This is a genomic window from Streptomyces alanosinicus (assembly GCF_014650595.1).
GTDB lineage: Bacteria > Actinomycetota > Actinomycetes > Streptomycetales > Streptomycetaceae > Streptomyces > Streptomyces alanosinicus.
Window position 1 is genome coordinate 1 of the sequence record NZ_BMVG01000004.1, and the last position, 457,636, is coordinate 457,636.

General features: G+C 71.6%; 404 protein-coding genes, 8 tRNA genes, 7 pseudogenes and 1 riboswitch (1 of these 420 cut by a window edge). Of the genes and pseudogenes, 287 read left to right on the forward strand and 132 right to left on the reverse strand.

Annotated elements, in window-relative coordinates:
* Window positions 1-136 precede the first annotated feature (136 nt).
* Window positions 137-916: a tetratricopeptide repeat protein gene (locus IE277_RS10805; protein WP_189951764.1), complete on the forward strand. Its 780-nt coding sequence runs from the start codon at window positions 137-139 to the stop codon at window positions 914-916.
* A gap of 96 nt (window positions 917-1,012) precedes the next feature.
* Here the strand turns inward: IE277_RS10805 and IE277_RS10810 are convergent, their stop codons facing one another.
* Window positions 1,013-2,296, reverse strand: a complete 1,284-nt coding sequence (locus tag IE277_RS10810) for a DUF1015 domain-containing protein (protein WP_189950993.1) — start codon at window positions 2,294-2,296, stop codon at window positions 1,013-1,015.
* Between the two features lie 73 nt (window positions 2,297-2,369).
* Here IE277_RS10810 and IE277_RS10815 point away from each other — a divergent pair, with 73 nt between their 5' ends.
* Genes IE277_RS10815 through IE277_RS10830 form a run of 4 tightly spaced genes read left to right on the forward strand, consistent with a single transcriptional unit; the run spans window position 2,370 to window position 6,403 of the window.
* Entirely contained in the window at window positions 2,370-3,398 is a 1,029-nt protein-coding gene (locus IE277_RS10815; protein WP_189950995.1) for an HAD-IIA family hydrolase, read from the forward strand.
* Window positions 3,399-3,456: 58 nt separating this feature from the next.
* Window positions 3,457-4,500, forward strand: coding sequence for a FecCD family ABC transporter permease (locus IE277_RS10820; RefSeq protein ID WP_189950997.1), 1,044 nt, complete (start codon window positions 3,457-3,459; stop codon window positions 4,498-4,500).
* 11 nt (window positions 4,501-4,511) lie between these two features.
* A complete protein-coding gene (locus IE277_RS10825; protein ID WP_189951767.1) occupies window positions 4,512-5,543 on the forward strand; it encodes a FecCD family ABC transporter permease in 1,032 nt (343 codons plus the stop codon).
* Window positions 5,540-6,403, forward strand: a complete 864-nt coding sequence (locus IE277_RS10830) for an ABC transporter ATP-binding protein (protein ID WP_189950999.1) — start codon at window positions 5,540-5,542, stop codon at window positions 6,401-6,403. Before IE277_RS10825 ends, IE277_RS10830 begins: the two co-directional genes overlap by 4 nt.
* On the opposite strand, the gene IE277_RS10835 is transcribed toward IE277_RS10830, so the two are convergent.
* Window positions 6,387-6,734 (reverse strand): sterol-binding protein, encoded by a 348-nt coding sequence (locus IE277_RS10835; protein WP_189951001.1) that lies wholly within the window; start codon window positions 6,732-6,734, stop codon window positions 6,387-6,389. The genes IE277_RS10830 and IE277_RS10835 overlap by 17 nt on opposite strands.
* 42 nt (window positions 6,735-6,776) lie before the next feature.
* Here IE277_RS10835 and IE277_RS10840 point away from each other — a divergent pair, with 42 nt between their 5' ends.
* From IE277_RS10840 to IE277_RS10860, 5 genes are all read left to right on the forward strand, one after another.
* Window positions 6,777-7,055, forward strand: coding sequence for a hypothetical protein (locus IE277_RS10840; RefSeq protein WP_189951003.1), 279 nt, complete (start codon window positions 6,777-6,779; stop codon window positions 7,053-7,055).
* A gap of 7 nt (window positions 7,056-7,062) precedes the next feature.
* A complete protein-coding gene (locus tag IE277_RS10845; protein WP_189951005.1) occupies window positions 7,063-7,878 on the forward strand; it encodes a TlyA family RNA methyltransferase in 816 nt (271 codons plus the stop codon).
* Entirely contained in the window at window positions 7,875-8,792 is a 918-nt protein-coding gene (locus IE277_RS10850) for an NAD kinase (RefSeq protein ID WP_189951007.1), read from the forward strand. Before IE277_RS10845 ends, IE277_RS10850 begins: the two co-directional genes overlap by 4 nt.
* Window positions 8,793-8,831: 39 nt before the next feature.
* Window positions 8,832-10,574, forward strand: coding sequence for a DNA repair protein RecN (recN, locus tag IE277_RS10855; RefSeq protein WP_189951009.1), 1,743 nt, complete (start codon window positions 8,832-8,834; stop codon window positions 10,572-10,574).
* Window positions 10,575-10,965: 391 nt separating this feature from the next.
* Window positions 10,966-12,102: a glycosyltransferase family 4 protein gene (locus IE277_RS10860; RefSeq protein WP_189951012.1), complete on the forward strand. Its 1,137-nt coding sequence runs from the start codon at window positions 10,966-10,968 to the stop codon at window positions 12,100-12,102.
* A gap of 6 nt (window positions 12,103-12,108) precedes the next feature.
* Here the strand turns inward: IE277_RS10860 and IE277_RS10865 are convergent, their stop codons facing one another.
* From IE277_RS10865 to IE277_RS10875, 3 genes are all read right to left on the reverse strand, one after another.
* The gene (locus tag IE277_RS10865) at window positions 12,109-13,755 is read right to left on the reverse strand and encodes a PucR family transcriptional regulator (protein WP_189951014.1); all 1,647 of its coding nucleotides are present in this window, start codon (window positions 13,753-13,755) and stop codon (window positions 12,109-12,111) included.
* Window positions 13,756-13,833: 78 nt separating this feature from the next.
* Entirely contained in the window at window positions 13,834-15,195 is a 1,362-nt protein-coding gene (locus IE277_RS10870) for an FAD-binding oxidoreductase (RefSeq protein WP_189951015.1), read from the reverse strand.
* Between the two features lie 69 nt (window positions 15,196-15,264).
* Window positions 15,265-17,067, reverse strand: coding sequence for a glycoside hydrolase family 15 protein (locus IE277_RS10875; RefSeq protein WP_189951769.1), 1,803 nt, complete (start codon window positions 17,065-17,067; stop codon window positions 15,265-15,267).
* 546 nt (window positions 17,068-17,613) lie between these two features.
* On the opposite strand from IE277_RS10875, the gene pyrG reads away from it, so the two are divergent.
* From pyrG to IE277_RS10925, 10 genes are all read left to right on the forward strand, one after another.
* A complete protein-coding gene (gene pyrG, locus IE277_RS10880) occupies window positions 17,614-19,263 on the forward strand; it encodes a CTP synthase (protein WP_189951017.1) in 1,650 nt (549 codons plus the stop codon).
* Between the two features lie 76 nt (window positions 19,264-19,339).
* Complete coding sequence (locus IE277_RS10885) at window positions 19,340-19,966, forward strand: NUDIX domain-containing protein (protein WP_189951019.1); 627 nt, start codon at window positions 19,340-19,342, stop codon at window positions 19,964-19,966.
* 163 nt (window positions 19,967-20,129) lie between these two features.
* Window positions 20,130-22,205 (forward strand): tetratricopeptide repeat protein, encoded by a 2,076-nt coding sequence (locus IE277_RS10890; RefSeq protein WP_189951021.1) that lies wholly within the window; start codon window positions 20,130-20,132, stop codon window positions 22,203-22,205.
* Between the two features lie 148 nt (window positions 22,206-22,353).
* Window positions 22,354-23,469, forward strand: coding sequence for an alanine dehydrogenase (ald, locus tag IE277_RS10895; protein ID WP_189951771.1), 1,116 nt, complete (start codon window positions 22,354-22,356; stop codon window positions 23,467-23,469).
* Window positions 23,470-23,893: 424 nt separating this feature from the next.
* On the forward strand, window positions 23,894-25,027 hold the full coding sequence (locus IE277_RS10900) for a ParA family protein (RefSeq protein WP_189951024.1): 1,134 nt from the start codon (window positions 23,894-23,896) through the stop codon (window positions 25,025-25,027).
* The gene (locus IE277_RS10905; RefSeq protein WP_189951026.1) at window positions 25,012-25,557 is read left to right on the forward strand and encodes a hypothetical protein; all 546 of its coding nucleotides are present in this window, start codon (window positions 25,012-25,014) and stop codon (window positions 25,555-25,557) included. Before IE277_RS10900 ends, IE277_RS10905 begins: the two co-directional genes overlap by 16 nt.
* A gap of 18 nt (window positions 25,558-25,575) precedes the next feature.
* Window positions 25,576-26,685, forward strand: coding sequence for a segregation and condensation protein A (locus tag IE277_RS10910; RefSeq protein ID WP_189951028.1), 1,110 nt, complete (start codon window positions 25,576-25,578; stop codon window positions 26,683-26,685).
* Window positions 26,682-27,332 carry an SMC-Scp complex subunit ScpB gene (scpB, locus tag IE277_RS10915; protein WP_189951029.1) on the forward strand — a complete coding sequence of 217 codons (651 nt, stop codon included), beginning with the start codon at window positions 26,682-26,684 and terminating at the stop codon, window positions 27,330-27,332. Before IE277_RS10910 ends, scpB begins: the two co-directional genes overlap by 4 nt.
* Before the next feature lie 12 nt (window positions 27,333-27,344).
* On the forward strand, window positions 27,345-28,409 hold the full coding sequence (locus tag IE277_RS10920; RefSeq protein ID WP_189951030.1) for a pseudouridine synthase: 1,065 nt from the start codon (window positions 27,345-27,347) through the stop codon (window positions 28,407-28,409).
* Window positions 28,410-28,590: 181 nt separating this feature from the next.
* Window positions 28,591-29,334: a nucleotidyltransferase domain-containing protein gene (locus IE277_RS10925; protein ID WP_189951031.1), complete on the forward strand. Its 744-nt coding sequence runs from the start codon at window positions 28,591-28,593 to the stop codon at window positions 29,332-29,334.
* Here IE277_RS10925 and IE277_RS10930 read toward each other — a convergent pair.
* A complete protein-coding gene (locus tag IE277_RS10930; protein WP_189951032.1) occupies window positions 29,260-30,003 on the reverse strand; it encodes a nucleotidyltransferase domain-containing protein in 744 nt (247 codons plus the stop codon). The two genes, IE277_RS10925 and IE277_RS10930, sit on opposite strands and share 75 nt — an antisense overlap.
* A 22-nt stretch (window positions 30,004-30,025) precedes the next feature.
* Window positions 30,026-30,415 (reverse strand): Rieske (2Fe-2S) protein, encoded by a 390-nt coding sequence (locus tag IE277_RS10935; protein WP_189951033.1) that lies wholly within the window; start codon window positions 30,413-30,415, stop codon window positions 30,026-30,028.
* Between the two features lie 146 nt (window positions 30,416-30,561).
* Here IE277_RS10935 and aroH point away from each other — a divergent pair, with 146 nt between their 5' ends.
* From aroH to der, 5 genes are all read left to right on the forward strand, one after another.
* A complete protein-coding gene (aroH, locus tag IE277_RS10940) occupies window positions 30,562-30,924 on the forward strand; it encodes a chorismate mutase (RefSeq protein WP_189951034.1) in 363 nt (120 codons plus the stop codon).
* Window positions 30,921-32,015 carry a prephenate dehydrogenase gene (locus IE277_RS10945; RefSeq protein ID WP_189951035.1) on the forward strand — a complete coding sequence of 365 codons (1,095 nt, stop codon included), beginning with the start codon at window positions 30,921-30,923 and terminating at the stop codon, window positions 32,013-32,015. Before aroH ends, IE277_RS10945 begins: the two co-directional genes overlap by 4 nt.
* A 110-nt stretch (window positions 32,016-32,125) precedes the next feature.
* Window positions 32,126-32,821, forward strand: a complete 696-nt coding sequence (cmk, locus tag IE277_RS10950) for a (d)CMP kinase (protein ID WP_189951036.1) — start codon at window positions 32,126-32,128, stop codon at window positions 32,819-32,821.
* Window positions 32,822-32,883: 62 nt separating this feature from the next.
* The gene (locus IE277_RS10955) at window positions 32,884-33,471 is read left to right on the forward strand and encodes a lysophospholipid acyltransferase family protein (protein ID WP_229881300.1); all 588 of its coding nucleotides are present in this window, start codon (window positions 32,884-32,886) and stop codon (window positions 33,469-33,471) included.
* Window positions 33,472-33,562: 91 nt separating this feature from the next.
* Window positions 33,563-35,047 carry a ribosome biogenesis GTPase Der gene (gene der / locus IE277_RS10960; RefSeq protein WP_189951040.1) on the forward strand — a complete coding sequence of 495 codons (1,485 nt, stop codon included), beginning with the start codon at window positions 33,563-33,565 and terminating at the stop codon, window positions 35,045-35,047.
* A gap of 69 nt (window positions 35,048-35,116) precedes the next feature.
* Here der and IE277_RS10965 read toward each other — a convergent pair whose 3' ends face one another.
* On the reverse strand, window positions 35,117-35,527 hold the full coding sequence (locus IE277_RS10965) for a hypothetical protein (protein WP_189951042.1): 411 nt from the start codon (window positions 35,525-35,527) through the stop codon (window positions 35,117-35,119).
* 136 nt (window positions 35,528-35,663) lie between these two features.
* Entirely contained in the window at window positions 35,664-36,455 is a 792-nt protein-coding gene (locus tag IE277_RS10970; RefSeq protein WP_189951044.1) for a DUF8842 C-terminal domain-containing protein, read from the reverse strand.
* Between the two features lie 539 nt (window positions 36,456-36,994).
* Between IE277_RS10970 and IE277_RS10975 the strand changes: the two genes are divergently transcribed.
* Together IE277_RS10975 and IE277_RS10980 are read left to right on the forward strand one after the other, a co-directional pair.
* Entirely contained in the window at window positions 36,995-37,726 is a 732-nt protein-coding gene (locus IE277_RS10975) for a transglycosylase family protein (protein ID WP_189951046.1), read from the forward strand.
* A 414-nt stretch (window positions 37,727-38,140) separates the two neighbouring features.
* A complete protein-coding gene (locus IE277_RS10980; RefSeq protein ID WP_189951048.1) occupies window positions 38,141-38,356 on the forward strand; it encodes a proteinase inhibitor I78 in 216 nt (71 codons plus the stop codon).
* Window positions 38,357-38,464: 108 nt separating this feature from the next.
* On the opposite strand, the gene IE277_RS10985 is transcribed toward IE277_RS10980, so the two are convergent.
* Window positions 38,465-39,487, reverse strand: coding sequence for a phosphatase PAP2 family protein (locus IE277_RS10985; protein ID WP_189951050.1), 1,023 nt, complete (start codon window positions 39,485-39,487; stop codon window positions 38,465-38,467).
* A 238-nt stretch (window positions 39,488-39,725) separates the two neighbouring features.
* On the reverse strand, window positions 39,726-41,045 hold the full coding sequence (locus tag IE277_RS10990) for a glycosyltransferase family 39 protein (RefSeq protein ID WP_189951052.1): 1,320 nt from the start codon (window positions 41,043-41,045) through the stop codon (window positions 39,726-39,728).
* Between the two features lie 259 nt (window positions 41,046-41,304).
* Between IE277_RS10990 and IE277_RS10995 the strand changes: the two genes are divergently transcribed.
* Both IE277_RS10995 and IE277_RS11000 read left to right on the forward strand, forming a co-directional pair.
* Window positions 41,305-42,912, forward strand: a complete 1,608-nt coding sequence (locus IE277_RS10995; protein ID WP_189951054.1) for an MFS transporter — start codon at window positions 41,305-41,307, stop codon at window positions 42,910-42,912.
* A gap of 96 nt (window positions 42,913-43,008) precedes the next feature.
* Window positions 43,009-44,202 carry an acyl-CoA dehydrogenase family protein gene (locus IE277_RS11000; protein WP_189951056.1) on the forward strand — a complete coding sequence of 398 codons (1,194 nt, stop codon included), beginning with the start codon at window positions 43,009-43,011 and terminating at the stop codon, window positions 44,200-44,202.
* Between the two features lie 36 nt (window positions 44,203-44,238).
* Here IE277_RS11000 and IE277_RS11005 read toward each other — a convergent pair whose 3' ends face one another.
* Window positions 44,239-44,676, reverse strand: a complete 438-nt coding sequence (locus IE277_RS11005; RefSeq protein ID WP_189951057.1) for a cell division protein SepF — start codon at window positions 44,674-44,676, stop codon at window positions 44,239-44,241.
* A 267-nt stretch (window positions 44,677-44,943) separates the two neighbouring features.
* On the opposite strand from IE277_RS11005, the gene IE277_RS11010 reads away from it, so the two are divergent.
* A complete protein-coding gene (locus tag IE277_RS11010; RefSeq protein ID WP_189951060.1) occupies window positions 44,944-46,134 on the forward strand; it encodes a DUF5685 family protein in 1,191 nt (396 codons plus the stop codon).
* 34 nt (window positions 46,135-46,168) lie between these two features.
* Here the strand turns inward: IE277_RS11010 and IE277_RS11015 are convergent, their stop codons facing one another.
* Window positions 46,169-47,098 (reverse strand): ABC transporter substrate-binding protein, encoded by a 930-nt coding sequence (locus tag IE277_RS11015; RefSeq protein WP_189951062.1) that lies wholly within the window; start codon window positions 47,096-47,098, stop codon window positions 46,169-46,171.
* 424 nt (window positions 47,099-47,522) lie between these two features.
* On the opposite strand from IE277_RS11015, the gene IE277_RS11020 reads away from it, so the two are divergent.
* The 8 genes from IE277_RS11020 to IE277_RS11055 all read left to right on the forward strand — a co-directional run bounded on the left by IE277_RS11020 (window position 47,523) and on the right by IE277_RS11055 (window position 59,170).
* On the forward strand, window positions 47,523-48,380 hold the full coding sequence (locus tag IE277_RS11020) for an amino acid ABC transporter permease (protein WP_189951064.1): 858 nt from the start codon (window positions 47,523-47,525) through the stop codon (window positions 48,378-48,380).
* Window positions 48,377-50,137, forward strand: a complete 1,761-nt coding sequence (locus IE277_RS11025; RefSeq protein ID WP_189951065.1) for an FAD/NAD(P)-binding protein — start codon at window positions 48,377-48,379, stop codon at window positions 50,135-50,137. The genes IE277_RS11020 and IE277_RS11025 overlap by 4 nt, the downstream gene beginning before the upstream one ends.
* Window positions 50,134-50,895 (forward strand): amino acid ABC transporter ATP-binding protein, encoded by a 762-nt coding sequence (locus tag IE277_RS11030; protein ID WP_308433369.1) that lies wholly within the window; start codon window positions 50,134-50,136, stop codon window positions 50,893-50,895. The genes IE277_RS11025 and IE277_RS11030 overlap by 4 nt, the downstream gene beginning before the upstream one ends.
* 16 nt (window positions 50,896-50,911) lie before the next feature.
* The gene (locus tag IE277_RS11035) at window positions 50,912-51,847 is read left to right on the forward strand and encodes an LLM class flavin-dependent oxidoreductase (protein WP_189951067.1); all 936 of its coding nucleotides are present in this window, start codon (window positions 50,912-50,914) and stop codon (window positions 51,845-51,847) included.
* Window positions 51,848-52,179: 332 nt separating this feature from the next.
* Window positions 52,180-53,079, forward strand: a complete 900-nt coding sequence (locus tag IE277_RS11040) for a S1 family peptidase (RefSeq protein ID WP_189951069.1) — start codon at window positions 52,180-52,182, stop codon at window positions 53,077-53,079.
* A gap of 315 nt (window positions 53,080-53,394) precedes the next feature.
* Window positions 53,395-54,477 (forward strand): S1 family peptidase, encoded by a 1,083-nt coding sequence (locus tag IE277_RS11045; RefSeq protein WP_189951071.1) that lies wholly within the window; start codon window positions 53,395-53,397, stop codon window positions 54,475-54,477.
* Window positions 54,478-54,737: 260 nt separating this feature from the next.
* A complete protein-coding gene (locus IE277_RS11050) occupies window positions 54,738-58,196 on the forward strand; it encodes a DNA polymerase III subunit alpha (protein ID WP_189951073.1) in 3,459 nt (1,152 codons plus the stop codon).
* Between the two features lie 5 nt (window positions 58,197-58,201).
* Window positions 58,202-59,170, forward strand: a complete 969-nt coding sequence (locus tag IE277_RS11055) for a DNA polymerase Y family protein (RefSeq protein ID WP_189951775.1) — start codon at window positions 58,202-58,204, stop codon at window positions 59,168-59,170.
* A 65-nt stretch (window positions 59,171-59,235) separates the two neighbouring features.
* Here IE277_RS11055 and IE277_RS11060 read toward each other — a convergent pair whose 3' ends face one another.
* On the reverse strand, window positions 59,236-60,123 hold the full coding sequence (locus IE277_RS11060) for an AraC family transcriptional regulator (RefSeq protein WP_189951075.1): 888 nt from the start codon (window positions 60,121-60,123) through the stop codon (window positions 59,236-59,238).
* An 82-nt stretch (window positions 60,124-60,205) separates the two neighbouring features.
* On the opposite strand from IE277_RS11060, the gene IE277_RS11065 reads away from it, so the two are divergent.
* On the forward strand, window positions 60,206-61,063 hold the full coding sequence (locus tag IE277_RS11065; protein WP_189951077.1) for an alpha/beta fold hydrolase: 858 nt from the start codon (window positions 60,206-60,208) through the stop codon (window positions 61,061-61,063).
* Window positions 61,064-61,081: 18 nt separating this feature from the next.
* A complete protein-coding gene (locus IE277_RS11070; protein WP_189951080.1) occupies window positions 61,082-62,347 on the forward strand; it encodes an FAD-dependent monooxygenase in 1,266 nt (421 codons plus the stop codon).
* A 78-nt stretch (window positions 62,348-62,425) separates the two neighbouring features.
* On the opposite strand, the gene IE277_RS11075 is transcribed toward IE277_RS11070, so the two are convergent.
* Together IE277_RS11075 and IE277_RS11080 are read right to left on the reverse strand one after the other, a co-directional pair.
* Window positions 62,426-64,864: a tyrosine-type recombinase/integrase gene (locus tag IE277_RS11075; protein ID WP_229881217.1), complete on the reverse strand. Its 2,439-nt coding sequence runs from the start codon at window positions 64,862-64,864 to the stop codon at window positions 62,426-62,428.
* On the reverse strand, window positions 64,857-65,705 hold the full coding sequence (locus tag IE277_RS11080) for a tyrosine-type recombinase/integrase (protein WP_308433370.1): 849 nt from the start codon (window positions 65,703-65,705) through the stop codon (window positions 64,857-64,859). The genes IE277_RS11075 and IE277_RS11080 overlap by 8 nt, the downstream gene beginning before the upstream one ends.
* Window positions 65,706-66,114: 409 nt before the next feature.
* Between IE277_RS11080 and IE277_RS11085 the strand changes: the two are divergent.
* From IE277_RS11085 to IE277_RS11095, 3 genes and pseudogenes are all read left to right on the forward strand, one after another.
* Window positions 66,115-66,540, forward strand: a pseudogene (locus tag IE277_RS11085) (OB-fold nucleic acid binding domain-containing protein); the annotation flags it as partial.
* Window positions 66,537-67,511, forward strand: a complete 975-nt coding sequence (locus IE277_RS11090; RefSeq protein WP_189951083.1) for a DNA polymerase Y family protein — start codon at window positions 66,537-66,539, stop codon at window positions 67,509-67,511. The pseudogene IE277_RS11085 and the gene IE277_RS11090, both read left to right, overlap by 4 nt.
* Before the next feature lie 189 nt (window positions 67,512-67,700).
* Window positions 67,701-68,600, forward strand: coding sequence for an esterase/lipase family protein (locus tag IE277_RS11095; protein ID WP_189951085.1), 900 nt, complete (start codon window positions 67,701-67,703; stop codon window positions 68,598-68,600).
* Between the two features lie 63 nt (window positions 68,601-68,663).
* Here the strand turns inward: IE277_RS11095 and IE277_RS11100 are convergent, their stop codons facing one another.
* Both IE277_RS11100 and IE277_RS48765 read right to left on the reverse strand, forming a co-directional pair.
* On the reverse strand, window positions 68,664-69,683 hold the full coding sequence (locus tag IE277_RS11100; RefSeq protein WP_189951087.1) for a lytic polysaccharide monooxygenase auxiliary activity family 9 protein: 1,020 nt from the start codon (window positions 69,681-69,683) through the stop codon (window positions 68,664-68,666).
* Between the two features lie 192 nt (window positions 69,684-69,875).
* Window positions 69,876-70,010: a hypothetical protein gene (locus IE277_RS48765; protein ID WP_268252341.1), complete on the reverse strand. Its 135-nt coding sequence runs from the start codon at window positions 70,008-70,010 to the stop codon at window positions 69,876-69,878.
* Window positions 70,011-70,121: 111 nt separating this feature from the next.
* Between IE277_RS48765 and IE277_RS11105 the strand changes: the two genes are divergently transcribed.
* The gene (locus tag IE277_RS11105) at window positions 70,122-70,763 is read left to right on the forward strand and encodes a class I SAM-dependent methyltransferase (protein WP_189951089.1); all 642 of its coding nucleotides are present in this window, start codon (window positions 70,122-70,124) and stop codon (window positions 70,761-70,763) included.
* A gap of 13 nt (window positions 70,764-70,776) precedes the next feature.
* On the opposite strand, the gene IE277_RS11110 is transcribed toward IE277_RS11105, so the two are convergent.
* Both IE277_RS11110 and IE277_RS11115 read right to left on the reverse strand, forming a co-directional pair.
* A complete protein-coding gene (locus IE277_RS11110; RefSeq protein WP_189951092.1) occupies window positions 70,777-71,277 on the reverse strand; it encodes a ribonuclease FAU-1 family protein in 501 nt (166 codons plus the stop codon).
* Complete coding sequence (locus tag IE277_RS11115; RefSeq protein WP_189951094.1) at window positions 71,258-72,187, reverse strand: GNAT family N-acetyltransferase; 930 nt, start codon at window positions 72,185-72,187, stop codon at window positions 71,258-71,260. The genes IE277_RS11110 and IE277_RS11115 overlap by 20 nt, the downstream gene beginning before the upstream one ends.
* Before the next feature lie 70 nt (window positions 72,188-72,257).
* On the opposite strand from IE277_RS11115, the gene IE277_RS11120 reads away from it, so the two are divergent.
* Complete coding sequence (locus IE277_RS11120) at window positions 72,258-72,626, forward strand: GntR family transcriptional regulator (protein WP_189951096.1); 369 nt, start codon at window positions 72,258-72,260, stop codon at window positions 72,624-72,626.
* A 59-nt stretch (window positions 72,627-72,685) separates the two neighbouring features.
* Here the strand turns inward: IE277_RS11120 and IE277_RS11125 are convergent, their stop codons facing one another.
* Both IE277_RS11125 and IE277_RS11130 read right to left on the reverse strand, forming a co-directional pair.
* Window positions 72,686-73,456, reverse strand: coding sequence for a DUF72 domain-containing protein (locus IE277_RS11125; RefSeq protein ID WP_189951098.1), 771 nt, complete (start codon window positions 73,454-73,456; stop codon window positions 72,686-72,688).
* 15 nt (window positions 73,457-73,471) lie between these two features.
* On the reverse strand, window positions 73,472-74,566 hold the full coding sequence (locus IE277_RS11130; protein WP_189951100.1) for a DUF5925 domain-containing protein: 1,095 nt from the start codon (window positions 74,564-74,566) through the stop codon (window positions 73,472-73,474).
* A 130-nt stretch (window positions 74,567-74,696) separates the two neighbouring features.
* On the opposite strand from IE277_RS11130, the gene IE277_RS11135 reads away from it, so the two are divergent.
* Window positions 74,697-76,115: a GH39 family glycosyl hydrolase gene (locus IE277_RS11135; RefSeq protein WP_189951102.1), complete on the forward strand. Its 1,419-nt coding sequence runs from the start codon at window positions 74,697-74,699 to the stop codon at window positions 76,113-76,115.
* Between the two features lie 18 nt (window positions 76,116-76,133).
* Here IE277_RS11135 and IE277_RS11140 read toward each other — a convergent pair whose 3' ends face one another.
* The 5 genes from IE277_RS11140 to IE277_RS11160 all read right to left on the reverse strand — a co-directional run bounded on the left by IE277_RS11140 (window position 76,134) and on the right by IE277_RS11160 (window position 83,528).
* Window positions 76,134-80,018 carry a lipopolysaccharide biosynthesis protein gene (locus IE277_RS11140; RefSeq protein WP_189951104.1) on the reverse strand — a complete coding sequence of 1,295 codons (3,885 nt, stop codon included), beginning with the start codon at window positions 80,016-80,018 and terminating at the stop codon, window positions 76,134-76,136.
* Window positions 80,011-80,811 carry a polysaccharide deacetylase family protein gene (locus IE277_RS11145; RefSeq protein ID WP_189951106.1) on the reverse strand — a complete coding sequence of 267 codons (801 nt, stop codon included), beginning with the start codon at window positions 80,809-80,811 and terminating at the stop codon, window positions 80,011-80,013. The genes IE277_RS11140 and IE277_RS11145 overlap by 8 nt, the downstream gene beginning before the upstream one ends.
* A complete protein-coding gene (locus IE277_RS11150) occupies window positions 80,804-81,841 on the reverse strand; it encodes a glycosyltransferase family 2 protein (RefSeq protein ID WP_189951108.1) in 1,038 nt (345 codons plus the stop codon). Before IE277_RS11150 ends, IE277_RS11145 begins: the two co-directional genes overlap by 8 nt.
* On the reverse strand, window positions 81,838-82,662 hold the full coding sequence (locus IE277_RS11155) for a glycosyltransferase family 2 protein (protein ID WP_189951110.1): 825 nt from the start codon (window positions 82,660-82,662) through the stop codon (window positions 81,838-81,840). Before IE277_RS11155 ends, IE277_RS11150 begins: the two co-directional genes overlap by 4 nt.
* A 422-nt stretch (window positions 82,663-83,084) precedes the next feature.
* Window positions 83,085-83,528, reverse strand: coding sequence for a hypothetical protein (locus IE277_RS11160; RefSeq protein ID WP_229881219.1), 444 nt, complete (start codon window positions 83,526-83,528; stop codon window positions 83,085-83,087).
* Window positions 83,529-83,699: 171 nt separating this feature from the next.
* On the opposite strand from IE277_RS11160, the gene IE277_RS11165 reads away from it, so the two are divergent.
* The gene (locus IE277_RS11165; RefSeq protein WP_189951113.1) at window positions 83,700-84,506 is read left to right on the forward strand and encodes an SGNH/GDSL hydrolase family protein; all 807 of its coding nucleotides are present in this window, start codon (window positions 83,700-83,702) and stop codon (window positions 84,504-84,506) included.
* An 18-nt stretch (window positions 84,507-84,524) separates the two neighbouring features.
* Here IE277_RS11165 and IE277_RS11170 read toward each other — a convergent pair whose 3' ends face one another.
* The 4 genes from IE277_RS11170 to IE277_RS11185 form a co-directional block, all read right to left on the reverse strand.
* Window positions 84,525-86,108 carry a serine/threonine-protein kinase gene (locus IE277_RS11170; protein WP_189951115.1) on the reverse strand — a complete coding sequence of 528 codons (1,584 nt, stop codon included), beginning with the start codon at window positions 86,106-86,108 and terminating at the stop codon, window positions 84,525-84,527.
* A 40-nt stretch (window positions 86,109-86,148) separates the two neighbouring features.
* Entirely contained in the window at window positions 86,149-87,699 is a 1,551-nt protein-coding gene (locus IE277_RS11175) for a HoxN/HupN/NixA family nickel/cobalt transporter (RefSeq protein ID WP_189951117.1), read from the reverse strand.
* Window positions 87,696-89,228 carry a tetratricopeptide repeat protein gene (locus IE277_RS11180; RefSeq protein WP_229881221.1) on the reverse strand — a complete coding sequence of 511 codons (1,533 nt, stop codon included), beginning with the start codon at window positions 89,226-89,228 and terminating at the stop codon, window positions 87,696-87,698. The genes IE277_RS11175 and IE277_RS11180 overlap by 4 nt, the downstream gene beginning before the upstream one ends.
* A gap of 101 nt (window positions 89,229-89,329) precedes the next feature.
* A complete protein-coding gene (locus IE277_RS11185) occupies window positions 89,330-90,886 on the reverse strand; it encodes a DUF4331 domain-containing protein (RefSeq protein WP_189951119.1) in 1,557 nt (518 codons plus the stop codon).
* A 232-nt stretch (window positions 90,887-91,118) separates the two neighbouring features.
* On the opposite strand from IE277_RS11185, the gene IE277_RS11190 reads away from it, so the two are divergent.
* The 3 genes from IE277_RS11190 (at window position 91,119) to IE277_RS11200 (ending at window position 92,878) form a co-directional block, all read left to right on the forward strand.
* Window positions 91,119-91,661: a sigma-70 family RNA polymerase sigma factor gene (locus tag IE277_RS11190; RefSeq protein WP_189951121.1), complete on the forward strand. Its 543-nt coding sequence runs from the start codon at window positions 91,119-91,121 to the stop codon at window positions 91,659-91,661.
* A complete protein-coding gene (locus IE277_RS11195) occupies window positions 91,658-92,482 on the forward strand; it encodes an anti-sigma factor (RefSeq protein ID WP_189951123.1) in 825 nt (274 codons plus the stop codon). The genes IE277_RS11190 and IE277_RS11195 overlap by 4 nt, the downstream gene beginning before the upstream one ends.
* Before the next feature lie 126 nt (window positions 92,483-92,608).
* Entirely contained in the window at window positions 92,609-92,878 is a 270-nt protein-coding gene (locus IE277_RS11200) for a hypothetical protein (protein ID WP_189951125.1), read from the forward strand.
* A 74-nt stretch (window positions 92,879-92,952) separates the two neighbouring features.
* On the opposite strand, the gene IE277_RS11205 is transcribed toward IE277_RS11200, so the two are convergent.
* Genes IE277_RS11205 through IE277_RS11215 form a run of 3 tightly spaced genes read right to left on the reverse strand, consistent with a single transcriptional unit; the run spans window position 92,953 to window position 95,982 of the window.
* Window positions 92,953-94,149 (reverse strand): CaiB/BaiF CoA transferase family protein, encoded by a 1,197-nt coding sequence (locus IE277_RS11205; protein WP_229881223.1) that lies wholly within the window; start codon window positions 94,147-94,149, stop codon window positions 92,953-92,955.
* Between the two features lie 46 nt (window positions 94,150-94,195).
* Window positions 94,196-94,975 carry an ABC transporter permease gene (locus tag IE277_RS11210; protein ID WP_189951129.1) on the reverse strand — a complete coding sequence of 260 codons (780 nt, stop codon included), beginning with the start codon at window positions 94,973-94,975 and terminating at the stop codon, window positions 94,196-94,198.
* On the reverse strand, window positions 94,972-95,982 hold the full coding sequence (locus IE277_RS11215) for an ATP-binding cassette domain-containing protein (RefSeq protein ID WP_189951131.1): 1,011 nt from the start codon (window positions 95,980-95,982) through the stop codon (window positions 94,972-94,974). The genes IE277_RS11210 and IE277_RS11215 overlap by 4 nt, the downstream gene beginning before the upstream one ends.
* A 63-nt stretch (window positions 95,983-96,045) precedes the next feature.
* Here IE277_RS11215 and IE277_RS11220 point away from each other — a divergent pair, with 63 nt between their 5' ends.
* A complete protein-coding gene (locus IE277_RS11220) occupies window positions 96,046-96,756 on the forward strand; it encodes a TetR/AcrR family transcriptional regulator C-terminal domain-containing protein (RefSeq protein ID WP_189951133.1) in 711 nt (236 codons plus the stop codon).
* A gap of 66 nt (window positions 96,757-96,822) precedes the next feature.
* Here the strand turns inward: IE277_RS11220 and IE277_RS11225 are convergent, their stop codons facing one another.
* Genes IE277_RS11225 through hmgA form a run of 3 tightly spaced genes read right to left on the reverse strand, consistent with a single transcriptional unit; the run spans window position 96,823 to window position 100,144 of the window.
* The gene (locus tag IE277_RS11225) at window positions 96,823-97,977 is read right to left on the reverse strand and encodes a type ISP restriction/modification enzyme (RefSeq protein WP_189951135.1); all 1,155 of its coding nucleotides are present in this window, start codon (window positions 97,975-97,977) and stop codon (window positions 96,823-96,825) included.
* A gap of 25 nt (window positions 97,978-98,002) precedes the next feature.
* The gene (locus IE277_RS11230) at window positions 98,003-98,752 is read right to left on the reverse strand and encodes a GntR family transcriptional regulator (RefSeq protein WP_189951137.1); all 750 of its coding nucleotides are present in this window, start codon (window positions 98,750-98,752) and stop codon (window positions 98,003-98,005) included.
* A 45-nt stretch (window positions 98,753-98,797) separates the two neighbouring features.
* Entirely contained in the window at window positions 98,798-100,144 is a 1,347-nt protein-coding gene (hmgA, locus tag IE277_RS11235; RefSeq protein WP_189951139.1) for a homogentisate 1,2-dioxygenase, read from the reverse strand.
* Window positions 100,145-100,316: 172 nt separating this feature from the next.
* Between hmgA and IE277_RS11240 the strand changes: the two genes are divergently transcribed.
* From IE277_RS11240 to IE277_RS11270, 7 genes are all read left to right on the forward strand, one after another.
* Window positions 100,317-100,895: a hypothetical protein gene (locus tag IE277_RS11240; protein ID WP_189951141.1), complete on the forward strand. Its 579-nt coding sequence runs from the start codon at window positions 100,317-100,319 to the stop codon at window positions 100,893-100,895.
* A gap of 65 nt (window positions 100,896-100,960) precedes the next feature.
* A complete protein-coding gene (locus tag IE277_RS11245) occupies window positions 100,961-101,578 on the forward strand; it encodes a TetR/AcrR family transcriptional regulator (protein WP_189951143.1) in 618 nt (205 codons plus the stop codon).
* A gap of 167 nt (window positions 101,579-101,745) precedes the next feature.
* The gene (locus IE277_RS11250; protein ID WP_189951145.1) at window positions 101,746-103,995 is read left to right on the forward strand and encodes a molybdopterin oxidoreductase family protein; all 2,250 of its coding nucleotides are present in this window, start codon (window positions 101,746-101,748) and stop codon (window positions 103,993-103,995) included.
* Window positions 103,996-104,128: 133 nt separating this feature from the next.
* Window positions 104,129-104,902 (forward strand): hypothetical protein, encoded by a 774-nt coding sequence (locus IE277_RS11255; protein WP_189951147.1) that lies wholly within the window; start codon window positions 104,129-104,131, stop codon window positions 104,900-104,902.
* Window positions 104,889-105,575, forward strand: coding sequence for a class F sortase (locus IE277_RS11260; protein WP_189951149.1), 687 nt, complete (start codon window positions 104,889-104,891; stop codon window positions 105,573-105,575). Before IE277_RS11255 ends, IE277_RS11260 begins: the two co-directional genes overlap by 14 nt.
* A 92-nt stretch (window positions 105,576-105,667) precedes the next feature.
* Entirely contained in the window at window positions 105,668-107,056 is a 1,389-nt protein-coding gene (locus IE277_RS11265) for an aldehyde dehydrogenase family protein (protein WP_189951151.1), read from the forward strand.
* Between the two features lie 15 nt (window positions 107,057-107,071).
* Window positions 107,072-108,154: a Zn-dependent alcohol dehydrogenase gene (locus tag IE277_RS11270; protein WP_189951153.1), complete on the forward strand. Its 1,083-nt coding sequence runs from the start codon at window positions 107,072-107,074 to the stop codon at window positions 108,152-108,154.
* 26 nt (window positions 108,155-108,180) lie between these two features.
* On the opposite strand, the gene IE277_RS11275 is transcribed toward IE277_RS11270, so the two are convergent.
* Window positions 108,181-108,894, reverse strand: a complete 714-nt coding sequence (locus tag IE277_RS11275; protein ID WP_189951155.1) for an ArsR/SmtB family transcription factor — start codon at window positions 108,892-108,894, stop codon at window positions 108,181-108,183.
* A gap of 41 nt (window positions 108,895-108,935) precedes the next feature.
* Window positions 108,936-109,583 carry a TetR/AcrR family transcriptional regulator gene (locus IE277_RS11280; RefSeq protein WP_189951158.1) on the reverse strand — a complete coding sequence of 216 codons (648 nt, stop codon included), beginning with the start codon at window positions 109,581-109,583 and terminating at the stop codon, window positions 108,936-108,938.
* Window positions 109,584-109,673: 90 nt separating this feature from the next.
* Between IE277_RS11280 and IE277_RS11285 the strand changes: the two genes are divergently transcribed.
* Entirely contained in the window at window positions 109,674-110,825 is a 1,152-nt protein-coding gene (locus IE277_RS11285) for an acyl-CoA dehydrogenase family protein (RefSeq protein WP_189951782.1), read from the forward strand.
* Between the two features lie 117 nt (window positions 110,826-110,942).
* Entirely contained in the window at window positions 110,943-111,566 is a 624-nt protein-coding gene (locus IE277_RS11290; protein ID WP_189951160.1) for a TetR/AcrR family transcriptional regulator, read from the forward strand.
* Between the two features lie 13 nt (window positions 111,567-111,579).
* On the opposite strand, the gene IE277_RS11295 is transcribed toward IE277_RS11290, so the two are convergent.
* Complete coding sequence (locus IE277_RS11295; RefSeq protein ID WP_189951161.1) at window positions 111,580-112,041, reverse strand: MaoC family dehydratase; 462 nt, start codon at window positions 112,039-112,041, stop codon at window positions 111,580-111,582.
* A 125-nt stretch (window positions 112,042-112,166) separates the two neighbouring features.
* On the opposite strand from IE277_RS11295, the gene soxR reads away from it, so the two are divergent.
* Window positions 112,167-112,625, forward strand: coding sequence for a redox-sensitive transcriptional activator SoxR (gene soxR, locus IE277_RS11300; protein ID WP_189951163.1), 459 nt, complete (start codon window positions 112,167-112,169; stop codon window positions 112,623-112,625).
* Window positions 112,626-112,674: 49 nt separating this feature from the next.
* On the opposite strand, the gene IE277_RS11305 is transcribed toward soxR, so the two are convergent.
* The 3 genes from IE277_RS11305 to IE277_RS11315 form a co-directional block, all read right to left on the reverse strand.
* A complete protein-coding gene (locus IE277_RS11305; protein WP_189951165.1) occupies window positions 112,675-113,742 on the reverse strand; it encodes an RNA ligase (ATP) in 1,068 nt (355 codons plus the stop codon).
* 139 nt (window positions 113,743-113,881) lie between these two features.
* A complete protein-coding gene (locus IE277_RS11310) occupies window positions 113,882-114,607 on the reverse strand; it encodes a 3-keto-5-aminohexanoate cleavage protein (RefSeq protein WP_189951167.1) in 726 nt (241 codons plus the stop codon).
* A gap of 128 nt (window positions 114,608-114,735) precedes the next feature.
* Window positions 114,736-115,338, reverse strand: coding sequence for a hypothetical protein (locus IE277_RS11315; RefSeq protein ID WP_189951169.1), 603 nt, complete (start codon window positions 115,336-115,338; stop codon window positions 114,736-114,738).
* 208 nt (window positions 115,339-115,546) lie between these two features.
* On the opposite strand from IE277_RS11315, the gene IE277_RS11320 reads away from it, so the two are divergent.
* The gene (locus IE277_RS11320; protein ID WP_189951171.1) at window positions 115,547-118,333 is read left to right on the forward strand and encodes a penicillin acylase family protein; all 2,787 of its coding nucleotides are present in this window, start codon (window positions 115,547-115,549) and stop codon (window positions 118,331-118,333) included.
* 41 nt (window positions 118,334-118,374) lie between these two features.
* Here IE277_RS11320 and IE277_RS11325 read toward each other — a convergent pair whose 3' ends face one another.
* Both IE277_RS11325 and IE277_RS11330 read right to left on the reverse strand, forming a co-directional pair.
* Window positions 118,375-119,670 carry a serine-threonine protein kinase gene (locus IE277_RS11325; protein ID WP_189951173.1) on the reverse strand — a complete coding sequence of 432 codons (1,296 nt, stop codon included), beginning with the start codon at window positions 119,668-119,670 and terminating at the stop codon, window positions 118,375-118,377.
* Between the two features lie 81 nt (window positions 119,671-119,751).
* Window positions 119,752-120,972 (reverse strand): exo-beta-N-acetylmuramidase NamZ family protein, encoded by a 1,221-nt coding sequence (locus IE277_RS11330; RefSeq protein WP_189951175.1) that lies wholly within the window; start codon window positions 120,970-120,972, stop codon window positions 119,752-119,754.
* 168 nt (window positions 120,973-121,140) lie between these two features.
* On the opposite strand from IE277_RS11330, the gene IE277_RS11335 reads away from it, so the two are divergent.
* Genes IE277_RS11335 through IE277_RS11345 form a run of 3 tightly spaced genes read left to right on the forward strand, consistent with a single transcriptional unit; the run spans window position 121,141 to window position 124,198 of the window.
* Complete coding sequence (locus tag IE277_RS11335; RefSeq protein WP_189951177.1) at window positions 121,141-121,914, forward strand: SDR family oxidoreductase; 774 nt, start codon at window positions 121,141-121,143, stop codon at window positions 121,912-121,914.
* Window positions 121,911-123,578, forward strand: a complete 1,668-nt coding sequence (locus tag IE277_RS11340; protein ID WP_189951180.1) for a class I adenylate-forming enzyme family protein — start codon at window positions 121,911-121,913, stop codon at window positions 123,576-123,578. Before IE277_RS11335 ends, IE277_RS11340 begins: the two co-directional genes overlap by 4 nt.
* Before the next feature lie 26 nt (window positions 123,579-123,604).
* A complete protein-coding gene (locus IE277_RS11345) occupies window positions 123,605-124,198 on the forward strand; it encodes a TetR/AcrR family transcriptional regulator (RefSeq protein ID WP_189951182.1) in 594 nt (197 codons plus the stop codon).
* A gap of 54 nt (window positions 124,199-124,252) precedes the next feature.
* Here the strand turns inward: IE277_RS11345 and IE277_RS11350 are convergent, their stop codons facing one another.
* The 5 genes from IE277_RS11350 to IE277_RS11370 form a co-directional block, all read right to left on the reverse strand.
* Complete coding sequence (locus IE277_RS11350; protein ID WP_189951184.1) at window positions 124,253-125,467, reverse strand: acyl-CoA dehydrogenase; 1,215 nt, start codon at window positions 125,465-125,467, stop codon at window positions 124,253-124,255.
* A 6-nt stretch (window positions 125,468-125,473) separates the two neighbouring features.
* Window positions 125,474-126,505, reverse strand: a complete 1,032-nt coding sequence (locus IE277_RS11355; RefSeq protein ID WP_189951186.1) for a phosphotransferase family protein — start codon at window positions 126,503-126,505, stop codon at window positions 125,474-125,476.
* 167 nt (window positions 126,506-126,672) lie between these two features.
* Window positions 126,673-126,972, reverse strand: a complete 300-nt coding sequence (locus tag IE277_RS11360) for a hypothetical protein (protein ID WP_189951188.1) — start codon at window positions 126,970-126,972, stop codon at window positions 126,673-126,675.
* A 115-nt stretch (window positions 126,973-127,087) separates the two neighbouring features.
* Window positions 127,088-127,603, reverse strand: a complete 516-nt coding sequence (locus tag IE277_RS11365; RefSeq protein WP_189951190.1) for an NUDIX domain-containing protein — start codon at window positions 127,601-127,603, stop codon at window positions 127,088-127,090.
* A gap of 62 nt (window positions 127,604-127,665) precedes the next feature.
* Window positions 127,666-128,562 (reverse strand): DMT family transporter, encoded by an 897-nt coding sequence (locus tag IE277_RS11370; RefSeq protein ID WP_189951192.1) that lies wholly within the window; start codon window positions 128,560-128,562, stop codon window positions 127,666-127,668.
* A gap of 330 nt (window positions 128,563-128,892) precedes the next feature.
* Between IE277_RS11370 and IE277_RS11375 the strand changes: the two genes are divergently transcribed.
* The 3 genes from IE277_RS11375 to IE277_RS11385 all read left to right on the forward strand — a co-directional run bounded on the left by IE277_RS11375 (window position 128,893) and on the right by IE277_RS11385 (window position 131,338).
* Complete coding sequence (locus IE277_RS11375; protein WP_189951194.1) at window positions 128,893-129,870, forward strand: hypothetical protein; 978 nt, start codon at window positions 128,893-128,895, stop codon at window positions 129,868-129,870.
* 129 nt (window positions 129,871-129,999) lie between these two features.
* A complete protein-coding gene (locus IE277_RS11380; RefSeq protein ID WP_189951196.1) occupies window positions 130,000-130,728 on the forward strand; it encodes a molybdopterin-dependent oxidoreductase in 729 nt (242 codons plus the stop codon).
* The gene (locus IE277_RS11385) at window positions 130,712-131,338 is read left to right on the forward strand and encodes a cytochrome b/b6 domain-containing protein (RefSeq protein ID WP_189951198.1); all 627 of its coding nucleotides are present in this window, start codon (window positions 130,712-130,714) and stop codon (window positions 131,336-131,338) included. Before IE277_RS11380 ends, IE277_RS11385 begins: the two co-directional genes overlap by 17 nt.
* 52 nt (window positions 131,339-131,390) lie before the next feature.
* Here the strand turns inward: IE277_RS11385 and IE277_RS11390 are convergent, their stop codons facing one another.
* Together IE277_RS11390 and IE277_RS11395 are read right to left on the reverse strand one after the other, a co-directional pair.
* Entirely contained in the window at window positions 131,391-132,788 is a 1,398-nt protein-coding gene (locus IE277_RS11390) for a GntT/GntP/DsdX family permease (protein WP_189951201.1), read from the reverse strand.
* A 48-nt stretch (window positions 132,789-132,836) separates the two neighbouring features.
* Window positions 132,837-133,355, reverse strand: coding sequence for a gluconokinase (locus IE277_RS11395; RefSeq protein ID WP_189951203.1), 519 nt, complete (start codon window positions 133,353-133,355; stop codon window positions 132,837-132,839).
* A 140-nt stretch (window positions 133,356-133,495) separates the two neighbouring features.
* Between IE277_RS11395 and IE277_RS11400 the strand changes: the two genes are divergently transcribed.
* Window positions 133,496-134,197, forward strand: a complete 702-nt coding sequence (locus IE277_RS11400; protein ID WP_189951205.1) for a FadR/GntR family transcriptional regulator — start codon at window positions 133,496-133,498, stop codon at window positions 134,195-134,197.
* Window positions 134,198-134,243: 46 nt separating this feature from the next.
* Here IE277_RS11400 and IE277_RS11405 read toward each other — a convergent pair whose 3' ends face one another.
* Complete coding sequence (locus tag IE277_RS11405; protein WP_189951208.1) at window positions 134,244-134,618, reverse strand: YchJ family protein; 375 nt, start codon at window positions 134,616-134,618, stop codon at window positions 134,244-134,246.
* A 91-nt stretch (window positions 134,619-134,709) separates the two neighbouring features.
* On the opposite strand from IE277_RS11405, the gene IE277_RS11410 reads away from it, so the two are divergent.
* The gene (locus IE277_RS11410) at window positions 134,710-135,021 is read left to right on the forward strand and encodes a dsRBD fold-containing protein (RefSeq protein WP_189951209.1); all 312 of its coding nucleotides are present in this window, start codon (window positions 134,710-134,712) and stop codon (window positions 135,019-135,021) included.
* 22 nt (window positions 135,022-135,043) lie between these two features.
* Here the strand turns inward: IE277_RS11410 and polX are convergent, their stop codons facing one another.
* The 4 genes from polX to IE277_RS11430 form a co-directional block, all read right to left on the reverse strand.
* Complete coding sequence (polX, locus tag IE277_RS11415) at window positions 135,044-136,765, reverse strand: DNA polymerase/3'-5' exonuclease PolX (RefSeq protein WP_189951212.1); 1,722 nt, start codon at window positions 136,763-136,765, stop codon at window positions 135,044-135,046.
* Between the two features lie 25 nt (window positions 136,766-136,790).
* Entirely contained in the window at window positions 136,791-138,179 is a 1,389-nt protein-coding gene (locus IE277_RS11420; protein WP_189951213.1) for a M1 family metallopeptidase, read from the reverse strand.
* A gap of 77 nt (window positions 138,180-138,256) precedes the next feature.
* Window positions 138,257-142,144, reverse strand: a complete 3,888-nt coding sequence (locus tag IE277_RS11425) for a Pls/PosA family non-ribosomal peptide synthetase (RefSeq protein ID WP_189951216.1) — start codon at window positions 142,142-142,144, stop codon at window positions 138,257-138,259.
* A 205-nt stretch (window positions 142,145-142,349) separates the two neighbouring features.
* Window positions 142,350-142,437 (reverse strand) — tRNA-Leu (locus IE277_RS11430).
* Window positions 142,438-142,653: 216 nt separating this feature from the next.
* Between IE277_RS11430 and IE277_RS11435 the strand changes: the two genes are divergently transcribed.
* From IE277_RS11435 to IE277_RS11445, 3 genes are all read left to right on the forward strand, one after another.
* On the forward strand, window positions 142,654-143,979 hold the full coding sequence (locus IE277_RS11435) for a M20/M25/M40 family metallo-hydrolase (RefSeq protein WP_189951218.1): 1,326 nt from the start codon (window positions 142,654-142,656) through the stop codon (window positions 143,977-143,979).
* Between the two features lie 146 nt (window positions 143,980-144,125).
* On the forward strand, window positions 144,126-144,359 hold the full coding sequence (gene chpH / locus IE277_RS11440) for a chaplin ChpH (protein ID WP_189951220.1): 234 nt from the start codon (window positions 144,126-144,128) through the stop codon (window positions 144,357-144,359).
* 163 nt (window positions 144,360-144,522) lie between these two features.
* Window positions 144,523-145,374, forward strand: a complete 852-nt coding sequence (locus tag IE277_RS11445; protein WP_189951222.1) for a chaplin — start codon at window positions 144,523-144,525, stop codon at window positions 145,372-145,374.
* 128 nt (window positions 145,375-145,502) lie between these two features.
* Here IE277_RS11445 and IE277_RS11450 read toward each other — a convergent pair whose 3' ends face one another.
* On the reverse strand, window positions 145,503-145,691 hold the full coding sequence (locus IE277_RS11450; protein ID WP_043407302.1) for a DUF5703 family protein: 189 nt from the start codon (window positions 145,689-145,691) through the stop codon (window positions 145,503-145,505).
* A gap of 47 nt (window positions 145,692-145,738) precedes the next feature.
* Between IE277_RS11450 and IE277_RS11455 the strand changes: the two genes are divergently transcribed.
* Window positions 145,739-146,440: a hypothetical protein gene (locus IE277_RS11455; RefSeq protein WP_189951223.1), complete on the forward strand. Its 702-nt coding sequence runs from the start codon at window positions 145,739-145,741 to the stop codon at window positions 146,438-146,440.
* A 70-nt stretch (window positions 146,441-146,510) separates the two neighbouring features.
* Here the strand turns inward: IE277_RS11455 and IE277_RS11460 are convergent, their stop codons facing one another.
* Both IE277_RS11460 and IE277_RS11465 read right to left on the reverse strand, forming a co-directional pair.
* Window positions 146,511-148,679, reverse strand: coding sequence for a helix-hairpin-helix domain-containing protein (locus IE277_RS11460; protein WP_189951226.1), 2,169 nt, complete (start codon window positions 148,677-148,679; stop codon window positions 146,511-146,513).
* Window positions 148,676-149,659: an aldo/keto reductase gene (locus tag IE277_RS11465; protein WP_189951228.1), complete on the reverse strand. Its 984-nt coding sequence runs from the start codon at window positions 149,657-149,659 to the stop codon at window positions 148,676-148,678. Before IE277_RS11465 ends, IE277_RS11460 begins: the two co-directional genes overlap by 4 nt.
* 148 nt (window positions 149,660-149,807) lie before the next feature.
* Here IE277_RS11465 and IE277_RS11470 point away from each other — a divergent pair, with 148 nt between their 5' ends.
* Both IE277_RS11470 and IE277_RS11475 read left to right on the forward strand, forming a co-directional pair.
* Complete coding sequence (locus tag IE277_RS11470; RefSeq protein WP_189951230.1) at window positions 149,808-150,863, forward strand: LLM class F420-dependent oxidoreductase; 1,056 nt, start codon at window positions 149,808-149,810, stop codon at window positions 150,861-150,863.
* A 278-nt stretch (window positions 150,864-151,141) separates the two neighbouring features.
* Entirely contained in the window at window positions 151,142-151,930 is a 789-nt protein-coding gene (locus tag IE277_RS11475) for a ferritin-like domain-containing protein (RefSeq protein WP_189951233.1), read from the forward strand.
* A gap of 45 nt (window positions 151,931-151,975) precedes the next feature.
* Here IE277_RS11475 and corA read toward each other — a convergent pair whose 3' ends face one another.
* Entirely contained in the window at window positions 151,976-152,971 is a 996-nt protein-coding gene (gene corA, locus IE277_RS11480; RefSeq protein WP_189951235.1) for a magnesium/cobalt transporter CorA, read from the reverse strand.
* A gap of 62 nt (window positions 152,972-153,033) precedes the next feature.
* Between corA and IE277_RS11485 the strand changes: the two genes are divergently transcribed.
* From IE277_RS11485 to mshC, 4 genes are all read left to right on the forward strand, one after another.
* The gene (locus tag IE277_RS11485) at window positions 153,034-153,720 is read left to right on the forward strand and encodes a histidine phosphatase family protein (RefSeq protein WP_189951237.1); all 687 of its coding nucleotides are present in this window, start codon (window positions 153,034-153,036) and stop codon (window positions 153,718-153,720) included.
* A gap of 99 nt (window positions 153,721-153,819) precedes the next feature.
* On the forward strand, window positions 153,820-154,410 hold the full coding sequence (locus IE277_RS11490; protein ID WP_189951239.1) for a DUF3090 domain-containing protein: 591 nt from the start codon (window positions 153,820-153,822) through the stop codon (window positions 154,408-154,410).
* A complete protein-coding gene (locus IE277_RS11495) occupies window positions 154,374-155,231 on the forward strand; it encodes an SCO1664 family protein (protein WP_189951242.1) in 858 nt (285 codons plus the stop codon). The genes IE277_RS11490 and IE277_RS11495 overlap by 37 nt, the downstream gene beginning before the upstream one ends.
* 132 nt (window positions 155,232-155,363) lie before the next feature.
* The gene (mshC, locus tag IE277_RS11500; RefSeq protein WP_189951244.1) at window positions 155,364-156,593 is read left to right on the forward strand and encodes a cysteine--1-D-myo-inosityl 2-amino-2-deoxy-alpha-D-glucopyranoside ligase; all 1,230 of its coding nucleotides are present in this window, start codon (window positions 155,364-155,366) and stop codon (window positions 156,591-156,593) included.
* Between the two features lie 100 nt (window positions 156,594-156,693).
* Here mshC and IE277_RS11505 read toward each other — a convergent pair whose 3' ends face one another.
* The 6 genes from IE277_RS11505 to IE277_RS11530 all read right to left on the reverse strand — a co-directional run bounded on the left by IE277_RS11505 (window position 156,694) and on the right by IE277_RS11530 (window position 163,940).
* Window positions 156,694-157,695, reverse strand: a complete 1,002-nt coding sequence (locus IE277_RS11505) for a PAC2 family protein (protein WP_189951245.1) — start codon at window positions 157,693-157,695, stop codon at window positions 156,694-156,696.
* A 166-nt stretch (window positions 157,696-157,861) separates the two neighbouring features.
* Window positions 157,862-158,533: a FadR/GntR family transcriptional regulator gene (locus IE277_RS11510; RefSeq protein ID WP_189951247.1), complete on the reverse strand. Its 672-nt coding sequence runs from the start codon at window positions 158,531-158,533 to the stop codon at window positions 157,862-157,864.
* Between the two features lie 187 nt (window positions 158,534-158,720).
* On the reverse strand, window positions 158,721-160,337 hold the full coding sequence (locus IE277_RS11515) for a glycerol-3-phosphate dehydrogenase/oxidase (RefSeq protein WP_189951250.1): 1,617 nt from the start codon (window positions 160,335-160,337) through the stop codon (window positions 158,721-158,723).
* A gap of 47 nt (window positions 160,338-160,384) precedes the next feature.
* Window positions 160,385-161,923 carry a glycerol kinase GlpK gene (gene glpK, locus IE277_RS11520; RefSeq protein WP_189951251.1) on the reverse strand — a complete coding sequence of 513 codons (1,539 nt, stop codon included), beginning with the start codon at window positions 161,921-161,923 and terminating at the stop codon, window positions 160,385-160,387.
* Between the two features lie 78 nt (window positions 161,924-162,001).
* Window positions 162,002-162,796 (reverse strand): MIP/aquaporin family protein, encoded by a 795-nt coding sequence (locus tag IE277_RS11525; RefSeq protein WP_189951253.1) that lies wholly within the window; start codon window positions 162,794-162,796, stop codon window positions 162,002-162,004.
* A gap of 379 nt (window positions 162,797-163,175) precedes the next feature.
* Window positions 163,176-163,940: an IclR family transcriptional regulator gene (locus IE277_RS11530; protein WP_189951255.1), complete on the reverse strand. Its 765-nt coding sequence runs from the start codon at window positions 163,938-163,940 to the stop codon at window positions 163,176-163,178.
* A 335-nt stretch (window positions 163,941-164,275) separates the two neighbouring features.
* Here IE277_RS11530 and metH point away from each other — a divergent pair, with 335 nt between their 5' ends.
* From metH to IE277_RS11550, 4 genes are all read left to right on the forward strand, one after another.
* On the forward strand, window positions 164,276-167,791 hold the full coding sequence (gene metH / locus IE277_RS11535; RefSeq protein ID WP_189951257.1) for a methionine synthase: 3,516 nt from the start codon (window positions 164,276-164,278) through the stop codon (window positions 167,789-167,791).
* Between the two features lie 182 nt (window positions 167,792-167,973).
* Window positions 167,974-168,675 (forward strand): HAD family hydrolase, encoded by a 702-nt coding sequence (locus tag IE277_RS11540; protein ID WP_189951259.1) that lies wholly within the window; start codon window positions 167,974-167,976, stop codon window positions 168,673-168,675.
* Between the two features lie 456 nt (window positions 168,676-169,131).
* Window positions 169,132-170,736, forward strand: coding sequence for an ABC transporter substrate-binding protein (locus tag IE277_RS11545; RefSeq protein WP_189951261.1), 1,605 nt, complete (start codon window positions 169,132-169,134; stop codon window positions 170,734-170,736).
* Window positions 170,737-170,833: 97 nt separating this feature from the next.
* Window positions 170,834-172,414 carry an ABC transporter substrate-binding protein gene (locus IE277_RS11550; RefSeq protein WP_189951263.1) on the forward strand — a complete coding sequence of 527 codons (1,581 nt, stop codon included), beginning with the start codon at window positions 170,834-170,836 and terminating at the stop codon, window positions 172,412-172,414.
* An 85-nt stretch (window positions 172,415-172,499) separates the two neighbouring features.
* Here the strand turns inward: IE277_RS11550 and IE277_RS11555 are convergent, their stop codons facing one another.
* Both IE277_RS11555 and IE277_RS11560 read right to left on the reverse strand, forming a co-directional pair.
* Window positions 172,500-173,171, reverse strand: a complete 672-nt coding sequence (locus tag IE277_RS11555; protein ID WP_067134429.1) for a response regulator — start codon at window positions 173,169-173,171, stop codon at window positions 172,500-172,502.
* 14 nt (window positions 173,172-173,185) lie between these two features.
* Complete coding sequence (locus IE277_RS11560) at window positions 173,186-173,992, reverse strand: RecB family exonuclease (protein ID WP_373310772.1); 807 nt, start codon at window positions 173,990-173,992, stop codon at window positions 173,186-173,188.
* Window positions 173,993-174,387: 395 nt separating this feature from the next.
* On the opposite strand from IE277_RS11560, the gene IE277_RS11565 reads away from it, so the two are divergent.
* The 3 genes from IE277_RS11565 to IE277_RS11575 all read left to right on the forward strand — a co-directional run bounded on the left by IE277_RS11565 (window position 174,388) and on the right by IE277_RS11575 (window position 177,885).
* Window positions 174,388-176,100 (forward strand): site-2 protease family protein, encoded by a 1,713-nt coding sequence (locus IE277_RS11565; RefSeq protein WP_189951266.1) that lies wholly within the window; start codon window positions 174,388-174,390, stop codon window positions 176,098-176,100.
* 74 nt (window positions 176,101-176,174) lie between these two features.
* Complete coding sequence (locus tag IE277_RS11570) at window positions 176,175-177,077, forward strand: tRNA (adenine-N1)-methyltransferase (RefSeq protein WP_189951268.1); 903 nt, start codon at window positions 176,175-176,177, stop codon at window positions 177,075-177,077.
* Window positions 177,078-177,303: 226 nt separating this feature from the next.
* A complete protein-coding gene (locus tag IE277_RS11575) occupies window positions 177,304-177,885 on the forward strand; it encodes a hypothetical protein (RefSeq protein WP_189951270.1) in 582 nt (193 codons plus the stop codon).
* Window positions 177,886-177,995: 110 nt separating this feature from the next.
* Here the strand turns inward: IE277_RS11575 and IE277_RS11580 are convergent, their stop codons facing one another.
* The gene (locus tag IE277_RS11580; protein WP_189951272.1) at window positions 177,996-178,298 is read right to left on the reverse strand and encodes a ferredoxin; all 303 of its coding nucleotides are present in this window, start codon (window positions 178,296-178,298) and stop codon (window positions 177,996-177,998) included.
* A gap of 520 nt (window positions 178,299-178,818) precedes the next feature.
* On the opposite strand from IE277_RS11580, the gene arc reads away from it, so the two are divergent.
* The 6 genes and pseudogenes from arc to prcA all read left to right on the forward strand — a co-directional run bounded on the left by arc (window position 178,819) and on the right by prcA (window position 184,669).
* Window positions 178,819-180,585: a proteasome ATPase gene (gene arc, locus IE277_RS11585; protein WP_189951274.1), complete on the forward strand. Its 1,767-nt coding sequence runs from the start codon at window positions 178,819-178,821 to the stop codon at window positions 180,583-180,585.
* Between the two features lie 232 nt (window positions 180,586-180,817).
* Window positions 180,818-182,329 (forward strand): depupylase/deamidase Dop, encoded by a 1,512-nt coding sequence (dop, locus tag IE277_RS11590; protein ID WP_373310767.1) that lies wholly within the window; start codon window positions 180,818-180,820, stop codon window positions 182,327-182,329.
* 172 nt (window positions 182,330-182,501) lie between these two features.
* Window positions 182,502-182,720, forward strand: a complete 219-nt coding sequence (locus tag IE277_RS11595; protein ID WP_030608326.1) for a ubiquitin-like protein Pup — start codon at window positions 182,502-182,504, stop codon at window positions 182,718-182,720.
* Between the two features lie 121 nt (window positions 182,721-182,841).
* Window positions 182,842-183,056 (forward strand): annotated as a pseudogene (locus IE277_RS11600) (endonuclease VII domain-containing protein); the annotation flags it as partial.
* Entirely contained in the window at window positions 183,008-183,853 is an 846-nt protein-coding gene (gene prcB / locus IE277_RS11605) for a proteasome subunit beta (RefSeq protein WP_189951276.1), read from the forward strand. The pseudogene IE277_RS11600 and the gene prcB, both read left to right, overlap by 49 nt.
* Before the next feature lie 63 nt (window positions 183,854-183,916).
* Window positions 183,917-184,669 (forward strand): proteasome subunit alpha, encoded by a 753-nt coding sequence (gene prcA / locus IE277_RS11610; RefSeq protein ID WP_189951278.1) that lies wholly within the window; start codon window positions 183,917-183,919, stop codon window positions 184,667-184,669.
* 94 nt (window positions 184,670-184,763) lie between these two features.
* On the opposite strand, the gene IE277_RS11615 is transcribed toward prcA, so the two are convergent.
* Window positions 184,764-185,783, reverse strand: a complete 1,020-nt coding sequence (locus IE277_RS11615; protein ID WP_189951280.1) for a LacI family DNA-binding transcriptional regulator — start codon at window positions 185,781-185,783, stop codon at window positions 184,764-184,766.
* Between the two features lie 132 nt (window positions 185,784-185,915).
* On the opposite strand from IE277_RS11615, the gene IE277_RS11620 reads away from it, so the two are divergent.
* The 16 genes from IE277_RS11620 (at window position 185,916) to IE277_RS11695 (ending at window position 202,475) form a co-directional block, all read left to right on the forward strand.
* Window positions 185,916-187,175, forward strand: coding sequence for an MFS transporter (locus IE277_RS11620; RefSeq protein WP_189951282.1), 1,260 nt, complete (start codon window positions 185,916-185,918; stop codon window positions 187,173-187,175).
* A 9-nt stretch (window positions 187,176-187,184) separates the two neighbouring features.
* Window positions 187,185-188,546 (forward strand): Pup--protein ligase, encoded by a 1,362-nt coding sequence (gene pafA / locus IE277_RS11625; RefSeq protein ID WP_189951284.1) that lies wholly within the window; start codon window positions 187,185-187,187, stop codon window positions 188,544-188,546.
* A gap of 140 nt (window positions 188,547-188,686) precedes the next feature.
* Window positions 188,687-189,697 (forward strand): FKBP-type peptidyl-prolyl cis-trans isomerase, encoded by a 1,011-nt coding sequence (locus tag IE277_RS11630; RefSeq protein ID WP_189951286.1) that lies wholly within the window; start codon window positions 188,687-188,689, stop codon window positions 189,695-189,697.
* An 84-nt stretch (window positions 189,698-189,781) separates the two neighbouring features.
* Window positions 189,782-190,153, forward strand: coding sequence for an FKBP-type peptidyl-prolyl cis-trans isomerase (locus IE277_RS11635; RefSeq protein ID WP_189951288.1), 372 nt, complete (start codon window positions 189,782-189,784; stop codon window positions 190,151-190,153).
* 191 nt (window positions 190,154-190,344) lie between these two features.
* Window positions 190,345-191,298, forward strand: coding sequence for a helix-turn-helix transcriptional regulator (locus IE277_RS11640; RefSeq protein WP_189951289.1), 954 nt, complete (start codon window positions 190,345-190,347; stop codon window positions 191,296-191,298).
* Window positions 191,299-191,313: 15 nt separating this feature from the next.
* The gene (locus IE277_RS11645; RefSeq protein ID WP_189951291.1) at window positions 191,314-192,306 is read left to right on the forward strand and encodes a helix-turn-helix transcriptional regulator; all 993 of its coding nucleotides are present in this window, start codon (window positions 191,314-191,316) and stop codon (window positions 192,304-192,306) included.
* A 150-nt stretch (window positions 192,307-192,456) separates the two neighbouring features.
* The gene (locus tag IE277_RS11650; protein WP_189951786.1) at window positions 192,457-192,717 is read left to right on the forward strand and encodes a hypothetical protein; all 261 of its coding nucleotides are present in this window, start codon (window positions 192,457-192,459) and stop codon (window positions 192,715-192,717) included.
* Window positions 192,718-192,809: 92 nt separating this feature from the next.
* Window positions 192,810-193,004: a hypothetical protein gene (locus IE277_RS11655; RefSeq protein WP_189951293.1), complete on the forward strand. Its 195-nt coding sequence runs from the start codon at window positions 192,810-192,812 to the stop codon at window positions 193,002-193,004.
* Between the two features lie 262 nt (window positions 193,005-193,266).
* A complete protein-coding gene (tatA, locus tag IE277_RS11660) occupies window positions 193,267-193,545 on the forward strand; it encodes a Sec-independent protein translocase subunit TatA (protein WP_189951295.1) in 279 nt (92 codons plus the stop codon).
* A gap of 47 nt (window positions 193,546-193,592) precedes the next feature.
* Window positions 193,593-194,543, forward strand: coding sequence for a twin-arginine translocase subunit TatC (gene tatC / locus IE277_RS11665; protein ID WP_189951298.1), 951 nt, complete (start codon window positions 193,593-193,595; stop codon window positions 194,541-194,543).
* A gap of 73 nt (window positions 194,544-194,616) precedes the next feature.
* Complete coding sequence (locus IE277_RS11670; protein ID WP_189951300.1) at window positions 194,617-197,469, forward strand: DEAD/DEAH box helicase; 2,853 nt, start codon at window positions 194,617-194,619, stop codon at window positions 197,467-197,469.
* A 383-nt stretch (window positions 197,470-197,852) separates the two neighbouring features.
* The gene (locus IE277_RS11675; RefSeq protein WP_189951302.1) at window positions 197,853-199,520 is read left to right on the forward strand and encodes a sensor histidine kinase; all 1,668 of its coding nucleotides are present in this window, start codon (window positions 197,853-197,855) and stop codon (window positions 199,518-199,520) included.
* Window positions 199,517-199,921, forward strand: coding sequence for a roadblock/LC7 domain-containing protein (locus IE277_RS11680; protein ID WP_189951303.1), 405 nt, complete (start codon window positions 199,517-199,519; stop codon window positions 199,919-199,921). Before IE277_RS11675 ends, IE277_RS11680 begins: the two co-directional genes overlap by 4 nt.
* Window positions 199,918-200,334: a DUF742 domain-containing protein gene (locus IE277_RS11685; RefSeq protein WP_189951305.1), complete on the forward strand. Its 417-nt coding sequence runs from the start codon at window positions 199,918-199,920 to the stop codon at window positions 200,332-200,334. The genes IE277_RS11680 and IE277_RS11685 overlap by 4 nt, the downstream gene beginning before the upstream one ends.
* Window positions 200,315-200,935 (forward strand): GTP-binding protein, encoded by a 621-nt coding sequence (locus IE277_RS11690; protein ID WP_189951307.1) that lies wholly within the window; start codon window positions 200,315-200,317, stop codon window positions 200,933-200,935. The genes IE277_RS11685 and IE277_RS11690 overlap by 20 nt, the downstream gene beginning before the upstream one ends.
* Window positions 200,936-200,987: 52 nt before the next feature.
* Complete coding sequence (locus IE277_RS11695) at window positions 200,988-202,475, forward strand: cytochrome P450 (protein WP_189951309.1); 1,488 nt, start codon at window positions 200,988-200,990, stop codon at window positions 202,473-202,475.
* A gap of 24 nt (window positions 202,476-202,499) precedes the next feature.
* Here IE277_RS11695 and IE277_RS11700 read toward each other — a convergent pair whose 3' ends face one another.
* The gene (locus IE277_RS11700; protein WP_189951311.1) at window positions 202,500-203,447 is read right to left on the reverse strand and encodes an RluA family pseudouridine synthase; all 948 of its coding nucleotides are present in this window, start codon (window positions 203,445-203,447) and stop codon (window positions 202,500-202,502) included.
* 66 nt (window positions 203,448-203,513) lie between these two features.
* On the opposite strand from IE277_RS11700, the gene IE277_RS11705 reads away from it, so the two are divergent.
* Both IE277_RS11705 and IE277_RS11710 read left to right on the forward strand, forming a co-directional pair.
* On the forward strand, window positions 203,514-204,095 hold the full coding sequence (locus tag IE277_RS11705; protein ID WP_189951313.1) for a GNAT family N-acetyltransferase: 582 nt from the start codon (window positions 203,514-203,516) through the stop codon (window positions 204,093-204,095).
* 87 nt (window positions 204,096-204,182) lie between these two features.
* On the forward strand, window positions 204,183-205,121 hold the full coding sequence (locus IE277_RS11710) for a 5'-nucleotidase (protein ID WP_189951314.1): 939 nt from the start codon (window positions 204,183-204,185) through the stop codon (window positions 205,119-205,121).
* Window positions 205,122-205,128: 7 nt separating this feature from the next.
* Here the strand turns inward: IE277_RS11710 and IE277_RS11715 are convergent, their stop codons facing one another.
* Window positions 205,129-205,974, reverse strand: coding sequence for a siderophore-interacting protein (locus tag IE277_RS11715; protein WP_189951316.1), 846 nt, complete (start codon window positions 205,972-205,974; stop codon window positions 205,129-205,131).
* A gap of 132 nt (window positions 205,975-206,106) precedes the next feature.
* Window positions 206,107-207,027, reverse strand: coding sequence for a 5'-3' exonuclease (locus IE277_RS11720; protein ID WP_229881226.1), 921 nt, complete (start codon window positions 207,025-207,027; stop codon window positions 206,107-206,109).
* 220 nt (window positions 207,028-207,247) lie between these two features.
* On the opposite strand from IE277_RS11720, the gene IE277_RS11725 reads away from it, so the two are divergent.
* The 4 genes from IE277_RS11725 to IE277_RS11740 all read left to right on the forward strand — a co-directional run bounded on the left by IE277_RS11725 (window position 207,248) and on the right by IE277_RS11740 (window position 211,842).
* The gene (locus IE277_RS11725; RefSeq protein WP_189951318.1) at window positions 207,248-208,324 is read left to right on the forward strand and encodes a quaternary amine ABC transporter ATP-binding protein; all 1,077 of its coding nucleotides are present in this window, start codon (window positions 207,248-207,250) and stop codon (window positions 208,322-208,324) included.
* Window positions 208,317-210,122 carry an ABC transporter permease/substrate binding protein gene (locus IE277_RS11730; RefSeq protein ID WP_189951320.1) on the forward strand — a complete coding sequence of 602 codons (1,806 nt, stop codon included), beginning with the start codon at window positions 208,317-208,319 and terminating at the stop codon, window positions 210,120-210,122. The genes IE277_RS11725 and IE277_RS11730 overlap by 8 nt, the downstream gene beginning before the upstream one ends.
* 392 nt (window positions 210,123-210,514) lie before the next feature.
* A complete protein-coding gene (locus IE277_RS11735; protein WP_189951322.1) occupies window positions 210,515-211,084 on the forward strand; it encodes a helix-turn-helix domain-containing protein in 570 nt (189 codons plus the stop codon).
* Window positions 211,085-211,107: 23 nt separating this feature from the next.
* Entirely contained in the window at window positions 211,108-211,842 is a 735-nt protein-coding gene (locus tag IE277_RS11740) for a helical backbone metal receptor (RefSeq protein WP_189951324.1), read from the forward strand.
* Here the strand turns inward: IE277_RS11740 and IE277_RS11745 are convergent.
* Window positions 211,754-212,920: a TDT family transporter gene (locus tag IE277_RS11745; RefSeq protein WP_189951326.1), complete on the reverse strand. Its 1,167-nt coding sequence runs from the start codon at window positions 212,918-212,920 to the stop codon at window positions 211,754-211,756. The genes IE277_RS11740 and IE277_RS11745 overlap by 89 nt on opposite strands.
* 70 nt (window positions 212,921-212,990) lie before the next feature.
* On the opposite strand from IE277_RS11745, the gene IE277_RS11750 reads away from it, so the two are divergent.
* Both IE277_RS11750 and IE277_RS11755 read left to right on the forward strand, forming a co-directional pair.
* Complete coding sequence (locus tag IE277_RS11750; RefSeq protein WP_189951328.1) at window positions 212,991-213,914, forward strand: LysR family transcriptional regulator; 924 nt, start codon at window positions 212,991-212,993, stop codon at window positions 213,912-213,914.
* Window positions 213,915-214,145: 231 nt separating this feature from the next.
* Window positions 214,146-215,099 (forward strand): phosphotransferase, encoded by a 954-nt coding sequence (locus IE277_RS11755; protein WP_189951330.1) that lies wholly within the window; start codon window positions 214,146-214,148, stop codon window positions 215,097-215,099.
* Between the two features lie 24 nt (window positions 215,100-215,123).
* Here the strand turns inward: IE277_RS11755 and IE277_RS11760 are convergent, their stop codons facing one another.
* Complete coding sequence (locus tag IE277_RS11760) at window positions 215,124-215,822, reverse strand: gamma-glutamyl-gamma-aminobutyrate hydrolase family protein (protein WP_189951332.1); 699 nt, start codon at window positions 215,820-215,822, stop codon at window positions 215,124-215,126.
* A gap of 71 nt (window positions 215,823-215,893) precedes the next feature.
* Window positions 215,894-216,631: a FadR/GntR family transcriptional regulator gene (locus tag IE277_RS11765; RefSeq protein ID WP_189951334.1), complete on the reverse strand. Its 738-nt coding sequence runs from the start codon at window positions 216,629-216,631 to the stop codon at window positions 215,894-215,896.
* Window positions 216,632-216,727: 96 nt separating this feature from the next.
* Between IE277_RS11765 and IE277_RS11770 the strand changes: the two genes are divergently transcribed.
* From IE277_RS11770 to IE277_RS11780, 3 genes are read left to right on the forward strand one after another with little or no spacing between them, the layout of a single operon-like run.
* A complete protein-coding gene (locus tag IE277_RS11770) occupies window positions 216,728-218,092 on the forward strand; it encodes a glutamine synthetase family protein (protein ID WP_189951336.1) in 1,365 nt (454 codons plus the stop codon).
* Between the two features lie 35 nt (window positions 218,093-218,127).
* Complete coding sequence (locus IE277_RS11775) at window positions 218,128-219,516, forward strand: aldehyde dehydrogenase family protein (protein ID WP_189951338.1); 1,389 nt, start codon at window positions 218,128-218,130, stop codon at window positions 219,514-219,516.
* Complete coding sequence (locus IE277_RS11780; RefSeq protein WP_189951340.1) at window positions 219,513-220,295, forward strand: 3-oxoacyl-ACP reductase; 783 nt, start codon at window positions 219,513-219,515, stop codon at window positions 220,293-220,295. The genes IE277_RS11775 and IE277_RS11780 overlap by 4 nt, the downstream gene beginning before the upstream one ends.
* 12 nt (window positions 220,296-220,307) lie before the next feature.
* Here the strand turns inward: IE277_RS11780 and IE277_RS11785 are convergent, their stop codons facing one another.
* Entirely contained in the window at window positions 220,308-221,510 is a 1,203-nt protein-coding gene (locus tag IE277_RS11785; protein WP_189951342.1) for an amino acid deaminase/aldolase, read from the reverse strand.
* Window positions 221,511-221,784: 274 nt separating this feature from the next.
* Between IE277_RS11785 and IE277_RS47060 the strand changes: the two genes are divergently transcribed.
* From IE277_RS47060 to IE277_RS11800, 3 genes are all read left to right on the forward strand, one after another.
* Window positions 221,785-223,317: a hypothetical protein gene (locus tag IE277_RS47060; protein WP_229881229.1), complete on the forward strand. Its 1,533-nt coding sequence runs from the start codon at window positions 221,785-221,787 to the stop codon at window positions 223,315-223,317.
* Entirely contained in the window at window positions 223,314-224,501 is a 1,188-nt protein-coding gene (gene mycP, locus IE277_RS11795) for a type VII secretion-associated serine protease mycosin (protein ID WP_189951344.1), read from the forward strand. The genes IE277_RS47060 and mycP overlap by 4 nt, the downstream gene beginning before the upstream one ends.
* A 125-nt stretch (window positions 224,502-224,626) precedes the next feature.
* Window positions 224,627-225,358 carry an SseB family protein gene (locus tag IE277_RS11800; protein ID WP_189951346.1) on the forward strand — a complete coding sequence of 244 codons (732 nt, stop codon included), beginning with the start codon at window positions 224,627-224,629 and terminating at the stop codon, window positions 225,356-225,358.
* A gap of 36 nt (window positions 225,359-225,394) precedes the next feature.
* On the opposite strand, the gene IE277_RS11805 is transcribed toward IE277_RS11800, so the two are convergent.
* Entirely contained in the window at window positions 225,395-225,751 is a 357-nt protein-coding gene (locus IE277_RS11805; protein WP_189951348.1) for a DUF1844 domain-containing protein, read from the reverse strand.
* A 354-nt stretch (window positions 225,752-226,105) separates the two neighbouring features.
* On the opposite strand from IE277_RS11805, the gene infC reads away from it, so the two are divergent.
* From infC to IE277_RS11855, 10 genes are all read left to right on the forward strand, one after another.
* Window positions 226,106-226,786 carry a translation initiation factor IF-3 gene (infC, locus tag IE277_RS11810; RefSeq protein WP_189951350.1) on the forward strand — a complete coding sequence of 227 codons (681 nt, stop codon included), beginning with the start codon at window positions 226,106-226,108 and terminating at the stop codon, window positions 226,784-226,786.
* A 112-nt stretch (window positions 226,787-226,898) separates the two neighbouring features.
* Complete coding sequence (gene rpmI, locus IE277_RS11815) at window positions 226,899-227,093, forward strand: 50S ribosomal protein L35 (RefSeq protein WP_003977225.1); 195 nt, start codon at window positions 226,899-226,901, stop codon at window positions 227,091-227,093.
* 106 nt (window positions 227,094-227,199) lie between these two features.
* The gene (gene rplT, locus IE277_RS11820) at window positions 227,200-227,583 is read left to right on the forward strand and encodes a 50S ribosomal protein L20 (RefSeq protein ID WP_055492778.1); all 384 of its coding nucleotides are present in this window, start codon (window positions 227,200-227,202) and stop codon (window positions 227,581-227,583) included.
* A gap of 221 nt (window positions 227,584-227,804) precedes the next feature.
* Window positions 227,805-228,659, forward strand: a complete 855-nt coding sequence (locus IE277_RS11825) for a TrmH family RNA methyltransferase (RefSeq protein ID WP_189951352.1) — start codon at window positions 227,805-227,807, stop codon at window positions 228,657-228,659.
* A gap of 50 nt (window positions 228,660-228,709) precedes the next feature.
* Complete coding sequence (locus IE277_RS11830) at window positions 228,710-229,843, forward strand: sensor histidine kinase (protein ID WP_189951354.1); 1,134 nt, start codon at window positions 228,710-228,712, stop codon at window positions 229,841-229,843.
* Between the two features lie 130 nt (window positions 229,844-229,973).
* Window positions 229,974-231,095, forward strand: a complete 1,122-nt coding sequence (gene pheS, locus IE277_RS11835) for a phenylalanine--tRNA ligase subunit alpha (protein ID WP_189951356.1) — start codon at window positions 229,974-229,976, stop codon at window positions 231,093-231,095.
* Entirely contained in the window at window positions 231,095-233,617 is a 2,523-nt protein-coding gene (pheT, locus tag IE277_RS11840; protein WP_189951358.1) for a phenylalanine--tRNA ligase subunit beta, read from the forward strand. The genes pheS and pheT overlap by 1 nt, the downstream gene beginning before the upstream one ends.
* A gap of 247 nt (window positions 233,618-233,864) precedes the next feature.
* Window positions 233,865-234,938 (forward strand): PP2C family protein-serine/threonine phosphatase, encoded by a 1,074-nt coding sequence (locus IE277_RS11845; protein WP_189951360.1) that lies wholly within the window; start codon window positions 233,865-233,867, stop codon window positions 234,936-234,938.
* Window positions 234,939-235,151: 213 nt separating this feature from the next.
* A complete protein-coding gene (locus IE277_RS11850; RefSeq protein WP_189951361.1) occupies window positions 235,152-236,492 on the forward strand; it encodes an NsdA family TPR-like regulatory protein in 1,341 nt (446 codons plus the stop codon).
* 65 nt (window positions 236,493-236,557) lie between these two features.
* Window positions 236,558-237,085, forward strand: a complete 528-nt coding sequence (locus IE277_RS11855; RefSeq protein WP_189951363.1) for an NUDIX hydrolase — start codon at window positions 236,558-236,560, stop codon at window positions 237,083-237,085.
* On the opposite strand, the gene IE277_RS11860 is transcribed toward IE277_RS11855, so the two are convergent.
* Complete coding sequence (locus IE277_RS11860) at window positions 237,082-237,339, reverse strand: hypothetical protein (protein ID WP_189951365.1); 258 nt, start codon at window positions 237,337-237,339, stop codon at window positions 237,082-237,084. The genes IE277_RS11855 and IE277_RS11860 overlap by 4 nt on opposite strands.
* 193 nt (window positions 237,340-237,532) lie before the next feature.
* Window positions 237,533-238,408, reverse strand: a complete 876-nt coding sequence (locus IE277_RS11865; RefSeq protein ID WP_189951367.1) for a 3-hydroxybutyryl-CoA dehydrogenase — start codon at window positions 238,406-238,408, stop codon at window positions 237,533-237,535.
* Between the two features lie 170 nt (window positions 238,409-238,578).
* Here IE277_RS11865 and IE277_RS11870 point away from each other — a divergent pair, with 170 nt between their 5' ends.
* Complete coding sequence (locus IE277_RS11870) at window positions 238,579-239,805, forward strand: glycoside hydrolase family 10-like protein (protein WP_189951369.1); 1,227 nt, start codon at window positions 238,579-238,581, stop codon at window positions 239,803-239,805.
* On the opposite strand, the gene IE277_RS11875 is transcribed toward IE277_RS11870, so the two are convergent.
* Window positions 239,775-240,002 carry a DUF1918 domain-containing protein gene (locus IE277_RS11875; protein WP_189951371.1) on the reverse strand — a complete coding sequence of 76 codons (228 nt, stop codon included), beginning with the start codon at window positions 240,000-240,002 and terminating at the stop codon, window positions 239,775-239,777. The genes IE277_RS11870 and IE277_RS11875 overlap by 31 nt on opposite strands.
* A 19-nt stretch (window positions 240,003-240,021) precedes the next feature.
* Window positions 240,022-240,933: a DMT family transporter gene (locus IE277_RS11880; RefSeq protein ID WP_189951373.1), complete on the reverse strand. Its 912-nt coding sequence runs from the start codon at window positions 240,931-240,933 to the stop codon at window positions 240,022-240,024.
* Here IE277_RS11880 and IE277_RS11885 point away from each other — a divergent pair.
* On the forward strand, window positions 240,932-242,395 hold the full coding sequence (locus tag IE277_RS11885; protein ID WP_189951376.1) for an aminotransferase-like domain-containing protein: 1,464 nt from the start codon (window positions 240,932-240,934) through the stop codon (window positions 242,393-242,395). The genes IE277_RS11880 and IE277_RS11885 overlap by 2 nt on opposite strands.
* Window positions 242,396-242,563: 168 nt before the next feature.
* A complete protein-coding gene (locus tag IE277_RS11890) occupies window positions 242,564-243,157 on the forward strand; it encodes a histidine phosphatase family protein (RefSeq protein WP_189951378.1) in 594 nt (197 codons plus the stop codon).
* Here the strand turns inward: IE277_RS11890 and IE277_RS11895 are convergent.
* Window positions 243,139-243,615, reverse strand: coding sequence for a DUF6314 family protein (locus IE277_RS11895; protein WP_189951380.1), 477 nt, complete (start codon window positions 243,613-243,615; stop codon window positions 243,139-243,141). The two genes, IE277_RS11890 and IE277_RS11895, sit on opposite strands and share 19 nt — an antisense overlap.
* 163 nt (window positions 243,616-243,778) lie before the next feature.
* Between IE277_RS11895 and IE277_RS11900 the strand changes: the two genes are divergently transcribed.
* The 9 genes from IE277_RS11900 to IE277_RS11940 all read left to right on the forward strand — a co-directional run bounded on the left by IE277_RS11900 (window position 243,779) and on the right by IE277_RS11940 (window position 253,133).
* On the forward strand, window positions 243,779-246,259 hold the full coding sequence (locus IE277_RS11900) for an alpha-L-arabinofuranosidase family protein (protein WP_189951382.1): 2,481 nt from the start codon (window positions 243,779-243,781) through the stop codon (window positions 246,257-246,259).
* A gap of 76 nt (window positions 246,260-246,335) precedes the next feature.
* Window positions 246,336-246,707, forward strand: a complete 372-nt coding sequence (locus IE277_RS11905; RefSeq protein WP_189951384.1) for a GtrA family protein — start codon at window positions 246,336-246,338, stop codon at window positions 246,705-246,707.
* A gap of 56 nt (window positions 246,708-246,763) precedes the next feature.
* On the forward strand, window positions 246,764-247,792 hold the full coding sequence (argC, locus tag IE277_RS11910) for an N-acetyl-gamma-glutamyl-phosphate reductase (protein ID WP_189951386.1): 1,029 nt from the start codon (window positions 246,764-246,766) through the stop codon (window positions 247,790-247,792).
* A complete protein-coding gene (gene argJ, locus IE277_RS11915; RefSeq protein WP_189951388.1) occupies window positions 247,789-248,967 on the forward strand; it encodes a bifunctional glutamate N-acetyltransferase/amino-acid acetyltransferase ArgJ in 1,179 nt (392 codons plus the stop codon). The genes argC and argJ overlap by 4 nt, the downstream gene beginning before the upstream one ends.
* Window positions 248,964-249,866, forward strand: a complete 903-nt coding sequence (gene argB / locus IE277_RS11920) for an acetylglutamate kinase (protein ID WP_189951390.1) — start codon at window positions 248,964-248,966, stop codon at window positions 249,864-249,866. The genes argJ and argB overlap by 4 nt, the downstream gene beginning before the upstream one ends.
* The gene (locus IE277_RS11925; protein WP_189951392.1) at window positions 249,863-251,068 is read left to right on the forward strand and encodes an acetylornithine transaminase; all 1,206 of its coding nucleotides are present in this window, start codon (window positions 249,863-249,865) and stop codon (window positions 251,066-251,068) included. Before argB ends, IE277_RS11925 begins: the two co-directional genes overlap by 4 nt.
* Window positions 251,069-251,075: 7 nt before the next feature.
* Window positions 251,076-251,621, forward strand: a complete 546-nt coding sequence (locus IE277_RS11930; RefSeq protein WP_189951394.1) for an arginine repressor — start codon at window positions 251,076-251,078, stop codon at window positions 251,619-251,621.
* Between the two features lie 170 nt (window positions 251,622-251,791).
* Complete coding sequence (locus tag IE277_RS11935) at window positions 251,792-252,379, forward strand: RNA polymerase sigma factor (protein ID WP_189951396.1); 588 nt, start codon at window positions 251,792-251,794, stop codon at window positions 252,377-252,379.
* Window positions 252,369-253,133: a hypothetical protein gene (locus tag IE277_RS11940; RefSeq protein WP_189951398.1), complete on the forward strand. Its 765-nt coding sequence runs from the start codon at window positions 252,369-252,371 to the stop codon at window positions 253,131-253,133. Before IE277_RS11935 ends, IE277_RS11940 begins: the two co-directional genes overlap by 11 nt.
* Window positions 253,134-253,216: 83 nt before the next feature.
* Here the strand turns inward: IE277_RS11940 and IE277_RS11945 are convergent, their stop codons facing one another.
* The 8 genes from IE277_RS11945 to IE277_RS11980 all read right to left on the reverse strand — a co-directional run bounded on the left by IE277_RS11945 (window position 253,217) and on the right by IE277_RS11980 (window position 261,140).
* Window positions 253,217-254,092: a serine/threonine-protein kinase gene (locus tag IE277_RS11945; protein ID WP_189951400.1), complete on the reverse strand. Its 876-nt coding sequence runs from the start codon at window positions 254,090-254,092 to the stop codon at window positions 253,217-253,219.
* Window positions 254,089-255,903 (reverse strand): ABC transporter ATP-binding protein, encoded by a 1,815-nt coding sequence (locus tag IE277_RS11950; RefSeq protein WP_189951402.1) that lies wholly within the window; start codon window positions 255,901-255,903, stop codon window positions 254,089-254,091. The genes IE277_RS11945 and IE277_RS11950 overlap by 4 nt, the downstream gene beginning before the upstream one ends.
* A gap of 73 nt (window positions 255,904-255,976) precedes the next feature.
* Entirely contained in the window at window positions 255,977-256,144 is a 168-nt protein-coding gene (locus tag IE277_RS11955; RefSeq protein WP_189951404.1) for a hypothetical protein, read from the reverse strand.
* A gap of 129 nt (window positions 256,145-256,273) precedes the next feature.
* A complete protein-coding gene (locus IE277_RS11960) occupies window positions 256,274-257,077 on the reverse strand; it encodes an FAD:protein FMN transferase (RefSeq protein WP_373310768.1) in 804 nt (267 codons plus the stop codon).
* The gene (locus IE277_RS11965) at window positions 257,070-257,840 is read right to left on the reverse strand and encodes an FMN-binding protein (RefSeq protein WP_189951406.1); all 771 of its coding nucleotides are present in this window, start codon (window positions 257,838-257,840) and stop codon (window positions 257,070-257,072) included. The genes IE277_RS11960 and IE277_RS11965 overlap by 8 nt, the downstream gene beginning before the upstream one ends.
* 45 nt (window positions 257,841-257,885) lie before the next feature.
* Window positions 257,886-259,268, reverse strand: a complete 1,383-nt coding sequence (locus IE277_RS11970) for a ferredoxin reductase family protein (protein ID WP_189951408.1) — start codon at window positions 259,266-259,268, stop codon at window positions 257,886-257,888.
* Between the two features lie 59 nt (window positions 259,269-259,327).
* Complete coding sequence (locus IE277_RS11975; protein ID WP_189951410.1) at window positions 259,328-259,777, reverse strand: FMN-binding protein; 450 nt, start codon at window positions 259,775-259,777, stop codon at window positions 259,328-259,330.
* Between the two features lie 10 nt (window positions 259,778-259,787).
* Complete coding sequence (locus tag IE277_RS11980; RefSeq protein WP_189951412.1) at window positions 259,788-261,140, reverse strand: ferredoxin reductase family protein; 1,353 nt, start codon at window positions 261,138-261,140, stop codon at window positions 259,788-259,790.
* A 210-nt stretch (window positions 261,141-261,350) separates the two neighbouring features.
* Here IE277_RS11980 and IE277_RS11985 point away from each other — a divergent pair, with 210 nt between their 5' ends.
* Both IE277_RS11985 and IE277_RS11990 read left to right on the forward strand, forming a co-directional pair.
* The gene (locus tag IE277_RS11985) at window positions 261,351-262,091 is read left to right on the forward strand and encodes a response regulator transcription factor (RefSeq protein ID WP_189951413.1); all 741 of its coding nucleotides are present in this window, start codon (window positions 261,351-261,353) and stop codon (window positions 262,089-262,091) included.
* Entirely contained in the window at window positions 262,088-263,596 is a 1,509-nt protein-coding gene (locus IE277_RS11990) for a sensor histidine kinase (RefSeq protein ID WP_189951415.1), read from the forward strand. The genes IE277_RS11985 and IE277_RS11990 overlap by 4 nt, the downstream gene beginning before the upstream one ends.
* Here the strand turns inward: IE277_RS11990 and IE277_RS11995 are convergent.
* Complete coding sequence (locus tag IE277_RS11995) at window positions 263,583-264,287, reverse strand: L,D-transpeptidase family protein (RefSeq protein WP_189951417.1); 705 nt, start codon at window positions 264,285-264,287, stop codon at window positions 263,583-263,585. The genes IE277_RS11990 and IE277_RS11995 overlap by 14 nt on opposite strands.
* Window positions 264,288-264,290: 3 nt before the next feature.
* On the reverse strand, window positions 264,291-264,878 hold the full coding sequence (locus IE277_RS12000) for a pyridoxamine 5'-phosphate oxidase family protein (protein ID WP_189951419.1): 588 nt from the start codon (window positions 264,876-264,878) through the stop codon (window positions 264,291-264,293).
* Window positions 264,879-264,993: 115 nt separating this feature from the next.
* Here IE277_RS12000 and IE277_RS12005 point away from each other — a divergent pair, with 115 nt between their 5' ends.
* From IE277_RS12005 to IE277_RS12025, 5 genes are all read left to right on the forward strand, one after another.
* Entirely contained in the window at window positions 264,994-266,190 is a 1,197-nt protein-coding gene (locus IE277_RS12005) for an argininosuccinate synthase (RefSeq protein ID WP_189951421.1), read from the forward strand.
* A gap of 52 nt (window positions 266,191-266,242) precedes the next feature.
* Complete coding sequence (gene argH / locus IE277_RS12010) at window positions 266,243-267,670, forward strand: argininosuccinate lyase (RefSeq protein WP_189951423.1); 1,428 nt, start codon at window positions 266,243-266,245, stop codon at window positions 267,668-267,670.
* 109 nt (window positions 267,671-267,779) lie between these two features.
* Window positions 267,780-268,751, forward strand: a complete 972-nt coding sequence (locus IE277_RS12015; RefSeq protein ID WP_189951426.1) for an aldo/keto reductase — start codon at window positions 267,780-267,782, stop codon at window positions 268,749-268,751.
* Between the two features lie 83 nt (window positions 268,752-268,834).
* Complete coding sequence (locus tag IE277_RS12020) at window positions 268,835-269,383, forward strand: TetR/AcrR family transcriptional regulator (RefSeq protein WP_189951428.1); 549 nt, start codon at window positions 268,835-268,837, stop codon at window positions 269,381-269,383.
* Between the two features lie 36 nt (window positions 269,384-269,419).
* On the forward strand, window positions 269,420-270,943 hold the full coding sequence (locus IE277_RS12025; RefSeq protein WP_189951430.1) for an MFS transporter: 1,524 nt from the start codon (window positions 269,420-269,422) through the stop codon (window positions 270,941-270,943).
* An 83-nt stretch (window positions 270,944-271,026) separates the two neighbouring features.
* Here the strand turns inward: IE277_RS12025 and IE277_RS12030 are convergent, their stop codons facing one another.
* Window positions 271,027-271,647: a lysophospholipid acyltransferase family protein gene (locus tag IE277_RS12030; protein WP_229881233.1), complete on the reverse strand. Its 621-nt coding sequence runs from the start codon at window positions 271,645-271,647 to the stop codon at window positions 271,027-271,029.
* A gap of 360 nt (window positions 271,648-272,007) precedes the next feature.
* Here IE277_RS12030 and IE277_RS12035 point away from each other — a divergent pair, with 360 nt between their 5' ends.
* From IE277_RS12035 to IE277_RS12045, 3 genes are all read left to right on the forward strand, one after another.
* Window positions 272,008-273,204 (forward strand): glycerophosphodiester phosphodiesterase, encoded by a 1,197-nt coding sequence (locus IE277_RS12035; protein ID WP_189951435.1) that lies wholly within the window; start codon window positions 272,008-272,010, stop codon window positions 273,202-273,204.
* A 111-nt stretch (window positions 273,205-273,315) separates the two neighbouring features.
* Complete coding sequence (locus IE277_RS12040) at window positions 273,316-273,822, forward strand: RNA polymerase sigma factor (protein ID WP_189951437.1); 507 nt, start codon at window positions 273,316-273,318, stop codon at window positions 273,820-273,822.
* A 44-nt stretch (window positions 273,823-273,866) separates the two neighbouring features.
* On the forward strand, window positions 273,867-274,364 hold the full coding sequence (locus IE277_RS12045; protein WP_189951794.1) for a GNAT family N-acetyltransferase: 498 nt from the start codon (window positions 273,867-273,869) through the stop codon (window positions 274,362-274,364).
* Here IE277_RS12045 and IE277_RS12050 read toward each other — a convergent pair.
* On the reverse strand, window positions 274,354-274,797 hold the full coding sequence (locus IE277_RS12050; protein ID WP_229881237.1) for a hypothetical protein: 444 nt from the start codon (window positions 274,795-274,797) through the stop codon (window positions 274,354-274,356). The two genes, IE277_RS12045 and IE277_RS12050, sit on opposite strands and share 11 nt — an antisense overlap.
* A complete protein-coding gene (locus IE277_RS12055) occupies window positions 274,778-275,137 on the reverse strand; it encodes a hypothetical protein (RefSeq protein WP_189951439.1) in 360 nt (119 codons plus the stop codon). The genes IE277_RS12050 and IE277_RS12055 overlap by 20 nt, the downstream gene beginning before the upstream one ends.
* 94 nt (window positions 275,138-275,231) lie before the next feature.
* Between IE277_RS12055 and IE277_RS12060 the strand changes: the two are divergent.
* The 9 genes and pseudogenes from IE277_RS12060 to IE277_RS12100 all read left to right on the forward strand — a co-directional run bounded on the left by IE277_RS12060 (window position 275,232) and on the right by IE277_RS12100 (window position 288,091).
* Window positions 275,232-275,922, forward strand: a pseudogene (locus IE277_RS12060) (HAD family hydrolase).
* 341 nt (window positions 275,923-276,263) lie between these two features.
* Complete coding sequence (locus tag IE277_RS12065) at window positions 276,264-277,307, forward strand: methionine ABC transporter ATP-binding protein (protein WP_189951441.1); 1,044 nt, start codon at window positions 276,264-276,266, stop codon at window positions 277,305-277,307.
* Window positions 277,304-278,047 (forward strand): methionine ABC transporter permease, encoded by a 744-nt coding sequence (locus IE277_RS12070; protein WP_189951443.1) that lies wholly within the window; start codon window positions 277,304-277,306, stop codon window positions 278,045-278,047. Before IE277_RS12065 ends, IE277_RS12070 begins: the two co-directional genes overlap by 4 nt.
* 71 nt (window positions 278,048-278,118) lie before the next feature.
* Window positions 278,119-278,949 (forward strand): MetQ/NlpA family ABC transporter substrate-binding protein, encoded by an 831-nt coding sequence (locus IE277_RS12075; RefSeq protein WP_189951445.1) that lies wholly within the window; start codon window positions 278,119-278,121, stop codon window positions 278,947-278,949.
* Window positions 278,950-279,116: 167 nt separating this feature from the next.
* Window positions 279,117-279,755, forward strand: a complete 639-nt coding sequence (locus tag IE277_RS12080) for a GNAT family N-acetyltransferase (RefSeq protein WP_189951448.1) — start codon at window positions 279,117-279,119, stop codon at window positions 279,753-279,755.
* A gap of 87 nt (window positions 279,756-279,842) precedes the next feature.
* Window positions 279,843-281,084, forward strand: a complete 1,242-nt coding sequence (gene cbiE / locus IE277_RS12085; protein WP_189951450.1) for a precorrin-6y C5,15-methyltransferase (decarboxylating) subunit CbiE — start codon at window positions 279,843-279,845, stop codon at window positions 281,082-281,084.
* 345 nt (window positions 281,085-281,429) lie between these two features.
* A complete protein-coding gene (gene cobT / locus IE277_RS12090) occupies window positions 281,430-285,788 on the forward strand; it encodes a nicotinate-nucleotide--dimethylbenzimidazole phosphoribosyltransferase (RefSeq protein ID WP_189951451.1) in 4,359 nt (1,452 codons plus the stop codon).
* A gap of 145 nt (window positions 285,789-285,933) precedes the next feature.
* Window positions 285,934-287,166 (forward strand): uroporphyrinogen-III C-methyltransferase, encoded by a 1,233-nt coding sequence (gene cobA / locus IE277_RS12095; protein ID WP_189951453.1) that lies wholly within the window; start codon window positions 285,934-285,936, stop codon window positions 287,164-287,166.
* A gap of 106 nt (window positions 287,167-287,272) precedes the next feature.
* Window positions 287,273-288,091 (forward strand): TrmH family RNA methyltransferase, encoded by an 819-nt coding sequence (locus IE277_RS12100; RefSeq protein ID WP_189951455.1) that lies wholly within the window; start codon window positions 287,273-287,275, stop codon window positions 288,089-288,091.
* Window positions 288,092-288,170: 79 nt separating this feature from the next.
* Here the strand turns inward: IE277_RS12100 and IE277_RS12105 are convergent, their stop codons facing one another.
* The gene (locus IE277_RS12105) at window positions 288,171-289,727 is read right to left on the reverse strand and encodes a serine/threonine-protein kinase (protein WP_229881256.1); all 1,557 of its coding nucleotides are present in this window, start codon (window positions 289,725-289,727) and stop codon (window positions 288,171-288,173) included.
* Window positions 289,728-290,470: 743 nt separating this feature from the next.
* On the opposite strand from IE277_RS12105, the gene IE277_RS12110 reads away from it, so the two are divergent.
* The 3 genes from IE277_RS12110 (at window position 290,471) to IE277_RS12120 (ending at window position 292,331) form a co-directional block, all read left to right on the forward strand.
* Window positions 290,471-290,647: a hypothetical protein gene (locus IE277_RS12110; protein WP_023552040.1), complete on the forward strand. Its 177-nt coding sequence runs from the start codon at window positions 290,471-290,473 to the stop codon at window positions 290,645-290,647.
* Window positions 290,648-290,991: 344 nt separating this feature from the next.
* Window positions 290,992-291,939, forward strand: a complete 948-nt coding sequence (locus IE277_RS12115) for a phosphotransferase family protein (protein WP_189951459.1) — start codon at window positions 290,992-290,994, stop codon at window positions 291,937-291,939.
* Window positions 291,940-292,019: 80 nt separating this feature from the next.
* Window positions 292,020-292,331: a TFIIB-type zinc ribbon-containing protein gene (locus IE277_RS12120; protein ID WP_189951461.1), complete on the forward strand. Its 312-nt coding sequence runs from the start codon at window positions 292,020-292,022 to the stop codon at window positions 292,329-292,331.
* A gap of 63 nt (window positions 292,332-292,394) precedes the next feature.
* Here IE277_RS12120 and IE277_RS12125 read toward each other — a convergent pair.
* From IE277_RS12125 to IE277_RS12145, 5 genes are all read right to left on the reverse strand, one after another.
* Window positions 292,395-292,466: transfer RNA gene (locus IE277_RS12125), tRNA-Val, on the reverse strand.
* Window positions 292,467-292,495: 29 nt separating this feature from the next.
* Window positions 292,496-292,567, reverse strand: a tRNA-Val gene (locus IE277_RS12130).
* 47 nt (window positions 292,568-292,614) lie between these two features.
* Window positions 292,615-292,686, reverse strand: a tRNA-Val gene (locus IE277_RS12135).
* Window position 292,687: 1 nt separating this feature from the next.
* Window positions 292,688-292,761: transfer RNA gene (locus IE277_RS12140), tRNA-Cys, on the reverse strand.
* 38 nt (window positions 292,762-292,799) lie between these two features.
* Window positions 292,800-292,872 (reverse strand) — tRNA-Gly (locus IE277_RS12145).
* A 177-nt stretch (window positions 292,873-293,049) separates the two neighbouring features.
* Between IE277_RS12145 and IE277_RS12150 the strand changes: the two genes are divergently transcribed.
* The 3 genes from IE277_RS12150 (at window position 293,050) to IE277_RS12160 (ending at window position 295,862) form a co-directional block, all read left to right on the forward strand.
* Entirely contained in the window at window positions 293,050-294,105 is a 1,056-nt protein-coding gene (locus IE277_RS12150) for a chorismate-binding protein (protein WP_189951463.1), read from the forward strand.
* On the forward strand, window positions 294,102-294,923 hold the full coding sequence (locus IE277_RS12155; protein ID WP_189951465.1) for an aminotransferase class IV: 822 nt from the start codon (window positions 294,102-294,104) through the stop codon (window positions 294,921-294,923). Before IE277_RS12150 ends, IE277_RS12155 begins: the two co-directional genes overlap by 4 nt.
* A gap of 111 nt (window positions 294,924-295,034) precedes the next feature.
* Complete coding sequence (locus IE277_RS12160; RefSeq protein ID WP_189951467.1) at window positions 295,035-295,862, forward strand: GNAT family N-acetyltransferase; 828 nt, start codon at window positions 295,035-295,037, stop codon at window positions 295,860-295,862.
* A gap of 18 nt (window positions 295,863-295,880) precedes the next feature.
* Here the strand turns inward: IE277_RS12160 and IE277_RS12165 are convergent, their stop codons facing one another.
* The gene (locus IE277_RS12165; RefSeq protein ID WP_189951469.1) at window positions 295,881-296,405 is read right to left on the reverse strand and encodes a DsbA family protein; all 525 of its coding nucleotides are present in this window, start codon (window positions 296,403-296,405) and stop codon (window positions 295,881-295,883) included.
* 293 nt (window positions 296,406-296,698) lie between these two features.
* Here IE277_RS12165 and IE277_RS12170 point away from each other — a divergent pair, with 293 nt between their 5' ends.
* Both IE277_RS12170 and IE277_RS12175 read left to right on the forward strand, forming a co-directional pair.
* Window positions 296,699-297,154, forward strand: a complete 456-nt coding sequence (locus IE277_RS12170; protein WP_189951471.1) for a hypothetical protein — start codon at window positions 296,699-296,701, stop codon at window positions 297,152-297,154.
* Window positions 297,155-297,352: 198 nt separating this feature from the next.
* A complete protein-coding gene (locus IE277_RS12175; protein ID WP_167361970.1) occupies window positions 297,353-297,505 on the forward strand; it encodes a hypothetical protein in 153 nt (50 codons plus the stop codon).
* Between the two features lie 160 nt (window positions 297,506-297,665).
* On the opposite strand, the gene IE277_RS12180 is transcribed toward IE277_RS12175, so the two are convergent.
* Together IE277_RS12180 and IE277_RS12185 are read right to left on the reverse strand one after the other, a co-directional pair.
* Window positions 297,666-298,226, reverse strand: a complete 561-nt coding sequence (locus IE277_RS12180) for a CGNR zinc finger domain-containing protein (protein ID WP_189951473.1) — start codon at window positions 298,224-298,226, stop codon at window positions 297,666-297,668.
* Between the two features lie 319 nt (window positions 298,227-298,545).
* Complete coding sequence (locus tag IE277_RS12185; protein WP_004002642.1) at window positions 298,546-298,959, reverse strand: SsgA family sporulation/cell division regulator; 414 nt, start codon at window positions 298,957-298,959, stop codon at window positions 298,546-298,548.
* A gap of 191 nt (window positions 298,960-299,150) precedes the next feature.
* Between IE277_RS12185 and IE277_RS12190 the strand changes: the two genes are divergently transcribed.
* The 7 genes and pseudogenes from IE277_RS12190 (at window position 299,151) to IE277_RS12215 (ending at window position 305,262) form a co-directional block, all read left to right on the forward strand.
* Window positions 299,151-299,639, forward strand: coding sequence for a TIGR02611 family protein (locus IE277_RS12190; protein WP_189951475.1), 489 nt, complete (start codon window positions 299,151-299,153; stop codon window positions 299,637-299,639).
* Window positions 299,640-299,724: 85 nt separating this feature from the next.
* Window positions 299,725-299,796 (forward strand) — tRNA-Val (locus tag IE277_RS12195).
* Window positions 299,797-300,378: 582 nt separating this feature from the next.
* A complete protein-coding gene (locus tag IE277_RS12200) occupies window positions 300,379-301,389 on the forward strand; it encodes an alpha/beta fold hydrolase (protein ID WP_189951477.1) in 1,011 nt (336 codons plus the stop codon).
* Window positions 301,390-301,534: 145 nt separating this feature from the next.
* Window positions 301,535-302,285, forward strand: a pseudogene (locus tag IE277_RS47065) (ABC transporter substrate-binding protein); the annotation flags it as partial.
* Window positions 302,265-304,574, forward strand: a pseudogene (locus IE277_RS47070) (exo-rhamnogalacturonan lyase family protein); the annotation flags it as partial. The pseudogenes IE277_RS47065 and IE277_RS47070, both read left to right, overlap by 21 nt.
* A gap of 130 nt (window positions 304,575-304,704) precedes the next feature.
* Window positions 304,705-305,151, forward strand: a complete 447-nt coding sequence (locus tag IE277_RS12210; protein ID WP_189951479.1) for an SRPBCC family protein — start codon at window positions 304,705-304,707, stop codon at window positions 305,149-305,151.
* A gap of 39 nt (window positions 305,152-305,190) precedes the next feature.
* Window positions 305,191-305,262 (forward strand) — tRNA-Val (locus IE277_RS12215).
* A gap of 45 nt (window positions 305,263-305,307) precedes the next feature.
* Here the strand turns inward: IE277_RS12215 and IE277_RS12220 are convergent.
* Window positions 305,308-306,033, reverse strand: a complete 726-nt coding sequence (locus tag IE277_RS12220; protein WP_189951480.1) for a 3'-5' exonuclease — start codon at window positions 306,031-306,033, stop codon at window positions 305,308-305,310.
* Window positions 306,034-306,201: 168 nt separating this feature from the next.
* Here IE277_RS12220 and IE277_RS12225 point away from each other — a divergent pair, with 168 nt between their 5' ends.
* The 3 genes from IE277_RS12225 to thrS all read left to right on the forward strand — a co-directional run bounded on the left by IE277_RS12225 (window position 306,202) and on the right by thrS (window position 310,105).
* Window positions 306,202-306,768 carry a DUF4365 domain-containing protein gene (locus IE277_RS12225; RefSeq protein WP_189951482.1) on the forward strand — a complete coding sequence of 189 codons (567 nt, stop codon included), beginning with the start codon at window positions 306,202-306,204 and terminating at the stop codon, window positions 306,766-306,768.
* Window positions 306,765-308,006: a hypothetical protein gene (locus IE277_RS12230; RefSeq protein WP_189951484.1), complete on the forward strand. Its 1,242-nt coding sequence runs from the start codon at window positions 306,765-306,767 to the stop codon at window positions 308,004-308,006. The genes IE277_RS12225 and IE277_RS12230 overlap by 4 nt, the downstream gene beginning before the upstream one ends.
* Before the next feature lie 122 nt (window positions 308,007-308,128).
* Window positions 308,129-310,105, forward strand: a complete 1,977-nt coding sequence (gene thrS, locus IE277_RS12235; RefSeq protein WP_189951486.1) for a threonine--tRNA ligase — start codon at window positions 308,129-308,131, stop codon at window positions 310,103-310,105.
* A 37-nt stretch (window positions 310,106-310,142) separates the two neighbouring features.
* On the opposite strand, the gene IE277_RS12240 is transcribed toward thrS, so the two are convergent.
* Entirely contained in the window at window positions 310,143-310,799 is a 657-nt protein-coding gene (locus tag IE277_RS12240; protein WP_189951488.1) for a potassium channel family protein, read from the reverse strand.
* Between the two features lie 67 nt (window positions 310,800-310,866).
* Between IE277_RS12240 and IE277_RS12245 the strand changes: the two genes are divergently transcribed.
* A complete protein-coding gene (locus IE277_RS12245) occupies window positions 310,867-311,424 on the forward strand; it encodes an HIT family protein (protein ID WP_189951490.1) in 558 nt (185 codons plus the stop codon).
* Between the two features lie 8 nt (window positions 311,425-311,432).
* Here the strand turns inward: IE277_RS12245 and IE277_RS12250 are convergent, their stop codons facing one another.
* Window positions 311,433-313,079, reverse strand: coding sequence for an AbeC-like domain-containing protein (locus IE277_RS12250; RefSeq protein ID WP_189951492.1), 1,647 nt, complete (start codon window positions 313,077-313,079; stop codon window positions 311,433-311,435).
* A 210-nt stretch (window positions 313,080-313,289) separates the two neighbouring features.
* Window positions 313,290-315,488 (reverse strand): elongation factor G-like protein EF-G2, encoded by a 2,199-nt coding sequence (locus IE277_RS12255; protein ID WP_189951494.1) that lies wholly within the window; start codon window positions 315,486-315,488, stop codon window positions 313,290-313,292.
* Window positions 315,489-315,782: 294 nt separating this feature from the next.
* Here IE277_RS12255 and pgsA point away from each other — a divergent pair, with 294 nt between their 5' ends.
* The 18 genes from pgsA to IE277_RS12350 all read left to right on the forward strand — a co-directional run bounded on the left by pgsA (window position 315,783) and on the right by IE277_RS12350 (window position 334,189).
* The gene (gene pgsA, locus IE277_RS12260; RefSeq protein ID WP_189951496.1) at window positions 315,783-316,448 is read left to right on the forward strand and encodes a phosphatidylinositol phosphate synthase; all 666 of its coding nucleotides are present in this window, start codon (window positions 315,783-315,785) and stop codon (window positions 316,446-316,448) included.
* On the forward strand, window positions 316,445-317,353 hold the full coding sequence (locus IE277_RS12265) for a phosphatidylinositol mannoside acyltransferase (RefSeq protein WP_189951498.1): 909 nt from the start codon (window positions 316,445-316,447) through the stop codon (window positions 317,351-317,353). Before pgsA ends, IE277_RS12265 begins: the two co-directional genes overlap by 4 nt.
* A complete protein-coding gene (locus tag IE277_RS12270) occupies window positions 317,350-318,513 on the forward strand; it encodes a glycosyltransferase family 4 protein (RefSeq protein WP_189951500.1) in 1,164 nt (387 codons plus the stop codon). Before IE277_RS12265 ends, IE277_RS12270 begins: the two co-directional genes overlap by 4 nt.
* Before the next feature lie 212 nt (window positions 318,514-318,725).
* Window positions 318,726-319,268, forward strand: a complete 543-nt coding sequence (locus tag IE277_RS12280; protein ID WP_189951501.1) for a LemA family protein — start codon at window positions 318,726-318,728, stop codon at window positions 319,266-319,268.
* 125 nt (window positions 319,269-319,393) lie between these two features.
* On the forward strand, window positions 319,394-320,299 hold the full coding sequence (gene pdxS, locus IE277_RS12285; protein WP_189951503.1) for a pyridoxal 5'-phosphate synthase lyase subunit PdxS: 906 nt from the start codon (window positions 319,394-319,396) through the stop codon (window positions 320,297-320,299).
* Window positions 320,300-320,312: 13 nt separating this feature from the next.
* Window positions 320,313-320,918: a pyridoxal 5'-phosphate synthase glutaminase subunit PdxT gene (gene pdxT, locus IE277_RS12290; RefSeq protein ID WP_189951505.1), complete on the forward strand. Its 606-nt coding sequence runs from the start codon at window positions 320,313-320,315 to the stop codon at window positions 320,916-320,918.
* A 49-nt stretch (window positions 320,919-320,967) separates the two neighbouring features.
* A complete protein-coding gene (locus IE277_RS12295) occupies window positions 320,968-321,720 on the forward strand; it encodes a YebC/PmpR family DNA-binding transcriptional regulator (RefSeq protein ID WP_189951507.1) in 753 nt (250 codons plus the stop codon).
* A 138-nt stretch (window positions 321,721-321,858) separates the two neighbouring features.
* Window positions 321,859-322,398, forward strand: a complete 540-nt coding sequence (gene ruvC, locus IE277_RS12300) for a crossover junction endodeoxyribonuclease RuvC (protein WP_189951509.1) — start codon at window positions 321,859-321,861, stop codon at window positions 322,396-322,398.
* On the forward strand, window positions 322,395-323,003 hold the full coding sequence (ruvA, locus tag IE277_RS12305; RefSeq protein WP_189951512.1) for a Holliday junction branch migration protein RuvA: 609 nt from the start codon (window positions 322,395-322,397) through the stop codon (window positions 323,001-323,003). Before ruvC ends, ruvA begins: the two co-directional genes overlap by 4 nt.
* Window positions 323,004-323,043: 40 nt before the next feature.
* Window positions 323,044-324,114: a Holliday junction branch migration DNA helicase RuvB gene (gene ruvB, locus IE277_RS12310; protein WP_189951515.1), complete on the forward strand. Its 1,071-nt coding sequence runs from the start codon at window positions 323,044-323,046 to the stop codon at window positions 324,112-324,114.
* Window positions 324,115-324,336: 222 nt separating this feature from the next.
* Entirely contained in the window at window positions 324,337-324,840 is a 504-nt protein-coding gene (gene yajC, locus IE277_RS12315; RefSeq protein ID WP_189951517.1) for a preprotein translocase subunit YajC, read from the forward strand.
* Window positions 324,841-324,982: 142 nt separating this feature from the next.
* Entirely contained in the window at window positions 324,983-326,770 is a 1,788-nt protein-coding gene (secD, locus tag IE277_RS12320) for a protein translocase subunit SecD (RefSeq protein ID WP_189951520.1), read from the forward strand.
* Window positions 326,771-326,773: 3 nt separating this feature from the next.
* Window positions 326,774-327,886: a protein translocase subunit SecF gene (gene secF, locus IE277_RS12325; RefSeq protein WP_189951521.1), complete on the forward strand. Its 1,113-nt coding sequence runs from the start codon at window positions 326,774-326,776 to the stop codon at window positions 327,884-327,886.
* Entirely contained in the window at window positions 327,883-328,431 is a 549-nt protein-coding gene (locus IE277_RS12330) for an adenine phosphoribosyltransferase (RefSeq protein WP_189951523.1), read from the forward strand. Before secF ends, IE277_RS12330 begins: the two co-directional genes overlap by 4 nt.
* 273 nt (window positions 328,432-328,704) lie before the next feature.
* Window positions 328,705-331,245 carry a GTP pyrophosphokinase gene (relA, locus tag IE277_RS12335; RefSeq protein WP_189951525.1) on the forward strand — a complete coding sequence of 847 codons (2,541 nt, stop codon included), beginning with the start codon at window positions 328,705-328,707 and terminating at the stop codon, window positions 331,243-331,245.
* A 26-nt stretch (window positions 331,246-331,271) separates the two neighbouring features.
* Window positions 331,272-332,630, forward strand: a complete 1,359-nt coding sequence (locus IE277_RS12340; protein ID WP_189951527.1) for a serine/threonine-protein kinase — start codon at window positions 331,272-331,274, stop codon at window positions 332,628-332,630.
* Window positions 332,623-333,069, forward strand: a complete 447-nt coding sequence (locus IE277_RS12345; protein ID WP_189951529.1) for an effector-associated constant component EACC1 — start codon at window positions 332,623-332,625, stop codon at window positions 333,067-333,069. Before IE277_RS12340 ends, IE277_RS12345 begins: the two co-directional genes overlap by 8 nt.
* Window positions 333,053-334,189, forward strand: a complete 1,137-nt coding sequence (locus IE277_RS12350; RefSeq protein WP_189951530.1) for a caspase family protein — start codon at window positions 333,053-333,055, stop codon at window positions 334,187-334,189. Before IE277_RS12345 ends, IE277_RS12350 begins: the two co-directional genes overlap by 17 nt.
* Window positions 334,190-334,303: 114 nt before the next feature.
* Here the strand turns inward: IE277_RS12350 and IE277_RS12355 are convergent, their stop codons facing one another.
* A complete protein-coding gene (locus IE277_RS12355) occupies window positions 334,304-335,533 on the reverse strand; it encodes a DUF349 domain-containing protein (protein ID WP_189951532.1) in 1,230 nt (409 codons plus the stop codon).
* 156 nt (window positions 335,534-335,689) lie between these two features.
* A complete protein-coding gene (locus tag IE277_RS12360) occupies window positions 335,690-336,520 on the reverse strand; it encodes a peptidylprolyl isomerase (RefSeq protein ID WP_189951534.1) in 831 nt (276 codons plus the stop codon).
* 178 nt (window positions 336,521-336,698) lie between these two features.
* On the opposite strand from IE277_RS12360, the gene IE277_RS12365 reads away from it, so the two are divergent.
* From IE277_RS12365 to rpsD, 5 genes are all read left to right on the forward strand, one after another.
* On the forward strand, window positions 336,699-337,406 hold the full coding sequence (locus IE277_RS12365; protein WP_189951535.1) for an MBL fold metallo-hydrolase: 708 nt from the start codon (window positions 336,699-336,701) through the stop codon (window positions 337,404-337,406).
* 14 nt (window positions 337,407-337,420) lie between these two features.
* Entirely contained in the window at window positions 337,421-338,683 is a 1,263-nt protein-coding gene (gene hisS, locus IE277_RS12370; RefSeq protein ID WP_189951537.1) for a histidine--tRNA ligase, read from the forward strand.
* A gap of 471 nt (window positions 338,684-339,154) precedes the next feature.
* Entirely contained in the window at window positions 339,155-339,811 is a 657-nt protein-coding gene (locus IE277_RS12375; RefSeq protein WP_189951539.1) for a vitamin K epoxide reductase family protein, read from the forward strand.
* Window positions 339,812-339,895: 84 nt separating this feature from the next.
* Entirely contained in the window at window positions 339,896-341,251 is a 1,356-nt protein-coding gene (locus tag IE277_RS12380) for a replication-associated recombination protein A (protein WP_189951541.1), read from the forward strand.
* 307 nt (window positions 341,252-341,558) lie between these two features.
* Entirely contained in the window at window positions 341,559-342,173 is a 615-nt protein-coding gene (gene rpsD, locus IE277_RS12385; RefSeq protein WP_018570215.1) for a 30S ribosomal protein S4, read from the forward strand.
* Between the two features lie 107 nt (window positions 342,174-342,280).
* On the opposite strand, the gene IE277_RS12390 is transcribed toward rpsD, so the two are convergent.
* Window positions 342,281-344,455 (reverse strand): ATP-binding protein, encoded by a 2,175-nt coding sequence (locus IE277_RS12390; RefSeq protein WP_189951542.1) that lies wholly within the window; start codon window positions 344,453-344,455, stop codon window positions 342,281-342,283.
* Between the two features lie 162 nt (window positions 344,456-344,617).
* Here IE277_RS12390 and IE277_RS12395 point away from each other — a divergent pair, with 162 nt between their 5' ends.
* The 13 genes from IE277_RS12395 to nusB all read left to right on the forward strand — a co-directional run bounded on the left by IE277_RS12395 (window position 344,618) and on the right by nusB (window position 357,551).
* Window positions 344,618-345,061 (forward strand): DUF948 domain-containing protein, encoded by a 444-nt coding sequence (locus tag IE277_RS12395; RefSeq protein ID WP_189951799.1) that lies wholly within the window; start codon window positions 344,618-344,620, stop codon window positions 345,059-345,061.
* Between the two features lie 9 nt (window positions 345,062-345,070).
* Window positions 345,071-345,433 (forward strand): hypothetical protein, encoded by a 363-nt coding sequence (locus IE277_RS12400; protein ID WP_189951544.1) that lies wholly within the window; start codon window positions 345,071-345,073, stop codon window positions 345,431-345,433.
* Entirely contained in the window at window positions 345,433-348,105 is a 2,673-nt protein-coding gene (gene alaS, locus IE277_RS12405) for an alanine--tRNA ligase (protein ID WP_189951546.1), read from the forward strand. Before IE277_RS12400 ends, alaS begins: the two co-directional genes overlap by 1 nt.
* A 26-nt stretch (window positions 348,106-348,131) precedes the next feature.
* Window positions 348,132-348,596: a Holliday junction resolvase RuvX gene (gene ruvX / locus IE277_RS12410; protein ID WP_189951548.1), complete on the forward strand. Its 465-nt coding sequence runs from the start codon at window positions 348,132-348,134 to the stop codon at window positions 348,594-348,596.
* Between the two features lie 122 nt (window positions 348,597-348,718).
* Window positions 348,719-350,392 carry an endolytic transglycosylase MltG gene (gene mltG / locus IE277_RS12415; RefSeq protein ID WP_189951550.1) on the forward strand — a complete coding sequence of 558 codons (1,674 nt, stop codon included), beginning with the start codon at window positions 348,719-348,721 and terminating at the stop codon, window positions 350,390-350,392.
* A complete protein-coding gene (locus tag IE277_RS12420; protein WP_189951552.1) occupies window positions 350,373-351,212 on the forward strand; it encodes a shikimate dehydrogenase in 840 nt (279 codons plus the stop codon). The genes mltG and IE277_RS12420 overlap by 20 nt, the downstream gene beginning before the upstream one ends.
* Window positions 351,213-351,377: 165 nt before the next feature.
* On the forward strand, window positions 351,378-352,562 hold the full coding sequence (aroC, locus tag IE277_RS12425) for a chorismate synthase (protein ID WP_189951554.1): 1,185 nt from the start codon (window positions 351,378-351,380) through the stop codon (window positions 352,560-352,562).
* Complete coding sequence (locus IE277_RS12430) at window positions 352,559-353,077, forward strand: shikimate kinase (RefSeq protein ID WP_189951556.1); 519 nt, start codon at window positions 352,559-352,561, stop codon at window positions 353,075-353,077. Before aroC ends, IE277_RS12430 begins: the two co-directional genes overlap by 4 nt.
* Window positions 353,074-354,165 carry a 3-dehydroquinate synthase gene (aroB, locus tag IE277_RS12435; RefSeq protein WP_189951558.1) on the forward strand — a complete coding sequence of 364 codons (1,092 nt, stop codon included), beginning with the start codon at window positions 353,074-353,076 and terminating at the stop codon, window positions 354,163-354,165. The genes IE277_RS12430 and aroB overlap by 4 nt, the downstream gene beginning before the upstream one ends.
* Window positions 354,166-354,343: 178 nt before the next feature.
* Entirely contained in the window at window positions 354,344-355,243 is a 900-nt protein-coding gene (locus tag IE277_RS12440; RefSeq protein ID WP_189951560.1) for a Pro-rich N-terminal domain-containing protein, read from the forward strand.
* Window positions 355,244-355,367: 124 nt separating this feature from the next.
* A complete protein-coding gene (locus tag IE277_RS12445) occupies window positions 355,368-356,483 on the forward strand; it encodes an aminopeptidase P family protein (RefSeq protein ID WP_189951562.1) in 1,116 nt (371 codons plus the stop codon).
* A gap of 64 nt (window positions 356,484-356,547) precedes the next feature.
* Complete coding sequence (gene efp / locus IE277_RS12450; RefSeq protein ID WP_189951563.1) at window positions 356,548-357,114, forward strand: elongation factor P; 567 nt, start codon at window positions 356,548-356,550, stop codon at window positions 357,112-357,114.
* 2 nt (window positions 357,115-357,116) lie between these two features.
* Window positions 357,117-357,551, forward strand: a complete 435-nt coding sequence (gene nusB / locus IE277_RS12455) for a transcription antitermination factor NusB (RefSeq protein ID WP_189951566.1) — start codon at window positions 357,117-357,119, stop codon at window positions 357,549-357,551.
* A 154-nt stretch (window positions 357,552-357,705) separates the two neighbouring features.
* Here nusB and bldD read toward each other — a convergent pair whose 3' ends face one another.
* The gene (gene bldD, locus IE277_RS12460; RefSeq protein ID WP_014671524.1) at window positions 357,706-358,209 is read right to left on the reverse strand and encodes a transcriptional regulator BldD; all 504 of its coding nucleotides are present in this window, start codon (window positions 358,207-358,209) and stop codon (window positions 357,706-357,708) included.
* A gap of 262 nt (window positions 358,210-358,471) precedes the next feature.
* Between bldD and pyrR the strand changes: the two genes are divergently transcribed.
* The 14 genes and pseudogenes from pyrR to IE277_RS12530 all read left to right on the forward strand — a co-directional run bounded on the left by pyrR (window position 358,472) and on the right by IE277_RS12530 (window position 375,124).
* A complete protein-coding gene (gene pyrR, locus IE277_RS12465) occupies window positions 358,472-359,053 on the forward strand; it encodes a bifunctional pyr operon transcriptional regulator/uracil phosphoribosyltransferase PyrR (protein ID WP_189951568.1) in 582 nt (193 codons plus the stop codon).
* A 92-nt stretch (window positions 359,054-359,145) separates the two neighbouring features.
* The gene (locus IE277_RS12470; protein WP_189951570.1) at window positions 359,146-360,126 is read left to right on the forward strand and encodes an aspartate carbamoyltransferase catalytic subunit; all 981 of its coding nucleotides are present in this window, start codon (window positions 359,146-359,148) and stop codon (window positions 360,124-360,126) included.
* 4 nt (window positions 360,127-360,130) lie between these two features.
* Window positions 360,131-361,417 carry a dihydroorotase gene (locus tag IE277_RS12475; protein ID WP_189951572.1) on the forward strand — a complete coding sequence of 429 codons (1,287 nt, stop codon included), beginning with the start codon at window positions 360,131-360,133 and terminating at the stop codon, window positions 361,415-361,417.
* Window positions 361,414-361,974, forward strand: a complete 561-nt coding sequence (locus IE277_RS12480) for a PH-like domain-containing protein (protein WP_189951574.1) — start codon at window positions 361,414-361,416, stop codon at window positions 361,972-361,974. The genes IE277_RS12475 and IE277_RS12480 overlap by 4 nt, the downstream gene beginning before the upstream one ends.
* Window positions 361,971-363,113, forward strand: coding sequence for a glutamine-hydrolyzing carbamoyl-phosphate synthase small subunit (carA, locus tag IE277_RS12485; RefSeq protein ID WP_189951576.1), 1,143 nt, complete (start codon window positions 361,971-361,973; stop codon window positions 363,111-363,113). The genes IE277_RS12480 and carA overlap by 4 nt, the downstream gene beginning before the upstream one ends.
* Entirely contained in the window at window positions 363,106-366,414 is a 3,309-nt protein-coding gene (gene carB / locus IE277_RS12490; protein WP_189951578.1) for a carbamoyl-phosphate synthase large subunit, read from the forward strand. The genes carA and carB overlap by 8 nt, the downstream gene beginning before the upstream one ends.
* 51 nt (window positions 366,415-366,465) lie before the next feature.
* Complete coding sequence (locus IE277_RS12495) at window positions 366,466-367,572, forward strand: quinone-dependent dihydroorotate dehydrogenase (RefSeq protein ID WP_189951581.1); 1,107 nt, start codon at window positions 366,466-366,468, stop codon at window positions 367,570-367,572.
* Between the two features lie 14 nt (window positions 367,573-367,586).
* Window positions 367,587-368,432: an orotidine-5'-phosphate decarboxylase gene (pyrF, locus tag IE277_RS12500; protein WP_189951802.1), complete on the forward strand. Its 846-nt coding sequence runs from the start codon at window positions 367,587-367,589 to the stop codon at window positions 368,430-368,432.
* Window positions 368,433-368,733: 301 nt separating this feature from the next.
* Window positions 368,734-369,057 (forward strand): integration host factor, encoded by a 324-nt coding sequence (locus tag IE277_RS12505; protein WP_003977346.1) that lies wholly within the window; start codon window positions 368,734-368,736, stop codon window positions 369,055-369,057.
* A 40-nt stretch (window positions 369,058-369,097) separates the two neighbouring features.
* A pseudogene (gene gmk, locus IE277_RS12510) lies at window positions 369,098-369,688 on the forward strand (guanylate kinase); the annotation flags it as partial.
* A gap of 38 nt (window positions 369,689-369,726) precedes the next feature.
* Window positions 369,727-369,999: a DNA-directed RNA polymerase subunit omega gene (rpoZ, locus tag IE277_RS12515; protein ID WP_005319902.1), complete on the forward strand. Its 273-nt coding sequence runs from the start codon at window positions 369,727-369,729 to the stop codon at window positions 369,997-369,999.
* Window positions 370,000-370,125: 126 nt separating this feature from the next.
* Window positions 370,126-371,328 (forward strand): bifunctional phosphopantothenoylcysteine decarboxylase/phosphopantothenate--cysteine ligase CoaBC, encoded by a 1,203-nt coding sequence (gene coaBC, locus IE277_RS12520; RefSeq protein ID WP_189951805.1) that lies wholly within the window; start codon window positions 370,126-370,128, stop codon window positions 371,326-371,328.
* 271 nt (window positions 371,329-371,599) lie between these two features.
* Complete coding sequence (gene metK / locus IE277_RS12525) at window positions 371,600-372,808, forward strand: methionine adenosyltransferase (RefSeq protein ID WP_189951585.1); 1,209 nt, start codon at window positions 371,600-371,602, stop codon at window positions 372,806-372,808.
* A 168-nt stretch (window positions 372,809-372,976) separates the two neighbouring features.
* Complete coding sequence (locus IE277_RS12530) at window positions 372,977-375,124, forward strand: primosomal protein N' (protein ID WP_189951587.1); 2,148 nt, start codon at window positions 372,977-372,979, stop codon at window positions 375,122-375,124.
* Between the two features lie 343 nt (window positions 375,125-375,467).
* Here IE277_RS12530 and IE277_RS12535 read toward each other — a convergent pair whose 3' ends face one another.
* Window positions 375,468-376,010: a hypothetical protein gene (locus tag IE277_RS12535; RefSeq protein WP_189951589.1), complete on the reverse strand. Its 543-nt coding sequence runs from the start codon at window positions 376,008-376,010 to the stop codon at window positions 375,468-375,470.
* A 264-nt stretch (window positions 376,011-376,274) separates the two neighbouring features.
* Here IE277_RS12535 and fmt point away from each other — a divergent pair, with 264 nt between their 5' ends.
* The 9 genes from fmt to IE277_RS12580 all read left to right on the forward strand — a co-directional run bounded on the left by fmt (window position 376,275) and on the right by IE277_RS12580 (window position 385,564).
* The gene (gene fmt, locus IE277_RS12540; protein WP_189951591.1) at window positions 376,275-377,207 is read left to right on the forward strand and encodes a methionyl-tRNA formyltransferase; all 933 of its coding nucleotides are present in this window, start codon (window positions 376,275-376,277) and stop codon (window positions 377,205-377,207) included.
* An 80-nt stretch (window positions 377,208-377,287) separates the two neighbouring features.
* Window positions 377,288-378,715, forward strand: a complete 1,428-nt coding sequence (locus tag IE277_RS12545) for an RsmB/NOP family class I SAM-dependent RNA methyltransferase (protein ID WP_189951593.1) — start codon at window positions 377,288-377,290, stop codon at window positions 378,713-378,715.
* 136 nt (window positions 378,716-378,851) lie between these two features.
* Window positions 378,852-379,538 (forward strand): ribulose-phosphate 3-epimerase, encoded by a 687-nt coding sequence (gene rpe / locus IE277_RS12550; RefSeq protein WP_189951595.1) that lies wholly within the window; start codon window positions 378,852-378,854, stop codon window positions 379,536-379,538.
* A 90-nt stretch (window positions 379,539-379,628) separates the two neighbouring features.
* The gene (locus IE277_RS12555; RefSeq protein ID WP_189951597.1) at window positions 379,629-380,672 is read left to right on the forward strand and encodes a sugar-binding transcriptional regulator; all 1,044 of its coding nucleotides are present in this window, start codon (window positions 379,629-379,631) and stop codon (window positions 380,670-380,672) included.
* Window positions 380,673-380,792: 120 nt separating this feature from the next.
* On the forward strand, window positions 380,793-381,281 hold the full coding sequence (locus tag IE277_RS12560; RefSeq protein ID WP_189951807.1) for a guanyl-specific ribonuclease: 489 nt from the start codon (window positions 380,793-380,795) through the stop codon (window positions 381,279-381,281).
* Complete coding sequence (locus IE277_RS12565; protein ID WP_189951598.1) at window positions 381,278-381,643, forward strand: barstar family protein; 366 nt, start codon at window positions 381,278-381,280, stop codon at window positions 381,641-381,643. The genes IE277_RS12560 and IE277_RS12565 overlap by 4 nt, the downstream gene beginning before the upstream one ends.
* A 132-nt stretch (window positions 381,644-381,775) precedes the next feature.
* Window positions 381,776-383,218 carry a GuaB1 family IMP dehydrogenase-related protein gene (locus IE277_RS12570; RefSeq protein WP_189951600.1) on the forward strand — a complete coding sequence of 481 codons (1,443 nt, stop codon included), beginning with the start codon at window positions 381,776-381,778 and terminating at the stop codon, window positions 383,216-383,218.
* A gap of 378 nt (window positions 383,219-383,596) precedes the next feature.
* The gene (locus IE277_RS12575) at window positions 383,597-385,084 is read left to right on the forward strand and encodes an amino acid permease (RefSeq protein WP_189951602.1); all 1,488 of its coding nucleotides are present in this window, start codon (window positions 383,597-383,599) and stop codon (window positions 385,082-385,084) included.
* Between the two features lie 27 nt (window positions 385,085-385,111).
* Window positions 385,112-385,564, forward strand: a complete 453-nt coding sequence (locus tag IE277_RS12580; RefSeq protein WP_189951605.1) for an Lrp/AsnC family transcriptional regulator — start codon at window positions 385,112-385,114, stop codon at window positions 385,562-385,564.
* A gap of 180 nt (window positions 385,565-385,744) precedes the next feature.
* On the opposite strand, the gene IE277_RS12585 is transcribed toward IE277_RS12580, so the two are convergent.
* Window positions 385,745-386,485, reverse strand: a complete 741-nt coding sequence (locus tag IE277_RS12585) for a GntR family transcriptional regulator (RefSeq protein WP_189951607.1) — start codon at window positions 386,483-386,485, stop codon at window positions 385,745-385,747.
* A gap of 206 nt (window positions 386,486-386,691) precedes the next feature.
* On the opposite strand from IE277_RS12585, the gene IE277_RS12590 reads away from it, so the two are divergent.
* From IE277_RS12590 to IE277_RS12625, 8 genes are all read left to right on the forward strand, one after another.
* Window positions 386,692-387,852: an ABC transporter substrate-binding protein gene (locus IE277_RS12590; RefSeq protein WP_189951609.1), complete on the forward strand. Its 1,161-nt coding sequence runs from the start codon at window positions 386,692-386,694 to the stop codon at window positions 387,850-387,852.
* Complete coding sequence (locus IE277_RS12595; protein WP_189951611.1) at window positions 387,849-388,748, forward strand: ABC transporter permease; 900 nt, start codon at window positions 387,849-387,851, stop codon at window positions 388,746-388,748. Before IE277_RS12590 ends, IE277_RS12595 begins: the two co-directional genes overlap by 4 nt.
* Window positions 388,733-389,551 carry an ABC transporter permease gene (locus IE277_RS12600; RefSeq protein WP_189951613.1) on the forward strand — a complete coding sequence of 273 codons (819 nt, stop codon included), beginning with the start codon at window positions 388,733-388,735 and terminating at the stop codon, window positions 389,549-389,551. Before IE277_RS12595 ends, IE277_RS12600 begins: the two co-directional genes overlap by 16 nt.
* Before the next feature lie 5 nt (window positions 389,552-389,556).
* Complete coding sequence (locus IE277_RS12605; RefSeq protein ID WP_189951615.1) at window positions 389,557-390,627, forward strand: ABC transporter ATP-binding protein; 1,071 nt, start codon at window positions 389,557-389,559, stop codon at window positions 390,625-390,627.
* Window positions 390,628-390,641: 14 nt separating this feature from the next.
* Entirely contained in the window at window positions 390,642-392,108 is a 1,467-nt protein-coding gene (locus IE277_RS12610) for an HAD-IA family hydrolase (RefSeq protein ID WP_189951617.1), read from the forward strand.
* 145 nt (window positions 392,109-392,253) lie between these two features.
* Window positions 392,254-395,037, forward strand: a complete 2,784-nt coding sequence (locus IE277_RS12615; protein ID WP_229881272.1) for a sensor histidine kinase — start codon at window positions 392,254-392,256, stop codon at window positions 395,035-395,037.
* Window positions 395,027-395,452, forward strand: a complete 426-nt coding sequence (locus IE277_RS12620) for a roadblock/LC7 domain-containing protein (protein WP_189951618.1) — start codon at window positions 395,027-395,029, stop codon at window positions 395,450-395,452. Before IE277_RS12615 ends, IE277_RS12620 begins: the two co-directional genes overlap by 11 nt.
* A gap of 7 nt (window positions 395,453-395,459) precedes the next feature.
* Window positions 395,460-395,840: a DUF742 domain-containing protein gene (locus tag IE277_RS12625; protein WP_229881292.1), complete on the forward strand. Its 381-nt coding sequence runs from the start codon at window positions 395,460-395,462 to the stop codon at window positions 395,838-395,840.
* Between the two features lie 275 nt (window positions 395,841-396,115).
* Here IE277_RS12625 and IE277_RS12630 read toward each other — a convergent pair whose 3' ends face one another.
* Window positions 396,116-396,667: a Repetin gene (locus tag IE277_RS12630; RefSeq protein ID WP_189951620.1), complete on the reverse strand. Its 552-nt coding sequence runs from the start codon at window positions 396,665-396,667 to the stop codon at window positions 396,116-396,118.
* Window positions 396,668-396,973: 306 nt separating this feature from the next.
* Here IE277_RS12630 and IE277_RS12635 point away from each other — a divergent pair, with 306 nt between their 5' ends.
* Complete coding sequence (locus IE277_RS12635; protein WP_189951622.1) at window positions 396,974-397,762, forward strand: carbon-nitrogen hydrolase family protein; 789 nt, start codon at window positions 396,974-396,976, stop codon at window positions 397,760-397,762.
* Between the two features lie 51 nt (window positions 397,763-397,813).
* Window positions 397,814-399,511, forward strand: coding sequence for a flavin monoamine oxidase family protein (locus IE277_RS12640; RefSeq protein ID WP_189951623.1), 1,698 nt, complete (start codon window positions 397,814-397,816; stop codon window positions 399,509-399,511).
* A 47-nt stretch (window positions 399,512-399,558) separates the two neighbouring features.
* Here IE277_RS12640 and IE277_RS12645 read toward each other — a convergent pair whose 3' ends face one another.
* Both IE277_RS12645 and IE277_RS12650 read right to left on the reverse strand, forming a co-directional pair.
* Window positions 399,559-400,488 (reverse strand): TIGR03619 family F420-dependent LLM class oxidoreductase, encoded by a 930-nt coding sequence (locus tag IE277_RS12645; RefSeq protein ID WP_189951626.1) that lies wholly within the window; start codon window positions 400,486-400,488, stop codon window positions 399,559-399,561.
* Between the two features lie 96 nt (window positions 400,489-400,584).
* Window positions 400,585-401,271, reverse strand: a complete 687-nt coding sequence (locus tag IE277_RS12650; RefSeq protein ID WP_189951628.1) for a DUF5995 family protein — start codon at window positions 401,269-401,271, stop codon at window positions 400,585-400,587.
* A 189-nt stretch (window positions 401,272-401,460) separates the two neighbouring features.
* On the opposite strand from IE277_RS12650, the gene IE277_RS12655 reads away from it, so the two are divergent.
* Window positions 401,461-402,618 carry a glycoside hydrolase family 6 protein gene (locus IE277_RS12655; RefSeq protein ID WP_189951810.1) on the forward strand — a complete coding sequence of 386 codons (1,158 nt, stop codon included), beginning with the start codon at window positions 401,461-401,463 and terminating at the stop codon, window positions 402,616-402,618.
* Here IE277_RS12655 and IE277_RS12660 read toward each other — a convergent pair.
* On the reverse strand, window positions 402,570-403,976 hold the full coding sequence (locus IE277_RS12660) for a uracil-xanthine permease family protein (RefSeq protein WP_189951631.1): 1,407 nt from the start codon (window positions 403,974-403,976) through the stop codon (window positions 402,570-402,572). The genes IE277_RS12655 and IE277_RS12660 overlap by 49 nt on opposite strands.
* Window positions 403,977-404,105: 129 nt before the next feature.
* Between IE277_RS12660 and IE277_RS12665 the strand changes: the two genes are divergently transcribed.
* Entirely contained in the window at window positions 404,106-405,398 is a 1,293-nt protein-coding gene (locus tag IE277_RS12665) for an alginate lyase family protein (protein WP_189951633.1), read from the forward strand.
* A 96-nt stretch (window positions 405,399-405,494) separates the two neighbouring features.
* The gene (locus IE277_RS12670; RefSeq protein ID WP_189951634.1) at window positions 405,495-405,953 is read left to right on the forward strand and encodes an acyl-CoA thioesterase; all 459 of its coding nucleotides are present in this window, start codon (window positions 405,495-405,497) and stop codon (window positions 405,951-405,953) included.
* Here IE277_RS12670 and IE277_RS12675 read toward each other — a convergent pair.
* A complete protein-coding gene (locus IE277_RS12675) occupies window positions 405,913-407,127 on the reverse strand; it encodes an MFS transporter (RefSeq protein ID WP_189951636.1) in 1,215 nt (404 codons plus the stop codon). The genes IE277_RS12670 and IE277_RS12675 overlap by 41 nt on opposite strands.
* 117 nt (window positions 407,128-407,244) lie before the next feature.
* Here IE277_RS12675 and IE277_RS12680 point away from each other — a divergent pair, with 117 nt between their 5' ends.
* Window positions 407,245-408,561 (forward strand): ROK family transcriptional regulator, encoded by a 1,317-nt coding sequence (locus IE277_RS12680; RefSeq protein ID WP_189951638.1) that lies wholly within the window; start codon window positions 407,245-407,247, stop codon window positions 408,559-408,561.
* Between the two features lie 438 nt (window positions 408,562-408,999).
* Here IE277_RS12680 and IE277_RS12685 read toward each other — a convergent pair whose 3' ends face one another.
* Complete coding sequence (locus IE277_RS12685; RefSeq protein ID WP_189951640.1) at window positions 409,000-409,743, reverse strand: SDR family oxidoreductase; 744 nt, start codon at window positions 409,741-409,743, stop codon at window positions 409,000-409,002.
* A 377-nt stretch (window positions 409,744-410,120) separates the two neighbouring features.
* A riboswitch (FMN riboswitch) is annotated at window positions 410,121-410,251 on the forward strand.
* 155 nt (window positions 410,252-410,406) lie between these two features.
* Here IE277_RS12685 and IE277_RS12690 point away from each other — a divergent pair.
* The 9 genes from IE277_RS12690 to IE277_RS12730 all read left to right on the forward strand — a co-directional run bounded on the left by IE277_RS12690 (window position 410,407) and on the right by IE277_RS12730 (window position 417,753).
* Window positions 410,407-411,015: a riboflavin synthase gene (locus IE277_RS12690; protein ID WP_189951642.1), complete on the forward strand. Its 609-nt coding sequence runs from the start codon at window positions 410,407-410,409 to the stop codon at window positions 411,013-411,015.
* Complete coding sequence (locus tag IE277_RS12695; protein ID WP_189951644.1) at window positions 411,012-411,653, forward strand: nicotinamide mononucleotide transporter family protein; 642 nt, start codon at window positions 411,012-411,014, stop codon at window positions 411,651-411,653. The genes IE277_RS12690 and IE277_RS12695 overlap by 4 nt, the downstream gene beginning before the upstream one ends.
* Complete coding sequence (locus IE277_RS12700) at window positions 411,650-412,939, forward strand: bifunctional 3,4-dihydroxy-2-butanone-4-phosphate synthase/GTP cyclohydrolase II (protein ID WP_189951646.1); 1,290 nt, start codon at window positions 411,650-411,652, stop codon at window positions 412,937-412,939. The genes IE277_RS12695 and IE277_RS12700 overlap by 4 nt, the downstream gene beginning before the upstream one ends.
* A gap of 24 nt (window positions 412,940-412,963) precedes the next feature.
* The gene (gene ribH / locus IE277_RS12705; RefSeq protein WP_189951648.1) at window positions 412,964-413,449 is read left to right on the forward strand and encodes a 6,7-dimethyl-8-ribityllumazine synthase; all 486 of its coding nucleotides are present in this window, start codon (window positions 412,964-412,966) and stop codon (window positions 413,447-413,449) included.
* Between the two features lie 34 nt (window positions 413,450-413,483).
* Window positions 413,484-413,756, forward strand: coding sequence for a phosphoribosyl-ATP diphosphatase (locus IE277_RS12710; RefSeq protein WP_189951650.1), 273 nt, complete (start codon window positions 413,484-413,486; stop codon window positions 413,754-413,756).
* Window positions 413,757-413,810: 54 nt separating this feature from the next.
* Window positions 413,811-414,659 (forward strand): ATP phosphoribosyltransferase, encoded by an 849-nt coding sequence (gene hisG, locus IE277_RS12715; RefSeq protein ID WP_189951652.1) that lies wholly within the window; start codon window positions 413,811-413,813, stop codon window positions 414,657-414,659.
* Between the two features lie 16 nt (window positions 414,660-414,675).
* Entirely contained in the window at window positions 414,676-415,131 is a 456-nt protein-coding gene (locus IE277_RS12720) for a PH domain-containing protein (RefSeq protein ID WP_189951654.1), read from the forward strand.
* A 202-nt stretch (window positions 415,132-415,333) separates the two neighbouring features.
* Entirely contained in the window at window positions 415,334-416,668 is a 1,335-nt protein-coding gene (locus IE277_RS12725) for a hemolysin family protein (protein ID WP_189951656.1), read from the forward strand.
* The gene (locus tag IE277_RS12730) at window positions 416,665-417,753 is read left to right on the forward strand and encodes a hemolysin family protein (RefSeq protein WP_189951658.1); all 1,089 of its coding nucleotides are present in this window, start codon (window positions 416,665-416,667) and stop codon (window positions 417,751-417,753) included. The genes IE277_RS12725 and IE277_RS12730 overlap by 4 nt, the downstream gene beginning before the upstream one ends.
* Window positions 417,754-417,868: 115 nt before the next feature.
* Here IE277_RS12730 and IE277_RS12735 read toward each other — a convergent pair whose 3' ends face one another.
* A complete protein-coding gene (locus IE277_RS12735; protein ID WP_189951660.1) occupies window positions 417,869-419,731 on the reverse strand; it encodes an AAA family ATPase in 1,863 nt (620 codons plus the stop codon).
* A 428-nt stretch (window positions 419,732-420,159) separates the two neighbouring features.
* On the reverse strand, window positions 420,160-420,780 hold the full coding sequence (locus tag IE277_RS12740) for a uridine kinase family protein (protein ID WP_189951812.1): 621 nt from the start codon (window positions 420,778-420,780) through the stop codon (window positions 420,160-420,162).
* 274 nt (window positions 420,781-421,054) lie between these two features.
* Here IE277_RS12740 and IE277_RS12745 point away from each other — a divergent pair, with 274 nt between their 5' ends.
* From IE277_RS12745 to IE277_RS12765, 5 genes are all read left to right on the forward strand, one after another.
* A complete protein-coding gene (locus IE277_RS12745; RefSeq protein WP_189951662.1) occupies window positions 421,055-422,011 on the forward strand; it encodes a hypothetical protein in 957 nt (318 codons plus the stop codon).
* A 114-nt stretch (window positions 422,012-422,125) separates the two neighbouring features.
* On the forward strand, window positions 422,126-423,580 hold the full coding sequence (locus IE277_RS12750) for an amino acid permease (RefSeq protein WP_189951814.1): 1,455 nt from the start codon (window positions 422,126-422,128) through the stop codon (window positions 423,578-423,580).
* A 267-nt stretch (window positions 423,581-423,847) separates the two neighbouring features.
* The gene (locus IE277_RS12755; RefSeq protein WP_189951664.1) at window positions 423,848-425,218 is read left to right on the forward strand and encodes a C39 family peptidase; all 1,371 of its coding nucleotides are present in this window, start codon (window positions 423,848-423,850) and stop codon (window positions 425,216-425,218) included.
* Window positions 425,219-425,329: 111 nt separating this feature from the next.
* A complete protein-coding gene (locus IE277_RS12760) occupies window positions 425,330-425,470 on the forward strand; it encodes an SCO1431 family membrane protein (protein ID WP_189951666.1) in 141 nt (46 codons plus the stop codon).
* An 81-nt stretch (window positions 425,471-425,551) separates the two neighbouring features.
* A complete protein-coding gene (locus IE277_RS12765; protein ID WP_373310770.1) occupies window positions 425,552-426,205 on the forward strand; it encodes a TetR/AcrR family transcriptional regulator in 654 nt (217 codons plus the stop codon).
* A 55-nt stretch (window positions 426,206-426,260) separates the two neighbouring features.
* On the opposite strand, the gene IE277_RS12770 is transcribed toward IE277_RS12765, so the two are convergent.
* Window positions 426,261-427,499, reverse strand: coding sequence for a glycoside hydrolase family 18 protein (locus IE277_RS12770; RefSeq protein ID WP_189951670.1), 1,239 nt, complete (start codon window positions 427,497-427,499; stop codon window positions 426,261-426,263).
* A 365-nt stretch (window positions 427,500-427,864) separates the two neighbouring features.
* Between IE277_RS12770 and IE277_RS12775 the strand changes: the two genes are divergently transcribed.
* From IE277_RS12775 to IE277_RS12785, 3 genes are all read left to right on the forward strand, one after another.
* Window positions 427,865-429,040, forward strand: coding sequence for an acyl-CoA dehydrogenase family protein (locus IE277_RS12775; RefSeq protein WP_189951672.1), 1,176 nt, complete (start codon window positions 427,865-427,867; stop codon window positions 429,038-429,040).
* Between the two features lie 342 nt (window positions 429,041-429,382).
* Window positions 429,383-430,483: an Rv3169 family protein gene (locus IE277_RS12780; RefSeq protein WP_189951674.1), complete on the forward strand. Its 1,101-nt coding sequence runs from the start codon at window positions 429,383-429,385 to the stop codon at window positions 430,481-430,483.
* Window positions 430,484-430,497: 14 nt separating this feature from the next.
* Complete coding sequence (locus IE277_RS12785; RefSeq protein ID WP_189951676.1) at window positions 430,498-431,607, forward strand: phosphotransferase family protein; 1,110 nt, start codon at window positions 430,498-430,500, stop codon at window positions 431,605-431,607.
* 16 nt (window positions 431,608-431,623) lie between these two features.
* Here the strand turns inward: IE277_RS12785 and IE277_RS12790 are convergent, their stop codons facing one another.
* On the reverse strand, window positions 431,624-432,058 hold the full coding sequence (locus tag IE277_RS12790) for a hypothetical protein (RefSeq protein WP_189951678.1): 435 nt from the start codon (window positions 432,056-432,058) through the stop codon (window positions 431,624-431,626).
* A 244-nt stretch (window positions 432,059-432,302) separates the two neighbouring features.
* On the opposite strand from IE277_RS12790, the gene IE277_RS12795 reads away from it, so the two are divergent.
* From IE277_RS12795 to fxsA, 4 genes are all read left to right on the forward strand, one after another.
* Window positions 432,303-432,743: an Lrp/AsnC family transcriptional regulator gene (locus tag IE277_RS12795; protein WP_189951680.1), complete on the forward strand. Its 441-nt coding sequence runs from the start codon at window positions 432,303-432,305 to the stop codon at window positions 432,741-432,743.
* A gap of 272 nt (window positions 432,744-433,015) precedes the next feature.
* Window positions 433,016-434,623, forward strand: coding sequence for an amidohydrolase (locus IE277_RS12800; protein ID WP_189951682.1), 1,608 nt, complete (start codon window positions 433,016-433,018; stop codon window positions 434,621-434,623).
* Window positions 434,624-435,179: 556 nt separating this feature from the next.
* Window positions 435,180-435,989 (forward strand): polyprenol monophosphomannose synthase, encoded by an 810-nt coding sequence (locus IE277_RS12805; RefSeq protein WP_189951684.1) that lies wholly within the window; start codon window positions 435,180-435,182, stop codon window positions 435,987-435,989.
* Between the two features lie 76 nt (window positions 435,990-436,065).
* A complete protein-coding gene (gene fxsA, locus IE277_RS12810) occupies window positions 436,066-436,632 on the forward strand; it encodes an FxsA family membrane protein (protein WP_189951686.1) in 567 nt (188 codons plus the stop codon).
* A gap of 105 nt (window positions 436,633-436,737) precedes the next feature.
* Here fxsA and IE277_RS12815 read toward each other — a convergent pair whose 3' ends face one another.
* The 4 genes from IE277_RS12815 to yczE form a co-directional block, all read right to left on the reverse strand.
* On the reverse strand, window positions 436,738-437,112 hold the full coding sequence (locus tag IE277_RS12815) for an RNA polymerase-binding protein RbpA (RefSeq protein WP_003977404.1): 375 nt from the start codon (window positions 437,110-437,112) through the stop codon (window positions 436,738-436,740).
* Window positions 437,113-437,401: 289 nt separating this feature from the next.
* The gene (locus IE277_RS12820; protein ID WP_189951688.1) at window positions 437,402-438,748 is read right to left on the reverse strand and encodes an MFS transporter; all 1,347 of its coding nucleotides are present in this window, start codon (window positions 438,746-438,748) and stop codon (window positions 437,402-437,404) included.
* A gap of 54 nt (window positions 438,749-438,802) precedes the next feature.
* Window positions 438,803-439,579 carry a glycerophosphodiester phosphodiesterase family protein gene (locus IE277_RS12825; protein ID WP_189951690.1) on the reverse strand — a complete coding sequence of 259 codons (777 nt, stop codon included), beginning with the start codon at window positions 439,577-439,579 and terminating at the stop codon, window positions 438,803-438,805.
* Entirely contained in the window at window positions 439,576-440,229 is a 654-nt protein-coding gene (gene yczE, locus IE277_RS12830; protein ID WP_189951692.1) for a membrane protein YczE, read from the reverse strand. The genes IE277_RS12825 and yczE overlap by 4 nt, the downstream gene beginning before the upstream one ends.
* A gap of 101 nt (window positions 440,230-440,330) precedes the next feature.
* Between yczE and IE277_RS12835 the strand changes: the two genes are divergently transcribed.
* The gene (locus IE277_RS12835) at window positions 440,331-441,836 is read left to right on the forward strand and encodes an SCO1417 family PLP biosynthesis transcription factor (protein WP_189951695.1); all 1,506 of its coding nucleotides are present in this window, start codon (window positions 440,331-440,333) and stop codon (window positions 441,834-441,836) included.
* A gap of 99 nt (window positions 441,837-441,935) precedes the next feature.
* Here IE277_RS12835 and IE277_RS12840 read toward each other — a convergent pair whose 3' ends face one another.
* Complete coding sequence (locus IE277_RS12840; RefSeq protein WP_189951697.1) at window positions 441,936-443,543, reverse strand: hypothetical protein; 1,608 nt, start codon at window positions 443,541-443,543, stop codon at window positions 441,936-441,938.
* A gap of 37 nt (window positions 443,544-443,580) precedes the next feature.
* On the reverse strand, window positions 443,581-443,775 hold the full coding sequence (locus IE277_RS12845; protein ID WP_067129604.1) for a hypothetical protein: 195 nt from the start codon (window positions 443,773-443,775) through the stop codon (window positions 443,581-443,583).
* A gap of 308 nt (window positions 443,776-444,083) precedes the next feature.
* Between IE277_RS12845 and IE277_RS12850 the strand changes: the two genes are divergently transcribed.
* The 9 genes and pseudogenes from IE277_RS12850 to IE277_RS12890 form a co-directional block, all read left to right on the forward strand.
* The gene (locus IE277_RS12850; RefSeq protein WP_189951699.1) at window positions 444,084-444,476 is read left to right on the forward strand and encodes an ankyrin repeat domain-containing protein; all 393 of its coding nucleotides are present in this window, start codon (window positions 444,084-444,086) and stop codon (window positions 444,474-444,476) included.
* Between the two features lie 298 nt (window positions 444,477-444,774).
* The gene (locus IE277_RS12855) at window positions 444,775-446,193 is read left to right on the forward strand and encodes a HEAT repeat domain-containing protein (RefSeq protein WP_189951701.1); all 1,419 of its coding nucleotides are present in this window, start codon (window positions 444,775-444,777) and stop codon (window positions 446,191-446,193) included.
* Between the two features lie 186 nt (window positions 446,194-446,379).
* Entirely contained in the window at window positions 446,380-447,546 is a 1,167-nt protein-coding gene (locus IE277_RS12860; RefSeq protein ID WP_189951703.1) for a glycosyltransferase family 4 protein, read from the forward strand.
* A complete protein-coding gene (locus tag IE277_RS12865; RefSeq protein WP_189951705.1) occupies window positions 447,543-448,733 on the forward strand; it encodes a glycosyltransferase in 1,191 nt (396 codons plus the stop codon). The genes IE277_RS12860 and IE277_RS12865 overlap by 4 nt, the downstream gene beginning before the upstream one ends.
* Window positions 448,730-449,557, forward strand: a pseudogene (locus IE277_RS12870) (SGNH/GDSL hydrolase family protein); the annotation flags it as partial. The gene IE277_RS12865 and the pseudogene IE277_RS12870, both read left to right, overlap by 4 nt.
* A 454-nt stretch (window positions 449,558-450,011) precedes the next feature.
* A complete protein-coding gene (locus IE277_RS12875; RefSeq protein WP_189951707.1) occupies window positions 450,012-450,713 on the forward strand; it encodes a GntR family transcriptional regulator in 702 nt (233 codons plus the stop codon).
* Window positions 450,714-450,775: 62 nt separating this feature from the next.
* On the forward strand, window positions 450,776-452,305 hold the full coding sequence (locus tag IE277_RS12880) for a hypothetical protein (protein ID WP_189951709.1): 1,530 nt from the start codon (window positions 450,776-450,778) through the stop codon (window positions 452,303-452,305).
* Between the two features lie 31 nt (window positions 452,306-452,336).
* On the forward strand, window positions 452,337-453,215 hold the full coding sequence (locus IE277_RS12885; protein WP_189951711.1) for a hypothetical protein: 879 nt from the start codon (window positions 452,337-452,339) through the stop codon (window positions 453,213-453,215).
* A 62-nt stretch (window positions 453,216-453,277) separates the two neighbouring features.
* Window positions 453,278-457,636, forward strand: the 5' portion of a protein-coding gene (locus IE277_RS12890) for a hypothetical protein (RefSeq protein ID WP_189951713.1). 285 nt of this gene lie beyond the right edge of the window; the window shows 4,359 of its 4,644 coding nt (coding positions 1-4,359); its start codon is at window positions 453,278-453,280; the stop codon falls past the right edge of the window.

A 457,636-nucleotide genomic window follows, 5' to 3' on the forward strand; every position in this document is an offset into this window, starting at 1 on the left:
CCGCGGACCGCGTCGCGACGACCGCGGCGGTCGGCCCGGTGGCTTCCGCCGCGACGACCGGCGGGACGACAGGCGTGGCGGCGGCCGCTTCCGCGACGAGCGCGACCGGGACCGGGACCGTGAGCCGATCAAGCGGCTGCCGATCCCGGAGGAAGTCACCGGTGACGAGATCGACAGCGACGTCCGGCAGGAGCTGCAGAGCCTGCCCAAGACGCTCGCGGAGGACGTCGCCAGGAACCTGGTGATGGTCGCCCGGCTCATCGACGAGGACCCCGAGGGCGCCTACGGCTACTCCAAGGTGGCCCTGCGGCTGGCGTCCCGCGTGGCCGCCGTACGCGAGGCCGCCGGGTTCGCGGCGTACGCCAACCAGAAGTACAGCGAAGCTCTCGCCGAGTTCCGGGCCGCGCGGCGGATGACCGGCTCCGTGGAGCTCTGGCCGGTGATGGCCGACTGCGAGCGCGGGCTCGGCCGGCCGGAGAAGGCGCTGGACATGGCCGGTGCCCCGGAGGTGCACAAGCTGGACAAGGCCGGTCAGGTCGAGATGCGGCTCGTCGCGGCCGGTGCCCGGCGTGACATGGGCCAGCTGGACGCCGCCATCGTGACCCTGCAGAGCCCGGAACTGGCCTCCAACTCGGTCCAGCCGTGGACCGCGCGGCTGCGGTACGCCTACGCCGACGCGCTGCTGGCCGCCGGCCGTGAGGGCGAGGCCCGGGAGTGGTTCGCCAAGGCCGTGGAGGCCGACCGGGACGGCAGCACGGACGCCTCCGACCGGCTCGCCGAGTTGGACGGTGTCGAGTTCGTGGACGCGCTGGACGAGGGCGACGCCGAGTCCGAGAGCGCGTCGCAGGACGACAGCGAGGACGACGGCGACAGCCACCGCGACGCCGACAGTCACCACGACGGCGACAAGGACTGACGTCTCCCGCAGGGACTGACGTCTCCTCGGTGAGACGCGAAGAGGGCAGGATCCCCATGGGGCCTGCCCTCTTTCGCGTTGCTCGGCCGGGACGGCTCAGATCTCCAGTGTCCGCAGCACCAGTCCGGACGCCGGTTTCGGGCCGAACGACGTCGACTTGCGGGGCATCATCACGCCCTGGCGGGCCAGGTCGCGTACGACCTCCTCGCGGACGGGGTGCATCAGGACGGCCGTACCGCCGTCGCGTTCCGCCTTGGCGACGGTCGCGGCCGTGTCATGGATGTAGGCGATATGGGCCGGGGAGTCCTCGGGGATGTGCCAGACATGTTCGAGGAGCGTGGCGTGCAGGACCGTGGCGTCCAGGGAGCGCCAGGCGGCCGGGCGGTCGGCCGGGATGGTCCGGGCCAGCAGGTCCGGGTCCGGACGGTCGAGCAGGTGGAAGGCGCCGTCGCCGGCCAGCAGGAAGGCGTTGCCGGCGCAGGACGTGTCCGCCAGTGTCTCCAGCGCCTCGGCGAGCGGTGTGTCGAGGCGTCGTACCCGGAACAGGCCGTGCACCGCCGCGAGCGCGTCGGCGACCGGCAGGCCGTGCAGCAGACGGTGGATGGCGCGCACGCGCAGCGGGTAGCGGGCGGTGTCGACGAGCAGGACCAGGCCGTGGTCCCAGGGGCTCGGGGAGGGGTGCTCGGCGCGCAGCCGCAGATAGGTGGCCCAGCGGTGGTGGCCGTCGGCGATCAGGGCCTCGGTGCGGGCGAGGTCGGACTGGACGCGGGCCACGTCGGTGGGGTCGGTGATGGACCACAGACGGTGCTGGAAGCCGTCCTCGGTGGTCGTGGCCAGGAGCGGGGGCTTCTCCGCCGTGCGGTCGACGACCTCGGCCGCGGTGCCGTCGCCGCGGTAGGTGAGCAGCAGCGGTTCCAGGTTCGCGCGCGTGGCGCGCATGAGGGCGGCGCGGTCGGCGACCACGGGCGGCATGACGTCCTCGTGCGGCAGTACCAGGCCCTCGGCGGGCTCCGAGATCCGCAGCGCGCCGATGATGCCGCGCTGGAGCATGCCGCTCTCGTCGTGCTGTTCGTAGACGTAGAGGCCGGGCTCCGGGTCGGCGGTGAGGATGCCCTCGGACAGCCAGCGGCGCAGGGTGTCGGCGGCTTGTTCGGTGCTCGCGCTCGGCGTGCCGGCCTGGGGGAGGATCAGGCGGACGATGTTGTGCGGGTCGGCGGACTGGAGGTGGTGCACCCCGTCGGGCCGTACGACGACGTCGTACGGCGGAGAGGTGACGGCGGCGAGGCTGCCGACCCGGTCGGGGTCGTACCGAAGGCCGCGGAACGTGGTGAGTTCCAGGCCTCGGGGCGCCGTTGCTTCCGAGTGACCTGCAGTGTTCATCCCGGCATCGTACGTGTGTCAGTGCCGTGCGGGATGATCGGGGGAAAGGTCTTCGAACGAGGAGCGATGTGGAATGAGCCAGGCGGTCAGGACGAGGCCCGAGGGCAGTGGGCAGCCCCTGAGCGAGGCGTACGACACGGCGCTGCTCGATCTCGACGGGGTGGTGTACGCGGGCGGGAGCGCCATCGCGCACGCGGTCGACTCGCTGGCGGTGGCGCGCGCCGGCGGGATGCATCTGGCGTATGTCACCAACAACGCGCTGCGGACCCCGGACACGGTGGCGGAGCATCTGACGGAGCTGGGCATACCGACGGGTGCCGATGACGTGATCACCTCCGCGCAGGCGGTCGCGCGGCTGATCAGCGAGCAGGTGTCGGCCGGGGCGCGCGTGCTGGTCATCGGCGGCGAGGGGCTGCGGGTGGCGCTGCGTGAGCGGGGGCTGACTCCGGTGGAGTCGGCGGACGACGATCCGGCGGCGGTCGTGCAGGGGTTCGGTGGGCCGGATCTGGCCTGGGGGCGGTTCGCGGAGGCGTCGTACGCGGTGGCGCGTGGTGTGCCGTGGTTCGCGTCCAACACCGATCTGACGATTCCGAGCGGGCGGGGCATCGCGCCGGGCAATGGCGCGGCCGTGGAGGTCGTACGGATCGCGACGGGTGCGGAGCCGCAGGTGGCGGGCAAGCCGCTGCCGCCGATGCACCGCGAGACGATCATCCGGACGGGTGCGAAGCGGCCGTTGGTGGTGGGGGACCGGCTGGACACGGACATCGAGGGGGCTTTCAACGGCGGGGTGGACTCGCTGCTGGTGCTGACCGGTGTCACCGACGGCGCCCGGCTGCTCGCGGCGCCGCCGCGGCACCGGCCGACGTTCGTGGACGCGGATCTGCGCGGGCTGCTGACGGGACAGCCGGAGGTCACGGCGGACGGTGCCGGTTTCCGCTGCGGCGGGTTCACGGCGACGGCCGCTGCGGACCGTTTGGAGCTGGAGGGTGACGGGGAGGCGCTGGACGGGCTGCGGGCGCTGTGCGCGGCGGCCTGGACGGCGGCCGGGGACGGCTCCTGTGCGCTGGACGGAGGCAAGGCGCTGGCGCGGCTCGGGCTGTGAGGCGGACCCGGGGCCCCGGGGATCGAGATTGAGAGCGAGGGTAGGCTAACCTAACCTCGTGTTGGTCGACAGTCCTCCGGAACAGCGCGCGGAGACCGCCCCCGCGCCCCCAACCCGCCAGGCGGCAAGGGCCCTTGGGCTCCTGGGCTCCGTCGCGATCCTGGTGCTCGTCGCTGTGGCGAGCATCGCGATCGGGGCGAAATCGCTGTCGCTGGACCAGGTCTGGCACGGCCTGTTCCATGACACGGGGACCTATGGCGACGTCGTCGTGGACGAGCGGCTCTCGCGCACGGTCCTGGGGCTGCTCGCCGGTGCCGCGCTCGGTCTGTCGGGCGCGGTGCTGCAGGCGCTGACCCGCAATCCGCTGGCCGACCCCGGACTGCTCGGGATCAACGCGGGTGCCTCCGCCGCCGTCGTCACGGCGATCACCTATTTCGGCGTCACCAGCCTCACCGGCTATGTGTGGTTCGCCTTCTTCGGCGCGGCGGCGGTGGGCGCGCTGGTGTGGTTCCTCGGCGGCAGCCGGGGCGCCACCCCGGTGCGGCTCGCGCTCGCGGGGACGGCGATCAGCGCCGCCCTGTACGGCTATCTCCAGGCCGTGATGATCATGGATGACGCGGCGCTGGGCAAGATGCGCTTCTGGACGGTGGGTTCGCTGGCCTCGGCCACGAACTCGACGATCCTGCAGGTCCTGCCGTTCCTCGCGGTCGGCGTGGTCCTGGCGCTCGGGCTGGCCCGGCCGCTGAACGCCGTCGCGATGGGCGACGACACCGCCCGCGCCCTCGGCGCCAACCTGGGCCGCACCCGCGCGCTCGCCATGCTCGCCGCCACCGTGCTGTGCGGTGCCGCGACCGCCGCCTGCGGTCCGATCGTGTTCGTCGGTCTGATGGTCCCGCACGTCGTGCGCTCCTTCACCGGCCCCGACCTGCGCTGGATCCTGCCGTACGCCACGGTCCTGTCGCCGGTGCTGCTGCTCGGGGCCGATGTCATCGGCCGGGTCGTGGCCCGGCCCTCGGAACTCCAGGTCGGCATCGTCACCGCGATCATCGGCGGTCCGGTCTTCATCTTTCTCGTACGACGGCGGAGGACGGCCCAGCTGTGAAGACCCGATCCATGAACCGGGCCGTACGCACGCCGGGCGGGCTCTCCCTGCGTCTGGACCTGCGGGCCCTGATCGTCGTCGTCCTGCTGCTGGCCGCCGCCTGCGCCGCGGGCGTCGCGCTGATCGGCACCGGGGACGCGAAGATCCCGGCGGCCGACGTGCTCAGGACGCTCGCCGGCAACGGCAACGCCTACCAGGACTTCATCGTGGGCGAGCTGCGGCTGCCGAGGGTCCTGGTCGGTCTGCTGGTCGGTGCCTCGCTCGGCCTGGGCGGCGCCCTGTTCCAGTCCGTCTCGCGCAATCCGCTCGGCAGCCCGGACGTCCTCGGCCTCTCCCAGGGCTCGACCGCCGGGGCCCTGATCGTGATCGTGCTGCTGTCGGGCAGCACCACTCAGGTCACCGTCGGCGCCCTGGTCGGCGGCCTGGTGACCGGACTCGCCATCTATCTGCTCGCCTGGAAACAGGGTGTGCACGGATACCGGCTGGTCCTGGTCGGTATCGGTGTCTCCGCGATCGCCACGGCTGTCAACGGCTATCTGCTCACCAAGGCCGACCTGGTCGACGCGGCCCGCGCGGTCGTGTGGATGACCGGCTCCCTCAACGGCCGTGACTGGGACCAGGTCCGGCCGCTGCTCGCGCTGTGCGCCGTCCTCGTGCCGCTGGTCCTCGCCAACGCCCGCGGCCTGCGGATGATGGAGATGGGCGACGACGTCGCGAACGCCCTCGGGGTGCGGGTGCAGCGGGTGCGGCTGGTGCTGATGGTCTGCGCCGTCCTGCTCGTCGCGGCCGCCACGGCCGCCGCCGGACCGGTCTCCTTCGTCGCGCTCACCGCGCCCCAGCTCGCCCGGCGCCTGACCCGCTCGCCGGGCCCGAACCTGGTGCCCTCGCTGTGCATGGGCGCCGCCCTGCTGGTCGCCGCCGACTGGGCCTCCCAGCGTGCCTTCGGCGCCGACCAGCTGCCCGTCGGCGTGGTCACCGGGGTCCTCGGCGGCGGCTATCTGCTGTGGCTGTTGGTCACCGAGCGCAGGGCGGGCCGGATATGAGCGCCGTCCCCGAGTCAGTCAGCAAGAGGAGCACTGTGAACCGCCTGTCCGCCGAGAACGTCACCCTCGCCTACGACCAGCGCGTCATCGCCGAGCAGTTGTCGGTGGAGATCCCCGACAACTCCTTCACGGTGATCGTCGGCCCGAACGCGTGCGGCAAGTCGACGCTGCTGCGGGCCCTGTCCCGGATGCTCAGGCCGAGCGAGGGCCGGGTGCTGCTGGACGGGCAGGTCATCCAGTCGATTCCCGCGAAGAAGGTCGCGCGGACCCTCGGTCTGCTGCCGCAGTCGTCCATCGCGCCCGACGGCATCACCGTCGCCGACCTCGTCGGGCGGGGCCGCTATCCGCACCAGGGCCTGCTGCGCCAGTGGTCGGCGCAGGACGAGCGGGTCGTCCAGGAGTCGATGCGGCAGACCGGGGTCGCCGAACTGGCCGACCGGTACGTCGACGAGCTGTCCGGCGGCCAGCGGCAGCGGGTGTGGATCGCCATGGCGCTCGCCCAGCAGACCCCGCTGCTGCTCCTGGACGAGCCGACCACCTACCTCGACATCCAGCACCAGATCGACGTCCTCGACCTGTGCGCCGAGCTGCACGAGGAACAGGGACGCACGCTGGTGGCGGTGTTGCACGACCTCAACCACGCGGCCCGCTACGCCACGCACCTCATCGCCCTGCGCGGTGGCGAGGTCATCGCCGAGGGCGCGCCGAACGAGATCGTCACCGCCGAGCTGGTGGAACGGGTGTTCGGGCTGCGCTGCCAGGTCATCGACGACCCGGAGACCGGGACCCCGCTGGTGGTGCCGGCCGCCAGGAAGGCGCGTACCGCGGCCCGGGAGGAGGCCGCTACAGCAGCCTCCTGAGCCGGAACAGATCCAGCAGGCTCGCCTCCAGCCGTACCCGGCCGGAGCCCCAGGCGGTCGCGAAGTTCAGCTCGCCGGCCACCAGGCCCACCAGGTCGTCCCCGGCCATGGCCAGCCTGATCTGCGCCTTCTCCCGCGGCGGACCGGGCTGCGTGTCGTCGACGTCGATCCGTCCGCCCGTCATCCGGCCGATGAAGGTGACGTCCAGATCGGTGATGTGACAGCTCACCGAGCGCTCCAGGGCGGCTGCCGCGCGGACGTCGCCCTCGGCACCCCGCATATTGTCCGAAAGCTTTCCCAGTGCGGCGCGGCACTCCTCGATCGTGGCCATCGGCCACGACGGTACCCCAGCGGTTCGAGGTAGCGTCGGGGCATGAGCGAGTCCGTGTCCGAGGCCGGGACCGTCAGCGCGGCCGAGCCCGCGTACGACCCCGCAGCGCCCGCCCCCCTGAACGTCCCGCGCACCCCCACCGGCAACGCCGAGGTCGACGCCCAATTGCAGCGGCTGGCCGATGCCGACCACCTCGCCACCGACGGACATGTGGAGGTGTACGAGGATGTACACGGGGGACTGCGCGACGCGCTCACCGCGCTCGACGCCCGCCCGGGACCTCCGGCCCCCGCACCGTCGTACCACCAGAGCAGGAGCTGAACCGAACGTGGCAGGAGTCGCACGCCGCCGTCTGGACGCGGAGCTGGTCCGCCGGAAACTCGCGCGCTCGCGCGAGCACGCCAGCCAGCTGATCGCCGCCGGCCGGGTCACCGTCGGCAGGACCGTGGCGACCAAGCCGGCCACGCAGGTGGAGACCGCCTCCGCGATCGTGGTCCAGGGCGACGACAGCGACCCCGACTACGTCTCCCGGGGCGGGCACAAGCTCGCCGGCGCCCTCGATGTCTTCGTGCCGCAGGGGCTCGTGGTCGAGGGCCGGCGCGCGCTCGACGCCGGCGCGTCCACGGGCGGCTTCACCGACGTCCTGCTGCGCGCGGGCGCCGCGCACGTCGTCGCCGTGGACGTCGGGTACGGACAGCTCGCCTGGTCCCTGCAGAGCGATGAACGCGTCACCGTCAAGGACCGTACGAACGTGCGCGAGTTGACGCTCGACGCGATCGATGGGGAAGCTGTGGATCTTGTCGTGGGCGATCTGTCCTTCATCCCGCTCGGGCTGGTGCTGCCGGCCCTCAAGCGGTGCGTGAGGCCGGACGCCGACCTGGTGATGATGGTCAAGCCGCAGTTCGAGGTGGGGAAGGAGCGGCTCGGCAGCGGGGGAGTCGTACGGAGTCCGCAGCTGCGGGCGGAGGCCGTGCGGGCAGTGGCCGAGAAGGCCTGGGAGCTGGGGCTCGGGGTGCAGGCTGTCACCGCCAGTCCGCTGCCCGGGCCCTCGGGGAACGTCGAGTACTTTCTCTGGCTTCGGGCGGGGGCACCCCAGGTGGACCCGGCCGACGTCGACCGTGCAGTGGCGGAGGGGCCGCGTTGACACAGAACCTGGCGCGTACTGTTTTCCTGCTCGCCCACACCGGGCGGCCCGCGGCGATCCGCAGTGCGGAACTCGTCGTCAAGGGCCTGCTGGCGCATGGCATCGGGGTGCGGGTGCTGGAGGAGGAGGCGCGCGATCTGCCGCTGCCCGACGAGGTGGGGCTGGTCAAGGAGGCGACTCCGCAGTGCCTCGACGGGTGCGAGCTGCTGATCGTGCTCGGTGGCGACGGCACGCTGCTGCGGGGCGCGGAGTTCGCCCGCGCCTCCGGGGTGCCGATGCTCGGCGTCAACCTCGGACGCGTGGGGTTCCTCGCGGAGGCCGAGCGGGACGACCTCGACCGGGTGGTCGACCGGGTGGTGGCGCGGTCGTACGAGGTCGAGGAGCGGATGACCGTCGACGTCGTCGTGCACCGCAACGGCGACATCGTGCACACGGACTGGGCGCTGAACGAGGCGGCCGTGCAGAAGGCCGGCGCCGAGAAGCTGCTGGAAGTCGTGCTGGAGATCGACGGGCGGCCGGTGACCGGGTTCGGCTGCGACGGGGTCGTCCTGTCCACACCCACCGGATCCACCGCCTACGCGTTCTCCGCGGGCGGGCCCGTGGTCTGGCCCGAGGTGGAGGCGCTGCTCATGGTGCCGATCAGCGCCCACGCGCTGTTCGCCAAGCCGCTGGTCACCTCGCCCGATTCGGTGCTCGCCGTGGAGGTGCTGCCGCACATTCCACCGGGCGTGCTGTGGTGCGACGGGCGGCGGACCGTGGAGCTGCCGCCGGGGGCCAGGGTGGAGGTACGGCGCGGGGCCGTGCCGGTGCGGCTGGCCCGGCTGCATCATTCGTCCTTCACCGACCGGCTTGTCGCGAAGTTCGCGCTGCCGACCACCGGGTGGCGGGGGGCGCCGCACCACTCGACGGAGTGAGACAGGCGGCCTGTGTGCACTCCCGACCCAAGACCTCGTATGGTCTGTTCCGTGTTGGAGGAGATGCGGATACGGTCGCTCGGGGTCATCGACGATGCCGTCGTCGAGCTGTCGCCCGGGTTCACCGCGGTCACCGGTGAGACGGGTGCGGGCAAGACCATGGTGGTCACCAGCCTGGGGCTGCTGCTCGGTGGACGGGCGGACCCGGCGCTCGTGCGGATCGGGGCCGGCAAGGCGGTCGTGGAGGGGCGGCTCACCGTCCCCTCGGGCGCGCCCGTCGTCGTACGCGCGGAGGAGGCCGGCGCCGAGCTGGACGACGGGGCGCTCCTGATCAGTCGTACCGTTTCCGCCGAGGGCCGCTCACGCGCCCATGTGGGCGGCCGCAGCGTGCCCGTGGGGCTGCTCGCCGAACTCGCCGACGACCTGGTGGCCGTGCACGGGCAGACCGACCAGCAGGGCCTGCTGAAGCTCTCCCGGCAGCGGCAGGCGCTGGACCGGTACGCGGGCGACGCCGTCGCGGTGCCGCTCGCCAAGTACACCGAGGCCTACCGCCGGCTGCGGGCCGCCTCCGCCGAGCTGGAGGAGATCACCACACGCGCGCGTGAGCGGGCGCAGGAAGCCGACATGCTGCGGTACGGCCTCGACGAGATCGCCGGGGTCGAGCCGCGGGCCGGCGAGGACGCCGAGCTGGCCGAGGAGGCCGAGCGGCTCGGCCACGCGGAGGCGCTGTCGTCCGCCGCCACGGCCGCGCACGCCGCGCTCGCGGGCAATCCCGAGGACCCCGAGGGCATCGACGCGGCGACCCTCGTCGCGGGTGCCCACCGGGCGCTGGAGGCCGTGCGCTCGCACGACCCGGCGCTGGCCGCCCTCGCCGACCGGATCGGCGAGATCGGGATCCTGCTCGGCGACGTCGCCGGGGAGCTGGCCGGGTACGCCGACGATCTCGACGCCGATCCGCTGCGGCTCGCCGCCGTGGAGGAACGCAGGGCGGCCCTCACCGCCCTCACCCGCAAGTACGGCGACGACATCGACACCGTGCTGGCCTGGGCCGAGCAGAGCGCCGCCCGGCTCACCGAGCTGGACGGCGACGACGAGCGGATCGGGGAACTGACCGCCGAACGGGACGCCCTCCGTGCCGAACTGGGCGGACTGGCACAGGCGTTGACGGATGCGCGGGCCGAGGCCGCCGAGCGGTTCGCCGCCGCCGTGACGGCCGAACTGGCCTCGCTGGCGATGCCCCACGCGCGCGTGTCCTTCGACCTCAGGCAGACCGAGGACCCGGACGGCGTCGAGGTCGGCGGACGCGCGGTCGCGTACGGGCCGTCCGGCGTGGACGAGGTCGAGCTGCTGCTCGCCCCGCACCCGGGTGCCCCGCCCCGGCCGATCGCCAAGGGCGCGTCCGGCGGTGAGCTGTCCCGCGTGATGCTCGCCGTCGAGGTCGTGTTCGCGGGCACCGACCCCGTGCCGACGTATCTGTTCGACGAGGTAGACGCCGGTGTCGGCGGCAAGGCCGCGGTCGAGATCGGCCGGCGCCTCGCGAAACTCGCCAGGACCGCGCAGGTCGTGGTCGTCACCCATCTGCCCCAGGTCGCCGCCTTCGCCGACCGGCAGCTGCTGGTCGAGAAGACCAACGACGGCTCGGTCACCCGCTCCGGTGTGAAGGTGCTGGAGGGCGAGGAGCGGATCCGCGAGCTGTCCCGGATGCTGGCCGGCCAGGAGGACTCCGAGACGGCCCGCGCCCACGCCGAGGAACTGCTGGCGACGGCTCGCGCGGACCAGTAGCGGAAGGGCTCGGGCGGGCCATCGGCGGGACGCCTGAGCCCCGGACTGCCGGCGCACGCCGTCGCGGTCGCGGTCGCCGTCGTGTACGGCGACCGGGTGAGCGCGTGGGCGCGCCCGCGGTGCGCGTCTGACCTCGTCGGACGGGGGCGCACAGCAGTCGGGAGGGCCGGGATTTTCCTCACCCGTGTGGGTGACGTGCTCCGGCGCATTGCCCCGGCCCGCCGCACTGTGCGCCCGCCGGATTTCCCGTAACGGCCCACCGCCCTGGCATGCTTGAGGAAGCACGGTCCGCGCGGCAGGCGCGCGGGGTACGTCCATCCGCCCCCGTGATCCCGCTACCTTCTGTACGTTTCCTCGTGACCGCCCACGTCGAACCAGGAGCCCCGGCCCCGTGAGCCCCCTGAGCAGCAACGCGCCGCACGGCCAGTCGACGCTGCGCACCGTGCAGGTGCTGGGCGGAGGCAACGCCGCCAGCAGCGCGCATGTGCGCTCGCTGGCCGAGGGGCTCGTGGCAAGGGGCGTGCGGGTCACGGTGTGCGCCCCCGTCGAGGCGGATCGCGCCTACGACTTCACGGGCGCCGGTGCCGAGCTGGTGCATGTGCCGCGCAGCAGCGACCCGGCGTCCGTGGCCGCGCTGCGGGCGGCCTGCACCCACGCCGACCTGGTGCACGCGCACGGGCTGCACGCCTCCTTCAGGGCCGTGCTGGCGCTCAGCGGCCGGCGCACCCCGCTGGTGGTGACCTGGCACGACCGGGCCCAGGCACAGGGCGCTCGGGCGCAGTTCCTGCGGGTGCTGGAGCGCCGGGTGGTGCGCACGGCGGCCGTGGTCCTCGGCACCAGCTCCGACCTGGTGGACCGGGCCCGTGGCACGGGGGCGCGGGACGCCCGGCTCGCCGCCGTCGGTCTGCCGGGGCAGCAGCGGCCGGTTCCGCTCGACGACCCCGACCGGCTGCGCCCCAAGGTCCGGGCCGAACTCGGCGCCACCGGCCGTCCGCTGCTCCTCGCGGTCGGCTCCCTCGACCGGCACCGCGGCTATGACGTCCTGCTCGACGCGGCCCGCGCCTGGCGGGACCTCGACCCCGTGCCGCTGGTCGTCATCGCCGGGGAGGGCCCGCAGCGGCCGGCGCTGCAGCGGCGGATCGAGGACGAGGCGCTGCCCGTGCGGCTGATCGGCCGCCGCGAGGACGTGCCCGAACTGCTCGCCGCCGCCGATCTGGCGCTGCTGACGAGCAGTTGGGAGTCCCGGTCCGTACTCGCCCAGGAGGCGCTGTACGCGCGCGTGCCGCTGGTCGCCACCCGGGTCGGCGGCATCCCCGACCTCGTCGGCGACGCGGCCGAACTCGTCCCGTACGGCGACCCGGAGGCGCTCGCGGACACCGTCGTACGGCTGCTCGCGGACCCCGGGCGCCGCGAGGAACTGTGCGACTCGGGGGCACGGCAGGCCGCCGGCTGGCCGACCGAGGACGAGACGGTCGCCCAAGTACTCAGCATCTACGACGAGTTGACCCAGCCACGGCCGCTCGCCTAGCGAGCGTCAGGGCACGTGCCGGCGGGCCCGCAGGGCCAGGCTCAACGCCAGGACCGTCTGGGGGTCGTCGAGGTCGGTGCCCAGCAACTCGCCGATGCGGGCGAGCCGGTTGTAGAGGGTCTGCCGGTTCAGATGCAGTTCGCGGGCCGTCTCCGCCTTGCGGCCCGCGTGTGCCAGATAGGTCTCCAGGGTCGGCAGCAGCGGCGGCCTGGAGCGGTGGTCGTGGTCGCGCAGCGGGCCGATGGCGCGGTCCACGAACGCGGCGAGGTCCGGGTGGTCGCGCAGCCGCCACAGCAGCAGGTCGATGTCGAGGCGGCGGGCGTCGTACCAGGGGCGGTCCGTGAGCCCCTGCGCCGCCGTCGCCGTCTCGGCCGCGTGCCGCAGCCCGGCCGACGCGGCCGCCCAGCCACCGGCCACGCCGACGACCACGACCGGCGGCGGTGAGCCCGGCCGGCGCATCCCGGCCCGCTCCACGCCCGCCCGCAGCGCCGCCGCCACCCGGTCCGCGACCGCCGAGCGCTCCGACTCCGAGCGCAGCCCGAGCAGCACCAGCACCCGGCCCTCCACCGGCCGCACACCGAGCAGCACCGGCACCCCCACCGCGGCCAGCTCCTCGGAGACCGCACGCGCCAGCACCGCCCAACCCCCGCCGGGCGAGAGGGAGTCGCCGATCCGCATCACCACCGGCAGCAGGGGGCTCTCGCCGGGCTTGAAGCCGAGGACCCGGGCCTGCGCCGGGGCGTCCTCGGCGGTGATCCGGCCCTCGGCGAGATCGGTGAGGAAGTCACCGCGCCCGCGCGCCGCCAGCTCCTCCTCCTGGCGGGCCTGCATCAGCACCACGGCCAGGATGCCCGCGGCCCGCTCGGCGGCGATCCGGTGCACGGGGGCCAGCGGCGAGCGCACCGGCAGCAGGACCAGCCGGGCGCGCACCGAGCCCGCCGTACCCGGGCCGCCGCCGGGCACGTCCACCAGCACCGAACCGGCGGGCGGCGGCGCGTCCTTGTGCGGGCCGCGCAGCCCCTCCCAGACCTGGAGCGGATCGGCGCCCTTCGGCCCTTCGCCTGCGGCGTACAGCAGTCGGCCGTCGGCGGTCTCCAGGAACACCGGGTTGCCGCTGAAGTCCGCCAGGATGCCCAGCACCTGCGGCACCCCGCCACCGCCCAGCAGCGCCTCGGTGCAGCGCCGGTGCACCTCCTCGGCCCGCTGCAGCAGGGCGTAGTGGCCGTTGACGATCTCGGTGTGGATCTCCTCGGTCACCGTCACGAACGGCACCTCGCGGTGCAGCTGGACCAGCGGCAGCCCGGCGGCGCGCGCGGTGTCCACGAGGGCGGCGGGCAGCCGGGTGAAACGCGGGCCCAGCTCCACCACCAGGGCGGCGATCCCGCGCTCGGCGAGGGTACGCACGAACGCCCGCTGCTCGGCCGGGCGGGTGCCGAGGCCGTAGCCGGTGGTGAGCAGCAGCTCGCCGCCCTTGAGCAGCGAGGCGATGTTCGGCACCTCGCCCGCGTGCACCCAGCGCACCGTACGCGCCAGCCGGTCCGCGCCCGCCACGATCTCCGGCAGCCCGCTGCGCAGCCCGGGCAGCTCCAGCGCCCGCTGAACGGTGATCCCGGCGCCCTGGGTGTCGAATCGGTGGTCCGTACGGCTGTCCATGCAGCGGACGCTACCTGCGTGGACGCCCACAGGACAGCTCCGGTCGCAGCCGAGCGCAAGCTGGGCACGAGCTGAGCGCTACACCGGTTTGATGTTGTGGTTGAAGCGGAAGACGTTGTCGGGGTCGTAGGCCCGTTTGACCTTCTCCAGGCGCAGCAGGTTCCCGGCGCCCAGTCCCGCCCGCACCCGTTCCGGGCCCTCGTCGCCGATGGAGTTGAGGTGGACGTCCCCGGTGCTCCAGGGCCGTACGTCGGCGCACGCGCTGCGCACCCAGGCCCGGTTCGGCTCGTCGTCGGCCGGGTCCGGCCAGAAGGCGACGGGGTGCACCGTCCAGGGCGCGCTGCGGTACGGCGCCGGGTACTCGCCGGGACCGGCGGCGATCGCACCGCCCAGCGGGTACAGGACGTGCCGGCTGTCGCCCGGTACCGGCATGGTGTCCCCTCGGGCGCAGAAGACGTCCACCAGAGCGTCGGGCAGGTCCGACAGACACTCGGCCGACCAGTGGCTCCTGAGGCCGGACGGGGGGTCCAGCATGCACTGTGCATCGGCGTACGGCAGCGTGGTCACGACGTCCCTCTCGTGCGGGAGGGCCAGCAGCGGCTCGGCGAGCTTGCGCAGGCCGGTCTCGCCGCCCACGTAGGTCAGCAGCGCACCGCACAGCGGGACGGACTCCGCCGGCGGACCGGTCAGGTACAGCACCGCACCGCCGACCTCGTCCGGTCCGTTGCGGATGATCTCGCGGAAGGCACGGACCACGTCCGGGCCGTACTCCGGCAGACACAGCAGCCGCGCGACGGAGAACTCCGGCAGCTCGTGCAGCTCCAGGGTGAGCGCCGTGGCGATGCCGAAGTTGCCGCCGCCCCCGTGCAGCGCCCAGAACAGCTCGGGGTTCTCGTCGGCGTTCGCGTGCACGCGCTCGGCGTCGGCGGTCACCAGCTCGACGGCGATGAGGTTGTCGACGGCGAGCCCGAAGGCGCGGTCCAGCCAGCCGGTGCCGCCGCCGAGGACGAAGCCGCCGACACCGGTGGTGGAGGCCCGGGCGCCGGTCGTCGCGAGACCGTAGGGCTGGGTCGCCCGGTCCAGCCGGCTCATCGTGGCGCCGCCCTCGACCCGGACGGCCTCGGCCGACGGGTCGACGGTCACACCGTGCATCCGGCGCAGGTCCACCACGAGCGCGCCGTCCGCCACGGCCGCCCCGTCCACACCGTGCCCGCCGCCCCGCACCGCGATGCGCAGATCCAGCTCCCGCGCGAAGCGCACCGCCCGCACGGCGTCGGTCACGTCCGCACACTGCGCGATCACGGCCGGGTGGCGGTCGATCGCCGCGTTGAAGACGGCCCGGGCGTCGTCGTAGCCGGGGTCCCCCGGGGCGAACACCTCGCCGGCCAGATCCTCACGGAGCGCGGCGAGGGCGGTGTGCGCCCGGGAACGGGAAGCCATGACGGCCCCCCTTCCGGTGAGGGGGTTCGGCCACTTCCAGCCTAGGCGGGCAGTGTGCCCCGGGCTCGCTCAGCCTCCGTAGGCCCCGGAAGCCGTGAGTCTCAGTGCCGTGTCGATCAGCGGGACGTGGCTGAACGCCTGCGGGAAGTTGCCGACCTGGCGTTGCAGCCGTGGGTCCCACTCCTCGGCGAGCAGGCCGAGGTCGTTGCGGAGCGCGAGGAGCTTCTCGAACAGCTTGCGGGCCTCGTCGACGCGGCCGATCATCGCCAGGTCGTCCGCCATCCAGAACGAGCAGGCGAGGAACGCGCCCTCGTCGCCGGGCAGGCCGTCGACGCCCTCGTCCTTGCCCTCGGTCGGGTAGCGCAGGATGAACCCGTCCGGGGTGGACAGCTCCCGCTGGATCGCCTCGATCGTGCCGATGACGCGCTTGTCGTCCGGCGGCAGGAAGCCCATCTGCGGGATCAGCAGCAGCGAGGCGTCCAGCTCCTGGGAGCCGTAGGACTGGGTGAAGGTGTTGCGCTCCTTGTCGTAGCCCTTCTCGCAGACGTCCCGGTGGATGTCGTCGCGCAGTTCCTTCCAGCGCTCCAGCGGGCCGTCCGCGTCGCCGGACTCGATCAGCTTGATGGTGCGGTCGACCGCCACCCAGGCCATCACCTTGGAGTGCACGAAGTGCCGGCGCGGGCCGCGCACCTCCCAGATGCCCTCGTCCGGCTCCTGCCAGTGGTCCTCCAGGTAGCGGATCAGCTTGAGCTGGAGCAGGGAGGCGTAGTCGTTGCGCGCCAGGCCGGTCATGTGCGCCAGGTGCAGGGCCTCGGTGACCTCGCCGTACACGTCCAGCTGGAGCTGGTGCGCCGCGCCGTTGCCGACCCTGACCGGCGCCGAGGCCTCGTAGCCCGGCAGCCAGTCCAGCTCGGCCTCGCCCAGTTCGCGCTCGCCGGCGATGCCGTACATGATCTGCAGGTTCTCCGGGTCGCCGGCGACCGCGCGCAGCAGCCACTCGCGCCAGGCGCGGGCCTCCTCGCGGTAGCCGGTGCGCAGGAGGGACGACAGGGTGATCGCGGCGTCGCGCAGCCAGGTGTAGCGGTAGTCCCAGTTGCGGACGCCGCCGATGTCCTCCGGCAGAGAGGTGGTCGGGGCGGCGACGATACCGCCGGTGGGGGCGTAGGTGAGGGCCTTGAGGGTGATCAGCGAGCGGACCACGGCCTCCCGGTACGGCCCGTGGTACGTGCAGTGCTCGACCCACTCGCGCCAGAAGTCCTCCGTCGCCTCCAACGAGGCCTCCGGCTCCGGCAGCGGCGGCGGCTCGTTGTGCGAGGGCTGCCAGGAGATGGTGAAGGCGATCCGGTCACCGGGGGCCACCGTGAAGTCGGCGTACGTCGTCAGCGACTTTCCGTACGTCTCCGCCTCGGTGTCGAACCACACCGAGTCGGGACCGGCGACGGCCACCGTGCGGCCCTCGTGCCGATGCACCCAGGGCACCACCCGGCCGTAGGAGAACCGCATCCGCAGGGCGGAGCGCATCGGCACCCGGCCGGTGACGCCCTCCACGATCCGGATCAGCTGCGGCGCGCCCTCACGCGGGGGCATGAAGTCCGTCACCCGGACCGTGCCGCGCGGGGTGTCCCACTCCGATTCCAGGACCAGCGAATCGCCGCGATAGCTCCGCCGGGCGGCCGTCGGCGGCTGGGAATCGGCCGCGTGCGCCGGGCCGAGCCGCCAGAAGCCGTGTTCCTCGGTGCCCAGCAGACCGGCGAAGATGGCATGCGAGTCGAAGCGAGGCAGGCACAGCCAGTCCACGGTGCCGTCCCGGCAGACCAGTGCGGCGGTCTGCATGTCTCCGATGAGTGCGTAGTCTTCGATGCGCCCGGCCACGTGCAACTCCAGTCGAACGGCCACGTCACCCCCGCGCAGGGGGGCAGTCGCTAGTGCGGTCAAGGGGTCGTTGTTGTGCGTCGTTGAGCGGTGAAGCAAAGCAGCCCGCCGAGCCCTGAGGCAAAACGACAGTCTTTGCTCAACGAACTGCCGCGCGCTCGTTGTTCCGGGGGATGCAGGCGGGGGTGTGCCCTGGTTCCGGCCGGGCTCGGCAGCGAGTGTCCGAGCAGGATACGACGCACGTAGATGATCTGCGTGCCGCTCCGGGCAACCCGTGTGAGCCGAATGGGTGAGCAGCGGGTGATATCCGTGTGACCTGTGCGTGCCTGTGGTGACACGTGAGGCGAGGTGATCCGTGCTGTGCGTCCGTGCGCGCTGGAATACGGAGCGTGGCCGGAAGCCATCTCGTCCAGGCGCTGATACCCTGGTAGCCCGTGGACCGGTGGGCCTGAAACCCCCGAACCGCAGCGACGGCGCCCCCGGAACCCTCCGGGTCGGCAGCCGCCCCGCATCACAGACAGCGACCACGGGAGCCCCCTCTTGGCCATGCCGCCCAAATCTACGACGACCAAGCACATCTTCGTCACCGGGGGCGTCGCCTCCTCGCTCGGCAAGGGCCTGACCGCCTCCAGCCTGGGCATGCTGCTCAAGGCTCGCGGGCTGCGCGTCGTGATGCAGAAGCTGGATCCGTACCTCAACGTCGATCCGGGCACGATGAACCCCTTCCAGCATGGTGAGGTCTTCGTCACCAACGACGGCGCCGAGACCGACTTGGACATCGGACACTACGAGCGTTTCCTCGACCGCGACCTGGACGGCAGCGCCAATGTCACTACAGGCCAGGTCTACTCGACCGTGATCGCCAAGGAGCGGCGCGGCGAGTACCTGGGTGACACCGTGCAGGTCATCCCGCACATCACCAACGAGATCAAGCACCGTATCCGGCGTATGGCGACCGACGAGGTGGACGTCGTCATCACCGAGGTCGGCGGCACGGTCGGCGACATCGAGTCGCTGCCGTTCCTGGAGACCGTCCGCCAGGTCCGCCACGAGGTCGGCCGGGACAACGTCTTCGTCGTGCACATCTCGCTGCTGCCGTACATCGGCCCGTCCGGCGAGCTGAAGACCAAGCCGACCCAGCACTCCGTCGCCGCCCTGCGCAACATCGGTATCCAGCCCGACGCCATCGTGCTGCGCTGCGACCGCGAGGTCCCGACCGCGATCAAGCGCAAGATCTCGCTGATGTGCGACGTCGACGAGGCCGCCGTGGTCGCCTGCCCCGACGCCCGCTCGATCTACGACATCCCGAAGGTCGTGCACACCGAGGGCCTGGACGCCTATGTCGTGCGCAAGCTCGACCTGCCGTTCCGCGATGTCGACTGGACGACCTGGGACGACCTGCTCGACCGCGTCCACAACCCCGATCACGAGATCACCCTCGCGCTGGTCGGCAAGTACATCGACCTGCCCGACGCCTATCTGTCGGTCACCGAGGCGCTGCGCGCCGGAGGCTTCGCGAACAAGGCCCGCGTCAAGATCAAGTGGGTCACCTCGGACGACTGCAAGACCCCGGCCGGCGCCAAGGCCGCCCTCGGCGACGTCGACGGCATCTGTATCCCCGGCGGCTTCGGTGACCGCGGTGTGCTCGGCAAGGTCGGCGCGATCAAGTACGCCCGCGAGAACAAGATCCCGCTGCTCGGTCTCTGCCTGGGCCTGCAGTGCATCGTGATCGACGCCGCGCGGAACCTGGCCGACATCCCGGACGCCAACTCCACCGAGTTCGACCCGGCCACCGGTCATCCGGTGATCTCCACCATGGCCGAGCAGATGGACATCGTCGCCGGTGAGGGCGACATGGGCGGCACCATGCGCCTCGGCATGTACCCGGCGAAGCTCGCCGAGGGCTCCATCGTGCGCGAGGTGTACGACGGCAAGGAGTACGTCGAGGAGCGCCACCGCCACCGCTACGAGGTGAACAACGCCTACCGCGCGGAGCTGGAGAAGAAGGCCGGAATCCTCTTCTCGGGCACCTCGCCGGACGGCAAGCTCGTGGAGTACGTGGAGTACCCGCGTGACGTCCACCCCTACCTCGTCGCCACACAGGCGCACCCCGAGCTGCGCTCGCGGCCGACGCGTCCGCACCCGCTGTTCGCCGGCCTGGTGAAGGCCGCTGTCGAGCGGAAGATCACCAAGTAGTACAAGAGCTGTACGGTGGCCGGGGCGCACACGCAAGGAGCGCCCCGGCCGTTGGCGCATGTGTGGAGGGCAGGGCATGACGATCAAGGACACCCCCGAGGAGTGGGAGATCCGGGCGACGGAGACCCCCTTCGTGGGCAAGAAGACCTCGGTCCGCACGGACGACGTGGTCATGCCCGACGGCTCGGTGGCCCGCCGCGACTACCAGGTCCACCCCGGCTCGGTCGCCGTCCTCGCGCTGGACGAGGACGACCGGGTGCTGCTCATCCACCAGTACCGCCACCCGGTGCGGCACAAGCTGTGGGAGATCCCGGCCGGCCTGCTCGACGTCCCCGGTGAGAACCCGCTGCACGCCGCCCAGCGCGAGCTGTACGAGGAGGCCCACGTCAAGGCCGAGGACTGGCGGGTGCTGACCGACGTCTACACCACGCCCGGCGGCTGCGACGAGGCCGTACGGGTCTTCCTCGCCCGTGGTCTGTCCGAGGCCGAGGGCGAGCGGTTCGAGGCCGAGCACGAGGAGATCGACCTGGAGTACGCGAGCGTGCCGGTCGACGAACTGGTGCGCCGCGTCCTGGCCGGGGACGTGCACAACAACGCCCTGGTCGTCGGCGTGCTGTCGCTGGCGGCCGCCCGCGGCGGCGACGGCCTCGACGCACTGCGCCCGGCGGACGCCCCCTGGCCGGCCCGGCCCTTCGCGTCCTGAGTCCCACCCGTTCGACGTACTGGTGTGACGATCGCCTGATCCGATCAGGGGATTCGTCCGCCGCGCTCCTCCCGGCACGCCGCAGAGCGTGAACTAGGCTCGTGCACGCCTGTTGCGGAAGATCCGGCGGGCTTGCGCGTGCGGTGGGACGGGAGTGTGGCCCGTGACGGATCAGGTGGTGGACACAGGCGGGGTCTGGCTGCGGGCGCACGAAGGTGCGGACGACCATTTCCTGGGCCGTACAAGGGAGTTGAAGGAGCTGCGCGCCGACATCGAGCGCGCCGGCCTGGACACCCTCTCCGGCCGCAAGGCACCACGCGCGCGTGTGCTTCTGATCGCGGGCCGCCCCGGCTCCGGCCGGACCGCCCTCGCCGAGGAGCTCGTGCGCGAGGTCGCCGGCCGCTACCCCGACGGCGTGCTGCGGGCCCGGCTCAGCGAGCCCGACGGCACCCCCGTCCCGGTCGGGCGCGCCGCCCGTGAGCTGCTCGCCGCGCTGGAGCTGCCGGCCCCGGCCGGCGCCGCCGAGGACGAGCTGGCCGAGACGCTGCGCGACGCCCTCACCGAGCGGCGCACCCTGCTGCTGCTGGACGACGCGGCCGGCGCCGAGCAGGTCGACGCGCTGCTCCCGCAGGCTCCGGACTGTCTGGTGGTGGCCGTCTCCGCCGGCCCGCTCACGGGCATCGCGGACGTCCGCCCCTGCACCCTGGGCGGCCTGGACACCAAGTCCGCGGTGGAACTGCTCACCCGCTACACCGGCGCGGTCCGCATCACGGTCGACCCGCGTGCCGCCGAGAGCCTGGTCGAGGCCTGCCAGGGCCATCCGGCCGCGCTCGTCCTGGCCGGCGGCTGGCTCGCCGCCCGCCCCAAGGCCGCCGTCTCCGACCTCGCCAAACGGCTGCGCACGGTCCCCGACGACGGTACGGACGCCACTCCGCTGGCCCGTGTCTTCCGGCATGTCCACGAGGAGCTGTCCGTCCTGGCCGCCCGGATCCTGCGGCTGCTCCCGCTCGCCCCGGCCGGCCTGGTCGACCCGCACACCGCCTCGTCCCTGGCCGGCTGCTCGGTGAGCGCCGCCCGCTCCGTCCTGGACGACTTCGTCGCCCTCGGCCTGCTGCGCCCGGTGGACTCCCCGCTGCCCCAGTACGACGTCCCCGGCTGTCTGCACGCGCTGATGCGCGCCTGCGCCGACAGCCAGGAGCGGCCGGCGGAGCTCCAGCTGGCGCGGGCCCGGATGCTGGAGCGGACGGTACGGCTGCTGCAGTCCTGCCGGGCGATCACCGAGACGGACAGCCCGCAGGCCCGGGAGAAGCTGAACACGATGCCCCGCGAGGTGCGCTTCCCCAGCCCCCGGGCGGCCGCCGACTGGCTGCGCATCCGGCGGCCCGCGCTGCTGGCCTCCGCGCGGCTCGCGGTGGCCGACGGCGAGCTGGACACCCTCGCCCGCCGGCTGATGTCCCAGCTGGTCAGGGCCATGGTGGCGCATGAGGGCACCCATGCCGCGGCCCCCGACCTGTACGACGTACACAGCCTCGTCCTCGATGTGGCGGAGCGTCGCGGTCTGCCCCGGGAGGAGGCCGCGGCCCTGCTGAACCTGGGCGACGTGGACGCGCAGACCGGCCGCACTCGGAGCGCGCTGGCACGATATCGGTTGGCCATGGCCGCCGGACGCAGAGCAAATGACCCGTACGCGACCGGTCGCGCAATGGAATCCGTAGGTGGCGCCTATCAGGAGCTGGGGGACTACGACCGGGCCGCCGACTGGTTCGGCCGGGCCCTGGCCGAGCGGCTGGCCCGGGGCGAGCGCGAGCCCGCCGCCCGGCTCTACGGCCGGATCGCAAGCGTCCACACCTACGCCGGCCGCTACGGCGAGGGGCTGCGCAACTGGCGGGCCGCCGTCGCGGGCTATCGCAAGAGCGGTGATGTCGGCGCCCATGCGCGGGCGTTGAGCGAGCTGGCCCGGGTGCAGGAGTACGCGGGGCGGCTCACCGAGTCGCTGCGCACCTGCCAGGAAGCGGTGGAGTGGGCGCGGCGCGCCGAGGACGTGCGGTTGCAGGCCGCGCTGCAGCTCCGGCTGGCCGACACGCTGGAGCGCCTCGGCGACGGCGCCGCCGCCCATCTGCACCGTGGCGCGGCCGAGCGCATGCTGGACCAGGAGGCCCCGGACGACGACGCAAGCCACAATCAGGACGCTCAGGACATGGATGCCTGCGAAATCCGTAGTACATCAAGTGAAGATTGATGCAATGAAAGGCTAGACAGCCGGAACGCCTTCATTAAACTGGCTCTGCCGCACGTTCTCCTGCGGTGTCTCCCGGTGTGCTCTGCATGCCTGGGTATGTCATGTAATGCACCCCCCCATACCCTCTGAGCCAAGGACCGTGATCGACGTGAAGGTCGGCATCCCCCGCGAGGTCAAGAACAACGAGTTCCGGGTGGCCATCACCCCCGCCGGTGTGCACGAGCTGGTGCGCAACGGCCACCAGGTCGTCATCGAGCGGGCGGCCGGCGTCGGCTCCTCGATCACGGACGACGAGTTCGTGGCCGCCGGTGCCCAGATCCTGGACACCGCGGACGAGGTCTGGGCCGCCGCCGACCTGCTGCTGAAGGTCAAGGAGCCCATCGCGGAGGAGTACCACCGCCTCCGCAAGGACCAGATCCTCTTCACCTACCTGCACCTGGCCGCCTCCAAGGAGTGCACGGACGCGCTCGTCGAGTCCGGCACCACGGCCATCGCCTACGAGACCGTCGAGCTGCCCAGCCGCGCGCTGCCGCTGCTCGCCCCGATGTCCGAGGTCGCGGGCCGGCTGGCCCCGCAGGTCGGCGCCTACCACCTGATGCGCGCGGCCGGCGGCCGTGGTGTGCTGCCGGGCGGCGTCCCGGGTGTGACCCCGGCCAAGTGCGTGGTCATCGGCGGCGGTGTCTCCGGCTGGAACGCCACCCAGGTCGCCGTCGGCATGGGCTTCGAGGTGACCCTGCTCGACCGCGACATCAACAAGCTGCGCGAGGCCGACAAGATCTTCGGTACGAAGGTCAAGGCGATCATGTCCAACTCCTTCGAGCTGGAGAAGGCCGTCCTCGACGCCGACCTCGTCATCGGCGCGGTCCTCATCCCCGGCGCCAAGGCCCCGAAGCTCGTCACCAACGAGCTGGTGGCCCGGATGAAGCCCGGCAGTGTCCTTGTCGACATCGCGATCGACCAGGGCGGCTGCTTCGAGGACTCCCACCCCACGACGCACGCCGAGCCGACCTTCCAGGTCCACAACTCGGTCTTCTACTGCGTCGCCAACATGCCCGGAGCGGTGCCCAACACCTCCACCAACGCCCTCACCAACGCGACGCTGCCCTACATCGTCTCCCTCGCCAACAACGGCTGGGTCGAGGCGCTGCGCCGCGACGCCTCGCTCGCCAAGGGCCTCAACACCCATGACGGCAAGGTCGTCTACAAGGAGGTCGCCGAGGCCCACGGCCTGGAGCACGTCGAGCTGGCGACCCTGCTCGGCTGACCCCGCCCGACGCCGGTGACCAGGTGAGTCACTAAGTCACCATCAGGTAAAAGGCGATTCGTCAACACGGTTCGTCAACACCGCGCACCCGGCCGGACCTTGCCCGACAAGGTCCGGCCGGATGTGTGTATGGTCACTTTGCGGCTCTCGCTCAACTCGCCTCGAACGTAACCCTTCGACCGATTCGCACACCGGTGAAACCTACTGTGCGACGGCCGTACGCCCTTGACAGCGAGATGTTTCATTGCCGACACATCGTGCCGGGTCCGGCGGATTGTGTTGCTGCGAACCGCCGACACGCCATAGAGTCGCCAACCGTCGGCATGGTGCCACGCTGACCTTGTCTAGAAGTTTCCTGGTCACCAAGGAGGTAAGACGACTTGTGAATGAGTCGACATTTTCTCCCGGGGGTGGTCAACCAGGAATGCCGGTACGGGGCCAGGGCTCCGCGGGATTCGAGGCTGTCGGCTCCGTAGCTGTGCGCACCTTCGCAGCCCACCAGAGTCCGGGTCCGCAGACCGCCCGGACAGCACACCAGAGCATGGATGGCCATCACGTGAACGCCATGGCCGGCGACGGAAGTGGCGCGCCCCACAACCAATTCGCCGACTACGACGAACTGCCCGAGGGGCACTTCTACGACCCCGACGCCGAGTACGAGCCCGATCCGGAGTACGCGGCCACGCTGGCGCCCGACGCGGCCCGCCAGCGCCGCGAGCGCATCGGTCCGACCGGACGCCCGCTGCCGTACTTCCCGATCCCGGGCCCGCTGACCGACCACGGCCCCGCGAAGATCATCGCGATGTGCAACCAGAAGGGCGGCGTCGGCAAGACGACGTCGACCATCAACCTGGGTGCCGCGCTAGCGGAGTACGGACGGCGCGTGCTGCTCGTGGACTTCGACCCGCAGGGCGCGCTGTCGGTGGGTCTCGGCGTCAATCCGATGGAACTCGATCTGACGGTTTACAACCTGCTCATGGAGCGGGGCATGTCCGCGGACGAGGTCCTGCTGAAGACGGCGGTCCCCAACATGGACCTGCTGCCCTCCAACATCGACCTGTCGGCCGCCGAGGTCCAGCTGGTCTCCGAGGTCGCCCGCGAGTCGACGCTGCAGCGCGCCCTGAAGCCGCTGATGTCCGACTACGACTACATCGTGATCGACTGTCAGCCCTCGCTCGGCCTGCTCACCGTGAACGCCCTGACGGCCGCTCACAAGGTGATCGTGCCGCTGGAGTGCGAGTTCTTCGCCCTGCGCGGTGTGGCCCTGCTGACCGAGACCATCGAGAAGGTCCAGGAGCGGCTCAACCCCGAGCTGGAACTGGACGGCATCCTCGCCACGATGTACGACTCGCGCACGGTCCACAGCCGTGAGGTCCTGGCCCGTGTGGTCGAGGCGTTCGACGACCACGTCTACCACACGGTCATCGGCCGTACGGTGCGCTTCCCGGAGACCACGGTCGCCGGTGAGCCGATCACCACGTACGCCTCCAACTCCGTCGGTGCCGCCGCCTATCGCCAGCTCGCCAGGGAGGTGCTCGCCCGGTGTCACGCCGAGTGAGTCTGCCGGGGGCCGACGAACTCTTCCGTACGACAGGGGGGACGGCGCTTCAGCCGTCGAGTCCCCGGCGCTCGGCCAACGGTGAGGCCCGGGTGCCGGCCCCCGCGGGGGAGAGCGACGATGTGGCGGCCGCCGAGGACGCACCGCAGTCGGTGCCGGTCCAGGGCGGTGACGGCGAGGGCGCCGAGCATGTCGCGGCGGAGGCCGAGTCCGAGGCCGGCGAGTCCCGCGCCCGCTCCACGCGCCGCCAGGCGCCGCAGGAAGGTTCTGGCGCCGCCCAGCAGCGCAAGAAGGGGCGGGCGGCGAACCGCCGGCCCAGCGGGCGGGAGCGGCACGACGAGAAGATCACGGTGTATGTGTCGGCCGAGGAGCTGATGGACCTCGAACACGCCCGTCTGGTGCTCCGCGGTGAGCACGGGCTGGCGGTGGACCGCGGGCGGATCGTCCGTGAGGCGGTCGCCGTGGTCCTGGCCGACCTGGAGTCACGCGGGGACGCGAGCATCCTCGTACGACGGCTACGGGGGCGGTAGGGGTAGCCTGCGGAGGCTATGACCTCGAACGACCTTCCCCTCCCTGGCGCCGGAGCCGGACGCCGGCGTGCCCTGGGCCGGGGACCGGGTGCGTCTGCGCCCGAGGTCGCCGGCCTGCCCGAGGCCGCCGGTCCGTCCGAGGCCGCCGGTCCGTCCGAGGTCGTGGGTCCTGCCGAGGTCGGTGGGTACGACGGCGCGGAACCGCGAGTGGCGCCCGAAGCCGCCCTGCCGGACGTGGCGCCCGAAGCAGCCTTGCCGGACCCGGCGCCCGAAGCCACCCCGCCAAAGGCCCCCCGACCCGCCGCCGAAGAAGTCCGTGACGGCGTCTTCAAGGTCCGTCTCGCGAACTTCGAGGGCCCCTTCGACCTGCTCCTCCAGCTCATCTCCAAGCACAAGCTGGACGTGACCGAGGTCGCGCTGTCCAAGGTCACCGACGAGTTCATGGCGCACATCCGGGCCATGGGACCCGACTGGGACCTGGACCAGACCACCGAGTTCCTCGTCGTCGCCGCCACCCTCCTCGACCTCAAGGCCGCCCGGCTGCTGCCCGCCGCCGAGGTCGAGGACGAGGCCGATCTGGCGCTGCTGGAGGCCAGGGACCTGCTGTTCGCGCGGCTGCTGCAGTACCGCGCGTACAAACAGATCGCCGACATCTTCAACCGGCGCCTGGACGACGAGGCCCGCCGCTGGCCCCGTACCGTCGGCCTGGAACCGCACCACGCCGAGCTGCTGCCCGAGGTCGTCATCAGCATCGGCCCCGAGGGGTTCGCCAAGCTCGCGGTCAAGGCCATGCAGCCGAGACCCAAGCCGCAGGTCTACGTCGACCACATCCACGCCCCGCTGGTCAGCGTGCAGGAACAGGCCCGGATCGTGGTCGGCCGGCTGAAGGAGCTGGGCGAGGTCAGCTTCCGCGCCCTCATCGAGGACACCGACGACACGCTCACCGTCGTCGCCCGGTTCCTCGCCCTGCTGGAGCTGTACCGCGAGAAGGCCGTCGCCCTGGAGCAGGAGGACGCGCTCGGGGAGCTGCTGGTGCGCTGGACCGGCGGGGACACCGACACGGCACCGATGGTCACCGACGAGTTCGACCGGCCGCCCGAGCAGCCCAAGGAGGAGCAGAAGACATGAGCGAGAGGACCGCCGGGATCCCGGCCGGGCTGCGCACCGTCGCCGACCTCGACCTCAGGCCCGCCCTGGAGGCGATGCTCATGGTCGTGGACGAGCCCGCGACCGAGGAGCATCTCGCGAAGCTGCTGGAGCGGCCGAAGCGGCAGATCGCGGACGCGCTGCGGGAGCTGGCCGACGAGTACACCGTGCAGGGCCGCGGCTTCGAGCTGCGGTTCGTCGCGGGCGGCTGGCGCTTCTACACCCGAGCCGAGTACGCCCCCGCCGTCGAGCGGCTCGTCCTGGACGGCCAGACCGCCCGGCTCACCCAGGCGGCGCTGGAGACCCTCGCGGTGGTCGCCTACCGTCAGCCGGTCAGCCGCAGCCGCGTCTCCGCCGTACGCGGAGTCAACTGCGACGGTGTGATGCGCACCCTGTTGCAGCGCGGTCTGGTCGAGGAGGCGGGCGCGGAACCCGAAACAGGTGCGATCCTGTACAGGACGACGAACTACTTCCTGGAGCGGATGGGCCTGCGCGGCCTGGACGAACTTCCGGAGCTCGCGCCCTTCCTCCCGGAGGCGGAGGCGATCGAGGCCGAGACCCAGGAGGGGGTCCCGTCGTTCGACCCGGACGCGCCCGACGCGCCCGGCGTAGAGGACGCAGACGACTAAGACGGAACTTTGATGCGAAGCAGCGGCAGCGGCAAGAGTGGCGGACGCGGTAACCACCGCGGCGCCGGCAACAACCGGGACGAGCGGCAGGGGCAGGGCCGGCCCCGCAAGCCCCGCCCTGAGGAGCGCCGCTACGACGTGGGTCCCGGCGCCTCCCCGGAGGGCCCGAAGTCCGGCCGCGGCGGTGCGGCCCGCGGCGGCGCCAAGGGCGGCCCGAAGCAGTCCCAGCAGCGCGGCGGCCGTTCGGCCCCGGCGCGGTCGCGTGAGTACGAGACGCGCGCCGAGGAGCGCAACCGGGACCGCTACGCCGACAAGAAGGACATCAAGCTGCCCAAGACCTTCCCGGGCGCCGAGCAGGAGGGCGAGCGGCTGCAGAAGATCCTCGCGCGCGCCGGCTACGGCTCGCGGCGGGCCTGCGAGGAGTTGATCGAGCAGGCGCGCGTCGAGATCAACGGCGAGATCGTGCTGGAGCAGGGCCGCCGGGTCGACCCGGACAAGGACGAGGTCAAGGTCGACGGCCTGACGGTCGCGACGCAGTCGTACCAGTTCTTCTCGCTGAACAAGCCGGCGGGTGTCGTCTCCACGATGGAGGACCCGGAGGGGCGGCAGTGCCTCGGTGACTACGTCACCAACCGCGAGACGCGGCTCTTCCACGTCGGCCGGCTGGACACCGAGACCGAGGGTGTCATCCTGCTCACCAACCACGGAGAGCTGGCGCACCGCCTCACCCACCCCAAGTACGGCGTGCGCAAGACCTACCTCGCGCACATCGTCGGTCCCATCCCGCGCGACCTGGGCAAGCGCCTGAAGGACGGCATCCGGCTGGAGGACGGCTACGCGCGCGCGGACCACTTCCGGGTGGTCGAGCAGACCGGCAAGAACTACCTGGTCGAGGTGACCCTGCACGAGGGCCGCAAGCACATCGTGCGGCGCATGCTGGCGGAGGCCGGCTTCCCGGTCGACAAGCTGGTGCGCACCGCCTTCGGCCCGATCACGCTCGGCGACCAGAAGTCGGGCTGGCTGCGCCGGCTGTCCAACACCGAGGTCGGCATGCTGATGAAGGAAGTCGATCTCTGATCGGCGCTCGCGTCTGAACCACCTGAGTCACCTGAGTCACCTGAATCACCACCCCCCTTTATGGTCTCTGTGACGATAAGGGGGGTGTGGTCTACGCGACTCGGCGACCTTTGGATCCACTCCCGGATCGAGTACCGAGGCGGCCTTTTGGCCCCGGGGGCGCTCTGGGACGCTTAGGTCCATGATCGAAGACCTCGACCTCGCGCCCGTGGTCGCGGAACAGCCCGACCCGCTGCTGTTCGCGACCGTCTCCGGAGCCCATCTGTACGGCTTCCCCTCGCGGGACTCGGACGTGGATCTGCGGGGCGTCCATCTGCTCCCGGCGGCCGACCTCGTCGGGCTGCGCGAGCCGGAGGAGACCCGCTCGCGCGCCTGGGTGCGCTACGGCGTCGAGCTGGACCTCGTCACCCACGATCTGCGCAAGTTCGTCCGGCTGATGCTGCGCCGCAACGGCTATGTGCTGGAGCAGCTGCTCTCGCCGCTGGTCGTGCACACCGGTGACGCGCACCGGGAGCTCGCCGCGCTCGCCCCCGGCGTCCTCACCGGCCATCACGCCCACCACTACCGGGGGTTCGCGGTGACCCAGTGGCGGCTGTTCGAGAAGACCGGCGAACTCAAGCCGCTGCTCTACACGTTCCGGGTGCTGCTCACCGGCATCCACCTCATGCGCAGCGGCGAGGTCCAGGCCCATCTGCCCACCCTCCTGGAGCAGATCGACGCACCCGGCTATCTGCCCGAGCTGATAGCCGCCAAGGCGGAGCGGGAGCACGGCACGGCGGGTGTCGACCACGCGCGCGTGGAGGTCGACGTGGAGCGTCTGCACGCCGTGCTGGACGAGGCCCAGTCCGCCTCAGCCCTGCCCGATGCGCCCACCGCGTACGACGCCCTGCAGGACTTCGTGATACGCCTGCGCCTCAAGGGCTGAGTCCCGGCGGACCCGGAACAGGAAGCCGGCGACCAAGGCCCGGTCCGGCTCGGACGGGAGCGGGCTGCGACGCAGGGCCCGCTCCGTCTCCGTCCCCAGCCGGCCCATCCACGTCTCGACCTCGGCCCAGGGCACCTCGCCCCGCTTCACCGCGAGCAGTTCCTCGCGTCGGTCGCCGACGTCGACGCGCAGCTCGCCGGTGCGCAGCAGGTCCCGGGCGCTCGTCAGCAGGCGCAGCAGATGCATGGCGTGCTTCCAGCGCGGGGCGCCCGTCGTACGGATGTCCGCGTCGAGCTTCTTGCGCTGGCCGAGGGCATAGCGGGTGAAGGTGTCGTAGGCCAGGCGGGAGAGGAACGCCTCGCGCAGGGACAGCAACTCCCGGCCAGTGTCGTCCAGTTGCTCCACCAGCGGCGAGTGCAGGCACTCCAGGATGTTCGGATTGCCCCGCAGCGCCAGCTCGCAGAACCGCTCCAGCTCCCAGGAGAACTGCTCCTCGCCCGGCCCCTCCACATGCGTCGGCGGCTTCTGGAACCGCCAGAACAGGGGAGTGGGGGCGAGGAACACGCCCCGTCGGTCGGTGTCGCTCGTGTCCGTCGCCAGACCGAAGGCCCTCGAACCCATGACACAGGCGTAGACGGTGTGGTCGCGTACCAGGGTCTCGGGCTGCATGCCCGGAGCGTACGCGGACCTCTCACGTCAGACGGATCGAATTCTTCTCCACCTTGATCGACTTCGCGGGCAGCGGCCTGGCCGCCGGGCCGTGGGCCACCGAGCCGTCGGCGACATGGAACTTGCTGCCGTGGCACGGGCAGTCGATCGTGCCGTCCGCGACCTTGTCCACCGTGCAGCCCTGGTGGGTGCAGATCGCGGAGAAGGCCTTGAAGTCGCCCTTCTTCGGCTGGGTGACGACGACCTTCTGGTCCTTGAAGACCTTGCCGCCGCCCTCCGGGATGTCGCTGGTGGGGCCCAGGGCCACGCTGGTGTCGCTCGGGGCCGTGGTGCCGCCGCATGCCACGACGGGGGTGACGAGCGCCGCGGCGCCCGTGGACAGAACCGTGCGCCGGGTCGTGCCCTCGGTCATGGTCAGCCTCCGCATAGATGTAGAAACAGGTAGATAACGGACTTTGCGCATCGTCTCAGCGATCGGGCGAACCGCACCCGTCGCGCGCGGGCTGACTACCCTGGACGGACCAAGAACAGATCCGCATGTCAACAGGGAGCAGCGCCGTGGCGGTACGAGCGGTCCGAGGGGCCGTCCAACTGGAGCGGGACGAGGCCGGGCACATGGACGAGCAGGTCGGAGCCCTGCTCACCGCCGTCCTGGAGCGGAACGCGCTGTCCACCGACGATCTGATCAGCATCTGGTTCACGGCCACCCCCGACCCGCACTGCGACTTCCCGGCCGCCGCCGCCCGGGGGCTCGGCATCCTCGACGTGCCGCTGATCTGCGCCCAGGAACTGGACATCGAGGGCGCCATGCCCCGCGTCGTACGGCTCCTCGCGCACATCGAGTCGGACCGGCCCCGCGCCGACATCAACCACGTCTACCTCGGCGCCGCGGCCGCCCTGCGCAAGGACATCGCCCAGTGAGAACCGCACTCGTCATCGGAACCGGCCTCATCGGCACCTCCGCCGCCCTGGCCCTCGCCCGGCGCGGCGTCAACGTCCACCTCGCCGACCACGACCCCGAGCAGGCCCGTACGGCCGCCGCGCTGGGCGCCGGCACGGACGAGGCCCCGGCCGGCCCGGTCGACCTCGCGATCGTGGCCGCCCCGCCCGCACACGTGGCCGGCGTGCTCGCCGACGCCATGCGCCGGGGAGTGGCCCGCGGCTATGTCGACGTGGCCAGCGTCAAGGGCGGCCCGCGCCGCGAGCTGGAGTCCCTCGGCCTGGACCTGTCCGTGATGTCGAGGTACCTCGGCACGCACCCCATGTCCGGCCGCGAGAAGTCCGGCCCGCTGGCCGCGACCGCCGACCTCTTCGAGGGCCGCCCCTGGGTGCTCACCCCGACCCGGGACACCGACACCGAGGTGCTGAACCTCGCCCTGGAGCTGGTCTCGCACTGCCAGGCCGTCCCGGTCGTCATGGACGCCGACGCCCACGACCGCGCCGTCGCCCTCGTCTCCCACATGCCCCACCTGGTCTCCAGCACGGTCGCCGCGCGCCTGGAGCACGCGGAGGAGGCCGCCGTACGGCTGTGCGGACAGGGCATTCGGGACGTGACCCGGATCGCCGCCTCCGATCCGCGCATGTGGATCGACATCCTGTCCGCGAACCCGGGCCCGGTCGCCGACCTGCTCGCCGATGTCGCCGCCGACCTCGGCGAGGCCGTCGCGGCCCTGCGCGCCCTGCAGTCCGCCGACGAGGCCAAGCGGCAGCAGGGCACCGTCGGCATCGAGGACGTGCTGCGCCGCGGCAACGCCGGCCAGGTGCGGGTACCGGGCAAGCACGGCAGCGCACCGCGCGTGTACGAGACCGTCGTCGTCCTCATCGACGACCAGCCCGGCCAGCTGGCCCGCATCTTCGCCGACGCGGGACGGGCCGGCGTCAACATCGAGGACGTGCGCATCGAGCACGCGACGGGGCAGCAGGCCGGCCTGGTCCAGCTCTCGGTCGAGCCGAAGGCCGCGGCCGGTCTGAAGGAGGCACTGCGGGAGCGCGGCTGGGCGCTGCGGCAGTAGCCGTATCCCGAGGGCCTCGGCGTCCGGACGAGTGACCCGCACCCAGTAACCTTGTGCAGGGCGCTCTCGCTCCCCGTACCCGCCCACACGCACCAGGAAGGTGTCCCTCCGTGGAAAACGGCGCCGCCCCGACCGCCCAGCCCGTGATCGTCGCGATCGACGGCCCTTCAGGCACGGGCAAGTCGAGCACGTCGAAGGCCGTCGCCGCCCAGCTCGGCCTGAGCTACCTCGACACCGGCGCCCAGTACCGGGCGATCACCTGGTGGATGGTGCACAACGGCATCGACCTGGAGGACCCGACCGCCATCGCGGCCGTCGCCGGCAAGCCGGAGATCATCTCCGGCACCGACCCGGCCCACCCGACCATCACGGTCGACGGCACCGACGTGGCCGGCCCGATCCGCACCCAGGAGGTCACCTCCAAGGTCAGCGCGGTCAGCGCGGTGCCCGAGGTGCGCACCCTGATCACCGAGCTGCAGCGTTCGATCGCGGCCGGCACGGAGCACGGCATCGTGGTCGAGGGCCGCGACATCGGTACGACGGTCCTCCCGGACGCCGACCTGAAGATCTTCCTCACCGCCTCCTCGGAGGCTCGCGCGGCCCGCCGCAGCGGCGAGCTGAAGGGCGCCGATGTGCATGCCACCCGCGAGGCGCTGATCAAGCGGGACGCGGCCGACTCCTCCCGCAAGACCTCGCCCCTCGCCAAGGCCGACGACGCGGTCGAGGTCGACACCACCGAGCTGACTCTCGCCCAGGTCATCGAGTGCGTCGTCACCCTGGTCGAGGAGAAGCGAGCGGGGAAGTGACCCAGCCGTCCGAGCCCTCCGCGAAGGGCGCCGAGGTCGGCCGGCGCATCGGCGTCGGCCTGATGTACGGCCTGTTCAAGCCGCGCGTCCTCGGCGCCTGGAAGGTGCCGGCCACCGGCCCGGTGATCTTCGCCGTCAACCACTCCCACAACATCGACGGCCCGATGGTCATGGGCGTGGCACCCCGGCCGACGCACTTCCTGATCAAGCAGGAAGCCTTCATCGGCCCCCTGGACCCCTTCCTGACCGGCATCGGCCAGCTGAAGGTGGACCGCACCACCGCCGACCGCACCGCGATCACCCGGGCCCTCGGCGTGCTGGAGGCCGGCGGAGTGCTGGGCATCTTCCCGGAGGGCACCCGGGGCGAGGGCGACTTCGCCTCGCTGCGCGCCGGACTCGCCTACTTCGCGGTACGCGGCGGGGCGCCGATCGTGCCCATCGCCGTCCTGGGAAGTTCCGACCGGCGAGGACGGTTGATAAAGGCGCTGCCACCGCTGCGCACCCGTGTCGATGTCGTCTTCGGCGACCCCTTCGACGCGGGCGACGGAACCGGGCGGCGCACGCGCAAGGCGCTGGACGAGGCGACCGAGCGCATCCAGAAGCAGCTCACCAGCCACCTGGAAAACGCCAGGCGCCTGACCGGGCGCTAAGCGACACTTGAGTAGTGGATCAGACCACGAGGGTTCACCCGCCGGGGCCTGGTTCACCGATCACCACGAAGAACGACGAGGTACGGACTACATGAACGACGACATCCAGCCCGGCGACTCGGCTGAGCACGAGTACGACCACGGGGCACTCGGCGACGCCGAGTACGCGGAGTTCATGGAGCTCGCCGCGGAAGAGGGCTTCGACATCGAGGACGTCGAGGGCGCCATCGAGGCGGCGGGCCACGGTCCGCTGCCCGTGCTCGCCGTCGTGGGCCGCCCCAATGTCGGCAAGTCGACCCTGGTGAACCGGATCATCGGCCGTCGCGAGGCGGTCGTCGAGGACAAGCCCGGCGTCACCCGCGACCGCGTCACCTACGAGGCCGAATGGGCCGGCCGCCGCTTCAAGGTCGTCGACACCGGCGGCTGGGAGCAGGACGTCCTCGGCATCGACGCCTCCGTGGCCGCCCAGGCCGAGTACGCCATCGAAGCGGCCGACGCGGTCGTCTTCGTCGTCGACGCCAAGGTCGGCGCCACCGACACCGACGAGGCGGTCGTCCGGCTGCTGCGCAAGGCCGGCAAGCCCGTGGTGCTGGCCGCCAACAAGGTCGACGGCCCGAGCGGTGAGGCCGACGCGGCCTATCTGTGGAACCTCGGCCTCGGTGAGCCGCACCCCGTCTCCGCCCTGCACGGCCGCGGCACCGGCGACATGCTGGACGCCGTCCTGGAGGCGCTGCCGACCGCCCCCGCGCAGACCTTCGGCGGCACCGGGATCGGCGGCCCCCGCCGTATCGCCCTCATCGGCCGCCCGAACGTCGGCAAGTCCTCCCTGCTCAACAAGGTGGCCGGCGAAGAGCGCGTCGTCGTCAACGAACTGGCGGGCACCACCCGCGACCCGGTCGACGAGATGATCGAACTGGGCGGTGTCACCTGGAAGTTCGTCGACACGGCCGGCATCCGCAAGCGCGTCCACCTCCAGCAGGGCGCCGACTACTACGCCTCGCTTCGCACGGCCGCCGCCGTGGAGAAGGCCGAGGTCGCGGTCATCCTGCTCGACGCCTCCGAGAACATCTCGGTGCAGGACCAGCGGATCGTCACCATGGCCGTCGAGGCGGGCCGCGCCGTGGTCCTCGCCTACAACAAGTGGGACACCCTCGACGAGGAGCGCCGCTACTACCTGGAGCGGGAGATCGAGACCGAGCTGGGCCAGGTCGCCTGGGCCCCGCGGGTGAACGTCTCGGCGCGCACCGGCCGCCACATGGAGAAGCTCGTCCCGGCGATCGAGACCGCCCTCGCCGGCTGGGAGACCCGCGTCCCCACCGGTCGCCTCAACGCCTTCCTCGGCGAGCTGGTCTCGGCCCACCCGCACCCGGTCCGGGGCGGCAAGCAGCCGCGCATCCTGTTCGGCACCCAGGCCGGCACCAAGCCCCCGCGCTTCGTCCTCTTCGCCTCCGGCTTCATCGAGGCGGGCTACCGCCGCTTCATCGAGCGCCGGCTGCGCGAGGAGTTCGGCTTCGAGGGCACGCCGATCCATATCTCGGTGCGGGTGCGCGAGAAGCGCGGCGCGAAGAAGAAGTAACGGTGGTACGACATGCGGGGCGGCCCCCGGAGACCCATGGTCCCGGGGCCGCCCCGCAGCGTCCGCCCGTCACATGCCCCGGCGCGGTCCCGGCGGCAGCGCCGCCGGGACATGGTGCATCCCGGTGTCCTCGTGCTGCCGCCCCAGCGTGCCGATCCGCTGCCACTGCGACTGCTGGCGCGCGTTGTACGCCCCCGCGCTGTAGGCGCTGTACGAGCTGCTGAACGACCCCGCGCGGTGGCCGCCGTAGGAGCCCGTGCGGTCCGGAAGCTGGCCGAACGGGTTGAACCGCAGCCCCTCCTCCCCGCTCCGGTCACCCGGCAGCGTGCGGAAGCTCTTGACCCATTCCTGGTAGAGCATGTCGTAGATCGGCGTGGGTGAGCCCCCACCAGACCCTTCCTGCCCTGTTCGCGCGGACGGAATGGGGGATGTGATGGGGGAGAACGATGACCGGCGGGGAGGAGTGTCGTATCCGTGCACGTATGTCCAAACGACGGCACCTTTAAAGAGATGCGGTTCCGCGACATGCCTTTAGGGGCGCGAGGAACTGCGCGACAAGCCGCAACGCACCCGCAGCCGCCCCCGCACAGCAGTCCCCGCCCCGTAGGCGCAAAAGTCATGTACCGGCAAGCGGCAGCGCCGCCCCCACCAGCTTCCCCCGCACGGCCGACTTGTCGAGAGAGTCCCGCAGCAGATCCTCCCGCGGCTGCCGCCCGATCGACCCCACCGGCGCCGCGAACATCAGCACCTGCTGATGCTTGTTCGCGGCGGACCGCCAGCCGTCCGTCACCTGCAGCGGCTGATGCGCCTGCCACCAGGCGACCGGCTGCCCGCCGGCCGCCGAGGGCTGCAGCACCGCGTGCAGCTGCCCCATGGCGAGCAGCACCGACCAGCCGTGCAGCACCGGCGGCACGGAGGTCAGCTCGGTCACCGGCAGGAAGCCCTGCTCGATGAGGAGCGGAAGGAAGTCGTCGCCGGCCCCGGTGGTGCCGGGGCGCACGATCGGGGTGGTCGGCTCCACGACGAGCGCCGGGTGCAACTCGCCCTCGATCAGGACGAGTCCGCTGGTCACACCCAGCACCGCCTGCTCGGGCGTGGAGTGCTGCGGGGTGCCCGCCGTGGTTTCGCGGGCCACGCCGTCGATGGACCGTACGGCGCCCTGCAGCTGCTCCTCGGTGACCTGGACGACCTGCGAGGGCAGACAGCTGGCGTGGGCGAAGGCGAGCACGGCGGTCTCGTCGCCGACGAACAGAACGGTGCTGGTGCGCTCCTGCTCGGAGTCGCCCGGGGTGCGGCAGGACGTGCAGTCGTAACTGCCCGGGGCATTCTCTCCGGCGAGCAGCCGGTCGGCTTCTTCGTCGCCGATCTCGGCGCGTACGGCGTCACTGACGTCGAGCATGCGCGGCACGGTGGCTCCCTCGGGATGCGGTCATGGGTCGGCCGGGTGGCTCCCGGCCGATGAGTCCCGGGGTTCCGGGCTCATGAAGAAGACAACGGACGTCCTGTGGTGGGAGTCACGCTCCGAGGGCGACCGGTTCGCACCAACCGACGCACACGGTCACATCATGTGCGTAATGCACTACGCACGGTCAACTCACCGCCGAGTCAAGGAACTTGGAGCGGTGAAGTGGCTCACAGATGGCTCGGATGAGTGGTTGATAAATCAGGAAATCCCGGGATGTAGTGGGTGGCCGAAAATTGCCGATACTCGCGGTAACAGGCAACTGGCCTGGAAAGAAGGTCAGTTGGTTGATTCCGGGCACTCGCACTCCCTAGATTCCTCCGCCGTGTGCAGCGAGCACCGCTCGGGAGCGTCCGAGGCCCGGCACCGGCGGAACGACAACGCCGGTACCGGCCATACGGACGGGGCGGGCACGAGGAACCGCGATTCTGCGCGGCGAGGCGTGCTCCGCCTGGGGGAGCCCGGGTTCGTGGAGAGGGATTTGCATGTCCGAGTGTGCCGATACGACCCGCAACACCACCCGTCACGACGGCGCCCGCAAGGGCCGTACGGCGGCCGCGCTCGCCGGAGCCGCCCTGCTGGCCCCGCTGGGGCTGCTGGCCGCCACCGGTAACGCCGCGGCGGCGGACAACGGGGTGTGGGACCGCATCGCCCAGTGCGAGAGCGGCGGCAACTGGCACATCAACACCGGCAACGGCTACTACGGCGGGCTCCAGTTCTCCGCCTCGACCTGGCGCGCGTACGGCGGCACCGCCTACGCCCCGACGGCCGACCAGGCCTCCAGGAGCGCGCAGATCGCCGTCGCGGGCAAGGTTCAGCAGGCCCAGGGCTGGGGCGCCTGGCCGGTCTGCTCCGGCCGGGCCGGAGCCTCCGGCGCCGCCCCCGCGGCGGACCGCACCGGATCCTCCGGTGCGACGGCCTCGCACGGCAGCGAGACGACGAAGTCCGCCCCGACCGAGTCCGCCCCGACCGAGTCCGCCTCGAACAGGTCCGTCTCGCACGCGAGGAAGTCCGCCCCGGCGGTTGCCCCGGGGCGCTCCGGGACCCCCTCGGGCCGCGGCGACGGGCGCGGTGACTACACCGTCCGCGAGGGCGACACCCTGAGTGCCATCGCCGCCCGGCATGGGACCGCCTGGCAGCGGATCTACGCCGCCAACAAGAAGGTCATCGGCGACGACCCGAACCTGATCGTGCCCGGCCAGCGCCTCGCGCTCTGAGCCCCGCCCGGTCCGCCCACGACAGCCGCTGTCCCCTCCGGGACGGCGGCTGTCCGCGTCTTGGGGCCCGCAGGTGCTCGATCCGGTGAAATTCCTATGCGGTGTCAGCTTCCCCGGCAGCGCCCCGGATTGCGCGGGGAATCTCTCTCCGGGGGCCTTCCGGTTCCTGGCGGCGACGCTTTCCGCCGGGTAATTCGAAGGGGTCCGCCGGAGCCCGTGAATTCCGTTCGATTACCCCGGCGAGCCCGGCAGAAACCCCCGTACGTGTGACGCCCCGATGCGGTGTCAACTCCACTCGCGGCACCGGAAACGAGGGCCGGGAAGCTGTGACAGAAATGTGACCGGAGCCGGATACGACTCTTACCCGGCCATGTCCGGCTACCGCCGCGGCGAGCCACGGCCTAGCGTGGCGGCATGGCACCGAATCCCACTCCGCCAGCGGAGCCCCAGGACAGTCCGGACGGGTACGTCGGCCTCGACGCCGCGCACGCCGAGCGGCTCGCCCGGCAGCGAGGATGGCCGACGGTGCGGTCGCTGCCGCCGGACGCGATCATCACCATGGAGTACCGGTCGGGACGGCTGAACTTCGAGGTGCGTGACGGCCGGGTGGCCCGCGCCTGGAAGGGCTGACCCGCGTCCGTACGACGACGGCCCCGCCTCCCTCTCCCGGGAGGCGGGGCCGTCGTCGTACGGACGCGGGGCGGCTTGTGCGTACCGGGCCCCGCTGCCGTCAGGGCGTCAGCCGCCGGTCAGGGGCCGGGCCGGCTGGGAGGTGCCGCGCGGGAGGCGGTCGGCATGCGGCGGGCGGCGGCTGCCCACCGGGGTGACCGGGGTGCGTTCCGAACGGGTCGTGTGCGGGCCCGGGGCCAGATGCGCCCCTCGGGGGGCGCGGGCCGAGGCGACGGGCTCGCGGGCCGGGGCCGGCTGCTCGGCCGGTGTGCCGCGCGGCCGGAGCGCCACCGGTGCGACCGGGACGGTCGGTTCGGGCACGGGCAGGCTGCGGCGGGAGCGCCAGCGGTCGCGCAGGTCGAACAGCACGGTCTCGGTCTTGGCGATCAGCGGCTCGAACCACGGCAGCGCGAGCAGGATCAGCAGACCCGCGGCCCAGCCCAGCAGGACGTCGCTCAGCCAGTGTGTACCGAGGTAGACGGTGGTGAGGCCGACGCCCAGCGCCGTGATCGCGGACAGCGCGGACAGCCAGCGGCGCGCTCTCGGGGTGGAGGCCAGATACGCCAGGATGCCCCAGGTCACGACCGCGTTGGCGGTGTGGCCGCTGGGAAATATATCGCCGCCCCGCATCATCTCGTTCGAGCCGATCACGGTTGCGTAGTGCGGACCGAGGCGCCCCATCCCGTACTTGGCGGCGCCGACCGTGATGTTCAGCAGGAGCAGGGAGGCGGCCAGGGTGAGCATCGGGCGCAGGGTGTGCTGCCGCCAGGAGCGCCAGCCGAGCCAGGCCGCGACCATCACCGCGGTGGGGCCGCGCTGGCCGAGCACCACGTAGTAGTCGAGGAAGGCGTGGATCTGCGGCCACTGCTGGTACGGCCGGAAGAACATGACCTGCCAGTCGAGCCGGACCAGCCAGGACGTGATCACCACGGCCCACACGATCGCGAGGTAGAAAGCCAGGGTCGCGGTGAAGAGAACGACCCGGTGCCGGCTCATCCTCGGCACATCGATGTGGGCCGGTCGTTCCGGCTCACGGTCGAGTCTGGCGAACACCCGGTCCAGACGCCGGGTGAGGTTTCGTTCGGTACGCACCCAATCGACGTTACAGCGAGTGAGCTGTGGACCCTGTCGAAACAGCGGCTTTGTGATGACGATGTGATGTGGCAAACCTCTCAAGGGCGGGTCGAATTCCAGGGATTCCGCAATCTTGTGAGGTGGTTCCGTTCAATTCCTTTGATCATGCCGCGCGTTGTTTATATGGCGCTTATGAATGCGTTAACCCGGTCCTGGCGCGGAATTCTCCGGAGCGTCATCGGCCGGTCGATGTTGATCATGGAGGTCCGGAACCGTTCAGCCAGAACGCCCCATAGATCGCCGAGATGATCGCCAAGAAGGCCGTGACCAGCACGGATCGGGTGGTACGCAGCCGGGCGAGGGCTTCGGCGAGCGGCAGCAGCACCGGGAAGGCGGGCAGCAGCAGCCGCGGCTTGGAGCCGAAGTAACTTGACGCGCACAGGGCGAGTGCGAGGACGACACCCGTGTACACCAGCAGTGCGACCGGCTGGCGCCGGCGGATGCCGGTGACGTACAGCCACAGCAGCAGGGCCACCCCGGCGATCAGGCCGATGCCCGCGAGCGCGGACGGGAATGACGTGAACTTGTCGGCCACGAAGCGTGCGAACGCGTAGCCGCCGTCGAACCCGTTGCGCCATCCGGCCTGGACGTCCAGGTACCCGAGGAGCCCCTTGCCGGTCCGGTGTCCGACCCAGAGCACATAACCGGCGGTCCCGAGCGGCGCGATGACCATGCCGAGCGCGCGGCGCCAGGCGGGGGCGGGCGGGGCGTCGGGTGTGCCGGGAGTGGGAGAGGGGGCAGGGGCGGGGGCTGAGGCGTGCGGGGCGTCGGATGCGCCGGGAGCGGGAGCCGCGCCCTTCGTGCCGTCCGGCGCGCCGAGCGTATGCGCCGGGGCGTGTGTGTCGTTGCGCGCGCTGGGCGTACACGTCGTGCTTCGGTCTCGCACGAACGAGATCACGCCCGCGACCCAGATCGCCGCGACCACCGCCGCTCCCACCGGCCGGGTCAGCCCCGCCAGTGCGGCCAGCGTGCCGGCGCAGAGCCATCGGCCGGTCAGCAGCGCGTACAGCGACCAGGCGGCCAGCGCCGTGAACAGTGACTCGCTGTATGCCATCGACTGCACGACGCCGACCGGCAGCACGGCCCACACCACAGCGGCGCACACCCCCACCCGGGGGCCGTACACCCGGTCGGCGACCGCGAAGATCCCGCAGGCCGCGGCGAGCGAGGCGAGCAGGCTGACGACGAAGCCGGCGTCCGCGTACGACAGCGGCGCGACCGTGTGCAGCAGCCGCTCCAGCCAGGGCAGCAGCGGGAAGAACGCCAGGTTGGAGTGGACATCGCCGTTCGGCAGCCGGACCTCGTAGCCGTACCCCAGCTCGGCGACCCGGGTGTACCACAGCGCGTCCCAGCGGGCGGTGAGCAGGGTGTACGCGCTCTTGCCGCGCGCGGCGCCCCACACCGCCAGCACGACCAGCCCCAGGGCGCGGACCGCCGCATAGCCCAGGAGGGCCGGGGCCGCCCGGCGCAGAAGCGGGGCGCGGGGTGGGGCCGCGCGCGTTTCAAGATCGGTCACGGACTCGATTATCGACCGGCGGTGGAACCGGACCCGCCCCCGGGGCATGGTCAAGGGGGAACGGTATGGCGTACGCCACAAGGGTTCCGTCTCGCGTGTGAGAGGTCCGCCACGTGACCCCGTGGCGGACTCGCGTACGCTGACGAGTCACCCGCGTGGGTTCGCGCGGGCCGGAGATCCCGCTCCTCTCCGGCCGTACGACAGGGAGTCCCCACCCTGTCGGTCCGCCCCATGCGAGGCACATCTGGGAGGTACGCACATGTCCGGGACGACCACGGCTGCCGTTCGGCCCCGCCGTCGGGCGCCCGGAGCCGGTACGAGCCGCTGGGTCGTCCTCGTCGTCCTCTGTGTCAGCCTGCTGCTCGTCGCCGTCGACGCGACCGTGCTGCATGTGGCGGTCCCCGCCGTCACCGAGGACCTCAGGCCCGGCGCCATGGAACTGCTCTGGATCGTCGATGTCTATCCGCTGGTCTGCGCCTCGCTGCTGATCCTCTTCGGCACCCTCGGTGACCGGATCGGCCGCCGGCGCGTCCTGCTGCTCGGCTACGGCCTGTTCGGGGTCGCCTCCGCCATGGCCGCCTTCGCGCCGACCGCCGAGACGCTGATCCTCGCCCGCGCCCTGCTCGGCGTGGGCGGCGCCATGATCATGCCGGCGACCCTGTCCATCCTGCGTCAGGTCTTCCCCGACCGGCGCGAGCGCGCGCTCGCCATCGGCGTCTGGAGCGCGGTGGCCGCCGTCGGCGCGGCCGTCGGCCCGCTGCTCGGCGGCTTTCTGCTGGAGCACTTCTGGTGGGGCGCGGTCTTCCTCGTCAACATCCCGCTGATGCTGGTCAGTCTGCCGGTCGGCCGGATCCTGCTGCCCGAGTCCCGCGGCGAGCGGGGCGGCCCCTGGGATGTCGTCGGCGCCCTGATGGCGGCCGGCGGTCTCTTCGGTGTCGTCCTCGGTGTGAAGCAGCTGGGCGGCGGAGCGGCCCCGGCGAGCCCCTTCACCGTGCTGCCGTTGCTCGTCGGCGCGACCCTCCTCCTCTTCTTCGTCCAGCGCCAGCGGCGGCAGCCGTATCCGCTGGTGGATCTGCGGATGTTCCGCCGGCCCGCGTTCAGCACCTCGGTGGGCTGCATCGTGCTGGCGATGCTCGCGCTCGTCGGCCTTGAGCTGATCGCCGCCCAGTATCTGCAACTGGTGCTCGGACTCTCCCCGCTGCAGACCGGCCTGAGGCTGCTGCCGCTGACCGCCGCGGCGATGGCGGCGGGCCTCGCGGGCGCGCGGCTGCTGCGCCGCTTCGGACCGCGCCGGATGGTGTGCGCCGGGTTCTGTCTGACCGCCGCCGCGGTCGTGATGCTCACCGCGATGGGCGCCGGCGACAACGCGCCGCTGCTGCTGTCGGGTTTCGTGCTGCTCGGCTTCGGTCTGGAGACCACGCTCTTCGGGGCGTACGAGTCGATGCTCAGCGAGGCCCCGGCCGAACAGGCCGGCGGCGCGGCGGCGATCGGCGAGACGTCGTACCAGCTCGGCGCCGGTATCGGCATAGCGCTGCTCGGCAGCGTGATGAACGCGGCCTACGCTCCGCAGCTGCGCTCGGTGCCGGGCGTCCCGCGCTCGGCGTCGGACGCGGCGGGACACTCGCTCGGCGAGGCCTATGACGTCGCCGGCCGCCTCGGCGGGGCCGCCGGGGCGGCGCTGCGCCGGGCCGCGCGGGACTCCTTCGTGCACGGGCTGCATCTGACGCTGCTGGTGAGCGCGGGGCTGTTGCTGCTGGGCGCGGTGATGGCGCTGCGCCTGCCGCGGGTGATGCAGTGCCCGGAGCCCGTGGCGACGGTGGAGCTGCCCGCACCGCGGGAAGTGGCGGAGCCCCGCGTCACGGCCTGACGTACTGGACGTGCGGGACAGCGCACCGTAACGTCGGCGGCAAAATAAGACTAGCGGTGCTAGTTTTCGCCGAGTTGCCGTGCCGGAGGGTGTCCGATGTCCGCGTCCTCGAAGTTGCCCCCCTTCGATCCCGCCGACCCGCTCGGGATCGACGACCTGCTGGAACCGGAGGACCTGGCCGTCCGGGACACCGTCCGCGGCTGGGCCGCCGACCGGGTGCTGCCGTATGTCGCCGACTGGTACGAGAAGGGGGAGCTGCCCGGCATCCGGGAGCTCGCCCGGGAACTCGGCTCCCTCGGTGCCCTCGGCATGTCCCTGACCGGTTACGGCTGCGCGGGCGCCTCCGCCGTCCAGTACGGCCTGGCCTGTCTGGAGCTGGAGGCGGCGGACTCGGGCATCCGGTCGCTGGTCTCCGTGCAGGGCTCCCTCGCCATGTACGCGATCCACCGGTTCGGCAGCGAGGAGCAGAAGCAGCAGTGGCTGCCGCGGATGGCGGCCGGCGAGGTGATCGGCTGCTTCGGGCTGACCGAGCCCGACCACGGCTCCGACCCCGCCTCGATGCGCACCCGTGCCAAGCGCGACGGCGGGGGAGACTGGCTGCTCAGCGGCCGCAAGATGTGGATCACCAACGGGTCGGTGGCCGGGGTGGCCGTGGTCTGGGCGCAGACCGAGGACGGCATCCGCGGCTTCGTGGTCCCCACCGACAGCCCCGGTTTCTCGGCGCCCGAGATCAAGCACAAGTGGTCCCTGCGCGCCTCCGTCACCAGCGAACTGGTGATGGATGACGTACGACTGCCCGCGAGCGCCGTACTCCCGGAGGTCACCGGCCTGCGCGGACCGCTCGGCTGTCTGTCGCACGCCCGGTACGGCATCGTCTGGGGCGCGATGGGCGCGGCGCGCAGCAGTTTCGAGGCGGCCCTGGAGTACGCGAGGACGCGGGAGCAGTTCGGGCGGCCCATCGGCGGCTTCCAGCTCACCCAGGCCAAGCTCGCCGACATGGCGGTCGAACTGCACAAGGGCATCCTGCTCGCCCACCATATGGGGCGGCGGATGGACGCCGGCCGGCTGCGCCCCGAGCAGATCAGCTTCGGCAAGCTCAACAACGTTCGCGAGGCCATCGAGATCTGCCGTACGGCGCGCACGATCCTCGGCGCCAACGGCATCTCCCTCGAATACCCCGTGATGCGGCACGCGACCAACCTGGAGTCGGTGCTCACCTACGAGGGCACCGTCGAGATGCACCAGCTCGTGCTGGGCAAGGCGCTCACCGGATTCGACGCCTTCCGGTGAGCCCGCGGGGAGGCAGGGCCGGCGAGCGGCCCTGCCTCAGCTCTGGTTGAAGAACCCGTCGTCGCGGTGGGCGGTCGCCTCGCCGCTGATGATCTCCGTGTCGGCGGGCGTCAGCAGGAACACCCGGTTGGACACGCGGTCGATCGAGCCGCGCAGACCGAAGATCAGGCCCGCCGCGAAGTCCACCACGCGCTTGGCGTCGGAGGGCTCCATCGCCGTGAGGTTCATGATGACCGGGACACCGTCCCGGAACAGCTCGCCGATGGCGCGGGCGTCCCGGAAGCTGTCGGGAGTGACCGTGCCGATGCGGCGCCCCTTCTCCTCGGCGGTATCCGTGGCCACCTTCACCCGGGGGTCCGTGACCCAGGCGCCCCCGGATTCGGAGCCCTCGGAGTACTCGTCGTCGTAGTAGCGCTCGTCATCGTTGTCGTCGACGAGGCCGAGCCACGCACTCGCCTTGCGTACCGATCCCATGGACGCCTCCTCTCACACCGGTCCTTCTTGCGTTCCGCATCCCTATGGTCATCCATGATGCGGACGGCGCGCCAAGCGGATAGACGCCGCACGGGGGGTTTGTGACGGTACTGGTGCACAGCCGATCCGTCGAGAGTCCTTGTGCCCCAAGGGTCGGGACTCGTACGGCTGCTGACTGAGAGTGAAATATGATTGTCGGCGGCGGATGGGTGATGCTCAGCGCGTACGGGTGAACGCCAACGTCGTACCACACCACGGGGGATCGTCGTGTTCGGAATCGTCAGACCGTGCTCTCATCGGCTCGGTGAAAGTCTCAAGACCGCGTGGCTGGCGCATTTGTGCGGACTCTGTCTCGCACTGCGCCGCGATCACGGCCAGTTCGCGCGGATCGTGACGAACTATGACGGGCTTCTCATCTCGGTCCTGACGGAGGCTCAGCTCGGACCGAGTGCCGACGGCCGCCGTACGGCCGGGCCGTGCGCACTGCGCGGCATGCGCACCGCGTCCGTCGCACAGGGCGAGGGCGCGCGGCTGGCCGCCGCCGTCTCCCTGGTGCTCGCCGCGGCGAAGGTCCGCGACCATGTCGCCGACAGGGACGGGCTGCTGGCCCGCAGACCCGTCGCCGCCGCCGCGCGCCGGGTCGCCGCGGGCTGGGGCCGGGCCGGCGCCCACAGCGGTGCCGCCGTCGGCTTCGACACCGGTGTCCTCGTCGACGCCGTCGACCGGCAGCTGGGCCTGGAGACCCTCGCCGGCCCGGGCACCCCGGTCCTCTCCGTCACCGAGCCGACCGAGACCGCGACCGCCGCCGCCTTCGCCCACACCGCGGTGCTGGCCGGACGGCCGGGCAACGCGGCCGCGCTCGCGGAGGCCGGGCGGCTCTTCGGACGGCTCGCGCATCTGCTGGACGCGGTGGAGGACCAGCACACCGACGCGGCGTCGGGTGCCTGGAACCCGCTGACGGCCACGGGCACTTCCCGGGCCGAGGCCCGCCGGCTCGCCGACGACGCCGTGCACGGCATCCGGCTCGCCCTGCGGGACGCCGAGTTCGCCGACGGCAAGCTCGTCCATCTGCTGCTCGTGCACGAGCTGGAGCGGTCCGTGGACCGGGCGTTCGGCACCTCCTCGTGCGGGCACGCGCCCGAGGCCTCGTTCGGACCGCCGCCCGGCCACCACGCCCCCGGCGCCCCGAACCACCCCTACGGCGATCCCTTCGGCGGACCGCCGCCGCCACCGGACAAGCGGGGCTTCTGGGCCGGCTGCGCGGCCGCCCTCGGCCTGTGCTGCACCTGCAAGGCGTGCTGCGCCGACGAGTTCGAGGGTCCCTGGTCGCGGAAGAGGCGCGAGGGCGCCTGCGCCGGCTGCGACTGTGACTGCGACACGTCGTGCTGCGAGGCCTGCCAGTGCTGTCAGTGCTGCGAATGCTGTGAGTGCTGCTCGGGCTGTGACTGCGGGCTGTGACCGCGGGCGTGACCGAGGCTGTGACCCGCGCGCTTCAGTTCTTCAGCTCGGGCGGTGAGATCCGCGACCGGTCGATCGCCGAACCCGTCGTCCCCCACTTCTTCAGGATCCTGGCGTAGGTGCCGTCGGACAGCAGCCTGTTCACGGCCGCCTGGAAGGCGGGGGCCAGCGCGGTGCCCTTCTTGAAGGCGAAGCCCACGTCCAGACGGTGGTATTCGTCGAGGAACCTCAGACCGGGCTGGTGGGCCACGGCGTAGCGCAGGCCGTTGATCGTGGACATCACGATGTCGCTGCGGCCCTGCTGGACGGAGGACCAGATCGCGCTCGGCTCCGCGTACGTCTGCACCTGGTACGGCTTCTTGCCCGCGTCGGTGCAGACGTGCTTGTTCTCCTCCAGGGTGGCCTCGAAGGTCGTGCCGGCGCCGGTGGCGACGTTCAGGCCGCACAACTGCCCAAGGTCGGTGATCTTGGAGAGCCTGCTGTCCTTGCGGGTGGCGAAGCCCTGGCCGTCGTTGATGTAGGTGACGAAGTCGATGGCTTTGCGGCGCTCGTCGGTGACACCGAAGTTGCTCGCGCCGAAGTCGTACTTGCCGCTGTCCAGCGCGGGCAGGATCGCCTCGAAACTCGCCTGCTCCACCCTGAGTCTGATACCGAGCACCTTGGCGACCGCCTGGGCGAAGTCGACGTCCTGGCCGGTCAGTGTCCTGCCGTCGGAGAGATAGGTGGTGCCGGGCGGCGTGCCGCCGACACTGATCGCGACCGTGAGACGGGTCGTGCCGGCGGGCAGCAGCTTCGCCGCCGCCCCGTCCTTCTTCTCGGCCGACACGACGTCCGTGGCGGGTACGCCGCCGGAGCCGGCCGCACCCCCTGAGGCGCCCGTCGCGCCGGAACCCGAGCCGCAGGCGGTGAGGAACAGCGTGGCCGACGTGATCACGGCATAGGGCAGCAAAAGGCGTGGACGCATGGGTGAGCGGTCTCCTGTGAGCAGGGGTGTGCGACAGCGCGAGGGGAGGGGTGCGCGTGTGAAGGCGTGGCGAAAGCCGTGGTGCCAGAAGGGAGAACGCGATCACGCCGGCCGACGGGCGGGCGCGCGCAGGGGGTCAGCTCAACAGGAACAGGACCACACGCGACCGAAGTCGATGTGGGAGCGGGTGACCAGCCACTGCTGTGGATGCATGGGCCAAGTGGAACAGGCATCCGGTTCCTCGTCAACTGACGTGAGACGTACGGCTCACAGTCCGGACAGCCTTGACAGGTGCCCGAAACGCCCGCGTACTCTCGACGGACGGCCCTGCTGAGGGGCTCGGCCGTGCAGCCGCGCCGCGAGGCGCGCCCGTGTGAAGGCACCACCCCGTTCTGACGACTTCAACGCGTCACGGAGCCTTCACATGTCATCCGACACCCTTGCCCACGTCCCCACCGCGCCGGAGATACCCGAGCCCGCGGACGTCCCCCGCGTCGTCCCGCAGCGCCGGTACGGCCAGTGGGCGGCGGCCGTCCTCGTCCTCGCGCTGCTCGCCCTCGCCGTCGACTCCGTCCTGCGCAACAAGGCGTTCCAGTGGGCCGTCGTCGCCGACTGCTTCACCTCGGACTCCGTGCTGCGCGGACTCTGGCTCACCCTGTGGCTGACCGCCGTCGTCATGGTCCTCGGCTTCGCCCTCGGCACCCTGCTCGCCGCCTGCCGGCTCTCCGCCAACCCGGCGCTGAGAGCGGTCAGCTGGGGCTATGTCTGGCTGTTCCGCTCGATCCCGATCCTGGTGCAGCTGCTGCTGTGGTTCAACATCGGGGCGCTGTACCCGCGGGTGTTCGGCGTGCGCACCGTCGACCTGCTCACCCCGGTCGCCGTCGCGATCGTCGGACTCACCCTGCACGAGGCCGCCTTCGCCGCCGAGGTCGTCCGGGCCGGCATCCTCTCCGTGGACCGCGGTCAGATCGAGGCCGCCCAGGCACTGGGCCTGAGCCGGTCACGGCGCTGGTGGCGGATCGTGCTGCCGCAGGCGATGCGCTCCATCGTGCCGCCCGCCGGCAACATGCTCGTCGGCACCCTCAAGGGCACCTCGATCGTCAGCGTCATCGCCGTGAACGACCTGTTGTTCTCCACCCAGTTGATCTACCACCGCACCTATCAGGTCATCCCGCTGCTGATGGTCGCGACCCTCTGGTACGCGGTGGTCACCTCGCTGCTCGGCCTCGGTCAGACGTACGTCGAGAAGTACTACGCGCGCGGCACGGAGACCGCCCGATGAGGCGGCAGCTGGTGATCGTGGGAGCCGGGCCGCGGGGGACCGGACTGCTGGAGCGGATCGCCGCCAACGCCCCGGAGCTGTACGCCGGTTCCGGCCTCGACATCCATCTGGTCGACCCGTATCCGCCGGGCGGCGGCCGCATCTGGCGCCAGGCGCAGTCGCCGCTGCTGTGGATGAACTCGCACGCCGAGGACGTCACCATGTTCACCGACGAGACGGTGACCATGGCCGGCCCGGTGCGTGAGGGCCCCACCCTGCACGAGTGGGCCGGGCTGGACGGCACCGCCTTCGCCGATCGGCAGCTCCAGGGCCGCTATCTGCGCTGGGTGTACGAGCGGGCCCGCGCCGAGCTGCCCCCGGAGATCACCGTCCGCCACCACCCCCGGCGCGCCCTGCGGGTCAGCGGCCCCCGCGAGGGCCGCCAGCGGGTGTGGCTGGAGGGCAGAGCGCACCCCCTCCTCGCCGACCTGGTGATCCTCGCCCTCGGCCACCTGGATGCCGAACTCGACGAGGAACAGGCCGAGTTGGCCGCCTACGCCCAGGAGCACGGCCTGGTGCACCTGCCGCCCGACTTCACCGCCGACAGCGACCTGTCCCCGCTGGCGCCCGGCGAAGCAGTCCTCGTACGGGGCTTCGGGCTGGCCTTCGTCGACCTGATGGTGCTGCTCACCGAAGGGCGCGGCGGACGGTACGAGGGCGGCACCTATCTCCCCTCCGGACGGGAACCGGTGCTCTACGTCGGCTCGCGGCGCGGAGTGCCGTACCACTCGAAGATCGGCTACGGCTGGACCGGGGAGCGGCCCCCGCTGCCCCGCTTCCTCGGGCCGGCCGAGATCGAGCGCCTCGCGGCCCGGCCGGGCCGCGTCGACTTCCGGCGCGAGGTGTGGCCGCTGGTGGCGAAGGAGCTGGGCTTCGCCCACTACCACCGGCTGTTCACCGCCCACGCCGAGCGTACGGCGCTGCCCTGGGCCGACTTCGAGGAGAGATACGCGGCCGCCGACGACCCCGCCGGACTACGGGCACTCGTCGCCGCCGCCGTACCCGATCCGGCCGACCGCCTCGACCTCGCCGCGCTCGACCACCCGCTGGACGGCGCCCGGTACGCCTCGCACGAGGCGTTCCAGGACGGCCTGCGGGCGTACATCGAGGCCGACCTGAACCGCCGTCACGATCCCTCCCACAGTGCGGACCTGGGGGTCTTCCTCGGGCTGCTCTCCGTCTACGGCCAGCTCGTGCGGCTCGGCGACACCGGTCCCCGGTGGCACGGCTTCTTCAGCTATCTGGCGTCCGGGCCACCCGGCCCCCGGCTGCGGCAGATGCTCGCGCTGTCCCGGGCCGGCCTGCTCCGCTTCCTCGGCGCCGACATGACCGTCACCGCCGCGAACGGGGTGTTCCGGGCCGCCAGTCCCACCGTGCCGGGCTTCGCCGTCGAGGCGCGGGCGCTGGTGGAGGCCCGGCTGCCCGAGCCCACCGTCGGCCGGGGGCGCGACAGCCTGCTGCGCGAACTGCACGCCGAGGGCGCCGCCGAGAGTCCCGAGGGACTGCTGCGGACCGACCCCGCCGACGGCCGGATCCTCGACGGCGTCGGGCGGCCGCACCCCCGGCGCTTCGCACTCGGCCCCTCCACCGACGCCCGTACCCCCGGCGCCTTCACCCGGCCACGCACCGGCGGAGCCGCGTTCCGGCAGAACGACGCCACCGCACGGGCGGTCCTGGCCTTCCTGACCACCCCACTCGTAAAGGAACTCGCGCGATGAGCGTCATGGTCGACATCAGATCGGTGCACAAGAGCTTCGGCTCGCTCGCCGTCCTCAAGGGCATCGACCTGCGGGTGCGTACCGGAGAGGTGACCGTCGTGCTCGGCCCCTCCGGCTCCGGCAAGTCGACGCTGCTGCGCACCGTCAACCACCTGGAGAAGGTGGACCGGGGCGAGATCAGCGTGGACGGCTCCCTGATGGGCTACCGGCGCGCCGGGAACAAGCTGTACGAGCTGCCCGAGCGCGAGGTGCTCAGACAGCGCACCCGGATCGGGTTCGTCTTCCAGAACTTCCATCTCTTCGGGCACCTCACCGTCCTGGACAACATCGTCGAGGCGCCGGTGTCCGCGCTGCGACGGCCCCGGAAGGAAGCGGTGGCGAGCGCGCGCCGGCTGCTGGAGCGGGTGGGGCTCGGCGACAAGGCCGACGCCTACCCACGGCAGTTGTCGGGCGGGCAGCAGCAACGGGTGGCCATCGCACGGGCCCTCGCGCTGGAGCCGAAGCTGCTGCTGTTCGACGAACCGACCTCGGCGCTCGACCCCGAGCTGGTCGGCGAGGTCCTCGACGTCATCCGGGACCTGGCGGCACAGGGCACGACGATGATCGTCGTCACGCACGAGATCGCGTTCGCCCGCGAGGTCGCCGACACGGTGGTGTTCATGGACGACGGCAGGATCGTCGAACAGGGCCCGCCGGCCGAGGTGCTGGACGCCCCGCGTGCGGAGCGGACGCGGGCCTTTCTGGCGAAGGTGCTGTGAGGACGGTGAGCGCCCGATGAGCGCACGGCACGGCCGTGGGCTGCCGCATCTCGCCGCCGCCGTCGATCTGCCCGGCTGCTTCGGCGCCGAGCCGTATCTGGAGCTGATCCGGCTCGCCGAGCGCGGCGGGCTGGACTTCGTGACGCTGGACGACTCCTTCGGCGGGCCGGGGCCCGACGCCGTCCGTGTGCTGTCCCGGGCCGCGCCCGTGACCCGGCGCATCGGCCTGGTCCCGGCCGTCACCACCGCCCACACCGAGCCCTTCCGGGTGCGGGCCGCCGTGGCCGCGCTGGACCGGGTCAGCCGCGGCCGGGCGGGCTGGCGGATCGACCTGTCCGCCGGTGAGGACGAGGCCGGGCCCTTCGGCCGCCGGCCCGCGGCGCCGCTCGGGGAACCGCGGTGGGAGGCGGGCGACTTCCCGGTCCGGGGGCCCTCGGCCGTGCCCCGGTCGCCGCAGGGCCGCCCCGTCCGGGTGGCCGACGCCACCGGGAGCAAGGCCCGTGCCGTCGCCGCCCGGTACGCGGACGTGGCCCTGGTCGGCGCCGCGACCCCGGCGCAGGCCGGTGCCGTACGCGAGGAACTGCGCACGCTGGCCGCCGCGTCCGGGCGGGACCCGGACAGTGTGCGCACACTGGTGAGCCTGCTGGTCGACCTCGGCGACGGAGAGCACGCGGCCGCGCCCGGACACGGCGGCGGCGGGCCGCGGCCCACCGTGCGGGGGCCGCTGTACCGGGGCGGCCCGGTCGATCTCGCGGAGCTGATCGCCGGCTGGCACGCCGGCGGTGTCACCGACGGCTTCCACCTCGTCCCCGTCGAACCGCGCCGTGATCTGGAGCGCCTGGTCAACGGCACGGTGGCGCTGCTCCAGCACCGTGGTCTGTTCCGCACCTTCTATCCGGGCAGCACCTTGCGCGAGCATCTGGGGCTGCCTCACCTGGTACGGCAGGGTTGATCACCGGTGAAGGCAAGGACCGGCCCGGGTGACCGAGGCCGATGGGAAAGCATGTGTGGCGATCGGGGCAGGGGAGCGCGAAGTGGGCGCAGGGCAGGGTGTGCCGAGCTGGTGCGCGTGTGTGTGGGGCCGGTGTCAAGACCCGCTGCGTAAGGGTGGTTTAAAGTGCTACGGCCGAAAGGCGCCCTTGTGGCGACCGGTCATTCGGCCGAATACTCCCCCTCAGCGCTTGTCAGGGGGCATGCGTGTTCGGAACCCGGCCGTTCCCCTGGCTGCGCCTCACGGGCCCCACCCCACGCGGGCCCCCGACTTCCCCTGGGAGGGAACGAAAAGTGAGGAACAAGCGCACCACTCCCCGCATCGGCACCGCGAGACGGACCCGGCTGATCGCCGTGGCCACAGGCTTGCTGGCCGCCGCCGCGTTCGCCGCCCCCACCGCGAACGCCGGCGACAACCACACCTTCAGCGCCGCCCAGCTCAACAGCGCGAGCGACTCCGTCGGCAAGGCCGATGTGGCCGGTACGGCCTGGGCGGTGGACAGCAGGAGCGACCGTGTCGTCGTCACCGCCGACAGCACGGTGTCCAGGACCGAGATCGCCGCGATCAAACGGCAGGCCGGCGCCAACGCGAACGCGCTGACCATCAAGCGCACCCCCGGCAGGTTCAGCAAGCTCATCAGCGGCGGCGACGCCATCTACGGCGGTCAGTACCGCTGCTCGCTCGGCTTCAACGTGCACAGCGGCAGCACCTCCTACTTCCTCACCGCCGGTCACTGCGGCCAGGTCGCCTCCACCTGGTACAGCAACTCCGGCCACACCACGGTGCTGGGCACCAATGTGGGCTACAGCTTCCCGGGCAACGACTTCGCGTTGGTCCGGTACACCAACTCCTCCATCGCGCACCCGAGCGCGGTCGGCAGCCAGAGCATCTCCAGCGCGGGCACGCCCCGCGTGGGCCAGACCGTCTACCGGCGCGGCTCCACCACCGGTACACACAGCGGACGGGTCACGGCGCTGAACGCCACCGTCCACTACGACAGCGGTGAGACCGTCAGTGGCCTGATCCAGACCTCGGTCTGCGCCGAGGGTGGTGACAGCGGCGGTTCGCTGTACGCGGGATCCGTGGCCTACGGTCTGACCTCCGGTGGCAGCGGCGACTGCACCTCCGGTGGTACGACGTTCTTCCAGCCGGTCACCGAGGCGTTGAGCTACTACGGGGTCACGCTGCCCTGACCTCCGGTCTGCCGAGTCCCCGTACGCCCCCGGGTGTGCGGGGACTCTTTGTGGGCGGGGATGGATGAGAACAAGCCATGCGCTGTCGTCACGTTCCGCAGAGGGCTACTTGCGCGTTGTGGTTGCGGTGTCAATTTCCTGGCGTGACCGTGGTCGGTCAACTTCCGAGGGAGTGTGCGCGTTCGTTCTACGCGCGTCCTGAAGTCAACCTTGTGTGCTCCCTGTGTCGTTCGGAAGAGTGGTCCCTCGTCAACCAGCCTTCCGGTCCGCCACCCCCACAAGCCGGCGGACCATCCCCCCACAGGAGGACGTGAGTTGAAGCACCGACGCATACCCAGGCGGCGGGCCGCCCTGGCCGGCGCGGGAGTCGTCGCACTGGTCGCCGCGGGTGTCACCTTGCAGAACGCGAACGCCAGTGAGCCGGCGAAGTCCGCTCCGCAGCCGAAGGTCCTGTCCGCTCCGGCGGCCGGAAACCTCGCCTCGACCCTGCTGAAGAGCCTCGGCTCCAACGCTGCCGGCAGCTACTACGACGCCCGGGCCAAGAGCCTCGTCGTCAACGTGCTCGACCAGGGCGCCGCGCATGCCGTCCAGGCGGCCGGGGCCAAGGCGAGACTCGTCACCAACTCGCTCGCCACGCTCGACGGCGCGCGGACGACACTGAAGAAGGACGCGACCATACCGGGGACGTCCTGGGCCACCGACCCGGTGAGCAACAAGGTCGTCGTCACCGCCGACAAGACCGTCTCCGGCGCCGGATGGGCCAAGCTGAGCAAGGTGGTCGACGCGCTCGGCGGCAAGGCCGAACTGCATCGGTCGAAGGGGGAGTTCAAGCCCTTCATCGCCGGCGGCGACGCGATCAGCGGTTCGGGCGGGCGCTGCTCGCTCGGCTTCAACGTGGTCAAGGACGGACAGCCGTACTTCCTGACCGCGGGGCACTGCACGGCCGACATCTCCACATGGTCGGACTCCAGCGGCAAGGAGATCGGGCAGAACGCGGAGTCCCACTTCCCGGGGACCGACTTCGGGCTCGTGAAGTACACGGCGGACGTGGACCACCCGAGCGAGGTCGACCTGTACAACGGGTCCACCCAGCAGATCACCGGTGCCGCCGAGGCGACGGTGGGCATGAAGGTGACGCGCAGCGGGTCGACGACCCATGTGCACGACGGCACGGTCACCGGTCTGAACGCCACGGTGAACTACCAGGAGGGCAGCGTCAGCGGGCTCATCCAGACCAATGTGTGCGCCGAGCCCGGTGACAGCGGCGGCTCGCTGTTCTCGGGGAGCAGCGCGGTCGGGCTGACCTCCGGCGGCAGCGGTGACTGCACCTCCGGTGGCGAGACGTTCTTCCAGCCGGTCACGGCCGCGCTGTCCGCCACGGGGGCGCAGATCGGCTGATCCGCCGCTCGCTCGTTCCCTCCGCTTGTTCCCTTCGCTCGTTCTCTTCGCTTGTTCCATGGAGTCCCGTCCCCGGGTGTCTGGGGGGCGGGACTCCGCTCGTCTGTCTGTGCTCGTGTGTCTGTGGCCGCCCGGTGCGGTGTTTGCGCAGGTGGGAGGCGATCGAATGGATGTCGTACACACGTTCGAGAAAGGGGGTATGGTGGGGGCGGGGAAGTTGGGAACTGGTGTTCGACTACGGATGAGTGTGGGAGGTGCGGATGCCGGGCTTCACGCATCTGCACACCGTCTCCGGTTACTCCCTGCGCTACGGCGCCTCGCACCCGGAGCGGCTGGCCGAGCGCGCCTGTGAGCGGGGCATGGACGCCCTCGCCCTCACCGACCGGGACACCCTGGCCGGCGCGGTCCGCTTCGCCAAGGCCGGCGCGAGGGCGGGGATCCGTCCCCTCTTCGGGGTGGACCTCGCCGTGGCCCCGGCGAGAGCGCCGCGAGAGGAGAGGCGCCGCACCCCGGTCCGCGGCGGTGCCTTCGTCGACGAGTCGGCACCCCGGGTCACCTTCCTCGCCCGGGACGGCGCCCGGGGCTGGGCGGACCTGTGCCGGATCGTCACCGCGGCGCACCGGAGCGAGGCCGCTTCCCGGCTGCCCTGGGCCGACAACCACGGCGACGGCCTGACCGTCCTGCTCGGCCCCGCCTCCGACGTCGGCCGCGCCCTGGCCGCCGGCCGCCCCGACCGCGCGGCCGGGCTGCTCGCCCCCTGGCGTGAGGTGTACGGCGCCGCGCTGCGCCTGGAGGCCGTCTGGCACGGCCGTACGGGCACGGGCCCCGGTTCCCTGCGGCTGGCCGCCCGTACCGTCGGCTTCGCCGCCGAGCAGGGGGTGCGGCCTGTGCTCAGCAACGCCGTCCGGTACGCCGACCCCGGCCAGGGGGCGGTCGCCGACGTCCTGGACGCGGCCCGCCGGCTGGTCCCGATCGACCCGACGAAGGAGCTGGACTCCCAGGAGGCCTGGCTCAAGGACGCGTCCGCCATGTCCGAGGTGGCCGAGCGGATCGTGGAGGCCGCGGGCTACCGGCGCGGCGCCGCGCACCGGCTGCTGGAGCAGACCCGGGCGGCGGCCGCCGAGTGCCTGGTCGACCCCGAGGACGACCTCGGTATCGGCACCGTCCACTTCCCCGAGCCGCACCTCGTCGGCGCCGGCCGCCGCACCGCCCAGCGGGCGCTCGCCTCGCGGGCGGCGGCGGGGATGGTGCGGCTCGGATACGACGGCAGACGTGCGTACTGGGAGCGGATGCACCACGAGCTGGACATCATCGGCCATCACGGATTCGCCTCCTACTTCCTGACGGTCGCCCAGGTGGTGGACGACGTGAAGGAGATGGGGATCCGCGTCGCCGCCCGTGGGTCCGGCGCGGGGTCGCTGGTGAACCATCTTCTGGGCATCGCGAACGCCGACCCGGTCGAGCACGGGCTGCTGATGGAGCGGTTCCTGTCGAAGGAGCGGATCGTCCTGCCCGACATCGACATCGATGTGGAGTCCGCGCGGCGGCTGGAGGTGTACCGGGCGATCATCGGACGGTTCGGGGAGGAGCGGGTCGCGACCGTCTCCATGCCGGAGACCTATCGGGTGCGGCACGCCGTCCGGGACGTGGGCGCGGCCCTGTCCATGGACCCGGCCGACATCGACCGCATCGCCAAGTCCTTCCCGCACATCCGGGCGCGCGACGCCCGTGCGGCGCTGGAGGAGCTGCCCGAACTCAGGCGGCTGGCGGGGGAGAAGGAGAAGTACGGGAAGCTGTGGGAGCTGGTCGAGGGGCTCGACGCCCTGCCGCGCGGGGTCGCCATGCATCCGTGCGGGGTGCTGCTGTCCGACGCCTCCCTGCGGGCCCGTACGCCGGTGGTGCCGACCAGCGGCGAGGGGCTGCCGATGTCGCAGTTCGACAAGGAGGACGTGGAGGACCTCGGGCTGCTCAAGCTCGATGTGCTGGGGGTGCGGATGCAGTCGGCGATGGCGCATGCCCTCGCCGAGGTGGAGCGGGCGACCGGGGAGCGGATCGACCTGGACGCGGTGCCGGCGGGGGATCCGGCGACCTATCGGCTCATCCGGTCCGCCGAGACGCTGGGCTGCTTCCAGATCGAGTCGCCGGGACAGCGGGACCTGGTGGGGCGGCTGCAGCCGAGTACTTTCCATGATCTCGTCGTGGACATCTCACTGTTCCGGCCCGGACCCGTCGCCGCCGACATGGTGCGGCCGTTCATCGAGGCGCGGCACGGGCGGGCGCCGGTGCGCCTTCCCCATCCGGATCTGGAGGAGCCGCTGAAGGGGACGTACGGCGTCGTCGTCTTCCATGAGCAGATCATCGACATCGTCGCCATCATGACGGGGTGCGGGCGGGGCGAGGCCGACCGGGTGCGGCGCGGGCTGTCCGACCCGGAGTCGCAGGGGCGGATCAAGGTGTGGTTCGCGCAGCAGGCGGCGGCCCGGGGATATGGGGCGGAGACGATTCAGCGGACCTGGGAGATCGTGGCGGCGTTCGGGTCGTACGGCTTCTGCAAGGCGCATGCCGTCGCCTTCGCCGTGCCGACGTATCAGTCGGCCTGGCTGAAGGCCCATCATCCCGCGGCTTTCTACGCCGGGCTGCTCACACACGATCCGGGGATGTATCCGAAGCGGCTGCTGCTGGCCGATGCGCGCCGGCGCGGGGTGCCGATCCTGCCGTTGGACGTGAACCGGTCGGCGGTCGCCCACTGTATCGAACTGGTGTCTGAATCACCCCCGCGCTGGGGGCTCCGGCTGGCCCTCTCCGATGTGCACGGCATCAGCGAAGCCGAGGCGGCGCGGATCGCGGACGGACAGCCGTACGCTTCCCTGCTGGACTTCTGGGAGCGGGCGCGCCCGAGCCGGCCGCTGGCCGGGCGGCTCGCGCAGGTCGGTGCCCTGGACGCCTTCGGTGCCAACCGGCGGGATCTGCAACTGCATCTGACCGAGCTGCACCGGGGTGCCCGGGGCGCCGGTGGCGGTCAACTGCCGCTGGCCGGAGGGCGGAAGACGGCTTCGGCCGGGCTGCCCGACCTCACCTCGGCGGAACGGCTCAGCGCCGAGCTGGGCGTGCTGTCCATGGACGCCTCGCGCAATCTGATGGACGACCACCGGGAGTTCCTGGGCGAACTGGGCGTGGTCTCCGCACGCCGGCTGCGCGAGGCGCGCCACGGTGAGACCGTGCTGGTCGCGGGCGCCAAGGCGGCCACCCAGACCCCGCCGATCCTTCACCGCACCAAGTCAAGCCCGTACGGAGAGGCGACCCCGCGCGAGCCCCAGCGGATCATCTTCGTCACCCTCGACGACTCAACCGGCCTGATAGACCTGGCTTTCTTCAGCGACAGTCAGGCCGACTGCGCTCACACGATCTTTCACAGTTGGCTGCTGCTGGTCCGCGGGAAAGTCCAACGCCGTGGGCCGCGTTCGCTCAGCGTTGTCGGCTCTGCCGCGTGGGATCTGATGGAACTGGCGGAGTTGCGCCGGTCCGGAGGTCTCGATGCTGTGGCGGACCGATTGGCGGAGCGTGAAGAGCGCCCTGCCCCTGAGGCGAGAAAGCTTGGCCGAACGATTCAAGTGGCCAATGGCGTCGAAATGGATCCATGGGCGGATCTCAGGCCCGCAGGCGGTGACTCCATGGGAGGCGGAAAGCTCTGGCATTCCAGTCCTGGAAGCGCAGGGTGATCGAGATGGCCATTATCTATGTTCAGGCGCCAGGACCGCCTCGGGAAACATGGGAGACACTTCTTCAGGTACTGGGCGACATCACCCCGGTTGTCGAGGCCGTTCCCCCCGACGCCGCACTGGCGGATGTGAGTGGGAGCGTTCGCTATTTCGATTGCGACGCTGTTGAGATTGCGCGACTTGTGCGTGTGCGAGTGTTGGCGTTGTACGGCCTTGACTGTGCCGTCGGTGTGGCCTCCAATCCCATGCTTGCCAGGATGGCCGGGCATCACGGACCGCCAGGTGCCGTTCGCTGCATCCCGGATACCCCACAGGGAATCTCCGGCTTTCTGAATCCAGAGCCGGTAGCGGTCCTGTACGGAGTGGGGCCGAAGACGGCTCGCGTGCTCTGTGAGTACGGGTTGGACAGCATAGGCAAGGTGGCAGGAACTTCTGAGGCCACCCTGCAGAGGATCCTGGGCGCGAAGATAGGGCGTCTTGTGCACGAACGGGCCCGTGGCATCGATCGGACACGTGTGGTACCGCATGCTCCGCCCAAGTCGACCAGCGCTGAATTGCGATTCGACAGGCATGAGGTCGATGGGTCCGTGCGTCGCGGCGCGCTGCTTGGACTTGCCGTTGATATCGGTAGGCAATTGAGAGCGGACGGCCAGGTGGCCCGCGCGCTTACACTCACAGTCCATTATGCGGATCGGTCTACGACCACCCGGACACGAGTGCTTCCAGAACCCACGGCCCACACTCCGGTACTGGCGGGCACCGCACAAGCGCTGCACGATGCCTTGGGACTTCAGCGGGCACGGGTAACAGCCCTTTCCCTGAGAGCCGAGGATCTGACGACCGTTCGGCTCTCCGGCCAGCAGCTCACCTTCGATCGGCAGACGGAAAGTGCCCGTCGACTTGAACCGGTCCTCGATCGTATTGCCGCAAGATGGCCTGGCTCGGTGGGGCCGGCGACCTTCGCGCGCCCTTGACCGCTGAGCGCCGCCGGACGCGTCCAGCGCAGGTGGCCGCGGCGACGTTCGCGGCGGTAGTCGTCTCACCTTCGGCGGCCGACAGAGCCGGAGATCCCTGGAGACATGAGGCTTGACGGTGTTCCGCGGCTGGGCCATGCGATGTCGTCAACGGCGAGAAACGGCTCGCCGGCCACGGTCGCGGGGGTTGCCCCGGTGAACGCCATGACGTCCCGATGCAGGTGGGACTGGTCGGCGTAGCCGGCGTCGGCCGCGACTCGGGCCGCGCCGTCACCCGCGACCAGGCGGTGGACGGCATGGTCGAAGCGGACCAGCTTCACGGCGCGCTTGGGCGGCAGGCCGAGCTGCGACCGGAACCGGGACCACAGGCGCTTACGGCTCCACCCCACCTCGGCCGCGAGTCCATCGACCCGGGCCAGGCCACGGCTGCCGATGATCCGGTGCCACGCCCAGGCCACCTCCGGGTCTACCAGCGGCCCCGCCTCATGCCGGCGGGCGAGCAGTGCGTCCGTCAACGCGAAGCGATCCTGCCACGGCGAGACATCGCCCAGTTGCTCGCGGATCCGGGACGCCTCCCGGCCCCACAGGTCCTCGAGGGACACGACGGCGCCGTCGAGGTCGGCGGGGGAGGCGCCCAGAACCGCGCGTGCGATCACCGGGGACAGGCGTACCTGCACGCACTCGACGTTCTCTCCCCGCGCCCGGACATCGCCTCCGGACCCGAACCCGGGCCCGGCGGCGATGCTTCCCCGCTGCTGCCGCCCGGCGGCACGGTCGAGGACGGGCGAGCCGGCGCCGAACTCCAGGAGCAGCGTCACGGCCGGGTGCGGGACCATCCGGAGCGCGTCCAGGTCACGGATACGGAACCCGGCCATGGTGACACCGGCCACCTGGCTGGGCCGCTGCGGGCATGCGACGTCCCACACAGCCCCACCGTGCATGAAAGTCCGCACCGTCCCATGCTAAAGGGGCCGATCCGGATGAGGGGAACATTTATCCAATCCGCCGACGGGGACCGGCGGCGACAGTGGGCTCATGACTGTTTCTGACGGCGGACCGCACGTGAACGGCGGCGCCGAGGCCACCCAGAATTCGACCCTGTCGCTGGACGACGGCGACATCCACGTGTGCCAGGACGGCCCCCGCGACGCCCCCGCACTCCTGCTCATCCACGGGTCCGCATCCTCGACCCGCTCGTGGGACCCGCTGGTTCCGCTGCTGACCGGATCTCACCGCGTCATCCGGATCGACCTGCTCGGGCACGGCCGGTCGGCCAAACCGGCCGACCGCAGCTACGCGCTCCCGGACCAGGCACGCCGGGCCGGCGTGGCACTGGACCGGCTCGGCGTCGAGCATGCCGTGGTCGTAGGTCATTCCAGTGGCGGCGTGGTTGCCACCGCCCTCGCCGAACAGCGACCCGACCTGGTGACTGCGCTCGCGCTCATCAACACCGGCCCCAGCCTGGACGCCTTCATCGCACCGCAGTCCGCCGCAATCGGACTCTCGCAGTGGCCGCCGACCGACGAGCAGCTCCGCCAGTTCGCGAGCACCGCCTTCAGCCGCGCGGGCTACCGGATCCCACCGGAGCTCCTGGACGAGGTGCGCTGTATGACCCCCCACACGCTCACCGCGACGATGCAGGCCACCCACGACTACCTGGAGCAGCAGGCGCTCCCGGACCGGCTGACGGCCCTCGGCAAGCCGCTCCTGGTGGTCTTCGGCGAGGACGACCGCAGGTGGCGATCCTCATCCGCCGCCGACTACCGCGCCGTTCCGGGCGCGAAAGTCGAGTTGCTGCCCGGTCTCGGACACTCACCCATACTCGAGGATCCCCCGCGGACCGCCACCCCCCTGCTGGCCTTCACCACGATCCACGCCGTACGCGTGGACTGAACGACAAGGAGGGTTGCCATGCGGATTCTCGTCTCCGGCGCCAGTATCGCCGGTCCGGTGCTGGCGTACTGGCTCACCAGGCACGGCTTCTCTGTCACCGTCGTCGAGCGCGCGCCGACTCCGCGCAAGACTGGTGGCCACGCGGTCGACCTGTTCCGGCCCGCGATGAACATCTCGGAGAAGATGGGCGTGCTCCCGCGCATCGAGGAGCGGGCCACCGGCACCAACCGGATGACTGTCCACCAGGAGAGCGCACGGCGTCCCGTCCGGGTGGACCTCTCCAAGATCTTCAGTGCCGCTTCCGACCGGCACGTCGAGGTCATGCGCGACGACCTGAGCGAGATCTACTACGACGCCGCGCGCGGCGACGTCGAGTACATCTTCGACGACTCGATCACCGCCATCTCGCCCGACGGCGAGGTGCGGTTCGAGAAGGCCGCACCGCACCGCTTCGACCTCGTCGTCGGCGCGGATGGGCTGCACTCCAACGTGCGCCGCCTCGTGTTCGGAGACGAGTCCCGCTTCAGCGCCTTCACCGGGGCGTACCTCGGGGTACTGACCCTGCCGAACATCTCCGCGCTCGATGGCGAGCTCCTCATGCACGTCGGCGTCGGTCGCACCGTCGGCATGTACGGCGCGCGGCATCTCGGCGACGCGCGGGCGTTGTTCCTGTTCCGGAGCGAGCGCGAGCTCGACTACCACCATCACGACGTGCCCCGGCAGAAGGAGCTGCTGCGCGGTGCGTTCGGCGGAATGCACCCTGACGTGGACGACTGGCTGGACGAGCTTGACCGCACCCCGGCGTTCTACTTCGACTCGATCACCCAGCTCCGCATGGACACCTGGTCGCGGGGGAGGGTGACGCTCGTCGGCGACGCGGGCTACTGCCCCGGCCCGGCCGTCGGCGGCAGCACCAGCCTGGCAGTCGTCGGCGCGTACGTCCTCGCCGGGGAGCTGGCGAGGGCGGGCGGTGACCACGAGCGCGCCTTCCCCGCCTACGAGCGCGCGATGGCGCAGCACGTGCGCGGCAGCTGCGCGGCCGCGCTCAGCGCGGCGAAGACCCTGATCCCCACCTCACGCCTCGGCGTGCGGGGACTGGCCCAGGGCGCCCGCCTGATCTCCGCCCTGCCCGCGGGGCCCAGCCGCGCCCTCCTCCGTCTCACCGCCAAGAGCGCACGCCTCTACAACTCCATGACCGTCGACGACTACCTGCCGTTGCCCACCGCATCGCGAGGCCGGGACCGCCTCGCGGGCGACCCCGGAGGCGGGCTCGGGGTGGGGTGAGGAGTGCTCGCCGCCTTGCTGCCAGCCCGGGTGGGTTGGGCAAGGGCAGTGTTGCTTGGACGTGGGGCAGAGCCCTGATCAGGGACGAGGTAGGAAAGAAGGGATCCCGAGGTCGACTGAGCGGCCCGGTTGCTCAGATCTCAGGGCCTGCTTCCGTTTTTCGCGCAGGAACTGCAGCGTGAGGTCGATGCCTTCGATCTCACCCAGCCAGCCCTCGGTCTCTGCTTGCTTCCGGCGGGCTTCTAGATCCTCTTCCAATTCGTTGAGACGTGACAGCATCTTGGGATTCACCTGAAGCATTGGGCACCGCAGACAAGCGTGCTCATGCTGGCAAGGGGTGCCGTAGGGGCGGGCGCAATTTCCAAGTTCGACCTTGCGGCGGTCGAAGTGCTCTTGGAACTCGTCCCACTCATCGGACGTTGCCGATCGGTACTCTTCGACAGGGCGTACGGCCCGACGGCGAGCCAGGTATTCCTGATAGTGGCGTACGACATCCTCGTTGAAGACGGCTACATAGCCGCCGGTGGTCTCGATGTTCAAGTGGCCCAGCAGTGCCGCACCGATATGGATGGGGAGCCCGTTGTTGACGATCTCGGTGGCGAACAGCCGGCGGAAATCATGGGGGGCGAACGTCAGGCCGACGAAGGCCGGGTTCGACTCGGCGAGTTCGCGGCAGAGCGTCCTGATCCGATTGGCGATGGTGTTAGGGCTGATCACGCCTCGGCCGCCCCGTGAGCCACGTTGGAACAGGAAAGGCATGGATGCAGACCACTGTCGCTCGTGCGCATCATAGCGCTGAGTAAGAGGAACAGACCTTCGCTCTTCGGTGATATGGCGGCGAATCACCGATGCGATCACATGGAAAAGCTCTGCCGACATGGGGATGACGCGCTCTCGGTCGGTTTTCGATGGCGCGATGACCAGGAGGGCGACCACCTCGCCGTTCGGCCTCTGGTACTGCCGGATGCTGAGCTGCGTCAGCTCGACAAGTTCCTCGATCCGGACCCCGCTCAGCCTCAGTGTCTCCACGTAGGCCCAATCCCAGCAGGCGTCCTCTTCTGCTCCTTCAGCATGGATTATTTCGCCGGTGGCGAGGTCCTCCACACGCACCGGCGCTTTGGAATGGCGAGCCTTTGCCTGGTCAGCTTGGCTGTTCGTCCGGCGGTAGGAGCGGCCGGCATGAGTGAACTCCTCGCCGAGCGGGATAGCCGCTGCGGCCTGGAGCAGGGCGCGCGACTTCCTGTGCTTCTCCTCCACATGCTCAACCAGCGTGGGCAGAAGCGGCTGCCGTTCACGAATGCGGTTGTCGGTCCGTTCCTTCGCCCTGCGGCGGCCGCTTCGCGCGGACCGCACCTCGTGCCGGGGGACAGGGCACGGTACTGCCCAGACGCCCCACCGTTCCGGCTCTTCAAGAGCCCAGCTCTGCAGATCAAGGTAGAAACCCCGGACCTGGAGGAGGAGGGAGTCCAGGGTCCGGCGCGGTTGATCCCGCTCCTTCCCGACAAAGCTGACCTCTTCCCTCCACTTCTGGTAGACATCGTTTGACAAGCTGAGGTCGGCTTGCTCGGGCGCGATCGCCTCGATTTTCTGCCAGAACACAGAGACCAGAAGCTGTGCCAAGCCGGTCAGCGCGCTGTAGTCGAGCTCGGTTCGACGTCGCTCGAGATAGTCGATGAACAACTGCCGCACCCCACCGCACCGGATGGGATAGCTGTCCACCAGCTCGGTCACGGACTTCTGTCCGGAGACCAGCACAGCGCGGAGTTGTTGGGGCGTCCCGGCGGGGAAGACCCCCATGCCGTGCAGTGTTTCCCAGGCGGAGTGGCCGGCGAAACGGCTGCTTCCAGGTGACGCACCCCGGGTCAGTCCGTACTTATGACACTCGAGCGAATAGTGCAGCAGCCCTTCGGGAGTCAGATCTGACAGGGCGATCCCCTGAGTGATCAGAGCGAGGGTCACGTCGAACAACGAGGTCCGCTGCTGGCCAAGGCTGTGGGCGCTGGCCGACTCCGCCGCGAAGAACTCGTCCAGACTCTTATCCCCCTGAACATGCCTGAACTGTTCCGCAAGCCCGACGAAGTCGTTCGAGCGGACGGCGCGGAGCGACGGCTGGATGACCCGGAGACAGATCAGACAACGCAAGCCGAGTGCTGCTTGAGTTTTGTGGGGACCGAATTCGAACCGCTCTCGCAACGGGTTCCCGGGTTCGTCGAGACCGCTGGCAACCCAGCGATCCTGCCAAGTCTTCCCCGGAAACTGAGCCAGATACGTAAGGACCCGCCGAGTTGCGATCCTGCGTGTTTTCCTTCCGCTGCTGTGGGTGACGGTCTCCCAGGCGACGGCCGCACAGTCGGCGATGTCCTCCACGCCTGCCTCGCTCAGGTCGCCGTAAGGGCGAGGAGCGGAACGTGCGGTGGACGGCGCGGCTACGAGTTTGCTGACGTCGTGCTTGAGACGCTTTCCGGACTGCGCCAGAACATGGTCGATCCGGCGATGCCGCAGAGTGCTGTCAGCCACCGAACACCGCCCGGACGTCCTCGGGGTCGTAGCCCGGCGCGAACTTCGGTACCTGGCGTGGACGCGTATAGAGGTCCTGAAGCTTCTCGGTCATCTCGTCCAGGCGGACCGTCAGGTAGATGCCCGTTGTGTCGAGTTTTGCGTGGCGCATCACCCGCTGGACCTCGGGGAGAGTCATCTTCGGGTCGTTCGCCATGCGAGTCGCGGCGGTATGCCGGAGATCATGCAGAGTCCAGTTAGTCTGAAGCTTTGCGTTCGCTCGTTGCAGGACCCGGCGCATGGCCGAATACGTGAGCGGCCTCGGATCGCCACGCAAAGCCCTCCAGAGCTTCTCGCCCGCTTTGGGCACTCCAGCCTGGGAAAGGTATGCGGCGAGGTACCGAAAGGCGTCGGGCGACGCGGGGACCGGCTCCCGGTTCTTCGTCCCCTTGGAGACGACGTAGATCTGCTGACCGGCCCAATTGACGTCCCCGATCTCGATACCCAGGAGTTCTTCTGCACGCGCGCCGCTTGAGACGTAGCAGGAGAGGAGCGCCCTGTCCCGGTCGTTCTTCATCGCCTCGAACAACTCGTCCCACATGCCGTCCGGAAGCGAGCGGGGGAGCTGCTTGGGTACGCGTTGCCGGAGTCGTGCCCGTCGTACATGGATTGGCGCTTCCATCGGGCTCCGGTGGGACAGTTCTGCACGGCGGTCCTTGGACGCCGGCACCGGATTCACCACAGGACCGGCGCCGTTCCCGGCATGGAATTCGTAGAAACCGGAGATCACGGTCAACGCGTGGTTGATGGTCCGAGGCGCGTACCCCGGGCCGAGCGTCTGCTTTCCGGTCCGCAGGTTCACGGATCCAGGCGGAGACGAATCCGGGCTGCGCCTTTCACGCTGTGGGTTGGCCGCGGTCCTCATCCACCCCACCAAGCACTCCACCTCGCTGACCGTCGCCCGGTCCCAAGCGATCCCGAGCTGCCACAGGACCCGAAACCACCTCAACAGGTCATAGGCATAGCTACGACAGGTTGACGGGCTTGATGAACCCAGGGCCAGGCTCCTCAAGTAGTCGACAACCACCCCGACTGGCATGCCACTTGAGTCCAGCACTGTCCAGGGCGGAAAAGCCTGGTCAGTAGCCACGACGCTGCCGATTCGCTGCAGGTCGACACGCCCCTCTCGGAGCTCGGTCCGCATGCTCTGCACACCACACCTCTCAGTCCCGGGGCCTCCTGGCCCTCACGAGCAGGTGCAGTCAACAGGACGCTCCGGCAAGCGGGTCATCTTCTCCACGCTGGACGACGGCACGGGCCTGGTCGACCTCGCCTTCTTCGACGACTCGCACGATGCCTGCGCCCACACCGTCTTCCACTCCTGGCTGCTGCTGGTGCGGGGCGTGGTGCAGCGGCGCGGCCCGCGCAGCCTGAGCGTGGTGGGATCCGCCGCCTGGAACCTCGCCGAGCTGGTGGAGCTGCGGGCCGGGGGCGGCCTCGACGAGGTGGCGGCGCGGCTTGCGGAGCCGGTGGCCGAGGGCGCGGGCGGCGATCCGACCGGTGGGCGGCGGATCCGGCTGCCGACCGGATACGAGATGCATCCGTGGGCCGATCTGCGGCCCGCGGGCCAGGAGGCCGCACAAGGGCCTTCGGCGACGAAGAAGTTGTGGCACCAGAGTCCGGGGAGTGCGGGATGACCATCCTCTGCGTACGTTTCCAGCTGCCGCCGATGTACGAGGCGGCCCTGCCGGGACTGCTCGGCCTGCTGGAGGACTTCACCCCGGTCGTCGAGGCACTGCCCCCGGACGGGGCGCTGGCCGATCTGCGCGGTGCCGAGCGGTACTTCGGGCGCGGCGCCGTGGAGCTGGCCTCGGTGATCCGGGTGCGGGCGCTCGCGCGGTACGGCGTCGACTGCGTGATCGGCGCCGGACCGGGCCCGATGCTGGCCCGCGTGGCGCTGCGCGACGCCCGGCCCGGGGTGACCTGTGCCGTGCCCGAGGACCCGGACGCCGTCGCGGAGTTCCTCGCTGAACGGCCCGTCGCCGCGCTGCCCGGGGTCGGCGCGGCGACCGCCCGCACCCTGGGCGAGTACGGCCTGGACACCCTGGGCCTGGTCGCCGGCGCGCCGCTGTCCACGCTCCAGCGGCTGATCGGCGTGCGAGCGGGGCGCGAGCTGCGTGAGAAGGCGAGCGGCATCGACCGGGGCCGGGTCGTGCCGAACGCCGTCTCGCGGTCACTGGCGGCGGAACGGGCCTTCGCGCTCGACGAGCTGGACCCCGACCGGCACCGCAGGGCGCTGCTGTCGGCCGCCGAGGAGATCGGCGCACGGCTGCGCGCGGTGCGGAAGAGCTGCCGCACCCTGACCCTCACCGTGCGCTACGCCGACCGCTCCTCCACCACGCGCACCCGCACTCTGCAGGAGCCGACCGCGCGCTCGGCGGCCCTGACGAGGGCGGCCTACGGCATGTACGGGGCGCTCGGCCTGCAGCGGGCCCGGGTCCGCGGACTCGCCCTGCGTGCAGAGGGCCTGGTCTCCGCCGACCAGGCCTCCCACCAGCTCACCTTCGACCCCGTGGACGAGAAGGTCCGCCGGATCGAGGAGGTCGCGGACCGCGCGCGGGCGAAGTTCGGGCCCAGGGCGGTGATGCCGGGGACCCTGGCGGCGTGACTCCGTTCAGGCGCCTGATGACGGTCCGTCAGTGATCAGCCGGCGCTCTGGTTATCACTGGAAGTTTTTACTGACGCGTAACTTCACAGTTGTGCTACTCGCCCGTAACTTGACGAGTGAACAGCATCCTCGTGATCCGGATCACAGGGTAAAGCCCCCACCTCCCTTGAGCCGCAAGGAGATCACACGATGCTGCCCTGGAAACGAGTGCTCAGACCCCTCGCCGCGCTGATCCTCACCGCCGCCGTGGCCACCGTTCCCGCCGCCGCGGCGCACGCTGCGGACACAGGGCCGAGCTGGGGGTCCCCCCGCTCGAGCGAAGCCGAGAGTGGGGGAGGCTGGAACGACTTCTCCTGCAAGCCCTCCGCCGACCACCCCCGTCCGGTCGTCCTGGTGCACGGCACCCTCGGCAACTCGGTCGACAACTGGCTGTCCCTCGCCCCGTATCTGAAAGACCGCGGATACTGCGTCTTCTCCCTCGACTACGGTCAGCTGACCGGCGTCCCGATCTTCTACGGCCTCGGCCCCATCGACAAGTCGGCCGGGCAGCTTTCGGCCTTCGTGGACAAGGTGCTCGCCGCGACCGGAGCCGCCAAGGCCGACCTGGTCGGACACTCCCAGGGCGGCATGATGCCCCGCTACTACCTGAAGTTCCTCGGCGGAGCCGCCAAGGTGAACGCCCTCGTGGGGCTGGCCCCCGACAACCACGGCGCCACCCTGAGCGGCCTCACCGACCTGCTGCCGTACTTCCCCGGCGCCGCGGACCTGATCAAGGCCACCACCCCCGGCCTCGCCGACCAGATGCCCGGCTCGGACTTCCTCACCAAGCTCAACGCGGGCGGCGACACCGTCCCCGGAGTGCACTACACGGTCATCTCCACCAAGTACGACGAGGTGGCCACGCCCTGGCAGAGCCAGTACCTGAGCGGCTCGGACGTGCACAACGTGCTGCTCCAGGACCTGTGCTCGCTCGACCTCTCCGAGCACGTCGCGATCGGCCTGTTCGACCGCATCGCCTTCCATGAGGTGGCCAACGCGCTCGATCCGGCCCACGCCACCGCCACCACCTGCGCCTCGGCCTTCAGCTGACCTGCCGCCGGGGCCTGTCCGACCTGAGCCGCCGGACAGGCCCCGGAAGTCTCCCCGGCGCTCTCACCGGCGGTGGGCGCCGCCCGCCGCGCGCCGTCGCACCGACAGGAACAGCGCCGCCGAACCGAGCGCCAGCGCGCTCGCGCCGCCGATCGCGACGTACGTGACGCCGGTGGAGGCGCCGGTCTCCGCGAGGTTCTTCGCGGCACCGGCCGCCTTCGGCGCGTCGGCCGCGGCGGCGGTGCCGGGCCGCCGGGCGGGCTGCCCAGCCGCTTGCCGGGCGGGCCGCTGGGCCGGCGCGCTCGCGCCGTCGCCGGCGTTCTGGCCGTGGCCGTGGTGCCGCATCGTCATCGTCGACCTGTCGGCACCGGCCGCTATCTGCCGGTCCGAGGGCGCGGAGGCCGTGGGCGCCGGGGTGCTGCCCGTACCGGCCGTGCCGGCGCCGCCAAAGTCCACGTCCGAGCAGGAGTAGAACGCCTCCGGACTGTCCGAGCGTTGCCAGATCGCATACAGCAGCTGCTTGCCGGACCGCTCGGGCAGCTTGCCGGAGAACGTGGAGAAGCCGCCCGAGGCGACCGGGTCGGTGACCGTCGCCACCGGGTGCTCCATATCCAGCCCGGACCAGGCCAGCGGCTTGGCGGGGTCATAACCGGGCCGGGTGAGATAGACCTTGAAGGTCCCCTTGTGCTGGGCGGTCACCCGGTACTTGAACGTGTACGCCCCACTGTGCACGCTCGTCGCCGGCCAGTCGGCGCGGGCCAGGTCCAGGCCCTTGAACTCCTCGTTGTTCGCGCTGCACAGCTTGCCGTCCGGGATCAGCTTCCGGTGCTGTCCGGCGGCGTCGCCGATCCGGATGCCGTTCCAGTCGTACAGCGCCTGCGCGCCGCCGGCCGCCACGGCCGCCTTGCACGCGGCCGACTTCGGGCTCTGCGGACCCTCCGCGTAGCACTGCGAGACACGGCTGACCGGATCGCCCATCGAACCGTGCGCGGACGCGGGTGCGGCGGCGAGCACGGTCAGGGCGAGCTGCGGCAGACCGAGCACGGCGACGACGGCGGCCGTGCGGCGGGCGCGAGCGGACATACGGAACTCCTCGGAAGACGGTCCTGCGGTGGGGCTGGATCCCGTGGGGGTGTTCCGAAACTAGCCCTGAGAAACCGCGAAATCGCCTGCTGGAGGAGGGTGGAGGAGATCCTTATGGTGCCCTTAAGGGGGTACTCAGACTGCGCTCAGGCAGACGGCGACGGCGGACGGCGACGCACGGCCTCGGCGCGGTCAGCCGTCCGGCCACCAGGTGCGGGCGATGTCCTTGCGCACCTCGGGGCGGGACGTGGGACGCTCCTCCGCCTTTTCGCGGATCCGGCGGCTGTCCGTCTTCTTCAGGGGCTTCTGCACGGTTACGCGGCGCATGGCTGCCTCCTTCGGTGCCTGCCGGAGTCCGTGGTGTCACGGAGGCAGACCCTTTTGGGGAGAGTTCCTCATCGGAGCCGGGTTGTCAGTGGCGGGTGTCACTCTGTGGGGATGACGAACGTGAACGACGACACGGTTGCGCCCCTCGCCCCGGACATCGACCACACCCCCGGCATCGACTGGGACGCCGCGGCCGGCGCCTTCGACGACGAGCCGGACCACGGTCTGCGCGACCCCGGGACCTGCGCCGCCTGGGCGGCCAGGCTCCGCTCCTGGCTGCCCGAGCGGCCCGCCGACGTCCTCGACCTCGGCTGCGGCACCGGCAGCCTGTCGCTCCTCGCCGTCGAACAGGGACACCGTGTGACAGGCGTCGACTCCTCCCCTGCGATGGTCGAGCGGGCCCGCGCCAAGCTCGCCGGGCGCGACGCGGTGGTCCTGCGCGGGCAGGCCGACGCCCCGCCGGTGGGCGGGCAGCGCTTCGACGTCGTCCTCGTCCGGCATGTGCTCTGGACCCTGCCGGAACCGGACCGGGTGCTGCGGCACTGGCGGGACCTGCTGCGCCCCGGGGGCCGTTTCGTCCTGGTGGAGGGCGTCTGGGGCACCCTCCACCCGGTCGGCATACCCGCCGGCCGGCTCACCGCCCTCCTGGCACCGCTGAGCCCGGACGTGCGCGTGGAGCGACTGTCCGGCGACCCGGTGCTGTGGGGGAAAGCGGTGGAGGACGAGCGGTACGCGGTGGTGGCGACCGTGTGAGACGCCGGGGGCGTCAGGCCAGCAGCCGCGTGAAACCCCCGGCGCGGGCCAGCGCCTCCAGCTCCGCGAGCGCGGCCAGCGCGGCGGACGCGGCCCCGGGGTCCGACTCCGCCAGCCCGCTCGCGGCGAACTCGTCCTCGTCCAGCCGCCGTACGTCCGTGCCGTCGGCGGAGCGCCACAGGTCCAGGTCGAGGTCCTCCACGACCAGTTCACCGCGGTCGCGCACCGCCGGGCGGGTGATGTCGCAGTACCAGCCCTTCACCGTGCCGTCCGAGGCGCGCACCTCCTTCACCGCGTACCAGCGGTCGCGCCAGTAGTACTCGGTGAAGAGGTCGCCCGGCTCGAAGCGGACGAAGCCGAAGTCGCGGACGCCCGCACCTGCCCAGGGCGCGCGCACGACGACCCGGGTGCCGTCGTCCTGGAGCAGCTCGGCCGGATAACGGATCTTCGTCCGGCCGGCCTTGACCAGGACGACCTCCACCGACCGTGCTGCGTCAGCCGAGTTCACGGACATGGCGTACCTCCGTCGCACAGATCTCGTACCCCAGCCACTTGTTGATCGCGATCATCGGGGCGTTCCCGCCGTCGTTGCCCGTGAACGCCTCGGTGACACCGGCCGCCCGTGCCCGGTACAGAGAGTGGATCTTGGCGAGCTTGGCCAGCCCGCGCCCGCGAAAGGCCTGGGCGGTGCCGGTCATCGCGGTGGAATATCGCGTGCCGCCGTCGCTGTAGGCCACGCTGAAGGCGACCGGACGGCCCTCGACACACGCGGCCACCGTCAGGTCGAGGTCCAGCAGCGGTTGCTTCCAGTGCTGCTCGACCCAGGCCTCGTAGTCGGTCAACTCGTAGTCGACGTCGCCCGGTTCGTCCAGCATCGTCTCCGCGTCCAGCTCGAACAGCGGGCGCGGGTCCTCCGCGAAGTCCCTGGCCGTGCGCAGTTCGACGCCCGGCGGCGTCCTCGGGACGGGCGGCAGGACGGAACCCGCCAGGTCGAGCCGGAGGAAGTGGGCGCGGCGGCTGCCCCGGTAGCCGTGCCGTTCGGCGAAGGCGCGGTGGGCCGGTTCGTCGAGGACCCAGCTCAGCAGCCTGGTCGCGCCCTGGCCGGTCAGGTACTCCTCGGCCGTGCGCACCAGCAGCCCGCCGGCGCCGCGGCCCGTTCGGTCCGGCCGGACGTAGACGTTCAGCAGGCCCTGGCCCGGCGTGCTGCTGTCATGGGCCAGATGGACCTGTGCCGTGCCGATCACCTCGCCGTCCTCCTCCGCGACCAGCGGGCGGTAGCGCGCCCCGGGCGGCATGCGGAGGACGTCGTGCCGGACCGAGTCCGGGGTGAACAGGAGGTACGGAAGGGCGAGATGCCGGACCCGGGCGAAGCCTTCGAGGTCGGCCGGGACGTCGGGGCGGAGGTCCCGCACGATCACAGTCATGGAGATGCACCGTAGGGGGATCGGGTGGGGGGTGCCTCTCATTTTCCCTCCGGTGCGGGACAATCGGCCCGTGAGCCTGAAGATCCGCATCGATGACAGCGCACCCCCGTACGAGCAGGTGCGGGCGCAGATTTCCGAGCAGGCACGGTCGGGGGCACTGCCGGTGGGGTACCGGCTGCCGACCGTACGGGGGCTGGCCGAGGGCCTCGGCCTCGCGGTGAACACGGTGGCCAAGGCGTACCGGGCGCTGGAGAGCGACGGGGTGATCGAGACGCGGGGGCGCAACGGAACGTTCGTGGCCGCCGCCGGCTCGGCCGCGGAACGGGAGGCTGCCGCCGCGGCTCAGGCGTACACCGAGCGGGTCAGGCGGCTCGGACTCACCGAGGTCGAGGCGCTGGCTGCCGTGCGGGACGCCCTGCGGGCGGCCTACGGGGGATAGCCGGGCGGCCTACGGGGGATAGCCGGGCGGCCTACGGGGGACAGCAGGGTCCGCGAGGGTCACCGTTGCCCGGACAGTTCCGGTGTCCGGGTCACCGGCAGGCCGGCCCGTCCCGCCGCCCTCCCGAACGCCACCGCATCCCGCACCGCCGCGCCGCCCGGGTCGTTGTTGAAGTACGCGTACACGTCCTGCCCGCGCGTCCAGGTCGTCGCGATGCGGTCCACCCAGGTCTCCAGGGAGCGGTGGCCGTAACGCGGCCAGGGCCGGGCGCGGCCCTCGTGGAAGCGGACGTAGCCCCAGTCGGTGGTGCGCCACAGCGGGGTGACCGGGCGGGCCTGGACGTCCGCCCAGCACAGGGCCGCGCCCCGGGCCGACAGCACCGCGCGGACCTCGGGTGTCCACCAGGAGTCGTGGCGGGGTTCCACGGCCACCCGCGCACCGGACGGGAAGCAGGCCAGGCAGGTGTCGAGGAGGGCGGGGTCGGCGCGCAAGGTCGGCGGGAGCTGCAGGAGGACCGGGCCCAGGCGGTCGCCGAGGCCCGCCGCATGGGTCATCAGGCGGTCGACCGGTTCGGCCGGGTCCTTCAGGCGCTTGATGTGGGTCAGATAGCGGCTGGCCTTGACCGCGACGACGAAGTCCGCCGGGACCCGCTCCCGCCAGGCCGCGAAGTTCTCGCGGGAGGGGAGACGGTAGAACGCGTTGTTGATCTCCACCGTCGCGAACAGCCGGGTGTACTCCTCCAGCCACAGCCGTGCCGGGACCCCGGCCGGATACACGAGGTCCCGCCACTCCTTGTACTGCCACCCGGAGGTGCCGACGAACAAGGTCACAGCACCATCAAAGCACTACAGGTACAGCCCCGCGTCCGCGCCGTCGCGCGCCCCCGGTACCGAGGTCGGCGTCGTGCCCCGGCGCAGCGCGTACAGCTCGGCCAGCGTCGCGCCCTCGCGGCTGACGCCCTCCTCGCTGCCGAGCCAGTTCACCGCCTCGCGCCGGGTCAGCGGGCCCACCTCGATCCGGGCCAGACAGCGGCCGGGGCGGACCACGGCCGGGTGCAGGCGCTCCAGGTCCTCGTTGGTGGTGACGCCGACCAGGACGTTGCGGCCCTGGCCGAGCAGGCCGTCGGTGAGGTTCAGCAGCCGGGACAGGGCCTGGCCCGCCGTGTGCTTGGCCTCGCCGCGGATCAGCTCGTCGCAGTCCTCCAGCAGGAGAAGACGCCAGCGGCCCTTGCCGGGGCCGTCCTCCTCGCCGATCGCGATGTCCATCAGATAGCCGACGTCGGAGAAGAGGCGTTCGGGGTCCAGGACGCAGTCCACCTGGCACCAGTCGCGCCAGGAGCGGGCCAGCGTGCGCAGGGCCGAGGTCTTGCCGGTGCCGGGCGGGCCGTGCAGCAGGAGCAGCCGGCCGGCGATGTCCTCGGGGGTCGTCCTCATCAGACGGTCCATGGCGTCCGCCACCGGCGCCGTGTAGTTGGGCCGGACCTCGTCCCAGGTACCGGCGGAGATCTGCCGGGTGGTGCGGTGCGGGCCGCGCCGGGGGGAGACGTACCAGAAGCCCATCGTCACGTTCTCGGGCTGGGGCTCCGGCTCGTCGGCCGCGCCGTCGGTGGCCTCGTCGAGGACCTTCTTGGCCAGTTCGGCGCTGGTCGCGGTCACCGTGACGTCCGCGCCGCGGTTCCAGCGGGAGATCAGCACGGTCCAGCCCTCGCCATCGGCGAGGGTCGCGCTGCGGTCGTCGTCACGGGCGACCCGCAGCACCCGGGCGCCGTCGGGCAGCAGGGTGACGCCGGAGCGGACGCGGTCGATGTTCGCCGCGTGCGAGTACGGCTGCTCGCCCGTCGCGAAGCGGCCGAGGAACAGCGCGTCGACGACGTCGGACGGCGAGTCGGAGTCGTCGACGTGGAGCCGGATCGGCAGAGCGTCGTGTGGGTTCGCAGACATGCGGCCATGATCCGGCAAGGGCGGTCGGCGTGCACAGCATTTCCGTCGCTCGTCCTGGGTGTGCCAAGACTGTTCCCGGTGTTCCCAAGACCTGCCGGACGCGCCGCCTCCGCCGATAGTGTTGCCCTTGATGGGACGACATGGGTGGGATTCGGATACTCGGCGGTGGCGGCTCACCGCCCTGCTCGGTGTCGGCGCGGCCGCGCTGGCCCTCGTGGTGACCCTGTTCGGCACGCTGACCGGCGGACCCAGCACGGCCGGCACCACACGCGACGGCGCCACGGTGCACGGCACCCCCGCGAGCCCCGGCGGAACACCGGAGCCGTACGTCGGCTGGGGCTTCACCCACACCCAGTACAGCGCCGACGAAGGCGCCGGCGCGGCCACCAGGAGCGTGCAGCAGCTGCTGGGGCACGGCGGCGGGCTGGCGCAGAACCAGCACATCATGGGCTGGGGCGCCGACAATCCCGAACCGGTGAAGGGGCACTACGACTTCGGCGCCCTCGACCGCCGTATCGACTTCATGCGCGCCTCCGGCGGCACCCCCGTGATCACCCTGTGCTGCTCCCCGGACTGGATGAAGGGCGGCAGGGCCGGGGTCGACCACACGGACTGGAGCAAGGCCGCCCTGGAGACGGCCCCCACCCCCGACCACTACCAGGACTTCGCCGACCTCGCCGCGACCGTCGCCCGCCGCTATCCCGACGTGAAGCACTTCATCGTCTGGAACGAGTTCAAGGGCTTCTGGAACGACGCCAGGTCCCGCTGGGACTACGAGGGATACACCCGGCTGTACAACCTCGTGTACCGGGCGCTGAAGAAGGTCGACAAGGACATCATGGTCGGCGGCCCCTATCTGGTCATGGACAGCGTCGACCCGCGTGACGCGAACGCCTCCACCGCGCTGAAGGGGCCCTGGGGCGCCATGGACCAGCGGGTGCTCGATGCCTTCTCGTACTGGAACGCCCACAAGGCGGGCGCCGACTTCACCGTCGTCGACGGCTCCAGCTACACCCGCGACGACGATCTGCTGCCGGACGAGTTCGCGGCCACCGACAAGCTGACGGCGGTCGGCCAGTGGCTGCGGCGCCAGACCCACGATGTGCCGCTCTGGTGGGCCGAGTACTACGTGGAGCCCGGCGACGGCAACGGCGACCGCACGGGCTGGACCGAGCCGCACCGCCTCGCCGTGCAGGCCACCGGAATGATCGCCATGGTCCGGGGCGGAGCCGGCTCCGGCTTCTACTGGAACCCGGAGGACAGTTCCGGCTCCGGCTGCGCCGGCTGTCTGTGGACGCCGACCGACAGCTCCGGCGGGGGCAGGGCCCTGCCCATGTACGACCTGGTGTCCCGGTTCGCCAAGGCCTTCCCGCCGGGCACGCGGTACGAGAACGTGCCGGTCGCCGCGGACGACGTGCCGAACGTCCGTGTCCTGGCCAGCGACAGGACCGTCCTCGTGGTCAACACGCAGAACCGGACGATCAGCGCGCAGGTCGACGGCAAGCGCTTCGACATGGGGCCCTACGAGGTGAGGTGGCTCGACCGCTGAGCGGCCGGGCCACCACCCTCACTTCATCGTCAGGAACCGCTGCACCAGCGAGGCCAGCACCACCGCCAGCAGCGGCAGCGCGAACCAGAACGTGCCCTGGAGCAGCCGCAGTTGACGCACCCCGGGGCGGGCCGCGACCCGGACCACCTCCCGGGCGGCCAGCAGCAGGACCAGTACGACGGCGGCCAGCGCGCCGACCACCGACCACGGGGTCCAGGTCACCTGCGGCCCGATCGGCCCCGGGTGCGGCTTCGGCACCGCGCCCGCCGGCTGCCTGCGCAGCGCGAACACCGTGACGTCGTCGTTGACGAGGACCTTCGTCAGCTCCTGCCGGTCGTCCAGGTTCCCGATCAGCCGGGACTCCCAGGTCGCGGGGTAGCCCGCGTCCAGCCGCAGATAGGTCACCTGACTCCGGTCGACCATCAGATAGGAGTGCGGGCCGGCGTCCTTCAACGCCTTGACCAGGCCCGACACCAGCACCGGGTCGGTCGGGGCCAGAGTGGGCACATAGGTCACCCGCTCCATGTCCCTCGACCCCCACGGCAGCGCCGGGGTCACGTCGTTGACCGTGTCCTGGGTCAGCCACAGCAGCCGCAGGGTCGGCTTGTCATGGGCGTACACCCAGTTCATGGCGGCGACCTCGCCGGGCCGGGTCCGCTCGAACGGCTCGTTGCCCCAGCGGGCCACCAGGAAGCCGCCCATCAGCAGCAGCCCGGCGAGCAGCGCGGCCAGCGGGGCGAGGCTCACCCGGTCCTTCTCGCGTTCCTTCGCGGTGACACCGGCGCGCGGGAACAGGGCGAGCGCGCCGAGCAGGGCCGCGCCCGGCACCGCGAACATGAAGACGCGCAGCGCCATCTCACCGCCGTACGACTGCATGCCGAAGCCCAGGAACGGCACGAAGGTCAGCACCAGCAGGGAGCGTTCGCGGTAGCGGTGGAAGCGCCGCCGCCACCAGCCCCAGCAGGCGAACGCCAGCACCGAGCCGGCCAGCAGCACCCGGGTGTACAGCACCAGCTTGTGGGTCGAGCTGCCGCCCTGGATCCGGCCGGACACGGAGGTCGAGACATTGCTGCCGACCCCGCCGACCCCGCCGAACAGGTCGTTGAAGTGCCCCGACCAGTACGGCTCCGCCATGAAGCCGACCCACACCGCGACCAGCACCGCGCACAGCAGCGGCAGTCCGCGCAGTTCGCAGCGGCCGAGCAGGACCAGGGCGGCGAGCACGCCGAGCATGATGAACGGGGTGAGCTGGTGCGCGGGCACGCTCGCCACGTACAGGCCGACCAGTACCAGGAGCAGCACGGCCCGCCCGCGCCGGTCGACGGGTTCCACCTCCGCCTCGCCCGGCCGGAACGTCGTCCAGACCATGCGCGGCGGGCGGAACCAGACCAGCAGGATCGCCGCGAACATCAGGTACAGCAGATAGGTGAAGCCCTGCGGCGAGAAGTAGTCCTGACCGACCCAGCCGCACAGCACGAACAGCCAGACACCGGTCCACCTCGCCCGCCAGCTCGCCCGCAGCGACCGGGTGAGCAGGAACATCGGTGCCAGATAGGCGAGTTGGACGGCCGCCGGCCACCAGCGGATGACCTCGGTGAAGTCGGTGACCCCACAGGCCCGGCCGACGAACGCGGCCACTGCGAAGAAGCCCGGCCAGCTCCAGCGGGCGTCCAGGTCCGGTACGGCGGACCCGGTGCGGTCGATGTAGTCGATGAAGCCGAGATGCTGCCAGGCCGTCGGGAACCGTGGCTCGGTCTCGATCACGGCCGGCAGCGCGTGCAGCGATACGACCGTCGCCACCAGGGTGAGCAGCAGCAGCGCCCGGTGCTCGCGGCGCAGCCAGAGCAGCGCGGTGAAGACCACGACCAGCAGGGCCGCTCCGACCAGGGTCGGCAGCGGCAGCACGGAGATCAGTCCGAGCCCGCCCATCCGGTCCAGATCGGCCTCGCCGAGCCGCAGCGCGGGCACCCAGTACAGCAGCAGCGCGGCGATCAGCAGACAGCCGAGGACGACACCGGTACGGGTGGGCGGCAGCCGCCTTGCGCGGGGCTCGGGCGGCGGTGGATCCTCGGGCATGGTCTCGTCCGGTACGGCGGTGCGGGCGCCGGGCGCGGGCGCGTCGGTCCTGGCCAGGGACGCGTCCAATTCCTCTGTCGTGAACGGCGCGTCGATCCGGGCCGCCTCCGCCTCGCGCAGCAGCGCGGCCTCGGCCGGGCCCAGCGAGGCCTCGCTGCCCGGCTCCCGCCAGTCCCGGCTTCGCTCGACGGGGGGCACCCCCACGTCCACCGGGAGTCCCGTCGGGAGCCCCACCGCAGGCCGCACCGGAAGTCCCGGCGGGAGCAACGGCGTACCGGCGGGCGGGGTGCCGGGGCCCGGGCGGACGTCCGGGCGGCGCTCCACATGGTCGAAGTCGACATGGATGCCGAGGGCGAGGGTGTCGGAGTCCAGTGCCCAGGCCGGGCTGTGGCCGTGCCGACGGAGCGGCACGCCGGTGGCCGGGGCCTCGGGCGCCCCGAGGTCGGCGAGGTCCCCGTCGGGTGCCGTCGCGTCCGCCATGGCGCCCGGTGCGGCCCGGATCGTCCGCCACAGCCTCGGGGTGGCGATCGCCGCGACCACCGCGAGGCTGCCGGCCTCGGCCGCGCCCGCGCCGGTCAGCCCCATCCGGGGCAGGAGCAGCAGGGTCGAGCCCAGCACCAGGACGCACAACAGGCCCTGGAACAGGGCGAGTCCGGCGGTGCGGCTGCGGGCGCGCAGCACCGCGAAGTACGTCTCGATCACCACCCGCAGCACCGAGCCGACCGCGAGCCAGCGCAGCAACGGGGTCGCGGCGTGCGCGTACCCCGCGCCGAACACCCCGAGGATCCAGGGCGCGCCGATGATCAGCAGCCCCGCGATGGGCAGCATGATCCGGGCCATCCGCCCCAGCGCGGCACGGGTGTTGGCGGCCAGCCGGTCGGGGTCGTGCGAGCCCTCGACCGTGAGCGAGGCACCCATGTTGATGGCGAGGAGGTCGGTCGTGCCGCCGATGGTGGCGGCGATGTAGAAGTAGGCGTTCTCCGCGGAGCTGACCTGGGCGGCGACGATCACCGGCACCAGATAGACCACGGCGAGCGAGAACAGCGAACCGGTGTAGTCCCCGGCCAGGAACCGCCCGACCTGCTTGAGCGTCGGCGGCTGCGTACGGCCCTCGGTCGCCCTGACATGCCGGGGCACCAGCCGCCGGAACACCAGCCAGCCCAGCGGCACCACCGAGGTGGCGATCGCGGCCACCCAGGAGACGAAGACACCGGCGGTCGGGACGGCGACGGCGAGCGCGACGAGCAGGGCCAGTTTCACGGCCGAGAACACGGTGTTGCCCACCGGCACCCAGGTCGCGCTGCGCAGCCCGGTCAGCACACCGTCCTGCAGGGTCAGCAGATTCCAGGCGACGACGGCCACGACGAAGCCGAGCCCGTTGACGGTGCCGTGCAGAAACCGGTACGACGGCCCCCAGGCGTCCAGGGTCAGCAGGAAGACGCCCGCGGCGAGCGCCACCACCAGGCAGCTTCCCGCGTAGGTACGGAAGATGAGGGTGCCGGTGCGTTTCCCGGACACCGGGATGAAGCGGGCCAGGGCCCCGGTCAGGGTGACCGCGGTCAGCCCGGCGAGGAACTTCATGGCGGCGATGGCGGCCGAGCCCTGCCCGACCGCCGACTCGGAGTAGTAGCGTGCCGCGGCCAGCCAGAAGCCGAGCCCGAGGACGGCGGAGATGCCGGTGTTGAGCATCAGCGCGTAGGCGTTGCGGAACAGCGGGCTGCCGTCGGAGGACCGGCCCGTGCCGGGCAGCCGCAGCCGGCGCCCGGACTTCTCGGGCGCCGCTGCGTCGGTCGTCGCGGCCTCGGTGGTGGTGGTCGTGTCAGACACGGGAACGGATGGCCTTCCGGCGGACCTGACGGGATCTGCGGACCAGGGCGTACCCCTTGGTGAGGGCGCGGTCCCGGGCGAAGGTGCGGGCGAGGGCTCGGCCGTCCAGCAGCCGCTCGAACTCCGCCACGCCCGTGCCGCGGCGGACCGTGACCCGCTCCAGGGCGTACGGCCCCTGGTGGCGGCGGGCGAGTGCGTTGCCGACGGCGAGCGCCTGGGCGTACCCGTCCTCGCGCACGGCCTGCCGGACCCGGCGGCTGGAGTAGCCGTAGGGGTAGGCGAACGACACCGGGCGGGAGCCGAGTTCGGCGGTGACGATCTCCGTGCAGCGGGTCAGTTCCGTACGCAGCGCGCCGTCGTCGAGCTGGTCGAGCTGCGGATGGGTGTGGCTGTGCCCGCCGATCTCGACGCCGGCGGCGGCCAGTTCGCGTACCTGCCGCCAGTCGAGCATGGTGTCCAGGCCGCCGCCGGTGTCGTACCCGCCCCTGATCCAGCCGGTGGAGACGAACAGCGTGGCGGCGAAGCCGTGCTTGGCGAGCACGGGCAGCGCGTGCCGGTGCACGCCCTCGTAACCGTCGTCGAAGGTGATCAGCACCGGCCGGGCGGGCAGCGGACGGCCGGCGCGCCAGCGGGCCGCGAGGTCGGCGGTGGTGACCGGGGTCAGGCCCCGGTCACCGATGAGCGCCATCTGCTCCGCGAACGCCTCCGGTGCGACCGACAGGGCGCGGGTGGCGTCGTTGGGCGCGGTGGCGACGGAGTGGTACATGAGGATGGGCACCGGCCGGTCACTCATGGGTGCCTCCCGCCGAACCGGCGCGCGCCCGGGCGTCCGCCCGGCTCATGGGTGCGCCCGGGACCGGCGCCGACGAGAACGTCGCACCGCCCCGACGCGCCCGCACACGGCCCACCACATAGCCCCCCGCGGCGGTGAGCACCCCGGCGACGATCGCCCCCGCGCGTCCCGCGCCGCCCGGCCGGGCCAGCAGGGCGTCCCGCAGACCATGGGCGACTCCGGCGGGCAGCACCCGGGTGGTGTACCGGCGTTCGGACTCCAGCCCCTTGCGCGCGCCGACGCTGCGGGCGACCAGGGCCTTGGACAGGCCCTCGGCGTAGGCGCGGGTGCGGAAGTACGCGAAGTGCTCGCGGGGTGCCGGCACCCGGTGGTGGATGACCGCGCGGTCGTCGATGAGCAGGACGGCGTCGGGGCGGGCCCGGGTGAGCCGGATGCACAGCTCCGTCTCCTCGCAGCCCAGCGGCCGGCGGTCGCCGTCGCGGCCGATGCCGGTCGCGAAGCCGCCCGCCGCCTCGAACGCCGTACGCCGGAAGGAGGCGTTGCCGCCGAGGACGTTGCGCACCCGGACCCGGCCCGGCGGCAGCCCCTTGTAGGTGCAGCCGACCACCCAGTCGAACTCCTCCGGGAACCAGGCCGGGCGCCGGCCCGACGCCCAGACGGGTTCGGTGCGGCCGCCGACCGCCATGACGCGAGGGTCGGCGTATCCCTCGGCGAAGCGGCGCAGCCAGTCGCGTTCGGCGACGGCGTCGTCGTCCAGGAAGGCGATGACCTCGCCGAGGCTTGCGGCGATGCCGGTGTTGCGGCCGGCGGACAGGCCGCGCGGGCCCGCGTTGGGCAGCACCCGGATGCCCTCGGTCTCCTTGTACTCGCGGTCCAGCCGGTCCTTGAGGGCCGGGTTGTGGTCCACGACGAGAAGTGTCTCCAGCGCCGGGTACGACTGCGCGCGCACCGAGGAGACCGCCGCGAGGATGTCCTCCCAGCGGTCCTCGGTGTACACGCAGATCACGACGGAGATGCCGGGATCTGTCAAGACGCCTCTCCCCGGACCGTGTCGAGCATCGGCGACTGGCGTTCCTGGCGGCGCAGTTCACGCCGGTTGGAGCGCTCCTTGAGGATGACGTTCAGCACCCGGATCCCGTCGCGTACGGCCCGCAGGTTGCTGGTGCCGTGGATGCGGAGGTATTCGTGGCTGGGTATCTCCTGGACCTTCAGACCGGCCTTGACCACTCTGATGTTCATCAGTGTCTCCACCTCGAAGCCGGTGCAGTCGAGGTCGATCTTGTCGAGGCAGTGCCGCCAGAAGGCGTTGTAGCCGTAGCACAGGTCGGTGTAGCGCGCCCCGAACTTGCGGTTGACCACGGCGCACAGCGCCCGGTTGCCGAGCTTGCGGATGAAGGTCATGTCGTCGGTGCCGCCGCCGTTGGCGAAGCGCGAGCCCTTGGCGTAGTCGGCGCCGGAGACGAGTGCGGAGACATAGCTGACGATCTCGCCGCCGTCGGCCGAGCCGTCCGCGTCGACCATCACGATGATGTCGCCGCTGCACGCCTCGAACCCGGTGATCAGGGCATCCCCCTTGCCCTTGCCGTGCTGGCCGACGACCTTGACGCCCGGCCACAGGGAACGGGCCACCTCGACGGTGTCGTCGGTGGAATTGCCGTCCACCAGAACGACTTCGTGTATCCAGTCCGGAAGTGTCTTGAAGACGTAGGGCAGATTCTCCGCCTCGTTCATCGCGGGAATCACCACGCTCACCGGCGGAGTGATCGCGAGATGTGAGGAGATCGGCCGGTAGTGCGCCGCGATGAATGGATCTTCTTGCCCTGAACTGGGCGGGCGAAGAACGGAACTCATGAGTCTTTTCCCTCTCGTCCGGTGGACCGCCCACCCCCGGGCGGCCCGGCTCTGTGTCCGGTTCGAAAGGGGGGTTCTCATCTTCGGCACGGCGAATTGATCTCTGGTAGATCGATCTCTGGCAAATCGATCTCCGTGCACACAGACGAGCTGGCAAAGCTGGCCGGCCTGCCGGAGAAAAACGGCAGCCGGTCGCGCGGCACGGCTCGGTCACCGTTGCGGTCACCGAGCACGGCACCCCCCTACCGCGCCCCGCGCCGGTGAACGCCGTGGCCCTGAGCCCTCCCCTGGAGCCATGTGCTGACGTGCCGGTGCGGGTGAGATGTACGACGGTATTGACAATTGAACCCGAAAGGCAAGACCTGGACGGCTCTCTCGCAATTTTGTTGGTTCGGCCGTTACACAACTTTGGCTGGTGTTCCTCAGTGTTGTGGGTGTTTTCCGGAAATTTGTTCCCGGAGTAGCACCAGAAACAGAAGCAACAAACTGAGCACGGTCACCGCGACCACTCCGCCGCGGACCGACCAGTGGTGGACCGCGAGCATGCTCTGGGCGATCAGCATGTCGGCGACGACCGCGCCGGCGAGCGCGCAGAGTGTCCGGCCGAAGGGGTCCAGCCCGCGCAGCGCCACGCCGATCGCCGCGGCCGGCGCCGCCAGCAGGAAGAACAGGGTGCACGGGCCGCGCAGCGGAGAGTCGAGGTCGCCGAGGGCGAGCAGCGCGCCGACCGCCGTCACGGCGGTCGCGGCCCCCGCGAACAGCGGCAATGAAGATGTCTTGATACGTATGGTCTGCATGCGCGACTTTGCCCCCCGACGCGCCGGATGCCGGGCTTCAATGTGGCGCAGCCCGAGCGGGGCCGTCAAGACGAGGGTTGTCGAACCGTCATCAGAGATGACATGTACGCGCAATAGATGAACGGTGAATGTTTCTGGTTGTTCCTGTTGAGGCCTCAAAAGTCTTGGCATGGACACTTCCCGTCAACACGCGTAGTTGGTACGACAGTTGCGGCAGAGATCCTGCTAAAGGGAGGTTCCATGAGACGTTCCCGACTTACCGGACTCGTTACCTCACTCCTCCTCGCCGCCGGCCTCGGGCTCACCGGAGCCGCGTCGGCGCAGGCGTCCTCGGCGGCCGCGACCGGTGGCTATGTCGCCCTCGGCGACTCCTACTCGTCCGGAGTCGGCTCGGGCAGCTACATCGGCTCCAGCGGCAGCTGCGACCGCAGCACCAAGGCGTACCCGTACCTGTGGAACGCCGCCCACAGCCCGTCCTCGTTCGCGTTCAACGCCTGCTCCGGCGCCACGACGGACGACGTGATGGCCAATCAGCTCGGCTCGCTGAACTCCTCCACCTCACTGGTCTCCATCACCATCGGCGGCAACGACGCCGGTTTCTCCGACGTCATTACGACCTGTGTGATCCAGTTCGACAGCGCCTGCCTCTCCAAGATCAACACCGCCAAGGCGTACGTCGACTCCACGCTCCCCGGCAAGCTGGACACCGTCTACGACGCGATCAGCGCCAAGGCCCCGAACGCCCGGGTCGTCGTGCTCGGCTACCCCCGCTTCTATCTGCTCGGCCAGACCTGTCTCGGCCTCTCCGACACCAAGCGGTCCGCGATCAACGGTGCGGCCGACTACATCGACGCCGCCGTCCAGAAGCGCGTCCAGGCCCACGGCTTCGTGTTCGGCGACATCCGTTCCGCGTTCTCCAGCCATGAGATCTGCTCCGGCGACTCCTGGCTGCACAGCGTCAACTGGCTTGACATCAGCGAGTCGTACCACCCCACCGCGGCCGGCCAGTCGGGCGGCTATCTGCCGGTGTTCTCCAGCAACACGTGACCCGTACGGGCTCACTCCTCAGGGTGAACTTCCCGGTGAGCCCGACGCCGAGGCGGAGGCCCCGTCCGACGGGGTCTCCGTCGTCGTGTCCGTACAACTCACCGCGAACGGCACGGCGTTCGACGTGGCCGGCACCGGACCGCGCACCTGCACGGCGATCCGGTCCCCGGCGCTCGCACCGCCGGAGTCCACCGTCAGGGTCACCCGCACCTGCCGGGACTTCTGGCCGCCGCCCGGGAAGGACAGCGTCCGCCATCCCGGATCCGACACCGACCAGTGCGCCGTCACCCACCGGTACTCCACCTGGGCCGGCAGCCGCCCCACCGTGAACGTCGCCGTGAAGGCGGGCGCCTGCCCGGCCGGCGGGGGACAGGCACCCGAGTACGTCGTGTGGGCGCCGGCCACGGTGACCCGCACGGACTGCGCCGGCGGCGGGCTCGACGAGGCGCTGCCGCTCGTGCTCGGCCGGGTCCCGGTGCCCGAGTCTGTGCTGCCGTGCACGCTCGGCGTCGGCGTCGGCGTCGACGCACGGCCGCTCGCCGGCGCGCCGCCCGTGTCCCCGCGGCCGCCGTTGTCGTGGTGCAACAGGGCGTATGTCAGCCCCGCGAGCGCGAGCACGACCGCGAGCAGCCCCGCCGGCAGCACCGCACCGGCCCGCCGCGAGCGCTGCGGCGCCCCGGGCGGGCCGGGCGCGGTGGTGCCGGGCCGGGGCAGCGGCGCGGTGGCCGCGCCGGGTGTTCCTCCCCCGGAGGGGGCGCCCCCGGCCGCGACGAGCCGCAGCTCCTGCTCCGCCCGCTCCGCGGCCGGCCGTGCGGCGGGGTCCTTGCGCAGCAGCGCCGCGATGACCGGGGCGAGCGGGCCGGCTCGCCGCGGCTGCGGCAACTCCTCGTCCACGACGGCACGCAGCGTGCTGAGCGGGGTGTCGTACCGGAACGGGGAGACGCCCTCCACGGCCGCGTAGAGCAGCACCCCGAGCGACCACAGGTCGGACCCGGGCCCCGGTGTCCGCCCCAACGCCCGCTCCGGAGCGAGGAATTCGGGTGAGCCCACCACCTCGCCGGTCATCGTCAGCGTGGTACTGCCCTCGACCGAGGCGATCCCGAAGTCGGTCAGCACCACCCGGCCGTCGTGCGCGAGGAGCACATTGGCCGGCTTCACATCCCGGTGCAGCACTCCGACGGCGTGCGCGGCGCGCAGCGCGGACAGCACCTCGGCGCCGAGGTGCGCCGCCCGCTGCGGCGACAGCGGACCCTCCGCCTCCAACCGGTCGGCCAGCGACAGCCCGCGCACCAGCTCCATCACGATCCACGGCCGGCCGTCCTCCAGGGCCACGTCGTACACCGTGACCACATTGCGGTGGGAGATCCGGGCGGCCGCCCACGCCTCACGCTCCAGGCGCGCGTACATCCGCTCCACTTCGGAGGCCGGCAGCCCGGCGGGTGCCCGCACCTCCTTGACGGCCACCTCGCGGTGCAGTACCTCGTCCCGGGCACGCCACACGATGCCCATGCCGCCCTCGCCCAGCGGGGACAGCAGACGGTAGCGGCCCGCGATCACACGTTCACGGCCCGGTTCCTCGGACACGGGCGCCCCCCAAGGCATGTCATGTGATTTCTCCATAAAAGTAGCTCAGCGGAGCAGTTCAGCCCAGCGCCGAAGCGGCCCCCTTGAGCACCAGTCCGGCGCCCAGGGCCATGACGACCAGCGCGGACGCGAGGGGCACGGAGCGGCGCACCAGCGCGGTCACGGGGTGGGCCGTCCAGCGCGGACGCCGCTGAAGCACCCGGGTCATCCCCGAGCCCAGCCGGACCACCGCGAACCCGGCCGCCGTGAGCGTCAGCGCGAGCCCGGCACCGTAGGCCACGACGAGCAGCAGCCCGAACCAGGCCTTCCCGAGCGCGGCGGCGCCGACGAGGACGACCACGGCGGACGGACTGGGCACGAGCCCGCCGGCGAAGCCGAGCAGGAGCGTGCCGCGGAGGGTGGGGGCGACGGGGTGGGTGTGCGGGCGCCCGCCGTGGGTGTGGGTGTGACCGCTATGGGTGTGGGTGTGCCCGTCGTGGCTGTGGGCGTGTTCACCATGGGCGTGCTCGACATGGGCGTCCTCACCATGTGCGAGTTCACCATGTGCGAGTTCACCATGTGCGTGTTCACCATGGTGCGCCGGCTGATGCCGGTGGGCGGACCACACCTTCCGTACGAGGCCCGCGCCGGTCGCGAGGACCAGCGCGCCGCCGGCGATGCCCAGCCAGGCGATCACCGAGGGCGTGGCGGCGGAACCGGCCGTGACCAGCAGGCCCAGGGCGACCACGCCGAGTGTGTGGGTCACGGTCACCGCGGCGGCCAGCGGCAGCACGTCCCGTGGCCGGGCCCGGCCGCCGCGCGCCGCCGCTGCCGCGGCCATCAACGTCTTGCCGTGGCCCGGCGCGAGCGCGTGCAGCGCGCCGAGAACGAGCGCGATGAGCAGCGCGAGCGCGGCGAAACCGACGGTGAGGTCCTGACGGGCCACGAGGCCCTCCAGCGCGCGGGTCCAGCGGTCGGCGCCGCGCGGCAGGACACCGGCGCCCGGTGCCGCCCGCGGTTCCTCGACGAGGGCCGGGCCGCCGGGGCGCAGCCGTACGGAGGCGGTGGTGGTGTCGGCCGGCGAGGACAGCAGGTCCTTCGGGTACATGGTCAGTTCGTGCGTCACCGACGCCTTCGGTACGTCCGTCGCGGTGAGCGTCATACGATCACCGCGCGCGGTGATCTCCCGCCAGCCGGGCCCGGACCAGTTCGTCGCGCCGCGGAAGCCGAGGGCGACCGAGCCGGCCCGGGGGAGCGGCGCCGTCCAACGGCATTCCACGCGCAGGGTGTTGAGGCCCGCCTGGCCGGGGCGCAGAGCGGCCCGGCCGTCCCGCACGGTGAGCGGGACCCGGCGTCCGTTCACGGTCGCCTCGCTGCCCCGGGCGGCCTGTGCGCAGCGCTGCCGGGCCCACTGCGCCGTGCCCAGCCGCGCCATGTCCGGCCTGGCCTGGGTCGCCGGGATCTCGGCCAGGTCCTCGACATGGTCGACCCGGAGCCGGCCCGGCGCGGCGACGAGACCGTCGTACCGGTTGACGGTGAAGTTGCCGAGGGGATGCGCGCTCGCGCCGGTGGCCGGCAGGAGCACGAGGGCGCACAGGGCGCCGAGGACGAACACCGCGCGCAGCCTCACTTCGCCGCCTCCAGCGCCTTACGGGCCTCGGCGGTGCCCAGGGGGGAGAAGCCCGGGTTCAGCCGCAGGGCGGAGGTCAGCGAGGCACGCCCCCCGGACCGGTGGCCCGTGGCCAGCTCGATCATGCCGCGGTGGTACAGGAAGGCGGCGCTCCGGTAGCCGGTGGCGGTGGCCCGGCGGGCGTACGGCAGGGCCTCCGTGTCACGGCCGTTGACGTGCAGGGCCCAGGCCAGCGCGTCCGCGGTGTGCACGGTGTGCCGGCGGGCCCATTCGGCGCGGGCCGCGCGCAGGGCGGCCGTCCTGTCGCCGTGGTCGGCGGCGGCCAGCGCGGTGTCGAGGTCGGCGTCGACGCCGTTGGCGCGGGCCAGTCTGATCCAGGCGTCCACGAGGGCGTACTGCCGCTGTGCCCTGGCCCGGTCGCCGGCCGCGCCCCGCGCCTCGTACAGTTCGCCCAGTTCGACGAGCGGGCCCGGCAGCGGATAGCGGGACACCACCGTCTCCATCCCCTCGATCGCCGCCGCGCGGTCGCCGCTCGCGGCCTGTGCCCGGGCCCGGCCCTCCAGCGCCGGGAGGTAGCTGTCGTCGGCGGCGAGAGCGCGGGCGTAGGAGGTGAGGGCGGACCTGTAGTCGCCCTGGTTCCAGGCGAGTTGTCCGAGCTGGGCGGCCACGTACGCGATGTCGCCCGGGGACGCGGCGCCCGCCAGGGCCTGCTCCAGGACCCGGCGTGCCGTGCTCACGTCGCCGCGCAGCTCGTGCACGTACGCGTACCGCGTGAAGACCGGTACGCCCGGCCTGCGGGCGTCGGCGGTCTCGGCCGCCCTCGACGCCTCGGGGTACCGGCCGAGTTCGACCAGGGCGTCGATACGGGAGGACAGCGCACGCTCGCTGTACGGGTTCTGGCGCAGGGCCGCGTCCGCGGCGGTCAGGGCGCCCTGGAAGTCGTGCCGGGCGGCGGCGAGGGCGGCGCGGCCGGCCAGGGCCTGGTCGTTGTCCGGGGCCAGCGACAGGGACCGCTTGAGCGCCTGCTGCGCCTGCGGGTAGCGGGCGGGGTCGCCCTTGGTCCGCGCCTGCTCGACATAGGCGAGACCCAGCGTGGCCCAGCTGCCCGCGTCCCTGGGCTGGGTGCGCAGATGTGTCTGGAGCGCGGCGACGGAGGCGTCCAGGTCTCCGCCGCCCAGGACACCGGGGTCCACGGCGCTGGAGGCGACCGGCACCGAGGCGGGCGCCCGGTCCGCGCCGACGGCGATCGCCCCGCCGGTCAGCGCCACGGCCAACAGGGCCGCGCACCCGGTGAGCCGGGCGGCCCGCGAGTGCCGGCCGGCGGCGGCGAACCGCCGCAGCGCGGCCACGCGCGGCTCGACGGCGGGCGGCGGCCCGGCAGAGCCCGGAGCCGTGTCGGAGCCCGGCGCCGTCCCGGCAGGCTGCGCCGTCTCGTCGGGCGGCGCCGGCTGAGCGGGCGGCGCCGTCCCGGCCCGCTCCGGGCGCACCTGCCGCTCGCCGGTCTCGTCGTCGTTCGTACGCGCAGGCATGGCCTCTCCTCGGTCGCCTGGTGCCGGTCGGAAGGGGAGGGCGCGGCCCGCCGTGGGGGAAGGGGATGCGGGCCGCGCCGGTCTGGGGGGTGGGGCTGGGGTCAGTACGGACGGCGGATGCGGCGGCGCCACCAGCCGACGGCGGTGCCGATCAGCAGGATCCCGGCCGCGCCCGAGGCCGCCGACGCGGCGATCAGCACCGTGTCGCCCGAGCCCCCGGAGGAGGAGCCGGCCGGCTGGAGGGCGTCGCCCAGCTGGCTGCGTACGTCCGTGCCCGCGGTCGTACCCTTGGCCAGCGGGCCGCGGGATCCGGAGGTGGGCTCGGCGACGTACGGGAAGTACTTCTCGAAGCCCTGGTCGTTCTTGTCCACCGCATCGCCCAGGTCGTTCTTGGAGCCGACCAGTTCACCCTCGACGACCTGCAGCGCCTCGTCGATCACGTCGTCGGTGAGCCGGCGCCCGTTCGGGAAGCCCGCGTTGTCGCCGTCCAGGACGCCCAGCCGCTTGGGATGCGTGCTCGGCTTGATCGAGGTGTTCAGCCGCAGCTCCTCCGAAGGCCGCACGTTCGGCGGCTGGTTGAGGCCCTTCACGCCCTTCAGGAACACATCGACCAGGTCGTTGCGCGGCTCGGCCGGTGCCTTGATCTTGTAGATCGACTCGATGAGCTTCGGCAGCTCCGGGTTGGTGACGTTCTTCAGGAACTGGGCGTCGTACCAGGGCTGGGACGCGTTGAACCTGTCCTTGTCCTTCTGTGGGTTGACGACCTCGTTGACCAGCGGATTGCCCAGGCGTGAGACCTGCGTGTACGAGCCCTGCGCGGTGCGGCGCTGGGTGGTGGACCAGAGCCCGACGACGGGCTGCCCCGCCGACTGGCGGATCAGGTCGTTCGGCACCTGCAGGGCGATGGTGTTGACGTTGTAGCCCTTCAGCGTGTCCCGGCCGACCTCGCTGAGGTTGCCGCCGTACAGCAGGTCGAAGACGCGCAGATCCGCGAAGAACGGGTCGTCCGCCTGCCCGGCGAAGGTCGCGGCACCGCCCGCCGTCCTGTACACGGCCTGTGCGCGCAGCTTGCCGTAGTCCGGCATGGACGCCTTGCCGACGTTCGACGGAGCCACGGGTACGTCGTCCGCGAGTTTGGTGTCCGTCACCACGTGCTGGTTCTTCAGCCGGATCAGATCGATGTCGTACGTCTGTGTGATGTTGAGGTCGGGGTCGTCGAGGCTGGTGACGGGACCGGTGTTGTAGAGGAACGTGTTCCCGTTCTTCGTGTGCGTCTTGAACGTGTAGCGGAAGAGCAGCTCGCCCTGGGCGTCGCCGTTGTTGTCGACATGGATGTCGTACTGGGCGTCGTCGGCGAACGTATAGAAGTTGGGTCCGCCCGCCGGTTCCTCGAACGGGATCCAGTCGGCCACGATCGTCGTCGTGTCGGGCTTGTCCGGGCTGACGAACGCGTACAGGTCGGTGTTGTCGTACTGCGGGGTCCCCGAGATCAGCGGCGCCTCGCGGTGGGAGGAGGCGGAGGCCGCCGTGGGGGTCAGCGCGGCGACGCCGGCGGCGGTGAGCCCTCCGGCGGCCAGCGCACCGCAGACGAGGGTGACCAGGCCCGTGCGGGCCGAGCCGCTCCTGGAGAAGGGGCCTCTGGAGAAGAGAGGTGTCATGCCGTCCGTCCTCAGTGCCGACTTGCCTTTGACGGACGGGTCTTCGGAGCGGGGCCACGGACCGGATTGGTCGGCCGGGGAAGAATTCCCGGACCGGCGGAGAAAAACTTTTGGACATGCCCCGACCCGCGTTTTCGGCCCGCCGATCCGTATCACCCGCCGGAGGTGTGCGTTCGTGCGGATGCGTGGAGTGCGCAAGAGAGCCGGCTGCGGCCATGGAGAGGGGGCACGCATGCGGGCGGACGAGTTGCTGCTGCTCGTCGCGGGCGGCGACCACAGGGCGTTCGAGGAGTTGTACGCACTGGTCTCCGGGCCGGTGTACGGACTCGTCCGAAGGGTGGTGCGCGATGCCGCCCAGTCCGAGGAGGTCGCCCAGGAGGTACTGCTGGAGTTGTGGCGCTCGGCCGCCCGGTTCGACCCCGGCCGGGGCAGCGCGCTGTCCTGGATCCTCACCCTCGCCCACCGCCGTGCCGTGGACCGGGTCCGCAGCGCCCGCGCGGCCGGCGAACGCGAACAGCGCGAGGCCCTGCGCGCCGGGGAGCCCGCCTTCGACCAGGTCGCCGAGGAGGTCGAGGCGGGCATGGAGCGCGAGTGGGTGCGCCGCTGTCTGCGCCGGCTCACGGACCTGCAACGCCAGTCCGTGACCCTCGCCTATTACGACGGCTACACCTACCGCGAGGTGGCCGAGCGGCTCGCGCTGCCGCTCGGCACGGTCAAGACGCGGATGCGCGACGGGCTCACCCGGCTCCGCGAGTGCCTGGGAGGCGCCGTATGAGCATCCTCGGCACCCTGCTGCGCCGCCAGGACCTGCACTCCCTCGCCGCGCCGTACGCGCTCGACGCCCTTGAGGCGGGCGAGCGGCGCCGGTTCGAGAAACATCTGCGGGGCTGCGCGCGCTGCGCCGCCGAGGTGCGGGAGCTGGGCGAGGACGCCGTACGCCTCGCCTGGTCCACGGCGGCCCCGGCGCCCGCCGCCCTGCGCGAGCGGGTGCTGGCCGCCGTGCGCACCACCGCGCAGGAGCAGGCCATGGACCGGACGGCGGCGCGGGAACACGCGCCCCAGCTGCCGCCGCATGTCTGGGGCGCCCAGCCCCCGCCGGGACGCACCCGTACGCCCCGCACGCGCTCGCTGTTCGTGCCGCTCGCCACGGCCACCGCGGCGGCGGCCCTCGTCGTCGCCTCCCTCTTCGCCGTCCAGGCGCACCGCACCGAGGACCGGCTCGACGCGGAGCGGTCCCGGGCACGTGAGATCGCCCACGTTCTGGCCGCGTCCGATGCCCGGGCGGTCACCAGCGAGGACGCACGGGGCCGCGGTATCGGAGTGATCGCTTCCGCCTCCGCGGGGGAAGCCGTCGTCACCCTCGGCGGATACGGCGCCCCGCCCGGTGGCCGTGTCCGCCAGCTCTGGCTCATGCGCCCCCGTGTGCAACCGCGCTCCCTCGGGCTCTTCGCGGCCGACACGCCCTTGGTCGCGAAGGGCCTCGACGCCTCGTCGACGTCACTCGCCGTAACCGTCGAGCCCGCTGGCGGCTCCGCGCAACCCACCGGCCAGCCCATTGTCCAACTCACCCTGAAATCGGTCGGATTCGGAGAGTAGTCAATGCGGGACGGTCAACAGCCTTGCGGGGAAGGTGAATCCTGCGCCCGAGATACACGCGTGCCCCGGTGGGGCGATAGGGTTACCCTGCCCGGGCCGGGTGGACTCGTACGGGTGGGGAGTGACATGGATCAGATAACGATGCGCAGCAGGGCCAGGGTCCCTGCGATCACCTGCGGGAGCAGCGCGACCAGTTCGCGCCTGGACCGCCATCTGTCGGTGCTGGCGGGTCCCGCCATACCGCAGCGCGAGACGGTCGAGGCGACCTCGCTGATGCTCGAACTGACGGCGCGTGACACCGCGCACCAGCGCAGCGACCGGGGCAAGCGGGTCAGCCGCGTCTCCCTCTTCGCGCCGCTGCGCCGGCTGCGTCGCTCGCTGTTCGGCGGCCACTGAGCGGCCCATGGGCGGCCGCCGAGCCGCCACTCACCGACCAGACGGCCCCCTGAGCCCTTCCGGGGTGTCCGCGCTCAGGCCGCCACACCGTCCCGGCGCATCGCTGCGATCTCGTCGTCCGTCATCCCCACGGCATGCAGCAGCGCCTCGGTGTGCTGCCCGAGCGCGGGCACATCGCCCATCCGTGCCTCGTCCCCGCCCGGCAGCGTGATGGGAGGCAGTAGCGCCTTCAATGGCCCGACCGGCGACCCCACCACACGCCACCGCTCCCGGGCCGCCAGCTGCGGATGTCCGGCCAGTTCCCGCAGATCCCGCAGGCGGGCACAGGCGATGCCCGCCTTCTCCAGCCGGGCCAGCGCCTCCTCGGTGCCGAGCGCGCCGAGCGCCCGCGCCACCAGTTCATCCGTCTTGTCCCGGCGCGCGACCCGTGCCGCATTCGTCGCATATGCCGGATCTACCGCCAATTCCGGGCGCCCTATGACCTGTTCGGCCAGCCGCCGCCACTCCCGGTCGTTCTGCACGGACAGCAGCACCCGAGCGCCGTCCGCCGTCGGATAGGCGTCGTACGGCGCGATGACAGCGTGCGCGAGACCGGTGCGCGCCGGGGGCTCACCCCCATGCATCGTGTGGTGCAGCGGATGCCCGAGCCACTCGGCGAGCGCCTCCAGCATCGACACCTCCACCGGCCCGCCCCGCCCGGTCGTCCCCCGCCGCACAAGCGCCGCAAGGACGCCGGAGAACGCGTACATGGCCGCCGCGATGTCCGCCGCCGGGACCCCCGCCTTCACCGGCTGCTCGGGCGTCCCGGTCACCGACACGAGCCCCGCCTCGCACTGCACGAGCATGTCGTAGGCCCGCTTGTCCGCGTACGGCCCCGAGGAGCCGTACCCGGAGATGTCCACGGCGATCAGCCGCGGATGCGCCGCGCACAGGGTGGCCGCGTCAAGCCCGAGCCGGGCCGCCGCCCCGTGCGCGAGGTTCTGCACGAACACGTCCGCGTCCGCGATCAGCCGTCGTACGGCGTCCAGGCCGCGCGGGTCCTTCAGGTCCAGCGCGAGGGACTCCTTGCCGCGGTTGCACCACACGAAGTGCGAGGCGAGACCGCGGGCCGCGGTGTCGTAACCGCGCGCGAAGTCGCCGCCGTCGACCCGCTCCACCTTGATGACCCTGGCCCCCAGGTCGGCGAGCTGCCGGGTGGCGAAGGGCGCGGAGACGGCCTGTTCGACGGCGACGACGGTGATGCCCGCGAGGGGCAGGGGCTGCTGTTCCATGGGCGGGATCATGCCCCTGAGCGGCGGCCTTGTCAGCAGTGCCGGTTCAGCCGCCGCGGTTGTACCGGCGCACGGCCAGCGGCAGGAACACGGCGACGAGGGCGAGGCTCCAGGCGAGCGCCCCGGCGACCGGGTGCGCCACCGGCCAGGCGGAGTGAGGCGGCACGGAGGCGTTGCCGAAGAGATCCCGCAGGGCGGTCGTCACCGCGCTGATCGGGTTCCACTCGGCGAGCGTGCGCAGCCAGCCCGGCAGATTGCCCGTCGGGATGTAGGCGTTGGACAGCAACGGCAGCACGAAGGAGGAGGCGCCGAGCTGCCCGGCCGCGTCCTCGCTGCGGGTGAGCAGCCCCAGGAAGATCCCGGCGCAGGTGCAGGCGAACCGGAAGAGCAGCAGCAGGCCCACGGCACCGGCCGCGTCGACCGCGGACCGCTCGATCCGCCAGCCCACCGCGAGCCCGACCAGCAGCAGCGGCACCGTGCCCACGGCCGTGACGACCAGGTCGGCGACGGCCTGCCCGAGGGGTACGGCGGCCCGGCTCACCGGCATCGTCCGGAACCGGTCCATCACACCCCGGTGGGTGTCCGCGGCGGCCTGGAACATGCCGGTCATCAGCCCGCCGGCCGCGGTCGCCACCAGCAGCCCCGGCACCAGGAAGGCCCGGTACTCACGGCCGGGCATCGCCAGCGCGCTGCCGAAGACATAGCCGAAGAACAGCAGCATGTTGATCGGCATCATCTGGGTCAGGATCGCCAGGCCCGGGCTGTTGCGGACCCGGCGCAGCTGCCGGCCGGTCATCGCCAGACCGTCATAGGCCAACGCGCTCATACGGCAAGCTCCTTGTTCTCCGTGCTTTCCGTGCCCTCTGCGCTTTCCGTGCCCTCTGTGTTCTCCGTGCTCTCCGCCGGCTCTCCGGTGAGCCGGAGGAAGACGTCGTCGAGGGTGGGCGGGCGCAGGCTCGCGTCGAGCAACGGCACGCCCGCCGCGTCGAGTTCGCGCACCAGGCGCGGCAGGGTCAGGGTCGGGTCGGTGGTGACCGCGCCGACGGTATTGCGTTCACGGTCGAACACCGGCTTGCCGCCGGTGAGTTGGTCGAGCACGGCCGCCGCCCTCGGCAGCGCGTCGCTGTCCGCGACCACGGCCTGCGCGTGCGACCCGATGAGCGCCTTGAGCTCGGCGGGCGAGCCGGTGTGCGCGACCCGGCCCCGGTCCACCAGGGCGATGTCGTCGGCGAGTTGATCGGCCTCCTCCAGATACTGCGTGGTCAGCAGCACCGTCGTACCGTCCGCCTTCAGCTCGCGCACCGCCTGCCAGATGCGGGTGCGGCTGGCCGGGTCGAGCCCGGTGGTCGGCTCGTCGAGGAAGAGGACCTGGGGCCGGCGGATGAGGCTCGCGGCGAGGTCGAGGCGGCGCCGCATACCGCCCGAGTAGGTGGCGGCCCTGCGGTCGGCGGCCTCGGTCAGCCCGAAGCGCTCCAGCAGTTCCCCGGCCCGCCCGGCCGGTCCGCGCACCCGGTGCAACCGGGCGAACAGCCGCAGGTTCTCGCGGCCGGTGAGGTCGCCGTCGACCGAGGCGTACTGCCCGGTGACCCCGATCCGGGCGCGCACCGCGGCGGCCTCCCGCACCAGGTCGTGCCCGGCGACCCGCGCCGAACCGGCGTCCGGCCGCACCAGCGTCGTCAGCAGCCGTACGGCCGTGGTCTTCCCGGCGCCGTTCGGGCCGAGCAGCCCGCAGACCGTCCCCCGCGCCACCGCCAGATCCAGCCCGCGCAGGGCGTTCACCTCGCCGAAGCGCTTCTCCAGCCCCTCACTAAGTACACCGTACGTAGTAGTCATGCGGCGACCATACCGCACTACGTACGCTGTACGTAACTAGGATGGTGGCCGAGGTGATGACCGATGGCAGTCCGAGGGGCCGTTCCCGAGGTGATCTGGGCGCGTCCCGGGCGCACCGGGCGGGGGCCGAAGCCGGCGTACAGCCGTGACGACATCGCGGCGGCGGCCGTCCGGATCGCCGACGCGCAGGGGCTCGACGCGGTGTCGATGCGGCATGTCGCGGCGGAACTGGGCTGCGGCACGATGTCGCTGTACAACTACGTCCCCCGCAAGGAGGACCTGTACGAGCTGATGGTCGACGCGGTCAGCGCCGAGCACGACCTGTGGGAGCCGAGCGGGGACTGGCGGGCCGACATGCTCCGGGTGGCGGGCCAGACGCGCGCGCTGATGCGCCGGCACCCGTGGATGCCGGCCGTGCTGTCCCCCGTGCACGGCTTCAGTCCGCACGCGCTGCGCTATCTGGAGCACTGCCTGGCCTGCCTGGATCCGCTGCGGGCGGGCTACGGCACCAAGCTGGAGCTGATCGCGATGCTGAACGGCACCGTGATCACCTTCGTCCGCAATGAACTCGACACGGCGGAGCGGGTGCGGGACCTGCCGTGGTCCGAGGCCGAGGAGAACGCGGTGCGCGGGGCCTACCTGGGCCGGCAGCTGGCTTCCGGCGCGTATCCGAGGATGGCGGCGGCGTTCGGCGAGGAGACGGGACCGATCGACCTGGAGGCGGCCTTCGAACGGGCCCTGGGGCGTGTGCTGGACGGGTTCGCGCCGCGCTAGCCCCGCCTGCGTGCGGCCGTGCTTGGCCCGGCCTGTGTGTGGTGGCTCGGGCCGGCTGAAGTGCTGTCAGAGCAGGGTGAACTGGCCCTCCGGGCCCTCCTCGTGGTGGTCCAGGACCGAGGCGGGGCGGCGGGCGGTCCGCGGGGGCGGGAGGATGCCCGCGTTCCGGAGGTCGGTCGCCGTGATACCCGAGGTGATCTTCAACTCGGCGCGCTGTGGGCGCAGTTCGGCCAGCAGGGTCAGGACCGTGATCAGTTCCAGCAGCTCCGATGTCCAGCTCTGCGGCCAGGTCGCCGGGCGGATCGCGGTGAGCGTGCCCGGTTCGGGCGGAGCCGTACGCGCCGTGAACCAGGATTCGAGGACCCGGGCCCCGGCCAGCTCATAGGCCCAGGCGTCCGGCGGGACGGGGGAGATACGGCCCTCGTCGAGGTGCAGGGTCTCCTCGTCCTCGTCGTAGTGCAGGGTGACGGGCCGGGCCGGCAGCGGTGAGCGGACGTAGGGGCGGCGGCCGCCCGGCAGCCTGGGGCGCTCGCCGTCACGGCGCATCAGCCACAGCATGCGGCGGCCCAGTTCGACGCCCGACGACCAGAGGCCGGGGTCGTCGGTGAGCGGCACGGTCAGAGCGGGGCCGGTGGCCACCAGGATCCAGGAGACGACGTCCGCCGGGGCGGGGGCACTGCCCAGCCGGTCGGCCAGCTGGGCCGTCAGGCCCGGCGCGAGGTTGGGTTCCGTGCCGCCGGGGCGGCGGTACACCGGGCGGACGCGGCCCGTGCGGAGGGTGGGGAGCAGGGAGGTGGCCAGCAGGGGGTCGTCCTCGTCGCCCGACTCCACCATGAAGACCTGGCGCGCGTCCGTCACCCGCCACAGCTCCGGCCGGGCGGTGTCGATCAACCGGTGGTCCGGGATCAGCCACTGTTCGTCGAAGGGGGCCGCCAGCACCCGTACCGGCTCCGCGCACGGGCCCTCGGCGCGGGCCAGCCGCCCGGTGCCGGTGGACTGGCCGGGCAACTGGCCCACCGCGGAGGCGGGCGTACGGGCGCGGGTCGGCTCGAACAGGGCCTCCCGGTCCGGGCCCTCGGCCTTCAGCAGGGCGTCCCACCGGGCCTTCAGCGAACCGGGGTCGGGCGCCGTCGGCCAGGCGCGGCCCGGCCTCAGCGGTGCGACGGACCACGGCATGAGGTCCGCCAGCAGCGGAGCGTCGTCGTACGTCACGCACGGCATGGTACGGCCTGACCCGGACCCGGCATCAGGTCGCCTCCAGGGTCACCGTGAAGGAGAAACGGTCCCCCCGGTAGTGGATGACCGCCACATCCAGCACCCGGCCCCCGGCGTCGTACGTGACTCCCGTGTAGTGCAGGATCGGGCTGAGCAGCGGTACCTGGAGGAGGCGGGCGGTCTCCGGGTCGGCGAGCCTCGCCTCCACCGTGTCCGTGATGCGGCTGATATCCGCCTTGACCACGTCCCGCAGCACCTTCGTCATCGGCCAGCGGACCAGGTCGTCCAGGTCGATCCGCGCGGCGAGCTCGGGGCGGACGTGGTTGACGGCGTGGTTGGTCGGCTCGCCGGTCTTCTCGTCGTGACGCAGCCGGTGGTACGCCGCCACCTGGGCCAGGTCCGGGAAGTACTCGGCGAGCCCGGCCGGCACGGGCACACTGCCGTGGTCCAGCAGCTCGGTCGTCATCCCGGACTGCTGGGCCACGATCGCGTCCACCGAGCCCAGCAGCCGCACCGGCGCCCCGCGCCGCACCCCGGGCTCGATGAACGTGCCGCGCCGCCGGTGCCGGCTGATCAGCCCCTCGTCCTCCAGCTCCTTCAGCGCCTGGCGCATCGTCAGCACACTCACGCCGTAGTGCTCCGCCAGCTGTTCCTCCGTGGGCAGCCGGAGCGGGTCCTCGGGGGAGCGGCCGAGTATCGAGGCGCGCAGCGACTGCGACACCTGGTACCACAGCGGCAGCTTGCGGTTCAGGACGATCGAATCCGGAGCGAAGGAGGTCACGCGGCTATCCGTACCTGTCGATGAACGTCCGGCGCAACGCGTGTGTCATGCCCGGAAATGCGGCTGGAGGCCCTGCCACACGTCGTCGTAGCGCTGCTGGAGGTGGTCGGCGCCCGCCGCGTGCCCGGTGAGCGTCACCGGCCAGCGGGTCTCGAACATGAACGCCAGCCCGTCGTCGATCTTCTGCGGCTTCAGCTCCGCCGCGCTCGCCCTGTCGAAGGTCTCCTGGTCCGGGCCGTGCGCGGACATCATGTTGTGCAGCGAGCCGCCGCCCGGTACAAAGCCCTCCGCCTTGGCGTCGTAGGCGCCCTCGATCAGGCCCATGTACTCGCTCATCACGTTCCGGTGGAAGTACGGCGGCCGGAACGTGTCCTCGCCCACCAGCCAGCGCGGGGCGAAGACGACGAAGTCGACACCGGCCAGGCCCGGGGTGTCCGAAGGGGAGGTCAGGACCGTGAAGATCGACGGGTCAGGGTGGTCGTAGGAGATGGTGCCGATCACATTGAAACGGCGCAGGTCATAGATGTACGGCACATGGTTGCCGTGCCAGGCCACCACATCGAGCGGCGAGTGGTCGTATGTGGCCGTCCAGAGGTTGCCGCAGAACTTGTTCACCACCTCCACCGGGCCGGTCACGTCCTCGTACGCCGCGACCGGCGCGCGGAAGTCCCGGGCGTGGGCGAGGCCGTTGGCGCCGATCGGACCGAGGTCGGGCAGCTGGAACGGCGCCCCGTAGTTCTCGCACACATAGCCTCGGGCGGACTCGTCCAGGAGCAGTACACGAAAGCGCACCCCACGCGGGATCAACGCCACATGGGAGGGCTCCACAGGGAGCAGACCGAACTCCGTGTGCAGCAGCAGTCCGCCGCGCTCCGGGACGATCAGCAGCTCGCCGTCGGCGTCGCTGAACACCCGGTCCATCGAGGCGTTGGCGTGGTACAGGTGCACGGCCATGCCGGTGCGCTGGGTGGCGTCGCCGTTGCCGCCGAGCGTCCACAGGCCGGCGAGGAAGTCGGTGCCGGCCGGCGGCTCGGGCAGCGGGTTCCAGCGCAGCCGGTTGGGGTCGGGCACGCTCTCGGTGAACGGGGCCGTACGGATCGCGCCGTTGCCGGCACGGGAGAACGCGGGGTGCGCGGCCGACGGGCGGATGCGGTAGAGCCAGGAGCGGCGGTTGTGCGCGCGCGGCTCGGTGAACGCCGTACCGCTCAGCTGTTCCGCGTACAGTCCGAGAGGGGCCCGCTGGGGCGAGTTACGGCCCTCGGGCAGGGCGCCCGGCACCGCCTCGGAGGCGTGTTCGTTGCCGAACCCGGTGAGATACGACAGTCCCGCGGCGGTCTTCCGCGCTCCCCCACGCTCGAATTCGCTCGCGCGGGAGGTACCCCCATCGCTCATGATCGCTCCCTTGCGTCCTGATGCACTCCCGATTCCTATGTATCACCGTAGGAATAGCTGGCGGCGTGCGCAAGGGGGCCCTGAGTACTCCGACCGGGGGACTGTGCCGGGTGACCGGAACCCGACTTCAGACGGATTCGCGGGGCCGGAACGTTGTTCTAGTCTCCTGGGCATGCCCATGACGCCGCGGATCCGCAGGACGCTCGCCGCGCTCGCGGTCTCTGTCGTGCTGCCGCTCGGCGCGGCCGCCTGCGCGGTCGGCCAGGCCCACGGTGGCGCGGACTCGCCCTCGCCGATAGGCAAGGTCCTGGACGACACCGACTCGACCGGCCGGCATCTGCGCGAGGTCGACACGAAGAACGCGCCCGAGGTCGAGGTCGAGGTGGCCCCGCACTCCGGCGGCGGCTGGGACGTCCGGCTGGCCTTCCGTCACTTCCGCTGCTCGGCACCCGGTGCCGGCAGGCGGGCGGTGCCCGGGCGCGGGTTCGTGCACCTCCTCGTCGACGGCCGCGAGGTGACCGCGCTGCGCACCCGCGCGTACCGCCTGCCCGACCGTCTCGTCCCGCACGGCACCCACCACGTCACCGCGCGCCTGTACGCCGACGACGGCACCGTGTGGGCCGTACGGCGCCAGCCGGTGCAGGGCGCCGCCGACATAACGGTGTCCGACGCGGCGACGGCGACGGACGAACCCTCGACGGCCACGGACGAACCCTCGGTGACCACGACGACCTTGGTCGTCATGAAATGAGTGCATCGGCCACAGTTCTCCGTACGGGAGGGCGAGGTTCACCGGACCGAGGGCGGAGAGGCATCATGAAACCCGTGCCCCATGCGACATCGCTCCGCCGCGCGCCCGTTCAGCGGCGCAGTGCCGAACGGCTGACCAGGATCCTCGACGCCTGCGCCGAACTCCTCGACGAGGTCGGTTACGACGCCCTGAGCACCCGCGCCGTCGCGCTGCGCGCGGGTGTCCCCATCGGCTCGGTCTACCGGTTCTTCGGCAACAAGCGGCAGATGGCCGACGCCCTCGCCCAGCGCAACCTGGAGCGGTACACCGAGCGTGTCACCGAGCGGCTGAAGCAGACGCGGCAGGGGGACTGGCGGGCGGCGATGGACGCGGTCCTCGACGAGTACCTGGCCATGAAGCGCACCGCGCCCGGCTTCTCCCTGGTCGACTTCGGCAACCAGATACCCGTCGGCGCCCGCCACGGCGAGCCCAACACCCGTGTCGCCGACCGGCTCACCAAGCTGCTCTCCGGCTATCTCGACCGCACACCGGACGACGGGCTGCGCCGGGTCTTCCTGGTCGCCGTGGAAGCCGCGGACACCCTCGTCCAGCTGGCCTTCCGGACCGACCCGGACGGCGACGAGGCGATCATCACGGAGACGCGGGAGCTGCTGCGGGCGTATCTGGGACGCGTGCTCGACTGACGTTCCCCGGTCATCGCTCACCGAAGTCGCTGACCGAAGCCGCTCGACGAAGTCGTTCACCGAAGTCGTTCACCGAAGAGGCCTCCCCTCCGTGCATACCGGTCGGTATGCTCGCCCCGAGCCCTCCGTGCTCGCCCGGCACTGCCGCCGACCCTCCGGGAGGACCCGTGTCCCGCACCGCCCTGCGAATCTGTCCCCTGTGCGAGGCCACCTGCGGGCTGGCCCTCACCGTCGAGGGCACCCGGGTCACCGGCGCCCGCGGGGACCGCGAGGACGTCTTCAGCAAGGGGTTCATCTGCCCCAAGGGCGCCTCCTTCGCGGCCGTCGACGCCGATCCCGACCGGCTGCGCACCCCGCTCGTACGCAGGGACGGCGAGCTGCAGGAGGCCACCTGGGAGGAGGCCTTCGACGCGGTCGCCGCCGGTCTGCGCACGGTCGTGGCGGGGGCCGGCTCCGACGCCGTCGGCGTGGTCCTCGGCAACCCCAATGTGCACACCGTGGCCGGCGGCCTCTATCCGCAGGTCCTCCTCGCCGGCCTGCGCAGCCGCAGCGTGTTCACCGCCTCCACGGTCGACCAGATGCCCAAGCACGTCTCCAGCGGGCTGCTCTTCGGTGACGCGAACGCCATCCCGGTGCCGGACCTGGACCACACCGACCATCTGCTTCTGATCGGCGCCAACCCCCTGGAGTCCAACGGCAGTCTGTGCACCGCGCCCGACTTCCCCGGCAGGCTCAAGGCGCTCAAGGCCCGCGGCGGACACCTCACCGTGGTCGACCCGCGCCGCACCCGCACCGCGAAGCTCGCCGACCGGCATCTGGCGATCCGTCCCGGCACCGACGCCCTGCTGCTCGCGGCGATGGCGCACACCCTCTTCGCGGAGGACCTGACCGACCTGAAGGCCCTCGCCCCGCATGTCCAAGGAGTGGAGGAACTCCGGGACGCCATGGGTGACTTCACCCCCGAAGCCGTGGCCGAGGCCTGTGACCTGGACGCCGGCCTCATCCGCACCCTCGCCCGCGAACTCGCCGCCGCCCCCGCCGCCGCCGTCTACGCCCGCATCGGCAGCTGCACCGTCCCGCACGGCACCCTCGCCAGCTGGCTGGTCGACGTCCTCAACGTCCTCACCGGCAACCTGGACCGGCCCGGCGGCGCCCTCTTCCCACAGGCCGCCACCGACCGGACACCCCGCCCGGCGGGCCCCGGGCGGGGCTTCGCGCTCGGCCGCTGGCACTCCCGGGTGCGTCGACTGCCGGAGGCGAAGGGCGAGTTGCCGCTCTCCGCGCTCGCCGAGGAGATCGACACCGCCACCGCCGAGGGCGAGCCGGTCCGCGCGCTGATCGTCGTGGCCGCCAACCCGGTGCTGTCCGCGCCCGACGGCGACCGCCTCGACAAGGCGCTGGACTGCCTGGACTTCATGGTCAGCGTCGACCCGTACCTCAATGAGACCTCGCGCCACGCCGATGTCGTCCTGCCCCCGCCGCCGCCCTCCCAGAGTCCGCACCACGACTTCGCCTTCAACACCCTCGCTGTGCGCAACCAGGTCCGCTACACCCGCCCCGCCGTCCCGCTGGAGGCGGGCCGGATGGCCGAGACCGAGATCCTCGCCCGGCTGATCCTCGCGGCCACCGGCCTGCACGGCGCCGACCCGGCCGCCGTCGACGCCATGGTCGTCGACCAGACCCTCGGCAAGGCCGTACAGGAGAAGCACTCGCCGGTGTACGGCCGCGACCCGCGCGAACTCGCCGGGCAGCTCACCGGCGAGACCGGCCCCGAGCGACGGCTGGACCTGATGCTGCGCCTCGGCCCGTACGGCGACGGCTTCGGCGCCCGGCCGGACGGCCTGACCCTGGCCCGGCTGCTCGCCCACCCGCACGGCATCGACCTCGGCCCGCTGCGCCCGCGCCTGCCGCAGCCGCTGAGGACGGTGAGCGGCAAGGTCGAGCTGCTGCCCGCGCCCATCGCCGGCGACCTGCCCCGGCTCCGCGCGGCGCTGCGTGAACGCCCCGCAGGACTGGTCCTCGTCGGCCGCCGCCATCTGCGCTCCAACAACAGCTGGATGCACAACGTGCCCGCCCTCACCGGCGGCTCCAACCGCTGCACCCTGCACATCCACCCCGAGGACGCGGCCCGGCTCGGCGTCCGGGACGGGGCGGACGTCCGCGTCAAGGGCGCCGGGGGAGAGGTGGTGGCGCCCGCCGAGGTCACCGACGCCGTACGGCCCGGAGTGGTGAGCCTGCCGCACGGCTGGGGCCACGACCGCCCCGGCACCCGCCTCGGCCACGCGGCCACGGCGCCCGGAGTCAATGTCAACCAGCTCCTCGACGGCTCGCTGCTGGACCCGCTCTCGGGCAACGCGGTCCTCAACGGTGTCCCCGTCGAGCTCGTGCCGAGCGGCTTTTCCCGCGGTATCCGCTGAATCTCCGGATTGCGCCGCATGAGCGATCTCTGACGACGCACCGGGTGTCGGTTCGTCAGGATCGGCGTGCATCACGCACAGTTCCATCGAAAGAACGATTTGTATGAAAATCGTCTGACTCGGAGGAGTGTGCATGCCGACCACGACCTCACCACGTGCCCTCGGCTCCCGTGCGGGCGCCACTGTCGTCCTCACCGTCCTCGCCGCGGTGGGCGCGTCGTGGGTGGCGGCGCCGAACGCGGCGGCCCAAGGGGAAAACGGCGACATCAGGGTGCACAGCGTGGGCGTGCCCTACGGGGTGACGAAGGACGAGCCGACGGTCTGCAAGTTCTACCTCGACGCCGTCAACTTCGACATCCTCCCCAACATCCCGTACATCATCCAGGCCCAGCCCCCGCTGCCCACCGCGGCCACCGTCACCGGCGTCATCCAGCTCGCCGCGGGCGCCGGACACACCGACGCGATCGGTCTGACCGACGGGCAGTACAAGCTCACCTGGGTCGCGGCGGGTGCCGTCAAGGAGAAGCTCTTCCGCGTCAACTGCCACGACGGACGGCACGACGGGGCGAACGGTCCGGGCGGCCCGAACGGGCAGATCGAGGATCACCAGGATCACGGGGGCCGCCAGGAACACGGGGACCACGACGACCATGGCGACCGCGGTGACCGCGGTGACCGCGGTGACCGTGACGAGCACGGGGACCGTCGAGACCAGGACGGTCCGGGCTGGGGCAGGAAGGACCACGACGATCCGCCGAGAGGCGGTGTGCACGCGGGCGGCGGCGGCCTCATCGACACCGCCGCCGCGTACGCGCCGGTGGCCGCCGCGGGTGCCGTGGGCCTGACCGCGGTCGGCGGTGCCGTGTACATCCGGCGCGGCCGCCGTCGGCCTCATGGCGCCGCGTAGGCGCAGACGCAGGCCCTGGTACCGGACCCGGATCTACCGCCTCGCCAGGACGGCCCTGCTGGTGACCGTCCTGGTGACGGTGGGAAACCGGTGCATGGGCTTGTACTCCGGGCCCGGCCGGGCCGACGACCCGGACGCCGCGCTGGCCGTCGGGGCAGGGGGCGCGAGCGGGCCGGAGTCCTGCGAGGCCCCTCCCGCGTCCTCGCCCCGTCCGCTGCCCCGGTCCCGGCCGACGTCCTTCCGTATCCCCTCGCTGGGCATCGACGCCCCGATCACGGCCCTGCGGCTCTATGGGGAGCGGCAGTTGGAGTCCCCGCCCGTCGGCCGGCCCAGGCTGGTCGGCTGGTACGAGGGCGGTCCCACGCCGGGCGAGGCCGGCACCGCGATCGCCGTGGGGCACCGGGACACCCTGACCGGCCCGGCCGTCTTCGCCGGGCTCGCCCAGGTCAAACCGTGCAAACTCATCGAGGTCAAGCGCGCCGACGGCCGTACCGCCGTCTACACCGTGGACCGGATGAAGGTCTACGACAAGGCGGGCTTCCCGGACAAGGAGGTGTACGGCCCGGTGCGGCGGCCGGAACTGCGCGTGCTGACCTGCGGCGGCCTCTACAGCCGGCGCACCGGCTACACCAGTAACGTGGTGGTCTTCGCGCATCTGACCGCGACCAAGTGACCATGCGCGACCCGGCGGCACGTCTGGCGCCAAAAAACTAACGCCGCTAGTTTGTGTGTCGGACGATGCTGACCCGCCGGGAGGAAAGCAGTATGAAGGCACACGACGGCCTGTACATCGACGGCGCCTGGCGCCCCGCCGGGAGTACCGATGTCATCGAGGTCGTGAACCCGGCCGACGAACAGGTCATCGCCCGGATCCCGGCGGCCGGTGCCCTGGACGTCGACACCGCCGTCCGTGCGGCCCGCGCCGCGCTTCCCGGCTGGGCGGCCACACCGCCGGCCGAGCGCGCGGCGCGCCTCGCCGCCCTGCGGGACGTCCTCGTGGCCCGCAAGGGCGAGATCGCCGAGACCGTCACCGCCGAACTGGGCTCCCCGCCACAGTTCTCCCAGGCCGTCCACGCCGCCGTACCCATCGCGGTCGCCGGCTCCTACGCCGAACTCGCCGCCACCCACTCCTTCGAGGAGAGGGTCGGCAACTCCACCGTGCTGCAGGAGCCCGTCGGCGTGGTCGCCGCGATCACCCCCTGGAACTACCCGCTGCACCAGATCGTCGCCAAGGTCGCCCCGGCACTCGCCGCGGGCTGCACGGTCGTCCTCAAGCCCGCCGAGGACACCCCCCTCACCGCCCAGCTGTTCGCCGAGGCGGTGCACGAGGCGGACGTGCCGGCCGGGGTGTTCAACCTGGTCACCGGCCTCGGCCCGGTCGCCGGGCAGGCCCTCGCCGAGCACCCCGGCGTCGATCTGGTCTCCTTCACCGGGTCCACGGCGGTCGGCCGGCAGATCGGCGCGGTGGCCGGCGCGGCCGTGAAGAGGGTCGCTCTGGAACTCGGCGGCAAGTCGGCCAATGTCATCCTGCCGAGCGCCGACCTCGCCAAAGCCGTCAACGTCGGCGTGGCCAACGTGATGTCCAACTCCGGCCAGACATGCAGCGCCTGGACCCGCATGCTGGTCCACCGCGACCGGTACGACGAGGCCGTCGAGCTGGCCCGGACGGCCGCCGCCAAGTACGCCGACCGCATCGGCCCCCTCGTCAACGCCAAGCAGCGGACCCGGGTGCGCGGCTATATCGAGCAGGGCATCGCCGAGGGCGCCCGCCTGGTCGCCGGCGGCCCCGAATCCCCGCGCGAGAAGGGCTACTTCGTCAGCCCCACCGTCTTCGCCGACGTGAGCCCCGAGATGACCATCGCCCAGGAGGAGATCTTCGGCCCGGTCCTGTCGATCCTGCCCTACGGCGACGAGGACGACGCCCTGCGCATCGCCAACGGCACGGTCTACGGCCTCGCGGGCGCCGTCTGGGCCGGCGACGAGGCCGAGGCCGTGGCCTTCGCCCGGCGCATGGACACCGGCCAGGTGGACATCAACGGCGGCCGGTTCAACCCCCTGGCCCCCTTCGGCGGCTACAAGCAGTCCGGAGTCGGCCGGGAACTCGGCGCGCACGGACTGATCGAGTACCTCCAGACCAAGTCCCTCCAGTTCTAAGGAAGTACGCGACCCATGGCCGTACGAGCCGCCGTCCTGCCCGCCATCGGCGCCCCCCTGGAGATCACCGCCGTCGATCTGCCCGACCCGGGCCCGGGGCAGGTCCGCGTCCGCCTCGCCGCGGCGGGCGTCTGCCACTCCGATCTGTCCCTGTCCGACGGCACCATGCGCGTACCCGTCCCGGCCGTCCTCGGCCACGAGGGCGCCGGCACGGTCGTGGCCGTGGGCGACGGCGTCGCCCATGTCGCCGAGGGCGACCCCGTCGTCCTCAACTGGGCGCCCTCCTGCGGGAGTTGCCACGCCTGTACGCTCGGCGAGGTCTGGCTGTGCGCCAACGCCCTCAACGGCGCCGCCGACGTCTACGCCCGCACCGCCGACGGCACCGACCTCCACCCCGGCCTCAACGTGGCCGCGTTCGCCGAGGAGACGGTCGTCTCCGCGTCCTGCGTGCTGCCCCTTCCCCAGGGGGTGCCGCTGGTGGACGCCGCCCTCCTCGGCTGCGCCGTCCTCACCGGCTACGGCGCCGTCCACCACTCGGCGAAGGTCCACCCCGGCGAGAGCGTCGCGGTGTTCGGCGCGGGCGGCGTCGGACTCGCCACCCTCCAGTCGGCCCGTATCGCGGGCGCGTCCCGGATCATCGCCGTCGACGTCACCCCGGAGAAGGAGGAACTGGCCCGCGCGGCCGGTGCCACCGACTACGTCCTCGCCTCCGAGAACACGCCCCGCGAGATCCGCGCCCTCACCGACAAGCAGGGCGTCGACGTCTCCGTGGAGTGCGTGGGCCGTGCGGTGTCGATCCGGGCTGCCTGGGAGTCCACCCGCCGCGGTGGCCGTACGACGGTCGTCGGCATCGGCGGCAAGGACCAGGAGGTCACCTTCAACGCCCTGGAGATCTTCCACTGGGGCCGCACCCTCTCCGGCTGCGTCTACGGCAACACCGACCCGGCCCGCGACGTGCCCGTGCTCGCCGAGCACGTACGCGAAGGCCGCCTCGACCTGTCGGCCCTGGTCACCGACCGCATCACCCTGGAGGACATCCCGACGGCCTTCGACAACATGCGCGCGGGCAAGGGCGGCCGCGCACTGGTGGTCTTCTGAGCGGGCCGCCGCCCCCGTGGCCGGACTCAGCGCAGGGAGCCGGCCGGGATGCCGAGCAGCGATCCCAGCTCCCGCTCCCCCTTCGGAGTCACCTTCACCGCCCGCTCCGAGCCGATCCGCACGCACCACCCGGCATCCAGCACATGCCGGCACAGCGCCGCCCCGGCGGCCCCTGCGAGATGGGGCCGCCGCTCGGTCCAGTCCAGGCACGCACGGGCCAGCGGACGCCGGCCCGGAACCGTGAGCGCGATACCCGCCGCACGGAACCACTCCACCCCGGCGTCCGTGAGCGCGAACCCCGTGTCCTGCCGCAGCAGGCCCCGCAGGGTCAGCGCGTCGGTGAGCGCGATCCCGAGCCGCCCGGCGAGATGGTCGTAACAGGTACGCCCGCGCGCCATCGCCGAGTCGGCACTGGATTCCCGCAGCGTCCGCGGAGGGCGCCGTACCGCCGCCGCAGGCACCTGCGCGGCGAGTTCCTCCACGAGCCCCGCCGCCCCCGCGTCGGCCAGCCGCACATACCGGTGGCGTCCCTGGCGTTCCTCCGTGAGCAGGCCGCCGGCCACCAGCTTGCCCAGGTGCTCGCTGAGCGTCGACGCGGCGACGCCGGCGTGCCGGGCCAGCTCACCGGCGGTCCAGGCCCGCCCGTCGAGGAGCGCCAGCAGACACGCGGCCCGTGTCTCGTCGGCGAGCAGGGCGGCGAGCGCGGCGAGAGGGGCGGCCCGGGAGTCCTTGGCGGTCATGGGTCCCAGCATGCGGCAAGGACACTTCGGCGCCCGCCGAACTATGGCCGCGCGCTCTGCCGTACCTGCTCGTACTGCTGCGCCAGCCCGTCCAGCAGCGCCGTGAGCCCCGTCTCGAAGGCCCGCTCGTCGATCTTCTCCTGCTGCTCGGCGAGCAGATGGGCCTGGCCGAGGTGGGGATAGTCGGCGGGGTCGTACGCGCTCGCGTCGTCCACGAAGCCGCCGGCGAAGGAGCCGAGCGCGGAGCCCATGATGAAGTACCGCATCAGCGCGCCGATGGAGGTCGCCTGCGCGGGCGGCCAGCCGGCCTCGACCATCGCGCCGTAGACCGCGTCGGCCAGCCGCAGGGCGGCCGGGCGGCGGCCGGGCCCGCGCGCCAGGACCGGGACGATGTTCGGGTGCTCGCGCAGGGCGGCCCGGTAGGAGACGGCCCAGTCGTGCAGCGCGGTCCGCCAGTCGCGGCCGTCCTCGAACATCGCCAGGTCGACCAGCCCGCTCACCGAGTCGGCGACCGCCTCCAGGATCTCGTCCTTGGTGCGGAAGTGGTTGTAAAGCGAGGGCCCGCTGACCCCCAGCTCGGCGGCGAGCCGGCGGGTGGACACGGCCGCCAGGCCCTCCCGGTCCACGAGTTCCCGGGCCGTGGCGATGATCCGGTCGGTGCTGAGGAGGGGCTTGCGCGGTCGGGCCATGGCGCACATAGTAGGGCTGCGAACAGAAACTAGCAGTGCTAATTTAAATGTACGGCTTTCAAGCTACATCTGGTGTGGGGTGATCGCGTGGTGAACCTGGAGCTGAGCGAGGAGCAGGCCGCCGTACGGCAGCTCGCCCGGGACTTCGTGGAGCGCGAGATCGCCCCGCATGCCGCGGCCTGGGACCGGGCCGAGGAGGTGGACCGGGCGGTCGTGAAGAAGCTCGGCGAGGTCGGCTTCCTCGGACTGACCGTCGACGAGGAGTACGGCGGCTGCGGCGGCGACCATCTCGCGTACTGCCTGGTCACCGAGGAGCTGGGGCGCGGCGACTCCTCCGTGCGGGGCATCGTCTCGGTGTCCCTCGGGCTCGTCGCCAAGACGATCGCCGCCTGGGGCGACGAGGAGCAGAGGCGGCGCTGGCTGCCGGGGCTGACCGCGGGCGAGTACGTCGGCTGCTTCGGCCTGACCGAGCCTGGCACCGGCTCCGACGCGGGCAACCTCATCACCCGTGCCGTGCGCGAAGGCGACGAGTACGTCATCAACGGCACCAAGATGTTCATCACGAACGGCACCTGGGCGGATGTCGTCCTGCTCTTCGCCCGCTCCACCGACGCCCCCGGCCACCAGGGTGTCAGCGCCTTCCTGGTGCCGACCGACACCCCCGGTCTGACCCGCCGTGCCGTCCACGGCAAGCTCGGCCTGCGCGGCCAGGCCACCGCCGAACTCGTGCTGCAGGACGTCCGGGTCCCCGCCTCGGCGATGCTCGGGGAGGAGGGCAAGGGCTTCTCCGTCGCCATGTCGGCGCTCGCCAAGGGGCGGATGTCGGTGGCGGCCGGCTGTGTCGGCATCGCCCAGGCCGCGCTGGACGCGGCCGTCGCCTACGCCGGTGAGCGCGAGCAGTTCGGCAAGCCGATCGCCCGTCATCAGCTGGTGCAGGAGCTGATCAGCGACATCGCCGTCGACGTGGACGCCGCCCGGCTGCTCACCTGGCGGGTCGCCGATCTGATCGACCGCGGGCGGCCGTTCGCCGTGGAGTCCTCCAAGGCCAAGCTGTTCGCCTCGGAGGCCGCCGTCCGCGCGGCCAACAACGCCCTGCAGGTCTTCGGCGGCTACGGTTACATCGATGAGTACCCCGTCGGCAAACTTCTGCGCGACGCCCGCGTGATGACCCTCTACGAGGGCACCAGCCAGATCCAGAAGCTGCTGATCGGGCGTGCTCTGACCGGGGTTTCGGCGTTCTGAGCCCCGATCCCGCGCACCTGGCTCCGAGAAGGTCCGAAAGCGCTCGGCGGCTGCGCTAAGCGCTCGCTCACCTTGGGCGGTATGGTGGTGCTCCTGACCGAGAGGGGCGAACGAGCGATGAGTACGGCGGAGGAGACGACCGGCGGCGAAGTGGAGCCGTGGGAAGAGGTCACCCCTGACGCGGCCCGGCGGCTGCTGGTCGCCGCCGTGGAGGCCTTCGCCGAGCGCGGCTACCACGCGACCACCACACGCGACATCGCGAGCCGGGCCGGCATGAGCCCGGCCGCGCTCTACATCCACTACAAGACCAAGGAAGAGCTGCTCCACCGGATCAGCCGGATCGGTCACGACAGGGCGCTCGACATCCTGCGCACGGCCTCGCGGCGCGAGGGCACGGCGAAGGAACGGCTGGCCGACGCGGTCGGCTCCTTCGTCCGCTGGCATGCGGGGCGGCGCACCACCGCGCGGGTCGTGCAGTACGAACTCGACGCCCTCGGCCCCGAGGCCCGCGCCGAGATCGTCGCACTGCGCCGCCAGGTCGACGCCGAGGTGCGCGGGATCATCGAGGACGGTGTGGCCTCGGGCGAGTTCGACGTACGGGACGTCCAGGGCACCACCCTCGCCGTGCTGTCGCTGTGCATCGACGTGGCCCGCTGGTTCACCGTGAACGGCCCGCGCACCCCCGAGGAGGTCGGCGCGCTCTACGCCGACCTCGTGCTCCGGATGGTCGGGGCCGGCTAGCCGGCCCCTCGGCTCACAGGTAGTAGCGGGACACCGACTCCGCGACGCACACCGGCTTGTCGCCGCCCTCGCGCTCCACGGTGAAGGCGACGGTCACCTGGACGCCTCCGGTGACGTCCGCCACGTCGGTCATCTTCGCGGTGGCGCGCAGCCGGGAGCCGACCGGGACGGGGGAGGGGAAGCGGACCTTGTTCGTGCCGTAGTTCACGCCCATCGTCACGCCGTCGACCCGGATCAGCTGCGGGCCGAACAGCGGGAGCAGGGACAGCGTGAGATAGCCGTGCGCGATGGTGGTCCCGAACGGTCCTGCCGCCGCCTTCTCCGGGTCCACATGGATCCACTGGTGGTCGCCGGTGGCCTCGGCGAACAGATCGATGCGCTTCTGGTCGACCTCCAGCCAGTCGGTGTACCCCAGCTGCTCGCCGACGGCCGCCCTCAGCTCGTCGGGGGAGGTGAAGGTCCTCGGTTCTGCCATGATCCCGGCCTCTCGCTCGCGTCTCTAAGCAACTGCTTAGCATGGTCGGATGGAGGGCGCCTGTCAACGGACCGCGACGGGTGCCGGGCGGCGGGAATGCGACGGCAGGGCCTAGGCTCTGGGGAGTGCCCCAGATTCCCGAGACGGTCCATGAGCTGACCGTCGGCCAGCTCTCCTCGCGCAGCGGTGCCGCCGTGTCCGCCCTGCACTTCTACGAGGCCAAAGGCCTGATCAGCAGTCGCCGCACCACCGGAAACCAGCGGCGCTACAGCCGTGACACCCTGCGGCGGGTCGCCTTCGTCCGCGCGGCGCAGCGGGTGGGCATCCCGCTGGCCACGATCCGGGACGCCCTGGCGCAGCTGCCGGAGGAACGGACGCCGACCCGGGAGGACTGGTCACGGCTGTCGGAGACCTGGCGCTCGGAACTCGACGAGCGCATCAGGCAGCTGAACCGTTTGCGCGATCACCTGACCGACTGCATCGGGTGCGGGTGCCTGTCCCTGGAGAACTGTGTCCTGTCCAATCCGGACGATGTGTTCGGCGAACGGCTGACGGGGTCCCGGCTGCTGGCGGAGGGGCGCTGAGCCCGGCCGCCGTTCCCCGCACGCCTGGGGGAACGGCGGCGCCGTCGCCTCACTCGTACTCCGTGCCGCCCTTGCGCGTCAGGTATGCCGGGCTCACCGCCTTGGCGATGGCCCGGCCCGCGGTCACCGCGCTGTACCGCTCGACGGCGGGCCGTATCACCACGCCCTCCCGCAGATGCAGCCCCCGCCCGGACACGGTCTCCCGTCCGCTCGCGAACTCCAGCACCCGCGCGATGTCGTAGGGGCCGGTGAACAGCCGGGGCACCAGCGGCAGTTCCCCGGCCAGCACCTCGGCCGCGTCCAGCCACCGCACGACCCCGTCGATCTCCGCCGACACGTCGAACGCCGCGTACCCGAGCGTCTCCCGCCGCCCGTCGGCCCCGTACGACAGGTCCTGCACCCCCGCGCCGAACACCTCGCCGAAGACGCCGACCCGGGTGGCGCCCAGCCGCGCGCAGAGCCGTGCCGCCGCCTCGGCGACGCCGTGCCCGCGCACCGCCCGCCAGTACAGGTTCCGCGGATCCTCCTTCAACGCCAGCGACTTGGCGCCGAAGCCCTTGGAGGACACGTACGCCCGTCCCTCCTCGGCGGCATACGTCAGCAGGCAGGCCGAGCCGTGGAGCTTCTCCGTCAGGACGACCGGCTCGCCCGGCGTGAAGATGTCCGGGTAGCGCTGGATGTTCTCGATGTCGACCCAGGGCAGCAGGCCGGGCGCGGACTCCACCTCGCCGTTCATGGTCGGCGGGATCTCCGGCACCCATTTGGTGATGCCCAGCCGCTCGGCGAAGTCCGTGCCCTCGGCCGCCGCGCGCGCCAGGTCGATGTCCGCGAGCGCCTTCGGCCGGCACACGATGCCCTGGGACAGCTCACCACGCAGCCGCACCGCCTTGACCCGGTTGGCCTCACCGCCCGCCAGCCGTCCGGTCAGCCCCAGCTCCTCGATCAGACCGGCCGGCAGCACGGACTGCTCGGGGATGTAGACGGCGGCCTCACCGGTGCGGTACGCGCCCTTGGCCACGACGGCTCGGTACAAGCCCACCTGGGCCAGTTCGAGCGCGTCGGCGTTCGGGTGTTCATGGACGGTCAGCACTTCGGCGGTGACGCGCAGCGTCGACATCGCAACTCCTTTGGCGTGCGGGCACACAGATGCCCGTCAGCTGTGTTTCATCGCCTCCTACTGTCCGCACGGGAAAGCGCTGGAGCCAGCGGATTCGGCTCTGCTAGCGTCGCGCTTTTCGGGGCCGTCTCCCCCCCCGCTACGAGGCGTGCGGGAACGACCCGTACCGGACCAACCCCTCGGCCACCAGACGGGCGTTGCCGTCCGCGTGTCGGCCGTCCGGCAGGAACAGGGTGTCCTCCAGGCCGATCCGGGTGGCGAGGCCCAGCCGGCCGGCCAGACGCAGCACCGGCCAGGCGCCGCCCTCCTCGCCGTGCAGCAGGACCGGGCGTGCGTGCGCCGTGCCGAGGCCGGCCAGCAGGGTCCGTGCCGAGGCCTCGGCGGTCGCCGGATCCGGGTCGGTCACCTCCGCCAGCACGCGCAGCACCTTCGGCCCGAGCGGCGAGGCCGTGAACCGGGCCGCGCCGTCGGTGCCGGACCAGATGCCCGCCTCGACGCCGACCCCCATCGAGAGCAGCTGTGCGGCGACCGCCTCGGCGCCCGGCTCGTGCCAGTTGACCGAGGCGAAGTCGGGCAGCGCCGACCAGCTGCGCACCCGGGCGAGCCGGGCCGCCGGTTCGGGCTCGGCCCAGGCACCGGTCGTCACCCCGACCGGCACGGACACGCTCGCCCGGATCGCCTCCAGCGCCGGGGCGAGCACACGCGGGGAGAGACTGTCGTGCCCGCACGGCGTCTTCGGGTGGACATGCACGGCCGTGGCCCCGGCCGCGACCGCCTGCGCGGCGGAACGGGCCATGTCCTCGGGCGACATCGGCACGGATGGGCTGTCCGCCGGGGATCGGCGGCCGTTCAGACATGCCTGCATGGTGCTCCATCGGGAGTGCGGGAAATCCCTCGCGCCACCCTATGTCTTCGGTCGTCTGCTGCGTCGCCCCCGAGCCGACAGGGGTGCGGCATCCCCCTACGCACCCCCCCGGTGATCCCCCCCAACACTCAGGCCGACATCAGCAGTTGCCCCCGCCTGGCGGATGCCAGCGCCCTTGAAGTGAGCACGGGGCGCGGCACGAGAATGCCGCAGGCCGTGCAGACCGGTCCGGACGACGGTGCGTGGTCCAGGCCGTATCGCCAGATCATTCGGTCACCGCCGCACACCGGGCACCCCGAGCCCGGTTCCCGCTCCAGGGCGGTGATCAGCCGGCGCAGCACCTCCGCCAAGGGCTCGCCGGGGTGGACGCGCGGGTCGTCGCACCAGGCGACCCCGAAGCCGCCCCAGGTCAGCCGGTGCCAGTCGTCCACCGTGCCCGGCCGCCGCAGCCCGTCGTGCTTCTCCTTCCTGCGCCGCTCGGTGAAGTCGGTCTCATAGGCGAGCCAGACGGACCGCGCCTCCTCCAGCTCCTCCAGTGCGGCCACGAGCCGCGCCGGGTCGGGGGAGCGGTCCTCGGGGCCGAAGCCCGCCCTGGCGCACAGATGGTCCCACGTCGCCCGATGCCCGTAAGGGGCGAACTTCTCAAGGCACTTGCGCAGTGAGTATCGCCGCAGTGCCAGATCGCAGCCCGGATCGCGTACCTGTCTCGCCAGACTCCGGAAACCGGCCATCGCCCTGCACCTCCGTCACACCTGCACCTGTACTTCGGTCACTTCGGCGTCGTCGCACGGACGTCGCCGAATAGACGTATCGACAGGCGATTCGGCTCCATCTCATCTCATGGTTCTGCTTGCTGACTCCAGAAAGTGACGCATGTTCATCTTTAAAGCTGGGGATACCGGCGGTAACGTTCGGCCACCCCTGTCGCTAGGAGCTGCCATGCCACGGCGAACCCCACGTACCGCCTTTGACAGACTGAGAACGTCCCGCCGCTTCACCGGGTTCCTGAAGACCGCCTCGATATGCGTTCTCGTCGGCGGACTTCTCTCCCCGCTCACCCAGCAGGCGGCCGCCGCCGAGGCCGCCACCTCGAACGACTACTGCGGCGGACAGTGCTCGGACATCCTGCCGCCCGGCGAGAACGGCAACGCGACCCTCGCGCAGATCCTGCTCGACCAGGCCTTCGGCACCCAGCCCTCACACGCCGAGGACCAGCTCGGGCCGTACGCCAACCTCGCCACCGGACATTCCGGACTTACCGATTCGACGATCAACAATTTCTTCAACGACGCCTCGTTCGGCGTCCCGTCCGACCAGGTCGCCTCCACCGAGAAGCCCAGCGGGCGCAGCGATGTGACGATCGTCCGCGACAAGAAGACCGGCGTGCCGCACATCACGGGCACCACCCGCTACGGCACCGAGTACGGCGCCGGGTACGCCGCGGCCGAGGACCGGCTGTGGCTGATGGACGTCTTCCGGCACGTCGGCCGCGGTCAGCTGACCTCCTTCGCCGGCGGCGCCGCCGCCAACCAGGGCCTGGAGCAGGAGTTCTACCGCAACGCGCCGTACACCGAGGCCGATCTGCAGGCGCAGATCGACAACGCGGTGGCGAACAACGGCGCCCGCGGCCAGCAGGCCCTGGCCGACGCCAACGCCTACCTCGCCGGCGTCAACGCCTATATCGACGCCTCCGACAGCGGCCGTTACTTCCCCGGCGAGTACGACCTGACCGGTCACAAGGACCCGATCACCAACGCCGGCACCATCGACCACTTCAAGATCACCGACCTGGTCGCGCTGGCCTCCGTCATCGGCTCGCTGTTCGGCTCCGGGGGCGGCGGCGAGGTCGACAACGCGGTCTCCCTGCTGGCCGCCCAGGACAAGTACGGGGTCGAGGAGGGCACCAAGGTCTGGGAGTCCTTCCGCGAGCGCAACGACCCCGAGGCGGTCCTGACCGTCCACGACGGCCAGAGCTTCCCCTACGGCACCAAGCCCGCCGACGCCAAGGGCGAGGCCCTGCCCGACCCCGGCACGGTCGCCCAGGAGCCGCTCGTCTACGACCGCACGGGCAGCGCGGGGACCGCGGCCGCCAGGAACACCTCCGCCTCGGCCGCGAGAACCACGCTCGGCTCGGCCCACCGAGGGATGTCCAACGCCCTTGTCGTGAGCGGCGAGCACACCGCGAGCGGGCATCCGATCGCCGTCTTCGGGCCGCAGACCGGGTACTTCGCCCCGCAGCTGCTCATGCTCCAGGAGATCCAGGGTCCGGGCATCAGCGCGCGCGGCGCCTCCTTCGCGGGCCTGAGCATGTACGTCGAACTGGGCCGCGGCCAGGACTACTCGTGGTCCGCGACCACCTCGGGCCAGGACATCATCGACACTTACGCCGTCGAGCTGTGCCAGGACGACTACCACTACCTGTACCACGGCAGCTGCACGGCCATGGACAAGGTCGAGCAGAAGAACGCCTGGTCGCCGACCACGGCCGACAGCACCCCGGCGGGGTCGTACACCATGCGGGTGTGGCGCACGAAGTACGGGCCGGTGGAGTACCGCGCGACCGTGGGCGGCAAGAAGGTCGCCTACACCACGCTGCGCTCCTCGTATCTGCACGAGGCCGACTCGATCATCGGCTTCCAGATGCTGAACGACCCCGGCTACGTCAAGGGCCCGAAGGACTTCCAGAGCGCGGCCCAGCACATCAACTACACCTTCAACTGGTTCTACGCCGACTCCCAGCACACCGCGTACTACAACAGCGGTGACAACCCGGTCCGGGCGGCCGGCGTCGACTCCGAGTTCCCGGTCTGGGCGCAGTCCGCGTACGAGTGGCAGAACTGGAACCCGGACACCAACACGGCCGCCTACACCCCGGCCTCCGCCCACCCCAACTCCGTCGACCAGGACTACTACGTCTCCTGGAACAACAAGCAGGCCAAGGACTACACGACCGCGTCCTGGGGCGACGGCTCGGTGCACCGCGGCAATCTGCTGGAGGACCGGGTGAAGAAGCTGGCCGCGGCCGGCGGGGTCACCCGGACCCAGCTGGTCAAGGCCATGGCGGACGCCGCCCTCGCCGATCTGCGCGCCGAGGACGTGCTGCCGAAGCTGCTCAAGGTGATCAACTCCTCGCCGGTGACCGACTCCACGGCCGCCGACGCGGTGAAGAAGCTCCAGGCCTGGATCGGCGCGGGCGCGGGGCGCACGGAGACGTCCGCCGGTTCGAAGACCTACGCCGACGCCGACGCGATCCGCATCCTGGACGCCTGGTGGCCGCTGCTGGTCAAGGCCGAGTTCGAACCGGGCCTCGGCAGCGACCTGTACACCGATCTCACCGGCAACCTGTCGATCGACGAGGCACCGTCCGCCGGACACGGCCCGACCGGCTCGCACGCCGGCAGCTCCTTCCAGTACGGCTGGTGGAGCTATGTCGACAAGGACATCCGGGCGGTGCTCGGCGAGAACGTGCAGGGCGCTCTCGCCGAGAAGTACTGCGGCGGCGGCAGCCTCAGCTCCTGCCGGGACCTCCTGATCAGCACGCTGAAGACGGCGGCCGGCACCGGCGCGTCGACGGTCTACCCCGGGGACTCCCTGTGCTCGGCGGGCGACCAGTGGTGCGCCGACTCGATCGTCCAGCGCACCCTGGGCGGCATCAAGCACTCCAACATCAGCTGGCAGAACCGGCCGACCTTCCAGCAGGTGGTCGAGTACACCGCACACCGATGAGGCGACCCGCGAGACGGTGACGGCGAGGTACGGGCGGCGGGTCAGCCGATGCGGCCCGCCGCCAGTACCAGGCGCGCCAGTTCGGGGTGCACGATGTCGCTGTGCGCCCCGGTCGGCGGTCCGCCGCGCCGGACCACGGCCGCCGCGTCGACGTTCACGCAGCCCGACGCGGGCAGCGGTCCGGTCAGGGCCGCCGCCAGATCCAGCCGGGCGGTCCCCGGCACCGCCTGCACCCCGTCGTGCCCCAGGGCGCCCCACTCCGGTCCCAGCACGGCCGCGATCTCGCTGCCCACGCACGAGCGGTCGTCCCCGGCGAGCCGGGAGGCCAGCGGATAGAACGTGCCGAGCGCCGTGTCGAAGTGCGAGTAGCAGCACACCAGCGGCCCGTCGATCCGCCCCTGCCGGTCCTTGAGCGCCCCCGACCTGTCCGGGGCCTGCGGCACCCGCCCCGCGAACGCGTAGTGCGAGAAGGCGCCCTGCAGGAGGGTCACCGACTTCACCGAACGCACCCCGTCGGGCAGCCCGCGCAGGCCGAACGACACCAGCCGGCCGCCGAAGCTGTGCCCCGCCAGATGCACCCGCACCCCGGGCGCCGCACCGGCCAGCGCGCCGAGCACCGGCCCGAGCCCCCGCTCGCCGACCGTCCCGGCCCGCCGTTTCATCGTGTAGTACGTCGCCTGCCGCAGCAGTTCCTTGGCGCCCTCCCACGGATTCGGGATGCTGAACGCCGGCGCCGGCGCGCCCGCGGACCGCACGGCCGCGAGCGCCCCGGCGAACTCCTCGCACGCGGCCGCCGGATCCTGGGTGAACACCAACGGCTCGCCCTCCTCCTCCGTGTCGGCCACGCCGGGATGCGGCTCGGTGTCGATCAGCTGCCGCACCAGCCGCCCGAACTCCGTCAGTCCCTGGGCGCCGCCCGGCCGTTCGTCCAGCATCCCGGCGAGCCGGCCGATCAGGTCCGCCCGGTCCGGGAAGACCGCGACCAGTGCCTGCCGGGTGTCCGCGTCCAGCCCCGCCGTCGCGGGCGCGGCGGCCGCCACCGACCTGGGGAAGTCGGGGATCGGCTCGTCGCTGAACCGCATCGACGGCCAGATCACCCCCACATAGCCGACGCGGGCCTTCGGGGCGAGGTCCGGGATCGGCGCGAAGAAGCCGCGGTACAGCGCGGTCGCGCCCGAGCGGTCGCTGTTCCAGCCGTGCGCGAAGACGATCAGGTCGCGCACGCCGTGCTCCGTGACCTGTGCCATCAACCGGTCGCGTTCGGGACCGTCCACATCCCCGTCCGCGTCGAAGGTCAGCTCCCAGTAAGGAGTGACGCTCATCCCAGGATCCGCCATGCCAGGCTCCCTCGTCCCCCCAAACGATGCGTTGGGCCCGCATCGTCCTGCTCCGGGGCGTGGTTGGCCATACGCCGTGCCTCACGGGTAGAGGAGATATTCCTTTCGAACCCGGCGGAACGCGGCCAGCTCCTGCTGCCAGGCGCCGGTCACCTCGTCGGTGCCCGCCCCCGCGTCGATCATGGTGCGCACCCGTGCGGAGCCGGTGAGCCTGTCGATCCAGTCGTCCGACCGCCACGCGAACCCCTTCCAGACCTTCTTCGCCGTCACCAGCAGCGCGATTCCGGTGCGTACGGGGTCGTAGGCGGCCCGGTCGTGCACATGGATCTGCACCCCGCCGACCGTCCTGCCCTCGAACTTGGAGAACGTGGGCGCGAAGTACGCCTCCCTGAACCGCACTCCGGGCAGCGCGAGCGCGTTCGCGGCGGCGGCCCAGCGGCCGTCGACGCCCTCCGCGCCGAGCAGTTCGAAGGGGCGGGTCGTGCCCCGGCCCTCCGAGACGTTGGTGCCCTCGAACAGACAGGTGCCGGAGTAGACGAGGGCCGTGTCGAGGGTCGGCATGTTCGGGCTCGGCGGCACCCACGGAAGCCCTGAGGCGTCATAGAACCGATCGCGCTGCCAGCCCGTCATCGGCACGGTCTCCAGCGGTACGGGGCTGCCCAGGAACTCCCCGTTGAACAGCCGCGCCAGCTCCGCGGCCGTCATCCCGTGCGCCTGCGCGATCGGCTGCCGGCCCACGAACGAGGCGAACTCCTTGTGCAGGACCGGCCCTTGGGCCTCGCGGCCGGTGACCGGGTTGGGCCGGTCGAGGACGACGAACCGCTTGCCCGCGAGCTGTGCGGCCTCCATGCAGTCGTAGAGCGTCCAGATGTAGGTGTAGAAGCGGGCGCCGACGTCCTGGATGTCGAAGACGACCGTGTCGACGCCGGAGGCGGTGAACACGTCGGCGAGGGCCTTGCCGCTCTTGAGGTAGGTGTCGTACACCGGCAGCCCGGTCGCCGGGTCGGTGGAGCGGCCCTCGGAACCGCCGGCCTGCGCGGTGCCGCGGAAGCCGTGCTCGGGACCGAAGACCGCCGTCAGCCTGACGCGGGTGTCGCGGTGCATGACGTCGACGATGTGCTGGACGTCGCGGGTGACGCCGGTCGGGTTGGTGACGATGCCGGTGCGCCGGCCGCGCAGTGCGGAGTATCCGTCGGCTGCGAGTCTTTCGAACCCGGTCTGCAGGGGTTCGTCGTGTCGGTGCGGGGCCGGCAGGGCTGCCATCGTGGCCGATGCGAGCAGGTTGCGTCGGGACAGGTGCATGGGGTGGCCTCCGTCGTGTGGGACGTGCACGCCGTATGTGGTTGCTCGCGCAGTTCCTCGCGCCCCTTAGGTTGGTGCAGGCACCCTTCCTTTTACACATACCGACTGGTTAGTCTGGGCCGGATCAGGGCCGGTGCGCGCCGTGCGAAGTCGTGTCGAAGGGGACCGATGGTGGAAGCCGTGCAGGATGCGGGAGTGGTGGTCACGGGGGCGGGCGGGGGGATCGGGGCCGCGCTGGCCCGGCGGTTCGCCGCCGAAGGGGCGCGGGTCGTCGTCAACGACCTGGACGCGGGCAAGGCGAAGGCGGTGGCCGAGGAGATCGGCGGGATCGCCGTGCCGGGTGACGCCTCCGCGATCGTCGGCGACGCCCGCGACGCGCTCGGCGGCACCGTCGACGTCTACTGCGCGAACGCCGGTGTCGCCTTCGAGGACACGGGCGCGGACGGGCCGCTCGACGAGAAGTCCTGGGCGCTGTCGTGGGACGTCAATGTCATGGCCCATGTCCGTGCCGCCCATGAGCTGCTCCCGGACTGGCTGGAGCGCGGCGCCGGGCGGTTCGTGGCCACCGTGTCGGCCGCCGGGCTGCTCACCATGATCGGCGCCCCCTCCTACAGCGTCACCAAGCACGGCGCCCACGCCTTCGCCGAGTGGCTGTCGCTGACGTACCGCCACCGGGGGCTGAAGGTGCACGCGATCTGTCCGCAGGGCGTGCGCACGGACATGCTGGCCGCGACCGGCAGCGCCGGTGACCTGGTGCTCCAGTCGACCGCGATCGAACCGGAGGATGTCGCCGACGCCCTGTTCCGGGGCATCGAGGAGGACCGCTTCCTGATCCTGCCGCATCCTGAGGTGGCCGAGTACTACCAGGCACGGGCCGCCGGACCGGACCGCTGGCTGAGCGGCATGAACCACATCCAGCGCACGTGGGAGGAGGGCAAGTGACCGGCTCCCGGTACGCGGCGCAGCCGTGGCTGGCCCTGTTCAGCGACTCCCAGCGCACGCCCGTCAGCCCCCTCGCCTCGCCCGTGCATGCCCTGCGCCGGGCGGTCGCCGACTCCCCGGACCGCACGTTCATCGCCTACTTCGACGCCCGCCTGAGCTATCGCGAGGTCGACGAGCTGAGCGACTCCATCGCCGGTCACCTGGCCGCCCGGGGTGTGGCACGCGGAGACCGGGTCGCCGTCCTGTTGCAGAACTCACCGCACTTCGTACTCGCCGCGCTCGGCGCGTGGAAGGCGGGCGCCACGGTCGTCCCGGTGAATCCGATGTACAAGTCGGCGGAGGTCCGTCATGTGCTGCGGGACGCCGAGGTGGCCGCACTGATCTGTGCCGACCGCGCCTGGGAGTCGTATCTGCGCGAGACGGCGGCCGACTCACCTGTGCGGATCGCTCTCACGGCCTGCGAGCTGGACTTCCAGACGCGCAACGACGCGCGCGTGCTCAGCTTCGAGCGCCTGCCCGGGGCCACCGACGCGGACGACCTGGTCGCCGTCGCCCGGGCGGGGCACCTGGCTCCCGAAGGCCGCGAGCCGGTCGCCTCCGACGTCGCCCTGATCAGCTACACCTCGGGCACCAGCGGCACCCCCAAGGGGGCCACCAACACGCACGGCAACATCATGCACAACGCCGAACAGCAGTGCACCGGGCTCGGTCTGCCCGAGGCGCCCGGCTACTTCGCGATGGCACCCATGTTCCACATCACCGGCATGGTCTGCCAGTTCGCCGCGTGTCTCAACAGCGCCGGCACGCTCGTGCTCGCCTATCGCTTCGAGGCGGGCGTGGTCCTCGACGCGTTCGCCGAGCACCGGCCGGTCTACACGGTCGGCCCGTCGACCGCCTTCATGGCGCTGGCCGCGCATCCGGCGGTCACCCGCGACCACTTCTCCTCGTTCCAGATCATCTTCTCGGGCGGCGCGCCCCTGCCGCCCGCCCTCGTGCTCAAGTTCCGGGACGACTTCGGGCCGTACATCCACAACGGATACGGACTCACCGAGTGCAGCGCGCCCTGCGCCTCCGTACCGCCGGGCTGGGAGGCGCCCGTCGACCCCGTCTCCGGGACGCTGGCCGTCGGGGTGCCGGTCCGTGGCGCGATCGTGCGCATCGTGGACGACGAGGGCGCGGAGGTGCCCTTCGGGGAGCAGGGCGAGATCGTCGTCAGCGGCCCGCAGGTCGTGCCCGGCTACTGGCGGCGCCCCGACGCCACCGCCGAGACCTTCCCCGAGGGGGAGCTGCGCACCGGCGACATCGGCTTCATGGACGCACAGGGCTGGCTGTATGTCGTCGACCGCAAGAAGGACATGATCAACGCGTCCGGCTTCAAGGTGTGGCCGCGCGAGGTCGAGGACGTGCTGTACACCCACCCGGCGGTGCGCGAGGCGGCTGTCGTGGGGGTCCCCGACGGCTATCGCGGCGAGACGGTGAAGGCGTATGTCAGTCTGCGTCCGGGTGCCGAGGCGGCCCCCGACGACCTCGCGGTCCACTGCAAGGAGAGACTGGCGGCCTACAAATACCCGCGCCAGGTGGAGATCCTGCCCGAACTGCCCAAGACGGCGAGTGGCAAGATCCTCCGTCGGGAACTGCGTTCCCGCGTGCAGGACGCTCGATAAGCATCACGGAAAGGCAGGTGGCGGCAGTGGCCAGGACGACGGAGGGGGACGGGGCACCCGTTCCGCAGCGGCTGCTGGCCGCCGCCACCCGGCTCTTCGCCGAGCAGGGGTACGACCGCACCTCCGTGCAGGAGATCGTGGAGGCGGCGGGTGTCACCAAGGGGGCGCTGTACCACTACTTCGGCTCCAAGGACGACCTCCTGCACGAGGTGTACGCGCGTGTGCTGCGCGTCCAGCAGGAGCGGCTCGACCACTTCTCCACCATGGACGCGCCGGTCGAGCAGCGGCTGCGGGGCGCGGCGGCGGACGTCGTCGTCACGACGATCGAGAACCTCGACGACGCGATGATCTTCTTCCGCTCGATGCACCATCTGAGCCCGGAGAAGAACAAGCAGGTCCGCGCCGAGCGCCGGCGCTATCACGAACAGTTCCGCGCGCTGATCGAGGAGGGCCAGCAGGAGGGCGTGTTCTCCACGGCCACCCCGGCCGATCTGGTGGTGGACTACCACTTCGGCTCCGTGCACCATCTGTCGACCTGGTACCGCCCCGACGGCCCGCTCACCCCGCAGCAGGTCGCCGACCACCTCGCCGACCTGCTGCTGCGGGCGCTGCGCCCCTGACCCGGCCGGTGTAAGGGGCGGCCCTCCGGAGGGCCGCCCCTTACGCATGGTCCCTTACAGGTACTTCTTCAGCTCCCGTCGCGCCAGCGACCGCTGGTGTACCTCGTCCGGCCCGTCGGCCAGCATCAGGGTCCGGGCGCTCGCGTACAGCTCGGCCAGCGGGAAGTCCTGGCTCACCCCGCCCGCGCCGTACAGCTGGATGGCCCGGTCCAGGATGCCGACCACCGCGCGCGGGGTCGCGATCTTGATGGCCTGGATCTCCGTGTGGGCGCCCTTGTTGCCGACGGTGTCCATCAGCCAGGCCGTCTTCAGCACCAGCAGCCGCAGCTGCTCGACGGTGACCCGCGCGTCGGCGATCCAGTTCTGGACCACTCCCTGCTGGGCCAGCGCCTTGCCGAAGGCGGTACGGTCCACGGCCCGGCGGCACATCAGCTCGATCGCCCGCTCGGCCATGCCGATCAGCCGCATGCAGTGGTGGATCCGGCCGGGGCCGAGCCGGGCCTGGGCGATGGCGAAGCCGCCGCCCTCCTCGCCGATGAGGTTCGTGACCGGCACGCGCGCGTGGTCGAAGATCACCTCGGCGTGGCCGCCGTGCGAGTGGTCCTCGTAACCGAAGACCTGCATGGCGCGCTTGACGGTGACGCCCGGTGTGTCGCGCGGCACCAGGACCATCGACTGCTGGCGGCGGATGTCGGCGCCGTCCGGGTCGGTCTTGCCCATCACGATGAAGATCCTGCAGTCCGGGTTCATCGCGCCGGAGATGTACCACTTCCGGCCGGTGATGACGTACTCGTCGCCGTCCCGCTCGATGCGGGTGGTGATGTTGGTGGCGTCCGAGGAGGCCACCTCGGGCTCGGTCATCGCGAACGCCGAGCGGATCTCACCGGCCAGCAGCGGCTCCAGCCACTGCTTCTTCTGCTGCTCGTTGCCGAACTGCGCCAGCACCTCCATGTTGCCGGTGTCGGGCGCGGCGCAGTTCGTCGCGGTGGGCGCGAGATGCGGGGAGCGGCCGGTGATCTCGGCGAGCGGCGCGTACTGGAGGTTGGTCAGCCCGGCGCCGTACTCGCCGTCGGGGAGGAAGAGATTCCACAGGCCCTGCCGGCGCGCCTCGGCCTTCAGCTCCTCGACCACGGCCGGGGTGTCCCACGGGGAGGCCAGCCGCGCCCGCTGCTCCTCGGCGACCGGCTCGGCGGGGTGGACGTACTCGTCCATGAAGGCGAGCAGCTTGGTACGCAGCTCCTCGGTGCGCGCGTCGAACGCGAAGTCCATGTCCGGTCAGCCTTCCTGAAGAGTGGTCAGTCCGTGGTCGATGAAGACGGGCACGAGCTCGCCGATCCGGTCGAAGCCGCGCCCGACCGTCTGGCCCTGCGTGTAGCGGTAGTGGATGCCCTCCAGGATCACGGCGAGCTTGAACCAGGCGAACGCCGTGTACCAGGAGACGGCGGACACGTCGCGCCCCGAGCGCGCGGCGTACCGCTCGATCAGCTCCTCGGGGGAGGGATGCCCGGCCGCCGTGGCGGTCGTGGAGATGGGGGAGTCGGGCAGCTCCAGCGGGCGGCTGTACATCACCAGCAGGCCCAGGTCGGTCAGCGGGTCCCCGAGGGTGGACATCTCCCAGTCGAGGATCGCCTTGATCTCGTCGTCCTCCCCGATCAGGACGTTGTCGAGCCGGTAGTCGCCGTGTACGACGGCCGGGGCGGGGGAGGCGGGCAGGGACCGGCCCAGGGCCGCGTGCAGCTCGTCGATGCCGGCCAGCTCGCGGTTGCGGGAGGCGTCCAGCTGCTTGCCCCAGCGGCGCAGCTGCCGGTCCAGGAAGCCCTCGGGGCGTCCGAAGTCCGCGAGGCCCACCTCGGCGGGGTCCACCGCGTGCAGCTCGACCAGCGTGTCCACCAGGGACAGCACCGCGTTCCGGGTGCGCTCGGCGCCCAGCGGGGCGAGCTGCTCCGCGGTGCGGTACGGGGTGCCCTCGACGAACTCCATGACGTAGAACGGCGCCCCCAGCACCTGGGCGGCCTCGGGGTTCTCGCACAGCAGCACCGGGCGCGGGACCGGCACCCCGGTCGGGTGCAGGGCGCTGATCACGCGGTGCTCGCGCTTCATGTCGTGCGCGGTGGCCAGGACATGGCCGAGCGGGGGCCGCCGCACGACCCATTTCGAGGTGCCGTCGCAGAGCGCGTAGGTGAGGTTCGACCGTCCGCCCTCGATCAGCCGGCCGGTCAGCGGGCCGGTGACGAGACCGGGGCGCTCGCGGTCGAGCAGGGCGCGCAGCCGGTCCAGGTCGAGTCCGGGCGGGTGGTCGACGCTCATACGGCACTCCTACGAACGGGTGAACAGGACCCGTTCATGATGCCGACCGGTCGGTATGCCGTCCAGTGTGCAAGCCGGACACAAGGCCGAACGTGATCGGGGCCACGATAGGCCGACGGCTGCCCGCCGCGCCGCCCCGGGCGCCGCCGGCCCTGTTCCCGCTGGGGTCAGTGGTCGTCCCAGTGGCCGTCGTGCTCGGCGTGCCGGTGCCCGTCGTGCAGATAGTCGACGTGGTCGCCGTGCCGCACCTGGGCGTGTCCGCACTCGTCGTAGTGCACATGCTCGTGGTCCTGGTGGACGGTGTGCCCGGCGGGCTCGCACTCGTCCCAGTGGCCGTCGTGCTCGCGGTGCAGATGCCCGTCGTGCGCGTAGTCCAGATGGTCGCCGTGCCGCACGGCGTCGTGCCCGCAGCCGGGACCGTGGCTGTGTGTGCCGTGCGCGGTGTGTTCCTGGTGAAGCGTGGTCATGGTGCTCACCTTCGGGGGGTACGGGGGTCTGACGGCCGAAAGGCTACGCGTGAAATCGTATATATCCGTGCATACCACTCGCGTGGCGTACGAGTACCCCGGACGTCACGGCGCCTCAGCGGCCGTCGCGGAACGCCCTCAGCCGGTGGTACGCCGCGAGCCCGTCCGGCACCCACTCCCATGTGCCGAGGCGCCGCTCGACCTCCTCCTCGGACAGGAAGTCGTGCCACTGGACCTCCTCCGCCTGGGGCTGTACGGGCAGCTCGCAGCGCACCTCGTACACCGCGGACCACCAGCTGCGTCCGGCCCCGTCGTCGTACAGGAACGTGAAGCGGAACTCCGGCTGGGGCAGGCCGCTCACGCCCAGCTCCTCCTCGGCCTCCCGCAGCGCCGCCTCGTCGTAGGACTCGCCCGCCCCGACGACCCCGCCGACGAACATGTCGTACAGGGCCGGGAAGACCAGTTTGGTGGCCGTGCGCCGGTGCACGAAGAGCCGGCCGGCCGCGTCCCGGGCCTGGACGAACACGCAGCGGTGGCGCAGTCCGCGGGCGTACACCTCGCCCCGCGGGTACTGGGCGACGACCTGGTCGTTCTCGTCGACGACGTCGAGGATCTCGTCAGCAGGGTTCATGCCCCCATCCAAGCAGGGCCGCCCTCCGGGGCAGGGGCACCTTCCGGCCCGGGGCCGGCGGCTCAGCGGCGCTGGAGGTCGCGGGCGGTGGGCTCCGACTCGGCCGTGCCGCACGGCATCGCCGGGTGCAGTCCGAGCAGCACGATGCCCGCGACCACGGCCGCGAGTCCGGCCGCCTCCCAGGCCAGCGCCCCGGTGTCGGTGCGCAGCCGGTCGCCGAGGAAACCGACGCCGCACAGGATCCCGGCGAGCGGCTCGGCGGCGGTGAGCGCCGGCAGCGACATACGCAGCGGGGCGGTCTCGAAGGCGCTCTGCACCAGGACCAGCCCGGTGACCCCGCACGCCAGCACGCCGTAGGGCTGCCAGCTGGTGAACAGCTCGGTGAAGCCGCCCTCGGCGAACCGGATGCCGCTCACCCGGGTCAGCGCGTCCTGCACGCCGTAGAGCAGCCCGGCCGCGGTGGCCAGCAGCACCGGGCCCCAGCTCAGCCGGGAGCGCTTGCCGTACGTCGTGAGCACCAGGGCCGCGCCGACCATGGCGCCGATGATCAGCCAGTGCCGCAGCGGATCGGATACGGCGTGCCCGGCGCGGGGTTCGCCCGCCGTGATGAAGGCGCTCACCCCGCCCGCGAGCAGCAGCAGCCCCGCCCAGCCCTGGCGGCCCAGGGGCTGCTTGGTCCGGTACCGGGACAGGGCGAGCGCGAACAGCAGATTGGTCGCGAGCAGCGGCTCGACCAGCGAGATCTCGCCCTTGCCTAGGGCGATCGCGCCGAGCACCATGCCGGCCACCATCAGCGCGAGCCCGCCCAGCCAGCGCGGCACCCGCATCAGGTCCAGCAGCAGCCGGAAGGACAGGAAGTCGCTGAGCGGTGCCTGCTGCGCGGCGTCCTGCTGGAGCACGAACCCGAAGCCCAGACAGCAGGCCGCGCTCACGGCGAGAAGGAGAACCAGAACGGACACGCTGCGTACCTCGATCATCCGGCCGGACCACGGGCGCGTAGTGGCCGACTGTAGCGCTCCCGGGTCCACATTGACCCGGAAGTACGCGGAACAGGGCAGTTGACCCGCCATGCTCCGTGGCCCGGCCGCCCGGCGCCATGGTGTACGCCACACAGGGCCGTCGGGCACCCCCGCTCCCGCGCCGGTCCACCTGCGCGGAGTTCCCCAAAGTCCCTATGGAGCACGGTAGTTGAACCCAGCATCAGCCTTGTTCGGCTTGACGCAAACCTTGGCTGAGGGTTTGCTGTGCGTGATCGGTCGATGGCAGCCCGAGAAACAGGAAGTTCCGCGGTGCCCCCACTCACACCCCTGCTCGGCGCGCGTCCTGCCGCCCCGGACCGGTCCGGCGGCACCGCCCGGGACGACTCCGGCGCCTTCGACGACGCCCTCGACGACAGCGAACTGCGCACCGCGCGCGCCGCGTTGGCCCAGGGCCGACGGCAGGCCGCCCGCTCCCTGCTGCTGCACACGGGCGACGACTGGGACCGCCGCGACCACCGTCTCACCGCGCTCGCCCGCGAGCCGTACGCCGCGGCCTGGGCGAGTGACTGGCTGCAGGCCGAACCCGGCTCCGCCGACGCCGCCGCGCTGTACGCCCTCGCCCAGGTGCAGCGCGCGCTGCGCGGCAAGGAGGCACCCGACCTGGCCCGCGCGGCCTGCGCCGACGCCGCCGCGCTCGCCCCCGCCGACCCCACCCCCTGGCTCGGCCTGCTGCTGCTCGCCCGCACCCTCGGCCCGGAGCGCGAGGTGCTCGGCGCCTTCGCCGAACTGCGCCGCCGCCACCCCGAACACCACCACGCCCACCATCTGCTCCTCGCCCGCCTCGCCGAGCGGCCCGCCGGCGGCCGGGCGGCCGAGGACCACGAGGTGTACGACCTCGCCGAGCGGGCCGCCGCCGAGGCCCCGGCCGACTCGCCTCTCGCCGTGCTGCCGGTCGTCGCCTTCGCCGAGCGCTACCGGGTCCTCGCCGCCACCGGCCTCGCCGCCGCCGACCCCGTCGCCTCCGGCCACTGGTCCGGCCCGCGGGCCCGGCGGATCCTGCGCGCCGGCTTCGACTGGTGGCTGGAGTGGGAGCACGACGAACACCCCCGGCGCCACATCGACCTCAATCACCTCGCCTTCGCCCTGTACTGCGCCGGGCGCCCGGCCGAGGCCGCGCCCCTGTTCCAGCGCATCGGCCGGCACACCACCCCGGCCCCCTGGTGCTATGCGCACCGCGACCCCCGCGCGGCCTTCCGGGCGGCCCGCACCCACGCGCTCGGGCATTGAACGGCCGGGCCCGCGCATCCGTATGCATCCGCATGAAGGTCCGAGACCGGCGTAGGAAGTGATGACGGAAGTCTGACGGAAGGCCGGATCCCCTGGCCCCACGGGGCCCCGAGTGCTCGAATTGATTGCGTGAACTCTGAACAATCCGAGGACCACGACGGCAGGCCCATCGGCCGCCGCGTCTTCCTCGGCACCCTCGGCCTGGGGGCGCTCGGCGTCGTCGCCGCGCCCACGCTCCAACGCGGCCTGGAGGGCTTCCTCGGCGCCGTCGCCGGCAACGACCCCACTGGCCTGACCGGACTGCTGCCCAACGGCGGCGGCTTCCGCTACTACTCCGTCGCCGCGTCGGTGCCGCACAAGGACGCCACGGACTACCAGCTGAAGATCGACGGCCTGGTCGACCACCCGCGCACCTACACCCTCGCCGACCTGCGCGCCCTGCCGCAGACCCGGCTGGTCAAGGACGTCCAGTGCGTCACCGGCTGGCGGGTGCCCGGCACCCCCTTCGAGGGCGTACGCCTGTCCCGCCTGCTGGACGCGGCCGGAGTGCGCGACACCGCGAAGGCGATCCGCTTCACCTGCTTCGACGGCACCTACAGCGAGAGCCTCACCCTCGACCAGGCCCGCCGCCCGGACATCCTGGTGGCCCTGCGGATGCAGAACAAGGACATCGGCCACGACCACGGCGGCCCGGTCCGCCTCTATGTCGCCCCCATGTACTTCTACAAGTCCGCCAAGTGGCTCTCCGGGATCACGGTCACCGACCGGGTCCAGCCCGGCTACTGGGAGAACCTCGGCTACGACGTCGACGCCTGGGTCGGCAAGTCGAACGGACGGACCGATGTCCCTACAAGCTGACACCCCCGCCCCGCCGGCCGCCCGCGTCCACCGCTTCAGCCGGGCCGAACGCTGGGTGCACCGCACCACGGCCGCGCTGATGGGCCTCTGCGTGGCCACGGCGGCCGTCCTCTACATCCCCCAGCTGGCGATCATGGTCGGTCGCCGGGAACTGGTCGTCCGCGTCCACGAGTGCGCCGGGCTCGCCCTGCCCGTCCCCGTCCTGCTGGGCCTCGCCTCCCGCGCCTTCCGCGCCGACCTGCGCTTCCTCAACCGCTTCGGCCCGCACGACCGGACCTGGCTGTGGGCGGCGGTCAGCCGGGACAAGCGCCGCTCCTCCCGCCCGGCCGGCAAGTTCAACGCCGGCCAGAAGGTCTATGCCGCCTGGATCGCCGGCGCCACGCTCGTCATGCTCGGCACCGGCCTGATGATGTGGTTCACCCACCTCACCCCGCTGATGTGGCGCACCTCGGCGACGTTCGTCCACGACTGGCTCGCCCTCACCATCGGCGTGGTCCTGGCCGGCCACATCGGGATGGCTCTCGGCGACCCGGAGGCGCGAAGAGGTCTGCGCACGGGGCGGGTGAGCCAGGAGTGGGCGAAGCGGGAACACCCGCTGTGGCGTCCCTGATCACGGTCGGCACGGGCCCGGGGACGGGCACCGGCAGCTCCGTCACCGGCGGCTATATGACCAGGGACAGCAGCAGGACCAGGCCGCCGGCGACCACCGAGATGATCGTCTCCATCGCCGACCAGGTCTTGACGGTCTGACCGACGCTCAGCCCGAAGTACTCCTTCACCAGCCAGAAACCGGCGTCGTTGACATGGCTGAAGAAGAGCGAGCCGGCGCCGATGGCGAGGACGAGCAGGGCGGTGTGGGTGGTCGACATGTCGGCCGCGAGCGGTGCGACCAGGCCCGCCGCCGAGACCGTCGCCACCGTCGCCGAGCCGGTGGCCAGCCGGATCGCGACCGCGATCAACCAGGCCAGCAGCAGCGCCGGGATCGACCAGCTCTTGGAGACGTCCAGGATCATCTGGCCCACACCGCAGTCGATCAACGTCTGCTTGAAGCCACCGCCCGCGCCGACGATCAGCAGGATGCCGGCGATGGGCATCAGGCCCTTCTCGACGGTCCGCTGAAGCCGGTCCTTGGTGAAGCCGGCGGGCCGGCCCAGCGTGAAGAAGCCGGTGATCACGGCGGCGAGCAGGGCGATCAGCGGGGAGCCGATCACATCGAAGACCCGCTGGATCCGGTCGGCGGGGTCGTCGACGACGATGTCCACCAGCGCCTTGGCCAGCATCAGCACCACCGGCAGCAGCACGGTGGCGAGCGTCGCCCCGAAGCCCGGACGCTGCTCCAGCTCGTCCGAGGCACGCTGCGGCAGCATCCGGTCGGGCGCCGGGACGTCCACCCAGCGGGCGGCGACCTTCGAGAACAGCGGACCGGCGATGACCACCGTCGGTACGGCGACCAGGATGCCGAGCGCCAGCGTCACGCCCAGGTCGGCCCTGACCGCGTCGATCGCGACCAGCGGGCCGGGGTGCGGCGGGATCAGACCGTGCATCACGGACAGGCCGGCCAGTGCCGGGATCCCGATGCGCATCAGGGAGTAGTTGCCGCGCCTGGCGACCATCAGCACGACCGGGATCAGCAGCACGATGCCGACCTCGAAGAACAGCGGCAGACCGATCACCGAGGCGATCAGCACCATCGCCCAGGGCATCGCGCGACCCCCTGCCTTGGCGAGGATCGTGTCGACGATCTGGTCCGCGCCGCCGGAGTCGGCGAGCAGCTTGCCCAGGATCGCCCCGAGCGCGATCAGGACGCCGACGCCGGCCACCGTGGCGCCGAGCCCGGTGGTGAAGCTGGTGATCGCCTTGTCGAGCGGTGCCCCGGCGGCCGCCCCGAGCGCCAGTGACCCGACGGTCAGCGCCAGGAAGGCATGGAGCTTGAACTCCGTGATGAGCAGGACGATCACGGCGATGCCCACCAGGACGGCGATGCCCAGCTGGGCGTGTCCGGCGGAGGTGATCGGGGCAGGCGCGTCCGCTGCCAGCATCTCGACGCTGAGTCTGGTCACGGTGGTTCCCTTGCGGTGTACGGGGACGAGGGGGAGGGGGAGTGCGTACTACTCGGTGGTGTCGGGAAGCGCCTCAAGTGCCTTCACGGCGCGCTCGGCGATCTCCTCGGGGCCGCCGCTGATGTCCACGGCGACTCCCGCCTCGTCCGGCTCCAGGGGCTGGAGCGTGGCGAGCTGGGAGTCCAGCAGCGCGGTCGGCATGAAGTGCCCCCGCCGCTGTGTCATCCGGTCCTCGATGAGTTTCCGGTCGCCCGTGAGGTGCACGAACACGATTCCGGGAGCCGCCGCCCTGAGCCGGTCGCGGTACGACCGCTTCAGCGCCGAGCTGCTGACCACCCCGCCCAGTCCGGCTCGCCCGTGCGCCCACTGACCGATGGCGTCCAGCCACGGCCGGCGGTCACTGTCGTCGAGCGGGACGCCGGCCGACATCTTGTCGATGTTGGCCCGCGGGTGGAAGTCGTCGCCCTCGGCGTACGGGACGCCCAGCCGCGCGGCGAGCAGGGGACCGATCGTGGTCTTGCCCGTCCCCGCGACGCCCATCACGACGACGACCTGGGGGGTTCGCATGACTGCCTCGCTGTCTTCCTCGACATCCGACGCCACATCGACGTCGCCACACTGAAACCCATTAGGTACGACTAATTCAAGAGAGTGTGATGTATAAGTCTGACTTTTGCCCTCGGTGATCCACACCGTACGCTGAGTGCATGACCACACCGGGCAGGGGGCTGCACGGCCGTGTACTGGACACCCTCGGCCCCGCGATCACCGCGGGCGAGTACCCGCCGGGCAGCGTGCTGCGCACCGACGAACTCGCACAGCACTTCGCCGTGTCGCGCTCCGTGATGCGCGAGGCGGTCCGGGTGCTGGAGTCCATGCACCTGGTCGAGTCCCGCCGCCGGGTGGGCGTCACCGTCCGCCCCGAGGCCGAGTGGAACGTCTACGACCCGCAGGTCATCCGCTGGCGCCTCGCGGGCGCCGACCGCCCGCGGCAACTGCGCTCGCTGACCGTGCTGCGCTCGGCGGTCGAACCGGTCGCCGCCCGCCTCGCCGCCACCCACGCGACGGCCGGGCAATGCGCCGAACTCACCGAGTGCGCCCTCGGCATGGTGGCCAACTCACGCGGCCACAGGCTGGAGGACTATCTGACCCACGACGTGGCCTTCCACCGTGTCATCCTCACCGCCTCCGGCAACGAGATGTTCGCCCGCCTCGGCGATGTCGTCGCCGAGGTCCTGGCCGGCCGCACCCATCACGAGGTCATGTTCGAGGACCCCGACCCGGCCGCGGTCACCCTGCATGTACGGGTCGCGGAGGCGGTCCGCGAGGGCGACGCGCGCCGCGCCGAACAGCTGACCAGGGAGATCACCATGGGCGCCCTGCAGGAACTGGACATCCTGGCGCCCTGATCGGCCAACGCGGCGTACCCGGTGTGTGCGACGTACCGGGCGAACGTCAGTCGAGGAAGTCGCCGTCCACGTACACCCACGCCCCGTCCACCCGCTCGAAGCGGCTGCGCTCATGCAGTGAACCGCCCCGGTAGGAGGCGCGGAAGGTCACCGTGCCCGCCGTGTGGAAGGCGGATCCGTCCGTGGTGCCGAGGATCTCCAGCCCCGTCCACCGCATCCGCGGGTCGAGGTCCAGCCGCTCGGGCCTGGTCCGCGGATGCCAGGTCCGCAGGAGATATCCGGCGTCCCCCGTCACGAACGCGCTGTAGCGCGAGCGCATCAGCAGCTCGGCGGTCGGCGCGGCGCCCGGTCCCGTGTGGAAGCGGCCGCAGCAGGCGTCGTAGGACTCGGGGCGTCCGCAGGGGCAGGTGCGCGAGGTCATGCCCCACATTCTGCCCGCACCAGGGGAGGCGTCCGGCCCGCGCGGGATGCACAGTGGAAGAGCAGCGCAGCGCAGTGAGGAGTGACGGATCATGACCCGACCCACGACCAGCCGTCCTCCGGCCGTCAAGGAGTGGCGGCTGAACCTGTACCTCTCCGAGCACGACCCGGACACCACCGCCCGGATCGTCCTCGACACCGGCGACAACGTCCTGGAGAGCTGCGCCGAGGCCCGCCGCAGCCCGTACGACCCCGATGTACCGGAGATCGGCGACGAACTCGCGGCCGGACGTGCCCTGATCGCCATGGGCCGGGTCCTGCTGCGGGCCGCCGACGGGGACATGAAGGCCGTGGGATCGAACGAGACGGACGACCCCTCGCCGCTCTGGATGGACCGGGAGTGACATCCCTCACCTGCGACGCCCCTCATCGCCCCTTGCGCAGGAACCGGCGCAGCCGGGTCAGCGGCCAGGTGTTGATCACGTCGTCCGGGGTGAGCCAGCCGCGCTGCGCGATGCCGACGCCGTAGCGCAGATACGCCAGGTGCGGCACGGCATGGGCGTCGGTGTTCACGGCGAACCGCACACCGTGCTCCCTGGCCCGCAGGATGTCCTCGTCGCCCAGGTCGAGACGGTCCGGCTGGGCGTTGACCTCCAGCGCGGTACCGGTGCGCGCGCACGCCGCGAACACCGCGTCCCAGTCGGCGTCGACCCCCTGCCGCCTGCCGATCAGCCGGGTCGTCGGGTGCCCGAGGATGCTGACGTACGGGTTCTCGCAGGCCCGCACCAGCCGCCGGGTCATCGCCGCCCGGCCCAGGTCGAAGTGCGAGTGCAGGGAGGCCACGCACAGATCGAAGCCGGCCAGGAACTCCGCCGGCCAGTCCACCTCGCCGTCCGGGCCGATGTTGAGTTCCGTGCCGTGCAGCAACCGCATCCTGCGCCGGGTGCCGTCCAGCTCCCGCAGCCGCTCGCGCTGGGCGAGGATCTTCTCGTCGGTCATGCGCTGCATGGACAGACCGGGCGCGTGGTCCGTCACCGCGTAGTACCTGTACCCGCGCTGCGCGGCCGCCTCCACCATCTCCTCCAGCGGTGCGAGGCCGTCGGTGAGGTCGGTATGGGTGTGCAGGTCACCCCGGATGTCCTTGTCGGTCACCACCTCGGGCAGTTCGCCGTGCAGGGCCGCCTCGATCTCGCCCCGGTCCTCCCGCAGCGTCGGCGCGATCCACGGCAGCCCGAGCCGGGCATAGACCTCCTCCTCGGTGCGGGAGGCCAGCGACCGACCGCTCTCGGTGTCGAACAGGCCGTACTCGGAGAGCTTCAGCCCCTGGTGCACGGCGATGGTGCGGGTACGGATGTTGTGCGCCTTCGCCCCGGTGAAGTACTGCATCGCGGCACCCCACGACTGAGGCGGCACCACTCGCAGATCCACCTGGAGCCCCTTCGCGGTGCGCACCGACGTCTTCTTCGTGCCCCGCGCGATGACCTCCGCGGTGGCCGGCAGCTCGCTGAGCGCCGCCATGAACGCGTCCGACCGCTGCGCCGCGACCAGCACATCCAGATCCCCGACGGTCTCCCGCATCCGGCGCAGCGAACCCGCGTAGGCGCAGCGCCGGCAGCCGGTCACCCGGGACAGCTCGGCGACGATCTCCTCGGCGGTGTCCAGGGCCACGGACAGCGGCACCCGGCCGCCCGCCCGCCGCAGCAGCTCGATGCCGTGCCGGATGTTCTCCTGGGTCTTCTCGCCGAAGCCCTTCAGATCGGCCAGCGCGTCCGCCTCGATCGCCGCCGCCAGCTGGCTCACCGACGCGATGCGCAGATCCTCGTAGAGCCGCAGCGCCTTCTTCGGGCCCAGCCCGGGAATGGCGATCAGCTCCCGGACCCCGGCGGGGATCTTCGCCCGGCGCTCCTCTACCACCGTCATCTTCCCCGTACGCAGATACTCGGTCACCTTGTCGGCGATCGACCGCCCCACGTTCGGGATCTCCCTGAGGCCGGCCGCGTCCAGCGTGGCGATGTCGGCCGGATACCCGCCGATGGCACGCGCGGCCTTCTCGTAGGCGCGCGCCTTGAAGGCGTCGCCTCCCGTGATCGCGACGAGGTCCGCGTACTCCTGCAGGAGCGCCTGGACCTCGTCATTGGGCCGGGCCACCCCTCCAGTCTAGAAAGAAGCCCGTCTAGAAGGACGTCTCCGGTCCGGGAGAACGTCGCCGGCCCAGAAAGAACGTCCGGGGTGCGTCCTGGAGCGTCGGCAGCGGCGGCAGCTGCGCCCCGTACACCCACGCCTCGAACAGCGCGGCCGGCGACTCGTCGGCGAACTGCGTCACATGCTCGACGAACGCCGCCGTCGTCACCGTCCCGTTCCGGTGCGACCGCACCCAGCCGCGCAGCATGCGGAAGAACGCGTCGTCGCCCAGCGCACAGCGCACCGCGTGCACGGCCAGCCCGCCCCGCTCATAGAGCCGGTCGTCGAACATCGACCTGCGTCCCGGATCCGCCAGCCGCAGATCCTGCGGCAGCCCGGCCAGCAACCGGTGTGCCGCGGCGGCCAGTTGCTGGGCGCTGCGGCCGCCCGAGCGCTCGGACCACAGCCACTCCGCGTACTTGGCGAAACCCTCGTTCAGCCAGATGTGCCGCCAGTCGGCGATGGACACACAGTTGCCGAACCACTGGTGCGCCAGCTCGTGCGCCACCAGCCGCTCCGAACCCCGGGCGCCGTCCACATGGTTGGCGCCGAACAGCGACAACCCCTGTGCCTCGACCGGGACATCCAGCTCCTCCTCGGTCACCGCGACCGCGTACTCCTCGAACGGGTACGGCCCGAACAACTCCTGGAACAGCTCCATCATCGCGGGCTGCCGCGCGAAGTCCCGGGAGAACTCCGGCAGCAGATGCGCCGGGATATGCCCGTGCTGCGGCACCCCGCCCGGCCCGGGATCACCCAGCAGCACCGTCTGGAACTTGCCGATCGCGAGGCCGACGAGATAACTGGAGGTGGGCGCGGACTGCTCGTACACCCACGTCGTCGTCGACGCCTTCGTCGTCCGGGTCAGCAGCCGCCCGCCCGAGACCACCGCGTACGCCGACGGCGTGGTGACCGATATCAGATACGACGCCTTGTCCGCGGGCCGGTCGTTGCACGGGTACCAGGACGGCGCCCCGATCGGCTGGCTCGCCACCAGCGCACCGTCCGACAGTTCCTCCCAGCCGATCCCGCCCCAGGGGCTGGTCACCGGCTTGGGATTGCCCGACCAGTGCACCTCGACGGTGAACGCGGCCCCGGCCCGGATCGGCTTGGCCGGCTTCACCCGCAGCCTGCCGCCCCGGTGCGTGTAGTGCGGCTGCCGGCCGTCCACCCGGATCCGGCCGATCCGGAAGTCGGCCAGATTGAGCATGAACTCGGTCAGCGGCACCCTGCCCGCGATGGCGTTGATCCGGGCGGTGCCGGCCAGCCGGTTGGGGCCGGGCCGGTAGTCCAGCATGAGTTCATAGCGATGCACCCGGTACCGGGAATCGCCGTTGTCCGGGAAATACGGGTCCGGACCCGCAGACTGCTGCACTGCCACTTCCGCGTTCGCTCCCTGCGCCTTGCTCGAACCGTCCCTCCGTGCACCGGTGCCCGCAGGCACCGAGTGGCCCGCGCTCAGGGACGCCATGCCTCGATCGGGTTGCCGAGCCAGCGGGTGTCGTCCGGGACGGACTCCGCGGCCATGACGAGCGAAGCGGGCCCCAGGGTCGTACGGGCCCCGATCGCGCTGCCGGGCAGCACGATGCCACCAGGGCCCAGTGTGGCGCCCGCACGGAGGACCACAGTATCCGTCCGCAAGATCCGGTCATGGAAGAGGTGTGTCTGCAGGACGCAGCCGCGATTGACGGTGGCGCCGTCCTCAAGGGACACCAGGTCCGTCTCCGGCAGCCAGTAGCTCTCCACCCACACGCCCTTGCCGATGCGCGCGCCGAGCCCGCGCAGCCATGCCGTCATCACCGGCGTCCCCGGCACGGCCCCGGCCAGCCACGGCACGGCCAGCACCTCGACGAACGTGTCCGCCAGCTCGTTGCGCCACACGAAGGAGCTCCACAGCGGATGCTCCCCGGCCCGGTGCCGCCCCACGAGCAGCCACTTCGCGACGACCGAGACGACCGCCGCGGTGACACCCGCCCCGAGCAGCACCACACCCGACAGCGCCCAGGCCCATGGGCCGAGCGCACACAGTGCCGCCACCGTCCCCGCGGCCACCGCGGCCGAGCACAGCACCGGCACGATCCGGCACAGCTCCACCAGACCGCGGGCCCACAGCAGCCGGGCCGGCGGGTCGTACGTACGGCTCTGATCCGAGTCGGCGGCGCTGCGCGGCAGCTTCACCGGCGGCAGCCCCAGATACGAGGTGCCCTTCTTCGCCTTCTTCGGCGTCGCCGACAGCACACCGACCAGACCGCCGTCCGGCACCCGCCGGCCCGGCGCGGTCATCCCGGAGTTCCCGAGGAAGGCCCGCCGTCCGATCCGCGCGTGCCCGATCCGCACCCAGCCGCCGCCCAGCTCGTACGGCGCGGTCAGGGTGTCGTCCGCGAGGAACGCGCCGTCGCCGACCGTGGTCAGGCTCGGCAGCGCGAGCACCGTCGACACCTCGGCGCCCCGCCCGATCCGCATCCCCAGCATCCGCAGCCACACCGGTGTGACCAGCCCGGCGTACAGCGGGAACAGGGTCTCCCGGGCGCGGTCCATCAGCTGGGTCACGGTCCACGCCTGCCAGCCGACCCGGCTGTGCGTCGGATGCGTCCCCTCACGCAGCCCCAGACTGAGCGCGCGTACGCCGACCAGGATCAGCAGCGCGTACACCAGCCCATAGGCCAGCGTGGCCGGGACCAGCCCGAGCGCGGCCCCGCGCAGGGCCTCGGCGAGGGAGTGGCCGGGCACCACGAAGCGCCGGGCGACCAGCAGCGCGGCCACCCCCGCCACCAGCGGCAGCGCACTCAGCGCGAGCCCCGTGAGGCCGTACATCACCCGCCAGTACGTGCCCCGCTGCGGGCGGTCCTTCGGCCAGTTGCGCTTGGCCTTGCCGAGCTTGACCGCGGGCGCGCCCGCCCAGCGCTGACCCGTCGGGACCTGCCCGCTCACCGCCGAGCCCGGCGCCACCTCGGCCCGCTTGCCGACCCGGGCGCCCGGGAAGAGCATGCTGCGGGTGCCGACGACGGCGTGCGCGCCGACCTTGACCGTGCCGATCTCCAGCCGGTCCCCGTCCAGCCAGTAGCCGGACAGGTCGACCTCGGACTCCACGGCCGCGCCCCGGCCCACCTTGAGCATGCCGGTGACCGGCGGCAGCGAGTGCAGATCCACGTCGGGCCCGATCTTCGCGCCCAGCGCCCGCGCGTACCGCTCCAGCCAGGAGCCGGTCAGTGTGGTCGCCCCGCTGAACTCGGCCAGCCGCTCGGCCGTCCACAGCCGCAGATGCACGCTCCCGCCCCGCGGGTACCGGCCGGGCGTGAGGCCCCGCAGCAGCAGCCGGGCCCCGCCCGCCGCCACGGCGATCCGGCCGGGCGGGGTGAAGAACAGCAGCGCGCCGGCCGCCAGCAGCCACCAGGGGGCGGTCGGCAGCCAGGCGTAGCCGGGCAGCAGATTCCCGGCGGCGGCCAGGACCAGCGTCCAGCGCAGCCCGAGCAGCGTGACCAGCGGGAGGAGCAGCAGCAGCTGAAGGGCCTGGGCGCGGACCGGGACCGGCGCGACCGTCCGCCGGGCGCCGTCGTCCTGCACGGACGCCTCCAGCCGCCGGGCCAGCTTGCGCAGCACGGGCTGCTGGTAGATGTCGAGGACGGCCACGCTCGGGTAGCGGGTGCGCAGCCGGGTGGTGAGCTGGGCGGCGGCCAGGCTGCCGCCGCCGATGGCGAAGAAGTCGTCGGAGGCGCTCGTCACCGGGATGCCCAGGACCTCCGCCCACTGCTCGGCGAGCCAGGCCTCGGTGCCGTACAGATCGGCCTTGGGGGCCTGAACGCCCTCCAGCGGCCAGGGCAGGGCGTTCCGGTCCACCTTCCCGGACGTCCGGGTCGGCAGGTCGGCGACGGGCGCGAGCAGCGGCACCAGCGCGGCGGGCAGCGCGGCCCGCAGCTTCTCCACGGCCGCCGCCTGGTCCCAGCCGTCCTGTGTGACGACGTAGCCGACCAGGAGCTGGTTACCGCTGCGGGCGGTGCGCACGGCGGCCGCGGCCCCCGCCACCCCGGGCAGGGCCTGCAGCGCGGCATCCACCTCGCCCAGCTCGATCCGCCGCCCGCCGAGCTTGATCTGCTCGTCGGCCCGCCCGAGGAAGATCAGCCCCTCGGGATCGGCCTTGACCAGGTCACCGCTGCGGTACGCCCGCTCCCAGCCCAGCGACGCGAGCGGCGCGTACTTCTCCGCGTCCTTCTCGGCGTCGAGATACCGGGCGAGCCCGACCCCGCCGATCACGAGCTGCCCGCTGCCGCCCATCGGCACGGGCTCACCGGCCTCGTCGACGACGGCCAGCTCCCAGCCGTTCAGCGGCAGCCCGATCCGGATGGGCTCCTCGCCGGTCAGCAGCGCCGCGCAGGCCACGACGGTCGCCTCGGTCGGCCCGTAGGTGTTCCACACCTCGCGCCCCTCGGTGACCAGCCGCTGCGTCAGCTCGGGCGGGCAGGCCTCACCGCCGAAGATCAGCAGCCGTACGTCGTTGAGGGTCTCGGGCTCCCACAGCGCCGCCAGCGTCGGCACCGTGGACACGACGGTGATCTCCTGCTCGACCAGCCAGGGCCCCAGATCGGCGCCGCTCCTGACCTGCGAGCGCGGCACCGGCACCAGACAGGCGCCGTAGCGCCAGGCCAGCCACATCTCCTCGCAGGACGCGTCGAAGGCGACGGACAGTCCCGCCATGACCCGGTCGCCGGGCCCGATCGGTTCCTCCGTGAGGAACAGGGCCGCCTCGGCGTCCACGAACGCGGCGGCGCTGCGGTGCGTCACGGCGACGCCCTTGGGCTTCCCGGTGGACCCGGAGGTGAAGATGATCCAGGCGTCGTGCTCGGCGCCGGGCCGTGCGGCGGTGGAGCCGGACGTGGCCGCCGCGGTGGCGCCGGGGTCGGTGCCCTGGACGGCGATGGCGTGCCCGGCGCCGACCACGGCCCGCACCTCCGCCTCGCCGAACACCAGCTCGGCCCGCTCGTCCGGGTCCTCGGCGTCGACGGGGACATAGGCGGCACCGGCGGCCAGGACGGCGAGGATCGCGACGTACAGCTCGTTCGTGCCCGAGGGCACCCGCACCCCGACCCGGTCGCCGAGCCCGACCCCCGCGCCCGCGAGCCGGCGCCGCAGCCGCTCCACCTCGACGGCCAGCGCACGGTAGGTCAGACACGTCGTACCGTCGTCCAGGGCGGGCTCGTCCGGATGGGACCGCACGGTCGCGTCGAACACGTCGACCAGGGTGCGTGGCGAGGCGGCGGGCCCCGCGGAGAAGCGCGCCCGGTCGCCGAACTGCGTGCGGATCTCTTCGTCGAGCAGGCCGAGAGCGCTGCTCTCGTCTATGGCTGCCATCAGGTCCTCACGTCGGTCCGACTGAAGTAACAAGCCGGATATTTTAGTACGACGCTAGGCTTCGCCTCTCCGTCCAGCCGCCCGAGCGGGCCGTCCGGGTGACCGAGGCCGCTCGCCTCGGGTCGCTGACCTGCCGATCTTCGTATCGCGGGAGACATGGCCCACACACGACGAAGGGCCCCTGATGAACAGGGGCCCTCATTGGTGGTGTCCGAGGGGGGACTTGAACCCCCACGCCCGATAAAGGGCACTAGCACCTCAAGCTAGCGCGTCTGCCATTCCGCCACCCGGACAAGGTGTGTGTCGTGCGGAGGATTCCCTTGCGGCGGGGTTTCCCTCGCGGCGACGAAGGAAACAGTACCAGGCTTTCCGGGGTGGCTGATCACCCCCCGCTTCCGGCGGCCGGTCGCGCGTGAACGGTGTGTGACGGGCCGGGACCGGTCTTGGGCCGAGGGCGGTGGCGGAGAGAGGATGAAAGGACCACCAGCAGTGACAGCGGGAGGAAGCACGTGAGCGAGACGGACACGGCCAGGGGCGTCACCGGCGAGGACGAGGTCGTGGACCTCTGCCGCGAGCTGATCCGGTTCGACACCAGCAACTACGGCGACCACTCCGGCCCCGGCGAGCGCCGGGCCGCCGAGTGGGCGGCCGAGAAGCTCGCCGAGGTCGGGCTGGAGCCGAAGATCTACGAGTCGCACCCGGGCCGCGCCTCCACCGTGGCCCGCATCGAGGGCGAGGACCCCTCCCGGCCCGCGCTGCTGATCCACGGCCACCTGGACGTCGTACCGGCCAACGCCGACGACTGGACCCACCACCCGTTCTCCGGCGAGGTCGCCGACGGGTGCGTGTGGGGGCGCGGGGCCGTCGACATGAAGGACATGGACGCCATGACCCTCGCGGTGGTCCGCGACCGGCTGCGCAGCGGCCGGCGTCCGCCGCGGGACATCGTGGTCGCCTTCCTCGCCGACGAGGAGGCCGGCGGCACCGACGGCGCCCGCCACCTGGTCGACAACCACCCGGACCTCTTCGAGGGCGTCACCGAGGCGATCAGCGAGGTGGGCGGCTTCTCCTTCACCGTGGACGAGCAGCGGCGGCTCTATCTGATCCAGACGGCCGAGAAGGGCATGCACTGGATGAAGCTCACCGTGGCCGGCACCGCGGGGCACGGCTCCATGATCCACCGGGACAACGCGATCACCGAGCTGTCCGAGGCCGTGGCCCGGGTCGGCCGGCACAGGTTCCCGGTGCGGGTCACCAAGACCACCCGGGCCTTCCTCGACGAACTCGGCGACGCGCTCGGCACCGAGCTGGACCCGGAGGACATGGAGTCCACCCTCGCCCGGCTCGGCGGCATCGCCAAGCTCATCGGCGCGACCCTCAGCAACACCGCCAACCCCACCCAGCTGAACGCCGGATACAAGGTCAACGTCATCCCGGGCGAGGCCACCGCGCACATCGACGGCCGGTTCCTGCCCGGCCACGAGGAGGAGTTCCTCACCGACCTCGACCGGCTGCTCGGCCCGAATGTGCGGCGCGAGGACGTGCACGCCGACAAGGCGGTCGAGACCGGCTTCGACGGGGCGCTCGTGGAGGCCATGCAGTCCGCGCTGCTCGCCGAGGACCCCACCGCCAAGGCGATCCCCTACATGCTCTCCGGCGGCACCGACGCCAAGTCCTTCGACGACCTCGGCATCCGCGGCTTCGGCTTCGCCCCGCTGAAGCTGCCCCCGGAGCTGGACTTCGCCGGCATGTTCCACGGCGTGGACGAGCGGGTACCGGTCGACGGGCTGCAGTTCGGCGTGCGCGTACTGGACCGGTTCATCGACGCGTCGTGAGGCTTTGGGCCTCGGTATTCGGGCGCATGTACGGGGATGACTGGAACGGGTGAATGCGACGATCGGTTCGTAGCTTCATTAGTTCCTCCTCGTTACAGGTGATGTGACTCCGCACCTTGGGGTCGCATTGCCAACAAGGAGGAACAATGATCAAGAAGGTCGTCGCTGCTGCGGCTGCCACCGGTGGGCTGGTTCTCGCGGGCGCGGGCCTCGCCGTCGCAGACTCCGGAGCCCAGGGTGCCGCTGTGCACTCGCCGGGCGTTGTCTCCGGCAACGTCATTCAGGTGCCCGTTCACGTCCCGGTGAACGTCTGCGGCAACACGGTCAATGTGATCGGGATCCTGAACCCCGCCTTCGGCAACACCTGCATCAACAAGTGACGACGACCTCCTCACGGGGGGGACGTCATTTTTGAGCCGTCGGCCCCGGAGCGCGTGCCATGCGCTCCGGGGCCGACCGGCCTCTTGCGCAAAGACGCGACCCGCGAGGGTCGCAACGCAATTCGCGAGGCACAGCAGGATTGAAGGCAGGGGAAATCAGAAGATGCGACAGGGCACCCGCAAGGGCCTGATGACGATGGCGGCGGCCACCGGTGTGATCGCCGCCGCGAGCGGCTATGCCCACGCCGACGCGGGGGCGTCCGGCTTCGCCGCCGGCTCGCCCGGCGTACTGTCCGGCAACACCGTGCAGGTGCCGGTGCACGCGCCGGTCAACGTGTGCGGCAACACCGTGAACGTCGTCGGGCTGCTCAACCCGGCGATGGGCAACAGCTGCGCCAACCACGGCGGTACTTCGGGGGGTAGCGGCGGCTCCGGCGGCTCAGCCGGCTCCGGCGGCTCGCACGCGGGCGGACACACCAGCGGTTCGCCCGGCGTCGGTTCCGGCAACACCGTGCAGGTGCCGATCGATGTGCCGGTGAACGCCTGCGGCAACAGCGTGGACGTCATCGGGATCGGCAACGCCACCACGGACAACGACTGCACCAACGGAGGCGGCGGGGACCACGGCCAGCCGCCGGGCGGCGGCCACGGAAACCCGCCCGGAAAGCCGGGTCACCCCGGACACCCGGGCCACCCCGGTCATCCGGGGCACCCTGGTCACCCCGGACACCCGGGCCAGCCGGGTCACCCGGGCAAGCCGGGGCACCCCGGGCAGCCCGGTCACCCGGGGCACCCGACGACCCCGCCCGGCAAGGGCGGGCACACGCCCCACGGCCCTGGGGGAACCCACGGGTCCACGCCGGTCGGGCAGGGTGGCCGCTCCACCCCGCCCCTGACCAACGGCCAGCTGGCGCACACCGGCAGTGATCTGCCGGTGGGCCTCGCGCTGCCGGCCGGTGCGGGCGCGCTGCTCGCGGGAGCGGTGCTCTACCGCAAGGCGCGGCCCACCGTGTAACCGGCCACGCCGAGAACACCGCGACCACCGGACCCGGGGAAGCCGGGCCGGCGCGGTGAGCCGTCATCCGCGGCAAACGGAGCGGGCCCTGCCATGTCGGCGGGCCCGCTCCGTTCAGCTCTCCAGGATCACCATGTGGCACGCACCTGGCGGATGATCCGCCGGCGCAACCGCACCTTGCGGCTGCCGTCACGCAGCAGACTCAGTCGGTCCAACTCCCAGTGTCCGTACTCGGCGTGGTCTGTCAGTAGACGTGTGGCTTCCTTGCGGGACACCCCGCGCGGCACATACACGTCGACAAATTCGTATTCCGGCATCGCATCTATTGTGCGGGCTGGGCCCCGGTACGGATAGCGTCTGCACTATGTCTGATGCTGCGCAGCCCACCGCTGCCGAGGTACGCGCCGCCGCCGAGGCGGTCAAGACCGCCCTCGATCGTCATCTGGCGGCCGTCGAACGCAGGTCGGGGGAGGACGACCCGGCCGTCTTCGAAGCGTTCAACCAGCTGGCCGCGGCCGCCGAGGCGTACGACGAGCTGCTCTACGACCGCTACGACGAGGTCACGCCCTTCGAGATCCCCGGGTCCGAGGAGCTGCCGCCGTACGCGGGTCCCGAGGAACCGAACGCGGTCAGCGTGCTGATCCGCCGCGACTACTCCGTGGCGGAACCCCAGCGGCTGCTGGCACAGGCCGAGCGGATCGAGGCGGCGGAGTACGACGCCGCCGGCGGCCTGGCCGAGAACGCCGCGGGCACGGTTCCAGGGGCGCTGGGCGTGCTGTTCGGCGAGTTCGAACCGGACGAGATCGCGTCCCGGCACAAGGAGTTCGGCCTGGAGGAGGGCGACTCCACGCTCTGGGTGACCGCGGCGGACGAGTCCCCCGAGGCGGGCGAGTGGCTGGAGGCGCCGTTCGACCACGTCGATCCGCAGCGGGTGGTGTGCCGCTTCGATGTGAGCGCCGTGTTCGACGACGACGTCTCCGACGAGGGCGACGAGGACGACGACCTCGAGTTCGTCGAGGACGAGGCCGAGGACGGGGATCTGGAGCCGCTCGACGCCGAGAAGTGACGGAGTCCGGCGGTGCCGAGCCCGGCGGTGCCGGTGGCCAGGGGCCGGTTCGGCACCGCCGGACAGAGCGCTAGTCGTTCGTGACCTGCGTGCGCAGCAGTGTTTGCAAGCGGGTCGTGCGCGGCTTGGCCGACGTCTCCGCCACCGCCTTCGGCAGGGCCTGTTCCAGTCCGTGGACCACGGACAGATGCCGCTCCGCCCTCCCGAACGCCGTGTACACCCAGGGTCTGCTGAGCGCCTGCGCCGCGTCGCCGGGCAGCACCACGACCACCGCCGGCCATCGCGCGCCCACCGCCTGGTGCGCGGTCAGCGCCCAGCCGTGCCGCACGGCGCCCTCCACCCGCTCGCGCGGTACGACCACCGGGGCGCCCGCACACGACAGGTGCAGCCCGTCCGCGTCGGCCTTGACGACCGAGCCCGGCACCGCAGTGCCCGGGGCGGGGGAGTAGGCGATCCGGTCGCCGGGGTCGAAGCCGCCGAAGCGGCCGGGGCCGGGGTTGAGGCGTTCCTTCAGCGCGGAGTTGAGGGCCCTGGTGCCCGCGGCGCCGCCGTGTCCCGGGGTGATCACCACGGTCTGGTCGGCCGGCACCCCGATCGCCCGCGGCACCGAGTCCGCGACCAGCTGGACGGTCCGGTGCACGGCCTCGCCCGCGTCCCGCACCGGGACGATGACGATCTCCTTGCCCGGGGCCTCGACCTGGTTCAGCTCGCCGATGCCGACGCCCGAGACCAGCTCGCCGATCGGGCCGGGGTCGGGGATCCGGGAGGCGATCTGCGGGCAGACACGGGCGGCGAGCAGATCGGCGAAGACCCGCCCGGGACCGGCCGACCACAGCACCGCCGGGTCGCCGCTGAGCACCAGCCGGGCCCCGTCGGGCAGCGACTCCACCAGCATCGCGGCGCTCTCCACGTCGAGCTGCGGCCCGTCCAGCACGATCAGCAGATCCAGCTCCAGCGCGCCGTCCGCGTCCCGGCCCGGCCCCTCGGCGCCGGACAGCAGTCCGGCGACCGTGCCCACGCCGTGCTCCGCCGGGTCCGCCCCGGGCCGTGCGGCCAGGCGCCGGCGTCCGTCGGGTGTGTGGCACACGGCGAACGCCCGCAGGCCCGCAGCGCGCGCGGCACCGAGCAGAGCGGCCGGTTCGGCGCGGGCCGCCTCCCCGCCGGTGTGCAGCACCAGGCCGTGCCCGGCCACCGCGCGGGCCAGCTCGGCCGCGCCGTCGGACACCGTGCCGGCGGCCGACTGCCAGGCCCGGTCGGTCTCCTTCGACAGTGAGTTGACCAGCCGGGCCAGGCCGTCGGCGAGGCTCTCCTCGGCCAGTGCGTACCGCTCCAGGCCGACCAGGACCCGGACCGGGCGCTCCTCCTCCTGCTCGCCCTCTTCCGTCTGCCGCGGGGCAGCGGCTCCCGGCTCCTCCAGGGCGTCCTGGAACGCCAGCGCCTCGCCCTCCGCGAGGGTGCTCTGCACCGCCGCGTCCGGGTCCGGCACGTTCTGCCGGCCGAGCGCCGCGATGAGCGTGGGCAGTTCCAGCGCGGTGTGCCCGGCCAGGGCCGCCTGCTCCAGCAGCCAGACGGTGACCGCGCGCCCCCGCCGCTCGTCGCCCGGACCGCAGGCGGTGCCGAGCAGCGCCCGCGCGAACCCGTCGGCCTGGTCGGGCCGTACACCGCCGATCCGTAGCAGCTGCCAGGGGTCCTCGCGCAGCGCCGCGTCGGCGCCCTCGCCGAGCGCGGCGGCCACCTGGGGCGCCAGGGCCTCGGGGGCGCCGCCCTCGGCGAGCACACCGCGGACGCTCTCCACCGTCTGCGGCGCGGGGGCGCCGGGCGCCCTCGGGGCGGGCGCGGTCTGCGGCCGGCGCACGGGCTCCGGGGCCGGGCGGCGCGGCGCCGGAGCCGGCTCGGCGAACGCCGGGGCGGCCGGCTTGTCGCCGCTCTCCACCGCGCGCACCGCGGCGAGCAGGTCGGCCGCCTTGCCGCTGAGCTTGGCGCCGCTTGCGATCGGGCCCTGCTTCTCCGCCTTGCGCCGCTCGATCCGCTCCCGCTCGACCCGCTGCGCCGCCAACTCGGCATCCGCCTCGGACACCTGGGCCGCCGCGCCGTCACCGCCCTCGGCCTCGCCCGCGGCCTCACTGCCGCCGTCCGCGCGGCCGTCCTCCGGCGCGGGCGTGGTGTCCCCGCCCGGGGCCTCGGGTGTGTCCGGCGTCCCCGGCCCGGCTTCCTCCGTGGTCTCCGGCTCCGTGCTCACAGCGTGCTCCAGTGGTGATCGGGATAGCGGTGCACGGGCGCCGACACATCGTCCAGCGCCCGGCAGATCTCGTCAGGAAGACTAAGGGCCTCCACTGACAACGCCGCCGAGAGCTGCTGCGCGTTGCGCGCGCCCACGATCGGCGCGGCCACGCCCGGCCGGTCCCGGACCCAGGCGAGGGCCACCTGCAGCGGGGTGACGGCGAGCCCGTCGGCGGCCGTCGTCACCGCATCCACGATGCGGGTCGCCGTGTCGTCGAGGTAGGGCTCCACGAAGGGGGCCAGATGCTCGGAGGCGCCGCGCGAGTCGGAGGGAGTGGTGTGCCGGTACTTCCCGGTCAGAACGCCCCGGCCGAGCGGGGAGGAGGGCAGCAGACCGATGCCGAGATCGAGCGCGGCCGGCAGCACCTCGCGCTCCGCGCCCCGCTGCAGCAGTGAGTACTCCAGCTGCGTGCCGGCCAGCCGGGTGCGGATGCCGGGCGCCGCGAGCTGCCAGGTGGCGGCCTTGGCGAGCTGCCAGCCGCAGAAGTTGGAGACGCCGGCGTAGCGCGCGCGGCCGCTGCTCACCGCTATGTCGAGGGCCTGGAGGGTCTCCTCCAGCGGGGTCTCGGGGTCGTAGGCATGGATGTGCCACAGGTCGACGTACTCCGTGCCCAGGCGGGCGAGGGAGGCGTCGAGCGCGGCGAGCAGATGGCCGCGGGAGCCGTCGAAGCGGCGGTCGGGGTCGGGGACGCTGCCCGCCTTGGTGGAGATCACCAGGTCCCGGCGCGGCACCAGGCCGGCCATCAGCTGTCCGAGCAGATACTCCGACTCGCCGTCGCCGTACACGTTCGCGGTGTCGACGAGGGTGCCGCCGGCCTCCCAGAACGCCTTCAGCATGTCCGCGGCGTCATGCTCATCGGTGTCCCGGCCCCAGGTGAGGGTGCCGAGTCCGATCCGGGACACACGCAGGCCGGTACGGCCGAGATGCCTCTGCTCCATGCGGGCGAGATTACTGGCCAGAACCCGTGCGGTGGGTGGCCTGTGGACAACCGGCGTCGCCGGGCGCCCGACGCGACTGCCCGCAGCCGTCCATCCACGCTATGGTCACCCCCACAGGGACGTTACTCATGGGTAAGGGGAATCGGCCATGCAGCTCGGACTCAACCTCGGCTACTGGGGTGCCGGAATGGACGGGGACAATCTGGCCGTCGCGCAGGAGGCCGACCGGCTGGGCTTCTCCGTGTGCTGGGCCGCCGAGGCCTACGGCTCCGACGCGGCGACGGTCCTGTCCTGGGTCGCCGCGCAGACCGAGCGCATCGACGTCGGCTCCGCCATCTTCCAGATCCCGGCCCGGCAGCCCGCGATGACGGCGATGACCGCGGCCACGCTGGACTCGCTCTCCGGCGGCCGCTTCCGGCTCGGCCTCGGGGTCTCCGGCCCGCAGGTCTCCGAGGGCTGGTACGGCGTCAAGTTCGACAAGCCGCTGGCCCGCACCCGTGAGTACGTGGAGATCGTCCGCAAGGCGATGACCCGGGAGCGGCTGTCGTACGAGGGTGAGCACTGGACGCTGCCGCTGCCGGACGGTCCGGGCAAGCCGATCAAGCTGACCGTGCACCCGCAGCGCGAGCACATCCCGCTCTACATCGCCGCGATCGGCCCGAAGAACCTGGAGCAGACCGGCGAGATCGCCGACGGCGCCCTGCTGATCTTCCCCTCCGCCGACCACCTTGAGGACACGACCCTCACCTACCTGCGCGCGGGCCGCGAGAAGGCGGGCCGGACGCTCGACGGGTTCGACGTCTGCCCGACCCTGCCGCTGGCCGTCGGCGAGGACAAGGACGTGGCCCGCCTCGCCGACACCTTCCGCCCCTACACCGCGCTGTACGTCGGCGGCATGGGCAGCGCCAAGCAGAACTTCTACAACCAGCTGGCCCAGCGCATGGGATACGGGAAGGAGGCCGCCGAGATCCAGCGGATGTACCTGTCCGGAGACAAGCAGGGAGCCGCGGCCGCGGTCCCGCAGGAGCTTATCGACAAGACGACACTGCTGGGCTCCGTCGACCGCATCGCCGACCGGATGAAGGCCTACGCCGCCGCCGGTGTCACCACCCTCAGCCTCGCCCCGGCCGGCTTCACCCTGGAGGAGCGGATCGCGTCCCTGCGCGCCGGCAGCGAGGCCCTGGAGCGCGCGGGACTGGCCTAGGGGGAGGCCTAGGGACGGCCTAGGGGCTGTCCGAGGAGGCTTCAGCGGCCGTGGTGGGGGCTCGGGGGTCTTCCCCGCCACGGCCGTCGCCGGGAACAACGCGCCGGGCGGCGCCCGGTTACGACCCCGGTGTTCCTTCTTTCGGCCGAGTCTTCAGACATCCGTGTTGCGCCTCACCTCCGCCCGCATTTGACTCGTTCTTTGCGGAATAGTGCGGAATGGCGCGGAATGCCGTGGAACATACGCGGAAGCCGCGGAGCCGTGGAGAGGTGGCGTCCATGCTGTCGGCCAGGAGTCTGTTCCAGGAGATCCTCGACAACGACGAGTCGTTCCGGCTCTTCTGCTCCATCGCCGCCGGCGGGGAGTCCCAGGGCGGCTGGGAGAACGCACGGATCGCGTCCCTGGTGCCGAGCGCCGAGCGCGCCCTGGCCCCGAAGATCACCCGCCACGGCGCCGACGAGGACAAGCACGGACGCATCTTCGGCGCCCTGATGAGCAGGCGCGGGCTCACCCCCGTCGCCGTACCGCCCGAGACCGACTACACGATGCTCCTGGAGCACGGCGGCATCGGACTCGCCCACGACCGGCTGCGCCGCGACGAGCCGCTCACCGTGCGGGACATCATCGTCTACCTCTCCCACAGCCGCGTCACCGAACAGCGCGCCGCCGACCAGATGGTGATGCTCCGCCGGTACTTCGGCGACCACCCCGAGGTCGGCAAGGCCGTACGCATGATCGCGGACGACGAGGACAACCACCTCGCCTACACCCACGAGGAACTGCTGCGGTTCGCCGCCGCCGGGCACGGCCGGCTGATCCGGTCCACCCTGCGCCGCTACGCCCTCGCCGAGATCCGCGTCTACCGGGACGTCAGCCTCGCCGTGATGGCCCGCATGGGCCGCATCCTGGGCTGGCCCAGGACCAGGTCCGCGCTGCTCGCGGCCGGTATCCACGCCGTGTACGGCTATGAGCGCCTCGCCGGCTGGCGTCGCATGGTCGCCCTCAGCATGCCCGAGCGCCGCGACGCCCTCGGCGGCCCCGGCGCCCCCGCCCACGGGTTCGCCTGAGCGGTACAGGCCCGTACAGGCCCGTACAGGCCCGTACGGCGGGCCTCACAGCCAGCCGCGCCGCTTGAACAGCTGGTACAGCAGCACCTCCAGCGCGGCCATCAGCAGGATCACCGCCGGATACGACCACAGCCAGTGCAGCTCGGGCATGTGGTCGAAGTTCATGCCGTAGATCCCGGCGATCATCGTGGGCACCGCGGCCATCGCCGCCCACGCGGAGATCTTCCGCATGTCGTCGTTCTGCCGCACGCTCATCTGCGCCAGATGCGCCGCGAGGACGTCCGACACCAGCCGGTCCAGGGCCTCCACCGACTCGTTCACCCGCAGCAGGTGGTCGCCGACGTCCCGGAAGAACGGGCGCGCCTTGTCGTGCACGAAGGGAATCGTGCCGCCGAACGGGCCGGAGCCCGCCAGCCGGGTCAGCGGCAGCACCAGCGGGCCGGTGGCCCGGCGGAACTCCAGGATCTGCCGTTTGAAGCCGTAGATCCGCGACGCGGTGTGCCGCGAGCCGCCGCCCTCCGGCCGGAACACCTCCGCCTCCAGCTCCTCCAGATCGTTCTGCAGCTCCGTCGCCACCTCCAGATAGTGGTCGACGACGGCGTCGGAGATCGCGTACAGCACCGCGGTCGGGCCCTTGTCCAGCATCTCGGGCTCCTCCTCCAGCCGGTGCCGTACGGCGGCCAGGGGCGAGTGCTCGCGATGGCGGACGGTGACCACGAAGCTGTCGCCGATGAACACCATGATCTCGCCCGACGAGACGGTGTCGTGGTCCGCGTCGTACAGGACCGGCTTCAGCACCATGAACAGCGAGTCGTCGTACACCTCCAGCTTGGGCCGCTGATGCGCGTTCAGGGCGTCCTCGACCGCCAGCGGATGCAGCACGAACTCCTGGGTGACCAGGTCGAACTCCCGCTCGGAGGGCTCGTACAGGCCGATCCACACGAACCCGCCCGCCGCCCGCGCCTCGGCGAGCGCGTCGGACAGGTCCTCCGGGCCCTCGGTGCGGTGTCCGTGCCGGTAGACGGCGCAATCGACGATCACGGAGCGCATTCTCCCCTCGCCCGGCCGCCGTCGCATGTGCTGATACGCCTACCCTGGGCCGCATGCCCACGCTGATCCTCGTCAGGCACGGACGTTCCACCGCCAACACCTCCGGAGTGCTCGCCGGCTGGACGCCCGGCGTCGCCCTCGACGAGCGCGGCGCCGCGCAGGCCGCCGCGCTGCCCGCACGGCTCGCCGCGCTGCCGCTCAGCGAGGTCGTCACAAGCCCGCTGCAGCGCTGCCAGGAGACCCTGCGGCCGCTGCTGGAGGCCCGCCCCGGGCTGCGCGCCCACACCGACGAACGGATCGGGGAGTGCCACTACGGCGACTGGTCCGGCCGCAAGCTCGCCGAGCTGACGGACGAGCCCCTGATGGAGGTCGTCCAGGCCCATCCCTCGGCCGCCGCGTTCCCCGGCGGCGAGTCCCTGCGCGCCATGCAGACCCGCGCCGCCGAGGCCGTACGCGAGTGGAACGTGCGCGTGGAGCGCGATCACGGCGCCGACGCCGTCTATCTCATGTGCTCCCACGGTGACATCATCAAATCCCTGGTCGCCGACGCCCTCGGCCTCCATCTCGACCTGTTCCAGCGGATCTCCGTGGAACCGTGTTCGGTCACCGCGATCCGCTACACCCGCCTTCGGCCGTTTCTCGTTCGCCTCGGCGACACCGGGGATTTCGCTTCCCTCGTTCCGCGCGAGGAACCAGGTGAGGGCGACGCACCGGTCGGGGGTGGTGCGGGCGCACCGTGATCGTCGGCCGCAGTAGGGTGAAGCGGTCCGCACCGCCGCGGACCGGCCCGCTGAGACTCCCGTAACGCTCGAAACCCACGAATCCAATGGAGACAGGACGTGTCCCGTCAGGTGTTCCTCTACGACCCGCCGGACCGCTTCGTGGCCGGCACGGTCGGACTGCCCGGACGCCGTACGTTCTTCCTCCAGGCCACCGCAGGTACCCGGGTGACCAGCGTGGCTCTGGAGAAGACCCAGGTGGCCGCGCTCGCCGAGCGCATGGACGAACTGCTCGACGAGGTCGTACGGCGTAGCGGCGGCAGTGCCTCCGTGCCCGCCATGGCGCCCTCCGAGATCTCCGACACCGCCCCGCTGGAGACCCCCGTCGAGGAGGAGTTCCGCGTCGGCACCATGGCGCTGGCCTGGGACGGCGAGGAACAGCGCATGATCGTCGAGGCGCAGGCGCTCGTGGAGCTGGACGCCGACACCGAGGAGGACCTCGCCGAGGCCGAGGAGCGGCTGCTGCAGGACGAGGAGAACGGGCCCCCGATGCTGCGGGTCCGGCTGACCGGCGCGCAGGCCAGGGCCTTCGCCAAGCGTGCCCTCGACGTCGTCAACGCCGGGCGGCCGCCGTGCCCGCTGTGCAGCCTCCCGCTCGATCCGGAAGGACACGTATGTCCGCGCCAGAACGGATACCGCCGCGGAGCGTGACAGCCGCCGACACCGCCGAAACCGCCGACAGGGCTGCCGACGCGGCCGCCGCCGAACTGCTCGCGCGGGGTGAGCTGACCGTGCGCGGCCGGATCCGCGAGGCCTCCAACGCGGCACTGTTCTGCACGATCGCCCTGGACGGCCGGGAAGCCTCCTGCATCTACAAGCCGGTGGCCGGGGAGCGCCCGCTGTGGGACTTCCCCGACGGCACCCTGGCCGGCCGCGAGGTAGCCGCCTACGAGGTCTGCGAGGCCACCGGCTGGGGCCTCGTCCCGCCGACCGTGCTGCGCGACGGTCCGTACGGCGAGGGCATGTGCCAGCTGTGGGTCGACGTGCACGCCGAGGCGGAACTGCTCGCCCTGGTCGAGGCGGAGGAACCGGAACCTGGCTGGAAAGCGATCGGTCTGGCCGACGTCGGCGAGGGCCGTACCGCGCTCCTCGTGCACGCCGACGACGAACGGCTGCGCCGGCTCTCCGTCCTCGACGCGGTGATCAACAACGCCGACCGCAAGGGCGGTCATCTGCTGCCCACCGCCGACGGCCGGCTCTACGGCATCGACCACGGCGTCACCTTCAACGTCGAGAACAAGCTGCGCACGCTGCTGTGGGGATGGGCCGGGGAACCGCTGACGGCCGAGGCGGTCGACGTCCTCACGGGCCTGCGCGGGGCCCTCACCGGGCCGCTGGGCGAGCGGCTGGCCCCGCTGATCACGCCGGCCGAGATCGACGCCACACGCGCGCGTGTCGAGACACTGCTCGCCGCGGGAGTCCATCCCGAACCGGGCGGTGAGTGGCCGGCCATCCCCTGGCCGCCGGTGTGAGCCCGGCCCGGAACCCCCGGCCGGGCGCGGTAAGCACATCGGGTGCCGAAACACAACAGTGCCCAGCCGGTCATCAGGCCTGATCCCGTTCGTATTCGTATACGCGGCCGACGGCCGGTTAGGCTCATGTACATGCATGCCTGGCCCGCTTCCGAGGTCCCCGCCCTGCCTGGTCAGGGCCGCGACCTGAGGATCCACGACACCGCGACCGGCGGCCTCGTCACCCTCGACCCCGGTCCCGTCGCCCGTATCTATGTCTGCGGCATCACGCCGTACGACGCCACCCACATGGGACACGCGGCGACCTACAACGCGTTCGACCTCGTTCAGCGCGTGTGGCTCGACACCAAGCGGCAGGTCCACTACGTCCAGAACGTCACCGACGTCGATGATCCGCTGCTGCAGCGCGCGGAGCGGGACGGCATCGACTGGGTCGCCCTCGCCGGGAAGGAAACGGTTCTCTTCCGCGAGGACATGACCGCCCTGAGGATACTCCCGCCCCAGCACTACATCGGCGCCGTTGAGGCGATACCCGGCATCGTCCCGCTCGTGGAGCGGCTGCGCGAACTCGGCGCGGCCTACGAGCTGGAGGGCGACATCTACTTCTCCGTCGAGTCCGACCCGCACTTCGGCCAGGTCTCGAACCTCGACGCGGCCGCGATGCGGCTGCTGTCCGCCGAGCGCGGCGGCGACCCGGACCGTCCGGGCAAGAAGAACCCCGTCGACCCGATGCTGTGGATGGCCGCCCGTGAGGGCGAGCCCAGCTGGGACGGCGCCTCCCTCGGCCGGGGCCGGCCCGGCTGGCACATCGAGTGCGTGGCCATCGCCCTCGACCACCTCGGCATGGGCTTCGACGTCCAGGGCGGCGGCTCCGACCTCGCCTTCCCGCACCACGAGATGGGCGCCTCGCACGCCCAGGTGCTCACCGGCGAGTTCCCCATGGCCAAGGCCTATGTGCACGCCGGCATGGTGGCCCTGCACGGCGAGAAGATGTCCAAGTCCAAGGGCAACCTCGTCTTCGTCTCCCGGCTGCGCCGCGACGGCGTCGACCCGGCCGCCATCCGGCTCGCCCTGCTCGCCCACCACTACCGTGCCGACTGGGAGTGGACCGACCAGGTCCTGGCGGACGCCGTGGCCCGCCTCGGCCGCTGGCGCGCCGCCGTCTCCCGCCCCGACGGCCCGTCCGCCGACGCGCTCGTCGAGGACATCCGCGAGGCCCTGGCCGACGACCTGGACGCGCCGGCAGCCCTGGCTGCCGTGGACCGCTGGGCGCAGCGGCAGGAGACGGAGGGCGGCACGGACACGGGCGCGCCGGGCGTGGTGACCCGGGCGGTGGACGCGTTGCTGGGAGTGGCTCTCTAGGGCTTCTCCGGGGCCTGTCCGCCGGACAGGTCCTGGGCGCCGCGGTCGAACGACGGCGAAGGGGCGGTTCCTCGCAGGGGAACCGCCCCTTCCCGCACCCTCAGTCCTCCGAGTCGTCCTCGTCCTCGGTCTCACCGCCGGAGGCATCGGCATCCGGCCTGGGCGGCCGCGCCGGACGCGTCTTCCCGCTCGGGTTGTCCCGCAGCCAGGAGCCCGCGTCCCCGCCGTCCGCCGTCGCGTGCCCGCCCGGAGGGGGCGGGCCCACGTCCCGGCGCCGCAGATACCGCTCGAACTCGCGGGCGATCGCCTCGCCCGAGGCCTCCGGCAGCTCCGCGGTGTCCCGGGCCTCCTCCAGCGTCTGGACGTACTCGGCGACCTCGCTGTCCTCGGCGGCCAGCTGATCCACCCCCACCTGCCAGGCGCGCGCGTCCTCGGGCAGCTCGCCCTGCGGGATACGCAGGTCCAGCAGGTCCTCCAGACGGTTGAGGAGCGCCAGCGTGGCCTTGGGGTTGGGCGGCTGGGAGACGTAGTGCGGTACGGCCGCCCACAGCGACACGGCGGGGACCCCGGCGTGTGTGCACGCCTCCTGCAGCACACCGACGATGCCCGTCGGGCCCTCGTACTTGGTCTCCTCCAGGTCCATCCGCTGGGCCAGGTCCGGGTCGGACGTGACCCCGCTGACGGGCACCGGACGCGTGTGCGGGGTGTCACCGAGCAGTGCGCCCAGGATGACCACCAGCTCCACGCCCAGCTCGTGCGCGAAGCCGAGAAGCTCGTTGCAGAACGAGCGCCAGCGCATGGACGGTTCGATGCCGCGGACCAGCACCAGATCGCGCGGCTTGTCGCCGCCGACCCGCACCACGGACAACCGCGTCGTCGGCCAAGTGATCTTGCGCACTCCGCCGTCCATGAACACCGTGGGGCGGTTCACCTGGAAGTCGTAGTAGTCCTCGGCGTCCAGCGCCGCGAACACCTCGCCCTTCCATTCGCGTTCCAGATGCGCGACCGCCGTGGAGGCGGCGTCGCCGGCATCGTTCCAGCCCTCGAACGCGGCCACCATGACTGGGTCGATCAGCTCGGGAACCCCCTCCAGCTCGATCACCCAGTGCCTCCTTCCGACGTGCCCTCGCTTGACTCACCAACCTTACGGCGTCCGGCGGGGGCTCCCGCAGCCCCCTTGCGTGGGGGAGTGACCGGATCACTGCCCCGTTCGCCGCTGTCGGACACCCCGAGTCAACCGGGAGCCCGGACCGCCCCGCACAGGCGTTTCACAGCGTGCTGCGCAGCCACTGCTCCACGCTCGCGATGTGCACGGTCGCCCAGGAGCGGGCTGCCTCCGCGTCCCGGTCGCGCAGCGCGGCCAGGATCGCCCGGTGCTCGCGCAGGGTGCGGCCCACCGCGTCCTCCTGGGTAAGGCCCCGCCAGATCCGGGCCCGGGTGGTGGGCCCCGACAGCCCGTCCAGCAGCGAGCACAGCACCGAGTTGCCGGCGCCGCGCACGATGCCGCGATGGAACTCCAGGTCGGCCGCGACCAGCTCCTCCACCGAGGGTTCCTCGCCGAGGGCGTCCAACTGGGCGGACAGGGCGTCCAGTTGCCGCTCGCCGATCCGGAAGGCGGCCATCGCGGTCGCGGCCGGCTCCAGGATCCGGCGCACCGCGAGGAACTCCAGCACGGTGTCGTCGCGGTGGAAGTCCACGACGAAGCTCATCGCCTCCAGCAGCAACTGCGGATCGAGGCTGGTGACATAGGTGCCGTCGCCCTGGCGCACATCCAGGATCCGGATCAGCGACAGGGCCCGTACGGCCTCCCGCAGGGAGTTGCGGGACAGGCCCAGTTCGGCCGCCAGCTCGCTCTCCTTGGGCAGCCGGTCGCCGGGGCGCAGCGCGCCGGAGACGATCATGCCCTTGATCTTCTCGATCGCCTCGTCGGTGACTGCCATGCCCGGCCTCCTGCCGCCCGCCCCACGCCTCAGACATCGGATGTCTCAGCACATTATGGGGGTCGCACTGCGGGCCGTTCGGGTCAGCGCGCGAAGCCGGCGGAGCAGGCGAAGCAGACGGGGCGGCCCCACGCGGGTGGAGCCGCCCCGTCGCGCGGGCCGGGTCATCATGTCCCGGCCCACCGGGTCACTTCTTGTCGAGCATGTCCTGCACCTTCGCGCGGACCTCGTCCGTGGCCAGGCCCCGGATGGTCAGCGTGGTACGGCGGCGCAGCACGTCGTCCTGCGTCTCGGCCCACTCGTGGTCCCGGGCCCAGACGACCTGCGCCCAGATCTCCGGGGCGTCGGGGTGGACGCGCTCGGCCAGGTCCGGGTTCTCGTTGGCCAGGCGGGCGATGTCGAAGGCCAGCGAACCGTAGTGGGTCGCCAGGTGCTTGGCGGTGTCGGCGGCCATGCGCGGACCGGGCGCCGGGCCGTCCACCAGCAGCCGGTGCGCGACCGCGCGCGGGTTGGCGACACCGGGCAGCGGCAGCCGCTTGGGCAGCGAGGAGATCGGTTCGAAGTCGTCGCCGAGGGGGTGGCCCGGCAGCGCCTCCAGCTTCTTCATCACCGTACGGCCGATGTGGCGGAACGTCGTCCACTTGCCGCCCGCCACGGACAGCATGCCGCCCCTGCCCTCGGTCACCACGGTCTCGCGCTTGGCCTTGGAGGTGTCGCCGGGGCCGCCCGGCAGCACCCGCAGACCGGCGAAGGAGTAGGTGATGAGGTCGCGCTGGAGCTGCTGGTCGCGCACGGAGAACGCGGCCTCGTCCAGGATCTGGGCTATGTCCTTGTCGGTGACGGACACATCCGCCGGGTCACCCTCGTACTCCTCGTCGGTGGTGCCGAGCAGCAGCATGTCCTCCCAGGGGAGGGCGAAGGTGATCCGGTACTTGTCGATCGGGGTGGCGAGCGCGGCCTTCCACGGGGCGGTGCGCTTCAGGACCAGGTGCGCGCCCTTGGACAGACGGATGGACGGCGCCGCGTTCGGGTCCTCCAGCTTGCGCAGGTGGTCGACCCAGGGGCCGGTCGCGTTCAGCACCAGGCGGGCGTTGACCCCGAACTCCGCACCGGACAGCCGGTCCTTGAGCTCGGCGCCGGTGACCCGGCCCTTGGTGAAGCGCAGTCCGGTGACCTCGGCGTGGTTGAGGACGACCGCGCCCGCCTCGACGGCCGCGCGGACCGTCATCAGCGCCATGCGCGCGTCGTTCATCTGGTCGTCGCCGTACACGGCCACGGCCTTGAGGTTGTCGGTGCGCAGCTCGGGCACGTCCTGCGCCGCCCGCGCGGGGGAGAGCAGATGACCGACGCCGTCGCCGAACGCGGAGAGCGCGGAGTAGGCGAAGACGCCCGCGCCGAGCTTCGCCGCGCCATGCGGCCCGCCCTTGTACACGGGGAGGTAGAAGGTGAGCGGGTTCGCCAGGTGGGGGGCCACCTGGCGGGAGACCGCACGGCGCTCGAAGTGGTTCTCCGCCACCAGCTTCACCGCGCCGGTCTGCAGGTAGCGCAGACCGCCGTGGAGCAGCTTGGAGGAGGCGGAGGAGGTGGCGCCGGCGAAGTCGCCGGCGTCGACCAGAGCCACCCTCAGGCCGGACTGCGCGGCGTGCCAGGCGGTGGAGATGCCCAGGATGCCGCCGCCGATCACCAGAAGGTCGTACGACGCCTTGGAGAGCTGTTCCCGGGTCTCGGCGCGGCTCGGATTGGAGCCGGAGGCCGGGTGCGTCCCGAGGGCAGGCACGGACTGCAGGGTGGACTGACTGGTCATGTCGGGTACTTACTCCTCGTCAGAGTCAGAGCTGTCGTGGGGGCAGCTCAGCTCTCGTCCTCGATCCAGCCCATGGTCCGGTCGACGGCCTTGAGCCAGTTCTTGTACTCACGGTCGCGGGTCTCCGCGTCCATGCGGGGGGTCCATTCGGCGGCCCGGCGCCAGTTGGCGCGCAGTTCGTCGGTGCTGGACCAGAAGCCGACGGCGAGGCCGGCGGCGTAGGCGGCGCCGAGGCAGGTGGTCTCCGCGACCATCGGGCGCACCACGGGTGCGTCCAGGACGTCGGCGAGCTGCTGCATCAGCAGATTGTTGGCGGTCATGCCACCGTCGACCTTGAGGGCCACCAGCTCGTCGCCGGAGTCCTTCACCATGGCGTCGGCGATCTCCCGGGTCTGCCAGGCGGTGGCCTCCAGGACGGCGCGCGCGAGGTGCGCCTTGGTGACGTACCGGGTCAGACCGGCGATCACACCGCGGGCGTCGGAGCGCCAGTGCGGGGCGAACAGGCCCGAGAAGGCCGGCACGAAGTAGGCACCGCCGTTGTCCTCGACCGAGAGCGCGAGCGTCTCGATCTCGGCGGCGGTGGAGATGAGGCCCATCTGGTCGCGCATCCACTGCACCAGCGAGCCGGTGACGGCGATCGAGCCCTCCAGGGCGTACACGGTCGGCTGCTCGCCGATCTTGTAGCCGACCGTGGTCAGCAGGCCCGCGTAGGAGTTGATGATCTTGTCGCCGGTGTTCATCACCATGAAGGTGCCGGTGCCGTAGGTCGACTTGGTCTCGCCCTCGGCGAAGCAGCACTGGCCGAACAGGGCCGCCTGCTGGTCGCCGAGCGCGGAGGCGACCGGGATGCCGCCGAGCAGCTCGCCGAGCTTGCCGCCGCTGACCTCGCCGTAGACCTCGGCGGAGGAGCGGATCTCGGGCAGGATCTGCGTCGGGACGCCGATGGACTCGGCGATCTTCTCGTCCCACTGCATGGTGTGCAGGTTCATGAGAAGGGTGCGGGAGGCGTTGGTCACGTCGGTGACGTGCTTGCCGCCGTTGACACCGCCGGTCAGGTTCCAGATGACCCAGGTGTCCATGGTGCCGAAGAGGATGTCGCCGGCCTCGGCGCGCTCCTTGAGGCCCTCGACGTTGTCCAGCAGCCAGCGGGCCTTGGGCCCGGAGAAGTACGAGGCCAGCGGCAGGCCGGTCTCGCGGCGGAAGCGGTCCTGGCCGACATTGCGGCCCAGCTCCCGGCACAGGCCGTCGGTGCGGGTGTCCTGCCAGACGAGGGCGTTGTAGACGGGCTCACCGGTGTTCTTGTCCCACAGCACGGTGGTCTCGCGCTGGTTGGTGATGCCGATGGCCTTGATGTCGTCACGGGTGATGCCGGCCTTCTGGATGGCTCCGGCGACGACTTCCTGGACGTTGGTCCAGATCTCGTTGGCGTCGTGCTCGACCCAGCCCGGCTTCGGGAAGATCTGCTCGTGCTCCTTCTGGTCGACGGAGACGATCCGGCCGTCCTTGTCGAAGACGATGCAGCGCGAGGAGGTCGTGCCCTGGTCGATCGCGGCGATGAACGGGCCTGCGGTGTGGGCGTCGGTCACTGTGTGCTCCTGAAAGATCCGTGGTGAGGGGCTTTACGTACGGCGCTTGCTTCTGCGTATGACGCGTGCTTCTGCGTATTAAGCGAATGCGACGTTGTAGATGCCTGCAGCGATCGCGCCGCCGATCAGCGGACCGACCACAGGGATCCAGGCGTAAGCCCAGTCGGAGCCGCCCTTGTTGGGCAGCGGCAGCAGGGCGTGCACGATGCGCGGGCCCAGGTCGCGGGCCGGGTTGATCGCGTAGCCCGTCGGGCCGCCGAGCGAGAGACCGATCGACACCACCACGAACGCGGTGATGAGACCGCCGAGGATGCCGAGGCCGTTGCCCTTGTCGTTCAGGCCCTGGGTGAGGACCGCGAGGACCAGCACGACCGTGCCGATGATCTCCGTGGCGAGGTTCTGCGCCACGTTCCGGATCTCCGGGCCGGTGGAGAAGATGCCGAGGACCGGGCCGGCGCCCTGCTCCTGGGCCTCGACCGTCTTGGCCGTGGTGGCCTGTGCGCCCGGACCGCCGACGATCTCCTTGTCGGTGAGGTGGGCGTGGAACTGGCCGTAGTAGGTGACCCACACCAGGGTCGCGCCGATCATCGCGCCGAGCAGCTGGCCGGCGAAGTAGACCGGAACGTTGTTCCAGTCGCCGCTCTTGATGGCGAGGGCGACGGTGACGGCCGGGTTGAGGTGCGCACCGGAGAGCGGTCCGGAGATGTACACAGCCGTCATGACGGCGAAGCCCCACCCGAAGGCGATGGCGAGCCAACCGGCGTTACGGGCCTTGGAGGCCTTCAGCGTGACGGCCGCGCAGACGCCGCCGCCGAGCAGGATGAGTATGGCGGTACCGATGGTCTCGCCGATGAAGATGTCGGAGCTGGACACCCGCGACTCCTTTGTCCTTCGTCCAGGGATAGCCGAACCCCGGGTCCCGCCGGGGGTTCTGGCGCCCTCGGGGGTGAGAGCGATGCCGGCCCTTGGCGTTGTCACACTCTAGCGCGTATTGCCGGTAGGTGTTCGACAATGCCGACCGATGGACGGGAGTCTTGCTTCGGCGTTACGCGTGCGTCAAGGGTTCTGTTATTGAAAACAGGATCGTTATTGATCGCTGTCGGCTATCACTCTTCGCGCGCTGACGTAGGCCTTGGTCCGATATGTCCATATCAGGGTAGGGCGAGAAGCGGGACGCCGCCCGGCGTCCCCGGGGAGCGCGCAGCGCGTCCCAGGGGGAGTTCGCAGCGCGTCCCGGGGGAGTCCGCAGTGCTCAGAACCGACCGGCGCCCAGGTCCCTGGACACCGCGCGGGCGCAGTCGCGCACCGCAGCGATCAGCTCGGGACGCAGCTCTCCGTCCCTGCCCAGGCGCTCCACGGCGCCCGTGATCCCGACCGCACCCACGGGCATACGGCGCCGGTCGTGGATGGGCGCGGCGACGGACGCCACACCCTCCCAGGTCTCCTCCACGTCGGCCGCGTACCCACGCGCGCGCGTGATGTCGAGAAGGCGCTCGAAGTCCCCGGAGTCGCACACCGTGCGATCGGTGAACGCCTTCCGGTCGGTGTCCAGCGCCTCGCTGTGCGCCACCGGGTCGTACGCCGAGAGCACCTTGCCGAGCGCCGTGGAGTGCAGCGGCTGCATGGCGCCGATCTCCAACACCTGCCGGCTGTCGTCCGGCCGGAAGACGTGGTGCACGATCAGCACGCCCTGCTGGTGCAGCACCCCCAGGTACACGCTCTCCCCGCTGGAGCGGGCCAGATCGTCGGTCCACACCAGGGCCCTGGCCCGCAGCTCGTGCACGTCCAGATAGGTGGTGCCGAGGCGCAGCAGCTCCGCGCCCAGCTGATAGCGGCCGGAGGCGTCGTCCTGCTCCACGAACCCCTCCTGTTGGAGGGTGCGCAGGATGCCATGGGCGGTGCCCTTGGCGAGACCCAGGGACGAGGCGATGTCCGACAGGCCGAGTCGTCGCTCGCCGCCCGCGAGCAGCCGCAGCATCGCGGCCGCCCGTTCGAGCGACTGGATGTTCCGTGCCATCGCCGTCCTGCCTCCGTCCCCTTCGACCGCCGTCGAAACCGGGCGCGTCATCCCTCGGTGCCGACTGCTGTCGTACACCGTCGTACCGTCGGACGTCCCGTTACCCACCGTTCGGCAATGCCGAACACTACCGGTCCATGCCGACCTCCCGCTAATGGTCGGACGGCAACCGTTACATGACACGTGACCTGGCCGTGGCGCGCACGCCACCGCAGTCCGCCTCGTGGACGCCGCTGCCCATCCAACCCGAGTCCCGGTTACGCTGGCGCCGTGCGGCATCCCGGCCGGTCCGGGCACCGCATAGCCGACAGCCGTCGCAACCAGGGAGCCCCTTCATGGCCTCGTTGCCACCATCCCCTTCCGCCGACAGCCGGACCCGTGCGTCCGCGCTCCGCGAGGCGCTCGCCACCCGTGTGGTGGTCGCCGACGGAGCCATGGGCACCATGCTCCAGGCCCAGGACCCCACGCTGGAGGACTTCCAGCAGCTCGAGGGCTGCAACGAGATCCTCAACCTCACCCGCCCCGACATCGTCCGCTCCGTCCACGAGGCGTACTTCTCCGTGGGCGTCGACTGCGTGGAGACCAACACCTTCGGGGCCAACCACTCCGCCCTCGGCGAGTACGACATTCCCGAGCGCGTCCACGAGCTGTCCGAGGCCGGCGCCCGGGTGGCCCGCGAGGCCGCCGACGCCTTCACCGCCAAGGACGGCCGCCCCCGCTGGGTGCTCGGCTCCATGGGCCCCGGCACCAAGCTGCCCACCCTCGGCCACGCCCCCTACACCACCCTGCGCGACGCCTACCAGCGCAATGCCGAGGGCCTGGTCGCCGGCGGCGCCGACGCACTGCTGGTGGAGACCACCCAGGACCTCCTCCAGACCAAGGCGGCCGTCCTCGGCGCCCACCGCGGCCTCGCCGCCCTCGGCCTGGACCTGCCCGTCATCGTGTCGGTCACCGTCGAGACCACCGGCACCATGCTCCTCGGCTCCGAGATCGGCGCCGCGCTCACCGCGCTGGAACCGCTCGGCATCGACATGATCGGCCTGAACTGCGCCACCGGCCCGGCCGAGATGAGCGAGCATCTGCGCTACCTCGCCCGCAACGCCCGCGTCCCGCTGTCCTGCATGCCCAACGCGGGCCTGCCCGTCCTCGGCAAGGACGGCGCCCACTACCCGCTGACCGCGCCCGAGCTGGCCGACGCCCAGGAGACCTTCGTCCGCGAGTACGGCCTCTCGCTCGTCGGCGGCTGCTGCGGTACGACCCCCGAGCATCTGCGCCAGGTCGTCGAGCGCGTCCGGGACCTCACCCCGCCCACGCGCGAACCCCGCCCCGAGCCCGGCGCCGCCTCCCTCTACCAGACGGTGCCCTTCCGCCAGGACACCTCCTACCTGGCCATCGGCGAGCGCACCAACGCCAACGGCTCCAAGAAGTTCCGCGAGGCCATGCTCCAGGCCCGCTGGGACGACTGCGTGGAGCTGGCGCGCGAGCAGATCCGCGAGGGCGCGCACATGCTCGACCTGTGCGTGGACTACGTGGGCCGCGACGGCGTCGCCGACATGGAGGAACTGGCCGGCCGCTTCGCCACCGCCTCCACTCTGCCCATCGTCCTGGACTCCACCGAGGTCGACGTCATCCAGGCGGGCCTGGAGAAGCTCGGCGGCCGCGCCGTGATCAACTCGGTGAACTACGAGGACGGCGACGGCCCCGAGTCGCGGTTCGCGCGTGTGACGCGGCTCGCACGGGAGCACGGCGCCGCCCTGATCGCGCTGACCATCGACGAGGAGGGCCAGGCCCGCACCCCGGAGAAGAAGGTCGAGATCGCCGAACGGCTGATCGACGACCTGACCGGGAACTGGGGCATCCGCGAGGACGACATCCTCATCGACACCCTGACCTTCACCATCTGCACCGGCCAGGAGGAGTCCCGCAAGGACGGCATCGCCACCATCGAGGCCATCCGCGAGCTGAAGAAGCGCCACCCGGCGGTGCAGACCACGCTCGGCCTGTCGAACATCTCCTTCGGCCTCAACCCGGCCGCCCGCATCCTGCTGAACTCCGTCTTCCTCGACGAGTGCGTCAAGGCGGGCCTCGACTCGGCGATCGTGCACGCCTCCAAGATCCTGCCGATCGCCCGTTTCGACGGCGAGCAGGTCACGACGGCCCTGGACCTGATCTACGACCGCCGCGCCGAGGGCTACGACCCCCTGCAGAAGCTGATGGCCCTGTTCGAGGGCGCCACCGCGAAGTCCCTCAAGGCGGGCAAGGCCGAGGAACTGGCCGCGCTGCCGCTGGAGGAGCGCCTCAAGCGGCGGATCATCGACGGCGAGAAGAACGGCCTGGAGGCCGACCTGGACGCCGCCCTCCAGGACCGTCCGGCACTCGACATCGTCAACGAGACCCTCCTGGACGGCATGAAGGTCGTCGGCGAGCTGTTCGGCTCCGGCCAGATGCAGCTGCCGTTCGTCCTGCAGTCCGCCGAGGTCATGAAGTCGGCCGTCGCCCACCTCGAACCGCACATGGAGAAGTCGGACGCCGAGGGGAAGGGCACCATCGTGCTGGCGACCGTGCGCGGCGACGTGCACGACATCGGCAAGAACCTCGTCGACATCATCCTGTCCAACAACGGCTACAACGTGGTCAACCTGGGCATCAAGCAGCCCGTCTCGGCGATCCTGGAGGCCGCCGAGGAGCACCGGGCCGATGTCATCGGCATGTCCGGGCTGCTGGTGAAGTCCACCGTGATCATGAAGGAGAACCTGGAGGAGCTGAACCAGCGCGGCCTCGCCGCCCGCTTCCCAGTGATCCTCGGCGGCGCCGCCCTCACCCGCGCCTACGTGGAGCAGGACCTGCACGAGGTCTACGAGGGCGAGGTCCGCTACGCCCGCGACGCCTTCGAGGGCCTGCACCTGATGGACGCCCTCATCGGCGTCAAGCGCGGCCTGCCCGGCGCCAAGCTGCCCGAGCTGAAGCAGCGCCGGGTACGGGCCACGGCCTCCCTCCAGGTCGAGGAACGCCCGGAGGAGGGCCACGTCCGCTCCGACGTCGCCACCGACAACCCGGTGCCGGCCCCGCCGTTCTGGGACACCCGGATCGTCAAGGGCATCCAGCTCAAGGAGTACGCCGGCTGGCTCGACGAGGGCGCGCTGTTCAAGGGCCAGTGGGGCCTGAAGCAGGCCCGCACCGGTGACGGGCCGTCGTACGAGGAACTGGTGGAGACCGAGGGCCGCCCCCGGCTGCGCGGTCTGCTCGACCGGCTCCAGACGGAGAACCTCCTGGAAGCCGCCGTCGTCTACGGCTACTTCCCGTGCGTCTCCAAGGACGACGACCTGATCGTCCTGGACGAACAGGGCAACGAACGCACCCGGTTCACCTTCCCGCGCCAGCGCCGCGGCCGCCGACTGTGCCTCGCGGACTTCTTCCGCCCGGAGGAGTCGGGGCAGACCGATGTCGTCGGCCTCCAGGTCGTCACCGTCGGCTCGCGCATCGGCGAGGAGACCGCGAAGCTCTTCGAGGCCAACTCCTATCGCGACTACCTCGAACTGCACGGCCTGTCCGTCCAGTTGGCGGAGGCGCTCGCCGAGTACTGGCACGCGCGCGTGCGTACGGAGCTGGGCTTCGGCGGCGAGGACCCGGCCGACATCGAGGACATGTTCGCCCTGAAGTACCGGGGCGCCCGCTTCTCCCTCGGCTACGGCGCCTGCCCGAACCTGGAGGACCGCGCCAAGATCGCCGACCTGCTGCGGCCGGAACGGATCGGCGTCCACCTCTCCGAGGAGTTCCAGCTCCACCCCGAGCAGTCCACGGACGCCATCGTCATCCACCACCCGGAGGCGAAGTACTTCAACGCCCGCTGATCACTCCCGCGGGCATGCCGGAACACCCCGCTGGCCTGCGTCAAGGGTGTATCAGGGGTACCCGGATGCCCGCCTGATAAACGAGGCGCTCCGGGCGCAGGAGACGTACACTTGTCGGTCCACTGCAGGCCGGTTCCCTGTCCGGGAACCGGCCTGATCGTCCCTCAAGGAGGTGCGCCCGGATGACCAGCACGGTCCCCGCGCTCGGAACCCGTACGGCCGAAGGCTCCGCCCTGCAGGCGGTGCTTCTCGACATGGACGGCACCCTGGTGGACACCGAGGGCTTCTGGTGGGACGTGGAGGTCGAGATCTTCGCCTCCCTCGGCCACCCCCTGGACGACTCCTGGCGGCACGTCGTGGTCGGCGGACCCATGACCCGCAGCGCCGGCTTCCTCATCGAGGCCACCGGCGCCGACATCACTCTCGCCGACCTCACCGCGCTGCTCAACGAGGGCTTCGAGGACCGTATCGGCCGTTCCCTGCCGCTGATGCCGGGCGCCGCCCGCCTGCTCGCCGAACTCCACGAGAGCGGCATCCCCACGGCCCTCGTCTCGGCCTCCCACCGGCGCATCATCGACCGTGTGCTGAAGGTGCTCGGCCCGCACCACTTCGCCCTGTCCATCGCGGGCGACGAGGTCTCGCGCACCAAGCCCTTCCCCGACCCCTATCTGCTCGCCGCCGCCGGACTCGGCGCACGGCCCGAGCGATGCGCGGTCGTCGAGGACACCGCGACCGGTGTCGCCGCCGCCGAGGCCGCCGGCTGCCGCGTGGTCGCCGTACCCTCCGTCGCCCCCATCACCCCGGCCGAAAGGCGCACCGTGGTCACCTCGCTGGAAGAGGTCGACCTGGCATTCCTGCGCGGCCTGATGACGGAAATGCGCTAGCCGTTCACCCAGCGTGAAAAGGCCCATAGGTCTGGTTGGACAAAAGCTCGCAGGTTCGGTTGGACAAATGTCCAGGGAAGTACACCCGCGGGGAATTCCAGCCCGGCTCCGGCTGAATTCCGCTGACTCACCACACAGTTGGAAGTGTGATGTTCGCCACCTCGGCGGCCCTCGACGGGTCGCGCCGACTGTGCTGAACGCCCCTGTTCGAGACGGAACGGCGAGCCTTTGTGTCCCGATTGATGGGAAGCTGCACTAATCCTGCCGCTGTCGGGTTTTCGGTGTGTCCACACCCGGTTCCGCAGCGTGATGAGCGGTCAACTCGGGCGATTGTGAACCCTCCTGCGGGCGCGGACTAATCTCATCGCGAGAACCTCACCGCGTCCCCCCGTGATCTGCCGCACCACCCATGCATGCCGGATACACGGACCCGAACAGCTCTGGAGAAACGCCCGCATGAACCGCAAGACTTTGGTGCTGCCGGCGGTGGCCGGCCTGCTCACCCCGGTTCTCGCCGCATGCGGCGGGTCCGGCAGCGGGAGCAAGAGCGGTGACGCCATCGCCGTCGGCACCACGGACCGGTTCACGGCCACCAGCGACGCCCCGGCGCCCCTCGACCCGGCCTACGCGTACGACGTCGGTACCTGGAACATCCTGCGCCAGAGCGTGCAGACCCTCATGGCCCAGCCCAAGGGCGAGGGCAGCCCCGTCCCGGACGCCGCCGAGAGCTGCTCCTTCACCGACAGCGGCAGCGAGCGCTACGCCTGCAAGCTCCGCGACGGCCTGAAGTTCGCCGGCGGCGACCCGGTCACCGCCCAGGACGTCAAGTACTCCATCGAGCGCGCCCTGCGCATCAAGGCGAGCAGCGGTGTGGCCTCGCTGCTCAACACCATCGACACCATCGAGACGCAGGGCGACCGCGAGGTCATCTTCCACCTGAAGACCGCCGACGCCACCTTCCCGTACAAGCTGTCCACCCCGGTCGCGGGCATCATCAACCCGAAGGACTACCAGAAGGACAAGCTCCGGGACGGCTTCGACATCGACGGCTCCGGCCCGTACACCTTCCACGCCGACACCGACGGCAACGCGATCACCACCGCCACCTTCACCAAGAACCCCAACTACAAGGGCTTCGTGAAGGTGAGCAACGACAAGGTCGAACTGCGCTCCTTCGCCGACGCCGACGCCATGAGCGCCGCCATCGACAAGGGTGACATCGACGTCATGACCCGCACCATGTCGCCCGCCCAGATCCAGAAGCTGGACGCCGGCGGCGACGACAAGGTCGACCTCGTCGACATGCCCGGACTGGAAATCCGCTACCTGGCCTTCGACACCAACGCGCCCACCGTGAAGTCCAAGGCCGTACGCCAGGCCATGGCCCAGATCATCGACCGCGCGGAACTCGTCTCCAAGGTCTACGGCACTCAGGCCGAGCCCCTGTACTCGCTGGTCCCGGCCACCATCACCGGCCACTCCAACTCGTTCTTCAACAAGTACGGCAACCCCAGCGTCGACAAGGCCAAGGGCATGCTGGGCAAGGCCGGCATCACCGCCCCGGTGAAGCTGACCCTGCACTACACCACCGACCACTACGGCTCCGCCACGAAGAAGGAGTTCGAGGTCCTGCAGAAGCAGCTCAACGACAGCGGCCTCTTCGACGTCACCATCCAGGGCCACCCCTGGGACACCTTCCGGCCCGCCGAGCAGAAGGGCCAGTACGACGTCTACGGCATGGGCTGGTTCCCCGACTTCCCCGACGCCGACAACTTCATCGCGCCCTTCCTCGACAAGGACAACTTCCTCGGCTCGCCGTACTCCAACAGCGCCATCCAGCGCACCCTGATCCCGGAGTCCCGCCGCGAGGCCGACCGGCTCAGCGCCTCCAAGAGCCTGACCCAGATCCAGGACACCGTCGCCGAGGACGTCCCCGTCCTGCCGCTGTGGCAGGGCAAGCAGTACGTCGCCGCGCGGGACGACATCACCGGTGTCGCCTACGCCCTCAACTCCTCCTCGACGCTTCAGCTGTGGGAGCTCGGCCGCGGTGTGAGCGGCTGACGGCTCTCTCCTCCGGGGGCCAGGGACGGCTGCCCCGGTGACCCGGGGCCAGGACGGCGGCCCCGGAGTGACGAACCGACGAATAAGGCACACGCGAGTGAATATGCGTAACCAGTGGCCAGTCCTGCCCATCGTGGCGGGACTGGCCTCCGGCCTGTTGACCGGCTGCGGCTCGGAGACCGGTGGTTCCGGGGGTACCGGCTCCACCGTGGTGATGGGGATGTCCGACGACGTCCTCGCCACGGACCCGGCATCCGGCTACGACCCCGGCTCCTGGCTGCTGTTCGACAACGTCTTCCAGTCGCTGCTCAGCTTCCCCAAGGGCGCGACCGAACCCCAGCCCGAACTGGCCAGAAAGTGCTCCTTCAGCGACTCCCGCGCCACGGTCTACAGGTGCGAGCTGAAGGACGGCCTGAAATTCAGCAACGGTGACGCCCTCACCTCGAAGGACGTGAAGTTCTCCTTCGACCGCATGATGAAGATCAACGACCCCGCGGGGCCCGCGATCATGTTCCCGATGCTCGGCCGCATCGACACACCCGACGCGAAGACCGTGGTCTTCCACCTGAGCTCCTCCGACGCCACCTTCCCCAGCAAGATCGCCTCCGGCGCCGGCTCCATCGTCGACCACAGCCAGTACGACGCGAACGGCCTGCGCGAGGACCACCAGGCCGTCGGCTCCGGCCCCTACAAACTGGACTCCTTCGACAAGGACCGCGCGGTCTTCTCCGTCAACGACAACTACCGGGGCACCGCCAAGGCCAAGAACTCCGGCGTCACCCTGAAGTTCTTCCACGGCGACCGCACCGGCCTGAAGACGGCCCTCCTCGGCGGAAAGATCGACATCGCCTACCGAGGCCTGTCCGCCTCCGACATCGCCGGCCTCGACCAGCAGGACGGCAGCAAGGGCGTCGACGTCATCGAGGGCACCAGCGCCGAGGTCCAGCACCTGGTCTTCAACATGAAGGACCCGGTCGCCGGAAAACCCGGCGTCCGCAAGGCCATGGCCTACCTCATCGACCGCGACGCCCTCATCAAGAACGTCTACCAGGGCACCGCCACCCCGCTGTACTCGATCATCCCGGCGGGCATCGCGGGCCACAACACCGCCTTCTTCGACACCTACGGCGCCCGCCCCTCCCGTGCCAAGGCCGCCGCGGCACTGCACGCCGGCGGCATCACCGGCAAGGTCAAACTCACCCTGTGGTCCACGCCGTCGCGCTACGGCCCCGCCACCGACGAGGAACTGAAGGCCATCGCCGGCCAGCTCAACGCCAGTGGCCTGTTCGACGCCGACGTCAAGTCCATCGGCTACGACCAGTACGAGAAGGACATCGCCGCCGGCAAGTACGGCGTCTACGTCAAGGGCTGGGTGCCCGACTACCCGGACGCCGACAACTTCACCGCGCCCTTCTTCGGCAAGGGCAACGTGCTCGACAACAACTACAGCAACCGCACCATCACCGGCTCCCTCATCCCCGGCACCGCCGCACAGAGCGACCGCGGCGCCACCGACACGGACTTCGGCCGGCTGCAGAACATCGTCGCCACCGAACTGCCCGTCCTGCCGGTCTGGCAGGCCAAGCAGTACGCGGTCGCCCGCGACGGCGTCTACGGCCTGGAGTACTGCCTCGACGCCTCCACCGTGTTCCGGTTCTGGGAACTCAGCAAGAGCTGACACCCACCACCCCGCACACACCGAGGGGCGCCCTTCCCCGCACGGGAAGGGCGCCCCTCGGCGTCGTACCGGAAAACGCGACCGCTCACTGGGCGCCGGGGCGCACCAGACCGCTCTCGTACGCATACACCGCGGCCTGCACCCGGTCCCGGAGACCCAGCTTGGTCAGCACATGCCCCACATGCGTCTTCACCGTCGTCTCGCTGACGAACAGATCGGCCGCGATCTCCGCGTTCGACAAACCGCGCGCCACCAGCTTCAACACCTCCACCTCACGGTCGGTGAGGGTGTTCAGCGTGTCCGGCACCGGCTCGTCACCGGAGGGCAGATGCGTGGCGTACTTGTCCAGCAGCCGGCGCGTGATGCTCGGCGCCAGCATCGCCTCACCGGCCGCCACCACCCGGATCGCCTGCACCAGCTCATTGGCCGGCGCGTCCTTCAACAGAAACCCGCTGGCGCCGGCACGCAGCGCCTCCACCACATACTCGTCCAGATCGAACGTGGTCAGCACGAGCACCTTCGCCGGGCCGGACCGGTCGGGCCCGGTGATCTGCCGGGTCGCCTCCACCCCGTCCATCCGCGGCATACGGATGTCCATCAACACGACGTCCGGCTGCAGAGCCCGCACCTGATCGAGGGCCTGCAGACCGTCACCGGCCTCGCCCACGACCGCGAGATCCTGCTCGGCCTCCAGGATCATCCGGAAACCCGTACGCAGCAGGGGCTGGTCGTCGACCAGTAGGACACGGATGGCCACGGGACACTCCTTCGCTAGTCCGGGCCCATTCTGCCCTGCGACCCGGACCCCGACTCGTCCGCCCTCACCGGCAGCGGATACGGCGGGGGAGTGCCGCCGAACTCGGGGCAGTGCGCCTGGTGATCGCACCAGCTGCACAGCTTCGTCGGACGCGGCCGCCACTCACCGGTCCGCGTGGCCCGCTCGATCGCCTCCCACAGCGCCCGCAGCTTGCGCTCGACCCGCTCCAGATCGGCGACGACCGGGTCGTACGTCACCACGTCCCCGCTGCCCAGATACACCAGCTGCAGCCGGCGCGGGACCACGCCCTTCAGCCGCCACACCACCAGGGCGTAGAACGTCATCTGGAACAGCGCGCCCTCCGCGTACTCCGGCCGCGGCGCCTTGCCCGTCTTGTAGTCGACGATCCGCACCTCACCGGTCGGCGCCACGTCCACCCGGTCGATGATCCCGCGCAGCCGCAGCCCCGACTCCAGCTCCGCCTCCACGAACAGCTCCCGCTCGGCCGGCTCCAACCGCGTCGGATCCTCCAGCGTGAACCAGCGCTCGACGAGCCGCTCGGCCTCCTGCAGCCACCCGGCCAGCCGCTCCCCCTCCGGATCGTCGGCGAACAGCTCCGTGACCTCCGGCCGGCTCTCCCGCAGCCGGTCCCACTGGCCCGGGATCAGCGCCTTGGCCCGCGGCGCGGTCCGCTCCGCGGCCGGCGCGTCGAACATCCGCTCCAGCACCGCGTGCACCAGCGTGCCCCGGGTCGCCGCCGCACTCGGCTTCTCCGGCAGCCGGTCGATCACCCGGAATCGGTACAGCAGCGGGCACTGCATGAAATCGCCGGCCCGGGAAGGAGACAGGGAGCTGGGCGCGACAGCGGCACGCTCCCCACCGGACGCGGGCACATCCCCGGCGACAGTCGACCGTATCGAGGGGCTCGGCACCGGGGCCGGCGCGGCCGTCGTGGGCGCCGGCCGCGGTGCCTTCGCCGGATCCGTCTGTTCGGCGCCGCCCCCCGGGGCGCCCCCGTCCTCGATGCTGCTGTCCATGTCCACAGACCTTACGGCCCACCACTGACAGTGACCCGGCCGCCGCCCCCGTCCGACCGCTCGACAGCGGGGCAAACACAAGGGGTGCCGGGGCGAAACACGCCACCACGGCCGCATACCATCGACCACAGACCCTTCCGTCCGGCAGGTACGGAAGACGCTTCGAACGAGGGGAAACCGTGGACGTGAGCGGCGGGAGCGGGCAGCCGCGGTCCGGCAACCAAGAGCCGGCCGAGCACCCCGCAGGTCCAACGGCCCCGACGACCGGCCCCACCCGACAGACCGGCCCGGAACCCCGGCCCGACGCAGGCCACCACCAGGACGACGACACCAGGGACCCGGCCCCGGCCGACACAGCCGACACGGCGACCCCCCAGGACACGACCACCCCACCGGCAACCCCACGACCCGTCCCCACCGATCCCACCGCCCCCGGTGACTACGCGACCTCCGAGCCCCCGGCCAACGCCCCGGAGCCCACCGGCAGGGATCCCGAGTGCCAGGCCAACGCCCCGGAGTCCGCCGGCACGGATCCCGAGCCCCCGGCCAACGCCCCGGAGTCCGCCGGCAGGGATCCCGAGCCCCCGACCGGCGGCACGAAGTCCGCCGGCACGGACACCGAGGGCCTCACCCGCGACACCCCGGACCACGGCCGCCCCAGCGCACACGACGACCACCCCGAACACCGGTCCCTCGCCCACGCCGGCATCGCCAAGGGCGAGCCCCCGCAGCGGCCCAAGGAACCCGGCGGCGGCATCCTCATGGGCCGGCCCTTCGGCGTGCCCGTGTACGTCGCGCCCAGCTGGTTCCTCGTCGCCGCACTGATCACCTGGGTCTTCGGCGGCCAGCTCGACCGCGTGCTGCCCGAGCTGGGCGCCGCCCGCTACCTGGTCTCCCTCTTCTTCGCCGTCGCCTTCTACGCCTCCGTCCTGGTCCACGAGCTGGCCCACACCGTCGCCGCGCTCCGCTTCAAGCTCCCCGTCCGCCGCATCCAGCTGCAGTTCTTCGGCGGCGTCTCCGAGATCGAGAAGGAAGCCGAGACCCCCGGCCGGGAATTCGTCCTGGCCTTCGTCGGCCCCCTGCTCTCCCTCGTCCTCGCCGGGCTCTTCTACCTCGCCATGAAACCCGTCGAACCCGGCACCGTACCCGGCGTCCTGCTGGCCGGCCTGATGATCTCCAACCTCATCGTGGCGATCTTCAACCTCCTGCCCGGCCTCCCCCTCGACGGCGGCCGCATGCTCCGCGCCGTCGTCTGGAAAATCACCGGCAAACCCATGAGCGGCACCGTCGCCGCCGCCTGGGTCGGCCGCGCCCTCGCCGTCGCCGTCCTCATCGGCCTGCCGCTGCTCAACCAGTCCGGCGCCCTCGGCGGCGACAACACCGACGCCGGCGGCATGGACACCGTCACCGACGCCCTGCTCGCCGCCATCCTCGCCGCGATCATCTGGACCGGCGCCGGCAACAGCCTGCGCATGGCCCGCCTGCGCGAACACCTCCCCGAACTCCGCGCCCGCACCCTCACCCGCCGCGCCGTACCCGTCCGCACCGACACCCCCCTCTCCGAAGCCCTGCGCCGCGCCAACGCCGCCGGCGCCCGCGCCCTCGTCGTCGTCGACGCCCACGGCAGCCCCCTCTCCCTCGTCCGCGAATCCGCCATCGTCGGCGTACCCGAACACCGCCGCCCCTGGGTCGCCGTCAGCGGCCTCGCCCAGGAACTCACCGACGGCATGCTCGTCTCCGCCGAACTCTCCGGAGAAGAACTCCTCGACGTCCTGCGCGCCACCCCCGCCAGCGAATACCTCGTCATCGAGGAGACCGGCGAGATCTACGGCGTCCTGTCCGCAGCAGACGTGGAACGGGCCTTCGTCAGGGCCATGGCACGACCGGCCTGACAGCCGCCCGCGCAGCCGCACCCTCGGCCCGCCACTGGTCAAAGCCCACCGCAGGAACCCGGTACGCTGGTCACATGTCCGAACCGACCGGTGCCGCCCGCAGACGCGGCCCCTTCAAGGTCGGGGACCAGGTACAGCTGACCGACCCCAAGGGTCGCCACTACACGTTCACGCTCGAAGCCGGGAAGAACTTCCACACCCACAAGGGCTCCTTCCCGCACGACGAACTGATCGGCGCTCCCGAGGGCAGCGTTGTCCGCACCACCGGCAACGTCGCCTACCTCGCGCTGCGCCCCCTGCTCCCCGACTACGTCCTGTCCATGCCCCGCGGGGCGGCCGTCGTCTACCCCAAGGACGCGGGGCAGATCCTCGCCTTCGCCGACATCTTCCCCGGCGCCCGCGTCGTGGAAGCCGGCGTCGGCTCCGGCTCGCTCAGCAGCTTCCTGCTGCGCGCCATCGGCGACCAGGGCATGCTGCACTCCTACGAGCGCCGCGAGGACTTCGCCGAGATCGCCCAGGCCAACGTCGAGCGCTACTTCGGCGGCTCCCACCCCGCCTGGCAGCTCACCGTCGGCGACCTCCAGGACAACCTGTCCGACACCGACGTCGACCGGGTCATCCTCGACATGCTCGCCCCCTGGGAATGCCTGGAGGCCGTCTCCAAGGCACTCGTCCCGGGCGGCATCCTGTGCTGCTACGTGGCCACCACCACCCAGCTCGCCCGCACCGTGGAGTCCATCCGCGAGATCGGCTGCTTCAACGAGCCGACCGCCTGGGAAACCATGATCCGCAACTGGCACATCGAGGGCCTCGCCGTCCGCCCCGACCACCGCATGATCGGCCACACCGGCTTCCTGCTCACCGCCCGCCGCCTCGCCGACGGCGTCGAGCCACCCATGCGCCGCCGCCGGCCCGCCAAGGGCGCCTACGGCGAGGACTACGCCGGCCCCAACGCCGACGGCGGCACCGGCCGCTGACCCACCCCGCACCACACACAACGCAAGGGCGCCGTGCCCGAGTTCCCGACGAACGACGGGAACTCGGACACGGCGCCCGTCCGTTGACACACCACCAGGAGCCCCGCCCTCCAACGCAAGCTCCCCGCCTGCGGGAATCCCGGACCCCGCCGTTCCCCATGCACTGTGACGTGTGGCACCATGCAGGCCACCCCCACCGGCACAGCCCTCACAGGAGACACTCCTCGTGCAGCAATCCGCCGTTCCGGAGCTCGCCCACACCCAGACCCGGCCCATCCACTGGGTCGCGACCGCCACAGCCGTCGCCGGCGTCGTGGCCCTCTCCTCCGTCGTACAGCCCGGATCGGCCACCGCCGCCCAGTCCGCCCCCGCCGTCCAGAACAAGTCCGCCCCCGCGGCCACCCAGCCGCCCAGCACCACCGGCGTCGACTTCCCCCTGCAGTGCGGACGCGTCAAACCCGTGGTCGCCAAGAAAGCCACCGGTGACCTCGACGGCGACGGCCGGCCGGAAACAGTCGCCGTCGTGCACTGCGACTCCGCCATGGGCACCCCGCCCGACGGCGTCTACGTCCTCACCCGCGCCGCCGACAGCGGCAAACCCCGCGTCGTCGCCACCCTCGTCACCCCGAAGGACCGGTTCACCGTCACCGACTTCACCCTGCGCACAGGCACGGTCGCGGCCACCCTGCTCGGCTATTCCTCCGACGCCGTCCCCAACTGCTGCCCCGACCTGAAGACCCCCGTCAAGTGGCACTGGAACGGCACCGCGTTCACCCGCTCCACACCGGCCGACGCCCACAGCGTCTGACCCCGCCGGCGCCCGACCCCGAGACCGGGCCCCGAGAAGGGGCTCAAGACCAGGCCCCGAAAACAGCCGGCCGGGCCCGCACGGGCACACGACCCCGGCCCGGCCCGGACTCACACCGCGTCGGGCCCGTACACCTCGACCCTGTCCGAAACCCGGCGCACATGAATGCACTCGCCGGGACACTCCTTCGCCGAATCCACCACATCCGCCAGCAGCGGCAGCGGCACCGGCACCGTCGCCCCCACCGCCTGCAGCAGCTCCTCGTCCGCACCCTTCACATAGGCCAGCCCGTCGATGTCCAGCTCGAACACCTCGGGGGCGTACTGGGCACAGATCCCGTCGCCGGTACACAGATCCTGGTCGATCCAGACCTCCAGCGCCTCCCCGCCCGGGGCCTCCTGCTGCACGGTCACCTCTCCTGCCTTCGGTACACCGGGCGGCACCGGCACCACGAGGGCCAGCCCGGTCCGCTCCAGCGGCTGTTGAACACCCTCGACCCTACCTCCGGCCGCATTCCGGCCAGCCTCCACCGCCACCGGGTTTCCACCCCCACCCCCTCGGGTACCAGCGCCCGACCAGGACACAGGCGTCCCCACCAAGGAAACGACCGCTTCAAGCCGGGCCGGCGATGACACCCTCCGCCCGGACCGTCGCTCTGCGTAACAATCGCAGAAGCGCACCGCGGGCTGCCCGCAACCGGGCCCACCAGCCCGCAACGGACAACTCCGCCCACTCCTGAAGGGTTTTGACCACGCGATGCCTGGAACAAGCTGCTTCCACATCACGTTGAGTGGGTATCCCCTCCGTGCGAGGGAGAGCGCACCGGGTGACCGACGACACACCTTGACAGTCTTGGTGATCTAGGGGTTTCAATCGACACCCACCCAGGTAGGGTCTGGAAGCGTCCAGCTCCCCTTGGAGGAGGTGAGGACCGTGGCAGCCCACGACGACGACATGAACCGCGGCATCCGCCCGGGACGAGGGTCCGACGACCCGGCCGGGCAGATCGCCTACCTTGAGCAGGAGATCGCCGTCCTGCGACGCAAGCTCGCCGACTCTCCGCGTCACACGAGGATTCTCGAAGAGCGGATCGTCGAGCTGCAGACCAATCTGGCCGGCGTGTCCGCCCAGAACGAACGGCTCGCGAACACCCTCCGCGAGGCCCGCGACCAGATCGTGGCCCTCAAGGAAGAAGTCGACCGGCTCGCCCAGCCACCGGCCGGCTTCGGAGTCTTCCTGCAAGCCAACGAAGACGGCACCGCCGACATCTTCACCGGCGGCCGCAAACTCCGGGTGAACGTCAGCCCGAGCGTCGACCTCGACGACCTGCGGCGCGGCCAGGAAATCATGCTCAACGAAGCGCTCAACGTGGTCGAGGCCATGGAGTACGAGCGCGTCGGCGACATCGTCACCCTCAAGGAGATCCTGGAGGACGGCGAGCGCGCCCTCGTCCTCGGGCACACCGACGAAGAACGGGTGGTACGGCTCGCCGAGCCACTGCTGGACGTCACCATCCGCCCCGGCGACGCCCTCCTGCTCGAACCCCGCTCCGGCTACGTCTACGAGGTCGTCCCCAAGAGCGAGGTCGAAGAACTCGTCCTCGAAGAGGTCCCCGACATCGGCTACGACCAGATCGGCGGACTCGGCAACCAGATCGAAGCCATCCGCGACGCGGTCGAGCTGCCGTACCTCTACCCCGACCTGTTCAAGGAACACGAGCTGCGCCCGCCCAAGGGCGTCCTGCTCTACGGCCCCCCCGGCTGCGGCAAGACACTCATCGCCAAAGCCGTCGCGAACTCACTCGCGAAGAAGGTCGCCGAGGTCACCGGCCAGGCAGCCGGCAAGAGCTTCTTCCTGAACATCAAGGGCCCCGAGCTCCTCAACAAATACGTCGGCGAGACCGAACGACAGATCCGCCTCGTCTTCCAGCGAGCACGCGAGAAGGCCAGCGAGGGCACCCCCGTCATCGTCTTCTTCGACGAGATGGAATCCCTCTTCCGCACCCGCGGCTCCGGCGTCAGCTCGGACGTGGAGAACACCATCGTCCCCCAGCTCCTCGCCGAGATCGACGGCGTCGAAGGCCTGCAGAACGTGGTCGTCATCGGCGCCTCCAACCGCGAGGACATGATCGACCCCGCCATCCTGCGCCCCGGCCGACTCGATGTGAAGATCAAGATCGAGCGCCCCGACGCCGAGGCAGCCAAGGACATCTTCGGCAAATACCTCACCGAACGCCTCCCCCTGCACGCCGACGACCTCGGCGAACACGGCGGCGACAAGACCACTACCGTCGGCAGCATGATCCAGACGGCGGTCGAGCAGATGTACGCCGAATCCGAGGAGAACCGCTTCCTGGAGGTCACCTACGCCAACGGCGACAAGGAAGTCCTCTACTTCAAGGACTTCAACTCCGGCGCCATGATCGAAAACATCGTCGGACGCGCCAAGAAAATGGCGATCAAGGACTTCCTCGAAAAGAACCAGAAAGGCCTCCGCGTCTCCCACCTCCTCCAAGCCTGCGTGGACGAGTTCAAGGAGAACGAAGACCTGCCCAACACCACCAACCCCGACGACTGGGCCCGCATCTCCGGAAAGAAGGGCGAACGGATCGTCTACATCCGCACCCTCATCACCGGAAAGCAGGGCGCGGACACCGGACGCTCCATCGACACGGTGGCCAACACCGGTCAGTACCTGTAACACCAGGGCGGCTGCGGGTGCCCTCACCGGGTACCCGCAGCCCTCTGTTTTCCAGGCCACGACCGGAGCAGGCAATGACGCAAATGATCTCCCCACCAGCGCAAAGGCGTTCTAGGCTCGTTCCTACCGCCGAGGCGCGTAATGCGGGGACGGGCACCGCACACGCACCGGAGCACCAGCGGTACTTGAGCGGCGCCCACGACCGAGGGTGCCGCCCGGCAAGGAGGGCCGCATGACCGTACGGCGAGTAATGGGCATCGAGACGGAGTACGGAATCTCCGTCCCCGGCCACCCCAACGCCAATGCCATGCTCACCTCGTCCCAGATCGTCAACGCCTACGCCGCGGCGATGCACCGGGCCCGCCGGGCTCGCTGGGACTTCGAGGAAGAGAACCCGCTGCGGGACGCGCGAGGCTTCGACCTCGCCCGGGAGGCCGCCGACGCCAGCCAGCTCACCGACGAGGACATCGGCCTCGCCAACGTGATCCTCACCAACGGCGCACGACTCTACGTCGACCACGCCCACCCGGAATACAGCGCCCCCGAGGTCACCAACCCCCGCGACGCCGTCCTCTGGGACAAGGCCGGCGAGCGCATCATGGCAGAGGCCGCGGAGCGAGCGGCCCAGCTCCCCGGCGCCCAGCCCATCCACCTCTACAAGAACAACACCGACAACAAGGGCGCCAGCTACGGCACGCACGAGAACTACCTGATGAAGCGGGAAACCCCCTTCTCGGACATCGTGCGCCACCTCACCCCCTTCTTCGTCTCCCGCCAGGTCTTCGCCGGCGCCGGCCGCGTCGGCATCGGCCAGGACGGACACGAACACGGCTTCCAGATCAGCCAGCGCGCCGACTACTTCGAAGTCGAGGTCGGCCTGGAGACCACACTCAAACGCCCGATCATCAACACCCGCGACGAACCGCACGCCGACGCCGAGAAATACCGCCGCCTCCACGTGATCATCGGCGACGCGAACCTCTCCGAGATCTCGACCTACCTCAAACTGGGCACGACCGCCCTGGTCCTGTCCATGATCGAGGACGGCTTCATCGCGGTCGACCTCGCCGTCGACCAGCCCGTACGCACACTCCACCAGGTCTCCCACGACCCCTCACTGAAGCGACTGGTCACTCTGCGCAGCGGTCGCACCCTGACCGCCGTCCAGCTCCAGATGGAGTACTTCGAGCTGTCGCGCAAATACGTCGAGGAGCGCTACGGCGCCGACGCCGACGAACAGACCAAGGACGTCCTGACCCGCTGGGAAGACACTCTCACCCGGCTGGAGAACAACCCCATGAGCCTCGCAGGCGAACTCGACTGGGTCGCCAAACGCGAACTCATGGAAGGCTACCGCCGCCGCGACAGCCTCGACTGGGACGCCGCCCGGCTCCACCTCGTCGACCTCCAGTACGCCGACGTACGCGCCGAGAAGGGCCTCTACAACCGTCTCGTCGCCCGCGGCCGCATCAAGCGCCTCCTCGACGAGAGCGCCGTCCAGCAGGCCATGACGACGCCGCCGGAGGACACCCGGGCGTACTTCCGCGGCCGCTGCCTGGAGCAGTACGCCGACGACGTGGCCGCGGCCAGCTGGGACTCGGTCATCTTCGACCTTCCGGGCCGGGACTCCCTCCAGCGCGTCCCAACCCTCGAACCACTACGCGGAACGCGAAATCACGTCAAGGAGCTACTGGACCGCTGCCGCACCGCGGAAGACCTGGTCAGGGTCCTGTCAGGCGGCTGAGCGGGCCGAAGGGGCACCCGGCCCGCCCCGGGCGGACGGGGTGGAAATCCCACCGTCCGGGAATCATCGAGGTGGCCCCCGTACGTTGGAGAAACTGCGGGGCCGATGTCGGACCCGGCTTGTAGGGTCTGATCATCACCGATCGGCAGGCGAACTGAGCGGGGTGAGGGTTATGGCAACCAAGGACACCGGCGGCGGCCAGCAGAAGGCCACACGCTCCACCGAAGAGGTCGAGGAGCAGGCGCAGGACGCGCAGGCCTCGGAAGACCTCAAGGAGCGGCACGAGAAGCTGAGCGACGACGTGGACTCCGTCCTGGATGAGATCGATGATGTGCTCGAGGAAAACGCCGAGGACTTCGTTCGGTCTTTCGTTCAGAAGGGCGGCCAGTAGCCTCCGAATCGAAGGTTTTAGGGGCGCTAGGGGTGGAAATCGAAGGATGTGCGAAGCGCTGTGTGCGGTGCCGTGAGTCGAAGCCGCACGCGGCGTTCGCTCGCAAAGGGCCGCACAAGGAGGGGTCCGCTGTATATGCCTTTCGGCCCGCCCGTGCATGTGGATCACTGCCACAACACGGGTAGGGTCCGAGGCGTACTGTGCTTCAACTGCAACTCGGCCATCGGCAAGTTGGGTGACAACCCCGACGCCGTACGCCGGGCCGCTGCCTATCTGGAAGGAAACTCGTGGAAGCCAATACTCGTGGCACCGGGCGTCTACCAGCTGCCTTCCTGACGCCTGGGTCCTCCTCCTTCATGGACTTCCTGTCCGAGCACCAGCCGGAGCTGCTGCCCGGCAGGCGGCAGCTGCCGCCCGTGCAGGGTGTGATCGAGGCGCCGCACGGGACGACGATCGTCGCGGTGACGTTCCCCGGGGGCGTGGTGCTCGCCGGTGACCGGCGGGCGACGATGGGTAATGTCATCGCTCAGCGGGACATCGAGAAGGTGTTCCCGGCGGATGAGTACTCGGCCGTGGGTATCGCCGGCACCGCCGGTCTGGCCGTGGAGATGGTCAAGCTCTTCCAACTGGAGCTGGAGCACTTCGAGAAGGTCGAGGGTGCTCAGCTGTCGTTGGAGGGCAAGGCGAACCGGCTGTCGACGATGATCCGGTCGAATCTGGGGATGGCGATGCAGGGGCTGGCCGTGGTGCCGCTGTTCGCCGGGTTCGATGTGGACCGGGAGAAGGGGCGGATCTTCTCCTACGACGTCACGGGTGGCCGTTCCGAGGAGCACAATTTCGCGGCGACGGGTTCCGGTTCGATCTTCGCGCGTGGTGCGATGAAGAAGTTGTTCCGTCGCGACCTGACCGAGGAGCAGGCGACCACGCTGGTGGTGCAGGCTCTGTATGACGCGGCTGACGATGACTCGGCGACCGGTGGTCCCGATGTCGCCCGCCGGATCTACCCGATCATCACGGTGATCACCGAGGACGGTTTCCGCCGGCTGACGGAGGAGGAGTCCTCCGGGCTCGCTCGTGCGGTGCTCCAGGGGCGTCTGGAGGAGCCGGACGGTCCGAAGGCCGCCGTGCTCTGAGCGCGGGCCCCGGTTTCTTATCAAGGTGATCCAGTGACCAGGACAGAAAGGGACGGATAACCGGTGTCGACGCCGTTCTATGTCTCACCTCAGCAGGCGATGGCCGACCGGGCGGAGTACGCCCGGAAGGGCATCGCCCGTGGCCGCAGTCTGGTGGTCATGCAGTATGCCGACGGGATCGTGTTCGTCGGTGAGAACCCGTCCCGTGCACTGCACAAGTTCAGCGAGATCTATGACCGGATCGGTTTCGCGGCCGCCGGTAAGTACAACGAGTACGAGAATCTGCGTATCGGTGGTGTCCGGTACGCGGACCTGCGGGGTTACACGTACGACCGGGACGATGTCACGGCGCGTGGCCTGGCGAACGTCTACGCGCAGACGCTGGGCACGATCTTCTCTTCGGCGGCGGAGAAGCCGTACGAGGTGGAGCTGGTCGTGGCCGAGGTGGGGGAGACCCCGGAGGGTGATCAGATCTACCGGCTGCCGCATGACGGTTCCATCGTGGACGAGCATGGTTCGGTCGCGGTGGGCGGTAATGCGGAGCAGATCAGCGGTTTTCTGGATCAGCGTCACCGTGACGGGATGACGCTGGCCGAGGCGTTGAAGCTGGCCGTGCAGGCCTTGTCCCGTGACACCAACGGCAGCGAGCGGGAGATTCCCGCGGAGCGTCTTGAGGTGGCGGTGCTGGATCGTGGGCGTCCGCAGAAGCGTAAGTTCAGGCGCATCGTCGGTCGTCAGCTGTCGCGGTTGCTGGCGGCGGAGGGTGCGGCCGCGGAGGCGGAGAGCGCGGAGGAGGACGGCTCCGAGGAGGAGTGACCGACCAGACCTGCCTGCCTGCCTGCTTTTGTGTGCCCCGGCCGTTCTTCCGGCCGGGGCACATGGCGTTCGGGCGGGCTTTCTCCGTGGGGGGCTAGGCGGCCGGTGGTGGGGCTGTGGAGCCTCGTACGACGAGGTGGACAGGGATGTCCCCGCTCTGGGGTTGCCGGCCCTCCAGGACGGCGAGGAGGGCTTGCATGCCGCGTTCGCCGAAGAGTTCGGCGTCGAGTCGCACGGTGGTGAGTTCGGGGTCGATGGCGGTGGCGAGGCCGAGGTCGTCGACGCCGGTGACGGAGATGTCGTCGGGGATGCGCAGGTCGAGGCGGCGGAGGGCCTTGTAGGCGCCGGCGGCGAGTTTGTCGTCGTCGCAGACGATGGCGGTGGGCCGGGGGCCGGGGGTGGTGGTGAGGGCGGTCTCGGTGGCGGTGAGGGCGCCGTCGATGGAGATGGGTGCGCGGGTTGTTCGTAGCTCGGTGCCCGGTACGGCTGCGAGGTGTGCGGCGAGTTCTTTCGCGCGGATCTCGAAGGTCCATGAGGGGACGTCGGCGGCCAGGTGCAGGATGTGGCGGTGGCCGAGGTCCAGGAGGTGTGCGGCGACCTGGCGGATGGCGTCGGCGATGTCGAGGTTGACGGTGGCGGCGCCGAGGCTGCCCGCGGGGTCGCTGTCGAGCATGACCAGAGGGAGCTGGTCGCCGCGGATGGCGGTGAGGGCGTCGGCGGCCATGGAGGAGGCGATGACGCCGTCGAGGGCGGCCTGTGCGGAGGCGAAGGGGTCGCGGGCGGGGCCGATGCCTTCGGGGGAGGGGTAGAGGACGACGCCGAAGCCGTGCTCGGCGGCCACGCGTGCGGCGCCGGTGTAGACGCCGGCGAAGAATTCGGTGGTCAGGGCGGGTACGACGAGCAGGACGGTGCGGGTGCGGCCGAGGCGGAGGTTGCGGGCGGCGAGGTTGGGCCGGTAGCCGAGTTCGCGTGCGGCGTGGCGGACGCGTTCGGCGGTGGCTTCGGATACGCGGCCGCGCCATTTGTCGCCCAGGACGAGTGAGACGGCGGCTTGGGAGACTCCGGCCGCTTGGGCGACGTCCCGGCTGGTCGGGCGCGTGCTGCTGGGTGCCACCGTGGGCGTGCTCCTCTGTCGGGTCGTTCGTCTGGACGTGTGAACAGCGCACATGGTACGTATGGAGAGGGAAGTTATACGTAAAACGTAGGGTCGTCGCGGCGTCCCCGCCGAGCTGTCGAAGGGGAGCACATGGCCACGGGATATGGGGAGATACTCCGGGCGCGGCATGCGTTGCGGCTGCTCACCGGCACTCTGGTGGGCCGGCTGCCCAATGCGACGGCGGCGATCGCCCTGGTGCTGTTCGTCCGCGCGGAGGGTGGTACGTACAGCCTCGCGGGTGCGCTGGCGGCGGTGTACGGCGTCGCCAACGCGGTCGGTCAGCCGGTGCTGGGCCGGCTGGTGGACCTGTTCGGGCAGCCGCGTGTGCAGTTGCCGGCGGCCGTGCTCGCGGCGCTGTCGATGACGGTGTTCGCGTTCTCGGGTACCGATCCGCTGCCGCTCGCGTATGGGGCCGTGGCGGCGGCGGGTGTGTTCACGCCGCCGCTGGAGGGGGGTCTGCGTGCCCTGTGGCCGTCGGTGCTGAGCCGTGAGGAGCAGGTGCACATCGCGTACGCGATGGACGCGATCGCGCAGGAGGTCATGTTCACGGTCGGGCCGTTGCTGGTGACGCTGTGCGTGTCCCTGTGGGACGAGCGGGCTGCTCTGCTGGTGCTGAGTCTGCTGGGGGTGCTGGGTGCGCTGTCGGTGGTGACGTCGCCGCCTTCGCGGGCGTGGCGGTCGGCTCCGCGGGAGGCGCACTGGCTCGGTGCGTTGCGCTCGCGAGGGCTGCTGGCGCTGCTCGGGGCGTTCTTCTTCGTGGGTGTCGCGCTGGGGTCGATCACGGTGGCGTCGGTGTCGTACGCCGACGGTCATGGTGGTGACGCGGTCTACGGCTGGATGATGGCGGGGCTGGGTCTGGGTGCGCTGGTGGGCGGCGCGGTGTACGGGGCGCGTCGGTGGGCGGGGGCGCCGGAGCGGCGACTGCGGGTGCTGGTGGCGCTTCTGGCGGTGTGTTATCTGCCGTTGATGCTGATGCCGGGTGCGCCGGTCATGGTGGTGCTGGCGGTGCTGTCCGGGGTGTTTCTGGCGCCGTGTATCGCTTGTGCGTTCATCATCGTGGACCGGCATGCGCCGAGCGGGACGGTCACCGAGGCGTTCTCGTGGCTCGTGACGACGTTCACCGTGGGTGCTTCGGTGGGAACGGGGGTGGCGGGGCCGGTGGTCCAGGCCGGTGGCACGGTGTGGGGTTTCGCGGTGCCGGGTGCGGCGGGGGCCGTGTCGCTGCTGGTCCTGCTCGCCACGGGGCGGGTCCTCGCAGCTCCCGTGCGGGGCGAGGTCGTTGCGGCTTCATCGGAAACTGATCCAAATCGTGCTGTCGAACCCCGTTTCAGCTCGGGGGATCGGGCGTAATGTTCAGTCATGGACCGCCGCATTTTCGGGCTGGAGAACGAGTACGGCGTCACGTGCACGTTCAGGGGACAGCGGCGCCTGTCTCCTGACGAGGTGGCGCGGTACCTCTTCCGCCGTGTCGTGTCATGGGGCCGCAGCAGCAATGTGTTTCTGCGAAACGGCGCCCGGCTCTATCTCGACGTGGGCTCACATCCGGAATACGCGACACCCGAGTGTGACAACGTGATCGAACTGGTCACCCACGACAAGGCCGGCGAGCGCATTCTCGAGGGACTCCTGGTGGACGCGGAGCGACGCCTGCACGAGGAGGGAATCGCGGGCGACGTCTACCTGTTCAAGAACAACACCGACTCGGCGGGCAACTCGTACGGCTGTCACGAGAACTATCTGGTGGCGCGGCACGGCGAGTTCTCGCGGCTCGCGGACATCCTGATCCCGTTCCTGGTGACCAGGCAGTTGCTGTGCGGTGCGGGCAAGGTGCTGCAGACGCCGCGCGGTGCCGTGTACTGCGTGAGTCAGCGTGCCGAGCACATCTGGGAGGGGGTCTCGTCGGCGACGACGCGTTCGAGGCCCATCATCAACACCCGTGACGAGCCGCATGCGGATGCCGAGCGCTATCGCCGGCTGCATGTCATCGTCGGTGACTCGAACATGTCCGAGACGACGATGCTGCTCAAGGTCGGTGCCACGGATCTGGTGCTGCGCATGATCGAGGCGGGCACGGTGATGCGGGATCTGACGCTGGAGAATCCGATCCGGGCGATCCGCGAGGTCAGCCATGACATCACCGGGCGGCGCAAGGTGCGGCTCGCCAGCGGCCGGGAGGCCTCGGCGCTGGAGGTGCAGCGGGAGTACTTCGACAAGGCCGTGGACTTCTGTGAGCGCCGGGGGATCCGTACGGGTACGGTCGCGCGGGTTCTGGAGCTGTGGGGCCGCACGCTTGACTCGATCGAGTCCGAGGATCTGGACCGGATCGGCACCGAGATCGACTGGGTGATGAAGTACCAGCTCATCGAGCGGTACCGGGCCAAGCACAATATGACGATGTCGCATCCGCGGGTCGCTCAGATAGACCTCGCCTATCACGACATCCACCGTCGGCGTGGTCTGTACTACCTGCTGGAGCGGAAGGGGCAAGCGGCCCGGGTCTGCAACGACTTGAAGATCTTCGAGGGCAAGTCGGTTCCGCCGCAGACCACTAGGGCGCGGCTGCGGGGTGACTTCATCCGGCGGGCGCAGGAGCAGCGCAGGGACTTCACGGTGGACTGGGTGCATCTGAAGCTCAATGACCAGGCGCAGCGCACCGTGTTGTGCAAGGACCCGTTCCGTTCGGTGGATGACCGGGTGGAGAAGCTGATCGCCGGAATGTAGCGAAAAGCAGGTGAGTGAAGCGTTTCGGGCTGAATACGGAACGCCACACGGGCGTCGTACGTTTCTCGTACGGCGCCCTTCTCACGCCGTAGAGTTGCGCGCACGCCATCCGCAAGATCGACCGATTACGAGGCTCTTCCGTGCGCCGACGTTCGCTCATCCTCGCCGCTGTTCCCGCAGGACTGGTCACACTCGCCGCGTGTGGTGACAAAAAGTCCGCTTCCAGCAAGGCCAGTGTCCCGCCGTCGGCGTCGCCGTCGGTGTCGTCGGTGCCGCCGCCGAAGATCGTGGACGGGCCGTTGCCGGCGATCACGGCGGGTGCGAAGTTCGGTGAGAAGCCCACGGTGTCGAAGGGGCAGGGGGCGCCGTCGAAGAATCTGGCGGTGCGGACGGCGATCGCGGGCGGTGGCCGCGCGATCGCGGAGAACGACTTCATCCAGGCGAACTATCTGGGTCAGATCTGGGACACGGGCAAGGTCTTCGACAACTCCTACGACAAGAAGCGTCCGCTGGTGCTGCAGCTTGCCGAGGGCAGTGTCATCGACGGCTGGCGGTATGCCCTGACGGGTAAGAAGGCGGGCAGCCGCATCGAGATCGCGGTGCCGCCGACCTGGGGTTATGGCAAGGAGGGCGAGCCGCAGGCAGGCATCAAGGGCACGGACACGCTGGTGTTCGTCATCGATGTGATCGACACGTTCAACTCGAAGAGTTCGGTGCAGGGCAAGCCGGTCCCGCAGACCGATGCCGCGTTGCCGAAGGTCGCGACGAACACCGACGGTGGTGTTCCGAAGGTCACGGTCCCGAAGGCGGCCGCGCCGAAGAAGCTGGTGTCGACGTATGTCCTGGAGGGTGACGGGCCGGAGCTGAAGGCGGATCAGGCGGTCCTGTGCCAGTTCCAGGGGCTGGTCTGGGACAGTGGGAAGCCGTTTCAGCGGACGTACGGCTCGGGCCGACTCGCCCAGTTCCCGCTGCAGCAGATGCAACAGACGGTCAAGGGTCTGGCGCAGGGTCTGACCGGCAAGAAGGTGGGCAGCCGGGTGCTGATCGTGGTTCCGCCGGAGCTGGGTTACGGCGACACCCCGCCGAGCGGTGGCGTCATCAAGAAGGGCTCGACGCTGGTGTTCACGGTGGACATCCTGGCGGCGATGTAGCCGGTGTGCCCGTGACGGGCGGTGAAGGTGTGTAGATGAAAGACTGTCCGCGTTTCGTGTCGTACACATGCAGGAGCTTTTGACGTGAGCATCGACAAGCCCGAGATCGACTTCCCTGGCGGCGAGCCCCCGGCCGACCTGGAGATCAAGGACATCTGGGAGGGTGACGGGCCGGTCGCCGAGGCGGGCCAGAACGTCACCGTGCACTACGTGGGTGTCGCTTTCAGCACCGGCGAGGAGTTCGACGCCAGCTGGAACCGGGGCACCCCGTTCCGCTTCCCGCTCGGCGGAGGCCGTGTCATCAAGGGCTGGGACCAGGGCGTGCAGGGCATGAAGGTCGGCGGCCGTCGTCAGCTGACCATCCCGGCCCACCTCGCCTACGGCGACCAGAGCCCGACTCCGGCGATCCAGCCCGGCGAGACGCTGATCTTCGTGGTGGACCTGATCGCCGTCTGATTCCGGCCTGATCCATATCTGATCGCCCGTCGGTCCGGGCGGATCCGTGCCTGATCGTCCGGCCGGGTCCGACCGGATCCGATCACCTGGGGCCCATGCCTGTCCGGGCATGGGCCCTCGGCTTTTGCCACCGCACTCAGGAGCGGTACGGTCATCGCTCGGGAGTACCGGAGGAAAGGCGAAGGGCGTCGATGGCCATTGCCAAGGCCGAGCGGTTGATGAACCTCGCGCTGTGTCTGCTCGGCGCACGGCGGCCGCTCAGCAAGCGTGAGCTGCGGGCGTCCATCGAGGCCTACCTCGAAGCGGGCAGCGACGACTCCTTCAACCGGATGTTCGAGCGGGACAAGGACGATCTGCGCGAGCTGGGCCTGGTCATCGACACGGTGGAGAACCTGGACGGTGAGGTCGGCTATCTCGCCCGCCGGGACAGCAACCGGCTGCCGCCCATCACCCTGGACGCCGAGGAGGCCGCGGCGCTCGGCCTCGCCGCGAAGGTCTGGCAGCAGGCCCGGCTGGCCGGCGCGGCCAGCGGCGCCCTGCAGAAGCTGCGTGCGGCCGGACTGCCCGAGGACGTCGACCCCTATGAGGCGCACGGCGCCCTGGAGCCGCGCATTCCCGTGCACGAGGCCGCCTTCGAGCCGCTGATGCTGGCCTGCCGCGACCGCCGCCCGGTCGTCTTCGACTACCGCAAGGCCTCCGCCGCCCGCCCCGAGACCCGGCATGTGGAGCCGTGGGCGCTGGAGTGCTGGCGCGGCCACTGGTACCTGGCCGGCTTCGACCGGGACCGGGGTGCCGAGCGTGTCTTCCGGCTCTCCCGGATCACCGGCCGGGTGCGCTCGCGCGGTACGGGTTTCACCGCGGCCGTGCCCGACGTCGTCACGGTGCGGGAGACCGTCGCGAGCTGGGCGGGCGAGATCGCCGACGGTACGGCCATGATCCGGCTGCGTTCCGGTGCCGGGTACCCCCTTCGGGCGAAGGCCACCGAGGTCCGGGAACTCGGCGACGGCTGGGACGAGTTGGAGATTCCGTACGGGCACGGTCTGGACGCCTGGCTGGTGGAGTTCGGGCCGGACGTGGTGGTCCTGGAGCCGGCCGAGCTGCGCGCGGACGTGGTGGACCGGCTGCGTGCCGTGGCCAAGGGCTGAAGGGGGAGCAGGACTGTGGCAGGCAAACCGGCCAGGCCCGTGAACGCCATCGACCAGACCCGTCGGATGCTCTCCCTGGTGACGTATCTCCGGGAGCGCCCCGGCGCGCGGATCGCGGACGTGGCCCGCGCCTTCGGCATCACCGAGGACGAGCTGGTCGCCGACCTCGATCTGCTGCCCATGTGCGGCACCAGCTTCCGCGGCGGCGATCTGCTGGACATCGACACCGACGGCGAGCGCATCTGGTGGCACAACCCGGCCGCGCTCGGCGAGGAGGCCGCCGAGCCGTTGCGGCTCGCCGCCGACGAGGCCACGGCCCTGCTGGTGGCCGCCCGCGCGGTCTCGACCCTGCCGGGCCTGCGCGAGGGCGACCGGCAGGCGCTGCTGCGGGCCACCGCCAAGGTGGAGGCCGCCGCCGGTGAGGCGGCGGGCGCCAGCGCCCGGCTGTCGGTGACGTTCGAGTCCGAGGGCGGGGTCTTCGCCGACGTCGACCGGGCGATCTCCGAGCGCCGCCGGCTGTGGATCCGCTACTACTCCCCGGCCCGGGACGAGGTCACCGAGCGCGAGATCGACCCCATCCGCCTGGTCAGCGTCGGGCACACCTATGTCGAGGCCTGGTGCCGCCGTTCCGAGGCCCGGCGTACCTTCCGGCTCGACCGGGTCGCCGAGATCAGGATCCTGGACGAGCCGTCCGCGCCGCCGGAGATAGAGCTGCGTGACCTCTCCGAGGCGCTGGTGCAGCCGGCCGCCGAGGACCCGAAGGTTGTGATCGAGGTCGGTCCGGGCGGCCGCTGGGTGGCCGAGTACTACCCGCACGACAGCGCCGATGAGCTTGCCGACGGCGGGCTGCGTATCACTCTGCGCACCCCCGATCCGGCCTCGCTGCGCCGGCTGGCGCTGCGGCTCGGCCGGGACGGCCGGATCGTCTCCCCGCCGGAGCTGGCCGACAGTGCCCGCCGGGCGGCCGGCGAGGCCTTGGCGGCGTATGACACGGCCCGGTCGCAGTGAGTCACCGGGGTGCCGAGCGGGGCCGGTGAGGCCCGCGCCGGTTCGGCAGTGCCTGCAAGGGGCGCGGGAACCGAGTGACCGGCCACAACGGCGCCGCGGACGAACGACCAGAGACGAGGAGCGAGGGCTGTGAGTGAGTGTGCGGGTGAGATGACGGTGGCGGCCGCCTTCGCGGGGATGAGGAGGGTGGTCCCCGTGGTGTTCAAGGCGGGCTGCCCGGACTGCCGGGGCCGTTTCGAACTCGCCGCGAGCGCGCTGCGCCTCGCCATCGGCGCCAGCAGCCGGACCACGTTCTACTCCTTCACCTGCCCCGAGTGCGGCGCCGCCGTCCGCAAGCCCGCCGGGGAGCGCATCGTCGAACTGCTCACCGGCGGCGGCGTCAGCACGCTGCGGCTGCACCCCACGGTGTAGCCGCCCGCGCCGCCGGACCGGGACGCCGTACGCCCTGCTCCGTGGTGTGGGCGGCTGCGGGGCGGGGGCGGGGACGGTCTAGGCTCGACGTCATGTTCTGGCCGATGTTCGCGGTAGCGGTGGGTTTCCTGGGTCTCGCGGTGCTGGGGGTGCTCGCCGTCCGGGTCTTTCTGGAGGCGCGGCGCCTCGGCGAGCAGGTCACGGACTCCGCGCGCCGTATCAACCGGGCCGCCGAGGATCTGGAGCGGGCGGCCACCGGCGCGGCCCGTGCCGCAAAGGCCCTGTGAGCCTCGCCGGGTGATCCCTGTGTGAGCCCCGCGACGCATGCGCTTTGTGTCACTTCGCCCTGTCACGCCGCCCATCTGGACAGGTACGCTGCTTGTCGTGGTGCGGAGAACGAGGCCCGCACCGTGGACGGGCGTACGCACGGGGATTGCCTCACGTTTACCCCTGAGCGTTACGATCGCTGCGAGCACGACCATCGGACACATGTCCGAGCGGTCGGACAGCATCCCACCCCAAGCCGCCTCGGTGAGAAGGTAAAGACTTATGTTCGGAAGGCTCGGAGCCCCCGAGATCATTCTCATCCTCGTCGTCATCGTGCTGCTGTTCGGCGCGAAGAAGCTTCCGGACATGGCCCGCTCGCTCGGCAAGTCCGCGCGCATCCTCAAGAGCGAGGCCAAGGCGATGAAGGAGGAGGGCAACACCTCCGCCCAGGCGCCCGCCTCCGACGAGCAGCCTCCGGCCCAGCGCACCATCCAGGCGGCCCCCGGCGACGTGACCAGCTCGCGGCCGGTCAACGAGCCGACGGACACCACCCAGCGCTGACGCAGGGCCGGAACTCCCCGGCCTCCCGCACGAGATGAGGACGTGGGTTGCCCAAGCCTGCCCGCAAGAAGGAGAAGGATCCCGAGGGGCGCATGCCCCTTGCGGATCACCTCCGTGAGCTCCGCAACCGGCTCGCGAAGGCGTTGCTGGCCATCGTCGTCGTGACGATCGTCGCCGCCTTCTTCTACAACGACATCATCAACTTCCTGACCAAGCCGATCCTCGACTCGGTCGGTTGCGCACAGAGCTTCGAGCAACTGGCGAAGGCCTCGGACAAGCACCAGTGTGCGGAGATCACGATCAACGGGCTTCTCGCCCCCTTCACACTGGCCCTCCAGGTCTCGCTGATGGCGGGCGTCGTCGCCGCGTCCCCGGTCTGGCTCTACCAGCTGTGGGCCTTCGTCGCGCCGGGTCTGCACCGGCACGAGAAGAAGTACGCCTACGCCTTCGTCTTCACCGGCGCCCCGCTGTTCTTCGCCGGTGCCTTCTTCGCGTACGAGGTGCTGCCCACCACCGCGAAGGTGCTGATCGACTTCACCCCGAACGGCAACATCAAGAACCTGCTGCCGCTCGACGACCTGCTCCAGCTGGTCACCCGCATGGTGATCGTCTTCGGTCTCTCCTTCGAGCTGCCGCTGCTGCTGATCATGCTCAACCTCACCGGGATACTGACCGGCACGCGGATGCTCGGCTGGTGGCGCGGCATGATCCTCGGCATCACCATCTTCGCGGCCGTCGCCACGCCCAGCACCGACCCGCTGTCCATGCTGGCGCTCGCCGGACCGATCTGGGTGCTGTACTTCGGCGCGGTGCTGTTCTCCCTGGCGAACGACCGGCGCAAGCAGCGCCGCGAGGAGAGCGGTCCGGCCGACGACGAGGCCTCCGACCTGGACCTCACCCCCGAGGACATCGGCGAGGCCGAACCCGTCCCGGCCACCCGGGCGCTGTCCGAGCAGTCGGGCACGGACCGGGTCAACGGCTACGACGACGTGACCTGAGCCCCGCACCCCACCGAGCCGTGCACGATGCCCCCGCCCCCACCGGCGGGGGCATCGCCGTACGATCGGGATAATGATCGTCCGGTTGTCAGCGGGGCCCGGTACGCTCGAAAGCACGATGACAGAGGACCTCTCACCGGCCGAGCGGTACGCGGCAGCCCGCAGGCGGGCAGCCGAGCAGGCCACCGCGCTCGCCTCCTTCCGCGAGATGTACGACTTCGGCCTCGACCCCTTCCAGATCGAGGCCTGCGAGGCGCTCGAAGCGGGGAAGGGCGTGCTGGTGGCCGCCCCCACCGGCTCGGGCAAGACGATCGTGGGCGAGTTCGCCGTGCACCTCGCCCTCCAACAGGGCAAGAAGTGCTTCTACACGACGCCCATCAAGGCGCTGTCGAACCAGAAGTACGCCGACCTGTGCCGCCGTTACGGCAGCGACAAGGTCGGCCTCCTCACCGGCGACAACAGCGTGAACTCCGAAGCCCCGGTGGTCGTGATGACCACCGAGGTCCTGCGGAACATGCTCTACGCCGGTTCCCAGACCCTTCTCGGCCTCGGCCATGTGGTCATGGACGAGGTGCACTACCTCTCCGACCGCTTCCGCGGCGCCGTCTGGGAAGAGGTGATCATCCACCTGCCCGAGTCGGTGACCCTGGTCTCGCTGTCGGCGACGGTGTCCAACGCCGAGGAGTTCGGTGACTGGCTGGACACCGTCCGTGGCGACACCGAGGTGATCGTCTCCGAGCACCGGCCCGTCCCGCTGTTCCAGCACGTGCTCGCCGGACGCCGGATGTACGACCTGTTCGAGGAGGGCGAGGGCCACAAGAAGGCCGTCAACCCCGACCTCGCCCGGCTGGCCCGCATGGAGGCCACCAGACCGTCGTACCAGGACCGCCGCCGCGGCAGGGCGATGCGCGAGGCCGACCGGGAGCGCGAGCGCAGACAGCGCTCACGCGTGTGGACACCGGGCCGCCCCGAGGTCATCGAGCGCCTCGACTCCGAGGGCCTGCTCCCGGCCATCACCTTCATCTTCAGCCGTGCCGCCTGCGAGGCCGCCGTCCAGCAGTGCCTGTACGCGGGCCTCAGGCTCAACGACGAGGAGGCACGGGACGAGGTCCGTGCCCTGGTCGAGGAGCGCACCGCCGCCATCCCGTCCGAGGACCTGCACGTCCTCGGCTACTACGAATGGCTGGAGGGCCTGGAGCGCGGTATCGCCGCCCACCACGCGGGCATGCTGCCGACCTTCAAGGAGGTCGTCGAGGAACTGTTCGTACGCGGCCTGGTCAAGGCCGTGTTCGCGACGGAGACCCTCGCGCTCGGCATCAACATGCCCGCCCGCTCGGTGGTGCTGGAAAAGCTCGTCAAGTGGAACGGCGAACAGCACGCCGACATCACCCCCGGCGAGTACACCCAGCTCACCGGCCGCGCCGGCCGCCGAGGCATCGACATCGAGGGCCACGCGGTCGTGCTGTGGCAGCGCGGGATGAGCCCCGAGCACCTGGCCGGCCTCGCGGGCACGCGCACGTACCCGCTGCGCTCCAGCTTCAAGCCGTCGTACAACATGGCGGTCAACCTGGTCGAGCAGTTCGGCCGGCACCGTTCCCGCGAGCTGCTGGAGACCTCCTTCGCGCAGTTCCAGGCCGACAAGTCGGTCGTCGGGATCTCCCGCCAGGTGCAGCGCAACGAAGAGGGCCTGGAGGGCTACAAGGACTCCATGACCTGTCACCTCGGCGACTTCGAGGAGTATGCGCGGCTGCGCCGCGAGCTGAAGGACCGCGAGACCGAGCTGGCCCGCCAAGGCGCCAACCAGCGGCGGGCGGAGGCGGCCGTCGCCCTGGAGAAGCTCAAGCCGGGCGACGTCATCCACGTCCCCACGGGCAAGTACGCGGGGCTCGCCCTGGTGCTCGACCCCGGGCTGCCCGCCGGCCGTTCCAACGGCCACCGCGGCTTCGACCAGCACGACGGCCCGCGCCCGCTGGTGCTCACCGCCGAACGGCAGGTCAAACGGCTGGCCTCGATGGACTTCCCGGTGCCGGTCGAGCCGCTGGACCGGATGCGGATTCCCAAGTCCTTCAACCCGCGCTCGCCGCAGTCCCGCCGGGACCTGGCCTCCGCGCTGCGCAGCAAGGCCGGGCACATCCCGCCCGAGCGGGCCCGCAAGAAGCGCTCGCAGGCCGCCGACGACCGCGAGATCGCCCGGCTGCGGACCGCCATCCGCGCGCATCCCTGCCACGGCTGCAACGACCGTGAGGACCACGCCCGTTGGGCCGAGCGCTACCACCGGCTGCTGCGCGACACCTCACAGCTGGAGCGCCGCATCGAGGGCCGTACGAACACCATCGCGCGGACCTTCGACCGGATCGTGGCCCTTTTGACCGAACTGGACTATCTGCGCGGCGACGAGGTCACCGAGCACGGCAAGCGACTCGCCCGGCTCTACGGCGAACTCGACCTGCTGGCCAGCGAATGCCTGCGCGAGAGGGTCTGGGAGGGGCTCGACCCGGCCGAACTCGCCGCGTGTGTGTCGGCGCTGGTGTACGAGGCGCGGGTCGGCGACGACGCGATGGCGCCCAAACTGCCCTCGGGCAGGGCGAAGGCCGCGCTCAGTGAGATGGTCCGGATCTGGGGCCGGCTCGACGGTCTGGAGGAGGACTTCCGAATCAACCAGACCGAGGGCGTCGGCCAGCGGGAGCCGGATCTCGGCTTCGCCTGGGCCGCGTACATGTGGGCCTCGGGCAAGGGGCTCGACGAGGTGCTGCGCGAGGCGGAGATGCCCGCGGGGGACTTCGTGCGCTGGTGCAAGCAGGTCATCGACGTGCTTGGCCAGATCTCCGCGGCTTCTCCTGTGGAGGGCTCGACGGTGGCGAAGGCCGCGCGCAAGGCCGTTGACCAGTTGCTGCGGGGTGTGGTCGCCTACTCGTCCGTGGGGTGACCCGAGGGTTCGCGGGCGCGGGTGGACTGTGGCTGGTTGCGCAGTTCCCCGCGCCTCTGCGTGAGGTGGGCTTCTGCTCAGTCATCTTCTGCTCACTCATTACGGTGAGTAGTTTTCGCATGCCCGCGTGCCGTTACTAAATGTGTTCGAATAGAAGCTGAGTGTATAAATACGGCTGAGCGTACTACTGGCGCATGGGTGATTTCAGGTGCTCGCCGAATATGACACGGCGATGATCCGGTCGGACTAAGCTCGCCCGCGGCGCACCGAGTTGAGGCAATTCGTGCGCCTGTTCCCAAACATGCGATAGATCCCCACAGTTCCATGAACCTTCCCCCCAAAAGCTCTCCCGACACCCAGCCGATTCGTCTCAGAAGGCATCCATGGTGAGTGTTCAGAAGCCTCCCGGTCGCCGCCAACGTCCCTATGCGCGTGTGCTGTTGCCGCCGGCCATATTGATGGCCGGCGCGACCGGGGCCGCCGTCGCCCTTGCACCCGTGTCGGCCCGGATCGCCGTCGGCGCGGTCGGAGCCCTGGCCGTGCTGCTGGTCCTCGCCACCGGCGCCGAGGCCGCCCGCCGCGGCCGCAGGCTCCGCGAGGAACAGGACGAGCACGCCCGTCACGCCGCGTATCTGGGCCACCGGATCGCCGCCCAGGACGAGCTGATCGACAAGTTCGCCACCGACATCATCCCCACCGGTCTGCTGCGGCTGCGCGCCGGAGAACCGCTCCGCGACGTCCTGACGAACATCTACGACGCCGACCCCGAGCTGCGCGCCCTGCCCGACATGTACCGCGAGATGTTCCGGGTCGCGCTGCGCGGCGCGGACCACGAGATCTCGATGCGCGACGCCACCGAGCGCTCGTACGTGAGCATCGCCCGCCGCGTCCAGGCCATCGTCCACCAGCAGTCCAAGGAACTGCGGGAGATGGAGGAGGACCACGGCCGCAACCCCGAGGTCTTCGACGACCTGCTGCGCATCGACCACGGCACCTCGCTGATCGGCCGTCTCGCCGACACCATCTCCGTCCTCGGCGGCGGCCGCCCCGGCCGTCAGTGGCCCCTGCCGGTCTCCCTCTACAGCACGCTGCGCGGCGCCATGTCGCGCATCCTGGAGTACCGCCGCATCCAGCTGAACTCCATCGTCAACATCAACATCAAGGGCACCTCCGTCGAGCCGGTCATCCACGCCGCCGCCGAACTCCTCGACAACGCCACCCGCTACTCGCCGCCCACGGCCAAGGTGCATGTCACCGCCACCGAGGTGCAGACCGGCATCGTCATCGAGATCGAGGACGCCGGTGTCAGCCTCACCGAGGAGTCCCGCGCCCGCATCGAGAAGATGATCGAGGACGCCAAGAACCTCGACGACGCCCACAACCTCGGCGAGAACCCGAGTCTCGGTCTGGCCGTCGTCGGCCGCCTGTGCAAGATGTTCGACATGGAGGTCTCGCTGCGGGCCTCCGCCTACGGCGGCTGCCGCGCGATCCTCGTCGTGCCGCGCGTGATGACGACCACCGAGCCGGGCGTGGGCGCCGCCCATGGAATCGGTGCCACCGGCACCCCGATGGCCCAGTTGGGCGCCGTGGAGGGCCCCAAGCGCCCGCCGAAGAAGCGCCGCCCCACCAGCCCCAAGATCCCGGCCGGCATCTCCATGGAGGACGACGTCCCCGTGGTCACCGAGTGGACGGCGGGCGGCCTGCCACAGCGCCGCAGCCGGATGAAGACCCCGCTGAGCCAGCGCTTCGCCGAACAGGCCGAGGTGGAGCAGGCCGAGCGCGAGGGCAGGCCCAGCATCTGGTCGCAGCCCAAGCCCGAACCGGAGCCCGAGCTGGACCCCGAGATCAAGAAGCTCAGGGAGCGGCCGATCGGCTCGGGGATCGAGGACTTCTGGAACGGCCTGCGCAAGGGCATGCCCGAGGGCGCCACCGGGCCCGAACTGACCGACTTCACGCGGCACCCGGAAAAGTACCTGCACCTGCTCAACGACTACACGGACGAGCCCATCGAGGGCGCCACCGAGGCCGAAGACGAGAGGGACCTCACGTGATCCAGCAGCGAGGCAACATCGACTGGATGCTCAAGCAGCTCAACGACGGCGTGCCGGGCATCGAGATGATCGTGGTCCTCTCCGCCGACGGACTGCGCATCGCCCGCTACGGCGGCGACCCCGACGCCGCCGACCGGGTGGCCGCCGCCTGCGCGGGCGTACAGAGCCTGGCCGGCGCCATCATCCAGGAGCTCCCGGGCGCCGGCGACATGCAGGTCGTCGTCTTCGAGATCGACGGCGGCTACTTCTACCTCATGAACGCCGGCGACAACGCCTACCTCGCCGTGCTCGCGGACGTGACCTGCGAGCCGGGACGGATGAGCGGCATGATGCGCGACCTCGTCGTCCGTATCGGCGCCCATCTGACCAGTCCGCCCCGGCGGAACGGGCAGACCGTATGACTCCTCCACGACGTAAACGGCGCGAGCCGAAGCCTCCGCCGCCTCCCCGGCCACCGGCGCCCCAGCAGACGGACGGCGAGCCCCCGCCCAGGAACCCCGAACGGCTCTACACGGTCGCCGGATCCGAGGACGGCGCCCGCGCCGAACTCGACCTCGTGACGTTGATCGTGGCGCGCGACGTACCCCAGCCGGCCGCCTCACCCGAGCAGGCCGCGGTCCTGAGGCTCAGCGCCTCCCCGCTGTCGGTGGCCGAGCTGTCCGCCTATCTGAACCTGCCGTTCAGCGTGATGACCGTCCTGATCACCGAGATGATCACGGCGGAACTGGTGCAGGTGCGCTCCCCGATCGCCCGTCAGGCGGTTCCCGACCGTTCCATCCTCGAAGCGGTGATGCATGGACTTCAAAGGCTCTGACACCATCCCCGGCCCGCGCACCGAGGACCATCTGCCGCACACGGCCGAGACCGCGGTGAAGATCGTGATCGTGGGCGGGTTCGGCGTCGGCAAGACCACCATGGTCGGTTCCGTCAGCGAGATCAGACCGCTGACCACCGAGGAGACCATGACCCAGGCCGGTATCGGCGTGGACGACAACTACGGCTCCGAGTCCAAGACGGCCACCACCGTGGCCATGGACTTCGGCCGCATCAGCATCAGCGACAAGCTGGTCCTCTATCTGTTCGGCACCCCCGGCCAGGAGCGCTTCTGGTTCCTGTGGAACGGGCTGTTCGAAGGCGCGCTCGGCGCGGTCGTCCTCGTCGACACCCGGCGTCTGGAGGTCAGCTTCGACGTCATGGGCCGGCTGGAGGAACGCGGCGTGCCCTTCGTCGTCGCCGTCAACACCTTCCCCGACGCACCCCGTTACGCCGTCGAGGAACTGCGCACCGCACTCGATCTGACCCCGGAGATCCCGATCGTGGAGTGCGACGTACGCCGCCGGGCCTCCAGCAGAGACGTACTGATGACCCTGGTGCGCTTCCTGCACTCGATCGCCCTGTCCCGCGCCCTGACCTGATCCGAACCGCAGTCGTACGACCCTCACAACCTTCCCGTTCCGGAGCGACACCGTGACGTCTGATTCCTCTTCGCTGACCGACACCGACCCCACCTCCGGCCCGCCTCCCGGCTGCCCCGCGCACGGCCTCGGCGCCGGCGGTCCGCAGCGGCTCTACGGCCCCGGGGCAAAGGACCTGGGCGACCTCTACGAGCAGCTGCGGGAGCAGCACGGCACCGTGGCGCCGGTGCTGCTGCACGAGGACGTACCGATGTGGGTGGTCCTCGGCCATGCCGAGAACCTGCATTTGGTGCGCAGTCCCTCGCTGTACACCCGCGACAGCCGGATCTGGAGCGCGCTGGCGGACGGCACCGTCAAGCCCGACCACCCGCTCATGCCGCACATCGCCTGGCAGCCCATCTGCTCGCACGCCGAGGGCGACGAGCACCAGCGGCTGCGCGCGGCGGTCACCTCCGCCATGGCCACCATCGACCAGCGCACCCTGCGCCGCCACATCGGCCGCTACACCCAGGGCCTGGTCAACAGCTTCTGCGAACGCGGCCGGGCCGACCTGGTCTCGCAGTTCGCCGAGCATCTGCCGATGGCCGTGATGTGCGAGATCCTCGGCATGCCGGAGGAGTACAACGACCGGATGGTGCAGGCCGCAAGGGACGCCCTGAAGGGCACCGAGACCGCCATCCAGAGCCACACCTACGTCATGGACGCGCTGAGCCGGCTCACCACCCGGCGGCGCGCCCGGCCCGAGGACGACTTCACCAGTCACCTCGTCACCCACCCGGCCGGACTCAGCGACGACGAGGTCCGCGAACACCTGCGGCTCGTCCTGTTCGCGGCCTACGAGGCCACCGCGAACCTCCTCGCCAACGCACTGCGCATGGTCCTCACCGAGCCGGGCTTCCGCGCCCAGCTCAGCGGCGGCCAGATGACCGTGCCGGAGGCGATCGAGCAGTCCCTGTGGGACGAGCCGCCGTTCAGCACCGTGCTCGGCTACTACGCCAAGCAGGACACCGAGCTGGGCGGGCAGCGCATCCGCAAGGGCGACGGCCTGCTCTTCGCGCCCGCGCCGGGCAACCTCGACCCGCGCATCCGCCCCGATCTGTCGGCGAGCATGCAGGGCAACCGCTCCCATCTCGCCTTCGGCGGCGGCCCGCACGAATGCCCCGGACAGGACATCGGCCGTGCCATCGCCGACGTCGGCGTCGACGCGCTGCTGATGCGGCTGTCCGACGTCCAGCTCGACTGCCCGGAGCAGGAGTTGCGCTGGCGCTCGTCCATCGCCTCCCGGCACCTGGTGGCCCTGCCCGTGCGCTTCGAACCGAAGCCGCAGCAGGATGTCAACCTTCCGCCGCGGCCCGTGGCCGTCCCGGCGCAGCGCGCCACCTGGCAGGTCGGCACCCTGCGTTCCGAACAGGGCACGGCGCCCGAGCCGCGCCCGGCCACCCCGCCCCCGGCCGCGCCGGCGCCCTACCCCACGGCACCGCAACCGGCCCGCCCGCGCGGCATCCTGCGCCGCCTGCTCCACTGGTGGCGCGGAGAGTGACCGAACACCGGGCTCCGACAGGCCCTAGCCCTCGGCCCAGGTGTCGTGGGACGACCAGGCCTGGAGGGCGCGGCCGCTGGTGAACGCGTGGTCCGCGCCGGTGACCGGATCGGTGAACTCCAGCCTCCGCGCGAGCAGTTGGAGCGGACGCCGGAAATCGCCGGCCGGTACCGGGGCGGTCACCACCGGATACAGCGGATCGCCGAGGATGGGCACGCCGAGCGCGTTCAGATGGACCCGCAGCTGATGGGTCTGCCCGGTCGCCGGAACCAGCCGGTACCGGCACAGCCCGCCTCGGTGCCCGGCCGCCTCCACATAGGTCTCGGCGTTCGGCTCGCCCTCGACCTCCCGGGCCGCCGGCACTCCGCGCTCCTTCAGGATCCGGCTGCGCACGGTCCGGGGCAGGGCCAGCGCGGGGTCGTACGCGGCGATCGCCTCGTACTCCTTGCGCACCCGCCGGTCCCGGAACATGGTCTGATACGCCCCGCGCTCCTGCGGCCGCACGGTGAACAGCACCAGCCCCGCCGTCAGCCGGTCCAGGCGGTGCGCGGCGGTCAGTGTCGGGATGTCCAGCTCGCGTCGCAGCCGGGCCAGCGCGGTCTGCGCGACATGAGTGCCGCGCGGGGTCGTGGCGAGGAAGTGCGGCTTGTCGGCGACGACGATATGCGCGTCCCGGTACAGGACCTCCATGGGGAACGGCACCGGCATCTCGGCCGGCAGCTCGCGGTGGAACCACACGAACATCCCCGGCTCGTACGGCGCGTCCGGCCCCACCGCACGCCCGTCGGCGCCCACGATCAGCCCGGCGTCGAACATCGCCGAGACCACCCCCGGCCCGGCCCCCGTCAGCCGCTCCACCAGATGCTCCCGCACGGTGGCCCACGTCCCGCCGTACGGCAGCCGCACCCGCACCGGATCGACTCCCTCGCGCTGGGGGAGCGGGGCGGGCGGGGGCGGGGTACGGCGTCTCATCGGGGTCAAGGGTACGAGGCGGAAAACCGGTACGCCGCCGGGCGGGCACTCGGCAGGATACCGATCATGCCCTACCTCACCAGCCCGGTCGTGCCCGCCGGAACACTCGCCCGCACCGCCCAGCCCGCCCTGCCCACCGGCGACGGCCTGCTGCTGCGCCCCTGGCGGAAGCAGGACGCGCCCGCCGTGCACGCCGCCTTCCAGGATCCGCTGATGCACCAGTGGCACATCAGGGCCGCCGACTCCGAGGAGGAGGTCGCCGGATGGATCGCCGAGTGGCAGCGGGGCTGGCAGGAGGAGCGCGAGGCCCAGTGGGCCGTCGTCGACGCGGGCGAGGGCGAGTTGCTGGGCCGGGTCGCGCTGCGTCAGATCCTGCTCGGTGACGGCGTCGCCGAGGTCGCGTACTGGACGGTCGCGCGCGCTCGTGGCCGCGGGGTCGCGGTCCGGGCCACCACCGTCCTGTCCCGCTGGGCGTTCGACGAGATCGGCCTGCACCGCCTCGAACTCTCGCACGCCACCGCCAACGAGGCCTCCTGCCGCGTGGCCGTGAAGGCCGGCTTCGCCCCCGAGGGCACCAGGCGCAGCGCCCTGCTGCACCCCGATGGCTGGCACGACATGCACCTGCACGCCCGCGTCCGCGGTGACTGACCCGGCCCTCGCGCACCCCGACGGGCAACAACAGCAGCACGACGATCATGTGCAGGTCTGTCGGCGGTCGGTGTGAAGATGTGGTCCATGCCGGCCTACGAACTCGCGAACCGACTCGTCGTCGGTGTCGCCTCCAGTGCCCTGTTCGATCTGCGGGAGTCGGACGCCGTCTTCCGCGAGCAGGGTGAGGAGGCCTACCGGACCTATCAGGAGCAGCACGTGGACGACACGCTCCGGCCCGGAGTCGCGTTCGCGTTCCTGCGCAGACTGCTGTCGCTGAACGACCTGGGCGAGCCGGGCGATCCGCTCGTCGAGGTCATCATCCTCTCCCGCAACGACCCCGACACCGGCCTCAGGGTCATGCGGTCGATCCAGACCCATGAACTGCCCATCAGCCGGGCCGTGTTCATGCAGGGCAGATCGCCGCACGCGTTCATCACCGCGCTGAACATGTCCCTGTTCCTGTCCGCCAACGGAGACGATGTGCGCGAGGCGGTCGCCGCCGGGCTGCCGGCCGGGCATGTGCTCGGGTCGTCGTACGCGGACGACCCCGCCGACCGCGAGCTGCGGATCGCGTTCGACTTCGACGGGGTGCTCGCCGGTGACGCCGCCGAGCGGGTGTACCAGTCCGACGGTCTGGAGGAGTTCCGCGCGTACGAGGCCCGTAACGCGGCGACCCCGCACGACCCGGGGCCGCTGCGCGACTTCCTCGCCGGGGTGAACCGGATACAGAAGCGGGAGGAGGAGCGGCGCGCGGCCGATCCGCACTACCCGAGCCGGGTGCACGTCTCCCTGGTGACGGCGCGCAACGCACCGGCGCACGAACGGGCCGTGCGCAGCCTCAAGCAGTGGGGCGTGCGGGTCAACGGGGCCTTCTTCCTCGGCGGGATAGAGAAGGGCGCGGTGCTGAAGGTGCTCAGACCGCACATCTTCTTCGACGACCAGGTGACCCATCTGGAGAGCACGGCGCGGACCACGCCCAGCGTGCACATCCCCTTCGGGAAGATCAACGAGACGGCGCCCTGAGCGATCGTCAGGCCGCCGCCGCGTCGCCCTCCTGCTCGGCCTCGACGCGTGCGTTCCAGTCCCGCTTGGAGGCCTGCCAGCCGTCCTCGTCGTGGCCCAGGCGCCAGTAGCCGGAGATCGACAGGTCCTCGCGGGGGATGGCGAGTTCGACCCGCAGCATGCGGCGCAGCTCCTTCACGAAGCCCGCCTCACCGTGCACGAAGGCGTGCACCCGGCCTTCGGGGAACCGAAGGGCGCGTACGGCCTCCAGCAGTGCCGCGCCCACCGGCCGGTCCCCGCGGTGCAGCCAGACGACCTCCACCTCGGAGTCGATCTTCTGCTCCTCCTCGGGGCCTGACACCTCCACGAAGGCGTGGGCGCGGGCGCCGGGGGGCAGCGACTCCAGGGACCGCGCGATCGCGGGCAGCGCGCTCTCGTCACCGGCGAGCAGATGCCAGTCGGCCTCAGGGGCGGGGGCGTAGGCGCCGCCGGGGCCCATGAAGCGCACGGTCTCACCCGGCCGCACCCGGGCGGCCCAGGGGCCGGCCAGGCCCTCGTCGCCGTGGACGACGAAGTCCAGGGTCAGCTCGCGCTGTTCGGGATCCCAGGCGCGCACGGTGTACGTCCGGGTGACCGGCCACTGCTCCCGCGGGAACTCGGCGCGGATCCGCTCCAGGTCGAAGGGCTCCGGATAGCTCACGCCGGCGGGACCGAAGAGCAGTTTCACATAGTGGTCGGTGCAGGTGTCCGCGGCGAAGTCGGCCAGGCCTTCGCCGCCGAGCACCACCCGCTGCATGTGCGGGGTCAGTCGTTCGGTGCGGACCACCTGGGCGGTGCGGGGCTTGCGCGGCTGTCGTCCCGGGCGCTCTGCCATCACGGCCTCCTGCAGATTGGTTAGGTTTACCTAAGTTATCATCCTGGTTCTGGATAACACCTCTTCTCCGAGAGTGGAATAGGAGGCCTTTGCCGGAATATTCCGATCAAGGTCGTCCAGTCCTGGTCGAGATCAGGCGGAGAGCGTGGTCAGTAGCCGCTGCAGGGAGCCGCCGAGTCCCCATCGCCCGGCCAGCTTCCGCAGCGCCTCCGCGTCGCGCGGGCCGTGCGGCAGGGCGGGGTCGACAGCCGGCAGCGGCACATCATCGGCCACCCGCACCACCTTCGGCGCGACCGCGATGTACGGCTGGGCCTCGATGAGCCGCTTGCGCTGCGACGGCGTGAGCTTCGCCTTCGGGTCGTCCACCGCGGCCATGATCCCGGCCAGGTCGCCGAACTCGGCCAGCAGCTTGGCGGCCGTCTTCTCGCCGATGCCGGCCACGCCGGGCAGGCCGTCGCTCGGGTCGCCGCGCAGCAGGGCCAGGTCCGCGTACCCCCGCCCGTCCACCCCGTACTTCTCGCGCAGCACCGCCTCGTCGGTCAGCTGCAAAGTGCCGACGCCCTTCAGCGGATACAGCACCCGGATGCCGCGCGCGTCGTCCACCAGCTGATACAGATCGCGGTCGCCGGTGACGATGTCCACGGGGCCCGCGGCGCGGGCGGTGAACGTGCCGATCACGTCGTCCGCCTCGTACCCCGCGACACCGACCCGCGCGATCCCGAGCGCGTCCAGCACGTCCTCGATGACCGGCACCTGCGGGGAGAGGGTGTCGGGCACCTCCTCCTTGTCCGGGGCGCCCGTGTGCTCCTCGGCGACCCGGTGTGCCTTGTAGGTGGGGATGAGGTCCACCCGCCACTGCGGCCGCCAGTCGGCGTCCATGCAGGCCACCAGCTGCTCGGGCCGGTGGTCCTTGACCAGCCGGTCGATGAAGTCCAGCAGTCCGCGCACGGCGTTCACCGGCGTGCCGTCCGGTGCCTTCACCGAGTCCGGGACGCCGAAGTAGGCGCGGAAGTACAGCGATGCGGTGTCGAGGAGCATGAGTCGTCCGGTCACGCTCGCATCATGCCGTACACCACTGACAGGTGCCCTTCGTGTGACAGGTGCCCTTCGTACCGGAACGCGTTGCGCGATACGCATCGCCGTGAGCCCGGCCACGTAGGGGTTTGCCCGTTCTTGACCTGGGCATGCGCCGTCTCTGGGGCGAGAGTGGTTGCTCTTTTCAACCGTCGGCGACTCTTCGTCTCCTGTTCTGTCACCGAGACGAGAGGTACGCGTGCAACCGAGGCTTGAGACCGAGCACCTGTTCAAGGTGTTCGGCAGACGACCGGACGAAGCGGTGCAGCGCCTGCGGCAGGGCGCCGACCGGGAGGAACTGCGTGCCGACGGCATCACCGCCGCCGTGATCGACGCCTCCTTCCGCGTCGAGGCGGGCGAGATCTTCGTCGTCATGGGTCTGTCGGGCTCCGGCAAGTCCACCCTGCTGCGCACGCTCAACGGCCTGCTGGAGCCCACCGCGGGCAGCGTCCGCTTCGACGGCCAGGACCTGACCGAGCTGACCGCCCGCGAACTGCGCGAGCTGCGTTCGAGGAAGATCAGCATGGTCTTCCAGCACTTCGCGCTGTTCCCGCACCGCAGCGTCCGCGACAACGCCGCCTACGGCCTCGCCGTGCAGGGCGTGCCCCGCGCCGAGCGCGAGCGCCGCGCCGGCGAGGCGCTCGCCCTGTGCGGACTGGCCGGCTGGGAGGACTCCTGGCCCGACGAGCTGTCCGGCGGCATGCAGCAGCGCGTCGGCCTCGCCCGCGCCCTCGCCACCGACGCCGACCTGCTCCTCATGGACGAGTCCTTCAGCGCCCTGGACCCGCTGATCCGCCGGGACATGCAGGACCAGCTGCTGGAACTGCAGAAGACCCTGAAGAAGACCATCGTCTTCATCACCCACGACCTCAACGAGGCCATGCGCCTCGGTGACCGCATCGCCGTCATGCGCGATGGCCGCATCGTGCAGACCGGCACCGCCGAGGACATCCTGCTGCGCCCCGCGAACGACTACGTCGCCTCCTTCATCCAGGACGTCGACCGCTCCCGCGTGCTGACCGCGGGCGCCCTCATGGACACCTCGGTGACCGGCGACGCCCCCCTCTGCGCCTGCGAGACCGCCACCCGCGACACACCGTTCACGGAACTGTGCGCGATCAGCGCCCGGCTGTCGCACCGCGTCTCGGTCGTGGACGAGGCGAACCGGGTCATCGGTGTCATTCCCCGGCAGCGGGTGCTCGGCTTCCTCGGTGACGAGACGGCCGCTCCCGCGCCCTGCGACAACCCGGACGGCAAGGTGATCACCCGTGCCTAGGATCCATCTCGGCGACTGGGTCGACTCCGGCGTCAACTGGCTCGTCGACCACCTCTCCTGGCTCTTCGACGCCATCAAGGCCGTCATGGAGGGCATGTACAACGGCATCGACGCCGTGCTCGGCGCCCCCGCGCCGTTGCTGATGGCGGGCATCCTCGCCGTCATCGCCTGGTGGCTGCGCGGCCTGCTCGCCGGTGTCCTCGCCTTCGCCGGATTCGCCCTGGTCGACTCGCTCGACCTGTGGGACCAGGCCATGTCCACCCTCGCCCTGGTGCTCGTGGCGACCGTGATCGCGCTGGTGATCTCCGTCCCGCTCGGCATCTGGGCGGCCCGCTCCAAGGCCGTCAGCTCCACCGTGCGCCCCGTCCTGGACCTGCTGCAGACGATGCCGTCGATGGTCCTGCTGATCCCGGCCATGCTGTTCTTCGGCCTCGGCACCGCCCCCGGCGTCGTCGCCACCCTGATCTTCGCGCTCGCCCCCGGCGTCCGCATGACCGAGCTGGGCATCCGCCAGGTCGACGCCGAACTGGTCGAGGCCGCCGAGGCGTTCGGCACCACTCCGCGGGACATCCTCTGGCGCGTCCAGCTGCCGCTCGCCCTGCCGACCATCATGGCCGGCGTCAACCAGGTGATCATGCTGGGCCTGTCCATGGTCGTCATCGCCGGCATGGTCGGCACCGGAGGCCTCGGCGGCGCCGTGAACGAGGCCATCGGCCAGGTCGACATCGGCCACGGCTTCGAGGCGGGCGTCGGCATCGTCGTCCTCGCCATCTACCTGGACCGCATCACCGGCGCACTCGGCACCCACCTCTCCCCGCTGGGCCGCAGGGCCGCCGCCAAGGCGCCCACGCGCGCGTGGGCGTACCGGCCGCGCCCGGCCGTCGCCGTCATCGGTGTCGTCGTCCTCGCGCTCGTCGCCGGCGGCATGGGGATCTTCGGCTCCTCCGACGGCACCTCCGAGGCCTCCGGCACCAACGTCGGCAAGGGCAAGGAGATCAAGATCGGCTACATCCCCTGGGACGAGGGCGTCGCCTCGACCTTCCTCTGGAAGGAGATCCTGGAGGAACGCGGCTTCAAGGTCACCACCACCCAGTACGCGGCCGGACCCCTCTACACCGGCCTCGCCACCGGCCAGATCGACGTCGAGACCGACTCCTGGCTGCCCACCACCCACGCCGAGTACTGGAAGAAGTACGGCAAGCAGCTCGACGACCTCGGCTCCTGGTTCGGCCCCACCTCACTGGAGCTGAGCGTCCCGTCGTACGTGAAGGACGTGAACTCCCTCGCGGACCTGAAGGACCATGCCTCCGAGTTCGGCGGGAAGATCGTCGGCATCGAACCCAGCGCGGGCGAGATGAGCCTGCTCAAGAGCAAGGTCCTCAAGGAGTACGGCCTCGACGGCGCGTACGAGGTGATCGACGGCTCCACCCCGGCCATGCTCGCCGAGCTCCAGCGCGCCTACGCCAGGAAGCAGCCGGTCGTCGTCACCCTCTGGTCCCCGCACTGGGCCTACAACAACTACGACCTGAAGAAGCTCAAGGACCCCGAGGGCGCCTGGGGCAAGGGCGACGGCGTGCACACCCTCTCCCGCAAGGGCTTCGCCGGTGACAATCCGCAGGTCGGACGCTGGCTCAAGGACTTCTCCATGAACGAGAAGCAGCTCACCGGCCTGGAGGCGCAGATCCAGAAGGCCGGCAAGGGCAAGGAGCAGGACGCCGTACGCACCTGGCTGCGTGCCAACCCCGGCCTGGTCGACAAGTGGGCCCCGCTCGCCAAGAAGGCCGGCCGGGTGACCTGACCGGCCCGGACCGCCGCCCCGAGGGGCGGGCGCCGCCGTACGCCGTCGAGCGTCCGGTGCGTCCGCCCCTCGCGGCATTTCCGGTTCTTTGCGAGTACGGCAAGAATTCGGCCAACCACGTTCCGTGATGACCCTTGGCCCCGGCCGGGGTGCCCGGCCCGGCCGGTCGGCATATTCACCCCTGACCGGGGCCGGGTTCCGGGCCGGCCGGGACCTCCGTCACACTGGCGTGAACCGTGAGGTCGGGGGCTCGGCGGCATGTCGAGGATGTGACAGGCGCGTGAAACGGTTTGCCGAACATGCGTAGGGTGCAGAGAAGTCATCAGTAGGGGTGTGCCCCGGCCCGGGGCCCCCGGCGAGCGGCACGACGAGCGAGGGAGGGAGCCGGAGCGATGGGCGACCACAAAGAACAGCCCGTGCGGGTGGGCGCGGCCGTCCGGCGGCGTCGCCGTGCCCTGGAACTGACCCTCGCGGTCGTGGCCGAGCGCAGCGGACTCTCGGTGCCCTTCCTCAGCCAGGTCGAGAACGACCGGGCCCGCCCCAGCCCCACCTCGCTGGAGAAGCTCGCCGACGCCCTGCGTACCACGGCCGTCGAACTCCTCGCCGCCGCCGATCCGGCGGCCAGCGTGGACCTCGTCCGCGCCGACCCGGCCGCCGAGGACGACTTCGCTCCCCGCACCCGCTCCCTGGTGCGCGGCCACCACCAGCTGCACGCCTCCGAGATCACCGGCGACCACGACGCCGGCCGCGAGTTCCAGCACCGCAACGACGAGCTGATGTACGTCGCCGACGGCGCGGTGGAGATCGAGGCGGAGGGGCGTGCGTACCGGCTCGGCCGCGGGGACACGCTGTATCTGACCGGCGGGGTGCGCCACCGGTGGCGGGCGACGGTGCCGGACACGCGGGTCATCGTGGTGGCGGTCGCCGAACACATCGAGGCTGTGCAGGACAGGTCCCGCTGAGAGTTCCGCAGGGAGTGGCACATTTGGCCGTCGACCGCCGGCGGGTCGTCTCGTTGGTTCCCTCACTGACGGAAGCGGTGGCGAAGACGCTTCCCGGAGTCCTCGTCGGTGCCACCGACTGGTGTACGCACCCGGCGGACCTGGAGGTCACCCGGATCGGCGGCACGAAGAACCCGGACGTCGACCGGATCGTCGCCCTCGCTCCCGATCTGGTGATCGCCAATGAGGAGGAGAACCGCGCCCCGGACCTTGACGCCCTGCGAGCCGCGGGGCTTGCCGTGCTGGTCACCGAGGTGCGCACGGTGCCGCAGGCCTTCGCCGAGCTGGAGCGGGTGCTCATCGCGTGCGGGGCGCGGGGGCGGCCGGGCTGGCTGGGGGAGGCGGAGCGGGCCTGGACGGACCTGGCGCGGCCGCAGGACCGCAGGACGGCGGTCGTACCGGTCTGGCGACGGCCCTGGATGGTCCTCGGCCGGGACACCTTCGCGGGTGACGTCCTGGCCCGGCTCGGCGTCGACCACCTGTACGCCGGCCATCCCGAGCGCTACCCCCGCATCCCGCTGGAGGAACTGCGCGCGGCCGCCCCGGATGTGGTGGTCCTCCCCGACGAGCCCTACCGCTTCACCGCCGTGGACGGCCCGGAGGCCTTCCCCGAGCTGCCCTGCGCCCTGGTCAGCGGCCGGCACCTGACCTGGTACGGCCCGTCGCTGCGGACTGCGCCACGGGTGCTGGCAAAGGCGCTGCGAGCAGCTCGCCGCTGACCAGCGCGCGCACGGTGCCCCGGGCGGCCGCCAGCCAGGCGACGGCGAGGACGGCGTACAGCCCGACGGCCAGGCCGTCGTACACCACGAGACCGGTGTGCCGGGCCAGGGCCGCGGCGCCGGTGACACAGGTGCCCACCGGGAAGGTGAACGCCCACCAGGTCATCGCGAACCCCATGCCCTCGCGGCGGGCCCGCACCACATGCGCGCTCGCCAGCGCCAGCCACAGCAGCGCGAACCCCATGACCGGCACCCCGTACAGCACGGCGAAGACGCCGAGACCACGGTCGTACGGAGCCGGTACGACGCCGGGTGCCGCGTCCGCGATCTTGCCGAGCGCGGTGGTGGACTGCCCGAGCGGACCCAGGACCAGGAACAGGGTCGGGGTGAGCGCGAGGGGCAGCGGGACGGAGCCGATCAGCCGGGCGAAGACCAGCGGCAGCATCAGCAGCGTCGTGAGCAGGCTCAGCCCGAACATCGCGAGGCACGCCAGCAGCAGGGTCTCGCGGGGCTGGCCAGGCGGCAGACGCGGCACGAGCAGCGGGCCGAGCGCGGCCGACACCATGGGCGCGACCAGCGGCAGCAGCCACACCGGGGTCGCCTGCGCGGGGTCGACCCGATGCCGTACGGCCATCAGGTACGGAACGGCCACGGCGGCGACGAGCCCGACCGCCGTACCGGCGGTGAACAGGACGGCGTCCAGGGCCACGGCCGGGCCGGTGCCGATCAGGTCCCGCCCGGCCGTCAGGGCGCCGCCGCCGACCGCCAGCAGGGCCATCGACAGACAGCCGTAGAACGGCGCCACGGCCGGGTCGAGGAGATGGGCGCGGGCCTGGTCGCCGTGGTGCCGCCAGTGCAGGGCCCGGGCCGCCAGCAGGACGACCAGCATGCCCAGGGACAGCGCCCAGGCTCCCGCGAACACCGCGCGCAGGACGGCCGAGTGCGCGGGGAGCGCGACCCCGGCGGAGCCGAGGACGGCCGTGCCCATGACGGAGGCGTACCAGTTGGGGCCGAGGTGACGGACCCGGGCGGCGCGCGGGACGGGCGGGGCGGACAAGGGCGGGGCTGCGGTGACCATGACTCCACGGTCCCGCCGCTGCCCGCCCCTGACCAGGGAGTTCCTCTCTATGAGGGCATAAGCTGGTCTTATGAGCGAGGTGGAGGGGCAGCGAGAGCACACCGCGTCACTGGCGCACCGGGTGCCCGACCTGGCCGCGCTGGAGCTGCTGCTGGCGGTGGCACGGCTGGGCAGTCTCGGCGCGGCGGCACGCGAGGTCGGCATCACCCAGCCCGCCGCCAGCAGCCGGGTCCGTTCCATGGAACGGCAGCTGGGCGTGGCCCTGGTGGACCGCTCGCCGCGCGGTTCCCGGCTCACCGACGCGGGCGCCCTGGTGACGGACTGGGCCCGCCGGGTCGTGGAGGCGGCGGCGGCCTTCGACGCGGGTGCGCAGGCCCTGCGCGACCGGCGGGACTCACGGCTGCGGGTGGCGGCGAGCATGACCATCGCCGAGTACCTGCTGCCCGGCTGGCTCCTCGCGCTGCACGCCGAGCGGCCCGACACGGCGGTCTCCCTCCTCGCCGGCAACTCCGCGAAGGTCGCGGAACTCCTGCTGGCCGGCGAGGCGGACCTCGGCTTCGTGGAGGGCCTGACAGTCCCGACGGGCCTGGACTCCACCGTCATCGCCCACGACCGGCTGATCGTCGTCACGGCGCCCGGCCATCCCTGGGCCCGCCGCCGGCGCCCCCTGACGGCGGAGGAACTGGCCGCCACCCCGCTCATCCTGCGCGAGCGCGGCTCCGGCACCCGCCAGGTCCTGGACGCGGCACTCGGCGGCCTCGCGCGCCCCCTGATCGAACTGTCCTCCACGACGGCGGTCAAGGCCTCGGCGGTCAGCGGCGCGGGCCCCTCGGTCCTCAGCGAACTGGTGGTGGGGGAGGAGCTCTCGACGCGGCGCCTGGTCAGCATCCCGGTGGAGAACGTCTCCCTCCGCCGCGACCTGCGCGCAGTCTGGCCGACGGGCCACCGCCCGACGGGCCCCGCTCGGGAGTTGCTGTCGCTGACTCGGGGGTGAGAGTTGCCGCCGCCGGCCATAGGCCGGTATCTCGTTCGGCCGAGTCGGCGGTGCTGCCAGGCCGACGGCACTACAGCTTCCCAAGGGGCGCGGGGAACTGTGCGACCAGCCACCACGCAGCTGCCCCCGGCACCCGGCCGCAAGTCCCACGGCGCTGCCCCGAACGACCCCCCCCGCACCGCACCGAAAATCCCTGGCCGGCCGCCCGCAGGGCACGGCACCATGACCCGCATGACCACCCCCGCCCCGCCCGCCGCAGGCGTCCGCGCCCCCTGGGAAGCCCTCCCCGCCGCCGTCCGTGACGCCGTCGGCGAGGTGCTCGGCGCGCCGGTCGTGCGGTCGCAGACACAACGCGGCGGCTTCTCACCCGGCGTCGCCGCGCGGGTGCGCACCGCGGCGGGCGGCACCGGTTTCGTCAAGGCGGTGAGCGCCGAGGCCAACCCGCACAGCCCCGAGCTGCACCGCCGGGAGGCCCGCATCGCCGCCGCGCTCCCGGCCGCCGTACCCGCGCCCCGGCTTCTCGGGACGTATGACGACGGCACCTGGGTGGCGCTGGTCTTCGAGGAGGTGTCGGGGCGTCAGCCGGAGGTGCCCTGGCGGCCGGACGAGTTGCGCCGGGTGCTCGACGCCCTGACCGTGCTCGCCCGCACCGGTACGCCGTGCCCGCCCGACGTCCCGCCCGTCGCGCAGGAGCTGGCCGACGCCTTCAGCGGCTGGCGCCGGCTGCTCGACGGCGAGGCCGGTGACGTACGCGGTCGGCTCGGTGACCGGACCGCCGACCGGCTGCCCGGCCTCGCCGCGCTGGAGGCCCGCTGGGCCGCGGGCGCCTCGGGGGACACGCTGGTCCACGCCGATCTGCGCGCGGACAATGTGCTCCTCACGGCGGACGGTGGCGTCGTCCTCGTCGACTGGCCGCACGCCATGCGCGCCGCCCCCTGGTTCGATCTGCTCGTCATGCTGCCGTGCGTGCGGGCGCAGGGCGGACCCGATCCGGAGGAGGTGTTCACGGCGCACCCGCTGGGCCGGGACGCCGACCCGGACGCCGTGACCGCCGCGCTGGCCGGCCTCGCGGGCTACTTCGTGCGCAGCTCCCTGGACCCGGCCCCGCCGGGCCTGCCCACCCTGCGCCCCTTCCAGCGGGCCCAGGGCGACGCGGCCCTCGACTGGCTCAGCCGGCGGCTGTGACGCCCAAGTCCAAGGCAGCGCACGTCAGTTGACGGCTCGGCCCGCCGCCGTGACCAGCCCTCGCATCACCCGCAGGTCCTCGCCCATCTCCGGATGCCACTGGACGCCGAGCACCCAGCCGCGCGCCGAGGGCAGTTCCACCGCCTCCACCGTCCCGTCGGCGGTGTGCGCCGAGGCGACGAGCCCCCGGCCCAGCCGCTCGACGGCCTGGTGGTGGTACGTCGGCACGGCGCTCTCCTCGGGGACGAGTCCGGCGTACAGGGAGTCCGGTACCGGCTTCACCGGATGGTGTCCGAAGGCCCCGACCACCTCCGCGTGCCCGTCGAGATGCTGGACCAGCGTGCCGCCGAGGGCGACGTTCAGCAGCTGCATGCCCCGGCAGATCCCCAGCAGCGGCACCCCCGCCGCCAGCGCCGCGTCGATCAGCGCCAGCTCCCACGCGTCCCGCTCCCGCGCCGGCGGCCCGGTGCGGGGCGAGCGCTCGGCGCCGTAGCGGGCCGGGTCCACATCGGGGCCGCCCGCGACGACCAGCCCGTCCAGCCGGGCCACCGCCTCCGCCGCGCGCTCGGGCGCGTCCGGCGGCAGCATGCAGGCCAGCCCGCCGGCCCGCTGCACCAGCCGGGGATAGCCGGCCGGCAGCAGCGCCGCGTCCAGCTCCCACACGCCCCAGCGCGCACCCGACTCCAGATATGTGCTCACACCGATCAGCGGCCGTACGGTCATGCTGCCCTCCCCGGCAGTCAAAGGTTCACGCGCACACCTTTACAGAACGGGTCGTACGCCGGGAAGCCCGGCTACGCCAGGAAGCCCCGCAGCAGCGCCGCCGTGCCCGCGCAGTGCTCGCGCATCATCTCCCGCGCGCCGTCCGCGTCCCCCTCCAGCACCGCCTCCACCAGCGCGGCGTGCTGGCGCTGGGAGTGCTCCAGGTTGCGCACCAGCAGCGGGATGCAGTCCAGCAGGTCGTTCACCGTGGCCCGGACCGCCGCGTACTGCGCGGTCAGGGACGGGGAGCCGCACAGCTCGGCCAGCGTCAGATGCAGCAGGGTGTCCAGGCGCCGGTAGTCGGCGAGCGGGGCGTCATGGGTGCGGGCCAGCGCCTCGCGCAGCCGGTCCGCCTGCTCCTCGTCGAGTCCGTGCGCCGCGCACAGGCCGGCCGCGCCCACCTCCAGGACCTCGCGGAAACGCAGCACGTCCTCGATGTCGACCTCGGCGATCCGGCGCCGCAGCTCGTCCTCGCCGCCGGCGTCCGGGCGCGGCCGGACGAACGTTCCGCCGTAGCGCCCGCGGCGCGCCTCCACCAGGCCCTGGTCCTGGAGCACCTTCAGCACCTCGCGCAGCGTCACCCGGCTGATCCCGAGCCGCTCGGCCAGCTCCCGCTCGGCCGGCAGCCGCTCGCCGCCCGGCACCAGGCCGAGCCGCACGACCTGGAGGATCTGCTCCAGTGCCTCCTCGAAGCCGTTGCCCGCCCGCACCGGCCGCAGTACCGGAGCGAGCCGGTCGCCCACCCCCTGAGCCTCGCTCTCCCAGGACATCCGGTCGTACCCCCTTCCCAAGCAATGGTTCTGAGCAATACCTTATGGCTCCCGGCCCGGCCGAAAAAGCGCGAAGGCGCCGAAGGAGGCTCTCCCGTGGCAGACCGCACACCCCCGCTCGGCGTCGAGGAACTGCACGCCCTCGTCGCGAGCGGTGAGATCGACACTGTCGTCCTGGCCTTCCCCGATATGCAAGGGCGCCTGGCGGGCAAGCGGTTCGCCGCCCGCTTCTTCCTCGACGAGGTCCTGCACCACGGCACCGAGGGCTGCAACTACCTCCTCGCCGTCGACACCGAGATGAACACCGTCGACGGTTACGCGATGTCCTCCTGGGACCGCGGCTACGGCGACTTCGCCATGCGGCCCGACCTGTCGACCCTGCGCCGCATCCCCTGGCACCCCGGCACCGCCCTGCTCGTCGCCGACCTCGCCTGGAACGACGGCTCCCCGGTCGTCGCCGCGCCCCGGCAGATCCTGCGCCGCCAGCTGGAGCGGCTCGCCGAACTCGGCTACACCGCCCAGGTCGGCACCGAGCTGGAGTTCATCGTCTTCAAGGACAGCTACGAGGCGGCCTGGGACGCGGGCTACCAGGGACTCACCCCGGCCAACCAGTACAACATCGACTACTCCATCCTCGGCACCGGCCGCATCGAGCCCCTGCTGCGCCGGCTGCGCAACGACATGGCCGGCGCCGGCCTGACCGTCGAGTCCGCCAAGGGCGAGTGCAACCCCGGCCAGCACGAGATCGCCTTCCGCTACGACGAAGCCCTCGTCACCTGCGACCAGCACGCCCTGTACAAGACGGGTGCCAAGGAGATCGCCGCCCAGGAGGGCGTCTCGCTCACCTTCATGGCGAAGTACAACGAGCGTGAGGGCAACTCCTGTCACATCCATCTCTCGCTCGCCGACGCGGACGGGAACAACGCGATGGCCGGAGCCGGCCCCGGCGGCATGTCCGACGTCATGCGGCACTTCCTCGCCGGACAGCTCGCCGCCCTGCGCGACTTCTCGCTGCTGTACGCCCCGAACATCAACTCCTACAAGCGGTTCCAGCCGGGCTCCTTCGCCCCCACCGCCGTCGCCTGGGGCCTCGACAATCGCACCTGCGCCCTGCGCGTGGTCGGGCACGGCCGCTCCCTGCGCTTCGAGAACCGCCTGCCCGGCGGCGACGTGAATCCTCATCTGGCGGTCGCCGGCCTGGTGGCGGCGGGGCTGTACGGCATAGAGCAGAAGCTCGAACTCCCCGAGCCCTGCCCCGGCAACGCCTACGCCGCCGGTCTCGCACACGTCCCGACCACCCTGCGCGAGGCCGCCGAGCTGTGGGAGAACAGCCCCATCGCCCGGGCCGCCTTCGGCGACGAGGTCGTCGCGCACTACCGCAACATGGCGCGCGTCGAGCTGGAGGCCTTCGACGCCGCGGTCACCGACTGGGAGCTGCGCCGCTCCTTCGAACGCCTGTGAACCAGCCTGTGAGCCAGTCCGTGAAAGGTCAATTCGTGTCCGACTCAGCCGAGTTGAAGGTCCTCAACCCCGCCACGGAGGAGGTCGTCGCCACCGTCCCCGCCGCGAGCGAACAGGACGTGGCCGCCGCCGTCCTGCGGGCCGTACGCGCCCAGACCCGCTGGGCCGCCCTCGCCCCCGCAGACCGGGCCCGGCTGCTGCGCCGCTTCGCGGACGTGGTCGACGCCCACACCGAGGAACTCGCCCAGCTGGAGGTCCGCGAGGCCGGGCACACCGTGGGCAACGCCCGCTGGGAGGCCGGCAACGCCCGCGACCTGCTGCTGTACGCGGCCGGTGGTGCCGAGCGCCTGCTCGGCAAGCAGATCCCGGTGCCCGGCGGCTGGAACATCACCTTCCAGGAACCCCTGGGAGTGGTCGGTGTGATCGCCCCCTGGAACTTCCCCATGCCGATCGCCGCCTGGGGCTCCTTCCCGGCCCTCGCGGCCGGCAACGCGGTCGTCCTCAAGCCCGCCGAGACCACCCCGCTCACCGCGCTCCGCCTCGCCGAACTCGCCCTGGAGGCGGGCCTGCCCGAGCACGTCTTCCAGGTCCTGACCGGCTACGGCCACACCGCCGGACGCGCCCTGGTCGACCACCCCGACATCGCCAAGATCGTGTTCACCGGCTCCACCCGCACCGGCCGCGAGGTCATGGAGCGCTGCGCCCGCCTGGTCAAGCCGGTCACCCTCGAACTCGGCGGCAAGAGCCCCAACGTCGTCTTCGCCGACGCCGACCTCAGGGCCGCCCTCGACCCCTTCTCCTTCCTGGACAACGCCGGCCAGGACTGCTGCGCCCGCACCCGCGTCCTGGTCCAGGAGTCCGTCTACGACGAGGCCCGCGCGTTCCTCGCCGACGCGCTGGCCGACGTCGTCGTGGGCGACCCCGCCGACGAGAAGACGCAGATGGGCCCGCTGATCTCCCGTCAGCAACTGGACCGCGTACGGTCGTACGTCCCCGCGGACACCCCCGCCCTGCGCGGCAGCGCCCCCGACGGACCCGGCTTCTGGTTCGCGCCGACGGTCCTGACGGGGGAGCGGCACGACAGCGAAGCCGCCCGCGAGGAGATCTTCGGACCGGTCGCCGTCCTGCTCCCCTTCACCGACGAGGCCGACGCGATCCGCCTCGCCAACGACACCCCCTACGGCCTCTCCGGCTCCCTGTGGACCCGGGACCTCGGCCGCGCCCTGCGTGTGTCCCAGGCCGTCCGCGCGGGCAACCTGTCCGTCAACTCCCACTCCAGCGTCCGCTACTGGACCCCGTTCGGCGGCTACAAACAGTCCGGCCTCGGCCGCGAGCTCGGCCCCGACGCCCTGACCGCCTTCACCGAGACCAAGAACGTCTTCATCAGCAACGTCACCCCCAGCACGGAGGGCTCCGCACAGTGACCGCAGAATCTGTTTGCCGCCGCCTGGCCGGCCGTACCGCCGTCGTCACCGGAGCCGGCAGCGGCATCGGCCTCGCCACCGCCCGCCGGCTCGCCTCCGAAGGCGCCCACGTGGTCTGCGCGGACGTCGACGAGGCCCGCGGCAAGGCCGCCGCCGACGAAACCGGTGGACTCTTCGTCAAGGTCGACGTCACCGACCCCGAGCAGGTCGAGGCGCTGTTCAAGACGGCGTACGACACCTACGGCAGCGTCGACATCGCCTTCAACAACGCCGGTATCTCCCCGCCCGACGACGACTCCATCCTGGAGACCGGACTGGAGGCCTGGAAGCGGGTCCAGGAGGTCAACCTCACCTCCGTCTACCTGTGCTGCAAGGCCGCCATCCCCTACATGCGCCGGCAGGGCAAGGGCTCCATCATCAACACGGCGTCCTTCGTGGCGCGGATGGGCGCGGCCACCTCGCAGATCTCGTACACCGCGTCCAAGGGCGGCGTCCTCGCCATGTCCCGCGAGCTGGGCGTGCAGTTCGCGCGGGAAGGCATCCGGGTCAACGCCCTGTGCCCGGGGCCGGTCAACACCCCCCTCCTCCAGGAGCTGTTCGCCAAGGACCCCGAGCGGGCCGCCCGCCGCCTGGTCCACATCCCGGTCGGCCGGTTCGCCGAGGCCGAGGAGATCGCCGCCGCCGTCGCCTTCCTGGCCAGCGACGACTCCTCCTTCGTCAACGCCACCGACTTCCTGGTGGACGGCGGCATCGCGGGCGCCTACGTCACCCCCCTGTAGGCGCACGGCCCGTCAGAGGAAGGTGTGCCCCTCACCCCGGTAGGTCGGCACGGTCGCGGTCACCGCGTCCCCCTCGACGAGATGCAGCTTCTCGAACCGCTCGCACAGCTCGCCCGCCTTGGCGTGCCGGAACCACACCTTGTCGCCGATGAGGAGGTCGTCGGCGGGCGAGCCCAGCAGCGGGGTCTGCACCTCGCCGGGGCCCTCCTGCGGGTCGTACGCCAGCCCCTCGGGCAGATACGGCACCGGCAGCCGGTCGGGGCCGGCCGCGCCGGAGGCCGGATAGCCGCCGCCGAGCACGGTGACCACCCCGACGCCCGGCCGCCGCACGACGGGCTGGGCGAACAGGGCCGCCGGGCGGCCGGTGAAGGACGTGTAGTTGTCGAAGAGCCGCGGCACATATAGCCCCGAACCGGCCGCTATCTCCGTCACGGCCTCCTCGGCGGCGGTGTGCTGCACACTGCCCGTGCCGCCGCCGTTGACGAACTCCAGGCCGGGCACGACGGCCCGCACCGCCCGCACCACCGCGGCCCGCCGCTCGGCCAGCTCACGCCGTGCCGCGGCCTGCATGAGCCGGATGGCCCGGGAGCGCAGCGGCCGCCCGGCCAGCGAGTCCCCGACCCCCGCGATGTGCCCCTCGTACGCCATGATCCCCACCAGCCGGAAACCCGGCCGGCGGGCCACCGAGCGGGCCAGTTCGGCGAGTCGGGCGGGGGAGCGCAGCGGAGAACGCCGTGCCCCGACCCGGACCCGGCCGCCCAGCAGCTGCAGCGAGGTGTCCAACTCCAGGCAGACACGCACCACTTCACGTCCGCCGTCACGGGCGGCGTCGATGAGATCGAGATGCGCCGGATCGTCCACCATCACGGTCACCGCGGCGGCGAGCTTGGGATCGGCGGCCAGCTCCGCGAAACCGCCCCGGTCGGCGGACGGATAGGCCAGCAGGATGTCGTCGAACCCGGAACGGGCGAGCCACAGCGACTCGGCCAGGGTGAACGACATGATGCCCCGGAAGCCGTCCTTGGCCAGGGCGCGTTCCAGCAGCGCCCGGCAGCGCACGGACTTGCTGGCGACCCGGACCGGCTTGCCGGCGGCCCGGCGGACGAGATCCGCCGCGTTGGCGTCGAACGCGTCCAGGTCCACGATCGCGAGAGGGGCGTCGAGAAGGGCGGTGGCCCGGTCGTAACGGGCCCGATCAGCGGCGCGCGCAGTCATGACGGAAGCCTGCCAGACAGGATTACCGCAGGGTAGGGGGACGTTCCGGGCAGATGCCCCGGCGCCCCGGACTGGTTCTCTTACCGGCCCGGACAACCCGTAGAGTGACGCGCACGTACGGCGGAAGGCACCCGACGGCTTCACCTGAACCGGGATGCCCGTCCAGCCGTACGGGTATGCGTGCCCGGACGGAGCTTTCGCACCGGGCGCGGCCGAGCAGCGCAGCGGCCCGCGTACGTGAAGACGGCCCGGGGCACGAGGAAACGGGGGGTGCATGAGCACGGAAGCGCGCCACGCTCCCATCCCGCCGCGCCCCCAGGCCCCACCGCGTCCGTCCGTCCCGCCCCGCCCGGCCACCCCGCCCGACGACACCGACGACGAGCCGTCCGTCTTCACTCCGCGCACCGCGCGAGCCGGCACGTCCGGGTCCACGACCAAGGGTTCGACCGGCTCTGGGCGGCCCGCCAGTGGTGGCTCGCCGACCGCCGGGCGGCCCACTGGTGCCGGCCCGTCGTCCGCCGAGGCCACTGCGCGTGACGGCCGCTCCTCCCGTACGGGCTCCGGTGCCGGGCCGCTGCCGCGGGTCGAGGTGCCGCGTCCCGCCGGGCCCGAGGCCGGCGAAAGCCTCAGCCCGCCTCCGCCGCCCGCCTCCGCCCGGTTCCCCGACGCGCCGCCGAACGCGGGACGCGAGGCACGCCGCCCCGGGCGGGACCTCCCGCGCCAGGGAGCCGGCTCCCCGGGGGAGACCGCCACCGAGACGACGGCGCGCCTGCGCCCGATCACCGCGTCGCAGACCACGCCCCGGCTCCGCCCGCGGGCCGGCTCCCCGGGAACGCGGGGCACCGCCGACGCGTCCGGCCGTACGTCCGCCGGGCCCGGCCAGGAGAGCCGAGCTGCTGCCTCGACCACCGGTGCCTGGAGCCCCATGGCGCCGGTCCGGCCCGTCGGGCCGCCGGCCCCGGCCGCGTCTGTCCCGGACCCGGCGTCGTCCTGGAGCGCCGTCGCTGCCGTGCGGACCGTCCTGCCGGCCGGGACGCCGGCCCGTCACCGGGTGGGCCCCCGCACCGTCGCCGCGGCCGCCTGTCTCGTCCTCGGTCTCGGTCTCATCGGCGGTGCCGTGACCGGGAGTTGGCTCACCGGCGACGACGGGGACGACGCCACCGGCGACCACTTCGCCGCCGCCGGCGCCCTCTGGCACAACGTGCCCGTGGACCAGCTGTTCCCGCCCACCGTCGAGGGCACGGGCGCCGGACCCGGCGGCGCCGACCGCACCTGGACCCGGATCGCCGTGGCCCCGGACACCGGCTGTGCCCAGGCCTTCGACCCGCTGCTGGCCAAGGTCCTCGCCCCCGTCGGCTGCCAGCGGCTGCTGCGCGCCAGCTACACCGACTCCACGCAGAGCTATGTCACTACCGTCGGCCTGCTGTTCACCCGGGCCGACTCCGCCGCCATGGCCGCGCTCGCCCACCGCTTCCGCACCGAGCACCTGGACCGGCGCGCCGACCTGATGCCCCGCCCGTACGCGGCCGAGGGCACCGTCGCGGCCGGCTTCGGCAACAGACAGCGCGCCTCCTGGACCATCTCCGTCCTCACCGACGCCCCCGTCGTCACCTACGCCGTCTCCGGGTGGGCCGACGGCCGCGCGGTCGACGCGCCGCAGCCCGCCGCCGACGCCGTCAGCGCCGACGCCACCACCGCACAGGCCCAGGCCGGACTCGGCAACGAGGCCCAGGGCCTGGCCGACCGGATCGAACGGCGGCTGCGCCAGCACATCGGCACGGCCACGGCCACGGAGAATCCCTCATGAGGCGATCGATACGCGGCCGGCGCCGGGTGGACCGCGCCGGAGCCACGGTGAGCGTGCTGCTCGCCGGCGCCCTCGTCCTGCTGCCGTCCACCACGGCCCACGCCGACGGCATCCGCGCCCAGCAGTGGGCCCTGTCCGTCCTCGACCTGGACCAGGCCTGGCGCACCACCAAGGGCCACGGCGTCACCGTCGCCGTCCTGGACACCGGCGTCGAGGCCGACCACCCCGACCTCGTCGGCAACGTCCTGCCCGCCCAGGACATGATCGGTTTCGGCGCCAGGCAGGGCGACCGCGCCTGGGCCCGGCACGGCACGGCGATGGCCGGCATCATCGCCGGGCACGGCCATGGCCCCGGCGACTCCGCCGGCGTCATGGGTGTCGCCCCCGAGGCGAGGATCCTGCCCGTCCGGGTGATCCTGGAGGACGACGACCCCGCCCGCGCCAAGGCCCGCACCAGCCGCGGCAACGCGCTGGCCGACGGCATCCGCTGGGCCGCCGACCACGGCGCCGACGTCATCAACCTCTCCCTCGGCGACGACTCGGACTCCGCGCACCCCGAGCCGAGCGAGGACGAGGCCGTGCAGTACGCCTTGAAGAAGGGCGTGGTGGTCGTCGCCTCCGCGGGCAACGGTGGCGAGAAGGGCGACCACGTCTCCTACCCGGCCGCCTACCCCGGCGTCATCGCCGCGACCGCCGTCGACCGCTACGACACCCGCGCCTCCTTCTCCACCCGCCGCTGGTACGCGGCCGTCAGCGCGCCCGGTGTCAACGTGGTCATCGCCGACCCCGACCACAAGTACTACGAGGGCTGGGGCACCTCGGCCGCCTCCGCCTTCGTGTCCGGCGCGGCGGCCCTGATCAGGGCCGCCCACCCCGGCCTCGCCCCGGCCCAGGTCAAGAAGCTGCTGGAGGACACCGCCCGGGACGCGCCGGCCGGCGGCCGGGACGACTCCCGGGGTTTCGGCATGATCGACCCGGTGGCCGCGCTGAAGGCGGCCGACCGGATCCGGCCGGAGAGCCTGCGGGTGACGTCGTTCGACAAGAAGTACTTCGGCCCCGGCCCCGACGCCCCCAAGGCCACCTCCCCGGCCACCGGCTGGGCGGGCCCGCTGGCCGGCGGCACCGGCGGGGTGCTGCTGGTGGCGGGCGTCGTCCTGTGGCGGGGCCGCAGACAGACGGTCTGAGGGCGTGCGGGGCGGCGGCCGCCGACCGGCGACGTACTTGAATCTCCGGGTGGCGCGGCGAGGCGCCCCGCAACGACCACCGGCCCGTACAGCGCGCCGGGGACGTGCCGATAGGGTCGGTGACCGTGGCGAACAAGAACATTCCCGACCCCGGCTTCTCCGACGACGACGGCTCCGCCGACCCCCGGCTGAGCGCCGCCCTCGCCGCCTGGGCCGAGGACCGCGGCGCCCTCGGGCCCGTCCTTGAGGCGCTCAAGGGTGCCCGACTGCTGGTCCCGGTCGTCGCCGTGCTCGGCGAGGCGGAGGAGGGCGAGAACGGGCTGCGCCGCGAGAAGAGCAGCGACATGGCCGTACCCACCCTGAAGGCCGGTCACCGCACCGCCCTGCCCGCCTTCACCTCCACCGACTCCCTCGCCCGCTGGGACCCGGAGGCCCGCCCGGTCGCCGTACCGCTGCACCAGGCGCTGCAGGCCGCCGCGCACGAGAAGGCCGACACGCTCGTGCTGGACCTCGCCGGACCGGTGCCGTTCGAGCTGACGGGCCCGGCGCTGCTCGCCCTCGCGGAGGGCCGCACCAGCACCGACCCGCTCGCCGACCCCGCCGTCCGTGACGCCGTCCGTACGGCCGTGGCGGCGGAGCCCGCCGTGCTGCGCGCCCACCTCGGGCCCGGCCAGGCCGACGGCACCCTCGCCCTCGTGCTCGACCCGGCCGCGGAGCCCGCCCGCGCCGCCCGCGCCGTCGCCGAGCGGCTCGCCGCCGACGAAACGCTGAGGGCCCGCCTGACGCGCGGCCTCGACCTGGCGCTGCTGCCGGCCGGGACCACGCCTCCGGGCGAGCCCTTGTACGTGAAGGAATAGCCCAGCCGGAGGGAGCAGCCGGCTGGAGGGGACGGGTCAGCTGTAGACGGGGCCGGTGTACTTCTCGCCCGGACCCTGGCCCGGCTCGTCCGGGACGACCGAGGCCTCGCGGAACGCCAGCTGCAGCGACTTCAGGCCGTCGCGCAGCGGGGCCGCGTGGAAGGAGCTGATCTCGGTCGCGCTCGCGTCCAGCAGTCCGGCGAGCCCGCTGATCAGCTTGCGGGCCTCGTCCAGGTCCTTGTACTTCTCGCCCTCCTCGCTCAGCCCGAGCTTCACGGCGGCGGCGCTCATCAGGTTGACGGCGACCGTCACGATCACCTCGACGGCGGGGACCTCGGCGATGTCCCGGGTCATCGCGTCGAAATCGGGATTCTCAGGAGGGGTCTGACTCATGCCCCACACGATAAGCGGTGCGGTCCCGAGTCCTCCGATTAGCCCTTGCCCGACGGTGCTGCTAACCTTGTGTGACGACCGGCCGGACATGCCCTGCCACGCCAGAGCGCCCGGCCCACAAGTGGAGCTCCGATCTCCCACCCGACCGTCCCACGGGGCGGCGGGTCACCCCGGTCAGGCGGCCACCATCGTTCCGTACGGACGATGGAGTCGCCCGAAGCGCGCCCCGCGGCATCGCGGCGGTGCTCCGGTAGTGTTTTGGAGCCCCGCCTGTGATCGTCCGGGGCATTTTTTGTGCTTCGGCGCGGTTAGGTCTAACGAAAAGAGACATACGCGGCTGTCCGCCAGACAACCGTGTGGTGCTACCGAGGAGGATCCATCAGCGCCGAGCCCCGCATCAACGACCGGATTCGCGTTCCCGAGGTGCGACTTGTCGGTCCCAGTGGCGAGCAGGTGGGCATTGTCCCGCTCGCTAAGGCACTGGAGCTTGCGCAGGAGTACGACCTGGACCTGGTCGAGGTCGCGGCGAACGCCCGTCCGCCCGTGTGCAAGCTCATGGACTACGGGAAGTTCAAGTACGAGTCGGCCATGAAGGCCCGTGAGGCGCGCAAGAACCAGGCGCACACGGTCATCAAGGAGATGAAGCTCCGGCCGAAGATCGACCCGCACGACTATGACACCAAGAAGGGTCACGTCGTACGGTTCCTCAAGCAGGGCGACAAGGTCAAGATCACGATCATGTTCCGTGGTCGCGAGCAGTCCCGGCCCGAGCTGGGCTACCGACTGCTGCAGCGCCTCGCGGAGGACGTCCAGGACCTCGGTTTCGTCGAGTCGAACCCGAAGCAGGACGGCCGAAACATGATCATGGTCCTCGGTCCGCACAAGAAGAAGACCGAGGCGATGGCCGAGGCCCGTCAGGCGCAGGAGGCCCGCAAGGCCGATGCGAAGGCGAACCCCGGTAAGTCGCAGAACGCCGCGGACACCGAGAACACCGTGGACACCGAGGCGCCTGCCGAGGCTTCCGCCGAGGCGTGATCCCGGGGGACAGCAGTCCCCAGCGGATGTAACCGAATGAAGAACGACGCTCCACCGTGCCCGGTTTCGCGACCGGGCACCGGAGCGCCACCGACGAGGAGATAACGGCGCTATGCCGAAGAACAAGTCGCACAGCGGTGCCAGCAAGCGCTTCAAGATCACCGGCTCCGGCAAGGTGCTGCGCGAGCGCGCCGGCAAGCGCCACCTGCTCGAGCACAAGTCGTCCCGCGTCACGCGTCGCCTCACCGGCAACGCCGAGATGGCCCCGGGCGACGCCGCGAAGATCAAGAAGCTTCTCGGCAAGTGACGTGACCGGCGCTCGCCATCTCTGAGCGCCACACGTCAGGACCGGGACCCAGTCGTTTCCGGGTCGTGTGAGTACCCCCCACGACCCCGCTACAAGGAGTTAACAAGTGGCACGCGTCAAGCGGGCAGTCAACGCCCACAAGAAGCGCCGGGCGATCCTCGAGCAGGCCTCCGGCTACCGCGGTCAGCGTTCGCGCCTGTACCGCAAGGCCAAGGAGCAGGTCACCCACTCGCTGGTCTACAACTACAACGACCGCAAGAAGCGCAAGGGCGACTTCCGTCAGCTGTGGATCCAGCGCATCAACGCCGCTGCCCGCGCCAACGGCATCACCTACAACCGCTTCATCCAGGGTCTGAAGGCCGCGAACGTCGAGGTCGACCGCAAGATCCTGGCCGAGCTGGCTGTGAACGACGCCGGTGCGTTCGCCGCGCTCGTCGAGGTCGCGCAGAAGGCGCTGCCGGCGGACGTCAACGCGCCGAAGGCCGCGTGACGCTGCGCCGCCCTTAGGCCGACGTGACGGTGGGACCCGCAGGCTTTCATGGCTTGCGGGTCCTGTTGTTGGGGCGTGTCGCGCGATTCGTCCGGGTGAGTGGGGGCTGGTCGCGCCCACGCGGCGGAGCCGCATATCGACACGGCCCCGCGCCCCTGGGGGTTGCCGCCGACGGAGCCCAGGGATCGCCCCGCGTGGAAATTCTCGTGAAAGTGAAGACGATGCCCAGCCCCGAGCTGATCTCACCCCGGTCCGCGCGAGTCGCCGCTGCGCGGCGGTTGGCCAAGCGGAATTTCCGGGGGAAGGACCGGCTGTTCCTCGCGGAGGGGCCGCAGGCCGTGCGGGAGGCGGCCGGGCACGTGGTGGACGGCACTCCCACCCTCGTCGAGCTCTTCGCCACCCCCGAGGCCGAGGAGCGGTACGCCGACATCATCGGCGCCGCGCACACCGCCGGTGCCCGGGTGCATCTGGCCTCCGAGGAGGTCATCGCCGACATCTCCACCACCGTGACCCCCCAGGGAATGGTCGGGGTCTGCCGGTTCCTGGACACACCGTTCGAGGAGATCCTCGCCGCCCGGCCGCGACTGGTCGCCGTGCTCGCCCATGTCCGCGACCCCGGCAACGCCGGCACCGTCCTGCGCTGCGCCGACGCCGCCGGCGCCGAGGCCGTGATCCTCACCGACGCCTCCGTCGACCTGTACAACCCCAAGGCCGTACGCGCCTCCGTCGGCTCGCACTTCCATCTGCCGGTCGCCGTCGCAGTCCCCGTCGAGCGGGCCGTCGAGGGGCTGAAGAACGCCGGTGTGCGCATTCTCGCCGCCGACGGGGCGGGGGACCGCGACCTCGACGACGAGCTGGACAAGGGGAGCATGGGCGGGCCGACCGCCTGGGTCTTCGGCAACGAGGCCTGGGGGCTGCCGGAGGAGACCCGCGCCCTCGCCGACGCCGTCGTCCGCGTCCCCATCCACGGAAAGGCCGAGAGCCTGAACCTGGCCACGGCCGCCGCCGTATGTCTCTACGCGTCGGCCCGCGCCCAGCGCGCCACCGAAGGCTGCCGCACGGTCACCGAGAGCTAGTAGGGTGACCAGCGCGGGGCCCTGCGCCGTCTGAGAGGTGGGGTACGGGGATGAGTGTGGCCGGCACGAGCACCGCGCCGGAGGGACGGGACGCGCGGCGCACATCTGTGCCCGGGTGCGCAGACCATGCGGGCGTCGACCCCGACCAGCTGCCCGACGGTCTGGTCGTCGCCGACGAGCACGGCCGGGTCGTCTGCTTCAACGCCGCCGCCTGCCGGATCACGGCCGTACGCGCCGCCGACGCCCTCGGACAGCCGCTGGAGAAGGCACTTCCCTTAGAGGACCTGGAGGGCCGCCGCTGGTGGCAGCTCACCGATCCCTACGGGGGGCTCGCCATCCGGGTGCGGCAGCCCGAGCGCAATCTGCTGCTGCCGGGCGGGCGGGAGGTGCTCGTCTCCGCCCGGTACATCCGGGCCGAACCGCGCGGGCCCGTCCAGCGGGTCGTGGTCTGTCTGCGGGACACCGAGGCCCGGCGCCGTACCGAACGCAGCCATGCCGAGCTGATCGCCACGGTCGCCCATGAACTGCGCTCGCCCCTCACCTCCGTGAAGGGCTTCACGGCCACGCTCCTCGCCAAGTGGGAACGCTTCACCGACGACCAGAAGCGGCTGATGCTGGAGACCGTCGACGCCGACGCCGACCGCGTCACCCGGCTCATCGCCGAACTGCTCGACATCTCGCGGATCGACTCCGGACGGCTGGAGGTGCGCCGCCAGCCCGTCGACATCGGGGCCGCCGTCTCCCGGCACATCCAGGCCTACGTCGCCGCCGGCCAGCCCGCCGACCGCTTCCTGCTCCGCATCGAACAGCCGCTGCCCGACCTGTGGGCCGACCCCGACAAGGTCGACCAGGTCCTCAGCAATCTGATCGAAAATGCAGTGCGGCACGGCGAGGGAACCGTCACCATAGACGTGACGCCCTGCGCATCCCCGCGCGAGGGCGAGGAGACCGGCACATCGGTCACGGTGAGCGACGAGGGTCCCGGCATCCCGGAGGAGTCCATGAACCGCGTCTTCACCCGCTTCTGGCGGGGCAGCAAGCGCGGCGGCACCGGCCTCGGGCTCTATATCGTCAAGGGCATCGTCGAAGCCCACGGCGGCACCATCACGGTCGGCCGCGCCCCCGGCGGCGGTGCCGAGTTCCGATTTACGTTGCCCGTGGCGGCCCCGGCCTACCTGGCCTAGGTGCCCCGCGGGCGCATTCGCGTTCCTTCACCCCGTTAGACTCGGCCTTTGGCACCGTTGTGTCCTTCACGCGGCCCTCGCGAGTCGGTGACGGGGACCATCCGCCAGCCAATCGGAAGCACGGGAAGAGATGTCGGCACCCAATAAGTCGTACGACCCTGTCGAGGTCGAGGCGTTGAAACCGGAAGAGATCGAGCGCATGCAGGGCGAGGCGCTCGCCGCCTTCGCCGCAGCGAGCTCCCTCGACGCGCTCCACGAGGCCAAGGTCGCCCACACCGGCCCCGCCTCCCCGCTGGCCCTCGCCAACCGCGAGATCGGCGCCCTGCCCCCGCACGCCAAGGCGGAGGCCGGCAAACGCGTCGGGATGGCCCGCGGCGCCGTCAACAAGGCCCTCGCCGCCCGCCAGGCGGAGCTGGAGGCCGAGCGTGACGCCCGTGTGCTCGTCGAGGAGGACGTCGACGTCACACTGCCGTACGACCGGGTCCCCTCCGGCGCGCGCCACCCCCTGACCACGCTGTCCGAGCGGATCGAGGACATCTTCGTGGCCATGGGCTACGAGGTCGCCGAGGGGCCGCAGGTCGAGGCGGAGTGGTTCAACTTCGACGCCCTGAACATCGGCCCGGACCACCCGGCCCGCGGCGAGGCCGACACCTTCTTCGTGCAGGGCCCGCAGGGCGGCACCGAGTCCGGTGTCGTGCTGCGCACCCACACCTCGCCCGTGCAGATCCGCTCCCTGCTGGAGCGCGAGCTGCCGGTCTATGTGATCTGCCCCGGCCGCGTGTACCGCACGGACGAGCTGGACGCCACGCACACGCCCGTCTTCCACCAGGTCGAGCTGCTCGCCGTGGACGAGGGCCTGACCATGGCCGACCTCAAGGGCACCCTGGACCACATGGTCCAGTCCCTGTTCGGCGAGGGCATGAAGACCCGGCTGCGGCCGAACTTCTTCCCCTTCACCGAGCCGAGCGCCGAGATGGACATGCTCTGCTACGTCTGCAAGGGCGAGTCCGTGGGCAACCCCGACCGGCCCTGTCGCACCTGCTCCAGCGAGGGCTGGATCGAGCTGGGCGGCTGCGGCATGGTCAACCCGCGGGTGCTGGCCGCCTGCGGCGTCGACCCGGAGAAGTACAGCGGGTTCGCCTTCGGGTTCGGCATCGAGCGGATGCTGATGTTCCGCCACAACGTCGAAGACATGCGAGACATGGTCGAGGGTGACGTCCGGTTCACCCGGCCGTTCGGGATGGAGATCTGATGCGGGTCCCGCTTTCTTGGCTGCGGGAGTACGTCGACCTGCCGGCGACGGAATCCGGCCGCGACGTCCAGGAGAAGCTCGTCTCGGCCGGGCTCGAGGTCGAGACCGTCGAGCAGCTCGGCGCCGACCTCAAGGGCCCGCTGGTCGTCGGCCGGGTGCTGACGATCGAGGAGCTGACGGAGTTCAAGAAGCCGATCCGCTTCTGCACCGTCGACGTCGGCCAGGCCAACGGCACCGGCGAGCCCCAGGAGATCGTCTGCGGCGCCCGTAACTTCGCGGTCGGCGACAAGGTCGTCGTGGTCCTGCCCGGCGCCACGCTCCCCGGCGGCTTCTCCATCGCCGCCCGCAAGACCTACGGCAAGGTCTCGCACGGCATGATCTGCTCCAGCGACGAGCTGGGCATGGGCGACGACGGCAACCACGGCATCATCGTGCTGCCGCCGGAGACCGAGGTCGGCAGGGACGCCATCGAGCTGCTGGAGCTGGTCGACGAGGTCCTGGACATCGCCGTCACCGCCAACCGCGGCGACTGCCTGTCCATCCGCGGCGTCGCCCGTGAGGCCGCCATCGCCTACGGCCTGCCGCTGCGCGACCCGGCCCTGATCGACGTACCCGCCCCGAACGCCTACGGCTACCCGGTCCAGGTCACGGACCCGTTCGGCTGCGACCGCTTCACCGCGCGCACGGTCACCGGCCTGCGCCCCGAGGCCCGCTCCCCGATCTGGCTCCAGCGCCGGCTGCAGAAGGTCGGCATGCGCCCGATCTCGCTCGCCGTCGACGTCACGAACTACGTGATGATGGAGCTGGGCCAGCCGCTGCACGCCTACGACCGCTCCCTCGTCCAGGGCACGATCGGGGTGCGCCGGGCCGCGGAGGGCGAGAAGCTCGTCACCCTCGACGGCGTCGAGCGCACGCTGCACGCCGAGGACCTGGTCATCACCGACGACCGCGGCCCGATCGGCCTGGCCGGTGTCATGGGCGGCGCCAACACCGAGATCGCGGACCACGAGGTCACCGAGAACGGCGTGAACGGCACGACCGACGTCGTCATCGAGGCGGCCCACTTCGACGCCGTCGCGATCGCCCGTACGTCCCGCCGGCACCGGCTGCTGTCCGAGGCGTCGCGCCGCTTCGAGCGCGGCGTCGACCCGCAGGCCGCGGCGGCCGCCGCGCAGCGCACCGTGGACCTGCTGGTGCTGCTCGCGGGCGGTACCGCGGAGGCCGGGGTCACCGAGGTCATCGCGCCCTCCGCGCCGCACACCCTCACCGTCGCGGCCGACCACCCGGACAAGGTGGCGGGTGTCCGCTACGGCCGTGAGACGGTCGTGCGCCGCCTGCAGGAGGTCGGCTGCGACGTCTACGGGCAGGACGAGCTGATCGTCACCGTCCCGTCCTGGCGCCCCGACCTGGTCGACCCGAACGACCTCGCCGAAGAGGTCATCCGCCTCGAAGGCTATGAGAACCTGCCGTCCACGCTGCCCAGGCTCCCCTCGGGCCGCGGCCTGACCCACCGGCAGCGGCTGCACCGCCGGGCCGGCCGCGCGCTGGCCGGCGCGGGCTATGTGGAGGCGCCGAACTACCCCTTCGTCGGCGAGCAGATCTTCGACCAGCTCGGCCTGGCGTCCGACGACCCGGCCCGCCGCGTCGTCAAGCTGGTCAACCCGCTCAGCGACGAGGAGCCCGCGCTCCGCACCACGCTGCTGCCGGGCCTGCTCGGTGCGCTGCGGCGCAACGACGGCCGGGGCTCGCACGACCTGGCGCTGTTCGAGACGGGTCTGGTCTTCCACCCGCGCGAGGAGCAGCGCACCGCCGTGCACCTGCCGGTCGACCGGCGGCCCACGGACGAGGAGATCGCCGTGCTCGACGCCGCGCTGCCCGAGCAGCCGCGGCACGTGGCCGTCGTGCTCAGCGGCGCCCGTGAGCAGGCCGGCTGGTGGGGCGAGGGCCGTCCGGCCGGCTGGGCCGACGTGATCGACGCCGCGCGCGCCGTCGCCCGTGAGGCCGGTGCGGACCTGGTCGTGCGCAAGGGCCAGTACGGCCCCTGGCACCCGGGCCGCTGCGCCGAGCTGCTGGTCGTCGCCGACGGTACGGAGCAGACCGTGGGCCACGCGGGAGAACTGCACCCGCGTGTGGTGAAGGCTCTCGGTCTGCCCGAGCGCACCTGTGCGATGGAGCTGAACCTGGACGCCCTTGAGGCGGTGGGCGACGGTGTCCCGCAGGCACCGCGGATCTCCACGTTCCCGGTCGCCACCCAGGATGTCGCCCTCGTCGTCGAGATGCCGGTCCCGGCCGCGGACGTCGAGGCCGCGCTGCGCGAGGGCGCGGGTGAACTCCTGGAGTCCATCCGGCTGTTCGACGTGTACGAGAACGCCGAGCAGCTGGGTGACGGCAGGAAGTCGCTGGCGTACGCGCTCCGCTTCCGGGCCGGTGACCGGACGCTGACGGTGGACGAGGCGTCGGCGGCGCGGGACGCGGCGGTCGCCCTCGCGGGCGAGCGGACCGGAGCGGTGCTGCGCGGCTGATCGCCGTAGAGGTTCTGCGAGCGGCCGGCCACGGGCATTCCGTGGCCGGCCGCCCCCATGCGGGGAAAGCCCGGTCACCCCTTCGGCGAGCTGCATAAATGCGAGTTGACCGACGGAGGATCACTCGATCGGGTGGGAACTCATGGCGATCCGGTCTCCTCGGGCCATGGCGTAGACAGAATCGGACCGGCCTTTCGGGGTCGGTCCGTCTGCTCTGTCAGGGACTTCTCCATGGGGGACCAGAGGCATGATCCGCATCAAGGCACGGGCACCCACCGCACGGGGAGCCGTACTGCCCACCGTCTGGGGCGCCGCGGCGGTCGCCTACAAGTTCGGCTGTCCGCTCGCCCAGCAGAACGGGCTCGGGGCGCGCATCGTCACCAGCGCCGTGTTCCTCGCCGTCGGCACCGGGCTCATCTTCCACGTCCGCCGCGCGCTGCTGTGTGAGCTGCGCCAGGCCCGCCGGGTGGCGCGGGCCGCGCAGAGCGTCGTACTGCGGCCGTTGCCGCCGCGCCTCGACGGGCTGAACATAGCCGCGGCCCAGCTGTCCGCCGACCGGGGCGCCTGCGTCGGGGGTGATCTGTACGAGGCGATCGCCACCGAGCACGGGGTGCGGGTGGTGATGGGCGATGTGCGCGGGCACGGGCTGGCCGCCCTCGGCACCGTCGCCGCCGTCCTCGGCAGTTTCCGCGAGGCGGCCCACGACGAGCCCGAACTCGGCGGCGTCCTGCGCCGGCTGGAGCGCGCCCTCGCCCGGCATCTGCGCGAGCGGGCCCGCGCCGAGCACCCGTGCCACGGCGGCACGGACCCCGACCACCCGGTGGCCGAGGAGTTCGTCACGGTGCTCCTCCTGGAGATCGGCCGGGACGGCGAGCTGCGCGCCCTCAACTGCGGCCATCCGTGGCCGTACCGGATCAGCGGTGCACGGGTCGAGCCGTTGACGCGCGTCGATCCGCTTCCGCCGCTGGGTCCGTTTCCGCTGCCGTCGGTGCTGGAGGCCCACGCCTGCGGACCACTGCGGCGCGGTGACTCCTTGGTCCTGTTCACCGACGGTGTGGAGGACGCCCGGGATGCCCGGGGCCGTTTCTTCTCACTGCCGGAGGTGCTCCGCAAGGCCGTCAGCGATCAGTCCGTGTCGCCCCAGGCGGTCCTGCGCACGGTCTTCACGGCCCTGCTGCACCACACGGCCGGCAGCCCCACGGACGACATAGCGCTCCTGGTCCTGCGGAACGATCGAAGCAGGGAGGGGCGCAACTGCCCAGGGGCGCGGGGAACTGCGCGACCAGCCACATCGCACCCGCAGCCGACGACGCGCCGCTAGCCGCGGCCCGTTGTCGCCCCCGCCTGGCCGAGCCACCGCTTTTCGAGGGGGAGCCGGTGGCTCGGCCAGTCTCTTGCGAGGTTTCCCAGTGAACCGGCACCGCCACTCTCCGCGACAGTGTGCGTACGCAGCGGATGCGGGCACTCCGTTCACACCCCGTGTGAAGGCGGGCACACTACGCTGAACCGCACCAGGCCACTCGGGGGGCATCCCATGCAGCCCAACACTCTTCTCGACGCGATCCTGGACGAGGCGGGGATCTCGCACGCCGGTCTCGCCGCCCATGTGAACCAGGCCGGCCGCGGCCGGGGACTCGCGCTCCGTTACGAACACACCGCCGTGGCACGGTGGTTGAAGGGCCAGCGGCCGCGCGGCCAGGTCCCGGACCTGATCTGCGAGGTGCTCGCCGGCCGTCTGCACCGCCCCGTCACCCTCGACGACATCGGCCTCGGCGTACCCGGCGAGCCCAGCACCCCGCACGTCGGCTCGCTGAACGGCTTCGTGGAGCGGGCCACCGCCCTGTGGCGCTCCGACGAACAGCAGCGGCCGCATGTGCTGGGCGCGCCCGCCGTCACCGGGACCCCGGCCGTCATGCCGGTGTGGGAGTGGGAGAACCCGCCGGAGGACGTCGATGTCTCGCGCGGCGGCCGGCACCGGGTCACCACGGCCGACATCGAGATGCTGCGGGCCGCGCGGACGCACTACGAGCAGATGTACCGCAAGGCCGGCGGCATCGCGACCCGCACCCGGATCGTCGGCTTCCTCAACGCCGAGGCGGCGCCGCTGCTGCGCGGCAGCTACACCGACGCCACCGGACGCCAACTGCACCGGGCGACCGGCGGGTTGGTGGCCGTCGCCGGCATCTGCGCGTACGACTCCGACGCCCACGGTCTGGCCCAGCGCTACTTCCACCAGGCGCTGCGACTGGCGAAGGCCAGCGGGGACCGGGGCCTTGGGGCGTATGTCATAGCACTGCTGGTCAACCAGTCGCTGTTCATGCGGGAGTACCGGCAGGCCGTCGCCTTCGCCGAGGCCGCGCTGCGGGCCGCCGGCAAGCACATCACCCCGGCGCTCGCCTCGGACCTGTACGCGATGCAGGCCAAGGCGTACGCCCACCTCGGCGACTCCGGGGCCGCCCTGTCCTGCATCCGGCGCGCGGAGACGGCCGCCGAGCGGATCCGGCGCGGCTACGAGCCCGACGAGACCGGCTATGTCCAGCCGGGCCTGGTCAACGTCCAGGTGGCCGAGGCGCTGCTCAGCCTCGGCGAGCTGGCCGCCGCCCGGGAGCACGCCGCGGCCGCGGTCGACAACCCCGCCCATGACCGGGGGCGGGTGCACCGGCTCGCCATGCTCAGCACCATCGAGCTGCGCCAGGGCAACGCGGACAACGCGGTCGCCACCGCCGTGCAGATGGCCGAGCAGGCCCGCGGGATGGAGTCCCAGCGGCTGCGCGACAGACTCCGCGCGGTACGCGAACATCTGGTGCGCTGTGGCTCGGCCGGGACCGCCGAGGCCGCCGAACTCATCGACGGGGCACTGCGCGTACCGCTGTAGGCCCACTGTGGGTGCACCGTCCCTGCTGCGATATTGCCACTTACTCGGCGGAAGGTGGCAGAACCGTGCAGTGGACGAAACAGAACGAACAAACTGTGTATGCAAATCGCTGGTTCAGCGTCAATCTCGCTGATGTCGAGCTGCCGGACGGCCGGCACCTCGACCACTTCCTGATCCGGCTGCGGCCCGTGGCCGTGGCCACCGTGGTCAACGGCGCGGGCGAGGTGCTGCTGCTGTGGCGGCACCGCTTCATCACCGACAGCTGGGGGTGGGAACTGGCCGCGGGCGTCGTGGAGGACGGCGAGGACATCGCGAGCGCGGCCGCCAGGGAACTGGAGGAGGAGACCGGATGGCGGCCGGGACCCCTGCACCACCTCATGACCGTGGAGCCGTCCAACGGTCTCACCGACGCCCGGCACCACATCTACTGGTCCGACCGGGGCGAGTACATCGGGCATCCCGTGGACGACTTCGAGTCGGACCGCCGGGAATGGGTCCCCCTCAAACTCGTCCCCGACATGATCGCTCGTGGGGAGGTCCCGGCCGCCAACATGGCGGCCGCGTTACTCCTGCTGCACCACCTCAGGCTCTAGCGGGCCAGCGCCTGCCAGACCGTCACGACGAGGGCGCCGAGGGCCGTGAGCGCGGCGAGTGAGGGCAGTGGCCAGCGTGCGTGTTCCAGGGTGATCATCCGGGAGTTCAGCTCGTCCACTTCCTTGGCGGTCTCCTTGGCGCGGTGACTGAGCAGGGCCAGCCCTCCCTCGACGCGGGCGTAGGCGACGTCGAGGCGGCGCCGTAACTCTGCGAGTTCCTCGTGGGCCACGAAGTGATCGGAGTCGGTGGTCACGGGTTCATTCCTCTCTGTGGCCGAATGTGGTCCTCCACATCCGTTGCATGGGCATGGAGAGTCAACCCGCCTGGTAGGCGCACGGGGAGCGTGTGCGAAGGGCATATGCGAGCCCGGCGCGCACACGGGGAGTGAAACGCACGGGCCCGGCACCGAGAGCGGTGCCGGGCCCAGGCGTCGTGGCTCTGCGTGGTCAGCCGTATGTGTAGAAGCCCGAGCCGGTCTTCCGGCCCAGCCGGCCCGCCTCGACCATGCGCTGCAGCAGCGGGGGAGCGGCGTACAGCGGCTCCTTGTACTCGGCGTACATCGAGTTGGCGATGGAGACGATGGTGTCCAGGCCGATCAGGTCGGACAGCTTCAGCGGGCCCATCGGGTGGGCGCAGCCCATCTCCATGCCGTTGTCGATGTCCTCGCGGCTCGCGATGCCCGACTCGAACATCCGGATCGCGGAGAGCAGATAGGGCACCAGCAGCGCGTTGACCACGAAACCGGAGCGGTCCTGGGCGCGGATGGCGTGCTTGCCGAGCACCTTCTCGGCGAAGACCTGGGCGCGGCTGAGGGTGCCCTCGGAGGTGGTGAGCGCCGGGATCAGCTCGACCAGCTGCTGCACCGGGGCCGGGTTGAAGAAGTGGATGCCGACCACATGGTCCGGGCGTGAGGTGGCGACCGCCAGCTTCACCAGCGGGATCGAGGAGGTGTTGGAGGCGAGGATCGCGTCCGGGCGGGTCACCACCTGGTCGAGCACCTGGAAGATCTCCGTCTTCACCGCCTCGCTCTCCACCACGGCCTCGATCACGAGGTCACGGTCGGCGAACTCGCCGAGGTCCGTGGTGAAGCCCAGCCGCGCCTGCGTGGCCGCCCGCTCCTCCTCGCTGATCTTGCCGCGCTCGGCGGCCTTGGCCAGGGAGCTGAGCAGCCGGGTACGGCCGATCTCCAGGGCCTCGCCGGTGGTCTCGGCGACCTTCACGTCCAGTCCCGCGCGGGCGCACACCTCGGCGATGCCCGCGCCCATCTGGCCGCAGCCCACGACTCCGACGCGCGCGATATCTCCCGATGGGAAGCCTGTCACATCGTCCCCTTCGCTGGTTCTCCGGCTCGATGGCAGGACCTCCGGGTTCGGCGCCTGCTCCGATCGTGCACGTTACCGCCAAGTATCGATGATCGATCGGCCGGGTGGGGGCAAGCTGGGGCGCGAGACGATCCGTGATGGAGCGGATCCGGAGCGTATGGGGTGTGCAGATGGGGCATCTGTCACGGCGGGCCTTCGCCCTGGCCGCGCTGTCGACGCTGGCGGCGGCCCCGGACGCGGCGGCCGCAGCGGGTGGACGGCCGCGCGCCGACGCCGAGATGCGGGGTGTGTGGCTCGCCACGGTGTCCAACCGGGACTGGCCCTCCAAGCGCGGCCTTTCGGCGGCCGCGCAGCGCAAGGAGCTGATCGCCCACCTCGACAAGGCCCACCGTGACCGGCTCAACACGGTGATCCTCCAGGTGCGGCCCACCGCCGACGCCCTGTGGCCGTCCCCGCACGAGCCGTGGTCCGAGTACCTCACCGGCACCCAGGGCCGCAGCCCCGGCTGGGACCCGCTGGGCACCGCGGTGAAGGAGGCCCATGCCCGGGGCCTGCACCTGCACGCCTGGTTCAATCCGTACCGGATCGCCACGCACGGCGACCCCGGGCGGCTCGCCGCCTCGCACCCGGCCCGCAAACACCCCGACTGGGCGGTGCGCTACGGCGGAAAGCTCTACTACAACCCCGGTCTGCCCCAGGTCCGCGCCTTCGTCCAGCGGGCGATGCTCGACGCGGTCGCCAGGTATCCCCTGGACGGTGTCCACTTCGACGACTACTTCTACCCCTACCCGGTCGCCGGGCAGACCTTCGACGACGACGAGGCCTACGACCGGTACGGCGGCGACTTCGCCGACCGGGCCGCGTGGCGGCGGGACAACATCGACAAGCTGGTGAAGGAGACGGCCGCCGCCGTCAAGCGGGTCCGGCCCGGCACCCGGTTCGGGATCAGCCCGTTCGGGGTGTGGCGCAACGCCTCACGCGACGCGCGCGGCTCGGACACCCGGGCGGGAGTGCAGACGTACGACGATCTGTACGCGGACACCCGGGCCTGGGTGCGGGGGCACTGGATCGACTACATCGTCCCTCAGCTGTACTGGAACATCGGCTACGCCACCGCCGACTACGCGAAGCTCGTCGAGTGGTGGGCGGCGGCCGCCCAGGGGACCAGGACACAGCTCTACGTCGGCGAGGCCCTGTACAAGGCCGGGGCGGCCGGGCAGCCCGCGGCCTGGCACGACCCGGCCGAGCTGTCCCGGCACCTCACCCTCGCGGCCCGGCACCCGCAGGTGCGCGGGCATGTGTTCTTCGCCGCCAAGGACGTGGCGGCCGACCCTGTCGGGGCGATGTCACGGGTGATCGCCGACCACTACGGGCGATCGGCGAAACCGCCCCGCTGATCCGTCATCTGCTCGTTCCGGTGCTTGACCTGGCAGTCGGGTCCCGGGGACATGATCGCCTCGTGCCCGTCCTCGAACCGGACGCGGTACGGCGGATTTCCCTCGGTACCCAGTACTTCGACTACTTCGGTGACCTGGTCGTGTTGGCCGACCACCCTGCCGTGCTGGACAAGCCGGTCGCCCTTGGATGCGCGCATCTGCAGGCCCTCCTCGTGATCACGACCGCTGGGTGACGGCGATGCACACGAGCACTGCGGCAGCGGTCATGGGAGCGGCCGCCGTGATGTGCTCGCCCAGCAGCAGCGCCGACCACACCAGTGTGAGCAGCGGCTGGGCCAACTGCAACTGGCTCGCCCGCGGAACACCGATCGCCGCCATCCCCCGGTACCAGACGACCAGGCCGAGGAACTGCGAGCCCAGCGCCACCCAGAGCACTCCGGCGACGCCGTGCGGGTCGAGGTGCACGGGCTCGTACGACAGGGCCACCGCGGCGGCGGGCACGCTCAGCGGCAGACACATGACCAGCGCCCAGGCGATCACCTGCCAGCCGGGCATGACCCGGGCCAGTCGGCCGCCCTCGGTGTAGCCGGCCGCGCACACCAGCAGGGCCGCGAACAGAAAGCCGTCGGCGGCGGTGAGCGCGCCACCGCTCTGCGTCGCGGTGAAGGCGGCCACGGCGGCGGCACCCGCCAGCGAGGCCAGCCAGAAGCGGCGCGAGGGGCGGCTGCCGGTGCGCAGCGCCGACAGCACGGCGGTGGTCAGCGGCAGCAGCCCCACCACGACGGCGGCGTGTGCGGTGGTGGAGGTCTGCAGCGCGAGCGTGGTCAGCAGTGGGAAGCCGAGCACGACACCGCCGGCGACGACGGCGAGCCCCGGCAGATGACGGCGCTCGGGCGGCGCGACCCGCAGCACCAGCAGACAGCCGCCCGCGACGAGCGCGGCGAGGACGCTGCGCACAGCCACCAGTGACCAGGGCCCGAACCCCTGAAGGCCCCAGGCGGTGGCCGGGAAGGTCAGGGAGAAGGCGGCCACGCCGAGGGCGGCCAGTGCGGTGCCGAGGCCGCGCCGCTCGCCGGGAGCGGTGACCGCTATCGGGCTCGGTGCAGTAGCGCTACTCTGTGCTCTCATGAACCAGAGTAGCAGTGTCGCCGAACTGGCAGAGCGGCTCCGACGGGACCTCGACCGCTACTCCCCGGGTGGAAAGCTCCCGTCGAGCCGGGCGCTGGTCGAGCGGTTCCGGGTGAGTCCGGTGACCGTCTCGCGCGCTCTCGCCCAGCTGGCCGCCGAGGGACTGGTGGTCACCCGGCCCGGCGCCGGTGCCTTCCGGGCCCGGCCGCGCGCGACGCGGCCCACGGCCGGGGACACCTCCTGGCAGGAGGTCGCGCTGAGCGCCGACGGCGCCGCCGACCTCGTACCGCGCACGGTGGACGCCTCCGGGGTCACCGTCTCGCTGGCCGCGCCGCCGCCCGGCGTGCTGGAGTTCAGCGGCGGCTATCTGCATCCCTGCCTGCAGCCGGAGCGGGCCCTGGCGGCGGCCCTGGCGCGGGCCGGGCGGCGGCCGGGCGCCTGGGGGAGACCGCCGCTGGAGGGACTGCCGGAGCTGCGCGAATGGTTCGCGCGCGGGATCGGCGGCGCCGTCACGGCGGCCGAGGTGCTGATCGCGGCGGGTGGCCAGGCGGCCCTGGCCACCGCCCTGCGGGCACTCGCCCCGCCCGGCGCCGCGGTCCTCGTGGAGTCACCGACCTACCCCGGCATGCTGGCCCTCGCCCGCGCCGCCGGACTGCGCCCGGTGCCGGTGCCCGTCGATGCCGACGGCGTACGCCCCGAACTGCTCGCCGACGCCTTCCGGGCCAGCGGCGCCCGGGTGTTCGTCTGCCAGCCCCTGTTCCAGAACCCGACCGGTGCCGTGCTGGCGGCCGAGCGGCGCGCCGAGGTGCTGCGGATCGCCCGCGAGGCCGGCGCGTTCGTCGTCGAGGACGACTTCGTCCGCCGTCTGGCACACGCCGACGCGGGTCCGCTGCCCCGCCCGCTGGCGGCCGACGACCCGGACGGCGTGGTCGTGTACGTCGGCTCGCTGACCAAGGCGACCTCGCCCAGCTTCCGGGTGTGCGCACTGGCCGCGCGCGGCCCGGTACTGGAACGCCTGCGCGCCATCCAGGTCGTGGACAGCTTCTTCGTGCCCCGTCCGTTGCAGGAGGCCGCCCTGGAACTGGTCGGCTCCCCGGCCTGGCCCCGCCATCTGCGGGCCCTGTCCGAGGAGTTGAGGACCCGCCGGGACGCCCTGACGGCCGCGCTCGCCGCACACCTGCCCGAACTCGCCCTGCCGCAGGTCCCCTCCGGCGGCTATCACCTCTGGCTGCGCCTGCCCGACGGCGCGGGTGGCGCCTCCCGGGCGTTCGGCTCCGGGGGAGAGTCCGCGCTCGTCGCGGCCGCCCTGCGTGCGGGCGTCGCCGTCACCCCCGGCCGCCCCTACTTCAGCGCCGAACCCCCCGCCGCCCAGCTGCGCCTGAGCTTCGCCGCGGTCGCCGGCACCGGCGAGATCACGGAGGGTGTCCGCCGACTGCGGACGGCCTGCGACGAGGTGCTCTAGGGCCTGCGCGACGAGGTGCACCAGGGCCGGCGACGAGGTGCGCTAGGGAGCGACGAGGCGCTCTGGGGCAGCGCGTCCGGGGCGGCCCGATGTAAGCGGCCGCTCACCCGCCGTAGCTAACAGCGGTCACCCCTTGACCTGCCCTCACCCGCGGCACACCATCACCGCATGCAACTGAGGGTGACGTTCGTCGCCGCCGCGCGCAGCGCCCCGCTGCTCGCCGAGCGCTTCGAGGACGACCGGCCGCTGGACCAGGCCGGCTGGGACGAGGTGCAGCGCGCCGCCGGGGACCTGCTGCCGCTGGCGGCCGCCGAGCTGCGCTACTGCTCGCCGACCCCGCGCAGCCGGGCCACCGGCGACGCGCTGGGGTATGCCCCGCTGGTACAGCCGGCGCTGCGGGACTGCGCCATGGGCCGCTGGCGCGGACTGACCCTGGGGGAGGCGATGGCCCGCGAGCCGGACGCGGTGGACGCCTGGCTCGCCGACCCGCGCTCCACCCCGCACGGCGGGGAGTCCCTGCTGGCCTTCATCTCCCGGGTCGGCGGCTGGCTGGACACCCGCCCGGTGGAGGACGGCGGCCGGATCGTCGCCGTCGCGGAGCCCGCCGTGATCCGCGCGGCCCTGGTCTACGCCCTGAAGGCGCCGCCCTCGACCTACTGGAACATCGATGTGCGTCCGCTGTCCGTGTGCACGGTCACCGGCCGCGCGGGCCGCTGGAACCTCCGGCTGGACGGCGTCACCGGTCAGTCCGCGCGCTCGTAGTCCGTGGTCAGCAGCAGATCCTTCGCCGGGCCGCCGACCCGCCAGACCGTGCGCCAGCGGCCGGCGTCCTGGACGGTGAACTCGCCCCGGTAGAGATCGGCGGCGCAGGGGTGACCGGTGACGTACCGCCCCGAGGTGAGGTCCAGCTCGTGGAAGGGCCGCCCGTCCGCGAACCGCACGTCCGCCGTGCCCGCGCCGGGCCCCGGCAGAAACCGCAGCGTCCGGGTGGCGGGCCGGGTCACGCCCTGCCAGGTGAAGTCCCCGGACTCCTCGTGCAGCAGCCCGCCGTCCGCCAGCGGTCCGAAGCGGGTCAGCCCCGAGAAGGTTCCGGTGTCCCCGCTCGCGAGATCCCGCACGCTCCGCTCGACGCGCCAGCTCCCGGCCAGATACGCCAGCACATCGGCGACCGGCCAGTGCCGCGGCCGCGCATCCAGCTGCCGGTCCGGCTGCACATCCATGTGTCGAGCTTACGGGTCGCACCGGCGGCCCCATTGACGTGTTCATACCCGTTCTCTTACCGTGCGTTCGAAGTGCTGACCGCTGTCTGATATTTCGAACCAGCTTCGAAACCGCTATGTCGAACAGGCTGTCCCTCGGACACCTCAGAGCCGCGGAGTATCCATGTCACGCACCGCCCGCCTGCGACTCGGCCTGGGAGCGGGCGCCGTCCTGCTCGCGACGGCCGCTCTCCCCGCCCCCGCTCACGCCGAGGACGTCACGGACTACTCGATCACCGTCGACCCCTCGACCCGCGGCCCCGCGATCGGCAAGAGCATGTACGGCGTCTTCTTCGAGGACATCAACCGCGCGGCCGACGGCGGCCTGTACGCCGAGCTGGTGCAGAACCGGTCCTTCGAGTACTCGGCCGACGACAACGCGTCGTACACCCCGCTGACCGCCTGGACCGTCTCGGGCGGCGCGCAGGTCGTGAACGACTCCGGCCGGCTGAACGACCGTAACCGTGACTACCTGTCCCTGGGCGCCGGTTCGTCGGTCACCAACTCCGGCTACGACACCGGCATCGCCGTCCGGGACGGCGAGACGTACGACTTCTCGGTGTGGGCCCGCGCCGACGCCGGCACCACGCTCACCGTCACCCTGCGGGACTCCGGCGGCACGCTGGCGACCGCCCGGCGGATCGCGGTGACGAAGAGCGGCTGGGCCCGGTACCGGGCCGCCTTCACCGCCTCCCGCACCAGCGCCACCGGCCGGCTCACCGTCGCCTCCGGCGCCGCGGCCGCCCTCGACATGGTCTCCCTCTTCCCGCGCGACACCTACAAGCACGAGCCCAACGGGCTGCGCAAGGACCTCGCCGAGAAGATCGCCGCCCTGCACCCCGGCTTCGTCCGCTTCCCCGGCGGCTGTCTGGTCAACACCGGTTCCATGCAGGACTACAGCGCGGCCTCCGGCTGGCAGCGCAAGCGCGCCTACCAGTGGAAGGACACCATAGGCCCGGTCGAGACCCGCGCCACCAACGCCAACTTCTGGGGCTACAACCAGAGTTACGGCCTCGGCTACTACGAGTACTTCCGCCTCGCCGAGGACACCGGCGCCATGCCGCTGCCCGTCGTACCGGCCCTGGTGACCGGCTGCGGCCAGAACAAGGCCGTCGACGACCCCGCCCTGCTCCAGCGGCACATCCAGGACACTCTGGACCTCATCGAGTTCGCCAACGGCACGGCGACCTCGAAGTGGGGCAGGGTGCGGGCCGGGATGGGCCACCCCAGGCCCTTCGACCTCACCCACATCGAGGTCGGCAACGAGGAGAACCTGCCGAACGAGTTCTTCGCCCGCTTCACCCGGTTCCGCGCGGCGATCCAGGCGAAGTACCCGTACATGCGGGTCATCTCCAACGCGGGCCCGGACGCGAGCGGCACGACCTTCGACACCGCCTGGAAACTCAACAAGGACGCCGAGGTCGACCTGGTCGACGAGCACTACTACAAAAGCCCGCAGTGGTTCCTGCAGAACAACGACCGCTACGACTCCTACGACCGCTCCGGCCCCAAGGTCTTCGTCGGCGAGTACGCCTCCCAGGGCAACGCCTTCAAGAACGGTCTCGCCGAGGCCGCCTACATGACCGGCCTGGAGCGCAATGCCGACGTGGTCGAGCTCGCCTCCTACGCCCCGCTGTTCGCCGCCGAGGACTCGGTGCAGTGGCGCCCCGACCTGGTGTGGTTCAACAACCACGCCTCCTGGGGCTCGGCCAACTACGAGGTCCAGAAGCTGTTCATGAACAACACCGGCGACCGGGTGGTGCCGTCGACGGCCACCGGCACGCCGTCCGCCCAGGGTCCCCTCTCCGGCGCCGTCGGCCTCTCCACCTGGGCGACCAGCGCGGCCTACGACGACGTCACGGTGACCGGCGCCGACGGGGCGACGCTGCTGAGCGACGACTTCTCCGGCGACGCCTCGCGGTGGACGCACACGGGCGGCGGGAGCTGGACGGTCCAGGACGGGCAGTACGTGCAGACGGACACGGCCGCCGAGAACACCATGGTCCAGGCCGGCGCCCCGTCCTGGCACGACTACGACCTGCATGTGAAGGCCGCCAAGAAGTCCGGCAAGGAAGGCTTCCTCGTCGCCTTCGGCGTCAAGGACACCGGCAGCTACTACTGGTGGAACATCGGCGGCTGGAACAACACCCGGACGGCCGTCGAACAGGCCGTGGACGGCGGCAAGTCCACACTGATCGACAAGCCGGGCAGCGTCGAGACCGGGCGCGCCTACGACATCGACATCAAGGTGCGCGGCCGCCAGGTCACCCTTCTGCTCGACGGGCAGCAGTGGGGCAGCTTCACCGACGACAAGCCCGCCGAGCCCTTCCGCCAGGTCGTGACGCGGGACACGAAGACCGGTGAGCTGATCGTCAAGGTCGTCAACGACCAGTCCTCGGCGGCCCGCACGGCGATCGACCTCGGCACGTCCCGGGTCTCCTCCCGCGCCCGGGTCACCACGCTCACCGCCGCACCGGACGCGGTGAACACCGAGACGTCGACGGCGGTCGCACCACAGACGTCCACCCTCACCGGGGTCACCAGGAACTTCACCTACACCTTCCCGGCGAACTCGATCACGTTCCTGAGGGTCGGACAGGGCTAGTGCCGGGGGACTGGGGCCCGGGTGAGTCAACGGGGAGCGTGCCGGATGCATCTACTACGACGTGAGTCAACCCCCGATGTCGAGACAGATAGCCGGCTTCGTCCTGGTCGGCGGCGTCAACACGGCCGTGTACTACGGTCTCTACCTGCTGTTCCTCACCCGGCTGCCCTATCTGGCCGCGCACGTTCTCGCCTTTGCGCTCAGCATGGTCGGCTCCTTCTTCCTGAACGCGCGCTTCACCTACCGGGTCCGGCCCACCTGGCGGAAATTCCTGTTGTTCCCCCTGACCAACGTCAGCAACTTCCTGATCACCACGGCCGGCGTGTATGTGATCGTGGACGTCCTGCACGCCGGCAGCCGCTTCGCCCCGCTGCTCGCCTCGGCGGCGGCGATCCCCGTCACCTTCGTCGTGTCCCGCTGGGTGATGCTTCCCAGGCCGGCCGCATAGTCGTTGCATAAAACTGCAACGCTACGTATAGTCATGCCATCTAGAGGAGGATGGACATGGCGGTACGTGCGGCGGTGGCCGGAGCGAGCGGATACGCGGGCGGAGAGGTCCTGCGGCTGCTCCTCGCGCACCCCGAGGTCGAGATCGGTGCCCTGACCGGGAACTCCAACGCCGGCCAGCGCCTCGGCGGGCTGCAGCCGCATCTCCCGCCGCTGGCGGACCGGGTGCTGGCCGAGACCACGGCCGAGGCGCTCGCCGGGCACGACGTGGTCTTCCTGGCGCTGCCGCACGGTCAGTCCGCCGCCGTCGCCGAGCAGCTCGGACCGGACGTCCTGGTGATCGACATGGGCGCCGACTTCCGGCTGAAGGACCCGGCCGACTGGGCGCGTTTCTACGGCTCCGCGCACGCCGGCACCTGGCCCTACGGCCTCCCCGAGCTTCCGGGCGCCCGCGCCCGGCTCACGGGGTCCCGGCGGATCGCGGTGCCCGGCTGCTACCCCACCGCCGTCACCCTCGCCCTGTTCCCCGCCTACGCGGCCCGCCTCGCCGAGCCCGAGGCGGTGATCGTCGCCGCGTCCGGCACCTCCGGCGCCGGCAAGGCACCCAAGCCGCATCTGCTCGGCAGCGAGGTCATGGGCTCGATGTCGCCGTACGGCGTCGGCGGCGGCCACCGGCACACCCCCGAGATGATCCAGAACCTCAGCGGGGCGGCCGGGGAGCGGGTCGCGGTCTCCTTCACGCCGACGCTCGCGCCGATGCCGCGCGGGATCCTCGCCACGTGCAGCGCGAAGGCGAAGGACGGCGTCACCGCCGAGACCGTCCGCGCCGCCTACCAGAAGGCCTACGCCGACGAGCCCTTCGTCCGTCTGCTCCCCGAGGGCCAGTGGCCCGCGACGGCGTCCGTCCACGGTTCCAACGCTGTTCAGGTGCAGGTCGCGTACGACGAGGCCGTGGGCCGCATCATCGCGATCAGCGCCATCGACAACCTGACCAAGGGCACCGCCGGCGGTGCCGTCCAGAGCATGAACATCGCCCTGGGTCTCGACGAGACGACCGGGCTTTCCACGATCGGAGTCGCACCGTGAGTGTCACGGCAGCCAAGGGATTCACGGCGGCGGGGATCGCCGCCGGGATCAAGGAGAACGGCAACCCGGACCTGGCCCTCGTGGTCAACGACGGGCCCCGCCGTGCCGCCGCGGGCGTCTTCACCTCCAACCGTGTGAAGGCCGCGCCGGTGCTGTGGTCCGAGCAGGTCCTGGGGGGCGGCGAGCTGACCGCCGTCGTCCTGAACTCCGGCGGCGCCAACGCCTGCACGGGCCCCAAGGGCTTCCAGGACACCCACGCCACCGCCGAAAAGGTCGCCGAGTCGCTCAACACCGCAGGTCACGATGGGACCGGCGGCCATGCCCCCGGCCATGTCGCCGTCTGCTCCACCGGTCTGATCGGTGTGCTGCTGCCGATGGACAAGCTGCTGCCCGGCGTGGACCGGGCGGTGGCCCAGCTCAGCCCGCACGGCGGCGAGAAGGCCGCCATCGCCATCAAGACCACCGACACCGTCCACAAGACCTGCGTCGTGACGAGGGACGGCTGGACCGTCGGCGGCATGGCCAAGGGCGCCGGTATGCTCGCGCCCGGCCTCGCCACCATGCTGGTCGTCCTCACCACCGACGCCGACCTCGACAGCGGGGTGCTGGACCGGGCCCTGCGCGCCGCGACCAGGGTCACCTTCGACCGCGTCGACTCCGACGGCTGCATGTCCACCAACGACACCGTGCTGCTGCTCGCCTCCGGCGCCAGTGGCGTCACCCCCGGGTACGAGGAGTTCGCCGAGGCCGTACGGGCCGTCTGTGACGACCTCGGCCAGCAGCTGATCCGGGACGCCGAGGGCGCCAGCAAGGACATCAGGGTCGAGGTGGTCAACGCGGCGAGCGAGCAGGACGCCGTGCAGGTGGGCCGGTCCATCGCCCGCAACAACCTCCTCAAGTGCGCCATCCACGGCGAGGACCCCAACTGGGGCCGTGTGCTCTCCGCGATCGGCACGACCGGCGCCGCCTTCGAGCCGGACCAGCTGAACGTCGCCATCAACGGCGTCTGGGTGTGCAAGAACGGCTCCGTCGGCGAGGACCGCGACCTGGTCGACATGCGCTACCGCGAGGTGCACATCGTCGCCGACCTGGCCGCGGGCACCGAGACCGCCACGATCTGGACCAACGACCTCACCGCCGACTACGTCCACGAGAACAGCGCCTACTCGTCATGAGCACCACGCGTAAGCACACCGCACTGCCCAAGGCCCAGATCCTCATCGAGGCACTGCCCTGGCTGACCCGGCACCACGGCAAGATCGTCGTCATCAAGTTCGGCGGCAATGCGATGGTGAACGAGGAGCTGAAGGCCGCCTTCGCCCAGGACGTCGTCTTCCTGCGGCACGCCGGCCTCAAGCCGGTCGTCGTGCACGGCGGCGGCCCGCAGATCAGCGCCGCCCTCGACCGGCACGGCATCGTCAGCGAGTTCAAGGCGGGCCTGCGCGTCACCACGGAGGAGGCCATGGACGTCGTCCGGATGGTCCTCGCCGGACAGGTGCAGCGCGAACTGGTCGGCCTGCTCAACCAGCACGGGCCGCTCGCCGTCGGCCTGACCGGCGAGGACGCCCACACCATCACCGCCACCCGGCACCAGCCCGAGATCGACGGCGAACGGATCGACATCGGCCGGGTCGGCGAGATCACCGAGATCGACACGGGCGCCATCGAGGCCCTGCTCGCCGACGGCCGTATCCCGGTCGTCTCCTCGATCGCCCGTAGTCAGGACGACGGACATGTCTACAACGTCAATGCTGATACGGCGGCTGCGGCACTCGCTGCTGCACTGGGCGCCGAAACACTCATGGTCCTCACCGACGTCGAGGGCCTCTACGAGGACTGGCCGAACTCCGACGAGGTGATCAGCCGGCTCACCGCTTCCCAACTGGAGAAGCTGCTGCCGGAGTTGAGTTCCGGCATGGTGCCGAAGATGGAGGGCTGTCTGCACGCCGTACGCGGCGGTGTGACGACCGCCCGCGTCATCGACGGCCGGGTCCAGCACTCGATCCTGCTGGAGATCTTCACCGACGAAGGCATCGGCACCATGGTCGTGCCCGACGAACAGGGGGAGTCATGAGCAACCAGGAACTGACCCAGCGCTGGCAGGGCGCGCTCATGCACAACTACGGCACCCCGCGCCTGCCCCTCGTGCGCGGCGCGGGTGTGAAGGTGTGGGACGCCGAGGGCCGCGAGTACCACGACTTCGTCGGCGGCATCGCCACCAACGCCCTCGGCCACGCCCACCCCGCGATCGTCGAGGCCGTCAGCCGGCAGATCGGGCAGCTCGGCCACGTCTCCAACTTCTTCATGGCCGAGCCCACCGTCGCCCTCGCCGAACGGCTCCTGACGCTCTTCGGCCGCGAGGGCAGGGTCTTCTTCTGCAACTCCGGCGCCGAGGCCAACGAGGCCGCCTTCAAGATCGGCCGGCTCACCGGGCGCACCCACATGGTCGCCACCGACGGCGGTTTCCACGGCCGTACGATGGGCGCCCTCGCGCTCACCGGCCAGCCCGCCAAGCAGGACCCGTTCAGGCCGCTGCCCGCGGACGTCACCCATGTGCCCTACGGCGACGCGCAGGCGCTCGCCGCGGCGGTCACCGAGGAGACCGCCCTGGTGGTCATCGAGCCGGTCCAGGGCGAGAACGGGGTGGTGGTGCCCCCGGCCGGCTATCTGAAGGCCGCCCGCGCGATCACCGCCGCCACCGGCGCGCTGCTGGTCCTGGACGAGGTGCAGACCGGCATCGGCCGCACCGGGACCTGGTTCGAGTACCAGGCCCACGAGGGGGTGCTCCCCGATGTCGTCACCCTCGCCAAGCAGCTCGGCGGCGGACTGCCGCTCGGCGCCACCGTGGCCTTCGGCCGGGCCGCCGAACTGCTCCGGCCCGGCCAGCACGGCACCACCTTCGGCGGCAACCCGGTCGCCTGCGCCGCCGGACTCGCCGTCCTCGACACCATCGCGGCCGAGGGACTGCTGGAGAACGTCAAGCGGCAGGGCGAGAAGCTCCGCGAGGGAATCGAGGGGCTGGGCCACCCGTTGATCGATTTTGTACGAGGTGCCGGCCTGCTCCTGGGTATCGTGCTCACCGGGCCCCACGCACCGCAGGTGCAGCAGGCGGCCCAGGAGGCCGGGTTCCTGGTGAACGCGCCCGCCCCGGACGTCGTACGGCTGATGCCGCCGCTGAACCTCCACGACGACGAGGTGGGTGCCTTCCTCCAGGCACTGCCCGGCATCCTCGACGCGGCGAACCCAGTGAATGGGGACGGACGATCCGGAGAATGAGACGACGATGAGCCAGGCGCAGGACCACGAGCAGGCGGCGGGGGCCGGACCCGCCGTGCCGCAGACCCGTACCGCGCGGCACCGGCGGATCGTGGACATCCTCAACCGGCAGGCGGTGCGCTCGCAGAGCCAGCTGGCGAAGCTGCTCGCCGACGACGGGCTGAACGTCACCCAGGCGACGCTCTCCCGGGACCTCGACGAGCTGAACGCGGTGAAGATCCGCAACACCGACGGCGAGCTGATCTACGCGGTGCCGAGCGAGGGCGGCTTCCGCACCCCCCGCGCGCCGCTCGGGGAGTCGGCGAAGGAGGAGCGGATGCGGCGGCTCTCCCAGGAGCTGCTGATCTCCGCGGAGGCCTCCGCGAACCTCGTGGTCCTGCGCACCCCGCCGGGGGCGGCCCAGTTCCTGGCCTCGGCCATCGACCAGGCCGAACTGCACGACATCCTCGGCACCATCGCCGGTGACGACACCCTGATGCTGATCAGCCGCAATCCGACCGGCGGACAGGCCCTCGCGGACCACATGCTGCGACTGGCGCAGAACGGACACTGAGCGCGCAGAGCGGACACTGAGCCCGCGGAACAGGCGCTGAGCACGGCGAACGGGCGCCGAGCCCGCATGCGGCGGCCCGCCCGGCGGCGGAGAATGGGAATGTGATCTTCCGCGGCGGGCGGGCAGGTGGGCGGGCAATCCCCTGGCGGCCGTCGTCCGTATACAGAGGTGTGTCGGGTTTCCGGTCCCCCGTGGACCGTCTCCCGGACGAGGCTCTGCTGTCCGGGCTGGCCACCGGTGATCCGGAACTCGCGGTCGTCTTCGTACGAAGGTTCCAGCGCCGGGTCTTCGGGGTCGCCATGGCCGTCACCGGGGATGAACAACTCGCCGAGGACGTCGCCCAGTCGACGTTCGAGCGGGCGTGGCGGCACGCCCAGATCTACGACTCGCGCCGCGGCTCGGTCACCACCTGGCTGACGACCATCGCGCACAACCTCGCCGTCGACGCCGTCCGGGCGCGGCGGACCGAGCCGATGGCGCCCGAGGACCTCGACGCTGTCATCGGCGTCGTGACCGAGACCCCCGAGCAGTGGGCACTGGCCGACGAGACCGCCGCCCAGCTGCGGGCCGCCGTGGCCCGGCTGCCCCGGGAACAGGCGCGGGCCCTGGTGATGGCGGGCATCTACGGAATGACGGCCCAGCAGATCGCCGACGCGGAGCGGATCCCGCTCGGCACCGCCAAGACGCGGATCAGGGCCGCCATGGCGAAACTGCGCACCACACTCGCGTCTCCGAAGCGAGGCGACCATGTCCGGTGACATGAACTGCGGCAGGCTGCGGGAGATCGGCGCCGAGCTGGCGCTGGGTGTGCTGCCCGGCCGCGAGCGCGCCGAGGCGGTCGCCCATCTGGACCGGTGCGCGAACTGCCGGGAGTACGTCCGCCAACTCACCCTGGTCGGCGACCGGCTGATCGGCCTGCTGCCGGAGCGCGAGCCGCCCCCCGGGTTCGAGACCCGGGCGGCACGCCTGCCGGCCCGGCAGGCGCCGGCGCACGAGGCCCCCGCCGGCGCCGCCGACCGGGCCTTCCGGCACCTGCGCGGGCGCGCCCGGCGGGCCCGGCTGCGGCTCGCGGCCGTCGCCACCGCGCTCACCGTCGCCGTCGGCTTCGCCGGCTGGGGGATCGGCACGGCGGTCGAGGAGGTCCTCGCCTCGTCCGCGCCGGCCGCCGAGTCGGAGCTCATGCTGGTCGGGGACATGACCTCGACCGTGGGCGGCGAGACCGTCGGCGAGGTCTACGCCCACCCCGGAACCCCCGGCTGGATCTTCGTGTCCGTCGGCCTCACCGGTCCGCACGCCTCGTACACCGGCAAGGTCACCTGCCTGCTCGAACACGCCGACGGCAGGATCGTGCGGGTCGGCGACTTCACCCTGAACGGCGGACGCGGCGAGTGGGGCGTGGCCGCTCCCGGCGATCTCTCGACCCTCTCCGGCGCCCGGCTGACCATGCCCGACGGCACGGTCCTCGCCACGGCCCATCTGCAGAAGGGGCAGGTCGTGGAGCCGGAGAAGTGAACCGGCCGAGTGAAACGGTCGAGTGGACCGGCCGGGTGAACGGGACGAGTGAACCGGACGGGTGAGCCGGGGGCGGGCACCGGTCAGGGAAGCGGCGGCAGGGCCGACCCCAGCGCCGCGGCCAGCTCGGCGACCGTGGGCCGCGCCGCCGGGTCGGCCCGCAGACAGGCGTCGACGGAGGTGGCCAGCGCGGGCGGCAGCCGCCTTCGGGACGCGATCGGCGGGGCCGGTTCCGGCGCCTGCGGACACCGCTCGTCCGGGCCGGTGCCGCCGGACCCGGACCCGGACTCGGATTCGGATTCGGATTCGCCCGTGCTCTCCGCGTCGTCGAACGGCCCCGCACCGCACGCGACCTCGTACAGGGTGACGCCGATGCCCCACACGTCGGCGGCGGCCGTCAGCGGACCGCCACGCGCCTGCTCCGGCGCGAGATAGCCGCGCGTGCCCACCCCGGCGGGCGCCGGTCCGGGCGGCCGGGCGACACTCAGGTCCAGCACCTTGGCATGCCCGCGCTCCACCACCACATTGGCCGGCTTCAGGTCCAGGTGCAGCAGGCCCCGGCCGTGCAGATAGTGGACCGCCGAGCACAACTGCGTGCCGAGGAGCGCCACGTCGGCGGCGGCCGTCCGGCGCCGCAGCCGGTGCACGAGGTGGGCCAGCGTCTCCCCGGTCAGTGTCTCCAGGACGACCAGCGGCCTGGGCGAGTCGACGGTCTCGTACCCCCGGACCAGGTGCGGATGGCTGAACTCCCGTAGCCACCGCCCCTCCCGCAGCAGCCGCTCGCCGAGCCGCTCCGCGTCCCGCAGGTCCGGCCGCACGACCTTGATCACACACCGGCAGGCGCGTTCCTCGCTCCACGCGTCGTACACGTCGAGCCAGCCGGTGCGGGCCAGATGCGCGAGGACCTCGTACCCGGGCACCGGTTCCGTGCCCGCCGCGAGCGGCGCGGGGCCGCTCATGAGAGCACCGTGCCCGCGCTCAGCCGGTGCAGCGAGGCGTATGCTCCCCGGCCGCGCAGCAGATCGTCGTGGGCGCCGAGTTCCACGACCCGGCCGTGATCGAGCACCACGATCCGGGTGGCGTCGCGGACGGTCAGCAGGTTGTGGGAGATGACGACGGTGGTCCGGCCGGCCATGAGGCGGCGCAGCGGATCCATGATCCGTCGGCCGGAGCGCACATCGAGCCCGGTGGTGGGCTCGTCCAGCAGCAGCACCGGCGCGTCCCTGATCATCGCGCGGGCGATCGCCAGCCGCTGGCACTGCCCGCCGGACAGGGTGCGGCCACGCTGGCCCACCAGGGTGTCGTAGCCCTCCGGGAGCCGCTCGATGAACGCGTGGGCGTCCGCCGCGCGGGCCGCCGCGACGATGTCCGCCTCGCTCGCCCCCCGCCGGCCGTAGGCGATGTTCTCCCGCACCGTGCCGTGGAAGACGAGCGTCTCCTGCAGCACCACCGCGACGCTGTCCCGTACGTCGGACAGCCGTAGCTGCCGCAGATCGGTCCCGTCGAGCCGGACGGCCCCCCGGTCGGGGTCGTAGAAGCGCAACTGGAGCTTGGCGAGTGTGGACTTGCCGGCCCCGCTGGCCCCGACCAGCGCCATCGTCTCGCCCGGGGCCACATGGAAGGACACGTCCGACAGCGCCCACGAGGAGGCACCCGGATAGCGGAACCAGACGCCGTCGAAGTCCACCTCGCCCCGCGCCCGGCCGGTCCGCCGGGCACCGGGGACCTCGGCGACCTGCGGGCGCTGGTCCAGCAGCTCGATGATCCGTTCGGCCGAGGCGGCGGCCGCGTAGAAGGCCGTGCCCAGCCCGGACAGGCCGTGGACCGGGCCGTAGAGCCTGCCGATCAGCGCCAGGAAGACCAGCAGTCCGCCGAGCGTGAGCTGGCCCTGGGCCAGCTTCCAGGTGCCGAGGCCCATGACCGCGAGGGCCCCGGTCACCTCGATGATCTCGACGACGGGCCGGTAGACGGCCCGGATCCGCACCGAGGCCATCGCCGCCCGGAACCTGCCCAGGTTCTCCCGGTCGAACCGGGCCGCCTCCCAGCCCTGCCGGTTGTACGCCTGCACCAGGGCGACATTGCCGAGCGACTCCTCGGCGACGGCGCTGAGCGAGCCGCCGCGCCGCCGCCGCTCCCGCGAGGCCACCCTGGTCAGCCGCGCGAAGTGCCGTGCCGCGGCCCAGAACACCGGCACGACGACGAGGGCGAGCAGGGTCAGGTCCCACCGCAGATAGAACAACAGGCCCAGGAACACGCCCAGTTGGGCGACGTAGTAGAGGGCGTCCGCCACCCCCGAGAGCAGGAACGTCTCGACCGCGTCGACGTCCCCCGTGATGCGGGACAGCACATCGCCGAGCCGGCGGCGCTCGAAGAAGCCGAGCGAGAGCCCCTGGACGTGCCGGAACACAGCGGAGCGCAAGGAGAGCAGGAAGCGCTCGCCGACCCAGGTGGACGTCACCTCGTCGGCGAACCCCAGCACCCCGGAGCAGACGACGAGCCCGAGACAGACCGGCGCGATCCACAGCAGCGGGCGGAGGTCGCGCGGGACGAGCACACCGTCCACGAGGGTCTTGAAGAGCCAGATCTCCGCGGCGTCGACGGCGGGTCCGGCCAGGCTGAACAGGAGCACGGGGACGAGCCAGCGGCGGCCGCCGCGGGTGTACGGCCAGAACCGCCGGAACACCTCACGCGGCGGGACGGCGGGCGCGGCCGCGACGACACCGCCGCCGGCCTCGCCCACCGCAAGGAGACGGCGCAGCACGGGCACCATGGCACGCGTTCCTCGGAGATCGGCTGAGCGGACAGGGCCCAGGCCGCCGGTCCGCTCAGCCTGGTGTGCGATCTCAGTAGCGGTCGTGGTCGTGGTCGTGGCGGTCGCCGTGGTCGTGGCGGTGGCCGTGGTGGTGATCGTGATCGTGGTGGTGACTGTGGCGGTGGCCGTGGCCGTGCCGCGAGGTGTCCTTCCCGTGGTCACCGCGGAGGGCCGGCAGGAGAGCGTTGAAGACAGCCATGGTGTTCCTCCCGAAACTCGCTGTATCTGGGATACGTCCCGGGACGGGAAACGGATGGCTCCCCGGCGAAAAAAGTCGCCCGCAATGTCGTGGAGGTCATGGATGCCGTTCCGTCACCCTGGCCTCTCGTCAGCCCAGCCGCGCCGCCAACCCGCCGGTGCAGCGCACCTCGTCGCCCGCCGTGATCAGCAGGCCCTCCACGTCCGGCAGGGACTCCAGCCAGGCCAGCCCCGCCCGCGAGCCCATCGCGAACGCCGCCGTGGCCCAGCAGTCCACCCAGGTCAGCCGCGGCCCCACCACCGTCACGGAGACCAGGTCCGTCACCGCCGGCCTGCCCGTCCGCGGATCCACGATGTGCGCGCCCCGCTCGGCGGTGCCCGAGGTCGCCACCGACAGTTCGGCCGTGCCCGCCGCCGAGACCACCGCCGCCAGCCCGCCCGGCCGCAGCGGATCGGCCACGCCCACCCGCCAGGGCCGCTGCGGCTCCGGCGTGCCCAGCAACTGGACGTCCCCGCCCCCGTTGACACTCACCCCGCACACCCCGGCCACCCCTGCCAGCAGCCGCGCCGCCCGCTCGGCGGCCCAGCCCTTGACGATGCCGGTGGGATCCAGCGAGCCCTGGTAGCGGCTGCTGAACCAGCCCTCGCTCACCCGTTCCGCCTCCGCCGCGAGGCGCAGCACCTCGGCCACGTCCGGGGCGCACTCCGCCACGGTCAGCTCACCCCGGGCCAGCCGCGCGACCTCGCTGTCCTCGCGGTAGGTGCTGAACACCGCGTCCGCCGCGCGCAGTCCGGCGACCGCCTCGTCGAGGGCCGCGCGCACCGCCCCGGGTTCCCCGCCGCGGACGTCGAAGGAGAAGACGGTCCCCATGACCTCCTCCGCATGACGCACCGCGGCGGGGGCCTCGCCCGGCTCGGCCACCGTGTCAGCCACCGGCCTGGTCCAGCGCCGACTGCAGGGACTGCTGGTAGCCGGTGCTGGTGTAGGTGGCGCCGGAGACGGCGTCGATGTGCGCGTTGCCGGCCGTGACGGCCTCCTGGTTGAGTCTGGGGACGGCCAGCGCCGTCTTCTGGTCGCTCAGTCCGCCCTTGGGCGCCTGTACGGCCGCCGCCTGGGTGATCTTGCCGCCGCTGACCGTGATCCGTACCTGGACCGGTCCGTACTGGGTCTGCGCGACCTTCCCGGTCACCGTGCGGGCCTGCGCGGTACCGGAGGAACCGGTCTTCCCCGCGGAACCGGCCGGCTTCGCCTTGTCCAGCGCCGACTGGAGGGACTTCTTGTAGCCGGTGCTCGTGTACGTCGCCCCGGAGACCGCGTCGATCCGCGCGCTCTGCGCGGCGACGGCCTCCTGGTTGAGTCTGGGGACGGCCAGCGCCGTCTTCTGGTCGCTCAGTCCGCCCTTGGGCGCCTGCACGGCCTCCGCCTTGGTGATCTTCCCGCCCGCGACGGTCAGCCGCACCTGCACGGTGCCGTACTGCGTCTGCGCCGCGTCACCGGTCACCGTGCCGCCCGCGGCACCGGCCGGCTGCGCGCCGCCCTGGGACGGCTGCCGCGCCGCCGGCGCCTGCGGTGCCGCGCCCGCCGCCGACGCCGCGGCCGGATCCGACGCCGGCTTCAGCGCCAGCAGCAGGACGACACCGGAGACGGTGGCGGTGGTGGCCAGCACGACCCGTCGAATGGGATGACTCTTCCTCATGTGTCCGTATCTCTCCGTCGGTCCCGGTCTCTCCGTTGCGCCCGCTCACATCTCGAACGACTCGTGATGGATACGCCGGGCGGGAACCCCCGCGCCGCGCAGTGCCTCGAACACCGACTGCGCGAACCCGGCCGGGCCGCACATGAAGACGTCGTGCCGGTCGATGTCCGGGATCTTCCGCTGGAGGTTCTCCGCGGAGATGTCCGGCCGCTCGCCGTCCGGGCTGTTCACCGCGTACATCAGCCGGGCGCCCCGCTCGTCGGCGATCGCCGCCAGCTCGTCCCACAGCGCCAGGTCCTGGGTGCTGTTGGCCCGGTAGAGCAGGGTGATGTCACCGGCCGCGCCGGGCAGCGTCTCGAACAGCGCCCGCATCGGCGTGATGCCGACCCCGCCCGCGACCAGCAGCACCTTGCCCCGGCTGCGCCGCTGCGCGGTCATCGCCCCGTACGGGCCCTCCGCCCACACCCGGGTGCCGGGCGGCAGCTCCCGCAGCCGGGCGCTGTGGTCGCCGATCGCCTTCACCGTGATCCGCAGCATGTCCGGGCGGGGCGCCGCCGACAGCGAGTACGGGTGCGAGCTGAAGCGCATCCCGGGCGCGAGGAACCGCCAGCGGAAGAACTGGCCCGCCTCCGCGCCCATCCGGTGCAGCTTGCGCCCGCCGATCAGCACCGACACGATGCCCGGCGTCTCCTCGATCACCGCCTCCACCCGCATCCGGTGCTTCAGGTTCAGCCGGATCGGGGTGAGGATCCGGTACCAGATCACCAGCGCGCTGACCGCGCCGTACAGGCCGTACCAGAAGGTCCTGGCGACCGGCTCGACCGCGAAGTCGTTGCCGGTGGTGATCTGGTGCCAGAACGTCAGGAACACCGCCGCGTACGTCAGCAGATGCACGTGGTACCAGGTGTCGTACGGCATCAGGCGGCGGATCCAGCCGGTCGAGGTCAGCCCGATCAGCACGAACAGGCCCGTGCCGATCGCCGCCTTGCCCACATCGGGCAGCTGGTCGACGGAGTCGATCGTCTGCTGCACGATGTCGCCGAGCGACTTGCCCGCCTGCAGCGCGTACCCCCACATGGTGAGGAAGACATGCGCCGCGATCAGGCAGAGCGTGTAGCGGCCGCTCATCGCGTGCCAGCGGGCGACCCGGTCCGAGCCGACCCGCCGCTCCAGCGCCGGCACGCGCGCCATCTGGAGCACGACCAGCGCCATCAGATAGCCGGCGAGCAGCCCGGTGATCCGGCCCGCGTTGAGGATCCGGCCGGTGTTGTCGGCGATGGACGGGGTGTTGTGCCACCAGAGCCACAGCACGGCCGCCGCGCCCGCCCCGACGGCGAGCAGCAGCGGTACGGCCGGGCTGCGGCGCGGGCGGATGCGGCGCATCGTCTGGCGGCGGGCGGCACGTCCGCCTGCGAGCGTGGTGGTCACGGTTCCTCCGTGGGGACTCGGCCCTTGGCCCACAGATACGTGCCGGACGCGCCGCGTGTTCACAGCCCTGCCGAGTCCAGCGCGGACTGCAGGGACTGCCGGTACCCGGTGCTGGTGTACGTGGCGCCCGACACCGTGTCGATCGCGGCGCTCTGCGCGGCCAGCGCCTCGCGCCGCAGCTGGGGCAGCGCGTAGCTGTTGATCTCCTGGTCGCGCGGGTTGTCCCGCGGGTACCGCACGGCCGTGACGTCCGTGAGCCGGCCGCCCCTGACCGTCACCCGCACCTGGACCGGGCCCCAGCGGGTCTGGACCGTGTCGCCGGTGGTGGTCCCGGCGCCGCCGCCCGATGCGCTCGAACTGCTGGACACCGAGGGCGAGTCGGTGCTCGCCGTCACCACCGTGGGACTCGTGTGCGGCTTCAGCGACAGCAGCAGCACCATCCCGGAGACGGTCGCGGCACTCGCCAGCACGATGCGGCGCAGCGGACGGTTCTTCTTCAACGCGTGCACTTCCGGGCCCTCACAGCTCGAACGACTCGTGGTGGATCCGGCGGTCCGGCACCCCGGCCGCCCGCAGCGCCTCGTACACGTCCCGCGCGAAGCCGTGCGGGCCGCAGAGGTAGACATCGTGGCCGGCGAGGGCGGGGAAGGTCGCGCGCAGCGACTCGGCCGAGATGTCCGGACGTTCCCCGCCCGGCCCGTTCAGCGCGTAGAGCACCCGCGCGCCGCGCCACCGGGCGATCGCCTCCAGCTCCTGGCCGAGCGCCAGGTCCTCGGCGCGCCGCGCCCGGTACAGCAGGGTGACCTCGCCGGGCAGCGTCTCGAACAGCGCCCGCAGCGGGGTGACACCGACGCCGGCCGCGATGAGCAGGCTGCGGTGACCGGTGGCCCGGTCGGCGGTCAGCGAGCCGTACGGCCCCTCCGCCCACACCCGGACGCCGGGCCGCAGCGAGGCGACGGCCGCGCTGTGGTCGCCGAGCGCCTTGACCGTGATCCGCAGGCGGTCCGGGCGCGCCGGCGCCGACAGGGAGTACGGCGTCGACGTCCAGCCCATGCCCGCGCCGAGGAACCGCCAGCGGAAGAACTGCCCCGGCCGCGCCCCCAGTTCCGTCAGCCGCCGCCCGCGCACGACGACCGAGTACACCCCCGGAGCCTCCCGGTGCACCGACTCCACGCGCAGCCGGTGACGCCGGTTGAGGCGGACGGGGGCGAGGACCCGGAACCACAGCACCAGGGCCGCGGCGCCCAGGTACAGCGCGTACCAGAGGGCCGTCGCGACCGGCTTGCCATGGAACTCGTCCCCCAGTGTCAGCTGGTGGAAGAAGGCCAGGAAGACGGCCGCGTACGTCAGCAGGTGGACGTAGTACCAGAACTCGTGGCTGGTGCGGCGGCGCACGGCGCGGGCCGAGGTGATGCCGACCGCGAAGAGGATCACCGTGCCCGCACTCGCCTTGAGCATGTCCGGGTAGTCCAGGACGACGGTCACCGTCTCGTGCCACAGCGAGGCCCGGTCCTGGGCGGCGTACCCGGCGAGGACCAGCGCGATGTGCAGGAGAAGCAGACAGACCGTGTAGCGGCCGGCCATCGCGTGCCAGCGCGCCACCCGGTCCGAGCCGACCCGGTGCTCCAGCAGCGGCACCCGCGCCAGCAGGCCGACGAGCACCGCGCAGGCGTACCCGCACAGCAGCCCGGCGATCCGCCCGGCGCCGGTCAGCCAGCCGGCCGCGGCGACCACGGCCCCGGTGTCCGCCCACCAGAGCGTCACCACGGCCGCCGCCCCGGCCCACAGCACGGCCAGCACCGGGCCGGCGGGGGAGCGCCGTGCGGTCACCGGCAGCGGCGGGGCCGCCCGTCGCGCGTCCACGGTGGTCATCAGCAGCCGTCCCTTCGTCCGTCGTGCCAGGCCACTGTGCGGGGCGAAGTTCTCAGGGACCTCTGAGCGAGCCTGGGACCGGCTGTATCGAGAGCGAACTCAGAAGCGGTCCTCATCCGGCGTTCAGGAGGCCGGTGAGCGTACTCACAGAAAACTCAGAGCCGGGGCGGTACGTCCCACCCGTGCCCAGGGGTGATGCTGGTAGGCGCGATGAACACCACCCGCTCCGGCCGCCCGGCCCTCACCCGACCCGACGGCACCGCGCTGCGCGTCCTCGTCGTCGACGACGACCTCGATCTCGCGGAGGTCCTCACCGGCGCCCTGCGCTACGAGGGCTGGGAGGTGCGCGCGGCCGGCGACGGTGCCTCGGCCGTGGCCGCCGCGCACGAGCTGCTGCCGGACGCCGTCGTCCTCGACGTGATGCTCCCCGACACCGACGGCTTCGCCGTGCTGCGCCGGCTGCACGAGGTGAAACCGGACGTCTGTGTCCTCTTCCTCACGGCCCGGGACGCCGTCGAGGACCGGATCGCGGGCATCACGGCGGGCGGCGACGACTATGTCACCAAGCCCTTCAGCCTGGAGGAGGTCGTGGCCCGGCTGCGCGGTCTGCTGCGCCGGGCGGGCATGGCCCGGCAGCTGGAGGAGGGGCCGCGGCTGACCGTCGGCGACCTGGTCATGGACGAGGAGGCCCGCGAGGTCACCCGGGCCGGTGAGCTGATCGAACTCTCGCCCACGGAGTTCGAGCTGCTCCGCTTCCTCATGCGCAACCCGCGCCGCGTGCTCAGCAAGGCGCAGATCCTCGACCGGGTCTGGTCCTACGACTTCGGCGGCCGGGCCCATGTGGTCGAGCTGTACATCTCCTACCTGCGCAAGAAGATGGACGCGGGGCGTGAGCCCATGATCCACACGGTGCGCGGGTCGGGCTATGTGCTGAAACCGGTCAGCAGGTGACGTTCCTCCGGCGGCTGCCCCGCCCCCGCACCCTGCGCGCCCGGCTCATCGCCGGACTGGTCGTGCTGCTCGCGATCAGCTGTGCCGCGGTCGGGGCGGCGGCCGTCGTCGAACTGAACGGCTCGCTCGTCCGCCGGCTCGACCAGCAGCTGCAGCAGGCGGGCCCGGCCTTCCCGCAGAGCCTGGAGCACGGCACCTACAAGCCGTCGGACCATGACGGCGACGAGCACGGCGACACCCGCAGACAGGCCGCCGGGACGTTCGGCGCCCGGCTGCTGAACGGCCGGGTCACCAGCGCCGCGGTGGTGCCCGCGGGCAACGGGCGGGACCCCGGTGTCAGCCTGACCGCCGCCGACCGCAGGGCCCTGGCCGGGCTTGCGGTGGACGGCGCCGGCCACACCGTGTGCCTGTCGCACCTGCACGACTACCGGCTGATGGCATGGCCCGGCAGGGACGGCGACGTGCTGGTCACGGGGCTGCCGACGGAGCCGGTACGGGCCGTCGTGAAACGCCTCGGACTGGTCGCCGTGACCGTCTTCGGCCTGGCCCTGACCGTCGTCGGCGTGGCCGGGGCGCTGTGGGTCCGCTGGTCGCTGCGCCCGCTGAGCCGGGTCGCCGCGACCGCCACCAGGGTCAGCGAACTGCCCCTGGCCAGCGGTGAGGTGGCGCTGCCGTCGCGCGCCCCGGACAGCGATCCGCGCAGCGAGGTCGGCCAGGTGGCGGCGGCCTTCAACCGCATGCTGCGGCATGTCGAGAACGCCCTGACCAAGCGGCACGCCGTCGAGGAGCGGCTGCGCCGCTTCGCCGCCGACGCCAGCCACGAGCTGCGCACCCCGGTCGCCTCCGTCCGCGGCCATGCCGAACTGGCCCTCCTCCACCCCGGCCCGGTGCCGGCGGAGGTCACCCGGGCCCTGGAGCGCATCAAGGCCGAGTCCGTGCGGATGGGCGAGATGGTCGACGATCTGCTGCTGCTGGCCCGGCTCGACGCGGGCCGCCCGTTGGAGAGCGGCCCGGTGGATCTGACCCGCCTGGTCCTGGACGCGGTGACGGACGCACGGGCCGCGGGCCCCGGTCACCGCTGGTCCCTGGACCTCCCCGAGGACCCGGTGACGGTCCCGGGCGACGCCCACCGCCTCCATCAGGTGGTGGCCAACCTGTTGGCCAACGCGCGTTTGCACACCCCCGTGGGCACCACGGTGACGGTGACCCTGGTGGCGGCGCCCGACGCGGCCGAACTCTCCGTCCATGACGACGGCCCCGGTGTCCCCGAGGACGTCCAGCCGGACGTCTTCGAACGCTTCACCCGAGCCGACCACCGCCGCCGCCCGGACGCTCACGCTGCCGGCACCGGCGCGGGCCTGGGCCTCGCGATCGTGGCGGCGGTGACGGAGGCGCACGAGGGGACGGTGGGGCTGGAGAGCGGACCGGGCTCCACGACGTTCAGGGTGCGACTGCCCGGCCAGAGGGGCGCGGGGAACCGCGCACGGAACATCAGTACCGGATGATCGCCGTGGCACCGCTGTCGGTCCCGATGGCGACATGCGGGGCCCGCGCGGGCCTGGCCCACCGGAGAATCCGCCGCATCGCGTCCTCCGGCACCGACACACACCCGGCCGTGGCCCCACGCCCGTTGACATGCAGGAAGATCCCGGCGCCGCGCCCCCGGACGGGCCGGTCGTAGTTGAACCCGATGACGAGGCCGTACGCGTACTGGGCGGTGTAGGTGACCAGATGCTCGGACTCGGACGCCCGGCAGTCCTGCGGCAGCGGCTCGACCCACCGGTTGTAGGACCGTGAGTCATTGTCCTCGCACCACCACGAACCGTCCTTCACCGCACGGTATGTGACCCGGGTGCCGCCCGGCGCCGCCTTGATCCCGAAGCCGAAGGGAAGCGCGTACAGCCCGGTCGGTGTGGTGTCCGTCCCCTGCGTGCGCTTCGCGCCCTCCACCAGGCCCTTCGCCCCGAACCGCGCCGGCGCGGCACCGGCCCGCACCCACCGTCCGTGCCGCAGGTCCCACCAGGTGAGGGTCCCCGACGTCGCGTCGGTGCGCGGGGCCTGAGCGGTGATCAGCTGGGTGCCGCCGCCGGTGTCCGCCATGCGCGCGGGCAACGGCGCGCACACGGCGCCCGGGGTGAGCCCGAGCAGGGCGATCGAGGACGCGGACACGAGGGTGAGCACGACACCGGGGCGCATGGCTCAGACGGTAGACGGCGGGAGCGGCAACGGCAGCCCGGGTAGTCCGTCCAGGCTCGTCGCCACATGTTCCTTCTTCTCGAAGTACGCGCTCAGTGAGGCGTCGTCCTCCCGCCCGAACCGCTTCCCGTGCAGGTCACGGTCCTCCTCGTACGCCATGTAGGGGACCGCGTACCCGCAGCTGTCCCGGATCAGCTCCGCGTGCACGACGATGACCGCGCGCAGCCCGTGCGCGTCGGCGTCGATGTCCGGGAAGCGGGTGAGCAGCTCCGGGAAGCGCGGGTCGTCCCGGAAGACGGGCTCGCCCCGGCCGTGGACGCGCACGATGTTCGGCGGGCCCTGGAAGGCGCACCACATCAGGGTGATCCGCCCGTTCTCCCGCAGGTGGGCGATGGTCTCGGCGTTGGACCCGGCGAAGTCGAGATACGCCACGGTCCGCTCGTCGAGCAGGACGAAGGAGCCCTTGAGGCCCTTGGGCGAGAGATTGACCGTGCCGTCGCCGGAGAGCGGGGCGGTCGCGGTGAAGAAAAGGGGCTGTTCCTCGATGAACGTCCGGAGTCTGCCGTCGATGCGCTCATAAGTCTTTCCCATGCCTAACGATTATCAGGGAAACTCCTTCGCTTGTCTAAGGACAGGTTCAATTGACGAATCATGCAGAGCTCTGCATACTCATGCATGTCGGTAGACGCAGTGTGAGGAGAAACCCGTGACCGAGCGCGTCGTACTCGCCTATTCGGGCGGTCTGGACACCTCCGTCGCCATCGGCTGGATCGCCGAGGAGACGGGCGCCGAGGTCATCGCCGTAGCGGTGGACGTCGGCCAGGGCGGCGAGGACCTGGACGTCATCCGCAAGCGCGCCCTCGCCTGTGGAGCCGTCGAGGCCGAGGTCGCCGACGCCAAGGACGAGTTCGCCGACGAGTACTGCCTCCCGGCGGTCAAGGCCAACGCCCTCTACATGGACCGCTATCCGCTGGTCTCGGCGCTGTCCCGGCCGGTGATCGTCAAGCACCTGGTCGCCGCCGCCCGCAAGCACGGCGCCACGACCGTCGCCCACGGCTGCACCGGCAAGGGCAACGACCAGGTCCGCTTCGAGGCCGGCATCGTCGCCCTCGCCCCCGACCTGAAGTGCATCGCCCCGGTCCGCGACTACGCGATGACCCGGGACAAGGCGATCGCCTTCTGCGAGGCCAAGCGGCTCCCGATCGCCACCACCAAGAAGTCCCCGTACTCCATCGACCAGAACGTCTTCGGACGCGCCGTCGAGACGGGCTTCCTGGAGGACATCTGGAACGCCCCGATCGAGGACATCTACGACTACACCGCCGACCCGGCGATCCCGCGCGAGCCCGACGAGGTGATCATCACCTTCGAGGAGGGTGCCCCGGTCGCGATCGACGGCGAGCCCGTCACCGTCCTGCGGGCGATCCAGCAGCTCAACGAACGCGCCGGTGCCCAGGGCATCGGCCGGATCGACATGGTCGAGGACCGCCTCGTCGGCATCAAGTCCCGCGAGGTGTACGAGGCCCCGGGCGCGATCGCCCTGATCACCGCCCACCAGGAGCTGGAGAACGTCACCGTCGAGCGCGAACTCGCCCGCTACAAGCGGCAGGTCGAGCAGCGCTGGGGCGAACTGGTCTACGACGGCCAGTGGTTCTCCCCGCTCAAGCGCGCCCTGGACGGCTTCATCGACGAGGCCGGCCGGCATGTGACCGGCGACATCCGGATGACCCTGCACGGCGGCCGCGCGGTCGTCACCGGCCGGCGCTCGGCGTCGTCCCTGTACGACTTCGACCTCGCCACCTACGACACCGGCGACACCTTCGACCAGTCCGCCGCCAAGGGCTTCATCGACATCTACAGCCTGTCGTCGAAGATCGCCGCACGGCGCGACCTGCAGGCATAGCCTGACGCAGACCTCCCGCACACCGACCCAACCCTCTCAAGGAGCAGCCCAAGTGAGCAGCAGCAGCGGTGACGTTCGGCTCTGGGGCGGCCGTTTCGCAGACGGTCCCGCCGAGGCCCTGGCGAAGCTGTCCGCGTCCGTCCACTTCGACTGGCGCCTCGCGCCGTACGACATCGCCGGTTCGCGTGCCCACGCGCGCGTCCTGAGCAAGGCGGGGCTGCTCACCGAGGACGAGCTGCAGCGCATGATCGCCGGACTGGACCGGCTGGAGGCCGATGTCGCCGACGGCTCCTTCGTGGGCACGATCGCCGACGAGGACGTGCACACCGCCCTGGAGCGTGGCCTGCTGGAGCGCCTCGGCCCCGACCTCGGCGGCAAGCTGCGCGCCGGCCGGTCGAGGAACGACCAGGTGGCGACCCTCTTCCGGATGTATCTGAGGGACCATGCCCGGACGATCGGCGCACTGGTCGCCGACCTCCAGGACGCCCTGATCAGCCTCGCCGAGGCCCACCCGGACGTCGCGATGCCCGGCCGCACCCATCTCCAGCACGCCCAGCCGGTCCTGTTCGCCCACCATGTCCTCGCCCACGTCCAGTCCCTGTCCCGGGACGCCGAGCGGCTGCGCCAGTGGGACGAGCGCACGGCCGTGTCGCCGTACGGCTCCGGCGCCCTCGCCGGCTCCTCGCTCGGCCTGGACCCGGAGGCCGTCGCCCGGGACCTCGGCTTCGAGCACGGCAGCGTCGGCAACTCCATCGACGGCACGGCCTCCCGTGACTTCGTGGCGGAGTTCGCCTTCATCACCGCCATGATCGGCGTGAACCTCTCCCGGATCGCCGAGGAGATCATCATCTGGAACACGAAGGAGTTCTCCTTCGTGACCCTGCACGACGCGTTCTCCACGGGCTCGTCGATCATGCCGCAGAAGAAGAACCCGGACATCGCCGAGCTGGCCCGCGGCAAGTCCGGCCGACTGATCGGCAACCTGACCGGGCTGCTGGCCACCCTGAAGGCCCTGCCCCTCGCCTACAACCGCGATCTCCAGGAGGACAAGGAGCCGGTCTTCGACTCCTGCGACCAGCTGGAGGTGCTGCTGCCCGCCTTCACCGGAATGATCGCCACCCTCACGGTCCACCGCGAGCGCATGGAGGAGCTGGCCCCGGCCGGTTTCTCGCTCGCCACCGACATCGCCGAGTGGCTGGTCAGGCAGGGCGTGCCGTTCCGCGTGGCCCACGAGGTCGCGGGGGAGTGCGTGAAGGTCGCCGAGGCCGAGGGCAAGGAACTGGACGAGCTGACGGACGAGCAGTTCGCGAAGATCAGCGCGCATCTCACTCCGGAGGTGCGGGGCGTGCTCAACGTGCCCGGCGCTCTTGCCTCCCGCAACGGGCGCGGAGGTACGGCACCCAGCGCCGTCGCCGTCCAGCTGGCGGAGGTCAAGGCGGACGTGGCCGCGCAGCACGCGTGGGCGACGGCCAAGAGCTGACCCGGCCTGCGGGTTGCGTCGTGGCTGGTCGCGCAGTTCCCCGCGCCCCTCTGGGGCGCGGGGTACGTTGGTCGCAAGCCGTACCGGAGCCGACCGAACGGAGCCCGCGATGCCCTTCGCCCGTCTCGCGCACGCGACGACGCCGACCTGCCACATCGGCCTCGGCCTGGCCGCCGTCGGCCGCCCCGGCTACATCAACCTCGGCCGCGACGAAGACCTCGGAGAGAACCGCGGCGTCGACGCCCTCCGGGACCGTACCCACGAACTCCTCGACGCCGCCTACGCCCAGGGCGTGCGCTACTTCGACGTGGCCCGCTCCTACGGCCGCTCCGAGGAGTTCCTCGCCGACTGGCTGAACGCCCGCCCCGACATCGACGACGTGGTCGTCGGCAGCAAGTGGGGCTACACCTACACCGCCGGCTGGTCCGCCGAGGCCGAACAGCACGAGGTCAAGGACCACGGTCTCGCCACCTACGAGCGGCAGCGCGCCGAGACCGACGCGCTGCTCGGCGACCGGCTCGACCTCTACCAGATCCACTCGGTGACCCCGGACAGCCCGGCCCTGACCGACAAGGACCTGCACGCCCGCCTCGCCGAGGCCGCCGCCCAGGGCCTGACCATCGGCTTCTCCACCAGCGGCCCCGCCCAGGCCGACGCCGTCCGCGCCGCCCTCGCGATCACGGTCGACGGCGAGCCGCTCTTCCGCACCGTCCAGTCCACGTACAACGCCCTGGAGCCCTCGGCGGGACCCGCGCTCGCCGAGGCGCACGACGCCGGGCTCACGGTGATCATCAAGGAGGGCATGGCCAACGGCCGGCTGGCCGCGCCGCACGCTCCCCAGATGCTGAAATCCGTCGCGGACGAGACCTCGCTGGGCTGCGACGCGGTCGCCCTGGCCTGGATCCTGCGCCGGCCCTGGGTCGGCGTCGTCCTCTCCGGCGCCGCGACCGTCCCTCAGCTCTTCTCCAATCTCCATGCTCCCGCCGTCGACCTCGACGTGGACCAGATGACCCGTCTCGCCACGCTGGCGGAGGACCCGCGCGCCTACTGGGAGCGGCGCGGACAGCTGCCCTGGCACTGAGCCGCACTCGTTCCGACCAGCGGAGATGAGTCATGCATGCCCGTGATGAGACAAAGATGTCTCACATGGTCTATCCTTGTCTCATGGCTCTCGATCGTGACCAGGTGCTGCGCAGCGCGGCCGCCCTGCTGACCCGTAAATCCACCGCGACCATGGACGAGGTCGCCAAGGCCGCCGGGATCAGCCGTGCCACCCTGCACCGCCACTTCGCCGGGCGCGACGCGCTCGTGCGGGCGCTGGAGGCGCTCGGCATCGAGGAGTGCGAGGCGGCGCTGGCGGCGGCCCGGCTGGACGAGGGTCCGGCGGCCGAGGCCGTCCACCGCCTGGTCCGCGCCATCGAACCCGCCGCCGGCCTCCTCGCCTTCCTCTACACCGAGAACCAGCTGTTCGAGGGCGAGGAACAGAACCAGGGCTGGGCCCGTATCGACGAACGCCTCACGGCCCTGTTCCGGCGCGGCCAGGAGAGCGGCGAGTTCCGCATCGACCTCACCCCGGCCTGGCTCACCGAGGCGCTCTACGGCCTGCTGGCCTCCGGCGCCTGGGCGGTGGCGGAGGGCCGGGTGGCCGCCAAGGACTTCACCTACATGATCGTCGAGCTGCTGCTCGGCGGCGCACGACGTACCCACGCGTAAGAGCACGACGTACCCACGCGTAAGAAGAGAGGAACCATGACCAGCACCCTGCAGCCGGCGCGCGTGGCGGAGGCGGAGAAGCGTCCGGGCCGCTGGCTCGCGCTCTCGGTCCTCGTCCTGGCCGTGCTGCTGGTGGCCGTCGACGCCACCGTCCTCGGTCTGGCAACCCCCTACATCAGCGAAGACCTGAACCCGTCCGGCACCCAGCTGCTGTGGATCGGCGACGTCTACTCCTTCGTCATCGCCGGTCTGCTCGTCTCCATGGGCAGCCTCGGCGACCGCATCGGCCGTAAGCGGATCCTGCTCTGCGGTGCCACGGCGTTCGGCGCGATATCCGTGCTCAACGCCTATGCGACGACACCGGAGCTGATGATCCTGGCGCGGGCGCTGCTCGGCGTCGCGGGCGCGACCCTGATGCCCGCCACCCTCGCCCTGATCCGCAACCTCTTCCACGACCCGCGCGAGCGGAGCCTCGCCGTCGGCATCTGGGGTGCGACCGCCTCCGCCGGCACGGCCGTCGGCCCGATCGCGGGCGGCTTCCTGCTCGAACACTTCTGGTGGGGCTCGGTCTTCCTCATCAACCTGCCGGTGATGGCGGTCCTGGTGCTCGTCGGTATCCGCACCCTGCCCGAGTCCCGCAACCCGAACCCCGGCCCCTGGGACCTGATCAGCGTCGTCCTGTCGCTGGTCGGCATGATCGGTGTCGTCTACGCGGTCAAGGAAGCGGCCACACACGGCTTCACCGCTCCCACGCTCGCCGCGGGCCTGCTGGGCGCGGCCGCACTCTACGGCTTCGTCCACCGTCAGCTCACCATGGCGACCCCGCTGCTGGACATGCGGCTGTTCGGCCGGCGTGGCTTCAGCGGGGCGGTCCTCGCCGACCTGCTGACCGTGCTCGGCATGTCCGGCCTGGTGTTCTTCCTCTCCCAGTTTCTGCAACTCGTCCAGGGCAGGCGCCCGTTCGAGGCGGGCCTCGCCGAACTGCCCGCCGCCCTCGGCGCGGTGGTGGCCGGTCTGCTCGCGGGCCGCGCGGCCCGCCGGTTCTCCGTCCGTGCGGCGGTCTCGGGCGGTCTCGCGGCGGTCGGCCTGGCCCTGGCCGCGCTGACGACGGTCGGCCAGGCCACCGGCTACCCGGTGCTCGGCGCCGCGCTCCTGGTCGTCGGTGTCGGAGCGGGCCTGTCCTTCACGGTCACCGCCGATGTGATCCTCTCCAGCGTGCCCAAGGAACAGGCGGGCGCCGCCTCGGCGGTCTCCGAGACGGCGTACGAACTGGGCGCGGCCCTCGGCATCGCCCTGCTGGGCTCGATCGTGACAGGCGTCTACCGCGACTTCACCGGCCCGGCCGGCACCCCGCCCGAGGCCCATGAGTCACTGGGCGCGGCGGTCGAGGCGTCCAGGCAGCTGGCCCCCCACACGGCCGGCCAGATGCTCGACGCGGCCCGCGACTCCTTCGTCCACGGCCTCCACCTGGCCTCGGGCGCGGGAGCGGCGGTCCTGCTGGCAACGGCGGTGGCGGCCTGGTTCCTGCTGAAGGGCCAGAAACTGGAGAGCGCCGGGTGAGGTGAGTAGTCAAGGGGCGCGGGGAACTGTGCGAAGAGCGACCACGACCCGCGCCCGCAAGACGGCACCAAGCCCTACGGTGCTCAGGCCGCCTTTGCCTTCGTGGCATACATATCCACGTACTCCTGGCCCGACAGCCGCATGACCTCGGCCATCACCGAGTCCGTCACCGCCCGCAGCACATACCGGTCCCGGTCCATCCCTTCGTACCGCGAGAACTCCATCGCCTCGCCGAAGCGGACCGTCACCCGGCCGGGCCGCGGGATTCCGTTGCCGCCCGGCTGCAGCTTGTCCGTGCCGATCATGGCGAAGGGCACGACCGGCGCACCGGTCATCAGCGTCAGCCGCGCGATACCGGTGCGCCCCCGGTACAGCCGTCCGTCGGGTGACCGCGTGCCCTCGGGGTAGATCCCGAAGATCTTCCCCTCCTCCAGGATCCGCCGCCCGGTCATCAGCGCCGCCACACCGCCGTTGGCCCCGTCCCGGTCCACCGGGACCATGCCGACGCCGGTGAAGAACCAGGCCATCAGCCGGCCCTTGAGGCCCTTGCCGGTGACGTACTCGTCCTTGCCGATGAAGTGCACCTGCCGCTTGGTGACCAGCGGAAGCACGATCGAGTCGATGAACGTGAGGTGGTTGCCCGCCAGGATCACCGGACCGTCCCCCGGGATGTTCTCCACGCCCTCGACCTGTGGGCGGAACATCAGGCGCATGATCGGTCCCAGCACTGCCTTGATGAGCCGGAAGCGGGACAACGGGTCCTCCGATGTCGAGGGGCGTTATGAGTCTGTGCAGGTGAGGACATTACTCGCGGCCCCGGGGGAGACGCACATCGGGGAGGCCCGGTTCACCGAGGTCTTACGAAGAGTTGACGCGGGTTTACCTGCGGTGACGCACCGTAGACGGGGTGTGACCGCCCTGCGGCGATGTGACGGAGATCGCTCGGGTGCGGCTCCGACACGACGGCCGGCGGCACCCGTGCGTTCCGGCCCAGGACTCCCGCCGGTCACATCAACGCCCCTACGATCGGCCCGCACTTACGTACGGACGGGCAGGAGACGCTGATGGGCAGCGACCAGGTGAACGAGAAGACGCAGGGCACGGGGCGACGGGCGATCCTCGGCGCGGCGGTGTTCGGCGCGGCGAGCGGAGCGGTCCTCGGACTGCCGGGTGCGGCCGGCGCCGCCGAGACGGGTGCGGCCCGTGCGGTCGGTACGGCCGGACAGGGTGGCCGGGGGCTGAAGAGCCTGCCGAAGCCGACGATCATCGGTCACCGTGGCAGCAGCGGCTATCGCCCCGAACACACCTTCGGCTCGTACAACCTGGCCCTGGACCTCGGCGCCGACGTGGTCGAGGCCGGTGACCTGGTGCCCACCAAGGACGGCCATCTGGTGTGCCGGCACGAGCCGGAGATCGGCGGCACCACGGACGTCGCCGCGCACCCGGAGTTCGCCGGCCGCAAGACCACCAAGATGCTGGACGGCGTCGCCACCACCGGTTGGTTCACCGAGGACTTCACGCTCGCCGAACTGAAGACGCTGCGCGCGACAGAGCGGATACCGGCCAACCGGCCGCACAACACCCTCTACAACGGACGCTGGGAGATCCCCACGTTCGAAGAGGTCCTGAAGTGGCAGGACGAGCAGAGCCGCAAGCGCGGCAAGCAGGTCTGGATCTACCCCGAGACCAAGCACCCCACCTACTTCCGGGCGCTCGGCCTCGGCCTGGAGGAGCGGGTCGCCAAGCTCCTGCGCAAGTACGGCAAGGACGGCCGGAACTCGCCGGTCATCCTGCAGTCCTTCGAGCCCACCAGCATCCAGAAGCTGAACCAGCTGGTCGACAACCCGCTCGTCGTGCTGCTCTCCACGGCCGACAGCCGCCCCTACGACTTCGTCGCGTCGGGCGATCCGCGTACCGTTGCCGACCTGATCACGCCCAAGGGGCTGCGGGAGATCGCCGGTTACGCGCAGGGCATCGGCCCGACCCTGGACCTGGTCATCCCGAAGAACGCGGACGGCACCCTGGGCAAGCCGTCGACCCTGGTCTCCGACGCGCACAAGGTGGGCCTGGTCCTGCACCCCTACACCATGCGCAACGAGAACCCGTTCCTGCCGGCCGAGTACCGCAAGGGCAGCGCGGCCGACGCCTACGGCGACCCGTTCGGCGCGTTCAGGACGTACTTCGCGACCGGCATCGACGGCGTCTTCACCGACAACGCCGACACCGGCCTGCTCGCCCGCGCCGACTTCCTGGCGGGCTGACCCGGCGTTCGCCGACTCCCGCCGTCAACGAGCCGCCCGGCAGGGACCTCGTTCGAAGTGACTGTGCGCCGCCCCGGAAACCTGCCGCCGGGGCGGCACGTCGTTCCGCATATGACGCACGACTTGGTAGCCGACCTGCACCCGCTGCTCACCGCCGAGGCCGCCGCCGAGGCATATGCCGCCGGGAGTGAGCCGGGTGACCTGGAGCAGGCCGTCTGGCTCCGGCTGCTGGAGCGCCTGGAGACCGAAGGACCGCCACCGGATCCACAGGGCTGGCTGCGCAAGGCCGTTCGCGCCGAGGCCCGCCGCAGCCGCCGCACCACCCGCCGGGAACGCCCCTATGGCACCGAACCGGCCGACGACGCCCGCCTTGGCCCCGAGCAGTATGTGCTCACGGACGCCCGGTACCGCGCGCTGCGCGACGCGGTGCGCCGGTTGCCCGGCCGCTGCCCCCGGCTCATCGAGGCCCTGCTCTCCCCGAAGGATCTGACATACCGGGAGATCGCGGGGGAGTTGGGTATCTCACAGGGCAGCCTTGGGCCAGAACGTTCCAGATGTCTGGGATGTCTACGGCGTTTGCTCACACCGGAGGTTGCGGTCCGCGAAGTGCGGGGATAGGAGTGGGAACGACAGGTGATCAGGTGAGCGGGAGGCGTGCGCACATGGGCATGAGCGTGACCATCTCGGTGGCGACCGAACAGGACGCGGAGCAGATCTTCAGGCTTCAGTACCTGTGCTTCCAGAGCGAGGCGGCGCTGTACGGCAATTACCGCATCGACCCGCTCGTCCAAACCCTGGACTCCGTCCGGGAAGAGGTCACCGCCGACTGTGTCTTCGTCGCCAGGCTCGGTGAGGAAGTGGTCGGCTCCGTTCGCGGCAAGGTCACCGAGGGCGGCGCGGCCGCCATCGGCAAGCTCTGCGTCCACCCGCGCCTGCAGGGCCACGGCATCGGCGCGCGGCTGCTGCGCGCGGCCGAGGCGGCGCTGGTGCAGGAGCGGGGCGCCACCAAGTTCCGTCTCCTCACCGGCCACCGCAGCGAGGGCAACCTCCGCCTCTACCGCCGCGTGGGCTACGAGGCGGTGGGCCGCTCCAAGGGGACCGACGGCGTGGAGCTGATCGTCCTGGAGAAGCAGGCCGGGGCGTACGCGGCTACCGCGTGACCGCGCCGGCGCGTGCCTTCCGCAGCCAGTACAGGGCGGAGAGCGGCAGCAGCACGGGGATGAAGACGTACCCCATGCCGTAGTCGGACCAGACGGTCGCGTCCGGGAACGCCGAACGGTCGACCAGCGTCCAGGTGCCGACGATCAGGACACCCGCGAGCTCGGCGGCGCAGCACACCAGTGCCGCCCGCCGAGCGGTCTCCCCGCCCCGGACCAGCGTGTACGTGATGAACCCGTACACCACCCCGGCCACGGCCGACAGCGCATAGGCCAGCGGCGCCCGCTGGAAGTCCGTGCCGATCTGGTACGCGGAGCGCGACACGGCCCCGACCACCATCACACCGTAGAACCACACGAGCAGCATGCCCGGGCCACTGATCAAGCGGGCCGGCTTCTCCTCCACGGCCGTCACCTCAGCCTCCCCAGATGTCATAGAGCCGCACCTCCAGCACGGCCAGCACCACCGCGCCGGCGGCGGCCGTCACCGAGCCCCAGCGGGTCCGCTCGGCCAGTGACATGAACCCCGCCGCCGGAACACACGCGAACGCGCCCAGCAGATACGCCACGAAGATCGTCGTGCCCTGCTCCGGCTTCTCGCCCCGCGCCAGCTGCACGATCCCGACCACCAGCTGGACCACGGCCAGCAGGGACACCACGGCCATGCCGATGAAGTGCCAGTCCTTGGTCGGCTGGTCCCGATAGGCGGCCCAGCCGCACCAGGCGGCGAGCAACAGCGCGGCGACCCCGGTCACCAGCGTCAGGGCATTGAGCATGCGGTGACCTTATTACGGCCCGAACTTCGCGCCGAAACGGGCCCGGGCCGCCGACCCCGCCGTACGCCGTGCCGTACACCGTAGGGTCTAGACCATGACGATCCATGCGCGCGCCCTCCTCTTCGACAACGACGGCACCCTCGTCTCCTCCCTCGACTCCGTCGAGCGCTGCTGGACGCGCTGGGCGCGGGAGTACGGCATCACCGCACAGGAGTTCCGGCGCGTGCCACTGCACGGGCGGCCCGCGGCCGAGATAGTCGCCGACCTGCTGCCCGCCCGCCTCGTGCCGGAGGCGGTCGCGCGGGTCGAACAGCTGGAGCTGGAGGACGTACCCGACGGGGGCGTGCGGCTGCTGCCCGGGACACGGGAGCTCCTCGACGCGCTGCCCTCCCCCCAACTCCTCGGCTTCGCTCGGAGCCGGGGGGACCCCCATCCGCTGGGCCGTCGTCACCTCCGCCACCCGGCGGCTGGCCGAGGCCCGCCTGGACGCCGTCGGCATCCTGCCCAAGACGCTGATCGCCGCCGATGACATCACCCGCGGCAAGCCCGACCCCGAGCCCTACCTCCTCGCCGCCCGGCAGCTCGGCGTCGACCCCGCCCGCTGTGTGGTCTTCGAGGACGCCCCGGCCGGACTCCAGGCGGGCCGCGCGGCCGGAATGACCACCGTGGCGTTGGCCACAACCCACCGCCCGGACGAACTGGACGCCGACCTCGTGGTCAAGGACCTGTCGGCCTTGTCCGCACTGGTCACCGACTCCGGTGTGGAGATCTCCGTCCGCCGCTGACGCCCGGCCCCGACTGTCCGCCGCTGTCCACTATCCGGACAGCGGCGACCGGCCCGGACCATGGTTCTGCTTTACTGATCGCATGACCACGACGAGCTGCCGCACCCTTGCGACCGAGGCGACCATGACGCCCGGTGCTCGTTGTATGTGTCGCCTGATGTGCCGAATGTGCGCCTTCTAGAGGGCCCTCGCATCAGCTGAGCCTCGCGCCCCGAAGCGAGAGCCGTGGCATGTCCGTGCGCCGTAGGCCGTACGAGACGCAACCCCACTCCCCATGCCTGAACCTGCACCCGTGCCCGGGCACACCCACGCCCGCGCACTCGACAGTGACGGAAACCCACGTGATCACCACCTCGGGCCTCACCAAGGTCTACCGCTCCCGCGGCCGTGAGGTCACCGCCCTCGACGGCGTCGATCTTCACGTCCGCGAAGGCGAGGTCTACGGCGTCATCGGCCAGTCCGGCGCCGGCAAGTCCTCCCTCATCCGCTGCGTCAACCTGCTGGAGCGCCCCACCTCCGGCACCGTGACCGTCGCCGGCCAGGACCTCACCGCCCTCGCCGGGCGCGGCCCGCGCGCCGGCCGGGAGCTGCGCCGGGCGCGCAGCCGCATCGGCATGGTCTTCCAGCACTTCAACCTGCTGTCCTCGCGCACCGTGCGGGACAACATCGAGCTGCCGCTGGAGATCCTCGGCACCCCGGCGAAGGAACGGTCCCGCAAGGCCCTGGAGCTGCTCGACCTGGTCGGCCTCGCCGACAAGGCCGGTGCCTACCCCGCCCAGCTCTCCGGCGGCCAGAAGCAGCGCGTCGGCATCGCCCGCGCCCTCGCCGGCGACCCGAAGGTGCTGCTCTCCGACGAGGCCACCAGCGCCCTCGACCCCGAGACCACCCGCTCCATCCTCCAGCTGCTGCGCGACCTGAACCGGCAGCTGGGCCTCACCGTCCTGCTCATCACCCACGAGATGGACGTCGTGAAGTCGATCTGCGACTCCGCCGCCCTCATGGACAAGGGCCGGATCGTGGAGTCCGGCACGGTCAGCGAACTGCTCGCCACGCCCGGCTCCGAGCTGGCCGCCGCGCTGTTCCCGGTGAGCGGCGAGCGCACCGGCGAGGACCGGACCGTCCTCGACGTCACCTTCCACGGCGAGGCCGCCACCCAGCCGGTCGTCTCCCAGCTCGCGCGCACCTACAACATCGACATCTCGATCCTCGGCGCCGCCATCGACACCGTCGGCGGCCTGCAGATCGGCCGTATGCGCATCGAACTGCCCGGCCGCTACGAGGACAACGTGGTGCCGATCGGATTCCTGCGCGAACAGGGCCTGCAGATCGATGTCGTCGGTGCCGATGCCCAGGCGCCCGTGCTGGTGAAGGATGGTGCCAAGTGACCTGGTCCGAGATACAGCCGGTGCTCACCCAGGCGTGTTGGGACACGCTCTACATGGTCGGCTGGTCCACACTGATCGCCGTCGTCGCAGGTCTTCCGCTCGGTATCCTCCTCGTCCTCACGGACAAGGGCGGACTGCTGCAGAACGTCGTCGTGAACAAGGTCATCGGGCAGGTCGTGAACATCGCGCGCTCGATGCCGTTCATCATCCTCATGGTCGCGCTGATGACCTTCACCCGCTGGATCACCGGCACCACCATCGGCCGCGAGGCCGCCATCGTGCCGCTCGCGATCGGCGCCATCCCGTTCTTCGCCCGGCTCGTGGAGATGTCCGTCCGGGAAGTGGACGGCGGGCTCGTCGAGGCCGTCCAGTCCATGGGGGGCAGCACCTGGAAGGTCGTCCGCAGCGTGCTGGTGCCCGAGGCCCTGCCGTCGCTGATCTCCGGCGCCACCACCACGGTCATCGCCCTCATCGGCTACTCCGCCATGGCGGGCACGGTCGGTGCCGGAGGGCTCGGCGACGTCGCCGTCCGCTACGGCTACCAGCGCTTCGAGACCGGCGTGATGTGGATCACCGTGGCCATCCTGGCCGTCGTCATCTCCCTGCTGCAGATCGTCGGCGACGTCGTGGCCCGTTCCCTGCACCGCCGCAGCGGCGGGTCCGGCGGCCTGCTCCTGTTCAGGCCGCTGAGGGGCGTCCTCCCCGGCACGGTCGCCACCGAGGCCGTCAAGAAGAGCTGACGCTCCCGGCCCTAAAACTCCCCGTTCACCCGCACACGGGGTCGCACCACCCTTAAGGAAAGGCACTTTTCGTGCGTAACACCGCCAAGCTCACCACCGCCGTCCTCGCCGCCGGAGCCCTCACCTTCGGGCTCACCGCCTGCGGCTCCGGCAGCTCCTCCGGCTCCCACGACTACAGCGGCCCGCTGGTCGTCGCCGCGAGCCCGACCCCGCACGCCGAGATCCTCGACTTCGTCAAGAAGAACCTGGCGAAGAAGGCGGGCCTCGACCTCCAGGTCAAGGAGTTCACCGACTACATCACGCCGAACACGGCGACCGAGGACGGCTCGGTGGGCGCCAACTACTTCCAGAACCAGCCGTACCTGGACGACTTCAACAGCAAGCACGGCACCCACATCGTGCCCGTCGTCACGGTGCACCTGGAGCCGCTCGGCCTCTACTCCCACAAGGTCAAGAAGGCCGACGCCCTGAAGAGCGGTGCGACCGTCGCCGTCCCCAACGACGCCGTCAACGAGGCCCGCGCGCTGAAGCTGCTCGCCGCGGGCGGGCTCATCACCCTCAAGGCCGGCGCCGGCAACGAGGCCACCACGCAGGACATCGCCAAGAACCCCAAGCACCTCCAGTTCAAGGAGGTCGAGGCGGCGCAGACCGCGCGCTCCCTGGACGACGTGGACGCCGCCGTGGTGAACGGCAACTACGCCATCTCCACCGGTCTGAAGCCCGCCAAGGACGCCCTCGTCCTGGAGTCCGCGAAGAACAACCCGTACGCCAACTTCCTGGCGGTCGAGAAGGGCAACGAGAAGGACCCGCGGGTGAAGAAGCTCGCCAGGCTCCTCACCTCGCCCGAGGTCAAGAAGTTCATCGAGGACAAGTACCAGGGCTCGGTCATCCCGTCCTTCTGACGGGGCGTATACCGCGTATCGCCACGCACAGGGTCCGCTCCCTCACGGGGGGTGGACCCTGTCGTGCGGTTCAGTGGTTTCATGCTGCATGCTGGGCAGTTCAGCGGCCTGCCTCCGGCACGGCCCTGATGGTCTCTCAAGTTTTTCCGAAGGTTACGGAGCGGCGCATGACTAGCACCTTCCCCAACATCTCCATCAGCACGGAGCGGTTGGGCCTGCGCCCCCTCGACGAGGACGACGTGCCCGCCCTGGCCGAGATGATGAACGACGAGCAGATCGGCGCCTGGACCCCGGTCCCCCAGCCCTACACCGAGCAACTGGCCCATCGCTGGATCTCCCAGCGCTCCCCGGCCGAGCGCATAGCGGGCCGCGGCCTCGACCTCGCCGTCACCGAGTTCCTCACCCAGCGGCTGGTCGGCATCGTCCAGCTCACCCACACCGACTGGCATGTACGCGCGACCGAGATGTCGTACATCATCGCCCCCTGGGCCCGCGGTGAGGGCTATGCCTCCGAGGCCGCGCTCGCCACCGCCCACTGGCTCTTCGGCGACCAGAGGTTCGAACGCGTCGAGCTGCGCACCGCCGCCGACAACACCGCCGCCCAGCAGGTCGCCCAGAAGATCGGCTGCATCAGCGAGGGGGTCCTGCGCAACGCCTGCATGGTCCGCCACCGCGCCGACGACGGCAGCTGGACCGATGTGCGCAGCGACTACATCGTGTGGAGCCTGCTCCCGGAGGACCTGGAAGGCGCCGACGAGCAGCTCGCCGATTCCCCCGGCTTCACGTCGTACGCGGACTGGAACTGAGCCGCTGAGCCTCACCGGGTACGCTCAGGGAGCCCGGCACCGGGCCCGTACCCCTGACGAGCTGCGAAGACCTGGAGAGAGACGACGATGGCCGACCGCGTCACGGTGATCGGCTGGGACGGCTCGCCGCTGACCGCCGCGGCACGCGCCGCCCTCGGCGCCGCCACGCTCGTCGCCGGTGCGGCCCACCATCTGGCGCTGCCCGAGATCCCGCCCGCCGCCGAACGCATCCGCCTCGGCAGCATCACGCTCGCCGCCCGCCGGATCGCCGCCCACCGCGGCACCGCGGTCGTGCTCGCCGACGGCGACCCCGGCTTCTTCGGCGTCGTACGCACCCTGCGCGCACCGGAGTTCGGCCTGGAGGTCGAGGTCGTGCCCGCCGTCTCCTCGGTCGCCGCCGCCTTCGCCCGCGCCGGCATGCCCTGGGACGACGCCCAGGTGGTCGTCGCCCACCCGCGCACCCTGCGCCGGGCCGTGAACGTCTGCCGCGCCCACACCAAGGTCGCCGTCCTCACCTCACCCGGCGCCGGACCCGCCGAACTCGGACTCCTGCTGGAGGGCGTCCACCGCACCTTCGTCATCTGCGAGGCACTGGGCACCGAACGCGAACAGGTCACCGTCGTCACCTCCGACAAGGCCCCCGACCACACCTGGCGCGACCCCAATGTCGTCATCGTCATCGGCGGCCCCGCCGGCCGGGCCGGCGCGGCGGACAGCGCCGACTGGATCGCCGGCCGCGACCCCGGCGCCGGACCGCGCGGCTGGGTACAGCCCGACGCGTCCTACCGCTCCTACGGCGACGAGACCGGCGGCCGGCTCGGCGAGGGCGAGACGGAACTGCTGCGCGCCGCGCAACTCGCCCGCCTCGGCCCCCGGGTCGGCGACCTCGTCTGGGACATCGGCAGCGGCTCCGGCGCCTTCGCCGCCGAGGCGGCCCGCGCCGGCGCGGCCGTCATCGCCGTCGACCGGGACCCGGGGGCCTGCGCCCGCGCCGAGGCGGTCGCCCGCCGGTTCGGCGTCCAGCTCCATGTGATCCAGGGCACCGCCCCGCACGTCCTGGAGAACCTGCCCGAACCGGATGTCGTCCGGGTCGGCGGCGGGGGAGCGGCCGTGGTCTCGGCGGTCGCCGACCGACGCCCGCAGCGCATCGTCGCGCACGCGGCGACCCGGGACGCGGCCGAACTCATCGGGCGCGACCTGAGCGAGCACGGATACCGGGTCGAGTGCGCGCTGCTGCAGTCCGTCGAACTCGACACCCGCGCCTGGACCGAGACCGAACGGAGCGTCGCGTTCCTGCTCAGCGGCGTGCTCCCCGACCGCGCCCCGTGATCCGGTTGTCGTACTGCGCGCGGTAGGCTGGCCGATCGTTGTGCCACACCGGGCGGCCCGGAAATTCGTTCGCCAATGTCCGGAAAGCACGCCCGTTTTGGGGTCGGTGTGGTACTGCGGAACCGGAGGACGCGCAACGTGGCGCAGTCCACAGCGGACTGTCGCGGATCATGCTGTCGCGACGGCGGAACGGCCGGGACAATGCCACTGAATGGCTTTGTCGCCTTTTCCGGCGGGTCGTTCGTGCCGCTGGGCACGGACGCTCGTTCTTCATGACGGGCGGTCGGTGCGCCGTTCCGGGTGAGCTGGTCGTAGGAGCACGAAACCGATGGGCGAGGGGTACGCATGACCGACACCGGCCAGGTCCCGGGCGAGGGGCAGCCGGAGAGCGCAGGCATGGTGGAACAGCCGGGCGCCCCCGCGCACGGTGCGTACACCTACCTCTCCGAGGCACCCGCCGAGGACGAAGACCTGCTGCTGCCGGGTGCCCAGGGCGCGTGGGGCAACGAGGTGCCACCACCCGCTCCGGAACCGGTCGTCGAGGCCGTCCACGAGCCGGGCCCGCACGAGACGGCGGGCCGGGACAGCGGCTCCGTCGACCTCAGCGGCGTCCGACTGCCGGACCCGGCCCCGGCGTCCGCCCCGCCGTCCCCCATCCTCTCGGCCCCGCAGGACCAGCAGGCCGCTGCCCCGCAGCCGCCGCGCCGTCCGCTGCACCTCGGCCCGCCGATCCCCGACGCCTCCGCCAGTCCGGTCCGTTCCCTCGCCGACCGTGGTCCCGCGGGAGCGCCGGTACGGCAGCCCGGTCCGGCCGCGCCCGGCCCCGAGTATCTCGACGCGCAGCCGCTGCGCGACATGGCCCCGCAGAGCGCGGCCCCCTGGGGCGCGGCGCCCACCGCCCCGGCGGCCGAGGCCGGCGCACCGGCGGCGACGGCGGTGGCCCAGGTCGGCGCCCAGGCACCGGCTGCCGAAACGGTTGATCCGGCCGGCGTCCCCGTGGACGTCACCGCCGGGACCGAGCCGGCCGGCGCCGCTCAGGCCGCCGTCTCCGGCCCCGCCCACCAGGCGGCCGGGCCGGCTCCGGCCACGGCACAGGTGGTGCACGGACACGACGGGATGCAGCCCGCACACGGACACGACGGGGTGTACACGGCTCCCACGGGGCCCTCTTCGGACATTGTTGCCGAGGGCGCCGCGCCGCCCGTCGCGGAGCAGATGCCGGCGGGCGTCCCGCAGCCTTCCGCCGAGGGCGGCCAGGGCGTGCCCGCCGGGCAGCCCGCCGAGGGTACGGCCGTGGCGGACGGCGGAGTTGTCGCCGACGGCGGTGCCGCGGGCGACGGCGCCGTGGACGACGGCGCGCTTGTGGCCGAGCCGGTGATGGTGACGGAGACCGAGCCCGCCCCCGCGCCCGAGACCGAGACCGAGGCTGGTCAGGCCGCAGAGGGTGCCGTCGTGGTGCCCGAGGCCGTGCCGGTCGCCGCCGAGGAGGCGGACGCGACGGCCGCCGCCCCGGTGCAGGGGACGGTGGCGAGCCCGGCGGAGCAGGGCGAGACGCAGCAGGACGTTCAGGCGGGCGCCGCCGCCGAGCAGCCCGAGCCCGCCCAGCCGGACGAGGGCGCAGGCGTGCCGCAGGCACCGGGCGTGCCGCAGGCCGCCGATGCCGGGCAGGCCCCCGTGGCCGCCGAAGGTGCCGTCGCCGACGGAAGCGCGGAGACCCCTTCCGCATCGGAGACCCTTCCCGCATCGGAGACCCTTCCCGCGCCGGAGATGCCCGACGGCGCCGGGATCGCGCCGGAGGCAGTTCCGGCCGTTCCGGCCCAGGGCGAGCCCGTCGTCCCCGCGCAGTCCGACCCGAACGCCTCCGTCGCGGCCCCCGTGGAGCCGCAGCCCGGCGTGGTGGACGCGCAGTCGCAGCCGCAGCCGAGCGCGGTGGCCGGTCAGCCCGGCGCGACCGCCGCCGAACCGGTCGCTGTTCAGCCGGCGCCCGGTGCCGCACCCGCGAAAGCGCCCGACGCCACGGCCGTACCGGCCCCCGAGCCGGTGGCCGTGCCGGATTCCGGCATCCCGGCCCCCGTGACCGAAGCGCCGCGGACGGAGGCCCCCGCTGCCGCCCCGGCCCCGGTCCCGGACGCCGTATCGGCTCCGGCCACCGCGGCGCCCGAGCCGCAGCTCTACCCGGCCCAGGGCCCCCAGATGACCGAACCGGCCGTGCCTGTCGCTGTGGTCGCGGCTGCCGTACCCGCCGCCGTGGCCGCGGCCGGTACCCCGGAGGCCGGGGTCGTCGGCGCGCCGCAGGCCCCGCACGAGATGGCCGCCCACGGCGTCGTCCACCAGGCCGTGGCCACGGCCGAGGCGGTTCCCGCGCCCCAGCCCGGCGCTCCCGCCGGCCCGCAGACGCAGCCCGCGCAGGCCACCCGCACACAGCCCGCGCCGGCCGCGGAGGCCACTCCCGCGCCGGCCGCCGTCGTGGCCGGGCCGGCGCCGTCCGGCGGCGCCGACGATTCAGCCCCGCAGGCCGAGACGCCCGCGCACCCGCAGCCGTCCGCGCACCCGAGCGCGCCCGGACAGCCGGCCGCCGACGCTCCGGTCGAGCCGGCGCCGTCCGACGCTGCGTCGCAGGTGCACCCGGAGCCGCACGGGGAGCCGCACCCGGAGCAGCCGCTCGGACAGTTCGTGCCGGTCGAGGGCCAGGTGCCCATCACCCCGCACCTCGCCCCGACCCCGCCGGAGCCCCTGGTCCCTGCCCCGCAGGACGGGCGGCAGCCGGTGCCCACCGTGCCCGCGCCGCGTGAGGGCGAGCCGGCCACCGCACCCGCCGCACCCGCCGCACCCGCCGCATCGGGTGCCGAAGGCGCCGAGCACGCCCCCGATGTCGTACAGCAGGCGGAGGATCTGCAGACCAGGGCGGCCGATCAGGCCGATCAGGAAGAGGAGAGCGCGGCCGCGGTGGCGGACGCCCCGCAGCCCGTCGGCCCCGCCGCGCCCGGCTACGCCGACGCCGAGCGCGAGGCCGTCCTGAAGGTCATGCGCGAGCGCCGCGACATCCGCAACGGCTTCCGCAGCGACCCCATCCCGCACGAGGTGCTGCTCCGCGTCCTGGAGGCCGCCCACACGGCGCCCTCCGTGGGCCACTCGCAGCCCTGGGACTTCGTCGTCATCCGCTCCGCCGACACCCGGCGGACGATGCACGAACTGGCGACACGACAGCGCGAGGCCTACGCCAAGTCGCTGCCCAAGGGCCGGGCCAAGCAGTTCAAGGAACTGAAGATCGAGGCCATCCTCGACACCCCGGTCAACATCGTCGTCACCGCCGACCCCACCCGTGGCGGCCGGCACACCCTCGGCCGCTTCACCCAGCCGCAGATGGCGCCCTACTCCTCGGCGCTCGCGGTGGAGAACCTGTGGCTCGCCGCCCGCGCCGAGGGCCTCGGCGTCGGCTGGGTCAGCTTCTTCGACGAGCGGGAGATGGTCCGCGCGCTCGGTCTGCCCGAGCATCTGGAGGTCGTCGCGTACCTGTGTGTCGGGTACGTCGACGAGTTCCCGGACGAGCCCGAGCTGATGCAGGCCGGCTGGTCCAAGCGACGCCCCCTGTCCTGGGTGGTGCACGAGGAGACGTACGGCCGCCGCGCCCTGCCCGGAGAGGAACCCCACGACCTGCTTGCCGAGACCGTCGCACAGATCCGCCCGCTCGACGCCAAGGCCCTCGGCGAGGCCTGGGAGCGCCAGAAGCGCATGACCAAACCGGCCGGCGCGCTCGGCATGCTGGAGATCATCTCCGCGCAGCTGTCCGGGCTGTCCCGGCAGTGCCCGCCGCCGATCCCGGAGCCCGCCGCCGTCGCCATCTTCGCCGGTGACCACGGTGTGCACGCCCAGGGCGTCACCCCTTGGCCGCAGGAGGTCACCGCCCAGATGGTGGCCAACTTCCTCGGCGGGGGAGCGGTCTGCAACGCCTTCGCGGGCCAGGTCGGCGCCGAGGTCTGCGTCGTGGACGTCGGCGTCGCCGCCGACCTGCCCGCCACACCTGGACTGCTGCCCCGCAAGATCCGCGGTGGTACGTCCGACATGACCACCGGTCCCGCGATGACCCGCGAGGAGGCCAAGGCGGCCATCGAGGTCGGCATCGAGACCGCCCGCGACCTGGTCGCGGCCGGCAACAAGGCGCTGCTGACGGGCGAGATGGGCATCGCCAACACGACCGCGTCCGCCGCACTCATCTCGGTCTTCACCGGTGCCGACCCGGCAGAGGTGACCGGGCGGGGCACGGGCATCAACGACGAGACGCTGGCCCGCAAGACCGAGGTCGTCCGCCGCGCCCTGGACCTCCACCAGCCGGACCCGGCCGACCCCGTCGGCGTCCTCGCGGCGATCGGCGGCTTCGAACACGCGGCCATGGTCGGCCTGCTCCTCGGCGGCGCCTCGCTGCGTACGCCGGTGATCCTGGACGGCGTCAGCGCCGGCGCGGCCGCCCTGGTGGCCCGGGCGATCGCCCCCGAGGTCCTCGCGGCCTGCATCGCCGGCCACCGCAGCGCCGAACCGGGCCACGTGGCCGCGCTGAACAAACTGGGCCTGCGCCCCCTGGTCGACCTGGACCTGCGTCTGGGCGAGGGCACGGGCGCGCTGCTGGCGCTTCCGCTGGTCCAGAGCACGGCGCGGGCGATGCACGAGGTGGCCACGTTCGATTCGGCGGGCGTCACCGAGAAGTAGTCTTCCGCCGCGGGGTGGGGTACCTGCGCTCGACAGGCGTACCCCACCCTCGCCCGTACGCTGAACCCACATCTAAAATGCGCACGTCAGGGCCGCTCCAGAGCCGTAGCGCCCCTTCGTACCGCCGGGACGAGGAGCCGCCCCCATGGCCGAACACCCCGCCTACCCCGTAGGCCTCCGCCTCACCGGCCGCCGCGTGGTCGTCCTCGGCGGCGGCACGGTCGCCCAGCGCCGGCTGCCGGCACTGATCGCGGCCGGCGCGGACGTCACCCTCGTGTCTCCGGAGGTGACCCCCTCGGTCGAGGCCATGGCCGAGGCAGCCGAGATCACCTGGCAGCGGCGCCCCTACGCGGAGGGCGACCTGGCGGACGCCTGGTACGCCCTCATCGCCACCAGCGACCCCGACGCCAACTCCGCCGCCTCCGCCGAGGCGGAACGGCACCGCGTCTGGTGCGTCCGCTCCGACGACGCCGACCAGGCGACCGCCTGGACCCCCGCGACCGGCCACAGCGAAGGCGTCACCGTCGCCGTCCTCACCACGGACGCGCGCGGGCGCGACCCCCGCCACACCGCCGCCATCCGGGACGCGGTCGTCGCGGGCCTGCGCGACGGCACCCTGGTGGCACCCCATCACCGCACCCGCACCCCCGGCGTCGCCCTGGTCGGCGGCGGCCCCGGCGACCCCGACCTCATCACCGTGCGCGGCCGCCGGCTGCTCGCCGAGGCGGACGTCGTCATCGCCGACCGGCTCGGCCCGCGCGACCTGCTCGCGGAACTCCCGCCGCACGTCGAGGTGATCGACGCGGCGAAGATCCCCTACGGCCGCTACATGGCCCAGGAGGCCATCAACAACGCGCTGATCGAGCACGCCAAGCAGGGCAAGTCGGTCGTACGGCTCAAGGGCGGCGACCCGTTCGTGTTCGGGCGGGGCATGGAGGAGGTCCAGGCGCTCGCCGAGGCGGGCATCCCCTGCACCGTGGTCCCCGGCATCTCCAGCTCGATCTCGGTGCCGGGCGCGGCCGGCATCCCGGTCACCCACCGGGGCGTCGCCCATGAGTTCACCGTCGTCAGCGGCCATGTCGCCCCGGACGACGAGCGTTCCCTGGTCGACTGGCCGTCGCTGGCCAAGCTCACCGGCACACTCGTGATCCTCATGGGCGTCGACAAGATCGGGAAGATCGCCGAGACGCTCGTCGCCCACGGCAAGGCGCCGCAGACCCCCGTCGCGCTGGTCCAGGAAGGCACGACAGCGGCACAGCGCCGCGTCGACGCCACCCTCGCCACGGTCGCCGAGACCGTGACCGCCGAGGACGTGAAGCCCCCTGCGGTCATCGTCATCGGCGATGTCGTCACGGTCGGCCCGGAGCCGGTCGTCTGATCGCCGCTCGCCGCTCACCCACCCCTGGCTCGATGACGCGTAACCCGGGGTAACGCATCCGTTCCCAACCGTTGGCACCACACCCAGGACAAGGCAGTATCACCCTGTGGCCGATCTCATCACCGTCGAGGATCCCGACGACCCGCGTCTGCGTGACTACACGGGCCTGACCGACGTCGAGCTGCGCCGCAAGCGCGAGCCCGCCGAAGGCCTGTTCATCGCCGAGGGCGAGAAGGTCATCCGCAGGGCCAAGGAAGCGGGCTACGAGATGCGCTCCATGCTGCTCTCGGCCAAGTGGATCGACGTCATGCGCGATGTCATCGACGAGCTGCCCGCCCCGGTCTACGCCGTGACCCCCGACCTCGCCGAGCAGGTCACCGGATATCACGTGCACCGCGGCGCGCTCGCCTCCATGCAGCGCAGGCCGCTGCCCACGGCCGGCGAACTGCTGCGCTCCGCGCGCCGGGTCGTGGTCATGGAGTCGGTCAACGACCACACCAACATCGGCGCGATCTTCCGCTCGGCGGCCGCCCTCGGCATGGACGCGGTCCTGCTGTCGCCCGACTGCGCCGATCCGCTGTACCGCCGTAGCGTCAAGGTGTCCATGGGCGCGGTGTTCTCGGTGCCGTACGCCCGTCTGGAGACCTGGCCGAAGGGGCTGGAGTCGGTCCGCGAGGCCGGCTTCACCCTGCTCGCGCTCACCCCGGACGAGAAGGCCCGCTCGCTCGACGAGGCCGCCCCGCACACGATGGACCGGGTCGCCCTGATGCTCGGTGCCGAGGGCGACGGACTGTCCACGCAGGCCCTGGTCGCCGCCGACGAATGGGTCCGCATCCCGATGGCCCACGGCGTCGACTCGCTCAATGTGGGCGCGGCCGCGGCGGTCGCCTTCTACGCGGTGGCCACCGGCCGCCCGGAGTCCTGACCTGCCCGACCGGCCTTCCCGCCGGTCACGTCCGGGGAACGCCTGGCGCCCGGCGCCCGAGCGGCCGCCGGGCCGCCGGTCACCTCCCGAAGTCCCTGTTCCCCGTCGAGTTCTGCGCACCGGGCAGCGGCGGCACGTGCCCGTGGGGCGACGGCGGGAAGTATCCGTCGGCAAGTCGTGGGTCGATGCTCGACGGCTGGTCGGGGCCGGGCGTCGGTTCGGTCTGCGCCGACGGTCCGGTGCCGGCCGTCGGTTCGGTCTGTGCCGACGGATCGGTGTCCGCCGACGGGTAACCCTCCTGGGCGCGCTTCGGATTGCCTCCGATGTCGTCGCCGAGCCCGCGTGCGGGGCCCTGGCAGCCCTGCGCCACCGCGATGCCGAGCGCCACGAGCAGCGTCACGACCACGAACACGAACAGCCGCTGACGCAGCAGCCGGGGGTTGGCCGGCCGCCGCCCGGTGCCCGTCGTACGCGGCGCGGGCCGTCCGGACCCGCCACGCGCGGCCGGACGGTTCCCCGTGCCCGACCGCGCTCCGCCGCCGCGCTGGGCCGGCGGAGCCGGGCGGGTCGAGCCCTGCCGTGCGGGGGCGCCCGTACCGCCGGTGCGCGAGACGCCGCCGCCCCGCGAAGGCGCTGCACCGCGCGCCGGCGCGGCACCACGGGAGGGAGCCCCGGCGCGCGGCACCTGCGTGCCCGGGGAGGTGCGGCGCTGGGTGCGCTGCGGCTCGGGGTAGGTGTCGACGAGCCGCCCGGTGGGCCGGTCCGCCTCCGCGGCGCGCGGCGCGGGCGCCCGTACGTCGGCCAGGCCCTGCGCCTCCCGGGTGGCGATCTCCTTCAGCCGCAGCGACAGCTGCAGCGTGCTGGGCCGTTCGTCGGGGTCTTTCGCCAGACAGGCCCGCAGCAGCGGGGCGAGCGCGTCCGGCACACCGTGCAGCTGCGGCTCCTCGTGCACCACCCGGTACAGCATGACCTCGGAACTTCCGTGCCCGAAGGGCGAGTCGCCGGTGGAGGCGTACGCGAGGGTCGCACCGAGGGAGAAGACGTCCGTCGCCGGGGTGACGGCCGCGCCCCGTACCTGCTCGGGCGCCAGGAAGCCGGGGGAGCCGACCGCCGTGCCGACGTGGGTGAGCGTGGAGGCGCCGGTGGACCAGGCGATACCGAAGTCGATGATCCGCGGCCCCTTCGGGGACAGCAGGATGTTGGAGGGCTTCAGGTCCCGGTGGACCACTCCCGCCTCGTGCACGGCGACCAGGCCCTCGGAGAGCGCCGCGCCGATCGCCGCGGTGTCGGCCGCGCCGAGCGGGCCCTCGTCGGCGACCTTGTCGTGCAGGGAGGGGCCGGGCACATACTGCGTGGCGAACCAGGGCCGCTCGGCCTCCAGGTCCGCGGCGACCAGCCGGGCCGTGCACCCGCCCCTGATCCGCCGGGCCGCCGAGACCTCACGGGCGAACCGGGACCGGAACTCCTGATCCTCCGCCAGATCGGGCCGGATCACCTTCAGCGCGACCCGCTGCCCCTTCTTGTCGGAGCCGAGGTAGACCACACCCATGCCGCCCGCGCCGAGCCGTCGGTGAAGCCTGAACGAGCCGACGACGCGCGGGTCCTCGCGCCTCAGGCGCATCATCGCCATGTTCATCCCCGCTGCCCGGTCCCTGTGACGTGGCACAGCTTACGTTTCCACGGCCGCTGGCGCGCAGAGGCCGCGCCCTCCGGGCCGGACGGATTGTGCCGGTGCCCCTCGGGCCGTGAAACACGGTCAGGAAGACGGCGGCTTGTGGGGCATTGGACCCCGGATGTCCTCAACCGATCATGGGGACAAGGATGTTGAGGGAGTGACAGGAGAGGCGCGGCCGGGGTGTCCATGTGCCGGACGGGCGGCCGGGGCCGCCGGGTGACCCGCACACAGGACCGACCGTGAACCGGTCACAGCGTACGTCCCACCCCCGGGACGAGTGATCGAAGTCACTACTCCCGGCCCATCGGGGGCTGCCGTGACGACCGGGACGAGGTGCTCCTGGGCGAGGTGCTCCGACGAGGTGCTCCTATGTGTGGGACATGATCACGTGTGGAGCCCCGTACGCGGCCCCCGGATGTGTCGGACATGAACGGCCGCGGGTTCCCCGAATGCGTCGGACATGACGGACACAGCGGACGCCATCTCCGGGAAGACCCCGAGGCCCCGACCCGCTTCTCCACCCAGGGGAGTACTTCCCAGGTCATGGCTCATCCTCCGGGAGGCCCGGCAATCGGTACGAAGGCATGACGTCCGCAGCCCGCCCCGCGCCTAGATTTGAGGTCAAGCGGCGGGTGCAGCACTCGTCCCCCGAGGTCAGACACCCGCCGCTGCAGAGGACAACCGACACGGTCAGGAGAGGGACCATGGCCCACACGGCACCGCGACGCACCACGTTCGCACCCCGCCGGACGGGCCGTCGCCACCCCTTGGTGGCGACGCTCATGGCCCTTCCCCTGGCGGCCCTGCTCCTGCTCGTCTTCGACGGCTGGGAGACGGTGGCCACACAAGCGTCGTCCGTGGGTGCGATGCTGGGGCGCTGAGCGGCGACCCCAGGCCCGGAAGAGCGGTCCGGGTGGGGACATCGGTCCATGAAACCCCGTGGGGACGGGGGTACGGCGGACGGCACAAATGCCGGCGCAGCTGGGGAGCTGCGCCGGCATGCGCCGTTTGCGGGGCGTCTGCGGGACGACATCATCTGCGGGGCGAATCATGTGCGAGCTCGGCTGCGGTGCGCCCTGGGACGCGACACCTCTGCCACGGCACCTCCGTCACGGCACCTCGCCACGACACCTCCGCCACGAAACCGTCGTACGCTCACCCCCCTGACCCTGGACCGACCCTCCCCGGGCCTCCAGCCCCCCCCCCGTGACCGCAGAGGCTCCCGTTGACCCTCCTCCCCGCGCTCACCGCGAAGGTGAGAGCCGCTGTCCACCCGGACGACGGCGGAGCCGCCTGTGCCTGCGCCGCCGGTCCCGCCCCGCTCGCCGACCGCCCCGACGCCACCGTCGTACGGCACGCCGACACCGTCGCGAAGGCCCATGCCCCGGACACGGACCCCGCCGAGTTGAGCCGCCGCCTGGTCATGGCCGCCCGCCTCCCGGACGTCCTCCTGCCCCCGCTCGCCCCGGCGCCCACCCCGCTGCAGGACCGCCTGGTGACCTTCTGGCCGTACGGCGCCCCCGTGGACCCCGACGCCCCGGACGCCGCCCCCTGGGAGGCCACCGGAACCCTCCTCGCCCACCTGCACCGTGCGTCCCCGCTCGACGGTCTGCCCCCGATGCGCGGCCCCGCCAAGGCCGCCCGTGCCATCGCCCGGCTGCGCACGGCCCTGCGGAACGAGCCCCATCCGGCGGCCGGCCCCGTCCTCACGGCCTGGGCCGGGCTGCCCGCCTGGGCCCGTGCAAAGGCCCCGATGCCCGGCACACCCGCCCTCTGCCACGGCGACCTGCACCTCGGCCAGCTCGTCCGGCACCCCGCACCGGACGGCCCCTGGCGGCTGATCGACGTAGACGACCTGGGAACCGGCGTCCCGGCCTGGGACCTCGCCCGCCCCGCCGCCTGGTACGCCTGCGGTCTCCTCCCGCCCGGGGACTGGACCCGTTTCCTCGGCGCGTACCAGCGGGCCGGCGGCCCGGCCGTCCCCGCGACCGGCGACCCCTGGCCGGCCCTGGACGTCCCGGCCCGCGCGCTGACCGTGCAGACGGCCGCACTCGCCCTCGCCAAGGCGCTCGCGGCCGGCCGCCGGCTGGACGAGGTGCACCAACTGCTCATCGACGCATGTGCCCGAATGGCCCCGATTCCACACCAGTTGGCGCTCGAACGCACGGACTAAACTGCAACCGTTCAGGACCGGACGGAGTCTGTCCTGGGGAAACGCGAAGCAGTACCGACCGGCGAGGAGTTGAGCCGAGCATGCAGTGTCCGAAGTGCCATGCGCCGATGCACACCTACAACCGCAATGGCGTCCAGATCGAGCAGTGCAGCGGCTGCCGCGGCATCTTCCTCGACTACGGCGAGCTGGAGGCACTGACCCAGCTGGAGGCTCAGTGGTCCAAGTCCGTCCCGCCGGTCCCGCCCGCCCCGCAGCCGTACCCGGCCCCGCCCGCGCCCGCCTGGGGCGCCCCGCACGGTGGTCACCACGGCGGCCACGGGCACTACGACCAGCACGGCCACCATGGCCACCACGGTCACAAGAGCTGGGCGCACATGCTCTTCTCCAGCTGAGTGTGAGCCGAGCACACGAAGAAGCCCCCGGCCGTACAAGACGGCCGGGGGCTCTTTGATGTGTGGACGATACTGGGATTGAACCAGTGACCTCTTCCGTGTCAGGGAAGCGCTCTCCCGCTGAGCTAATCGTCCGCGGACTGTGACTCGGGAGTCACGGTCAGTGCGCGATACTGGGATTGAACCAGTGACCTCTTCCGTGTCAGGGAAGCGCTCTCCCGCTGAGCTAATCGCGCGGGTGGGGATCTTCGAGAAGCCCCGGGGATCTTGCGAGAAGATCCAGTGGACGATACTGGGATTGAACCAGTGACCTCTTCCGTGTCAGGGAAGCGCTCTCCCGCTGAGCTAATCGTCCTTGGAGGTGGAGACGGGATTTGAACCCGTGTAGACGGCTTTGCAGGCCGTTGCCTCGCCTCTCGGCCACTCCACCAGGAGTGTAGGGGATCAGGATGACCCCTTCTTCCTTCGAGCGGACGACGAGGCTCGAACTCGCGACCTCAACCTTGGCAAGGTTGCGCTCTACCAACTGAGCTACGTCCGCCTATCGTTTCGGTCCGCTTCCGCGTCCCGGCGACGTGTTGAACTCTAGCGGATTCCCGGGCCAGCACAAAAACGCGTTTGCGCAGCGTGCTGCGCCGTGTCCGGCACGGGACGGGGCCGGGGGCCCCTCGGGGTCATCCCGGCGCCACCTTTCGGACACCCGCCTAGACTCGTCCACGTGTTCCAGCACCCGCCCCCGTTCCCTGCTCTGGCCCGCTTCGGCGACCGTGTCGCCACCCGTCTCCTCGATGTCACCAGCGACCCCGCCGCCCTGGACTCCACGGGCTTCTGGGCCGTCTGCGCGGACTTCGAGGGGCGGCTGACCTGCGCCCGCTTCGCCGACGTACGCGAGGAGCCCGTGCCCGCGCCGGTGCCGGGCGGCTGGCGGGGCCCGACGGCGCGGGACTGGACGTCCTCCCTGGACCGGGCCGCGTACACGGCGGGCGTCCGCCGGATCCGCGAGCACATCGCGGCCGGCGAGGTCTACCAGGCCAACCTCTGCCGGGTGCTCAGCGCCCCGGTCGCCCCGGACGCCGACGTGGACGCCCTGACCGCGCTGCTGGCCCGCGGCAACCCGGCGCCGTACGCCGGGACGATCCGGCTGCCGCAGCACGGAGTGGAGATCGCCACCGCCTCACCCGAACTGTTCCTGCGCCGACGCGGCCGGATCGTGGAGTCGGGTCCGATCAAGGGCACCGGGCGCACGGAGGCGGACCTCCTGGAGAAGGACTACGCCGAGAACGTGATGATCGTCGACCTGGTCCGCAACGACATCGGGCGTGTCAGTACGACCGGCAGCGTGACCGTCCCCGATCTGTGCGCCGTCGAGAAGCATCCGGGCCTGGTCCACCTGGTCTCCACGGTCCGCGGCGAGCTGCGGGACGGGGCCGGCTGGCCGGAGCTGCTCGCGGCCGCCTTTCCGCCCGGCTCGGTGACCGGCGCGCCGAAGTCGAGCGCCCTGCGGATCATCGAGGCGCTGGAGCCGGCCCCGCGCGGGCCGTACTGCGGCGGCATCGGCTGGGTCGACGCCGACCGCGGCGTCGGTGAGCTGGCCGTGGGCATCCGCACCTTCTGGATCGACCGTGCCGAGGGCGTCCTGCGTTTCGGCGCCGGCGCCGGCATCACCTGGGGATCGGACCCCGAGGGGGAGTGGCGGGAGACCGAGCTGAAGGCCTCCCGGCTGCTCGCGATAGCGTCGGGAGTGTACGAGGCGAGCGGAGGGTTGATCGCATGAGGATCTGGCTGGACGGCGAGCTGCGCGACCTGGAGTCCGCCCGGGTCTCCGTGTTCGATCACGGGCTGACCGTGGGCGACGGCATCTTCGAGACGGTGAAGGCGGTCGACGGCACGACCTTCGCCCTCACCCGGCATCTGGACCGGCTCACCCGGTCCGCCCGTGGCCTCGGGCTGCCCGACCCCGACCACGCCGAGGTCCGCGAGGCCTGCGCGGCGGTCCTGGAGGCGAACCCGATGCCGCTCGGCCGGCTGCGGATCACCTACACCGGGGGCCACGGCCCGCTCGGCTCCGACCGCGGCGAGCACGGCCCGACCCTCGTCGTCGCCGTCGGCCCGACCGCCCGGCGCCCCGACACCACCGCCGTGATCACCGTCCCGTGGACCCGCAACGAGCGCGGCGCCCTCACCGGCCTGAAGACCACCTCGTACGCCGAGAACGTCGTCGCCCTGGCCCGCGCCCATGAACACGGGGCCTCCGAGGCGCTGTTCGGCAACACCGTCGGAGCGCTGTGCGAGGGCACCGGGTCGAACGTCTTCGTCGTCCTGGACGGCGAGATCCACACCCCGCCCGTCGCCTCCGGCTGCCTCCCCGGCATCACCCGCGCGCTGGCCGTCGAGTGGACGGGCGCCAAGGAGACCGACCTGCCCCTGGACGTCCTGAGCCGGGCCGACGAGGTCTTCCTCACCTCGACCCTGCGGGACGTCCAGGCCGTGCACCGGGTCGACGACCGCGAGCTGTCCGGCGCCCCGGGCCCGGTCACCGCCAAGGCCATGCGCGTCTTCGACGAGCGGTCAGGGCAGGACCTGGACCCCTGAGCCGGGCCTGGGGCCGGCCCGGGCCCCCGGGCCGTGCCCGGGCCGCCGGCCGTGCCCACCGCTCGGGAAAATGGGCTGACTGGGTGGTCGGCCGCGGGTAGAACACCAGTGATGACCACGACCCTGCGGCCGCTCGAGCCGCTCCAGCGGAACCCCGACGGCACCCGTTCGCGCCGCTACCAGGTGTGTGTCAACAGCCGTCCCGTCGGCGAGATCCGCCTCGGTACCTCGCCGTCCTTCGGCGAGGCGGTGGCCTGCGTCGACGACCTGCGGATCGCCGAGCCCGACCGGCGCCGCGGCCGCGGCACGGTGGCCGCGCTCGCCGCGGAGGAGGTGGCGCGGAGCTGGGGCTGTACCCAGATCGACACCGTCGTCCCCGCCTCGGCGGACGGCGCCCTGCGGCTCTTCGGCGCCCTGGGGTACACCCTGCGCAACCGCGGTATGGAGAAACGCCTCGGCACCACCCCGCCCGCGCTGCCGCCGGGCAGCAGCGCACGGCCCATGACGGGAGCCGAGTTCGACGCCTGGTACGAGCACGAGTTCGACGACTACGCACGCATGTGGATCGAGCGGGGGGTCCCCGAAGCCGCGGCGTACGCGAAGGCTCACAGCGACCACGAGAAGCTGCTGCCGCACGGGCTCACGACCGACGGCATGCTGTTCAGCGTCCTGGAGCACGAAGGGGCCAGGGCGGGCACGCTGTGGCTGAGCCTGCGGGACCCCGGGGAGGCCTTCGTGTTCGACGTCCAGACCGAGGTGGCCCGGCGCGGCAGGGGCCACGGCCGCACGCTCATGCTGCTGGCGGAGCGCCAGGCGATCGAGGCCGGCCGGCCGGTCCTCGGCCTCAATGTGCACGCGGGCAACACCCCGGCCGAGCGGCTGTACGAGTCCCTCGGTTACGAGACCACCGAGCACTCCCTCTCCAAGCCCCTCCTGTAGGACCTGGCGGCCTTGGGGCTACGCCTGCCCGCCGCCCAGCAGCCGGTCCGCGATCTCCTCGATGCGCTCGCGCAGACCCTCCTGGCTCTTGCCGCCGTCGAGGCGTTCGCCGCCGATGACGTACGTCGGCGTGCCGGTCACGCCGATCGCCTTGCCCTCGGCCTGGTCGGCGTCCACGATCAGGATGTGCCGTCCGTCGATCAGCGCGGTGTCGAACTCCTCGGCGTCCAGGCCCAGTTCACGGGCCACCTCGACCAGGAAGGGTTCCCCCTTACGGTCCAGCTCCTCGACCCGCTCCAGTACGGCCTCCACGTACGGCCAGCCGTTGCCCTGCTCCAGCGCCTCCTCGGCGGCCTGGGCGGCGGCGAAGGCGTGCTTGTGCTTCTCCAGCGGGAAGTGCCGCAGCCGCAGTTCCAGCCGGTCGCCGTAGCGGGCGCGCAGCGCGCGGAGGTCGTCCAGGCAGGTGCGGCAGTCGGGGCACTGCAGTTCGCACCAGACATCGAGGACGAGGGCGTCGGTGCGCGCGGGGGAGGAGTCGCTCATGCCGGCCAGTCTTCCAGGCGGGACGCGGGTGACCCAATCGGGACGGTACGACGGCCGCCCCCGGCCTCGCGTCGGGACCCCTGTAGCTCCGGGACCCCTGTAGCTCCGGGACTCCAGTAGCTCCGGGACCCCAGGAGGAGACGACCCGGAGATGTCCCTGATGTCCCGCTCGGGCATGGCATCGGAAGGGCGAGGCGGTGCAGGATGGAGGGGACGGAGGCGGTGTGTCGTGCCGGCGCGCCGCGTCCGCCGAGCAGTGCCTGCCACCCGCCCGAGCCCGCCAGGAGGACCGGATGATTGCCGAGACCGTCTGCTCCGCCGTGTCCGCGGCGGGCCTGGGGATCGCGGTGGTCACGGCCTACCGCAAGCGTTTCCTCGCGGCGACCCGCATCGCGGCCTACTCGCTGGTGCCGGTCGGCCTCGTGATGACCGGCGTCGTCGGCTGGCTCGCGGACACCGCCTTCAGCCCCACCGCCTGGGCGGGATTCGGGGTGCTCGGCGCGGCCTGGCTCCTGTTCGCGGGCACCCGCGCGGTCGAACGCCGGCGCGGCGGCACCCGCGCAGAGCGCGGAGCGGCCGGTGGCGAGCAGACCGGGGCCGTGGCCCCACGGGCCTCCGCACCCTCCCTGGGCGCCGGGAAACGACCCGCGGCCGGGCCCGCCAGCGCCCCGCGCGCCACCGGCTCCGGCTCCGGCTCCGGCGAGGACTTCAGCGACATCGAGGCCATCCTCAAGAAGCACGGCATATGACGAACGCATAGCGGCGCGAGGGCCCCACGGCCTCGACGACCCACCCGGACCGAAACGACACAGTGGGTCGCGCGCATGTCCGGAACCGTTCACAACCCGAAGCAAGTCGGACGAGACGGCGCGATATACGGCAACTCCCGCATATCGCTGGTGTGTTGATCGCGTACGGGGCCGGTCCTGCGTCATGATCTGCGCGAGATGCTGGACACGACCGAGAGCGAGGCCGCGCCGCCGAAGGACGAGCCGCGCGGGTGCCTCTTCGCCCTATCCCAGCCACCGCTGATGATCTTCCTTGCGGTGATCGGGTGTCTGCTCCTCATGGCTGCGCTGCACGACCTGCTGTTGCTGTGAGCCGTACACGTCCGTCCCGGCGTCACCCGCCGGGACCGACGTCGCCCGCCTCCTCCGCACGCACCCCCGGGCGAGCGCCGGGCCCCCGAACCCACTGGGTCCGCACCGCACCCCCGTAGTCCCGGAGTGCGCGATCGCCGCCTGGCCCGCCCGGTGCCGGTCAGCCCGTCGCTTCCTTGCGCCGGGCCCGGTAGGCGGCCACATGCAGCCGGTTGCCGCAGGTGCGGCTGTCGCAGTAGCGGCGCGAGCGGTTGCGGGAGAGGTCGACGAAGGCGCGCCGGCAGTCCGGTGCCTCACAGCGGCGCAGCCGCTCCTGCTCTCCGGCGACCACGAAGAAGGCCAGCGCCATCCCGCAGTCGGCGGCGAGATGGTCGGCCACCGAGGCGCCGGGCGCGAAGTAGTGGACATGCCAGTCATAGCCGTCGTGGTCCGTCAGTCGCGGTGTGGTGCCCGCCGCGGCGACCAGCTCATTGATCAGCCCGGCGGCGCCGCGGGCGTCCGGGGCGGCGAAGATCGCCGCGAAGCGCCCCCGGACCCTGCGCACCGCCGAGAGATCGAACTCCGACAGCACACCGACATCACTGATCTCGTGGTTTCGTACGAAATCCGCGAGAGCCGGGAGGTCGGGCAGTCCGTCGGCCGCCGCGTCGTCCTCCGGCGCGGTGTTCACCAGATCCACCACGGTGTCGAGCGCGCACCGGGTGTCGTGGGTGATCAGCACGTTTCGCTCCCTGGCCTGAGGGTCGGGCAGGCGCCCGCCGATGCTGGCCGATGGTAGCGACAACCCCGGCCGCGGCATCGTGGTCCGCCCGACACCGATTGCCGGTAGAACGCCGGGGCGCCCGCGTCGGTTCCCGCCGCGCGGCAGCCGCCACGGGACGCCACGGGACCTGCCTGCACGGCGGAGCCGGGCGCGCACAGCTCGGCGCCGTCCCGTGAGACGTGCACGGTGACGGCGCCCGGCTGTGCCGTATGCGGTTGTCCTGGCCCGAGCCGTCTCCCCGAGTGGACGGCGCCGGGCTGCTTTCGGGGGGCGCGACCTAGCTCTCCGCCAGGATGTGCGACAGCTCCTGATCCAGATCGAAATGCCGGTGTTCCGTGCCGGGCGGCACGGCGGCGTCGGTTCGCTTCAGGAAGGACTCCAGGGCCCGCGCCGGGGCCTCGAGCAGTGCCTCTCCCTCCGGAGAGCTGAGGGCGATGCATACGACGCCCTGACCGTGGCTACGCGACGGCCAGACACGGACGTCGCCGGTGCCGGTGGGCCGGTGCAGCCCCTCGGCGAGGAGGTCGCGGGCGAACACCCACTCGACGGTCTCCTCGGCTCCGGTGTGGAAGGTGGCGTGCACGGCGTAGGGGTCGGCCGTGTCGTACCGCAGGCCTGCGGGGACAGGCAGGGAGGACTCGCTCGACACAACGAGGCGCAGGTGCAGCTCGCAGCTGACCGTGGTGTTCATAAGCGCCAGGGCCTTTCGCTCAGTGTGCGCTCGGGGATTCGCACGTCGGCGAAATCGACATGCCACCTACGATGCCGTTGTAAACCCCTCTGAGGGTTTTGCGTGTCTTTACGTAACTCTTCCGGCCGAGAACTCGTACGAGATCTACGACCATTCCGGTGACTGGATTCACTCCGGTAGGGTTTGTCTGTATGAATACGGGGAGTGACGATCCGGGCGAGGTCGCCGTGGCACCGGACAAGGCGAGGACGGACCGGCGGGAGGCCGGGTCCGAGGGCAGGATCGGGGCCGGGGCCGGGGACAGCGCGGGGCTCGGCTCCCGTGCGCCGAACTTCATCAAGGCCCGTCGGCTGCTGCATCTGAGCTGGCAGGTCGGCGTCTTCGTGGTCGGTCTGGCGGTCGTCGGCGTGGGCATCGTCATGCTGCCGCTGCCGGGTCCCGGCTGGGTGGTGATCTTCGGCGGCATGGCGATCTGGGCGACCGAGTTCGTCTGGGCGCAGCTCGTGCTCCGCTGGACCAAGCGCAAGGTCACCGAGGCGGCCCAGCGGGCCCTCGACCCCAAGGTGCGCCGCCGCAACATCACACTGACCGTGATCGGGCTGGCGGTCGTGGGCGCGCTGGCCGGTATCTACCTGTCGAAGTTCGGCCTCGTCATGCCGTGGAAGATCAAGGATCAGTGATCCGGCTCCGCCGCCCGGCCGTCCCGCGGCCCCGGCCTCTGGTCGGAAGCACCCCCTGACATGGGGTAATGTTCTTCCTGCGCCCGGGCGATTAGCTCAGTGGGAGAGCGCTTCGTTCACACCGAAGAGGTCACTGGTTCGAACCCAGTATCGCCCACCCGGACCAACGGCCCACCCGCCACACTGCGGTGGGCCGTCGGCGTATCCGCCCCCGAGCCGCCCGCACTCCGGCGAGCCGACCGAGGGGCTCCGCCGAGGGCTGGCTGAGCGGCGGCGGACGAGCTGGCTGAGTGGCTCGGACGAGCCGTATGACGGGCGCGTGACGGGCTGTACGGCGATGAGCACGACGGGCCGAACGTACGGGCACCCCGCGCCGAGAATCGTGCGAGCATCCCGCCTTTTGCCGAACCGGCAACATCTCTCGTGCCCACCGGCCCGCCCACCGCACCATCGTCCACACAGGCCCTGCCCGCACCGCACCACCTCCCGGTCACGGAACCGCCGGCTCCCGACCCCGCACGAGCCGCACGAGCTGCCGCCCGCCCGTCTCGACCTGCCCCCACGCACGCCCTCTGGACCGACAGCCGGCCGACCCCGTACCCGCGCCCGGGACCACAGCTGGCCGACCCCGTACCCGTGCCCTGGACCACAGCGGACCGGCCTCGTACATCTGCCCCGAACCGACCCCGTCCGCCGACCCCCGCGCACCCAGCGCCCCCGCCCACCCCCAGGAGCCCTCGTGCCCGAAACCCCACCCCCCGTTCCCCTCCCCCCGACTGCCCCCCACCCCCTCATCCATCGCCTCGTGCCCTCGCCGGCCGGGCGGGTGCATCTCGTGGAGCAGGGGCGCGGCCCGCTCGTGCTGCTGGTGCACGGGTTTCCGGAGTCCTGGTACTCGTGGCGGCATCAACTGCCCGCCCTGGCCGCCGCCGGCTATCGCGCCGTGGCCGTGGACGTACGCGGGTACGGCCGTTCCTCCAGGCCGGCGGCCGTGGACGCGTACCGGATGCTCGACCTGGTCGCGGACAACGTCGCCGTGGTGGAGGCGCTGGGGGAGCGGTCCGCGGTGGTCGTCGGGCACGACTGGGGCGCCACGATCGCCGCCACCTCCGCACTGACCAGGCCCGACGTGTTCCGTGCCGTGGCCCTGCTGGGGGTGCCGTACAGCCCGCCCGGCGGCCCGCGGCCCAGCGAGGTCTTCGCGCGCATGGGCGGGGACGAGGAGTTCTACGTGGCGTACTTCCAGCAGCCGGGCCGCGCCGAGGCGGAGATCGAGCCCGACGTACGCGGCTGGCTCGCGGGCTTCCACGCGGCCCTGTCCGCCGGCACCATGCCCGCACCCGGCGCCCCCGACCCGCACTTCGTCGGCCGCGGCGGCACCCTGCGCGAACGCTTCCCCGCAGGCCCGCTCCCGGCCTGGCTGGGCGAGGACGACCTGGACTTCCTGGCCGGGGAGTTCGAGCGGACCGGCATGGCCGGGGCGCTGAATCGTTACCGCGTCATGGACCGGGACTGGGCGGACCTGGCCGACCGCGAGGGCGCCCCGATCAGGCAGCCCTCGCTGTTCATCGGCGGCGGCCTGGACGCCTCGCTCGCCTGGCTGGCGGACGCCGTCGCGGCGTACCCCGAGACCCTGCCCGGCCTCCTCGGCTCGCACATCCTCGACGGCTGCGGCCACTTCGTCCAGCAGGAACGTCCCGAGGAGACGAACCGGATCCTGATCGACTGGCTCGCCGCCCTGCCCGGCTGACCTCGCCGCGGCAAGAAAATCCTGTCCGTGTCATTGACGCACCTCAGACCCCACTGCACCTTACGCCGGCAAGCGCTTACTTGAAACGATTCATGAGCCGGTCCGTGAGGCCGATACATGAGGACGCTGCAGGGAGGGCCCGACCATGGGAACCGGCAGGAATCTTGAGAGGCGTACGCTCCTGAAGGCCGCCGGGGCCTCGGCGGCCGCGCTCGGGCTCACCGCGACCGCCGGCTGGGGCGGCGAAAGCGGTTCCGGGGACGGGACGGTGACGATCCGTTACTCGTGGTGGGGTGCCGAGGAGCGGGCCAAGAAGATCGACCGGACCATCGCGCTCTTCGAGAAGAAGTATCCGAAGATCAAGGTCAAGACCGACTTTCAGACGTATCAATCGTTCTGGGAGAAGTTCCAGACCCAGGCCGTCGGCGGAAATCCCCCGGATGTTTTCCAAAATGCCGTCACCTTCCTCCGGAAGTACGACAAGCGAGGAATTCTCCTCGATCTCACGGCACAGGCTCAGGCAGGTAATCTGACTCTGGATCACTTCCGGGACGGTGTGACGAAGGGCGGCGACGTCGACGGAAAGCGGCTCGGAATTCCCGTCGGTTCCAACACCATGGCGCTCGTCGTCGACAAGAAGGTCTTCCGGAAGGCGGGCGTCGAGCCGCACACCGGCTGGACGTGGGACGACTACTTCAAGGCACGGAAGACGATCCACGACCGGACGAAGGTCCCCGGGGACACCGGCTGCTTCAGCATCATGTATCTGTACGACCTCTACCTCCGCCAGAACGGCAAGGCGTTCTACACCAAGGACGGACTCGGCTTCGACAGGGCCGATCTGACGGAGTGGTGGACCGACGGCTACCAACCGGGTCAAGGCCGGCGTCATCACCGCGAGGATCGGCAAGAACGGCTCCACCCTGATCAAGTCCGTCACCCGCGGGTCCACCGAGATCGCCAAGGACGGAAGGCTCGTGCTGATCCGGCAGCCCGAGATCGAGGACGAGGACCAGGGCACGGTGCGGACCGAGCGGTTCGACGGCGCCGTCGAGGAAGTGAGCGTCGAACAGGACGGCCCGGTCCGCGCGGTGGTCCGCGTCGACGGCAAGCACCGCAAGGGCGACCGCGGTTGGCTGCCGTTCTCCCTCCGCCTCCACTTCTACGCCGGCGCCGACTGCTTCCGCATGGTGCACACCATCACCTACGACGGACAACAGGAGCCCGGCAAGGCGAGCGGCGACTTCGTCCGCGGGCTCGGCGTCCGCTTCACGGTGCCGATGCGCGACGCCGCGTACGACCGGCACATCCGCATCGGCGGCGAGGGCACCGGGCTGCTGCGCGAGGCCGTCCAGGGCGTCACCGGGCTGCGCCGCGACCCCGGCGCGGCCGTCCAGGCGGCCCAGTACGCGGGCGGGAAGCTGCCCGACCCCGCCGCCTGGGACCAACGCGTCACCACCCGTCTGCCGTACATCCCGCACTGGGGCGACTACACCCTCGCCCAGCTCTCCGCCGCCGGCTTCACCGTCCGCAAGCGCACCAGGAAGGGCTACGGCTGGATCGGCGCCGGCGGCGGCAGGCGGGCCTCCGGATTCGGCTACGTCGGCGGCGTGAGCGGCGGACTCTCCTTCGGGCTGCGGGACTTCTGGGAGAAGTTCCCCGCCCAGCTCGACATCCGCGACGCCCACACCGACGAGGCCACCGTCACCCTCTGGCTCTGGTCCCCCGAGGCCCGGCCCATGGACCTGCGCTTCTACCGCGACGGCATGGGCCAGGACACCTACGCCGAGCAGCTGGAGGGCCTCAACATCACCTACGAGGACCACGAGCCCGAGTTCGGCACCCCCTACGGCATCGCCCGCACCTCCGAGCTCCTCTTCTGGGCCAACGACTCCACCCCGGAAGCCGGGACCCTCGCCGGACAGATCGCGGCCGTACGGGTGTCGCCCCAGCTCGCCGCCCCGCCCCGGCAGCTGATCAGAGCCAAGGTCTTCGGCCCCGGCCTGTACTCCGAGCCGGACCGCTCCACCCCGGCCAGGGCGAGGATCGAGGACCACCTCGACTTCCTCTTCACCTACTACAAGGACCAGGTGGAGATGCGCCGTTGGTACGGCTTCTGGGACTACGGCGACATCATGCACACCTACGACGCCACCCGGCACGTCTGGCGCTACGACATCGGCGGCTACGCCTGGGACAACTCCGAGCTGTCGCCCGACCTGCGGCTCTGGTACGCGTATCTGCGCTCCGGCCGCTCCGGCATCTTCCGCTTCGCCGAGGCCATGACCCGACACACCGGCGAGGCCGACGTCTACCACCTCGGCACATGGGCGGGCCTCGGCACCCGGCACGGCGTACAGCACTTCGGTGACAGCGCCAAACAGCAGCGCATCGCCAACACGACGTACCGGCGCTTCTACTACTTCCTCACCGCCGACGAACGCGTCGGCGACCTCATGCACGCCAACGTCGACTCCGACGAGACCTTCCTCGTCCTCGACCCCCAGCGCAAGGTCCGCGCCGCCCCCTACACGCCCGACCGACACGCCCTGTCCATCGGCTTCGGCACGGACTGGAGCGGCCTGGTCTCGGCCTGGCTGACCGAGTGGGAACGCAAGGGCCCCAAGTGGGAGAAGGCCAAGGCGCGCGTGCTGTCCACCATGGCGGGCATCGCCGCCCAGCCCAACGGTTTCGTCCAGGGCAGCGGGCGGTACGACCTCGACACCGGCAGGTTCGCCGTCGCCGACAAGCCCGTGGTGTCTGTGTCCCACCTGTCCGCGGTCTTCGGCCTGGGCGAGCTGTGCGCCGAGCTGATCCACCTCGTCGACATGCCCGCGTTCCAGGCGGCCTACCTCGACTACTGCCGCTGCTTCAACGCCACCAAGGCCGAACAGACGGCCCGCCACGGCAGCGACTTCGGCACCCTGCTGCTCTTCCAGGGCCATTCACGACTCGACGCCTACGCCGCCGTACAGGCCGGTGACGCCACGCTCGCCCGGCGCGCCTGGAGCAAGTGCTACGGCTTCGACGGCTACACCGAGTCCTCGCCGTGGCGGACCGAGCGGCTGACCGGACCGGTCACCCTGGTCGAGGGCAGCGAGACGAGCTGGGTGTCCAGCAATGACACCGCGCTCTACGACCTCGCGGCCATCGAGAACCTGGCGCTGCTCGGCGACGGGATGCCCGACCAGCGGGGTGGGGGGAGCGCCGTCGCACGGGCGGCGGCGCTCGCCTCACGAGTGTGGCCCGCGCCACGGTGCGATGCCTGAGTACGCGTACTCAGATCGCCGCGTCCGGCCGGGCAGACTCCCCCCCATGGACCCGAACCGCCACCGCTTCCTCAGCCTGTGGTCCCTGCCCGCGCCGCCTGCGGCCGTGTACGCCGTACTGGAGCGGCCCGAGGACTATCCCCGCTGGTGGCCACAGGTGCGGGCGGTGAACAGGCTGGACGCCTCCACCGGCGTCCTCACCGTCCGGTCGTTCCTGCCGTACGACCTGACCTTCACCGCACGCGAGACGCGGCACGACCGGGACTCCGGCATCCTGCAGGTCTCCCTGTCGGGCGACATCGAGGGCTGGGCCCGCTGGACGGTCACCGCCGACGGGCCCGGCACCCTCGCCCGGTACGACCAGGTCGTGGACGTGCGCAAGCCACTGCTGAGGCGGCTCGCCGTGCCGGGAAGGCCGCTCCTGCGCCTCAACCACCGGCTGATGATGGCCGCGGGACGGCGGGGACTGACCAGGTACCTCGAAGCGGTTTGAAGGATCGGCGCCCGGACCTGTATTGTTCAGTGCGTTCCCGGGCGATTAGCTCAGTGGGAGAGCGCTTCGTTCACACCGAAGAGGTCACTGGTTCGAACCCAGTATCGCCCACCCGGAGAAGGCCGGTCCGCAGTCGCGGACCGGCCTTCCGCGTGTTCACGCCGCCGCCGGCATGTCCGGGCGCAGCGGCCAGTCCGTGCTGACGATCTCCTCCGAGCCGCTGCGCGCGAACCAGGCCTGCAGCCCACGGGCCTGTGCCGCGTGCCAGTTGGCCTGGAGTGTGTGCAGCTCGCCGGGGGTGAGACGCTCCAGCCGGCTCGCGAAACGCCGGCCCAGGGCCCGGACGACATCCAAGGCGGCCAGTGCGTCCGCCGCGGCCTCGTGCGCACCCTGCAGCGTCACCTCGTAGTGCGCGCACAGATCGGTCAGCGTGCGGCGGCCCTTGCGATAGCGGTCCAGGTGCTTGTCCAGCACCCGCGGGTCCAGCACCCGCAGCGGCACCGACTCGAACCAGCGGTCCAGCGACGACGCCCGGTGCCGGCGCAACTCCCGGTCGAGCAGCGTCAGATCGAACGGCGCGTTCATCACCACCAGCGGGCGGCCCATCGCCGCGTGCTCCGCCAGCTGTTCGGCTATCTCGTACATCACCGGCGCCGGCCAGCGGCCGTTGTGCTGCAGGTGCTCCTCCGTCAGCCCGTGCACCGCCGTCGCCGCCTCCGGCACCGACACACCCGGGTTGACCAGCCAACGGCAGACCCGCGGCCGGGTCCCCGGCGCGTCCTGGACGACGACCGCGGCCGACACGATCCGGTCGGTCTCGACGTCCACACCCGTCGTCTCCGTGTCGAAGGCCGCCAGCGGCCCCTCGTACCAGGTCGTCATCTGAACCCAACTCCTCGTTCACCTACCGCAGATGACGTTCCGTCTTCTGCCCGTTTGGTGATACCCGGGCCGTTTGCGCCGTACGCCGCAAGGAGACAACAGGAGTACGGGTCTTTGCAGTTCAGCGGCCCGCAGCGGGGACGCTCATTGCTTGGAAGGCTGTTGGTCATGGCCATAGCGCAGCCCGAGCGGGGCGGGCTGCTGCCCGATCGTCCGGGCACCGTCCGCGGCACGCTCGCCACCACGGCGTGCATGGAGACTTTGCAGGTCGGCTATCTGCACGCGGTCGCCGCCGCGGCGGGATGCTCGCTGTCCCAGCCCTTCCCGGACAACGGCATCGACTGGCACGTCAGCCACAGCGCACCCGGACACACCGTCGACGACGAAGTCACGATCAAGGTGCAGCTGAAGGCCACGTACCAGGTGGCGCCTAACCCACCCGGGCGCTCCTTCTCCTTCACCCTCGACAACGACCACCTGCGCAAGCTCGCCCGCACCCCGGTCTCGGTGCACAAGATCCTGGTCGTCATGCTCGTCCCGCGCTCGCAGGACGACTGGCTGCGCGCCAGCCACGACCGGCTCGACCTCAGGCACTGCTGCTACTGGGTCAACCTCGCCGGCCACGCCGTCACCGGCCGGCACCGGACCACCGTGCGCATACCGACCTCGCGCATCTTCGACGACCGGGCGCTCTGCGAGATCATGACGCGGGTCGGGACGGGAGGCAGGCCATGAGGATCCGCCCGCAGGAGGAGCTGCCGCGCCAGGTCCGGCCGCATCCCGACGACCTCTCCTGGCACCGGCCCCCCGACCCCGCACAGGTCGACCCCGCCGTGCTCGGCGCCCTGCTGCGCCGGCACGGCTGGCAGCGGCGCGGCGGCGCCCCGGGACGCTACGGCCGCTGGACCCCACCGGGGCCGGGCGGCGGCGGGACCAGCCTGCTGGTGCCGGAGAGCCGCGCCTTCCCCGACAGCGACGACCTGCTCGGCGAGGCCCTCGACGCCCTCGCCCGCAGCGAGACACCGGCCGCCCGCGAGGTGCTGATCTCCCTCGCCGTGCCCAGCGACGAGATCCGCTGGTGGCGTGAGTCGCCGAGCGGACCGGCCGGCGCCGCGCCCTGGACGGCCGACGAGCAACTGCGCGGCGCCGCCCGGCAGATGCTGCTGGCCGCCGCGCTCGCCACCCGCGCGCGGGCCGGGTACTACGGCGCCCGGCACCGCCGCGCCGCCGCCGCGCTGCTGGAGGACGTCCTCGTCAGCCCCGCCGCCGAGGGCCGCCACCTCACCGCCTTCGCACCCGTGCCCACCGGCCGGCCCCTCGCCGTCCGCCTCCACCAGGCCCTGTACGCCGCCCGCGAGGCCATCGACTACCAGCGGGCCACCGGCGGCATGGACGCCTTCGACGGCGCCGTCGAGGCCGGGGTCAGCCGCGAGCTGACCGAGGCGCTGGCCGCGCTCGTGAGGGGCACCGAGGGCGCCCGCGTCGCCGTCGCCTGGGCACCCGGCGAAGGCGTCCCCGAGGGCTGCGCCCCCTCCGCCGAACCCGTCGAGTTCTCACCCGGCGACCTGCCCGTCCTGCGCGAGGCCGCCGCCCGCTATCTGCGCGAGGAACCCTCCGTACCGGTCCGTGTCACCGGCGCCGTCGTCCGCATGCGCCGCTCCGGACCCGGCGGCGAGGGCACCGTACGGCTGCGCGTCCTCGCGGGCGCCGAGGTGCCGCATGTCCGCGTCACCCTGGACGAGGAGGACTACCGCATAGCCGGCCACGCCCATCTCGTCGGACTTCCGGTGCGGGTGCACGGCCGGCTGGAGCGCCGGGGCGGCTTCCGCCGGCTCACCGGCGCCTGCGGGGTCGTACCCGTGCAGGTCGACGAGGCCGAGCGGGACCGGCTGATGAAGGCCTTCCAGGAGACCGACAAGGAAGCGGCCTTCTTCGAAGAGGCGTGCGGGGAGGCCTACGAGGAGCAGGACTGAGGGTGTGCGCGCACCGGGGCCGCGGGTGACCGTTTCGCGGTCGGTGCCGTCGGGTCGGTACGATCGCCTGTGCGCGCGCTCCTGGTATGGCGCCGCAGCCCACCTTCAGTCAGGAGAGACCGGTGTCAGACGTCCGTGTGATCATCCAACGCGATTCCGAGCGGGAAGAACGCGTGGTGACGACGGGCACCACGGCCGCCGACCTCTTCGCGGGCGAGCGCTCGATCATCGCCGCGCGTGTGGCCGGCGAGCTGAAGGACCTCGCCCACGAGATCAAGGACGGCGAGACCGTCGAGGGCGTCGAGATCTCCTCCGAGGACGGCCTGAACATCCTGCGGCACTCCACCGCGCACGTCATGGCCCAGGCCGTGCAGGAGCTGTTCCCCGAGGCCAAGCTGGGCATCGGCCCGCCCGTGAAGGACGGCTTCTACTACGACTTCGACGTCGAGAAGCCGTTCACGCCCGAGGATCTCAAGGCCGTCGAGAAGAAGATGCAGGAGATCCAGAAGCGGGGCCAGAAGTTCTCCCGCCGTGTGGTCACCGACGACGCCGCCCGCGAGGAGCTGGCCGACGAGCCGTACAAGCTGGAGCTGATCGGCCTCAAGGGCTCGGCCTCGCACGACGACGGCGCGGACGTCGAGGTCGGCGCCGGCGAGCTGACGATCTACGACAACCTGGACGCCAAGACCGGCGAGCTGTGCTGGAAGGACCTCTGCCGCGGTCCCCACCTGCCCTCCACCCGCCTGATCCCCGCGTTCAAGCTGATGCGCAACGCGGCCGCCTACTGGCGCGGCAGCGAGAAGAACCCGATGCTCCAGCGCATCTACGGCACCGCCTGGCCGTCCAAGGACGAGCTGAAGGCGTACCTGGACTTCCTCGCCGAGGCCGAGAAGCGCGACCACCGCAAGCTGGGCAGCGAGCTGGACCTGTTCTCCATCCCGGAGCAGATCGGCTCCGGCCTCGCCGTCTTCCACCCCAGGGGCGGCATCGTCCGCCGGGTCATGGAGGACTACTCGCGCCGCCGGCACGAGGAAGAGGGCTACGAGTTCGTGTACACCCCGCACGCCACGAAGGGGAAGCTCTTCGAGACGTCCGGACACCTGGACTGGTACGCCGAGGGCATGTACCCGCCCATGCAGCTCGACGAGGGCGTGGACTACTACCTGAAGCCCATGAACTGCCCGATGCACAACCTGATCTTCGACGCGCGCGGCCGCTCCTACCGTGAACTGCCGCTGCGCCTCTTCGAGTTCGGGACCGTGTACCGGTACGAGAAGTCGGGCGTCGTGCACGGCCTCACCCGTGCCCGCGGCTTCACGCAGGACGACGCGCACATCTACTGCACCCGTGAGCAGATGTCGCATGAGCTGGACAAGACCCTCACCTTCGTCCTCGGCCTGCTGCGCGACTACGGCCTGACCGACTTCTACCTGGAGCTGTCCACCAAGGACCCGGAGAAGTTCGTCGGCTCCGACGAGGTCTGGGAGGAGGCGACCGAGACGCTGCGCCAGGTCGCCGAGAAGCAGGGCCTGCCCCTCGTCCCGGACCCGGGCGGCGCCGCCTTCTACGGCCCGAAGATCTCCGTGCAGGCCAAGGACGCCATCGGCCGGACCTGGCAGATGTCGACCATCCAGCTCGACTTCAACCTGCCCGAGCGCTTCAACCTGGAGTACACCGGCCCGGACGGTTCGAAGCAGCGCCCGGTGATGATCCACCGAGCCCTCTTCGGCTCGATCGAGCGGTTCTTCGCGGTCCTCCTGGAGCACTACGCGGGCGCCTTCCCGGCGTGGCTGGCCCCGGTCCAGGCGCTGGGCATCCCGATCGGCGACGGCCACGTCGAGTACCTGGAGAAGTTCGCGGCGGCGGCCCGCAGGAAGGGTCTGCGCGTCGAGGTGGACTCCTCCTCGGACCGGATGCAGAAGAAGATCCGCAACGCCCAGAAGCAGAAGGTGCCCTTCATGGTCATCGCGGGCGACGAGGACATGTCCAACAACTCGGTGTCCTTCCGCTACCGCGACGGCTCGCAGGAGAACGGCATCCCGTTCGACGAGGCCATCGCGAAGATCGCCCAGGTCGTCGAGGAGCGCGCCCAGGTCTGAGCCGGCGCCCGCTCCGTACGAGGACCCCCGGGGAGGTTTACCTTCCCGGGGGCCTTTCGTCGCCCTCGCGGTAGAACGTCCGCATCAGCCAGGACGAGAACGATCCCGTCACCGCGCCGAGCAGGGCGAGGCCGCAGGCCATCATCGCGATCGCGATCGCCCGGCCGAGGAAGGTCACCGGCACCACATCGCCGTAGCCGACCGTGCTGAGGGTCGAGGCGGCCCACCAGACGGCGTCCCCGAAGGTGTGCATGGTGGTGCCGGGCTTCCCGCGTTCCACCTGGTAGACGGTGAGGGCACCGGAGAAGCCGAGCAGCACGGTGGACAGGCCCGCGTAGGAGATCACCCGCGCGTACAGCGAGAGCCGGGGCTGTCCGCGCCGGCGCTGCACGACGTCGAACAGCGGGACGATCCGCAGCGGGCGCAGCAGTGGCAGCAGGACCACCGCCGTGTGCAGGACATGGGCGGTGACGAAGCGCGGCCCCAGCCCGCTGAGCCGCCAGCGCACCGCGTAGTCCACGGCGAACAGCAGCCACAGCACGAGCATCACCAGCCCGCACAGATCCCGCCAGAACGCGGGCAGGCCGGTGGCCAGGACCCGGACCGCGTAGGCGGCCAGGAAGACTACCGCCGCCGTGAAGAGCGGAATCTCGGTGCGCTGTTCCCAGCGGCCGTAGCGCCTGTCGTCGTCCACCGCCCAAGCTTGGCCGGAGACAGCTTTCCGGACGCCCCGGCGACACGCCGGGAACGGCCGAAGCCATATGCTGCCTAGCATGACGACTGAGCCGGAGCAGCAGATCGGAGTGGGGACGCAGGACGCGTTCCAGCGCCTGTGGACGCCCCACCGGATGGCTTACATCCAGGGCGAGAACAAGCCGAGCGGTCCGGGGGCCGACGACGGCTGTCCTTTCTGCTCCCTCCCGGCCAAGTCGGACGAGGACGGACTGATCGTCCGGCGCGGTGACCATGTGTACGCCGTGCTCAACCTCTACCCGTACAACGGCGGCCATCTGATGACCGTGCCGTACCGGCATGTCGCCGACTACACCGAGCTGACCGGGCCGGAGACGGCCGAGCTGGCCGAGCTGACCAAGCAGGCGATGACGGCCCTGCGCACCGCGTCCGGCGCGCACGGCTTCAACATCGGCATGAACCAGGGCACGGTCGCGGGCGCCGGCATCGCGGCCCATCTGCACCAGCACATCGTCCCGCGCTGGGGCGGCGACACGAACTTCATGCCGGTCGTCGGCCACACCAAGGTGCTGCCGCAGCTGCTGGCCGACACCCGGAAGATGCTGGCGGAGGCCTGGCCGGCGTAGGGCATCCCTCAGGCGTCGTACAGATCGGCCTTCCTCGGCGTCGGGTCCTGCACCAACCCGCTGAGGATGCCCGAACGCGTACCGAACTTCTCCGTGTCCACGCCGTTCTCGCCCAGCACCCTGATCGCCGCCGAGTGGACCACACGCAGCACGGGCGTGGCCGCGCGCAGCGCGTCGTCGGCCATGAAGCGGTGCCGCCACGGCTGGTCGGCCCAGGCGTGCCGCAGACCGAACGGCTCGGGCAGGGCCAGTGAGCCGCCGAGCCAGTTGAGCAGCGGCGGATACCAGGTCAGCGGGGCGCGGGTGGCGAGGCGCACCACCTCGTCGGTGCCGACCAGGGGCAGCTTGACCGTGCGGGTCTCCCAGGGCTTGAGGGACTTGGAGACCTCCTTGGTCGGCGCCTCCGGCTTGGAGGTGAACAGCGAGTTCACCGGTCCGAGCGCATGTCCCGTCACCTCGATCCGCAGCGTCTCGTGCAGCACCGTCACCGTGATCAGCATGGTGAGGATCAGCTGCCCGTCCCACAGCGTCCACTGCACGCCCAGGTAGTGCCGGTCGCCGCTGCCGAACTGCTGCTTGTTGCAGATCTCCTGTATCGCGTGCGGCTTGACCTGGAAGGCCTCGACATCGGTGCCCTCGGGCCGGGACACCGCCGTGGCCTTCTCGCCGATCGGCGTGACGATCCAGTGCTTGATGGACGGCTTGGGGAAGCCGCCGGTGTTCAGCGGGCCGCGCTCCAGCCGGGAGAGCTGGTCATGGATCGCGCGTACGACGTCCCAGCTGCGGAAGGGATGGATCTCCCGGGTCGGGTCGGCGGACACCAGGTCCTCGGCGAGCTGCCAGGAACCCCAGCGGGTGCCCATGCCGAGTATGCCCTTCGGGCCGGCGTAGAAGACCGCGTTGGACTGCTGCTCGGCGCTGAGCCGGGCCAGCGACTGGCGCAGCTCGTCGGCCGCGGTCTGGCCGGGGCCCTGCGGCACGGCCTCGGGGATCTTGGCGCCGACGCTGGTGCCCGAGAGCAGGCCGTCCCAGCGGGCCCGGAGGTCCTTGGCCGCGCGCTCGCAGATCTGCTTGGCCAGGAACCAGCCGAGCACGGGCAGCGCGACGCACGCTCGCGCATACCACGCCCAGAAGCCGTTGAACGGCATCTTGATCAGGAACAGCACGGCGACCACGCCGACGGCGAGCAGCAGGACGGTGGCGAGCGTCCCCGCTCGCTTGTCCTCGCGCTTGGCGACGAACGTGCGCAGCTGGAAGACGAGCAGCCAGCCGAGCAGGCCGGGCAGGAAGAGCACGCCGGACAGGACCGTCACCGCGGTCAGCCGGTTGTCGCGCTCCCGGCGGATGTTGTTCGCCGCGAGGCAGTGCTCGACCACGAACTGCGGCTCGGAGCCGAAGGACTGGATGAGCGGCTTGCGGCCGGGAGCGAGCATCCGGGCGACCACGGCACGCGAGAACGCCTCACCCAGATTGGGCCGCAGCAGCGCTATCTTGCCGGCCTTGACCGTCGACTGGTGCCAGTCGTTGTCGGCCTTCTTGATCTCCTCGATCGGGCTGTCCCGGTAGGCCGCGGAGGCCAGCGCGGAGGTCGCCGCCTGGCCCTCGTCGCCCGAGACGGGCACCTGCGGCCCGTCCCACTCCGTTCCCAACGACATTCCCGCCCCCTCGGCCGCCGGCGTCGTCTCTGCGGCCTTCCCGACTTCCATGCCCCGCACACCTGTTGAACAGGCCTTCGTATCGACGGCCTGTCCGACCGGACGGCTGCGGCACGACGCGATCAGGTGATCAGCGTATCCGCCGCCACCGACAACCCGCGGGCGGACGGCCGAAGCCGCCCGCCCGCACACCCGCCGAGGGCCGGTGAACTACGCGTTGTCGCCCGCCTGTTCGCGGATCCGCTCGGCGATCTGCGGCGGCATCGGCTCGTGCCGGGCGTAGGAGCGGTCGAAGCGGGCCGTGCCGTGCGAGAGCGAGCGCAGGTCGACGGCGTACCGGCCGATCTCGAACTCGGGCACCTCGGCCCGGATCAGGGTCCGTCCCGAGCCCACCTGCTCGGTGCCGAGCACCCGGCCGCGCCTGCTGGACAGATCGCTCATCACCGCGCCCACGTAGTCGTCGCCGACCAGCACGGACACCTCGGCCACCGGCTCCAGCAGATGGATCCTCGTGTCGGCCGCCGCCTCGCGCAGCGCGAGCGCGCCCGCGGTCTGGAAGGCGGCGTCGGAGGAGTCCACCGAGTGCGCCTTGCCGTCCAGCAGCGTGACCCGCACGTCCACCAGCGGATACCCGGCGGCGACGCCCTTGGCGGCCTGCGCCCGTATGCCCTTCTCCACGGACGGGATGAACTGGCGCGGCACGGCCCCGCCGACCACCTTGTCGACGAACTCGATGCCCGAGCCGCCCGGCAGCGGCTCCACTTCGATCTCGCAGATGGCGTACTGCCCGTGCCCGCCGGACTGCTTCACATGCCGCCCGCGTCCGGACGCCTTGTGCGCGAACGTCTCCCGCAGGGAGACCCGGTGCGGGACGACGTCGACCTGGACGCCGTAGCGGCTGCGCAGCCGCTCCAGGGCGACGTCCGCGTGCGCCTCGCCCAGGCACCACAGGACCACTTGATGGGTGTCCTGGTTCTGTTCCAGACGCATCGTCGGGTCCTCGGCCACCAGCCGGGACAGCCCCTGGGAGAGCTTGTCCTCGTCGGCCTTGCTGTGCGCCTGGATCGCGAGCGGCAGCAGCGGATCGGGCATCCGCCAGGGCTCCATCAGCAGCGGGTCGTCCTTCGCGGAGAGCGTGTCCCCGGTCTCCGCGCGCCCGAGCTTGGCCACGCACACCAGATCGCCGGCGACGGCGTGCGTCACCGGGCGCTGCTGCTTGCCGAAGGGCATGGCCAGGGCGCCGACCTTCTCGTCGACGTCATGGTCCTCGTGGCCGCGGTCGGCCAGCCCGTGCCCGGAGACATGCACCGTCTGGTCGGGGCGCAGGGTGCCGGAGAACACGCGGACCAGCGAGACCCGGCCGACGTAGGGGTCGGAGGCGGTCTTGACGACCTCGGCGACCAGCGGGCCGCCGGTGTCGCACGCCTTCAGCTCCCGTGGCTTGCCGTCGAGGGTGCTGACCCCCGGCAGCGGATGCTCGAACGGGGTCGGGAACCCGCCGGTGACCAACTCCAGCAGCTCGACCGTGCCCAGTCCCTGTCTGGCGCCCTCGGCCGCGGGGGCGGCGGCCAGGACGGGGAAGAAGGCGCCTCGGGCCACCGCCCGCTCCAGGTCCTCGATCAGCGTCTTGACATCGACCTGCTCGCCGCCGAGATAGCGATCCATGAGGGTCTCGTCCTCGCTCTCGGCGATGATCCCCTCGATCAGCCGGTTGCGCGCCTCCTGGATGTCCGGCAGCTGGTCCGCGCCGGGCTCGGACTCCTTGCGCTCCCCGCTGGAGTAGTCGAACAGCTTCTGTGACAGCAGCCCGACCAGCCCGGTCACGGGCGTGTGCCCGTCGGGGCCCTCGGACGCGCGCAGCGGCAGATACAGCGGCAGCACCGCGTCGGGGTCGTCGCCGCCGAACGCCTCCGCGCAGCGGCGGGTCATCTCCTCGAAGTCCGCGCGCGCCGACTCCAGATGCGTGATCACGATCGCGCGCGGCATCCCGACGGCCGCGCACTCCTCCCAGACCATCCGGGTCGAACCGTCCACGCCGTCCGAGGCCGAGACGACGAAGAGGGCCGCGTCCGCGGCGCGCAGACCGGCCCTCAGCTCCCCGACGAAGTCGGCGTATCCGGGGGTGTCGAGGACGTTGATCTTGATGCCGTCCCATTCGACCGGCACCAGGGACAGCTGTACGGAGCGCTGCTGCCGGTGCTCGATCTCGTCGTAGTCCGAGACGGTGCCGCCGTCCTCCACGCGGCCCGCCCGGTTCACCGCCCCCGCGCTCAGCGCGAGGGCCTCCACCAGGGTCGTCTTGCCCGAACCGGAGTGGCCGACCAGCACCACATTCCGTACGGATGCGGGCTGGTCGGCCTCAAGAGCCCTGCCGGCGGCTCCGGGGTGTGTCTGGGTCTTGTCGCCCATGATCCTGCCTCCCGTGCACGGTGAGGTCACTGTGGGCGCGGACACGCGGGACCCGCGTGGTGTGGCGGCTCCGTCGACGCCCGCGGTTATTCGAGCTTTCCACTCCCGTCACGTTGCGTCCATACGAACGACAGCCATGGCAGCCGTGCACGTCTCGCACGCCCCGCGCACGGCGGCGCACACCGGTTCACGCCATGGGCCGTGGGTGCCCGCCCGTCACGCACACGCGCGCGTGGCTACGATGGGCCAGCCGGAGGCCACCAGGGCCGAGGCGCCACAACCGTCGGGAAGGCCATGCTGAACAAGTACGCGCGTGCATTCTTCACGCGTGTCCTCACACCGTTCGCCGCGTTTCTCATCCGGCGGGGGGTGAGCCCCGACACGGTCACGCTCATCGGCACGGCCGGTGTGGTGGCGGGTGCGTTGGCCTTCTACCCCCGGGGCGAGTTCTTCTGGGGCACGATCGTGATCACCCTGTTCGTCTTCTCCGACCTGGTCGACGGCAACATGGCCCGCCAGCTGGGCCGCTCCAGCCGCTGGGGTGCCTTCCTGGACTCCACCCTCGACCGGGTCGCCGACGGCGCGATCTTCGGCGGCTTCGCGCTCTGGTACGCGGGCAACGGGAACGACAACGCCCTGTGCGCCGTCTCGATCTTCTGTCTGGCCAGCGGCCAGGTCGTGTCGTACACCAAGGCGCGCGGCGAGTCGATCGGGCTGCCGGTCGCCGTCAACGGGCTCGTCGAACGCGCCGAGCGGCTGGTGATCTCGCTGGTCGCGGCCGGTCTCGCGGGCCTGCACACGTTCGGTGTGCCGGGCATCCAGTGGCTGCTGCCGATCGCCCTGTGGATCGTCGCCGTCGGCAGCCTCATCACGCTCGTCCAGCGTGTCGTCACCGTCCGCCGCGAGTCCGCCGAGGCGGAGGAGGCGGCTCGGCAGAGCGCCGGCGAGGCCGCGAAGTGAGCGCCGCCGAACGGTTCACCGACGGGCTGTACGGGCTCGGCTGGAGCACCGTCAAGAAGCTCCCCGAACCCGTCGCGGTCCGTCTCGGCCGTGCGATCGCCGACGCCGCCTGGAAGCAGCGCGGCAAGGGCGTCCAGCGGCTGGAGTCCAACTACGCGCGCGTGGTGCCCGACGCCACGCCCGAGCGTCTCGCGGAGCTGTCGCGCGCGGGCATGCGCTCGTACCTGCGCTACTGGATGGAGTCCTTCCGGCTGCCGGCCTGGAGCCGGGAGCGCGTGAAGACCGGCTTCGACCCCAAGGACATCCACCACCTCACCGACGGGCTGGCCTCCGGGCGGGGCGTGATCCTCGCGCTGCCCCACATGGCCAACTACGACCTGGCCGGCGCCTGGGTCACCACCAAGCTCCGGACACCGTTCACGACGGTCGCCGAGCGGCTGAAGCCCGAGACGCTCTACGACCGTTTCGTCGCCTACCGCGAGGGCCTCGGCATGGAGGTCCTGCCGCACAGCGGCGGCTCGGCCTTCGGCACCCTGGCCCGGCGGCTGCGCGACGGCGGCCTGGTCTGCCTGGTCGCCGACCGGGACCTGTCCGCCTCCGGCGTGGAGGTCGGCTTCTTCGGCGAGACCACCCGGATGCCCGCGGGCCCGTCCCTGCTCGCCCAGCAGACCGGCGCACTGCTGCTGCCGGTCACGCTCTGGTACGACGACTCGCCGGTCATGAAGGGGCAGGTGCATCCCCCGATCGAGGTGCCCGAGGCAGGTACGCGGGCCGAGAAGGCGTCTGTGATGACACAGGCGCTGGCCGATGCCTTCGCCACCGGGATCGCCGACCATCCGGAGGACTGGCACATGCTCCAGCGGCTGTGGCTCGCCGACCTCGACCCCGCGAAAGGGCCCTCGTGAGAATCGGGATCGTCTGCCCGTACTCCTGGGATGTGCCCGGGGGCGTCCAGTTCCACATCCGCGACCTCGCCGAGTACTTCATCCGCCTCGGCCACGACGTCTCCGTCCTCGCCCCGGCCGACGACGACACCCCGCTGCCGCCGTACGTCGTCTGTGCCGGCCGTGCGGTCCCGGTGCCGTACAACGGCTCGGTGGCCCGGCTGAACTTCGGCTTCCTGTCCGCCGCGCGGGTGCGGCGCTGGCTGCACGAGGGTGCCTTCGACGTGGTCCACATCCACGAGCCGACCTCGCCCTCGCTGGGCCTGCTGACCTGCTGGGCGGCCTCCGGCCCGATCGTGGCCACCTTCCACACCTCCAACCCGCGCTCGCGCGCGATGATCGCCGCGTACTCCATCCTCCAGGCCGCGCTGGAGAAGATCAGCGCACGGATCGCGGTCAGCGAGTACGCCCGCCGGACGCTGGTCGAGCACCTCGGCGGGGACGCGGTGGTCATCCCCAACGGTGTCGACGTGGACTTCTTCGCCAAGGCCGAGCCCAAGCCCGAGTGGCAGGGGGACACGCTCGGCTTCATCGGCCGGATCGACGAGCCCCGCAAGGGCCTGCCGGTGCTGATGAAGGCCCTGCCGAAGATCCTGGCCGCCCGTCCGCAGACGCGCCTTCTGGTCGCCGGCCGGGGTGACGAGGAGGCCGCCGTGGCGGACCTGCCGAAGGAGCTACGCGCGCGTGTGGAGTTCCTCGGCATGATCAGCGACGAGGAGAAGGCCCGCTTCCTGCGCAGCGTCGACCTGTACATCGCGCCCAACACCGGCGGCGAGAGCTTCGGCATCATCCTGGTCGAGGCGATGTCGGCGGGCGCGCCCGTGCTCGCCTCCGACCTGGACGCCTTCGTCCAGGTCCTCGACCAGGGTGAGGCGGGCGAGGTCTTCGCCAACGAGGACGCCGACGCGCTCGCCGAGACGGCCGTACGGCTGCTGGAGGACCCGGCCCGCCGTGCCGAGCTGCGCGTACGCGGCAGCGCCCATGTGCGGCGGTTCGACTGGTCGACGGTCGGCGCGGACATCCTGTCGGTCTACGAGACGGTGACGGCCGGCGCGGCGGCGGTCGCCGCGGACGAGCGGACGACGGGCCTGCGGGCACGCTTCGGACTGGCCCGGGACTGACGGGCGTGCGGGCAGTCTTTGACTGGCCTGGGACTGACGGGCTTGGCGGCGCTGACGGGCCCCACGGGGCCGACGGGCCTGGCGGGACCGAACGGGCCTCGCCGGAGCGACGGGCCTGGCGGGTCCATGGGTGAGCGATGGGCTTCGTGGGACCGATGCGCCGGGAGCGACGGGCTTCGAGCGCGGCCGGAGCGTGCCGATAGCCTTCGGCCGTGACCGCAACCCTCATCTGGATCCTCGTCGCACTCGTCGCGATCGGCGTGTACCTCAGCTGGACGGCCGGGCGGCTGGACCGGCTGCATGTGCGCATGGACGCCGCGCGGGCCGCGCTCGACGCACAGCTGCTGCGCCGGGCCTCCGTCGCACAGGAACTCGCGACCTCGGGCGTGCTGGACCCGGCCGCCTCGATCGTCCTGTACGAGGCCGCGCACGGGGCCCGGCAGGCCGAGGAGGAGCAGCGGGAGGTCGCCGAGAGCGAACTGAGCCAGGCGCTGCGCGCGGTGTTCGAGGACCCCGCCCAGGTGGAGGCGGTGCGGGAGGCGCCGGGCGGCGAGCAGGCGGCCCGTGAGCTGGCCGAAGCCGTACGCCGGGTCCCGATGGCCCGCCGCTTCCACAACGACGCCGTGGGGGCCGCCCGCAGGCTGCGCGAGCACCGCAAGGTCCGCTGGTTCCGGCTGGCCGGGCACGCCCCGTTCCCGCTGGCCTTCGAGATGGACGACGAGCCCCCCGCGGCCCTGGTGGAGCGGGCTTCCTGAACCCCGGGGGAACCCTCTCTGCACGAAAAGGATCCACCGGCTTGCCATTGGCCCTTGCTGTGGCCTGGTCCACTCGCGTTTTCTCGTCGGTGCAGAAACCCTCTTTCACATCAGCGAGGTCACCCGTGTCCACCACCGAGAACCAGGCTCCCGAGACCGGCACCGCCCGTGTGAAGCGCGGCATGGCCGAGCAGCTCAAGGGCGGCGTGATCATGGACGTCGTCACGCCGGAGCAGGCGAAGATCGCCGAGGACGCGGGCGCCGTCGCCGTCATGGCCCTGGAGCGGGTCCCCGCCGACATCCGCAAGGACGGCGGCGTGGCCCGTATGTCCGACCCGGACATGATCGAGGGCATCATCGACGCCGTCTCGATCCCGGTCATGGCCAAGTCCCGCATCGGCCACTTCGTCGAGGCCCAGGTGCTGCAGTCCCTCGGCGTCGACTACATCGACGAGTCCGAGGTCCTCACCCCGGCCGACGAGGTCAACCACTCCGACAAGTGGGCCTTCACCACCCCGTTCGTCTGCGGTGCCACCAACCTGGGCGAGGCCCTGCGCCGTATCGCCGAGGGCGCCGCGATGATCCGCTCCAAGGGCGAGGCCGGCACCGGCAACGTCGTCGAGGCCGTCCGGCACCTGCGCCAGATCAAGGGCGAGATCGCCAAGCTGCGCGGCTGCGACAACAACGAGATCTACGCCGCCGCCAAGGAGCTGCGCGCCCCGTTCGAGCTGGTCAAGGAGGTCGCCGAGCTGGGCAAGCTGCCGGTCGTGCTGTTCTCCGCCGGTGGCGTCGCGACCCCGGCCGACGCGGCCCTGATGCGTCAGCTCGGCGCCGAGGGCGTCTTCGTCGGCTCCGGCATCTTCAAGTCCGGCGACCCGGCCAAGCGCGCCGCCGCCATCGTGAAGGCCACCACCTTCTACGACGACCCGAAGATCATCGCGGACGCGTCCCGCAACCTCGGCGAGGCCATGGTCGGCATCAACTGCGACACCCTCCCCGAGACCGAGCGCTACGCCAACCGCGGCTGGTAAGGCACCGACACACATGAACACCCCCGTCATAGGCGTCCTGGCACTCCAGGGCGATGTACGGGAGCACCTCATCGCCCTGGCCGCGGCCGACGCCGTGGCCAGGCCGGTGCGGCGCCCCGAGGAACTCGCCGAGGTCGACGGTCTCGTCCTGCCCGGCGGCGAGTCCACCACCATCTCCAAGCTGGCCGTCCTGTTCGGCCTGATGGAGCCCCTCCGCGCGCGCGTGCGGGGCGGCATGCCCGTCTACGGCACCTGCGCCGGCATGATCATGCTCGCCGACAAGATCCTCGACCCGCGTTCGGGCCAGGAGACGATCGGCGGCATCGACATGATCGTGCGCCGCAACGCCTTCGGTCGGCAGAACGAGTCGTTCGAGGCCGCGGTCGACGTGCGGGGCATCGCGGGCGATCCTGTGGAGGGCGTCTTCATCCGCGCCCCGTGGGTGGAGTCCGTGGGCGCCGCGGCCGAGGTGCTCGCCGAGCACGAAGGGCACATCGTCGCCGTCCGCCAGGGCAACGTACTCGCCACGTCGTTCCACCCGGAACTGACCGGCGATCACCGCGTGCACTCGCTGTTCGTCGACATGGTGCGCGCCGACCGGGCGCCCGAGTCCTTGTAGGATCTCTGGCGTTCCGTACAGAGATGGGTTACGCGAAGGAGACAGGCAGATGTCCGGCCACTCTAAATGGGCCACGACGAAGCACAAGAAGGCCGTGATCGATGCCAAGCGCGGCAAGCTCTTCGCGAAGCTGATCAAGAACATCGAGGTCGCGGCGCGCATGGGCGGCGTCGACATCGATGGCAACCCGACGCTTTACGACGCCGTTCAGAAGGCCAAGAAGCAGTCGGTGCCGAACAAGAACATCGACTCCGCGATCAAGCGCGGTGGCGGTCTCGAGGCCGGCGGCGCCGACTACGAGACGATCATGTACGAGGGCTACGGTCCCAACGGTGTCGCGGTGCTCATCGAGTGCCTCACCGACAACCGCAACCGCGCCGCCTCCGACGTCCGTGTCGCCATGACCCGCAACGGCGGCAACATGGCCGACCCGGGCTCGGTGTCGTACCTCTTCAACCGCAAGGGCGTCGTCATCGTCCCCAAGGGCGAGCTGACCGAGGACGACGTCCTCGGTGCCGTCCTGGACGCGGGCGCCGAGGAGGTCAACGACCTCGGCGAGTCCTTCGAGGTGCTCAGCGAGGCCACCGACCTGGTCGCGGTCCGCACCGCCCTCCAGGAGTCCGGCATCGACTACGACTCCGCCGAGGCCAACTTCGTCCCGACCATGCAGGTCGAGCTGGACGAGGAGGGCGCCAAGAAGATCTTCAAGCTCATCGACGCGCTGGAGGACAGCGACGACGTGCAGAACGTCTTCGCGAACTTCGACGTCAGCGACGAGATCATGGAGAAGGTCGACGCGTAACGCTGCCGCGCGCTTCGCAGGTCTCACGGGCCGACGGGACAACCCGTCGGCCCGTCGCCGTGCCGGGCGCCGGTGCACGGCGTTGTCAGTGCCAACCGATAGCCTGCACAAACAGGCGATCGAGGGGAGGGGGGCGCGGTGCGCGTACTGGGGGTGGACCCCGGGCTGACCAGGTGCGGTGTCGGCGTCGTCGAGGGGATCGCGGGCCGTCCGCTCACCATGCTCGGCGTCGGCGTCGTCCGTACCCCGGCGGACGTCGACCTGAGCCACCGTCTCCTCGCCGTCGAGCAGGGCATCGAGGAGTGGCTGGACGAGCACCGGCCCGAGTTCGTCGCCGTCGAGCGCGTCTTCAGCCAGCACAACGTACGCACCGTGATGGGCACCGCCCAGGCCAGCGCCGTGGCCATGCTGTGCGCCGCCCGGCGCGGCATCCCCGTCGCCCTGCACACCCCGAGCGAGGTCAAGGCCGCCGTCACCGGCACCGGGCGCGCCGACAAGGCCCAGGTCGGCGCCATGGTCACCCGGCTGCTGCGGCTCTCGGCACCGCCCAGACCCGCCGACGCCGCCGACGCCCTCGCGCTCGCCATCTGTCACATCTGGCGCGCCCCCGCGCAGAACCGGCTCCAGCAGGCCGTCGCCCGCCACACACTCAACGCAACGAAAGGCCGTACGGCATGATCGCCTTCGTCAGCGGCACGGTCGCCGCGCTCGCCCCCGACGCCGCGGTCGTCGAGGTCGGCGGCGTCGGCATGGCCGTCCAGTGCACGCCGAACACGCTGTCCACGCTCCGTATCGGCCAGCCCGCCAAACTGCACACCTCGCTCGTGGTCCGCGAGGACTCGCTGACCCTGTACGGCTTCGCCGACGACGACGAGCGCCAGGTCTTCGAGCTACTGCAGACCGCGAGCGGCGTCGGCCCGCGCCTGGCCCAGGCCATGCTCGCCGTGCACACCCCGGACGCGCTGCGCCGCGCCGTCGCCACCGACGACGAGAAGGCGCTCACCGCCGTCCCCGGCATCGGCAAGAAGGGCGCGCAGAAACTGCTGCTGGAGCTGAAGGACCGGCTCGGCGAGCCCCTCGGTACGGCCCCCGCGATCGGCGCCCCGGTCACCCAGGGCTGGCGCGACCAGCTGCACGCGGCCCTCATCGGCCTCGGCTACGCCACCCGCGAGGCCGACGAGGCGGTCACCGCCGTGGCCCCCCAGGCCGAGGCCGCGGGCGGCACACCCCAGGTGGGCCAGCTGCTGAAGGCCGCCCTGCAGACCCTGAACCGCGCCCGCTGACCCCCGCGACGCTGACCCACGACGATCGAGGCACACGCATATGAACTGGGACGACTCCACCGACACCCCCGCCCCCGAGCGGCTCGTCGGTGCGTCCGCCGACGGGGAGGACCAGGCCGTCGAGGCCGCCCTGCGCCCCAAGGACCTCGGCGAGTTCATCGGCCAGGAGAAGGTCCGCGAACAGCTCGACCTCGTCCTGCGGGCCGCACGCGCGCGGGGCGCCACCGCCGACCATGTGCTGCTCTCCGGCGCGCCCGGCCTGGGCAAGACCACCCTGTCGATGATCATCGCGGCCGAGATGGGCGCCCCCATCCGCATCACCTCCGGCCCCGCCATCCAGCACGCCGGCGACCTCGCCGCGATCCTCTCCTCCCTCCAGGAGGGCGAGGTCCTCTTCCTCGACGAGATCCACCGCATGTCCCGGCCCGCCGAGGAGATGCTGTACATGGCGATGGAGGACTTCCGCGTCGACGTCATCGTCGGAAAGGGCCCCGGCGCCACCGCCATCCCGCTGGAGCTGCCGCCGTTCACCCTGGTCGGCGCGACCACGCGCGCGGGCCTGCTGCCACCCCCGCTGCGCGACCGCTTCGGCTTCACCGCGCACATGGAGTTCTACGAACCACGCGAACTGGAACGCGTCGTGCACCGCTCGGCACACCTGCTGGACGTCGAGATCGAGCCGGACGGCGCCGCCGAGATCGCCGGCCGCTCCCGTGGCACACCCCGTATCGCCAACCGCCTGCTGCGCCGCGTCCGCGACTACGCGCAGGTCAAGGCCGACGGCCGCATCACCCGCGACATCGCGGCGGCCGCCCTCGCGGTCTACGAGGTCGACGCGCGCGGTCTCGACCGTCTCGACCGCGCCGTCCTCGAAGCCCTGCTGAAACTGTTCGGCGGAGGCCCGGTCGGCCTGTCCACGCTCGCCGTCGCGGTGGGGGAGGAGCGCGAGACCGTCGAGGAGGTCGCCGAGCCCTTCCTCGTCCGCGAGGGCCTGCTCGCCCGTACCCCGCGCGGCCGAGTCGCCACGCCCGCCGCGTGGGCGCACCTCGATCTGACCCCGCCCCGCTCGGCGACCGGGGGAAACGGACAACAGGACCTGTTCGGTACCTGATGGGGCAGTGACGGCTCCGTTGACGGGGCAGTGACGGCTCCGTGATGTCTCCGTGACGGCGAAGGCATTGGCCCGAGCAGGAACCCAGGTGCCATGCTGAGCGTTGTTCCATGCGCGCGGACTCGCTTAGACTCCGCCGATGCCGCCTTTGCGGGCGGTGCCGACCAGCCCCCATCGATCAGGCCGCTCACCCGCGCGGTCGCGCGAAGGAAATTCCGTCCCGTGAATGCCTATACCCTTCTCCCGTTCATCGTGCTCATCGCGGCCATGTTCCTGATGACACGCTCGGCCAAGAAGAAGCAGCAGCAGGCCGCGACCATGCGGAACGAGATGCAGCCCGGCTCCGGTGTCCGCACGATCGGGGGGATGTACGCGACGGTCAAGGAGGTGGGCGAGGACACGGTCCTCCTCGACGCCGGTCCGGGCGTCGAGCTCCTCTTCGCCAAGAACGCGATCGGCGCCGTCCTCACCGACGACGAGTACAACCGCATCGTCCACGGCATCGAGCACGACCTGAAGGCCGACACCGACATCGTCCCGGACGACGCCTCCTCCCTCACCGAGACCGACGAGTCCGACTCGCCCGCTGCCGCCGCCTCCGACGACAAGGCCGTCGACCTCGGTAAGAAGGACGTCGGCGAGGACGGCGCCGACACCGCCGAGGCGACCGAGGCCAAGGCGGAGGACGAGCCGAAGAAGACCGACGGCGACTCCGACGCGAAGTAGTCACGCCCCGGTGGTGCGCCGCGCGGCATAATCCGCCCCGCGCACCACCGGGCGCCTGTTTCCCGTACGGAACAGCCCGACACCATGTCATGGCCGACCGCGCCGACCGGGCGCGGAGCGGCCCGAGAGGGAGTACGAGAAGGTGGCAGCACCTAAGAGGGGCCGGAGTGCGAGCGCCCAGAGCAAGCCAGGGCGCTCGCTGGCCCTGATCCTGATCGCCATCGTGGCGCTGACCGGAGGCATGTTCCTCTCCGGGCACACCACTCCGCGTCTCGGCATCGACCTCGCCGGTGGTACGAGCATCACGCTCAAGGCGAAGGCCGACCAGGGGTCCGCGATCAACAAGGCCAACATGGACACCGCGGTCGACATCATGAACCGCCGTGTCAACGGCCTCGGCGTCTCCGAGGCGGAGGTGCAGACCCAGGGGAACGACAACATCATCGTCAACATCCCCAAGGGCACCAACTCCAAGGAAGCCCAGCAACAGGTCGGCACCACCGCCAAGCTGTACTTCCGCCCGGTCCTGGCCAGCGAGCCCAGCGTCCCCGCCTCCCAGAGCCCGTCGCCGAGCGCCTCCTCCAGCGGCGGCTCCTCGCCGAAGCCGAGCGCGAGCCCCTCCGGCGGTGCCTCCTCCAAGGAGAAGGCGACCTCGTCCTCGACCGCGTCCCCCAAGGCCTCGCCGACCTCCCAGGGCCGCGCCGTCACCGACGCGCTGAAGGCCGGCTCCACCCCCTCGCCGAGCGGCTCCGCCTCCGGCAGCCCCACGCCGAAGGCCACTCCGTCGGCCTCCTCGGGCGCTGCCGCGGCCGCCGCCAAGCTCCAGGCCCAGTACGCCGCCCTGGACTGCACCAAGCCCGCCGCGCGGGCCAAGGTCGGCGGCGCCGCCAAGCCCGGCGAGCCCACGGTGGGCTGCGGCCAGACCAAGAACGTCTGGTACAAGTACGTGCTGGGCCCGGCCGCCGTGGACGGCACCGAGGTGAAGAAGGCGCAGGCCGTCTTCGACACCCAGGGCGCCGCCGGCTGGCAGGTCCAGATGACCTTCACCAACAGCGGTGCCAAGAAGTTCGCGGACATCACCGGCGCCCTCTCCCAGAAGCAGGAGCCGCAGAACGAGTTCGGCATCGTCCTCGACGGCGAGGTCGTCTCCAGCCCGTTCGTGAAGCAGGCCATCACCGGCGGCCAGGCGGAGATCTCCGGCAGCTTCACCCAGCAGGAGGCCCAGGGCCTCGCCAACATGCTGTCGTACGGCGCGCTGCCGCTGTCCTTCCAGGAGCAGTCCGTCACCACCGTCACCGCCGCGCTCGGCGGTGAGCAGCTGCACGCCGGTCTCCTCGCCGGTGCGATCGGCCTCGCGCTGGTCGTCCTCTATCTGGTGGTCTACTACCGCGGTCTCTCGCTCGTCGCCATGGCCTCGCTGCTGGTCTCCGCGATCCTCACCTACGTGATCATGTCGCTGCTCGGCCCGGCCATCCACTTCGCGCTGAACCTGCCGGCCGTCTGCGGTGCCATCGTCGCCATCGGTATCACCGCCGACTCGTTCATCGTGTACTTCGAACGCATCCGGGACGAGATCCGCGAGGGCCGCTCGCTGCGCCCCGCCGTCGAGCGTGCCTGGCCGCGGGCCCGGCGCACCATCCTGGTCTCCGACTTCGTGTCGTTCCTCGCCGCCGCCGTCCTGTTCATCGTGACGGTCGGCAAGGTCCAGGGCTTCGCGTTCACGCTCGGTCTGACCACCCTGCTCGACGTCGTCGTCGTCTTCTTCTTCACCAAGCCGCTGATGACACTCCTCGCCCGCCGAAAGTTCTTCGCGGACGGCCACAAGTGGTCCGGCCTGGACCCGAAGGGCTTGGGCGCCAAGCCGCCCCTGCGCCGCACCCGCCGTTCCGCCGGCCCGGTGGCCGGCCCTGTCGACCCGAAGGAGGCCTGAGCGATGTCGAAACTCGGCAACCTCGGCGCTCGACTGCACCGCGGCGAGATCTCGTACGACTTCGTCGGCAAGCGCAAGATCTGGTACGGCGTCTCCATCCTGATCACCATCACGGCCATCGTCGGCCTGGCGGTGCGCGGCCTGAACATGGGCATCGAGTTCAAGGGCGGCGCGGTCTTCACCACGCCGACCAGCATGAGCACCTCGGTGGCCCAGGCGGAGAACTACGCCAAGGACGCCTCCGGCCATGAGGCGATCGTGCAGAAGCTCGGCAACGGCAGCCTGCGCATCCAGATCGCCGGCATCGACACCGGCCAGTCCGACAAGATCAAGCAGGAGCTGGCCAAGGACCTGAACCTCAACCCCGAGAAACTCGCCGCCGACCTGGTCGGCCCGAGCTGGGGTGAGCAGATCGCCAACAAGGCCTGGCAGGGCCTCGGCATCTTCATGGTGCTCGTCGTGATCTACCTGGCCATCGCCTTCGAGTGGCGCATGGCCGTCGCGGCCCTGGTCGCGCTGATCCACGACATCACCATCACGACCGGTATCTACGCCCTCGTCGGCTTCGAGGTCACGCCCGGTACGGTCATCGGTCTGCTGACGATCCTCGGTTACTCGCTCTACGACACGGTCGTGGTCTTCGACAGCCTCAAGGAGCAGACGAAGGACATCACCAAGCAGACGCGCCTCACCTACAGCGACATCGCCAACCAGTCGATCAACGGCACCCTGGTCCGCTCGATCAACACCACGGTCGTCGCCCTGCTGCCGGTCGCCGGCCTGCTGTTCATCGGCGGAGGCTTCCTCGGCGCCGGCACGCTGAACGACATCTCGCTGTCGCTGTTCGTCGGTCTCGCGGCCGGTGCCTACTCGTCGATCTTCATCGCCACACCGCTTGTCGCCGACCTCAAGGAGCAGGAGCCGGCCATGAAGGCCCTCACCAAGCGGGTCCTGGCCAAGCGTGCCCAGGCCGCCGCCGAGGAGGACCTCGCGGTCGACCGCGCCGGCGCGGCGGACGACGACCCGGAGGACGCCGCCCCCGCCGTCGTGGGCCCCCGCAACCAGCCCGCGTCCCGCAACCGGGGCCGTGGCCGACCCTCGGGGAAGCGCCGATGACCGAGCTCGCAGACACCACAGAGCTGCTGCTCAGCCGCATCCGCGACGTCGCCGACCACCCCGAGCCGGGTGTGATGTTCAAGGACATCACCCCGCTGCTGGCGGACCCGGCCGCGTTCACGGCGCTCACCGACGCGCTGGCCGGCATCGCCGCGAACACCGGGGCGACCAAGATCGTCGGCCTGGAGGCCCGGGGCTTCATCCTCGGCGCACCGGTCGCCGTCCGCGCGGGCCTCGGGTTCATCCCCGTCCGCAAGGCCGGCAAGCTGCCCGGAGCGACGCTGCGCCAGGCGTACGACCTGGAGTACGGATCGGCCGAGATCGAGGTGCACGCCGAGGACCTGACCGCCGGGGACCGCGTCCTGATCGTGGACGACGTCCTCGCCACGGGCGGTACGGCCGAGGCCGCGATCCAGCTGATCCAGCGCGCCGGCGCCCAGGTCGCGGGTCTCGCGGTCCTCATGGAGCTGGGCTTCCTCGCCGGCCGCGCCCGCCTGGCGCCGGCCCTCGACGGGGCCCCGCTGCAGGCGCTGCTCCAGATCTGAGCAGCTCCGCCCTCTACGCCGTACGGCCGTCCCGGTACCGCACCGGGGCGGCCGTACGCATGCGGGAGATACCGGCGAGCGCCACCGTGAGGACATCCCCCGCACGCCCTGGAAACACCCGGAATCCACCTCGTGGAATCCGGCGGGAGCCTCCCGTGTTCCACCAGTGAACAGTCCTCACTCCCGCCCGAAGGGGATGACCAGCCGCAGGATCGCTACCATGGGGTCTCCGGAGCCTGACCGGGGGACCCGGATCGCGCACGAGGAGCCCTCTTGCCAGACGAGGCCCAGCCACTGACCGCCGCCAAGCCCGAGCCCGCCTCGGCGCCCGCGGCCAAGCCCGCGCCGCACGCGTCCGACGCGAAGAACGACACCCGCGGGCCGATCGAGCACGCCCAGTCCGCGCCCGTCGAGAAGGCTGCCGAGGCCTCCCGTCCCAAGCCCTCGCCGGTGTCCGAGCGCCCGGTGCAGCCGCCCGTGGTGCGCCAGCCCGCCGGCCAGCCCGCCCGCAGCGGCTCCTCCAACCGCGTACGCGCCCGTCTGGCCCGGCTCGGCGTGCAGCGCGCGAACCCGTACAACCCGGTCCTGGAGCCCCTGCTGCGGATAGTCCGCAGCAACGACCCCAAGATCGAGAACTCGACGCTCCGCCAGATCGAGCGCGCCTACCAGGTCGCCGAGCGCTGGCACCGCGGCCAGAAGCGCAAGAGCGGCGACCCGTACATCACGCACCCGCTCGCCGTGACGACCATCCTCGCCGAGCTGGGCATGGACCCGGCCACGCTGATGGCGGGGCTGCTGCACGACACCGTCGAGGACACCGAGTACGGCCTTGAGGACCTGCGGCGCGACTTCGGCGACGTGGTCACCCTCCTCGTCGACGGCGTCACCAAGCTGGACAAGGTCAAGTTCGGCGAGGCCGCGCAGGCCGAGACCGTGCGCAAGATGGTCGTGGCCATGGCCAAGGACCCGCGCGTCCTGGTCATCAAGCTCGCCGACCGCCTGCACAACATGCGCACCATGCGCTACCTGAAGCGCGAGAAGCAGGAGAAGAAGGCGCGCGAGACCCTGGAGATCTACGCTCCGCTCGCCCACCGCCTCGGCATGAACACCATCAAGTGGGAACTGGAGGACCTCGCGTTCGCGATCCTCTACCCCAAGATGTACGACGAGATCGTACGGCTGGTGGCCGAGCGGGCACCGAAGCGTGACGAGTACCTGGCGATAGTGACCGACGAGGTCCAGGCCGACCTGCGCGCCGCCCGCATCAAGGCGACCGTCACCGGCCGCCCCAAGCACTACTACAGCGTCTACCAGAAGATGATCGTCCGCGGCCGTGACTTCGCGGAGATCTACGACCTCGTGGGCATCCGTGTCCTGGTCGACACGGTCCGCGACTGTTACGCCGCCCTCGGCACCGTGCACGCGCGATGGAACCCGGTCCCCGGCCGGTTCAAGGACTACATCGCGATGCCCAAGTTCAACATGTACCAGTCGCTGCACACGACGGTCATCGGGCCCAACGGCAAGCCGGTCGAACTGCAGATCCGCACCTTCGACATGCACCGCCGCGCCGAGTACGGCATCGCCGCGCACTGGAAGTACAAGCAGGAGGCCGTCGCCGGCGCCTCCAAGGTGCGTACGGACGTGCCCAAGGCGGGCAAGGGCAAGGACGACCACCTCAACGACATGGCGTGGCTGCGCCAGCTGCTGGACTGGCAGAAGGAGACCGAGGACCCCGGCGAGTTCCTGGAGTCCCTGCGCTTCGACCTGTCCCGCAACGAGGTCTTCGTCTTCACTCCCAAGGGCGACGTCATCGCGCTCCCCGCCGGGGCCACGCCCGTCGACTTCGCCTACGCCGTCCACACCGAGGTCGGCCACCGCACCATAGGGGCGCGGGTCAACGGCCGCCTCGTACCCCTCGAATCCACTCTGGACAACGGCGACCTGGTGGAGGTCTTCACCTCCAAGGCGGCCGGCGCCGGGCCGTCCCGCGACTGGCTGGGCTTCGTCAAGTCGCCCCGGGCGCGCAACAAGATCCGGGCCTGGTTCTCCAAGGAGCGCCGGGACGAGGCGATCGAGCAGGGCAAGGACGCGATCGTCCGGGCGATGCGCAAGCAGAACCTGCCGATCCAGCGCATCCTCACCGGCGACTCCCTCGTCACGCTGGCGCACGAGATGCGCTACTCGGACATCTCCGCGCTGTACGCGGCGATCGGCGAGGGCCATGTCTCCGCGCAGAACATCGTGCAGAAGCTCGTCCAGGCCCTCGGCGGCGAGGAGGCGGCCACCGAGGAGATCGACGAGGCGGTACCGCCCTCGCGCAGCCGCGGCCGCAAGCGCCGCTCCAGCGCGGACCCGGGTGTCGTCGTCAAGGGCGTCGACGACGTGTGGGTCAAGCTGGCCCGCTGCTGCACGCCCGTGCCCGGCGACCCGATCATCGGCTTCGTCACGCGCGGCAGTGGCGTATCGGTTCACCGCAGCGACTGCGTCAATGTCGACTCGCTGTCCCGCGAGCCCGAGCGCATCCTCGACGTCGAATGGGCGCCCACCCAGTCCTCGGTGTTCCTCGTCGCCATCCAGGTCGAGGCGCTGGACCGCTCCCGGCTGCTCTCGGACGTCACCCGCGTCCTGTCCGACCAGCACGTCAACATCCTCTCCGCGGCCGTCCAGACCTCCCGCGACCGGGTGGCCACCTCCCGGTTCACCTTCGAGATGGGCGACCCCAAGCACCTCGGCCACGTCCTGAAGGCCGTACGGGGCGTGGAGGGCGTGTACGACGTCTACCGCGTGACCTCGGGACGCAGCCGGTCGTAGGAAGGGTCCACGGACGGGGGAGCGGGATGGACGAGCAGGACCACGGCGGACCGGCCGCCGCGCGGACGGACCGTCCGGCGCACATCGTCGCCGGCCGCTACCGCCTCTTACGCCGGCTCGGCAGGGGCGGCATGGGCGTGGTGCACGAGGCCGAGGACGTCCAGCTGGGCCGCCGTGTCGCGGTGAAGATGCTGACGGCCGTCGAGGGAGTCAGCGAGGAGGATCTGGCCTGGGAACGCTTCCAGCGCGAGATCCGCGCGCTGGCCCAGATCGACCATCCCGGCGTCGTCACCCTGTACGACAGCGGAGTCCACGAGGGCGTCCCGTACCTCGTGATGCAGGTCCTCGACGGCAAGAGCCTGGCCGACCTGGTCGTGGCCTGCGGACCGCTGCCGAGCGCCGCCGCCTGCACGGTCGCGCTCGGCATCACCGACGCCCTGGAGGCGGTGCACGGCGCCGGCGTGGTGCACCGCGACGTCAAGCCGTCCAATGTGGGCGTCACCGGCGGCGGACGGGTCGTGCTGCAGGACTTCGGGCTGGCCCGGCTGGCCGGCGAGGCGGCGATCACCCGCACCGGCGCCCTCATCGGCACCCCGCAGTTCATGGCGCCCGAAGCGATGAGAGGCGGACCGCGCGAGGCCGCGGCGGACTGGTACGGCCTCGGCGCCTGTCTGTTCCTGATGCTGACCGGCGAGCTGCCCTTCGGCCCGACCGCGGACGTCGGCGCCATCATGGAGCGTGCCCTCGACGACGGCATCCGGCCGCTCACCGCGAGCGACGCCGTCCCCCAGCCGCTGGCCCACCTCGTGCGCGAACTGTGCAGCCAGGACCCGCAGTTGCGGCCGCGGAGCGCGGCGGCCGTACGGGAGACCCTCGTCCCGCTGATGTACGGCGGCACCCAGGACCTCGCCGACCTCGTGACCCGGCAGCTGCGCGCCGAGGCCGTGGACGTGGTCCGCAGCACCGAGGTCTCCGCCCGCGCCCTGCCCGGACTCCGGGACGAGCAGCCCGAGTACGTCTGGGACGCCGGGGACAGCTCGCTCGCGGCCGCGCCGGACCTCCTGCATCCCGCCACCCTCAGCGACACCACCCGGCTCATCGTCCTCGGCAGCATGACGCCGCAGGGCGCGCTGTCCCGTCAGCGCGAGGCCGTGTCCCTCGTACAGCGCGGCCAGGTGCGTGAGGCGGCGCAGATGCTCGCGGTCGTCGTCCAGGTCTGTCTGTCCAAGCTGGGCCCCGACCACCCCACCACCCTCACCAGCCAGTACTGGCAGGCCGTGTGCCGGGCCAGACTCGACGCCAGGGACGAGGCGCTGCAGATGCTCTCCCGGGTGAACAGACGTATCGGCGGACGAACAGAGCGAACGGACGCAAACGATGACTGACTTCGTCGTGGCCCTCCCGGCACCGGCCGGTGTCCCCGGGGCCGCGGCCGGGCATCCCGGCACCGAGGACGACCTGCGCTCCCTGCTGCGCTGGCTGCGCGACGACGAGTCGCTCGCCGTGCGCGGACAGGCCGGCAGCAGCGCGCCGCCCGCCCCGGGCGGGATGGGCGCCGGCTTCGACATCCTCCAACTTGCCCTCGGCGCCGGCCTGTCCGCCGGTTCGCTGGTGGTCTCGGTCCTCCAGTGGCAGGCGGCCCGGCGCCAGGCGCCGGCCGTCACCCTGCGCCGCGGCGAGGTGGAGGTCCTGCTGACCGCGCAGACCGCGCGGGACGAGGAGACCGTCAGACGCATCGTCGAGCTGCTCGACGGCACCTCGCCGCAGGGCGGCCTCCCGCATCCCCGGACCGAGGAGCCCGGAGGCGATGGCGTCACTGCCTGACCCGGCGCGCTCGCGGGCCGTCCTCGTCGGCACCGCCTCCTACCGCCATCTGCCTCAACTGCCCGCGGTCGAGGCCAATGTGGTGGACCTCGCGGCGGAGCTGTGCGACCCGGCCGTGTGGGGGCTGCCCGTCCAGCACTGCCGGGTCGTCGCCGATCCGCTCAGCCCGCAGACGATCCTGGACCCGGTGTACCAGGCCGGCGAGGAGGCCACGGACACCCTGCTGGTGTACTTCGCCGGGCACGGCATGCGGGACACCGACTCGGCCGACCTGTATCTGGCGCTGGGCGACTCCCGTGAGCACCTGGGCTACACCGCCGTCGCCTACCAGCATCTGCGCACCGCGCTGCGCTCGGCCCGCGCCCGGCGCAAGGTCGTCGTGCTCGACTGCTGCTTCAGCGGCCGGGCCGCACGGGCGCTGGCCGGCGGGGACGTGCTCGCCGCCGAGGCCGCGGTCGACGGCGCCTACGTCCTGACGGCCTCGCCCGGCGACCGGATAGCCCTCGCGCCCGACGGCGAGCGCAACACCGCGTTCACCGCCGAACTGCTGCGCGTCCTGCGCGAGGGCGTCGCGGAGGGACCCGAACTGATAGACCTGGACACGCTCTACCGGGTCCTCGAAGAACGCCTGCGCGCCAAGAGCCGGCCGCTGCCGCAGCGCTCCCAGGAGAACGGCGTGGGACGGCTGCCGCTGGCCCGCAACAAGGCGCGGGCCGGCCGTCACAGCCTCGCCGGACCGGTGCTGGCCGCCGAGGTGCGCGCCGCCGTCGTCGCCACCGGCCTCGCGCTGGCCCGGCTGCTGCGCTCCACCGGCAACACCCGTGATGCCCTGCCCGTGCTGCGCCTCGCGCTGCAGGAACAACAGTCGGCGGGGGCCCGGGGCGACCTGGTCGCCGTACAGCTGGAGCTGTCCGAGCTGCTCGCGGAGACCGGCCAGGTACGGGAGGCGATCGAGGTGCTGGAGCTGGCCTTCCAGCAGGTGCACAAGGGGTACGGCCCCGAAGCCGTGCTCGTCTGCCGGCGGCTGGCCGAGCTGCTGCAGGAGTCCGGCAACCACCTGCAGGCCTGCGAGGTGCTCAAGCACGCCCTGGACATCAGCGAGCAGGCGGGACCCGGCTGACACGACCCGGTGGCCGACGACCCGGTGGCCGAGACTCCCGGAAACGGCGAGGCGGCCCGGGGTGCGATACCACCGGGCCGCCTCGGCCGGGACAGCTCCAAGGCCGGCGGCCGTTCAGCCGCCGAACTCCTGCAGGCCCTTCAGAGCCTGGTCAAGGAGCGCCTGGCGGCCCGCCAGCTCGCGCTCCAGCTTGTCGGCCTTGGAGCTGTTGCCCTGGGCGCGGGCCTGGTCGATCTGCGCCCTCAGCTTGTCCACGGCGGTCTGCAGCTGACCGGTCAGACCCTCGGCACGCGCACGCGCCTCCGGGTTCGTCCGGCGCCACTCGGCCTCCTCGGCCTCCTGGATCGCCCGCTCCACGGCGTGCATCCGGCCCTCGACCTTCGGACGCGCGTCCCGCGGGACATGGCCGATGGCCTCCCAGCGCTCGTTGACCGAACGGAAGGCGGCGCGGGCCGTCTTGAGATCCGTGACCGGGAGGATCTTCTCGGCCTCCTCGGCCAGCTCCTCCTTCAGCTTCAGGTTCTCCGACTGCTCCGCGTCCCGCTCGGCGAACACCGAGCTGCGGGCGGCGAAGAACACGTCCTGGGCACCGCGGAAGCGGTTCCACAGGTCGTCCTCGTGCTCGCGCTGCGCGCGGCCCGCGGCCTTCCACTGGGTCATCAGCTCGCGGTAGCGGGCCGCGGTCGGCCCCCAGTCCGTCGAGCCCGACAGCGACTCGGCCTCGGCGACCAGCCCCTCCTTGATCCGGCGGGCATCCTCGCGCTGCGCGTCCAGCTGCGCGAAGTGCGCCTTACGCCGCTTGGAGAACGCCGACCGGGCGTGCGAGAAGCGGTGCCACAGATCGTCGTCCGACTTGCGGTCCAGGCGCGGCAGGCCCTTCCAGGTGTCCACCAGCGCCCGCAGCCGCTCACCGGCGGCCCGCCACTGGTCGGACTGGGCCAGCTGCTCGGCCTCGGCGACCAGGTCCTCCTTGGCCTTGCGGGCCTCGTCGGACTGCTTGGCCCGCTGCTGCTTGCGCTCCTCGCGGCGTGCCTCGACGGTCGCCACGAGCTTGTCCAGCCGCCCCCGGAGCGCGTCCAGGTCACCGACCGCGTGGTGCGCGTCGATCTGCTCGCGCAGATGGCCGATGGCGGTCTGGGCGTCCTTCGCCGACAGATCGGTGGTCTGTACTCGCTTCTCGAGGAGGCCGATCTCGACAACCAGGCCCTCGTACTTGCGCTCGAAGTAGGCAAGCGCCTCCTCAGGGGAGCCGGCCGCCCAGGATCCGACGACCTGCTCGCCATCGGCCGTACGCACGTACACGGTCCCCGTCTCGTCGACGCGGCCCCACGGGTCGCTGCTCACAGCGCCTCCTCCACATGATGCCCGCGGGGGGCTTCGGCGCCCCCGGGCATCGTCCACAGTTTCGTCACGGCCAACATAGGCGACCAGCGGGTTGCCTGTCCGCATCCAGCGCGACCGAAAATTCCGCAGCTGGCCGTCTTGAGTCTTACGACAGTGTCAGGACTTCGTCACCGTCGCCTTGTTGATCACCACGGTCGCGTTCGGAGCGGTGTTCTGCGTGGTCGGGTCCGGTGCCTGGGCACCCGCGGCGGCGATCTTCTGCAGCACCTTCATGCCCGCGTCCGAGACCGTGCCGAACGGGGTGTACTGGGGCGGCAGCGGGCTGGCCTTGTAGACCAGGAAGAACTGGCTGCCGCCGGTGTGCTTCTGGCCGGTGTTGGCCATCGCCACCGTGCCCGCCGGGTACGTGTTGCCCTTCAGGCTCTTGTCCTTCAGGTTCTCGTCCGGGAGCGTGTAGCCCGGACCGCCCATGCCGGTGCCCTGCGGGTCACCGCACTGCAGCACATAGATGCCGGTCGTGGTCAGCCGGTGGCACTTGGTGTGGTCGAAGAAGCCCTTGCCCGCCAGGAAGTCGAACGAGTTCACCGTGTGCGGGGCCGCCGCCGTCTTCAGGTCGACGCCGATGTCACCGCACGTCGTCGAGAGGTTCATCGTGTAGTTCGCCGACGTGTCGATCGCCAGCGCCGGCTCCTTCTTCCAGCTCAGCTTCTTCGCCACGCCTGCCGCGGGCTTCGCGCACGGGTCCGGGGCCTTGCTGGTCGGCGTGGCGCTGGGGGTGACGTCCGCGGCGGCGTTCTTCTTGTCGTCGTCGCCCTTCATCACGCCCGTCGTGTAGAGCGCGACGCTGCCGATCACGATCACGCCGAGTACCGACGCGATCACCGAGTTGCGCATGCGGGCCTTGCGGCGCGCCTGGGTGCGCCGCTGCTGCTGCCGCAAGAACTTCTCCCGGGCGAGCTGACGCCGCCGCTGCTCCTGGCTGACCACCGGGTTTTCTCCTCATGCGTGTCGTGTGCCGACCGGTACGCGTGCGGCTGCGTGGCTGTCGTGTGCCGACCGCTGCGTGTAGCCCCGTACCGTATATGGGTTCGCTGAGGAAACGGCAGCGCCGGTAGTCTCTGACTGCGGTTGAAGCCGCCAGTAGTCGACACAACGAAGGACGATCGTGCTCATTGCCGGGTTCCCCGCCGGGGCCTGGGGGACGAACTGTTATCTCGTCGCCCCCGCCGCCGGCGAGGAGTGCGTGATCATCGACCCCGGCCACCAGGCCGCCGAAGGCGTCGAGGAAGCGCTGAGGAAGCATCGGCTCAAGCCCGTCGCCGTCGTCCTCACCCACGGTCACATCGACCATGTGGCCTCGGTCGTCCCGGTCTGCGGCGCGCATGACATACCGGCCTGGATCCACCCCGAGGACCGCTACATGATGGACGACCCCGAGAAGGGGATCGGGCGGTCCATCGGCATGCCGCTGATGGGTGAGCTGACCGTGGGGGAGCCGGACGACGTCCGGGAGCTGAGCGACGGCACCACGCTGGACCTGGCGGGCCTCACGCTCTCCGTCGCGCACGCGCCGGGCCATACGAAGGGGTCGGTGACGTTCCGGATGCCCGAGACCGCCGACATCCCGTCGGTGTTCTTCTCCGGGGATCTGCTCTTCGCCGGCTCCATCGGACGCACCGACATGCCGGGCGGATCCATGGCGGACATGTTCGAGTCGCTGGCCCGTGTGTGCCTGCCGCTCGACGACTCCACCGTGGTCCTGTCCGGCCACGGCCCCCAGACGACCATCGGCCAGGAGCGCACCACCAACCCCTATCTGCGGCAGGTGGCGGCCGGCCAGGGAACCGCCCAGGCTCCCCGACGAGGAATGTGACGAGAGAGCTTTCCGTGAGTACCTTCCAGGCCCCCAAGGGCACGTACGACCTGATCCCGCCGGACTCCGCCGTGTACCTGGCGGTCCGCGAGGCGATCGCGGCCCCGCTGCGCAACTCCGGCTACGGCTACATCGAGACGCCCGGCTTCGAGAACGTCGAACTGTTCGCGCGCGGTGTCGGCGAGTCCACCGACATCGTGACCAAGGAGATGTACGCCTTCGAGACCAAGGGCGGCGACAGGCTGGCCCTGCGTCCGGAGGGCACGGCTTCCGTCCTGCGCGCGGCCCTGGAGGCCAACCTGCACAAGTCGGGCAACCTCCCGGTCAAGCTCTGGTACTCGGGCTCGTACTACCGCTACGAGCGCCCCCAGAAGGGCCGCTACCGGCACTTCTCGCAGGTGGGTGCCGAGGCGATCGGCGCCGAGGACCCGGCGCTGGACGCCGAGCTCATCATCCTGGCCGACCAGGCGTACCGCTCGCTGGGCCTCAGCGACTTCCGCATCCTGCTGAACAGCCTCGGCGACAAGGAGTGCCGGCCGGTGTACCGGGCCGCGCTGCAGGACTTCCTGCGCGGCCTGGACCTGGACGAGGACACCCTGCGCCGGTGCGAGCTCAACCCGCTGCGTGTCCTCGACGACAAGCGCGAGTCGGTCCAGAAGCAGCTCACGGGCGCGCCGCTGCTGCGCGACTACCTGTGCGACGCGTGCAAGGCGTACCACGAGGAGGTGCGCGACCTGATCACCGCTGCGGGCGTGGCTTTCGAGGACGACCCGAAGCTGGTCCGTGGCCTGGACTACTACACCCGCACCACCTTCGAGTTCGTGCACGACGGACTGGGCTCGCAGTCCGCGGTGGGCGGCGGCGGCCGCTACGACGGCCTGTCGGAGATGATCGGCGGCCCGGCGCTGCCGTCCGTCGGCTGGGCCCTGGGCGTCGACCGCACCGTCCTCGCGCTGGAGGCGGAGGGCGTGCGGCTGGACCTTCCGTCCAGCACGTCGGTCTACGCGGTACCGCTCGGCGAGGAGGCCCGCCGCGTGCTGTTCGCGAAGGTCACCGAGCTGCGCAAGACGGGCGTCGCGGCGGACTTCGCGTACGGCGGGAAGGGGCTGAAGGGGGCCATGAAGAGCGCCAACCGCTCGGGGGCCCGCTACGCGATCGTCGCCGGCGAGCGTGACCTCGCCGAGGGCGTCGTCCAGCTCAAGGACATGGAGTCCGGCGACCAGACGCCGATCGGGATCGACCAGATCGTCGCGGAACTGAAATCGCGGCTCGGCTAGGGTCTGTCTGGCAAAGGGCAGGGCGCCGGACCGGTCTGGTCCGGCGCCCTTCTCAGTGGTCGGGCAGCCCGTGCCGTTCCGGCTTCACGCGCGGCTGGTCCACCGGACGGGTCGCGACCCACGGGGCGAGTACGGTCTCGCCGCGCGCCGCCGGCCGCCGTCAACTCCGCGGGTGCCGATTCGTCCTGTCGGACGATTCCCGTACGGGACCTCCACGCGCGCGTGCCTCTCGCCGGGTCCGCGCCGAGTACCGACGCCTCGCCGGCGTCCAGCCACCCGTTGTCCTGGAGGATCTCCACCGCGCCTGCGTTCGCGTGTGCCGTCATGCCCTTGGGCATCGGCCGGAACCGAACGCTCCGGGGCCGCCGTGCGTACGTCCTTATGTCGTCCGAACGGTGGACGGACACGTGCGTGCGGCACAATGAGCCGTGCCCGAAGATGGTCCAACTCTCAAGTGACGGAATCGGCGAGATGAGCAAGACGACAGTCAACGACGTCTCCACTGACTCGGGTCCCGAGCGTGCAGCCGAGGGCCCGCGCACGGCGGGCGGCAGCCGTGCCTTCGCCCTGCTTCTGGTGATCACCGGCGCGGCCGGGCTGCTGGCCGCCTGGGTCATCACGCTCGACAAGAACAAGATCCTCGAAGCGAAGATCTCGGGGAAGACGTTCACACCGGGCTGCAGCGTCAACCCGATCGTGTCCTGCGGCAGCGTCATGGAGAGCAAGCAGGCGACGGCGTTCGGCTTCCCGAACCCCTGGCTCGGCCTGGTCTGCTACGGCATCGTCATCTGCGTCGGCATGAGCCTGCTGGGCCGTGCCCGCTTCCCGCGCTGGTACTGGCTGACCTTCAACTTCGGCACGCTCTTCGGTGTCGGCTTCGTCACCTGGCTGCAGTTCCAGTCCCTGTACCGGATCAACGCCCTGTGCCTGTGGTGCTCGCTGGCCTGGGTCGCCACGATCACCATGTTCTGGTACGTGACCTCGTTCAACATCCGCAACGGCTTCCTGCCCACGCCGGGCTGGCTGAAGCGGTTCCTCGGCGAGTTCACCTGGGTCCTGCCGGTCACCCACTGCGGTGTCATCGCCATGCTGATCCTGACCCGCTGGGGCAGCCAGCTCTGGGCCTAGGGCCCGTCCTTCCGAGCGGCCTCGCCCCCGGCCCCGCCCCCCGGGCCGGCCGCGTTGTCAGTGCGGTGATTTAGGGTTTTGGACGTGGAACCCGACCTGTTCACCGCCGCGGCAGAAGACCGCCAGGAGAAGGACCCGGCGGCCAGTCCCCTGGCGGTGCGGATGCGCCCGCGCACCCTCGACGAGGTCGTGGGCCAGCAGCATCTGCTGAAGCCCGGCGCCCCGCTGCGTCGGCTGGTCGGCGAGGGCTCCGGCGGCCCGGCCGGACCCTCCTCGGTGATCCTCTGGGGCCCGCCCGGCACCGGCAAGACCACGCTGGCGTACGTCGTCTCCAAGGCGACGAACAAGCGGTTCGTGGAGCTGTCCGCGATCACCGCGGGCGTCAAGGAGGTCCGCGCGGTCATCGACGGCGCCCGCCGCGCCACCGGCGGCTTCGGCAGGGAGACCGTCCTCTTCCTCGACGAGATCCACCGCTTCAGCAAGGCCCAGCAGGACTCCCTCCTCCCGGCCGTCGAGAACCGCTGGGTGACCCTGATCGCGGCCACCACGGAGAACCCGTACTTCTCCGTGATCTCGCCCCTGCTGTCCCGCTCGCTCCTGCTCACGCTCGAACCGCTCACCGACGACGACATCCGCGGACTGCTGCGCCGCGCCCTGAGCGACGAGCGTGGTCTGAAGGACGCCGTCGGCCTGCCCGAGGACACCGGGGAGCATCTGCTGCGCATCGCCGGCGGCGACGCCCGCCGGGCCCTGACCGCCCTGGAGGCCGCCGCAGGCGCCGCCCTCGACCAGGGCGAGAGCGAGATCAGCCTCCAGACGCTGGAGCAGACCGTCGACCGGGCCGCCGTGAAGTACGACCGCGACGGCGACCAGCACTACGACGTCGCCAGCGCCCTCATCAAGTCCATCCGCGGCTCCGACGTCGACGCCGCCCTGCACTACCTGGCCCGCATGATCGAGGCCGGTGAGGACCCCCGCTTCATCGCCCGCCGCCTGATGATCTCTGCCAGTGAGGACATCGGCCTGGCCGATCCGAACGCCCTGCCCATCGCGGTCGCCGCGGCCCAGGCCGTCGCCATGATCGGCTTCCCCGAGGCCGCCCTGACCCTCAGCCACGCCACCATCGCCCTCGCACTCGCCCCCAAGTCCAACGCGGCGACCACCGCGATCGGCGCCGCCATGGAAGACGTGCGGGGAGGCCTGGCCGGTCCGGTTCCGCCGCATCTGCGCGACGGGCACTACAAGGGCGCGGCCAAGCTCGGCCACGCCCAGGGATACGTGTATCCGCACGACCTTCCCGAGGGCATCGCCCAGCAGCAGTACGCCCCGGACGCCCTGAAGGACCGCGAGTACTACACCCCGACCCGGCACGGCACCGAGGCGCGGTACGCGGACGCGGTGGAGTGGACCAGGAAGCACCTCGGTCGCAGACGGTCCTGAGCGCCCTGTAGACTTCGCCGAAGTGCTGAGTCCCGCGCCGTCAGAGCGGGGCACCCAGCCGGAACCCCACGGCCGTAAGGACGCGAGGTTCCAGGAGCGTCGCGCACCGTCGAACGGTGTCGCGGGCAGCCCACCACCACCCGGAGCTCCGGGACGGCCGGTGGGCCACTCGCGTGCTGCACGTTGTGCCCAGACCAGGGGAGCGGCTGCCCGGCAGGTCCCATGCGGACCCGGCGGGTTTCCCCGGCTGCGGAGGCGACCTCCCTCAACTCTGACAAGCCGAAAACGACGAAAGAGATTAGAGACAGTGGCGAACCAGTCCCGCCCCAAGGTCAAGAAGTCGCGTGCCCTCGGCATCGCGCTGACCCCGAAGGCCGTCAAGTACTTCGAGGCCCGCCCCTACCCGCCGGGTGAGCACGGCCGCGGCCGCAAGCAGAACTCGGACTACAAGGTCCGTCTGCTGGAGAAGCAGCGTCTGCGCGCGCAGTACGACGTGTCCGAGCGTCAGCTCGTCCGCGCCTACGAGCGCGCCTCCAAGGTTCAGGGCAAGACCGGTGAGGCCCTGATCATCGAGCTCGAGCGCCGCCTCGACGCCCTGGTCCTGCGTTCGGGCATCGCCCGCACCATCTACCAGGCCCGTCAGATGGTCGTCCACGGCCACATCCAGGTCAACGGCCAGAAGGTCGACAAGCCGTCCTTCCGTGTCCGTCCGGACGACGTCGTGCAGGTCCGCGACCGCTCCAAGGAGAAGACGCTCTTCACGATCGCCCGCGAGGGTGGCTTCGCCCCCGAGGGTGAGACCCCGCGCTACCTGCAGGTGAACCTCAAGGCCCTGGCGTTCCGCCTGGACCGTGAGCCGAACCGCAAGGAGATCCCGGTGATCTGCGACGAGCAGCTCGTCGTCGAGTACTACGCTCGCTGATCCCAGCCCCGGCGCAGTAACCTCAGCCCGCCGTCTCCCCGCCCGGCCCTGCCGGGCGGTCGAGGCGGCGGGTTTGTGTTTCCGGCCGGGTCTGTGTGTGCGGCGTGTCAGCCTCGCGCGGAATCGGCGGCGCGCTCAGCGGCCTCGGCGTGGTCCGCGCCCGCGCCGCCCTGCGGCACCCCTCGCGGGGCCGGCAGCGCGTCCAGCGCTCGCCCCCCGGCACCACCCAGTGCCCGCGCGACGGTCTCGGCGCGGTCGAGCCGGCCCCCTTCTTGCACGCACTCCTCGTACCGCCCGTCCCCGAGGGCCTGCCGTGCCATCGCCTCGCACGCCTCGTGCGGGGCGTTGTAGTACGCCGAGCCGAACAGCGGGAGCCCCACCGCCGGCCAGATCCGGCCCGCCGCGCCCTGCAGCACCGCCGCCTCGGCCGGTTCGCCCCGGGCCGCCGTCACCAGCGCCAGCAGCTCCAGCACCAGCACCGAACCGAGCAGATCGTCGAAGGCGTGCGCGTTGCGCAGGCACTCCGCGAGCAGCTCACGCGCCGTGTCCTGCGCGCCCTCCTGCCAGGCCGCGTACGCCAGCACATACAGCGCGTAACTGCGAGCCCAGCGCTCCCCGTGGTCCTCGCACACCCGGCGCACGTCCTCGCACAACCGCACCGCGTCCGGCAGATCTCCCTGGAAAGCCCGCGCCATCGCCAGCTCGACCTGGCCCATCAGCACATTGCTGTTGAGTTCGCCGATCTCCTGATAGCGCTCCAGCGCCGACCGCAGCAGCGTTTCTGCACCGGCCATGTCATCGCTGACCAGGGCCAGACAACCGGTGCGGTGCTCGGCGTACGCCACCGCCGTCGCATCCGCGGCCCGCTCGGCCTGCTCCCGGCACTCCCGCAGCGCCGCCAGGGCCGGCACGGTGTCGCCCTGGAGGATCGCCACATAACCGAGCACCCACAGGGCCTTCAGCCGCGACTGCTCGTACTCCGAATCCAGTTCGACGCAGCGCACCAGCCAGCGCCGGCCCTCGGCGAGCCGGCCGCAGCCGACCCAGCAGAACCAGAGCGACCCCGCGAGGTACTGCCCGAGATGGGCCTCGTCCGGCTCCGTCGACGAGAACTCCAGCGCCGCCCGCAGATTGGGCAGCTCCACCTTGACCCGGGCGGCGACCTCGCCCTGCCGGGGCGAGAACCAGTCCAGCTCGCACCAGGTCGCAAGGCCCACGTACCAGTCCCGGTGCCGCCGGCGCAGCCGGCCCGCGTCCCCGATCCCCTCCAGCCAGTCGGCGCCGTAGGCCCGGACGGTGTCCAGCATCCGGTAGCGGGGGCCGGCCGGGGTCTCCTCGCGGGTCACGACCGACTGCGTCAGCAGCTCCGAGAGCACGTCCAGCACGTCCTCGGCGGGCAGCCCGTCCCCGCTGCACACATATTCGGCCGCCTCCAGCTCGAAGGTCTGCGCGAACACCGACAGCCGCGCCCACAGCAGCCGCTCGGCGGGCGTGCACAGTTCATGGCTCCAGCCGATCGCCGTGCGCAGCGTCTGATGACGGCAGGGGGGACCACCGGGGACCGGGCGCGGCGCGCTGTCCCGGCCGCCCGCGCGCAGCAGCCGGAACCGGTCGTCCAGCCGCTGCAGCAGCTGCGCCGGGGACAGCGCCCGCAGCCGCCCCGCCGCCAGCTCCAGCGCCAGCGGGATCCCCTCCAGCCGTCGGCACAGCTCGCGCACCTCGGGGCCGTCGGCCACCGTCAGCCCCTGCTCGCGGGCCCGGTCGGCGAACAGTTCCACCGCCTCGCCCTCGCAAAGCGGCGCCAACGGGAACACCCGCTCACCCGCCAGCCCCAGCGGACGCCGCCCCACCGCCAGCACCCGCAGCAGCGGCAGCCTGCGCAGCAGCTCCGCCGTCAGCTCGGCACAGGCCGCCACGAGATGCTCGAACCCGTCCAGCACCAACAGGGCCGGACGGCCGGCCAGATGCTCCAGGAGCGTCTCGCGGGGCAGCCGGGCGGTGTGGTCGGTCAGGCCCAGCGCCTCCGCCACCGCGTACTCCACGAACTGCGGATCGCGCACCGGCGTCAGCTCCACCCGGCCCCAGGCGTCCGCCCACCCGACGGCGGCCCGCGCGGCCAGCCGGGACTTGCCGACACCACCGACCCCGGTCACGGTCACCAGCCGCGCCCGGCCGAGCGCGGCCGTCAGCCCGGCGAGTTCGGCCGAGCGCCCGACGAACGTGGTCAGTTCCAGGGGAGGATCACCGTCGGTGAACGGATCAGGGCGCTGAGGACCTCGCATGGGACACGGAGCGTACTGAAGTGTGTTCAATGCGTACAATCGCTTCTCGCGACTCCGCCCCGCGACCCGGGTAATGCGGTACGGAGCCCTGGCCCCGGCGCGATAGGCTCGGACACGACTTTTTCAATGGTGAGGCACGTTTTCAGGGAGCGGGTGCGCACAGTGTCCGGTGGAGAGGTGGCCGGGATCCTGGTGGCCGTCTTCTGGGCGATCCTGGTCTCCTTCCTCGCGGTGGCTCTCGCGAGGCTGGCCCAGACGCTCAAGGCGACCACCAAACTGGTGGCGGATGTGACCGACCAGGCCGTCCCGCTGCTCGCCGACGCCTCCGCCGCCGTGCGGTCCGCGCAGAACCAGATCGACCGTGTCGACGCGATCGCCTCCGACGTCCAGGAGGTCACGTCGAACGCCAACGCGCTGTCGACCACCGTCGCCTCCACCTTCGGCGGCCCCTTGGTCAAGGTCGCGGCCTTCGGCTACGGCGTCCGCCGGGCGCTGGGCGGCCGCAAGGAGGACGCGCCCCCAAAGGCACCCCGGCGTACGGTGATCGTGGGTCGCACGGTCCCCGCCGCACGACGCAAGCGAAACCTCCGCGGGGAGAGGGACTGAGACCGAGCGATGTTCCGTCGTACGTTCTGGTTCACCACAGGTGTGGCCGCCGGTGTGTGGGCCACCACCAAGGTCAACCGCAAACTCAAGCAGCTGACCCCCGAGAGCCTCGCCGCGACCGCGGCGAACAAGGCCCTGGAGACCGGCCACCGGCTGAAGGACCGCGCGGTCGGCTTCGCGCTCGACGTCCGCGACAACATGGCCCAGCGGGAAGCCGAGCTGGAGGAGGCCCTGGGGATCCACGACAACCCCGAACTCCCCGGGCCCCGTCGGTACACCGCCATCGAGAACGACCGCAGCACACCGAAGTACATCGAAACGTCGATCTCTTCGCCAACGAAGTACTCGTACAACCGGAATGAGGACCACTGATGGAGTCGGCCGAGATTCGCCGCCGCTGGCTGAGCTTCTTCGAGGAGCGCGGGCACACCGTCGTCCCTTCGGCGTCGCTCATCGCGGACGACCCGACTCTGCTCCTCGTCCCCGCCGGCATGGTGCCCTTCAAGCCCTACTTCCTGGGTGAGGTCAAGCCGCCCTTCGACCGTGCCACCAGCGTGCAGAAGTGCGTGCGCACGCCCGACATCGAAGAGGTCGGCAAGACCACCCGCCACGGCACGTTCTTCCAGATGTGCGGCAACTTCTCCTTCGGCGACTACTTCAAGGAAGGCGCCATCACGTACGCCTGGGAGCTGCTCACCAGCGCCCAGGACAAGGGCGGTTACGGCCTGGAGCCGGAGAAGCTCTGGATCACCGTCTACAAGGACGACGACGAGGCCGAGCGTATCTGGCACGAGGTCGTCGGTGTGCCGAAGGAGCGCATCCAGCGCCTCGGCATGAAGGACAACTACTGGTCCATGGGTGTCCCCGGCCCCTGCGGCCCCTGCTCCGAGATCAACTACGACCGCGGCCCCGAGTTCGGCGTCGAGGGCGGCCCGGCCGTCAACGACGAGCGGTACGTGGAGATCTGGAACCTCGTCTTCATGCAGTTCGAGCGCGGCGAGGGCATCGGCAAGGACAACTTCGAGATCCTGGGCGACCTGCCGAGCAAGAACATCGACACCGGCCTCGGCCTTGAGCGACTCGCCATGATTCTGCAGGGCGTGCAGAACATGTACGAGATCGACACCTCCATGGCCGTCATCGACAAGGCCACCGAGCTGACCGGCGTCCGCTACGGCGACGCCCACGACTCGGACGTCTCCCTGCGCGTGGTCACCGACCACATGCGCACCTCCGTGATGCTCATCGGCGACGGCGTCACGCCGGGCAACGAGGGCCGCGGTTATGTGCTGCGCCGCATCATGCGCCGCGCCATCCGCAACATGCGCCTGCTCGGCGCCACCGGTCCGGTCGTCAAGGACCTGATCGACACCGTGATCGCCATGATGGGCCAGCAGTACCCGGAGCTGATCACCGACCGCGAGCGCATCGAGAAGGTCGCCCTCGCCGAGGAGAACGCCTTCCTGAAGACGCTGAAGGCCGGCACCAACATCCTCGACACCGCCGTCTTCGAGACCAAGCAGTCCGGTGGCACGGTGCTCTCCGGCGACAAGGCCTTCCTGCTCCACGACACCTGGGGCTTCCCGATCGACCTCACCCTGGAGATGGCCGCCGAGCAGGGGCTGTCCGTGGACGAGGACGGCTTCCGCCGCCTGATGAAGGAGCAGCGGGACCGCGCCAAGGCCGACGCCCAGGCCAAGAAGACCGGTCACGCCGGTGCCGGTGCCTACCGGGAGATCGCCGACAAGGTCGGCGAGACCGACTTCATCGGCTACGGCGACACCGAGGGCGAGTCCACGATCGTCGGCATCCTGGTCGACGGCGCCTCCTCGCCGGCCGCCACCGAGGGCGACGAGGTCGAGATCGTCCTCGACCGCACCCCGTTCTACGCCGAGGGCGGCGGCCAGATCGGCGACACCGGCCGGATCAAGGTCGACTCCGGTGCCGTCATCGAGGTCCGCGACTGCCAGAAGCCGGTCCCGGGGGTGTACGTCCACAAGGGCGTCGTCCAGGTCGGCGAGGTCATCGTCGGTGCCAAGGCCCACGCCTCGATCGACGTCCGCCGCCGCAAGGCCATCGCCCGTGCCCACTCGGCCACCCACCTGACCCACCAGGCCCTGCGGGACGCCCTCGGCCCGACGGCCGCCCAGGCCGGTTCCGAGAACCAGCCCGGCCGCTTCCGCTTCGACTTCGGCTCCCCGTCCGCCGTGCCCACGGCCGTGATGACCGACGTCGAGCAGAAGATCAACGAGGTACTGGCCCGCGACCTCGACGTGCACGCCGAGATCATGGGCATCGACGAGGCCAAGAAGCAGGGTGCCATCGCCGAGTTCGGCGAGAAGTACGGCGAGCGGGTCCGCGTGGTGACCATCGGCGACTTCTCCAAGGAGCTGTGCGGCGGCACGCACGTGCACAACACCGCCCAGCTGGGCCTGGTGAAGCTGCTCGGCGAGTCCTCCATCGGCTCGGGTGTCCGCCGTATCGAGGCCCTCGTCGGCGTCGACGCCTACAGCTTCCTCGCCCGTGAGCACACGGTCGTCAACCAGCTGACCGAGCTGCTCAAGGGCCGCCCGGAGGAGCTGCCGGAGAAGGTCTCCTCGATGCTCGGCAAGCTGAAGGACGCCGAGAAGGAGATCGAGAAGTTCCGCGCCGAGAAGGTGCTGCAGGCCGCCGCCGGTCTCGCCGGCTCCGCCAAGGACGTCCGCGGTGTGGCCCTCGTCACCGGACAGGTGCCGGACGGTACGACGCCGGACGATCTGCGCAAGCTGGTCCTCGACGTGCGCGGCCGCATCCAGGGCGGACGTGCCGCGGTTGTGGCTCTTTTCACGGTCATGGGCGGCAAGCCGCTGACGGTCATCGCCACCAACGAGGCCGCCCGTGAGCGTGGCCTCAAGGCCGGTGACCTGGTCCGCGCCGCCGCCAAGACCCTCGGTGGCGGCGGTGGCGGCAAGCCGGACGTGGCCCAGGGCGGCGGTCAGAACCCGGCCGCCGTCGGCGAGGCCGTCGAGGCCGTCGAGCGCCTCGTCGCCGACACCGCGAAGTGACATCCGAGTAAAGAAACGGTCGGAAAATGCGCAGAGGACGTCGACTTGCGATCGACGTCGGGGACGCCCGGATCGGGGTCGCCTCGTGCGACCCCGACGGCATCCTCGCCACCCCGGTGGAGACCGTCCCCGGCCGGGACATCCCCGCCGCCCACCGCCGGTTGCGTCAGCTGGTGGAGGAGTACGAACCGATCGAGGTCGTCGTCGGCCTCCCTCGCTCCCTCAAGGGGGGCGAGGGTCCGGCGGCGGTGAAGGTCCGCGCCTTCGCCCAGGAGTTGGCCAAGGGCATCAAGCCGGTGCCGGTCCGACTGGTGGACGAGCGGATGACAACCGTCACAGCCAGCCAGGGACTGCGCGCCTCGGGCGTGCGGTCGAAGAAGGGCAGAGCCGTCATTGACCAGGCAGCCGCTGTGATCATCTTGCAGCAGGCCTTGGAATCCGAACGGGTGTCAGGTAAAGCACCCGGCGAGGGCGTCGAAGTGGTCATCTGATCGCGATACGGTAACGTTCCGCGCGATGCGCCGGTGTTCGAACAGCCGACGCACAACAAGAGGCGGAGCGGAAGCGGGCCCACCGGCCGGCGACCGGTCGGCCTCGCGGCTCTAGGGGATCGATGACTGAGTATGGCCGGGGCCCACACCCCGAACCGTGGCATCCGGAGGACCCGTTGTACGGGGACGGCGGATGGGGAGGACAGCAGACCCACGCCGGTCAGCAGTCCCCCTACGGCGGCCAGCCGCAGCATTACCCGCAGCAGCCGCAGTACGGCGAATGGAGCCAGGAGCAGCAGTCCGGTTACGGCCACCAGCAGTACCCGTACTACGACGAACAGAGCCATCACCAGTACGCCGGCCACGCGCAGCCCCAGCCTCAGCAGCACTATCAGCAGCCCGGCGCCTGGGACGCGGCCGGCCCTCACGGCCAGGTGCCGTACGCCCCAGACCCCGGCGACCCCTACGGCCAGCAGCCCGCCGCCTACGGCGGAGAACAGCCCGACTTCTACGGCACCGAGGACGCCTACCCGCCGCCACAGCCCCCCGGCCACCGGCACCCCGAAGCGGAACCGGAATCCCAGGACCCGCCCGACGAGGAGGAGCGGCACCCCTTCTTCACGGGAGGCGGCGACGAGGATGACGACGACGAGGAGCATGAACTCCTCAGCCGCCGTGACCGTCGTGGCAAAGGCAAACCCGCGAAGAAGGGCAGGAAACGGCGCACCGGCTGCGCCTGCATGGTCGTCGTCCTGGTCTTCGGCGGCGGCCTCGCCGGAGCCGGCTACTACGGCTACAAGTTCTACCAAAATCGTTTCGCCCCGGCTCCGGACTACACGGGTGACGGCACCGGCCAGCAGATCACGGTCGAGATTCCCAAGGGCGCGGGCGGCTGGGACATCGGGCGCCGGCTGAAGGAGGCCGGTGTCGTCAAGAGCGCCGACGCCTTCGTGCACGCGCAGAGCGACATCCAGGGCGGCAGCAGTATCCAGGCCGGGGCATACCTCCTCCGCGAACACATGTCCGCCGCCAGCGCCGTGAAAATGATGCTGGATCCGAAGAGCCAGAACAATGTCGTGGTGACTCCGGGCGAGCGTAATGGGGGCGTCTACGAGGCGATCGACAAGAAACTCGAACTCGCCGACGGAACCACCCAGAAGGTCGCCCAGAAGGAGTACAAGAACCTCGGACTGCCGGTCTGGGCGCAGAATGTCAGCGAGGTCAAGGACCCGCTGGAGGGCTTCTTCTTCCCGGGCGACTACGCGGCCGCCAAGGGCATGAAGCCGGACAACATCCTGAAGCAGATGGTCGCCGCGGCCACGTCCAAGTACGACGCCTACGGCCTCACGGCGAAGGCCCGTTCGCTGGGCCTGAACGATCCGTTCCAGCTGGTCACCGTGGCGAGCCTGGTGCAGGCGGAGGGCAAGACGCACGAGGACTTCCGCAAGATGGCGGAAGTGGTCTACAACCGTCTGAAGCCGACGAACCACGAGACGAACCAGCTGCTCCAGTTCGACTCGACGTACAACTACCTCAAGGGCACCAGCAACATCCATATCTCCGAGAAGGAGATCAATGGAAACCGCAACCCGTACAACACCTACACCCACAAGGGACTTCCGCCCGGCCCGATCGGCAACCCCGGCGAGGACGCACTGAAGGCGGCACTGAATCCGACGCAAGACGGCTGGATGTATTTCGTGGCGACCGACGGTGTGAACGACACCGAGTTCGCCAAGACCCTCGCCGAATTCCAGCGACTCAAGGAAAAGTTCAATGCCACCTCGGGCAACTGACGCCCACCGGGCCGCCGTTCTCGGCAAGCCCATCGCCCACTCGCTCTCCCCGGTGCTGCACCGGGCCGCCTACGACGCGCTCGGGCTCGCCGAGTGGTCGTACGACCGCTTCGAGGTGGACGAGGCCGGTCTGCCCGGCTTTCTGGAGGAGCTCGGGCCGCAGTGGGCGGGACTGTCGTTGACCATGCCGCTGAAGCGGGCGGTCATCCCGCTGCTGGACGAGGTCAGCGAGACGGCCGCCTCCGTCGACGCGGTCAACACCGTCGTCTTCACCGAGGACGGCCGTCGGCTCGGTGACAACACCGACATCCCGGGCATCGTGGCCGCGCTGCGCGAGCACGGCATCGAACAGGTCGAATCCGCCGCGATCCTCGGCGCCGGCGCCACCGCCTCGTCCGCCCTCGCCGCCCTCGCCCGGATCTGCACCGGTGAGGTCGTCGCCTATGTCCGCAGCGAGGCCCGCGCCGCCGAGATGCGCCGCTGGGGCGAACGGCTCGACGTGGAGGTGCGTACCGCGGACTGGACGGACGCCGCGCGGGCGCTGAGCGCCCCGCTGGTGATCGCCACCACGCCGGCCGGCACGACCGACGCCCTCGCCGCCGCCGTACCCGAGCGTCCCGCCACTCTCTTCGACGTCCTCTACGACCCCTGGCCCACCGAGCTGGCGGCCCGCTGGTCCATGTTCGGCGGTGCCGTGGTCGGCGGTCTGGATCTGCTGGTCCACCAGGCCGTGCTCCAGGTCGAGCGGATGACCGGCCGCTCCCCGGCACCGCTGGACGCCATGCGCCGCGCCGGGGAGAAGGCGCTCGCCGAGCGCTGACCTGACATATCCGCGTCCGTCTGCTGGACCGGCGGCCGGGTTCGGCGCCCGGACGTGGGAGGATCGGAGGTGGCGGGCCGGGGTCGCGCATCCGGTCGCGCCGTCGCCGTACGCGAGGACGCGGGTACGGAGGGCAGTACCGGGCGCGAACACTGAGGAGCACCGTTGAGCAGGCTGCGTTGGCTGACCGCGGGAGAGTCCCACGGTCCCGCACTTGTCGCGACGCTGGAGGGGCTTCCCGCCGGCGTGCCGATCACCACGGAGATGGTGGCGGACCACCTGGCGCGGCGGCGGCTCGGCTATGGCCGCGGTGCGCGGATGAAGTTCGAGCAGGACGAGGTCACCTTCCTGGGCGGTGTCCGGCACGGGCTGACCCTCGGTTCACCGGTCGCGATCATGGTGGGCAACACCGAGTGGCCGAAGTGGGAGCAGGTCATGGCGGCCGACCCGGTGGATCCCGAGATCCTCGCCGGTCTGGCCCGCAACGCCCCGCTGACCCGGCCGCGCCCGGGCCACGCCGATCTGGCGGGCATGCAGAAGTACGACTTCGACGAGGCCCGGCCGATCCTGGAACGCGCGTCGGCGCGCGAGACCGCGGCCCGCGTCGCGCTGGGCGCCGTCGCCCGCTCGTACCTGAAGGAGACGGCCGGCATCGAGATCGTCTCGCATGTCGTCGAGCTGTGCTCCGTGAAGGCCCCGCAGGGTGTGTACCCGACCCCCGCCGACGTCGAGAAGCTGGACGCCGACCCGCTGCGCTGCCTGGACGCGGACGCGTCGAAGGCGATGGTCGCGGAGGTGGACCAGGCCCACAAGGACGGCGACACCCTCGGCGGCGTCGTCGAGGTGCTGGCCTACGGCGTCCCGGTCGGCCTCGGTTCGCATGTGCACTGGGACCGCAAGCTGGACGCCCGGCTCGCCGGTGCCCTGATGGGCATCCAGGCGATCAAGGGAGTGGAGATCGGCGACGGCTTCGAGCTGGCGCGGGTGCCCGGCTCCCAGGCCCACGACGAGATCGTCAACACGCCGGAGGGCATCCGGCGTGTCTCCGGCCGCTCCGGCGGTACCGAGGGCGGCCTGACCACGGGTGAGCTGCTGCGGGTGCGGGCCGCGATGAAGCCGATCGCGACCGTGCCGCGCGCCCTGAAGACGGTCGACGTCACCACCGGCGAGGCCACCCAGGCCCACCACCAGCGCTCCGACGTCTCCGCCGTGCCGGCCGCCGGTATCGTCGCCGAGGCGATGGTCGCGCTGGTCCTCGCGGACGCGGTCGCCGAGAAGTTCGGCGGCGACTCCGTGACCGAGACCCGGCGCAACGTGCGGTCGTACCTCGACAACCTGCGGATCCGGTGACCGCCGTGTCCGCCGTCGTGCTGGTCGGCCCGATGGGTGTCGGCAAGTCCACCGTCGGCCGGCTGCTCGCCGAGCGCCTCGGGGTCGAGTACCGGGACACCGACGAGGACATCGTCGCCACCGAGGGCCGCACCATCGCCGAGATCTTCGTCGACGAGGGCGAGCCCGTCTTCCGCGCGATCGAGAAGCGGGCCGTGCACCGCGCGCTCGCCGAGCACGAGGGCGTCCTCGCGCTCGGCGGCGGCGCCGTCCTCGACGCCGACACGCGCGCCCTGCTCGCCGGGCACCGGGTGGTCTACCTCTCGATGGACGTGGAGGAGGCCGTCAAGCGCACGGGCCTGAACGTGGCCCGCCCGCTGCTCGCGGTCAACCCCCGCAAGCAGTGGCGCGAGCTGATGGAGGCCCGGCGCCACCTGTACGAGGAGGTCGCCACCGCCGTCGTACCGACCGACGGCCGCGCCCCCGAAGAGGTCACCCAAGCAGCCCTGGACGCACTGGAGTTGAAAAAAGCATGAGCGAGGCAGTCACCCGGATCCAGGTCGCCGGCACGGCGGGCACCGACCCCTACGAGGTGCTGGTCGGGCGCCAACTGCTCGGCGAGCTGGCCGGGCTGATCGGCCCCAGGGCCAAGCGGGTCGCGGTGATCCACCCGGAGGCACTGGCCGAGACCGGTGACGCGCTCCGCGCCGATCTGGCCGAGCAGGGCTACGAGGCGGTCGCCATCCAGGTGCCGAACGCCGAGGAGGCCAAGACCGCCGAGGTCGCCGCCTACTGCTGGAAGGCGCTCGGCCAGTCGGGCTTCACCCGCTCCGACGTCGTCGTCGGCGTGGGCGGCGGTGCGACCACGGACCTCGCCGGCTTCGTCGCCGCGACCTGGCTGCGCGGGGTGCGCTGGATCGCCGTCCCGACCACCGTGCTCGCCATGGTGGACGCGGCGGTCGGCGGCAAGACCGGCATCAACACCGCCGAGGGCAAGAACCTCGTCGGCGCCTTCCACCCGCCGGCCGGTGTCCTGTGCGACCTGGCCGCGCTGGACTCCCTGCAGGTCAACGACTACGTCTCCGGGCTCGCCGAGGTCATCAAGGCCGGCTTCATCGCCGACCCGGTGATCCTGGAGCTGATCGAGTCCGACCCCGAGGCCGCCCGGACCCCGAAGGGCCCGCACACGGCCGAGCTGATCGAGCGCTCGATCCGGGTGAAGGCCGAGGTCGTCTCGTCGGACCTGAAGGAGTCCGGCCTGCGCGAGATCCTCAACTACGGCCACACGCTCGGCCACGCCATCGAGAAGAACGAGCGCTACAAGTGGCGGCACGGCGCCGCGGTCGCGGTCGGCATGCACTTCGCCGCCGAACTGGGCCGTCTGGCGGGCCGGTTGGACGACGCGACGGCGGACCGCCACCGTACGGTCCTCGAAGCGGTCGGCCTCCCGCTGCACTACCGCTACGACCAGTGGCCCAAGCTGCTGGAGACGATGAAGATCGACAAGAAGTCCCGCGGCGACCTGCTGCGCTTCATCGTCCTCGACGGCCTCGCCAAGCCGACCGTCCTGGAGGGCCCGGACCCCGCGGTCCTGCTCGCCGCGTACGGAGAAGTGGGCCAGTAAGTCCCCGGCTGTTCCGTCCGTCCGATTCCTGACCTCGACTTCCTTTGCGGAATGGGCACTTCGGGCCGCCCCAGACCGTTTCACCAAATGACGGCGGGGGACGGTACCGTTCGGTAGGCAGCGGGCTGCACCCCCGCTGCCAGCACGAACAGCCTTGTACGAGACGGAGTGGCCACGGATGCAGCACGCAGTCGGGTCTCCGCTGCCGCCCCATCAGCCGGGGCAGGTGCCGCACGCCGGCTGGGCGTCGGCCGCACACCACCCGGGCCCGCACCCGGGAGCGCCTCAGGGGTCCGCCCCGCTGTCCCCGCCGCCGGGCTTCCCGGTGCCGGCCGGCGCCGTTCCGCCCACGCCGCCGCAGCCCCCCGCGCCCCACCCTCCGGTCGCCCAGCCTCCCGCCCCGCAGCCCGTCGCGGTCCCGCCGGCCCCCGATACCACCGGCCATGTGCCGCTGCCGCCCGGCGGTCCGGTCGGCATGCCGGCGGCGCCCCCGGCTGCCATCGCGGTCCCCGACCCAGGGGCCACGACTCTGGCCGTCCTGCTGATCGGCCCGGCCGGCGCGGGCAAGACCAGCGTCGCCAAGTACTGGGCGGACCACCGCCGTGTGCCCACCGCGCACATCAGCCTGGACGACGTGCGCGAATGGGTCCGCTCGGGCTTCGCCGACCCCCAGTCCGGCTGGAACGACAACTCCGAGGCCCAGTACCGCCTGGCCCGCCGCACCTGCGGTTTCGCCGCCCGCAACTTCCTCGCCAACGGCATCTCCTGCATCCTGGACGACGCCGTCTTCCCGGACCGCCCGGTGGTCGGCCTCGGCGGCTGGAAGCGTCATGTCGGCCCCGGCCTGCTCCCGGTCGTCCTCCTGCCGGGCCTGGACATCGTCCTGGAGCGCAACGCCGAACGCACCGGCAACCGCCGCCTCACCGACGAGGAGGTCGCCCGTATCCACGGCCGCATGGCCGGCTGGTACGGCTCGGGCCTGCCGATCATCGACAACTCCCAGCTGGACGTCCCCGGCACGGCCCGCGTCCTGGACGAGGTCCTGGCCAGAGCGATAGCGAGCCCGCCGAGCTGGTGAGCAGGGGATGCCTGGTCCCACGTGAGGGGCGACCCGCACCCGGCAGACAACCCCACCACCCCACCAGACCCCACTCGGCCCCCTCAAATCGGCACAACCCCGACAAAACTCCTACGCTCATCTCATGTCAGAGGTGTACGCGACCCGCCGATCCCGGCTGAGAGACCATGTGACCGCGGCCGGCACCACGGCAGCGCTCGTCACCCGCCCGGCCAACGTGCGCTATCTCGCCGCAGCAGCCCCGCAGGGCTCCGCACTGCTGCTCGGCAAACGCGAGGATCTCCTCGTCTGCACGGGCCCGCCCGAAGACCGCCACGAGGGCCGCCCCGACGAGTCCCTCCGTCTGCACGTCCTCCCGTCGAACGGCGCCGGCGCCGGCGGGGACGCCGCGGTCGCGGCGGCGGACCTGGCCACGGCCCAGGGCGCCGACTCGCTGGCCGTCGAGGAACACCACCTCACGGTCGCCCGGCACCGGGCCATCGCCTCGGTCGCGCCCGGGCTCCGCCTCGGTGACCTGGGCGGAGCCGTCGAGCAGCTCAGGGTGGTCAAGGACGAGGAGGAGATCTCCTGTCTCCGTATCGGCGCCGAGATCGCCGACCAGGCGCTCGGCGAGCTGCTGGAGTCGATCCTGGTCGGCCGCACCGAACGGCACCTCGCGCTGGAGCTGGAGCGCCGCCTGGTGGACCACGGCGCCGACGGCCCGGCCTTCGCCACCTCCGTGGCCACCGGTCCGAATTCCGGCCGCCGCGGGCACCGCCCCACCGACCGGCGGGTGGAGGAGGGCGACTTCCTCACGGTGTGCCTGGGCGCGACCTATCGCGGCTACCGCTGCGAGATCGGCCGTACCTTCGTCATCGGCACCTCGCCCGCCGACTGGCAGATCGAGCTGTACGACCTCGTCTTCGCCGCCCAGCGCGCCGGCCGCGAGTCCCTGGCACCCGGCGCCGCCTACCGGGACGTGGACCGCGCGGCACGCCACGTCCTGGACTCCGCCGGCTATGCGGAGGCCCTGCCACCGCTGACCGGACACGGCGTCGGACTCGAAATCGACGAGGACCCGCAGTTGGCGCCCGCGTCCATGGGTAAACTGGACGCTTGCGTGCCGGTCACCGTCGAACCGGGGGTCCACCTCCCGGGCCGGGGCGGTGTCCGGATCGATGACACGCTCGTCGTGCGCCCCGAGGCGGACGGCGGACCCGAGCTACTCACCATCACGACCAAGGAGCTGCTCGCGCTCTAAGCGACCCGAGGGCCGCTGGGCGCGTGACCCGGGGTCGTACGTCAGTCCAGGAGATTCCGCAACCGTGGCTTCCACGAACGACCTCAAGAACGGCATGGTGCTCAAGCTCGAAGGCGGCCAGCTCTGGTCCGTCGTCGAGTTCCAGCACGTCAAGCCCGGCAAGGGCCCGGCCTTCGTGCGCACCAAGCTGAAGAACGTGCTGTCCGGCAAGGTTGTCGACAAGACCTTCAACGCCGGCGTCAAGGTCGAAACGGCCACCGTCGACAAGCGCGACATGCAGTTCTCGTACATGGACGGCGAGTACTTCGTCTTCATGGACATGGAGACCTACGACCAGCTGCACATCGAGCGGAAGGCCGTCGGCGACGCCGCGAACTTCCTGATCGAGGGCTTCACCGCCACCGTCGCGCAGCACGAGGGCGAGGTGCTCTTCGTCGAGCTGCCCGCCGCCGTCGAGCTTGTCATCCAGGAGACCGAGCCGGGCGTCCAGGGCGACCGCTCCACCGGTGGCACCAAGCCCGCCACCCTGGAGACCGGTCACCAGATCCAGGTTCCGCTCTTCATCACCACCGGTGAGAAGATCAAGGTCGACACCCGCACCAGCGACTACCTCGGCCGGGTGAACAGCTAACCGTGGCTGCCCGCAACACGGCCCGCAAGCGCGCCTTCCAGATCCTCTTCGAGGGTGACCAGCGCGGCGCCGACGTCCTGACGGTCCTCGCCGACTGGGTGCGGCTGTCGCGGTCCGACACCCGGCAGCCACCGGTCAGCGAGTACACGATGCAGCTGGTCGAGGGCTACGCGCAGCACGCGAGGCGTATCGACGAGCTGATCGCCCAGTACGCGGTCGGCTGGACGCTCGACCGGATGCCGGTCGTGGACCGCAACATCCTGCGGCTGGGCGCGTACGAGCTGATCTGGGTCGAGGAGACCCCGGACGCCGTCGTCCTGGACGAGATGGTGCAGCTGGCGAAGGAATTCTCCACCGACGAGTCTCCGTCCTTCGTGAACGGCCTGCTGGGCCGTCTGAAGGAGCTCAAGCCGTCCCTGCGCCGGGACGAGGCCTAGAAGGCCCCGTACGACACGCCGGAGGGCCCGCAGCATGTCTGTGCTGCGGGCCCTCCGGCGTGTGCAGAAGAGGCGCGAGAACGCCGCAGGGGTGGCCGGAACCATAGAGTTCCGGCCACCCCGGCGGCACGTTTCTGCTCAGATGTGGCGCGACTCAGGCCTCTTCGTGGGTGGCCACCGCGCGGCGGGCGTCCGCGTCGAGGACGCCCCAGCTGATCAGCTGCTCGGTCAGGACCGAGGGGGACTGGTCGTAGATGACGGCCAGGGTGCGCAGGTCGTCCTGGCGGATGGAGAGCACCTTGCCGTTGTAGTCACCGCGCTGGGACTGGATCGTCGCCGCGTAGCGCTGCAGGGGGCCCGCCTTCTCGGCCGGCACGGTGGCCAGCCGCTCCAGGTCCAGGACCAGCTTCGGCGGCGGCTCGGCGGCGCCGCCCGGCGTGGTGCCCGGCAGCAGCTCCTGCACGGGAACGCCATAGAAATCGGCCAGCTCGGCAAGCCGCTGTACGGTCACGGCGCGGTCGCCACGCTCGTACGAACCCACGACCACGGCCTTCCAGCGACCCTGGGACTTCTCCTCGACACCGTGGAGGGAAAGGCCCTGCTGGGTGCGGATGGCCCGGAGCTTGGCCCCGAGCTGTTTGGCGTATTCGCTGGACATATAGCTCCCCGGACACTGTGTCGACGCGACCGGAGGGTGTTCCCGTCGCGCGGCTGGTAACTCACTGTGAGGTTACGCAGCGTGACTCTTCTGCGTCAAGCCGAATGGTCCACACCGACTCTTCCGTGGTAGTGACGGCCGATTGGGCCAACCGGGTGAAGGGGGGTGCTGGAAGTCTCCCCATGGCCTGCTACGGTAGATGGCGCAAATCCGACGTCCTTTAAGATCCGTCCCGTGAGGCGGAGAAGGAGGTCCGTTTCCCATGGACAAGCAGGACTCGCAGGCGGCCCCGTCTGCGTCCGATGCGCGGCCCGTTCTCGAAGGCCCCGACATCGCGCGGGTGCTGACCCGTATCGCGCACGAGATCGTCGAGCGCGCCAAGGGCGCCGATGACGTGGTGCTCCTCGGCATCCCCACCCGGGGTGTCTTCCTCGCCCAGCGGCTCGCCGTCAAGCTGGCGCAGATCACCGACCGCACGATCCCGGTCGGCTCGCTCGACATCACCATGTACCGCGACGACCTGCGTATGCACCCGCCGCGTGCGCTGGCCCGCACCGACATCCCCGGTGACGGCATCGACGGCAAGCTGGTCGTCCTCGTCGACGACGTGCTCTTCTCCGGCCGCACCATCCGCGCCGCCCTCGACGCCCTGAACGACATCGGGCGCCCCCGCGCGGTCCAACTCGCGGTCCTGGTCGACCGGGGCCACCGCGAACTGCCGATCCGCGCCGACTATGTCGGCAAGAACCTCCCCACGTCGCTGCGGGAGACGGTCAAGGTCCAACTCGCCGAGGAGGACGGTCGCGACACCGTGCTGCTCGGTGTGAAGCAGACCGGCCAGTAGCAAGTCAGGCGCGCACGCTCGCTTCGGCGTACCTGCGTACGCGCCCGTTTGCCCCAAATCTCCTGCATGAACTGCCTTACGGAGCCTGACAGATGCAGCGTCATCTCATCTCGGCCGCCGACCTCACCCGCGACGACGCCGTCCTGATCCTCGACACCGCCGAGGAGATGGCCCGGGTCGCCGACCGGCCGATCAAGAAACTGCCGACCCTGCGCGGCCGCACGATCGTCAACCTCTTCTTCGAGGACTCCACGCGCACCCGGATCTCCTTCGAGGCCGCCGAGAAGCGCCTGTCCGCCGATGTCATCAACTTCACCGCCAAGGGGTCGAGCGTCTCCAAGGGCGAGTCCCTGAAGGACACCGCCCAGACCCTGGAGGCCATGGGCGTCGACGCCGTGGTCATCCGGCACGGCGCCTCCGGCGCCCCGTACCGCCTCGCCAACTCCGGCTGGATCGACGCGGCCGTCATCAACGCCGGCGACGGCACCCACCAGCACCCCACCCAGGCCCTGCTGGACGCGTTCACCATGCGCCGCCGGCTGATCGGCCGGGACGCCGGACTCGGCCAGGACCTGTCCGGCAGGCGGATCACCATCGTCGGCGACGTCCTGCACAGCCGGGTCGCCCGCTCCAACGTCGACCTGCTGCACACCCTCGGCGCCGAGGTCACCCTGGTCGCCCCGCCCACCCTGGTGCCGGTCGGTGTCCAGACCTGGCCGTGCGAGGTGTCGTACGACCTCGACAGCGTGCTGCCGAAGGCCGACGCGGTGATGATGCTCCGGGTCCAGCGCGAGCGGATGAACGCCGCCTTCTTCCCGACCGAGCGCGAGTACTCCCGCCGCTACGGCCTCGACGGTGAGCGCATGGCGCGGATGCCCGAGCACGCCCTCGTGATGCACCCCGGCCCGATGGTCCGCGGCATGGAGATCACCGCCGAGGTCGCCGACTCCGACCGCTGCACCGTCGTCGAGCAGGTCGCCAACGGCGTCTCCATCCGCATGGCCGTGCTGTACCTGCTGCTCGGCGGCAACGAGCCCGCCGTCACCAACGCCCGCACCAACGAGGAGAAGTAAGACCATGAGCAAGATCCTGATCCGTGGTGCGAAGGTGCTCGGCGGCGAGCCGCAGGACGTGCTGATCGACGGCGAGACGATCGCCGGGGTGGGCGCCGGGCTGAGCGCCGAGGGCGCCGAGGTCGTCGAGGCCGCCGGCAAGGTGCTGCTGCCGGGTCTCGTCGACCTGCACACCCACCTGCGCGAGCCGGGCCGCGAGGACTCCGAGACCGTGCTGACGGGCACGCGCGCGGCCGCCTCCGGTGGCTACACGGCCGTCTTCGCCATGGCCAACACGTTCCCGGTCGCCGACACCGCCGGTGTCGTCGAGCAGGTCTACCGGCTGGGCCGGGAACACGGCTACTGCGACGTCCAGCCGATCGGCGCCGTCACCGTCGGTCTGGAGGGCAGGAAGCTCGCCGAGCTGGGCGCCATGCACGAGTCCGCCGCCGGCGTCACCGTCTTCTCCGACGACGGCAAGTGCGTGGACGACGCGGTGATCATGCGCCGCGCCCTGGAGTACGTGAAGGCCTTCGGCGGTGTCGTCGCCCAGCACGCCCAGGAGCCCCGGCTGACCGAGGGCGCCCAGATGAACGAGGGCATCGTCTCCGCCGAGCTGGGGCTCGGAGGCTGGCCGGCGGTGGCCGAAGAATCGATCATCGCCCGGGATGTCCTGCTCGCCGAGCACGTCGGCTCCCGCGTCCACATCTGCCACCTGTCGACCGCGGGGTCCGTGGAGATCGTCCGCTGGGCCAAGTCCCGCGGCATCGACGTCACCGCCGAGGTCACCCCGCACCACCTGCTCCTCACCGACGAGCTGGTGCGGACGTACAACCCCGTCTACAAGGTCAACCCGCCGCTGCGCACCGAGCGGGACGTGCACGCCCTGCGCGGCGCGCTCGCCGACGGCACGATCGACATCGTCGCCACCGACCACGCCCCGCACCCGCACGAGGACAAGGACTGCGAGTGGGCCGCGGCCGCCATGGGGATGGTGGGCCTGGAGACCGCGTTGTCAGTGGTCCAGGAGACCATGGTCGACACGGGTCTGCTGGACTGGGCCGGCGTCGCCGACCGCATGTCCGTCAAGCCCGCGCAGATCGGACAGGCCACCGGGCACGGCCGTCCCGTCTCGGCCGGTGAGCCCGCCAACCTCACCCTCGTCGACACGGAATACCGTGGCCAGGTGGACCCCGCGGGCTTCGCCTCGCGCAGCCGCAACACCCCCTACCAGGGGCGTGAGCTGCCGGGCCGTGTGACGCACACGTGGCTGCGGGGCAAGGCCACGCTCGTCGACGGGAAGCTCACGTGACACCTGTAATCCTGCTGGCCGAGGCCAAGAAGTCGGCCGACGTCACCGACTGGCCGGCCCGCATCGGCTGGCTCGTCGGACTCGCCCTGTTCATCGCGCTCGTCTACTGGCTGATGCGCGAGGGCTGGAAGTGGCGTGGCACCCTGCAGAGCGACCTGCCGGCGCCGCCCAGCGCGCCGGAGGAGACCGGCCCGGCGAAACTTGAGCTGAGCGGCCGCTACCACGGCTCCACCACCGCGGGGCAGTGGCTGGACCGCATCGTGGCGCACGGCCTGGGCACCCGCAGCCGGGCCGAGCTCACCCTGACGGAGGAGGGCCTGCAGGTCGAGCGACCCGGAGCAAGCGACTTCTTCGTCCCCGCCGCCGCGCTGCGCGGGGCCCGGCTCGACAAGGGCATCGCCGGCAAGGTCCTCACCGAGGACGGCCTGCTGGTGGTGACCTGGGCGCTCGGCGGCAAACTGATCGACTCCGGCTTCCGCTCCGACCACGCGGCCGAGCACACCGAGTGGGTCGACACCCTGAACCAGATGATCAACGACACGGAAGGCGCACGATGACGACCTCCACAAGGGGAGCCGCAAGGGTTCCCGCCGTACTCGTCCTGGAGGACGGCCGCATCTTCCGCGGCCGTGCCTACGGGGCCGTGGGGGAGACCTTCGGCGAGGCCGTGTTCTCCACCGGCATGACCGGCTACCAGGAAACCCTGACCGACCCCTCGTACGACCGTCAGATCGTCGTCGCGACCGCCCCGCAGATCGGCAACACGGGCTGGAACGACGAGGACGACGAGTCGAGCCGCATCTGGGTCTCCGGTTACGTCGTGCGCGACCCCGCGCGCGTGCCGTCCAACTGGCGCGCCAAGCGCTCCCTGGACGACGAGCTGGTCGCCCAGGGCGTGGTCGGCATCTCCGGGATCGACACCCGCGCCCTCACCCGCCACCTGCGCGAGCGTGGCTCCATGCGCGCCGGCGTCTTCTCCGGCGAGGCGATCGCCCCCGAGGCCGAGCTGCTGGAGCGCGTGCAGGCCCAGCCCCGCATGAAGGGCCTGAGCCTGTACGAGGAGGTCGCGGCCAAGGAGGCGTACGTCGTCCCGGCGATCGGCGAGAAGCGCTTCACCGTCGCCGCGATCGACCTCGGCATCAAGGGCATGACCCCGCACCGCATGGCCGAGCGCGGCATCGAGGTGCACGTCCTGCCCGCCACCGCCACGGCCGACGACATCTACGCCGTCGCCCCGGACGGCGTGTTCTTCTCCAACGGTCCCGGTGACCCGGCCACCGCCGACGGCCCGGTCGCCCTGATGACCGCCGTCCTGGAGCGGAGGACGCCGCTGTTCGGCATCTGCTTCGGCAACCAGATCCTCGGCCGCGCGCTCGGCTTCGGCACCTACAAGCTGAAGTACGGCCACCGGGGCATCAACCAGCCGGTCCAGGACCGTACGACCGGCAAGGTCGAGGTCACCGCGCACAACCACGGCTTCGCCGTGGACGCGCCGCTCGACCAGGTCAGCGAGACCACGTTCGGCCGCGCCGAGGTCTCGCACGTCTGCCTGAACGACAACGTCGTGGAGGGGCTGCAGCTGCTCGACCAGCCGGCCTTCTCCGTCCAGTACCACCCTGAAGCGGCCGCGGGCCCGCATGACGCCGCCTACCTGTTCGACCGCTTCGTCTCCCTGATGGAGGGCCAGCGTGCCTAAGCGCACCGATATCCAGTCCGTCCTGGTCATCGGCTCCGGCCCGATCGTCATCGGCCAGGCCGCCGAGTTCGACTACTCCGGCACCCAGGCGTGCCGCATCCTGCGCGCCGAGGGCCTGCGCGTGATCCTCGTCAACTCCAACCCGGCGACGATCATGACCGACCCGGAGATCGCCGACGCCACGTACGTCGAGCCGATCACTCCGGAGTTCGTCGAGAAGATCATCGCCAAGGAGCGCCCCGACGCCCTGCTGCCCACCCTGGGCGGCCAGACGGCCCTGAACACCGCCATCTCGCTGCATGAGAACGGCGCCCTGGAGAAGTACGGCGTCGAGCTGATCGGCGCCAAGCCCGAGGCCATCCACAAGGGCGAGGACCGCGACCTGTTCAAGGCCGTCGTCGAGGCCGTCAACGCCAAGATCGGGCACGGCGAGTCCGCCCGCTCGGTGATCTGCCACTCCATGGACGACGTCCTCAAGGGCGTCGACGAGCTCGGCGGCTACCCGGTCGTCGTCCGCCCGTCCTTCACCATGGGCGGCGCCGGCTCCGGTTTCGCGCACGACGAGGAGGAGCTGCGCCGCATCGCCGGCCAGGGACTCACCCTCTCGCCGACCACCGAGGTGCTCCTGGAGGAGTCCATCCTCGGCTGGAAGGAGTACGAGCTGGAGCTCATGCGCGACAAGCACGACAACGTCGTGGTCGTCTGCTCCATCGAGAACTTCGACCCGATGGGCGTGCACACCGGCGACTCGATCACCGTCGCGCCCGCGATGACGCTGACCGACCGTGAGTACCAGATCCTGCGGGACATCGGCATCGCCGTCATCCGCGAGGTCGGCGTCGACACCGGCGGCTGCAACATCCAGTTCGCGGTGAACCCCGAGGACGGCCGCGTGATCGTCATCGAGATGAACCCGCGCGTGTCGCGGTCCTCGGCGCTCGCCTCCAAGGCGACCGGCTTCCCGATCGCGAAGATCGCCGCCAAGCTCGCCGTCGGCTACACGCTGGACGAGATCCCGAACGACATCACGCAGGAGACTCCGGCCTCCTTCGAGCCCACGCTCGACTATGTGGTCGTCAAGGCTCCGCGATTCGCGTTCGAGAAGTTCCCGCAGGCCGACTCCACGCTGACCACCACCATGAAGTCGGTCGGCGAGGCCATGGCCATCGGCCGTAACTTCCCCGAGGCCTTCCAGAAGGCGCTGCGCTCGCTGGAGAAGAAGGGCAGCCAGTTCACCTTCGTCGGCGAGACGGGCGACAAGGACGCCCTGCTGCGCGAGGCCGTACGCCCCACCGACGGCCGGATCAACACGGTCATGCAGGCCATCCGTGCCGGCGCCACCCCGGAGGAGATCTTCGAGTACACGAAGATCGACCCCTGGTTCGTGGACCAGCTCTTCCTGATCAAGGAGATCGCGGACGAGCTGGCGCACGCGCCGGAACTGACCTCCGAGCTGCTCGCCGACGCCAAGCGGCACGGCTTCTCCGACCAGCAGATCGGCGAGATCCGCGGCCTGCGCGAGGACGTCGTCCGCGAGGTCCGGCACACCCTCGGCATCCGCCCGGTCTACAAGACGGTCGACACCTGCGCCGCCGAGTTCGCCGCGAGGACGCCGTACTTCTACTCGGCCTACGACGAGGAGTCCGAGGTCGCGACCCGCGAGAAGCCGGCCGTCATCATCCTCGGCTCCGGCCCGAACCGCATCGGCCAGGGCATCGAGTTCGACTACTCCTGTGTCCACGCCTCCTTCGCGCTGAGCGACGCGGGGTACGAGACGGTGATGGTCAACTGCAACCCGGAGACCGTCTCCACCGACTACGACACCTCCGACCGGCTGTACTTCGAGCCGCTGACGCTGGAGGACGTGCTGGAGATCGTCCACGCCGAGCAGCAGGCCGGGCCGGTCGCGGGCGTCATCGTCCAGCTGGGCGGACAGACCCCGCTGGGCCTGTCCCAGGCCCTGAAGGACAACGGCGTACCGATCGTCGGCACGTCCCCCGAGGCCATCCACGCGGCCGAGGACCGCGGCGCCTTCGGGCGCGTCCTCGCCGAGGCGGGCCTGCCGGCCCCGAAGCACGGCACGGCCACCACCTTCGCGGGTGCGAAGGCCATCGCCGACGAGATCGGCTACCCGGTCCTGGTCCGCCCGTCGTACGTGCTGGGCGGGCGCGGCATGGAGATCGTCTACGACGAGACCCGCCTCGCCTCCTACATCGCCGAGTCGACCGAGATCAGCCCCTCCCGGCCGGTCCTCGTCGACCGCTTCCTGGACGACGCGATCGAGATCGACGTCGACGCGCTCTACGACGGCGAGGAGCTGTACCTCGGCGGTGTCATGGAGCACATCGAGGAGGCCGGCATCCACTCCGGCGACTCTGCGTGCGCCCTGCCCCCGATCACCCTCGGCGGCTTCGACATCAAGCGCCTGCGCGCCTCCACCGAGGCCATCGCCAAGGGCGTCGGCGTGCGCGGCCTGATCAACATCCAGTTCGCGATGGCCGGCGACATCCTGTACGTCCTGGAGGCCAACCCGCGCGCCTCCCGCACCGTCCCCTTCACCTCGAAGGCGACCGCGGTGCCGCTCGCCAAGGCCGCCGCCCGGATCTCCCTGGGCGCGACCATCGCCGAGCTGCGCGCCGAGGGCCTGCTCCCGGCGAACGGCGACGGCGGCGAGCTGCCGCTGGACGCGCCGATCTCCGTCAAGGAGGCCGTGATGCCCTGGTCGCGCTTCCGCGACATCCAGGGCCGCGGCGTCGACACCGTCCTCGGTCCGGAGATGCGCTCCACCGGCGAGGTCATGGGCATCGACTCCGTCTTCGGCACGGCGTACGCCAAGTCGCAGGCGGGCGCCTACGGCCCGCTGCCCACCAAGGGCCGCGCGTTCATCTCGGTCGCCAACCGCGACAAGCGCTCGATGATCTTCCCGGCGCGTGAGCTGGTCGCGCACGGCTTCGAGCTGCTCGCCACCTCCGGCACCGCCGAGGTCCTCAAGCGCAACGGCATCAACGCCACCGTCGTGCGCAAGCAGTCCGAGGGCACCGGCCCGAACGGCGAGCGGACCATCGTCCAGCTGATCCACGACGGCGAGGTCGACCTCATCGTCAACACGCCGTACGGCACCGGCGGCCGCCTCGACGGCTACGACATCCGTACGGCGGCGGTGGCCCGCTCCGTGCCGTGCCTGACCACGGTGCAGGCGCTCGCCGCGGCGGTCCAGGGCATCGACGCCCTCAACCACGGTGACGTAGGCGTCCGTTCGCTCCAGGAACACGCGGAACACCTGACCGCGGCCCGCGACTAGCAGCCCTGAGGGGGACACCGGAAACGGTGTCCCCCTCTTCATGAGGACACCATGTACAAGATCTTTTTCAAGCTCGTCTTCCAGCGCATGGACCCCGAGCAGGCCCACTACCTGGCCTTCCGCTGGATCCGCCTGGCCGTCCGCATCCCGGTGCTGCGCACCTTCGTCGCGGCCGCCCTCGCGCCCCGCCACAAGGAGCTGCGCACGGAGGCGCTCGGCCTGCGGATGCACGGCCCGTTCGGGCTCGCCGCCGGCTTCGACAAGAACGCCGTCGCGGTCGACGGGATGTCGATGCTGGGCTTCGACCACGTCGAGATCGGCACGGTCACCGGCGAGCCGCAGCCCGGCAACCCCAGGAAGCGGCTGTTCCGCCTTGTCGCGGACCGCGCGCTGATCAACCGCATGGGCTTCAACAACGACGGCTCGCTGGCCGTGGCGGCCCGCCTCGCCACGCGCCGGCCGGTCTTCCGGACGGTCGTGGGTGTCAACATCGGCAAGACGAAGGTCGTCCCGGAGGCCGAGGCCGTCGGCGACTATGTGAAGTCCGCCGAGCGCCTCGCACCGTACGCCGACTACCTGGTCGTCAACGTCTCCTCGCCGAACACGCCCGGCCTGCGCAATCTGCAGGCCACGGAGGCGCTGCGGCCGCTGCTGAGCGCCGTGCGCGAGGCCGCCGACCGTACGGTCGCGGGCCGCCGTGTCCCGCTGCTCGTGAAGATCGCCCCGGACCTCGCCGACGAGGACATCGACGCCATCGCCGACCTGGCCGTGGAGCTGGGCCTGGACGGCATCATCGCGACCAACACCACCATCGCGCGCGAGAGCCTCGGACTGTCCTGCGAACCCTCGCTGGCGAAGGAGACCGGCGGTCTGTCCGGAGCCCCGCTCAAGGCGCGCTCCCTGGAGGTCCTGCGCCGGCTGTACGCGCGCGTGGGGGACCGGATCACGCTCGTGGGCGTCGGCGGCATCGAGAGTGCCGAGGACGCCTGGCAGCGCATCCTGGCCGGCGCCACGCTGATCCAGGGCTACAGCGCCTTCGTCTACGAGGGCCCCTTCTGGTCCCGTGCCATCCACAAGGGCCTCGCCGCCCGTCTGCGCACCAGCCCGTACGCCACCCTCGCCGACGCGGTCGGCGCCGACGTGAGGAAGCCCCGATGACCCCGATGACCGGCATGACCTCTTCCGAGCCCTTCGGCGCCCGGCTGCGCCGCGCCATGGACGAGCGCGGCCCGCTGTGCGTCGGCATCGACCCGCACGCTTCCCTGCTCGCCGAGTGGGGCCTGAACGACGACGTGGCCGGTCTGGAGCGGTTCAGCCGCACCGTCGTCGAGGCTGTGGCCGACCGGGTCGCCGTGCTGAAGCCGCAGGTCGCCTTCTTCGAGCGCTTCGGCTCCCGGGGCATCGCGGTCCTGGAGAAGACCGTCCAGGAGGCGCGTGCCGCCGGCACCCTGGTCGTGACGGACGCCAAGCGCGGCGACATCGGCTCGACCATGGCCGGCTACGCGGAGGCCTTCCTGCACAAGGACGCCCCGCTGTTCTCCGACGCCCTGACCGTCTCGCCGTACCTCGGCTACGGCTCGCTCAGCCCGGCCGTCGCGCTGGCCCGGGAGAGCGGCGCCGGCCTCTTCGTGCTGGCGCTGACCTCGAACCCGGAGGGCCCCGAGGTGCAGCACGCGATCCGCGCGGACGGCCGCACCGTGGCCGCGACCATGCTGGCCCACCTGGCCGCCGAGAACGCCGGGGAGGAGCCGCTCGGCTCCTTCGGGGCCGTCGTCGGCGCCACGGTCGGCGACCTGTCGTCCTACGACCTCGCCATCAACGGCCCGCTTCTCGCGCCCGGTGTCGGCGCGCAGGGCGCCACGCCGGCCGATCTTCCGAAGGTGTTCGGACCGGCGTTGCGCAACGTCGTTCCGAACGTCAGCCGGGGCGTGCTGCGGCACGGCCCGGACACGGGGGCGCTGCGCACGGCCGCGGAGCGCTTCGCGGAGGAGATCCAGGTCGCCGTCGCGGGCGCCTGATTCCTCCGATGAACGCCCCTGGCGAGCGGCGGTCCGGCGACTTGAGTGTGAATACATCCTCAAATCGGGGGCATTATGTCTGAAATGTCCGTCCTGGTGGAGGCTGACCAGGACTTTTCCGCTGTTCTCGCTGACTCTGGCGGACTTGACCGCTAGTCTCCGAGCAGTGGGGATACCCCCACGCCCATTAAGTAGTGGGGGAGAACGGGCGAAGCGTGTTGCTCGTAGCTCCCCAGGTGTGGGGCGACTAGGTTCCTCACCGGTCCGTATCCGACAGTTCGACATCCGAGGTGACGTAGGCGTGGCTCTTCCGCCCCTTACCCCCGAACAGCGCGCAGCCGCGCTCGAAAAGGCCGCCGCGGCTCGCCGGGAGCGGGCCGAGGTCAAGAATCGACTCAAGCACTCCGGCGCCTCCCTGCACGAGGTCATCAAGCAGGGTCAGGAGAATGACGTCATCGGCAAGATGAAGGTCTCCGCACTGCTCGAGTCCCTGCCGGGCGTGGGCAAGGTCCGCGCCAAGCAGATCATGGAGCGTCTGGGTATCTCCGAGAGCCGCCGCGTGCGCGGTCTCGGTTCCAACCAGATCGCTTCCCTGGAGCGTGAGTTCGGCAGCACCGGCTCCTGAGGTCCCCTCCCCGGCGTCCGGGGAGTAGGACCGGGAGTCCCGGGCACTCCGGGATTGCTGGAATAATCGCTGCATGAGTGAACGTCCGCGGCTGACCGTGCTCTCCGGCCCCTCGGGGGTCGGCAAGAGCACGGTCGTCGCCCATATGCGCAAGGAACACCCTGAGGTCTGGCTCTCGGTGTCGGCCACGACCCGTAAGCCGCGCCCCGGCGAGCAGCACGGAGTCCACTACTTCTTCGTCACCGACGAGGAGATGGACAAGCTGATCGCCAACGGCGAGCTGCTGGAGTGGGCCGAGTTCGCCGGGAACCGCTACGGCACGCCCCGCGCGGCCGTGCTGGAGCGGCTGGAGAACGGCGAGCCCGTGCTGCTGGAGATCGACCTCCAGGGCGCCCGGCAGGTGCGGGAGTCGATGTCCGACGCTCAGCTGGTGTTCCTGGCTCCGCCCTCCTGGGAGGAGCTGGTGCGCAGGCTGACCGGCCGGGGCACCGAGCCGCCCGAGGTCATCGAGCGCCGCCTCGCGGCTGCCAGGACCGAATTGGCGGCCGAGCCGGAGTTCCATACGACCTTGGTCAACACCTCTGTCGAGGACGTGGCCCGCGAGCTGCTAGCCTTGATGGACGTTGTGTGACCGTGACTGATCTTTTTCCCTCTTTCGGAAGGTAGAGCGTGTCCTCTTCCATCACCGCGCCCGAGGGCATCATCAACCCGCCGATCGACGAGTTGCTTGAGGCCACCGACTCCAAGTACAGCCTTGTGATCTACGCCGCCAAGCGCGCCCGTCAGATCAACGCGTACTACTCCCAGCTCGGCGAGGGCCTCCTCGAGTACGTCGGTCCGCTCGTCGACACCCACGTCCACGAGAAGCCGCTCTCGATCGCGCTGCGCGAGATCAACGCGGGTCTGCTGACGTCCGAGGCCATCGAGGGCCCCGCCCAGTAGTCCCGCGCAGTCGTACTTTCAGACTGCGACCGACTTGTCCACAGGCCCGGCAGCACATTGCCGGGCCTGTGGTGTGTGATGGACCCGTACGTGTCGTCACGTACGTTGCCGAGCCGGGGAGAGATGGTGGACAAGCCGAGGGTGGTCCTGGGGGTCAGCGGCGGCATCGCCGCGTACAAGGCCTGTGAGCTGCTGAGAAGGTTCACGGAGTCGGGCCATGACGTCCGCGTGGTGCCCACCGCCTCCGCGCTGCACTTCGTCGGTGCCGCCACCTGGTCCGCCCTGTCCGGCAACCCCGTCTCGACGGAGGTCTGGGACGACGTCCACGAGGTCCCGCACGTCCGCATCGGCCAGCACGCCGACCTGGTGGTCGTCGCGCCCGCCACGGCCGACATGCTCGCCAAGGCCGCCCACGGCCTCGCCGACGACCTGCTGACCAACACCCTCCTGACCGCCCGCTGCCCGGTCGTCCTCGCGCCCGCCATGCACACCGAGATGTGGGAGCACCCGGCCACCCAGGAGAACGTGGCCACGCTGCGCCGGCGCGGCGCCGTCGTCATCGAGCCCGCCGTCGGCCGGCTCACCGGCGTCGACACCGGCAAGGGCCGGCTGCCCGACCCCGCGGAGATCTTCGAGGTCTGCCGCCGGGTGCTGGCCCGGGGCGTCACCGAGCCCGACCTCGCGGGGCGCCACGTCGTCGTCTCCGCCGGCGGCACCCGCGAGCCCCTCGACCCGGTCCGCTTCCTCGGCAACCGCTCCTCCGGCAAGCAGGGCTACGCCCTCGCGCGCACCGCCGCCGCCCGCGGCGCCCGGGTCACGCTGATCGCGGCCAACGCCGGCCTGCCCGACCCGGCGGGCGTGGACGTCGTACCGGTCGGCACGGCGGTCCAGCTGCGCGAAGCCGTCCTGAAGGCGGCGGCGGACGCCGACGCGGTCGTCATGGCCGCCGCGGTGGCCGACTTCCGCCCGGCGCAGTACGCCTCGGGCAAGATCAAGAAGAAGGACGGCCAGGAGCCCGAGCCGATCGTCCTGGTGCGAAATCCGGACATCCTCGCGGAGATCTCGGCCGACCGCGCCCGCCCCGGCCAGGTGATCGTCGGCTTCGCCGCCGAGACCGACGACGTCCTCGCCAACGGCCGCACCAAACTCGCCCGCAAAGGCTGCGACCTCCTCGTCGTCAACGAGGTGGGGGAGCGTAAGACGTTCGGTTCCGAGGAGAACGAGGCCGTGGTGCTGGGCGCCGACGGCAGCGAGACACCGGTGCCGCACGGCCCCAAGGAAGCCCTCGCCGACACGGTCTGGGACCTGGTCGCAGGGCGGCTCCGCTGAGCTCCGCGCGCCTTCGGCGTGGCCCGGTTCGTTCGCGAGGACCCGTTGACGGCGGGCCCGGCGAACGATCAAATCGGGTGTGGCGGCCCTGGTCAACGCCGCCCGGCATTGTGCAGAATGCCCGTGCCGCAGGTCACAGCGCTCCCGAGAGGCGAGACGGTGGCCCATCGGCCGAGTGCGACCGATAAACTGTTCACGGTCGACGCCGGGCGCAGCCCCGCGCGTCGCCGCAAATGATCAGCCAGCAGCCGCTGCAACCACAGGGAGCGTTGTGTCCCGTCGCCTGTTCACCTCGGAGTCCGTGACCGAGGGCCACCCCGACAAGATCGCTGACCAGATCAGCGACACCATTCTTGACGCGCTTCTGCGCGAGGACCCGACCTCCCGGGTCGCCGTCGAAACGTTGATCACCACCGGCCTGGTCCATGTGGCCGGCGAGGTGACGACCAAGGCCTACGCGGACATCGCGACCCTGGTCCGCAACAAGATCCTGGAGATCGGTTACGACTCCTCCAAGAAGGGCTTCGACGGCGCCTCCTGCGGTGTCTCGGTGTCGATCGGCGCGCAGTCCCCGGACATCGCGCAGGGCGTCGACACGGCGTACGAGTCCCGGGTCGAGGGTGACGAGGACGAGCTGGACAAGCAGGGCGCCGGCGACCAGGGCCTGATGTTCGGCTACGCGTCGGACGAGACGCCCACCCTGATGCCGCTGCCGATCTTCCTGGCGCACCGCCTGTCGAAGCGGCTGTCCGAGGTCCGCAAGAACGGCACCATCCCCTACCTGCGCCCGGACGGCAAGACGCAGGTCACCATCGAGTACGACGGCGACAAGGCCGTCCGTCTCGACACGGTGGTCGTCTCCTCCCAGCACGCGAGCGACATCGACCTGGAGTCGCTGCTGGCGCCCGACATCCGCGAGTTCGTCGTCGAGCCGGAGCTGAAGGCGCTGCTGGACGAGGGCATCAAGCTGGACACCGACGGCTACCGGCTGCTGGTCAACCCGACCGGCCGCTTCGAGATCGGCGGCCCGATGGGCGACGCCGGCCTCACCGGCCGCAAGATCATCATCGACACCTACGGCGGCATGGCCCGCCACGGCGGCGGCGCCTTCTCCGGCAAGGACCCGTCCAAGGTGGACCGCTCGGCCGCGTACGCGATGCGCTGGGTCGCGAAGAACGTGGTGGCGGCGGGCCTGGCCTCGCGCTGCGAGGTGCAGGTCGCCTACGCGATCGGCAAGGCCGAGCCGGTCGGTCTCTTCGTGGAGACCTTCGGCACCGCCAAGGTCGACGCCGAGAAGATCGAGAAGGCGATCGAGGAGGTCTTCGACCTCCGTCCGGCCGCGATCATCCGCGCCCTCGACCTGCTCCGCCCGATCTACTCCCAGACGGCCGCCTACGGCCACTTCGGCCGCGAGCTGCCCGACTTCACCTGGGAGCGCACGGACCGCGTGGACGCCCTGCGCACGGCCGTGGGCCTGTAGGCCCGCGCCTTCCTCTCGCCGAGGCCCGACTCCCGTTTCCCGGGGGCCGGGCCTCGACGTGTCGTATGTCACAGAACCTGAAGCCGGCCCGATCCGGAGACAAGGCCCTGGGCGCCGGGTATCCGTCGGCGGCCGCCGTTGTCCGAGGCGTTTGGTAAGAATGCAAGCGTGAGCAGCGAGAACGAGCCGGGGGGCGGCGGGGCCGAAGAGGCGCCGCCGGAGCAGCTCGCGCTCATCCGGGAGAGCGTGCGCGCGGCGAAGACGCCCCGCGCCAAGCCGCGGACCTGGCGGGGGGCCGCCCTCGCCAGGGAGCTGCCCGTCGCGCGGGTGCTGGTCGACAAGGGTGTGCTGCACCTCGACCGGTACTTCGACTACGCGGTGCCCGAGGAGCTGGACGCGCAGGCGCAGCCCGGTGTGCGGGTGCGGGTGCGGTTCGGGGCCGGGCGGCACCGGGTCCGCGAAGGGCGCCGTGAGGGCGGCGGGCTCATCGACGGGTTCCTGATCGAGCGCCGGGCCGAGTCCGACTACACGGGGCCGCTGGCCGCCCTCGCCCAGGTCGTCTCGCCGGAGCCGGTACTCAGCGAGGAACTGCTGGGCCTCACCCGGGCCGTCGCCGACCGGTACGCCGGCAGCCTCGCCGATGTGCTCCAGCTGGCCGTGCCGCCGCGCAGCGCGCGCGCCGAGCAGCGGCCCTCGCCCGCGCCGCTGCCCCCACCGAAGACCCCGGAGCCGGCCTCCTGGGGAAGGTACGAGCACGGCGGAGCGTTCCTCGCCGCGCTGGCCGACGGCGGATCGCCCAGGGCGGTCTGGAACGCGTTGCCGGGCCCGCTGTGGAGCGAGGAACTGGCCCGCGCCGTAGCCGCCACGCTCGCCTCGGGGCGCGGCGCCCTCGTCGTCGTACCGGACGGCCGGGCCGCCGCCCGCGTCGACGCCGCGCTCATCACGCTGCTCGGCACGGGGCGGCACGCGCTGCTCACCGCCGACGCCGGCCCCGAGAAACGCTACGCGCAGTGGCTGGCGGTGCGACGGGGTTCCGTGCGGGCCGTGGTCGGGACGCGGGCGGCCATGTTCGCGCCTGTACAGGACCTCGGGCTCGTCGCCGTCTGGGACGACGGCGACGACAGCCACAGCGAACAGCACGCCCCACAGCCGCATGCGCGCGATGTGCTGCTGCTGCGCGCCGCGCTGGACAAGTGTGCCTTCCTGCTCGGCGGATTCGGCTGCACCGTCGAGGCCGCCCAGCTCATGGAGAGCGGCTGGGCCCGGCCGCTGGCGGCCGGCCGGGAGCAGGTGCGCCGGGCCGCGCCCCTGGTCCGGACGGTCGGGGACGACGACCTCGCGCGCGACGAGGCGGCCCGCGCCGCCCGGCTGCCGACCCTCGCCTGGCAGACGGCCCGCGAGGGGCTGCGGCACGGGCCCGTGCTGGTGCAGGTGCCCCGGCGCGGGTACGCGCCTCGCATGGCCTGTGCCCAGTGCCGGGCGCCCGCCCGGTGCCGGCACTGCTCCGGGCCCCTGCAGGGGCAGGACGCGGGGGTTCTGCGATGCGGCTGGTGCGGGCGCGAGGAGAGCGCGTGGCACTGCCCGGACTGCGGGGGCTTCCGGTTGCGGGCCCAGGTCGTGGGCGCGCGGCGGACGGCCGAGGAGCTGGGGCGCGCCTTTCCCGCCGTCCCGGTGCGCACCTCGGGGCGGGAGCATGTGCTGGACACGGTGCCGGGCACACCCGCGCTGGTGGTGAGCACACCGGGCGCCGAGCCCGTCGCCGAGGGCGGCTATGCCGCGGCCCTGCTCCTCGACGGCTGGGCCATGCTCGTACGACCCGATCTGCGGGCCGGTGAGGACGCGCTGCGCCGCTGGATCGCGGCGGGTGCGCTGGTGCGGCCGCAGAGCGAGGGGGGCACGGTGGTCGTGGTGGCCGAGCCCAGCCTGCGGCCCGTGCAGGCCCTGGTGCGCTGGGACCCTGTCGGGCATGCGGTACGGGAACTGGCCGAGCGGGCCGAGCTGGGCTTCCCGCCGGTGTCGCGGATGGCGGCCGTGTCCGGGACCCCGACGGCCCTCGCCGAGTTCCTGGCCTCGGTGGAACTGCCGCCGGACGCCCAGGTGTTGGGACCGGTGCCGATAGCGCCGACGCCGCCGGGGAGGCCCCGCAGGCCCGGAGGGCCGCCGCCGGGTGAGCACTGGGACCGGGCGCTGGTACGGGTGCCGCCGGGCAGCGGAGCCGCGCTGGCCGCCGCGCTGAAGACCGCCCAGGCCGCGCGCATGGCGCGGGGGAGCGGGGAGGCGGTGCGGGTGCGGATCGATCCGGCGGACATCGGGTGACGTGCGCTGCCGCTGGATTGTGGGGGCGCGCGGGGCGTCGACAGCCGGTGGGTGGGGCGAGGCGGTGCAGCGGGCGCGCTGGGCGCTGCTGAGGGTGAGGGCGGGCGCGCCGGGCCTTCCGGTCACTTCAACCGCGTCTGCGTCCGGCCTGTCGGTGTCCGGGCCGCCGGTGTCCGGGCCGCCGGTGTCCGGGCCGTCCGGCGATCCGGCTCGTCCGTATGCCGCCCGCCCGCCCGTCTCGTCGGCTGGCCTGTGTCCGGCCCGGCAGGCTCCGGTCCCGGCAGGCTCCGGCCCGTCTCACTCCGGCCCTCCCGGACATCCCCGGGAGGGCAGCGCGGAGGGGTCAGCCGTTGCGTGGGCCGGGGAAGGCCGTGGGGCGGGCGTCGTCGCGCAGGGCGGGACTGCCCGCGGTCGGCTGCGTGGGCATCGAACGGGCCGCGGGGACCGTCGGGACCGTGGGCAGGGCGGCGTTCACATTGAGCGTGCGGGTGCCGGAGGGCTCCGGGGTCCGCTCGGCCTCGGCGGCCGCCTGGGTCGCCGCGCGGCGGGCGCCGTAACGGCGGTGCACCGCCTGCTTGGTGACCCCGAGCGCCGAGCCCACCGCGTCCCATGAGAAGCCGAGTGAGCGGTCGAAGTCCACGGCGGCCGTGACCAGGGTTTCGACGCTGTCCCGGAGTTCCTGGGCAAGGCGCACCGTCGGGGCGGGGGCCCGTCCGTAGACGACGAAGCCCGTGGAGGGGCCGGAGCGGCGCGGACGGTAGACGTTTCCCAGCTGGGCGGTGAGCGTGCGCAGCGCGTCCACCTGCCGGCGGACACGTTCGATGTCCCGCACCAGCAAGTGCAGGCTGGCCCGGGCCTGGGCGTCGTGGGTTGCGTGGTCGGCCATGAACAAGCCTCTCGAACCGGCGTTGAAAGGAATTGGGCCGCGACAGCGGCCCCATGCGGTCAACTCTTTCTTGACCAACGCGTGTGGGCTCCGCTGGTCACGGGGTGGGGGCGTACAGGCATATGCGTACGCCGGTTGTCCCGGTGTGCGCCTGCGTCAGTACTCCCGTCCGGGCACCGCCCGTCCGGCCGCCGGTTCCTCCGTGCGTGGTCATAGACTGGTGCGCTGCCCGTCCACCCCCGCCCGAGAGGCCCGATCCCGCCCATGAAGCTTGTCTTCGCCGGTACCCCCGAGGTCGCCGTTCCCGCTCTGGACGCCCTGATCGCCTCCGGGCGGCACGAGGTGGCCGCCGTCGTCACGCGGCCCGACGCGCCGGCCGGGCGTGGGCGCAGGCTGGTCGCGTCGCCCGTGGCCGAGCGGGCCGAAGAGGCCGGGATCGAGGTGCTCAAGCCCCTCAAGCCGCGCGACCCCGAGTTCCTGGAGCGGCTGGCGGAGATCGGCCCGGACTGCTGCCCGGTCGTCGCGTACGGCGCGCTGCTGCCCAGGGCCGCCCTCGGCGTCCCCGCCCAGGGCTGGGTCAATCTGCACTTCTCCCTGCTGCCCGCCTGGCGCGGGGCCGCTCCGGTGCAGCACTCCATCATGGCGGGCGACGAGATCACCGGCGCCTCCACCTTCCTCATCGAGGAGGGGCTGGACTCCGGGCCCGTGTACGGCACCGTGACCGAGGCGATCCGGGCCACCGACACCAGCGGCGACCTGCTGACGCGGCTCGCCTTCGCCGGCGCCGGGCTGCTCGCCGCGACCATGGACGGCATCGAGGACGGCACGCTGAAGGCCGTACCGCAGCCGGCCGAGGGCATCACGCTCGCACCGAAGATCACCGTCGAGGACGCACATGTCGACTGGGCCACGCCCGCGCTGCGCGTCGACCGGGTCGTGCGCGGCTGCACCCCGGCGCCCGGCGCCTGGACCACCTTCCGCGGCGAGCGGCTCAAGCTGATCCAGGTCACGCCCGTGCCCGAGCGCACCGACCTCGCGCCGGGGCGGATGGCGATCGGCAAGAACAGCGTCCACGTGGGCACGGGTTCGTACGCCGTCGAGCTGCTCTGGGTGCAGGCACAGGGCAAGAAGCCGATGCGGGCGGCCGACTGGGCCCGTGGGGTGCGCATCGCCGAGAGCGAGACGCTCGGCGGCTGAGGGCCCGGTCGAAGGAGCCGCGGGCGCGCCGACGTACGCTGGGAACCGCACTCCTTCCTGACATCCGGAGCACCTTTTTCGTGAGCGAGCAGTCCCGGCGGCCGCGCCGGCCCGCCAAGCCCTACCGCCGTCCGCAGAAGGACCCCGTCCGCATCCTGGCCTTCGAGGCGCTGCGCGCGGTCGACGAGCGGGACGCGTACGCCAACCTCGTGCTGCCTCCGCTGCTGCGCAAGGCCCGCGAGAAGGAGGGACCGGAGAACTTCGACGCGCGGGACGCGGCCCTCGCCACCGAGCTGGTGTACGGCACGCTGCGGCGGCAGGGGACGTACGACGCGGTGATCGCCGCCTGTGTCGACCGGCCGCTGCGCGAGGTCGACTCGCCGGTGCTCGATGTGCTCAGCCTCGGCGTGCACCAGCTGCTGGGGACGCGGATCCCGACGCACGCCGCCGTGTCCGCCTCGGTCGAGCTGGCGCGGGTGGTGCTCGGCGACGGGCGGGCCAAGTTCGTCAACGCCGTGCTGCGCAAGGTCACGCAGCACGATCTGGACGGTTGGCTGGAGCAGGTCGCGCCGCCGTACGACGAAGACCCCGAGGACCACCTCGCCGTCGTCCACTCGCACCCCCGGTGGGTCGTCTCCGCGCTCTGGGACTCCCTCGGCGGCGGGCGCGCCGGCATCGAGGACCTGCTGGAGGCCGACAACGAACGGCCCGAGGTCACCCTGGTCGCACGGCCGGGCCGGGCCACCACCGAGGAACTGCTGCGCGAGGAAGCCGCCGTACCGGGGCGCTGGTCGCCCTACGCCGTGCGGCTCTCCGAGGGCGGGGAGCCGGGCGCGGTGGAGGCCGTGCGCGAGGGGCGGGCCGGTGTGCAGGACGAGGGCAGCCAGCTGGTCGCCCTCGCGCTCGCCAACGCGCCTTTGGAGGGTTCCGACAACACCTGGCTGGACGGATGCGCCGGGCCCGGCGGCAAGGCCGCGCTGCTGGCCGCCCTCGCCGCCGAGCGGGGCGCCACGCTGCTCGCCGCCGAGAAGCAGCCGCACCGGGCGGGGCTGGTCGCCAAGGCGCTGGCCGGTAATCCGGGGCCGTACCAGGTGATCACCGCCGACGGGACCCGGCCGCCGTGGCTGCCGGGCAGCTTCGACCGGGTGCTGATGGACGTGCCGTGCACCGGGCTCGGCGCGCTGCGCAGGCGCCCCGAGGCCCGCTGGCGCCGCCGCTCGGAGGATCTGGACAACTTCGCGCCGCTGCAGCGCGCCCTGCTGCGCACCGCGCTCGACTCGGTGCGGGTCGGCGGCATCGTCGGCTACGCGACCTGCTCGCCGCACCTCGCCGAGACCCGCGCGGTCGTCTCCGACATCCTCAAGCAGCACCCGGCGACGGAACTGATCGACGCCCGTCCGCTGCTGCCGGGCGTGCCCGCGCTCGGCGACGGGCCGGACGTACAGCTGTGGCCGCATCTGCACGGCACGGACGCGATGTATCTGGCGCTGATCCGGAGAACCGGCTGAGGCACGTTCCGCCGCCGCACCGGCTCGGGCGGCTGGCTCCCGATGGTCATCCACAGGCGGTCGCAAAAGTATGATGAGCTGCCCTCGCCTGTGGACGACGCGAACATCAGTGCTCCGGACATGGCAGTCTTGTCGCATGGCCGTGCAGATCAACCCCAGCATCCTGTCCGCCGACTTCGCGCGCCTCGCGGAGGAGGCCAAGGCGGTCCAAGGCGCCGACTGGCTCCACGTCGACGTCATGGACAACCACTTCGTCCCGAACCTCACGCTCGGCGTGCCGGTGGTGGAGTCCCTGGCCCGTGCGACGGACACCCCGCTGGACTGCCATCTGATGATCGAGGACCCTGACCGCTGGGCGCCCCGGTACGTCGAGGCGGGTGCCTCCTCCGTCACCTTCCATGTGGAGGCGGCCGCCGCGCCGGTGCGACTCGCCCGGGAGATCCGCGCCAAGGGTGCCCGCGCGTCCATGGCGCTGAAGCCGGCGACGCCGATCGAGCCGTACGAAGACCTGCTCCCGGAACTCGACATGCTGTTGATCATGACGGTCGAGCCCGGCTTCGGCGGTCAGGCGTTCCTCGACATCATGCTGCCCAAGATCCGCCGCACCCGTGAGCTGATCGGCAAGCACGGACTGCAGCTGTGGCTGCAGGTGGACGGCGGTGTCTCGGCCTCGACGATCGAGCGGTGCGCGGACGCGGGAGCGGATGTGTTCGTGGCCGGCTCCGCCGTGTACGGGGCGCAGGACCCGGCGGAGGCGGTCCGTGCCCTGCGTACTCAGGCGGAGGCGGCCACCGCCAAGGCCTCCTGGGCATGCGACCACTGAGCCACGGCTACGTGAACGGTTAAGTGAACGCCCCCTATCAGGGCAGATCCGTAGCGCCGAATCTGCAAGGATGAACGGCGAATCCAGAGTGTGAACAGCAGTGAGGAGATCGCCGTGTCGGGTATGTCGGCGGGCCGGTCAGCCATGCGGATGGGACCCGCTGAGCTGGTGCAGGCGGCGGCCATGGCCCGCCGCTTCTACCTCGAGGGCAAGTCCAAGATCCAGATCGCGGAGGAGTTCGGCGTCAGCCGCTTCAAAGTGGCCCGGGTACTGGAGACTGCCCTCGAACGGGATCTCGTACGCATCGAGATCCGTGTCCCGGCCGAGCTGGACGCCGAGCGCTCCGACGCGCTCCGCGCCCGCTACGGCCTGAGGCACGCCGTCGTGGTCGAGTCCCCGGCCGAGGCCGAGGAGACCCCCGACCCCGAGAACCTCGGCGAGGTCGCCGCCGACCTGCTCGGCGAACTCGTCGACGAGGGCGACGTGCTGGGGCTGGCCTGGGGCCGGTCCACCATCCATATGGCGGCGGCGCTCGACCGGCTGCCGCCGTGCACGGTCGTGCAGCTGACGGGTGTGTACGACGCCGGGACCTCGGAGCGCGGCTCGGTCGAGGCCGTGCGCCGCGCCGCCCAGGTGTCGGGCGGCGACGCCCACCCGATCTACGCGCCGATGCTGCTGCCGGACGCGGCCACCGCGGCGGCGCTGCGCAGCCAGACCGGGATCGCCCGTGCCTTCGAGTACTTCGACAAGGTCACGGTCGCCTGTGTCTCCATCGGCTCCTGGGAGCCGGGCATCTCGACGGTGCACGACATGCTCAGCGACGAGGAGCGGGCGCACTACGCCTCGCTCGGCGTGGCCGCGGAGATGGCCGCGCACCTCTTCGACGCCGAAGGGCGCCGGATCGGGCGGGACCTGGGGGAGCGGTGCATCACGGTCAAGGCCGACCAGCTGCGCCGTATCCCGGAGGTCGTGGCGATCGCGGGCGGACAGCGCAAGGCGGCCGCGATCGACGCGGTGCTGCGGTCCGGGCTGGTCACCAGCCTGGTCACGGACACCTCCGCCGCGGACTACCTGATGACGGCCGGTCCGACGCCGAAGCCGACGCTCGGCCGGACGGACCCGGACGGAATCTGACCGGGCCGAAGGACGTGGTCCGGCCCGACCGCCTCGCACGGAGGGCGGCGGTCGGTGCCGGACGCGCGTCGGCGGGTCGTGGCGCCGTCGGGGCGGGACGTCCGTGGCAGCATCATCGGCATGCTGCTGCGGCTCGTCCCCCCGGTGCCCCGACGGTCGTCCGTGCCCCGGGCACCCGGGTGTTCCCTGCCCCGTGCCTTCGCCGGTCTGCTGGTCGTCCTCGCCGTCCTGCTGACCGGATGCTCGCCGGGACCGGGATCGGGCCCCGGCACGGGCGCGACCGCGAGCACCGGCTCGCGGCCCGGCGCGGCCACGCCCGCCTGGGCCGAGGGCATGGCCACCGTGCAGGCGTCCCGGCTGCCCGCCGAGGCCCGGCAGACCCTCGCCCTCATCGACAAGGGCGGGCCGTTCCCGTACGCCCGTGACGGGATCGTCTTCGGGAACTTCGAGGGGCATCTGCCCCGGCACGGGCGCGGCTACTACCACGAGTACACCGTGCGGACACCGGGCTCGCGCGACCGCGGGGCCCGGCGCATCATCACCGGACAGGGCGGGGAGATCTACTACACCGATGATCACTACACATCGTTCCGGGCGGTGCTGAGATGACCGAGGACCTGACCGGCTCGACCTACCCGATGGCAGGGCGGCTCGTCGTCACCCTGGACCTCGACGGCGTGACCGGCAAAGCCGGGCTGATGGACCGCATCGCCCGGGCGCTGGCACTGCCCGACTGGTTCGGCCGCAACTGGGACGCGCTGGCCGACTCCCTCTCCGACCACACCCTGTGGCCCGAGGGCGCCGTCGAACAGGGGCTGCTGATCGTCGTCCACGGCTGGCAGCCGTACGCCGAGGCCGCCCCGGGCGAGTGGCGGACGGCGCAGGACGTGTTCGCCGAGGCCGTGGACCGGACACCCGCGCTCGCCGTCGTACTGGCCCTGGGCGGCTCCCTCCTTGGAGGATCATCCTAGATGATCGCCGGCCACCCTGGAGGTTCTGTGGGGGCGTGACAACGGCGCCGACATGGGAGAATGAAGTACGTGCTCTTTCCCCCTGGCACACCTGTCCGGGGGTCGCCTCTGAACGACTGGGATGTGCAGCACGTGCGTTTCCTCAATGACATCCAGCCCGCGTACGACCTGACGTACGACGACGTCTTCATGGTGCCGAGCCGCTCCGCGGTCGGCTCGCGTCAGGGCGTGGACCTCACCTCGCCGGACGGCACGGGCACCACCATCCCGCTCGTCGTCGCCAACATGACCGCGATCGCCGGGCGGCGCATGGCCGAGACGGTGGCACGCCGCGGCGGCCTGGTGGTCATCCCGCAGGACATCCCGATCGACGTCGTCACCGATGTCGTCTCCTGGGTGAAGAGCCGCCATCTGGTGCTCGACACGCCGATCGTGCTCGCCCCGCACCAGACCGTCGCCGACGCCCTGGCGCTGCTGCCCAAGCGGGCGCACAACGCCGGTGTGGTCGTGGACGACGACCACCGGCCCGTCGGTGTCGTCACCGACCAGGACCTGACCGGCGTCGACCGCTTCACGCAGCTCGAAGTCGTCATGTCCAAGGACCTGCTGCTGCTCGACGCGGACATCGACCCGCGCGAGGCCTTCAACCGGCTGGACACGGCCAACCGCCGCTACGCCCCGGCCGTCGACAAGGACGGCAGGCTGGCCGGCATCCTCACCCGCAAGGGCGCCCTGCGCGCCACGCTGTACACCCCGGCCGTCGACGCGCAGGGCAAGCTGCGCATCGCCGCCGCCGTCGGGATCAACGGCGATGTGGCGGGCAAGGCGAAGCAGCTGCTCGACGCGGGCGTGGACACGCTCGTCATCGACACCGCGCACGGCCACCAGGAGTCGATGATCAGCGCGATCAAGCTGGTCCGCGCCCTCGACCCGCAGGTGCCGATCGCCGCGGGCAACATCGTCTCCGCCGAGGGCGTCAAGGACCTGATCGACGCGGGCGCGGACATCATCAAGGTCGGTGTGGGCCCCGGCGCCATGTGCACCACCCGCATGATGACCGGTGTGGGCCGGCCGCAGTTCTCCGCGGTGCTGGAGTGCGCCGCCGAGGCCAAGAAGTACGGCAAGCACGTGTGGGCCGACGGCGGCGTCCGCCACCCGCGCGACGTGGCCATGGCCCTCGCGGCCGGCGCGTCCAACGTGATGGTCGGCTCCTGGTTCTCGGGCACCTACGAGTCCCCGGGCGACCTCCAGCACGACGCCGACGGCCGCGCGTACAAGGAGTCCTTCGGTATGGCCTCCGCCCGCGCGGTGCGCAACCGCACGTCGGACGAGTCGGCCTACGACCGCGCCCGCAAGGCCCTGTTCGAGGAGGGCATCTCCACCTCCCGCATGTTCCTCGACCCGGCCCGCCCGGGTGTCGAGGACCTGATCGACTCGATCATCGCGGGTGTCCGCTCCTCCTGCACCTACGCCGGCGCCGGCTCCCTGGAGGAGTTCGCCGAGAAGGCCATCGTCGGCATCCAGAGCGCCGCCGGCTACGCCGAGGGCAAGCCGCTGCACGCCAGCTGGAGCTGATCGGCGACCCGCCGCACCTGACGGCCCCTGTCCCTCCCGCACTCGGGACGGACAGGGGCCGTCGGCATGTCCGGAGCCCGGCCGGCCGTGTATCCGGCTGAACCGGAAGCCCCGTACTCACTTGTGCGGGCGGGCGTGCGTCCGAGGCCGCCGCGCAACGCTCGGCGACCCGCATGCAACGATTTGTCATTCCGGTACGAGGAACGCAATGATCATGCAGGGACGCGCAAGGTTGCTGCATTACGCCCGTGAAGGCCTGCCTCATAGGGTGCTCGTCTGTACGTGGCGTGGCGGGGACCCCGCTCGGTCGGTTCCTGCCCTCGCAGGGCTGCTCCCGGTCCCCGTCCGCAATGACCGGCAGGAGTAAGGAGCCACCGCGTGCTCGACCAAGGCGCACCCTCGCACGACCGCACAGCGACCGCCCCCGCGTCCCCGGGCCTCGCCGCGCGCCTCATGCGGCGCAAGCCCGTGGAACGCCTGGTCGCGGAGGGCAGCCACGGCGAGGGAGGTGCGCTGAGGCGCTCCCTGGGACTGTGGCAGCTGACCATGATCAGCATCGGTGCCACCCTCGGCACCGGCATCTTCGTGGTCCTCGGCAACGCCGTCCCGAAGGCGGGTCCGGCCGTCACCCTCTCCTTCGTCTTCGCCGGCCTCACCGCGCTGTTCTCGGCCCTGTCCTACGCCGAGCTGGCGGGCACGATCCCGGTCTCCGGCTCCTCGTACTCGTATGCATACGCAACGATGGGCGAGCTGATCGCCTGGGTCTGCGGCTGGTGTCTGCTGCTGGAGTACGGCGTCTCGGTGGCCGCCGTGGCCGTCGGCTGGGGCAAGTACCTGAACGAGCTGCTGGACGGCACGATAGGTGTGACCATCCCGACGGCGCTGTCCGCGCCGCCCGGCGACGGCGGCATCTTCAACCTGCCCGCGCTGATCGTCGTGATCCTGGCGATGGTGTTCCTGCTCGGCGGCGCCAAGGAGTCCGCGCGGGCCAACACCATCATGGTGTGCGTGAAGATCGCCGCGTTGATCCTGTTCTGCGCGATCGGCTTCATGGGCTTCAAGTCCGGCAACTACGCGCACTTCATGCCGCTCGGCATGGCGGGCGTCAGCGGCGCCGCCGGCACGCTGTTCTTCTCGTACATCGGCTTCGACGCCGCCTCCACCGCCGGTGAGGAGGCGAAGGACGCCCAGCGCGACCTGCCCCGCGCGATCATGCTGTCCCTGGTCATCGTGACCGCCCTGTACGTGCTGGTCGCCGCCGTCGCCGTAGGCGCGAAGCCGTGGCGGCAGTTCAACGACTCCGAGGCCACGCTCGCCCAGATCATGAAGGACGTCACCGGACAGGGCTTCTGGGGCACCCTGCTGGCCGCCTGCGCCGTCATCGCCATCGCGAGCGTCGTGCTGACCGTGGTCTACGGCCAGACCCGCATCCTGTTCGCCATGTCCCGGGACGGCCTGGTGCCCAAGGTCTTCGCCAGGGTCCACCCGAAGACCGGTGCGCCCCGTGCCAACACGGTGATCGTCTCCCTGTTCTGCGGTGTCCTCGCCGCCGCGATCCCGCTGGGCCAGCTCGCCGACGCCACCAGCATCGGCACGCTGTTCGCCTTCGCGCTGGTCAATGTGGCCGTCGTGGTGCTGCGCCGGACCCGCCCGGACATGAACCGCACATTCCGGGTGCCGCTGTCCCCGCTGCTGCCCGCGCTGGGCTTCGGGTTCTGTGTCTGGATGATGGGCAGCCTGCCCGGCATCACCTGGATCGTGTTCGGTGTCTGGATGGCCGTCGGGCTCGTGTTCTACTTCGTATACGGCTATCGCCGTTCCCGTCTCGCGACCGGTGAGAACCTTGTGATGACGGCAGAGAAGTGACCGAACCGAAGAAGTGAACCACCCCCTGTGCTGAACGATCTCGACGAACGCATCGTGCACGCCCTCGCCGAGGACGCCCGCCGCTCCTACGCGGATATCGGGCAGATGGTGGGACTGTCCGCGCCCGCCGTGAAACGCCGCGTGGACCGGCTGCGGGCCACCGGAGCCATCACCGGATTCACCGTCCGGGTGGACCCGGCGGCGCTCGGCTGGGAGACCGAGGGCTATATCGAGATCCACTGCCGGCGCAACACCTCGCCGGAGACCATCCAGCGGGGCCTGGAGCGGTATCAGGAGGTCGTGGCCGCGTCGACCGTCACCGGCGACGCGGACGCCATCGCCCAGGTCTTCGCGTCCGACATGCGGCACTTCGAGCGGGTCCTGGAGCGGATCGCCGGGGAGCCGTTCGTGGAGCGCACGAAGTCGGTGCTGGTGCTGTCGCCGTTGCTGCGCCGTTTTTCCTCCGGGGCGCCGGGGTAGGGGCGGATTCCGGTTCGGGGCGCGTTGTCCGTTTGCCGGGTGCGGGTGCGTCGTGGTTTCTCGCGCAGTTCCCCGCGCCCCTTTCAGGCATGCTGGACTGCAATTCCCTCAGGGGCGCGGGGAACTGCGCGATCAGCCACGGACCACCCGCACCCGGCGACGGCGAATGCTCCCCGAGCGCTATTCCGCGGTCTTCCGCGTCAGCGCATTGCTGCCAATGGAGTTCCGCACGCTGAAGCTCACCGCGTCCGGGCGGTACCGGTCGTCGGACCACTCGACCGGCCGCCCCTCGCGCGTCGTCGTCACACGCCGCACCCGCAGCAGGGGACTTGTCCGGCGTACCCCGAGCAACTCCGCGTCCCGCGCGCCGCAGGCGACCGCGTCGATGATGTGCTCGCCGTAGGCGAAGACCAACCCCGTGTCGTCGTACAGGCGTTGGGTGACCGAGGGGCAGCCCGGCTCGATCGACTCCACCGCCGGGGAGATCCAGTCCGCGTACACCGTGCGCTCCAGCAGGACCGGCTCGCCGTCCAGACCGCGCAGCCGGAGCACATGCAACACCTGTGTGCCGACGGGGACTTGGAGGCGTACGGCGTCCTCGCTCGTGGCCGGGCGGTACTCCTGGGTCACCACCTCGCCCGTGGCCTCGCGGCCCATCGCCCGCGCCCACTGGGCGAAGCTGCGCAGTTCCTCGAAGCTCTGGCTGCGGCGGCTGGCGAGCACGACCCGCCGGGCGCCCTGCCGGGAGCCGATCAGGCCCTCGGCGGTGAGGGTCGCGACGGCCTGGCGGACCGTGCCGCGTGAGACGCAGTAGTGCGCGGCAAGCTCCGATTCCGAGGGCAGCCGACTGCCGACCGTGTACTCCTCGCGGTCGATCGCCCGCCGCAGTTCATCGGCGATCTCCTCGTGTCGCGCCGTCATGCTTCCCCTCTGCTTGGGTAACTGTGCACAGCGTGACCAGCCTAATCGACACACCCAGGTGATCCGTGTCAGTCGGAAGTGTGCAGGGAAACGGGGGGCGGTGTTTCGCCGGTGTTTACGGACAGGACACCCGGGACCGGCGTACTGAGGCCAACTTGTTCAGACAAGTTCTCCCCTCCCTCCTCATGCGTCCCCCTGGAGAGACCGTGACCGTGTCCCTGCCGAGAAACGCCGTGCTCGGTGGTTCCCTCGCCGTCGTCGCCGCGCTCGCCCTGAGCGCCTGCGGCGCCGCCCCCGACAAGGCATCGACCACCACCAAGGACGGCAAGGGCGCCGCCTCCGCCACCTCCGCAGCCGACTTCGGCGGTATGGACGCCCTGGTCAAGGCGGCCAAGAAGGAGGGCACGCTGCACATCATCGCGGTGCCCCGCGACTGGGCCAACTACGGTGCGATCATCGACGGCTTCCAGAAGAAGTACGGTCTCAAGGTCCAGGACGAGAGCCCCGACGGCACCAGCCAGGACGAGATCAACGCCGTCACCTCCCGCAAGGGCCAGGACCGCACCCCCGACGTCCTCGACCTCGGCTCCTCCTTCGCGCTGAGCGCCGCCCAGCAGGGCCTGCTCGCGCCGTACAAGGTGGCCTCCTACGCCGACCTCCCCGAGGCGCAGAAGGACCCGCAGGCCCGCTGGTTCAACGACTACGGCGGCTACATCTCCATCGGCTGCGACGCCAAGCGGGTCAAGCAGTGCCCGACCAGCTTCAAGGACCTGCTCAAGCCCGAGTACAAGGGCCAGGTCGCGCTCAACGGCAACCCCACCAAGTCCGGCTCCGCCTTCGGCGGCGTCTTCGCCGCGGCCCTCGCCAACGGCGGCTCCTTCGACAACATCCAGTCCGGCCTGGACTTCTTCGGCAAGCTGAAGAAGAACGGCAACTACACGCCCGTCGAGTCCACCCCGGCCACCGTCGAGAAGGGCGAGACGCCGATCTCGATCGACTGGGACTACCTGAACGCCGGCTACGCCAAGGAGTTCAAGTCCAAGGGCCTCGACTGGAAGGTCGCCGTCCCCAGCGACGGCCAGTACGCCCAGTACTACTCCCAGGCCATCAACAAGGACGCCCCGCACCCGGCGGCCGCCCGTCTGTGGCAGGAGTACCTCTACAGCACCGAGGGCCAGAACATGTGGCTCCAGGGCTACGCCCGCCCGGCCCTGATGGCCGCCATGGAGAAGGCCGGCACCCTGGACAAGACGGCCGCCGCCCAGCTGCCGAAGGTCACCGGCACGCCGTCCTTCCCGACCGAGGACCAGCAGAGCAAGGCCAAGACGGTCATCGCTCAGGGCTGGCAGAAGGCCGTCTCCGGATGACCGCCGCTCTCCCGCGTGCGGATGTGGCGCCCGTCGCTTCGGCGAAGCGGCGGCGCCGCGCCCCCGGCTGGCTGGCGGTCATGCCGCTGCTGGTCTTCGTCGCCATCGCCTTCGGCCTGCCGGCCGCGGCCATCGTGAACGGCGCCTTCTCGGTCGACGACGCCACCACGGGCGCCACCGGCTACACCGGCGCCAACATGACGGCGTCGCTGAAGGGCCCGTACCTCACCGCCCTGCTCGGCAGCGTCAAGCTGTCCGCGATCGCCGCCGCGCTCGGTGCCCTGCTCGGACTGCCGCTGGCGCAGGCCGTGGTCAGCTCCCGCTCCCGCTGGCTGCGCGAGGCCGTGCTGACCGCCTCCGGCGTGCTCGCCAACTTCGGCGGGGTCCCGCTGGCCTTCGCCTTCGTCGCCACTCTCGGCAACGCGGGCGTCCTCACCGTGCACCTCGGTCTGAAGGACAGCGGCTGGGACCTCTACAGCTTCTGGGGCCTGGTCCTCGTCTATCTGTACTTCCTCATCCCGCTCATGGTCCTCACCATCACCCCCGCGCTCGACGGTCTGCGCGCGCAGTGGCGCGAGGCCGCGCTGAACAACGGCGCCACCGGTGTGCAGTACTGGCGGTACGTGGCCCTGCCCGTGCTCGCGCCCTCGCTGCTCGGCGGGCTCGTGCTGCTCTTCGGCAGCGCCTTCGCCGCCTACGCCACCGCCGCCGCCATGGTCGGCAGCGCCGTCCCGCTGGTCACCCTGCAGATCGCCGACGCGCTGTCCGGCAACGTCCTGGTCGGCCAGGAGAACATCGCGCTCGCCCTGAGCCTCGACATGGTCCTGGTGGCCGGTCTGGTGATGGCCGTGTACCTGCCCCTTCAGCGACGGAGTGCCCGATGGCTCGACGCCTGACCCCGTGGCGGTGGGTCGTCCTCGGCCTCGCCGCCCTGTACTTCCTGGTGCCGCTCGTCGCCTCCGTGATCTTCACGGTGGACGCGCCGGGCCAGGGCGTCACCTTCGACGCCTACACCAAGATCCTCTCCACCGGCGGCTTCGTCTCCAGCCTGCTGCTCTCGCTGGAGCTGGCCGTGGCGACCATCGCCGTCGTGTTGCTGCTGATGGTGCCCGCCGTGGTCGCGCTCCGGCTCGGCGCGCCCCGGCTGCGGCCGGTGGTGGAGGTGGTCTGCTCGCTGCCGCTGGTGGTGCCGCCGATCGCGTTCGTCGCCGGGATCGTCACCGTGCTCAAGTGGGGTCCGGAGCATTTGTCCCGGACGCCGCTGTTCGAGACCTTCGTGGTGATCCAGAACCAGGACTTCCCCCTCGTCCTGGTCCTCGCCTACGTCGTGATGGCCCTGCCGTTCGTCTACCGCGCCCTCGACGCAGGCCTGCGCGCCATCGACGTACGGACCCTGGTCGAGGCGGCCCGCAGCTGCGGCGCCTCCTGGCCGCAGGCCCTGCTGCAGGCCGTCCTGCCGAATCTGCGCGGGGCCCTGCTGAACGCGTCCTTCCTGACGCTGGCCCTGGTCCTCGGCGAGTTCACCGTCTCCCATCTGCTCGGATACGCGCCCTTCGCCGTGTGGATCTACAACGTCGGCGGCGAACAGGCCCAGATGTCCGTCGCCGTGTCCGTGCTCAGCCTGCTCGTCACCTGGGCCCTGCTCCTCGCGCTCGCCGGTGCCGGCGGCCGCACCCGATCCGCTTCCTCCCGGGGATGACACACATGACCGCCACCCTGCCCGAGACCCTCGAAAAGGCCGCCACCGTCGAATTCCGCGGTCTGCGGCGGGAGTTCGGGGCCACCGTCGCCCTCGACGGACTCGACCTGACCGTCCGCCCCGGAGAGTTCCTGGCCCTCCTCGGCCCCTCCGGCTGCGGCAAGACCACCGCGCTGCGCATGCTCGCCGGGTTCGAACACCCCGACTCCGGCGCCGTACTGGTGGACGGCGAGGACGTCACCCAGGTCCCGGCCCACCGCCGTGACGCCGGCATGGTCTTCCAGTCGTACAGCCTCTTCCCGCATCTGAACGCCGTCGACAACGTCGCCTTCGGGCTGCGTATGCGCGGCACGCGGACGGCCGAACGACGCTCCCGCGCCGCCGAGTTGCTGGAACTGGTCGGCCTCGCCGACAAGGGCGAGCGCTACCCGCACCAGCTCTCCGGCGGCCAGCAGCAGCGCATCGCGCTGGCCCGCGCCCTGGCCCTGCGCCCGCGCGTGCTGCTGCTCGACGAGCCGCTGTCCGCACTGGACGCCAAGGTGCGGCTCACCCTGCGCGAGGAGATCCGCCGGCTCCAGCAGGAACTCGGCATCACCACCCTCTTCGTGACGCATGACCAGGAGGAGGCCCTCTCGGTCGCCGACCGGGTCGCCGTCATGCGCGCCGGCCGCCTCGAACAGTGCGCCGCGCCCGCCGAGCTGTACGGCCGCCCCGCCACCGCCTTCGTCGCCGAGTTCGTCGGCACCATGAGCCGGCTCCCGGGCGAGCTGAAGGACGGCACGGTCGAGGTGCTCGGGCAGCGGCTGCCCGCCGACGGCGAGGTGCCCGACGGCCCGGTGGACGCGCTGGTGCGGCCGGAGACCCTCCGCGTGGCCGCCGACGAACAGGGCACCGCCTGCGTGGTCGCCACCGCCTTCCTCGGCGCGGTTGTCCGGGTCACCGTACGGCTCGCCGACGGCACCGAGGCCAAGGCGGACCTGCCCGCGCACGAGGCCACCGGACTCGACGCCGGAACCGCCGTCGGCGTGTCGCTCCCGGAGCGGCCGGTACTCGTGGCCGCACGTACCCAGAAGTGAGGAATGACCCGAACGTGACCCCCCACACCTACCGACGCCCGCTGCAGGCCGTCCTGTTCGACATGGACGGCACGCTCGTCGACACCGAGCGACTGTGGTGGGAGGCGGTCGAACAGGCCGCCGGGCGCCCGCTGACCGAGGACGACCAGCCGGAGGTGCTCGGCCGCCCGGTCGAGCACACCGCCGCCTGGCTCGCCGTGGCGTCGGGCCGGCCGGCGGCGGACATCGCGGCCGAACTGCACCGCGAGTTCGCCGACCGTGTCCGCACCGGGATCGTGCCCCGGCCCGGCGCGCTGGACCTGCTCGACGCGCTGGCCGCCGCCGGCGTCCCCGCCGCCCTGGTCACCGCGTCCCCGCGCGCGGTCGCCGACATCGTCCTCGACGCCCTCGGCGCCGACCGGTTCGCGGCCTCCGTCACGGCCGACGACACCCCCCGCACGAAGCCCGCCCCCGACCCCTACCGGGCCGCCTGCCACGCCCTCGGCGTCGACCCCGCCGCCTGTGTGGCCGTCGAGGACACCGAGACCGGCGTCGCCTCCGCCGAGGCCGCCGGCTGCGCCGTCCTCGCCGTACCGTCCCTCGCGCCCATCGGCGGCGCGCCCGGCCGGACCGTGCGGGACACCCTCGCCGGGGTCACGGTCGAGGAACTGCGGCGGATGCCGGCGCCCGAACTGCGGGTCATGAGCTGGAACCTGTGGCTCGGCGGCAGCGAGGTCGACGACCACCGCGCCAAGCAGCTCAAGACCATCCTGGAGAGCGGTGCCGACGTCGTCGGGCTGCAGGAGACGGGCGGGAGCGCCGCCGAGGAGCTGGCCGAGGCGCTCGGCTGGCACCACCACCGGGCCGGCGAGAACCTCGGCGTCCTCAGCCGCCACCCGATCACCGCCCGCTTCGGCGACCCGGACGTCGGCTTCTACGGCGCCGCCGGCGTCCGGATCGCCGTGGCGCCCGGCCGCGAGGTCGACGTGTGGACCGCACATCTGCACTACACGCCGTACGGCCCCTACGAGGCCGCCTTCGACGGGCTGCCGGCGGCCGAGCTGATCGCCCACGAGGAGCTGCGGCTGACCCAGATGCGGGACGCGCTGGACCGGATCGCCGCATCCACGGCCGAGGGAGTCCCGGTCGTCCTCGTCGGCGACTTCAACTGCCCCTCGCACCTGGACCGGCCGGACGTGGCCTGGCCGGTGACGAAGGCCGCCGAGGACGCGGGCTTCGCCGACTCCTACCGCGAGGCGCACCCGGACCCCGTAGCCGAGCCCGGCCACACCTGGTCGCCGATCCACCCCGTCCACGAGGACGGCAGCGGGCGGCCCGAGCCCCAGGACCGGATCGACTATGTCCTGCACCGGGGCCTGACCGTACGGGACGCGCGGACCCTCGTGACCGGGAGCCCGCGGCCCTGGCCGGACGTCGCGGACAACGACTGGCCCTCCGACCACGCGGCGGTCGTCACAACCTTCGTGCTGCCCACGAGGTGACCGCCGTACCGCCCATGAGGTGACCGCCGTACCCCATGAGGTGACCGCGGGTTACCGCAGGTCACCATTGCGGTCCGGGGTGACCATCCCGTAGGTTGTGCCGCGCTCACGCCCACTACTGACTGGTAACACCGGTAGGTACCTCATGCGCTGGCCCTCCGGCCGTCCCACCACCGTCCGCGCGCGGATCGTGGCGCTCGCGCTCGCCCCGGCCGTCGCGCTGATGGCGCTGTGGAGCTTCGCCATGTGGTCCGTCACCGGCGAACTGCGCGCGCTGGTCCGGGTCCAGGGGGTGTACGAGGACTTCGGCACCCCCGTGGACACCGCGATCGGGCAGATCCAGATCGAGCGCCGGATGTCCGCCGCCTATCTGGGCGCCCGCCTCGACACGGCCACCGCGAGCGCACTGCTCGGGCAGCAGCGCCGCACCGACCGGGCCGTCGACACCATGCGGCAGGCGGTCCAGCACGGCGACCGCGGCCGGCTCACGGACCGTCAGAGGCAGGCGCTGGACGCCGTCGTCGCCGCCACCGGCAAGCTGGACGGGCTGCGTTCGCAGGTGCTGTCCCGGCACATCAGCTGGGACCGGGCCGTGGACGCGTACAGCGCGCTCGTGGAGCCCGGCTTCGACGTGCAGTCCACGCTCACCGCCCTGCAGGCCGGACAGCTCGCCCGCGAGGCACAGGTCGTCATCGAGCTGGTGCGGGTGCGGGAGTTCGTCTCGCGGGAGGACGCGCTGGTCGCCGGGGCCCGGGCGGCCGGCACCCTGACCGACCGGCAGTACGACGGCCTGACCGCGACCATCGAGGACCGGCGGGTCTTCGAACGGACGTATGTCCCGGACCTGCCCGCCGACTCGCGGGCGCTCTTCGAGAACTTCCAGCGCGGGGACCTGTACGCCTCGCTGGCGCACGGCGAGGACGCGCTGCTGCGCTCCGGCGCGGCCGGCGCCGGGAAGGCCGTCGCGGCGGACACCTGGCGCTCCACCACCGACCGGGCCGTCGTCCGCTACCGCGAGCTGTGCACCACGTCCGCCGAGAACTCCGCCGCCCGCGGCCGGGCCTTCGCCTACCAGGAGCTGACCAAGGCCGCCGTCGTCGGCGGGGCGGGCCTCGCCGCGGCCGGGCTGTCGCTGTGGTTCGCGGTGCGCGGGGCGCGGCGCATCTCGCGGCGCCTGGAGACCCTGCGGGACGCGGCCGACGTCCTGACGAAGGACCAGCTGCCCGACGTCATGCGCAGACTGAGCGCCGGTGACGAGGTGGACGCGCTCGTCGAGGCGCCGCCGCTCGCCGCGGACGAGTTGCGCGACGACGAGATCGGGCAGGTCGGCCGGTCCTTCAACACCGCGCGGCTCGCCGCCGTCGAGGCCGCCGTCACCCAGGCCGGCCTGCGCCGGGGCCTGTTCGCGGTGCTGCTCAACATCGCCCGGCGCAACCAGGCCCTCGTCCACCGGCAGCTGAAGCTGGTCGACACCCTGGAACGGCGCACGGACGACCCCGACGTGCTGCGCGAGCTGTTCCGCATCGACCACCTGACCACGCGGATGCGCCGGCACGCGGAGAGCCTGATCATCCTCTCCGGCGCGGCGCCCGGCCGGCGCTGGCGCCGGCCCGTCCCGGTGGCGGACGTCGTCGCCTCGGCCGTCGGCGAGATCGAGGACTACGCGCGCGTGGTCGTGCCGCCGATGCCCGAGGTCGGCGTCGCGGCCGACGCCGTCGCCGACGTCGTCCACCTGGTGGCCGAGCTCCTGGAGAACGCCACCGTGTACTCGCCGCCGCACACGCAGGTCACCCTGCGCACCGGGCGGGTCAGCAGCGGGTTCGTGCTGGAGATCGACGACCGGGGGCTCGGTCTCGACGCCGACGCGCGCGCCCGGGCCCACAGCACCCTCACCGACCCCGACGCCTTCGACCCCACCCGCCATGACCGGCTGGGCCTCTACGTCGTCGGCCGCCTCGCCGCCCGGCACGGCATCGAGGTGAGCCTCAGGGACTCGCCGTACGGCGGTACGACGGCGGTGGTACTGCTGCCGGAGGGTGTGCTGGCGGAGATGGAGCCGACGGTTCCCGAGCGGACGGCCCCGGTACCGCTGGTGCCCGAGCCTGCGCTGCCCGAACGGGGTGTGCCTGGGCCTGCGGCGCGCGCCTGGGGTGTGCCTGGGTCTGTGGCGCCCGGGCGGGGTGTGCCTGGGCCTGCGGCGCGCGCCTGGGGTGTGCCTGGGCCTGCGGTGCCTGAGAGGGGTGTGCCTGGGCCGGAGAGGGACGGGGCAGGTGTGCCTGGGGCTGCGGTACAGGGGGCCACCGTGCGCGCGTTGCCGTCCAGGAGGCGGTCCGCCGCGCCGCGTGAACCGCAGGGCGCCCCCGAGGCGCAGCCGCCCGCGCGGCACCGGCTCGCACCGGTGCCCGCGCCCGACTCGGTGGCCGCGGCCGATTCTGTGCCCGTGCCCGACTCGGTTGCCGGGTCCGATTCGGTGCCCATGCCCGACTCGGGGACCGCTCCCGACGTGGTGCCCGCGCCCGAATCGCCCGAATCACCCGTATCCGGGTCGCCCGTCTCCGAGTCGCCCATGTCCGCGCCCGCGCTGCCCACCCGGATCCGGCAGGCCTCTCTCGTGCCGGAGCTGCGGGACGAGCCGCCGCCCCGGGCGAGCGAGGCCGGACCGGAGGTCGACGCCGAGGAGATGCGGGCGATCTTCGGCGCCTTCCAGCGCGGGCTGGACCGCGGCCGCAAGGGCCAGCCGGCGGACACCGCGAAGCCGACGGCACCGCAGCCCCCCAGGGGCGCGGGGAACCGCGTGGCCGGCCCCCACACACCCGCACCAGCGATCGATGACGCACCCCGCTCCGCCTCCGACCCCGCAGACCCCCCGATCACCGACACCGTGACCACCCATGCCCCCGAAGGGACGGACACCGACGATGCCCGGTGACGCACACTCGCCCGAGCAGCCGGCCGAAGCCGGCGGAGCGCTCGGGTGGCTGCTGGACGACCTCGTGGCGCGCACCGACCACGTGCGCCACGCCGTGCTGCTGACCGCCGACGGCCTGCCGCTCAGCAGCTCGGACGGCATGCGCCGACGCGACATCGAGCATCTGGCCGCCGTCTGCTCCGGCTTCCACAGCCTGGCCCGCTCGGCGGGCGAGCGGTTCGAGGCGGGCGAGGTGCGGCAGACGATGGTGATGCTCGACGACGCCTACCTCTTCATCACCCCGGCCGGCCACGGCAGCCGGCTCGCCGTCCTCAGCGAGGCCGGCACCGACGTCGGGCAGCTCGCCCACGAGATGGCCCTGCTCGTCCGCCGCCTCGGGGGCCACCTGGACGCGGCCGCCCGTACGACCAGATGATCCCGCGGTGAGCGACGAGCACTGGTACGAGGACGAGACCGGGCCGATGGTGCGCCCCTACACGGTGACCCGGGGCCGCACCCGGCCCTCGGGCGCGCACGCCATCGACCTGATGTCCCGGGTCACCGCTCTGGAGACCGACGCGCAGCGGCCGGACATCGACCACGCCCGCGCCGCGCTGCTCGATGTGATCCGGCGCGGCCCCCGTCCCGTCGTGGAGCTGGCCGCGGACGCCGATCTGCCGCTGACCGTCCTCAGGGTCCTGCTCGGCGACCTGGCCGAGGCGGGCCTGATCCGTATCGACGAGCCACGCCGGCTCCCGGCCGGGGGCGCGGCCGCCGACCCGGAGCTGCTGCGGGAGATCATGGACCGGCTGCGCGAGATCTAGCCGTTCGTCACAGCCGTGTACGAGCGCTGTGTTGATCGGAACGCATCAACTGACGTCGGGGTGACAAGGGCTCCTCCGACGCGAACGGCTCCTCCTCCCCGAGCCAGAGCGCCGTCTCCCAGGACTCCGGTTCCTCGAACACGGGCGGCACTGGCACGGGCACCGGCAAAGGCAGCGGCGAGACCTTCACCAGCCGCATCGTCACCCGGCTCCGCCGTCACCGTCGACCCGATCGGCACCGGCAAGTAACCGGACCCAGGGCCGCTCGCAAGGCCCTAGAACCGCGGCTCCCAGGGCACGACGGTGAAATCGCCCGTGCCCTGCTTCACTTTCTCGAACGGGGCCGAGGACACACACTTCGGCAAGTTCGCGGTGTCCGTCGGACTGCCGACCGCCGCCCAGCTGTAGCCCAGCCGGTCGTGCCGGCCGAGGTCGTGGACCGTGACGCCGACCCGCTTGCCCTTCGCCCCGGGCAGGTCCGATGCCGTGATCACACCGGACACCACGGCGACCTTCCCGCCGGTGACCAGGCAGTCCACCCTCGCCCTGGCCCAGGCCCCCTTGCCGTGCAGATAGTGGCTCCAGGCGAAGGTGCCGGTGGCCTTGAGCGGGTCCGCGGTGTCCTTCGCCGCCAGATGCGCGTCGAAGCCGAACGTGATGTCGTCCCCGGCCGAGCGGTACAGCTTGGCCGTGCCGGTCAGCGCCGCGGCCTCGCGCTCCGGGCGAGGTGCCCCGCCGCCCGCGGCCAGTGCCGCCTCGGCCGTACCGGTGGTGATCAACAGGGCGGTGACGACGGCAGCGGCGGCGATCTTCGTACGACGCTTCATGACGGTCCTTTCCGCAGGTCATACGCGTGAACTGAACGCTCACCACTCTCCTGGCGGCGGCCGGTGCGCACATCGCCCCGCGGGCGGGACCCCGCCTCCCCCGTCCGGCGGGGAACCTTACGGCTGACCTGCGCCCCGGGGAGGACGGGGCGTGGCCCCGAGGGGGCGCAACGAATCGCCGCCGGACCCCGATTCCACGCAACGAACCGCGCACGGGCGCGCAACGGCTCCTTCTTGTCCGGCCGAGCGCGCCGACCGTACCTTCTTAATGACCTCCTAACCCCCTGAGTCCGGTGAGGAACACGCATGCGCACCGCCCTGCTCCAGAGCTCCGGCCGCCCCGGCTCCGTCGTCGAGAACCTCAAGGTGCTCGACGAGGCCGCGGCCCGTGCCGCCGCCGCGGGCGCCGCGCTGCTCGCCGCACCGGAGATGTTCCTGACCGGCTACGCCATCGGTGACGCCGTCGGCCGCCTCGCCGAGCCCGCCGACGGCGACTGGGCCGACGCGATCGCCGAGACCGCCACCCGGCACGGCGTCGCGATCGCCTACGGCTACCCGGAGCGCGACGGCGGACGCGTCTACAACTCCGCCCAGCTGATCTCCGCCGACGGCAGCCGGCTCGCGAACTACCGCAAGACCCACCTCTTCGGCTGCTTCGAGCGCGACCACTTCACGCCCGGCGAGCAGCCCGTCGTCCAGGCCGAGCTGAACGGCCTCACCGTCGGCCTGATGATCTGCTACGACGTCGAGTTCCCGGAGAACGTCCGCGCCCACGCCCTGGCCGGCACCGACCTCCTCGTCGTCCCGACCGCGCAGATGCACCCCTTCCAGTTCGTCGCCGAGTCCCTCGTGCCGGTGCGCGCCTGGGAGAACCAGATGTACGTCGCGTACGTCAACCGGGTCGGCCGGGAAGGGGAGTTCGAGTTCGTCGGGCTGTCCGTGCTCGCCGGTCCCGACGGAGTCGCCCGCACCCGCGCCGGCCGCGGCGAGGAGCTGGTGTTCGCCGACGCCGACCCGGCCTTCCTGGCCGCCTCCCGCGAGGCCAACCCGTATCTGAAGGACCGCCGCCCCGGTCTGTACGGGTCCCTGGTCTGACACCCCCCTGAGCTTCCCCCCGAGTACTTTCGCGCAAGGAGTCCGTACCCCATGACGTCCACGGTGCCCAACGCCGTCGAGCACACCGACGAGCAGCAGCCGCCGATCACCATGTTCGGCCCGGACTTCCCCTACGCCTACGACGACTTCCTCGCCCACCCGGCGGGCCTCGGCCAGATACCGGCGACCGAGCACGGCAGCGAGGTCGCGATCATCGGCGGCGGTCTGTCCGGCATCGTGGCCGCCTACGAGCTGATGAAGATGGGCCTCAAGCCCGTCGTCTACGAGGCCGACCAGATCGGCGGCCGGCTGCGCACGGTCGGCTTCGAGGGCTGCGACGAGTCCCTCAACTGCGAGCTGGGCGCGATGCGCTTCCCGCCGTCCTCCACCGCCCTGCAGCACTACATCGACATGGTGGGCCTTGAGACGAGGCCCTTCCCGAACCCGCTGGCCGAGGCCACCCCGTCCACCGTCGTGGACCTCAAGGGCGAGTCGCACTACGCCGAGACCATCGACGACCTGCCCCAGGTCTACCGGGACGTCGCCGAGGCCTGGAACAAGTGCCTCGACGAGGGCGCCGACTTCTCCGACATGAACCGCGCCATGCGCGAGCGCGACGTCCCGCGCATCCGCGAGATCTGGGCGAAGCTCGTCGAGAAGCTCGACAACCAGACCTTCTACGGCTTCCTCTGCGACTCCGAGGCCTTCACGTCCTTCCGGCACCGTGAGATCTTCGGCCAGGTCGGCTTCGGCACCGGCGGCTGGGACACCGACTTCCCGAACTCCATCCTGGAGATCCTGCGCGTCGTCTACACCGAGGCCGACGACCACCACCGCGGCATCGTCGGCGGTTCCCAGCAGCTGCCGCTGCGCCTGTGGGAGCGCGAGCCGGAGAAGATCGTCCACTGGCCGTACGGCACCTCGCTGAAGTCCCTGCACCTGGACGGCGAGCCGCGCCCGGCCGTGACCCGGCTGCACCGCACCGCGGGCAACCAGATCACCGTGACGGACGCGAACGGCGACATCCGCACCTTCAAGGCGGCCGTCTTCACCGCCCAGTCCTGGATGCTGCTGTCCAAGATCGCCTGCGACGACTCGCTCTTCCCGATCGACCACTGGACCGCGATCGAGCGCACCCACTACATGGAGTCCAGCAAGCTCTTCGTGCCGGTCGACCGGCCGTTCTGGCTGGACAAGGACGAGGACACCGGCCGGGACGTCATGTCGATGACGCTCACCGACCGCATGACCCGCGGCACCTATCTGCTGGACGACGGCCCGGACAAGCCCGCCGTGATCTGCCTGTCCTACACCTGGTGCGACGACAGCCTGAAGTGGCTGCCGCTGTCCGCGAACGAGCGGATGGAGGTCATGCTGAAGTCGCTCGGCGAGATCTACCCGAAGGTCGACATCCGGAAGCACATCATCGGCAACCCGGTGACGGTCTCCTGGGAGAACGAGCCCTACTTCATGGGTGCGTTCAAGGCCAACCTGCCCGGCCACTACCGCTACCAGCGGCGCCTGTTCACCCACTTCATGCAGGACCGGCTGCCCGCGGACAAGCGGGGCATCTTCCTCGCCGGTGACGACATCTCCTGGACGGCCGGCTGGGCCGAGGGCGCCATCCAGACCGCGCTGAACGCGGTCTGGGGCGTCATGCACCACTTCGGCGGCGCGAGCGACGCGGCCAACCCGGGCCCGGGTGACGTCTACGACGAGATCGCGCCCGTGGAACTCCCCGAGGACTGACCGGGAACCCGGAAACCGGGCACAGACCAGGGCGTGGGCGGCCGGCCTCAGACTCCGGCCGCCCGCGCCTTCTCCAACACCTCCGCGGCGACGTCCTTGAGCTCCTGCGCGTCCCGTGCGCTGCCCTGGAGGTCGATGAGGATCTCGTCGAGACCGATGCCGGCGAACTCCACGAGGTCCGCCACGATCTGTTCGGCATCGCCCTGGAAGGGCTGTCGGCCCGCGCCTTCGTACGGCTTCGCCTGCTGCGCCGCGTTCACCCGCAGCACCGTCCGGATCGGGCGCGTACGGCCCCGCTCCTCGGCCATCTCCCGCAGGCGCCGCCACTGGGCGGTGACCTGGCCGGCGTTCATGCCGACCGGCAGCCAGCCGTCGGCGTGGTCGACGAGCCGCCGCAGGGCCCGTTCGCTGCTCGCGGCCAGCATGACCGGAATCGGCCGGGCGGGCTTGGGCCCGACCACGGCCGAGGCGATCCGCGTCAGGGTGCCGTCGTAGACGACCGGATCCGGGCCCCACACCGCCCGGCACACCCCGATGATCTCGTCCAGCGACGTGCCGCGCTCCTCGAAGGGGCGGACGGCGGAGGCCGCGTACTCGTCCAGGGACCAGCCCGTGCCGAAGCCCGCGATCACCCGACCGCCGCTCGCCGCGTCCAGCGAGGCCAGGGCCTTGGCGAGCTGGAACGGCACGTGCAGCGGGGCCACCAGGACGCTGGAGCCCAGCTCGGCCCGCTCGGTGGCCGCCGCGGCCAGGGCGAGGGTGACCAGCGGGTCCGCCACGTTCCGGTACTGGTCGGGCCAGGGCACGCCGTCCATGCCGTACAGGCCCTGGGTGGCGGGCTCCGGGAACAGGGCCCGCTCGAAGACCCACAGGCTGTCGTAACCGATCTGTTCGGCGGCGCGTGCCACGTCGGGGACGTCCTTGCCGAGGGAGTACTGCCGCATCTGGGGAAGACTCAGACCGAGCCGGGTCGCCATACCGCTGCTCCTCTGCGCTGGGTGTCGACCGTTCAACGTACGGTGACCGCGGGGGTGTTCCACGGATGGCTCGCCCAAGGGCCGGATCCGGCCAGGTCAGTCGGCGAGCGGAGTCAGCAGCATCCGTCCCGCGAACCCCACCGCCGCGTCCAGCCGTGCGGTGAACTCCTCGGCGACATCGCCGCAGTGGCGCAGCGCCCACAGGGCCCGGGCCGCCGACCAGGCCGCGTCGCGGGCCCGCTCCAGGCTCCAGCAGCCCAGCAGATGGGTCAGCGGGTCGGCGATCTGGAGCAGGTCGGGACCCGGCATCAGATCCTCGCGGACGCGCTCCTCCAGCGAGTCGAGGAGAACGCCGACCTGGTCGAACTCGTCCTCCAGATCGGGTGGTTCGCAGTCGAGCGTACGACAGGCGTCCACCACGGCGAGCGCCAGATCGTGCCCGATGTGCGCGTTGATGCCCGCCAGCGCGAACTGCACCGGCCGTACCCCGGGATGGCCGCGGAGCTGGAACAGCGGGCGCCAGCAGGCGGGCGGACGGTGGTCAGCCGCCGCCGCCCCGACCGCCGCCAGATAACGCTCGGCGAACCGCGCGTCCAGGGCGATCGCCGCATGTGGATCCGGGAACTCCCCGGCGTCCAGGCGCCGGTCGACCTCCTCGGTGACGGTCAGGTAGACGCGGTTGAACACGGCGACACCGTCCCGCTCGGGCAGGGTCGCGCCGAGCGCACGCATCCGGGAGACGACCGCGTCGACGGGAGTGCTGAAGTGTTCCGACTGCGCCATGGGGGAAGGGTCCCAGCCCTGGGCCGGGCGGCGCGCCGACCGGCCCGGTGCTTCGCCGGATCGGGGGAACGGACCGCCACAGTGCGGATGTGGCGGATGTGAGGGGGGAGAGGCACGGTGTCAGGCTTACGCGTCCGGCGCCTCGCCGAACGCCGGGCCGCGCGCAGGCGAGCCGTGCGGCGCGCGGTGATGGTCACGGCGGCCTCGGTGGTGACCCTGGTCGGCTCCGTCACCGGGATCGTCCTGGCGCTCGACTCCGGCCAGGCCCGTACCGAGGTGATCCGCGCTCCCGGCCCGGCGCCCGCGCCGACGAGGCCGTCGCCTGCGCCGGACACGCCGGACACGCCGGACACGCCGAGCACACCGGTCACCGGCGAGCCGACACCCGGGCCGACTCCGCAGGTCAGGACGACCCCGGCCGCGCCGACCCCGGCCCGGAGCAGCCAGCGGGCCGCCCCCGTGGCACCGCTGCTGTACCGCCGGCCCGGCTCCCAGGTGCTGGACTGGGTCCGCGCGCACCCCGACGATCCGCGCACCGCCGTCATCGCCGCCCGGATCGCCGACCGGCCGGCCGCGGTCTGGTTCACCGATCCGGACCCGGGCACCATCACCGCCCAGGTGGGCGCGGTCACCACGGACGCGGCGGCGCGGGGCCGGGTCCCGGTGCTCGTGCCGTACGCGATCCCCGACCGGGACTGCGGCGGCGCCTCCCGGGGCGGCGCTCCGGACCTCGCCGGCTACGACACCTGGATCGGCGCCTTCGCCCGGGGGCTGGGCCAGGGCGAGGTGATCGTGATCCTGGAGCCGGACTCCCTCGCCCAGTCCGGCTGTCTGAGTCCGGCCGACCGCGCCGCCCGCCTCGCCTCGCTGGCCCGCGCGGGCCGGGTGCTCAAGGCGGCCGATCCCCGGGCGCGGGTCTACTACGACGCCGGGCACTCCGGCTGGAACCCGCCGGGCGAACAGGCCGCGCTGCTGAGACGGGCGGGCGCGGCGGACGCCGACGGCGTCTTCAGCAATGTCTCCAACTTCCGCACCACGGCCGACGAGATCGCCTACGACCGCCAGGTCCTGGCCGCGCTCGGCGGCCCGGCCCGGCTCGGCGCGGTGATCGACACCAGCCGCAACGGCAACGGCGCCCCTTCGGAGGGCCAGTGGTGCGACCCGGCCGGCCGGCGGATCGGCCGGGCCCCCACCCTGGACACCGGTGAGGCCCGGATCGACGCGTATCTGTGGGTGAAGCTGCCGGGGGAGTCCGACGGCTGCCGGGGCGCGGCCGGGACGTTCACCCCTTCGTACGCCTACGACCTGGCGCGCGGGCCCTCCGTGCCGCCGGCCTCCGTGTCGTAGGCGGACATCCCCTCGTCCAGCAGCGGCCCCTGCTGCTTCAGATGGGCCGGGGCGAAGGCACGCAGTGTGTGGTAGCCGGTGATGACGACCAGGGTGCCGAGCGCGATGCCGCTGAGCGAGAAGTTCCGGGTGAAGGTCAGGCTGACGTTGCCGACGCCGATGATGATGCCCGCGGCGGCCGGGACCAGGTTCAGCGGGTTGCGCAGGTCCACCCTGGCGTGCAGCCAGATCTGGGCGCCGAGCAGGCCGATCATGCCGTAGAGGATCACGGTGATACCGCCGAGGACACCGCCCGGGATCGCGGCCACGACCGCGCCGAACTTCGGGCAGACGCCGAAGAGCAGCGCGAAGCCCGCGGCGGCCCAGTAGGCGGCGGTGGAGTAGACGCGGGTCGCGGCCATGACACCGATGTTCTCGGAGTAGGTGGTGTTCGGCGGGCCGCCGACGGCGGTGGACAGCATCGACGCGACGCCGTCCGCCGAGATCGCCGTACCGAGCTTGTCGTCCAGCGGGTCGCCGGTCATCTCGCCGACCGCCTTGACGTGGCCCGCGTTCTCCGCGACCAGGGCGATGACGACCGGCAGCGCGACCAGGATCGCCGACCACTGGAAGGACGGCCCGTGGAAGTGCGGCAGGCCGAGCCAGTCGGCCCTGGACACGCCGGAGAGGTCCAGGCGCCAGTGGTCGGCGACCTTGCCGCCCGGGCTCATGGAGTGGATCTTGCCGAAGATCCGGTCGAAGGCCCAGGAGATCGCATACCCGAAGACCAGGCCGAGGAAGATCGCGACCCGGGACCAGAAGCCGCGCAGACAGACCACGGCGAGGCCGGTGAACAGCATGACCAGCAGCGCTGTCCACTGGTCCTGCGGCCAGTAGGTCGAGGCCGTCACCGGGGCCAGGTTGAAGCCGATCAGCATGACGACCGCGCCGGTGACGATCGGCGGCATCGCGGCATGGATGATCCGCGCGCCGAACCGCTGCACCGCGAGCCCCACCAGGAACAGCGCGATGCCGACGACGAACACCGCGCCGGTCACGGTGGCACTCGTGCCGCCCTGCGCGCGGATCACGGCGGCCACGCCCACGAACGACAGGGAGCAGCCCAGATAGCTGGGCACCCGGCCGCGCGTGGCGAGCAGGAAGATCGCGGTCGCCACGCCCGACATCATGATGGCCAGATTCGGGTCGAGCCCCATCAGGACGGGCGCCACGAAGGACGCGCCGAACATGGCGACCACGTGCTGGGCGCCCAGGCCCACCGTGCGGGGCCAGGAGAGCCGTTCATCGGGGCGTACCACCGCTCCGGGCGCGGGCGTGCGCCCGTCACCGTGCAGTTTCCAGCGCACGCCGAGATCCATGGTGGGGTTTCGCTTTCTTACGTACATGAAGACGGTCCGCACCATTGTCACGGCTGATGAGCGGTCCTACGCTCGCATGGTCCTCCTCATGAACCACGTTCATATACCTGATTCTGTAGGGAGTGCTCGATGAGCGGAAGAGCCCGTGCGGCCGTCCTGCTGGCCGCCATGGTGGCGACGGCGGCCGTGCTCGTCCCGTCCGCGCGCGCCACCCCGTCCGCGCGTGACGGACATGCCGCGCAGGCCGCGCCGAAAGCGCCCCGGACCGCCGTGCTCGACGGCGGCCGTCTCCGGCAGACCCGCGCCCGCCTGGACCGCGACCCTCGACTGCGGCGCACACTGGGCGACTTGACCGCCCGCGCCGACGGCTGGCTCGACCAGGGCCCCTGGACGGTCGTCGACAAACCGAGGCCCGCGCCCGGCGGCGACGTCCACGAGTATCTGAGCCAGGCCCCCTACTGGTGGCCCACGACGACCCCCACCGCCGGCAACCCCTGGGGCTGTCCCTACGTCCAGCGCGACGGGCAGCGCAACCCGGCGGTCGACAGCGGCACGGACCGGCAGGACGCCGAGAAGGTCTTCGACTCGACGTACGACCTCTCGCTCGCCTGGTACTACACGGGCAGGCGTGCCTACGCCGAGAAGGCGGGGCAGATCCTGCGCACCTGGTTCCTCGACCCGGCCACCCGGATGAACCCCGACCTGGACCACGCCCAGTTCATCCCGTGCAGGTACGACGGCCGCGCCACCGGCATCATCGACTTCTCGCAGTCGTACACGAGCGTCCTCGACGCCCAGGCGATCCTGGCCGCCGGCGCCCCCGGCTGGAGCGCGAAGGACCGTACCGCGATGAGCAAGTGGAACACCGGCTTCCTGGACTGGCTGAAGAGCAGCGCCTTCGGCAAGGAGGAGGGCTCGGCCGCCAACAACCACGGCACCTTCTACGACATGCAGCTCGCCGCCCTCGCCTACGCCACCGGTGACACCGCGCTCGCCGGGCGGACGGTGCTCGACGCGCGCGCCCGGCGGATCGACCCGCAGATCGCGGCCGACGGCGGCCAGCCGCAGGAGCTGGCCCGCACCCGCAGCTGGCACTACTCCGCCTTCGACCTCGTCGCCTACACCCGGCTCGCGGCCATCGGCCGGCATGTGGGCGTGGACCTGTGGTCGTACCGGGGCCCGGCCGGGCAGAGCCTGGCCGAGGCGGTGGACTATCTGCTGCCGGCCGCGACGGGCGCCGCCGCGTGGTCCCATCCCGAGCTGGAGTTCCACCGGTACGCGGCCACCGACGTCGTACACGCGGCGGCGGACGCGGGCGACGCGGCGGCGCAGGCGGCCGTGGCGAAGCTTGAGGCGCCGCCCGGCAAAGACCTGTGGGCGCTGCGCCCCGCCGCCGAGCAGCTGGACTCGATGGCGGGCTGACCGGGCCCCGGCCGGAGATCCTGAGCGGTCGCTTAGTATGGAAGCGTCTCAGCGGCGATGCATTCGTCTCAGCAGCGATGTTCAGGAGCCCCACCCGTGACCGCCGAAGCCCCGATCGCGCCCGCCGTCTCCTACGGCCGGCTGATCCCCGTCACCGTGCACTTCGACGACCTCGACGCGCTCGGACTCCTGCACAACGCCCGCTATCCGCTGCTGGTCGAGCGCGCCTGGACCGAGCTGTGGCACGAGCACGGCGTCCGCTTCGACGGCGACTGGCACGCGGCCGGCGACGCCTGCAACGCGGTCCGCGAACTGCGCATCGGCTACGAGGCACCGGTGACCAGCCCCGGCACCTACGCCGTCCACCTCTGGCTGGAACGGCTCGGCACCACCGGACTGACCTACGGCTTCCGCTTCTGCTCGGCGGACGGGACACGGACGTACGCGCAGGGCGCCCGGGTGCTGGTCCGGCTGGACGCCACGACCCTGCGCCCGACGCCCTGGACCGACGCCTTCAGGGCCGTGGGTCGGCAACTGCTGCGGCCGGCCGGCTGACCTCGGTCCGGCCGCCGCGCTCGGCCGTGCGCAGCACGCCCGCCAGCCCCGCGAGCCCGCACGACAGCGCCGTCACCACTCCGAACGACACCACCAGGCTGGTCGCCTGGGCCACCCCACCGATCAGGCTCGGCGCGATCAGCCCCGAGGTGTAGGTGATCGTCGCCACGCCCGCTATGGCCTGACCGGGGTTCGGTCCGGCGTGCCCGGCCGCCGCGAAGCACAGCGGTACGACGACCGCGATGCCCAGCCCCATCAGCGCGAACCCGGTCATCGCCACCGCCGGATCCCCCGCGAGGACGATCAGCAGACCGCCGGCCGCGGCCAGCACACCACCGGCGCGCACGGTGCGCACCGCGCCGAAGCGGTTCACCACCGCGTCACCGGCGATCCGGGCCATCGCCATCGTCAGCATGAAGCCGGTGGTGCAGGCCGCCGCCACACCGGCCGAACTGTCCATCCGGTCCCGCAGGAACACCGCCGACCAGTCCAGGCTCGCCCCCTCGGCGAACACCGCGCAGAAGCCCACCGCGCCGATCAGCAGCGCCGACCGGGGCGGCGGCGCGAACCTCGGCGGCGGCTCCTCGTCGTCGGCCGGCCGCACGTCGAGGACCTGGCCGGCGGCCGGCACACCGAGGGCGGTGAGGGCGGCCGCCGCCAGCGCGAAATGCGCCCGGGCGTCCGTGCCCAGATGCGCGGCGAGAGTACCCGCCGCCGAGCCGGTCAGGGCGCCCGCGCTCCACATCCCGTGCAGCCCCGACATGACCGACTTTCCGAGCAGCCGCTCGACCTCCACGCCGAGCGCGTTCATGGCGACGTCGGCCATGCCCGAGCTCGCGCCGTACGCGAAGATGGCCAGGCACAGCGTGTACAGGTTCGGCGCGAGGGACGGCAGGACCAGCGACAGCGTCCACAGCGCGATCAGGCCGCGCAGCGCCGTACGGCTGCCGAAGCGATGGCTGATCCGGCCCGCCAGCGGCATCGCGCACGAGGCACCGAGCGCCCCGAAGGCGAGCGCGAAGCCGAGCTGCCCCGCGCTCAGCGAGGCATGCTCCTGGATCCACGGCACCCGGGTCGCGAACGAGCCGGTGACGGCGCCGTGCACGGTGAACACCGCCGCCACGGCGTACCGGGCGCGTTCGGCCTCGCGGCGCTCGTAGCCCATGTCCCTCATGGTCCTGTCCCTCCCCGGACGGTGCCGCCCCGCTGTCCGGGCGTAAATTATCAGGGACCCTGCCTGATAGATAGATGGCGATACGGCCGTCCCGAACCGCGTGGGAGGATGCCCGCCATGCCCGCATCACCGAGCACCGCCCGGGCCATCAACGACCGGCTCGCCCTGAGCCTGCTCCAGCAGGAAGGCCCGCTCACGGCGGGACAGTTGAAACAGCTGACGGGGCTGTCCCGGCCGACGGTCGCCGACCTCGTGGACCGGCTCGCCGTCGCCGGGCTCATCACGGTGGTCGGCGAGTCCGGCGAGCAGCGCCGGGGCCCCAACGCCCGGCTGTACGGCATCGTCGCCGACCGGGCCCATCTGGCCGCGCTCGACGTCCGTACCGGGGGTGTCGGCGTGCTGGTCTCCGACCTGGTCGGGCGGGTGCTCGCCGAGGCGTCCGTGCCGATCGGCGGGGACACCGGGACCGGGCCGGCCGTGGAGCAGGCGGTGGCCGCGGTGGAGCGGACCCTGAAGCGGGCCGGGCTCGCGGCGGCGCCCCCGCGGGAGGGCGTGCGGGCGCGGGGGAGGCTGCACACCGTCGGCATCGGCGCGCCGGGCCTCATCGACCCGGCCAGCGGTGATCTGCGCGACTCCGGCGGGCTGCCCGCATGGCACCGCAGCCTCGCCGCCGCCCTGCAGGAACGGCTGCCCGGGGCCCGCGTCACCGTGGAGAACGAGACCAATCTCGCCGCCCTGGCCGAACAGCGCGAGGGCGTGGCCCGGGACCGGGACACCTTCGTCCTGCTGTGGCTGGGGCACGGCGTCGGCGCGGCGGTCGTCCTCGACGGCACACTGCGCCGCGGCGCCTCGGGCGGCACGGGCGAGATCGGCTTCCTGCCGGTCCCGGGCACCCCGTCCCTCCCCTCGGCATGGGACTGCGACGGAGGCTTCCACTCGCTGGCCGGGTCGGCGGCCGTCTGCTCCCTGGCGGCGGAGCACGGCCTGCCGGTCCCGGCCGCACCGGACGGGCCGGCGGCGGCCGAGGTGATCCGGGCGGCGGTGGCGGCGACGGCGGGGGAGGAGGCCCGCGCGAAGGGCCGTACGGCGGACCGCGCGGGAGGCCGTGCGGAAGCCCGCGCGGATGCGGCTCCTTCCGGTGCCGCGCCGCCCGCCGACCGTTTTCTGCACGCCCTCGCCGACCGGATCGCCATCGGGGCCGCGTCCGTGGTGGCCGTACTGGACCCCGGGTGTGTGGTGCTCGGCGGGGAGGTGGGGCAGGCCGGCGGGCCGGTGCTCGCGGGGCTCGTCGAGGAGCGGCTGCGCCGCATGTCGCCCCTGCTCACCGAGGTGCGGGCGAGCACCCTCGGCGGCACGGCGGTACTGCGCGGGGCGCTGCTGACCGCCCGGGACCGTGCCCAGGACGAACTGTTCGCACCCCGCGACCGGAACTGACCCTCCGCCGGGCGCCGAGCCTCCTCCGGAGCCGGATCCGCCACCCGGCCCGGCGTCCCCCGGGCGCATCGCCCGTGCCGGTCGGGCTGCTGCGGTCCGCTCCGGTGTGCTGCTTGCCGCCCGTTGCCGTCCGGCCGTCGTCCGTTGCCGTCCGGCCGTCGTCCGTTCCGTGGGCTGCCACCGTTCGTCCCGGTCCGCCGCGTCCCGGTCCGGTGCCGTGCGTTGCGTGGGGCTGCTGCGGTTCGTTCCGATCGGCCGCCGTCCGTTCTGTCGGGCTGCCGCTGTTCGTTCCAGTCCGCTGCCGTCCGTTCCGTGGGGCTGCCGCTGTTCGTCCCGGTCCGCCGCGGTCCGGGCCGCCGCGTGGTGTCCGTCTCCGACGGGTCGCTGTCGCCCGCGGCGGCCCGGCCGCTCCCCGCCGTCCACCTCCCCGCCGGCGCGTCAGGCCCCGAACCGCTGCTTCAGGTACTCCTCGAACGTCGTCCTGCCCACGGCCTGCTCCGGGGCCAGGAGTCCGCCCGCGCGGGCGGCACGATAGGTGCGGCCCAGGAGCGGCACCTGGGCCACGGCCCGGCGCCGGCCGGTCGCGCGCAGATAGGCGCGGGCCAGTGAGTCCAGGGACCGCACCTCGGGGCCGCCCATGTCCGCCACCCGGCCGGCCGGGGCGGCGAGCGCCAACCCGGCCAGCCGGTCGGCGACTTCGCCCACCTCCACCGGCTGGTCCGGGACCCCGGCCGGGACCAGCATCACGGGCGGCTTGGCCAGCCCGCCGAGGATGCCGACCAGCAGATCGTGGAACTGGGTCGTGCGCAGGACGGTCCAGCCGAGCCCCGACGCCTCGATCCGGCGCTCCACGGCCAGCTTGGTCTTGTAGTAGCCGAGCGGCACCCGGTCGACGCCGACGATGGAGATGTAGACCAGATGGCCCACCCCGGCCCGCCGGGCCGCCTCGATCAGCCGTTCGGCGGCCGTCTCGTCCCCGCCTCGCGGGCTGCTCGCGCAGTGCACCACCGTCGACACCCCGGCGAGCGCGGCGTCGAGGCCGCTCCCGCCCACCCGCAGATCGACGGCGTGCGGCTGGGTGTGCCGGCTGAGCACCCGCATCTCGTGCCCGTCCGCCCGCAGCCGCTCGGTCACCCGTCGACCGAGCGTGCCGGTCCCGCCGGTCACCAGGATCGTGGTCATGCGCTGTACCTGTCCCTTCGGACTCCGCGTGCCCCCGGTCGGCGCACCCTCATCAGCTCAGACCACGCGGACCCCGGGAAATGTGACATGCCCCGGCGGATGCGGATGCGGATGCGGATGCGGACGCGAGCGCGTCACCCTGGCGGTCCGGCGGCGGGCAAGGGCCGTCGTCACCGCCACCGGACCCGACCGCACCCTAAAAGGACTAGACCAGTACGGTCAATGGGTCCGGACCAAGGGCAATCCGCCCCCGTGGCGGGGCAGTTGTGCGGTGCGACCGCGCCGCGCAAGGTCCGGAACACGCACTGTGAGGGAGCCCACACTCCTCGCCTGTCTGTCCGCGCACCCGCCGTGGCACACTGGCCCTGTACCAGAAGCAGCGCACTCCGGGGTCGGTGAAAGTCCGAACCGGCGGTTACAGTCCGCGACCCGGTCGCTTCCAGCGGCCGGTTGACCAGGTGAAATTCCTGGACCGACGGTTAAAGTCCGGATGGGAGGCAGTGCGCGGCGAGCGGGCACGTCTCCGTGCGCGCCGTCGTATCTGGGCTCGTCCGTACGCGGACGGGTCCTTGTCGGCGTCGCCCCGGTGTGCTCACTCGTCCATTCTGTCGTCATCGACAGGCCCCGGAGTCCGTGCCCGAATGAGGCAGGAGGACCCGGGAAGTGTTCACCGGAATCGTCGAAGAGCTGGGTGAGGTCACCGCCGTCGAGAACCTCGGCGACGCCTCCCGCTTCAAGCTCCGTGGCCCCGTCGTGACCGAGGGCGCGCAGCACGGCGACTCCATCGCCGTGAACGGCGTCTGTCTCACCGTCGTGGAGCACGAGGGCGACGAGTTCACCGCCGACGTCATGGCCGAGACCCTGAACCGCTCCAGCCTCGGCGCGCTCACCGTCGGCTCCCGCGTCAACCTGGAGCGCCCCATGGCCGTGGGCGCGCGCCTCGGCGGGCACATCGTGCAGGGCCATGTCGACGGCACCGGCGAGGTGCTGGAGCGCAAGCCCTCCGAGAACTGGGAGATCGTGAAGGTCTCCCTCCCCGCCGACCTCGCCCGCTACGTGGTCGAGAAGGGCTCCATCACCGTCGACGGCATCAGCCTCACCGTCGTGGAGGCCGGGCCCGACTACTTCACCGTCAGCCTCATCCCGACCACCCTCGACCTGACCACGCTCGGCGTGAAGCAGCCCGGCGACCCGGTCAACCTCGAAGTCGACGTCGTCGCCAAGTACGTCGAGCGGCTCCTCGGCGACCGCGCCCAGGGAGCGGGCAAGTGAACTGGCTGAACTCCGAGGCCTTCATCCTCTTCGGCCAGCGCATCATCTGGTCGGACATGGTGGGCAACATCCTCGGCCTGATCACCCTCGCCCTCGGCTGGCGCCGCTCCCTCATGACCTGGCCCGTGCAGTTCCTCTCCGGCCTCGTCCTCTTCGCCGCCTTCTACGGCCATCTGGCCGGCAGCGCCGGCAAGCAGGTCGTCGTCATGACCGTCGCCCTGTACGGCTGGTGGCAGTGGCAGCGCAGCAAGGGCCGCTCCACGGACGGCCACATCACCCCCCGCTTCGCCACCTGGCGCGAGCGCGCGGCGATGCTCGGCGCGGCCGCCGCCGGCACGGTCGCGGTGGCCCTGCTCTTCACGGCCTACCCGTCGCTGTCCTGGGACCCCTGGCCCGACGCCTACATCTTCGTCGGCACCATCGTCGCCATGTACGCCCAGGCCAAGAGCATGGTCGAGTTCTGGATCGCCTGGCTGCTCGTCGACCTCGTCGGCGTCCCCCTCAACTTCGCCAACGGCTACGCCTTCTCCGGTTTCGTCTACGTCATCTACGGCGCACTCGTCCTGTGGGGCATGCGCGACTGGTGGCTGCGCTCCCGCCGGAGCCCGCAGCCCGTCCTGGAAGGAGCCCCGGCATGACCTCGGCACCGCCCCTGTACGCCACCGACACCATCGAGAACTTCGGGCTCGACCCCGTCGAGCAGGCCATCGCCGACATCGCGGCCGGCCGCCCGGTCGTCGTCGTGGACGACGAGGACCGGGAGAACGAGGGCGACCTCGTCGTCGCCGCCGAGAAGGCGACCCCCGAGATCGTCGCCTTCATGATGAGCGAGTGCCGGGGGCTCATCTGCGCCCCGATGGAGGGCACGGAACTCGACCGGCTGCGGCTGCCGCAGATGGTCGAGGACAACACCGAGTCGATGAGGACCGCGTTCACGGTCTCCGTCGACGCCTCCGCCGCGCACGGGGTGAGCACCGGCATCTCGGCCGCCGACCGCGCCACCACACTCCAGCTGCTGGCGAGCGGCACGGCCGAGCCGACGGACCTCGTCCGCCCCGGCCATGTCTTCCCGCTGCGTTCCCGGCCCGGCGGCGTCCTCGCCCGCAACGGCCACACCGAGGCCGCCGTCGACCTCGCCCGGCTCGCCGGGCTCCGCCCGGCCGGCGCCATCGTGGAGATCGCCGGCGAGGACGGCCGGATGCTCCGGCTGCCCGAGCTGATCCCGTTCGCCCGCAAGCACGGACTGACGATCATCTCCATCGAGGACCTGATCGCCTACCGCCGCAGCAGCGAGCCCACCGTCCGCCGCGAGGCCGAGACCCGACTGCCCACCAGGCACGGCACGTTCACGGCCTACGGCTACCGCTCCACCGTCGACGGCGTCGAGCACGTCGCCCTGGTCCACGGTGAGATCGGCGACGGCGACGACGTCGTGGTCCGCATCCACTCCGAATGCCTCACCGGCGACGTCTTCGGCTCACTGCGCTGCGACTGCGGCCCCCAGCTGGACACCGCCCTGGAACGCATCCAGGAGGAGGGCCGGGGCGTGGTGGTCTATCTGCGCGGCCACGAGGGGCGCGGCGTCGGCCTGCTGTCCAAGCTCAGGGCGTACGAACTCCAGGAGCGCGGCCGCGACACGCTCGACGCCAACCTCGAACTCGGCCTGCCCGCCGACGCCCGTGACTACGGCGCCGGCGCGCAGATCCTCGCCGACCTCGGCGTGCACAGCGTCCGGCTGATGACCAACAACCCGGACAAGACCGACGCGCTGCTGCGCCACGGCCTGAAGGTCACCGGCCGCGAGCCGATGCCGGTCCAGGCCGGCGAGCACAACCTCCGGTACCTGCGCACCAAGCGCGACCGGATGGGACACGACCTGCCCTGGCTGGACACGCCCGCCGTGGCAGCCTGTGGCAACCAGTAAGCAGAAGGCACGGAGAGGAAACACGTGAGCGGCAAGGGTGCACCGGAGCTGTCCGTACGCAACGCGAGCGACCTCAGGGTCGCCGTCATCGCGGCGCAGTGGCACGAGAAGGTGATGGACGGTCTGGTGAACGGCGCCCTGCGCGCCCTGCACGAGCTGGGGATCGACGAGCCGACCCTGATCCGGGTCCCCGGCAGCTTCGAACTGCCGGTCGCCGCCAAGGTGCTGGCCGGGCGCGGCTACGACGCCGTGGTCGCCCTCGGTGTCGTCATCCGCGGCGGCACCCCCCACTTCGACTACGTGTGCCAGGGCGTCACCCAGGGCCTCACCCAGGTCAGCATCGACACCGGCGTGCCCGTCGGCTTCGGCGTGCTCACCTGTGACACCGAGGAGCAGGCCCTGGACCGGGCCGGCCTGGAGGGTTCGAACGAGGACAAGGGGCACGAGGCGGTGACCGCCGCGGTCTCCACCGCCGCCACGCTCCGCTCAGTATCTGAACCCTGGCACTGAGGCACGGGCCGGAGCGCGTAGGGTGAGGACCACCATGTCCAAGAAGACGTTCGAGGAGCTCTTCACCGAGCTCCAGCAGAAGGCCACCCACGGCGATCCCGCCACCTCCCGCACCGCCGAGCTGGTCGGCAAGGGAGTCCATGCCATCGGCAAGAAGGTCGTCGAAGAGGCCGCCGAGGTCTGGATGGCCGCCGAGTACGAGGGCAAGGAGGCGGCCGCGGAGGAGATCTCCCAGCTGCTGTACCACGTCCAGGTGATGATGGTCGCCCGCGGGATCTCCCTGGACGACGTCTACGCCCACCTGTAAGCCGCCCCGCCGCAACCGCCGTAGAAACCCCTTCACGCAAAGGAAGCCGACCTCATGCTGCGCATCGCCGTCCCCAACAAGGGTTCCCTGTCCGGCCCTGCGGCGGACATGCTGCATGAGGCCGGTTACCAGCAGCGCCGCGAGTCCAAGGAACTGCGGATCGTCGACCCGGAGAACCAGGTCGAGTTCTTCTACCTCCGCCCCCGCGACATCGCGATCTATGTCGCCTCCGGCCGCCTCGACATGGGCATCACCGGCCGCGACCTGCTGATCGACTCCGGCGCCGACGCCGAGGAGATCCTGCCGCTCGGCTTCGCCCGCTCCACCTTCCGCTTCGCCGCCAAGCCGAACACCGCGAACGGCATCGAGGACCTCAAGGGCAGGACGGTCGCCACCTCCTACGAGGGCATTGTCGCGGGGCACCTCGCCGACAGCGGCGTCGACGCCTCCGTCGTCCACCTCGACGGCGCCGTGGAGACCGCGATCGAGCTGGGCGTCGCCGAGGTCATCGCCGACGTCGTGGAGACCGGCACCAGCCTGCGCAACGCCGGCCTGGAGGTCTTCGGCGAGCCGATCATGAAGTCCGAGGCGGTCGTCATCCGCCGCACCGGCGCGGACACCGAGGAGGCGAAGGTCCAGCAGTTCCTGCGCCGCCTCCAGGGTGTCCTGGTCGCCCGTACGTACGTGATGATGGACTACGACTGCCGGGTGGAGCAGCTGGAGAAGGCCGTCGCGCTCACCCCCGGCCTGGAGTCCCCGACCGTCTCCCCGCTGCACAACGAGGGCTGGGTCGCGGTCCGTGCCATGGTCCCCGCCAAGGAGGCGCAGCGGATCATGGACGACCTCTACGCCATCGGCGCCCGCGCCATCCTGACCACGGCCATCCACGCCTGCCGCCTCTGAAGGGGTACGCACCGAGATGTCCGACACGCCATCCCTCCCCGTCACCTTCCGGCCGGGCCACACCCGGGCCGTCCTGCTCACCGCCGGCGTCGCGATCTTCCTGACCATCTCGGGGATCGCGCTGCTGCTGGAGCATCTCGGCCCGGGGGAGCGGGCGAGCTTCGTCGTCACCGGGGCGCTGATCTTCTGGGCCCTGGCCCGGCTGGCCCGGGTGAAGGTCGTCGCCGACGACTCCGGCGTCACCGTGGTGAACATCGCCAGCAGGCGGCGCCTGGACTGGGCGGAGATCCTCCAGGTGAACCTCCGTCCGGGCGATCCCTGGGTGTTCCTCAACCTCAGCGACGGCACCAGCCTGCCCGCGCTCGGCATCCAGCCCGGCATCGCCAAGCAGCGCGCCATCGCCGACGCGAAGGCGCTGCGAACCCTCGCCGAGGTCCGCTCCACGGCCCGTCCGGCGGAAGATCAGGGCTGACTGGAGGGTGCCGCCCCTGCCCGAGCGGCCCGTCTCTTGATTAATCTGGTGGCGGAGGCCTTTCGCTGCGCCTCCACCCCTCGGTACCACTCGGTGCCCAGGGGTTCCTGCTACCCGAGGAGTGACTCCCTCCAGCGATGGACGGATCGTCCTGTAGTACCTGCGCCGCCCCGACCCGACATACCGGGAAGGTGGTGGCAGCGTGACCATCCCCCTGCTGCTCCTCGGAGCGGCTTTCCTGTTGATCCTCGCCAATGGCTTCTTCGTGGCGGCCGAGTTCGGCCTGGTGACGGTCGAGTCGACGGACGCCGAGCAGGCCGCCGCCGAGGGCGACCGACGGGCCCGCAGGGTCGCCGAGTCGCTCAAGGAGCTGTCCTTCCAGCTCTCCGGCACCCAGCTCGGCATCACCATCACCTCCCTCGTCGTCGGCATGCTCGCCGAACCGGCCCTGGCCCGGCTGCTGCGCGGCCCGTTCGCCGCCCTCGGCATCCCCGGCGGGGCCGTCTCCGGCATAGCCGTGGTCGTGGGCATGCTGCTGGCCTCCGCCGTCCAGATGGTCGTCGGCGAGCTGGTGCCCAAGAACTGGGCCGTGTCCAAGCCGCTGCAGGTCGCCCGGTTCGTGGCCGGCCCGCAGCACCACTTCTCCCGGCTGTTCCGCCCGGTGATCGCCGCGCTCAACACGGTCGCCAACCGGCTGGTGCGTGCGCTCGGCGTCGAACCGGCCGAGGAACTGGCCTCCGCCCGCACCCCGGGCGAACTGGTGTCCCTCGCCCGGCACTCCGCGCAGGCCGGCGCCCTGGAACAGGACACGGCCGACCTGTTCGTACGCACCCTGTCCCTGGGCGAGCTGACCGCGCAGCACGTCATGACCCCGCGGGTGAAGGTCAGCGCCCTGCAGGACTCGGCCTCCGCCGAGGACGTCGTCAACCTCACCCGGGCCACCGGCCTGTCCCGCTTCCCCGTCTACCGCGAGAAGATCGACGACATCGTCGGCATGGCCCACCTCAAGGACGCCCTCGCCGTCCCGGTGCACGACCGGCTGCGTACCCCGGTGACCCGTATCGCCCGCAAGGCGCTGCTGGTCCCCGAGACCCTGCCGGTCCAGCCCCTGCTCGCCCGGCTCCGCTCCGAGCAGCCCATCGCCGTCGTCGTCGACGAGTACGGCGGTACGGCCGGCGTGGTCACCCTGGAGGACATCGTCGAGGAACTCGTCGGCGAGGTCCGCGACGAGCACGACGCCACGGACATGCCCGAGCTGGCCGCCGCCCCGCCCGAGGACGGCAAGCCCGCCTGGGACGTCGACGGCAGCTGCCGCGTCGACATCCTCCAGCGCATAGGCCTCGACGTGCCCGAGGGGCCGTACGAGACGGTCGCCGGGCTCGTCGCCGATGTGCTCGGCCGCATCCCCGCCCCCGGTGACCGGGCCGAACTGCCCGGCTGGCGGCTCTCGGTCCGCCAGGTCGGCCACTACCGCGCAGAACGGGTCCGCCTGGTCAGGACGGCCCCGGCGGCGCAGGTGATGGAGGCCGCCCGGTGAGCGTCCTGCAACTGGTCTTCGCCGCGCTGCTCGTGCTCGCCAACGGTTTCTTCGTCGGCGCCGAGTTCGCGCTCGTCTCCGTGCGCCGCAGCCAGATCGAACCGCTGGGGACGGCGCGGGCCCGCCAGGTCCTCTACGGCCTTCAGCGGCTGCCCCAGATGATGGCCGCGGCCCAGTTCGGCATCACCCTGTGCTCCCTGACGCTCGGCGCGGTCGCCGAGCCGACGGTGGCGCATCTGCTGGAGCCGGTGTTCGAGGCGGTCCATCTGCCGGACGGCATGGTGCACCCGCTGGGCTATGTCATCGCGCTGGCCGCGGTGGTCTTCTTCCACCTGGTCATCGGCGAGATGGTGCCGAAGAACCTGGCGATGGCGGCGCCCGAGAAGGCGGCGCTCTGGCTCAGCCCGGGGCTCGTCTGGTTCGCCCGCCTGTGCAGGCCGATCACAGTGGCCCTCGGCGCCTGCGCCCAGGGCATCCTGCGCCTCTTCCGGGTCGAGCCCAAGGACGAGGTCGAGGCCGTCGTCACCAGCGAGCAGCTCAACCGCCTGCTGGAGGACTCCGGCCAGGCGGGCCTGCTCGACCCCGAGGAGCGCGAACGCCTGGAGGACGCCCTGGAACTGGGCTCCCGCCCGGTGACGGACGTCCTGCTGCGCCGGGAGGCGCTGGTCACGGTGACACCGGCGATAACCCCGGGAGAGATCGTCGAGCTGACTGCCCGCACGGGGTACTCCCGCTTCCCGGTCGCCGCGACGGACAAGGGCCCCTTCATGGGGTACGTCCATGTCAAGGACGTCCTGGACCTGGAGGAGTCCGACCGGGCGGTGCCGCAGCACATCTGGCGCCCCATGGCCACGCTGAGGGCGGAACTCCCGCTCGACGACGCGCTGACGGTGATGCGCCGAGCGGCCACCCACCTGGCCCAGGTCGCGGGCGCCTCCGGCAAGGTCCTGGGCCTGGTCGCCCTGGAGGACGTCCTGGAGATGCTGGTGGGCGAGGTCCGGGATCCGGCCCACCGGGACACGGCCGACGTGACGCTGCAGGAGCCGAGGCCGAGCGGGGAGCCGGAGGGGGTGCTGGCCACGTAGACCGTCGCCGCCCGCGGGTGCGTGGGGGCTGACCGCGCCCACGCGGCGGAGCCGCATGTCGATCCGGCCCCGATCCGGCCCCCGTGCCCCCCGGGGGGGTCGCAGCCCACCGCGCCTACATGGCCGACGGATCCTGCGGCCCCCGCCCCGACAGCACCTCTCCGTACGCCTGCATCAGATCCGGCAGCCGCAGCGTCGCCAGGTCGTCCCGGGACAGTGCGCCCAGAAACGAGGACAGACGCAGATCCCGGTACGCGCAGCTCTTCTCGTACAGGGTGCGCAGGAAGCGGCCGTTGCCCAGCTCGTCGATCCACCCCTGTTCGACCACGTGCCCGGCGATCGAGCGCAACTCCTCCAGCGCCTCCTCGTCCCACACGTCCCCGTTCTCCGCCGCCAGCACCTTCCCGATCTCGGTGAGTTCCTGCGGCCGGTAGGAGGGGAAGTCGACGCGGGAGGTGAAGCGGGAGGAGAGACCGGGATTGGCGGCGAGCAGCCGGTCCATGCCCTCCGGATAGCCGGCGAGGATCACCACCAGATGGTCCCGGTTGTCCTCGGCCCGCTTCAGCAGCACCTGCAGGGCCTCGTCGCCGTACGCGTCCCCCTTGCCGTACCCGGAGTTGGACAGAGAGTACGCCTCGTCCACGAACAGCACCCCGCCGATCGCGGAGTCGATCAGCTCGTTGGCCTTCACGGCCGTCTGCCCGAGGTACTCGCCGACCAGGTCGGCCCGCTGGGCCTCCACCAGGTGGTCCCCGCCGAGCAGGCCCAACGCGTAGAAGACGCGGCCCAGGATCCGGGCCACCGTGGTCTTCCCCGTCCCCGACGGCCCCGAGAAGACGAAGTGCCGCTTCGGCGGCTGCACCGGCAGTCCCTGCCCGGTCCGCAGCCGGGCCATGTTCAACTGCGCGGACAACGCTTTGACCTGGCGTTTCACCGGCTCCAGCCCGACCATCCGCTCCAGCTCGGCGAGCGCCTCCTCCAGCAGGGCGGGGTCGGTCGGCCCGGCCGGGACGGGTGACGAGGGGACCCCCGTCTTCACCCGCACCGCCGGGTCGGTCACCGACGGCAGGGGCCCGGTCGGCAGATCGGGCTCCGGCAGCCGCAGATCACGGCCCTCGGTGCCGAAGAGCGGATCGAAGCCGTCCGGCCCGTCCATGCTGTCCTGCCCGGCACCGGTCAGGCTGATCGCGGCGAGGTCGGCGCTGTCGTCGTACCCGTCGCCCTCGGCGATCGCCGCCAGCCGGGCGGAGGTGTCCATGAAGGCGGGGTCGACGCGGTGCACGGCCCGGTACAGGGGGAGCGCCGCCGCCGAGCGGCCGGTCCCCTCGTGCGCCCGCGCCAGCCAGTAGCGCAGCTCCTTGCGCTGCGGCTGCTCGCTGCGGCAGCGCATCAGCGCCGCCGAGAGCAGCGGCTCGGCCTGGCCGTACATCTCCAGCCGGACTCGGGCCATGCCGCCGAACAGGCCGGCCTCGATGCCGAGCATGGCGTCGTCGAGCAGCGGTTCGGTGTGCCGTACCAGCTGCTCCCAGTCCTTGACCAGATAGGAGCGGCAGGCGTGCAGAAAGCGGACCTGAGGGTCGGTGTCGACCGGGGGCAGTCCGGCGAGGGCCCGGTCCAGCTCGGGCACATGCCGGCCGTCCAGCCAGTGCGAGGCGTGCGCGAGCAGCAGATCACGCGGGCTCTCCAGCACCGGCTGCACCCACCAGCCCAGCCAGTACCAGGAGTTGAGCGTCCGCCGGTGCCGTGCGCGCTGCTCGCCGAAGCGGTCGCGGTGCCGGAACATCCTCAGCAGCGAGGTCGTCGTGTCCACCCGCAGCGCGTGCAGCCCGAGCCAGCCGTCCGCCATCGCCGGGTCCATCCGCACCGCGGTGCGGAATTCCTCCTCCGCCTGCGGATAGGCGCCCATCGTGTAGGCGTCGACCCCCCGCAGCCAGGCCAGGTCGGCCGGGGCCTCGGGGCCCTGCGTGCCGAAGTCCATCCCGTCCCCCCACAGACCGTGCCCCCGTGGTTCACCACCGGGCGATCGCCCGACGGCCGCCGCCCTCGAACCGCCGTGCCGCGGACCGGAGTTACAGGTGCGCGAGGCAGCCTCGAAGGTCGCACCGATGGCATCGTACCCGCGTGACGACCGCGCGCCGAAGGGTGCCGCACAGGCCGTTTGACGAGGTGGGAGCAGACGGGGCGCACAGGGCTTCGTGACCCAGGGTGAGCGGATCGGTGCGCGGGGGGCCGGGAAATGCGACCAAGGGCAGAACGAAGCCCCCGATCACGGGGGAACAACCGGGGGCTTCGCGTCTGCGGGCGGCGTCGAATCACCGCACATTGAGAACGTAAGACCTGTACGGCCCCCGGGTCAAGCGCAGTTGAGCCACTGGAAGAAGTTCCCCCACGAGGGTCTTCACAACTTCACCACAACGCGGATGGCTCGTCACTCTGGGTCATAATTTGGTCCGGTCCAGGGGGTGACCCGGGCCCCGGCAGCACCTCGTACCCCGTCCGTGTCTGCAACACCAGGAGATCGGCATGGGGGCGCGAGGGGTCCGAGGCGAAGTGCGCGCGCTCCGCGGCGACCCACCCGTCCCAGAACTCCCGCTGTTCCGCCCCGTCCCGCAGCCTGCCGCGCGTCCAGGACTCCTCCCGGGGCAGCTCCATCCACAGCAGCAGGGCCAGATGCGGGCGCAGCGCCCGGCGGCCGGCGCCGACGCCCTCGACGAGGACCACGGGTGCGGCCGGCAGCGGGCGCGGGGCGCCGAACGTACGGGCGCGCCAGTCGTAGGGCGTGTAGTGCGCGCTCTCGCCGCGGGCGAGCGGGCGGATCACCTGGGCGGTGAACCGGTCGGTCCACGCGAAGAGCCGCGCGTGGCTGGCGATGTCGTCGAGGTGCAGCACCGGGGCCCCGCCGAGAGCCTCGGACAGCTGTCCGGCGAAGGTGGACTTCCCCGAACCGGCGTGCCCGTCGACACCGATCAGCCGGACCGGTCCGAGGGAGGGGGGAAGCCCGCGCAGCCGGGCGGCGAGATCGCGAATGGTGGTTCCCGGGTGTGGGTCGATGCGGGTGGTTTTCCGGAAACAGTGTAGTAGCGGCCCATAGGGGCAGGGCCGGCGAGGCCACCGGACCGGAGAACGTCACATTTTGAATCATCGGCTGGCGGCCAGTCAGTGGCAGCCGGTCAGCGGCAGGCATAAACATTCGTGAATCCCCTGACCGATATGTCGAATTCGGCGTTCCGGGGGTGCCCGCCGCTGAGTATGGTGCCTCCAGCGCAACCGCTATGCGTCGTACGGGGACTGGCAGGGGGACATGGCCGCGGAGTTATTCGAAGGGCACTATGTGTGGCACCCGGCGGCCGACGACCGTGTCCTGGCGAGCGTATGCGTCGATGTGCGGGCCGGCCGATATCGATACGCCTGCGAGGCGCTTGAGGAGACTCGTTCCGACTTCGCCCTGCGCGCCCATCGCTCGCTGGTCCTCGCCTCGGAGGCGGCCGGCACCGATCTCGTCGAACGCTGGCTCGACGAGGAGCCGACCCCCGAGGCGGCACTGATGTGGGCCCGGGTCGCGGTGCAGCGCGCGCTGCGGGCCGCCGACGCGCGCGACGGCCGGGCCGAGGCGCTGGAGCGGATAGCGCTGACGGCCTGCGACCGGGCCGCCGCCGCGACCCCCGAGGACCCCACGCCCTGGGTCGCCAAGCTGGCCATGGCCCGGCTGCACCGGCTGCGCGACCCGGCCCCGCAGGGCCTGCTCACCGCCCCGCCCGGACCCTGGCGGCTGTTCTCGCACATCCTGTCGCTCGACCCATGGCATCGCGAGGGCCACCACCGCTTCCTGTCGTGCTTCTTCACCCGGTACGGCGGCTCGGTCAACGCGGCCTGGGACGTGGCCGCCTTCCTCAGCCAGCGGGCGCCCGCCGACTCCGCCCTGCGGCTGCTGCCCCTGGTGGCCCTGGTGGAGAGCTACAACCCCACCCAGCTGCTCGCCGACCGTGTCTGGGAGCAGCCGCAGTGGCGCTCCACCGCGCTGGCGATCTACCAGAACTGGCTGCCCGCGGCGGCCGGTTACCGCTTCACCCCGGTGCTCGACCTGGCCTACCTCGCACACGCGCTGGTCATGGCCGAGCGCGAGTTCGAGGCCCGGGCGGTCTTCACGGCGATGGGCCCGTACGCCTCGCGCATGCCCTGGAGCGCCTTCGGTGACCCCGCCGAGCAGCTCTCCCGCGCCCGGCGCGCCTGCGGGCTGCCCGTCCCGGGAGCCGCCTGATCCCCACCCGTTCCGTCCGCCCCGCACCTGCTCCGTCCCCCACCGAGAGAAAGGCGAACAGTGTCGGTACGCGAAGACGCGGTCGTGCTCGACGACGACGCGATCCTGCACGCGATGGGATATCCCCGGAAACTCACCCGGCGTTTCCAGGCGTTCGACAATTTTGCGATCTCCTTCACCATCATCAATATCCTCTCGGGTATTTTCTCCTCCTTCGGATTCGGTATGGGTGCGGGCGGTCCCCGCATTCTTGTGTTCGGCTGGATCGGTGTCTCCCTCATGGTGCTGCTCATCGGCGCGGCCATGGCGGAGGTCGCCTCGGCCTATCCGACGAGCGGTGCCCTGTATTTCTCCGCCGGTAAACTCGCGAAGCGGCACAAGGGTGCTTGGTCCTGGTTCACGGGCTGGCTGAACTTCGTCGGCCAGATCGGCGGCACCGCCGCCACCGGTTATGCGGCCGCCACCTTCATCCAGGCCTTCATGCATCTGCAGTGGCCCTCCTACCAGCCGACCACGCATCAGACGGTCCTGATCACCGCCCTGATCATCGTCGTGCAGGGCCTCGCCAACACCTACACCGTCCAGCTCGTCGCCCTCCTGAACCGTATTTCCGTGTGGTGGCTGCTGATCGGACTCGTGGTGATCGTGGGCGCACTCATAGTGATGCCCGATCATCATCAGCCGGCGTCGTTCGTGACCCATTTCGAGAACAACACCGGCTTCACGAACGGGCTTTACGGCGGCATGCTCGGCCTGCTCGTCACGAGCTGGACGTTCACCGGGTTCGACGGCAGCTTCCACATGTCGGAGGAAACGGTCCACGCGACGGTCAACGCACCCAAGGGGATCACCCGCGCCATCGGCTATTCGGCGATCACCGGACTGATCCTGATGCTGGCACTGGTCTATAGCATTGGCGACTACGCCAAGGTCGCCGGTTCGGACGCGCCGCCGGTACAGATTCTCATCGACGGCCTCGGGCTCGGCGCCGCCAAGGTCATGCTTCTCATCGTCATCGGTGCGATGCTCTTCTGCGGTCTCGCCAACCTCACCAGCAACACCCGGCAGATCTTCGCCTTCTCCCGCGACGGCGCCATGCCCGGCTCCCGCTGGTGGCACTCGGTCTCGCCGCGCACCCGTACGCCCGTGAAGGCCGTGTGGCTCGCGGTGATCTGCTCCCTCGCCCTGGTCGTGCCGGGATGGTGGTCCCACACCGCGTTCACCGCGATCGTCAGTGTCAACGTGGTCGGCCTCTTCCTCGCCTACGCCGTGCCGATCTTCCTGCGGCTGCGGCTGGGCGACGGGTTCCAGCCCGGGCCCTGGCATCTGGGGCGCTGGGGGCGGCCGGTCGGCTGGCTCGCGGTCATCTGGATCGTCCTCAGCAGCGTCCTGTTCATGCTGCCGCAGGCCTCGCCGATCACCGTCGACTCCTTCAACTACGCGCCGATCGCGCTGGCGGCCGTGTTGGTGGTGGCCACCGTGTGGTGGTTCGCCACGGCACGCCGCCGCTTCCAGGGGCCGGTCAGCTACGGGCGCCCCGACGAGGTCGCCGCGATGGATCTCGTCTGAGCGAGGCCCTCTCCGAGCGAGGCTCCTCTGAGTGGGGTCTCTCCGAGTGAGGCTCCGCTGAGCGAGACCCGCCTCATGGCCCCGGCCCACGTCACTCACGTACGGGCCGGGGCCGCCGGCTGCGTACGTCCTTCCAGTGGCCGAGACCAATATTCATCGCGCGGCATGCGTCGAAGAGCTGGCAGGGCCATGCCGCCTGTTCCATAGTTGGCGCAAAACCGGGCAGCAGCTCGGCCCCGACCCGGACACCTGGGGGTATTCGCGCCCATGAGCAGAGCCCAGCAGCCGTCCCGCAGAACCGTCCTCGCCGTCGCCGTCGCCGCGGCGGTGGCCCAGGGAGCGGCCCCCGCCGCCGCCACCGTGCAGCGGCCCGCCACCGATGCCGACGATCCTGCCTCCGCGCAGGCCCGCCCGATCGACTACCACGCCTGGACCACACAGCATGACTGGCGCCTCGGCGCGGCCCAGGGCGTCCGGGTCGTCTCCGGCTCCCGGCCCGGTGTGGTGATCGGCGTCCCCGCCGGCCGCAGCGACTACACCGACCCGCACACGGGCACCACCGCCACCTGGGAGTACGCCACCTGGACGGCCCCGGTGCACCGGCTCACCGTGCCCGCCACCGAGGTCGTCGCCTCCTGGAACGCGCACACCCCGCAGGGCACCTGGCTCCAGGTCGAACTGCGGGGCACGTACTCCGACGGCACCGACACCCCCTGGTACGTGATGGGCCGCTGGGCCGCCGGTGACCAGGACATCAAGCGGACCTCGGTGGACGGCCAGGGCGACGGAAGGAGCGGTGTCTCGACCGACACGTTCGCCATCGCCGACGCGAGCACGGGGCTGCGTCTGACGTCGTACCGGCTGCGCCTCACCCTGTACCGCAGGCCAGGCACCCGTCTGACGCCCACCGTGTGGCGGGTCGGCGCCATGGGCTCCGCCGTCCCCGACCGGTTCACCGTGCCGGCCTCCACCCCCGGCCTCGCCCAGGAGCTGTCCGTCCCGCGCTACTCGCAGGAGATCCACAAGGGCCAGTACCCGCAGTACGACAACGGCGGCGAGGCCTGGTGCAGCCCCACCTCCTCGCAGATGATCGTCGAGTACTGGGGCGGCCGGCTCACCCCCGGGCAGCTCTCCTGGGTCGACCCCTCCTACGCCGACCCGCAGGTCGACAACGCGGCCCGCTTCACCTACGACTACCAGTACGAGGGCTGCGGCAACTGGCCGTTCAACGCGGCCTACGCGGCCACGTTCGAGGGGATCCAGGCCGTGGTCACCCGGCTGGCCTCGCTCACCGACCTGGAGACGCTGATCGCGGCCGGCATCCCCGCCATAACGTCCCAGTCCTTCCTGAAGACGGAGCTGACCGGCGCCGGATACGGCACCGCCGGCCACCTGATGACCGTGATCGGCTTCACGGCGGACGGCGATGTGATCGCCAATGACCCGGCCTCGGCGAGCGACGACGCGGTGCGGCGGGTCTATCTGCGCCGGGAGTTCGAGAACATCTGGCTCAGGACCAAGCGGTACAACGCCTCCGGCAAGGTCGTCTCCGGCTCCGGGGGAGTCTGCTATCTCTACTTTCCCGCCCGTCCGAGCCCGCGCCAGCGCAAGGCGCTCGCGGCGGTGGGGGTGCGCTGACCGCGCCGGCCGTGTGAGCAAGCTCATCGCCGCAAAAGGCGCCGCGGGTGGCAAGGTGGACAAACGGGTGAGGGAACCCGCTCTGTACGTCCGACCTCTGTGAGTAGCACCATGACCGCACACCCGGCCACCGCCACCCGCGTCCGCACCGGCGGCCCTCAGGAAGACGGCCCGAAGATCCTTGAGCACGTCATGGGCTGGGTCCTCGTGGCGGTCGTCGCGATGCTCGTGACCCAGCTCGGTCTGCTCTGACGCGATCCGCTCACGTGTACGGCATGTTCTGACATACTGCGGAGGTCCCGCCGACCGCCTGGAACAGGGTCGAAATTGAATATGCCGCAGCAGCGTGCCGCCGTCCGTCCCCGGATGCGCGGCACCGAGCGCTCGATGGCACGTCGCGCCGAACTCATCGCCATCGGGCGGAAGTTGTTCGCCGACACGTCCTATGACGCGCTGTCCATGGACGACATCGCCCGCCAGGCGCATGTCGCCAAGGGGCTGATCTACTACTACTTCCAGTCCAAGCGCGGCTATTACCTGGCGATCGTCCAGGACTCCGTCGCCGACCTGGTCGCCTTCGCCGCGAGCGGTCTCGCGATGCCCGCCGTGGACCGCGTCCACCGCACCATCGACGGCTATCTACGCTACGCCGAGCACCACCAGGCCGCCTACCGCACCATCGTCAGCGGCGGCGTCGGCTTCGACACCGAGGTGCACGCGATCCGGGACGGGGTGCGCGAGTCGATCATCGCCACCATCGCCGAAGGGGCCTACGGCCGAAGCGACATCGCCCCGCTGGCCCGGATGAGCCTGCTCTCCTGGGTGTGCGGCGTCGAGGGCGCGACCCTGGACTGGATCGACCGCCCCGAGCTGTCCCGCGACGCGATGCGCGAGCTGCTGGTGAAGACGCTCGGCGGAGTCCTGCGCACCGTCGAGGAACTGGACCCGGCCTACCCGGCGCCCCGGCCGGCCCGCCGCGACACCTGACACACAAGGGAGCGGAGGCTCGTGGTCCTCCGCTCCCAGGTCCCCCGGCGGGGCTCTAGTCGATGGCCTTGATCAGCTCACCGTTCGCGGTGTCGCCGCTCAGCTCCCAGAAGAAGGTGCCGCCGAGGCCCTGCTGGTTCTTGTACGTCATCTTGGTGGCGATCGTCGCCGGCGTGTCGTAACTCCACCAGTCGCTGCCGCACTTGGCGTAGGCCGTGCCGCCCACGGTCCCGGTCGCCGGGCACTTGGTCCTGAGCACCTTGTAGTCGTCGATGCCCTGCTCGTACGTACCGGCCGCGGGGCCGGTCGCCTTGCCGCCGGGCTCCGCCTGGGTGACCCCGGTCCAGCCGCGGCCGTAGAAGCCGATGCCGAGCAGCAGCTTGTCCGCCGGGATGCCGAGGCCCCTGAGCTTGGCGATGGTCGAAGTGGTGTTGAAGTCCGCCTTCGGGATGCCCGAGTAGGAGGTCAGCGGGGAGTGCGGGGCGGTCGGGCCGCTCGCGTCCCAGGCGCCGAAGTAGTCGTACGTCATGGGGTTGTACCAGTCGACGTACTGCGCGGCGCCCGCGTAGTCCGCCGCCTCGATCTTGCCGCCGCTGGAGGCGTCCGCCGTGATCGCGGCCGTGACCAGCTTGCCGCCGCCGAACTTCGAGCGCAGCGCGGCCATGACGTTCTTGAACGCGTCCCGGCCGCTGGTGTCGCAGGAGTTGCCGCAGGCGTTCGGGTACTCCCAGTCGATGTCGATGCCGTCGAACAGCCCCGCCCACTTGGAATTGTTCACCAGGTCGTAGCAGGACTGGGCGAAGGCGGCCGGGTCCTTCGCGGCCTCGCCGAAGCCGCCCGACCAGGTCCAGCCGCCGAAGGACCACAGGATCTTCAGTCCCGGGTGCTTCTTCTTCAGCTGCAGCAGCTGGTTGAAGTTGCCGCGCAGCGGCTGGTCCCAGGTGTCGGCGGCGCCGTCGACGGACTCGTCCGCGGTGTAGGCGCGATCGGTGGCCGCGTAGGAGTCGCCCATGGCGCACTTGCCGCCGGTGACATTGCCGAAGGCGTAGTTGATGTGGGTCAGCTTGGCAGCCGAGCCCGAGGTCTCGACGTTCTTGGCGTAGTACTTGCGGTCGTAGGTGCCCCATTCGGTGAAGTAGCCGACGACCTTTGAACCGGCCTTGGCCTGCGGCGCGGCCGGCGCGGCCGCGGTGGCGGTGGCGGTGCCCGCGCCGGCCAGCAGCCCGGCGCCGAGGACGGTGGTACAGGCGGCGGCCATGAGCGCCCGGAGGCGGGAGCGGTGGGGGATGTGCATCGGGTGTCTCCTCGTGGGGGGAGGGGAACGCGCGCCGATTGGCATGAACGCGGTAAAGCGTGGGTCATGCACAGTAGGAGGACTAGACCACTGCGTCAATGGTTCGGACCAATCTCGGCAGCGGAACGGCGGGAGAACCCGGGCGATTTCGAGGCCCGGCAGGTTCCGGCTGGATTCTTGAAGTAAGCGGTCGTTAACTGGTGACTGGAGGTCGCTGATCGGGCATACTCACAGCGCACAGCCGCTGGTCAGCCGCTTCCGAGACCCGGGAGCGGGCGCCTTCGGCCACATGGAACGACCAGGCGGAGCCGCCCCCACCCGACGGGCCAGACCGCCGGTGTTCGAACAGGGAGGAGACCGACGCCATGTCCGACCGCGACCCGCAGCCGGTGGAGCGTCAGCTGCCCACGGAGGAGGCGCGCGATCTGCTCGCGCTCGTCCGGGACATCGCCCAGCGCGAGATCGCGCCGAAGGCCGCCGAGGAGGAGGACGCGGGACGCTTCCCGCGCGAGGTCTTCACCCTGCTGTCCGAGTCCGGCCTGCTCGGCCTGCCCTACGACGCCGAGTACGGCGGCGGCGACCAGCCCTACGAGGTCTACCTCCAGGTCCTGGAGGAGCTGGCCGCGGCGCGGCTCACCGTGGGCCTCGGCCTCAGCGTGCACACGCTCGCCTCCTACGCGCTCGCCACGTACGGCACCAAGCAGCAGCAGGTCGAGCATCTGCCCGCCATGCTCGGCGGCGGCCTGCTCGGCGCGTACTGCCTCTCCGAGCCCTCCTCCGGCTCCGACGCGGCCTCCCTGCGCACGAAGGCCGTCCGTGAGAACGGGGGAGAGTGGGTGATCGACGGCACCAAGGCCTGGATCACGCACGGCGGCATCGCCGACTTCTACACCGTGATGGCCCGCACCGGCGAGGACGGCCCGCGCGGGATCACCGCCTTCCTGGTCCCCGGTGACGCGCCGGGCCTGACCGGGGCGACGCCCGAGAAGAAGATGGGCATGAAGGGCTCACCCACCGCGCAGGTCCACTTCGACGGCGTCCGGGTCGGCGACGACCGGCGGATCGGCGAGGAGGGCCAGGGCTTCTTCATCGCCCTGTCCGCGCTCGACTCCGGGCGGCTCGGCATCGCCGCCTGCGCGATCGGCCTCGCCCAGGCCGCGCTGGACGAGGCGGTCGCATACGCCACCCAGCGCCGGCAGTTCGGCCGCCCCATCGCCGACTTCCAGGGCCTGCGCTTCATGATCGCCGACATGGCCACCCAGATCGAGGCCGGCCGCGCGCTCTACCTTGCGGCGGCCCGGCTGCGCGACGCGGGCAGGCCGTTCGCCAAGCAGGCCGCGATGGCCAAGCTGCACTGCACCGACGCGGCCATGAAGGTCACGACGGACGCCGTGCAGATACTCGGCGGCTACGGCTACACCGCCGACTTCCCGGCCGAGCGCTATATGCGCGAGGCCAAGGTGCTGCAGATCGTCGAGGGCACCAACCAGATCCAGCGGATGGTCATCGCACGTCACGTGGCGGGACCCGAAGCTCGCTGAACTGCCCCGTGCGGACCGTCGGGGCCGCCAGCCTGATCCACTCCGGATCGTGGCGGCCCGGCAGGGTCCGGCCCCGGTCGGCCCAGGTCCGCATGAGCGCGAGGTAGATCGGCGGGTCCTGCGGCGCGGGCGGCGGAAGCGATTCTGCGGGGCGGGGGACGAAGACGCGGCTCTGACGCCCGGTGGCCCAGTACGTGGGGGTCATACCTGGGCAACGCGGAACGGGCCGGACGGGTCACCCCTCGCCGGATTCGGGCGTCAGTTCAGCTGCGTCCCGTCCGCGCTCTGGCCTCCTCGGGATACCTGACGTACCGTCAGCCGACCATCGCTCAGGGGGTGCCCGTGGCCGACGACCGTCCCGTACCGCTCGACGAGTACCCGGTGCACCAGGTGCCGCTGTCCATGAAGCACGTGGCGACCGGTGACCGCAACGCCTACGACCGCTGCATCTTCCATGTCTTCGACCACACCGGCCGCGCCCTGCTCATCCTCGGCCTCGGCGTCTACCCCAACCTGGGGGTGATCGACGCCTACGCCACCCTGCGCAGCGGGGACACCTTGCACGCCGTCCGCGCCTCGGACGCGCTGGGCGAGGACCGCATGCGGCTCGCCGTCGGCCCGCTGCGCATCGAGGTCCCGCGGCCGCTGCACGAACTGCGCCTGATCTGCGAGGATGAGCGGCTGTCGTACGACCTGACCTGGACGGCCGCCTTCCCCGCACTCTGGGAGCCGCATCACCTCCAGCGCCGCGGCGACCGGCTCACCCTGGAGGGCCGCCGCTTCGTCCAGGCCGGCACCGCCGAGGGCGTGATCCATGCCGCGGGAACGGAGTTCCGGGTCACCGCGGACGACTGGACCGGCACCCGGGACCGCAGCTGGGGCGTGCGCCCGGTCGCGGGCGAGGACGGCGGCCGGCTCGCCGCCGACCACCCCACCGAGGGCTTCCACTGGATCTGGTGCCCGGTCCGCTTCGAGGACCGCTTCCTGATGGTCATCACCCAGGAGGACGCCGACGGTTACCGCTCCCTGAACGACGCCACGCTGGTCCGCCCCGGCGAGCGCGACCGCCAACTGGGCTGGCCCCGGGCCGAGATCGGCTACCGCTCCGGCACCCGTCACCCGGAACGGGTGGTCATTCATCTGGGCGGCGCCCGGGACGCGCAGAAGCTGGACGTCGAGATCCTGGCCTCCTCGCCGCTCGCGCTCGGCGCGGGCTATCCGCCGGCGGACGACTGGCAGCACGGCATGTGGCGGGGACCGGGCTGGACCGACCGCCGCACCTACGACATGACCCAGCCTCATCCCCTGGCCGGTTACGGCGTCACCGACCACGCCGCCCGCTTCCGGCTCGACGGGCAGACCGGCCACGGCATCTTCGAACACGGCTCGTTCGGCCGGCACGATCCGAGCGGCTTCACCGGCTTCGACTCGGTCGCGTCCTGAGGGAGGAGCCCGCAATGGCCACGGCACCACGCCCTCGCACCACCACCCGCGACCCCGGGGAACTGGCCCGGCGCCTCACCGACTGGCTCGGCACCCGGCTGCCCGGCGCCGAGGCCACCGGCATCACCGTCCCGGCCTCCAACGGCATGTCCAGCGAGACCCTGCTGTTCGACATCGAGCACCCCCGGGCGCCCGTGCGCGCCTGTGCGCTGCGGCTGGCGGCGGACCCGGCGGCGTACACCGTCTTCCCGGTGTACGACATGGCCCGCCAGTACCGCACCCTGCGTCTGGTCGCCGGGCACACGGACGTGCCCGTGCCCCGCGTGCTGTGGCTGGAGGAGGACCCGGGCCCGCTCGGGGCGCCGTTCTTCGTGATGGAGCGTGCCGCCGGGCGCGTGCCGCCGGACGTCATGCCGTACACCTACGAAGGCAGTTGGCTGTACGCGGCGAGCGATGCCGAGCGCGAGCGTCTGGGGTCCGCGACCATCGGCCTGCTGGCCCGTCTGCACGACCAAGTGCCGGCGGCCGAGGCCGGGTTCCTCACTCCGCCCGGCGCCGGCGACACCCTGCGCCGCCATGTGACGGCCCAACGCGCCTACTACGCCTGGGTGATCGACGGGCTGCCCCGCTCACCCCTCATCGAGGCCGCCTTCGACCGGCTGGAGCAGCTGTGGCCGCACGAGGTGGGCGAACCCGTGCTCAGCTGGGGCGACGCGCGCATCGGCAACATCGTCTACGACGGCTTCGACCCCGTCGCCGTCCTGGACTGGGAGATGGCGGCACTCGCCCCGCGCGAGGTCGACCTCGGCTGGACCGTCTATCTGCACCGCTTCTTCCACGACCTCGCGGTCGCCTCCGGACAGCGCGGACTGCCGGACCTCCTGCGCCGTGACCGCGTCGAGGCCCGCTATGCGCGCCTGACCGGCCACACCCCGCGCGACATGGACTTCCACACTCTCTACGCCGCCCTGCGGCACGCGATCGTCATGCTGCGCGTCGCCTACCGGCAGGTGTACTTCGGGGAGGCCGCGGTCCCGGCGGACCCGGACACACTGATCCTGCACCACGACAGCCTGCGTGCCATGGTGCAGGGCGCCTACTGGGACTCTCGCAACACGCCCTAGGGCCCGTCCAAGGGGCTCAGGCGGCCTGGTGGCTCAGCGCCGCCGCGCGCATCGGGCGCGATCCCGGGCCGCCGACGTGCGAGAAGGGCTGCGTCCGCCAGTTCAGTCCCTGTGGGAGCGTCAGCAGCAGGGCGGTGTCCTGCTCCTGCGGCTCGGCGGACTCGTCCGCGGGGCGGGCGTCGGTCGCCGAACGGCCCGTGCCCGCACAGACCGTGAGCCCGAACGGGTTCCACGGCGAGGCGCACAGCGCGTGCTCCGGCAGGACCTGCTCGTCCGCCAGCAGCGCGATCGGCTGGGCGCAGTCCGGGCAGATCACCCGGTACCCCTCGAAGGTGTCGTAGGCGTCCGGTTCGTCGTCGACGGCGTCGGGTTCGACGCCCTCCGGCTCGGGCTCGACGACCGGCTGATGCCGCTTGGACGCGGTTCGACCAGGGCGATGGACAGTCTGCATGGGTTTCTCCCCCTAAGGCTGGGCCGTGAAGGCGCTGCGGCCTCGACCACAGCAAGCACTTCCCGTCCGCCCTCGGGGGTAATCACGAGAACATCACGGAGCCCGTTCGAGTCGTGTGTCGTTCGTCACATGCCGCGTGCAGGTGCGCGATACGGGCCCTGTCCGGTGCATTTTGTATCGAACCGGCTATGACCTGCGTTCTCGGCTATCCCACACGATCACCCGCACGGTAGGTTTTGGCGCCATGGAGGAGCTGGACCGACAGATCGTGCAGCTGCTCGTCAAGGACGGGCGGATGAGCTACACAGACCTGGGCAAGGCCACGGGCCTGTCCACGTCGGCCGTGCACCAGCGGGTGCGCCGGCTGGAACAGCGTGGCGTCATCCGCGGCTATGCCGCGGTGGTCGACCCCGAGGCCGTCGGGCTGCCGCTCACCGCGTTCATCTCGGTGAAACCGTTCGACCCCAGCGCCCCCGACGACATCGCGGACCGCCTCGCCGGCGTCCCCGAGATCGAGGCCTGCCACAGCGTCGCAGGCGACGAGAACTACATCCTCAAGGTGCGTGTGGCGACCCCGCACGAGCTGGAGGAACTGCTGGCGCGGCTGCGATCCCTGGCGGGCGTCTCGACCCGGACCACGGTCGCGCTGTCGACACCGTACGAGGCCCGCCCGCCGAGGATCTGACCACCGCCCCGGGCGGTCCCGGGTGCCTAGTGCCCCAACAGGCAACGTTCGCCCCGTCGCGGCGTCCGGCACGCCCTCTCGCCGCACCGGCCGAAAGCCCACGTACGCCCAGTACGAGGACTTCCGGCCGGCACTCCCCCAGCCTCCGGCCGGGGGGACCCCCAGAGCACGCACCGGACGCCGCTCCTTGACGGGCAAACGTTGCCTGCCGGGGCACTAGTCGACCTGCCCCAGGTGCAGCCGGCTCCTCGCGGCGAGGGAAACTGTCCGCCATGAGTGAGCGCACCGCCGAGCCCCCCGAGACCGTCCTCCTGCGCCGCGGCGAGGTGCACAGCCCCGCCGACCCCTTCGCGACAGCGATGGTCGTGGAGGCCGGCCACGTCGCCTGGGTCGGCTCCGAGGGCGCCGCCGATGCCTTCGCCGACGGCGTGGACGAGGTGATCGACCTCGACGGCGCCCTCGTCACCCCGGCCTTCACCGACGCCCATGTGCACACCACCGCCACCGGTCTCGCCCTGACCGGCCTGGACCTGTCCGGCGCCGCCTCCCTCGATGCCGCGCTCGCCCTGGTCCGCGAGTTCGCCGCCGCCCGCCCGGACGACCGCGTCCTGCTGGGCCACGGCTGGGACGCCGCCCGCTGGCCCGGCGGGCGCCCGCCGGCCCGCGCGGAACTCGACGCGGCCACCGGCGGCCGCCCGCTGTACCTCTCCCGCATCGACGTGCACTCGGCGGTCGTCACCACCGCCCTGCTGGACCTCGTACCCGGCGACCTCCCGCGCACGGACGCCCCGCTCACCAAGGACGACCACCACGCCGTCCGCCGGGCCGCGCTCGCCGCCATCACCCCGACCCAGCGCGCCGAGGCCCAGCGCACCGCCCTCGCTCACGCGGCCTCCCTGGGCATCGGCTCGGTGCACGAGTGCGGCGGCCCGCAGATCTCCTCCGAGGACGACTTCACCGGCCTGCTGAAGCTCGCCGCCGAGGCGCCGGGGCCCCGAGTCGTCGGCTACTGGGCCGAGCAGAATGCCGACAGGGCACGGGAGCTGGGCGCCGTAGGCGCGGCCGGCGACCTCTTCGCCGACGGCGCGCTCGGCTCGCACACCGCCTGTCTGCACGCGCCGTACGCCGACGCCGACCACGCGGGCACCGCCTACCTGGACGCCGAGGCCATCGCCGCCCATGTCGTGGCCTGCACCGAGGCGGGTCTTCAGGCCGGCTTCCACGCCATCGGCGACGCCGCCGTGAGCGCCGTGGTGGAGGGTGTGCGCGCCGCCGCCGACAAGCTCGGCCCCGCCCGGATCCGCGCCGCCCGCCATCGCGTCGAGCACGCCGAGATGCTCACCCCCGAGACCATCGCCGGCTTCGCCGAACTGGGCCTGACCGCCTCCGTGCAGCCCGCCTTCGACGCGCTGTGGGGCGGCGAGGACGGCATGTACGCCCGGCGGCTGGGCGCTGGGCGAGCCCGCACCCTCAACCCCTTCGCGGCCCTGCTGCGCGCGGGTGTACCGCTCGCCCTCGGCTCCGACAGCCCGGTCACCCCGCTCGACCCCTGGGGCACCGTCCGCGCCGCCGCGTTCCATCACACGCCCGAGCACCGGGTCTCCGTCCGGGCCGCCTTCACCGCGCACACACGCGGCGGCTGGCGGGCCATGGGGCGGGACGACGCGGGCGTCCTGGTGCCGGGCGCGCCCGCCGACTACGCCGTCTGGCACACCGGCGAACTGGTCGTGCAGGCCCCCGACGACCGGGTGGCCCGCTGGTCGACCGACCCGCGCTCCGGCACGCCCGGACTGCCCGACCTCACCCCGGGCCGCGACCTGCCGGCGTGCCTGCGCACGGTGGTGGGCGGACGAACGGTGTTCGTACGGCCGGGCGAGTGATCTACTGGCGGGGCGCGGCCGCCGTCGCGCCCCGCCGCCCCGCCGCCCGACCTGCGCATCCTCGCCTCTGATCACGGTGTCTGGGTCGTCGTAGCAGGTCAGAGGGCTGTTGACAGTCGACGGCCGGGGGCCGGTAGGTTCGGCCGAGTCCACCACCGGACGCCCGACCGGGGAACGTTCGCGCAACTCGTCGCAGCGCCGCTGGGTCAGGGACGGTGTGCCGCACCGGGGCACCGTCGCTGGGAGCCAGGCTCAGCGCCCGCGCCGCCGAGGGAACGTTCCGGCCCGGCAAGGTGTGACCCGGGTGGGGCCCGTGCGCTCAGTAGACAACGGCTTTCGGTCGATCCGCAGCCAGCGGGTCCCAGGTCGGCCCGAAGGGCGCCGGGCCCCCATCCGCCGTGCCGGGCAGACCCCCGGGCCACGCCCTGAAGGTGCCGAAAAACACATTCTTACCCCGCTCTTGTGGAATCGACACCGCGATTCGAACGAGTCGGGCGCGTCATCCCAGATCCTGGCCACTATGGTGGACCCCTGCGTACAACCAGAAGGGGCAGCAGTGAACGACGGCGACGGGACCCTCTCGGCCAAGGCCCAGGGGGGGCAGATGGGTCCGCTCGGCACGGCCTTGGTGATCATCCCGACCTACAACGAGGCGGAGAACATCAAGACCATCGTCGGCCGGGTACGCAAGGCCGTCCCCGAGGCGCATGTGCTCATCGCGGACGACAACAGTCCCGACGGCACGGGCAAGCTCGCCGATGAACTGGCCGCCGAGGACGGCAACGTCCAGGTGATGCACCGCAAGGGCAAGGAAGGCCTCGGCGCCGCCTACCTCGCGGGCTTCCGCTGGGGCCTGGAGCGCGACTACGGCGTGCTGGTCGAGATGGACGCCGACGGCTCCCACCAGCCCGAGGAACTGCCCCGGCTGCTCACCGCCCTCAAGGGCGCCGACCTCGTGCTCGGCTCCCGCTGGGTGCCCGGCGGCCGCGTGGTGAACTGGCCCAAGTCCCGCGAGTTCATCTCCCGCGGCGGCAGCCTCTACTCCCGGCTCGCCCTCGACCTGCCGCTGCGCGACATCACCGGCGGCTACCGCGCGTTCCGCCGCGAGACCCTTCAGGGCCTGGGCCTGGACGAGGTCGCCTCGCAGGGCTACTGCTTCCAGGTCGACCTCGCCCGCCGCGCGGTGCGGTCCGGCTACCACGTGGTCGAGGTCCCGATCACGTTCGTCGAGCGTGAACTCGGCGACTCCAAGATGAGCAAGAACATCCTCGTCGAGGCGCTGTGGAGGGTCACCGCCTGGGGCGCGAGCGACCGGATCGCCAAGCTCAAGGGCGCGGCCGGCGGCAGGGCCGCCAAGCAGGCCTGAGCCGGGCGGGCGCCGCGCGGATCCGGCCGATCGTCCCCTTATCCCGCACTGAGCCGCTGCCAGGCACACTGGGGATATGACGACTGGCGCTCCGACCTCTCCGTACAGCACCACCACCCGGCCCCGGCGCTCCCGGTGGCGCAGGTATCTGCCACTGGGTGTCGCCGCCTGGCTGGTGCTGGAGATCTGGCTGCTGACCCTGGTCGCGGGCGCGGCCGGGGGATTCACGGTCTTCCTGCTGCTCGTCGCGGGCTTCGTGGCCGGCTCCGTGGTCATCAAGCGGGCCGGCCGCCGCGCCTTCCGCAGCCTGAACGAGGCGCTGCAGCGGGGCGGTTCGCCGGAGCGCGGCGGTGGCAACGGCCTGATGATGCTCGCCGGCCTGCTGCTGATGATCCCCGGCCTGATCTCCGACGCGGCCGGCCTGCTCCTGCTGCTTCCGCCGGTCCAGAAGGCCGTGAGCCGCTACGCCGAGAACGCTCTGGAGAAGAGGCTGCGCGCGGCGGCCCCGGGCAGCATCGGCGACGCCTTCCAGCAGGTCCGGATCCATCGGCCCGACGGCAAGGTGGTGCAGGGCGAGGTCATCCGGGAGGACCGGCCGGGGACGGGCGAGCCGGGGGAGCAGTACCCGCCGCTGACGCGCTGAGCGCGCCGAAGGACATGCACAACCGCGGGCGCCGTACGTGAGCTTCACGTACGGCGCCCGCGGTTGTGTGATGTGCGCTGTGTCAGTGCCCAGCCCGCGCAGGGACTAGGCCGACTTGCGGCTGTCCCGGGGATGAACCGCGATGTTCATCGCCCCCGAGCGCAGAACCGCCAGGCGCTCCTCAAGGACCTCTTCGAGTTCCTCACGGGTGCGCCGCTCCATCAGCATGTCCCAGTGGGTACGCGCAGGCTTGGCCTTCTTCTCCTCAGGGCCGTCGCCGTCGACGAGGAGTGCCTGGGCCCCGCAGACCTTGCACTCCCACTCCGGCGGAATCTCCGCCTCGACCGAGAAGGGCATCTCGAAACGGTGCCCCTTCTCACATGCGTACTCCACGGCCTGGCGCGGGGCCAGGTCGATACCGCGGTCCGTCTCGTAGCTGGTCACCACGAGGCGCGTACCGCGAAGAGCTCGCTCACTCATGAATCGTGCCTCCCGGGCTTGTCGCCCACAGGACAGGTGTCGCTGTCGTCGTCATCCGGTCAACGTCCGGTCGGCGGTAAAGATTCCCGTCCCGTGTCCCGTTCCGGGTCATGCGTCGCCGTCGTAGCCGCAGCCTTGCTGACCAATGTCGTACCCACCGGCGCCCGGTTTGTCACATCTAATAGCAGATGTCACCCAGCGTTTCGGCATCTTTGACGCGCAGTAACGGTACGCCTGGCAGGCCAAAGGCGTACACTACCGCCCTTTCGGGTTGAGCGCTAAATCGGTGCTAAATCTTCTGCGGAACCGGATTGCCCGCCTCGCTGATCGCCCGCCGTACCGGAACCCGTGCGAGCAGGGCGAATCCGATGATGAAGAAGGCCACCAGAGAGATGATCGCGGACCGATAGCTTCCGGTCATCTGGTAGGTCACGCCGAACAGCAGCGGCCCGAGCCAGCTCATCCCGCGGTCGCTCATCTCGTAGGCGGAGAAGTATTCGGCCTCCTTGCCGGGCGGCACGAGATGGGAGAACAGCGAGCGGGACAGCGCCTGGCTGCCGCCGAGGACCAGGCCGATCCCGCCGGCCAGCACGAAGAAGAAGACCGGGGCCTTCGCGGGCAGGAAGTAGCCTGCCGCCAGGGTGACCGTCCAGGCCACCAGCGAGCCCAGGATCGTGCGTTGGGCGCCGTACGTCCGGGCCAGCCGGCCCATCGCCAGCGCGCCCGCCACGGCCAGCACCTGCACCAGCAGCACGGCCACGATGAGTGTCGACTGGCCGAGGCCCAGTTCCTGCGAGCCATAGACGGAGGCCTGGGTGATCACCGTCTGGATGCCGTCGTTGTAGATGAGGTACGCCAGCAGGAAGCCGAGCGTCAGCGGATGCCGGCGCATGTCCCGGACCGTCGCCGCGAGCTGTCCGAACCCGGGTGCGGCGGCGCGCTCCACGCGCACGTGCCGGTCGCGCAGCCTGCGCAGCGGTATCAGCGTGAAGGCACCCCACCACAGGCCCGCCGAGGCCAGGCAGATACGGACCGCGGCCGTCTCGGTGAGTCCGAAGGAGTCGTGCGCCGAGTACAGGACCAGGTTGGCGACGAGGACGGTGGAGCCCGCCCCGTAGCCGAAGGCCCAGCCCCGGGAGGAGACCGCGTCGCGCTCCTCGGGCGGCGCGATCTGCGGCAGATAGGAGTTGTAGAGCATCATCCCGACGGCCTGCGCGGCGTTGGCCACCACCAGCAGCAGCCCGCCGAGCAGATACCGGTCGCCGTCCAGGAAGAACATGCCCGTGGTCGCCGCGGCCCCGGTGTACGCCGCCGCCGCGAGGAGCGGCTTCTTACGGCCCGAACGGTCGGCTGCGCTGCCCACCAGCGGCATCACCACGACCGCCACGATCACCGACAGGGACACCGAGTAGGCGAAGAAGGAGCCCGCCCGGACCGGGATGCCCAGCGGATGCACATAGCCGTCGGCGTCCGCGGCCCGCTTCGCGACGGCGGTGAGGTAGGGCCCGAGGAAGACCGTCACCACGCTCGTCGAATAGACCGAGCAGGCCCAGTCGTAGAAGTACCAGCCATGCTGCTCGCGCCGCAGGCCGGCGGCCTCGTCCGCCGTCCCCGCCCGCACGGTGTCGGTTCTCACCCGTGCCCTCGCTTCCCCGCTGAACTGCGAAGGCTCGGTCCTCGGCGGCTGGGGTCAGACCCAGGCGCCCCGGTCCTGCATGACCTTGCGCAACGTGTCGATGTGATCGGTCATGATGCCATCGACTCCCAGGTCCAGGAGCCGGTGCATGCGCTCCGGTTCGTTGATCGTCCACACATGCACCTGGAGCCCGAGCGCGTGGGCGGCGCGGACGAAGCGCTGGTCGACCACCGGGACGCCCGACTGGGCCTCGGGCACCTGGGCGGCGACCGCGGACCGGCGCACGGCGGCCGGCAGTCCCCAGGAGCGAAGACGCAGACTCAGCACCCCGCGCGTGCCGAACGAGGTGGCCAGCCGCGGCCCGGCCAGCCGCTGGGCGCGCAGCACCCGGGCCTCGGAGAAGGAGCCCGCGCAGACCCGGTCCCAGGCGTCGGTGCGCTCGATCAGCTCCAGCAGCGGGCGCAGGGCGGGTTCCGTCTTGATGTCGACGTTCCAGCGGACCTCGGGGAAGGTCTCCAGCAACTCCTCGAACAGCGGCACCGGTTCACGGCCGCCCACGCGCGCGTGCCGTACGTCCTCCCACGGCAGGTCCGCGATCCGGCCCGCCCCGTCGGTGACCCGGTCCAGCGTCGAGTCGTGGAAGGCGACGAGCCGGCCGTCGGCCGTGGCGTGCACATCGGTCTCGATGTAGCGGTAGCCCATCTCGACGGCGCGCCGGAACTGCGCCACGGTGTTCTCGATGCCGTCGGCGGCCCCGCCCCGGTGGGCGAACGCTATCGGTCCCGGATGGTCGAGGTAGGGGTGGCGCTTGGGCGGTGTCGTGAGGGTCACGGACGCAGTATCGCCCGCGCCGGTGTCGCTTCGGCAACGACCGTGCTTCGGGTCGATGCCGCCGGGACGGCGAACGCCCGCAGGAAGAGCTGGGCCAGCGGGCCGATGGACACCGCGTACAGCACCGTGCCCACGCCGACGGTGCCGCCGAGGGCGAAGCCCGTGGCGACCACCGCCACCTCGATGGTCGTACGGATCAGCCGGATCGAGCGGCCGGTGCGCCGGTGCAGTCCGGTCATGAGCCCGTCGCGGGGGCCGGGACCGAAGCGCGCGGCGATGTACAGGCCGGTGGCCGCGCCGTTCAGCACGATCCCGCCGAGCAGCATCGGCACGCGTACGGACAGGGCGTGTGCGTCCGGGATCAGCCCGAGCGTGGCGTCCATGGCGAAGCCGATGACGAGCACGTTGGAGATCGTGCCGAGCCCCGGGCGCTGGCGCAGCGGGATCCACAGCAGCAGCACCGCGGCCCCCACGATGGTCAGCACCACTCCGATGCTCAGTCCGGTCAGCTCCGCGAGCCCCTGGTGCAGCACGTTCCAGGGCTCCAGACCGAGACCCGCCCGCACGAGCAGCGCGGAACTCGCGCCGTAGAGCGCGAGTCCTGCGTACAGCTGGAACAACCGTCGTCCGAGACGGTCCGGAGTGAACACGAGATACCCCCTGGGTGGTGGCAGTGGCCTGATGCATGTCACTCTGTGGCTTGGGATGAAACGCCATCCATGGCCAATTCGAGGAAGGTGGACTGATCTTTATGGCGCAGTGGACCTCTGCGATGGGGGCCGCGCAGCTCGCCCGGCTCCTCAACTCCCAGCAGGAGCGGCCGGCCGGCGCCGGCACCCGCCGTCCGCCCGCCTACCGCGCCCTCGCCGACGGCATCCGGCTGCTGGTGCTCGAAGGACGCGTCCCGGTGGCCGCCCGGCTGCCCGCCGAACGCGAACTCGCCCTCTCCCTGTCCGTGAGCCGGACCACCGTCGCCGCCGCCTACGAGGCGCTGCGCGGCGAGGGCTTCCTGGAGTCCCGGCGCGGAGCCGGCAGCTGGACCGCCGTCCCGGCGGGCAACCCGCTGCCCGCGCGCGGCCTGGAGCCGCTGCCCCCCGAAGCGCTCGGCTCGATGATCGATCTGGGCTGTGCGGCCCTGCCCGCCCCCGAGCCATGGCTCACCCGCGCCGTGCAGGGCGCCCTGGAGGAACTGCCGCCGTACGCCCACACGCACGGCGACTACCCGGCCGGCCTGCCCGCCCTGCGCGCGATGATCGCCGAGCGGTACACCGCGTGCGGGATCCCCACCATGCCCGAGCAGATCATGGTGACGACCGGAGCGATGGGCGCCATCGACGCGATCTGCCATCTCTTCGCGGGCCGCGGCGAGCGGATCGCCGTGGAGTCCCCGTCCTACGCCAACATCCTGCAGCTGATGCGCGAGGCGGGGGCCCGACTGGTCCCCGTCGCGATGGCCGAGGGGCTGTCCGGCTGGGACATGGACCGCTGGCGTCAGGTGCTGCGCGAGGCCGCGCCCCGGCTCGCCTATGTGGTCGCCGACTTCCACAACCCCACCGGCGCGCTCGCCGACGAGGACCAGCGGCGCCGGCTCGTGGACGCGGCGCGCTCGGCCGGCACGGTGCTCGTCGCCGACGAGACGATGACCGAACTGTGGCTGGACGAGGAGTGCGGCGGCGCCATGCCGCGCCGGGTGTGCGCCTTCGACCCGTCCGGCTCGACCGTCATCACGGTCGGCTCGGCCAGCAAGGCGTTCTGGGCGGGGATGCGCATCGGCTGGGTGCGGGCGGCTCCGGACGTCATCCGCAGTCTGGTCGCCGCGCGGGCGTACGCCGATCTCGGTACGCCGGTGCTGGAGCAGCTCGCCGTCAACTGGCTGTTCAGCACGGGGGGTTGGGAGCAGGCGGTCCAGTTGCGCCGGGCCCAGGCCCGGGAGAACCGGGACGCGCTGGTGGCGGCGCTACGGCGGTCCCTGCCGGCCTGGGAGTTCGATATGCCGCAGGGCGGTCTGACCCTGTGGGTCCGGGCCGGCGGCCTGTCCGGTTCCCGGCTCGCCGAAGCGGGCGAGCGGACCGGCGTCCGCGTTCCTTCCGGGCCCCGCTTCGGTGTGGACGGCGCCTTCGAAGGCTATGTCCGGCTGCCGTTCACGGTCGGGGGAACGGTGGCGGAGGAGGCGGCCGTCCGGCTGGCCGCGGCGGCCCGCATGGTGGAGGCGGGGGCCACGGGCGCGGCGGACGCGCCGCGCACGTTCGTGGCCTGACACCTGTCGCCTGCCACCTGACGCCTGTCGGCCCGGGGCGCGGTGCGGTCCGTTCCTCGCCCGGCCGCCGTTCCTCGCCCGGCCGCCGTACCTGGCGGCCTACGAACTCTCCGCAACCGCGGCCTTGGCGGGCACCGGTGACTTGGTCAGGTTCGCCGGCTGCGGTGTCGCCGCCTCCACGGCAGTGGTCCGGGGCGGCAGCAAGGCCAGCACCGCCTGCCGGTCGGCGTCGCTGGTCGCGTCGTCGTACGGATCCGGTGTCCGCGGCACCTGGAGGCGGTGGACCGGACCGGACCCCAGCCGGGCGTACCCCCGGCCCGGCGGCACATGCCCGAGCGGCACGGTGTGCGGCGCGGCGCCCAGCGCCGTCTCCACCTGCCGGGAGGTCACGGCCCCGAGCACGACACGCGCGCGTGTGTGCTGCCGTACCGCGTCGGCGAGCGCATCCGCGGCGTCGGACTGCTCGGCCACCACGACCGTCACGTTCGCGGCGCGGCCGTGCCGCAGCGGCACCTGGAGGAGATCCTGCGGGTCCCGGCGGCCGCCGGCCTCGGCGAGGTGGGTGAAGACGGACGGGCGGTCCACCAGGATCCACAGCGCGCGCCGGGCGTCGGCCGGCGGCGGGTCGCCCGCCTGCCGGGCCAGGTTGATGGCGATGAGCCGCCGCTCGGTCTCCTGTGCGGCCCACTCCAGGCTCGCCAGCGCCCCGGACGGCGCGCACTCCACGGCCAGCACCCCGTCCCGGCCGGTCAGACACGCGTACTCGCCGGTGCCGCCGCCGTCGACGACCAGGACGTCGCCGTACTGCAGGGCCTGCAGGGCGATGGAGCGCAGCAGGGTCGACACGCCGGCGCCGGGGTGGCCCAGGGCCAGCAGGTGCGGCTCGGTGGAGCGGACGCCGGTGCGCCAGACGACCGGCGGTACGTCGATGTGTTCCTCGCCGTAGGAGAGGGGGAGCGTGCGCTGCACCTCGCTCGGGTCGGTGAAGCCGAGCACCGTCTCGCCCGGCGCGGTGACGAAGTGCTGGGCCGGGATGTCGGCGGGCAGCGGGGGCAGGACGGTGACGGTGAGCTGGTTGCCCTCCTCGTCCCACGCGAAGCGGTACTCGCGGCCCCGCCCCGATTTCGCGGTGAGCAGCTGCTCGATCCGTACGCGGGCCTCGTGCTCGCCGTCCGGGAAGTAGGCGGGGTAGCGGATCACGAGATGGCCGACACGCCCGGCGTCGTCGAACTCATGGGCGGGGAACGCCTTCTCCCACTCCCCGCCGTGCGCGTACAGCGGCGCGGGGTCCTCGGGGCTGGAGAAGTACGGCACCAGGGCTTCGTAGAGGGACTGGAGCCGGTCGGTCTGGGACTCGTCGGGCCCCTCGGGGGGCGGTGGGGTGCGGTCACGGCCCTGCCAGCCCGCCGCCGCCATCAGGGCGATGACGGCGAGCATCGGTCCGTACGGCACCAGTGTCACGGCGAGGATCACGGAGGCCACCAGGAACAACAGCGGCCCGCGCCGGTCCTTGGGCGTGTCCGTCCATCTGCGCAGCGCGGCCGAGGCCAGCAGCCGCAGCCCGCGCGTGACGGTGATCAGCGGATGGAGGACGTCGGTGGCGCTGTCGGCCGCCGTCCTGGCCAGTTCCCGGCTCCGGGCGATCTGCGTCCGGGCCAGCTGGGCGCTGTCCTTGCTCAGAATGCGGGGGAGGGGGCGCCGGGCCACTGCTGTCTCCTGATGGTGCGTGCCGGGACGGGCGTGGTCAGAACTTGATACCGCCGAGGAGGCTCGCGAGGCTCTCGCCGCCGGCCTTGATGCTCGGGGCGATACCCGTGCTGGCCAGGTAGAAGCCGAACAGGGCCGACGTGCACGCGTGCGAGCCCTTGAGGCCGTCCTTGCGGAAGAAGAGGAACACGATGACGCCGAGGAACATGACGCCTGAGACGGAGAGGATCATTTCGGACCTCCTGGTGTCGAAGGTGGGGGACAGTCACCATGAGTTCTTCCAGGATCACAGGATGTATCCATACGATTAAAGGTGCAACTGGGTGAAATTCGGCCTATTCCGCTCAATCAGCGCAGTGGTTTCGGCCCGGCTGAGCGGGGCTCTTGCCTCCGGCGGCGGCTGATGCTGATCTTTACCTCGGGCACAACCGGTCATGTGCCGCGCGAGCCAGTACCCTGACGATTCACTCGTACGGCTGTCTTTCGCTCGGTGCCGTACGCTCCCCGAAGTCCCGAAGTTGCAGGAGAGGCGGTCCGCCGATGAGTGAAGCCCCCGACCCCGAGGTCGTGGAGCTGGCGACCAAGATCTTCGATCTGGCCCGGCAGGGGCAGACCGAGGCGCTCGTGGCGTACGTCGACGCGGGCGTTCCGGCCAACCTCACGAACGACCGCGGGGACTCCCTGGTGATGCTTGCCGCCTACCACGGCCACGCCGAGGCGGTGCGCGCCCTTCTCGCCCGGGGCGCCGCGGCGGACCAGATCAACGACCGGGGCCAGACCCCGCTCGCGGGTGCGGTCTTCAAGGGCGAGACCGAAGTGATCAAGGCGCTCCTGGAGGGTGGGGCCGACCCCGCGGCGGGTACGCCGTCGGCCGTCGACACTGCCCGGATGTTCGGCAAGACGGAACTCCTGGAGCTGTTCGCCGCGCACTGACGCGCATGTCCTGACCAGGTACTACACGGAAAACGGGGGAGGCGGTACAGGGCCGCCGGAAATACGGTCGCGGCAGCACACACCGCGGGTCATCATGACGTCGTGATTCACGGACGCGATGGCTGGGCAGGTGTTGCCGCACCGCGCGGGCCGTGATGCGGTCCGCATGGGCCACAGACGAGAGGCAGAGAGATGGTCTACAGCAAGCAAGAGACGGCGGGCGCTCCGACGTTGTGTCACGCGGCCAGGTAGTGCGTGTTCCCCGGTTGCGTCGACGCTTGATGTGAGGCTGTTTCCCATGTTCGATCCGGTCATAGCGCCCAGCGGTACGTTGCTCGGCCTGCTCCAGCGAGGCCGTGGCGACGGCACGCTGCACGCGCTCACCGCCCCGCGCGCCGAGGCGCTCGCGGCCCTGAACCACTGTGTGCTGCGCGACCCCCGCCACGACTGGCAGGTGGAGAACCGCTCCCTCTACTACGCCCGGCTCTACCTCGACCTCCACGGCGAGCTGGACGCGATCGAGGCGCACCTCTTCGACACCGAGGACGTCCTCGACACCGACGAGTCCCGCACCGGCCTCGCCCTGGCCGTGCTCGGGCACCTCGCCTCCTACGGCAGGCAGGACGCGCTCGACCTGCTGCGCAGGTACGCCGCCCACGGCTCCAACTGGGCCTGGGCCCTCGACGAGCTGGCCCTCAGGGACGACGACGCGGGTCTGCGCGCCCTCGCCGTGCCCGTCCTGGCCCGCTTTCCCAGGGACCCCGAGGGCGAGGCCGAGCTGGCCGCCGCCGTGCGCGACGCCTTCGAGCCACGGCCCTGGCGCCTGTGGGCCGAGGATCCGCGCGAACCGATCGCCGCACGCGTGCGTGCCGCCCAGGAGACCGGCTGCTTCGACCGCTGGCAGCGCCAGCTGCGGCCCACCGGCCCACGGCCCGGGTGGAGTGTGCGCGCCGTCTTCGAATGGGCCCAGCAGGGCATGGAGCGCGGCGCCGCCCTCCATGTGCCGGCCGCCCGCTGCCTGGTCGCCGTGGCCGGTCCCGAGGACCGGCCGGAGATCGTCCAGGCCGCCCGGAACGGCGACGACGGGGCCCGCTGCACCGCGCTGCGCTACCTCGCCGACAGCCATGACCCCGACGCGCTCGACCTGATCGAGGCCGCCGTCATCGACGGCACGGCCGTCGTCATGGAGGCCGCCGTCGACGCCTTCGAACGGATGCGCAGCGTCGCCGCCGTCGAGCGCGCGCGCCGCTGGGCGCAGCGCCCCGACGCGCTCGGCGCCGCCGCCGGCCGCGTGCTCGCCTGCCGCGGCGGCGCCCAGGACCGCGAACTCGTCCTCGGCGCCCTCCGTGAGGCCGTGCGCGGCGAGGGCCCCGACGCGCCCACGCTGTGGACCCTCGTCGACGGCACCGGACGGCTCGGCATCGCCTGCGCGGCCCCCGTGCTGCGCCATGTCTACCGCGAGACGGCTTCCTCCCATCTCCGCGGCCGCGCCGCCCGCGCGCTGGCCGCCACCGATCCCTCCTTCGCCACCGGCTTCGCCGTCGAATGCCTGTGGGACTGCGAGGAGACCACCCGCGAAGTCGCCGCCCGGCACGCCGAGACCGGCGACACCCGGGTCGTGGAACGCCTGCGCCGCCTGGCCGCCGATCCGGCCGAGGAGGCGGAGGTGCAGACGGCGGTCCGCAGCCGCTTCGGACCCGACGCGGCCCTCGGCTGACCCCGCACACGCAGACGGCCCCGGGCGGACGACCGCCCGCCGTATGAACACCGGGTGTCCCGCAGGTCAGGCGGTCATGACGGCCGTCTGACCTGCCCGGGTGTGCAGCCCAACGCTCATGGGACGTTCCCCGGGCGGAAAGATCGAAGTCGACGCGGCCACGTCCTGCGCGGCGACAACACCCGTATGCGTGTCGTCATCGTGACCGAATCCTTTCCCCCCGATGTGAACGGCGTGGCCCACTGCGCGCTCCAGACCGCCCGGCACCTCGTAGATCGCGGTCACCACCCGCTCGTCGTCGCCCCCGCCCCCTCCCCCTTGTTCTCGGCTTCGCTCAAACAGGGAGGTGCCCCCACGGGCAGCGGACCGGACACGGACGCCCCGTGCCCGGTCGTCCGGATCCCGTCCCTCCCGCTCCCCGGCTATCCCCAGGTCCGCGTCGCCCTCCCCAGCCGACGCCTTGCCGCGGCGCTCATCGAGCACCGCGCCGATGTGGTCCATCTCGCCAGCCCCTTCGTCCTCGGCGTCCGCGGCATGGCCGCCGCCGCCAAGCTCGGCATCCCCGCCGTCGCCGTCTACCAGACCGACCTGGCCGGCTACGCCCGCACCTACATGGGCGCCGGCGAAACCGCGGCATGGCGCCGGATCCGCTCCGTGCACTCCGCCGCCGACCGCACCCTGGCCCCCTCCAGCTCCGCCCTCGGCGACCTGGAGGCGCACGGTGTGCCCCGGGTCCGGCTGTGGCCACGAGGCGTGGACACCGTACGTTTCCGGCCAGACCTCCGTGATGAGGCCCTGCGTCGTGAGCTCGCCCCCAATGGCGAGGTCATCGTCGGCTACGTCGGCCGGCTCGCCCCCGAGAAGCATGTCGAACTCCTCGCCGGAGCCTGCGGCCTGCCGGGCGTCAAGGTCGTGATCGTCGGCGACGGGCCCAGCCACGCCCACCTCACCGTGGCCCTGCCCGGAGCGGTCTTCCTCGGCCGCCGCACCGGCGGCGACCTCGCCCGGATCTTCGCCTCGCTGGACGTGTTCGCGCACACCGGCCCCTTCGAGACGTTCTGCCAGACCGTCCAGGAGGCCATGGCCAGCGGCGTCCCGGTCGTCGCACCCGCCGCCGGCGGCCCCCTCGACCTGGTCGCCCACGGCCGCACCGGACTGCTCGTGCCGCCGCGCGACGCCGAGGCCGTCGAGGAGGCCGTACGGAAGCTGGCCACCGACGCGGCCCTGCGGTCCTCCTACGGCACCGCCGCGCGCACCATGGTCGAGGGCCGAACCTGGGCCGCCGTCGGCGACCAGCTGATCGCCCACTACGGCGACGTCCTCGCGGCGCGGAAGACGGTGGTGGCGGCATGACCGGCAAGCCCCTGCGCATCGTCCGCCTCGCCAACTTCGTCGCCCCGTCCTCCGGCGGCCTGCGCACCGCCCTGCGCGAGCTGGGCAAGGGCTTCCAGGCGGCGGGCCACGAGGCGGTGCTCGTGGTGCCCGGCGAGCGGCACACCGACCGCGACACCGAGCAGGGCCGCGTCATCACCCTGCCCGGCCCGCTGCTGCCCGGCACCGGCGGCTACCGCGTCCTCACCGACAAGCGGCGCGTGGCCGGCCTCCTGGAGGAGCTGGCCCCGGACCGCCTGGAGGTCTCCGACCGTACGACGCTGCGCTGGACCGGCCGCTGGGCCCGCCGCGCGCGTGTGCCCGCCGTGATGGTCTCCCACGAGACCGCCGACGGTGTGCTGCGCACCTGGGGTCTGTCCGAGAACCTCTCCCGCAAGGCGGCCGACGCCCTCAACACCCGTACCGCGCACGTGTACTCGCGGGTGGTGTGCACGACCGAGTTCGCCGAGCGCGAGTTCGTACGTATCGGCGCGCGCAATGTCGTACGCGCCCCTCTCGGTGTCGACCTGATGGAACGCCACCCGGCGCTGCGCGACCCGGGGCTGCGCACCCTGCACGCGCGCGGTGGGGAGGCACTGCTCGTCATGTGCTCGCGGCTCTCCGTGGAGAAGCGGCCCGGAACGGCGCTGGACGCCCTGGACGCACTGGTGCGGCGCGGGCGGCGCGCCGTGCTCGTGGTGGCCGGGGACGGGCCGCTCAAGCCCCGGCTGGAGCAGCGCGCGCGGGAGCTGGGGCTCCCGGTGACATTCCTCGGACATGTCTCCGACCGGGACACGCTCGGCGCCCTGCAGGCCACCGCCGACGTCGCCCTCGCGCCCGGGCCCGCCGAGACCTTCGGGCTCGCCGCCCTGGAGGCCATGGCGTGCGGCACGCCGGTCGTGGCGAGCGCGTCGTCCGCGCTGCCCGAGGTCATCGGCTCCGCCGGGGCCACCGCGGCCGATCGCGGCGAGGCGTTCGCCGACGCCGTGGAACTGCTCCTGGACCGCGGCGAACCCCAGCGGCGCGAGGCGGCACGCGCGCGTGCCGAGTGCTTCGGCTGGGGAACGGCAGTGGAGGCGTTCCTCGCGGCACATGACGCCGAGGTGCTCAGTCCCGCCGGCGTCCGCCCCACCGGCGTCCGTCGCACCGTGGCGGAGGGCGTGGCATGAGATCCGTCCGCTTCGTCGCTCTCGGGGACTCGCTGACCCAGGGCGTGGGCGACCCCGTCGGGGACGCCTGGCGGGGCTGGGCCGCGCTGCTGGCGCCCTCCCTCGCCGAGACCGCCGACGACGTGCAGTTCACCAACCTCGCCGTCAGCGGGGCCCAGACCCGTGACGTCACGGAGCGGCAGACGCCGGCCGCGCTCGAACTCCGTCCCCACGTGGTGTCGGTGGTGATCGGTGTCAACGACACCCTGCGCCGCACCTTCGACATACGGGCGGTGGCCGCCCACCTCGACGAGGTCTACGCCACCTTCACCCGCGCGGGCGCGACCGTGCTCACCGCCTGCCTGCCCGACCCCGGCGCGATGCTGGGCCTGCCGGGCGCCCTGGCCCGCCCGCTGGCCCGCCGGCAACGGGCCGTGAACACCGTCGTCCACACACTGTCCGAACGCTACGGAGCCGTGCATCTGCACGCCACGGACGGCACCTGGATCACCGACCGGGCCCTGTGGAGCGCGGACCGGCTGCATCCGGGCGAGCGCGGGCACCGGCAGCTCGCCGTCCGCTTCCACGCCCTGCTCACCGAGGCGGGCCGCGCGACGGGGCAGCCGCCGTCGTCCGAGCCGGAGTTTCCCGCGCCGACGCGGGCGGCGAGCCTGCTGTGGCTGGCCACGGCCGGTACCGGGTGGGTCATCCGGCGCTGCAACGACCTGCTGCCGCAACTGCTCCGCCTGGCGGCCGACGAACTGCGCCACCGGGCGCGGGGCACCAGTGCCCGCCTCGACCTGAGCGCCTCGGCGGCGGCGTCCGCGGCCCTGACAGCCCTGACGGAGGGCGCCCGCGAGGACACCGGGGCTCAGCGACGTCCCGTCGACACGAGCACGAACCCGGCGGTCATCCCCGCTCTCGCGCGCGCGTCCGCGCTGCCGGGCACGGCGGGCCCGGCCACGCAGGCGGGCACGGGGCGCGAGGTCACGGTCCCGGGTGTGGCCCGCGAGGTCACGGTCCCCGGTGTGGTGCGTGAGGTCACGGTGCCGGACACGGCGTGCCCGGCCGTCGGGGCGCAGGGGGCGCGGACCACCGCGATCACCGGGTAGCGCACGGCGGGTGTGCACCAGGGCGGGGGCCCGCTCCGCGCGGGCCCCTCGGTGCCGTGCGCGTGCCGCAGCCGTGCCGTGCGAGTGCCGTAGGCGTACCGCGCGGTGACCCGTCCCGCGTGAATCGTTCAACAATCCTTCGATACCCACGTTGTCTCGTTCCGGTGCGTGCGATTGAATTCCGGGCATGGCAGAGCAGCTGACGGCACTGGCGGACGACCGTGCGCTCCTGGGGCGCACGAGCACGGCGGAGCGGGTTTCGGACATCCTCCGGACGCGTATCGCCGACGGGTACTTCCCGCCCGGCACCCGGCTGTCCGAGGACGGCATCGGCGGGGCGCTCGGGGTGTCCCGCAACACCCTGCGCGAGGCGTTCCGGCTGCTCACCCACGAACGCCTGCTGGTCCACGAACTCAACCGCGGGGTGTTCGTACGGGTCCTGACCGTCGAGGACGTCGAGGACATCTACCGCACGCGCTCGCTGGTCGAGTGCGCCGTCGTCCGCGGGCTCGGCGAGCCGCCCCACCGCCTGGAGGGGGTGGCCGCAGCGGTCGCCGAGGGAGAGTCGGCGGCCGCCGGGAACGACTGGAAGGCGCTGGGCACCGCCAACATCCACTTCCACCGGGAACTGGTCGCCCTCGCGGGCAGCGAACGCACCGACGAGCTGATGCGCAGCGTCTTCGCCGAACTGCGGCTCGCCTTCCACGTCGTCGACGACCCACGCCGGCTGCACGAGCCCTATCTCGCCCGCAACCGCGAGATCCTGCGGGCGCTCGAGACCGGCGACCAGCGGGCGGCCGAGCGGCTGCTGCAGACCTATCTCACCGACTCGCTGGAGCGCGTCGTGGAGGTGTACCGGCGGCGGGTGGGCGAGCAGGGCGCCTCGTAGGGAGCGGGCGCGGCCGTTCGCCGTTTGGGTCGATGTCAGACATAGGACCTAGTCTGTGCACCGTGACTTCGCCTGCATCGACGGACAGCGTTCCGCCCCAGCTCAGCGCGGGGCCGCGCCCGGCTCCGGGCCCGGCCGCCGACGAGGGGCTGGCACGTCGGCTGCGCGCGCTCGCCTGCACCGCGCCGCTGCACGACCTCGACGCGCGCAAGGCCAACCTGGCCGGCGAGTACTCGGTGTACGGCATGGCCGAGGTGGCCCTCGCCGCCATCGACCTGGTCACACTCAACATGGACTTCGACACGGGCGCCGACCACGAGCAGATCGTGGCCCGGCTCGTCCCGCGCATCGCCGCCCAGGCCCCGCGCCGCCCGGCCGCCGAGCACGAGCGCGTGGCCCGCTGGGTCCTGGAGAACCTGATCAACGTCGGCAGCGTCGACCGCGGCTTCCGCGCCGTCTACGGCACCTTCGCCCCGGACGGCACCTACGTCCGCCGTGACTACGACTTCAAGCTGATCGAAGAGGTCCCCGGCCCCGGCGGCACGGTCTATCTGCGCACGACGGACGAGGCGGTCAACGTCCTGGTCGGCGCGCTGGACACCGACGTCACCAGCGCCCAGATCGCCGCCGAGGTCAAGCTGGAGGTGCTGATCAGCCGCGGCCGGCTCGCCGACGCCCAGCTCGCCGCCGAACAGGCCCGCTACCGCACGGTGCAGTACTCGGAGACCCTGCGCCGCGCCCTGGAGGCCACCCGGCGCAACGTCCGCGCGGTCGACTGGCTCAGCGCCGTGCCCGACATGATCGCCGAGGCCCTGGACCACGTGGCCGACCGCTACCGCCACGAGAACGCGATCCTCACCAACATCCGCAAGGCCCGCGACGAGACCGAGGAGCCCGAGCACAAGCGCCGCGCCGCCGAACTGGTCGACATCGTCAAGGACTGCATCCGGCGCCACACCCAGCTCCAGTCCCGGCTGCTGGAGGCGGGCCCGCTGTTCCGCGCCGAACAGGACCGACAGGCCTTCGCCACACCCGCGACGACCTCCGGGACCGACCTGTACGGCCATCTCCTCGCCCCCGTCCTGCCGTTGCCCCTGGAGCAGGCGATCCGGGTCACGGACGCCTTCTTCGCGCACGGCACGGGTCTGCGCACGCCGGTGTCGGTGCGGGTCGGCGACCTCGTCGAGATACTGCTGACGCCGCCGGTGGAGCGGGAGCACCTGGGCGCGGAGATGCCGGAGCCGGATCTGATCGCCACGCCGGACGACAGCCGGTTCAGCGAGGAGCAACTGGCCGCCGCGACGCAGTTGCTGGACCTTCCGGCCGACGCGCCGCGCAGGCTGTCGGGCCTGCTGGCCGAGGCCCGGCGGACCGGAGACCCCGATCTGGCCTATCTGGTCGCCCTGCTGGCGGTGCACGCGGCCAGCCCGGCCGTCGGCACGGCCTACCGCCAGGGCGAGGAGAGGCTGCTCTTCGCCGTCGACGACGGGACAGAACTGGACGATCCCGAGTTCGGCGGGGCCGACCTGATCGTCGGGACCGCGTTGCTGGACGCCGCGGGAATGGCGGCGGACCGGACGGAAGCAGCATGACCGAGCGAGAACGCGACAAGGAGCCGAAGCCGTGACCGAGCACGTCGACCGGAGTGAGCCCGAGCCCGCCGCCGCGCCGGCCGGTTCCGCCGTCACGCCCGCCGACGCCGCCGACGCGGCGCGGCTCGTGGCCTTCGGGCTGCAGCCCAAGCTGCAGCCCGCGCGGGACCAGGAGTACACCGAGCTGCTGCGCCGGTACCGGGAGGACCCGGCGTTCGCACGGCTCGCCGACGCCGTAGCCACCGGACTGGGGCTCGTGGTGCTGGAGGTGTCCCCGCGCGCGGGGATGGCCGTGACGGCCGCCGAGGACTCGGTGTTCGCCGTCCGCATGGGGGACTACGCGCGTCGCACCGCCGCCGACTCCGGCGACCGCTTCCTGCACGGCCTCGCCCATCTCGCCGTCGCAGGCCTGGCGTTCCCGCGCCCGGAGGACCTGGCCGACGACACCTACATCGGCCGCGTCACGGTCAACGGCGTCGACGCGTTCGTACGGCAGGCCTGCCGGCGCCTGGAGGAGCGGGCCGAGGAACAGGGCGAGAACACCGACCCGGCGACCGACGCGCCCGGCCTTGAGGCCGCCTGGCGGATCTGGGCCAGACGCAGCGCCACCGGCGCCACCAAGGACGCCCGCCGCCCGGCCGCCTCCACCACCGGCATCGTGGCCAAGGCCCTGGCCTTCCTCACCGACTCGGGCTTCCTGCAGCGCACCGGCGACGACAGCGGCGGCACCTACCGCACCACGGCCCGCTATCAGCTCCAGGTCCGTGACCTGGCCGGCACCGCCGCCCTGACCGAACTGCTCGAACTGGGCGTCGTACCGGTGACCGACGGCACGGCCGGCCTGCTGCCCGCCGACGACACCGAGGACCTGGAGCTGGTGGCCGAAGCCGGCCTGCCGTTCCACTCCTGAGGGCCGACCGGCTCCCGAAGAACCGAACCACGCACTTTTCACCAGACTTACGAGAGTCCGCCATGTACGAGCTGTCCCGGGTCCGCCTCTACTCCATCGGTCCCGCCGGTGCGCGCTATGCCGACACCGTGCTTGACCTGCGGGGTGTCGGCGAGCCCGTGCCCGACCCGGCGCCCACGCAGGCGGAGTTCTTCGAGGAGGAGCCGTCCGGCCCGCCGCGCCGGCCCGCGCCCGCGGGCGTGCTCTTCCTGGAGAACGGCGGCGGCAAGTCCGTCCTGCTCAAGCTGATCTTCTCGGTGATGCTGCCGGGCCACCGCAACACCCTCGGCGGCGCCAGCTCCGGTGTGCTGCGCAAGTTCCTGCTGGCCGACGACTGCGGACATGTCGCGCTGGAATGGCAGCATGTGCTGACCGGCGAGTGCGTCGTCGTCGGCAAGGCGAGCGAGTGGCGCGGACGGCAGGTCTCCAACGACCCCCGGAAGTTCGCCGAGGCCTGGTACTCGTTCCGGCCCGGCCCCGGCCTGAGCCTGGACAACCTGCCGGTCGCCGAGTCCACGGCTGTACGGCCGCCCGTCGAGGGCACCTCGGGCGCCCAGGGCCGGCGCCGCACCATGAAGGGCTTCCGCGACGCCCTCATGGAGGCCGGCAAGGCCTACCCGCACCTGGAGGTGCACTGGGAGGAGATCCACGACCGCTGGATCGAGCACCTCGGCGACCTGGGCCTGGACCCCGAACTCTTCCGCTACCAGCGGGAGATGAACGCCGACGAGGGCGAGGCGGCCGGTCTCTTCGCGGTGAAGAAGGACTCCGACTTCACCGACCTGCTGCTGCGCGCCGTCACCGACACCCGGGACACCGACGGTCTCGCCGACCTCGTCAGCGGCTTCGGTAACAAGCTCGGCCGGCGCGCCGAACTGATCGCCGAACGCGACTTCACCGCCGGCTCGGCCGATCTGCTCGGGCGGATCGTCGAGGCCGCCGACGCTCGGTCACGCGCGCGTGACGTCCACGCCGGCGCCGAGCGCCGTACCCGCACGCTCGCCCGGAGGCTCTCCGAGCGGGCGGTGCGGGAGCGGGTGCGGGCCGCGGACCTCGCCCAGCGGGTCACGGCCGCCGCCTACGCGGTCACCCACTCCGAGGGCGCCCGGGAGCGCAGCGCCCTGATCGCCGCCGAACTCGCCTACCGGCATGCCTCGTTGGCGCTCGCCGCCGCCGAGAAGTCCGCCGCCGCGCAGAAGCGCGAGCTGGCCGACGCGCGCACCCTGCACTCCGCCTGGCAGGCCGCCGAGGCCGTGCTGCGGCACCGCGCCGCCGCCGACCGCGTCGCGCGCGTGTCCGCCGCCATCCAGGAGGCCGAGCGGGACGCCGCCCCCGCGCTCGCCGCGCGCGCCAAGGCCGCCGTGGATCTCGTACGGGCCCTGCACGCGGCCGCCGAGAGCGCCGAGGCGCTCGCCAACGAGGGGGAGGAGCGTTCCGCCGCCCTGCAGGAGGCCGGCGACGGCGCCTACCGTGACTCCACCACGGCCGCGACCGAGGCACAGCGCGCCCGCAGTGAGGCCGGCCATCTGCGCCAGCGCCTCGGCGAGGTCGAGCAGGAGACCGCCGAGGCGGTCCGCGCGGGCTGGCTCGACGACAGCGCCCCGGACGCCGACCCGGCGCGCGCCGCGCTCGCCGCCAGCGACGCCGAGAAGGGCGCCGTCGCCGCCTGGGACGCGGCCCGCGAGGCAGCCCGCAAGGTCACCGAGCACGCACGCGAGGCGGCCTCGGCCGAGTCCCGGGCGGAACTGACCGCGGCCCGCGCCGCGGACGCCGCGACGGCGGCCGAGCGGGCCCACGACGCCGAACGGCGCCTCGCCGAATCCCTCGCCGCCGAGGAGCGGCTCGCCGAACTCCTCAGCCTGCCGGGTGCGCCGGGCCGGGCGCGGGTGCCCGCCCCGAGGGCGGACATGGACGACGACCCGCGCGCGGGATCCGCGACGGACTCCGCCATCCCCGTCGAGGGCCCGCTCACCTCCGAGGAACTCGACCGCTTCGCGGACGAGTTGCGCGAGCTGCTGGACGACGCCGTGTCGAGTGCCGAACGGCATCTGTTCGACCTGCGGACCGCCGCCGCCGACGACTCCCGGATCCTCGGCGCGCTCGGTGACGGCGGACTGCTGCCGCCCGGTCCTGACGTGCTGGCCACGGTGGAGTTCCTCGGCGAGCACGGCATCCCGGCGCTGCCCGGCTGGCGCTATCTCGCCCAGGCCGTCGACCCCGCGGACCACGCGCGCGTGCTCGCCGCCCGCCCCGAGCTGGTCGACGGTGTGATCATCACCGACCCCGACACGCACGCGCGGGCCCGCGAGGTGCTCGGCGACGCCGCCCTGCTGCCCCGCTCCGCCGTCGCCGTCGGCACGGCCGCCGCCCTGCTCGCCCCGCCGCCCGCCGCCGGCGCCGCACCCGGTGCCGTCTTCCTCGTGCCGCCGAACCCGGCCATGCACGACGAGCACGCCGCCGACGAGGAGCGGCAGGCGCTGCGCGCGCGGGCCACCGAGCGCGACGAGGAGATCCGCACGCTCGCCGCCCGGCTCGGCAAGGACCGCGAACTGGCCGCCCGGCTCGCCTCCTGGCGCTCCGGCTGCCCCGCCGGCCGCCTCACCGAGCTGGCCCAGGCCGCCGAGGAGGCGCGGGCGTTCACCGAGGAGGCCGAGGCCGAGCTGGCCGAGGCCCGCACCGTGCGCGCGGAGGCGGAGGAGGCCGCCGCCGAGGCCGTACAGATCCGCGACGAGCGACAGGAGGCCGCGCAGAAGGCCCGCCGCGCCGCCGACGCCCTCGCCGGACTCGCCCACCGGCTCCGCGAGCGCGCCGGCTGGCAGGCCCGGCTGCGCGAACTCGCCGACGAGGGCGCGGAGTCCGAGGCCCGCGCGCAGACGTGCCTGGAGCGCGCCCGCGCCGCCGACGAGGACCGCCGCGCCGCCCAGCGCGCCGCCGACGACGCCCGCCGCACCGCGCGCGCCCTGCGCGCCGAGCGCTCGGAGATCGCCGGCGCCCCGGACGACGTACCGGTCGAGGACACGGACACCCCCAAGGCGTCCCTGCCCGCCCTCCGCGAGGCCTACCGGGCCGCCTCCCAGGTGTACGAGAAGGTCGGCGTCGGCGCCGACCTGCGCGCCGAGCAGGCCCGCGCGGAGAGCGACGAGAGCGCCGCCCACGCCGAGCTGGACCGGCTCAGCAACAAGGTCCGCACCCGCGCCGAGCAGCTGCTGCAGTCGCCCGACGGCTCCGACGGCCCCTCCCGGCAGGCCGCCGCCGCCCGCGCGGAGGAGTTGGTGCAGCTCCTGGAGACCCGCATGTCCAGCGCGAGCGAGCAGCTCGGCCGGCTGCGCGGCGAGGCCGAGCGGCACGCCCCCGAGGACGGCGGGGCGCACACCGAGCTGCCCGAGGAACTCCTCCCGCGCGACGCCGAGCACGCCCAGGCGCTGCTGCGCACCGCGACCGGTGAACTCGCCGCCCGCACCGAGACGCTGGCCGAGGCCCGCGCGGCACACGCCGAGCTGCTGGAGGCCCACCGGGCCGCCGAGGACGCGGCCGGCGGCTTCGATGAGATCGCCGCGATGCTCCGCGACCTGCTGCGCGAACACGCCCCCGAGGAGGAGCCGGAGGAGCCGGAGCCCTACCCCGGCGGCCTGGAGGAGGCCCGGCACTCCGCGGCCGAGGCCCGCCGCTCGCTGCGCGGCTGCGCCGCCGACCTGTCCGCCGCCGAGGCGACTGTGCGCGAGGCGAGTGACGTACTCGTCCGGCACGCCAACTCCACGCGCTACGAGCAGGTCCGCACCCCCGCCCGGCAGCAGATCCGCGAACTGCCCGCCTCCGCGCTGCCGGAGCACGCGCAGAAGTGGGCCGACGCCTTCGCGCCCCGACTGCGCGTCCTGACCGACGAGTTGGCGCAGCTGGAGCGCAACCGCGACTCGATCGTGGACCGGCTGCGCGGCCTGGTCGAGTCCGCGCTCGCCACCCTGCGCTCCGCCCAGCGCCTGTCCCGGCTCCCCGAAGGTCTCGGCGAGTGGTCGGGGCAGGAGTTCCTGCGTATCCGCTTCGAGGAGCCCGACCAGGCCACCCTCACCGAGCGGCTCGGCGAGGTCATCGACGAGGCCACCCGCGCGGCCGTGAAGAAGAACTCCGACCTGCGCCGCGACGGCATGTCCCTGCTGCTGAGGGGTGTCGCGGCCGCCCTTCAGCCGAAGGGTGTCGCGGTCGAGATCCTCAAGCCGGACGCCGTACTGCGCGCGGAGCGCGTCCCGGTCGGCCAGATGGGCGACGTGTTCTCCGGCGGCCAGCTGCTCACTGCCGCCATCGCGCTCTACTGCACGATGGCCGCGCTGCGTTCGAACGACCGGGGGCGGGACAAGCACCGGCACGCCGGCACGCTGTTCCTGGAC

What these genes read in the sequence shown, in the direction of transcription:
- IE277_RS10810 (WP_189950993.1), bottom strand. Translation starts at nt 2,296, where the DNA reads ATGAACACTGCAGGTCACTCGGAAGCAACGGCGCCCCGAGGCCTGGAA.
- IE277_RS10815 (WP_189950995.1), top strand. Translation starts at nt 2,370, where the DNA reads ATGAGCCAGGCGGTCAGGACGAGGCCCGAGGGCAGTGGGCAGCCCCTG.
- IE277_RS10825 (WP_189951767.1), top strand. Translation starts at nt 4,512, where the DNA reads ATGAACCGGGCCGTACGCACGCCGGGCGGGCTCTCCCTGCGTCTGGAC.
- IE277_RS10830 (WP_189950999.1), top strand. Translation starts at nt 5,540, where the DNA reads ATGAGCGCCGTCCCCGAGTCAGTCAGCAAGAGGAGCACTGTGAACCGC.
- IE277_RS10835 (WP_189951001.1), bottom strand. Translation starts at nt 6,734, where the DNA reads ATGGCCACGATCGAGGAGTGCCGCGCCGCACTGGGAAAGCTTTCGGAC.
- IE277_RS10840 (WP_189951003.1), top strand. Translation starts at nt 6,777, where the DNA reads ATGAGCGAGTCCGTGTCCGAGGCCGGGACCGTCAGCGCGGCCGAGCCC.
- recN (WP_189951009.1), top strand. Translation starts at nt 8,832, where the DNA reads ATGGTCTGTTCCGTGTTGGAGGAGATGCGGATACGGTCGCTCGGGGTC.
- IE277_RS10865 (WP_189951014.1), bottom strand. Translation starts at nt 13,755, where the DNA reads ATGGACAGCCGTACGGACCACCGATTCGACACCCAGGGCGCCGGGATC.
- IE277_RS10870 (WP_189951015.1), bottom strand. Translation starts at nt 15,195, where the DNA reads ATGGCTTCCCGTTCCCGGGCGCACACCGCCCTCGCCGCGCTCCGTGAG.
- pyrG (WP_189951017.1), top strand. Translation starts at nt 17,614, where the DNA reads ATGCCGCCCAAATCTACGACGACCAAGCACATCTTCGTCACCGGGGGC.
- IE277_RS10885 (WP_189951019.1), top strand. Translation starts at nt 19,340, where the DNA reads ATGACGATCAAGGACACCCCCGAGGAGTGGGAGATCCGGGCGACGGAG.
- IE277_RS10900 (WP_189951024.1), top strand. Translation starts at nt 23,894, where the DNA reads ATGCCGGTACGGGGCCAGGGCTCCGCGGGATTCGAGGCTGTCGGCTCC.
- IE277_RS10910 (WP_189951028.1), top strand. Translation starts at nt 25,576, where the DNA reads ATGACCTCGAACGACCTTCCCCTCCCTGGCGCCGGAGCCGGACGCCGG.
- scpB (WP_189951029.1), top strand. Translation starts at nt 26,682, where the DNA reads ATGAGCGAGAGGACCGCCGGGATCCCGGCCGGGCTGCGCACCGTCGCC.
- IE277_RS10920 (WP_189951030.1), top strand. Translation starts at nt 27,345, where the DNA reads ATGCGAAGCAGCGGCAGCGGCAAGAGTGGCGGACGCGGTAACCACCGC.
- IE277_RS10925 (WP_189951031.1), top strand. Translation starts at nt 28,591, where the DNA reads ATGATCGAAGACCTCGACCTCGCGCCCGTGGTCGCGGAACAGCCCGAC.
- IE277_RS10930 (WP_189951032.1), bottom strand. Translation starts at nt 30,003, where the DNA reads ATGCAGCCCGAGACCCTGGTACGCGACCACACCGTCTACGCCTGTGTC.
- IE277_RS10935 (WP_189951033.1), bottom strand. Translation starts at nt 30,415, where the DNA reads ATGACCGAGGGCACGACCCGGCGCACGGTTCTGTCCACGGGCGCCGCG.
- IE277_RS10955 (WP_229881300.1), top strand. Translation starts at nt 32,884, where the DNA reads ATGTACGGCCTGTTCAAGCCGCGCGTCCTCGGCGCCTGGAAGGTGCCG.
- der (WP_189951040.1), top strand. Translation starts at nt 33,563, where the DNA reads ATGAACGACGACATCCAGCCCGGCGACTCGGCTGAGCACGAGTACGAC.
- IE277_RS10975 (WP_189951046.1), top strand. Translation starts at nt 36,995, where the DNA reads ATGTCCGAGTGTGCCGATACGACCCGCAACACCACCCGTCACGACGGC.
- IE277_RS10980 (WP_189951048.1), top strand. Translation starts at nt 38,141, where the DNA reads ATGGCACCGAATCCCACTCCGCCAGCGGAGCCCCAGGACAGTCCGGAC.
- IE277_RS10995 (WP_189951054.1), top strand. Translation starts at nt 41,305, where the DNA reads ATGTCCGGGACGACCACGGCTGCCGTTCGGCCCCGCCGTCGGGCGCCC.
- IE277_RS11000 (WP_189951056.1), top strand. Translation starts at nt 43,009, where the DNA reads ATGTCCGCGTCCTCGAAGTTGCCCCCCTTCGATCCCGCCGACCCGCTC.
- IE277_RS11005 (WP_189951057.1), bottom strand. Translation starts at nt 44,676, where the DNA reads ATGGGATCGGTACGCAAGGCGAGTGCGTGGCTCGGCCTCGTCGACGAC.
- IE277_RS11015 (WP_189951062.1), bottom strand. Translation starts at nt 47,098, where the DNA reads ATGCGTCCACGCCTTTTGCTGCCCTATGCCGTGATCACGTCGGCCACG.
- IE277_RS11020 (WP_189951064.1), top strand. Translation starts at nt 47,523, where the DNA reads ATGTCATCCGACACCCTTGCCCACGTCCCCACCGCGCCGGAGATACCC.
- IE277_RS11025 (WP_189951065.1), top strand. Translation starts at nt 48,377, where the DNA reads ATGAGGCGGCAGCTGGTGATCGTGGGAGCCGGGCCGCGGGGGACCGGA.
- IE277_RS11030 (WP_308433369.1), top strand. Translation starts at nt 50,134, where the DNA reads ATGAGCGTCATGGTCGACATCAGATCGGTGCACAAGAGCTTCGGCTCG.
- IE277_RS11035 (WP_189951067.1), top strand. Translation starts at nt 50,912, where the DNA reads ATGAGCGCACGGCACGGCCGTGGGCTGCCGCATCTCGCCGCCGCCGTC.
- IE277_RS11050 (WP_189951073.1), top strand. Translation starts at nt 54,738, where the DNA reads ATGCCGGGCTTCACGCATCTGCACACCGTCTCCGGTTACTCCCTGCGC.
- IE277_RS11055 (WP_189951775.1), top strand. Translation starts at nt 58,202, where the DNA reads ATGGCCATTATCTATGTTCAGGCGCCAGGACCGCCTCGGGAAACATGG.
- IE277_RS11065 (WP_189951077.1), top strand. Translation starts at nt 60,206, where the DNA reads ATGACTGTTTCTGACGGCGGACCGCACGTGAACGGCGGCGCCGAGGCC.
- IE277_RS11070 (WP_189951080.1), top strand. Translation starts at nt 61,082, where the DNA reads ATGCGGATTCTCGTCTCCGGCGCCAGTATCGCCGGTCCGGTGCTGGCG.
- IE277_RS11090 (WP_189951083.1), top strand. Translation starts at nt 66,537, where the DNA reads ATGACCATCCTCTGCGTACGTTTCCAGCTGCCGCCGATGTACGAGGCG.
- IE277_RS11095 (WP_189951085.1), top strand. Translation starts at nt 67,701, where the DNA reads ATGCTGCCCTGGAAACGAGTGCTCAGACCCCTCGCCGCGCTGATCCTC.
- IE277_RS11100 (WP_189951087.1), bottom strand. Translation starts at nt 69,683, where the DNA reads ATGTCCGCTCGCGCCCGCCGCACGGCCGCCGTCGTCGCCGTGCTCGGT.
- IE277_RS48765 (WP_268252341.1), bottom strand. Translation starts at nt 70,010, where the DNA reads ATGCGCCGCGTAACCGTGCAGAAGCCCCTGAAGAAGACGGACAGCCGC.
- IE277_RS11105 (WP_189951089.1), top strand. Translation starts at nt 70,122, where the DNA reads ATGACGAACGTGAACGACGACACGGTTGCGCCCCTCGCCCCGGACATC.
- IE277_RS11110 (WP_189951092.1), bottom strand. Translation starts at nt 71,277, where the DNA reads ATGTCCGTGAACTCGGCTGACGCAGCACGGTCGGTGGAGGTCGTCCTG.
- IE277_RS11115 (WP_189951094.1), bottom strand. Translation starts at nt 72,187, where the DNA reads ATGACTGTGATCGTGCGGGACCTCCGCCCCGACGTCCCGGCCGACCTC.
- IE277_RS11130 (WP_189951100.1), bottom strand. Translation starts at nt 74,566, where the DNA reads ATGTCTGCGAACCCACACGACGCTCTGCCGATCCGGCTCCACGTCGAC.
- IE277_RS11135 (WP_189951102.1), top strand. Translation starts at nt 74,697, where the DNA reads ATGGGACGACATGGGTGGGATTCGGATACTCGGCGGTGGCGGCTCACC.
- IE277_RS11145 (WP_189951106.1), bottom strand. Translation starts at nt 80,811, where the DNA reads ATGAGTGACCGGCCGGTGCCCATCCTCATGTACCACTCCGTCGCCACC.
- IE277_RS11155 (WP_189951110.1), bottom strand. Translation starts at nt 82,662, where the DNA reads ATGAGTTCCGTTCTTCGCCCGCCCAGTTCAGGGCAAGAAGATCCATTC.
- IE277_RS11165 (WP_189951113.1), top strand. Translation starts at nt 83,700, where the DNA reads ATGAGACGTTCCCGACTTACCGGACTCGTTACCTCACTCCTCCTCGCC.
- IE277_RS11170 (WP_189951115.1), bottom strand. Translation starts at nt 86,108, where the DNA reads ATGCCTTGGGGGGCGCCCGTGTCCGAGGAACCGGGCCGTGAACGTGTG.
- IE277_RS11180 (WP_229881221.1), bottom strand. Translation starts at nt 89,228, where the DNA reads ATGCCTGCGCGTACGAACGACGACGAGACCGGCGAGCGGCAGGTGCGC.
- IE277_RS11185 (WP_189951119.1), bottom strand. Translation starts at nt 90,886, where the DNA reads ATGACACCTCTCTTCTCCAGAGGCCCCTTCTCCAGGAGCGGCTCGGCC.
- IE277_RS11190 (WP_189951121.1), top strand. Translation starts at nt 91,119, where the DNA reads ATGCGGGCGGACGAGTTGCTGCTGCTCGTCGCGGGCGGCGACCACAGG.
- IE277_RS11195 (WP_189951123.1), top strand. Translation starts at nt 91,658, where the DNA reads ATGAGCATCCTCGGCACCCTGCTGCGCCGCCAGGACCTGCACTCCCTC.
- IE277_RS11200 (WP_189951125.1), top strand. Translation starts at nt 92,609, where the DNA reads ATGGATCAGATAACGATGCGCAGCAGGGCCAGGGTCCCTGCGATCACC.
- IE277_RS11205 (WP_229881223.1), bottom strand. Translation starts at nt 94,149, where the DNA reads ATGGAACAGCAGCCCCTGCCCCTCGCGGGCATCACCGTCGTCGCCGTC.
- IE277_RS11210 (WP_189951129.1), bottom strand. Translation starts at nt 94,975, where the DNA reads ATGAGCGCGTTGGCCTATGACGGTCTGGCGATGACCGGCCGGCAGCTG.
- IE277_RS11215 (WP_189951131.1), bottom strand. Translation starts at nt 95,982, where the DNA reads ATGACTACTACGTACGGTGTACTTAGTGAGGGGCTGGAGAAGCGCTTC.
- IE277_RS11220 (WP_189951133.1), top strand. Translation starts at nt 96,046, where the DNA reads ATGGCAGTCCGAGGGGCCGTTCCCGAGGTGATCTGGGCGCGTCCCGGG.
- IE277_RS11225 (WP_189951135.1), bottom strand. Translation starts at nt 97,977, where the DNA reads ATGCCGTGCGTGACGTACGACGACGCTCCGCTGCTGGCGGACCTCATG.
- hmgA (WP_189951139.1), bottom strand. Translation starts at nt 100,144, where the DNA reads ATGAGCGATGGGGGTACCTCCCGCGCGAGCGAATTCGAGCGTGGGGGA.
- IE277_RS11240 (WP_189951141.1), top strand. Translation starts at nt 100,317, where the DNA reads ATGCCCATGACGCCGCGGATCCGCAGGACGCTCGCCGCGCTCGCGGTC.
- IE277_RS11245 (WP_189951143.1), top strand. Translation starts at nt 100,961, where the DNA reads ATGAAACCCGTGCCCCATGCGACATCGCTCCGCCGCGCGCCCGTTCAG.
- IE277_RS11255 (WP_189951147.1), top strand. Translation starts at nt 104,129, where the DNA reads ATGCCGACCACGACCTCACCACGTGCCCTCGGCTCCCGTGCGGGCGCC.
- IE277_RS11260 (WP_189951149.1), top strand. Translation starts at nt 104,889, where the DNA reads ATGGCGCCGCGTAGGCGCAGACGCAGGCCCTGGTACCGGACCCGGATC.
- IE277_RS11265 (WP_189951151.1), top strand. Translation starts at nt 105,668, where the DNA reads ATGAAGGCACACGACGGCCTGTACATCGACGGCGCCTGGCGCCCCGCC.
- IE277_RS11270 (WP_189951153.1), top strand. Translation starts at nt 107,072, where the DNA reads ATGGCCGTACGAGCCGCCGTCCTGCCCGCCATCGGCGCCCCCCTGGAG.
- IE277_RS11275 (WP_189951155.1), bottom strand. Translation starts at nt 108,894, where the DNA reads ATGACCGCCAAGGACTCCCGGGCCGCCCCTCTCGCCGCGCTCGCCGCC.
- IE277_RS11280 (WP_189951158.1), bottom strand. Translation starts at nt 109,583, where the DNA reads ATGGCCCGACCGCGCAAGCCCCTCCTCAGCACCGACCGGATCATCGCC.
- IE277_RS11290 (WP_189951160.1), top strand. Translation starts at nt 110,943, where the DNA reads ATGAGTACGGCGGAGGAGACGACCGGCGGCGAAGTGGAGCCGTGGGAA.
- IE277_RS11295 (WP_189951161.1), bottom strand. Translation starts at nt 112,041, where the DNA reads ATGGCAGAACCGAGGACCTTCACCTCCCCCGACGAGCTGAGGGCGGCC.
- IE277_RS11305 (WP_189951165.1), bottom strand. Translation starts at nt 113,742, where the DNA reads ATGTCGACGCTGCGCGTCACCGCCGAAGTGCTGACCGTCCATGAACAC.
- IE277_RS11310 (WP_189951167.1), bottom strand. Translation starts at nt 114,607, where the DNA reads ATGCAGGCATGTCTGAACGGCCGCCGATCCCCGGCGGACAGCCCATCC.
- IE277_RS11315 (WP_189951169.1), bottom strand. Translation starts at nt 115,338, where the DNA reads ATGGCCGGTTTCCGGAGTCTGGCGAGACAGGTACGCGATCCGGGCTGC.
- IE277_RS11320 (WP_189951171.1), top strand. Translation starts at nt 115,547, where the DNA reads ATGCCACGGCGAACCCCACGTACCGCCTTTGACAGACTGAGAACGTCC.
- IE277_RS11325 (WP_189951173.1), bottom strand. Translation starts at nt 119,670, where the DNA reads ATGGCGGATCCTGGGATGAGCGTCACTCCTTACTGGGAGCTGACCTTC.
- IE277_RS11330 (WP_189951175.1), bottom strand. Translation starts at nt 120,972, where the DNA reads ATGCACCTGTCCCGACGCAACCTGCTCGCATCGGCCACGATGGCAGCC.
- IE277_RS11335 (WP_189951177.1), top strand. Translation starts at nt 121,141, where the DNA reads ATGGTGGAAGCCGTGCAGGATGCGGGAGTGGTGGTCACGGGGGCGGGC.
- IE277_RS11350 (WP_189951184.1), bottom strand. Translation starts at nt 125,467, where the DNA reads ATGGACTTCGCGTTCGACGCGCGCACCGAGGAGCTGCGTACCAAGCTG.
- IE277_RS11355 (WP_189951186.1), bottom strand. Translation starts at nt 126,505, where the DNA reads ATGAGCGTCGACCACCCGCCCGGACTCGACCTGGACCGGCTGCGCGCC.
- IE277_RS11360 (WP_189951188.1), bottom strand. Translation starts at nt 126,972, where the DNA reads ATGACCACGCTTCACCAGGAACACACCGCGCACGGCACACACAGCCAC.
- IE277_RS11365 (WP_189951190.1), bottom strand. Translation starts at nt 127,603, where the DNA reads ATGAACCCTGCTGACGAGATCCTCGACGTCGTCGACGAGAACGACCAG.
- IE277_RS11385 (WP_189951198.1), top strand. Translation starts at nt 130,712, where the DNA reads ATGTCCCTACAAGCTGACACCCCCGCCCCGCCGGCCGCCCGCGTCCAC.
- IE277_RS11395 (WP_189951203.1), bottom strand. Translation starts at nt 133,355, where the DNA reads ATGCGAACCCCCCAGGTCGTCGTCGTGATGGGCGTCGCGGGGACGGGC.
- IE277_RS11400 (WP_189951205.1), top strand. Translation starts at nt 133,496, where the DNA reads ATGACCACACCGGGCAGGGGGCTGCACGGCCGTGTACTGGACACCCTC.
- IE277_RS11405 (WP_189951208.1), bottom strand. Translation starts at nt 134,618, where the DNA reads ATGACCTCGCGCACCTGCCCCTGCGGACGCCCCGAGTCCTACGACGCC.
- IE277_RS11410 (WP_189951209.1), top strand. Translation starts at nt 134,710, where the DNA reads ATGACCCGACCCACGACCAGCCGTCCTCCGGCCGTCAAGGAGTGGCGG.
- IE277_RS11425 (WP_189951216.1), bottom strand. Translation starts at nt 142,144, where the DNA reads ATGGCAGCCATAGACGAGAGCAGCGCTCTCGGCCTGCTCGACGAAGAG.
- chpH (WP_189951220.1), top strand. Translation starts at nt 144,126, where the DNA reads ATGATCAAGAAGGTCGTCGCTGCTGCGGCTGCCACCGGTGGGCTGGTT.
- IE277_RS11445 (WP_189951222.1), top strand. Translation starts at nt 144,523, where the DNA reads ATGCGACAGGGCACCCGCAAGGGCCTGATGACGATGGCGGCGGCCACC.
- IE277_RS11450 (WP_043407302.1), bottom strand. Translation starts at nt 145,691, where the DNA reads ATGCCGGAATACGAATTTGTCGACGTGTATGTGCCGCGCGGGGTGTCC.
- IE277_RS11455 (WP_189951223.1), top strand. Translation starts at nt 145,739, where the DNA reads ATGTCTGATGCTGCGCAGCCCACCGCTGCCGAGGTACGCGCCGCCGCC.
- IE277_RS11465 (WP_189951228.1), bottom strand. Translation starts at nt 149,659, where the DNA reads ATGGAGCAGAGGCATCTCGGCCGTACCGGCCTGCGTGTGTCCCGGATC.
- IE277_RS11470 (WP_189951230.1), top strand. Translation starts at nt 149,808, where the DNA reads ATGCAGCTCGGACTCAACCTCGGCTACTGGGGTGCCGGAATGGACGGG.
- IE277_RS11475 (WP_189951233.1), top strand. Translation starts at nt 151,142, where the DNA reads ATGCTGTCGGCCAGGAGTCTGTTCCAGGAGATCCTCGACAACGACGAG.
- IE277_RS11485 (WP_189951237.1), top strand. Translation starts at nt 153,034, where the DNA reads ATGCCCACGCTGATCCTCGTCAGGCACGGACGTTCCACCGCCAACACC.
- IE277_RS11495 (WP_189951242.1), top strand. Translation starts at nt 154,374, where the DNA reads ATGTCCGCGCCAGAACGGATACCGCCGCGGAGCGTGACAGCCGCCGAC.
- mshC (WP_189951244.1), top strand. Translation starts at nt 155,364, where the DNA reads ATGCATGCCTGGCCCGCTTCCGAGGTCCCCGCCCTGCCTGGTCAGGGC.
- IE277_RS11510 (WP_189951247.1), bottom strand. Translation starts at nt 158,533, where the DNA reads ATGGCAGTCACCGACGAGGCGATCGAGAAGATCAAGGGCATGATCGTC.
- IE277_RS11515 (WP_189951250.1), bottom strand. Translation starts at nt 160,337, where the DNA reads ATGACCAGTCAGTCCACCCTGCAGTCCGTGCCTGCCCTCGGGACGCAC.
- IE277_RS11530 (WP_189951255.1), bottom strand. Translation starts at nt 163,940, where the DNA reads ATGGCACGGAACATCCAGTCGCTCGAACGGGCGGCCGCGATGCTGCGG.
- metH (WP_189951257.1), top strand. Translation starts at nt 164,276, where the DNA reads ATGGCCTCGTTGCCACCATCCCCTTCCGCCGACAGCCGGACCCGTGCG.
- IE277_RS11540 (WP_189951259.1), top strand. Translation starts at nt 167,974, where the DNA reads ATGACCAGCACGGTCCCCGCGCTCGGAACCCGTACGGCCGAAGGCTCC.
- IE277_RS11545 (WP_189951261.1), top strand. Translation starts at nt 169,132, where the DNA reads ATGAACCGCAAGACTTTGGTGCTGCCGGCGGTGGCCGGCCTGCTCACC.
- IE277_RS11560 (WP_373310772.1), bottom strand. Translation starts at nt 173,992, where the DNA reads ATGCAGTGCCCGCTGCTGTACCGATTCCGGGTGATCGACCGGCTGCCG.
- IE277_RS11570 (WP_189951268.1), top strand. Translation starts at nt 176,175, where the DNA reads ATGTCCGAACCGACCGGTGCCGCCCGCAGACGCGGCCCCTTCAAGGTC.
- dop (WP_373310767.1), top strand. Translation starts at nt 180,818, where the DNA reads ATGACCGTACGGCGAGTAATGGGCATCGAGACGGAGTACGGAATCTCC.
- IE277_RS11595 (WP_030608326.1), top strand. Translation starts at nt 182,502, where the DNA reads ATGGCAACCAAGGACACCGGCGGCGGCCAGCAGAAGGCCACACGCTCC.
- IE277_RS11620 (WP_189951282.1), top strand. Translation starts at nt 185,916, where the DNA reads ATGGCCACGGGATATGGGGAGATACTCCGGGCGCGGCATGCGTTGCGG.
- pafA (WP_189951284.1), top strand. Translation starts at nt 187,185, where the DNA reads ATGGACCGCCGCATTTTCGGGCTGGAGAACGAGTACGGCGTCACGTGC.
- IE277_RS11640 (WP_189951289.1), top strand. Translation starts at nt 190,345, where the DNA reads ATGGCCATTGCCAAGGCCGAGCGGTTGATGAACCTCGCGCTGTGTCTG.
- IE277_RS11650 (WP_189951786.1), top strand. Translation starts at nt 192,457, where the DNA reads ATGACGGTGGCGGCCGCCTTCGCGGGGATGAGGAGGGTGGTCCCCGTG.
- IE277_RS11655 (WP_189951293.1), top strand. Translation starts at nt 192,810, where the DNA reads ATGTTCTGGCCGATGTTCGCGGTAGCGGTGGGTTTCCTGGGTCTCGCG.
- tatA (WP_189951295.1), top strand. Translation starts at nt 193,267, where the DNA reads ATGTTCGGAAGGCTCGGAGCCCCCGAGATCATTCTCATCCTCGTCGTC.
- IE277_RS11670 (WP_189951300.1), top strand. Translation starts at nt 194,617, where the DNA reads ATGATCGTCCGGTTGTCAGCGGGGCCCGGTACGCTCGAAAGCACGATG.
- IE277_RS11675 (WP_189951302.1), top strand. Translation starts at nt 197,853, where the DNA reads ATGGTGAGTGTTCAGAAGCCTCCCGGTCGCCGCCAACGTCCCTATGCG.
- IE277_RS11685 (WP_189951305.1), top strand. Translation starts at nt 199,918, where the DNA reads ATGACTCCTCCACGACGTAAACGGCGCGAGCCGAAGCCTCCGCCGCCT.
- IE277_RS11690 (WP_189951307.1), top strand. Translation starts at nt 200,315, where the DNA reads ATGGACTTCAAAGGCTCTGACACCATCCCCGGCCCGCGCACCGAGGAC.
- IE277_RS11700 (WP_189951311.1), bottom strand. Translation starts at nt 203,447, where the DNA reads ATGAGACGCCGTACCCCGCCCCCGCCCGCCCCGCTCCCCCAGCGCGAG.
- IE277_RS11705 (WP_189951313.1), top strand. Translation starts at nt 203,514, where the DNA reads ATGCCCTACCTCACCAGCCCGGTCGTGCCCGCCGGAACACTCGCCCGC.
- IE277_RS11710 (WP_189951314.1), top strand. Translation starts at nt 204,183, where the DNA reads ATGCCGGCCTACGAACTCGCGAACCGACTCGTCGTCGGTGTCGCCTCC.
- IE277_RS11715 (WP_189951316.1), bottom strand. Translation starts at nt 205,974, where the DNA reads ATGGCAGAGCGCCCGGGACGACAGCCGCGCAAGCCCCGCACCGCCCAG.
- IE277_RS11735 (WP_189951322.1), top strand. Translation starts at nt 210,515, where the DNA reads ATGGGCGACCACAAAGAACAGCCCGTGCGGGTGGGCGCGGCCGTCCGG.
- IE277_RS11745 (WP_189951326.1), bottom strand. Translation starts at nt 212,920, where the DNA reads ATGGTCACCGCAGCCCCGCCCTTGTCCGCCCCGCCCGTCCCGCGCGCC.
- IE277_RS11750 (WP_189951328.1), top strand. Translation starts at nt 212,991, where the DNA reads ATGAGCGAGGTGGAGGGGCAGCGAGAGCACACCGCGTCACTGGCGCAC.
- IE277_RS11755 (WP_189951330.1), top strand. Translation starts at nt 214,146, where the DNA reads ATGACCACCCCCGCCCCGCCCGCCGCAGGCGTCCGCGCCCCCTGGGAA.
- IE277_RS11760 (WP_189951332.1), bottom strand. Translation starts at nt 215,822, where the DNA reads ATGACCGTACGGCCGCTGATCGGTGTGAGCACATATCTGGAGTCGGGT.
- IE277_RS11765 (WP_189951334.1), bottom strand. Translation starts at nt 216,631, where the DNA reads ATGTCCTGGGAGAGCGAGGCTCAGGGGGTGGGCGACCGGCTCGCTCCG.
- IE277_RS11785 (WP_189951342.1), bottom strand. Translation starts at nt 221,510, where the DNA reads ATGACTGCGCGCGCCGCTGATCGGGCCCGTTACGACCGGGCCACCGCC.
- IE277_RS47060 (WP_229881229.1), top strand. Translation starts at nt 221,785, where the DNA reads ATGAGCACGGAAGCGCGCCACGCTCCCATCCCGCCGCGCCCCCAGGCC.
- mycP (WP_189951344.1), top strand. Translation starts at nt 223,314, where the DNA reads ATGAGGCGATCGATACGCGGCCGGCGCCGGGTGGACCGCGCCGGAGCC.
- IE277_RS11805 (WP_189951348.1), bottom strand. Translation starts at nt 225,751, where the DNA reads ATGAGTCAGACCCCTCCTGAGAATCCCGATTTCGACGCGATGACCCGG.
- rpmI (WP_003977225.1), top strand. Translation starts at nt 226,899, where the DNA reads ATGCCGAAGAACAAGTCGCACAGCGGTGCCAGCAAGCGCTTCAAGATC.
- IE277_RS11825 (WP_189951352.1), top strand. Translation starts at nt 227,805, where the DNA reads ATGCCCAGCCCCGAGCTGATCTCACCCCGGTCCGCGCGAGTCGCCGCT.
- IE277_RS11830 (WP_189951354.1), top strand. Translation starts at nt 228,710, where the DNA reads ATGAGTGTGGCCGGCACGAGCACCGCGCCGGAGGGACGGGACGCGCGG.
- pheS (WP_189951356.1), top strand. Translation starts at nt 229,974, where the DNA reads ATGTCGGCACCCAATAAGTCGTACGACCCTGTCGAGGTCGAGGCGTTG.
- pheT (WP_189951358.1), top strand. Translation starts at nt 231,095, where the DNA reads ATGCGGGTCCCGCTTTCTTGGCTGCGGGAGTACGTCGACCTGCCGGCG.
- IE277_RS11845 (WP_189951360.1), top strand. Translation starts at nt 233,865, where the DNA reads ATGATCCGCATCAAGGCACGGGCACCCACCGCACGGGGAGCCGTACTG.
- IE277_RS11850 (WP_189951361.1), top strand. Translation starts at nt 235,152, where the DNA reads ATGCAGCCCAACACTCTTCTCGACGCGATCCTGGACGAGGCGGGGATC.
- IE277_RS11870 (WP_189951369.1), top strand. Translation starts at nt 238,579, where the DNA reads ATGGGGCATCTGTCACGGCGGGCCTTCGCCCTGGCCGCGCTGTCGACG.
- IE277_RS11875 (WP_189951371.1), bottom strand. Translation starts at nt 240,002, where the DNA reads ATGCGCGCATCCAAGGGCGACCGGCTTGTCCAGCACGGCAGGGTGGTC.
- IE277_RS11885 (WP_189951376.1), top strand. Translation starts at nt 240,932, where the DNA reads ATGAACCAGAGTAGCAGTGTCGCCGAACTGGCAGAGCGGCTCCGACGG.
- IE277_RS11880 (WP_189951373.1), bottom strand. Translation starts at nt 240,933, where the DNA reads ATGAGAGCACAGAGTAGCGCTACTGCACCGAGCCCGATAGCGGTCACC.
- IE277_RS11890 (WP_189951378.1), top strand. Translation starts at nt 242,564, where the DNA reads ATGCAACTGAGGGTGACGTTCGTCGCCGCCGCGCGCAGCGCCCCGCTG.
- IE277_RS11895 (WP_189951380.1), bottom strand. Translation starts at nt 243,615, where the DNA reads ATGGATGTGCAGCCGGACCGGCAGCTGGATGCGCGGCCGCGGCACTGG.
- IE277_RS11900 (WP_189951382.1), top strand. Translation starts at nt 243,779, where the DNA reads ATGTCACGCACCGCCCGCCTGCGACTCGGCCTGGGAGCGGGCGCCGTC.
- IE277_RS11905 (WP_189951384.1), top strand. Translation starts at nt 246,336, where the DNA reads ATGTCGAGACAGATAGCCGGCTTCGTCCTGGTCGGCGGCGTCAACACG.
- argC (WP_189951386.1), top strand. Translation starts at nt 246,764, where the DNA reads ATGGCGGTACGTGCGGCGGTGGCCGGAGCGAGCGGATACGCGGGCGGA.
- argB (WP_189951390.1), top strand. Translation starts at nt 248,964, where the DNA reads ATGAGCACCACGCGTAAGCACACCGCACTGCCCAAGGCCCAGATCCTC.
- IE277_RS11925 (WP_189951392.1), top strand. Translation starts at nt 249,863, where the DNA reads ATGAGCAACCAGGAACTGACCCAGCGCTGGCAGGGCGCGCTCATGCAC.
- IE277_RS11930 (WP_189951394.1), top strand. Translation starts at nt 251,076, where the DNA reads ATGAGCCAGGCGCAGGACCACGAGCAGGCGGCGGGGGCCGGACCCGCC.
- IE277_RS11940 (WP_189951398.1), top strand. Translation starts at nt 252,369, where the DNA reads ATGTCCGGTGACATGAACTGCGGCAGGCTGCGGGAGATCGGCGCCGAG.
- IE277_RS11945 (WP_189951400.1), bottom strand. Translation starts at nt 254,092, where the DNA reads ATGAGCGGCCCCGCGCCGCTCGCGGCGGGCACGGAACCGGTGCCCGGG.
- IE277_RS11950 (WP_189951402.1), bottom strand. Translation starts at nt 255,903, where the DNA reads ATGGTGCCCGTGCTGCGCCGTCTCCTTGCGGTGGGCGAGGCCGGCGGC.
- IE277_RS11955 (WP_189951404.1), bottom strand. Translation starts at nt 256,144, where the DNA reads ATGGCTGTCTTCAACGCTCTCCTGCCGGCCCTCCGCGGTGACCACGGG.
- IE277_RS11965 (WP_189951406.1), bottom strand. Translation starts at nt 257,840, where the DNA reads ATGAGGAAGAGTCATCCCATTCGACGGGTCGTGCTGGCCACCACCGCC.
- IE277_RS11980 (WP_189951412.1), bottom strand. Translation starts at nt 261,140, where the DNA reads ATGACCACCGTGGACGCGCGACGGGCGGCCCCGCCGCTGCCGGTGACC.
- IE277_RS11985 (WP_189951413.1), top strand. Translation starts at nt 261,351, where the DNA reads ATGAACACCACCCGCTCCGGCCGCCCGGCCCTCACCCGACCCGACGGC.
- IE277_RS11995 (WP_189951417.1), bottom strand. Translation starts at nt 264,287, where the DNA reads ATGCGCCCCGGTGTCGTGCTCACCCTCGTGTCCGCGTCCTCGATCGCC.
- IE277_RS12000 (WP_189951419.1), bottom strand. Translation starts at nt 264,878, where the DNA reads ATGGGAAAGACTTATGAGCGCATCGACGGCAGACTCCGGACGTTCATC.
- IE277_RS12015 (WP_189951426.1), top strand. Translation starts at nt 267,780, where the DNA reads ATGCCCTTCGCCCGTCTCGCGCACGCGACGACGCCGACCTGCCACATC.
- IE277_RS12020 (WP_189951428.1), top strand. Translation starts at nt 268,835, where the DNA reads ATGGCTCTCGATCGTGACCAGGTGCTGCGCAGCGCGGCCGCCCTGCTG.
- IE277_RS12025 (WP_189951430.1), top strand. Translation starts at nt 269,420, where the DNA reads ATGACCAGCACCCTGCAGCCGGCGCGCGTGGCGGAGGCGGAGAAGCGT.
- IE277_RS12030 (WP_229881233.1), bottom strand. Translation starts at nt 271,647, where the DNA reads ATGTTCCGCCCACAGGTCGAGGGCGTGGAGAACATCCCGGGGGACGGT.
- IE277_RS12035 (WP_189951435.1), top strand. Translation starts at nt 272,008, where the DNA reads ATGGGCAGCGACCAGGTGAACGAGAAGACGCAGGGCACGGGGCGACGG.
- IE277_RS12040 (WP_189951437.1), top strand. Translation starts at nt 273,316, where the DNA reads ATGACGCACGACTTGGTAGCCGACCTGCACCCGCTGCTCACCGCCGAG.
- IE277_RS12045 (WP_189951794.1), top strand. Translation starts at nt 273,867, where the DNA reads ATGGGCATGAGCGTGACCATCTCGGTGGCGACCGAACAGGACGCGGAG.
- IE277_RS12050 (WP_229881237.1), bottom strand. Translation starts at nt 274,797, where the DNA reads ATGACATCTGGGGAGGCTGAGGTGACGGCCGTGGAGGAGAAGCCGGCC.
- IE277_RS12055 (WP_189951439.1), bottom strand. Translation starts at nt 275,137, where the DNA reads ATGCTCAATGCCCTGACGCTGGTGACCGGGGTCGCCGCGCTGTTGCTC.
- IE277_RS12080 (WP_189951448.1), top strand. Translation starts at nt 279,117, where the DNA reads ATGACTAGCACCTTCCCCAACATCTCCATCAGCACGGAGCGGTTGGGC.
- cbiE (WP_189951450.1), top strand. Translation starts at nt 279,843, where the DNA reads ATGGCCGACCGCGTCACGGTGATCGGCTGGGACGGCTCGCCGCTGACC.
- cobT (WP_189951451.1), top strand. Translation starts at nt 281,430, where the DNA reads ATGACCGACACCGGCCAGGTCCCGGGCGAGGGGCAGCCGGAGAGCGCA.
- cobA (WP_189951453.1), top strand. Translation starts at nt 285,934, where the DNA reads ATGGCCGAACACCCCGCCTACCCCGTAGGCCTCCGCCTCACCGGCCGC.
- IE277_RS12105 (WP_229881256.1), bottom strand. Translation starts at nt 289,727, where the DNA reads ATGAACATGGCGATGATGCGCCTGAGGCGCGAGGACCCGCGCGTCGTC.
- IE277_RS12110 (WP_023552040.1), top strand. Translation starts at nt 290,471, where the DNA reads ATGGCCCACACGGCACCGCGACGCACCACGTTCGCACCCCGCCGGACG.
- IE277_RS12120 (WP_189951461.1), top strand. Translation starts at nt 292,020, where the DNA reads ATGCAGTGTCCGAAGTGCCATGCGCCGATGCACACCTACAACCGCAAT.
- IE277_RS12155 (WP_189951465.1), top strand. Translation starts at nt 294,102, where the DNA reads ATGAGGATCTGGCTGGACGGCGAGCTGCGCGACCTGGAGTCCGCCCGG.
- IE277_RS12160 (WP_189951467.1), top strand. Translation starts at nt 295,035, where the DNA reads ATGACCACGACCCTGCGGCCGCTCGAGCCGCTCCAGCGGAACCCCGAC.
- IE277_RS12165 (WP_189951469.1), bottom strand. Translation starts at nt 296,405, where the DNA reads ATGAGCGACTCCTCCCCCGCGCGCACCGACGCCCTCGTCCTCGATGTC.
- IE277_RS12170 (WP_189951471.1), top strand. Translation starts at nt 296,699, where the DNA reads ATGATTGCCGAGACCGTCTGCTCCGCCGTGTCCGCGGCGGGCCTGGGG.
- IE277_RS12175 (WP_167361970.1), top strand. Translation starts at nt 297,353, where the DNA reads ATGCTGGACACGACCGAGAGCGAGGCCGCGCCGCCGAAGGACGAGCCG.
- IE277_RS12185 (WP_004002642.1), bottom strand. Translation starts at nt 298,959, where the DNA reads ATGAACACCACGGTCAGCTGCGAGCTGCACCTGCGCCTCGTTGTGTCG.
- IE277_RS12190 (WP_189951475.1), top strand. Translation starts at nt 299,151, where the DNA reads ATGAATACGGGGAGTGACGATCCGGGCGAGGTCGCCGTGGCACCGGAC.
- IE277_RS12210 (WP_189951479.1), top strand. Translation starts at nt 304,705, where the DNA reads ATGGACCCGAACCGCCACCGCTTCCTCAGCCTGTGGTCCCTGCCCGCG.
- IE277_RS12220 (WP_189951480.1), bottom strand. Translation starts at nt 306,033, where the DNA reads ATGACGACCTGGTACGAGGGGCCGCTGGCGGCCTTCGACACGGAGACG.
- IE277_RS12225 (WP_189951482.1), top strand. Translation starts at nt 306,202, where the DNA reads ATGGCCATAGCGCAGCCCGAGCGGGGCGGGCTGCTGCCCGATCGTCCG.
- IE277_RS12230 (WP_189951484.1), top strand. Translation starts at nt 306,765, where the DNA reads ATGAGGATCCGCCCGCAGGAGGAGCTGCCGCGCCAGGTCCGGCCGCAT.
- IE277_RS12245 (WP_189951490.1), top strand. Translation starts at nt 310,867, where the DNA reads ATGCTGCCTAGCATGACGACTGAGCCGGAGCAGCAGATCGGAGTGGGG.
- IE277_RS12250 (WP_189951492.1), bottom strand. Translation starts at nt 313,079, where the DNA reads ATGTCGTTGGGAACGGAGTGGGACGGGCCGCAGGTGCCCGTCTCGGGC.
- IE277_RS12255 (WP_189951494.1), bottom strand. Translation starts at nt 315,488, where the DNA reads ATGGGCGACAAGACCCAGACACACCCCGGAGCCGCCGGCAGGGCTCTT.
- pgsA (WP_189951496.1), top strand. Translation starts at nt 315,783, where the DNA reads ATGCTGAACAAGTACGCGCGTGCATTCTTCACGCGTGTCCTCACACCG.
- pdxT (WP_189951505.1), top strand. Translation starts at nt 320,313, where the DNA reads ATGAACACCCCCGTCATAGGCGTCCTGGCACTCCAGGGCGATGTACGG.
- IE277_RS12295 (WP_189951507.1), top strand. Translation starts at nt 320,968, where the DNA reads ATGTCCGGCCACTCTAAATGGGCCACGACGAAGCACAAGAAGGCCGTG.
- ruvA (WP_189951512.1), top strand. Translation starts at nt 322,395, where the DNA reads ATGATCGCCTTCGTCAGCGGCACGGTCGCCGCGCTCGCCCCCGACGCC.
- ruvB (WP_189951515.1), top strand. Translation starts at nt 323,044, where the DNA reads ATGAACTGGGACGACTCCACCGACACCCCCGCCCCCGAGCGGCTCGTC.
- secF (WP_189951521.1), top strand. Translation starts at nt 326,774, where the DNA reads ATGTCGAAACTCGGCAACCTCGGCGCTCGACTGCACCGCGGCGAGATC.
- IE277_RS12330 (WP_189951523.1), top strand. Translation starts at nt 327,883, where the DNA reads ATGACCGAGCTCGCAGACACCACAGAGCTGCTGCTCAGCCGCATCCGC.
- IE277_RS12340 (WP_189951527.1), top strand. Translation starts at nt 331,272, where the DNA reads ATGGACGAGCAGGACCACGGCGGACCGGCCGCCGCGCGGACGGACCGT.
- IE277_RS12345 (WP_189951529.1), top strand. Translation starts at nt 332,623, where the DNA reads ATGACTGACTTCGTCGTGGCCCTCCCGGCACCGGCCGGTGTCCCCGGG.
- IE277_RS12350 (WP_189951530.1), top strand. Translation starts at nt 333,053, where the DNA reads ATGGCGTCACTGCCTGACCCGGCGCGCTCGCGGGCCGTCCTCGTCGGC.
- IE277_RS12375 (WP_189951539.1), top strand. Translation starts at nt 339,155, where the DNA reads ATGAGCAAGACGACAGTCAACGACGTCTCCACTGACTCGGGTCCCGAG.
- IE277_RS12390 (WP_189951542.1), bottom strand. Translation starts at nt 344,455, where the DNA reads ATGCGAGGTCCTCAGCGCCCTGATCCGTTCACCGACGGTGATCCTCCC.
- IE277_RS12400 (WP_189951544.1), top strand. Translation starts at nt 345,071, where the DNA reads ATGTTCCGTCGTACGTTCTGGTTCACCACAGGTGTGGCCGCCGGTGTG.
- alaS (WP_189951546.1), top strand. Translation starts at nt 345,433, where the DNA reads ATGGAGTCGGCCGAGATTCGCCGCCGCTGGCTGAGCTTCTTCGAGGAG.
- ruvX (WP_189951548.1), top strand. Translation starts at nt 348,132, where the DNA reads ATGCGCAGAGGACGTCGACTTGCGATCGACGTCGGGGACGCCCGGATC.
- mltG (WP_189951550.1), top strand. Translation starts at nt 348,719, where the DNA reads ATGACTGAGTATGGCCGGGGCCCACACCCCGAACCGTGGCATCCGGAG.
- IE277_RS12420 (WP_189951552.1), top strand. Translation starts at nt 350,373, where the DNA reads ATGCCACCTCGGGCAACTGACGCCCACCGGGCCGCCGTTCTCGGCAAG.
- aroB (WP_189951558.1), top strand. Translation starts at nt 353,074, where the DNA reads ATGAGCGAGGCAGTCACCCGGATCCAGGTCGCCGGCACGGCGGGCACC.
- IE277_RS12440 (WP_189951560.1), top strand. Translation starts at nt 354,344, where the DNA reads ATGCAGCACGCAGTCGGGTCTCCGCTGCCGCCCCATCAGCCGGGGCAG.
- IE277_RS12445 (WP_189951562.1), top strand. Translation starts at nt 355,368, where the DNA reads ATGTCAGAGGTGTACGCGACCCGCCGATCCCGGCTGAGAGACCATGTG.
- bldD (WP_014671524.1), bottom strand. Translation starts at nt 358,209, where the DNA reads ATGTCCAGCGAATACGCCAAACAGCTCGGGGCCAAGCTCCGGGCCATC.
- pyrR (WP_189951568.1), top strand. Translation starts at nt 358,472, where the DNA reads ATGGACAAGCAGGACTCGCAGGCGGCCCCGTCTGCGTCCGATGCGCGG.
- IE277_RS12470 (WP_189951570.1), top strand. Translation starts at nt 359,146, where the DNA reads ATGCAGCGTCATCTCATCTCGGCCGCCGACCTCACCCGCGACGACGCC.
- IE277_RS12475 (WP_189951572.1), top strand. Translation starts at nt 360,131, where the DNA reads ATGAGCAAGATCCTGATCCGTGGTGCGAAGGTGCTCGGCGGCGAGCCG.
- carA (WP_189951576.1), top strand. Translation starts at nt 361,971, where the DNA reads ATGACGACCTCCACAAGGGGAGCCGCAAGGGTTCCCGCCGTACTCGTC.
- IE277_RS12495 (WP_189951581.1), top strand. Translation starts at nt 366,466, where the DNA reads ATGTACAAGATCTTTTTCAAGCTCGTCTTCCAGCGCATGGACCCCGAG.
- pyrF (WP_189951802.1), top strand. Translation starts at nt 367,587, where the DNA reads ATGACCTCTTCCGAGCCCTTCGGCGCCCGGCTGCGCCGCGCCATGGAC.
- IE277_RS12535 (WP_189951589.1), bottom strand. Translation starts at nt 376,010, where the DNA reads ATGGCCGACCACGCAACCCACGACGCCCAGGCCCGGGCCAGCCTGCAC.
- fmt (WP_189951591.1), top strand. Translation starts at nt 376,275, where the DNA reads ATGAAGCTTGTCTTCGCCGGTACCCCCGAGGTCGCCGTTCCCGCTCTG.
- rpe (WP_189951595.1), top strand. Translation starts at nt 378,852, where the DNA reads ATGGCCGTGCAGATCAACCCCAGCATCCTGTCCGCCGACTTCGCGCGC.
- IE277_RS12560 (WP_189951807.1), top strand. Translation starts at nt 380,793, where the DNA reads ATGCTGCTGCGGCTCGTCCCCCCGGTGCCCCGACGGTCGTCCGTGCCC.
- IE277_RS12565 (WP_189951598.1), top strand. Translation starts at nt 381,278, where the DNA reads ATGACCGAGGACCTGACCGGCTCGACCTACCCGATGGCAGGGCGGCTC.
- IE277_RS12585 (WP_189951607.1), bottom strand. Translation starts at nt 386,485, where the DNA reads ATGACGGCGCGACACGAGGAGATCGCCGATGAACTGCGGCGGGCGATC.
- IE277_RS12595 (WP_189951611.1), top strand. Translation starts at nt 387,849, where the DNA reads ATGACCGCCGCTCTCCCGCGTGCGGATGTGGCGCCCGTCGCTTCGGCG.
- IE277_RS12600 (WP_189951613.1), top strand. Translation starts at nt 388,733, where the DNA reads ATGGCTCGACGCCTGACCCCGTGGCGGTGGGTCGTCCTCGGCCTCGCC.
- IE277_RS12605 (WP_189951615.1), top strand. Translation starts at nt 389,557, where the DNA reads ATGACCGCCACCCTGCCCGAGACCCTCGAAAAGGCCGCCACCGTCGAA.
- IE277_RS12615 (WP_229881272.1), top strand. Translation starts at nt 392,254, where the DNA reads ATGCGCTGGCCCTCCGGCCGTCCCACCACCGTCCGCGCGCGGATCGTG.
- IE277_RS12620 (WP_189951618.1), top strand. Translation starts at nt 395,027, where the DNA reads ATGCCCGGTGACGCACACTCGCCCGAGCAGCCGGCCGAAGCCGGCGGA.
- IE277_RS12630 (WP_189951620.1), bottom strand. Translation starts at nt 396,667, where the DNA reads ATGAAGCGTCGTACGAAGATCGCCGCCGCTGCCGTCGTCACCGCCCTG.
- IE277_RS12635 (WP_189951622.1), top strand. Translation starts at nt 396,974, where the DNA reads ATGCGCACCGCCCTGCTCCAGAGCTCCGGCCGCCCCGGCTCCGTCGTC.
- IE277_RS12640 (WP_189951623.1), top strand. Translation starts at nt 397,814, where the DNA reads ATGACGTCCACGGTGCCCAACGCCGTCGAGCACACCGACGAGCAGCAG.
- IE277_RS12645 (WP_189951626.1), bottom strand. Translation starts at nt 400,488, where the DNA reads ATGGCGACCCGGCTCGGTCTGAGTCTTCCCCAGATGCGGCAGTACTCC.
- IE277_RS12650 (WP_189951628.1), bottom strand. Translation starts at nt 401,271, where the DNA reads ATGGCGCAGTCGGAACACTTCAGCACTCCCGTCGACGCGGTCGTCTCC.
- IE277_RS12655 (WP_189951810.1), top strand. Translation starts at nt 401,461, where the DNA reads ATGGTCACGGCGGCCTCGGTGGTGACCCTGGTCGGCTCCGTCACCGGG.
- IE277_RS12660 (WP_189951631.1), bottom strand. Translation starts at nt 403,976, where the DNA reads ATGGATCTCGGCGTGCGCTGGAAACTGCACGGTGACGGGCGCACGCCC.
- IE277_RS12665 (WP_189951633.1), top strand. Translation starts at nt 404,106, where the DNA reads ATGAGCGGAAGAGCCCGTGCGGCCGTCCTGCTGGCCGCCATGGTGGCG.
- IE277_RS12675 (WP_189951636.1), bottom strand. Translation starts at nt 407,127, where the DNA reads ATGAGGGACATGGGCTACGAGCGCCGCGAGGCCGAACGCGCCCGGTAC.
- IE277_RS12680 (WP_189951638.1), top strand. Translation starts at nt 407,245, where the DNA reads ATGCCCGCATCACCGAGCACCGCCCGGGCCATCAACGACCGGCTCGCC.
- IE277_RS12685 (WP_189951640.1), bottom strand. Translation starts at nt 409,743, where the DNA reads ATGACCACGATCCTGGTGACCGGCGGGACCGGCACGCTCGGTCGACGG.
- IE277_RS12700 (WP_189951646.1), top strand. Translation starts at nt 411,650, where the DNA reads ATGACCTCGGCACCGCCCCTGTACGCCACCGACACCATCGAGAACTTC.
- IE277_RS12710 (WP_189951650.1), top strand. Translation starts at nt 413,484, where the DNA reads ATGTCCAAGAAGACGTTCGAGGAGCTCTTCACCGAGCTCCAGCAGAAG.
- hisG (WP_189951652.1), top strand. Translation starts at nt 413,811, where the DNA reads ATGCTGCGCATCGCCGTCCCCAACAAGGGTTCCCTGTCCGGCCCTGCG.
- IE277_RS12720 (WP_189951654.1), top strand. Translation starts at nt 414,676, where the DNA reads ATGTCCGACACGCCATCCCTCCCCGTCACCTTCCGGCCGGGCCACACC.
- IE277_RS12735 (WP_189951660.1), bottom strand. Translation starts at nt 419,731, where the DNA reads ATGGACTTCGGCACGCAGGGCCCCGAGGCCCCGGCCGACCTGGCCTGG.
- IE277_RS12745 (WP_189951662.1), top strand. Translation starts at nt 421,055, where the DNA reads ATGGCCGCGGAGTTATTCGAAGGGCACTATGTGTGGCACCCGGCGGCC.
- IE277_RS12750 (WP_189951814.1), top strand. Translation starts at nt 422,126, where the DNA reads ATGGGATATCCCCGGAAACTCACCCGGCGTTTCCAGGCGTTCGACAAT.
- IE277_RS12755 (WP_189951664.1), top strand. Translation starts at nt 423,848, where the DNA reads ATGAGCAGAGCCCAGCAGCCGTCCCGCAGAACCGTCCTCGCCGTCGCC.
- IE277_RS12760 (WP_189951666.1), top strand. Translation starts at nt 425,330, where the DNA reads ATGACCGCACACCCGGCCACCGCCACCCGCGTCCGCACCGGCGGCCCT.
- IE277_RS12765 (WP_373310770.1), top strand. Translation starts at nt 425,552, where the DNA reads ATGCCGCAGCAGCGTGCCGCCGTCCGTCCCCGGATGCGCGGCACCGAG.
- IE277_RS12770 (WP_189951670.1), bottom strand. Translation starts at nt 427,499, where the DNA reads ATGCACATCCCCCACCGCTCCCGCCTCCGGGCGCTCATGGCCGCCGCC.
- IE277_RS12775 (WP_189951672.1), top strand. Translation starts at nt 427,865, where the DNA reads ATGTCCGACCGCGACCCGCAGCCGGTGGAGCGTCAGCTGCCCACGGAG.
- IE277_RS12785 (WP_189951676.1), top strand. Translation starts at nt 430,498, where the DNA reads ATGGCCACGGCACCACGCCCTCGCACCACCACCCGCGACCCCGGGGAA.
- IE277_RS12790 (WP_189951678.1), bottom strand. Translation starts at nt 432,058, where the DNA reads ATGCAGACTGTCCATCGCCCTGGTCGAACCGCGTCCAAGCGGCATCAG.
- IE277_RS12795 (WP_189951680.1), top strand. Translation starts at nt 432,303, where the DNA reads ATGGAGGAGCTGGACCGACAGATCGTGCAGCTGCTCGTCAAGGACGGG.
- IE277_RS12800 (WP_189951682.1), top strand. Translation starts at nt 433,016, where the DNA reads ATGAGTGAGCGCACCGCCGAGCCCCCCGAGACCGTCCTCCTGCGCCGC.
- fxsA (WP_189951686.1), top strand. Translation starts at nt 436,066, where the DNA reads ATGACGACTGGCGCTCCGACCTCTCCGTACAGCACCACCACCCGGCCC.
- IE277_RS12815 (WP_003977404.1), bottom strand. Translation starts at nt 437,112, where the DNA reads ATGAGTGAGCGAGCTCTTCGCGGTACGCGCCTCGTGGTGACCAGCTAC.
- IE277_RS12835 (WP_189951695.1), top strand. Translation starts at nt 440,331, where the DNA reads ATGGCGCAGTGGACCTCTGCGATGGGGGCCGCGCAGCTCGCCCGGCTC.
- IE277_RS12845 (WP_067129604.1), bottom strand. Translation starts at nt 443,775, where the DNA reads ATGATCCTCTCCGTCTCAGGCGTCATGTTCCTCGGCGTCATCGTGTTC.
- IE277_RS12850 (WP_189951699.1), top strand. Translation starts at nt 444,084, where the DNA reads ATGAGTGAAGCCCCCGACCCCGAGGTCGTGGAGCTGGCGACCAAGATC.
- IE277_RS12855 (WP_189951701.1), top strand. Translation starts at nt 444,775, where the DNA reads ATGTTCGATCCGGTCATAGCGCCCAGCGGTACGTTGCTCGGCCTGCTC.
- IE277_RS12860 (WP_189951703.1), top strand. Translation starts at nt 446,380, where the DNA reads ATGCGTGTCGTCATCGTGACCGAATCCTTTCCCCCCGATGTGAACGGC.
- IE277_RS12865 (WP_189951705.1), top strand. Translation starts at nt 447,543, where the DNA reads ATGACCGGCAAGCCCCTGCGCATCGTCCGCCTCGCCAACTTCGTCGCC.
- IE277_RS12875 (WP_189951707.1), top strand. Translation starts at nt 450,012, where the DNA reads ATGGCAGAGCAGCTGACGGCACTGGCGGACGACCGTGCGCTCCTGGGG.